Annotated in this window: 417 protein-coding genes, 4 tRNA genes, 1 other RNA gene, 1 pseudogene and 1 riboswitch (1 of these 424 only partly in view); of the genes and pseudogenes, 194 read left to right on the forward strand and 229 right to left on the reverse strand. The window is 35.7% G+C overall.

The features are described 5' to 3' along the window. Positions 1-134 precede the first annotated feature (134 nt). The 3 genes from AC07UM_RS06135 to pafA form a co-directional block, all read right to left on the reverse strand. Complete coding sequence (locus AC07UM_RS06135) at positions 135-1,190, reverse strand: DUF5074 domain-containing protein (protein ID WP_494681682.1); 1,056 nt, start codon at positions 1,188-1,190, stop codon at positions 135-137. 20 nt (positions 1,191-1,210) lie between these two features. Continuing rightward, positions 1,211-3,037: a TonB-dependent receptor plug domain-containing protein gene (locus tag AC07UM_RS06140; RefSeq protein WP_494681683.1), complete on the reverse strand. Its 1,827-nt coding sequence runs from the start codon at positions 3,035-3,037 to the stop codon at positions 1,211-1,213. A gap of 34 nt (positions 3,038-3,071) precedes the next feature. After that, positions 3,072-3,249: riboswitch (cobalamin riboswitch) on the reverse strand. A 129-nt stretch (positions 3,250-3,378) separates the two neighbouring features. Next, positions 3,379-5,025 carry an alkaline phosphatase PafA gene (pafA, locus tag AC07UM_RS06145; RefSeq protein WP_494681684.1) on the reverse strand — a complete coding sequence of 549 codons (1,647 nt, stop codon included), beginning with the start codon at positions 5,023-5,025 and terminating at the stop codon, positions 3,379-3,381. A 103-nt stretch (positions 5,026-5,128) separates the two neighbouring features. On the opposite strand from pafA, the gene AC07UM_RS06150 reads away from it, so the two are divergent. From AC07UM_RS06150 to AC07UM_RS06165, 4 genes are all read left to right on the forward strand, one after another. Continuing rightward, entirely contained in the window at positions 5,129-5,914 is a 786-nt protein-coding gene (locus AC07UM_RS06150; RefSeq protein ID WP_494681685.1) for a hypothetical protein, read from the forward strand. A gap of 20 nt (positions 5,915-5,934) precedes the next feature. Then, positions 5,935-6,327 carry a VOC family protein gene (locus AC07UM_RS06155; RefSeq protein ID WP_494681686.1) on the forward strand — a complete coding sequence of 131 codons (393 nt, stop codon included), beginning with the start codon at positions 5,935-5,937 and terminating at the stop codon, positions 6,325-6,327. A 17-nt stretch (positions 6,328-6,344) separates the two neighbouring features. Next, complete coding sequence (locus tag AC07UM_RS06160; protein ID WP_494681687.1) at positions 6,345-6,878, forward strand: GNAT family N-acetyltransferase; 534 nt, start codon at positions 6,345-6,347, stop codon at positions 6,876-6,878. Positions 6,879-6,996: 118 nt separating this feature from the next. Then, positions 6,997-7,230, forward strand: a complete 234-nt coding sequence (locus AC07UM_RS06165; RefSeq protein ID WP_103232750.1) for a hypothetical protein — start codon at positions 6,997-6,999, stop codon at positions 7,228-7,230. 160 nt (positions 7,231-7,390) lie between these two features. On the opposite strand, the gene AC07UM_RS06170 is transcribed toward AC07UM_RS06165, so the two are convergent. Beyond that, a complete protein-coding gene (locus AC07UM_RS06170; protein WP_494681688.1) occupies positions 7,391-8,401 on the reverse strand; it encodes a zinc-dependent alcohol dehydrogenase family protein in 1,011 nt (336 codons plus the stop codon). A gap of 122 nt (positions 8,402-8,523) precedes the next feature. Here AC07UM_RS06170 and AC07UM_RS06175 point away from each other — a divergent pair, with 122 nt between their 5' ends. From AC07UM_RS06175 to AC07UM_RS06185, 3 genes are all read left to right on the forward strand, one after another. After that, positions 8,524-8,907: a winged helix-turn-helix transcriptional regulator gene (locus AC07UM_RS06175; RefSeq protein ID WP_047378668.1), complete on the forward strand. Its 384-nt coding sequence runs from the start codon at positions 8,524-8,526 to the stop codon at positions 8,905-8,907. Positions 8,908-9,002: 95 nt separating this feature from the next. Next, positions 9,003-9,920 (forward strand): alpha/beta fold hydrolase, encoded by a 918-nt coding sequence (locus AC07UM_RS06180; protein ID WP_494681689.1) that lies wholly within the window; start codon positions 9,003-9,005, stop codon positions 9,918-9,920. Positions 9,921-10,381: 461 nt separating this feature from the next. Further along, on the forward strand, positions 10,382-10,909 hold the full coding sequence (locus tag AC07UM_RS06185; RefSeq protein ID WP_494681690.1) for a hypothetical protein: 528 nt from the start codon (positions 10,382-10,384) through the stop codon (positions 10,907-10,909). A 232-nt stretch (positions 10,910-11,141) separates the two neighbouring features. Here the strand turns inward: AC07UM_RS06185 and AC07UM_RS06190 are convergent, their stop codons facing one another. The 3 genes from AC07UM_RS06190 to AC07UM_RS06200 form a co-directional block, all read right to left on the reverse strand. Beyond that, positions 11,142-12,068: a malate dehydrogenase gene (locus tag AC07UM_RS06190; protein ID WP_103232743.1), complete on the reverse strand. Its 927-nt coding sequence runs from the start codon at positions 12,066-12,068 to the stop codon at positions 11,142-11,144. A gap of 118 nt (positions 12,069-12,186) precedes the next feature. Next, positions 12,187-12,738: a biliverdin-producing heme oxygenase gene (locus AC07UM_RS06195; RefSeq protein ID WP_494681691.1), complete on the reverse strand. Its 552-nt coding sequence runs from the start codon at positions 12,736-12,738 to the stop codon at positions 12,187-12,189. Between the two features lie 21 nt (positions 12,739-12,759). Further along, positions 12,760-14,958, reverse strand: a complete 2,199-nt coding sequence (locus AC07UM_RS06200; RefSeq protein WP_494681692.1) for an ATP-binding protein — start codon at positions 14,956-14,958, stop codon at positions 12,760-12,762. A gap of 381 nt (positions 14,959-15,339) precedes the next feature. Here AC07UM_RS06200 and AC07UM_RS06205 point away from each other — a divergent pair, with 381 nt between their 5' ends. The 6 genes from AC07UM_RS06205 (at position 15,340) to AC07UM_RS06230 (ending at position 22,595) form a co-directional block, all read left to right on the forward strand. Further along, positions 15,340-16,389, forward strand: a complete 1,050-nt coding sequence (locus tag AC07UM_RS06205; RefSeq protein ID WP_494681693.1) for a linear amide C-N hydrolase — start codon at positions 15,340-15,342, stop codon at positions 16,387-16,389. A 221-nt stretch (positions 16,390-16,610) separates the two neighbouring features. Beyond that, entirely contained in the window at positions 16,611-17,777 is a 1,167-nt protein-coding gene (locus AC07UM_RS06210) for a porin (protein WP_494681694.1), read from the forward strand. A gap of 20 nt (positions 17,778-17,797) precedes the next feature. Then, positions 17,798-19,228, forward strand: a complete 1,431-nt coding sequence (locus AC07UM_RS06215; protein WP_494681695.1) for an anion permease — start codon at positions 17,798-17,800, stop codon at positions 19,226-19,228. A 16-nt stretch (positions 19,229-19,244) separates the two neighbouring features. Next, positions 19,245-19,901, forward strand: a complete 657-nt coding sequence (locus AC07UM_RS06220) for a succinate dehydrogenase cytochrome b subunit (protein ID WP_494681696.1) — start codon at positions 19,245-19,247, stop codon at positions 19,899-19,901. Positions 19,902-19,911: 10 nt separating this feature from the next. Further along, positions 19,912-21,828: a fumarate reductase/succinate dehydrogenase flavoprotein subunit gene (locus AC07UM_RS06225; RefSeq protein ID WP_494681697.1), complete on the forward strand. Its 1,917-nt coding sequence runs from the start codon at positions 19,912-19,914 to the stop codon at positions 21,826-21,828. A 14-nt stretch (positions 21,829-21,842) separates the two neighbouring features. Next, positions 21,843-22,595, forward strand: a complete 753-nt coding sequence (locus AC07UM_RS06230) for a succinate dehydrogenase/fumarate reductase iron-sulfur subunit (RefSeq protein WP_494681698.1) — start codon at positions 21,843-21,845, stop codon at positions 22,593-22,595. An 80-nt stretch (positions 22,596-22,675) separates the two neighbouring features. Here AC07UM_RS06230 and AC07UM_RS06235 read toward each other — a convergent pair whose 3' ends face one another. The 3 genes from AC07UM_RS06235 to AC07UM_RS06245 form a co-directional block, all read right to left on the reverse strand. Then, a complete protein-coding gene (locus AC07UM_RS06235) occupies positions 22,676-23,449 on the reverse strand; it encodes a cyclase family protein (protein ID WP_494681699.1) in 774 nt (257 codons plus the stop codon). A gap of 100 nt (positions 23,450-23,549) precedes the next feature. Further along, on the reverse strand, positions 23,550-24,515 hold the full coding sequence (locus AC07UM_RS06240) for a hypothetical protein (RefSeq protein WP_494681700.1): 966 nt from the start codon (positions 24,513-24,515) through the stop codon (positions 23,550-23,552). 62 nt (positions 24,516-24,577) lie between these two features. Continuing rightward, entirely contained in the window at positions 24,578-25,591 is a 1,014-nt protein-coding gene (locus AC07UM_RS06245; protein WP_109739374.1) for a nucleoid-associated protein, read from the reverse strand. 424 nt (positions 25,592-26,015) lie between these two features. On the opposite strand from AC07UM_RS06245, the gene AC07UM_RS06250 reads away from it, so the two are divergent. The 5 genes from AC07UM_RS06250 to AC07UM_RS06270 all read left to right on the forward strand — a co-directional run bounded on the left by AC07UM_RS06250 (position 26,016) and on the right by AC07UM_RS06270 (position 28,089). Further along, complete coding sequence (locus AC07UM_RS06250; protein WP_236853513.1) at positions 26,016-26,174, forward strand: hypothetical protein; 159 nt, start codon at positions 26,016-26,018, stop codon at positions 26,172-26,174. 12 nt (positions 26,175-26,186) lie between these two features. Then, entirely contained in the window at positions 26,187-26,543 is a 357-nt protein-coding gene (locus AC07UM_RS06255; protein WP_494681701.1) for a DUF7674 family protein, read from the forward strand. A gap of 82 nt (positions 26,544-26,625) precedes the next feature. Next, positions 26,626-26,757, forward strand: coding sequence for a hypothetical protein (locus AC07UM_RS06260; RefSeq protein WP_494681702.1), 132 nt, complete (start codon positions 26,626-26,628; stop codon positions 26,755-26,757). A 51-nt stretch (positions 26,758-26,808) separates the two neighbouring features. Further along, positions 26,809-27,204, forward strand: coding sequence for a DUF7674 family protein (locus AC07UM_RS06265; protein ID WP_494681703.1), 396 nt, complete (start codon positions 26,809-26,811; stop codon positions 27,202-27,204). Positions 27,205-27,489: 285 nt separating this feature from the next. Then, positions 27,490-28,089 (forward strand): hypothetical protein, encoded by a 600-nt coding sequence (locus AC07UM_RS06270; protein ID WP_494681704.1) that lies wholly within the window; start codon positions 27,490-27,492, stop codon positions 28,087-28,089. An 87-nt stretch (positions 28,090-28,176) separates the two neighbouring features. Here AC07UM_RS06270 and AC07UM_RS06275 read toward each other — a convergent pair whose 3' ends face one another. Then, positions 28,177-28,689, reverse strand: coding sequence for a thioredoxin family protein (locus AC07UM_RS06275; RefSeq protein ID WP_494681705.1), 513 nt, complete (start codon positions 28,687-28,689; stop codon positions 28,177-28,179). 163 nt (positions 28,690-28,852) lie between these two features. On the opposite strand from AC07UM_RS06275, the gene AC07UM_RS06280 reads away from it, so the two are divergent. From AC07UM_RS06280 to AC07UM_RS06290, 3 genes are all read left to right on the forward strand, one after another. Further along, the gene (locus AC07UM_RS06280; protein ID WP_494681706.1) at positions 28,853-29,644 is read left to right on the forward strand and encodes a helix-turn-helix domain-containing protein; all 792 of its coding nucleotides are present in this window, start codon (positions 28,853-28,855) and stop codon (positions 29,642-29,644) included. Positions 29,645-29,754: 110 nt separating this feature from the next. Further along, positions 29,755-30,174, forward strand: a complete 420-nt coding sequence (locus tag AC07UM_RS06285) for a DoxX family membrane protein (protein ID WP_494681707.1) — start codon at positions 29,755-29,757, stop codon at positions 30,172-30,174. Between the two features lie 19 nt (positions 30,175-30,193). Next, complete coding sequence (locus AC07UM_RS06290; RefSeq protein ID WP_494681708.1) at positions 30,194-30,547, forward strand: cupin domain-containing protein; 354 nt, start codon at positions 30,194-30,196, stop codon at positions 30,545-30,547. Between the two features lie 70 nt (positions 30,548-30,617). Here AC07UM_RS06290 and AC07UM_RS06295 read toward each other — a convergent pair whose 3' ends face one another. From AC07UM_RS06295 to AC07UM_RS06335, 9 genes are all read right to left on the reverse strand, one after another. Continuing rightward, positions 30,618-31,727 carry a heparan-alpha-glucosaminide N-acetyltransferase domain-containing protein gene (locus AC07UM_RS06295; protein ID WP_494681709.1) on the reverse strand — a complete coding sequence of 370 codons (1,110 nt, stop codon included), beginning with the start codon at positions 31,725-31,727 and terminating at the stop codon, positions 30,618-30,620. A 302-nt stretch (positions 31,728-32,029) separates the two neighbouring features. Next, positions 32,030-33,172, reverse strand: coding sequence for a cytochrome-c peroxidase (locus tag AC07UM_RS06300; RefSeq protein ID WP_494681710.1), 1,143 nt, complete (start codon positions 33,170-33,172; stop codon positions 32,030-32,032). A gap of 6 nt (positions 33,173-33,178) precedes the next feature. Next, a complete protein-coding gene (locus tag AC07UM_RS06305) occupies positions 33,179-34,771 on the reverse strand; it encodes a DUF6850 family outer membrane beta-barrel protein (protein WP_494681711.1) in 1,593 nt (530 codons plus the stop codon). Beyond that, entirely contained in the window at positions 34,761-36,110 is a 1,350-nt protein-coding gene (locus AC07UM_RS06310; RefSeq protein WP_494681712.1) for a DUF4876 domain-containing protein, read from the reverse strand. Before AC07UM_RS06310 ends, AC07UM_RS06305 begins: the two co-directional genes overlap by 11 nt. Before the next feature lie 26 nt (positions 36,111-36,136). Further along, positions 36,137-38,857: a TonB-dependent receptor plug domain-containing protein gene (locus tag AC07UM_RS06315; protein WP_494681713.1), complete on the reverse strand. Its 2,721-nt coding sequence runs from the start codon at positions 38,855-38,857 to the stop codon at positions 36,137-36,139. A 343-nt stretch (positions 38,858-39,200) separates the two neighbouring features. After that, a complete protein-coding gene (locus AC07UM_RS06320) occupies positions 39,201-39,533 on the reverse strand; it encodes a hypothetical protein (RefSeq protein WP_494681714.1) in 333 nt (110 codons plus the stop codon). 263 nt (positions 39,534-39,796) lie between these two features. Next, the gene (gene dnaK, locus AC07UM_RS06325) at positions 39,797-41,695 is read right to left on the reverse strand and encodes a molecular chaperone DnaK (protein WP_494681715.1); all 1,899 of its coding nucleotides are present in this window, start codon (positions 41,693-41,695) and stop codon (positions 39,797-39,799) included. Between the two features lie 152 nt (positions 41,696-41,847). Further along, a complete protein-coding gene (locus AC07UM_RS06330; protein WP_494681716.1) occupies positions 41,848-43,086 on the reverse strand; it encodes a zinc-dependent metalloprotease in 1,239 nt (412 codons plus the stop codon). Between the two features lie 405 nt (positions 43,087-43,491). Then, entirely contained in the window at positions 43,492-43,614 is a 123-nt protein-coding gene (locus AC07UM_RS06335) for a hypothetical protein (RefSeq protein ID WP_494681717.1), read from the reverse strand. Between the two features lie 207 nt (positions 43,615-43,821). Here AC07UM_RS06335 and ppk1 point away from each other — a divergent pair, with 207 nt between their 5' ends. The 8 genes from ppk1 (at position 43,822) to AC07UM_RS06375 (ending at position 53,117) form a co-directional block, all read left to right on the forward strand. Next, entirely contained in the window at positions 43,822-45,894 is a 2,073-nt protein-coding gene (ppk1, locus tag AC07UM_RS06340; protein ID WP_494681718.1) for a polyphosphate kinase 1, read from the forward strand. After that, positions 45,891-46,775 carry a Ppx/GppA phosphatase family protein gene (locus AC07UM_RS06345; RefSeq protein WP_494681719.1) on the forward strand — a complete coding sequence of 295 codons (885 nt, stop codon included), beginning with the start codon at positions 45,891-45,893 and terminating at the stop codon, positions 46,773-46,775. The genes ppk1 and AC07UM_RS06345 overlap by 4 nt, the downstream gene beginning before the upstream one ends. 228 nt (positions 46,776-47,003) lie before the next feature. Further along, positions 47,004-47,657: an NAD-dependent epimerase/dehydratase family protein gene (locus tag AC07UM_RS06350; RefSeq protein ID WP_494681720.1), complete on the forward strand. Its 654-nt coding sequence runs from the start codon at positions 47,004-47,006 to the stop codon at positions 47,655-47,657. Next, on the forward strand, positions 47,654-47,803 hold the full coding sequence (locus AC07UM_RS06355; protein WP_494681721.1) for a hypothetical protein: 150 nt from the start codon (positions 47,654-47,656) through the stop codon (positions 47,801-47,803). Before AC07UM_RS06350 ends, AC07UM_RS06355 begins: the two co-directional genes overlap by 4 nt. 140 nt (positions 47,804-47,943) lie before the next feature. Next, complete coding sequence (locus AC07UM_RS06360) at positions 47,944-50,982, forward strand: choice-of-anchor I family protein (RefSeq protein WP_494681722.1); 3,039 nt, start codon at positions 47,944-47,946, stop codon at positions 50,980-50,982. A 92-nt stretch (positions 50,983-51,074) separates the two neighbouring features. Next, positions 51,075-51,902 carry an SIR2 family NAD-dependent protein deacylase gene (locus AC07UM_RS06365; RefSeq protein ID WP_494681723.1) on the forward strand — a complete coding sequence of 276 codons (828 nt, stop codon included), beginning with the start codon at positions 51,075-51,077 and terminating at the stop codon, positions 51,900-51,902. A 90-nt stretch (positions 51,903-51,992) separates the two neighbouring features. Next, positions 51,993-52,385 carry a DUF3060 domain-containing protein gene (locus AC07UM_RS06370; RefSeq protein ID WP_494681724.1) on the forward strand — a complete coding sequence of 131 codons (393 nt, stop codon included), beginning with the start codon at positions 51,993-51,995 and terminating at the stop codon, positions 52,383-52,385. 24 nt (positions 52,386-52,409) lie between these two features. Further along, complete coding sequence (locus tag AC07UM_RS06375) at positions 52,410-53,117, forward strand: barstar family protein (protein WP_494681725.1); 708 nt, start codon at positions 52,410-52,412, stop codon at positions 53,115-53,117. Between the two features lie 129 nt (positions 53,118-53,246). On the opposite strand, the gene AC07UM_RS06380 is transcribed toward AC07UM_RS06375, so the two are convergent. Both AC07UM_RS06380 and AC07UM_RS06385 read right to left on the reverse strand, forming a co-directional pair. Continuing rightward, positions 53,247-53,495 carry a NifU family protein gene (locus AC07UM_RS06380; protein ID WP_002977212.1) on the reverse strand — a complete coding sequence of 83 codons (249 nt, stop codon included), beginning with the start codon at positions 53,493-53,495 and terminating at the stop codon, positions 53,247-53,249. Positions 53,496-53,542: 47 nt separating this feature from the next. Then, a complete protein-coding gene (locus tag AC07UM_RS06385; protein ID WP_494681726.1) occupies positions 53,543-54,649 on the reverse strand; it encodes an Mrp/NBP35 family ATP-binding protein in 1,107 nt (368 codons plus the stop codon). A gap of 151 nt (positions 54,650-54,800) precedes the next feature. Between AC07UM_RS06385 and AC07UM_RS06390 the strand changes: the two genes are divergently transcribed. Continuing rightward, positions 54,801-55,256 carry a hypothetical protein gene (locus tag AC07UM_RS06390; protein ID WP_494681727.1) on the forward strand — a complete coding sequence of 152 codons (456 nt, stop codon included), beginning with the start codon at positions 54,801-54,803 and terminating at the stop codon, positions 55,254-55,256. A 151-nt stretch (positions 55,257-55,407) separates the two neighbouring features. Here AC07UM_RS06390 and AC07UM_RS06395 read toward each other — a convergent pair whose 3' ends face one another. Next, positions 55,408-57,750: a TonB-dependent receptor domain-containing protein gene (locus AC07UM_RS06395; protein WP_494681728.1), complete on the reverse strand. Its 2,343-nt coding sequence runs from the start codon at positions 57,748-57,750 to the stop codon at positions 55,408-55,410. Between the two features lie 94 nt (positions 57,751-57,844). On the opposite strand from AC07UM_RS06395, the gene AC07UM_RS06400 reads away from it, so the two are divergent. Next, a complete protein-coding gene (locus AC07UM_RS06400) occupies positions 57,845-60,646 on the forward strand; it encodes a GH92 family glycosyl hydrolase (protein WP_494681729.1) in 2,802 nt (933 codons plus the stop codon). Positions 60,647-60,661: 15 nt separating this feature from the next. Then, the gene (locus AC07UM_RS06405; RefSeq protein ID WP_494681730.1) at positions 60,662-61,432 is read left to right on the forward strand and encodes a hypothetical protein; all 771 of its coding nucleotides are present in this window, start codon (positions 60,662-60,664) and stop codon (positions 61,430-61,432) included. 69 nt (positions 61,433-61,501) lie between these two features. Here AC07UM_RS06405 and AC07UM_RS06410 read toward each other — a convergent pair whose 3' ends face one another. Continuing rightward, positions 61,502-62,224 carry a phytanoyl-CoA dioxygenase family protein gene (locus AC07UM_RS06410; RefSeq protein ID WP_494681731.1) on the reverse strand — a complete coding sequence of 241 codons (723 nt, stop codon included), beginning with the start codon at positions 62,222-62,224 and terminating at the stop codon, positions 61,502-61,504. Between the two features lie 6 nt (positions 62,225-62,230). Beyond that, positions 62,231-63,481, reverse strand: a complete 1,251-nt coding sequence (locus AC07UM_RS06415) for a dicarboxylate/amino acid:cation symporter (RefSeq protein WP_494681732.1) — start codon at positions 63,479-63,481, stop codon at positions 62,231-62,233. A 220-nt stretch (positions 63,482-63,701) separates the two neighbouring features. Between AC07UM_RS06415 and AC07UM_RS06420 the strand changes: the two genes are divergently transcribed. From AC07UM_RS06420 to AC07UM_RS06435, 4 genes are all read left to right on the forward strand, one after another. After that, positions 63,702-64,190 (forward strand): BON domain-containing protein, encoded by a 489-nt coding sequence (locus AC07UM_RS06420; RefSeq protein WP_494681733.1) that lies wholly within the window; start codon positions 63,702-63,704, stop codon positions 64,188-64,190. A 6-nt stretch (positions 64,191-64,196) separates the two neighbouring features. Beyond that, complete coding sequence (locus tag AC07UM_RS06425) at positions 64,197-64,616, forward strand: SH3 domain-containing protein (RefSeq protein ID WP_103231700.1); 420 nt, start codon at positions 64,197-64,199, stop codon at positions 64,614-64,616. A 96-nt stretch (positions 64,617-64,712) separates the two neighbouring features. Further along, positions 64,713-67,478, forward strand: coding sequence for an outer membrane beta-barrel protein (locus tag AC07UM_RS06430; protein WP_494681734.1), 2,766 nt, complete (start codon positions 64,713-64,715; stop codon positions 67,476-67,478). A gap of 281 nt (positions 67,479-67,759) precedes the next feature. Then, entirely contained in the window at positions 67,760-69,619 is a 1,860-nt protein-coding gene (locus AC07UM_RS06435; RefSeq protein ID WP_494681735.1) for a CocE/NonD family hydrolase, read from the forward strand. A 144-nt stretch (positions 69,620-69,763) separates the two neighbouring features. Here AC07UM_RS06435 and AC07UM_RS06440 read toward each other — a convergent pair whose 3' ends face one another. The 4 genes from AC07UM_RS06440 to speB all read right to left on the reverse strand — a co-directional run bounded on the left by AC07UM_RS06440 (position 69,764) and on the right by speB (position 73,736). Next, positions 69,764-70,372, reverse strand: coding sequence for an alpha-ketoglutarate-dependent dioxygenase AlkB family protein (locus AC07UM_RS06440; protein ID WP_300686998.1), 609 nt, complete (start codon positions 70,370-70,372; stop codon positions 69,764-69,766). A 15-nt stretch (positions 70,373-70,387) separates the two neighbouring features. Continuing rightward, positions 70,388-71,785, reverse strand: coding sequence for a toxin-antitoxin system YwqK family antitoxin (locus tag AC07UM_RS06445; protein ID WP_494681736.1), 1,398 nt, complete (start codon positions 71,783-71,785; stop codon positions 70,388-70,390). A 161-nt stretch (positions 71,786-71,946) separates the two neighbouring features. Next, positions 71,947-72,807 carry a bifunctional helix-turn-helix domain-containing protein/methylated-DNA--[protein]-cysteine S-methyltransferase gene (locus AC07UM_RS06450; protein WP_494681737.1) on the reverse strand — a complete coding sequence of 287 codons (861 nt, stop codon included), beginning with the start codon at positions 72,805-72,807 and terminating at the stop codon, positions 71,947-71,949. Between the two features lie 68 nt (positions 72,808-72,875). Further along, entirely contained in the window at positions 72,876-73,736 is an 861-nt protein-coding gene (gene speB / locus AC07UM_RS06455) for an agmatinase (protein ID WP_494681738.1), read from the reverse strand. A 197-nt stretch (positions 73,737-73,933) separates the two neighbouring features. Between speB and AC07UM_RS06460 the strand changes: the two genes are divergently transcribed. Next, a complete protein-coding gene (locus AC07UM_RS06460; RefSeq protein ID WP_494681739.1) occupies positions 73,934-74,593 on the forward strand; it encodes an HAD family hydrolase in 660 nt (219 codons plus the stop codon). A 106-nt stretch (positions 74,594-74,699) separates the two neighbouring features. On the opposite strand, the gene AC07UM_RS06465 is transcribed toward AC07UM_RS06460, so the two are convergent. Then, on the reverse strand, positions 74,700-74,846 hold the full coding sequence (locus AC07UM_RS06465; protein ID WP_494681740.1) for a hypothetical protein: 147 nt from the start codon (positions 74,844-74,846) through the stop codon (positions 74,700-74,702). 269 nt (positions 74,847-75,115) lie between these two features. Here AC07UM_RS06465 and AC07UM_RS06470 point away from each other — a divergent pair, with 269 nt between their 5' ends. From AC07UM_RS06470 to AC07UM_RS06500, 7 genes are all read left to right on the forward strand, one after another. Next, positions 75,116-75,658: an RNA polymerase sigma factor gene (locus tag AC07UM_RS06470; RefSeq protein WP_494685228.1), complete on the forward strand. Its 543-nt coding sequence runs from the start codon at positions 75,116-75,118 to the stop codon at positions 75,656-75,658. A gap of 117 nt (positions 75,659-75,775) precedes the next feature. Further along, the gene (locus AC07UM_RS06475) at positions 75,776-76,597 is read left to right on the forward strand and encodes a FecR family protein (RefSeq protein WP_494681742.1); all 822 of its coding nucleotides are present in this window, start codon (positions 75,776-75,778) and stop codon (positions 76,595-76,597) included. Between the two features lie 85 nt (positions 76,598-76,682). Beyond that, entirely contained in the window at positions 76,683-79,895 is a 3,213-nt protein-coding gene (locus tag AC07UM_RS06480; protein ID WP_494681743.1) for a SusC/RagA family TonB-linked outer membrane protein, read from the forward strand. Between the two features lie 17 nt (positions 79,896-79,912). Then, positions 79,913-81,313, forward strand: a complete 1,401-nt coding sequence (locus tag AC07UM_RS06485; RefSeq protein WP_494681744.1) for a RagB/SusD family nutrient uptake outer membrane protein — start codon at positions 79,913-79,915, stop codon at positions 81,311-81,313. Positions 81,314-81,431: 118 nt separating this feature from the next. After that, complete coding sequence (locus AC07UM_RS06490) at positions 81,432-82,217, forward strand: glycerophosphodiester phosphodiesterase family protein (RefSeq protein ID WP_494681745.1); 786 nt, start codon at positions 81,432-81,434, stop codon at positions 82,215-82,217. A gap of 186 nt (positions 82,218-82,403) precedes the next feature. Continuing rightward, complete coding sequence (locus tag AC07UM_RS06495; RefSeq protein WP_494681746.1) at positions 82,404-83,537, forward strand: glycerophosphodiester phosphodiesterase family protein; 1,134 nt, start codon at positions 82,404-82,406, stop codon at positions 83,535-83,537. 25 nt (positions 83,538-83,562) lie between these two features. Next, positions 83,563-85,770, forward strand: coding sequence for a T9SS type A sorting domain-containing protein (locus tag AC07UM_RS06500; protein WP_494681747.1), 2,208 nt, complete (start codon positions 83,563-83,565; stop codon positions 85,768-85,770). Positions 85,771-85,899: 129 nt separating this feature from the next. On the opposite strand, the gene AC07UM_RS06505 is transcribed toward AC07UM_RS06500, so the two are convergent. The 6 genes from AC07UM_RS06505 to AC07UM_RS06530 form a co-directional block, all read right to left on the reverse strand. Then, on the reverse strand, positions 85,900-87,294 hold the full coding sequence (locus AC07UM_RS06505) for a type III PLP-dependent enzyme domain-containing protein (RefSeq protein ID WP_129041974.1): 1,395 nt from the start codon (positions 87,292-87,294) through the stop codon (positions 85,900-85,902). Between the two features lie 122 nt (positions 87,295-87,416). Next, positions 87,417-88,292: a tyrosine-protein phosphatase gene (locus AC07UM_RS06510; protein ID WP_494681748.1), complete on the reverse strand. Its 876-nt coding sequence runs from the start codon at positions 88,290-88,292 to the stop codon at positions 87,417-87,419. 94 nt (positions 88,293-88,386) lie between these two features. Beyond that, positions 88,387-89,034 (reverse strand): thiamine diphosphokinase, encoded by a 648-nt coding sequence (locus AC07UM_RS06515; protein WP_494681749.1) that lies wholly within the window; start codon positions 89,032-89,034, stop codon positions 88,387-88,389. Then, on the reverse strand, positions 89,024-89,593 hold the full coding sequence (locus tag AC07UM_RS06520; RefSeq protein ID WP_494681750.1) for a cob(I)yrinic acid a,c-diamide adenosyltransferase: 570 nt from the start codon (positions 89,591-89,593) through the stop codon (positions 89,024-89,026). Before AC07UM_RS06520 ends, AC07UM_RS06515 begins: the two co-directional genes overlap by 11 nt. 196 nt (positions 89,594-89,789) lie before the next feature. Beyond that, positions 89,790-92,210: a TonB-dependent receptor plug domain-containing protein gene (locus AC07UM_RS06525; protein WP_494681751.1), complete on the reverse strand. Its 2,421-nt coding sequence runs from the start codon at positions 92,208-92,210 to the stop codon at positions 89,790-89,792. A 332-nt stretch (positions 92,211-92,542) separates the two neighbouring features. Beyond that, positions 92,543-93,127 carry a hypothetical protein gene (locus AC07UM_RS06530; RefSeq protein ID WP_494681752.1) on the reverse strand — a complete coding sequence of 195 codons (585 nt, stop codon included), beginning with the start codon at positions 93,125-93,127 and terminating at the stop codon, positions 92,543-92,545. A 172-nt stretch (positions 93,128-93,299) separates the two neighbouring features. Here AC07UM_RS06530 and AC07UM_RS06535 point away from each other — a divergent pair, with 172 nt between their 5' ends. After that, entirely contained in the window at positions 93,300-93,791 is a 492-nt protein-coding gene (locus AC07UM_RS06535; RefSeq protein WP_494681753.1) for a DinB family protein, read from the forward strand. Between the two features lie 225 nt (positions 93,792-94,016). Here AC07UM_RS06535 and AC07UM_RS06540 read toward each other — a convergent pair whose 3' ends face one another. Then, positions 94,017-94,970, reverse strand: a complete 954-nt coding sequence (locus AC07UM_RS06540; protein ID WP_494681754.1) for a helix-turn-helix transcriptional regulator — start codon at positions 94,968-94,970, stop codon at positions 94,017-94,019. Positions 94,971-95,054: 84 nt separating this feature from the next. Here AC07UM_RS06540 and AC07UM_RS06545 point away from each other — a divergent pair, with 84 nt between their 5' ends. Both AC07UM_RS06545 and AC07UM_RS06550 read left to right on the forward strand, forming a co-directional pair. Next, positions 95,055-95,627 (forward strand): Crp/Fnr family transcriptional regulator, encoded by a 573-nt coding sequence (locus tag AC07UM_RS06545; protein ID WP_494681755.1) that lies wholly within the window; start codon positions 95,055-95,057, stop codon positions 95,625-95,627. A 198-nt stretch (positions 95,628-95,825) separates the two neighbouring features. After that, positions 95,826-96,290, forward strand: coding sequence for a carboxymuconolactone decarboxylase family protein (locus AC07UM_RS06550; protein WP_494681756.1), 465 nt, complete (start codon positions 95,826-95,828; stop codon positions 96,288-96,290). 49 nt (positions 96,291-96,339) lie between these two features. Here AC07UM_RS06550 and AC07UM_RS06555 read toward each other — a convergent pair whose 3' ends face one another. Next, complete coding sequence (locus AC07UM_RS06555; RefSeq protein WP_494682287.1) at positions 96,340-98,067, reverse strand: ABC transporter ATP-binding protein; 1,728 nt, start codon at positions 98,065-98,067, stop codon at positions 96,340-96,342. 436 nt (positions 98,068-98,503) lie between these two features. Here AC07UM_RS06555 and hmpA point away from each other — a divergent pair, with 436 nt between their 5' ends. Genes hmpA through AC07UM_RS06570 form a run of 3 tightly spaced genes read left to right on the forward strand, consistent with a single transcriptional unit; the run spans position 98,504 to position 100,352 of the window. Further along, positions 98,504-99,706, forward strand: coding sequence for an NO-inducible flavohemoprotein (hmpA, locus tag AC07UM_RS06560; RefSeq protein ID WP_494681757.1), 1,203 nt, complete (start codon positions 98,504-98,506; stop codon positions 99,704-99,706). A 6-nt stretch (positions 99,707-99,712) separates the two neighbouring features. Next, complete coding sequence (locus tag AC07UM_RS06565) at positions 99,713-100,162, forward strand: Rrf2 family transcriptional regulator (RefSeq protein WP_494681758.1); 450 nt, start codon at positions 99,713-99,715, stop codon at positions 100,160-100,162. Next, positions 100,143-100,352, forward strand: coding sequence for a DUF2798 domain-containing protein (locus tag AC07UM_RS06570; RefSeq protein ID WP_494681759.1), 210 nt, complete (start codon positions 100,143-100,145; stop codon positions 100,350-100,352). Before AC07UM_RS06565 ends, AC07UM_RS06570 begins: the two co-directional genes overlap by 20 nt. Before the next feature lie 360 nt (positions 100,353-100,712). Here the strand turns inward: AC07UM_RS06570 and lptB are convergent. Continuing rightward, positions 100,713-101,438: pseudogene (lptB, locus tag AC07UM_RS06575) on the reverse strand (LPS export ABC transporter ATP-binding protein); the annotation flags it as partial. Positions 101,439-101,592: 154 nt separating this feature from the next. Between lptB and AC07UM_RS06580 the strand changes: the two are divergent. Further along, entirely contained in the window at positions 101,593-101,886 is a 294-nt protein-coding gene (locus tag AC07UM_RS06580; RefSeq protein WP_494681760.1) for a TM2 domain-containing protein, read from the forward strand. 81 nt (positions 101,887-101,967) lie between these two features. Here AC07UM_RS06580 and AC07UM_RS06585 read toward each other — a convergent pair whose 3' ends face one another. Then, the gene (locus AC07UM_RS06585; protein ID WP_494681761.1) at positions 101,968-102,111 is read right to left on the reverse strand and encodes a bacteriocin-like protein; all 144 of its coding nucleotides are present in this window, start codon (positions 102,109-102,111) and stop codon (positions 101,968-101,970) included. A 143-nt stretch (positions 102,112-102,254) separates the two neighbouring features. Further along, positions 102,255-103,244, reverse strand: coding sequence for a porphobilinogen synthase (hemB, locus tag AC07UM_RS06590; RefSeq protein WP_494681762.1), 990 nt, complete (start codon positions 103,242-103,244; stop codon positions 102,255-102,257). 118 nt (positions 103,245-103,362) lie between these two features. Between hemB and AC07UM_RS06595 the strand changes: the two genes are divergently transcribed. From AC07UM_RS06595 to AC07UM_RS06605, 3 genes are all read left to right on the forward strand, one after another. Next, positions 103,363-103,713: a T9SS type A sorting domain-containing protein gene (locus AC07UM_RS06595; RefSeq protein WP_103231678.1), complete on the forward strand. Its 351-nt coding sequence runs from the start codon at positions 103,363-103,365 to the stop codon at positions 103,711-103,713. A gap of 107 nt (positions 103,714-103,820) precedes the next feature. After that, entirely contained in the window at positions 103,821-104,732 is a 912-nt protein-coding gene (locus AC07UM_RS06600; protein ID WP_494681763.1) for an ABC transporter ATP-binding protein, read from the forward strand. Positions 104,733-104,736: 4 nt separating this feature from the next. Continuing rightward, entirely contained in the window at positions 104,737-106,047 is a 1,311-nt protein-coding gene (locus AC07UM_RS06605) for an ABC transporter permease (protein ID WP_494681764.1), read from the forward strand. A 125-nt stretch (positions 106,048-106,172) separates the two neighbouring features. On the opposite strand, the gene AC07UM_RS06610 is transcribed toward AC07UM_RS06605, so the two are convergent. From AC07UM_RS06610 to AC07UM_RS06650, 9 genes are all read right to left on the reverse strand, one after another. Continuing rightward, positions 106,173-106,844 carry a porin family protein gene (locus tag AC07UM_RS06610; protein ID WP_494681765.1) on the reverse strand — a complete coding sequence of 224 codons (672 nt, stop codon included), beginning with the start codon at positions 106,842-106,844 and terminating at the stop codon, positions 106,173-106,175. 15 nt (positions 106,845-106,859) lie between these two features. Continuing rightward, on the reverse strand, positions 106,860-107,732 hold the full coding sequence (gene sucD, locus AC07UM_RS06615; RefSeq protein WP_103231674.1) for a succinate--CoA ligase subunit alpha: 873 nt from the start codon (positions 107,730-107,732) through the stop codon (positions 106,860-106,862). A 90-nt stretch (positions 107,733-107,822) separates the two neighbouring features. After that, entirely contained in the window at positions 107,823-108,725 is a 903-nt protein-coding gene (locus AC07UM_RS06620; protein WP_494681766.1) for a UDP-3-O-(3-hydroxymyristoyl)glucosamine N-acyltransferase, read from the reverse strand. A 68-nt stretch (positions 108,726-108,793) separates the two neighbouring features. Next, a complete protein-coding gene (gene efp / locus AC07UM_RS06625; RefSeq protein WP_076352561.1) occupies positions 108,794-109,357 on the reverse strand; it encodes an elongation factor P in 564 nt (187 codons plus the stop codon). A gap of 15 nt (positions 109,358-109,372) precedes the next feature. Next, entirely contained in the window at positions 109,373-109,708 is a 336-nt protein-coding gene (locus AC07UM_RS06630) for a hypothetical protein (protein WP_494681767.1), read from the reverse strand. 23 nt (positions 109,709-109,731) lie between these two features. Then, positions 109,732-110,526 carry an acyl-ACP--UDP-N-acetylglucosamine O-acyltransferase gene (lpxA, locus tag AC07UM_RS06635; RefSeq protein ID WP_494681768.1) on the reverse strand — a complete coding sequence of 265 codons (795 nt, stop codon included), beginning with the start codon at positions 110,524-110,526 and terminating at the stop codon, positions 109,732-109,734. After that, positions 110,527-111,924 (reverse strand): bifunctional UDP-3-O-[3-hydroxymyristoyl] N-acetylglucosamine deacetylase/3-hydroxyacyl-ACP dehydratase, encoded by a 1,398-nt coding sequence (locus AC07UM_RS06640; protein WP_103231670.1) that lies wholly within the window; start codon positions 111,922-111,924, stop codon positions 110,527-110,529. It abuts the gene before it with no gap. Beyond that, on the reverse strand, positions 111,917-112,948 hold the full coding sequence (gene lpxD, locus AC07UM_RS06645; RefSeq protein WP_494681769.1) for a UDP-3-O-(3-hydroxymyristoyl)glucosamine N-acyltransferase: 1,032 nt from the start codon (positions 112,946-112,948) through the stop codon (positions 111,917-111,919). Before lpxD ends, AC07UM_RS06640 begins: the two co-directional genes overlap by 8 nt. 71 nt (positions 112,949-113,019) lie before the next feature. Further along, on the reverse strand, positions 113,020-114,246 hold the full coding sequence (locus tag AC07UM_RS06650) for an HD domain-containing protein (protein WP_494681770.1): 1,227 nt from the start codon (positions 114,244-114,246) through the stop codon (positions 113,020-113,022). A gap of 319 nt (positions 114,247-114,565) precedes the next feature. Here AC07UM_RS06650 and AC07UM_RS06655 point away from each other — a divergent pair, with 319 nt between their 5' ends. The 4 genes from AC07UM_RS06655 (at position 114,566) to AC07UM_RS06670 (ending at position 119,155) form a co-directional block, all read left to right on the forward strand. After that, positions 114,566-116,128 (forward strand): S41 family peptidase, encoded by a 1,563-nt coding sequence (locus tag AC07UM_RS06655; protein WP_494681771.1) that lies wholly within the window; start codon positions 114,566-114,568, stop codon positions 116,126-116,128. A 132-nt stretch (positions 116,129-116,260) separates the two neighbouring features. Continuing rightward, positions 116,261-117,805: a T9SS response regulator signal transducer PorX gene (gene porX, locus AC07UM_RS06660; RefSeq protein ID WP_103233780.1), complete on the forward strand. Its 1,545-nt coding sequence runs from the start codon at positions 116,261-116,263 to the stop codon at positions 117,803-117,805. Positions 117,806-117,924: 119 nt separating this feature from the next. Further along, entirely contained in the window at positions 117,925-118,302 is a 378-nt protein-coding gene (locus tag AC07UM_RS06665) for an MliC family protein (protein WP_494681772.1), read from the forward strand. Positions 118,303-118,390: 88 nt separating this feature from the next. Beyond that, entirely contained in the window at positions 118,391-119,155 is a 765-nt protein-coding gene (locus tag AC07UM_RS06670) for an exodeoxyribonuclease III (protein ID WP_494681773.1), read from the forward strand. Between the two features lie 68 nt (positions 119,156-119,223). Here AC07UM_RS06670 and AC07UM_RS06675 read toward each other — a convergent pair whose 3' ends face one another. From AC07UM_RS06675 to AC07UM_RS06895, 45 genes are all read right to left on the reverse strand, one after another. Then, a complete protein-coding gene (locus AC07UM_RS06675; protein ID WP_105681225.1) occupies positions 119,224-119,595 on the reverse strand; it encodes a septal ring lytic transglycosylase RlpA family protein in 372 nt (123 codons plus the stop codon). A gap of 567 nt (positions 119,596-120,162) precedes the next feature. Continuing rightward, the gene (locus tag AC07UM_RS06680; RefSeq protein WP_494681774.1) at positions 120,163-120,879 is read right to left on the reverse strand and encodes a hypothetical protein; all 717 of its coding nucleotides are present in this window, start codon (positions 120,877-120,879) and stop codon (positions 120,163-120,165) included. A gap of 17 nt (positions 120,880-120,896) precedes the next feature. Continuing rightward, entirely contained in the window at positions 120,897-121,493 is a 597-nt protein-coding gene (locus AC07UM_RS06685) for a phage tail-like protein (protein WP_494681775.1), read from the reverse strand. Between the two features lie 396 nt (positions 121,494-121,889). After that, complete coding sequence (rimO, locus tag AC07UM_RS06690) at positions 121,890-123,191, reverse strand: 30S ribosomal protein S12 methylthiotransferase RimO (RefSeq protein ID WP_109738427.1); 1,302 nt, start codon at positions 123,189-123,191, stop codon at positions 121,890-121,892. A 96-nt stretch (positions 123,192-123,287) separates the two neighbouring features. Next, positions 123,288-123,833 carry a dTDP-4-dehydrorhamnose 3,5-epimerase gene (gene rfbC / locus AC07UM_RS06695; protein WP_494681776.1) on the reverse strand — a complete coding sequence of 182 codons (546 nt, stop codon included), beginning with the start codon at positions 123,831-123,833 and terminating at the stop codon, positions 123,288-123,290. Between the two features lie 18 nt (positions 123,834-123,851). Further along, the gene (locus tag AC07UM_RS06700) at positions 123,852-124,823 is read right to left on the reverse strand and encodes an MraY family glycosyltransferase (protein WP_494681777.1); all 972 of its coding nucleotides are present in this window, start codon (positions 124,821-124,823) and stop codon (positions 123,852-123,854) included. An 11-nt stretch (positions 124,824-124,834) separates the two neighbouring features. Continuing rightward, positions 124,835-125,668 carry an NAD-dependent epimerase/dehydratase family protein gene (locus AC07UM_RS06705; protein WP_494681778.1) on the reverse strand — a complete coding sequence of 278 codons (834 nt, stop codon included), beginning with the start codon at positions 125,666-125,668 and terminating at the stop codon, positions 124,835-124,837. Continuing rightward, positions 125,658-126,503 carry a polysaccharide deacetylase family protein gene (locus AC07UM_RS06710; protein WP_494681779.1) on the reverse strand — a complete coding sequence of 282 codons (846 nt, stop codon included), beginning with the start codon at positions 126,501-126,503 and terminating at the stop codon, positions 125,658-125,660. The genes AC07UM_RS06705 and AC07UM_RS06710 overlap by 11 nt, the downstream gene beginning before the upstream one ends. Then, positions 126,500-127,282, reverse strand: coding sequence for a methionyl-tRNA formyltransferase (locus AC07UM_RS06715; protein WP_494681780.1), 783 nt, complete (start codon positions 127,280-127,282; stop codon positions 126,500-126,502). The genes AC07UM_RS06710 and AC07UM_RS06715 overlap by 4 nt, the downstream gene beginning before the upstream one ends. 10 nt (positions 127,283-127,292) lie before the next feature. Next, positions 127,293-128,537 (reverse strand): glycosyltransferase family 4 protein, encoded by a 1,245-nt coding sequence (locus AC07UM_RS06720; protein WP_494681781.1) that lies wholly within the window; start codon positions 128,535-128,537, stop codon positions 127,293-127,295. Between the two features lie 5 nt (positions 128,538-128,542). After that, positions 128,543-129,676 carry a non-hydrolyzing UDP-N-acetylglucosamine 2-epimerase gene (gene wecB, locus AC07UM_RS06725; RefSeq protein WP_494682288.1) on the reverse strand — a complete coding sequence of 378 codons (1,134 nt, stop codon included), beginning with the start codon at positions 129,674-129,676 and terminating at the stop codon, positions 128,543-128,545. Beyond that, positions 129,624-130,841 carry an O-antigen ligase family protein gene (locus tag AC07UM_RS06730; protein ID WP_494681782.1) on the reverse strand — a complete coding sequence of 406 codons (1,218 nt, stop codon included), beginning with the start codon at positions 130,839-130,841 and terminating at the stop codon, positions 129,624-129,626. Before AC07UM_RS06730 ends, wecB (AC07UM_RS06725) begins: the two co-directional genes overlap by 53 nt. A gap of 2 nt (positions 130,842-130,843) precedes the next feature. Continuing rightward, positions 130,844-131,962: a polysaccharide biosynthesis C-terminal domain-containing protein gene (locus AC07UM_RS06735; protein WP_494681783.1), complete on the reverse strand. Its 1,119-nt coding sequence runs from the start codon at positions 131,960-131,962 to the stop codon at positions 130,844-130,846. A 1-nt stretch (position 131,963) separates the two neighbouring features. Then, positions 131,964-132,386 (reverse strand): WxcM-like domain-containing protein, encoded by a 423-nt coding sequence (locus AC07UM_RS06740; protein ID WP_494681784.1) that lies wholly within the window; start codon positions 132,384-132,386, stop codon positions 131,964-131,966. Between the two features lie 11 nt (positions 132,387-132,397). Next, positions 132,398-133,432, reverse strand: coding sequence for a polysaccharide biosynthesis protein (locus AC07UM_RS06745; RefSeq protein WP_494681785.1), 1,035 nt, complete (start codon positions 133,430-133,432; stop codon positions 132,398-132,400). A 9-nt stretch (positions 133,433-133,441) separates the two neighbouring features. Beyond that, complete coding sequence (gene asnB / locus AC07UM_RS06750) at positions 133,442-135,250, reverse strand: asparagine synthase (glutamine-hydrolyzing) (protein ID WP_494681786.1); 1,809 nt, start codon at positions 135,248-135,250, stop codon at positions 133,442-133,444. A gap of 4 nt (positions 135,251-135,254) precedes the next feature. Beyond that, a complete protein-coding gene (locus AC07UM_RS06755; RefSeq protein WP_494681787.1) occupies positions 135,255-136,019 on the reverse strand; it encodes an AglZ/HisF2 family acetamidino modification protein in 765 nt (254 codons plus the stop codon). A 6-nt stretch (positions 136,020-136,025) separates the two neighbouring features. Further along, positions 136,026-136,640, reverse strand: coding sequence for an imidazole glycerol phosphate synthase subunit HisH (hisH, locus tag AC07UM_RS06760; RefSeq protein WP_494681788.1), 615 nt, complete (start codon positions 136,638-136,640; stop codon positions 136,026-136,028). Next, the gene (locus AC07UM_RS06765) at positions 136,637-137,782 is read right to left on the reverse strand and encodes an N-acetyl sugar amidotransferase (RefSeq protein WP_494681789.1); all 1,146 of its coding nucleotides are present in this window, start codon (positions 137,780-137,782) and stop codon (positions 136,637-136,639) included. Before AC07UM_RS06765 ends, hisH begins: the two co-directional genes overlap by 4 nt. A 9-nt stretch (positions 137,783-137,791) precedes the next feature. Then, a complete protein-coding gene (locus AC07UM_RS06770; RefSeq protein ID WP_494681790.1) occupies positions 137,792-139,276 on the reverse strand; it encodes a right-handed parallel beta-helix repeat-containing protein in 1,485 nt (494 codons plus the stop codon). Between the two features lie 66 nt (positions 139,277-139,342). Then, a complete protein-coding gene (locus AC07UM_RS06775; protein ID WP_494681791.1) occupies positions 139,343-140,452 on the reverse strand; it encodes a glycosyltransferase family 4 protein in 1,110 nt (369 codons plus the stop codon). A 1-nt stretch (position 140,453) separates the two neighbouring features. After that, complete coding sequence (locus AC07UM_RS06780) at positions 140,454-141,392, reverse strand: NAD-dependent epimerase/dehydratase family protein (RefSeq protein ID WP_494681792.1); 939 nt, start codon at positions 141,390-141,392, stop codon at positions 140,454-140,456. Continuing rightward, positions 141,389-142,102, reverse strand: a complete 714-nt coding sequence (locus AC07UM_RS06785; protein ID WP_494681793.1) for an FkbM family methyltransferase — start codon at positions 142,100-142,102, stop codon at positions 141,389-141,391. Before AC07UM_RS06785 ends, AC07UM_RS06780 begins: the two co-directional genes overlap by 4 nt. A 118-nt stretch (positions 142,103-142,220) precedes the next feature. Continuing rightward, the gene (locus AC07UM_RS06790; protein WP_494681794.1) at positions 142,221-143,417 is read right to left on the reverse strand and encodes a glycosyltransferase family 4 protein; all 1,197 of its coding nucleotides are present in this window, start codon (positions 143,415-143,417) and stop codon (positions 142,221-142,223) included. Between the two features lie 2 nt (positions 143,418-143,419). Then, positions 143,420-144,496 carry a non-hydrolyzing UDP-N-acetylglucosamine 2-epimerase gene (gene wecB / locus AC07UM_RS06795; protein WP_494681795.1) on the reverse strand — a complete coding sequence of 359 codons (1,077 nt, stop codon included), beginning with the start codon at positions 144,494-144,496 and terminating at the stop codon, positions 143,420-143,422. Next, positions 144,468-145,781 (reverse strand): hypothetical protein, encoded by a 1,314-nt coding sequence (locus tag AC07UM_RS06800; protein ID WP_494681796.1) that lies wholly within the window; start codon positions 145,779-145,781, stop codon positions 144,468-144,470. The genes wecB (AC07UM_RS06795) and AC07UM_RS06800 overlap by 29 nt, the downstream gene beginning before the upstream one ends. Then, the gene (locus AC07UM_RS06805) at positions 145,778-147,043 is read right to left on the reverse strand and encodes a lipopolysaccharide biosynthesis protein (protein ID WP_494681797.1); all 1,266 of its coding nucleotides are present in this window, start codon (positions 147,041-147,043) and stop codon (positions 145,778-145,780) included. Before AC07UM_RS06805 ends, AC07UM_RS06800 begins: the two co-directional genes overlap by 4 nt. A gap of 15 nt (positions 147,044-147,058) precedes the next feature. Then, on the reverse strand, positions 147,059-148,468 hold the full coding sequence (locus AC07UM_RS06810; protein ID WP_494681798.1) for a Gfo/Idh/MocA family protein: 1,410 nt from the start codon (positions 148,466-148,468) through the stop codon (positions 147,059-147,061). Further along, a complete protein-coding gene (locus tag AC07UM_RS06815; RefSeq protein ID WP_494681799.1) occupies positions 148,465-149,175 on the reverse strand; it encodes a formyltransferase family protein in 711 nt (236 codons plus the stop codon). The genes AC07UM_RS06810 and AC07UM_RS06815 overlap by 4 nt, the downstream gene beginning before the upstream one ends. Then, on the reverse strand, positions 149,175-150,302 hold the full coding sequence (locus tag AC07UM_RS06820; RefSeq protein ID WP_494681800.1) for a DegT/DnrJ/EryC1/StrS family aminotransferase: 1,128 nt from the start codon (positions 150,300-150,302) through the stop codon (positions 149,175-149,177). The genes AC07UM_RS06815 and AC07UM_RS06820 overlap by 1 nt, the downstream gene beginning before the upstream one ends. A 37-nt stretch (positions 150,303-150,339) precedes the next feature. Beyond that, on the reverse strand, positions 150,340-151,530 hold the full coding sequence (lhgO, locus tag AC07UM_RS06825; protein WP_494681801.1) for an L-2-hydroxyglutarate oxidase: 1,191 nt from the start codon (positions 151,528-151,530) through the stop codon (positions 150,340-150,342). A 6-nt stretch (positions 151,531-151,536) separates the two neighbouring features. Further along, the gene (locus tag AC07UM_RS06830) at positions 151,537-152,832 is read right to left on the reverse strand and encodes a nucleotide sugar dehydrogenase (protein WP_494681802.1); all 1,296 of its coding nucleotides are present in this window, start codon (positions 152,830-152,832) and stop codon (positions 151,537-151,539) included. Further along, a complete protein-coding gene (locus AC07UM_RS06835; protein ID WP_494681803.1) occupies positions 152,829-155,222 on the reverse strand; it encodes a GumC family protein in 2,394 nt (797 codons plus the stop codon). Before AC07UM_RS06835 ends, AC07UM_RS06830 begins: the two co-directional genes overlap by 4 nt. Before the next feature lie 6 nt (positions 155,223-155,228). After that, complete coding sequence (locus tag AC07UM_RS06840; RefSeq protein WP_494681804.1) at positions 155,229-156,053, reverse strand: polysaccharide biosynthesis/export family protein; 825 nt, start codon at positions 156,051-156,053, stop codon at positions 155,229-155,231. A gap of 38 nt (positions 156,054-156,091) precedes the next feature. Next, a complete protein-coding gene (locus tag AC07UM_RS06845; RefSeq protein ID WP_494681805.1) occupies positions 156,092-158,020 on the reverse strand; it encodes a polysaccharide biosynthesis protein in 1,929 nt (642 codons plus the stop codon). A gap of 116 nt (positions 158,021-158,136) precedes the next feature. Further along, positions 158,137-159,237 carry a DegT/DnrJ/EryC1/StrS family aminotransferase gene (locus AC07UM_RS06850; RefSeq protein WP_494682289.1) on the reverse strand — a complete coding sequence of 367 codons (1,101 nt, stop codon included), beginning with the start codon at positions 159,235-159,237 and terminating at the stop codon, positions 158,137-158,139. Between the two features lie 61 nt (positions 159,238-159,298). Then, positions 159,299-159,757 (reverse strand): regulatory protein RecX, encoded by a 459-nt coding sequence (locus AC07UM_RS06855; protein WP_494681806.1) that lies wholly within the window; start codon positions 159,755-159,757, stop codon positions 159,299-159,301. Between the two features lie 58 nt (positions 159,758-159,815). Then, on the reverse strand, positions 159,816-161,081 hold the full coding sequence (glyA, locus tag AC07UM_RS06860) for a serine hydroxymethyltransferase (protein ID WP_494681807.1): 1,266 nt from the start codon (positions 161,079-161,081) through the stop codon (positions 159,816-159,818). Between the two features lie 369 nt (positions 161,082-161,450). Next, positions 161,451-162,356, reverse strand: a complete 906-nt coding sequence (locus AC07UM_RS06865) for an NAD(P)/FAD-dependent oxidoreductase (protein WP_494681808.1) — start codon at positions 162,354-162,356, stop codon at positions 161,451-161,453. Between the two features lie 157 nt (positions 162,357-162,513). Next, positions 162,514-164,034: a glycosyltransferase family 39 protein gene (locus tag AC07UM_RS06870; RefSeq protein ID WP_494681809.1), complete on the reverse strand. Its 1,521-nt coding sequence runs from the start codon at positions 164,032-164,034 to the stop codon at positions 162,514-162,516. A 56-nt stretch (positions 164,035-164,090) separates the two neighbouring features. Next, positions 164,091-164,657 carry a hypothetical protein gene (locus AC07UM_RS06875; protein WP_494681810.1) on the reverse strand — a complete coding sequence of 189 codons (567 nt, stop codon included), beginning with the start codon at positions 164,655-164,657 and terminating at the stop codon, positions 164,091-164,093. A gap of 176 nt (positions 164,658-164,833) precedes the next feature. After that, positions 164,834-166,045, reverse strand: coding sequence for an efflux RND transporter periplasmic adaptor subunit (locus AC07UM_RS06880; protein WP_494681811.1), 1,212 nt, complete (start codon positions 166,043-166,045; stop codon positions 164,834-164,836). Between the two features lie 126 nt (positions 166,046-166,171). After that, positions 166,172-167,443, reverse strand: coding sequence for an ABC transporter permease (locus AC07UM_RS06885; protein ID WP_124534410.1), 1,272 nt, complete (start codon positions 167,441-167,443; stop codon positions 166,172-166,174). A gap of 84 nt (positions 167,444-167,527) precedes the next feature. Continuing rightward, positions 167,528-168,757, reverse strand: a complete 1,230-nt coding sequence (locus AC07UM_RS06890; protein ID WP_103233551.1) for an ABC transporter permease — start codon at positions 168,755-168,757, stop codon at positions 167,528-167,530. Between the two features lie 90 nt (positions 168,758-168,847). After that, positions 168,848-169,537 (reverse strand): ABC transporter ATP-binding protein, encoded by a 690-nt coding sequence (locus tag AC07UM_RS06895; protein WP_494681812.1) that lies wholly within the window; start codon positions 169,535-169,537, stop codon positions 168,848-168,850. A 424-nt stretch (positions 169,538-169,961) separates the two neighbouring features. On the opposite strand from AC07UM_RS06895, the gene AC07UM_RS06900 reads away from it, so the two are divergent. The 3 genes from AC07UM_RS06900 (at position 169,962) to AC07UM_RS06910 (ending at position 173,048) form a co-directional block, all read left to right on the forward strand. Beyond that, positions 169,962-170,936 carry a ribonucleotide-diphosphate reductase subunit beta gene (locus AC07UM_RS06900; RefSeq protein WP_103233559.1) on the forward strand — a complete coding sequence of 325 codons (975 nt, stop codon included), beginning with the start codon at positions 169,962-169,964 and terminating at the stop codon, positions 170,934-170,936. Positions 170,937-171,043: 107 nt separating this feature from the next. Beyond that, positions 171,044-171,334, forward strand: coding sequence for a hypothetical protein (locus AC07UM_RS06905; protein WP_494681813.1), 291 nt, complete (start codon positions 171,044-171,046; stop codon positions 171,332-171,334). Positions 171,335-171,389: 55 nt separating this feature from the next. Further along, complete coding sequence (locus tag AC07UM_RS06910) at positions 171,390-173,048, forward strand: ribonucleoside-diphosphate reductase subunit alpha (RefSeq protein WP_494681814.1); 1,659 nt, start codon at positions 171,390-171,392, stop codon at positions 173,046-173,048. A gap of 402 nt (positions 173,049-173,450) precedes the next feature. Here the strand turns inward: AC07UM_RS06910 and AC07UM_RS06915 are convergent, their stop codons facing one another. After that, positions 173,451-176,636: a TonB-dependent receptor gene (locus tag AC07UM_RS06915; RefSeq protein ID WP_494681815.1), complete on the reverse strand. Its 3,186-nt coding sequence runs from the start codon at positions 176,634-176,636 to the stop codon at positions 173,451-173,453. Positions 176,637-176,986: 350 nt separating this feature from the next. On the opposite strand from AC07UM_RS06915, the gene AC07UM_RS06920 reads away from it, so the two are divergent. Together AC07UM_RS06920 and AC07UM_RS06925 are read left to right on the forward strand one after the other, a co-directional pair. Next, positions 176,987-177,877 (forward strand): DUF72 domain-containing protein, encoded by an 891-nt coding sequence (locus AC07UM_RS06920; protein WP_152290140.1) that lies wholly within the window; start codon positions 176,987-176,989, stop codon positions 177,875-177,877. Between the two features lie 178 nt (positions 177,878-178,055). After that, the gene (locus AC07UM_RS06925) at positions 178,056-178,286 is read left to right on the forward strand and encodes a hypothetical protein (RefSeq protein WP_494681816.1); all 231 of its coding nucleotides are present in this window, start codon (positions 178,056-178,058) and stop codon (positions 178,284-178,286) included. A gap of 44 nt (positions 178,287-178,330) precedes the next feature. Here AC07UM_RS06925 and AC07UM_RS06930 read toward each other — a convergent pair whose 3' ends face one another. Beyond that, on the reverse strand, positions 178,331-178,924 hold the full coding sequence (locus AC07UM_RS06930) for a hypothetical protein (protein ID WP_494681817.1): 594 nt from the start codon (positions 178,922-178,924) through the stop codon (positions 178,331-178,333). Positions 178,925-178,993: 69 nt separating this feature from the next. Between AC07UM_RS06930 and AC07UM_RS06935 the strand changes: the two genes are divergently transcribed. Continuing rightward, positions 178,994-180,238 (forward strand): porin family protein, encoded by a 1,245-nt coding sequence (locus tag AC07UM_RS06935; RefSeq protein WP_494681818.1) that lies wholly within the window; start codon positions 178,994-178,996, stop codon positions 180,236-180,238. Here AC07UM_RS06935 and AC07UM_RS06940 read toward each other — a convergent pair. From AC07UM_RS06940 to AC07UM_RS06965, 6 genes are all read right to left on the reverse strand, one after another. Continuing rightward, positions 180,235-180,879: an HD domain-containing protein gene (locus tag AC07UM_RS06940; RefSeq protein ID WP_494681819.1), complete on the reverse strand. Its 645-nt coding sequence runs from the start codon at positions 180,877-180,879 to the stop codon at positions 180,235-180,237. The two genes, AC07UM_RS06935 and AC07UM_RS06940, sit on opposite strands and share 4 nt — an antisense overlap. Further along, on the reverse strand, positions 180,876-181,721 hold the full coding sequence (locus AC07UM_RS06945; protein WP_494681820.1) for an alpha/beta hydrolase family protein: 846 nt from the start codon (positions 181,719-181,721) through the stop codon (positions 180,876-180,878). The genes AC07UM_RS06940 and AC07UM_RS06945 overlap by 4 nt, the downstream gene beginning before the upstream one ends. 90 nt (positions 181,722-181,811) lie before the next feature. Then, entirely contained in the window at positions 181,812-182,702 is an 891-nt protein-coding gene (locus AC07UM_RS06950) for a ribokinase (protein WP_494681821.1), read from the reverse strand. A gap of 69 nt (positions 182,703-182,771) precedes the next feature. Further along, positions 182,772-183,407, reverse strand: a complete 636-nt coding sequence (locus AC07UM_RS06955) for a DUF4241 domain-containing protein (RefSeq protein ID WP_494681822.1) — start codon at positions 183,405-183,407, stop codon at positions 182,772-182,774. A gap of 142 nt (positions 183,408-183,549) precedes the next feature. Continuing rightward, positions 183,550-184,161, reverse strand: coding sequence for a DUF3239 domain-containing protein (locus AC07UM_RS06960; protein WP_494681823.1), 612 nt, complete (start codon positions 184,159-184,161; stop codon positions 183,550-183,552). 21 nt (positions 184,162-184,182) lie between these two features. Beyond that, positions 184,183-186,798, reverse strand: coding sequence for a valine--tRNA ligase (locus AC07UM_RS06965; protein WP_494681824.1), 2,616 nt, complete (start codon positions 186,796-186,798; stop codon positions 184,183-184,185). Positions 186,799-186,926: 128 nt separating this feature from the next. On the opposite strand from AC07UM_RS06965, the gene AC07UM_RS06970 reads away from it, so the two are divergent. Both AC07UM_RS06970 and AC07UM_RS06975 read left to right on the forward strand, forming a co-directional pair. Further along, positions 186,927-187,391 carry a DUF1573 domain-containing protein gene (locus tag AC07UM_RS06970; protein ID WP_103231659.1) on the forward strand — a complete coding sequence of 155 codons (465 nt, stop codon included), beginning with the start codon at positions 186,927-186,929 and terminating at the stop codon, positions 187,389-187,391. Positions 187,392-187,594: 203 nt separating this feature from the next. Next, positions 187,595-188,464 carry a polyphosphate kinase 2 family protein gene (locus tag AC07UM_RS06975; protein ID WP_494681825.1) on the forward strand — a complete coding sequence of 290 codons (870 nt, stop codon included), beginning with the start codon at positions 187,595-187,597 and terminating at the stop codon, positions 188,462-188,464. An 81-nt stretch (positions 188,465-188,545) separates the two neighbouring features. On the opposite strand, the gene rnpB is transcribed toward AC07UM_RS06975, so the two are convergent. Then, positions 188,546-188,870: RNase P RNA component class A (gene rnpB, locus AC07UM_RS06980), an RNA gene on the reverse strand. Positions 188,871-189,044: 174 nt separating this feature from the next. Here rnpB and AC07UM_RS06985 point away from each other — a divergent pair. The 10 genes from AC07UM_RS06985 to AC07UM_RS07030 all read left to right on the forward strand — a co-directional run bounded on the left by AC07UM_RS06985 (position 189,045) and on the right by AC07UM_RS07030 (position 200,842). Continuing rightward, positions 189,045-189,536, forward strand: a complete 492-nt coding sequence (locus AC07UM_RS06985; protein ID WP_103231657.1) for an RNA polymerase sigma factor — start codon at positions 189,045-189,047, stop codon at positions 189,534-189,536. Next, entirely contained in the window at positions 189,529-190,203 is a 675-nt protein-coding gene (locus tag AC07UM_RS06990) for a DUF8845 family protein (RefSeq protein WP_124534445.1), read from the forward strand. Before AC07UM_RS06985 ends, AC07UM_RS06990 begins: the two co-directional genes overlap by 8 nt. A gap of 58 nt (positions 190,204-190,261) precedes the next feature. Next, entirely contained in the window at positions 190,262-191,890 is a 1,629-nt protein-coding gene (locus AC07UM_RS06995) for an AMP-binding protein (protein ID WP_494681826.1), read from the forward strand. Between the two features lie 271 nt (positions 191,891-192,161). Then, a complete protein-coding gene (locus AC07UM_RS07000; RefSeq protein WP_494681827.1) occupies positions 192,162-193,790 on the forward strand; it encodes an alpha/beta fold hydrolase in 1,629 nt (542 codons plus the stop codon). A gap of 65 nt (positions 193,791-193,855) precedes the next feature. Then, a complete protein-coding gene (locus tag AC07UM_RS07005; protein ID WP_494681828.1) occupies positions 193,856-194,038 on the forward strand; it encodes a class I lanthipeptide in 183 nt (60 codons plus the stop codon). A 68-nt stretch (positions 194,039-194,106) separates the two neighbouring features. Then, positions 194,107-195,024 carry an LLM class flavin-dependent oxidoreductase gene (locus AC07UM_RS07010; RefSeq protein ID WP_494681829.1) on the forward strand — a complete coding sequence of 306 codons (918 nt, stop codon included), beginning with the start codon at positions 194,107-194,109 and terminating at the stop codon, positions 195,022-195,024. Then, positions 195,017-196,171 carry a lanthionine synthetase LanC family protein gene (locus tag AC07UM_RS07015; protein ID WP_494681830.1) on the forward strand — a complete coding sequence of 385 codons (1,155 nt, stop codon included), beginning with the start codon at positions 195,017-195,019 and terminating at the stop codon, positions 196,169-196,171. Before AC07UM_RS07010 ends, AC07UM_RS07015 begins: the two co-directional genes overlap by 8 nt. After that, positions 196,168-199,218: a lantibiotic dehydratase gene (locus AC07UM_RS07020; RefSeq protein ID WP_494681831.1), complete on the forward strand. Its 3,051-nt coding sequence runs from the start codon at positions 196,168-196,170 to the stop codon at positions 199,216-199,218. Before AC07UM_RS07015 ends, AC07UM_RS07020 begins: the two co-directional genes overlap by 4 nt. Position 199,219: 1 nt before the next feature. Continuing rightward, positions 199,220-200,455, forward strand: coding sequence for a DUF6625 family protein (locus AC07UM_RS07025; RefSeq protein ID WP_494681832.1), 1,236 nt, complete (start codon positions 199,220-199,222; stop codon positions 200,453-200,455). A gap of 15 nt (positions 200,456-200,470) precedes the next feature. Beyond that, the gene (locus AC07UM_RS07030) at positions 200,471-200,842 is read left to right on the forward strand and encodes a cysteine peptidase family C39 domain-containing protein (RefSeq protein ID WP_494681833.1); all 372 of its coding nucleotides are present in this window, start codon (positions 200,471-200,473) and stop codon (positions 200,840-200,842) included. A 68-nt stretch (positions 200,843-200,910) separates the two neighbouring features. Here the strand turns inward: AC07UM_RS07030 and rpoN are convergent, their stop codons facing one another. The 9 genes from rpoN to AC07UM_RS07075 all read right to left on the reverse strand — a co-directional run bounded on the left by rpoN (position 200,911) and on the right by AC07UM_RS07075 (position 209,516). Then, positions 200,911-202,374: an RNA polymerase factor sigma-54 gene (gene rpoN / locus AC07UM_RS07035; RefSeq protein ID WP_494681834.1), complete on the reverse strand. Its 1,464-nt coding sequence runs from the start codon at positions 202,372-202,374 to the stop codon at positions 200,911-200,913. Between the two features lie 159 nt (positions 202,375-202,533). Beyond that, complete coding sequence (asnS, locus tag AC07UM_RS07040; RefSeq protein ID WP_494681835.1) at positions 202,534-203,982, reverse strand: asparagine--tRNA ligase; 1,449 nt, start codon at positions 203,980-203,982, stop codon at positions 202,534-202,536. 765 nt (positions 203,983-204,747) lie between these two features. Beyond that, positions 204,748-206,538 carry a helix-turn-helix domain-containing protein gene (locus AC07UM_RS07045; RefSeq protein WP_494681836.1) on the reverse strand — a complete coding sequence of 597 codons (1,791 nt, stop codon included), beginning with the start codon at positions 206,536-206,538 and terminating at the stop codon, positions 204,748-204,750. A 105-nt stretch (positions 206,539-206,643) separates the two neighbouring features. Beyond that, on the reverse strand, positions 206,644-207,057 hold the full coding sequence (locus AC07UM_RS07050; protein ID WP_494681837.1) for a hypothetical protein: 414 nt from the start codon (positions 207,055-207,057) through the stop codon (positions 206,644-206,646). 1 nt (position 207,058) lies between these two features. Next, positions 207,059-207,286 (reverse strand): hypothetical protein, encoded by a 228-nt coding sequence (locus AC07UM_RS07055; RefSeq protein ID WP_494681838.1) that lies wholly within the window; start codon positions 207,284-207,286, stop codon positions 207,059-207,061. Positions 207,287-207,311: 25 nt separating this feature from the next. Continuing rightward, the gene (locus tag AC07UM_RS07060; protein ID WP_494681839.1) at positions 207,312-207,617 is read right to left on the reverse strand and encodes a fatty acid desaturase; all 306 of its coding nucleotides are present in this window, start codon (positions 207,615-207,617) and stop codon (positions 207,312-207,314) included. Beyond that, complete coding sequence (locus AC07UM_RS07065; RefSeq protein WP_494681840.1) at positions 207,607-208,386, reverse strand: fatty acid desaturase family protein; 780 nt, start codon at positions 208,384-208,386, stop codon at positions 207,607-207,609. Before AC07UM_RS07065 ends, AC07UM_RS07060 begins: the two co-directional genes overlap by 11 nt. 18 nt (positions 208,387-208,404) lie before the next feature. Beyond that, positions 208,405-208,869 (reverse strand): hypothetical protein, encoded by a 465-nt coding sequence (locus AC07UM_RS07070; RefSeq protein ID WP_494681841.1) that lies wholly within the window; start codon positions 208,867-208,869, stop codon positions 208,405-208,407. Continuing rightward, positions 208,866-209,516 carry an LA_2272 family surface repeat-containing protein gene (locus AC07UM_RS07075; protein WP_494681842.1) on the reverse strand — a complete coding sequence of 217 codons (651 nt, stop codon included), beginning with the start codon at positions 209,514-209,516 and terminating at the stop codon, positions 208,866-208,868. Before AC07UM_RS07075 ends, AC07UM_RS07070 begins: the two co-directional genes overlap by 4 nt. A 105-nt stretch (positions 209,517-209,621) precedes the next feature. Between AC07UM_RS07075 and AC07UM_RS07080 the strand changes: the two genes are divergently transcribed. The 5 genes from AC07UM_RS07080 to AC07UM_RS07100 all read left to right on the forward strand — a co-directional run bounded on the left by AC07UM_RS07080 (position 209,622) and on the right by AC07UM_RS07100 (position 215,284). Continuing rightward, on the forward strand, positions 209,622-210,551 hold the full coding sequence (locus tag AC07UM_RS07080; RefSeq protein ID WP_494681843.1) for a helix-turn-helix domain-containing protein: 930 nt from the start codon (positions 209,622-209,624) through the stop codon (positions 210,549-210,551). Continuing rightward, positions 210,548-211,354, forward strand: a complete 807-nt coding sequence (locus AC07UM_RS07085) for a helix-turn-helix domain-containing protein (RefSeq protein ID WP_494681844.1) — start codon at positions 210,548-210,550, stop codon at positions 211,352-211,354. The genes AC07UM_RS07080 and AC07UM_RS07085 overlap by 4 nt, the downstream gene beginning before the upstream one ends. A 262-nt stretch (positions 211,355-211,616) precedes the next feature. Then, positions 211,617-212,456: an SDR family NAD(P)-dependent oxidoreductase gene (locus tag AC07UM_RS07090; RefSeq protein ID WP_494681845.1), complete on the forward strand. Its 840-nt coding sequence runs from the start codon at positions 211,617-211,619 to the stop codon at positions 212,454-212,456. Between the two features lie 156 nt (positions 212,457-212,612). Continuing rightward, entirely contained in the window at positions 212,613-213,527 is a 915-nt protein-coding gene (locus tag AC07UM_RS07095; RefSeq protein ID WP_494681846.1) for a helix-turn-helix domain-containing protein, read from the forward strand. A gap of 104 nt (positions 213,528-213,631) precedes the next feature. Continuing rightward, a complete protein-coding gene (locus AC07UM_RS07100; protein ID WP_494681847.1) occupies positions 213,632-215,284 on the forward strand; it encodes a serine hydrolase domain-containing protein in 1,653 nt (550 codons plus the stop codon). Between the two features lie 64 nt (positions 215,285-215,348). On the opposite strand, the gene rimM is transcribed toward AC07UM_RS07100, so the two are convergent. The 7 genes from rimM to AC07UM_RS07135 form a co-directional block, all read right to left on the reverse strand. Next, positions 215,349-215,891: a ribosome maturation factor RimM gene (gene rimM, locus AC07UM_RS07105; protein ID WP_103232973.1), complete on the reverse strand. Its 543-nt coding sequence runs from the start codon at positions 215,889-215,891 to the stop codon at positions 215,349-215,351. Positions 215,892-215,905: 14 nt separating this feature from the next. Then, positions 215,906-216,472, reverse strand: a complete 567-nt coding sequence (locus AC07UM_RS07110) for a 30S ribosomal protein S16 (RefSeq protein WP_103232972.1) — start codon at positions 216,470-216,472, stop codon at positions 215,906-215,908. 115 nt (positions 216,473-216,587) lie between these two features. Then, positions 216,588-217,172, reverse strand: coding sequence for a hypothetical protein (locus tag AC07UM_RS07115; protein WP_494681848.1), 585 nt, complete (start codon positions 217,170-217,172; stop codon positions 216,588-216,590). Between the two features lies 1 nt (position 217,173). Beyond that, positions 217,174-217,683 (reverse strand): nitroreductase family protein, encoded by a 510-nt coding sequence (locus AC07UM_RS07120; protein ID WP_494681849.1) that lies wholly within the window; start codon positions 217,681-217,683, stop codon positions 217,174-217,176. Positions 217,684-217,729: 46 nt separating this feature from the next. Further along, positions 217,730-218,365: a DoxX family membrane protein gene (locus AC07UM_RS07125; protein ID WP_494681850.1), complete on the reverse strand. Its 636-nt coding sequence runs from the start codon at positions 218,363-218,365 to the stop codon at positions 217,730-217,732. Between the two features lie 93 nt (positions 218,366-218,458). After that, the gene (locus AC07UM_RS07130) at positions 218,459-218,908 is read right to left on the reverse strand and encodes a hypothetical protein (protein WP_494681851.1); all 450 of its coding nucleotides are present in this window, start codon (positions 218,906-218,908) and stop codon (positions 218,459-218,461) included. Positions 218,909-219,169: 261 nt separating this feature from the next. Then, positions 219,170-219,694 carry an SRPBCC family protein gene (locus tag AC07UM_RS07135; protein WP_124534491.1) on the reverse strand — a complete coding sequence of 175 codons (525 nt, stop codon included), beginning with the start codon at positions 219,692-219,694 and terminating at the stop codon, positions 219,170-219,172. 217 nt (positions 219,695-219,911) lie between these two features. On the opposite strand from AC07UM_RS07135, the gene AC07UM_RS07140 reads away from it, so the two are divergent. The 11 genes from AC07UM_RS07140 (at position 219,912) to AC07UM_RS07190 (ending at position 227,227) form a co-directional block, all read left to right on the forward strand. Next, complete coding sequence (locus AC07UM_RS07140; RefSeq protein ID WP_494681852.1) at positions 219,912-221,930, forward strand: M3 family metallopeptidase; 2,019 nt, start codon at positions 219,912-219,914, stop codon at positions 221,928-221,930. 14 nt (positions 221,931-221,944) lie between these two features. Further along, a complete protein-coding gene (locus AC07UM_RS07145; protein WP_494681853.1) occupies positions 221,945-222,223 on the forward strand; it encodes an immunity protein PIM1 family protein in 279 nt (92 codons plus the stop codon). Continuing rightward, positions 222,213-222,368, forward strand: coding sequence for an immunity protein PIM1 family protein (locus tag AC07UM_RS07150; protein WP_494681854.1), 156 nt, complete (start codon positions 222,213-222,215; stop codon positions 222,366-222,368). The genes AC07UM_RS07145 and AC07UM_RS07150 overlap by 11 nt, the downstream gene beginning before the upstream one ends. 128 nt (positions 222,369-222,496) lie before the next feature. Further along, positions 222,497-222,916: a DUF1801 domain-containing protein gene (locus AC07UM_RS07155; RefSeq protein ID WP_494681855.1), complete on the forward strand. Its 420-nt coding sequence runs from the start codon at positions 222,497-222,499 to the stop codon at positions 222,914-222,916. 38 nt (positions 222,917-222,954) lie between these two features. Continuing rightward, a complete protein-coding gene (locus AC07UM_RS07160) occupies positions 222,955-224,265 on the forward strand; it encodes a hypothetical protein (RefSeq protein ID WP_494681856.1) in 1,311 nt (436 codons plus the stop codon). Positions 224,266-224,278: 13 nt separating this feature from the next. Continuing rightward, positions 224,279-224,353, forward strand: a tRNA-Lys gene (locus AC07UM_RS07165). Between the two features lie 4 nt (positions 224,354-224,357). Next, a tRNA-Lys gene (locus AC07UM_RS07170) sits at positions 224,358-224,430 on the forward strand. Positions 224,431-224,522: 92 nt separating this feature from the next. Further along, positions 224,523-224,906: a tetratricopeptide repeat protein gene (locus AC07UM_RS07175; protein ID WP_494681857.1), complete on the forward strand. Its 384-nt coding sequence runs from the start codon at positions 224,523-224,525 to the stop codon at positions 224,904-224,906. A 29-nt stretch (positions 224,907-224,935) separates the two neighbouring features. Beyond that, positions 224,936-225,136, forward strand: a complete 201-nt coding sequence (locus AC07UM_RS07180; protein WP_494681858.1) for a YqaE/Pmp3 family membrane protein — start codon at positions 224,936-224,938, stop codon at positions 225,134-225,136. A 68-nt stretch (positions 225,137-225,204) separates the two neighbouring features. Beyond that, positions 225,205-225,936 carry a methyltransferase domain-containing protein gene (locus AC07UM_RS07185; RefSeq protein WP_494681859.1) on the forward strand — a complete coding sequence of 244 codons (732 nt, stop codon included), beginning with the start codon at positions 225,205-225,207 and terminating at the stop codon, positions 225,934-225,936. Positions 225,937-226,123: 187 nt separating this feature from the next. After that, positions 226,124-227,227 carry a serine hydrolase domain-containing protein gene (locus AC07UM_RS07190; RefSeq protein WP_494681860.1) on the forward strand — a complete coding sequence of 368 codons (1,104 nt, stop codon included), beginning with the start codon at positions 226,124-226,126 and terminating at the stop codon, positions 227,225-227,227. Between the two features lie 13 nt (positions 227,228-227,240). On the opposite strand, the gene AC07UM_RS07195 is transcribed toward AC07UM_RS07190, so the two are convergent. Together AC07UM_RS07195 and AC07UM_RS07200 are read right to left on the reverse strand one after the other, a co-directional pair. Continuing rightward, a complete protein-coding gene (locus tag AC07UM_RS07195; protein ID WP_494681861.1) occupies positions 227,241-228,647 on the reverse strand; it encodes an MFS transporter in 1,407 nt (468 codons plus the stop codon). A 39-nt stretch (positions 228,648-228,686) separates the two neighbouring features. Beyond that, a complete protein-coding gene (locus AC07UM_RS07200; RefSeq protein WP_494681862.1) occupies positions 228,687-229,244 on the reverse strand; it encodes a TetR/AcrR family transcriptional regulator in 558 nt (185 codons plus the stop codon). Between the two features lie 206 nt (positions 229,245-229,450). Between AC07UM_RS07200 and AC07UM_RS07205 the strand changes: the two genes are divergently transcribed. Together AC07UM_RS07205 and AC07UM_RS07210 are read left to right on the forward strand one after the other, a co-directional pair. After that, complete coding sequence (locus AC07UM_RS07205) at positions 229,451-229,831, forward strand: VOC family protein (RefSeq protein ID WP_494681863.1); 381 nt, start codon at positions 229,451-229,453, stop codon at positions 229,829-229,831. Between the two features lie 96 nt (positions 229,832-229,927). Then, complete coding sequence (locus AC07UM_RS07210) at positions 229,928-230,551, forward strand: hypothetical protein (protein WP_494681864.1); 624 nt, start codon at positions 229,928-229,930, stop codon at positions 230,549-230,551. 13 nt (positions 230,552-230,564) lie between these two features. On the opposite strand, the gene AC07UM_RS07215 is transcribed toward AC07UM_RS07210, so the two are convergent. Next, positions 230,565-231,584: an NAD-dependent epimerase/dehydratase family protein gene (locus tag AC07UM_RS07215; RefSeq protein ID WP_494681865.1), complete on the reverse strand. Its 1,020-nt coding sequence runs from the start codon at positions 231,582-231,584 to the stop codon at positions 230,565-230,567. A 59-nt stretch (positions 231,585-231,643) separates the two neighbouring features. Further along, complete coding sequence (locus tag AC07UM_RS07220; RefSeq protein WP_494681866.1) at positions 231,644-232,219, reverse strand: Crp/Fnr family transcriptional regulator; 576 nt, start codon at positions 232,217-232,219, stop codon at positions 231,644-231,646. Positions 232,220-232,347: 128 nt separating this feature from the next. On the opposite strand from AC07UM_RS07220, the gene AC07UM_RS07225 reads away from it, so the two are divergent. After that, entirely contained in the window at positions 232,348-234,717 is a 2,370-nt protein-coding gene (locus tag AC07UM_RS07225) for a TonB-dependent receptor domain-containing protein (protein ID WP_494681867.1), read from the forward strand. A 64-nt stretch (positions 234,718-234,781) separates the two neighbouring features. Here the strand turns inward: AC07UM_RS07225 and AC07UM_RS07230 are convergent, their stop codons facing one another. Beyond that, entirely contained in the window at positions 234,782-235,168 is a 387-nt protein-coding gene (locus tag AC07UM_RS07230) for a hypothetical protein (RefSeq protein WP_494681868.1), read from the reverse strand. Continuing rightward, entirely contained in the window at positions 235,168-235,302 is a 135-nt protein-coding gene (locus AC07UM_RS07235; protein ID WP_262697077.1) for a hypothetical protein, read from the reverse strand. The genes AC07UM_RS07230 and AC07UM_RS07235 overlap by 1 nt, the downstream gene beginning before the upstream one ends. Before the next feature lie 99 nt (positions 235,303-235,401). Here AC07UM_RS07235 and AC07UM_RS07240 point away from each other — a divergent pair, with 99 nt between their 5' ends. The 7 genes from AC07UM_RS07240 to AC07UM_RS07270 all read left to right on the forward strand — a co-directional run bounded on the left by AC07UM_RS07240 (position 235,402) and on the right by AC07UM_RS07270 (position 241,014). Next, positions 235,402-236,022 (forward strand): TetR/AcrR family transcriptional regulator, encoded by a 621-nt coding sequence (locus AC07UM_RS07240; RefSeq protein ID WP_494681869.1) that lies wholly within the window; start codon positions 235,402-235,404, stop codon positions 236,020-236,022. Then, positions 236,000-236,497: a GNAT family N-acetyltransferase gene (locus tag AC07UM_RS07245; protein ID WP_494681870.1), complete on the forward strand. Its 498-nt coding sequence runs from the start codon at positions 236,000-236,002 to the stop codon at positions 236,495-236,497. Before AC07UM_RS07240 ends, AC07UM_RS07245 begins: the two co-directional genes overlap by 23 nt. 11 nt (positions 236,498-236,508) lie before the next feature. Continuing rightward, complete coding sequence (locus AC07UM_RS07250) at positions 236,509-237,327, forward strand: helix-turn-helix domain-containing protein (RefSeq protein ID WP_494681871.1); 819 nt, start codon at positions 236,509-236,511, stop codon at positions 237,325-237,327. Positions 237,328-237,402: 75 nt separating this feature from the next. Continuing rightward, positions 237,403-237,990: an NAD(P)H-dependent oxidoreductase gene (locus AC07UM_RS07255; protein ID WP_494681872.1), complete on the forward strand. Its 588-nt coding sequence runs from the start codon at positions 237,403-237,405 to the stop codon at positions 237,988-237,990. Between the two features lie 641 nt (positions 237,991-238,631). After that, on the forward strand, positions 238,632-239,831 hold the full coding sequence (gene tyrS / locus AC07UM_RS07260; RefSeq protein ID WP_494681873.1) for a tyrosine--tRNA ligase: 1,200 nt from the start codon (positions 238,632-238,634) through the stop codon (positions 239,829-239,831). A gap of 196 nt (positions 239,832-240,027) precedes the next feature. Further along, positions 240,028-240,549 (forward strand): 3'-5' exonuclease, encoded by a 522-nt coding sequence (locus tag AC07UM_RS07265; protein WP_494681874.1) that lies wholly within the window; start codon positions 240,028-240,030, stop codon positions 240,547-240,549. Between the two features lie 24 nt (positions 240,550-240,573). Further along, on the forward strand, positions 240,574-241,014 hold the full coding sequence (locus AC07UM_RS07270; RefSeq protein ID WP_494681875.1) for a GNAT family N-acetyltransferase: 441 nt from the start codon (positions 240,574-240,576) through the stop codon (positions 241,012-241,014). A gap of 180 nt (positions 241,015-241,194) precedes the next feature. Here the strand turns inward: AC07UM_RS07270 and AC07UM_RS07275 are convergent, their stop codons facing one another. From AC07UM_RS07275 to panD, 8 genes are all read right to left on the reverse strand, one after another. Next, complete coding sequence (locus AC07UM_RS07275) at positions 241,195-242,706, reverse strand: helix-hairpin-helix domain-containing protein (RefSeq protein WP_494681876.1); 1,512 nt, start codon at positions 242,704-242,706, stop codon at positions 241,195-241,197. Between the two features lie 4 nt (positions 242,707-242,710). Continuing rightward, positions 242,711-243,988, reverse strand: a complete 1,278-nt coding sequence (locus AC07UM_RS07280) for a PP2C family serine/threonine-protein phosphatase (protein ID WP_494681877.1) — start codon at positions 243,986-243,988, stop codon at positions 242,711-242,713. Beyond that, positions 243,988-245,031, reverse strand: coding sequence for a TerY-C metal binding domain-containing protein (locus AC07UM_RS07285; RefSeq protein WP_494681878.1), 1,044 nt, complete (start codon positions 245,029-245,031; stop codon positions 243,988-243,990). The genes AC07UM_RS07280 and AC07UM_RS07285 overlap by 1 nt, the downstream gene beginning before the upstream one ends. A 17-nt stretch (positions 245,032-245,048) precedes the next feature. Continuing rightward, positions 245,049-245,687 (reverse strand): vWA domain-containing protein, encoded by a 639-nt coding sequence (locus AC07UM_RS07290; RefSeq protein ID WP_494681879.1) that lies wholly within the window; start codon positions 245,685-245,687, stop codon positions 245,049-245,051. Positions 245,688-245,774: 87 nt separating this feature from the next. Beyond that, positions 245,775-246,452 (reverse strand): TerD family protein, encoded by a 678-nt coding sequence (locus tag AC07UM_RS07295; RefSeq protein WP_494681880.1) that lies wholly within the window; start codon positions 246,450-246,452, stop codon positions 245,775-245,777. Positions 246,453-246,479: 27 nt separating this feature from the next. Next, on the reverse strand, positions 246,480-247,055 hold the full coding sequence (locus tag AC07UM_RS07300; protein WP_494681881.1) for a TerD family protein: 576 nt from the start codon (positions 247,053-247,055) through the stop codon (positions 246,480-246,482). Positions 247,056-247,233: 178 nt separating this feature from the next. Further along, a complete protein-coding gene (locus AC07UM_RS07305) occupies positions 247,234-248,262 on the reverse strand; it encodes a lysylphosphatidylglycerol synthase transmembrane domain-containing protein (RefSeq protein ID WP_494681882.1) in 1,029 nt (342 codons plus the stop codon). A 3-nt stretch (positions 248,263-248,265) separates the two neighbouring features. After that, complete coding sequence (panD, locus tag AC07UM_RS07310) at positions 248,266-248,616, reverse strand: aspartate 1-decarboxylase (RefSeq protein ID WP_029294648.1); 351 nt, start codon at positions 248,614-248,616, stop codon at positions 248,266-248,268. 399 nt (positions 248,617-249,015) lie between these two features. Between panD and AC07UM_RS07315 the strand changes: the two genes are divergently transcribed. Continuing rightward, positions 249,016-249,306, forward strand: coding sequence for an HU family DNA-binding protein (locus AC07UM_RS07315; protein WP_034748416.1), 291 nt, complete (start codon positions 249,016-249,018; stop codon positions 249,304-249,306). Between the two features lie 258 nt (positions 249,307-249,564). Here the strand turns inward: AC07UM_RS07315 and pdxH are convergent, their stop codons facing one another. Continuing rightward, positions 249,565-250,206 carry a pyridoxamine 5'-phosphate oxidase gene (pdxH, locus tag AC07UM_RS07320; protein WP_494681883.1) on the reverse strand — a complete coding sequence of 214 codons (642 nt, stop codon included), beginning with the start codon at positions 250,204-250,206 and terminating at the stop codon, positions 249,565-249,567. A 24-nt stretch (positions 250,207-250,230) separates the two neighbouring features. On the opposite strand from pdxH, the gene AC07UM_RS07325 reads away from it, so the two are divergent. Continuing rightward, a complete protein-coding gene (locus AC07UM_RS07325) occupies positions 250,231-250,779 on the forward strand; it encodes a YqgE/AlgH family protein (RefSeq protein ID WP_494681884.1) in 549 nt (182 codons plus the stop codon). A 105-nt stretch (positions 250,780-250,884) separates the two neighbouring features. After that, a complete protein-coding gene (locus AC07UM_RS07330; protein ID WP_494681885.1) occupies positions 250,885-251,466 on the forward strand; it encodes an N-acetylmuramoyl-L-alanine amidase family protein in 582 nt (193 codons plus the stop codon). An 85-nt stretch (positions 251,467-251,551) separates the two neighbouring features. Here the strand turns inward: AC07UM_RS07330 and AC07UM_RS07335 are convergent, their stop codons facing one another. The 11 genes from AC07UM_RS07335 to AC07UM_RS07385 all read right to left on the reverse strand — a co-directional run bounded on the left by AC07UM_RS07335 (position 251,552) and on the right by AC07UM_RS07385 (position 263,530). Beyond that, positions 251,552-252,367: an aminotransferase class IV gene (locus tag AC07UM_RS07335; RefSeq protein ID WP_494681886.1), complete on the reverse strand. Its 816-nt coding sequence runs from the start codon at positions 252,365-252,367 to the stop codon at positions 251,552-251,554. Between the two features lie 78 nt (positions 252,368-252,445). After that, positions 252,446-252,832, reverse strand: coding sequence for an START-like domain-containing protein (locus AC07UM_RS07340; protein ID WP_034696870.1), 387 nt, complete (start codon positions 252,830-252,832; stop codon positions 252,446-252,448). A 188-nt stretch (positions 252,833-253,020) separates the two neighbouring features. Beyond that, positions 253,021-254,196, reverse strand: a complete 1,176-nt coding sequence (locus tag AC07UM_RS07345; RefSeq protein ID WP_494682290.1) for an aspartate aminotransferase family protein — start codon at positions 254,194-254,196, stop codon at positions 253,021-253,023. A gap of 96 nt (positions 254,197-254,292) precedes the next feature. Beyond that, a complete protein-coding gene (locus AC07UM_RS07350; protein WP_494681887.1) occupies positions 254,293-256,038 on the reverse strand; it encodes an OstA-like protein in 1,746 nt (581 codons plus the stop codon). A 3-nt stretch (positions 256,039-256,041) separates the two neighbouring features. Continuing rightward, positions 256,042-256,515, reverse strand: coding sequence for a Fur family transcriptional regulator (locus AC07UM_RS07355; RefSeq protein ID WP_034731532.1), 474 nt, complete (start codon positions 256,513-256,515; stop codon positions 256,042-256,044). A 65-nt stretch (positions 256,516-256,580) separates the two neighbouring features. Then, positions 256,581-258,575 (reverse strand): KUP/HAK/KT family potassium transporter, encoded by a 1,995-nt coding sequence (locus AC07UM_RS07360; protein WP_124534558.1) that lies wholly within the window; start codon positions 258,573-258,575, stop codon positions 256,581-256,583. Positions 258,576-258,688: 113 nt separating this feature from the next. Beyond that, complete coding sequence (locus AC07UM_RS07365; RefSeq protein WP_103233421.1) at positions 258,689-259,669, reverse strand: pyruvate dehydrogenase complex E1 component subunit beta; 981 nt, start codon at positions 259,667-259,669, stop codon at positions 258,689-258,691. Between the two features lie 101 nt (positions 259,670-259,770). Beyond that, on the reverse strand, positions 259,771-260,388 hold the full coding sequence (locus tag AC07UM_RS07370) for a DUF8845 family protein (RefSeq protein WP_494681888.1): 618 nt from the start codon (positions 260,386-260,388) through the stop codon (positions 259,771-259,773). A gap of 2 nt (positions 260,389-260,390) precedes the next feature. After that, positions 260,391-260,888: an RNA polymerase sigma factor gene (locus tag AC07UM_RS07375; RefSeq protein WP_494681889.1), complete on the reverse strand. Its 498-nt coding sequence runs from the start codon at positions 260,886-260,888 to the stop codon at positions 260,391-260,393. Positions 260,889-260,991: 103 nt separating this feature from the next. Further along, entirely contained in the window at positions 260,992-261,411 is a 420-nt protein-coding gene (locus tag AC07UM_RS07380; protein WP_124534564.1) for a DUF2147 domain-containing protein, read from the reverse strand. Between the two features lie 190 nt (positions 261,412-261,601). Beyond that, positions 261,602-263,530 (reverse strand): LTA synthase family protein, encoded by a 1,929-nt coding sequence (locus AC07UM_RS07385; protein ID WP_494681890.1) that lies wholly within the window; start codon positions 263,528-263,530, stop codon positions 261,602-261,604. Between the two features lie 89 nt (positions 263,531-263,619). Here AC07UM_RS07385 and AC07UM_RS07390 point away from each other — a divergent pair, with 89 nt between their 5' ends. From AC07UM_RS07390 to AC07UM_RS07405, 4 genes are all read left to right on the forward strand, one after another. After that, positions 263,620-264,333: a CDP-alcohol phosphatidyltransferase family protein gene (locus tag AC07UM_RS07390; protein WP_124534568.1), complete on the forward strand. Its 714-nt coding sequence runs from the start codon at positions 263,620-263,622 to the stop codon at positions 264,331-264,333. Between the two features lie 98 nt (positions 264,334-264,431). Further along, positions 264,432-265,196 carry a 3'-5' exonuclease gene (locus AC07UM_RS07395; RefSeq protein WP_152290083.1) on the forward strand — a complete coding sequence of 255 codons (765 nt, stop codon included), beginning with the start codon at positions 264,432-264,434 and terminating at the stop codon, positions 265,194-265,196. 2 nt (positions 265,197-265,198) lie between these two features. Beyond that, the gene (locus AC07UM_RS07400) at positions 265,199-265,603 is read left to right on the forward strand and encodes a putative signal transducing protein (protein WP_494681891.1); all 405 of its coding nucleotides are present in this window, start codon (positions 265,199-265,201) and stop codon (positions 265,601-265,603) included. Between the two features lie 79 nt (positions 265,604-265,682). Further along, positions 265,683-266,288 carry a fumarylacetoacetate hydrolase family protein gene (locus AC07UM_RS07405; protein WP_494681892.1) on the forward strand — a complete coding sequence of 202 codons (606 nt, stop codon included), beginning with the start codon at positions 265,683-265,685 and terminating at the stop codon, positions 266,286-266,288. A gap of 88 nt (positions 266,289-266,376) precedes the next feature. Here the strand turns inward: AC07UM_RS07405 and AC07UM_RS07410 are convergent, their stop codons facing one another. The 3 genes from AC07UM_RS07410 to AC07UM_RS07420 form a co-directional block, all read right to left on the reverse strand. Then, positions 266,377-267,552, reverse strand: coding sequence for a glycosyltransferase family 87 protein (locus tag AC07UM_RS07410; RefSeq protein ID WP_494681893.1), 1,176 nt, complete (start codon positions 267,550-267,552; stop codon positions 266,377-266,379). Positions 267,553-267,579: 27 nt separating this feature from the next. Continuing rightward, complete coding sequence (locus AC07UM_RS07415) at positions 267,580-268,485, reverse strand: DUF535 family protein (protein WP_494681894.1); 906 nt, start codon at positions 268,483-268,485, stop codon at positions 267,580-267,582. A gap of 220 nt (positions 268,486-268,705) precedes the next feature. Beyond that, the gene (locus AC07UM_RS07420; protein WP_494681895.1) at positions 268,706-268,975 is read right to left on the reverse strand and encodes a hypothetical protein; all 270 of its coding nucleotides are present in this window, start codon (positions 268,973-268,975) and stop codon (positions 268,706-268,708) included. A 427-nt stretch (positions 268,976-269,402) separates the two neighbouring features. On the opposite strand from AC07UM_RS07420, the gene AC07UM_RS07425 reads away from it, so the two are divergent. Then, positions 269,403-269,840: a universal stress protein gene (locus tag AC07UM_RS07425; RefSeq protein WP_494681896.1), complete on the forward strand. Its 438-nt coding sequence runs from the start codon at positions 269,403-269,405 to the stop codon at positions 269,838-269,840. An 83-nt stretch (positions 269,841-269,923) separates the two neighbouring features. Here AC07UM_RS07425 and AC07UM_RS07430 read toward each other — a convergent pair whose 3' ends face one another. Then, entirely contained in the window at positions 269,924-270,157 is a 234-nt protein-coding gene (locus AC07UM_RS07430) for a DUF6341 family protein (RefSeq protein WP_494681897.1), read from the reverse strand. A gap of 42 nt (positions 270,158-270,199) precedes the next feature. On the opposite strand from AC07UM_RS07430, the gene AC07UM_RS07435 reads away from it, so the two are divergent. Both AC07UM_RS07435 and AC07UM_RS07440 read left to right on the forward strand, forming a co-directional pair. Continuing rightward, positions 270,200-271,105 (forward strand): DUF6427 family protein, encoded by a 906-nt coding sequence (locus AC07UM_RS07435; RefSeq protein ID WP_494681898.1) that lies wholly within the window; start codon positions 270,200-270,202, stop codon positions 271,103-271,105. A 6-nt stretch (positions 271,106-271,111) separates the two neighbouring features. Further along, positions 271,112-271,696: a DUF3109 family protein gene (locus AC07UM_RS07440; RefSeq protein WP_494681899.1), complete on the forward strand. Its 585-nt coding sequence runs from the start codon at positions 271,112-271,114 to the stop codon at positions 271,694-271,696. A gap of 63 nt (positions 271,697-271,759) precedes the next feature. Here the strand turns inward: AC07UM_RS07440 and AC07UM_RS07445 are convergent, their stop codons facing one another. From AC07UM_RS07445 to AC07UM_RS07520, 16 genes are all read right to left on the reverse strand, one after another. Further along, positions 271,760-274,603, reverse strand: a complete 2,844-nt coding sequence (locus AC07UM_RS07445) for a M16 family metallopeptidase (RefSeq protein ID WP_494681900.1) — start codon at positions 274,601-274,603, stop codon at positions 271,760-271,762. Positions 274,604-274,902: 299 nt separating this feature from the next. After that, entirely contained in the window at positions 274,903-277,767 is a 2,865-nt protein-coding gene (locus AC07UM_RS07450) for a M16 family metallopeptidase (protein WP_494681901.1), read from the reverse strand. A gap of 152 nt (positions 277,768-277,919) precedes the next feature. Continuing rightward, entirely contained in the window at positions 277,920-278,606 is a 687-nt protein-coding gene (locus AC07UM_RS07455; RefSeq protein WP_494681902.1) for a hypothetical protein, read from the reverse strand. 226 nt (positions 278,607-278,832) lie between these two features. After that, entirely contained in the window at positions 278,833-280,167 is a 1,335-nt protein-coding gene (locus tag AC07UM_RS07460; protein WP_494681903.1) for a trigger factor, read from the reverse strand. 141 nt (positions 280,168-280,308) lie between these two features. After that, entirely contained in the window at positions 280,309-280,896 is a 588-nt protein-coding gene (locus tag AC07UM_RS07465) for a hypothetical protein (protein ID WP_124534589.1), read from the reverse strand. Positions 280,897-280,914: 18 nt separating this feature from the next. Further along, complete coding sequence (locus AC07UM_RS07470) at positions 280,915-283,308, reverse strand: TonB-dependent receptor (RefSeq protein WP_494681904.1); 2,394 nt, start codon at positions 283,306-283,308, stop codon at positions 280,915-280,917. A 267-nt stretch (positions 283,309-283,575) separates the two neighbouring features. Further along, complete coding sequence (locus tag AC07UM_RS07475) at positions 283,576-283,932, reverse strand: hypothetical protein (RefSeq protein WP_165835308.1); 357 nt, start codon at positions 283,930-283,932, stop codon at positions 283,576-283,578. Between the two features lie 147 nt (positions 283,933-284,079). Then, a complete protein-coding gene (locus AC07UM_RS07480) occupies positions 284,080-286,008 on the reverse strand; it encodes an ABC-F family ATP-binding cassette domain-containing protein (protein ID WP_494681905.1) in 1,929 nt (642 codons plus the stop codon). Positions 286,009-286,143: 135 nt separating this feature from the next. Continuing rightward, entirely contained in the window at positions 286,144-286,392 is a 249-nt protein-coding gene (locus AC07UM_RS07485) for a hypothetical protein (protein WP_103231806.1), read from the reverse strand. Between the two features lie 32 nt (positions 286,393-286,424). Continuing rightward, positions 286,425-287,159, reverse strand: coding sequence for a hypothetical protein (locus AC07UM_RS07490; RefSeq protein ID WP_494681906.1), 735 nt, complete (start codon positions 287,157-287,159; stop codon positions 286,425-286,427). A 255-nt stretch (positions 287,160-287,414) separates the two neighbouring features. Beyond that, positions 287,415-288,767 (reverse strand): T6SS phospholipase effector Tle1-like catalytic domain-containing protein, encoded by a 1,353-nt coding sequence (locus AC07UM_RS07495; protein WP_494681907.1) that lies wholly within the window; start codon positions 288,765-288,767, stop codon positions 287,415-287,417. A gap of 149 nt (positions 288,768-288,916) precedes the next feature. After that, positions 288,917-289,594 (reverse strand): response regulator transcription factor, encoded by a 678-nt coding sequence (locus AC07UM_RS07500; protein WP_494681908.1) that lies wholly within the window; start codon positions 289,592-289,594, stop codon positions 288,917-288,919. Beyond that, the gene (locus AC07UM_RS07505; protein WP_494681909.1) at positions 289,563-290,330 is read right to left on the reverse strand and encodes a sensor histidine kinase; all 768 of its coding nucleotides are present in this window, start codon (positions 290,328-290,330) and stop codon (positions 289,563-289,565) included. The genes AC07UM_RS07500 and AC07UM_RS07505 overlap by 32 nt, the downstream gene beginning before the upstream one ends. Positions 290,331-290,344: 14 nt before the next feature. Beyond that, positions 290,345-290,968: a hypothetical protein gene (locus AC07UM_RS07510; RefSeq protein ID WP_494681910.1), complete on the reverse strand. Its 624-nt coding sequence runs from the start codon at positions 290,966-290,968 to the stop codon at positions 290,345-290,347. Positions 290,969-290,985: 17 nt separating this feature from the next. Next, the gene (locus AC07UM_RS07515) at positions 290,986-291,768 is read right to left on the reverse strand and encodes a hypothetical protein (protein WP_494681911.1); all 783 of its coding nucleotides are present in this window, start codon (positions 291,766-291,768) and stop codon (positions 290,986-290,988) included. Positions 291,769-291,831: 63 nt separating this feature from the next. Next, positions 291,832-292,452, reverse strand: coding sequence for a DUF5715 family protein (locus tag AC07UM_RS07520; RefSeq protein WP_494681912.1), 621 nt, complete (start codon positions 292,450-292,452; stop codon positions 291,832-291,834). 219 nt (positions 292,453-292,671) lie between these two features. Here AC07UM_RS07520 and aqpZ point away from each other — a divergent pair, with 219 nt between their 5' ends. Further along, on the forward strand, positions 292,672-293,388 hold the full coding sequence (gene aqpZ / locus AC07UM_RS07525) for an aquaporin Z (RefSeq protein WP_034696881.1): 717 nt from the start codon (positions 292,672-292,674) through the stop codon (positions 293,386-293,388). A 175-nt stretch (positions 293,389-293,563) separates the two neighbouring features. On the opposite strand, the gene AC07UM_RS07530 is transcribed toward aqpZ, so the two are convergent. The 11 genes from AC07UM_RS07530 to AC07UM_RS07580 form a co-directional block, all read right to left on the reverse strand. Continuing rightward, on the reverse strand, positions 293,564-294,421 hold the full coding sequence (locus AC07UM_RS07530) for a penicillin-binding transpeptidase domain-containing protein (RefSeq protein ID WP_494681913.1): 858 nt from the start codon (positions 294,419-294,421) through the stop codon (positions 293,564-293,566). Between the two features lie 229 nt (positions 294,422-294,650). Then, positions 294,651-295,196, reverse strand: a complete 546-nt coding sequence (locus AC07UM_RS07535) for a hypothetical protein (RefSeq protein ID WP_494681914.1) — start codon at positions 295,194-295,196, stop codon at positions 294,651-294,653. Positions 295,197-295,295: 99 nt separating this feature from the next. Next, positions 295,296-296,288: a LuxE/PaaK family acyltransferase gene (locus AC07UM_RS07540; protein ID WP_494681915.1), complete on the reverse strand. Its 993-nt coding sequence runs from the start codon at positions 296,286-296,288 to the stop codon at positions 295,296-295,298. Between the two features lie 195 nt (positions 296,289-296,483). Further along, the gene (locus AC07UM_RS07545; protein WP_103231813.1) at positions 296,484-297,254 is read right to left on the reverse strand and encodes a UDP-2,3-diacylglucosamine diphosphatase; all 771 of its coding nucleotides are present in this window, start codon (positions 297,252-297,254) and stop codon (positions 296,484-296,486) included. Between the two features lie 23 nt (positions 297,255-297,277). Next, positions 297,278-297,724 (reverse strand): 6-pyruvoyl trahydropterin synthase family protein, encoded by a 447-nt coding sequence (locus AC07UM_RS07550; protein ID WP_103231814.1) that lies wholly within the window; start codon positions 297,722-297,724, stop codon positions 297,278-297,280. 90 nt (positions 297,725-297,814) lie between these two features. Beyond that, on the reverse strand, positions 297,815-299,077 hold the full coding sequence (locus AC07UM_RS07555) for an erythromycin esterase family protein (protein ID WP_494681916.1): 1,263 nt from the start codon (positions 299,075-299,077) through the stop codon (positions 297,815-297,817). Positions 299,078-299,426: 349 nt separating this feature from the next. Further along, positions 299,427-299,813, reverse strand: a complete 387-nt coding sequence (locus tag AC07UM_RS07560; RefSeq protein WP_494681917.1) for a hypothetical protein — start codon at positions 299,811-299,813, stop codon at positions 299,427-299,429. 51 nt (positions 299,814-299,864) lie between these two features. Continuing rightward, positions 299,865-301,031, reverse strand: a complete 1,167-nt coding sequence (locus AC07UM_RS07565; protein ID WP_494681918.1) for a hypothetical protein — start codon at positions 301,029-301,031, stop codon at positions 299,865-299,867. Positions 301,032-301,120: 89 nt separating this feature from the next. After that, entirely contained in the window at positions 301,121-301,504 is a 384-nt protein-coding gene (locus tag AC07UM_RS07570; RefSeq protein WP_494681919.1) for a hypothetical protein, read from the reverse strand. Between the two features lie 168 nt (positions 301,505-301,672). Further along, positions 301,673-302,059, reverse strand: coding sequence for an acyl-CoA thioesterase (locus AC07UM_RS07575; protein WP_494681920.1), 387 nt, complete (start codon positions 302,057-302,059; stop codon positions 301,673-301,675). Between the two features lie 139 nt (positions 302,060-302,198). Continuing rightward, the gene (locus AC07UM_RS07580; protein WP_124534611.1) at positions 302,199-302,771 is read right to left on the reverse strand and encodes an OmpH/Skp family outer membrane protein; all 573 of its coding nucleotides are present in this window, start codon (positions 302,769-302,771) and stop codon (positions 302,199-302,201) included. A 300-nt stretch (positions 302,772-303,071) separates the two neighbouring features. Here AC07UM_RS07580 and AC07UM_RS07585 point away from each other — a divergent pair, with 300 nt between their 5' ends. Next, positions 303,072-303,362 carry a hypothetical protein gene (locus AC07UM_RS07585; protein WP_494681921.1) on the forward strand — a complete coding sequence of 97 codons (291 nt, stop codon included), beginning with the start codon at positions 303,072-303,074 and terminating at the stop codon, positions 303,360-303,362. Between the two features lie 110 nt (positions 303,363-303,472). Here AC07UM_RS07585 and aceA read toward each other — a convergent pair whose 3' ends face one another. Together aceA and aceB are read right to left on the reverse strand one after the other, a co-directional pair. Further along, complete coding sequence (aceA, locus tag AC07UM_RS07590; RefSeq protein WP_494681922.1) at positions 303,473-304,753, reverse strand: isocitrate lyase; 1,281 nt, start codon at positions 304,751-304,753, stop codon at positions 303,473-303,475. Between the two features lie 114 nt (positions 304,754-304,867). Further along, positions 304,868-306,442: a malate synthase A gene (aceB, locus tag AC07UM_RS07595; protein ID WP_494681923.1), complete on the reverse strand. Its 1,575-nt coding sequence runs from the start codon at positions 306,440-306,442 to the stop codon at positions 304,868-304,870. A gap of 127 nt (positions 306,443-306,569) precedes the next feature. On the opposite strand from aceB, the gene AC07UM_RS07600 reads away from it, so the two are divergent. From AC07UM_RS07600 to AC07UM_RS07610, 3 genes are all read left to right on the forward strand, one after another. Then, a complete protein-coding gene (locus tag AC07UM_RS07600; RefSeq protein WP_494681924.1) occupies positions 306,570-308,051 on the forward strand; it encodes a helix-turn-helix domain-containing protein in 1,482 nt (493 codons plus the stop codon). A gap of 171 nt (positions 308,052-308,222) precedes the next feature. Next, positions 308,223-308,876, forward strand: coding sequence for a ComF family protein (locus tag AC07UM_RS07605; protein ID WP_494681925.1), 654 nt, complete (start codon positions 308,223-308,225; stop codon positions 308,874-308,876). A gap of 178 nt (positions 308,877-309,054) precedes the next feature. Then, a complete protein-coding gene (locus AC07UM_RS07610) occupies positions 309,055-309,741 on the forward strand; it encodes an alpha/beta fold hydrolase (protein WP_494681926.1) in 687 nt (228 codons plus the stop codon). Position 309,742: 1 nt separating this feature from the next. Here the strand turns inward: AC07UM_RS07610 and upp are convergent, their stop codons facing one another. Next, positions 309,743-310,393, reverse strand: a complete 651-nt coding sequence (upp, locus tag AC07UM_RS07615; RefSeq protein WP_103234442.1) for a uracil phosphoribosyltransferase — start codon at positions 310,391-310,393, stop codon at positions 309,743-309,745. A gap of 145 nt (positions 310,394-310,538) precedes the next feature. On the opposite strand from upp, the gene AC07UM_RS07620 reads away from it, so the two are divergent. Both AC07UM_RS07620 and AC07UM_RS07625 read left to right on the forward strand, forming a co-directional pair. Further along, entirely contained in the window at positions 310,539-314,462 is a 3,924-nt protein-coding gene (locus AC07UM_RS07620) for a Pls/PosA family non-ribosomal peptide synthetase (protein WP_494685253.1), read from the forward strand. A 170-nt stretch (positions 314,463-314,632) separates the two neighbouring features. Next, positions 314,633-315,115 (forward strand): GNAT family N-acetyltransferase, encoded by a 483-nt coding sequence (locus tag AC07UM_RS07625; protein WP_494681928.1) that lies wholly within the window; start codon positions 314,633-314,635, stop codon positions 315,113-315,115. A 92-nt stretch (positions 315,116-315,207) separates the two neighbouring features. Here the strand turns inward: AC07UM_RS07625 and der are convergent, their stop codons facing one another. Further along, positions 315,208-316,518, reverse strand: coding sequence for a ribosome biogenesis GTPase Der (der, locus tag AC07UM_RS07630; RefSeq protein ID WP_103234439.1), 1,311 nt, complete (start codon positions 316,516-316,518; stop codon positions 315,208-315,210). Between the two features lie 372 nt (positions 316,519-316,890). Here der and AC07UM_RS07635 point away from each other — a divergent pair. The 4 genes from AC07UM_RS07635 to AC07UM_RS07650 all read left to right on the forward strand — a co-directional run bounded on the left by AC07UM_RS07635 (position 316,891) and on the right by AC07UM_RS07650 (position 326,217). Next, positions 316,891-316,961: transfer RNA gene (locus tag AC07UM_RS07635), tRNA-Gln, on the forward strand. 312 nt (positions 316,962-317,273) lie between these two features. Further along, a complete protein-coding gene (locus AC07UM_RS07640) occupies positions 317,274-318,911 on the forward strand; it encodes a T9SS type A sorting domain-containing protein (protein WP_494681929.1) in 1,638 nt (545 codons plus the stop codon). A 6-nt stretch (positions 318,912-318,917) separates the two neighbouring features. Next, on the forward strand, positions 318,918-322,562 hold the full coding sequence (locus AC07UM_RS07645; RefSeq protein WP_494681930.1) for a DUF5977 domain-containing protein: 3,645 nt from the start codon (positions 318,918-318,920) through the stop codon (positions 322,560-322,562). Between the two features lie 40 nt (positions 322,563-322,602). Beyond that, complete coding sequence (locus tag AC07UM_RS07650) at positions 322,603-326,217, forward strand: DUF6443 domain-containing protein (RefSeq protein ID WP_494681931.1); 3,615 nt, start codon at positions 322,603-322,605, stop codon at positions 326,215-326,217. Positions 326,218-327,115: 898 nt separating this feature from the next. On the opposite strand, the gene katG is transcribed toward AC07UM_RS07650, so the two are convergent. After that, the gene (gene katG / locus AC07UM_RS07655; RefSeq protein ID WP_494681932.1) at positions 327,116-329,395 is read right to left on the reverse strand and encodes a catalase/peroxidase HPI; all 2,280 of its coding nucleotides are present in this window, start codon (positions 329,393-329,395) and stop codon (positions 327,116-327,118) included. A gap of 444 nt (positions 329,396-329,839) precedes the next feature. On the opposite strand from katG, the gene AC07UM_RS07660 reads away from it, so the two are divergent. Together AC07UM_RS07660 and AC07UM_RS07665 are read left to right on the forward strand one after the other, a co-directional pair. After that, positions 329,840-330,307 (forward strand): heme-binding domain-containing protein, encoded by a 468-nt coding sequence (locus tag AC07UM_RS07660; protein ID WP_494681933.1) that lies wholly within the window; start codon positions 329,840-329,842, stop codon positions 330,305-330,307. 4 nt (positions 330,308-330,311) lie between these two features. Then, complete coding sequence (locus AC07UM_RS07665; RefSeq protein ID WP_494681934.1) at positions 330,312-330,722, forward strand: thiol-disulfide oxidoreductase DCC family protein; 411 nt, start codon at positions 330,312-330,314, stop codon at positions 330,720-330,722. A 196-nt stretch (positions 330,723-330,918) separates the two neighbouring features. Here the strand turns inward: AC07UM_RS07665 and AC07UM_RS07670 are convergent, their stop codons facing one another. Further along, positions 330,919-332,358 (reverse strand): alpha-amylase, encoded by a 1,440-nt coding sequence (locus AC07UM_RS07670; protein WP_494681935.1) that lies wholly within the window; start codon positions 332,356-332,358, stop codon positions 330,919-330,921. A 187-nt stretch (positions 332,359-332,545) separates the two neighbouring features. Between AC07UM_RS07670 and AC07UM_RS07675 the strand changes: the two genes are divergently transcribed. Beyond that, positions 332,546-333,229 carry a DUF4290 domain-containing protein gene (locus AC07UM_RS07675; protein WP_103233704.1) on the forward strand — a complete coding sequence of 228 codons (684 nt, stop codon included), beginning with the start codon at positions 332,546-332,548 and terminating at the stop codon, positions 333,227-333,229. Then, entirely contained in the window at positions 333,229-334,536 is a 1,308-nt protein-coding gene (murA, locus tag AC07UM_RS07680; protein ID WP_494681936.1) for a UDP-N-acetylglucosamine 1-carboxyvinyltransferase, read from the forward strand. Before AC07UM_RS07675 ends, murA begins: the two co-directional genes overlap by 1 nt. A gap of 309 nt (positions 334,537-334,845) precedes the next feature. Here the strand turns inward: murA and AC07UM_RS07685 are convergent, their stop codons facing one another. Further along, the gene (locus AC07UM_RS07685) at positions 334,846-335,157 is read right to left on the reverse strand and encodes an NIL domain-containing protein (RefSeq protein WP_124534642.1); all 312 of its coding nucleotides are present in this window, start codon (positions 335,155-335,157) and stop codon (positions 334,846-334,848) included. A 159-nt stretch (positions 335,158-335,316) separates the two neighbouring features. After that, positions 335,317-335,976, reverse strand: a complete 660-nt coding sequence (locus AC07UM_RS07690; RefSeq protein WP_494681937.1) for a YiiX/YebB-like N1pC/P60 family cysteine hydrolase — start codon at positions 335,974-335,976, stop codon at positions 335,317-335,319. 116 nt (positions 335,977-336,092) lie between these two features. On the opposite strand from AC07UM_RS07690, the gene AC07UM_RS07695 reads away from it, so the two are divergent. Together AC07UM_RS07695 and AC07UM_RS07700 are read left to right on the forward strand one after the other, a co-directional pair. Further along, entirely contained in the window at positions 336,093-336,794 is a 702-nt protein-coding gene (locus AC07UM_RS07695) for a response regulator transcription factor (protein ID WP_109738375.1), read from the forward strand. Positions 336,795-336,821: 27 nt separating this feature from the next. Next, a complete protein-coding gene (locus AC07UM_RS07700) occupies positions 336,822-338,183 on the forward strand; it encodes an ATP-binding protein (protein WP_494681938.1) in 1,362 nt (453 codons plus the stop codon). Between the two features lie 88 nt (positions 338,184-338,271). Here AC07UM_RS07700 and AC07UM_RS07705 read toward each other — a convergent pair whose 3' ends face one another. Then, on the reverse strand, positions 338,272-339,123 hold the full coding sequence (locus tag AC07UM_RS07705; protein WP_494681939.1) for an EamA family transporter: 852 nt from the start codon (positions 339,121-339,123) through the stop codon (positions 338,272-338,274). A gap of 454 nt (positions 339,124-339,577) precedes the next feature. Here AC07UM_RS07705 and AC07UM_RS07710 point away from each other — a divergent pair, with 454 nt between their 5' ends. The 5 genes from AC07UM_RS07710 to AC07UM_RS07730 all read left to right on the forward strand — a co-directional run bounded on the left by AC07UM_RS07710 (position 339,578) and on the right by AC07UM_RS07730 (position 348,514). Continuing rightward, positions 339,578-340,276: an MgtC/SapB family protein gene (locus AC07UM_RS07710; protein WP_103233709.1), complete on the forward strand. Its 699-nt coding sequence runs from the start codon at positions 339,578-339,580 to the stop codon at positions 340,274-340,276. Between the two features lie 11 nt (positions 340,277-340,287). Next, positions 340,288-342,969 (forward strand): magnesium-translocating P-type ATPase, encoded by a 2,682-nt coding sequence (gene mgtA / locus AC07UM_RS07715; RefSeq protein ID WP_494681940.1) that lies wholly within the window; start codon positions 340,288-340,290, stop codon positions 342,967-342,969. 64 nt (positions 342,970-343,033) lie between these two features. Continuing rightward, positions 343,034-344,137 carry an efflux RND transporter periplasmic adaptor subunit gene (locus AC07UM_RS07720; RefSeq protein ID WP_494681941.1) on the forward strand — a complete coding sequence of 368 codons (1,104 nt, stop codon included), beginning with the start codon at positions 343,034-343,036 and terminating at the stop codon, positions 344,135-344,137. A 26-nt stretch (positions 344,138-344,163) separates the two neighbouring features. Further along, on the forward strand, positions 344,164-347,259 hold the full coding sequence (locus tag AC07UM_RS07725) for an efflux RND transporter permease subunit (protein WP_494681942.1): 3,096 nt from the start codon (positions 344,164-344,166) through the stop codon (positions 347,257-347,259). After that, entirely contained in the window at positions 347,249-348,514 is a 1,266-nt protein-coding gene (locus AC07UM_RS07730; RefSeq protein ID WP_494681943.1) for a TolC family protein, read from the forward strand. The genes AC07UM_RS07725 and AC07UM_RS07730 overlap by 11 nt, the downstream gene beginning before the upstream one ends. A gap of 181 nt (positions 348,515-348,695) precedes the next feature. On the opposite strand, the gene AC07UM_RS07735 is transcribed toward AC07UM_RS07730, so the two are convergent. From AC07UM_RS07735 to AC07UM_RS07750, 4 genes are all read right to left on the reverse strand, one after another. Next, the gene (locus AC07UM_RS07735) at positions 348,696-349,151 is read right to left on the reverse strand and encodes a DUF1801 domain-containing protein (RefSeq protein ID WP_494681944.1); all 456 of its coding nucleotides are present in this window, start codon (positions 349,149-349,151) and stop codon (positions 348,696-348,698) included. A gap of 24 nt (positions 349,152-349,175) precedes the next feature. Further along, on the reverse strand, positions 349,176-350,597 hold the full coding sequence (locus tag AC07UM_RS07740; protein ID WP_236853163.1) for a hypothetical protein: 1,422 nt from the start codon (positions 350,595-350,597) through the stop codon (positions 349,176-349,178). 10 nt (positions 350,598-350,607) lie between these two features. Then, positions 350,608-351,792, reverse strand: a complete 1,185-nt coding sequence (locus AC07UM_RS07745; protein WP_494681945.1) for a hypothetical protein — start codon at positions 351,790-351,792, stop codon at positions 350,608-350,610. A gap of 144 nt (positions 351,793-351,936) precedes the next feature. Continuing rightward, on the reverse strand, positions 351,937-354,435 hold the full coding sequence (locus AC07UM_RS07750; RefSeq protein WP_494681946.1) for a GEVED domain-containing protein: 2,499 nt from the start codon (positions 354,433-354,435) through the stop codon (positions 351,937-351,939). A 225-nt stretch (positions 354,436-354,660) separates the two neighbouring features. Between AC07UM_RS07750 and AC07UM_RS07755 the strand changes: the two genes are divergently transcribed. From AC07UM_RS07755 to proC, 4 genes are all read left to right on the forward strand, one after another. Further along, positions 354,661-355,866 carry a pyridoxal phosphate-dependent aminotransferase gene (locus AC07UM_RS07755; RefSeq protein ID WP_494681947.1) on the forward strand — a complete coding sequence of 402 codons (1,206 nt, stop codon included), beginning with the start codon at positions 354,661-354,663 and terminating at the stop codon, positions 355,864-355,866. 10 nt (positions 355,867-355,876) lie between these two features. Then, a complete protein-coding gene (locus AC07UM_RS07760; protein ID WP_494681948.1) occupies positions 355,877-356,362 on the forward strand; it encodes a hypothetical protein in 486 nt (161 codons plus the stop codon). 4 nt (positions 356,363-356,366) lie between these two features. Then, positions 356,367-357,380: a UDP-N-acetylmuramate dehydrogenase gene (murB, locus tag AC07UM_RS07765; protein WP_494681949.1), complete on the forward strand. Its 1,014-nt coding sequence runs from the start codon at positions 356,367-356,369 to the stop codon at positions 357,378-357,380. Between the two features lie 376 nt (positions 357,381-357,756). Continuing rightward, on the forward strand, positions 357,757-358,560 hold the full coding sequence (proC, locus tag AC07UM_RS07770; protein WP_494681950.1) for a pyrroline-5-carboxylate reductase: 804 nt from the start codon (positions 357,757-357,759) through the stop codon (positions 358,558-358,560). On the opposite strand, the gene AC07UM_RS07775 is transcribed toward proC, so the two are convergent. The 3 genes from AC07UM_RS07775 to AC07UM_RS07785 all read right to left on the reverse strand — a co-directional run bounded on the left by AC07UM_RS07775 (position 358,550) and on the right by AC07UM_RS07785 (position 360,023). Beyond that, positions 358,550-358,963 carry a VanZ family protein gene (locus AC07UM_RS07775; RefSeq protein ID WP_494681951.1) on the reverse strand — a complete coding sequence of 138 codons (414 nt, stop codon included), beginning with the start codon at positions 358,961-358,963 and terminating at the stop codon, positions 358,550-358,552. The two genes, proC and AC07UM_RS07775, sit on opposite strands and share 11 nt — an antisense overlap. 104 nt (positions 358,964-359,067) lie before the next feature. Continuing rightward, a complete protein-coding gene (locus AC07UM_RS07780; RefSeq protein WP_494681952.1) occupies positions 359,068-359,631 on the reverse strand; it encodes a hypothetical protein in 564 nt (187 codons plus the stop codon). Positions 359,632-359,654: 23 nt separating this feature from the next. Further along, the gene (locus AC07UM_RS07785) at positions 359,655-360,023 is read right to left on the reverse strand and encodes a nuclear transport factor 2 family protein (protein ID WP_494681953.1); all 369 of its coding nucleotides are present in this window, start codon (positions 360,021-360,023) and stop codon (positions 359,655-359,657) included. A 93-nt stretch (positions 360,024-360,116) separates the two neighbouring features. On the opposite strand from AC07UM_RS07785, the gene AC07UM_RS07790 reads away from it, so the two are divergent. Both AC07UM_RS07790 and lnt read left to right on the forward strand, forming a co-directional pair. Further along, complete coding sequence (locus AC07UM_RS07790; RefSeq protein ID WP_103234359.1) at positions 360,117-360,458, forward strand: winged helix-turn-helix transcriptional regulator; 342 nt, start codon at positions 360,117-360,119, stop codon at positions 360,456-360,458. A gap of 70 nt (positions 360,459-360,528) precedes the next feature. Next, entirely contained in the window at positions 360,529-362,163 is a 1,635-nt protein-coding gene (gene lnt, locus AC07UM_RS07795; RefSeq protein WP_494681954.1) for an apolipoprotein N-acyltransferase, read from the forward strand. Between the two features lie 208 nt (positions 362,164-362,371). Here lnt and AC07UM_RS07800 read toward each other — a convergent pair whose 3' ends face one another. Beyond that, entirely contained in the window at positions 362,372-364,081 is a 1,710-nt protein-coding gene (locus AC07UM_RS07800) for a T9SS type A sorting domain-containing protein (protein WP_494681955.1), read from the reverse strand. 242 nt (positions 364,082-364,323) lie between these two features. Between AC07UM_RS07800 and rpmB the strand changes: the two genes are divergently transcribed. The 6 genes from rpmB (at position 364,324) to AC07UM_RS07830 (ending at position 366,788) form a co-directional block, all read left to right on the forward strand. Beyond that, positions 364,324-364,566: a 50S ribosomal protein L28 gene (rpmB, locus tag AC07UM_RS07805; protein ID WP_002976757.1), complete on the forward strand. Its 243-nt coding sequence runs from the start codon at positions 364,324-364,326 to the stop codon at positions 364,564-364,566. A gap of 6 nt (positions 364,567-364,572) precedes the next feature. Continuing rightward, the gene (gene rpmG, locus AC07UM_RS07810; RefSeq protein ID WP_027373683.1) at positions 364,573-364,755 is read left to right on the forward strand and encodes a 50S ribosomal protein L33; all 183 of its coding nucleotides are present in this window, start codon (positions 364,573-364,575) and stop codon (positions 364,753-364,755) included. Between the two features lie 20 nt (positions 364,756-364,775). Continuing rightward, entirely contained in the window at positions 364,776-364,928 is a 153-nt protein-coding gene (locus AC07UM_RS07815) for a DUF4295 family protein (RefSeq protein WP_081989060.1), read from the forward strand. Positions 364,929-365,018: 90 nt separating this feature from the next. Then, complete coding sequence (locus tag AC07UM_RS07820) at positions 365,019-365,486, forward strand: RidA family protein (protein WP_494681956.1); 468 nt, start codon at positions 365,019-365,021, stop codon at positions 365,484-365,486. A gap of 15 nt (positions 365,487-365,501) precedes the next feature. Beyond that, the gene (gene ftsY / locus AC07UM_RS07825) at positions 365,502-366,455 is read left to right on the forward strand and encodes a signal recognition particle-docking protein FtsY (RefSeq protein WP_103234354.1); all 954 of its coding nucleotides are present in this window, start codon (positions 365,502-365,504) and stop codon (positions 366,453-366,455) included. Between the two features lie 72 nt (positions 366,456-366,527). After that, positions 366,528-366,788 (forward strand): GlsB/YeaQ/YmgE family stress response membrane protein, encoded by a 261-nt coding sequence (locus tag AC07UM_RS07830; RefSeq protein ID WP_103234353.1) that lies wholly within the window; start codon positions 366,528-366,530, stop codon positions 366,786-366,788. Between the two features lie 83 nt (positions 366,789-366,871). On the opposite strand, the gene sppA is transcribed toward AC07UM_RS07830, so the two are convergent. After that, entirely contained in the window at positions 366,872-368,629 is a 1,758-nt protein-coding gene (gene sppA, locus AC07UM_RS07835) for a signal peptide peptidase SppA (protein WP_494681957.1), read from the reverse strand. Between the two features lie 41 nt (positions 368,630-368,670). On the opposite strand from sppA, the gene folK reads away from it, so the two are divergent. From folK to fmt, 6 genes are all read left to right on the forward strand, one after another. Then, positions 368,671-369,066, forward strand: a complete 396-nt coding sequence (gene folK, locus AC07UM_RS07840) for a 2-amino-4-hydroxy-6-hydroxymethyldihydropteridine diphosphokinase (protein ID WP_494681958.1) — start codon at positions 368,671-368,673, stop codon at positions 369,064-369,066. A 17-nt stretch (positions 369,067-369,083) separates the two neighbouring features. After that, positions 369,084-370,199, forward strand: a complete 1,116-nt coding sequence (locus tag AC07UM_RS07845; RefSeq protein WP_494681959.1) for an OmpA family protein — start codon at positions 369,084-369,086, stop codon at positions 370,197-370,199. A 50-nt stretch (positions 370,200-370,249) separates the two neighbouring features. After that, the gene (locus AC07UM_RS07850) at positions 370,250-371,776 is read left to right on the forward strand and encodes an OmpA family protein (RefSeq protein ID WP_494681960.1); all 1,527 of its coding nucleotides are present in this window, start codon (positions 370,250-370,252) and stop codon (positions 371,774-371,776) included. A gap of 212 nt (positions 371,777-371,988) precedes the next feature. Further along, complete coding sequence (locus AC07UM_RS07855; protein ID WP_236853130.1) at positions 371,989-373,425, forward strand: OmpA family protein; 1,437 nt, start codon at positions 371,989-371,991, stop codon at positions 373,423-373,425. Between the two features lie 78 nt (positions 373,426-373,503). Further along, positions 373,504-375,411 (forward strand): RecQ family ATP-dependent DNA helicase, encoded by a 1,908-nt coding sequence (locus AC07UM_RS07860; RefSeq protein ID WP_494681961.1) that lies wholly within the window; start codon positions 373,504-373,506, stop codon positions 375,409-375,411. A gap of 167 nt (positions 375,412-375,578) precedes the next feature. Next, positions 375,579-376,529 (forward strand): methionyl-tRNA formyltransferase, encoded by a 951-nt coding sequence (gene fmt, locus AC07UM_RS07865; protein WP_494681962.1) that lies wholly within the window; start codon positions 375,579-375,581, stop codon positions 376,527-376,529. An 80-nt stretch (positions 376,530-376,609) separates the two neighbouring features. Here the strand turns inward: fmt and AC07UM_RS07870 are convergent, their stop codons facing one another. The 4 genes from AC07UM_RS07870 to AC07UM_RS07885 all read right to left on the reverse strand — a co-directional run bounded on the left by AC07UM_RS07870 (position 376,610) and on the right by AC07UM_RS07885 (position 379,488). After that, entirely contained in the window at positions 376,610-376,840 is a 231-nt protein-coding gene (locus AC07UM_RS07870; protein ID WP_494681963.1) for a hypothetical protein, read from the reverse strand. A gap of 78 nt (positions 376,841-376,918) precedes the next feature. Then, entirely contained in the window at positions 376,919-377,191 is a 273-nt protein-coding gene (locus AC07UM_RS07875) for a hypothetical protein (protein ID WP_494681964.1), read from the reverse strand. 102 nt (positions 377,192-377,293) lie between these two features. Next, positions 377,294-378,415: a 3,4-dihydroxy-2-butanone-4-phosphate synthase gene (gene ribB / locus AC07UM_RS07880; RefSeq protein ID WP_494681965.1), complete on the reverse strand. Its 1,122-nt coding sequence runs from the start codon at positions 378,413-378,415 to the stop codon at positions 377,294-377,296. 68 nt (positions 378,416-378,483) lie between these two features. Next, positions 378,484-379,488: an LLM class flavin-dependent oxidoreductase gene (locus AC07UM_RS07885; protein ID WP_494681966.1), complete on the reverse strand. Its 1,005-nt coding sequence runs from the start codon at positions 379,486-379,488 to the stop codon at positions 378,484-378,486. A 186-nt stretch (positions 379,489-379,674) separates the two neighbouring features. Between AC07UM_RS07885 and AC07UM_RS07890 the strand changes: the two genes are divergently transcribed. The 3 genes from AC07UM_RS07890 to AC07UM_RS07900 all read left to right on the forward strand — a co-directional run bounded on the left by AC07UM_RS07890 (position 379,675) and on the right by AC07UM_RS07900 (position 381,577). After that, positions 379,675-380,130: a hypothetical protein gene (locus AC07UM_RS07890; protein ID WP_494681967.1), complete on the forward strand. Its 456-nt coding sequence runs from the start codon at positions 379,675-379,677 to the stop codon at positions 380,128-380,130. After that, positions 380,131-380,568, forward strand: a complete 438-nt coding sequence (locus tag AC07UM_RS07895) for a hypothetical protein (RefSeq protein WP_494681968.1) — start codon at positions 380,131-380,133, stop codon at positions 380,566-380,568. A 160-nt stretch (positions 380,569-380,728) separates the two neighbouring features. Further along, the gene (locus AC07UM_RS07900) at positions 380,729-381,577 is read left to right on the forward strand and encodes a M12 family metallopeptidase (protein ID WP_494681969.1); all 849 of its coding nucleotides are present in this window, start codon (positions 380,729-380,731) and stop codon (positions 381,575-381,577) included. 42 nt (positions 381,578-381,619) lie between these two features. Here AC07UM_RS07900 and AC07UM_RS07905 read toward each other — a convergent pair whose 3' ends face one another. Further along, positions 381,620-383,746, reverse strand: coding sequence for a helix-turn-helix domain-containing protein (locus AC07UM_RS07905; protein ID WP_494681970.1), 2,127 nt, complete (start codon positions 383,744-383,746; stop codon positions 381,620-381,622). Between the two features lie 83 nt (positions 383,747-383,829). Between AC07UM_RS07905 and AC07UM_RS07910 the strand changes: the two genes are divergently transcribed. Beyond that, the gene (locus AC07UM_RS07910) at positions 383,830-384,282 is read left to right on the forward strand and encodes a hypothetical protein (protein ID WP_494681971.1); all 453 of its coding nucleotides are present in this window, start codon (positions 383,830-383,832) and stop codon (positions 384,280-384,282) included. A 138-nt stretch (positions 384,283-384,420) separates the two neighbouring features. Here AC07UM_RS07910 and AC07UM_RS07915 read toward each other — a convergent pair whose 3' ends face one another. Then, a complete protein-coding gene (locus AC07UM_RS07915; RefSeq protein WP_103233477.1) occupies positions 384,421-384,957 on the reverse strand; it encodes a gamma carbonic anhydrase family protein in 537 nt (178 codons plus the stop codon). Positions 384,958-385,123: 166 nt separating this feature from the next. Here AC07UM_RS07915 and AC07UM_RS07920 point away from each other — a divergent pair, with 166 nt between their 5' ends. Genes AC07UM_RS07920 through hemH form a run of 3 tightly spaced genes read left to right on the forward strand, consistent with a single transcriptional unit; the run spans position 385,124 to position 387,583 of the window. Then, positions 385,124-386,002 (forward strand): NifU family protein, encoded by an 879-nt coding sequence (locus AC07UM_RS07920; protein ID WP_494681972.1) that lies wholly within the window; start codon positions 385,124-385,126, stop codon positions 386,000-386,002. 10 nt (positions 386,003-386,012) lie between these two features. After that, positions 386,013-386,543, forward strand: a complete 531-nt coding sequence (locus AC07UM_RS07925) for an NADPH-dependent FMN reductase (protein ID WP_494681973.1) — start codon at positions 386,013-386,015, stop codon at positions 386,541-386,543. A gap of 11 nt (positions 386,544-386,554) precedes the next feature. Next, positions 386,555-387,583, forward strand: a complete 1,029-nt coding sequence (gene hemH, locus AC07UM_RS07930) for a ferrochelatase (RefSeq protein WP_103233474.1) — start codon at positions 386,555-386,557, stop codon at positions 387,581-387,583. Positions 387,584-387,659: 76 nt separating this feature from the next. Here the strand turns inward: hemH and AC07UM_RS07935 are convergent, their stop codons facing one another. Beyond that, positions 387,660-389,612, reverse strand: coding sequence for a M4 family metallopeptidase (locus AC07UM_RS07935; protein WP_494681974.1), 1,953 nt, complete (start codon positions 389,610-389,612; stop codon positions 387,660-387,662). 363 nt (positions 389,613-389,975) lie between these two features. Then, a complete protein-coding gene (locus tag AC07UM_RS07940) occupies positions 389,976-391,196 on the reverse strand; it encodes a type IX secretion system plug protein (RefSeq protein ID WP_494681975.1) in 1,221 nt (406 codons plus the stop codon). Positions 391,197-391,256: 60 nt separating this feature from the next. On the opposite strand from AC07UM_RS07940, the gene AC07UM_RS07945 reads away from it, so the two are divergent. Continuing rightward, a complete protein-coding gene (locus AC07UM_RS07945; protein ID WP_494681976.1) occupies positions 391,257-391,895 on the forward strand; it encodes an MBL fold metallo-hydrolase in 639 nt (212 codons plus the stop codon). Positions 391,896-392,272: 377 nt separating this feature from the next. Here the strand turns inward: AC07UM_RS07945 and AC07UM_RS07950 are convergent, their stop codons facing one another. Genes AC07UM_RS07950 through AC07UM_RS07960 form a run of 3 tightly spaced genes read right to left on the reverse strand, consistent with a single transcriptional unit; the run spans position 392,273 to position 397,438 of the window. Beyond that, positions 392,273-394,702: a TonB-dependent receptor gene (locus tag AC07UM_RS07950; protein ID WP_494681977.1), complete on the reverse strand. Its 2,430-nt coding sequence runs from the start codon at positions 394,700-394,702 to the stop codon at positions 392,273-392,275. 22 nt (positions 394,703-394,724) lie between these two features. Further along, positions 394,725-396,206, reverse strand: a complete 1,482-nt coding sequence (locus AC07UM_RS07955) for a trehalase family glycosidase (protein WP_494681978.1) — start codon at positions 396,204-396,206, stop codon at positions 394,725-394,727. Between the two features lie 2 nt (positions 396,207-396,208). Further along, positions 396,209-397,438: an MFS transporter gene (locus tag AC07UM_RS07960; RefSeq protein ID WP_494681979.1), complete on the reverse strand. Its 1,230-nt coding sequence runs from the start codon at positions 397,436-397,438 to the stop codon at positions 396,209-396,211. Positions 397,439-397,561: 123 nt separating this feature from the next. On the opposite strand from AC07UM_RS07960, the gene AC07UM_RS07965 reads away from it, so the two are divergent. Next, positions 397,562-398,467 carry an AraC family transcriptional regulator gene (locus tag AC07UM_RS07965; protein ID WP_494681980.1) on the forward strand — a complete coding sequence of 302 codons (906 nt, stop codon included), beginning with the start codon at positions 397,562-397,564 and terminating at the stop codon, positions 398,465-398,467. Positions 398,468-398,582: 115 nt separating this feature from the next. On the opposite strand, the gene AC07UM_RS07970 is transcribed toward AC07UM_RS07965, so the two are convergent. Next, positions 398,583-399,137, reverse strand: coding sequence for a thioredoxin family protein (locus AC07UM_RS07970; RefSeq protein WP_236853105.1), 555 nt, complete (start codon positions 399,135-399,137; stop codon positions 398,583-398,585). Positions 399,138-399,466: 329 nt separating this feature from the next. Between AC07UM_RS07970 and AC07UM_RS07975 the strand changes: the two genes are divergently transcribed. The 4 genes from AC07UM_RS07975 to AC07UM_RS07990 all read left to right on the forward strand — a co-directional run bounded on the left by AC07UM_RS07975 (position 399,467) and on the right by AC07UM_RS07990 (position 406,397). Then, the gene (locus AC07UM_RS07975) at positions 399,467-400,063 is read left to right on the forward strand and encodes a TetR/AcrR family transcriptional regulator (RefSeq protein ID WP_103235497.1); all 597 of its coding nucleotides are present in this window, start codon (positions 399,467-399,469) and stop codon (positions 400,061-400,063) included. 363 nt (positions 400,064-400,426) lie between these two features. Then, complete coding sequence (locus AC07UM_RS07980; RefSeq protein WP_494681981.1) at positions 400,427-401,587, forward strand: efflux RND transporter periplasmic adaptor subunit; 1,161 nt, start codon at positions 400,427-400,429, stop codon at positions 401,585-401,587. A 40-nt stretch (positions 401,588-401,627) separates the two neighbouring features. Then, entirely contained in the window at positions 401,628-404,810 is a 3,183-nt protein-coding gene (locus AC07UM_RS07985) for an efflux RND transporter permease subunit (protein WP_494681982.1), read from the forward strand. 174 nt (positions 404,811-404,984) lie between these two features. Beyond that, a complete protein-coding gene (locus AC07UM_RS07990) occupies positions 404,985-406,397 on the forward strand; it encodes an efflux transporter outer membrane subunit (RefSeq protein WP_494681983.1) in 1,413 nt (470 codons plus the stop codon). A 159-nt stretch (positions 406,398-406,556) separates the two neighbouring features. Here the strand turns inward: AC07UM_RS07990 and miaA are convergent, their stop codons facing one another. Further along, a complete protein-coding gene (miaA, locus tag AC07UM_RS07995; protein ID WP_494681984.1) occupies positions 406,557-407,477 on the reverse strand; it encodes a tRNA (adenosine(37)-N6)-dimethylallyltransferase MiaA in 921 nt (306 codons plus the stop codon). Between the two features lie 296 nt (positions 407,478-407,773). Between miaA and AC07UM_RS08000 the strand changes: the two genes are divergently transcribed. The 3 genes from AC07UM_RS08000 to nadA all read left to right on the forward strand — a co-directional run bounded on the left by AC07UM_RS08000 (position 407,774) and on the right by nadA (position 410,400). Continuing rightward, positions 407,774-408,631 carry a YicC family protein gene (locus AC07UM_RS08000; protein ID WP_124535108.1) on the forward strand — a complete coding sequence of 286 codons (858 nt, stop codon included), beginning with the start codon at positions 407,774-407,776 and terminating at the stop codon, positions 408,629-408,631. Positions 408,632-408,712: 81 nt separating this feature from the next. Continuing rightward, the gene (gene gmk, locus AC07UM_RS08005) at positions 408,713-409,276 is read left to right on the forward strand and encodes a guanylate kinase (protein ID WP_494681985.1); all 564 of its coding nucleotides are present in this window, start codon (positions 408,713-408,715) and stop codon (positions 409,274-409,276) included. A gap of 104 nt (positions 409,277-409,380) precedes the next feature. Then, positions 409,381-410,400 (forward strand): quinolinate synthase NadA, encoded by a 1,020-nt coding sequence (nadA, locus tag AC07UM_RS08010; protein ID WP_103233140.1) that lies wholly within the window; start codon positions 409,381-409,383, stop codon positions 410,398-410,400. Between the two features lie 34 nt (positions 410,401-410,434). Here nadA and AC07UM_RS08015 read toward each other — a convergent pair whose 3' ends face one another. The 5 genes from AC07UM_RS08015 to AC07UM_RS08035 all read right to left on the reverse strand — a co-directional run bounded on the left by AC07UM_RS08015 (position 410,435) and on the right by AC07UM_RS08035 (position 411,618). Beyond that, positions 410,435-410,644 carry a bacteriocin-like protein gene (locus tag AC07UM_RS08015; protein WP_410494261.1) on the reverse strand — a complete coding sequence of 70 codons (210 nt, stop codon included), beginning with the start codon at positions 410,642-410,644 and terminating at the stop codon, positions 410,435-410,437. Between the two features lie 18 nt (positions 410,645-410,662). Continuing rightward, positions 410,663-410,872, reverse strand: a complete 210-nt coding sequence (locus AC07UM_RS08020) for a bacteriocin-like protein (protein WP_494681986.1) — start codon at positions 410,870-410,872, stop codon at positions 410,663-410,665. Between the two features lie 65 nt (positions 410,873-410,937). Beyond that, positions 410,938-411,135, reverse strand: coding sequence for a hypothetical protein (locus AC07UM_RS08025; protein WP_494681987.1), 198 nt, complete (start codon positions 411,133-411,135; stop codon positions 410,938-410,940). A 62-nt stretch (positions 411,136-411,197) separates the two neighbouring features. Then, positions 411,198-411,368 (reverse strand): bacteriocin-like protein, encoded by a 171-nt coding sequence (locus AC07UM_RS08030; protein WP_185147209.1) that lies wholly within the window; start codon positions 411,366-411,368, stop codon positions 411,198-411,200. A gap of 58 nt (positions 411,369-411,426) precedes the next feature. Further along, positions 411,427-411,618: a bacteriocin-like protein gene (locus AC07UM_RS08035; protein WP_494681988.1), complete on the reverse strand. Its 192-nt coding sequence runs from the start codon at positions 411,616-411,618 to the stop codon at positions 411,427-411,429. A 335-nt stretch (positions 411,619-411,953) separates the two neighbouring features. Between AC07UM_RS08035 and thrA the strand changes: the two genes are divergently transcribed. The 9 genes from thrA to AC07UM_RS08080 all read left to right on the forward strand — a co-directional run bounded on the left by thrA (position 411,954) and on the right by AC07UM_RS08080 (position 421,724). Further along, on the forward strand, positions 411,954-414,401 hold the full coding sequence (thrA, locus tag AC07UM_RS08040) for a bifunctional aspartate kinase/homoserine dehydrogenase I (protein WP_494681989.1): 2,448 nt from the start codon (positions 411,954-411,956) through the stop codon (positions 414,399-414,401). A gap of 10 nt (positions 414,402-414,411) precedes the next feature. Further along, a complete protein-coding gene (locus AC07UM_RS08045; protein ID WP_494681990.1) occupies positions 414,412-415,338 on the forward strand; it encodes a homoserine kinase in 927 nt (308 codons plus the stop codon). Positions 415,339-415,354: 16 nt separating this feature from the next. Next, the gene (gene thrC / locus AC07UM_RS08050) at positions 415,355-416,659 is read left to right on the forward strand and encodes a threonine synthase (protein ID WP_494681991.1); all 1,305 of its coding nucleotides are present in this window, start codon (positions 415,355-415,357) and stop codon (positions 416,657-416,659) included. A gap of 4 nt (positions 416,660-416,663) precedes the next feature. Further along, entirely contained in the window at positions 416,664-417,032 is a 369-nt protein-coding gene (gene folB / locus AC07UM_RS08055) for a dihydroneopterin aldolase (RefSeq protein WP_494681992.1), read from the forward strand. Positions 417,033-417,068: 36 nt separating this feature from the next. Further along, positions 417,069-418,433: a DUF4403 family protein gene (locus tag AC07UM_RS08060; protein ID WP_494681993.1), complete on the forward strand. Its 1,365-nt coding sequence runs from the start codon at positions 417,069-417,071 to the stop codon at positions 418,431-418,433. A gap of 42 nt (positions 418,434-418,475) precedes the next feature. Further along, complete coding sequence (locus AC07UM_RS08065) at positions 418,476-418,985, forward strand: RDD family protein (RefSeq protein WP_494681994.1); 510 nt, start codon at positions 418,476-418,478, stop codon at positions 418,983-418,985. Positions 418,986-419,043: 58 nt separating this feature from the next. Further along, positions 419,044-419,114 (forward strand) — tRNA-Cys (locus AC07UM_RS08070). A gap of 374 nt (positions 419,115-419,488) precedes the next feature. Next, positions 419,489-419,758: a hypothetical protein gene (locus AC07UM_RS08075; protein ID WP_103235382.1), complete on the forward strand. Its 270-nt coding sequence runs from the start codon at positions 419,489-419,491 to the stop codon at positions 419,756-419,758. Between the two features lie 1,132 nt (positions 419,759-420,890). Further along, complete coding sequence (locus AC07UM_RS08080) at positions 420,891-421,724, forward strand: glycosyltransferase family 2 protein (protein WP_494681995.1); 834 nt, start codon at positions 420,891-420,893, stop codon at positions 421,722-421,724. 479 nt (positions 421,725-422,203) lie between these two features. On the opposite strand, the gene AC07UM_RS08085 is transcribed toward AC07UM_RS08080, so the two are convergent. Continuing rightward, on the reverse strand, positions 422,204-422,644 hold the full coding sequence (locus tag AC07UM_RS08085; RefSeq protein ID WP_494681996.1) for a hypothetical protein: 441 nt from the start codon (positions 422,642-422,644) through the stop codon (positions 422,204-422,206). Between the two features lie 352 nt (positions 422,645-422,996). Here AC07UM_RS08085 and AC07UM_RS08090 point away from each other — a divergent pair, with 352 nt between their 5' ends. The 8 genes from AC07UM_RS08090 (at position 422,997) to AC07UM_RS08125 (ending at position 432,294) form a co-directional block, all read left to right on the forward strand. Further along, positions 422,997-423,551, forward strand: coding sequence for a YMGG-like glycine zipper-containing protein (locus AC07UM_RS08090; protein ID WP_494681997.1), 555 nt, complete (start codon positions 422,997-422,999; stop codon positions 423,549-423,551). 55 nt (positions 423,552-423,606) lie between these two features. Further along, the gene (locus AC07UM_RS08095; RefSeq protein ID WP_494681998.1) at positions 423,607-425,241 is read left to right on the forward strand and encodes an LIC_10190 family membrane protein; all 1,635 of its coding nucleotides are present in this window, start codon (positions 423,607-423,609) and stop codon (positions 425,239-425,241) included. 50 nt (positions 425,242-425,291) lie between these two features. Beyond that, the gene (aroC, locus tag AC07UM_RS08100; protein WP_103232664.1) at positions 425,292-426,362 is read left to right on the forward strand and encodes a chorismate synthase; all 1,071 of its coding nucleotides are present in this window, start codon (positions 425,292-425,294) and stop codon (positions 426,360-426,362) included. A gap of 17 nt (positions 426,363-426,379) precedes the next feature. Then, a complete protein-coding gene (locus AC07UM_RS08105; RefSeq protein WP_494681999.1) occupies positions 426,380-426,943 on the forward strand; it encodes a thioredoxin family protein in 564 nt (187 codons plus the stop codon). 9 nt (positions 426,944-426,952) lie between these two features. Next, positions 426,953-427,492 (forward strand): TlpA family protein disulfide reductase, encoded by a 540-nt coding sequence (locus tag AC07UM_RS08110; protein WP_494682000.1) that lies wholly within the window; start codon positions 426,953-426,955, stop codon positions 427,490-427,492. An 83-nt stretch (positions 427,493-427,575) separates the two neighbouring features. Beyond that, positions 427,576-427,917, forward strand: coding sequence for a YkvA family protein (locus AC07UM_RS08115; RefSeq protein WP_103232661.1), 342 nt, complete (start codon positions 427,576-427,578; stop codon positions 427,915-427,917). A gap of 121 nt (positions 427,918-428,038) precedes the next feature. Further along, complete coding sequence (gene pyrF, locus AC07UM_RS08120) at positions 428,039-429,418, forward strand: orotidine-5'-phosphate decarboxylase (RefSeq protein WP_494682001.1); 1,380 nt, start codon at positions 428,039-428,041, stop codon at positions 429,416-429,418. 53 nt (positions 429,419-429,471) lie between these two features. Continuing rightward, positions 429,472-432,294, forward strand: a complete 2,823-nt coding sequence (locus AC07UM_RS08125) for a gluzincin family metallopeptidase (protein ID WP_494682002.1) — start codon at positions 429,472-429,474, stop codon at positions 432,292-432,294. A gap of 163 nt (positions 432,295-432,457) precedes the next feature. On the opposite strand, the gene AC07UM_RS08130 is transcribed toward AC07UM_RS08125, so the two are convergent. The 3 genes from AC07UM_RS08130 to AC07UM_RS08140 form a co-directional block, all read right to left on the reverse strand. Beyond that, positions 432,458-433,267, reverse strand: coding sequence for a T9SS type A sorting domain-containing protein (locus tag AC07UM_RS08130; protein WP_494682003.1), 810 nt, complete (start codon positions 433,265-433,267; stop codon positions 432,458-432,460). Between the two features lie 156 nt (positions 433,268-433,423). After that, complete coding sequence (locus AC07UM_RS08135) at positions 433,424-434,281, reverse strand: lamin tail domain-containing protein (protein WP_494682004.1); 858 nt, start codon at positions 434,279-434,281, stop codon at positions 433,424-433,426. Between the two features lie 96 nt (positions 434,282-434,377). Continuing rightward, positions 434,378-435,181 (reverse strand): T9SS type A sorting domain-containing protein, encoded by an 804-nt coding sequence (locus AC07UM_RS08140; RefSeq protein WP_494682005.1) that lies wholly within the window; start codon positions 435,179-435,181, stop codon positions 434,378-434,380. Between the two features lie 151 nt (positions 435,182-435,332). On the opposite strand from AC07UM_RS08140, the gene AC07UM_RS08145 reads away from it, so the two are divergent. Further along, positions 435,333-438,560, forward strand: a complete 3,228-nt coding sequence (locus AC07UM_RS08145) for a DUF8818 domain-containing protein (protein WP_494682006.1) — start codon at positions 435,333-435,335, stop codon at positions 438,558-438,560. A 75-nt stretch (positions 438,561-438,635) separates the two neighbouring features. Here the strand turns inward: AC07UM_RS08145 and AC07UM_RS08150 are convergent, their stop codons facing one another. Further along, on the reverse strand, positions 438,636-440,606 hold the full coding sequence (locus AC07UM_RS08150; protein WP_494682007.1) for a T9SS type A sorting domain-containing protein: 1,971 nt from the start codon (positions 440,604-440,606) through the stop codon (positions 438,636-438,638). A 198-nt stretch (positions 440,607-440,804) separates the two neighbouring features. On the opposite strand from AC07UM_RS08150, the gene dusB reads away from it, so the two are divergent. Continuing rightward, positions 440,805-441,800 (forward strand): tRNA dihydrouridine synthase DusB, encoded by a 996-nt coding sequence (gene dusB, locus AC07UM_RS08155; RefSeq protein ID WP_494682008.1) that lies wholly within the window; start codon positions 440,805-440,807, stop codon positions 441,798-441,800. Between the two features lie 53 nt (positions 441,801-441,853). On the opposite strand, the gene deoC is transcribed toward dusB, so the two are convergent. From deoC to AC07UM_RS08180, 5 genes are all read right to left on the reverse strand, one after another. Continuing rightward, entirely contained in the window at positions 441,854-442,597 is a 744-nt protein-coding gene (gene deoC / locus AC07UM_RS08160; protein ID WP_494682009.1) for a deoxyribose-phosphate aldolase, read from the reverse strand. A gap of 4 nt (positions 442,598-442,601) precedes the next feature. Then, positions 442,602-443,072, reverse strand: a complete 471-nt coding sequence (locus AC07UM_RS08165; protein ID WP_103232653.1) for an Lrp/AsnC ligand binding domain-containing protein — start codon at positions 443,070-443,072, stop codon at positions 442,602-442,604. 27 nt (positions 443,073-443,099) lie between these two features. Beyond that, positions 443,100-444,035 carry an endonuclease/exonuclease/phosphatase family protein gene (locus tag AC07UM_RS08170; RefSeq protein WP_494682010.1) on the reverse strand — a complete coding sequence of 312 codons (936 nt, stop codon included), beginning with the start codon at positions 444,033-444,035 and terminating at the stop codon, positions 443,100-443,102. A 383-nt stretch (positions 444,036-444,418) separates the two neighbouring features. Beyond that, positions 444,419-445,090: a tRNA (guanosine(37)-N1)-methyltransferase TrmD gene (gene trmD, locus AC07UM_RS08175; protein ID WP_103235448.1), complete on the reverse strand. Its 672-nt coding sequence runs from the start codon at positions 445,088-445,090 to the stop codon at positions 444,419-444,421. Continuing rightward, positions 445,087-446,349 (reverse strand): NAD(P)/FAD-dependent oxidoreductase, encoded by a 1,263-nt coding sequence (locus tag AC07UM_RS08180; protein WP_494682011.1) that lies wholly within the window; start codon positions 446,347-446,349, stop codon positions 445,087-445,089. Before AC07UM_RS08180 ends, trmD begins: the two co-directional genes overlap by 4 nt. Positions 446,350-446,415: 66 nt before the next feature. Between AC07UM_RS08180 and AC07UM_RS08185 the strand changes: the two genes are divergently transcribed. After that, the gene (locus AC07UM_RS08185) at positions 446,416-447,279 is read left to right on the forward strand and encodes a glycoside hydrolase family 25 protein (protein WP_494682012.1); all 864 of its coding nucleotides are present in this window, start codon (positions 446,416-446,418) and stop codon (positions 447,277-447,279) included. 50 nt (positions 447,280-447,329) lie between these two features. Here the strand turns inward: AC07UM_RS08185 and AC07UM_RS08190 are convergent, their stop codons facing one another. Both AC07UM_RS08190 and AC07UM_RS08195 read right to left on the reverse strand, forming a co-directional pair. Further along, positions 447,330-448,985, reverse strand: coding sequence for an alpha/beta fold hydrolase (locus tag AC07UM_RS08190; protein WP_494682013.1), 1,656 nt, complete (start codon positions 448,983-448,985; stop codon positions 447,330-447,332). Between the two features lie 145 nt (positions 448,986-449,130). Next, the gene (locus tag AC07UM_RS08195) at positions 449,131-449,643 is read right to left on the reverse strand and encodes a 5' nucleotidase, NT5C type (protein ID WP_494682014.1); all 513 of its coding nucleotides are present in this window, start codon (positions 449,641-449,643) and stop codon (positions 449,131-449,133) included. A 213-nt stretch (positions 449,644-449,856) separates the two neighbouring features. Here AC07UM_RS08195 and AC07UM_RS08200 point away from each other — a divergent pair, with 213 nt between their 5' ends. Further along, a complete protein-coding gene (locus AC07UM_RS08200) occupies positions 449,857-451,749 on the forward strand; it encodes an ABC-F family ATP-binding cassette domain-containing protein (protein WP_494682015.1) in 1,893 nt (630 codons plus the stop codon). 89 nt (positions 451,750-451,838) lie between these two features. Here AC07UM_RS08200 and AC07UM_RS08205 read toward each other — a convergent pair whose 3' ends face one another. Continuing rightward, positions 451,839-452,894, reverse strand: coding sequence for a Gfo/Idh/MocA family oxidoreductase (locus AC07UM_RS08205; protein WP_494682016.1), 1,056 nt, complete (start codon positions 452,892-452,894; stop codon positions 451,839-451,841). A 180-nt stretch (positions 452,895-453,074) separates the two neighbouring features. On the opposite strand from AC07UM_RS08205, the gene AC07UM_RS08210 reads away from it, so the two are divergent. From AC07UM_RS08210 to AC07UM_RS08220, 3 genes are all read left to right on the forward strand, one after another. Further along, positions 453,075-455,348, forward strand: a complete 2,274-nt coding sequence (locus tag AC07UM_RS08210; protein WP_494682017.1) for a TonB-dependent siderophore receptor — start codon at positions 453,075-453,077, stop codon at positions 455,346-455,348. Between the two features lie 94 nt (positions 455,349-455,442). Next, the gene (locus AC07UM_RS08215; RefSeq protein WP_103233122.1) at positions 455,443-455,958 is read left to right on the forward strand and encodes a hypothetical protein; all 516 of its coding nucleotides are present in this window, start codon (positions 455,443-455,445) and stop codon (positions 455,956-455,958) included. Between the two features lie 255 nt (positions 455,959-456,213). Next, positions 456,214-456,804 carry a hypothetical protein gene (locus AC07UM_RS08220; RefSeq protein ID WP_413960088.1) on the forward strand — a complete coding sequence of 197 codons (591 nt, stop codon included), beginning with the start codon at positions 456,214-456,216 and terminating at the stop codon, positions 456,802-456,804. 96 nt (positions 456,805-456,900) lie between these two features. On the opposite strand, the gene AC07UM_RS08225 is transcribed toward AC07UM_RS08220, so the two are convergent. Continuing rightward, complete coding sequence (locus AC07UM_RS08225) at positions 456,901-457,536, reverse strand: peroxiredoxin (protein ID WP_494682018.1); 636 nt, start codon at positions 457,534-457,536, stop codon at positions 456,901-456,903. A gap of 94 nt (positions 457,537-457,630) precedes the next feature. Between AC07UM_RS08225 and AC07UM_RS08230 the strand changes: the two genes are divergently transcribed. Together AC07UM_RS08230 and AC07UM_RS08235 are read left to right on the forward strand one after the other, a co-directional pair. Then, complete coding sequence (locus AC07UM_RS08230) at positions 457,631-458,515, forward strand: mechanosensitive ion channel family protein (RefSeq protein WP_494682019.1); 885 nt, start codon at positions 457,631-457,633, stop codon at positions 458,513-458,515. 357 nt (positions 458,516-458,872) lie between these two features. Continuing rightward, positions 458,873-459,220, forward strand: a complete 348-nt coding sequence (locus tag AC07UM_RS08235; protein ID WP_494682020.1) for a hypothetical protein — start codon at positions 458,873-458,875, stop codon at positions 459,218-459,220. A gap of 92 nt (positions 459,221-459,312) precedes the next feature. Here the strand turns inward: AC07UM_RS08235 and sucC are convergent, their stop codons facing one another. Continuing rightward, a complete protein-coding gene (gene sucC / locus AC07UM_RS08240; RefSeq protein ID WP_103233118.1) occupies positions 459,313-460,503 on the reverse strand; it encodes an ADP-forming succinate--CoA ligase subunit beta in 1,191 nt (396 codons plus the stop codon). 131 nt (positions 460,504-460,634) lie between these two features. Beyond that, positions 460,635-461,373, reverse strand: the 3' portion of a protein-coding gene (locus AC07UM_RS08245) for a chloride channel protein (protein WP_494682021.1). The gene runs 539 nt beyond the window's last position; only the last 739 of its 1,278 coding nucleotides appear in the window; the start codon falls outside the window, past its right edge; it ends in the stop codon at positions 460,635-460,637.

A 461,373-nucleotide genomic window follows, 5' to 3' on the forward strand; every position in this document is an offset into this window, starting at 1 on the left:
GCGGGATGGAACATCCCGCCGGGCTTTTTTTGTTCAAGTATAAAAACAAAGCCGGCCGGTTTCAAAGAAACCGGCCGGAAAAAAACACAAATGATGAAAAAATAAAAAATTATATTTTTATATGCTGTGAAGCATTATTGATTCAAAACAGTACCATTAGCACCTAGACCTCCTGTTGTAACAGACATGATCTTGCTTCCTGTAGTTGCTGAATACACTACCATTTCACTATTTTCTGTAAACTTTTTAACATCTGATGCAAAGATTCTTCCATCAATAACGTTAAATCCATAAAGAGTATAATACTGACCACCATCAGCAGCTGTTAATAATGGAGCTGTAGGAACGGTTGGAGCAGCTAAGCTCGTTGTATACACTTTATTGGCTGAGCTGAAATAAATTTTATCGTTATCAATCTGAAGATTTGTAGCGTTTGGAATTCCTGTCAGTGTAATTACTGGAGTCATTGTTCCTGTACTTGTAATCTTATAGATATAAGAATCTGCAGCCGTTGAAGAAATTGTGTACACATTAGAGTTATATGAAACGGTGTTATTAACACTACCATTCGGAACCGCAATTTCAGTTTTAGCATCATTAGAGGTATTGATATAAGTAATCTTATTTCCAAACCCAGATGAAGCATTCTGTATGAAAACATTTCCTCCTGCTTCTACTGCTTTATCAGAAACTTCAGTCATGTTGATTTTACTTACAAATGAAAGGTCAGAAATTTTATATTTCGTTACACTTTTAGTATTTGCAGTGAAATTCGTGTTGGAAACATAAATAAATCCATTAGCAAAAGTAATCCCTCTTGGGTTATCAATCTGATCCGTAATTACTCCTACTCTTTTAAATGTATAACGGTCAACAACAACAATTTTGTTAGAGTTATTGATTACAAGATAAGCCTTATTTCCATTAAGACCGATGGTCTGAAGTACGTCACCCAAAATATCTTTATTGTTGTTATAGCCATATACATCGTCTTGCTTTAAGCTTAAATCTCTTGTCAGAAAGGTTACTTTAGCCCCCTGGCTGTTGAAGTTCCCTTCATTAGAGATAAAATATCCGTTCTGATATGTGATCGGGGACATTTCAAACTCTGCAGAATCACTTGAACATGAAGAAATGTTAAACAATAACACTACTGCAAATAATACAGTTAAAAGTTTAGTTATTTTCATATTTACTCAATTTTAATTTTTTAAAAATTTATTGCGGCATACACACTATAGTTTCTTTTGGGTAAAGGATAAAAAGAAGCTGTTTTATAGTAGGTATCCGTTAGATTATTCACTTTGAACCCTAAGGTATATTTTTTTGCTAAGGTTGCAGAAACACCCATATTCAAAAGAAAATAAGGATCAATAGCATCTGATCTCTTTTCATCACTTGTCGTATAGGTAACACCATTCAGCAGTCCCTGTGCGAAAAACTTAAAGAAGCGATATTCATAATCTATATTGGCAGTTCCTCTGTGCATAGGAACATAAGGTCTCTGCATATTCGTTTCTTTATCGATAGATCTTGCATAATAATATCCTGCATTGGCTCGGATCTTATGACTGCCCAATTGTTTACTGAAAGACAGCTGAGATTCTAATCCGTAAGATTCAGATTTATTGACATTGAATGCCTGCCAATATCCCAATGCTGTAGGCAGCCATACAATAAGATCGGTCACATTCATATAATAAGGAGACAAAGTAAGCCTGAAATCTCCCGCTTTGAACTCATTCGTCATATCCACCTGAGTAGATGTTTCCGGCCTCAGATCTTTGTTTCCTCCTGGTTCATAATAAATGTCATTAAATGAAGGATATCTGAAATTCTTTGATACATTAATGCTCACATCATACCATTTTGCGGCGCTCCATTTTCCGGAGAATGAATACAAAAACGGTGAATTTACATCTTCCACGAAGTCTTTCTTAAATCCACCCTCAAAACGAAGGTCTTTTGTTGCAAAATACCTCAACAATCCAGAAACAGAACCAATATTTCTACTGACGCTGGATATTCCGCTCTGGTACCCTTCTCCTTTATTGAGCTGAAATTCCCCAATAAGGTTAAAATTCCACTTTGAATTCAGAAAATAATTGAAATCATTTTTAAAGATATAATTTTTACCTGTTCCGCCACTGGATTTAGGAAGATTTAACGACCCAAAATACTGAAAATTCTCTTCGGTATAAGCCGCTTTCAAGGAGTTACTGAATTTTGTTTTGTTCCAATCCCAGGAAAGAAGACTTCTTACACTCTGAGTTTTATATTTCGTTTTGGTTCCCGTTTCTTCATACACAGGAAAATGCTGTGAAGAATCAAAAAACTGGCTCTGCCACGAAATTTTATGATCATTCGCTATTTTATAGGATGCTCCTACATTGAATGTCGTATTGTAATAACTTCCGTTTCTGTTGATATAATTCAGATCACTTACCTTATAATCATTTTCGCTTACAGAATAATTTCCGGAAGCTTTAAAGCTGAACTTATCATTGCTGTAAGATCCTTTTACAAAATTATTATAGGTATTAAAAGAAGCTACTTCAGAAAATAATGAACCATGGAGACCTTTATTAAAATCGAGGGTATTATTCAGGTGGATACTTCCCCCGATCGCGCCGCTTCCATACACTACACTTCCACCGCCGGCTTTTATACCAATCTGGTCATATCCGAACAAAGCAATATTATTGATATCCCCCTGTCCTAAAAAATTGGAGTTGATATTAATTCCGTTCCATACAAAAGCCGTCTGCTGAGCAGTAGTTCCTCTGAAAGACGGTGAAGAAACAGCACCACGTCCATTTTCTTTGATATAAACCTGTGACTGAAATCTCAGGAGTTCTGAAAGGTTACTGGAGTTTTTCTCTGCCTCTTCTGCCGAAATTGTTTTTACGGGATGAAAAAGTTTCACCCTATTCATCTGGTTGTCGAAGACATAAATAGTGTCAATGGTCTTCTCTTGTCCAAAAAGAAAACAGCCATAAGATGAAAAAAGCAGTACTAAAGATCTTTTTATATCCATACTTTTTTACTTTTCCTCCGAAAGCAATATGTTTTTTTTTATTATAATGTTGGCAGGTCTCCTGACTTTCGCATTCTGCTCCTTCCCGTTTTTAGGCAGTGGTTTTTTGCAGAAACTTTTGTTGCGATTTACAGTTGCGGGGACAGTCCGGGGGTTACACCCGATTCCCTTTTCATTCCAATATACTGGAAACCAAATTTCTTGCAAAGATAGCTTTTTATATGTATCCGCCAAAAAGTGAGATTGGCGTGTGGCAGATTAAAAATTTGAAGAAATAATTCACAAAAAAAAGCTGCTTTCAATCGAAAGCAGCCATATATCATAGAATAATTGTATTCAATTTATCTACCAATAACTTCCGTAATCGGGTTTCCTACATTTCCACTTGGGAACTGAATTTTCAATAAAGAAGATACTGTAGGAGCAATATCTGTCATGTGATACGCCTTGTTGCTTTCTCCCTGCTTCACACCCCATCCCATAAAGATCAACGGAATATGAGAATCATAAGAATTCCATACGCTGTGAGTAGTTCCTGTTTTAGAATACGGAGGAAGCATAGAATCGTGAGAAATTAACTGGATATCTCCACTTCTCTGCCTGTTGATTCCGTTGATAATTCTTTGTTTGATCGGCTCCGGAATACTTGACTCCTGAACTTTATCTACTGAAACAGCATATAAAACGGTAGGATCTTTCTCCAGTTCTTTTACTGCAAAGTTTCTCACATCATCCAATTCAAGCCTGCTGTCTGCCAATACTTTTCTGTCAAAATAAATCTGATAGTTATCGATCGCATTAATCAGCTTATCTGCACCAAATTTATCTTTCAGTTTTTGGTTCAGGTTCTTTTCTGCATCTTCACCGAAGAAACCTGTCGTGATTTTATGTTCTTTAAGAAATCCTACGGAATGTGCTCCACCGTGGTCAGCAGAAAGGAAAACTGTATATTCTCCTTTTCCTACTTTTGAATCCAGATATTTGAAGAATTCTGCTAAGTCCTGGTCTAATCTGATATAAACATCTTCCACTTCAATAGAATTCGGACCAAATTTATGTCCTGCATAATCTGTAGAAGCAAGGTTAATTGCTAAAAAGTCTGTAATATTATCTCCACCCAGTTTTTCACCTTCTACAGAAGCTTCTGCCAGTTTCAATGTCAGTGTATTTCCGAAAGGTGTATAACGGATATTATCTTTTTTCTTCTGATAATCCTGCGCTAAATTGCTGTAAGGGAAAGTAGGTGTTTTTGAGCTTCCCAATAGACCTTCCCAAGGAGAATTGTCGGGTGCACTTTCTGTATATTCGTTGATTGGAAGTAAGGTATTCCAACCATTGGCTACTAATTTTTCAGGAAGATTCTGAGAGTTGAATGATTTTACCCATTGAGGAAGATCATTCATATACCATGTACTTGTGATGAAATTTCCTGTGCTGTCATCAAACCAGAAAGCTCCGTTTGGTGTGTGTCCTGCAGGAAGAATAGAAGCTCTGTCTTTCAAAGAAACTCCAATTACTTTTCCCTGGAAATTGGTAGCCAGCCTCAATTCATCAGTTACTGTGGTCGACCAAAGGTTTTTAGGAGAGTGGCTCCCGATTTTTGTATTGGTAGTTCCTACGGGCTGAACGCTTTCATCCGCAGTACAGTACACTCCTTTTCCCGTTTCTTTATCTGTCCAGTCGTTTCCTGCAATCCCGTGAATAGCCGGAACCGATCCTGTATAGATACATGTATGTCCCAAAGCTGTAATGGTAGGTACATAAGGAATATGTACGTTATTCAAAGAATATCCTGTATTCAAAAGTCTTTTGAAACCATCATTTCCATACTTACCATAAAAACGGTATAAATAGTCCCAACGCATCTGATCTACGACCAGACCTACGACTAATTTGGGTCTCTCAAGTTGGGTATTTCTGTTCTTCTGCGCATTGATTGTAACTACGGACAAAAAAGTAGCTGCCGCAATTGAAATGTTCCTAAGCATCCAAGTAAATTTTTATTGACAACAAATTTAAGGGTTTTGAAAGTTTTGGAGTGTGAAATTTTATTTAATTTTGATTATTGTACAATTCATCAATAAACCCTCTATGATTCTAGGCGTATACTGGTATTTCAAATTTCCGGATCATTTATATGATTTTAAGTTTTTCAAATTTTATCCGGGATATGGTGGGCATGCTGATAATCCCGCCGAGCTGGCAGCAAGAGTACAGGTTGAAAATACAGATGATTTCATCCGAAAACTGGAAGAACTGAAAACAGATTTCAAAGAAACCTATTTACATGTAAACATCGATGAAAATCAGCTGATCATCAATATCGGAGACCATCTGCTTTTTGATTTTCATTTTCAGTTTGCCCTAGAAATTGAAGAATTGCTGTTCTGTGGAAATGCTGTATTATTAGATTCCAGTGCTCCTTTTACTATTCAATCCAACAAAACTTATGCACCGGACAGAGAAGGATTCAAAGATATTGAACATCGTTTCATTCAAATGGTGGGTTCAGGTTTTAAAAAGTACAATGCTGAAAATTTTTCAATTAGAATCGATTGTAACATGCCTTTACAGGATAAAAGAAGCTTTATTAATGACTTAACACAGCTATGTCATGAAGAAAACCTCAATGTATTCTACTATACTGATTTCGATTTTGAAAATCATTGCAACCTGATGCTCTTTTTCACCAATGGCAGACAGAAGAAAGAAAGTATTCAAAAGGTGGATATTAATTCTTTTGGAAGTAAAGTACGGCAGCTTGCCCAGAAATACCCTCTTCATTTCGGTCATTTTGGAAGTTTCAAAGAGTATCCTTTACAGGGTCCTCATATAGAGCTGATGGTAGATGAAGAATACATTATAAATAAAAAATAAAACCATTTTAATTCAAAAATATGATCAAATTCAAATATGTCATTCTTTATGTTGAAAATGTAGAACAGTCCATGAGTTTTTATAAAAATACTTTTGGTACTGAAATAAAATTCGTCACTCCGGAAAAAGACTATGGAGAATTATTTACTGGAGAAACCAGTCTTTCATTTGCTTCCGTCAGCCTTGCAAGTTCTAATATCAAAAAAAGCTTTTTAACCTCAAAAGCTGAAGACAAACCTTTTGGAATGGAACTGGGATTTGTAACTGATGATGTAGAATCATTAGTTGAAAAAGCAATAGAAAATGGAGCCATTCTTTATGAAGATATTGCAGTAAAACCATGGGGACAAAAAACAGCTTATATCAAAGATCCGGACAATTATCTGATAGAAATATGTACTGAAATTCAATAAGCTTAAAAATACTTGATGTGGAAATAAGAAAATTACAACAATTAGCTTCTAATCAAAGCTTAGACTGGGGATATAATGGCTATACAACAGACAGAATATATTCAGTTTCTTCCATTGAATTTGGAGGTTCTTTTGAATTTAGCTTAAAAGAAAAGTCTTTACCCTATACCAAAATCTGGGAAACCACTTCTGAAGACCTTGAAGAACTGAATATCATCATTGAAAAAGGAAATTCTTTTGGAGCTTTTATAAATGAAGAACTGGCAGGCTGGATCATCTGTGAACATAGAACATGGAACAACAGTTTTTATATAGAAAACATTCTGATCGACGAGAAACAAAGACGGCAAGGAATAGGCATTATGCTGATTAAAAATGCCATCAAAGAAGCCCGGAAATTAAACTGCAGAGTTATTGAACTCGAAACACAGAATACCAATTACCCTGCTATCCAGTTTTACAGAAGAATGGGATTCAATATTACAGGGCTGAATACAAGACTATACAATAATACTGAGGAAATTGCTCTTTTTATGACCTTAGATGTGTAATAAATACATGATAAAAATGGTATTATGATAAAATCTTTTACTCCTTGTTAATTAAAACACTTGTAGGTGTGCTAATTTTTCTATACATTAGTAATCAACAAATTAAAACATGATTACTATGAAAAATGTAAAAAAATTAAAGAGAAGCCAGCTTGTTCTGATCAGTGGTGGTGACACTCCCTATGCAATATGTGATATGGATGGTAATTGCCCGCCAACTATAGGTTCTTACTATTGCAGCGATGGTACCTGTTACAGAGTTTCCGGAGGCGGTGGTGGCAACCCTGGATGCAACGAACCAATGCGTCTTTGCCAGGAATGGGAAACTGGATGCGGATGCGTTTATATGTAAAATATTTTGTTAGATAAAATCTTGTGGGGGGCGGTTTTTACCGCTCTTTTTTATAGCCTGTTTCAAAGGAATTTTGAAATAAATAATTTAAAACAGGTAATCGTTAACGATTACCTGTTTTATTTTGTCGACATCAACAGATTCCCCTTCCAAAATAATACTAATATTTTATCACAATTTTTCCTGTTGCACCCTTTTCCAGATGAGAAAAAGCAGATTTTGTATCTTCAAATGGATATACACGATCAATGACAGGGTGTATTTCATGCGCTGCTAAAGCTTCATTCATATGGGTAAACATTTCTTTAGAACCCACTTCTATTCCCTGCAGTCTGATTTGTCTGGACATAATCTTTACAGTATTCAGTTCAGCACTTAATCCACCAATCAAACCAATAACAGAGATGGTTCCATCAAGGGCAATTACATTCATGGATCTGTTGATATTACTGCCTCCAACCACTTCTACAATATGGTTTACCCCTCTTCCACTGGTGATATCCATAACGTTTCTTTCCCACTCGGGAATTTGACGGTAATTAATAAGGTGATTAATTCCCATCTTTTTACCTAACTCCAGTTTCTCATCACTGCTTGATAATAAGATCACTTCAGCACCAGCCATCAATGCAAATTGAGCAGAAAATAAAGAAACACCTCCTGTCCCCTGAATGAGTACTGTAGTACCAGGTTTAATATCTCCTTTCTCCATTACGCCATGCCAAGCTGTCAATCCCGCACAAGGTAAAGTTGCAGCTTCCTCATCGCTTAAAAAATCCGGGACCTTAATGACTTCATTTTCATCAAATACAGCGTACTCCTGCAGCAAACCATCTGTTTTTGCACCGCCAAGAGAACCACCTGTCTTTTCATCAGTCAGATTTCCATCTATCCATTTGGGTAAAAATAATCCGGCAACACGGTCATTTACGGCTAAAGTTGTGACTGCACTTCCTTTTTCGACAATAATCCCCACTCCATCAGAGACTGGCACCCTTCCTACCGGAGGTTTCCAGGAAGAATAACCTGTTACCACCATCAAATCTCTGTAGTTAAGAGAATTCGCTTTCATTTTTACTAATACTTCATTGGGTAAAAGTTTTGGATAGGATTTATCAACCAGTTCAAGAGAAGATATACTGTACTCTTTATTTACCTGATATGCTTTCATTTTACTTATTTTAAAATTGTTACACTATAGAAAAAACCGTAATTTTATAATACAAATGTATGCTGAAAAAGTCACAAAGAATAACCTATAGCTCATTGTGAGCTACTAATAAATAAATGAGTATGAGTAAAAAGAAGCTGAGTTCTACCAATACAATCAATGAGCATTACCTGGACGACAGATGTACCCTGAACAAAGTACTAAAGATTATTGGTAAGCGATGGGTAGCAGAAGTTTTATTACTGATTACCCATGATGTCTCTCGTTTCTCTCAATTGAAAGAAACTTTGACAGGAATCTCAGACAATGTATTATCTTCAGTACTCAATGAATTGGTTAAATCAAATCTGATCACCAAGAAAATATTCAATGAGGTTCCTCTAAAAGTTGAATATCACATTACACCCAGCGGATCAGAATTGACAAAGGTGATGCACCAGCTCTGCAGTTGGGGGAAACAGAATATTCCTTATGAAGTTAGAATTCTTCCGGGATCAATGAAATAGTGAAGATGACCATCATGACTTTAAGATGGGATAAGACAAAAGGAAGATTTTTTTTATTTTAGTAATAAACAGCCCTTTACAATTGTTATGAATATATGAAAACAATCTCTTTCCTCCTCTTCTTTTTCGTTTCCTTGACTATTGTTTCAGCTCAGAATCATTCTTCTGAAGGCTTTTATGAAACCTCTGATCATGTCAAAATCAAATATAAAATCTCCGGAAAAGGAGAAACCTGCTTTTATATTCCCGGAGGTCCCGGCCAGGGATATCCGTCGTTTGAACTGATGGGTGGAAATAGTCTGGAAAAAAACATGCAGATGGTTTATATGGATCAACGGGGTTCCGGGGAATCCGGCACTTCGGAAAACTATCATCTCGATAAAATGGTTCAGGACATTGAGGAACTGAGACAGCATCTCAAATTGAAAAAAATCTTTCTGCTGGCACATTCCTTTGGGGGAATCATTGCAGTCAGTTATGCAAAAAAGTATCCCCAGCATACCAAAGGACTTATCCTTGCCAATGTCACGCTCCATTTCCTGAATGATGAATCTGTCAAAGAACAGATTGAATACGGCAACAGCCTCTTACAAGCAAAAAACAGAGCGGTTCCTAAAGACAGTCTTTCTTCTGAACTTTCAAAAATCAGCAGTGCATTAAGAAAGAAAAGAATAGGATATAAATTCCTGACCGAAGATATCGAAACCATAAAACAATCGGATAAGATTGATTCTCTTCATCCCCGCATTATCGACTTCGGAATGGCGGTAATCTCAAAACCCAAAGATTTCCCGGAATACTATGCCGATTATGCCCCTACCACAAAAGATATTCATGTCCCTGTACTTATCATCACGGGAAAGAAGGATAAGGCAGTCGGAACCCAGCATTATAAAACCTTTCAGTTTCCCAATCAGAAAGTAGTTTCCATTGATGGCGGACATCTTTTGTATTATGAGAAAAATAAAGACTTTGTGAAGGCTGTCACCCATTTCGTGGATACAACCAAGTGATATTGCATTGACAATTTTATTATACTACGTTTTGGCGCGGCCTCCGGCCGCGCCAAAACCCTTACTACCCCTTACCAAAGCCTCTCTTGCTACTTCATAAACGGCATCTAACCGGTTCATAAAGACCTCCCCCCATTATCACAAGCCCCTGTAGCCTGTTCCGCAACGGGCTATACCCCGTTCAAAACACCCTCCAACCCCTTCATTAACTGCCTTTAGCCCGTTCTATAAGTCCCTGTCACCACTTATCATAGGGGCTATCACCCCTTCCGAACTACCTGTACCCCCTTACACAACCGGGTATCCCCCTTACCCAAGGGGGTAGCGGGACTTACTAAAGGGGGTAGACCGTTCTGAAAATGGCACAAATAGTCTTTTTAATAATGAATGGTCAATTATGGTTTCCCATAATCATGGAATTCTAAGAATTTTTAGTTTTGAACAGTCATAAAACGATAATCATGAAAATAAAATTCAATATACTTCTGTCTGCTATAACATTAATAGCTTTGAATTGTACTAATAATAAAAAAGATCCAGACTCAATATCAAGTCCTGTTGATAGTCTTGCTATGATATCTGATGGAAAGGAAGAAATCAATACTATTAAATCAACAGAAAAATTAAAACCTGATAATAGTAAAATAAAAAAAATCGACAGTAAAAAGGATGCAAGAAATGATGGCAATTTTAATCAAATGACTCTTTTTGTAGTCAATAATAGTATTAGTCTTGATCAATTAAAAGCCTATTGTTCGAATGCTAAGTCTAATTATACTGAAGGATATTTCCAAATTTTAGTGTTTTTTAAAAACCCAAATAATGTAAGATTTCCAAACAATCCTTTAACAGGACTTTATATGGAAGAAGAAGATTTGAAAAATATAAAAGCCGTTTACATCATCAACAATATAAACGGCTATAGTAAATTAGATTATTACAAAAAAAACAGTTGGGAAAGCATAGCTAAAACAGTCGTAATTAATTGATATAATTTACTTTACTAGAAAAAAAGAGGATTAACTTTATTATATTTTAATAAACAATACATACTGAGTTATTTTAAACCTCAACTTAAAAAATCAAATAATTATTCTTACCCTCTTCATTTTTCTTAATGGTTTAAAATTATAAAAAACTTCAAAAAACAAAACAGGCTGTTTCAAATTGAAACAGCCTGTTTTTATCTATTGTAGTACCTGCTTAAAAGCCGGTCAATTATTAGAATTTAAGATCTCCATTCACCTCTCTTACTGCGTTTGCAGCTTCAGCGAACTTCAATTGCTCTTCAGCAGTCAATGTTACGTTTACGATTGATTCTACTCCGTTTGCTCCGATGATAGCAGGAACTCCTAAGCAGATATCGTTTTGTCCGTATTCTCCTTCAAGCATTAAAGAACAAGGGATCATTTTCTTTTGGTCGCATGCAATCGCCTGAACCATTACAGAAACAGCTGCACCTGGAGCATACCAAGCTGAAGTTCCTAATAATTTGGTAAGAGTAGCTCCTCCTACCTTAGTTTCTTCGATTACATATTTTTGTTGCTCTTCATCTAGGAATTCAGTTACAGGAACACCATTTCTTGTCGCTTTGCTCAATAGAGGAAGCATACCTGTATCACTGTGAGCTGCGATTACCATTCCGTTTACATCAGAAATTGGAGCTTCTAATGCTTCAGCCAATCTGTACTGGAATCTTGCAGAGTCTAATGCGCCACCCATTCCGATGATTTTGTGCTTAGGAAGACCTGAAGTTTTGTGTACCAAATAAGCCATAGTATCCATTGGGTTAGACACTACGATGATGATTACTTCCGGAGATTGTTTTACTAAGTTTTCAGTAACTTCTTTAACGATACCAGCGTTGATACCGATCAATTCTTCTCTTGTCATTCCAGGTTTTCTTGGAATCCCTGAAGTGATTACTGCTACATGAGAACCTGCAGTTTTACTGTAATCTCCTGTTGTGCCCGTAATTTTTGTATCAAATCCGTTAAGAGATGCTGTCTGCATCAAATCCATTGCTTTTCCTTCAGCAAACCCTTCTTTAATGTCTACCAAAACTACTTCTGAACAGAAGTTCTTCATTGCGATGTATTCTGCACAGCTTGCTCCTACAGCGCCTGCACCTACTACAGTTACTTTCATATTGTTACTTTTTAAAAATTATTTTTTGTTAGTTAAGTTTAAATTTGAAACTCCCCAAATTTAACAATTCCTGAAAAAATGCGCAATCTTTCAGGAATTTAATTAGAATTAAAATAAATTAGTTGACGTTCAGTAAAAACGTATAGAGTTTTTTCGCCCCGGAAAGCACGTCGTTGTAGTTTTCTTCAGCGACTTCGGTATCCAGAACTTCTTTAAAATTCTTCCACATAGGTCCCGTATTCTCCTGATAACATCCGAAAAAATTGAAAGTAACCTCATCAAAACCTTCTGTTTTGGAAAGCTGCTTGGCAATAACGTTCCCTCCCAGCGTAGAACCTTCAATCACGTACATCGCTCCCAGTGCTTCATGCTCATTCTCAAATTCAAGATCGTGAGACTCCATCTGGTTTTCCAGAGAAAGACTTTTAAGATCTTTTTCAATAAGAGAAAGCTTCTTTCTAGCATCAAGCTGAAGTTTTTCTGAATACTTATCAGAAAGGCTGCTGAATATTTTATCTTCACTGTGAAGAAGCATCAGATAATTCGTGTGAATAATCTTTTTATAATCCTCTAAAGTGAAGGTTTTATTAAAAATCTTTTCAGAATTAAAAAGTTTTTCTGCCGCATCGTGATAATCTGCTGTATTCTGTTTAAGATATTCTGATACCATACATAACGTTTTAAAAGTTTCTCAAATGTAAGGCTTTTTAAACGTTAAAATAAAGGAAGTTCCCTCTTTATTGCTCTCAAAATCTACATTCCCCCCTATTCTTTTCATAATACGGTGCACAATAGACAACCCTACTCCATTTCCTTTGAATTTCTTGGCATTATCCATCCTGTTGAAGATTTTAAACATTTTATGCTTCTCTTCTTCAGGAATACCAATTCCATTATCAGAAATCCTATAGATAATAGTCTGCCCGTTTTCCGTTCCTTCAATTTCTACTTTCGGATGATCCTGATGGGAAGAATATTTCACGGCATTATTGATAATATTGAGAAATACCTGATGAAGCATGGTTTTATCAGCCAAGACATCCGGACATTCTTTAATAATAACTTCGCTCGCTGCGCTGCCATACGTCATCTTTGCATTTTCAGAAATTTTATAGATCGTAGGAGCTGTTTTCAGACTTTCAAGCTGAACTTCACTGTGCTTGGCGCGGCTCAGCTGTAATACATCCTGCATCATTTCAGCCATATTATCAATCTCCTCGATAATTGTATTGATCTTGGTTTTGCTCTTTTCAGCATCAGCCATTAGATTTCCCAACAGCATCTGGGCATTCAGCTTCATGACCGTCAATGGAGTTCCTAAATCATGAGAAATAGTATAAGAAAAACTGTCAAGCTCTTCATTCACTTTTTTAAGCTCATCATTAAGACCTTTGATCGCATTATAGTTTTTGTGGGATGTTTCTAAAATCAAATCCCTTACAGCATGCACTGCACTTATATTTCGTGAATTCCATCTTGTGGAATACCCTTTAATATTCTCTGTGAAGATACGGAAAGACGTTCTTGGTGATATCATCTGTTTTTCCTCTCCGTTTTGAGAAAAAACAGCTACTCTTTTTTGAGGATTACCAGCCCAGTTGATATGCTCATTAAACTCCTTACGGAACCAGATCAGCATCTCATTTTTATCCCTTTCAATGAAATAAATAACCACTCCGGCTGCATTTTCAGACAGCTGAAGTTCTTCACCGTAATCTTTAAGGAAACTTCTGCTTACATAGATACGGTCATTTGTATTTGCCAATCCCCATTGTGCAATCTTTGCAATACTTTTGAGATCCGGAGTACTTCCGGCTGTTACAATACTTCCATCCGAAATAATGGCCAGCCCATCGGCTTCCGGTAGGTTTTGAATCTCTGTTTTACTTTCAATAAGAGAGTCAAAAAGATGATTGTGTTTTAAAAATTTTGTTTTCAGCTGAGATATTTTTTCATTCAGCTCCAGACGGTAGTTGAGTTCACGTTTGGACTTAAAAGAAGAATAGGCATTCGCGGCTAAAGCCGTAAAAATACCCGCCTGTACCCTGTCCTCAAGATCAATATGCTTAGGTTCGACATTCTGACAGGTAACCAATCCCCAGAGATGATCATCAATAATAATGGATACACTGAAACTGGAAGCTACACCAGAGTTTTTAAGATACTGCCCATGAACAGGCGACATCCCTCTGGATGCAGAAAAAGTAAGATCTATATTTTCAGGGTTCTTGCTTAGAATGGGAACCATATCAGCATACACATTGCTGAAGATTCTTTTTCTTTTTTTAAGATAAAGATCCCTTGCCTGTTTCGGAATATCAGATTCCGGGTAATGAAGTCCCAGAAAGCTTTCCATATTTTTATTCTTCTTCTCGGCAATGACCTTTCCGGAACCATCCATCATGAATTTATAAACCATCATCCGGTCATAATTCACCACCTTTGAAAGGGTCTCCAAAAGATGATCCCAAAGCTCTTTTTCATTATCGATGATGTAAAAATTATCATACTTATTTGAAATCCGCTTATTGGGGTTAATCAGAACCTCCTCAAATTCTAGGAAAATATAAAGATCACTCCTGAAAACAGAAAAGTGATATTCTTTATCATTAATAAAAATCTTGTCAAAGTAGGTTTCATTTTTTCGCCTCGTAAACCTGTCCAGTGAAGTATAGATCTCTGAATCAATAATGCTATGAAAACTATGGGGAAAGTCCGTAATCTTTCTCCCGAATAGCTCATCTGAACTCTCGATTGTAAATATATCCGAAATATTCCTGCTAAAAAAAGTAATGGTACGGGACTCCGCATCAATGCCAATCAAATAACCAAAACTTTGAATAGAACCCGGAATATGGATAGGTTCTTCATGGCATTCTATAAAATTCATATATCTCTTCAGTCTATTAACCAAATATAACATTTTTTCTTAACAGCATTCTCTTTTGTGGTACTTAATTTTAAGAGCCCTTCAGCCTGCATCCATCGAATATTTTATTAGAAATAAAGGTTGAAAAATACATTGAAGTATTCTCCATTTTAACCTCATTTTTATATGATATCACTAAAAGATACGAAAAAAAATCCAATTAGAATACTTTACTACCATTAACCATGATTCATGACATGAATTACGGATTATTAACTGCAAATATTATGTTATTTAAACAAATTTCTCTAAATTTATGTCACCAAATAATGAATACAGCCACAATACTTTGAATTATTCACAATAAATTCAAAGTAAAATTTAAATTCAAATAATACTATTATGAAAAAGTTCCCATTAATTTTATTTTCTCTAGTCCTTTCTATAGGATTATGGAATCCATCAGAAGCCTGCACAAGGGTGGTTTACAAAGGCCCTCAGAATACCGTTATCACAGCCAGATCTATGGACTGGCGCGATGAAATCCCGGCCAACCTTTGGGTTTTCCCAAAAGGAGCTGACCGTAACGGACAGGTAGGCTCTAAATCTGTAAAATGGACTTCTAAATACGGAAGCCTCATCAGTTCTTCCTGGGACATTGCTTCAGCCGATGGGATGAACGAAAAAGGATTGGTTGCCAACATGCTTTGGCTGGGAGAATCCCAGTATCCGAAATTTGATGGAAAAGGAAGTAAAAAAGGAATTGCCATTTCATTATGGGCACAATATTATCTTGATAATTTTGCTACAGTAAAAGAAGCTGTAGAATTTTCACGAAAAGAACCGTTTGTCATTGTAAGTGATTATATTCCGGGAACAGAGAAGTTTACAACAGTTCATCTTTCCATTTCGGACGCTTCAGGAGACAATGCGGTATTTGAATATATTGACGGAAAACTGGTAATTCATCATGATCCCTCTTATACAGTAATGACCAATTCTCCTGTTTTTGAAGAACAGCTTGCCCTTAACAATTACTGGAAAGGGATTCCGGGAACGGTGATGCTTCCGGGAACCAACCGTGCTGCAGACCGCTTCGTAAGAGCATCTTACTATATCAATGCAATACCACAGACTGCCGATACCCGTACAGCGGTGGCGAGTGTTTTCAGTGTCATCAGAAACTGCTCGGTCCCTTATGGAATCACTTCTGAAACGGAGCCTAATATTTCATCAACGAGATGGCGCTCTGTATCAGATCAGAAAAACCTGGTGTATTATTTTGAAACCGTTTTCACTCCAAACACGTTCTGGGTAGATCTTAAAGACTTTGATCTGAGCCCTAAAGGAAAAGTGATGAAACTGGATTTGAGTAATAACAACACCTATAATGGTAAATCCAATGCGAATTTTAAAGAATCTGCACCGTTCACATTCTTAGGATTAAAATAAATATTTCACCACAAAGACGCTTACGCTAAGTAAAATAATCTGTTTTCAGCAGAGGAAAGGACGTAAGTATGCCACACGATGATTGAATGGGTGATCATTCTCTTTCTCCGGAAGGAGTGTCAAGTCAAAGATTTGATGGGTGGTTTAAAATACGTTCAAATTCATTTACAGTAAGAAACTAGTGGTAACATAAAGTTCCACAATAAAAAAACAAAAAAGATATGGCCTTTTTTTCGATTAAAAAGAAAAGCCTGATCCTGTGCATGCTGGCCTGCGGGTTATCAGCTTATGCACAAAATCAGGATTCTCTGAAGACCACACCTCCTCCACAGGAAGAAGACAATGTAAAATATCCGGTACTGCAGATCAAAGGCCTTTTTCAGGCGCGTTATCTGGTAGGGATGTCCAAGGATGTTGATGTAAACGGACTTCATCATACCGATGGCTCCGGAACTGATAATAATTTCATGCTCAAATACATGAGAGTTCAGGTTCGGGCGCAAATCAGTAAACGTACAGAAGTTGTTGTCTTGGCCAACCTTGCCGATTTTAAAAATGATCCTAAAAGCAGAGTTCTTGAAAATGCTTATCTGAAGTACACTTTCAACCCCAAATTAGCCATTACAGTAGGACAGTTCAGACCCTGGTTCGGTATTGAAGAAACTTACCCTATTGACATTATTAAATCCTTAGACTGGTCCAATCAGTATACAGAATTTGGGAAGCTGGGCTGGACAAGTTTCCAGATCGGGATGTCTGCCACAGGACAGCTTCAACTTGGAGAAATACCCTTCCAATATGCAGTTTCCATCGTTAATGGAAACGGAAAGAACCAGATCAATGATAACGACAACGGAAAACAGTATTCGACCCGTTTGGTTTTCGGAATCTCAAAAAAATACCATTTCAATGTAGGTCTGAATGGAGGTACCGGGGAAGTTTTCAGCAAAAAGGTATATGCTCTGGGAATAGATCTGAGCTCACTGATTCAGTTCGATCCAAAATGGAGTCTGGATATGCAGCTGGAAGCCAAACAAGCCACCAACCACGTTTTATACAATTCCATTGCCCCGGAATTACGTCCGGATAATCCGGATCAGTACCTGATACGCGGAGCCTATTTCCTTCCCAATTTAAGATATGAGATCAACCATAGAAATCTCAGTGCTTTTGAATTATCCTGCCGATACGAATATCTTGACACCAATTTCAGACTGGCTTCTAACCCAAGACAGACGATTACCCCGATGTTCGGGTTGGAATTTTTGAAAAATTACGGAGCAAGAATTCAGCTGGGAGTACAGTTTGACCGTTACAAATATCAGGTAGAAAATACCTCACAATACAATAACAATCTATTCATAGTGCAAGTACAAAGTAGATTTTAACCCACTAAATAGTTAGTATCATGAAAGAAATTAATATCAGAAACGTAGCGATCACATTTGCCGTTGCGTTGATCATATGGTTCATTCCTGCCCCGGAGGGCGTTGCCGAAAATGCATGGCATCTGTTTGCCATCTTTGCAGCCACCATATTAGGAATCATCCTTAAGGCAGCTCCTATGGGCACCATGTGTATGATGGCCATTGGCTTTACAGCCCTTACACAGGTGGTAGCTCCGGGAGATGCCGGAAAATCTATTACAAAAGCACTTTCAGGCTTTGGAGATAAAGTGATCTGGCTGATCGGGATCTCATTTTTTATCGCCAGAGGATTTATCAAAACAGGGCTTGGAAACCGTATCGCTTTCGTATTCATAAGAGTTTTTGGTAAAAGCTCATTGGGATTAGCATACGGACTAGGGCTTGCCGATGTTTGTCTGGCTCCTGCTATTCCGAGTAATACCGCGAGAGGAGGGGGAATTATCTATCCGATCATGAAATCTATGGCCATAAGCTTTGATTCCGTTCCTGAAAAACCGGAAACCCATAGAAAATTAGGGTCATTCTTAACATTGAACAGCTACTATATGAACCTCATCGCTTCTTCTATGTTCCTTACCGGTACTGCGAGTAACCCGATGTGTCAGAAATTTGCGGCCAACCTTGGTATTGATATTACCTGGATGTCATGGGCAGCAGCCGGATTTCTTCCCGGTGCAGTAGCATTCTTTGTCGTTCCTCTGGTATTGTACAAATTATACCCGCCTGAATTGAAAAAAACCGGTGATGCTCCAAAAATGGCCGCACAAAAGTTAAAAGAAATGGGGCCTATCTCTAAAAATGAATGGCTGATGTTATTAGCATTTTTCATTCTATTAGCCCTTTGGATATTTGGTGGAGCACTTTCTATTGATGCCACAACCACTGCATTCATTGGATTAACATTGCTGCTGCTAACCTCAGTACTCACTTGGGAAGACGTAAAAGGAGAAAAAGGAGCATGGGATACCATTGTTTGGTTTGCCGTTCTGGTAATGATGGCAAGTTCTTTGAACGAATTGGGCTTCATTGGCTGGTTCAGTAATCTTATCAAAGTAAAAATCGGTGGTCTGAGCTGGCAGGTAGCCTTCCCTGTAATCATTCTGGTATATTTCTTCAGCCATTACATCTTTGCAAGTGCTACTGCTCACGTAGCGGCTATGTATGCAGCATTGCTTGGTGTAGGGGTTTCTCTGGGAATTCCTCCTATGTTATTGGCTATGATGCTTGGATTCATGGGTTCAATTTATGGAGTGCTTACCCATTACGGGCACGGTCCGGCTCCGGTATTCTTTGGAAGCGGATATGTAGATCTGAAAGCCTGGTGGGTCAGAGGTCTTGAAATAGGAATCGTTCTGCTGATCATTTATATGGTTGTAGGAGGATTATGGATGAAAGTCTTAGGATATTATTAATTTTTAAATCAAAAATATGTTATCAACATTGTCAAGAAAAATGCTGATGTGCCTTACAGGACTCTTTTTGGGATTCTTCCTGTTGATTCATTTCCTTGGAAATCTTCAGCTTTTTCTGCCACAAGAACAGGCACACCTGCAGTTTAATGCCTATTCGCATTTTTTATCAGGAAATATCATTATCAAAATAGTGTCTTACGTTTTGTATGCCAGTATTATTCTGCATGCTGTAGACGGGCTGATTATTACTTTAAAAAATAAAAAATCTGGCGGCGGTTATCAGTCGGACAGACGTGGAAGAGCCAGCCAATGGGCTTCCAGGAATATGGGAATCCTCGGAACATTAATCCTGATCTTCCTGGTGATCCACTTCCAGAACTTCTGGTATATCTACAAATTTGGAAATCCTCCTTTGGATGAGAACGGAAATAAAGATTTATACATTCTGGTAGTGAATGTTTTCAAAGAATGGTGGTATGTTATCATTTATGTACTCTCAATGATTGCTCTATGCTATCATATGATCCACGGGATTAATAGTGCTGTAAGAACATTGGGACTCTATCATCCTAAGTTTGTCAAATGGTTCAAAACTATCGGAATTGCCTATTCAATCATTATCTGTATCGGTTTTGCATTGATGCCGGTGTATGTATTCTTTACTTATCAATAAACAGACTGTTATGATTTTAGATTCAAAAATACCACAAGGCCCATTGGAGCATAAGTGGGAAAATTATAAAAAGAAAGCCAGACTGGTGAATCCTGCCAACCGTAAGAAACTAGATGTTATCGTAGTAGGAACAGGACTGGCGGGAAGCTCTATCGCTGCTTCTTTAGGAGAGATGGGATACAATGTGAAATCATTCTGTTTCCAGGACAGCCCGAGAAGAGCGCACTCAGTAGCAGCGCAGGGAGGGGTAAATGCTGCAAAAAACTATAAAAATGATGGTGACAGTGTCTACAGAATGTTTGTAGACACCTTGAAAGGAGGCGACTTCAGAGCTCGTGAAGCCAATGTATACCGTATGGCAGAATGCTCTCTGAACCTCATCGACCAGGCCGTGGCCCAGGGAGTTCCTTTCGGTCGTGAATATGGAGGATATCTGAACAACCGTTCATTCGGAGGGGTTCAGGTAAGCCGTACTTTCTATGCAAGGGGACAGACCGGGCAGCAGCTGCTTCTTGGAGCCTATCAAGCTTTAATGAGACAGGTGGGAAAAGGCTCTGTACAATTGTTTTCAAGACATGAAATGCTTGATCTGGTCACTATTGACGGCAAAGCCAGAGGTATTATCGTAAGGAATTTAGACACAGGAGAAATTGAAAGACATGCAGCCCATGCTGTCGTACTGGCAACGGGAGGCTATGGAAAAATCTATTACCTGTCTACCCTTGCCATGGGCTGTAACGGGTCGGCAATCTGGAGAGCTCATAAAAAGGGTGCTTTAATGGCTTCCCCAAGCTGGATTCAGGTACACCCTACTTCTCTTCCTCAATCCGGAGATTATCAGTCTAAGCTGACATTAATGTCCGAATCATTACGTAATGACGGACGAATCTGGGTACCTCTGAAGGAAGGTGAAAACAGACTCCCGAATGATATTCCGGAAAATGAAAGAGACTATTATCTGGAAAGAAGATATCCGGCTTTCGGAAACCTTGCTCCAAGGGATATTTCTTCCCGGGCAGCCAAGGAAAGAATTGACGCCGGTTTCGGAATCGGACCTTTAAAAAATGCTGTATATCTTGATTTTTCAAAGGCCATACAGGAACAGGGGAAAGATAAGATTAAAGAAAAATATGGCAACTTATTCGATATGTATCTGAAAATAACAGGATACGACGCGTATAAAGAACCTATGATGATCTCCCCGTCAGCGCACTTCTCTATGGGTGGACTTTGGGTAGATTATGAACTGATGACTACCGTTCCGGGATTGTTTGCTTTAGGGGAAGCTAATTTTGCGGATCATGGAGCCAACAGACTGGGTGCAAACTCTCTTCTGCAAGCTTCTGTAGACGGATATTTTATTGCCCCTTATACGATTGCCAATTATCTGGCTGATGACATTCATACCGGGAAAATTTCACCGGATGCTCCGGAATTTGAGCTAGTTGAAAATGCAGTAAAAAACCAGATTCAGAGCTTTATGAATATCAAGGGAACCAAAACCGTTGATTATTTCCACAAAACGTTAGGAAAGCTTCTGTATGATTACTGCGGACTGGCCAGAAACGAAGAAGGTCTGAAATACGCCATTCAGGAAATCAGAAAACTAAAAGAGGAATTTTATAAAGACGTAAGGGTTTCCGGACAGGGAGACCAAATGAATACCGAACTGGAAAAAGCAGGCCGTGTTGCTGATTATTTCGAAATCGGAGAACTGATGTGCTATGATGCTTTAACCCGTAACGAATCCTGTGGAGCACATTTCCGGGAAGAGTTCCAGACTCCGGATGGAGAAGCCATGAGAAATGATGCGGAATACCAATTTATCTCCGCATGGGCATGGAAAGGTGAAAATGGAGAACCTGAGCTGATTAAGGAACCTTTAGCCTTTGAAGAAATTCAGCCAACGGTAAGAAGTTACAAATAAAAAAACAGAAAATTATGGATTTACATCTTAAGATATGGAGACAGAAAGATAGAAAAAGTGAAGGAAAACTGGTCAACTACGACCTGAAAGGATTGAATTCCCATATGTCTTTCCTGGAAATGCTGGATACCTTAAATGAAAAACTGATCATTGAAGGCGATGAACCCGTAGAATTTGATCACGACTGCCGTGAAGGGATCTGTGGACAATGTGGAATGATGATTAACGGTATTGCCCATGGTCCTTTAAAAAACACAACGACTTGTCAGCTTCATTTACGGTCTTTTAAAGATGGGGAAACTATTCTGATAGAGCCATTCCGTGCCGGAGCATTCCCTGTGAAGAAAGATTTAAAGGTAGACCGGTCTGCTTTTGACAGAATTATATCTTCAGGAGGTTTTGTATCGGTAAATACAGGTCAGGCTCCTGATGCAACAGCTATTCCGATTACCCATCAGACTGCTGAAGAAGCCTTTGATTCTGCAGCGTGTATCGGATGTGGAGCTTGTGTTGCGACTTGTAAAAACGGAAGTGCAGCCTTATTTACATCTGCAAAGATCACCCATATGGTGCTCCTTCCTCAAGGGAAAGAAGAACGAAGCAAACGCGTTTTGGACATGATCGCTCAAATGGATACCGAGCTATTTGGGCACTGCTCTAATACAGAAGCGTGTGAAGTGGAGTGCCCTCAGGGAATTTCCGTTCTGAATATTGCCAGAATGAATTTTGAGTATAACAGAGCATTGTTTTTCAAAAAGAAGAATTAGCTCAAAGAATGAAAAGATAAAAGCGCGAATTTATACATAAATAAATTCGCGCTTTTGTTTTTTTAGAAGAATGTTTTCAACTATCCATTGATCATCGCCACTACTCTTGCCGGAGCTGCAGATCCCCCCACAATTTTAAGGGGAAATACGCATATTTTAAATCCGGATGGAGGCAAGGCTCCCAAATTCGTAAGCTGCTCTATATGTAAATATTCTTTTTCGATTCCTACACGGTGACCTTCCCAGAAAAATTCGGGGTCATTCATTTCTTTGGCTTTTTTAGCCATATATCGTAAAGGAAGATCCCAACCCCATTGGTCAATTCCCATGACTTTTACACCCTGGTCGATCAGCCATTCTGTAGCTTCTTTGCTCATTCCTGTTCCTTTTTCTACAAAATCTGCAGTTCCCATCATCTTATCACGATCAGTCCTGATAAGCACTATATTTCCTTCCTGTATGGTGATTCCGTTTTTATCAAGATCTTTTTTCAGATCATCAACCGTGATGGCAACAAAGTCTTCTTTATGAGTACAGTCGATTACAATACCGTCACCATAACACCACTCCAAAGGGATCTGATCAATGGTTTTTGCAGGTTTCCCTTCTACTACAGGGCCATAATGCCACGGAGCATCAATATGGGTTGTGGCATGAAGTCCCATATTTTTGATGGTATCATCTGCCCAGCCTGTCCAGTTTTTAGGAAAAAGCCTCGCTGGAAGCCTCAGCGCCAGACGAATCAGCCAATGTGATTTTCTATGGGGTTTATGTTTGATTTTCACCCGCATGAACCATGGGTCTCCTGCATTGTATTGAATGGGTTTAGATAGATCAACGATTGTTGTTTTCATATGATGTAGGCTAAAGAGACAAAGATAGCAAATAGGGAGATGGAAGAAAAAGTAAATTTGCTCTACTTATTTTTTTGCGTAAGTAGACTGTCTTTTTACCTTAAAAAAACAACTTTGGAATCATAATCTTCTTAGGATTATTCTCATCATACATGATCTCAACGATTCCCTGTTTAGGAACGGAGGAGAGATTCAGGAGCGTGACAATTTTCTTGTAAACAGCGATATGTTCAACCCCTCTGAAATCTTTGAAGCTCACCTGAAACATGATCTGTGGCTGATCATTTACTGTAAGACCGGTCTGGCTTACACTGATGATATTGGCTTCCGCATTTCTTCCGGAAAAGAGGATATATTCTTCTTTTTTATTTTTAAAAAATTTCCCGACAATCAATTGAAAAGCCAATACATAAATAATCGTCATTACTCCGCTAAAAATAATAGGATGCATGAATGTCAGAAATCTCCATCCAAAATCAAAAGATTTCCTTGTATAGAAATAAGAGTATAACCCAATTACATAAGCAATTAACAATATAACAAAAACGATTCTTAAAACGATTCCTAATGTATTGAACCTGACTTTCTGATCGCTTAAAATAAAATAAGGTTCCTGTGACAGGTTTGGATTTAACAATACTTTTACCTTGTTTCCGGCATTGAATCTTTTTTCCTGTGGTTTGGAATCCTGAAACATCATTTCGTGTTCAATCAATATATTTCTAAGGTTAGGAAATGAAAGAACAATCTGAATGACGTTTATATTGGTTTTGGGAATGTATTTCAGGAGTTTATAATCGATGATTTTTGCCTCTCTTGGAATTCCGTTCTGCAGAATTGACTGCATGGTATTTTTCTCCTTAAAAGTTTTTACGAAAAGGGTATTGATAAAGAAAACAATCACATAGATCCATATCAGCAAAGAAAAACCGAGATATCCATAGCTCACGGCTAATGAATTTCTCGGTTCTGTTGCGAACTCATCACTCATCATATAAATGAAAATAGGAAACGGGACGCAGAAAAAGAAGAGTAAAGCTCCCCAGAAAATGATCATGAATTTCATAACTACTATTTTGTGATGCGCAATAAAGTTATGATATTATTATTGAATAGACGTTTTCTTTTTTACACCTCTTTTTCGAAATAAAGTCTGTAGTATTTTCCTTTATCATCCTCTCCCATTTCGAGTTTCTGTCTGTCTCCGTGGATGTAGATGTGGAAGTTTTTATCTAATTTAATAATACTTTTAAAGTGTCTCTGTGTCTTTTTTACCGCCGCTTCACTGATTGGGAATTCTTCTGCAATATTTACCTGCATGTCCTGCTCGTAATCTGTCTTAAAATTCACAAAGCTTTCTATCACATGTTCGTCTCCCAATACTTCAGTGGCAAATTCATCAAGTTTAAACTCTTCTTTTTCTTTGAAGAAATTGATTGACTTATTCAGAAAATCTGCCTGGTCCGCTTTGGAAACTTCAAATTCCTGAGGCAGCTGTTTTGTGATATAATCTTTATAGACCATCAACGCCTCCTGCGTGTGGAAATATTCGTCATCACGCTGTTTTACTTTCAGGAAATCTTCAAACCAGTAGTACATGTCTCCATTTTTGTTGTTGTCAACTACGGAAAGCACATATCCTGTGTCTTTATTATTGTTATAGATCAAAGCCGCTTTATCAATTTTAGATAACCCGATTCCCTGATCTTTTTCAATATCAAATGTTTCTTCTGCCGGATTTATTTTCAGGAAGGATTCTCTCTTTTCCGTTTTGAAAATACCAATCTTGTCCACTCTGTCCGGGCGGTCACTTTCATCTTCGAAAAGTACGATGAAAAGTTCTCCACTCTGAACCCTTGGGTTTTCAGCCGCTTCGAAAAGATGTTTTGCTATATTCTCAGACTCCCAAATGAACTTGGATTTATCTTCAAAAATTTCTGAAACAGCACTGTAAATTGGGTTATTCACCAGATAAGTATCACTGTAAAAATGGAAGGTCTCTTCCGATTTGAATGATCCTAAAAAGTAATTCTCAAGCAGTTCTGCCATTCCTTCTTCCAGCTTCAATTCCTCTTGTGAAAGTGTCAAGGAATCTCCGTTGATCTTATTTCCGACTCTGTGTACTATTATTTTTGAAAACATTTTTCTGAATATTTGGACTGCAAAGATATTCATTCTTATCCTTTCTGCGAAACTTAAAAAATGTCATTTTAGACTTGGGGAATTTTACCATCCCATGTCATTGTGAATGAAATGAAATGTAGTGAAGAATCTCATACACCTGAATATCAATAAGATTCTTACTTCTTCAGAAATCGAAGATTCGATGTAGTCAATGACAATGGCCCAACCATTTGCTAATTCCCTTTCATTCATTTTGTGATTGGCATTACAGCTGACGCATTTTGTCTTTTATTTTCCAAATTGATAAAAACCTTATCATTTTGACATGCTTTTTTGTTTAAAAAACCAGACTTAAAAACAACAATACATTAAATATCAACACATTACATCAATGCCACTTCTAACGGAATACCATTGGCATCATGATTTGAAAACATAGAATATGGACTTAAAAACATTAAACAGAATAGACAAGCTCAGAAGATTAAAAAGCAAAGGACCTGAAACTCCAAAGTGGCTGAAGCCTTATCATATGCTTTTTTTTGCTTTTTTAACCATTTTCCTCTTTGGGGCCATCATCAAAATGCTTGAACACAATTAACATTATATTATTATGAACTACCTACAAGCCGTACAGGAAATCACAGATGTGGTTCCCGATTTTGAAAAAGAAGTAAAAGAGATCAAAATTCAAAACTCATACAGCATCATCCGGACCTTCACGGAACGTATTAAAAACATGATCCGCCAAAATGACAGAAATCTGCTGTTCAGAAGCTTACAAAAAATGGACAAAATTTATACTGACGGAGATACTGTATTAAAAAATGCTATTGAGACTACTTTCATTTATTCTCTGGACAATTCTACCGCTTTCTGCAGTGAAGAATACAGAAAGGTGATTTTTAGTCACATTTCGGCTAACCTTCAGAAGGTATATTCAAGACAAATTTACAGCCACGGTCTATAAAGGTTTTATTACATTATTGAACCGTTTCATTACAAAGTGTTTAAATTAAACAAAAATTAAAATAACTCACAATCAATTGATTATGAAAAATAAAATCAGAAGGATTTCAGACTGGAAAACCTGGAAAAACACGACTAACAGACACAATACAGAGATTTTACTCACTCACGTTGCTGTGATAGTAGGTGTATTTATTTTTGCTGCCTGCCTTTAAATTTTGGTATACATTTCGCTGCAATAAAAAGTGTTTGAAAAATTCTTAATTATGATGAAAGTACAAATGCAAACTATTAATCAAAAAGTAGCTGTTGAATACTTAAAATTTTTCTATGCGCCACTTCGCAATGAAATCACACAGTTGTCTGTTCAGGACAATTTTGCTGGGATCATGCAGGCAACCGTAAATTATCTGAAGAATCTGTTACAAGAATCAAAGATCAGTGTCATAGCCCATCACATCAAGCTGATGGATTGGCTTTACAGAAATGGTAATTCTTATGTAAGAGACATGATTGAAAACATGTTTGTAAGATCTTTCGAAAGTTTCAAAAAGCACGCAAGAATCCAACATTGGAAACTCCTTTATCAATACATGCCTGTCAGCTTCCAGATCATTTATAATGAGCAGCAGAAGCAGGATCAGATGTATTTTGGAAAATAATAAGTATAATAAAAGAGCGAATAGACAAATAGCCTATTCGCTCTTTTTATATCTTACCATAAATGGCTGTATTTTTTGCAGGTTGAGAAGAAAAAGCAAGATTAAACACTTTGTGTTCTCTACTTGGTACACAAAAATTATAACTCATACAGAAAAAACTAATCCGTTTTTTCACAAATTTGCCCTTTCCTCTTTTTTTTTCGCTTTTTCACCTATTTATAGGCAACTTTTACGCTATTTTACTTTACCAATACGTACAAAACCTCTATTTTTGTGAAAAAACCGATGAAAAACTCTTTTTATGCTGTAATGATGTTAATGTTACTAATCTCATGCGGAAATAATGACAATACAAATGATGATCCGAGACCGATCGATAAAGAAATTTATCAATTTGAATTCAAAAGTTACGCTGTAAAAGGAACCATACTTTATAAAGGGTCAGCCGGCAACAAATCTACTCCTGATGAGTCCTATCTGGGCAATTACTGGAGTATGTACAAAGAACCAGCATGGAAGAAGATCGTTCTTGATCTGAAAAGCAATTCTATCCAATTAATAGCCGGAAATTCAGCTGATCTGACATACAGTTTTAAAATCGTCAATGATTCAATTTTAGTCAATGACAATAATGCGAATACGCCGACGTATATTGGTGATTTTAATAAAGAAAATTCCACTTTTACTTTAAAGAGAACCTTTAGATATACGAAACGAGAATCGAGAAATATCGGTGATGGATTAACCATTGTTCAAAATGCCTCTTTCGGTACCACCCAATATGAAAATATGTTTGGAGCACTTTTTACCACTCCGTCTGAAATGACAAAATCTGAAGATCAGGTTTTATGGAGTAATATTGAGTATTATTATAAAAAGTTTTAACAACTGATCAATATAATAAAAATAGGCTATCTCAAGAGCCCGATTATTTGGATTTTGAGATAGCCTATTTTCTATTTTTTATCGTGTTTATTTTTTCACAAATACCTTTTCGATAGTCTGAGATTCTTCTTTAGTCAGTTTTGAAGATTTCCCCAGTTTAGCAATAAAAGCGGTTACTTCTTCCGGGGTTGCCGGTGATCCAAGGTTTTGGCCTTTGTCATCAAAAGAATCAGCGAGTACTTCTCCTTTTGGGCTTAAAACCAGCCAGAAAGGAAGTCCTGCATTTTCACCTTTATATTTATTCATCAGCTCTTGTCCGCCAGGATTTTCAAGGCTTTTCTTATCTCCTCTTTCCTGAACGTCCAGATAAGCTGTGACAAATCTTTTATCAAAAATGGGTTTAGCTTCAGGAAGATCCATATTTTTTTCCATCATCTTGCACCATTTGCACCATGACGCATGGAATATCAATAAGATATTTTTCTTCCCTGCTTTAGCTTCCGTGAAAGCCTTATTTAATACAACATCTGCTTTTTCCTGTGCTGCTCCCAACTGAAACAGTAAAAGGGAAACAATAACAATAATTTTAGAGTATTTCATTCTGAATTTTTATTTTAAATCAACACGAATTTAGGTATTTTTCTCTAACAATATAACTTCATGGATTAATCAATTTAGTTAAACATTTCGTAATTTAGTCTATAATAAAGCGCTCCTTTACTATTGTAAAAAAAGAAATATAAACCTGTAACAGATTCACACAATGATTGAAATAAAAAAATATTCTGATCAGTCAGGGCATCCTGAGCCAAGGAGGGTCATCAGATATACTTTATTCTGGTGTCATCACGGAAATGCTGAAATTCTGATTGACGAAAATATTTTTGTCTTAAAAACAGGACAGGTTGTAACGATTACTTCCGGACAATTTCATCAATTGAAATCTGTAGAAGGAGAAATTACTGCTTTGGAATTTACCCTGGATTTTTTCTCTAAAAGTGATAGTGACATCGAACTTATTTTTCACAACGGGTTATTTTGTCATTTCGGAATGAATGAAATGATTACGGTACAAAATCCGGCATTTTTCACTGAAACATTGAACACCATAGAAAAAGAAATTCAGGAGCAGCCTTACCAGTATCTGATCTCTACGCATTCTCTGGTTGAATTGCTATTGGTGGAAATCAACCGCAGTAAAATTGCCAACGGTGATGAAATCTGGAAACCGGATGCTTTATTTTTAAAATTTCTGGAAAGCGTCAGGGACCATTTTAAAAACAATTATCAGGTTTCTCATTTTGCCGATATCTTGGGAACCACTGAAGCAAAACTGAATGAGGTATCAAAACTTCACACCAACAAAACTGCTCAGAATGTGATCTACAGCCTAATTATTTCAGAAGCGAAGAGACTTTTGCTTTATGAAAAGCTAACGGTAAAGGAAATCGCTTATCAGCTTGGTTTCAATGATCCTTTTTATTTTTCGAATTTCTTCAAAAAACATACTTTGCGATCTCCTAAAGATTATCAGAAAACGGTAAAAGAAATTTAGAAGGTCCTTTTATTCTTTAAATATTATATGCTTTTTCCGGAATTGTCTATTCTTTAGACAACGGCTTTCGCTGAACTTTGTACTATAATTAAGACTTAAAAATTAGATGTATGAAAAGTCAACAGGATACCGCCGTTTTTCTATTAAGAATTGTTCTGTCCTGCGGATTTTTATCTGCTGTGGCAAGCAGACTGAATCTTTGGGGAGTACGATCTTCCGGTTGGAAAAATTTTGTTCATTATACTGCTGAAACCAATTCGTTTTTGCCACAATCGTTGGCATCTTCTATTGCCGTATTATCTACTGCTGCTGAATTGTCAATTGGGATTCTGCTTCTTCTGGGTTTTCAGGTAAAAAGAACTGCATGGTGTGCATCTGTTCTCACCTTATTTTTTGCTATTGCTATGAGCATTTCTTTTGGAATTAAAGAACCTCTGGATTATTCGGTTTTTACATTCAGTGCGGGAGCTTTTCTTTTGAGTACTTTTTCCCGCTACGCATGGAGCTTAGACCAGCTTCTAGATCAATAACAATTAAAATTTATATATCATGAACACCAACATCCACGATTACATCGTAAAAACAGAACAAAAAGAATGGCAGCCTCTAATTGAAAAAGGGATTCATTATGAAGGTATTTTTGTAAAATCTTTAAAATTTGATCCTGAGAAAAACCGCTCTACCAGCATTCTTTTAAAGTTTGATCCGGGAGCCAGTTATCCTTATCACAATCATCCTGCAGGAGAAGAACTTTTTATCATGGAAGGTGATGCCACTATTGCCGGTGCCCAGCTAGAAAAGGGTGATTATTTGTATACTCCGCCTAATTTCAAACATTCTGTGAAGTCTGAACAAGGCTGCACCATCCTCTTTATAGTGCCTGAAGAAGTGGAAATTCTTTAACCATTTACAAAACAAAACCACAGTAAAAAATTACTGTGGTTAATCATAATTAAAAAAAATAATATTGGAGCTACTTTAAGGCTGTTTTATCTGGTGAAATGGGTCTGAAATTAATTAAAGTTTTTTTCTTTCTTATAAGATCCACCAGAGTCTGCACTGAAAAAGTGAGAATGATATACAACACAATCAGCACTGAGACATAGCCGATTTCATGCTGTCTGTATCCGAAAATACCTTTTCCCCATGAGATCAGTATCCATTGGATCATGTACATTGAGGTTAAGTTTTTACTGCAGTATTTCAGAACACACATAAAGCTATTTTCTTTAGCATTAGCAGTAATTGTATTGATGAGCCATAAAAACAACAATGTCCAGCCTGCAAAATAAATAACCCCTCCAGGTCCCATATGATAAAACCCGTTGTAATTATAATCACCATACAGAAAAACCAACGGTGCTCCGATTATAATGAACAACAATCCTACATACAGCATATTTTTAAAGACCTGTTTGGTATTATAGTTCAATTCCTGAAACCATTTGCCGAAAAACATTCCGATAATAATAAAAGCCATCCATGGGAAAACAGGGAAATAAACATAGGCCGGATAATCAGTATTGAAAAGAAGATCCAGAACATAATTGATCACAGGATAGTCCAGGTTAATTACACTCACTTCTCGGGAGATCAGGGCAACGAATAAACCTATAGCCAGCATGATATATTTATTCTTAACATATGCTCTGATAAACCCAACGAACAATAAAGACATCCCTGCCAGCTGTAAAATATCTCCCAGCTGTACCAGATATACATACTGTTGCTCTATAGGCGCATGCCATCCGTATTTTTGCATAAAATTATCCGGAGCAAAATTAAAAATCACGGGGATCATAAACTTCATAAAATTCATGAACAGACCTGCAAATACCAGTAAAACACCCCGCTTCAGAGCGCTCTTAAGACTTTGATGGCTGGAGGTCATGAAGGTGATTCCCATACAGATCAGGAAAATGGAAGTTCCTCTTCCGAGAAAAACAATAAAACTGCCAATGGCCGTTTCATATTGTGATTTTACATTGGCATACACCAACAAGGTATGTATAATGATCATTCCTATGACACTTATACCTTTTATTAAATCCAGAGTGAGGATTCTTTTGTTCTGTTGTTCCATAGTTTTAGAGAAAATTGTGGATTAGATGAATAAAATTGTAATCATAATTATTTTTTAAACAATATTTTTATTTATTCTAAATAAAAATCAAATATACAAATTAAAACCACTTCTTATAATTCATTGATCAATTTTCATAAAATATTAATACTTAAATATTTATTACAGCATTAATGAACAATTGTGATAAAATATTTACCTATATCCAAACCAATAATTGGTCATGGAATCTCACAAAAATGAAATGACTACTATCTTTTACATAAAAAACTCTTCCGATTGGAAGAGTTTTATTATAACGATTAAGATTTCGGTAATTCCGGTGGACGCATTTTGTATTTATAGCTGTTCAGGGTTTTTAAAAATTCTACAATATCAAAAACCTCATCATCGGTTAAATTCAGTTTTTCTACCATTCCTGATTTGTGAGGAAACTTAGGATCATTGATCTGATCACCTTTGGGAATTTCTCTGCCCATTCCTGCATTATACATCATGACAATATTAGCCAGTTCGGGGAAAAGTCCATTATGCATGTAAGGTTTGTTCTCTGAAACTTCCCTCAGTGTAGGAGTTTTAAATTTCCCTACGTCTTCATTCTTTTTAGTTACGATATATCTTCCCAGATCTTCATACTTTCTTCCATAATACGTCAGTCCAAGATTATGGAATTTCTGATCAGAAAAATAAGGGGTATTATGACAATTGATACAATTGGCCTTGGTACGGAATAAATGAAGTCCGTTGACTTCAGAATCTGTTAAGGCATCTTTTTTCCCGGAAACAAATTTATCAAACTTCGATGGTGGGCTTATCAGAGAGCGTTCAAATGTTGCAATGGCCTTTGCAATTTTCTCTTCTGTAACGTCCCCATTTCCGAAAGCTTTTACAAAGAATGGTTTATAATCTTTGATCTTCTTGATGTTCTTTGTCGCCATTGACATATGAAGATTCATTTCCACCGGATTTTCGATAGGCGCTTTCACCTGCTCTTCCAGTGTTGCTGAACGACCATCCCAGAAGAAGGTCTTCGCATACCCGATGTTCACCAAAGTAGGAGCATTTCTGACTCCCGTCTGTCTGTCGTGCCCAAACGAAACCCTGCTTCCGTCTGACCAGCCTATTTCTGGATTGTGACAATTCGCGCAGGAAATCTGTCCGCTTTTGGACAATCTTGGATCAAAAAACAACATTTTCCCCAGCTCCATTTTGTCTTCGGAATAGGGATTATTTTCAGGAAAATTCATTGCAGACAAAGGTCCAATATCCTGAAAACCTTCTTTAGCTTCATCAAATAAATGTGCAGCCGGCCATTTGCTCTGATCTCCGCTGCTGTATAAAGTACGAAGCTCTTCCACAGAATATCCCGTGGGGTCATTAGAAGTATAACTTAATAAAGATATCATTCCGGCAATTGCCAGAAAAGCGATATATCTGTCTTTCATTTTTTTTTAATAATAAACATTGAGTCCTACCAAAGCAACATGATTAGCTCTGCCATTGTAGTCTACCTGATTTTTATAAGTACTGTTCATCAGCCAGGTCTGAGAAAAACTTCCAAACAGCTCATATCTGATTTTGTTCTGATCAAAGATATAACTTGCGTTAAAATTAAGACCAATTTTTGGAGTTGCGTCATAAGCAAAATCCGGCTGAGCTATTTTAGTTGCAAAGATATTCTCTTTTGTGCTTTGGTAAGGCTGATAATTGAATTCTTTTTCCAATGGAACATACAGGTTCTGCGAAAGACCGACCGCTAATTTATGTGAAGGTTTTAAAGCAAATTCTTTTTCTGCTCCCACACGGTAATTGAAAAAGGAAAGTTTTCTGTCCATTACTACCGATGCGTCTTTCACATGATTTTTCCCATATGCAGCATCAAAAAGAATCTTAAATGCCTCATTTTTGTGATTAAACCAGACAACACTGTTCTGCCAGAAAAAGTTTTTCTGCTCCAGACGGTATGTTCTGTACTCCAAAGGATAGTTGTAATTGGTATCCAGCTGATCCTGATAAGTCATCATGGAAGCCCATTTTTTACCATTATAATTCCCTAGAAAGTTAAGGTAGAAACTATGCAGATCAGTTTTCAAGCCGGAATATTTTGTATAGTCTTTCTGCCAGTTAAAGCTTTCATCCTGATATTCGAAGACTCTGTAAAAGCGCTCAATCAGATTTTTATAATCATATCCGGCAGAAAAATGGGTATCAGCACTGTTGAACGCATATTCTCCTCCCCAGATATACCCTCCCATTTTATATTCGGAAGTTTTATACTCGGTATTTCCGATATACTGATTACCATAACCTTCATTGTAACGGATATAAATGCTGTCATTTGCAGGTACATTTCCTTTCATATTCACAAACATGATATCATTTCGCTTGTAATGATTTACATAGCTCAGTTTTCCAAAAATGGCATGCTGTTTCCATTTTAAACCCAATTTTGCAAAGGCTTTATATTTGTAATCATCTACCTTCGGTCTTGGATCGGCATTCTGACGGTAAGATTTGGAATAGCTCCCTTCTCCTCCCAACTGCAGGATTACAGGTTTTACAGGATTATAGGCAAACTGTCCGTTGATAAAATAATTTTGTTTCTGCCATCTTGCCGTACGAGGAACCCAATAATAAGAGGGGTTATAGATAAAAGAAGAATTAGTGGTTCTCTCATCATTTAGAATATAAGGTACATCTTCTTCGGTAGTTTTATCTGCTTTAAGTCTTCCTGATAATGCAATTTTATCATTGAGTTTATAAACACCTTCAGACAAGAAACTAAAGCTTCCCGTTTCTCCCGCAGTCTGTACTCTTTTAAAATTTTGTTTTGTAGAAGAATACTGAAAAGTTGTGCGCGAAAAATCCAGAGGCTGGAAAAATGCAATATAAGGATCATTGATTCTGATATTCTTTTCTACAGAACTGATGTTAATACTATCTAACTGAGTTGCCTGAGCATGAAAGAACTGACTGCCTAATGCAGCCAATCCCAATATACTGTATTGAAAAGCTTTAATTGTCTTATTTTTATTATTGTGCATATCCTCGAGGGTTTGCTTTAATCGTTACAAAATCATTGGCAGAATTGTTTGTATCCTGCAATACCACACGGCCATTGATAATTTCTTTCGTTTTACGGATTACAGAAAGTCCGGTAAAAGTAGCTTCAGCCTGTCCCACTGCATTGACTATGAAAATTCTCGAGGCATCTATGTCCGCTGGAAAGTCTTTAGGGGCTTTTTGCTCTTTGTCTGTAATATCAATTCCGTCTATGATATAGCTTTTAGGGATTTGCAGGAACAGCGTTCCGGTTGGCGCTTTTGGAGCTGCTACTTTTTTCCATGTTGCCACTTCTGCATCTGTTGCTCTCAGAATTCCAACTCCCAACATTGAAGTTACATTAAGAATTAAGTCATTAGAGGCAATACTCCAGTATGAAACCAGCATATCCGGTACCATAATATTTTGAATGTCCCATGCAAACGGCTTTTTACCAATACTTGTGTTATAATCTCCCATATAGGTCTCAAAATCTGCATGGCTAAGGTCTACCGTTCTGTCTGGTTCCTGAATTGCGACTCCTGCACCGTTAATATCATCAAAAGGCATTTTATGATTAATGGCTGTTTGAGCGATAACAATACTTTTTCCAGGTAAAATTGGATATTGGCTTCCATTTCCAGGTATTTTAATGAAGATATTGGAATACACATAGTCTGTATTGGCCGCAGATCCGCCACCAGCAGTTTTGCTCCAGTCGTACTGTCCGTTAGATAAAGTATAGGTAGTTGGGTTGTTATTTGTATTACCCTCCAGAAATACCAGATATAAACCGTCAGCATAAATAGTCTGGTCCGAGTTGTTATGAATTTCAATAAACTGATCTCTGAAATTAGCCCCTAATTTTGTATCAGAACCTGCATAATAATATTGCTTAATAACAAGATCTCCAAGGTTTCCACTAGTAATTCTAACCAATTTTGAAGAAGTATTGGCATTAACAGTTACTTTCTCATCAAAACCTCCAAAGTGTACGATTTCATAGCTGGTTTCCTCTCCAATCTGTTGCTCATATTCACTTTGTTTTAGTTGCAGTTCTGCCTGAACGCTATAGTTTCCTGGTAAAACCGCATTTAATTTAAGATCACCATTAGCGTCTGTTTTTCCTGTAATCTGATCTCCTGTTGCTGTATTCTTCATGATAACGGTTACATTCGCTACCCCTTTATCTGCAACAGATGGATATTTGGATGCATCATATTTAATATTTACAGTAAACGGAACAGGCTTGATTTCATTATTTTTTCCAAAGTCATCGTCTCTGTTGCACCCTATAAGTGCAAGGACAGGAATTATTAGTAATAGTATTAATCGTTTCATTATGTTCAAGTTTATTTTTAATAGTATTAAAATCTGTATGAAATATTTCCTCCGAATGAGGTAGAAGTAAAGTTGCCATATGCAGTTCCTCTTTCATCATATGCTTTTAAATTGAAAACATTACTTACATATATTGACAATCTGAAACCGCTTAAGAAATCTTTGGTTACTCTCAAGTGGATATTATGCAGGGTTTTGTTATATAACCCTGAAAGTTTTTCTTCTGAAGGTTTCAGGAAAAGCCCCTGATATTTCGGATTGGTACGGTCGTTTTCAGGAATCATCTGTGATTCTCCATCATGTTTGATATACCCTATCGGATAAATATCGTTGGCACCGTTTAGTCTTCTGTCTGAAAGGAAATGGTCTGTTCTAAGACCAATGATCAAACCTGATGAAGCAAGATGATAATCAAAACTGAAACTTGCTCTGGCCATAGAACTTTTATTTCTTGAATCATTGTAAATTCCGTATTCATAATCTTTATCAACAATAGCAGGAGCACTGATTTTATAAAGACCTTCATCTTTATGACCGGAAGTTTCTACATAGCTGGCATTGAAACCAATAACAAGATTTAAAGCTTCTATCTTTTTGAAACTTGCCATCAGTTCCAAACCTTTATCCACTGATGAATATCCGTTGATAATTCGATTCTGGAGATAATTAAATTTTTCCGTACCTACAATTTCAAAAGTAGGTACGTTTGTTCCTGATATATTGACATTCACTTTCGCTTTGTCCATGATTTTATGAACGCTTGCTGTAGTAAATCCGTCAAATAATCTGTTATAATAAGCCGTAAGGTTAACCGTTGCAAAAGGAAATCTATAATCCACTCCTACTTCCGTTTTCCAGCTTCTGGAAGGTTTCAGATTAGCATTATCTCCCGGAGTTACTACGGTCTGCATAATAGCGGCGGAATAATATCCCGGAAGACGATAATCACCCAGAAGGAAATCAAAATATCTTGGTGCGGTATAAATCTGATTCAATGAAGGTGCTTTAGAAGTAAGCCCAAAACCTCCTCTCACAGAAAATTTTCCCATTTGATATGAGGTATTAACCCTTGGTGAATAAGTAGAAAATGAATTCTGCAGATCGTAACGAAGTCCCAGATTGGTTCTTAAGATATGTTTATTGGCAAAAGCTTTTGTAATATTATCCTGGATATAAAATGCATACTGCTTGGTAGCAAAAACATTATCACGATAATTAAAATCTCTCATTCCATTGGATCCCTGTCCTGCAGCACTAAATGTTGTAAACTGTCCTGCTGTTCCATAACGTCCTTTTCCAAAATTGTTTCCATATCTGAAATTAGCCCCGAAGCTATATGTATGAACCCATTTAGAAGCAGTTAATTTAGTACCATTTACGCTTAAATCAGTAAAAACATTAAGGGGTTTACCATCCGAGAAAGCCTGATTCTCATAACTTGGAGGTGTATAAGGAGCATAATAAACGCCATCTGTTGTTGAGTTTCCATAAGGGCGGGCACCCTGATTCAGCCAGTATCTGCGCTCTGTAAGCTGTGTTGAATAGCTGATTCCTACATCTGCACTTATCGTTCTGAAAAATGGTTTTCTTCCGTTGCGATAAAAATTATAACTGATGTTATTTCCTAATGAAAAGCTTTTGTTGTCTACATTGATAATCATTCCGTCAAGATCATCCGGATCTCTCTTTCCTTTACTGGTATTGGTAGAAAATGAAGCTGAAAGTTTATTATTGAATCCATTAGTACTTCTTGCTGACCAAAGTACATTCACATTTGTTCTGTCATATCCTATCAGACTGGTTCTTGGATCAGAAAGTGAATTCATGTAGTCTACAGACACATTAAGTGCGTTGCTGTTTTTAAGCTTAAAACCTTTTGTAAGCCCTACCTGATAAGTACCTTCTCTAAGAGATGCATCCAAACGGAGCGGTGATGCTTTTGCAATGGTAGTCACTTTTATAAGTCCTGACGTTAAATCTCCATATTTGGCATCCGGAACTCCCTGTATTACTTCAATACTTTCGATATTCTCAGTCGGGATTTCTCTTAAATCGACACCATAATTTGGCTGGCTGGGCATTAAGTTTCCACCATTAGTGGTAGTATTAAAGCTTATTCCGAAAGGACCGCTGTTGGCAGAATCATAGCTCTGCATATTTTCATTGTTGGATAGGGCAATATCATTGACCATCAACTGTACTCCAAACGCTCTGTTCCCAAAATCATCTCCACCAGGGATATTTCCTGATCCTGTTACAGGTGATCCACTGGCTGTTCTGAAAACAATATTTTTAAACTGGGTATTGTCAAACTGCTGTACATATTGACCTGGTAATTGCTGCAAAACATCTCCGATAGAAAATGATTGCAGGTTTTGAAGTGCTTCCTGCTGAATTGAAATTTCTGAAAACTGTTTTTTTCTTGCAGTAAGCTGTACACCTTCGATTCTGATTTCTGATCTTTCGCGGGATGAGCTTTTAGGTGACAGGATCTGAAGCTGTAGTTCATCTCCTTCTTTTATGATAATAGTTTCTTCTTTATTGTTGGTATTTAGGAAGACGATCTGACATTTCCCTTTAAGAACCATAGAATTATCTTTCTTATGAATTTCTTTACACTCTTTCAAACCACCATTAACAAGTTCTCCTTTTTTGAGTTGCCCATTATGATAAAATTCTACTTTTTGAGCAGACAAGAATCCACCTGCTGTTAAAAAAACAGCACCAACTAATAACGATACTTTCACCCTTAAAATATTTAGACGGCAAAATTAATTATAATCATTCTAAATAAAAAGTAGATTTACGAAATAATTAAAGTTATTTTAACTTAAAATAAAAGAATATTTACATATAAATCCCTACATAAAGAATAAAATAATAAAGTAAATCATCCTTAATAGTTACTTTTAAGGCTTACTACAATTAATATACTTAAGTTTCCTTTCTAAAATGTATTCTAGAAAAAACAATAAATAAAAGCCACCTTCTATGGTTTGAAAGTGGTTTTTATTTAATCTGAATAAGCAATGTTAATAAAAAAACGACTCTTATTATTAGAGTCGTTTCTTTTTTTATTCTTCAGAAAAATTATTTTTTTAAATCTGCTTTTACATCTTTATAACCATCTGAAACTGCATCTGCTCCTTTTACAGCAACATTCTTAACATTTTTCGCACCTTTGGTAGCCGTTTTTCCAACCCATTTTGTACTGTTTTTAACACCTTTTTTTGTAGCTTTTGCCCCTTTTTGAGTTTTATCTCCAACCCATTCAGCGCCGTCTTTCACTCCTTTTTCTGTTGCCTTTGCGCCTTTCTGAATGGCATTGCCTACATTTTTTGCGCCCTGTTTTACAGTTTCCTGAGCATTAATAGCTATTGCAAATAATCCAAAAGCTAATAAGGTGAATAATTTCTTTTTCATATTGTCATTTTTTTTAAATTAACTTAGTGGATATAGCATAAAACAAGCCAAATCTTTTCATCAAAAAATTAATGAAAGCAGCTTATTCCTTTCCTTTAAATACTATAAAAAATTTTTCAGCTTAACGAAGGTATAGCTTAAATCTTTAACACAGATATAACTCACAATGATGAATTCTGTATTGTAAAAGAAATAGGAATAAAAAAAAAACAGCAAACATTGTTTGCTGTTTTTTTTTATTTATAACTGAAATTAATCAATAATTATTTTACTTCTTCGAAGTCTGCATCCTGTACATCTTCAGCACCAGCGTTTCCACCAGCGTTCTGAGCTCCAGCACCTGCATCAGCACCTGGCTGTTGACCAGCTGCATATAATTCTTCAGAAGCTGCCATCCATGCTGCATCTAACGCTTCAGTTTTAGCTTTTACGTCATCCACATTTTTAGCTTCGAAAGCTGTTTTTAATTCTGTGTGAGCTGCTTCGATAGCTGCTTTTTTGTCAGCAGAAAGTTTTTCACCGAATTCTTTCAATTGTTTTTCAGTCTGGAAGATCAATCCGTCTGCTTTGTTGAAGATTTCAACTTCTTCTTTTTTCTTAGCATCCGCTGCAGAGTTTTCCTGAGCTTCTTTCTTCATTCTTTCGATTTCTTCGTCAGAAAGACCAGAAGAAGCCTGGATTTTGATCGTCTGCTCTTTACCAGTTCCTTTATCTTTAGCAGATACACTTAGAATACCATTAGCATCAATATCGAAAGTTACTTCGATTTGAGGAACTCCTCTTGGTGCTGGTGGAATATCCTGAAGATCGAATCTACCGATTTCTTTGTTATCGTTGAACATTGATCTTTCACCTTGTCCTACTCTGATGCTTACAGCTGGCTGATTGTCAGAAGCTGTAGAGAATACTTCAGATTTTTTAGTTGGGATAGTCGTGTTCGCTTCAATTAATTTCGTGAATACAGATCCCATTGTTTCGATACCTAAAGAAAGTGGAGTAACGTCAAGTAATAATACATCTTTTACATCACCTGTCAATACACCTCCCTGGATTGCTGCACCAATAGCTACAACCTCATCCGGGTTAACTCCTTTAGATGGTTTCTTACCGAAGAATTTTTCTACCTCTTCCTGGATAATTGGGATTCTTGTAGAACCTCCTACCAAGATTACCTCATCGATATCAGAAGTTGATAAACCAGCATCTTTTAATGCTTTGGCAACCGGCTCCATAGATCTTCTTACAAGATCAGCAGATAATTGCTCGAACTTAGCTTTCGTTAAAGATTTTACTAAGTGCTTAGGACCTGTAGCCGTAGCAGTGATATAAGGTAAGTTGATCTCAGTCTGAGCAGAAGATGATAATTCGATTTTAGCTTTTTCAGCAGCTTCTTTCAATCTTTGAAGAGCAATAGCGTCCGCTTTTAAATCTACACCTTCTTCAGCTTTGAACTCATCAGCCATCCAGTTGATGATCACATCATCAAAGTCATCACCTCCTAAGTGTGTATCACCGTTTGTAGACAATACTTCAAATACACCATCTCCTAAATCAAGGATAGAGATATCGAAAGTACCCCCTCCAAGGTCATATACTGCAATTTTCTGATCTTTATGACTCTTATCAAGACCGTAAGCTAACGCTGCAGCTGTAGGTTCGTTGATAATTCTTTCTACTTTAAGACCTGCAATTTCTCCAGCTTCTTTAGTTGCCTGTCTTTGTGCATCGTTGAAGTAGGCAGGAACAGTAATTACCGCTCTTGTTACTTCTTGTCCAAGATAATCTTCAGCAGTTTTCTTCATTTTCTGAAGCGTCATTGCAGAAATTTCCTGTGGTGTATATTCTCTATCGTCGATTTTTACTTTTACAGTATCATTGGGTCCGGCAACCACTTTATAAGGTACTCTTGAAACTTCAGAAGCATCATCTTTAAAGTGCGTTCCGATAAATCTTTTGATAGAGTAAACAGTTTTTGTTGGATTCGTTACAGCCTGTCTTTTTGCAGGATCACCTACTTTTCTTTCTCCGTCTTCTGTAAAAGCTACAATAGAAGGAGTCGTTCTCTTACCTTCTGCGTTAGGAATAACAACAGGGTCTTTACCCTCCATTACAGCAACACAAGAGTTGGTTGTTCCTAAGTCAATTCCAATTATTTTACTCATAATATTTTATATTTTTTCTATTTTTAATTTAATTTACACTCTCAATTTCTCAATATCTGTACCATTCAAAGAATTATGACAAAATGACACAATAAAAACAAAACCCCTGATAAAATCGGGGGTTTGTATGATTTAATATGGAAATATTTTCATTATTTTTTGATAAACTTCATAGATTTTATGAAGTCTTTGCCATTATAAGTCCTTACATAATAAACACCACTGATAAAATCTTTCACATCAATTTTATCTGTTTCATTTTTAATAAATACTTTTTTCACAAGTCTTCCTTCTGCATTGAAAATTTCCACCTCGTTAATAGGTGCTAAAGGCGAAGCAATAGAAATATACTGTGTAGTAGGATTAGGGAAAAGATTGATAGAATTTACCTTTTGTACATCATTTACTGATAAAAATGCACATGCGTTAGAATTCAAAAGACTCGCTCTTGGGCCAGCCATCGTATTCGTTTTGATTGTTTTCTGATCATTGGTAAAGAATGCCATCTCCGTATCTGTCACATAGTCCATAAAATTCATGAACATAGCACCGTTTGCCGTCGGAGTACACATAAAAGAATTATCTGGGAAAACATTACCACCGTAATGAGCATCATTAATAGCAGGAGTATCAGCACAGCCGTCATCATTATCCGGTGTATTACAAAGACTGCCATCTTCTCCCCAAGGGTGAAGCAATCCGAAATAATGTCCTATTTCATGCGTTGCAGTTCGTCCTCCATTATAAGGATACTGAGCAGCTCCTGTAGTTCCGAAATATCTATACCCAATAGCAAGTCCGTCCTCCGGAAAACCAGCAGCATCAGGCAGATAAGCCCAACCAAGATAAGGATTAGGCATATTCCCTACCCATATGTTCAGATATTTAGTTGGATCCCAGGCTGTAAGTCCCGATGCTAAATAATATTGGTTTGCAAAATCAAAATTTGCAGCTACAGATTTTCTCTCTATTCCTGTAGTTGCAGCACCTGCAGGAGTCTTTGTTGCCATACAAAATGTCAGTTCCATATCGGCAGCATAAGGCTTGAAGGCATCAGGAACTACAGAACTGAAATTAGGATTTAATTTTCTGAAGTCATTATTCAAAATAGCAATCTGTGATGCAATCTGAGCATCAGAAATATTCTGGGCAGCACTTCCATAAAGAACATGCACTACAACCGGAATCGTAACAACAGTCTGACCATTTTTAGCCATTGCATTAGCCGCAGCATTTTTACTGGTTAAATAATTTCGTAAATCTTCTTTTTTTGCCAGAGCCTGTGGATTTCTTGCATAAAACTCTTTCATTTTCAAATCAGTGGCACATTCTCTCTGACCATACACATTAGCCATTAAAAAGCCAGCTGCCAATAGTAAAAATTTTTTCATGGAAATATTATAAATTATCGGCAAATATAACAATTCCTGCAATAGATGAATATTTTACACTAAACCAATTGTAGGCATTTACATTTATTAAACATTATTAAATAGAACAAGAAAAAAAATTAACCTAAGTTTTTACTTTTTTCTGACCTATTTTACAGTATAGCCTTTTGTCTGAGGAGAAGGAAGAATATGGCTTATAATGGTATCATTTCTTATTTTCAGCCTATGCATGTTTATTTTAATAGTATTGCTTTCTTTTCGTTATTTATACAATAAACTCCTAATACTCTGCTTTTGGATGTTTGACTATCAAATGTAAACACGTTTCCTTCTTTATAGAACTTAAGTCCTTTATTTATAATATTCAACATCACTGTATCTGATGTAAACTTAACAAAATAAAGGTTACCCCATCATTTCTGACATCAGATAAACTGCAGAGGTATCAATCAGTTTATAGATAGAAATATTATCAAATGACGAAATCTGCTTCTGTCCCACTGTCATACAGCTATGACAGACAAACATTATTATAGTGTTATATTGTACTATTTTCTCCATAAAGCAATAGGATCCCGCATTACTCAATTCATAAAACAAACTGACTATCAATACAATTACCATTAACAAAACAAATTAATTCACCAACATTTAAAAATTAATTAAAGTTTAACCTAAGAAATAGAGACAGAATCTTTACGAATTATTATTTTTGATAAAATATACACATTTAGAATGTCAGTACACTTTAATCCACGAGATATCACATGGCTTGCCTTTAATGAAAGAGTTTTACAGGAGGCCATGGATGAAAAAGTTCCTTTACATTTAAGAATACGTTTCCTTGGAATCTTCTCCAATAATTTAGATGAATTTTTCAGAGTACGTGTTGCCGGATTAAAGCGCGCCATGGATTTTAAGGAAAAAGTGATTGCTGAATCTTTTTATCAGCCACCCTCCAAAATCCTTCAGAGAATCAATGAGGTAGTCATGAGACAACAGCTGAATTTCGACAAAACCTGGAAAAAAATCCAGACTGAAATGGCTGATCACAAGGTTTCCATTAAAAATTCTAAAAATCTGACAGCAAAACAAAAAGAGTTTGTCAGACAATATTTTGATGAAGTGGTAGAATCTAATGTCATTCCTATCCTTCTTCATGAAAATACACCGATGCCCTACGTGAGAGACAAAAGTCTGTATTTGGGGGTAGCGATGAGAAAGAAAGACTGGCAGTATTCCAGCAATTATGCCATTATTGAGATTCCTTCCCGTTTTGTGGGACGTTTTGTATTGCTGCCTACAGAAGATCCGGAAGAAAAAAATGTAATGCTGTTGGAGGATGTGATTACCTTCAACCTTCCTCATATATTCTCTTATTTCGGATATGACGAGTTTGCAGCTAATGCCTTTAAAGTAACAAAAGACGCCGAATTGGATCTGGACAATGACATCCGAACCAATTTTGCAGAAAAGATAGAGAAAGGACTCAAAAACAGAAGAAAGGGTAAGCCTACCCGTTTCGTTTTTGATAAAGATATGGATAAAGCGTTGCTGGAACTTCTTATCAGAAAGCTGAATTTAACTAAGAAAGACAGTATCATCCCTGGAGGAAAAATTCATAATTTCAAGCATTTCATGGATTTCCCTGATGTTTTTGAAAAGTATGAAAGACCTGTGGAAAGAACCTCTTTTACCCACCAGGCATTTGAACATGGCGAAAGAGTGACAGATGTTATATTAAAAGAAGATATACTTCTTACCTTCCCTTATCATAAATATAATCCGGTCATTGACCTTCTGCGTGAAGCGGCAATGGATCCGGATGTAAAATCTATCCAGATCACGGCTTACCGTCTTGCCAGCAGCTCAAAAATTATCAATGCATTGATCTATGCTGCAAGGAATGGCAAAGAAGTAACCGTAATGCTGGAACTTCAGGCAAGGTTTGATGAAGAATCCAATCTGGAATGGAGAAATATGTTGGAACCTGAAGGAATTACTGTCCTTGTAGGAATTCCAAACAAAAAAGTACATGCCAAGCTGTGTATTATCAAAAAGAGGGCACACAACAAAACCATTCAATATGGATTTGTAAGTACAGGAAACTTCAACGAGAAGACGGCAAGAATATATGGTGACCATTTGCTGCTGACCGCAGATCGTGGCATCATGGCAGACATCAATAAAGTTTTCAATGTTTTGAAAAAACCAAAAGATGACTTTATTCCGGTTTTGAAAACTTGTAAAAATTTATTAGTTTGTCCTCAATTTATGCGTGAAAAGATTGTTCACCATGTTGATAAAGAAATCGAAGAAGCTAAGGCAGGACGAAGAGCAGAGATCATCGTAAAAGTAAATTCTCTGAGCGACAGATTGTTGATTGAAAAATTATATGATGCAGCCAAAGCAGGAGTGGTGGTCAGATTGATCGTAAGAGGAATCTATTGTGCCGTAAACCAGAAAGATTTTAAAGAGAAAATAAAAGCTATCAGTATTGTAGATGAATACCTGGAACATGCCAGAGTCATGTATTTTTACAATAAAGGGGCCGAAGATATGTACATTTCTTCCGCAGACTGGATGACCAGAAACCTGGATTACAGGATCGAAGCAGCGGCTAAAATCACGGATAAAAATCTCAAAAAAGAATTAAAAGATATTCTTGACATTCAGCTTAGAGATAATGTAAAAGCCAGAATTTTAGACAAAAGACTGAGTAATGAGTATATAAAAAATGATAAAAAAGAATGCCGTTCACAAATAGAAACCTATAAATATTTAAAAGCTAAAACAATCAAAAAATGAAGATAGCAGCGATAGACATAGGGAGTAATGCAGCCCGACTACTTATCAATGAAGTAAAAGTAAACAACAGAAAACCGGAATTCATCAAGTTGAACCTTCTCAGAATACCTCTGAGACTGGGAATGGATGTTTTCACCATCGGAAAAATAGGTCCGGAAAGAGAAAAAATGGTCATCGATTCCATGAAAATTTTCAGTGACCTGATGAAAATATACAAAGTAGAGCATTACAGAGCCTGTGCTACCAGTGCTATGCGTGATGCGGCCAATGGTAATGAAATTATCAGTCAGGTAAAAGAAGCCTCAGGAATCAATATCGAGATTATTTCCGGTGATGAAGAAGCTACCCTGATTTATGAAAATCACGTAGCAGAAGGCCTTGACAAAGAATTTGCCTATTTATACATTGATGTAGGCGGAGGTTCTACCGAGCTTACCTTCTACGAAAACGGTAAAATGGTTTACGAAAAATCTTTCAATATCGGAACAATCCGACTTCTCAATAACCTCGTTACGGTGGACAACTGGAATGAAATGAAGGAGGAGATAAAAGCAAACATCGTCAGCAAAAAGCCCATTGTGGCTATCGGGTCAGGAGGAAACATCAATAAAGCATTCTCCATGAGCAAAACCAAGGACGGAAAGCCCATGTCTTTGGCCCACCTGAAAAAAACATATAAAGAGCTGAATGAGCTGTCTGTGGAAGAAAGAATGACAAGACACAACCTGAGAGAAGACCGTGCCGATGTATTGGCACATGCGTTGGGCATTTTCAACAATGTCATGTCCTGGTCTGACATCAACAGAATTTTTGTCCCTAAAATTTCTGTTGCCGACGGATTGATACATAATATCTACAGTCAGTTACAACATCATAAATAACAACATTCAACACGATATAAAGCCAGCCATTTTTGAGCTGGCTTTTTATTTTAGAAGCTTTTCCCGCTTTCCGCTGTATTGTCATTGCGAGGAGCAACGCGACGAAGCAATCTCTATATTATTAAGTTTTGGCTAAAGCCAATGGAAATATTTTTTTATTAAAAAAATTTCCAAATTTTAAAGTAAAACCTCTCTCCCATTCGTCATACCATTATCAATAGCAAAGCAATGAACTCAATCAAAATAATTCTTACAGGAGCTACAGGAATGGTAGGCGAAGGTGTTCTCATGGAATGTCTTGACAATCCGAATGTTTCTGAAATCCTGAGCGTAAGCAGAAAACCTTCTGGAAAAACACATCCTAAACTGAAAGAATATCTCGTCCCCGACTTTTTATCAATCGACCTTCATGATGAGAAACTGAAAGGTTATGATGCCTGTTTTTTCTGTGCAGGAATCAGCAGTGTAGGCATGAATGAAGAAGACTATACCAAAATCACTTATGATACAACCCTGCATTTTGCAAAGGCTGTTTTGAATCAAAATCCGGAAATGGTTTTCAACTATGTTTCGGGAGCCAGCACTGACAGTACAGAGAGCGGAAAACTTATGTGGGCAAGAGTAAAAGGCAGAACCGAGAATTCTTTAAAAAAGATGAACTTTAGAGGAGCTTATAATTTTCGTCCCGGATTCATGAAACCTGTTGATGGTCAAGTGAATGTAAAATGGTTTTTTAAACCTTTTATTTGGATTTTTCCTGTTTTTTTTCAGTCAAAATCATTAACTTTACACGAAGTAGGTAGAGCAATGATCAATGCAACACACAAAGGGTACCCTACTTCCACTTTAGAAATTAGAGATATTAAAAATTTAGCAATATGAGAGACATGTTAAAAAGAATTGTTCTGGTTATTTTTGTACTCTTGCTTCTGACTGCAGTTTCAGGATATTTTTACATGCAGAAACATCCGTTGGAAGGAAATAAATCAGGTACGATTTTAAATTTTTCAGGAAAATCAGGGAAATAATTTCATTCTAATGTTCCTCATTCAAACATCATTTTATCTTTTATCGGAAACAAACCTATTTTTTAAACATTTCTTAAGATTCCATTAAAATAGTTGCGAAACAGAAAGTTCATTTTTGCATTTATCTAATTGAAGTAAAAATGATCAACAACTACCTATTAAAAGGGTCTGTGATTGCCGCATTCTTTTTGCAGAGCGGTCTTTTTGGACAGACACTGATTCATTACTGGAATTTTAACAATAATGCTTCTGCAGCAGCAATCACCACACCTACTTCTACCTTGGTGAATGGTTCTCTTGCAGCAATAGCAGGAGGTACAAGTATCATCGATTTTGCCGGCGGTACTGCACAGAATTTTAATTTGCAAAATTTAAATGCAAGAAACGGTGATGCATCCGGAACCCATTTAAGATTCAATAATCCGATAGGAGGAGCTTTACAATTTAATCTTCCTACAACAGGATACAACAATGTCATTGTTAAATTCACTACCAGAAGATCTGCCCAGGGAGCAGGAACGCAGACATGGTCTTATTCAACAGACGGCACTACCTTTGTACAGTTCCAGAGTGTAAGTCCTCAGGATGCCGACCCACAGCTGACTACTCTGGATTTTTCTGCCATACAGGGAGCTAACAACAACCCCAACTTTAAATTAAAAGTTGATTTCTCTGCCACTGGAGGAGGAACCGGAGGGAACAACCGTTTTGATAATTTTACCGTAGATGCAACACCTGTAGGAGGAGTTGATACCACTCCGCCAACAGTCACTTATCTGCCTTCCAATAACACCAATAATGCTTCAACAACTGTAAATCCCACTTTATCTTTTAATGAAAATGTAAGATTAACGGATAATTCAGCAATTAGTAATTCTAATGCACAAAATCTCATAGAGTTCCGACTAGGAAATGCTTCAGGTATTCAAGTTCCTTTTACGACCACTTTCAGCAACAATATCATCACAGTGATCCCTACTTCTGGTTTAGTACCGGGGCAGGCTTATTATGTAGCGCTTAAGCCCAATACCGTGGAAGATTTCAGTGATAATGGAGTTACTGCCGTTACGTCCAGTACTTTTACTACTGCCGGAACTACAATTTCTTTAGAAAAGAATTTCATTAAAGTCGATGAAAATGCAGGAAATCTTGCTTTCAAAATCAATATCACCAATCCTTCAACTGCTACAGTAAATCTTGTTGTAAAACCAGCGCCATTCAGTACCGCTGATGCCAATGATTTTACTTTAGCCAATCAGACGATTAATATTACTCCATCTACAACAAGCTACACCGTAAATATTCCGATTATTGATGACACAGTGGCAGAACAACAGGCCGAATATTTTGTCGTAAGCCTTGAAAATCCTGTTGGAGCAACCATTTCAGGTGACAATTCTGCAACCGTTTATATTGTAGATAATGATAAACCGGCACCGATTCCTTCCCATCAGATCCAGCTGAATTATCTTGGAAGCTTTGATCCTTCAGGAAACAGTACCAGTTCTACAGAAATAGTGGTTCACGATCCATCAACGCAACGTTTGTTCACAATCAGTTCTATCACGGATGCTTTTGATATTATTAATTTCAGCACACCGAATACTCCTTCAGTCATTAAAACTGTAAATATGGCTCCTTATGGCGGTATCACAAGTATCGCTGTGAAAAACGGAATTATAGCCGCTTCTTCTCCCAATACTGATCCTCAGCAAAACGGGTCTGTCGTATTCTTCGATATTAACGGAAACTTTCTGAAGCAGGTAACTGTAGGAGCTTTACCGGATATGGTAACTTTCTCCCCAGACGGCACAAAAGTGGTTACTGCTAATGAAGGGGAACCTAATGATGCTTACACCGTAGATCCTGAAGGAACGATCAGCATTATCGATATCTCCGGAGGCATCGGAAACCTTACACAAAGTAATGTGACCACCCTTAATTTCAACAATTTTGATTCTCAAGTAGCCGCTCTTACTGCTACCGGATTAAGAAAAGTAAGAACCAATAATACCCTTTCTCAGGATCTGGAACCTGAATATGTGACCATCAGCTCTGACAGTCAGAAAGCATGGGTAACACTTCAGGAAAATAATGCTGTTGCAGAGATTAACCTCGCCACTAAAACCATCACTGGAATCTGGGGATTGGGTAAAAAAGACATGAGTCTTCCAGGGAATGGTTTTGATGCTTCGGACAATAATGGTGAGGTTTTGATTGCTAACTGGCCGGTGAAAGCTTATTATGTTCCGGATGCGGTCCAAAATTACAAAGTAGGAAGTACCCATTATATCGTAACAGCTAACGAAGGAGATGAAAAGGATCTTTCCGGATACAGCGAAAGAACAACTGTGGGGGCTAATAACTATACTTTAGATCCTGTACTATTCCCGAATTCGTCAATTTTAAAGGCTTCCTATAACCTTGGGAGATTCAGGGTTTCTTCTGCCACCGGAAATACGGACGGAGATGCCGACTTTGAAGAAATGGCAGCGTTAGGAGCCCGCTCGTTCTCTATTTTCAATGCAGATACCAAGCAGATTGTATATGACAGTGGGGATCAGTTTGAAAGATATATTGCCACCAACCATCCATTAATTTTCAATGCGGATAATGAATCCAATGGTGCTAAAAACAGAAGCCGTGCCAAAGGTCCTGAACCGGAAGGAGTGGCATTAGGAAATATCAACGGGCAAACGTATGCTTTCATTACATTAGAAAGAACCGGTGGCGTTATGGCATATAACATCACAGATCCTAATAATCCTACCTTCACAGATTACAAACACTCCCGCTCTACTTCCGCTTACGGAGGAGACAACGGTCCTGAAGGAATCATCTACATAGCTCCTGAAAATACAACCACCAATACAGGTTATGTAATTATTGCCAATGAGATCAGCGGAACTTTATCCATGTACGAAGTTGCGATGCCGGCTACTCTGGGAACCGGGGAAACAAAAACTGAACAGGCCACATTCAACGTATTCCCAAATCCTGTGAATAAAGGAAATACACTTTACTTCAACAGAAAACAGGATTACGAATTGTATGATATGTCCGGAAAACTAATCGGAAAAGAAAAGAATGCTTTAACAATAAATACGTCCAATCTCTCTACAGGTGTTTATCTTATAAAAACCTCAGAAGGACAGATAAAAAGAGTTATTGTAAAGTAAAATATAGTATTTAGTTGATTGAAAAGGCTTCGGAGATTCCGGAGCTTTTTTTATTATTGGGAAATTCATTAGTTTTAAACTTTTATAATACAATGGAAGATCAATTAGAACATATTATTCAACAAGTCTGGCATAAAGAAAAACGAAATCTTTTTACCTTTCTTACTGGTGCTGGAATCTCATCTGACAGTGGCATTCCCACTTACCGTGGAATAGATGGAATCTGGGTAAAGGGAACTCAGTTCCATAAACCTGAAGAGTTTGGAACTTTACGTTATTTCAGACAACATCCTGAAGAAGTTCTGCAATATTCTCTTTTCAGAAAAAAAATGTTTGAAAATGCCTCTCCCAACGAAAGTCATTTTGAACTTGCAGACATTGAAACTCAACTTCAGAACAGGTTTCATCTCATTACTCAAAATATTGATAATCTTCATCGTCGTTCAGGTAGTCAAAGAATCTATGAAATTCATGGAAACAACAGAGAAATCAAATGCTCAAACGGTTGTAAAGAAATTCTGGATCTTCCTACGGAAATAAAGGGCAAAGACCTGAATGAAGACCTTACAGCTCATGATAAAGAACTTCTTACATGTACTCAATGTGGCCATTGGATGCGTCCGAATATTTTATGGTTTGATGAATATTATGATGAAAAAACCAACAAAAGATTCAGTGCCCTAAAAATTGCCAAAAACAGTGGAGTTCTCTTTATTGTTGGGACTTCCGGAGCAACAAGTCTTCCGATTGCCATTGCAGAAACAGCTCTTAAATATGGAGCCTTTATCGTAGATATCAATACAGAGGATAACAATTTTACAGACCTGATCAGAAATAAAAAAAATTCATTAATCGTTAGGGAAAAATCTACTGAAGTATTGAAGATTATAAAAAATATTATTGAAAAAACTGCATCATAAAAATTTATTATTTAAGATGTATTTAACTTTTAACATGGGTAAAAAAAATGATTTTATATCTATATTTACTCCAAACAAACCAATTTCACAATGAAAAATATTAAAACAGCAGGAATTTTGGCTATCCTTTTACTTGGAACAGGTACAGCCTTTTCACAATCCAGAAAAACAGAATCTGCCAATGGGTCAGAAAAGTCGGATAATAATAAAATGATACAGGTAGAAGGGGTAGGACATAAGCTCAACTATACCCTCAATGGGGGAATTGCCGAGATTGAAGGAGCCGATAATACGGTAACAATTAAAGGCAGCGCAAAGAAGATCTCCGTTTCAGGAACCGGCAATAAAGTATATGTTGATAAGGTAGACAAAGTTATTTTAGAAGGAGGCGGTAATGTAATTTACTACAGAACTTCGGGAACAAAATCGGGAAAACCGGATGTCTCTATTGAAGGGGTAGACAATAAGCTGGTGAAGCAATAAAAACATTTAGAAAAGATTAGTTACATGTTTGGATTTGCATTAGACACAGGTGAAGAATCTGAGATCATCACTTTTATAGACCAGATAAGCAATATCGAAGGATCTTATCCTATCACTTATAAAAAAGTCAGATTAATAAATGTTCACAACATTACTGCTCTTGTTTCTGCTATAGAAAATGCATCTAAAATTTATGAAAACAATGGCTTTATTTATAAACTTGATCAGCAGAATAATATCGTTTCCAGTACTTTTATCAGTAATATTAAAATAAGCAAATCAAAAAAAAATATCATTCTAATCGGTTTTGTATGGGGTAGTCCAAAAGGATATCAAAAAGCCTTGGATATGAAACTCAATAATCAAATGATTGAAAAAAATATCTGGAAAAGTTTCAGAAAAGATAAATTACAAGGATGGCTTATACATGCTTTACATTCTTGTAAACCCGAAATAATCAGAGAAAATATCAGCATTCAGATTGATGGAAATGAATTTCATAGTTTAGATGGTTTTTTCTGTACACTTGGAGAGGAAATCCATGGGATTGCAGGATATTTTGGGCGTAATTTACCTGCTTTATATGATTGTCTTCGTGGAGATTTTGGAGTAATATCTATTTCAGAACTCAATTGGATAAATCATAAAAGAAGTAAAATAATACTCAAAACGAAGTTTATAAAAATTGTAGAGATCTTTGAAAATCATAATATAAAGGTTCTATTGAATTAAATTTACCATCAAAAAACCTCACAGGTTTTGAAAACCTGTGAGGTTTAATTTATATTCCACTTATTATTTTGAACAAAAAAAGACAGGCCTTAAAAAAGCCTGTCTTTTAAAAATATCTCAGAGATAATTTTACTCTACGTTGATTACCTTTTCAATTTCCGGAGCATGTTGTTTGATCGTATTTTCAACACCAAGTTTAAGGGTTGAAAAGTTCAATGAGCATCCGGAACAGTTACCTAAAAGTTTCACAAAAACCTGATTATCTTTCACGTCAATAAGCTCAATATCACCTCCGTCTTTATTCAAAAACGGTCTGATACTTTCCAGAGCTTCCATTACTCTTGTTACTGTGTCTTCGTGCGTTATGTTTGTTTCCATATTTTTCAGTTCAATTCGGTTCTTTTCAATTGTATTGAAAGTTATAATTATTTTGCTTTTGGTGAGCATCCAGCCATTGTGGAAATCTTTACAGCTTCAGTAGGAGGAAGACTTTTATTTCTTTCCACTAAGCTTTCTACCATTTTTCTGGCGGTTTCTGTATAGATATCTGCAATTTTAGATCCTTCCTGAAGCGCAGCTGGTCTTCCTACATCTCCTGCCTCTCTGATACTTTGAATCAATGGAATTTCTCCTAATACCGGAATTCCCAGATCTTCAGCTAAATATTGCGCTCCCTGGTTTCCAAAGATATAATATTTATTGTCAGGAAGTTCTTCCGGTGTAAAATAAGCCATATTTTCGATTAATCCAAGAACCGGAATGTTAATACTTTCCATCTGGAACATGGCAATTCCTTTTCTTACGTCTGCCAATGCAACATGCTGAGGCGTACTTACGATCACGGCCCCTGTTACAGGAACTTCCTGAATGATGGATAAGTGAATATCACCCGTTCCCGGAGGAAGGTCTATTAATAAGAAATCCAATTCTCCCCATGCAGCATCTCTGATCATCTGGTTTAATGCTTTTGAAGCCATAGGACCTCTCCACACTACTGCCTGATTAGCTCCTGAGAAATATCCTATCGAAAGCATTTTTACTCCATAATTCTCAACAGGTTTCATCAAGCTTTTTCCATTCACTTCTACAGAAATTGGTTTTTCACCTTCTGTATCAAACATGGTAGGAACAGATGGTCCGTAGATATCGGCATCTAACAGTCCAACTTTAAAACCCATTTTAGCCAATGTTACTGCCATATTTGCAGCCACTGTAGATTTTCCTACTCCTCCTTTACCGGAAGCAATAGCGATGATATTTTGAATTCCCGGAATTTGTTTTCCTTTGATCTGACTTTTCTGAATTTCACTAGGCTCGGGAGAAACGATTTTAAGTTTTAAATGAACCTCTTCTCCAAACTCGCTGGCAAAAGCTTGTTTCATTGCAGCTTCCAGCTTTTTCTTTTCGTGCATTGCAGGCGAATGAGCGGTCATGTCAATATAAACATCATTACCCACAATCTGAAGATTACTCACCAAGTCGTCTACTTCTATTTCTTTAAGGAAATCCTGAACCTTTTCTTTCGTCAACATATAAATATAAATTGTTTACAAATTTACGCATTTTTTCGGTAATTTAGAATCAATAAAATCTATAATATCAGGTGATAAATCAGATCGTTAAAAATATCTTATTTCTGATTTTTCATCATGATATCCTACAAACCCACAGAAAACAACCTATATGAAATCTACATCTTATCCTTCCAAATATGCACTACCAAAAGGAATTTTCACGGTAGGAAAAACAAAATTCAAGTGGTATGATCTCGCAAATAATCCCGCAGAAGTCTCTTCGCAGGATATTCATAATGCCCAACTGTGTATTGAAAATGCTGAGGAAAATTTTCAGAACAGGGATGATCTGGGATTCGTCATTATGCATCGTTGTGGGGAAAACTATCTTCTCTTGGTTTGTACATGGCGAAATGAAAATGAATTATGGGAAAGCGTCTACTATGACGGTTCCGGGAAGTTTGAAATATGGGACAGAAACAAAACCCACCTCCCGACTTACTGCGTATGGGAAATGGGTATTGTATATCATGAATCCCAGTCCTGGAAGAAATATCTTGGCTCCGGACGGGAAGAAAAAGACCAAAAGGAATATCTTAATGATTTCTTTGAAGGAGAAGTGTAACGACTTCTGTATTGTCATTGACTATGTCGAACCTTCGGTCTCTGATGAAGGAAGAATCTCTCATCTTTAATAAGATTCTTCCTTCGTCGGAATGACATACATCATAAAACGACTTAAGTATTTTAATTTTTCACAACTTAAATCTAAACGATTAATTAGCTCTGTTTTTCTCATCAAACCTTACATTGCGGTCCATCCCTTTTACTTTTTTATTTCCGAAAGTATAAGTGGCGGATACCGTAAGTCTTCTGGCATCGTAATAATTATTATAAGAATGTGTTCCTGTGGTATAATATATTTCACCCACACTTTTTCCCTGCTTTAAAATATCGGACACAAAAATATTCAGCTGAAGACTTTTTTCCATCAGGTTCAACTTAAGGCCTGATGTAAAATTTCCTGCAAACTTCATATATGAATTTCCCGAATTGGAAGGCAGACGAAACCAATAGTTGAGAATCAGCTGCACTGTTTTGCTTGGGTTGAGCGAGATATTATTCTGAAAATCGAAATCATAGCTGTTTCCTTTTCTTGAAAGGGCATCAGTCGCAAAAACATCAGTGTTCATATAAGAGTAATTGGCCGAATAATTAGCCTCCCATTTTTTGAAAAAAGTATCTGAATAGTTCAATGAAACTCCCATGCTGTTCTGATTATAGTAGTTTTCAAAGGTACTCACTCTATTTTCACCTTTCAGATTAGCCAATTGACCAAATGCGTCTACGGTTCTCTGAAAATAAGCTGATGCTGATAATTTTCCTTTATAGACATAGGAAAATTCAAAATTATGATTGATAGAGGGTTTCAGGAAAGGGTTTCCGGTAAAGTAAGAGTTGATATTGATATACCATCGGTACGGATTGATCGCCCGAAATCCCGGTCTGTTGATCCTTTTGGAATAATTCAGGTTGAAAGTATGGTTTTCATTGCTTTTATAGGAAACATAAGCGGTAGGAAAAAACTTTCCGTAAGAATTTTCAGTCTGCTGTCCGGAGGTTAAAGAATTTCCATTCACAACAGAGTATTCATAGCGAAGTCCTGCTTTTGCCGACCATTTTTCATTGAAAGCCTTTTCAAAGCTGATATAAGCCGCATAGTTTTTCTCGTTATACTCAAACTCATTGCTTTTCAGAGGATCTGTAACGTAATTTCCGCTCGTTAGATTCTGATAGAAAATGTTAGAATTATTATCAAAATTTGTGAATTTCACTCCTGTTTCGGTCTTTGCAAACGGGTAAGGAAGAGTAAGATCTGCCTGTCCGGAATAGATTTTATAATCGACCATTGATGGGGATTTTACAACAAACCGATCTCCAGAACTTTCGGTGGTTGTAAAATCAATAGTAGTCTCAGGAACATTAGAGAAATAATTCCCTGTAATGCTCAGTTTATTGTCTTGTTTCCCAAATTTAAGATCATAATACACACTGGCCGTGTGCTGTTTACCTGTAGCCCTGTGCTCCGCATAAGTAAGCAGTGTATTGGTATAATTACCATTCTGGAAATAGTTTGAAGTATTCGTGATATCCATATTGGAATGCCCGAATCCGAAATCATAAATAAATCCAATAGTAGACTTTTTGCCCAACTGATAATCCAGACTCAAATTGGCTCCAAGCCCATCTCCAAAATCTCTTCTGTTATCATTGCTCTTAAGACCGTCTGCTCCTTCTATCCAATAATTTTCATAAGAATGCTTTTCATTTTTATTTTGTCTTAACTTCAATGAAGTGCGCAATTTTTCATTTTGATAGTTAATTGTTGCACTATTTGAATTTCCTGTATAAGTCGTCTGCTGCAGACTGGAAGTAAAACTTCCGTTCCATCCGAGATTTTGATTTTTCTTCAAAACAATATTGATCAGGCCACTGTTTCCCTGCGCTTCGTACTTAGCAGGAGGTGAAGTAATAACTTCAATCTTTTCTATATTTTCAGATCGAAGACTTTTAAGGTAAGTAACAAGTTCCGCATCTGACAAATTCAGAATTCGGTCGTTGATCATTACTGCTACTCCACTTTTTCCAACAATGGAAACGCCGGTATTATCATCTACTTTTACCAATGGTGTTGTTGCAAGGGCATCCGCCCCATCCATTCCCTGTGAAGCAACAGAATTGGAAACATTGAAGACCAGTCTGTCTGCTTTTCTCTCAATCAGTTTTTTTCTGGCAGTAAGCGTAACGCCTTCGATCTGCTTTTCTTTCTTTTTTTCAATAAAAAAATCCTGTTTCACGACTCCGTTTACCATCAATTCTTTATTGGATATTTCTACACCATCCTGTATAAGCTTTATATTATAGGTTCCGTTTTCTGAAAGTCTCAGTGAATAATTTCCGTTTTCATCTGAAATAGCAGTCTGCTTTTTCTGATCTTTTACCACAATTACCTCAACATAAGGTACCGCATTTCCAGTTTGGGAGATTTTTCCTGTTATCGTTTGGGCAAATACAGCTGCCGGCAACAGCATAATTAGAGAAAGTAAGGTCTTCTTCATGAATGTAATAGTTTTCTATAAGACAAGCTATCCGTCTCTTTTATTACATCTGTTTTCCTGTTTTTCAATATCTTCGCTTTTATAAAATCAGAACATGAAAAAAGGGCTTATTGCATTTTCTTTATTTATTACTCAGATCATTTCCGCACAAAACTATTCACAATATGTCAATCCGTTTATAGGAACTGGCGGCCATGGCCATACTTTTCCGGGTGCCATCGTTCCATTTGGGATGGTACAGCTTTCTCCGGATACGAGAATTGACGGAAGCTGGGACGGATGCAGCGGATATCATTATTCGGATTCTGTGATCTATGGTTTTTCTCATACTCACCTCAACGGAACAGGAGTTTCAGATTACGGAGATATTATGCTGATGCCCACGATGGGAAACCCGAGCCTGAACAGTAAAGAGTATTCTTCAAAGTTTTCGCATAAAAATGAAAAAGCAGCGGCAGGATTTTATGCTGTGAAATTAGATAAAAATAATATTGATGTTCGTCTTACTACCACCAAAAGAGTAGGCTACCACGAATATACATTCAACAATGCTGGAAGTGCCAATATCATTTTAGACCTCAACCATAGAGATAAGCTTCTGGAAGGTGAAGTAAAGGTCATTGATGACAAAACCATTGAGGTTTTCAGAAGAAGTGAAGCCTGGGCTACCAACCAATATATCTATGCCAGAATTGAGTTTTCAAAACCTATGAAAATTTCAAAAAAAGAGGTCAACGGAAAACAGGAAACTCATCTTTTTACCGGAACAAAGCTTGCGCTGGCATTTTCAACCCAAGTTAAAAAAGGAGAAAAGATCAATGTAAAAGTGTCCATTTCTCCTACAGGCTATGAAGGAGCGGAAAAAAATATGCTGGCAGAGGGACAATCCAAAGATTTTGAAGCAGTAAAAAAGCAAGCGGAAGCAGATTGGGACAAAGAACTTTCAAAAATTGAAGTGAAGTCCGATGATAAAAATAAATTAGCTGTTTTTTACACCGCTTTATATCATGTGTTTACACAACCCAACATCAATATGGATGTTGACGGAAGATACCGGGGCAGGGACAATAAGCTTTATAACACAAAGGGCTTTGATTATTATACGGTATTCTCTCTTTGGGACACCTTCAGAGGCGCTCACCCGCTGATGACTTTAATCGATAGAAAAAGGACTGCTGATTTTATCAATACCTTTATTAAACAATACGAACAGGGAGGGAAACTTCCTGTATGGGAACTGGCTTCCAATGAAACAGAATGCATGATCGGGTACCACTCCGTTTCTGTGATTGCAGATGCTATGGCTAAAGGAATTCAGGGATTTGATTATGAAAAGGCATTTCAGGCAGCCAAAGGCTCAGCGATGCAGGATATTTTCGGGTTGAATGCTTATAAACAGAATAATTATATCAGTATCGATGATGAACATGAAAGTGTTTCCAAAACAGTAGAATATGCCTATGACGACTGGTGTATTGCCCAGATGGCAAAAATTTTAGGCAAAAAAGAAGACTATCAGTATTTCATGAAACGTTCTCAGAACTGGAAAAATCTCTATAACCCCAAAACGGGTTTTATGCAGCCAAGAAAGAACGGAAACTGGTATGAACCTTTTGATCCGAGAGAAGTGAATAACAATTATACAGAAGGAAACTCATGGCATTATTCTTATTCTGTACAGCAGGACATTCCAGGGCTTATTGCTGCCCATGGAGGAAAAGAAAAATTTGAGCAGTTCATTGATGCCATTTTCACTGCTCCGGATACAACAACAGGAAGAGAGCAGGTAGATATCACAGGATTGATGGGACAATATGCTCAGGGAAATGAGCCAAGCCACCATATTGCTTACCTGTACAATTTTGTAGACAAACCTGAAAAAACAGATGCCAAAATAAAATACATCCTTGACAATTTTTATAAAAACACCCCTGACGGACTCATTGGAAATGAAGACTGCGGGCAGATGAGCGCCTGGTATGTTTTAAGCTCAATAGGAATCTATTCTGTTACCCCGGGGCTTCCTGAATGGGAAACGACAACGCCTTATTTTGATGAAATTAAAATTCACCTTGAAGACGGTACTACCCGAACGATTACTAAAAACACAGGCAGAGCGGAACTAAAAAAACTTGGATTTGAAAATGTAAAACCTGCTAAGGATTTTAAATATACAGAACAAACGGCTTCACCGGTCATTGCAGCCGACAGAATCTTCGATTTTTCTACTAAAGTTGAGATCACTCCATTGAACCCTAATGACAAGGTATATTATATGACCATGGATGATAGTGACAGTAACAAAAGAAAGACATTCTCTACCTACAAAGAACCATTTTCTATCACAAAAACAACCCAGGTGATGGCTTACGCTGAAAGAAACGGAGAAAAAAGCTCTGTAACAAGAGCCAATTTCAACAGAAGACCTAATTATTGGGATATCAATATCCTTTCAAAAGTTACTCCACAGTATAGCGCTACCGGAAAACTAGCTCTTATTGACGGAATCACAGGGGATGTCAACTGGAGAAAAGGGGAATGGCATGGATATCAGGGACAGAATTTTGAAGCCATCATTGATTTTAAATCTCCCAAGCAGATTAACTCATTATCTTCCTCTTATCTTCAGGACAGCAGAGCATGGATTCTGATGCCTAAAAAAGTGGAATACTACGCTTCTATGAACGGGAAAGATTTTATTCTTCTGAAAACCATTGAAAATGACATTGATGCTAAAGATGAGAAGGTACAGATCAAAGATTTTTCTACTGAAATTCTTCCTACCGAAGCCCGATACATCAAAGTAAAAGCCTACTACTTTGGAAAACTTCCGGAATGGCACCAGGGTGCCGGAGGAGATGCTTATATTTTCATTGACGAAATTTCCGCAAAATAAAAACTATTGCTACACATGAAAAAATTATCATTACTACTCTTTTTACTTTTAAGTACCATAAAAGTTTCAGCCTGTAAATGTGTATATGAAACATTATCACAGAATTATTTAAATGCCAGCATTGTGGGCATTATTAAAATTGTAAGAGTGTATGATGAAAACACCGAGCAAAGAACATATAAAGCAGATATTGAATTTGAAAAAGTGTACAAGGGAACAACAACATTTAAAACAATGAATGTAAGAGGGCTAATTGGAAACTCCTATTCCGGAGCTTGTGAAGTTGATGTATTGCCCAATGAAAGATATTTGATCTTTTTAAACCAATCCAATAACACCTACTCCATCTCATCCTGTACTCCAAAATCAAAATTGGGAAGTAGACCAACAAAAGCTGAAAAATCGTGGCTGAAAAATCAGGAAAAAGTCTTTACCTACTTAGATAATAATAAATTCAGGTTTATGGGCTTACAGTTTACCCGTTGCTATGATGAATTCCAAACTGAATATAAATCTGATTTATCAAAAATCAGTGGATTTAAACCTAAGCAGCCTTTTGCCATTTATAAAGTAAAAATAAATGAAAGATCAAAAATTCAGGAAATTACTCCTGTTACAACTTTTGGAAGTAAGGATAGTACGATAGAAAAGATACTGAAAACTAATATGATCGTCTCCACGCCGGTATCTTTCTGGAATCCCAACCCAAAAGAAGCTCTGCTCTTTCTCTCTTACAACAAAGAAAATATAAATGACCCATACGGTAAAGTCGTATCTTGTGACTAAAATAATTCCTTCTTTCAGCATCCAACCATAAAAAATCGCCCTTCGAAAATTCGAAGGGCGCGTTTTTTATCAATTCATTCTTTCGGACCATTGCAGGACTTCCGGAAGTTCCCTATCAGAAAATTCGATGTGGATTACTCTTCTTTTCTTTCCGTTGGTGGTTCGGTTTGAACCGTGAAGAGTCAAAGGCTTCATAATCATGATTCCACCCTTTTCTACGTTGCAGATTTCTTCTGTTTCTACAGTCCAGTCTATGGTTTCCGGTCTGTAAATACCTTTTGCATGAGATTTTGGAACTACTTTCAAAGCTCCATTATTTTCATCAGTATCATCCAGATGGATTCTGATAGTATAAATGTTTTCCAAAATATTCAGTGGAGGCTGTACGGCAAACTGATTTTGTTTGGTTGTCCATGGACCAAAATTGGCAAGCTCCAGTTTTTTATCCACAGAAATAGTAAGATCCTGATGATAGGCTACATACCAATTGGAGGTTTCAGGCTTATCAAAATAGATGCTTTTGACCACAAAATATTTTTCTCCGAAGATTTCTTTCACCACTTTCTGAATATTGTCATTGAAAACAAGGTCTTTGATTTCGGGAACTTCTTTTAAAAACTGTCTTATCGCAAACAGGTCTTCAGACTTTCTGAAATTCTCTTTTGAGGTATCTATATGCTGCAGAACATGGTTTATTTCTTCAAGTTCTTTCTGTGAAAACATAGCATTGATAACAGCAAAGCCATATTCAAGAATATGGCTTTTATTATTTTCTAAGTTATTTAAACTCATTGATATTTAAATTTTGTCTAATGGCTCAGTTAATTGTCCTTCCCATTTCGAAACTGCTGAAGTAGCCAATGTATTTCCTAATACGTTCGTCATACTTCTACCCATATCACAGAAATGGTCAATTGGTAAAATCAAAGCGATTCCTTCCGGTGGAATACCGAACATAGAACATGTTGCCACAATAATAACCAAAGAAGCTCTCGGAACACCGGCAATCCCTTTTGAGGTAAGCATCAATACCAAAAGCATAGTAATTTGTTGTCCAAGGCTCATTTCGATTCCGTAGATCTGTGCAATAAAGATTGAAGCAAATGTCATATACATCATACTTCCATCCAGATTGAATGAATATCCTAAGGGCAAAATAAAGGATACTACTCTGCTGTTACACCCGAATTTTTCAAGCTCTTCCACCAATTTCGGGAATACAGCTTCTGAACTCGTTGTAGAGAAAGCGATCAGTAATGGCTCTTTAATCCTTCTTAACAGGTCAAAAAGACGGTTTCCTAAGATAAAATATCCTACCAGTAAAAGAACCAGCCAAAGAACTCCTATAGCAAAGAAGAAGTCTCTCAGATAAATAGCATATACTTTGAAGATTTCAAAACCATTGGTAGCCACTACTGCTGCAATAGCTCCCAATACTCCCAACGGAGCAAACCACATGATATATCCTACCATTTTAAGGATAGCATGAGCAATGATATCAAAAAGCTTCACTACAGGTTTAGAATACTCTTCACCTAAATTCGCCAGTGCCACTCCAAACATCACAGCAAATATCACGATCTGCAATACTTCATTGGTAGCAAAGGCTTCAAATAAACTTTTAGGGATCATATGCTTTACAAAGTCTTCCATGGAAAAACTTTTGCTGCTTTTAAGAAGTTCATCAGCAGAGGCTACGTCCTGAATCGGTAATTTTGTGACATGTCCCGGTTCCAGCCAGTTAACGAGGATCAACCCTATAAAAAGGGAAACCAGAGAAGCTGAAATAAACCAAAGCATGGCTTTTGTTCCTACTCTTCCGATCATTTTAATATCACTCATTTTGGCAATACCCACCACCAAAGTCGTAAAAACCAAAGGAGCAATAATCATCTGTACCAACCTGATAAAAACCGTTCCCAACAGTTTTATGTTTTTGGAAAAGGGTTCTGCATTCTCAGGATATTTCACATGTACAATACCTCCAATTCCTACTCCCACAAGAAGGGCAATGATAATTGCTATAAAAAGTTTATTCTGTCCTTTCATATATATAGTTCAATTTGCGCAAATATAATGGTTTTTCAATTGGCAGAAGATTTTCTTCAAATGGGATGAATTTTACATTAAGTTTTTGATCCCTAAAAATTAAAACCTTGATTTAGAAAATATTGTAAAAAAATTAAGAAACATTTATTGAATTTTTATTCTTTTGGTACAAATTTTATTATTACATTTGATTGTATAACAACATTAATAAATATACAATATGAAAAAAACTATTGCAATGGCTGCATTAGCTGTAGCTGTATCTTTCGGTGCTATTTCTTGTAAAAAGAAAGTTTCTGATGCCGATCTTCAGACTCAGGCTACAACGGTAGTAACAACTAATCCCAACGCTTCTGTTGAAGTAAAAGAAGGTGTAGCTCACTTAAGCGGAACTTTCGCAGATCAACAATCTAAAGATGCAATGATTGCAAAATTAAAAGCGATCAACGGTGTAAAAGACGTAATGGATATGTCTACTGTTGCAGTTGCTACTCCTGTAGCACCTGTTGAAACTTCTTCTGCTGTAGACCCTGCTGTTCAGAAAAAAGTTCAGGATGCAGTGAAGGATTTCCCTTCTGTAAAAGTAGAAGTTGTAAACGGACAGCTTACTCTTACAGGAAACGTTTCCGGCCTACAGGCTAGAAAGATCAAGGAATCTGTAGATGCTTTGAAAATCGGAAAGTATAACAACAACCTAATCGTAAAATAATTTAAAATGGGCGAATTACAAGATAAATATTCAAGCGTAGTTTCAGCGGCGCAGTCTGCAGGAATCTCAAACCTTCAGGTTCAGGAGCAGGACGGAATTCTTTATGTTTCCGGAAATGCTTCCAATACTGCGGCTAAAGATGCTGTATGGAATGCTTTAGGAGCTATTGATTCTACTTATTCTGCTTCAGATATTAATATTGATGTGCAGGTTGCAGGTCTTACTTCAGGAGCTTCTTTAACTGTTGCTACTGAAGATTCTAACCTGAATATCAGACAGGAACCTTCTACTGAAGCTGCCGTTGTAGGTAAAGCTGCTAAAGGTGCTTCTGTAACGCTGATCGAACAAACTTCTGATGACTGGTGGAAAGTAAAAACGGCTGACGGTCAGGAAGGATATGCTTATTCAAGATATTTAAGAGCATAATTTTTATTAAAAAATAATAAATTTTCACAAAAAAAGCATAGAGACATCCCAACTTTGGGATGTTTTTATATTTTTACGGCTCTGAAAAAAAAACTAATGAAGAAAACTCTGTTGTTATTGGCTTTGATGTTCACTGCCTTTATCCTGCATGCACAAAAATTACACCTCGACGGAAAAATCTTAGATTCTGAAAAGAAAGCGATAGAAAATGCTACCGTCTATCTTTTAAAAGAAAAAGATTCATCCATTGTCAACTACACAGCCACCAATAAAGAAGGTAAATTCTCACTGAAACTAGATGATATAAAAGAGCCTTCTATTCTGAAAATTGACGCCGATAAATTATCTTCCTATTCTAAAAAATTTCAAAAAATAGATCAGTCGTTATCCTTAGGAGATATTCAACTTGAAAAGCAGGGTATCGTTAATACTATTGATGAGGTGAAGATCACCGTATCTCCTGTAAAGATTAAAAAAGACACCATTGAATTCAGTGCAGCCGCTATAAAAGTTCGCCCTGACAGTAAAATTGAGGAACTTCTGAAGCAGATCCCCGGTGTAGAAATCAGCAATGAAGGGAAGATTACAGTTAATGGAAAAGAGGTAGATCAGATCATGATCAACGGAAAGCCCTTCTTTGATAAAGATGGTAAAATTGCCCTTCAGAACTTACCTGCAGATATCATTAAGAATATCCAGTTTACAACGACCAAAACAAAGGAAGAAGAGCTTAGCGGGAAAACTGCCAAATCTCAGAATACCACCATCAATTTTAATATTGACGAAAAGAAAAATAAAGGCTTGCTGACAAGGCTTACAGTCGGCTACGGATCAGACAAGAGGTATGAAGGAAGCGGACTGGCCAGCTATTTTAAAGGCGACACGAAAGTAAGTATTCTTGCCTCTTCCAATAATATCAATTCTCAGGGGTTTTCCAGAGATGAGGTTTTCGACAGTATGGGGAACGGCCGGAATGCCTGGATGATGCAGGGAGGATCTGTCTCTACGACTGGAAATGTTACCTATTACAATCAGGGAGGCAGTACAAAAGGAATTCAAAGGTCTACAACAATTGGGTTAAACTACAGTGACAAGCTGGGAAAAGATGCCGATCTGGACTCTTTCAGTCTCATGCATTCGGATTCTAATACCGAAACAAGATCCAAAGTTTCAAGATCTACACTTCTGCCCAGCTATACTCTTCAGACCAATTCTGAAAGCAACGGTGAAAATGAATCCAAACAATACAGCTTCGATACTTCAGCCAAAATCAGACTGGATTCTCTGACAAGTATTTACATTTCACCAAGATTTAGCAAAAACAGCAGTTTCAGTTTTAATAATTCACAATCATCTACTTTAAAGAATGGCAGTCTTTTGAATGAAAGTAATTCTTATTCCCGCAATGATTCAGAAAACAACTCATTTAATCCTTACATCTATTTTTCAAGAAAATTCAAGAAAAAAGGACGAGTACTTTCAGCCAATATGAACAGTGCAATTTCTGAGTCTACAAGGGATAATCTCAACCAATCACAGAACACATTCTATCAGGAAAATGCAACGACTGTTGACAACAGAGATCAATTAGCCAGAAATAAGAACCAGAACAGTACTTTTAATTTCAGGGCAGGATATACAGAACCTGTTTCCGATTCATCTAGCGTAAGTTTTGAAGTAAAATACGAAACAAGATCAGCCAGAGATCTGAGGAACGTGAACGATTTTGATAATGCTACCGGAGATTACACCAAATACAACCAGCTTTTATCCAACAATATGAAGCAGAGAATCAATCAAATTTCTCCTGAAATCACTTACCAGATTAGCAAAAACAAATTAAATTTCTGGGCTACTGCAAATCTTGATATTTCGGATATGAAAGTAAACTCCATCTATAACGGACAACAATATGACCTTCAGAAAAGTTTTGTATTGCCTGAATATAATCTAAACCTTTATTACACACTGGGAGAAGGGAAAGTTTTAAGTGTTTACAACTATTCCAACTTTACAATTCCTACTGCAGAGCAACTGACTCCATATAAAGATGAATCTAATCCTTTGGCTACTTTTCAGGGAAATCCTGATTTGAAAAATACATGGACTAACAACCTTTATTTGTATTTCAACAATTATAACAAAGTAAAAGATCTGAGCTACTATTTTAATATTGGTTTTACCTACAGAAATAATGACATTATCAATTTTACCAAATATGATAATGCCGGAAAACAAATTGTTACCTATGATAATGTAAGTGGAAATAAAAGCATCAACGCCGGCGGAGGTTTCAGTAAGACTCTGAAATGGAAAAATAACAAGCTGACCATCAACCCGAGATTCAGCATGAATTATGCTTATAATAATGGTTTTATTGACGGACAATCTTTTACCAGTAATTCTTACAACCTTAATCCCGGTCTTAATCTTATCTATGAAATCAAGGATAAAATGACCATTAAACCTTCCTACAGACTTGGATACAGCTTTTCAAATTATACCAATTACAATGTGAAGAGTGTCAATACCGCCAATCAGGCATTGAAACTGGAACTGACCAACTATATGCTGCAGGGTAGATTTGTATTTGGAAATGATTTTGAATACAATACCAATTCTAATATTGCTCCGGGCTTTAAAAAGGATTTTTATTTCTGGAATACCAGTCTGGGCTACTCATTCTATAAAAAACAGTTTACAGCGAAAGTGAAAATCTATGATGTATTAAATCAAAACCAAAGTATAAAAAGAACCATCACAGATTCTTATTTCGAAGACCGTGAAGATCTTATCCTGAAACGATACATCATGTTCTCCATCAGTATGAAACTGAATAAGTTTGCTGGTAAAAAAATGTAAAAGAATCAACTTTTACTTATATTTTTTTCTGATAATAGCCGGACTTTTCCGGTTATTTTTATGGATATGCATACGCTTTTGAAAAACTTCGATATTCACGAAAATTACAATTAATGCAGTGAAAATCTTCTCTGTCGGGAAGAGGGAAATTGACAAATTTGACGGAGTGATTTACCACAATAGAGTATCCCATTTTAGTAAAAGCTCATAACAAAACCCTTTTTAACAGAAGATTTATCCAGAAAAGTTTTTTATTTTTAAATTAGCAGTAAATTTTTTTTATGAAAATCCATATTTCAATATTATGTATTCTTTTTTTCATTCTTGGAAAAGCTCAGAAGACAGAGCAGAAAGATACTTTCGTTAAAGACAATTTCACCAAGAAAGAATTTTATATTCCGATGCGTGATGGAGTGAAGCTTTTCACAGCTGTGTATATCCCGAAAGATATATCAAACAAGAACAAATATCCGTTTCTGATGCAGAGAACCTGCTACAGCATTGCACCCTACGGAGAAAATGAATATAAAACAAAGGTAGGTCCCAACGCCTATCTTATGAAAGACAAGTATATTTTCGTGTATCAGGATGTACGTGGAAGATATATGAGTGAAGGTACATTTACGAATATGACTCCTCAGGTAGAGCGTAAAACCAAAAAAGATGTTGACGAAAGTACAGATACTTATGATACCATAGAGTGGCTTTTGAAAAATATCAAAGACAACAATGCTAAAGTGGGTCAGTTTGGAACGTCTTACCCTGGATTCTATACGGCTGTAGGGACACTTGCGCAGCACCCTGCTCTGGTTGCTTCCTCTCCTCAGGCTCCAATTTCTGATTTCTGGAATGATGATTTCCTTCACAACGGGAGATTTATGCTTGGATATTTCAGAACCTTTCCTGTGTTTGGAGTTCAGAAAACAAAACCGGAAGACAAAGCCTGGTATATGGATTCTTTCATCAAACAGACTTCTGAAGATGGCTTAAAGTTTTACAGAGATCTTGGAACTTTGAAAGATGCTTATGAAAAATATTATAAGAATAATTTCTTTATGACAGAAATTATGAATCATACCAACTACGATGAATTCTGGCAAAAAAGAAATCTTCTGCCTCATTTGAAGAATATCAATCATGCTGTAATGACTGTGGGTGGATGGTTCGACGCTGAAGATCTTTCCGGTCCTCTGAATATTTATAAAACCATCGAAAAAACAAGTCCTAAAGCAAAAAACACCATTGTAATGGGACCTTTCTCTCACGGTGGCTGGTCACAGGAACAAGGAAAACATTTCCATAGTGAAACCTATTTTGGTGACAGCATTGCAACTTATTACCAGAAAAATGTTGAAACAAAATTCTTCAACCACTACCTGAAAGGCAACACAAAAGAAGATGCCGGACTTCCTGAAGCGCTGATGTATGACACAGGAGCTAAAGAATGGAAAGAATTTGCATCTTATCCACCTAAAAATGCACAGAAAGTTAACTTCTATCTGGCAGATAAAACCTTGAAAAAGGCTTCAGGCCAGGGATATTCTGAATATTACAGTGATCCTAACAATCCTGTTTTAAGTTCAGATCATCTAAAGGATTTCAACGGATTCACTCCAAGAAATTACATGTCAGAAGACCAGAGATTTGCAGTAGGAAGACCTGATGTATTAACCTTCACTACAGATGTGCTGACTGATGATATTGCCTTTGCCGGAGAAATCATGGCCAAACTGAATATTGCATCCACATCTACAGATGCCGATTTTGCAGTAAAATTAATTGATGTATATCCTGAAGATTTCAAACCTGCAGAAAAGAAAGATGGAGTTATTTATGGTAACTATCATCAGATGGTAAGAAGTGAAATCATGCCTGCAAGATTCAGAAATACGAGAGAAAAGGGAGAAGCTCTGGTTCCTAATCAGAAAACGGCTGTTAATTTCAGACTTCAGGATGTAGTTCATACATTCAAAAAGGGACATAAAATCCAGATTCAGATCAGCAGTACGTGGTTCCCGCTTTTCGCTATCAATCCGCAGAAATTCATGGATAATCCAAATTTTGCAACGAAAGAGGATTACACCAAAGCGTTTATCAAAGTATATGATGACAGCTCTATTGAAGCTGAAGTTTTAAAATAAATTGAAAAAGCTGTTCGTTTGAACAGCTTTTTTTGTTTTTGAGAACTTGAAGTTTATTTTTAGATTTTGTCTAAAGTCAAATGAATTTGTTGTTTTTGTTCAAGTGGGCTAAATCCCACTCCTATTGATCCGGAAGCAATACACTTAATCTTCAATCGTTCTGAAGGTCAGATTTACTCTGGGAGTTTTCACTTTTGTAGTGGGTGGAAGCCTGTGAAGCCAATTGTCCTGAGTGGTTCCTTTCATAATTAATAAACTTCCGTTTTCCAGGAATATTTCTACCTTTTCTTTGGTCGTTTTATGCTTGAATAAAAATTTTCTTTCCGCTCCAAAAGTAAGAGAAGCAATTGCACCATGCTTTTTTAAATCTGTCTCACCATCGCTGTGATACGCCATGCCTTCGCTTCCGTCATGGTATAAATTGAGCAGACATGAATTATAGGTTTCTCCGGAAACTTCCTCACACTTCTTCTTCAATTCTAATAATTCCGGAGTCCATAATTTGGCATATTTTGTTCTTTTTGAATAGGTATATTCAAAAGGTTTATCTCCAAACCAGGCAACTTTTCTCTTGGTTAAAATCAATTTTCCAAAGATTAATGCTTCATCATTTTCCCATGGAATCTGATTGAGCAGGTAATTATAAAAATGGTCAGATTTTTCTTTAGAGAAAACCTTTCCATAATAATGAACGGTTCCGTCATACGGAAGTATGCTGAGAGGATAGTCGGATATTTCTTCGAAGAGACTCATCATTATTTTAAAATTTTATATACAGAAAATTATAACGACCAGAATAACTACAACGACCAGAAGTAACTTCAGCCGTTCATATAAGATCTCATCCTTCTTTATTTTTGTCCCTTGAATATCCCTGGCTTTTTTTTCAAGTTCTTTTATTTTTTCTTCATCTTCCTTTTGCCTTACTGTATTCCTGTAACTTTCCATCGAATACTCCCAAATAATCTCCTCCGTTAAAGGAATCTGTTTTATGCTTTTGAAATCATGAATGGCAATGGATTCTATTTTACCTTCTCTATTCCAGTTTTTTGTCAACCTGAGTTCTCCATTTTTATAGATAAATTCATAACCGATATTCCGGTGATCCAAGGGATTTTCAATGTCACTGGAATCTGATTGGTCATCATAATAATATACTGACTTTCCTGTAGGTTTTCCAAGAGAAAAGCTTTTGATATTACTTACTTTTCCGTTTTCGTACCAATGCTTAAAATCGCCATCCGGAAGATCATTGATATAGAATCCCTCTGCTCTTTTTCTGTCGTCAGGATATAAAAATGTAACTAGCCCGTTCTTGAAATATTTTTTAAGGGAACTTTCAGGGTTATTCTTAAAATAGTTATTTTTTCCATGCCAGTTTTCGTAGAAATGATTAAACTGCCACGGAAAGATGAGTCTTGAAATATCTTCCAGATCGATTTCAAATTCTGATTTGTGTTCCGGTACAAATTTGATAACAGCACAAGGCGGATCAATTCCAAGGTTCCTGTATGCACAAAGCTTATGATGCCCATCCAGAATATATTCGTGCGAATAATCATCTTCTAAAAATTTTCCAGTAAAAAGAATGGCAAACGGCCGCGCACCAGATGAAATAAGGCTTTCATAATGTTCTATAAGGTTGATATTGATCTCTTCTTTGGATTTCCAGGCTACAAAAGGCTGTTCATATTCATTGAAACGATGAGTACCATTGTAAGTTCCGTGAAAAGTATAATCGTATATGATATTCTGTTCTAACTTGTCGTCATATTTTTTGATCTCTTTTTCTACGTCTTGCCTGTCAAGCCTTTCTTCTGCAAAAGCAGCAATACGACCAGAATCCTTATGTATTTTGTGTACAGTAAAATCAAGATGGTACTTCCCGTTTTTTAATACCAGCAGTAAAGGTTTCAAAATATCAAACAAATCCTCTTTCCGGTCTGTATAATCTACATCAAGATCAATATCCTGCAGTTTATTATGAATTAAGTGTTTACTTTCTTTATCTATAGGAAGCAATACCAGGTTTTCATCTCCAGGATCATCACAGTCATCCCACAGAAAAAGTACCGGACTGTTTCCTATCGTAAGACTTTCACTATAGTATTTAGGTTCATAACTTATGGAAAGTAAATTGGGCCCTTCTTTAATTTCAAAATTCATGGTGATGAATGTCAATTCGAAATATTACACACTTTGACAATCTAAAGGTAATACAAAACATAAATCGAACAAATAATTTTCAAAGATAGATACTAAAAAATTCATCACCAGAAGGGTTTTAGCCAAAACCTAAGTTTATGAATTCCTTGTTTAGTAATAGATTATGGTAAAATAGAATTTTCAGAGTACATATGCGAACCTTCCCAACCCATCATCAGCTGTTTCCTTTCAATTCCCCAGCGATACCCGCCGAGATGTCCGGTAGACTGTATTACACGATGACATGGAATAAGAAATGCTACAGGATTACTTCCAATAGCTGTTCCAACTGCTCTTGAAGCTTTAGGATTTCCTATTTTTTCTGCCAGGTTGCCATATGTAGACAGTTTCCCCATGGGAATCGTCAACAGACTTTCCCAGACTTTAAGCTGAAAATCGGTGCCTTTTAAGTGTAATTTTATTGTGTTGAGTTTCGTCCAGTCTTTATCGAATATGGACAATGCGTTCTTTTGAAGTGCATCTTGTTTTTCAATAAAAGAAGCATTGGGGAACTTCTTTTCCAGCTCCCCTAATGCTGTTTCTTTATCGTTTTCAAAAGCCATATGGCAAATTCCTTTTTCTGTAGAAGCTACCAGGATATTTCCAAACGGACTTTCTGAAAAACTATAATTGATGGCAAGACTTTTCCCCCCGTTTTTATATTCTGCCGGAGACATTCCTTCTATTTTTACAAACATATCATGCAATCTGCTTGTACTGGAAAGTCCCGTTTCATAAGCGGTATCAAAAATACTTGCCTTTTCTTCCTTCAATAAATTTTTAGCATGTTCAAGACTGATGAACTGTAAAAATTTTTTCGGACTTGTTCCTGCCCAATCAGTGAAGATTTTCTGAAAATGGGCCGGACTTAAGTGAATATTCTCTGCCACTTCCTCCAAACTCGGCTGAAGTCTGAAATTGCTCTGGATATACTCTATCGCTTTAGCAATTCTGTTGTAATCTATTTGACTTTGTGTGGACATTTCGTATTGTTTTACCTCACAAATTTCCAAAGAATATACGGCAGAAAAAATCCGATTCTTGCGGAATATTAGTTATCGTTGTTATAAATATCGTTATAAGCAAGCATTTTATAATATAACTTAGCCGCAAGGAAAGCGGTTGGCTTAGCCATTGGAGAATCCATCAATTCTACAATATCAAATGCCACTACATTACATTTTTCGAATACTTTTCTTAATAATTCCAATGTTGGATACCATTGTAATCCACCCGGTTCAGGAGTTCCTGTAGAAGGAGCGATAGAAGGGTCGAAAGCATCAAGGTCAATGGTAATATATACATTTCCTGAAACTTTTTCCAATACATCATTCACCCAGTTTTCGTTGTTCGCGATTTCATGAGCAAAGAATACTCTTCCTTCCGGCAGATACTGAGCTTCTTCAATATCCATAGAACGAATTCCCACCTGTACAAGGTTATGTTTCTGGTTAGCTTCAAATACAGCACAAGCATGGTTTGAAGTAGATCCGTGAAAATCAGGGCGTAAGTCTGTGTGAGCATCTAGTTGAAGAACGGTAAGGTTTTCAAATTTCTCCCCTACTGCACGGATAGAACCGATGGAAACAGAATGCTCACCACCGAATAATGTGAAAACTTTTCCTTCATTGTTCAAGAGCTCTTTAGTTTTTTGATAAACAGCTTCTGTCATCGCTTCCGGCGTTGAGTTTTCAGAAACATCTCCTGCTAAATAAACTCCCTGAAGGTAAGGTTCTGTTTGTGTTTCAATGTCATAAAGCTCCATGTTTTCAGAAGCGTTTAAAAATAATTCCGGACCTTTATCAGCTCCTTTACCCCATGTTGAAGTTCCATCATAAGGAACAGTTACCAACATTACTTTCGAATTCTCTAACGTTGCGTTTTCCTCGGGAATTCCTGCGTATGTTCTCATGCTTTATTTAAAAATTTTAATGTTTTAAAATTGAAATATTGGTCACAAAGATACGAAGAGTTTACGAGTTGGAGAGTAAGAGTGTTGGAGAGTTTATGAGTTACAGACTATCCCCTGACTACCTGTTACCCATCATCTATTACCTCTTCCCTTTCCACTTTCAACTCAAATAGCTATTTTTGTACAAAACTCATAATATGCCTTTAAAAGCTGTTCTTTTCGATATGGATGGAGTAATTGTAGATACAGAACCATTGCATAGAAAAGCTTATTTCAAAACTTTTGATGAACTGGAAATTGCCGTTTCCGAAGAGTTGTACACCTCTTTTACCGGGGCTTCCACCAAAAGAGTCTCCGAAACTTTGATTAATGAATTCAATTTACATCAAACTTACGAAACCATTGCACAGATCAAAAGATCTCATTTCAAAGAATACTTTTATAATGATGATGAATTTGATTTAATTCCGGGGGTCAGAAAACTGATTGAGCATTATCATGAAAATGGTATCAAGCTGATACTGGCTTCTTCTGCTACGATGACAACCATCAATATGGTTTTCGAAAAGTTCGGGCTTGAGAAATATTTCAGCGGAAAGATCAGTGGTGCTGATTTAAAAGAATCCAAACCTCATCCTGAAGTTTTCTTACTGGCTGCGGAGATGGCTGGTGAATCGGTAGAAAACTGTATGGTAATTGAAGACTCTACCAATGGAATTCTGGCAGCCCACAGAGCTAAGATCTTCTGTGCAGCTTACAGAAGCCCCCATTCAAAAAATCAGGATTATACATTGGCAGATACTGTCATTTCGGATTATGAAGATCTCGAACTGGATAAAGTTTCAAAATATTTTTAAATAATAAAGTTTTCCATAAACAGTACCTTTAAAATTTCTGCTTGATTTATATATTACAATGTAAACTGCAATAGTTTTCATTTCTATTGATCTCCTCATAGCCAGACTATGCGAAGCAGAGAAGATTATTCTTTTCAGGAGCTTCAAATAGTTCAAACAGACTGGAGACAGCGCTATCGTGTACTTTTACCGCTATGATAATCTCATCGTAAACTGAAATTGTTTCTTCTACAGGAGGGAGCTCCATGATCATTATATGAGTATAATAAAGGGCTATATAGTCCCTCCGAAGTTTTTGCAGATTGCTTTATAACAAATAATATCGGGGATTTCCGGATATCCAATATATACATCCGGAGTATCAGTACTAAAGATAGGAATTATTACAAATATTTTCTGTTCCAATATCCAAAATAAATTAAAAATATTCTATCATTTCGGAATAATTCACTATGTTTTTCTTATTCATCACTCTATCATCTGTTTTCTATCACATGTTTTTAAAATTAATATATCTTTAAAGTGTTTAAAAGAATTTTTAAATACTTTAATGGCTTTATAAATGTATCAGTAATTTGTTATTATCCGATGGATTCGTTTGAGAAAATATATTCTGAATATAAACATAGGGTTTACTTCTTTGTCAGAAAATACATTCAAAAGGAAGAGGACGCAGAAGATGTGGTCCAGGAGATTTTCATACATATTTGGAAACATATGGATAAGACGACCCAAATTCCTCATCAAGCGATTATTTTTAAAACCTGTAAACAGGAAGTCTCTAATTTTTATCGGAAAAATAAATTATTATTTACCCTTCCGGAACAAGAAATAAATATCGTGATCGAGGAAGAAATTTCCGATGAAGGTGTGCAAGAAGAACGAATTTCCAAAGTAGAAAATCTTTTGGAAAAATTACCACAAAAGACCAGAGAATTGTTTATTCAACATAAGATTGAAAATATAAGCTATTCTCAATTAGCCAAAGAAAATAATCTTTCAAAATCGGCTATCAGTAAACAAATCCACAAAGCAATAACCTTTCTGAAGGGTAATATGCATTAACTTTTCGCTATTTTCCAATATGAACAAATTGTTAACTCTTTGATTTTGAGGTGAACGATTTTGTTTTCCTGCGTATTTACTTTAAAACGATTAAAAAAGACCATCATCTACTTTTGTATGAGCCTGGAAAAAGAATTTGAAAAAAACTGGAAAACGGTTTCTGAAGAACAAAATACAATAGATCCCGTCACAGATAAAAAGATCTGGGCCAAGATCACTTATACGATCAGAAAGAAAAAAAGAATCAGAAATCTATATTGGACTGCAGCCGCTATAATCCCTTTTTTTATTTTTTTAATACTGTATAATCACAGCCAAAAGGGAACCGGCATTCCAGAAAAAAATCTGGTTTATGAAAGTTTTAAGTCTTCCAAAAACATCATACTGCCTGATGGGAGCATAATTCGGTTGATGCCCTATAGTAAGCTGATTTTGAGTGAGAATTTTGGAAGTAAAGATCGAGAAATAAGTTTTAAAGGACAAGGAAATTTTAAAATTGCTAAAGACAGAACAAAACCATTCAGAATCCATGCTGAAGATTTTCATGTACAGGTTTTGGGAACTCATTTCTTTTTAGATCAGAAATCTATAGAAAAAAAGGTAGAATTATTTGAAGGGAAAGTGAAAGTAGAACATCTGGGAAAGGTAACTTATCTCTTGCCTGAGGAAATATGGATCAGTGGTAATGGTTATTCCGATTATCATTATTACCACCGGGAAAAGCAGAAGAGTTTCACGTTTGATCATTCAAAATATGCTGATGCAATTGAACAGCTGGAAAACACATACAATGTCAGAATATCTTTCCCTGATCAGTACAGAAACCGTATCGTAAGTGGCTCTTTTACAGGAAATCTTAACGATATTATAACCATAATCAGCTATCCGTTTAATTTAAAAATAGAAAAAAATAATGCAACAGAAATACAACTAAAATAAAAAAGCATCGATAATGGGGGTTATCGATGCGAGTTTAATCAACTTAAAAACCTATAGAAAGTTTAAAAATTAATATTGCGAATTTATGAAAAAAACAGCAATTAGTATTGCTATGCTTGGGAGTTTATATGTTTCTCAGCCTTTATCTGCTGCGAAAATATATACTCCTATTCATACAGCTTACACAACAGCTCCACCTTTAACAAGAGTATTGGAAAAGTTGAGTAGAACAACCCAAACCCAATTTTTTTATTCCGTGTCAGACCTTGCGGGTATTCTGGTGGATGATAAAAACATTGATTATACATCATTACGTCCTGCTCTGGCTTATCTTGAGAAAAATTACCCAATTGAATTTACCATTCATAATAATACCGTATCTGTCCGGAGAATATCCGGAAAAATGGAGCAGAAAAACAGTAGTAGAACAAACAGCACGGCTAAAAATGATACCGTTACTGATAAAGAAAAAAAGATTGATGCTGTTGTATTGGTGGGATACGGAAAGCAAAACAGAAAAGACGTTTCAGGTTCTATTGCATCTCTGGGAGAAAAAGATCTGAAAAATGTGGCTTCAGGTAATTTTGGAGAAATGATTGCGGGAAAAGTCACAGGAATCCAGACTACTTCTGCCAACGCAAGTCCCGGATCTTCACCTAATATACGGATCCGTGGAATCGGGACACTGACTGCTGGTGCGAATCCCTTAATTGTCGTTGATGGCTTCCCATTAACAGAAGGAACCAATTTAAACTCCATAGATCCTAATTCCATTGCTTCTATAGATGTTCTTAAAGATGCGGCTTCAACTGCTATTTATGGTTCCAGAGGAGCCAATGGAGTTATCCTGATCCAGACTAAAGAAGGAAAAAAAGGAAAGCTTGAAGTAATTCTGGATTCATATTATGGTATTCAGACCAGAAGTGATAATGAAAAATTTGTCAATGCTTATGATATGGCAATTTTCATGAAAGAGTCCAGGGATAACAATTACCTGTCAAAAGGAGCCAACAGAAATGCATCAGATGATACAGCAACAAGAATATCAAAAGGGGCCACTCTGAGAGAACTGGTTCCTGATTATTTAATTCCTTATTTGAATAGACAACCTGGCCTGATTGATACCAACTGGTACTCAGCTGTATTAAAACCGGCTCCTATGAGTAATACAGCTCTCAATATCTTAGGAGGAAGCGACCATACGAAATATTCGTTTACAGGAAGTTATTTGAATCAAAAAGGGATTTTAATAGGAACTGATTATGAAAAATATTCAGGTAATATCAATCTTGCCAGTACTATTACAGACCGACTGAAATTTGGAGTTTCCATAACCCCTTCTTTTTCAAAAGGAAGTCTTTTTGATATGGTAAATGGAGGAAGAACATATAATTTACTCCAAATGGCAACGACAATGTATCCTTTCTTTGCTCCGAGAGATTCGGATGGAAACCTTATTATTTCACAACAAATAAAAATAAATGGCCCCACTGATGGTGCTTTGGTGGAAAACCCCGTTGGTATTGCCGAAATGACTAAAAGAAAGTATACACTCTTCAAAACATTTGGAAATATTTTTGGAGAATGGAATTTTTTAAAAGGTTTTAAATACAAACTTTCAGCTGGTGGCGATTACACCAATTATGAATATAATTTCTTTGATCCTTCAACTGTTGGCAGCTATCGTACTCCCGCTCCGGATGTGACCATAGCAAGCAGAACAGAATATATAACTAAAAATTACCTGATTGAAAATTTACTGACTTATGATAAAAGAATTGATAATCATTCTTTTAATGCTATTCTAGGACAGTCATATCAGGAAGAGACTTCCACTCAGACTACCACACTGGCAACAGGTTTTCCGGATAACAGTTTGGAAAATATTTCCGGAGGAACATCATTTAAAGTGGATTTGAATCAATATAAATGGACATTGATCTCTTATTTTACACGATTCAACTATACCTACAACAGCAAATACAGTTTAATGGCATCTTACAGACGAGATGGCTCTTCAAGATTTGGAGCCAATTCCAAATGGGGAAATTTTTATGCTTTATCATTCGGATGGACAGTAAGTAAAGAACATTTTTTCCCTCAAAACAAGTGGATAGATCCTCTGAAGTTAAGATTTAGCTTAGGAACAAACGGAAATAATCAAATTCCTAATTTTGGTTCATTATCTCTGATGGAAAAGGAAAATTATGTTTTTGGAGGAATTTTAGTTCCCGGTTACAGATCATCTACAGCAACAAGCTTTAACCTTTCATGGGAAAAATCGAAGTCCGCAAATTTCGGAATTGATTTTAGTTTGTTTAATAAATACTTAAGTGTCTCGGCAGATTATTATATCCTGAACAGAAACGGATTGTTACTGGATGTTCCCGTCCCACAACAATCCGGCTACTCTACTTTACTCCAAAATATTGGTAAAATCAGAAACAGTGGATTAGAAATTCAACTTTCTTTAAAACCACTCCATATAGGTAATCATTTTGAATATTCAGGTAATTTTAGCTTTTCTACCAATAAAAATAAAGTACTGGCACTTGCCAACGGACAGGAACAAATTGTAGCTGGAGCGAATAATTTTGCTGTGACAAAAGTTGGAGGATCCATTGCTGAAATGTACGGGTATCATATTCTTGGAATTTACAAAAACCAAGAGCAAATTGATAATTCGCCGCATATTGCGGGAACGCTGGTGGGAGATTATATCATGGAAGATCTCAATGGGGATGGGAAAATTGATGCCAATGACAAAAAAAGCTTTGGTTCGGGAGCTCCTAAATATATAATGGGATTCACCAATTCTTTCCGGTATAAAAATTTTGATCTGAGCTTTACTTTATACAGCGAACTTGGCCGAAAAATTTACAATGGTGATCAGGTAAATTCTACAGAATCAGGAGAAGGTTTCGGAATAGCCACACAAAATTATTTTGACAACAGATATAATCCGGTTACCAATCCTAATGGCATCTATGCAATGCCTAATATGAACTTTTCAAATAACAGAAAAGAAGCCAGAACTTCAAGTATTTTCTTTAAAAATGGTGACTATGTGAGATTAAGATCTTTACGATTAGCCTATAACCTTTCTCAAAATCTGGTTTCCGCCTTAAAAGTAAGATCAATTCAGCTGTATTTTGTGGGAAACAATCTCCTTACCTTAACTTCTTACAAAGGACAGAATCTTGATGCAACCTCTGAAAGTATTTTAACGCAAGGCTATGACAACGGATATTACCCGGTGGCAAAAGTATATTCATTTGGGATGAATATGAAATTTTAATTTAATGATAATAAAAAATGAAAAAATTATATATTCCTTTAATTTCATTGCTTTTACTGCAATCATGCTCGTCAGACCTTTTAAATACAAGCCCTGAAAGCATTAAACAAACAGATAATTTTTACAAAGACGAAGCTCAACTGGAGCAAGGTGTCAATGCAGTATATGGTTCTCTTCAATATGTCGGGCAATATCAACTGGCCATGCTGGCTATTGGTGAAATCCCTTCTGACAACACTTATGATGAAGTTCCGGCCAATGATAATTTTACTTACGGAGAACTTGACTTTTTTACAGTTCAACCCAATAATTCTCTACTGGCAAGTACATGGAAAGAAAACTATATAGGAATTCAGCAAGCCAATATCGTTTTAAACAGAATTGGAAACATTTCTATGAGTCAGGCACAGAAAAACATCCGCATAGGTGAGGTAAGGTTTTTGAGAGCATTGATGTATTTTAATATGGTCCGTATCTTTGGTGATGTTCCTTTGGTAACCAAAGAAAGTGTGAATGTGAATGACTATTTCGGACAAGGAAGAACTTCAGCAGAAACGGTTTATAATTTTATTGAATCAGAGCTCAAAGATACAATTCCTCTGCTTCCGGAAACTGCTGCACAAAAAGGCAGAGTAACAAAAGGAGCCAGTCTGGCACTATTGGGAAGGGTTTTAATAACCAGGAATAAATATAGTGAGGCCTTATCTTATCTGAAACAAGTGGAAGGTTTAGGATACAGCTTATTAACAGATGTGAGCAGAATATTTGACGTGACCAATAAGAATAATACTGAAATTATTTTTGATGTGCAGTTTGCTTCAGGCTTAAACGGAAATTCGGAAGGAAGCCAGGCACATCAGATGTTCAGCCCTTCCGGCTTTTCTTCAGGAGCAAAAGGGCATAATCTTCCTACAAAAGAGATCTACAATATTTTTACAACAGGTGATAAAAGAAGAGATGCTTACATTGGCCTGACCAATAATGGAGTTCCTTATTCAAAAAAACTAACAAAACCCTCTACAGCTCCCGCAGATGGAGGAAGTAATGTTGTAATCCTTCGTTTAGCAGATGTATATCTTCTTATAGCAGAATGTTATGCCCATGCCAGCGATCTTCTCAATGCAAATGTATATGTGAATAAGATTAAAAACAGAGCAGGACTTCCTTCTGTCAGTATTTCCGATCAGGTTCAGCTGTTAGATGAAATTGCTTTGGAAAGACGAAAAGAACTGGTAGGAGAAGGTCACCGATGGTTTGATCTGGTGAGAACCGGAAAGGCGACTCAGATAATGACTGCTCATTTTCAAAATACACCTGGATATGGTACAGCAATAATAAAACCTTATCATCTCATTATGCCTGTTCCGCAAAACCAGATTAATACAGACCCTGCTATTAAACAAAACCCTGGATATTAATATGATAAAAAAAACAAACTCAAATCATTACACATCCTTTTTTTGTGTATTGCTACTATGTGTTTCCGTTGCCGTGCATTCCCAACTATCGTTAAGGAAATTTCCGGATGATAAGATTATGGTTGTAGCACATCGGGCAGACTGGCGTGAAGCACCAGAAAACTCCATTATGGCTATAAAGAAAGCTATTGAAAAGGGGGTAAATATGGTAGAAATAGATCTAGCCCTAACAAAAGATAATGTTCTGATCTTAATGCATGATAAAACAATTGACAGAACAACTACCGGAAAAGGAAAACCTTCAGATTATACTTTGGAAGAGATTAAAAAATTATATCTGAGAGACGGTTTAGGAGTTCCCACTCAAATGAAGGTCCCTACTCTCACCGAGGTTTTGGAGGTCACTGATGGTAAAATTTTTATTAATCTTGATAAGGCATTCGACTATTTTGATCAGGTCTATCCTCTTTTAAAGAAAAGAAAAATGTTTGATCAGGTTCTTTTCAAAGGTGCCGCAGAATATGATGAATTTGATCAAAAATATGGAACAATAAAGAATGAAATTCATTATATGCCTATTATAAGATTGGCATCAGGAGAAGGCTGGGATAAAATCAATACTTATTTAAAAAATTATAAGGTATATGGTTTTGAATTTACTCTGGGACCAGACGAAAGCCATCTGATCGACTTCAAAGAAATTAGAAAAAGTCATGTAAAAGTTTGGGTTAATTCTCTATGGCCCGAACTTTCTGCAGGTCATAATGATGATAAAATATTTGAAAATCCGAATATGTATAATTGGTATCCTGATCATTATGTAAATATAATACAGACCGACAGACCTAAAGATCTGATTGAATTTTTAAAAAAGAAAAATCTTTACTGTTTTATACAAAACTAAATTATTTAGTACATAGTATTACTAAAAAAAATAAAAAAACATCTGTTTAAATTATTAAACAGATGTTTTTTATTAACCACAACTAATTGACAATCAAAGATATATTAATAAAAATTAACACATAAACAATTCAATAAAGTGTGATAAATTATAAATTTGAATACATTTTAAACCTAAATTTTTATTATGAATTCAAAACCATTTTTCAGCAAAAGAATTTTGAGAAGCAGTCTTGCCTTGCTTCTTTATTTAGGAACGAACCTGCACATTCAGGCACAAGGTTTCTACACGACAACACCTCCTCCAACGACAGCCAGACCCAGTGTGGATAAACTGAGGGAAACTTTATTGAGCGGAAATAAAAATCCGGGCTATGTATTTCTTGCACTCCACAGAGCGGCATGGATTGACGGTACTCCTGAAAATTCTATAATGGCGGTAACCAAAGCTGCTAATAACAGGAATGTAGATATGATAGAAATTGATCTTAAAACGAGTAAGGATGGATTGGTTTATTTAATGCATGATGACTATCTTCAGCGTACTACAAATTTTCTGGATATGTACCCTAATACATATGGCACAGGAAAAGATAACTATGGAAAGGCCAGTGAATATTCCTGGAGTGAATTATCCAGGCTAAGATTAAAGAATGAAGAAAAGACGTACACTACTGAAAAAATTCCATTGTTAAAAGACGCAATTACAATTGCAAAGGGAGCCGGAGTATTTCTCCAGCTTGATATCAATGATGACAGAACTTTTCAGGAAGCTATAAAAGTAGTGAAAACAGAAGACGCTTTTGCTCTTGTCATGTTTAAAGGAAATAAAACTCCTAATCAGTTTACCCCTTTCTTTAATTTGTTGACAGAAGCTCAAAAAAAACAAATCATTTTTGCTCCTTTTATAAAACCAGATTCAACTCCTGACGAAGAAACATCTGCAGATCCAATGAAATTTTATGAACAATGGGAATCCTGGAGAGAAAACAACCCCAGCTACACAGGAGTAGCAGGTTTATATGAAATGGTATTCAGGACTCCAGCAGACACCAGTCTTTTCGAAGTGGCTCAAAAAATAAGAAGTGGAGGGAAAAGATTAGGTATTTTCTCTGCCCAGCCTGAATACTATCTGGGTAGATACATGGGAAATGTCAATATTAATCAATGTTGCGCAAATAATCCTGAAAATGACAGAAGAGGAGACTTTGATTTTATCCTTGCTCCTAATAATAATAAAAATGCCGGAATTAATGGTTATATCATTACTGATGAAGTGACTACTTTTCTGGAATTTTTCCCCAACAGAGTCATTCAATAACGTCCTTAAAATAAAAACATCATTCATGAACTTTAAAATAATTTTTATGAAACATACCACTTTTTTTATAAAGAAAACTTCCTTTTCAATGGAAAACAACTCTATTTTTACCGTTGTCAGATCTCTTTTTTCTTTTTTATTGGCTGTATTTATACAGCAGCTTTCTGCTCAGGAAGTTTTTGACAATACAGCTACAGGCAATTACACAGTCAATACACAAGTGACCAACTTATACGATCTTACCCTAGGCAACTCTTCCTGGCAAAATGATTTTAAAAACCCCGACAACTCGGCATATACACTACAGGGAAATGCAATTACAATTACTAGTGACCGGTTTGCCAACTCATCTCAGGCATTGTCGTTTAGCGAGTATCAAAATCTTATTATACCTCCCGCCGTTGTTAAGGATATAGTCAGTAATAATAAAGGATTTTCTCTTTCGGCATGGATTAAAGTCCCTGAAAATGGTAAAGATTGCCAGATTTTAAGCTTTACAAATCCATCTAACGGAAACAGAGAAGACATTCAGCTTAGAATGAAAGACGGATATTTCCAGATACTAAGATACTCTGCTGTTGCACAGAAAAAAGTTGTAATGGGACAGGCACGTTACAAAATAAACTATAAGAATGACAATACAAATGAAGAGATTTTTCCCGGACCGGACGAATATGGAGCAGGATACATCTATTTTATGTTAAGTTCAGATAAAAATGCTACCCGTCTATATTTTAGCCGTCCCGGCGGTCGTTTATATGCCAACTATTTTTGGTTTGGTCTATCTGATGTGCTTTCCAATAATCATAATATTACTTTTGGAACCGTTAATCATCAACAGGGAGCCATCATTAATGCAGTAGATGACATTATGGTATATAAAGAGATGCTAACTCCTGAACTGGCTAATAATCATTTTCTGGTTCAGTCTCCTTTATATCCGTCCAGATCTTATATTGTGAGAAATTACCAGAATAAACCTATTGCTCCTGAAGGAAATACCTACACTAACGGTTATATAAAATCTATAGGTTCTTTTAACCCCTACGAAGGAATATACAGTGGTGCAAGATGGTTCCTCCCTACAAAAAGTGCTTCTAACCGCAAAGGGCTTATCCATTTTCTTAATGCCAAATCATTTAAACCTATTTCCCGTTGGAATGCCAATTCAGGAAATTATTTTTATCAGGAAAATGCCGATTATGGATCTGAAAGACAACTTTTTGAGCCTAATCATATCACAGGTAATCCTAATAACCTGATTGATTTCAAACAAAATTCATTTACTTTCCTGGTCAATGAATACCGATCAAATAATTATCAGTTAGGAATGAACGGTAATGACGTGTATTTACAAAATGCCAATAAACCTGATGATAATTGGTCTATTCAGGGCTCTTTTAATTCTGCTGTAAGAGAAAGATTTACAACAGTCGGCAAAAAAGGAATACGTTTTACAAACTTTGGGACAAAGCAGAGTATGAATCTTTATAATTCGAGTGGTTCCAAATATTATTTGTATCAGCATCCAAGCAATTACGAAGCTATGTCATTGGAAGCTAAAGAAAACGGATTTTCTTCGGGTGATTATAAATATGGATTTGAAGATTATACATTTTATAATTCTACCCAATCATCTGCTTTATCACTTACGGATGGAAAGAAATCGACTACGAACCAGGGGTATTTGTGGTTGGATAGCTCTAGTCCGGCATCTTTTCAGTTGTGTTTTGTTAAAAATGATCCTAATGGAAAACCTTTGTATCTTATAAGAATTACCAATGGATATGGAGCATATGTACTCATTCCAAATTATGTTACAGGCGGATATACTTATGTTACACAGAACTCCGTCAATGAAGATGGTCCTTCATTCCCCGACAATTATTTATGGTCAGCAAACGTAATTTTTGATCATGAGAATTCTAAGGTTACAGCATCAAGAAGAGCCACTGAAATTTCTAAAATTACAGAAACTCCGGCTCTAAATGTATACCCTAACCCGGTAAAAGATAACGCAACTATAGAATATACGCTGACTCAATCAAGCTACGTAAAAATGTATATTACAAGTGCTACCGGAGCTTTAGTACATACGGTAAAAGAGGAAACTCAGAATAAGGGAACTTATAAAGAATCTTTAAACACATCAGGTTGGGTAGCAGGAATCTATTTCTGCAATCTTCAAACAGAAGGACAAAAGATCATAACTAAAAAAATTATCGTACAATAAACTGGTTGGTAATATCAAAAAAAGAGACTGTCTTATAAGGACAGTCTTTTTTTAGCAATCTCTGGCTAAGGCCAATTGATTTATTATATTTTGTAACCAGGCCAGACCCGTTTTATATTAATAACAAAATTATTTATAACCAAGAATTTTCAATATATCTTCCGGTTCTTGTTTCTCACGGAAAATTTCGTATTGTAATTCACCGTTTTCATCTTTCTGAATCAGAACGTGTCTTGGCTGAGGCATCAGGCAGTGGTGAACACCACCATATCCTCCGATTGTTTCCTGATAAGCTCCTGTATGGAAGAATCCTATATATAAAGGTTTTGTATCACTGAAAACCGGTAAATAAATGGCATTGGTATGCTGTTCAGAGTTATAATAATCATCTGAGTCACATGTTAATCCACCTAAGAATACTCTTTCATAAGTATCTTCCCAACGGTTGAGCGGAAGCATGATAAAGTGTCTTGAAATCGCCCATGTATCAGGAAGCGTTGTCATGAAAGAAGAATCAATCATGTTCCACTTTTCTCTGTCATTCTGACGTTTCTGAGAAATGATCTTATACAGGTTAGCCCCACTTTCTCCAACGGTAAAGCTACCGAACTCAGTATAGATGTTGGGCTCTTCTACCCCTTCTTCTTCACAGAACTTCTTGATTTGAGAAACAATCTCTTCTACCATGTACTGATAGTCGTAATCAAAGTTTAATGAAGTTTTGATTGGGAAGCCTCCACCAATATTCAATGAATCTACTTCAGGAGCAATTTTCTTCAAACGTGCGTATACACGAAGACATTTGTATAATTCATTCCAGTAGTATGAAGTATCTTTAATTCCCGTATTGATGAAGAAGTGAAGCATTTTCAGTCTTGCATTCGGGTGTTCAGCAATCTTCTGACTGTAGTAAGGAATAATATCTTTATATCCGATTCCCAGTCTTGAAGTATAGAATTCGAACTTCGGTTCTTCCTCTGATGCAATTCTGATTCCGATATTAAAGGTAGAATCGATGCTTTCTGTAAGCTTATCCAGCTCTCTGTAATTATCAAGTATCGGAGTAATGTTTTCAAAACCGCTGTTGATCATATCCGAAATTTTTGTCAGATAATCATCAGTCTTGAAACCATTACAGATTACTTCAATGTTTTTATCTACCTTCTCTTTTTCATAAAGAGATTTTACAATATCCATGTCATAAGCAGACGATGTTTCTATCGAAATATCATTCTTCAATGCTTCTTCCAACACGAAATTGAAATGACTGGATTTTGTGCAATAGCAGTAGGTATAATTCTTTTTATATCCTGTTTTTTCAAAAGCTTCTTTAAACCAGCTTTTGGCTTTCTGGATATTTTGAGAAATTCTCGGCAGATAGCTAATCTTTAGCGGAGTGCCAAATTGTTCAACTACATCCATCAATGGAACGTCGTGAAACAACAAATTGTTCTCAGATACATTAAATTCCTCTGTAGGAAAATATAATGTCTGATCAATAAGTTCCGAGTACTTTATTTTCATTTCTAAACAAGTGAATTAAGAAATGCAAAATTGCTAAAAAAGTTTGATTTTTAGGTGTTAAAATTATTATAATTTTAATTTAGACCCCAATATTGCATCCTGCAAAAATTTATCTCTGATAATCAATAAGTAAACTTTTGAATATATTCATTCCTTTTGGCGTCTGAAATGCCCAGTACCTGCTGAATATAGGCATCTGCAGAGCCATACTTTTTATTGATCTCTTCAAAAGCGGCATCAAGGTATCTTTTTTCTACCCAGCTCAGTTTTTCCAACACCTTTAGATCCATCTTTGGATAAAGGAAATGTAGGTTATTGGCAAGGCGGAGTCTCTTCTGAACAAGCTCTTTTCTATAGTTGTTGGATAAAAGGTATTCATTATAAATAGTCTCTTTATCAAATTTCAGAATCGTAAGAATCAATGCTGTTGTAATTCCTGTTCTGTCTTTTCCGGCTGTACAGTGATAAAGAACAGGATTTTTGGATTCCAGAATTTCTGTGATAATCTTTTTTATAATTTCGGGATTTTCTGTAACGTATTCGCGGTAGAAATCGATCATTCTTTTGTCTGCATCGGAAGCGTTCACTTTACCTTTAAGAACAAGTTTTTTCGCCTGAGCAAGCTGATCACCTTCATCTTCAAATGCTGAATATTTTTTATAAACAATTTCTGACGGAAGCTGATCCGGGCTTTGAGATATTTCTTTGGAATTTCTAAGATCAATGACTTCTTTTATGCCCAGTTTTTCAATATCATCAAAAGACCTCTTTCTCAGCTTATGAAGATGGGCACTTCTGTACAGCTTACCTGATTTTAACGTTCTTCCTTCTGTATTTTTAATATTTCCTACCGTTCGGAAATTATTCACTTTTTTAATCTGAATTACTTTTTCAGTTTCATTTTTCCCATATTCAGGGGTTTCAAAATGTTGTGTTTTGCATGAGAAAATACAGCATAATGAAATGGTGAAAACTGATATTTTGATTAATGTATTCAATTGTTTTTAATAAGTTTTGGCTAAGCCAGTGGATTCGTATATTTTTTATCAAATGGGCTAAAGCCCATTTGTTTTGATATATAATTAGATCCTTTTAATAGATTGTCGGATATTCTATTTCATGGATTCCTACAAATAATAAAACATCACCTGATTCGTATTCCACGGAAATCTCATCTTCAACTGCGAAATTTCGGGTTCCTATTCTTGAGGTAATACTTAGGGTTTCATTCGTCAAAGGCCAATTGAGTCCTTGAGTGGTTATATTATTTACTGATGGAAATGGATAGAGAGAAATCATTCTATTTTTCGCTCCTTTCAATTTAAAATGATTGGGAATAAAGTAATATTCTGAAAACTCATCATAAAACTTAATCTTCATCCGATCTTTAAACGCATAAGCAACGGTAATATTTCCCAAAAAATGATCCTGTTCACCTCCACTTCCTCCAAAAACATCAATCTCCGAAAAACCTCTTTCCTGAATAATTTCCAAAGCTTTGTGAAAATCTGTTTTATCCTGATCCAATGTAAGGATAAATTTTTCCTCATACATATCTTCATCCGAACCAGAGTGTGAATCAAAATCGCCGGAAATAAAATCGAGTTGAGCCAATGGCAATTCCATTCTTTTTAAATAGTGGAAAGCACCATCTGTACAAGCGATCAAGCCATAATTTTCAAGGTTGGGTAACGATTTCGGAGCGTCTCCGTTGATGAAAAGTAATGCTTTATCTCTCATTCGGATTCCAGTATTCTTCCGGTTCGTTGTTCAGTTTTGAAATATATCTTGCCAATACAAAAAGATAATCTGAAAGTCTGTTTAAATATTTAATCAATTCAGGACGTACTTCTTCTGATTCATTCAAAAATACCAATGAACGTTCTGCTCTTCTGCAGATGGTTCTTGCCGCATGTAAAAAAGTCGCTGACTTCCCACCACCCGGAAGAATAAAATATTGAAGGGGTTCCAGTTTATCTTCAAAAGCATCCATCCATCGCTCCAGCTCTTCAATTTCTGTTTCTGAAATAATGATTGGAAGGCGTGATTTTCCGTTGGCAAGCATTAGCTTATCCACAGGCGTTGCCGCTTCGGAACCTACTGTGAATAAATCAAACTGTATTTTCTTCAGCTGTCTCAATACTTCTTCATCTTCGATATGACTTTTCGCAATCCCAATGAATGAATTCAGCTCGTCTATATTTCCATAACTGTCTACTCTGGCACTGGCTTTAGAAACCCGTGTTCCGCCATATAGTGCCGTCTGACCTTTATCTCCTGTTTTTGTATAAATTTTCATAGTACTAAAATACCTTTTTTTGTATAAAGTACAATGTAAAAAGTAGCAATAACTGCCTATTCTACCTGAAAAATAATTAGCTGACATTAGGAAATTAATGTCAGCTAATAGTTGCATATGTGGGTTCTATATCTTTTGAGATTGCTTCCCCCTTGTTAAGTATGATAAAGTAAATGCCAATTCTTTTATTTATAGATTAAAAAGTATAATTAACATTTAGCTGAAAAATTGTTCCGTTAAATCCAAACTGATTCACCTCCCAAGGGTATTTGAACCTTCCTCCAAGATCTGTTACTACATCTCCTTTGCTATCTATTACATCCGGATAAATATTAAATAAATTATTGACGACTCCGGAAACTTTAAGGTCTTTCGTGATTTTATATGTTAAAACGATGTCTGTAATTACCTTACCAGAAAATGTCTGATCTTTGGCAGGATCAGTTGCGTGCTGCCATGTAACAGAACCAAAGTAAGTATTATTAAGATTAAAATTAAACTTTGAAATGTCATACGAAAGGCTAAGAATAGTTTTTGTTTTTGGCCTTGCAGATGTAATTCTAGATTGTTCTTTTCTATCAAAAAAGTTTTCTGAATAACCATTTTCAGCCAAAATAGGTGGAACGGCAATATTATCTACTATTTTAGTTTCGTTATAATTGAAAGCAGCAATAATCCCCAATCTTCCTTTGCCAATAGCGGAAGTATAATAATTAGTTACGAAATCTATCCCCTCAGTCACTGTATTTACAGCATTGGTGAAAAACTTCAAAGAGGTTATTTTATTATTGTCTAATATTACTTCCACAGGGTTTGTTGTATCCGGACTACCGGGAGCACCGGTTTTGTAACCAATATCTCCTGAGAAAAGTACCCGATCTTTAATTTTTATTCTATAATAATCTGCTGTAATAGTCAGGTTTTTAAAAGGTTTTACAGCAAATCCCGCAGTAATGTTAAAGGCTTTTTCAGCATTTAATTTGGGTACACCAAGATCAGATCTTACAATTTGAGAATCATTATTAAAAGTACCCTGATTAGCTACAGTATTCCCTGTAATCTTGGTTTGAACATTGGAATAATAAATCTGGTGTAATGAAGGTGCCCGAAATCCTGTAGAAACAGACCCACGGAAAACTAATTTATCATCCAATAACTTATACCTTGCATTTCCTTTCCAGGAAACATTATTTCCAAAATCACTGAAGTTTTCATACCTCACCGTTCCTCCAATCAATAGGTTTTTCGTAATATCCCATTCAGCATTCATATAAGCTCCTATATTCTGACGGTTTTTATTGACTTCATTTTGAGGCTGCAGTCCTGGAAATGATTCTGCACCACTTCCTATATAAGATGCCTCCTCTCCAGCCTTCGCTTGATAGTTTTCATTCCGCACTTCAACACCAGCTCCTAAAACAAACGCACCAAAATCTCGATTGATATCTATGTTTCCAATAATATTGCTAAACTGATGACCACCTGCTTTAAAACTTGTTGGTGAATTTCCACCCAAAGATGTATTAATGGTGTTTCCTACAACATAATCTACGGCATTAGAGCCAAAGGTTGCACTCCCATCAAAATTCCATTTTCCAAACATGCCTTTCCACCCGGAGGTTAAATTATAATCGTAAACATCTGTTTTAAATTGCGGTTGAAATCCATTATAAGGTTGCCCTTTTGGAGTTAATAAACCAAAATCTGAAGTTACCCAATAGGGTGTTCTATACAAGCCAAAACTAGTTCCCTTTCTGTAAGTTGTACCACCAAAAGCGTAAAACTTGCCCGTTTCACCTGTTGGCAATTCAAAATTTACAAACATATTCGCAACTCTTGTCTCCGGCTGCCCTATAATCATTCCTAAACCAGGATTAGCTTGCGTCCAGGCATTATCCACACCAAAAAGTTCATCTTTTGTAATAGAACCTGCACGGTTCGTTTTATTTTGGGAAGAATATCCCAATGTAAGATTCAGACTTCCGTTTTTTGCAACTCTGATTCCTGTATTAAAATCTGCTCCAACATTAAAGCCATCTCCTTTTGAAGTAATACCGGAAAAGAGATTAACAGTGCTTTTTCCAACACTGTTTTTAAGAATAATATTAATTACTCCAGCAATAGCATCAGAACCATATTGTGCTGAGGCACCATCTCTCAATACTTCTACGTTTTGTAAAGCGGCAGATGGAATACTTTTCAGATCCGTACCTACTTCACCTTTTCCTGGTGTATCATTTACATAAATTAAAGCACTTTGATTTTTTCTTTTACCATTCACCAAAACCAATGTTCTGGAAGGTCCTAATCCTCTTAAATCTGCAGGATCAAAGTGAGCCGTTGCATCAGAAACAGTTTGCTGTGATGAATTAAAAGAGGGTACAGCGTACGTCAAAGCTTTATCAAAAGTAACCTGTCCTGTGGATTTTAACTGTACTGCCGAAATATTGTCAATAGGAATTGCAGAAGTAATGATGGTTCTGGGCTTGGTTCTACCCGTGGTAACCACCACTTCATCTATTTTATTTTGTTTTATGCTGTCCTGAGCATATCCCATAGCACCGACTCCGCTTAATACTAATGCATAGATTTTTCTATTAAATAAATTCTTTTCCATATCAATTGTTAATTATTTAATAAATCTAGTGAAAAAATTAACATTAAACATAAAAACAAAACATATAATAACAATCCATTTACATATTAGCGAAAATCATATCATTTCATAAAAACGATAATTGATTTATAAAACATAAATCGATTTATTAATAATATGAAAAAAAATAAAGCAATAATATCATATATGTATAAAAAAATTAATTAGTTGCCATCAGAAATAAACATGATTTTATTCGTTCTGATAAGTAGTTTTCAACGGGTTGAGATTGCTTGCCTATGGCTCGCCATGAGTGGGAATAAAAAATGGCCGGGAAACCGGCCATATCCAAATTATTTATTTACCTCTACGTATTGTATGATGGTCTGATTTTTTGGGTTGTAGATCATTGTACTGCTGTTTGGAAATCTTTTCAATTTATAGTATTGAATATTTTTATCGGATTTTATATCTTCCAGAATACTTGTATCAAACGTATTGTCAGGAAGGAATTTGGACATAAAACTTATTTTATCAACAATGTTTTGTCCGTCAATTTTACGGGCAGTTTTATCTGATTTACTTTCATTTGAAGTAGGCTGGCCTTCTAAAAACGGAAGCAACACCGCAATGTCTGCTTTATATTTAAAAATATAGCCTTCAGGTCTTCCGGGAATTTTAACTTTTTTTCCTTTCTCTTCAGAAACAATGGAAGCTCCTGTGCCAGGAAAAACTGCATTAAACTTAACATCCTCGGAATTGGTTAAAGAATTTATAGATTCATTGACTGTTTTTTTTACTGTTTCTTCTACAGCCTGCTGTGCTTTTTGCTGCACTGTTTCTGTCGTTTTTTGGACAGTCTGGTCAATTTTTTCCTCAATCTTATTGCATGATACTAATAAAAAAGTGGTGATAACAGGCAAAATATACTTCTTCATAATTCTAATAATAGCGATTTCATTTATTAATATCCTTTCTTCTAACGGAAAAGTAGGTCCGGATATTTTAGCAAAGAAAAAATATTTTTTAAATATCAAAAATACTGCTGACAAACTGTTGTCACTACCCACTCTTACCTTTGTATCAACAACAAACAAAAACCATACAATTATGACAACTACAGCAACTGCCACTAAACAATTTATGACTTCTGAACAGCTATTGAGTGACTGGCAAGGCCATAGAAACCTAACAAGAAGAGTGATTGAATCTTTTCCTGAAAAGGATTTATTTGAATTTTCAGTAGGTGGCATGAGACCATTTGCCAAACTGGCATTAGAACTGATCAACATTGGCGGCCCCGCTTTAAAAGGAATTGTTGAAGGAAATATGGAAGCTTACAATGAAGAGGCTTTCAATCCAAAGACTAAAGAAGAACTCTTAAAAAAATGGGATGAAGAAACAGAAGTAATCAACCATTATTTCAATTTGATTTCTGAAGAGCGTTTTCAGGAGACTTTCAATTTATTCGGACAATATGAATTCCCGGTATACCAAAATGTTCTTTATTTTGTAGACAACGAAGTTCATCACCGTGGACAAGGATATGTTTATCTGAGAGCTTTGGGAATCGAACCGCCATTTTTCTGGGAAAGATTCTAAAAAAACAGAAAGGTAAAATTGCAAAAAGGCTAAAACTACTGAGAAAAATTACAATTGCAATGTCATTTATTATTGTGATTTTTCTTCAATTTAAACAAAGCTTATTTCATTTTTGTGACACAACAAATTTAGTTTTTTTGTTTTTTTACCCTTAACTTATTAACCATTTCATTTATTTGCCTCAATTAAGCCTTTAAACCTCAACAGCTGTCTTGTTGGGGTTTATTATTGATGTCTTTCGACCATTTTTACGAGCAGTTCTTTCAATCGTGTACGAAGACTTTCCGGCTCCAAAACAGTGGCATAATCTGCAAAAGTAACCAGCCAGCGGGGAAATCCGTCATTAATCCATTCAGTTTCAAAAGTAAGCTCTACCCCTTGTTCTGTTTCTTCTTCTTCTATTAATCCGTAGTATTTTTTAGAATTTACCAGATGAGACATGATTTTTTTGTCTACCAAAAGTTTAGCTTTTACTTTATTTCCATTTGATTTTTTCCGATAGTCATTCACCTGACCATATTCCTGCAGAAAAGGATTCGGGGTTTTTAAAATTTCTAAAATCCTGTCGATACGAAACTGTCTGAAATCTTTTCTCAGCGTACAGAATGCCATGATATACCAAAAATTAAACTCAAAAAACATCCCCACTGTTTCTATCGTTCTGTTGTTCACTCTTCCGTCTACAGTCTGGTATTTTATAGTCAGCTGAGTTTTCTCTGCAATACTTTCCAGAATAATAGGAATCACATTTTTAAGAGAGTCCCCGGAATCGGTATGAAAACTGAAAACATCGATCTGTTTTTCAATATTTTTAATCAAATTTTTATCAGAATGCTTTAGCACCGAGCGTACTTTTTCCATAGCCGCCTGATAATGGTTTCCTAAGCTTTGGTGTGAAAATTTCTGCATCAGCTTTTCAGCAGTAATGAAACTTAAGACCTCTTCTTTGGTAAACATAATCGGGGGAAGCTTATAGCCATCCATTAAAGAATAGCCGTTACCTGCTTCTCCTACGATAGGAATACCTGCATTTTCAAGGGTTTTTACATCACGATAAATGGTTCTGATACTTACATCAAACTTTTCAGCCAGGTCCTGTGCCCGAACAATGGGCTTCGACTGTAATTGGGTAAGGATAGCCGTCACCCGATCGAGTTTTTTAAGGTAGTGATCATTCATTATGTAACAAAGCTAAAATTCTTTTTTGAGAAATGGGACGGCTTTTTTTATTAATTTTATTTTTCACCAAACAGTCTCTTCTTTATGCTTCATACTCATTTTGTTCAGTCTATTGAAAAAATTTTAAAACCGGAACAGGCAGTCATAGACGAACTTGTTTCTCATCTGGAAACCAAAACTTACAGAAAGGGAGATTTTCTGTTAAAAGCAGATGAAACCTGCAGGTATTTTTATTTTATTGAAAAGGGGCTTGTCAAACTGTTTTTTGATAATGGGGATAAAGATTTTATCATGACTTTTTTTGCTGAAAGTGCTTTTTTCGCTGAGCTGAGCGGTTTTCTTACGGGACAGCCGTCAAAATATATGATCGTTGCTCTGGAACCTACTGAAATCCTCCGCGTACACAGAGATGTGGTTGAAGGATTATGTAAAAAATATCACACAGCAGAAACACTTTTCAGTAAGCTTTATTCCAAAGCTCCGGTAAATATGATGGGAAGGATCAGTGAGATGCTTGAAGACGACGGAAAAAAACGTTATCATAATTTTCTGAAACAAAGACCTGACCTTATTCAACGTATCAGCCTTGGAGATCTTGCTGATTATATCGGGATCACACAGGTTTCTTTAAGCAGAATCAGAGCGCAGAAATTTTGAGGAGAAAGGATACAGAAAGTTGGGAGAGGGAAATTATTAAAGACTGAATATATATCATCTGCCTAATAGTAACTTCCAGCATCCCGCTTCCATCCTCCAGCTTCTAACTTCTTTCCTTATATTATTTATCATTTGTAAAAAAATTCAGGAAAATACAGTTCTACATTTGTCACATAATTAATCACAAAAACAAATATTATGTCACAAAGAATCAACGCATTTGCGATCGGAAACAAGGCTATAAATGCACTTCACAACATGGGATTTCAGGTACAGAATTCATCACTGGACAATTCATTTCTGGAGCTGATGTATTTCCGGGTTTCACAGATGAACGGATGTGCTTTTTGCCTCGATATGCATTCTAAAGAATTAATGGCAAAAGGAGAAACCGAACAGAGAATATTTCTGGTAAGTGCATGGAGAGAATGTTCGTTTTATACAGATAAGGAAAAAGCCGGGTTGCTATGGGCGGAGACTTTAACTGCTTTAAATGGTAAAGAAGTGAATGACGAAATTTATTCAAAAGTAAGTCATCATTTTTCTGAAACTGAAATAGTAGATTTAACCATGGCTGTTATTGCTATTAATAGCTACAACAGGATCAATATTGCTTTCGGAGCAGATGTAGGCACTTATCAGGTTCCGGAAAAAGCGCATTAATCACGGTTATAAAAATGTAAAAACTCAGCGGTCGGGCTGAGTTTTTTATTTAGTTTTCTTTAAAAGTATTCACTAGTTTATCGAGATTCAAACTACGGGCTGACGCATCGAAAATCTCACGGTAGGTTCCTTCTTTATTGTAAAGTTCATCATGCGTTCCATTTTCAACCACTCTCCCTTTTTTCATCACATAAATAATATCGGAATCCAGAATCTGGGACAGCGAGTGGGAAATAATGACAACAGTTCTTCCTTCTTTTATCGCATCCAGGGAGTTTTTGATCTGTTCTGTGGCAATGGCATCCAGACTGGCTGTCGGCTCATCTAAAAATATGATTGGAGGATTTTTGAGGAATAACCTTGCAATGGCAATTCTCTGTTGCTGTCCCCCGGAAAGCTGAGTAGCATCATGCTTATATTTCTCGGGAAGATCCATAATCTGCTCATGCAGATAAGCTTTTTTTGCAGCTTCCTGAATTTCTTCAAAACTTGCATTCATATCCCCATAGCGGATATTATCTTCAATACTTCCCTGGAAAATATGATTTTTTTGAAGTACAAGCCCCAGATCACGTCTTAGAAAAGTATTGTCATATTCGTTAAGGTTCACTCCATCCAATAGAATTTCTCCGGAATCGGGAAGATAAAATTTACATAAAAGATTAATAATCGTTGACTTTCCTGCACCGCTCAATCCTACCAAAGCTGTAGTCTTTCCATTTTCAATTTTCATGGAGACCTCATGCAAGGCTTTTGTGCCATTGGGATAAGTAAAATCTACATTTTTCAATTCAAAAGTTCCTTTGATTTCTTTTTCCGTAAAATTTCCATTCTGTTCGGTTTCGTTATCTGCATTCAAAATATCAAAGTAGCCTTCAGCGTAAATCATGGCATCGTTCATATCATCATAAATCCTGTGCAGCTGGCGAATAGGTGCTGAAACATTGTTAAAAAGCATAATATGAAGCATGATCGCACCAATTGTCATTTGCTGGTCAAGAACGAGATAAACGGTTAGAAGGATAATCAGAACAACGCCAAACTGTTCAAGAAATGTTTTTAAACCATCATAAATAAAGTTGGTTCTGCGGGTGATCATCTGGCTTTCCATCAACTGCATCTGAAGATCGTATTGTTTTTTTCCTTCAAATTTTTCACGGACAAAACTTTTGATCACCATAATGGAATTGATCAGGTTCAGAAGTCCCGATGTCTTTTTTTCTCTTTGGTTCCGAAGCTGACGGCGTACTCCTCCTAATTTTTTAGCCTGCAGGGAGCTGATGTAAAAATAAATAGGAACAATAATCGTGGAAACAAGCCCCACGTACACATTCTGCATGTACATAATGATCAGTGCAATGATCGCATTGGAAAACAGAGGAAGAATATCTATGAAAAAGTTCTGAACCAATCTTGTCAGGCTTTCTATACCTCGGTCTATTCTTATCTGTAATTTTCCGGATTCATGATTTTCATCGTTAAAATAGGCGACTCGATAGGTTAAAATCTTATCAATAGCGGACTGAGCCAATACAGAGCTTACATTGATTCTGATCTTCTCCCCATAAAATTTCTGTCCAAAATTGATAAAAATATTCAACAGTTCTTTTCCCAGTAAAATAATGGAAATGATAATGAGAATATGAACTCCTTCTGTCATCGGGTGTGGAAGGTGGGTAAGTTTGGTGACCTCATCTACTGTATATTTCAAAACAATCGGGTTCACCTGCGCTGCCAGAGCTCCCAGAAAAGTAAGAAACAGGGTTCCGTAGATCATTAGCCGGTAAGGTCTGATGAATGGAACAAGCTGTTTATAGATTCCGAATAAAGTAACGGTTCTGTTGAAAGGTTTTGCCATTAATATTGTTTATAGAACCTAGTAAAATTAAACCTTTTTTAAAACAATCCATAGAAATAGCCAACTTAATACGACTTGTTTTTTCTATTTGGACTAAAAATTTTTAATTCCTTGTTTTCAAATTGATCTTCATCATTCCATGCAATCATTATGGAAAATACAATATCCTCTTCCCTCCTTTGAAAACACATTCTTTGGAAATTGTATAAATAATATCATCAGATCCACCAAATCCATATGCTTATTGTATGATCTAATTTGTGATGGAAACATTACAACCCTAATTGTTGTATTTAAAATACAACAATTAGGGTTTTTTTTAATACATTTGTACCATCATATAAAAAAATACCAGATGAATACTAACCAAAAAGCACTTGTAAAAGCAACAGTTCCAGTTCTAAAAACCAATGGAACAGATTTAACAAAACATTTTTATACAAGAATGTTTACGCATAACCCTGAACTGAAAAACATTTTTAATATGAGCCATCAAGCGAGTGGAAAACAGCAAAATGCCCTAGCCGGAGCAGTACTCGCCTATGCTGAACAAATTGAAAATCCGGAAGTTCTTATCAATGTTTTAAAATCTATCGGAAATAAGCATGTAAGCTTACATATTACTCCGGAACAATACGATATTGTAGGTCTCCATTTGATTTCCTCAATAAAGGAAGTGTTAGGAGAGGCAGCTAGCGATGAGCTTATCGAAGCATGGACACAAGCGTATAATGAATTAGCTCAGATTATGATCTCTATCGAACATGAACTCTATGAATCTACCCTGAAAAAAGAAGGAGGCTGGAAAGGCTGGAGAGCTTTTGTCATTGCAGATATTGTAGAGGAAAGCGATGAAATAAAATCGTTCTATCTAAAACCCATGGATCATAAATCAATTGCAGATTACCTGCCGGGTCAATATATTTCGGTAAAAACATTTATTCCTGCTTTAGGACACGAGCAACCCAGACAATATAGCTTGTCTTCAGCTTTTAATCCTGAACATTATAGAATTTCGGTAAAAAGAGAAAAAAATAGTCCGAATTTACCTGATGGGGTTGTTTCTAATCTATTACATCAAAAGGCAATAGGTGATGAAATATGGGTAAGTGCTCCAGCCGGAGTTTTTCATGCCAATCCGGTATCTGAAGATCCACTAGTACTCATAAGCGGTGGTGTAGGTGCTACTCCATTATTGAGTATGCTGGAAACTCAAAAAAACACGCTGCAAAATAACTCTGTCGTTTGGCTTCATAGCTGCAGAGATGAAAAAGTACATGCTTTTAAAGATCATGTAAACCATTTGAATACAAACAATCAGTGGCTAACCACACATATTTTTTATGAAACCGTTGACAACCATTCTGATCTTGTCAAAAAAGGAAGAATAGACTTACATGAAATCAAGGAGGAAATTCTTATTGATAATGCAAAGTATTATATTTGTGGCCCCGAAGCATTTATTAAAGCTCAATATAATTCTTTACTACAGCTAGGCATTGCCAAAGAAGATATCCTTTATGAAGAATTTGGGCCTCAACTGCTTCATCTAAATTAACAATCAATGAAACTGAACCATTTTACTGACTATAGTTTACGGGTCTTAATCTATTTAAATCAAAATAATAAGGCCTCTTCATCTTCTTTGGATGAATTGTCCGAAAGACTTGATATCCTTCGTAATCATCTTATTAAAGTGGTTCAATTTCTATCTCAAAAAGAGCTAGTCATAACAAAAAGAGGGAAAAATGGCGGAATTACCATTTCTGAAAAAGCAAATAAAACAGGATTAGGCGATCTTATACATGTATTGGAACAAGACGATACCCCAATCATCAATTGTTTTTCAAAATCGTGTGTATTTGTCTCCTATGAATGCAAACTAAAATCATTTTTAGATACCGCTTATCAAGCTTTCATCAACAGTATGAATCAGCATCATTTATCTGACCTCGCTTTTAATAATTGGGAAATTATATTTGCCAATCAAAAGAATGCAGCAAACAATACTTAAGAGTCTGTTTATCACAGCGATCATTACTTTTACACTCACTTCATTACACCATAATGAAAAGATCTATGATCAATATTTTATTTATAACTGGTTGGAGTCCTGGTGCGTTGCACTAACTATAACTTTAGTTTTCAATATTTTCATTTTTCCTTATTGGAAAGCCATCAGAAAAAATAAAGACACACATTAAAGAATTTTTGCCCCAACATTGTGCCTATCCTTCATACATATAAGTCGTAAGGTAATGCAGTTCTTTTCTGCTGGCTTCTTTAGACTCTGCTCCTGCCTGCTCCAGAGAATACTGGCTATTGATTTCTTTTTTCTGGAAAACAAATGAGTTGTTGGCATTCTTATCCACCACATCATTAAAGATATGCTCGATTTCAGAGTTAGCTAATGAAGCAAAGCTGATATCTTCAAAACCATACATCAGTCTCAGATCATCAAACTGTTTGAAATTTTCATCTACAAACCCCTGGAACTGAGATTTTGAATCAAAGTTACCTGCCCAGATATTGTAAGCATATTTTTTCTTTTTAGGTTTGTCTAAAATACTCTGATAAACAAAGTTTTCACCCAGATATGCTTCTCTTACCTGCGGATCGTTCGCAAGATCTTCCGGAAGTCCTTCTTTCAGGATCTTTCCTTCAAACATAATATAGGTTTTATTGGTAATCGCCAACGTCTGCTGTACATTATGGTCGGTAATCAGAATTCCGATGTTTTTGTCTACAAGACTTCTTACAATTTTCTGGATATCTTCCACAGCAATCGGGTCTACCCCTGCGAAAGGTTCATCCAAAAGAATAAAGTTCGGGCTTGTGGCAAGACATCGTGCAATTTCGGTTCTACGTCTTTCTCCACCGGAAAGAAGGTCTCCTCTGTTTTTACGGACATGCTGTAGAGAGAATTCTTCGATCAGTTCATCACATTTGATCTGCTGTTGACGCTTTGAAAGCTTAGTCAGCTGCAATACTCCCATAATGTTTTCCTCTACGGAAAGTTTTCTGAAAACCGAAGCTTCCTGAGCCAGATATCCGATTCCCTTTTGGGCTCTTCGGTACATAGCATCGGTAGTAATCTCCTGTTTATCCAGGAAAATTTTTCCTGAAGTGGGCTTAACCAACCCTACGATCATATAAAACGATGTGGTTTTCCCCGCTCCGTTCGGACCTAGCAAACCAACAATTTCTCCCTGTTGAACCTGTACAGAAACGCCTTTTACAACTTTTTTAGGACCATATTCCTTGATTAAGTTTTCTCCTCGTAAAATCATAGGGCAAATATATCAAAAATATAAACTTCACTTATATGTTAATATAAACTTGTTTACCTTACATGTAAATTTGTTCGGATCCACATCATTGTAACTTTTCACAACTTTACGCTACTTATCATAAAACATCACAATCAATTATAAATACTAAGAAATGGAAAATTACGGTTATACAAAAACAGAAAATGTACACAATCAGCAAAGTAATACCCCTTACCATTCGGAAAAGAAAATTCCTGCGGCTTTATTGGGAATTCTTGTGGGCTGGCTGGCTTTGAATAAGTTTTATCTGGGATATACGAAAGAGGGAATCATTCAATTGGTTCTGAATGTGGTTACTTTAGGAGCAGCCTCAATTATTCCTTTTATTGAGGGGATTTTATATCTCTTTATGAGTGATAAACAATTTGACGATACTTATGTGCATGGGAAAAAGGGTTGGTTATAACATTAATCACTATACGCTTAATTAAAATAAAATAGGCTGTTCTTATTCGAACAGCCTATTATTTTTCTATCTTGAATCATATTAATCAGGACAAGCTAAGTGTTCCATAACACATGGATACCAGATTCCTTTGCACCATGTTCCACAGTTTGGATTATCAATAATCACTTCACCTCCTTTAATTTCCTTTAATTGATTTCTTTCAATCTTCTTAAGATTTTTCATAAATAAGTTCTTTTGATGTTGTAATGATTTCGTTTTTCGAAATTAGTTTTACTCAAAAATAACAGTTTTATGTATTCGAAAGTCTCAATTCCGGTTATTAACCTAACATTAACCTTTATGTCAGATCAATGATTCTATAGCTATTATTTATTCAACAGGATAGCCGCTTCTTTAGCAAAATAAGTAAAGATCATATCTGCTCCTGCTCTTTTGAAGCATGTTAAGCTTTCGATAATCGTTTTGTCATTATCCAGCCAGCCGTTCTGTGCAGCCGCTTTTACCATAGCATATTCTCCACTTACGTTGTATACTGCGATCGGAAGATCAATGGCTTCACGTACTTTGGAAACGATGTCAAGATAAGGAAGTCCCGGTTTGATCATGATCACATCGGCTCCTTCATCAATATCTTTGAACACTTCATTCAATGCTTCACGGGAGTTGTGAAAATCCATCTGATAGGTTTTTTTATCTTTCGGGATTTCCATATCATCTTTCGGGGCACTGTCTAAAGCACTTCTGAAAGGTCCGTAGAAAGAGCTTGCATATTTGGCAGCATAGCTTACAATTCCTACATCTGCAAATCCGCTTTCCTCCAATGCTTCACGAATAACCATTACTCGGCCATCCATCATATCACTTGGTGCCACAAGATCTGCTCCTGCTTCTGCATGGGATACAGACATTCTTGCCAGGGCATCATTGGTAGCGTCATTGATAACTTTTCCGTTTTCAATGATTCCGTCATGCCCGTAGATTGAATAAGGATCTAAAGCTACATCCGGCATCACAATCATTCCGGGAACGGCATCTTTGATGGCTTTGATCGTGTTCTGCATCAATCCGTTTTTGTTCCAGGCTTCTTTTCCTGTATTGTCTTTCAAGTGTTCTGACACTTTCATGTACAAATTGACAGCTTTTACTCCCAAAGAAAATAATTCCTTACATTCCTTCACTGTTAAATCTATACTCCGCCTAAAAATTCCCGGCATAGACGGGATCGCCTCCTCCTTGTTTTCGCCCTCCATTACGAAGATCGGCATTACAAAATCATCAGTTGTAAGCACATTTTCTCTTACCAAACTTCTGATAGATTCATTAACTCTAAGTCTTCTATTTCTTGAATGTATCATTTTGGAATACTTTTTGAATAAGTTTCTACAAATTTAATATAAGTTCTGCAAAAAACTATTGTATGAAATTATAGAATTTATTACATTTGTTATATATATCCGAGAAATTATAAATTTGATGAAAAAACTTTTACTTTTATTTCTATTTGTAGGCACTTTTGTTGGATTTTCCAACAATTTAAAAGCTCAGCTGAGAGAGCCGGGTTCCATCACCCAAAAGGCGGATGATGGAGTATTACTTGCCTATCCAAATCCGGCAAAGGATTTCCTTATCATTAAGGCAAAAGATTCTTCTTTAAGGATCAAAAGTGTGACTTTTTATTCAATTTTGGGTATGCAGGTTGCTAATTATACAGTGAATATGAATTCCGGAGAGATTAATATTGAAAAATTAAAACCCGGAAAATATATGATCCGCTATATTTTAAGTGACAACACGCAGAAAGTTACTCAAATCGTAAAACAATAAATTAAAATCCTGATAATCATCAGGATTTTTTCTTTTACATTAATTCTGTTTTAATATTTCCGTAACTTTCGGGACTTTTTAATACTAATTGTAAAAAGAACATTTTAATGCTAAAAGCTGAACATATTAAAAAGACCTATAATGCCGGAAAAAAGGTCGCACTGGATGATTTTAGCATCCATGTTCCAAAAGGTAGTATTTACGGTCTTTTAGGACCCAACGGAGCCGGAAAAACGTCTTTTATCCGTATTATCAATCAAATTACTCAGGCAGACTCAGGGGATATCTTCATCAATGGAGAAAAACTGAATCCCAATCACATCAAAGATATCGGTTATATGCCCGAAGAAAGAGGATTGTACAAAAATATGAGTGTCGGGGATCAGATTCTTTATTTCGGAGAATTGAAAGGGATGAGTAAGAATGATGCGCTGAATGAAGCCAAAAAATGGTTTGAAAAGCTAAACATCGATCAATGGTGGAAGAAGAAACTTTCTGAGCTTTCCAAAGGGATGGCACAAAAAATACAGTTTGTGGTAACCGTTCTTCACAGACCTCATCTTTTAATTCTTGATGAACCTTTTTCAGGTTTCGACCCTGTAAATGCCAATTTAATCAAAGATCAGATCATTGATCTTAAAAATAACGGAACAACGATTATTCTTTCTACCCACAGAATGGAAAGTGTGGAGGAAATGTGTGATTATGTTGCTTTGATCAACAATTCTAAAAAAATTATTGACGGAAGGGTTTTTGATGTCAGAGAAAAATTCAAGAAAAATATTTTCGGAGTTACGCTTTCTGAAGTCAGCAACGATGAGTTTGAAAATTTCACAAACAAATATGAGATCTTCAATTTATCGAATGAGAACAACCTTGTTTCTTTTGATCTGAAAAATGAGGAAAGCCAGAACAATGTTCTTCTCGACCTTGTACAGGTGGGCAAAGTGAGATCATTCGACGAAAAAATTCCTAGTATGAATGAAGTATTTATTAATGCTGTAAGCAACCATTCTTAATTTTATGAATAATATTTTTTTAATTACCAAGAGGGAATTTCTTACACAGGTTAAGAAAAAGTCTTTCATTGTATTGACCTTGCTGGCACCTGTCATGATTATTGCTTTTGGAGCGGTAGTAGGATTAATGTTTAAGGCGAATGAGTCACACAGTATTATAGAAGTGGTTGATAAAAGCGGGTTGTTTACCAACCAGCTGAAATCTAATGACAAATTAAATTACGTTTTTGTTTCTGCTGCAGACGAAAAATCCAAAATCAATAATTTAAAGGGAAATGAATCCCTGGATGGTATTCTAATTCTGCCAGAACTGAAAAACCAGAACTTTGATGCGCTTGAACAAGACACAAGGCTGGTGATCAATAGTAAAATAGGGTTCGATACAAAACAGAAAATTGTTTCCGACATTAGTAATATTGTTAAAAAGGAAAAGATCAAACAACTGGGTATCCAGGAAACTCAGTTAGATGATCTTGATAAAAGTTTCACTCTAAAGACGATTAATGTAACAGATAACAACAAAGAGGATTCTGATCTTGCTTTCGGAGTCAGATCAGGTCTGAGTATGGTCCTGATGTATGTTACCTTTATGTTTATCATTATTTATGGGGTAAGGGTAATGCGAAGCGTACTTGAGGAAAAGAATAACCGTGTTGTAGAGATCATCATTTCTTCTGTAAAACCTTTTGAGCTGATGATGGGTAAAATCCTAGGGGTAACAATGGTTGCACTCACGCAGTTTCTGATCTGGATTACTATGTCTGTCATTGGAGCATTGGTTCTGAATACCGGATTCTCTCCTCTTCAGAAAAATATCCCTGGTGGAAATGAAGAGATTACAAGTAAACTGGATATGGGACAGCTTGTTACTCAGATTTCCCACAGTTTACTGGAGCTTAATTTCCCACTGATTATTTTCGTTTTTATCGTTTTTTTCCTTTTGGGATACATCTTCTATAGTTCTATTTATGCAGCCATTGGTTCTGCTGTTGACAACGAAACAGAGACACAGCAGTTTACTTTATTTGCTATTTTACCTTTGACATTGGGAATGTATGGAAGTTTCACTTTAATGAATAACCCGGATGGACCATTAGGCTTTTGGTTATCAATCATTCCATTTACGTCACCCGTTGCGATGATTGCAAGAATACCATTTGGAGTTCCTGCATGGCAGATTGCATTATCTATTGCATTGTTATTGGGAACCACTGTTTTCATGATCTTCCTGGCCGGAAAAATCTATCGTGTAGGGATTTTGATGTATGGAAATAAAGCGACGTTAAAAGAGCTTTGGAAATGGATTAGAGGCTAAGCGAAAAGATAAAAGTACACTAAGCTTATTTGCTTTTTTAGCTTTACTCAATTTTGCAATAAAAAATATATAAACAAAAAAATCCCGGAAATTTACTTTCCGGGATTTTTTATATTTGAAATATTCTATTTGAATATATAGCTTAAAGTAAGTGCTATTACCTGCTCTGATTTTTTCTTGTCACTACCTCCTTTTTCTTTTACAAGACCAGGGTAAGTGTCGGAAAGTCCTAAATCATATTTTAAAGCTACTTCAAGTTGTCTCTTATAGCTATATCCTACTCCTAGACCAAGTCCCCAGTTAAAGCTTTTCGCTTTACCGTTTACACCGGCTGGTTGTGCAGGATCGGTAACATCCGGATCATAGTAAGGTCTGCCTATTGGGGCATTCTTAACATCCTGACTTACTAAAAAGTTAAATCTAGGTCCAATCATTCCAAAGAATTCCGATTCAGCTTCTGAAAAGTATCCTTTAAAATAAAGAGGCACACTAAGATAGTTGTTTGCATATACAGCATCATAACCATCTTTTCCTTTAGCATCCTTATCTTTCCCGGTTTCTCCTGCACCATAGTACAGAACTTCGGGTTGTATAAAGAATTGATTTGCCTTCCCTACGGGGATCAAAGCCAAAGCTCCACCTTGAAAGGTATATCTTGGGCCAGAGGGATTGTGGGCATTGGCTACTCTTGAGTAGTTTAAACCTGCTGTAAGACCGAATCTTGTATTATTCCACTGCACTTGTGCAAAGGATAATGCGGAAAGAGTCAAAGCTGAGGCTAATAAAAGTTTTTTCATATGTTGTGATTTATGTTATCCTAGAATTTTCGCTACAGTAGCACCGATATCCGCTGGAGAATCTACTACATTGATACCGTTTTCTCTCATGATTTCCATTTTAGCCTGAGCTGTATCTTCATCACCCCCTACGATAGCACCTGCGTGTCCCATTGTTCTTCCTTTAGGAGCTGTTTGTCCAGCGATAAATCCTACAACCGGCTTAGTAGATCCGCTTGCTTTGTACCATCTTGCAGCTTCAGCTTCAAGACCTCCACCGATTTCACCAATCATTACAACAGCTTCTGTTTCAGGGTCGTTGATGAATAATTCTAATGCTTCTCTTGTCGTTGTTCCAATGATTGGGTCACCACCGATACCGATAGCAGTAGAAATACCGTAACCTGCTCTTACTACCTGGTCAGCAGCTTCGTAAGTAAGGGTACCTGATTTGGAAACGATTCCTACTTTCCCTTTTTTGAAAACGAAACCTGGCATAATACCAATTTTAGCTTCTTCAGAAGTAATGATTCCAGGGCAGTTTGGTCCGATTAATCTGCAGTCTCTGTCTGCGATATAAGCTTTTACTTTTACCATATCAGCTACAGGAATACCTTCAGTAATACATACAATTACTTTGATTCCTGCTTCAGCAGCTTCCATGATAGCGTCTGCTGCGAATGCCGGTGGTACAAAAATGATACTTACGTTTGCTCCTGCTTTTTCAACAGCATCAGCCACAGTATTAAATACAGGTTTTCCTAAGTGCTCGCTACCTCCTTTTCCTGGAGTAACACCACCTACTACATTGGTTCCGTATTCAATCATCTGACCAGCGTGGAAAGTTCCTTCGTTCCCTGTAAATCCTTGTACAATTACTTTAGAATCTTTGTTTACTAAAATTGACATTTTATTGTTGTTTTAATTTATTTATTATTTTATTAATGCTCACAAATTTACTCAAATTTCTTTGATTTTGGATAAAACCTTTGGAATTGTTTATTTGAGATTTCTCAGTTTTACTTCTTTTTTCAGATAAGTCTTGAAATCTTCTGCAAACATCCCAATATAGGTTCCTTTTTCAAGATCTCTGTTCACTCCTGTTTTACCCAAAAGCACAGATCCCGCTTCAATTCTATTCCCGGAAGCGATTCCTACCTGTCCCCATAATGTCACCTCATCTCCGATGATACAACATCCTGCGATTCCTACCTGAGAAGCAATAAGACATTTTTTTCCGATAACAGTATCATGTCCGATCTGAATCTGGTTATCCAAAACAGAGCCTTCTCCAATGATCGTAGAGTCTGTAACTCCTCTATCAATGGTACAGCCATTTCCGATCTCCACATTGTTTTCAATGATCACATTTCCTACAGAAATCAGACGGTCAAAGTTTCCATTTAATTTTCTATAGTAAAAAGCATCACCTCCTAAAACAGTGTTGGACTGGATAACAACATTATCTCCGATTTCAGTACGATCTCCGATCACAACATTTGGGAAGATAAGGGTATTTTTTCCGATTTTCACATTGTTTCCTATCACTGCAGAATGGTGAATCTTTGTTCCCTCTCCTATTTCAACATCGTGAAGTTCTTCTGTGAAATTATATATTCTGGTAAAATGAGTATTGATTTTATTAAAGTCTCTGAAAGGATCATCAGACACTAAAAGTGCTTTGCCTTCCGGACATTCTACTTCTTTATCAATTAAAATAATAGTAGCTGCAGAGTGTAATGCTTTGTCGTAATACTTGGGATGGTTCACAAAAACAATATCACCTGGTTTTACCATGTGAATTTCATTGGTTCCCAATACTTCATAATCTTCAGGGCCCACAAATTTTGAGCCTATTAAATCTGCAATCGTTTTAAGCTTTTGCGGAGAATGGAATCTCATAACAATAGATTTTTATAAAACAAAATTCGGACTGCTGATGCAAACCGAATTTATGTAAATTGTATTTATTATTTCACTCTTTCTAAGTAGCTGCCGTCTTCAGTGCTTACTTTAATTTTGTCTCCCGGTTCAATGAATAGAGGAACCATTACTCTTGCTCCTGTTTCAACGATAGCGTTTTTAAGAGCATTTGTTGCCGTGTTTCCTTTTACTCCCGGATCAGCTTCAATTACATCCAGATATACTGACTGTGGAAGTTCAGCAGAAAGTGGAGTTTCATCAGCTTCTTTCAAAATGATTGTTACCTCTTCACCTGCTTTCATCAAGTTTGAGTTTTCAATCATTTCTTTATTTAAATATAACTGAGAAAAATCATCGTTATTCATGAAGTGGAAACCGTTCTCATCATCGTAAAGATACTGGAACTTTCTTGTGATTACTTTTACTTCATCAATTTTATGTCCTGCAGAAAAAGTATTATCAAGAACTTTTCCGTTGGTTACTGATTTCAGTTTTGTTCTTACGAAAGCAGGACCTTTTCCTGGTTTTACGTGAAGAAACTCAATTACTTTAAAAATGTCATTGCTATATTCAATGCAAAGACCTTTTCTGATATCGTTACTTGTTGCCATTAATTTTGTAAATATTTATTTTCTTTTATTCAACTGTATTCCTTGCCCTTGGGGCATCATCCTGTTAAATGTATTGTTATTGAACGTATTCACATTATTATTTAATCTGTTTACATTCATCTGAAGATCAGTTTTATACTGATCGGTAGTTCCTAAAATTGAACTTCCGGTATTTTTCTGTTTCAGAATACTATTTAAGTTATTTTTTGCAATACTATCATTAGCTACTTCGGAAAGTTTTCTTTCTATAGTAAAAGGTTTTTCCTTTTTTCCAGTTTCAGACTTTTCTGTTTGCTGTCCAAACACAATAGCAGATAACGAAAAGGCAATTGTTAAAATTATTTTTTTCATAAATATGCTTGTGTTTTTATTGTTTAGTTACTCTCTTTAGTTGTTCCGTATCCTTTTACAATACCTCTTGGTGAGTTTTGAATAAACTGAAGGATCTCATCTCTTTCCGCTGTTGGAAGCATTTCTTTTTCAATGTGGGAAATAGCCTGAGAAACGTTCATTTTCATCTGGAAGATCGCTCTGTAGATTTTCTGGATTTCAAAAATTTTCTCATTGGTAAATCCTCTTCTTCTTAAACCAACAGAGTTGATTCCTGCATAAGACATTGGTTCTCTTGCTACCTTTACATAAGGCGGAATATCTTTTCTTACCAAAGTACCTCCGGAAATCATTACATGTTTTCCGATTTTACCAAATTGGTGTACAGCAGATAATCCTCCCATTACAGTATAGTCTCCGATCTCGACATGTCCTGCAATACCACAACCGTTTACAATGATAACGTGATCTCCTATTACACAGTCATGTGCAATATGTGTAGTAGCCATAATAAGACAGTTGGCACCTATTTTAGTATATCCTAAAGCTTTTGTACCTCTGTTTACGGTAACACATTCCCTGATTGTAGTTTCGTCACCGATAATAACCTGGGTATCTTCACCATCAAATTTCAGATCCTGAGGAATTGCAGAGATTACAGTCCCGGGGAAAATTCTACAATTTTTCCCTATCCTTGCCCCATCCATGATGGTAACATTAGGACCAATCCAGGTTCCTTCTCCGATTTCCACGTCTCCGGCAATTGTAGTAAACGGTTCTACAATTACATTTTTGCTGATTTTCGCACGTTTATCTACGGCTGCTAATTGATGAATCATTTAATCAACTTTATTTTTTGCAACTTGAGCCATAAGCTCTGCTTCTACTGCCACTGCATCTCCTACATATCCATACCCCTGCATATGAACAATCCCTCTTCTGATAGGCTCGATCAATTCGATTTTGAATATAAGCGTATCTCCAGGAATTACTTTTCTTTTGAATTTCACCTTATCAATTTTGATGAAATATGTAGAATAGTTTTCTGGATCTGGAACGCTTGCCAGTACCAAGATACCTCCTGTCTGTGCTAATGCTTCTACCTGAAGAACTCCAGGCATAACAGGTTCTTTAGGGAAGTGTCCAACGAAGAATGGCTCGTTCATTGTCACATTTTTCAGTCCCACTACGTGAGAGTCTGAAAGTTCAAGAATCTTATCGATCAATAAGAACGGAGGTCTGTGAGGCATAAGCTTCATAATTCCGTTGATATCAAATACGGGTTCTTTTGTCAGATCAAAATCTGGAACGTTTTTCTTTTTCTGCAATTTCCACTGACGATTTAATTTTTTCGCAAACTGAGTATTCACATAGTGTCCCGGTTTGTTGGCAATAACCTTACCTTTTATTTTCACTCCTGCCAAAGCAAGGTCACCGATTACATCCAGTAATTTGTGTCTTGCAGCTTCGTTAGGATAATTTAAATTAAGATTGTCAAGAATACCGTTTGGTCTGATCGATACATTGTCTTTCCCAAAGGCTTTCTTTAATTTTTCTGTAGTTTCAGGAGTAAGATCTTTATCTACATATACAATAGCATTGGAAATATCTCCACCTTTGATCAAACCGTGATCTAAAAGCATTTCCAATTCATGCAGGAAGCTGAAAGTTCTTGCTGATGAGATTTCGTCTTTAAATTCTGAAATATTTTTAAGTGTAGCATTCTGAGTACCTAATACTTTAGTCCCAAAATCTACCATTGTCGTTACTTCGTAAGTATCTGAAGGAATGATTGTGATTTCCGAACCAGTAGCCGGATCACTGTATGTAAGAACTTCTTTTACAACAAGATATTCTCTCGCTACGCTCTGTTCTGCAACACCAACACTTTCTATCGCTTCAACAAAGTATTTTGAAGATCCATCCAAAATTGGCGGCTCAGAGGCGTCCATTTCTAAAACTGCGTTATCAATATCACAACCCACAAGGGCTGCTAACAGGTGTTCGCATGTGGTAATCTTTACCCCTAATTTTTCTAATGTAGTGCCTCTTTCTGTTGCTACAACATAATTTACATCTGCTTCTACCTGAGGATGTCCCTCCAAGTCTGTTCTTACAAATACAAAACCTGTATTTTCTTTTGCAGGTTTAATGGTCAATTTTACTTCTTTACCAGTATGAAGGCCAATTCCAGAAAGAGTTACCTCTTGCTGAAGTGTTTTTTGCATATCACTCATTAGTATTATCTTTTGAGTTATTCTCAAGATTATTTATTCTGTTTACTATTCCAGGTAAATTCCTGAAATGAACATAGCTTCTCAAATAGTCATTGTAACTGATTGCTGGTGAACCATACAATGTTTCTTTATCATTAACGCTTGAATTCACACCACTCTGGGCCTGAATTTTCACTTGATTTCCTATTTTGATATGTCCGACAATTCCTACCTGACCTCCAATTTGGTTCCAGTCACCGATTATGGTAGAACCTGCAATTCCCGCCTGTGCAGCAATGACATTGTTCTGACCAATTTTCACATTGTGAGCAATCTGGATCAGGTTATCAATTTTGGTTCCTTTTCCTATAACGGTAGATCCTATTGTAGCTCTGTCTATACTACAGTTTGAGCCAATTTCTACATCGTCCTCAATAATTACATTTCCAAGCTGCGGTATTTTCTTGAAACCTTCGGCTGTTGGCTGAAAACCAAAACCGTCACCTCCAATTACCGTATTAGAATGAATCACACAATTGTCTCCAATGATACAGTAGTCGTAAATTCTGGCACCACTGTCTATTTTACAGTTTTTACCAATTTTCACTCCTTTTCCAATATATACATGTGGATAGATCTGTGAACCCTCCCCGATTTTGGCTTTCTCGGAAACATACGTAAATGCTCCGATATAGGCTTTATCTCCTATCACAGCTGTATCGTGAATGGATGAACCATCTTCAACACCTTCTTTTCTTCCCTGCATTTCCTGATATAAATTCATCAGAACCTGAAAAGAAAGATAAGCATCTTTTACAATGATTAAGGTAGAGTTATAATTATTTTTTTCCAGAAGTTTTTCCGAAACGATGATAACAGAGCATTTTGAGGTATCTAAAAAATGAGAAAATCTATCTTGTGCTATAAAAGAAAGATGTCCTGATTCCCCATTTTCAATTGGTGAAACCCCTGTAATAAGTGCATTCTCGTCACCTATTATTTTTCCGTCAATAAAACTTGCAATTTGCGAAGCTGTAAATTCCATATTCTGCAAAGATAAGAAATTCTATAATTTGCAAACATTTTTTGGTTTCAGATCGTAAATTTTAATATTATTTAAGAGTCTAGCCATGACATATCTCTTGGAAACATAAGGATATAGCGGGTTGTTTTATTTATCATCAACCCTGATAAAAGCTGATCTTCTGACTCATGAAGCCTTGTTCTCTTACCATTTTTATGCAGTAAATAGATTGGCTGCTTTTCTGCGTGATAGGGCAATAATTTTCTTTTTATTTCGTGAACCAGTTCATTCCCATTATCAATTTTGAAAAATTCATTGATATTTTTTACTTTTTCATCAATGACTTCCTGGCTAAATGGATGTGATGAAATAATTGTTTTAGGTAAGTTTCTCTGAATGACACATTGACACCAGTAAGATAAAATAAAATCATCCGAGTTTTGCCATTCTTTCATCGCCTGGATCACATCATTATCATCAAGTTTAGTAAATCTTTCTATATCTTCATCCGTTGCAGCACTCTTTCCGCGGTACAAAAAGTATTTTAAGTTCTCTGTTGCCGGAAGCTCAATTCCCTGAGAAATCAGATATTTTGCTCTTTCCAGGATTTTAACCAAAAGAAATTCTGCTAAAGCCGAAGTTTTATGATAATAAACCTGCCAGTACATAAACATTCTGGCTGTCAGAAAATTTTCAATGGAATAAATTCCTTTTGCATCAATCACCAGCTCACCTTCTTCACAAACATTCATCATGGAAATAATTCTCTGCGTATTAATATTTCCTTCTGACACTCCGGTAAAAAAACTGTCTCTTTTCAGATAATCCAAACGGTCTACATCCAGCTGGGAAGAAATCAATTGATTGAAAAATTTTCTATGATATTTCCCCTGAAACATCTCAATAGCCATAGACAATTGCCCGCCGAACTCCTTATTTAGCTTATTCATCAACAATAAAGAAAGATTTTCATGATGCCAGTCATCCATCAGCATACTTTCCAGCGCATGGGAAAACGGACCATGACCAATATCATGCATCAGAATAGCCAACATCGCTCCTTTCTCCTCTTCCTCAGAAATCTTCACCCCTTTCTGTTTCAACGTTTCCAAAGCAGTAAACATCAGATGCATCGCTCCCAGAGCATGATGAAATCTGGTATGGGTAGCACCGGGAAATATCAGATTCAAAAGCCCGGTCTGACCGATTCTTCTTAACCTTTGAAAGTAAGGATGCTCAATGATGTCAAATAAAATTTCGTGTGGAATTTTGATAAACCCGTGAACAGGATCGTTGATAATTTTTAGCTTATTCTGCATTGAGACGTCAATATTAGTAAACAAAGTTAGGCATTTTAAAATTTAGACTTTTATTAAATTACTATTAAAATATGAGGATTAAGCTCTGATTACGCAAATATTTTTCACAAATAACACCCTTATACTGATGGTTTAAAAATCTCTATGGTGCACTTTTATCTTTAGTTCAGTATTTTCTTGAAAACCTTTTGCATCTGTTGTATTAAAGGATTATCTTTGAGAGAAAACACACCCACTCTTAATGAGAAACTGCTCTCTTTTTCTTTTATTATTTTTAAGTTTAAATTTTTCCGCCCAAATTGTATCTGAGACACAAAAATTGGAATCCTTATGCAGAGTTTGGGGATTTCTGAAATATTATCACCCTCATGTAGCAAAAGGAAGTCTGAATTGGGACGAACAGCTTTTCCAGAAAATTAATGAACTTGAATATATTAATGATAAAAAATCTTTAAATAATCTTTATGCCGACTGGATCAAAAGCCTTGGAGAAGTTCCACCATGTAAAGAGTGCTCAGCAAAAGATAATAAAGTGTATTTTCTTAAAAATTTTGACCTGAGCTGGATGGATAATTCTCTTATTTTCTCCAAAGAACTCTCTCAAAAATTTCATGATATTGAAAATAATCGGAATCTTGGAGATAATCATTATTTGGGGAAATGGGGGAGAAAAATATATTTCATAAATGAGAAATCATATGGTTCAAAATTCACTTCCAAGACCATTAGTCTATTAGAATTATTCAGATACTGGAATTATATAGAGTACTTTTTTCCTTATAAATATGAAACCGATCAGAACTGGAATGACGTTCTTACAGAAATGATCCCTAAGTTTCTTGGGGTAGACAATACCGAAAAGTATCATTTAACATTAGCTGAACTGGTCACCAAAACAGATGACTCGCATGCCTATCTTTCTTCAAAAGAAATTCAGAATAATTTATACGGAAGCCGAAAAATACCCGTAGACTATTCCTACGCTGAAGGAAAACTGGTGGTTACAAAAATCAATGCCACAAGACCCAGAAATAAAAGTCCTTTGCACACAGGAGATGTCATTTATGATATTGAAGGTAAAACGATTCCGCAAATGATCAACAGCTTGGGAAAGTATAGTCCGGCATCCAATTCCTGGGGGAAAGTTAATAAAATAAAGGATAAGCTTCTCTTCAGCAACAGGGATTCTATTTCTGTAAAGATTGAAAGAGAGGGACAAAATCTGGAAATTAAAACCAAAACGTATTTTCTCAAAGACATTATTCATGAGAAAAATAAAACACCCACAAAATGGAAATTCATTGACGAGAAAGAAACAATCGGGTATGTTGACATGGGAATTATAGAAAAGGGAGACCTGGATGAAATGTACAGCAATTTAAAATCTGCAAAATCCATTATCTTTGACCTTAGGAATTATCCCAAACAAATCATTATCCCTTTAAGTTATCTGCTTCTTCCGGAGCCTTCTGTTTATTATCAGTTTATTTTTCCTGACGCTGGCTACCCTGGCAAATTTTACAGCAGAAAAAATGTTACAGGCAGAAAGAATCCTGAATACTATAAAGGAAATGTAATCGTTCTAGTAGATGAGAGTACCCAGAGCCAGGCAGAGACCACAACAATGATGTTGAAACAACATCCGAAAGCTAAAATTATCGGCAGTAATACTTCGGGGGCCAACGGAGATGTCATCATGTTTACAATAGCAGATCTTGACACCCGGTTTACAGGGCTTGGTGCTTATTATCCTGATGGCAGAGAAACGCAAAGGATAGGCATTATTCCTGATATTCTTGTAAAAACCAGTGTGAAAGGGCTTAAAAACGAAAAAGATGAAGTTCTGGAAAGAGCTTTGGAGTATATAAAAAGTACCGATTAAATAAAGCAAAATAGTGAAATATCTAATGGGATTTTCATTTAACTATTATTTAACTTTTAATCTTTCGATTTTGTGAGATTTTAAAAGGAATTGGTCAACATTTTGATAGAATAACCATGTAAAAAATAAATTATGTCAGAAAAGATATTATGGATCGATGATGAAATAGATTTACTTAAACCTCATATCGTATTTTTAGAAAAAAAGGGTTACCAGGTAACTCCTGTAAATAATGTGAATGAGGCTTTGGAACTTATGGATTCAGAGAAATTTGCTTTAACGTTAATTGATGAAAATATGCCCGGTATTTCCGGACTGGAAGCCATTCCTATGATTAAGGAAAAAGATAACTCCTTAAAGATTGTAATGGTTACCAAAAGTGAAGAGGAACACATTATGGAAGAGGCAATTGGTTCACAGATTGCCGATTATATATTAAAACCTGTAAATCCTAACCAGATTTTACTTTCATTAAAGAAAAATCTTCAGGAGGATAATCTGGTTGAACAAAAAACTATTTTACAATACCAGCAGGAATTCAGAAACCTTTCTATGGAACTTTCTTATTTGAGAACGTATCAGGAATGGGCAGAATATTATAAAAAAATCCTTAGCTGGGAGATCAAATTTGATAAGGTAGCAGATAATGAGTTCGCAGATCTTCTGCAGTCTCAGAAAGAAGAAGCTAATATTCAGTTTTCTAAGTTTATCGAGAAGAACTATGCAGACTGGCTTATTGATTCTGACAAGCCTCTTATGAGCCATACCCTTTTCAAGGAAAAAGTAAAACCGGAAGTTGAAAAGGAAAAGGTTCTTTTACTGATGGTAGACAATCTTCGCTATGACCAGTGGAAAGTGATTGAGCCTTTATTTACAAAATACTACAATAAAATATCGGAAGACTATTACTACAGCATCCTTCCTACGGCTACACAATATGCAAGAAATTCTTTCTTTGCGGGACTAATGCCGTCTGAGATTGAGAAACGTTTCCCGGATAAATGGTTTAACGATAATGAAGAAGGAAATAAAAATGAATTCGAGCGTGATTTTCTTGAAGATCAGATGAAGAGAATAGGTCTTGGATCAAAATCTATGAAGTATCTTAAAGTACTGAATGCTGATTTTGAAAGAAAGATCTATGATGATTTCAATCAGCATAAAAACAATGATCTTTTGGTGATTGTCTATAACTTTATCGATATTCTTTCTCACGCGAAAACAGACAACCATATTGTAGACCAACTAATCCGTGATGATAAAACATTCCGTTCCCTTACCTTCAACTGGTTTGAAAACTCTTCACTTTTGAAGATCATCAAAACAGCGGCAGAAAATGGATACAAACTGGTGATTACTACAGACCATGGAACAATCTATGTGAAAAAGCCAAGTAAAGTAGTGGGTGACAGAGAAACATCTACCAATATCAGATATAAAACAGGTAAAAGTTTAACATATGATGACAGTGATGTATGGGCAATTACCAATCCTGAGAAACTGTTCCTTCCAAAAGGAAACTTAAGTTCAAAATATATTTTTGCAAAGAACAATATATTCCTGGCTTATCCTAAGAATTACAATCACTTTGTTAATTACTATAAAGAAACTTACCAGCATGGTGGAATTTCACTCGAAGAGTGTATCATTCCTATCAGTATTTTAGAACCCAAGTAGTTTTTTTCATAGTTTATTTAATTTTGGGTTTAAAGCGGAAAAAATCGAATGATTTTTTCCGCTTTTTTTAAGGCATTCATTTTGCATACTGAAAGACATCCATAAATAAATATCAACTTATGAAAAAACACATTTTTATCACGGCAGCGTTAGCAGCACTATTTTTGACTTCATGTAATAAAGAAAAGAAAGCAACAGATTCTACGCCGGTTTCTGTAGACAGTATTGCATCCAAGCCATCTGATTCAGCAGCAGTTTCCGGTACTCAAGATGAAATTATAAAAAGTACATCAAAAGACAGTAGTGGAAAAACATTGGATATGACGTTCAATAACACTAAAAACACTGCTACAGTAGTTTTTAACAAAGAAACGATTGAATTACAGGGGCAAAAGCCTGCATCTGGAATCTGGTATAAAAATGACCATTATGAGCTTAGAGGTAAAGGGGAAGAAATTGAGTTGACAAAAGACGGTAAAACAGTTTTTAAAAAATAAAATCTCTTAGTAAAAATAAAAAAGTCGGTTTTGAAATTCAAAACCGACTTTTTTATTTCCTTACATTTGAAAAAAATTACATTTGTTTATGAGATTAATCACCTACAATGTCAATGGAATCAGAGCCGCTTTTACGAAAGATTTTTTGGGCTGGCTGAAGAGTGCCGATCCGGATATTATCTGCATTCAGGAGAGTAAGGCTGGAAATGACCAGATAGATATTGAAAGTCTTGAAAAATTAGGATATCACAGTTATTGGCACTCCGCAGTAAGAAAAGGCTACAGCGGGGTCGGAATTGCCTCAAAAATCAAACCCAATCATGTAGAATATGGCTGTGGTATAGAAAGCTACGATAATGAAGGAAGAATCATCCGTGCGGATTTTGACGGGTTTTCTGCTATTTCTGTATATGTTCCTTCTGCATCTAATATTGAGAGGCTTGACTTTAAAATGCAGTTCTGCCATGATTTTCTAGAATATATCAAAAATTTAAAGAAAGAAATTCCTAATCTGATTATATCCGGTGATTTTAATATTTGTCACGAAGCCATCGATATTCACAATCCTGAGGGCTTAAAGAATGTTTCAGGATTTCTTCCTATGGAAAGAGAATGGATGACGGATTTCATGAATGAGTGTGAGCTAATTGACAGCTTTAGATTTTTCAATAATGATCCTGACAATTATACATGGTGGAGTTACAGACAAAATTCAAGGGCCAGAAACAAAGGCTGGAGACTGGATTATAACTTTACCTCTTATAGTTTAAAGGACAAACTTAGCAGAGCTGTTATATTAAAGGAAGCAGTACATTCAGACCACTGCCCTGCTTTATTGGAATTGGATTTATAATAATAAACATACTTATAAACGCAAAAGCCAGCTGAATCAGCTGGCTTTTCATAATTTAAATCATAAGATTAATCGACAATTTCATATTCGACCGGAATTGTACCATGGCTGATATCTCCGATCTCATCGAACGCAGCTTTAGACATGTCTAAAGATCTTGATGAATGGAAAGGCCCTCTGTCATTAATTCTCACTATTACCTCTTTACCATTCTTAAGGTTCGTAACCTTAACATTTGTTCCAAATGGAAGCGTTCTGTTTGCTGCAGTAAACTTTGAGTTATCAAAGATTTCTCCGCTAGCAGTTTTTCTACCGTTAAATTTATCGTGGTAGTACGATGCATAACTTGTTTTTTTCGCATCTAAGGCATTACTCGTAAAAGAATAAACACCTAAGGTTGAAATCATCATTATGATTACGAGAATGAATCTTTTCATCATTTTGAACTTTTATTGGTTTTTGACAGAGCAAAAGTATCAGGAATCTTTATAAAACCCTACTCCATATGTTAAAAACAGTTAACAAAACATTAAATAAATGTTAAACAATCCTGTAAGCTCCTATGAATAGGGGATTTAAGCCAAGGTGTTAAAAAGTGTTAAAAAAACACCCAAAAAGTTAACATAATTAACTAATTCCTATATAATTTAAAATCTACAATTTCAAAACAAGCTGATAATCAATACACTAACAAAAACAACAATGTTAAGAATTGATTAGAAAAAACAATCATAAAGAATAAATATCTTAAAATCAGATTTCAAAAAAATAGTCTGATAGAAGACCCTCAACCTTATAAAGCTCAATTCCTGAACTCATTTTTAACACCCTTTTATTTTGTTAAAATGGATAGACTGAACACTTATTCAACAAATATTTGATTTCAGTCGTTCAAAAAATGAATTAGTAATGATTTATTACCCGATAAAATAAATGAACACAAGTCTCTTAAAAGTAAAAAACCAATGATTTCTCATTGGTTTTTTTATCTGTACTTAGATAAATTATTATTTAGTATATTCTACAACATAGTCATAGTTACCATTAGGATACACTACAGACATACTTGGGGAACCTGTAATAAAGTTTCCATTAGTTTTATCATAAGAATACACACTGTTAGCATAAACATTGTTTGTTCCAGTCTGATAAATAGTAATTCTATATAAGCTTCCTGTAGGAGGAATAATTACGGCATTAGTATAACTAGTAGGAGCTGTTGATCCGTTTACTGCAAAAGATCCTTTAATAGCATAGATCTGAGCGTTATTAATTTGTCTATTTGTAATTGTCTCAGTTGTAAGAATATTTTCTTTTGTACTGCCTCCTAATGGCAACCATCTTCCTGATGCAGAAGAGAATGCAGGTGTTGGGGTAGGATTACTAAAATAGTAAAAGCCAACATCTACAGTTTGGCTACCTATACCAGAACCTGTAGTGGGAGTAGTACCAGCAACAGAGTTATATACGATCATACCATCATAAGCTGTAGGAAATTTCAATGCATTAGTTACTGGTGTAACAAATGTGAATGTAGTTAAGTTTGTTCTTGGAACAGATAAACCTTTTCCTAAGTTATTTGATGCAGGGAAACTTGAAGCATCCAAGTAAACTGACTCTCCGCCTATCGTAGCGTTAATTGTATTATTTGTTTTGATCTGTGCATTAGAAAAAATACCAACAGCTAATAATACCAGAGCAGAAATTTTTTTATTTGTGTTCATTTTAATATTATTTAAAATTATAAACTTGTGCAATACCATGCACCGCTAATGAAAGTGTACTCTAATGCTGAACCTGATACGGCTGGAGAAGTAGTTGTACTCGAGTGAACACCAGTAACACTAAATCCAGCACCACCTGTAGCATCAACAATTCTGAATTTATCTCCAGCCACTGAAGTTGCTACTGCAGGAGCTGCAATAGTTACATTGGTAGTTACGAGCATTGATTCATTCTTGTTAATAGCAGTTGATTGTGCAACGTTAGTATAGGCATTGGTTGTGATAGCACCTCCACCTATAGGTTTCCATTCAGGAACTGAGTTATCAAAATAATAGAATCCAGGACCTGTAATTTTTACTTTTCTTGGACCTGTTCCTGTACCGGAAGTAATGTACACTAACGCACCATTTTGAGCTGTAGCATAGGCAGAAGTTGGCGTAGCATCATCTTTTGCACTAAGCTCTGCAGCTGTCATACGAGGGACTAGTAAGGCGTCAGGTCTTGTATTATCCGTAGTATTTGCTGCTACGTCTAAAGTTGCGGCAGGTGTGGTTGTGTTAATCCCCACTCGCCCCTGTTGAGCCTTAGAAAGGGCCGAAAGGCCAACAAGCATAATTGCTGTTAATAAAAATTTTTTCATAAGTTTTTAAAGATTTTTAATTACATTTTTTTCATCAATATTTACAAAAAGGATATTACATACCAACTTGTGAATATTATCTTTAGCTAACTTCAATAATTTAACTATTTTGATTGAATCTTAACCCAATTTCCAATAATAAACTTATTGATAGCATATGTTAAAAACATTGCTTATTGCGCAAATTTAAGATATAATTTTTGAATTTATATAAATAAAAAAAGAAAATTAAAAAATCTTAATTTTGCAAAATATTAACAATTTGATTATCAATTAAATAAAAATAAACAGCAGAGAAAATTCTATGTTAAAATTTATTAATATATTAATTTTACAAACTCTATATCCAACTGATTAATAAATATTTAGCTATACCAATTCTCCATATAAGTCAAACTCTTCAGCTGAAGTAATTTTGACCTCTGCAAATTCACCTATAGAAATATAAGTATCTTCAGCAGAAACCATCACTGTATTATCCACATCTGGAGAATCATACTCTGTTCTTCCTATAAAATAATTACCTTCTTTACGGTCAAAAATACATCTGAATATTTTACCTATTTTTTCCTGGTTCTTTTCCCATGAAATCTGAGACTGCAGCTCCATGATTTCCTCCACTCTTGCTTCTTTTACTTCTTGAGGAATATCATCCTCTAATACATGGGCAGTTGTATTTTCTTCATGAGAATAAGTAAAGCAGCCTAATCTGTCAAACTTCTGCTCTCTCACCCAGTCTTTAAGTTCCTGGAATCTTTCTTGTGTTTCACCAGGATACCCTACGATAAGTGTTGTTCTGATGGCCATATCAGGAACTTTCTCTCTGAATTTCCCTAAAAGAGCATCAGTTTTTTCATGCGTAGTTCCTCTCTTCATCGATTTCAATAAATCTGAATTGATATGCTGAAGAGGAATATCTATATAATTACAAACTTTAGGTTCTTCACGGATAATATCGAGAACATCTTCCGGGAATCCACTTGGGAAAGCATAATGAAGACGAATCCACTCTACTCCTTCTACTTTTACGAGTTCTTTTAAAAGATCTCCCAAAGCTCTTTTTTTATACAGATCCAAACCATAATAGGTAAGATCCTGAGCAATAAGAATTAATTCTTTTGTTCCTTTTTTGGCCAGTTTCTGAGCTTCCAAAACGAGTTTTTCGATAGGAGTTGAAATATGCCCCCCTCTCATCAATGGGATCGCACAGAAAGAACATGGTCTGTCGCAGCCTTCCGAGATTTTAAGGTAAGCATAATGTTTTGGAGTTGTTGTCAATCTTTCTCCTACCAGCTCATGTTTGTAATCTGCTCCAAGATGTTTTAACAGCATTGGAAGATCTCTTGTTCCAAAATACTGATCTACATCCGGAATTTCTTTTATCAAATCTGGCTTATATCTTTCTGATAGACATCCTGTAACGAATACTTTTTCAACCTCACCTCTGTTTTTGGCTTCTACATAATCAAGAATGGTGTTGATAGATTCTTCTTTAGCATTATCTATAAATCCGCAGGTATTGATGACCACAATGTCGCCACGGTCTTCGTGAACCACTTCTTTGCCGTTGGCTTTCAGCTGGCTCATTAATACTTCAGAATCATATACATTCTTGGAACATCCAAGAGTGACTACATTGATTTTCTTCTTCCCTACAGATTTTGTACGCATCGTTTTGATTTTGAGTGTGCAAAGATACGAAATATTGAAGAGTTAAGAATTAAAAAATGAAAACCACTTTAAAAAAGTGGTTTTCAAGGGTATACTTTAAAAGTTTTTTTCTTTAAATCCGGGTGCATTCTGATCCTTTTCCGAAAGCACAGTGTCTTTTTCATCAATCTTCCAGTCAATATTCAGATCTGCATCATTGAATTTTACGCTGCCTTCCGATTCTTTGTTATAAAAGTTGTCACATTTATAAGAAAATACGGCATGGGTACTTAGCACTGAAAACCCGTGCCCAAAGCCTCTCGGTACATAAAGCTGTAATCTATTCTCAGCAGTAAGCTCCACTCCGAACCATTTTCCGAATGTAGGAGAATCTTCTCTAAGATCTACCGCTACATCCCATACACTTCCTTCAAGACAGGAAACCAATTTTGCCTGAGCATGTTCTCCTTTTTGCAGATGCAGTCCTCTCAAAACACCATAAGCAGATTTGGAAATATTATCCTGTACAAAGTGACCATTCATTCCTGTCAATTCTTCGAATTTTTTTTCGTTGAACTTTTCAAAAAAATAGCCTCTGTCATCTTCAAAAACAGTGGGCTCTATGATATAGCAATCTTTAAGCGGGGTTTCTTTAATTTTCATGATTTATTTCTAAAAAATTTAGAGATTATATTGTTTTTTAATGCTCCATTTTAAAATTAGGTATAATCCACCTATCGGTAAGAATATGATAAGAATATTCATCCAAACCAGTAATGCTGATTTGATTAAAAGAATATTTATACCCAATTGAAAAAGAGCATATACAAAACTAATCAACAAGTGAGAAACTTTTTTTTCATTGGCAAAAAGCTGATATAAATGCCTTCTGTGTGCCTCAAAAATATTTTCTTTAAGTAATAATCTTTCTGTGATTGTTAAAACAACTTCCATCCCATAAATAGATAAAAGGAGAATGTATTTGTAATCCTGAGTTCTCATGGCCAATAAAGTAATAAGACCTATTACCCAAAAACCTATTCCCATACTTCCAACATCACCAGCAAAGCATTTTGCTCTTTTTCTAAAATTAAAAAATAAGAATACAATACATGCCAGAACCGGATAGTATATAAAATTATCATCCGTAAATTGGACAACTTCTTTATTGATATAAACCAGGGTGCACAACGTAACCAAACTGTATAACCCTGTCATACCATTGATCCCATCCATAAAATTATAGGCATTCAGCGTTCCTATAATCATGATAAAAAGAACAGGCCATATCCAGAAAGGCATCAAATCGAACGCACCTGTAAAATATAAAAGTAAAATAACAGCAATAAGATGTACAGAAAGTCTTATTTTATTGGACAACGTTTTAATATCATCTATAAAGCTGATGGTGCATATTGCAAGAAGGCCTAATCCAAAAGACCAGTAATGATGTATCGCTTGATTAAAATTAAACAGACAAAAGAGGATAAAAGCAATTGGAAAAATAATACCTCCCCCTCTTAAAGTAACCTGTGTATGGGCACTTCTATGGTTAGGTTTATCTATAATATTATATTTATCGGCAATTTTGAAATAGATCAACTCAGCCAGAAACAGCAATACAATTATCTCTAAATAAATAAAATCACTCATCAAAAATCAAATTAATTGGTATATCGGACTGAATAAAATAACTTCGTTAACATGTCTCTGATCACATTAGATTTCGAAACAGGAATTAAACTTAATACAAAAAATAATGGTTTAACAAGATTTCTGTTTATAATTATCTTAGGCTTTTCAATATTAAAAAAAGACAATAAATTTTCCTGTGTATGATCTTGTAGATCTTTTACAATTGTTATCGAATCATAGTTTAAACCCATTGAATTAATTACTGTTTTAACAACCTGATCAACATGACATAGAGAATAAACTCTTTCCTGTTTGGTAAGGAAAGGAACCTTCAATCCAGGTAGAAACACTCTTTTTCCCAAATCCTTCAAATCATTTTCAGTGTACACAGGAGCAAGTCTTAAAACATGCAATGACTTTGTTTTTTTTTCTTTTAAGAGTTTCTCACATGTCAGTTTACTTTCACCATATTCTGTAACAGGAATGGGCTGATCATTTACGGAAATTACCTCTTTATCGTTTTTAAAACTATATACAGAAACAGAGCTTAGAAAAATGACATTTGTATTTTGGGTATCCAGCGCATTAAAAATATTATTTGTCATGAGAATATTAGCATCTCCTACTCCCATCGTACTCCCTTTTTTCTTACCATGAGCTATTGCTGCTGCATGGATAATAAAATCGAAATTTTTATCTTTAAAAAAGTCTTTACAATCTTTTTCGTTCAAAAGGTCCAGAGCAACATATCCATTTGCATCCGTTGAAGCAACAGCAGTAACTTCATACTCTGATACCAAGGTTTTGTACAGTTGAGAACCTATAAAGCCACTCGCCCCTGTTAAAAGAAGTTTAGCCTTCATTTTTAATTATTTGATTAAATGTAACAAACTCATAATTATTCTCTTTTAACAGTTTAATAAGTTTGTGCATTTTATTTTCAACACTTTTTCTTCCCTGATTAAATCTGATTTTTGTTTTGAAGTCTGTATTTTCAGGAACTGTGATATTATAGTTTCTGGAAAACTCAAACGGATGAATATAAAAGAAATAATGCTGGTTCTTTTTTAAATATTTTTTTAAAAGCATTTTGGTCAGGGTCCATGGAAAAATCCTTAAATACCCCCCACCTGAAACCGGTAAATTTTTTCCGAACACTTCAACAGTCGAAGCTTCGAATTCATAGAATGAACCTTGTTTGTATATGGTAGGATTAAATTCTTCAAAATCATCAAGATTAATCCTTCCATACAGATCATGGGCATCAAATTTTATTTTACTGGAATCAAAGGTAAAGCCAAGCTCTCTTAAAATCTCCAGACGGTCTCTGTCTAAACTAAAGCATGGCGCTCTATAACCATCCACTTCAAGACCTGTAAACTTTTTAAATGAATTCATTCCCTCCACGGTATCTTTTCTGAATTCATCCAGGCTCAGTTGAAGAGGTCTCTTATGGGCATAGGAATGAAGACAGATCTCATGGCCTTTCTCTTTAATAAGCTTAATCTTATCTTGTAAAACTTCTACAAGTTCACCTACAATAAAAAAAGTAGTTTTAATACCATATTGGTCTAAAATATCCAGATAAATATCTAACCCATCTAAAGTAGATTGGCTTTGATCACAGTCCTCTTTTGTAAAATAGTCCAGATGGAACCAATCTTCCACATCCATACTAAGTACAGCATATTTTTTCATATCAATTTTCCTCCGTTTTTTGTAAAATCCTGAAATTGTTCAACTGTAGGCCATGTAAAGTAGCTCCCTTTTTCAGCAAAATTCTCTTTAATTTTAACAGTAGAATTTTGAATATCCCTGATTGTTTCACACATCAGATTTCCGCCGATCTCTTTACTTTTTAAAATTAGCGAAAACATGGTTTCATTTTCAGAAATTGCAATTTCTTTTTGATTTAAAATCGCACCATTGTCAATTTTTGAATCCATATAGTGCACGGTAGCTCCTGTGGTTTTTTCTTTTTTATACAATGTCCAGAAACTAGGCATTACCCCAGCATAATGAGGTAAATGGGAGCAATGTAAATTGATACAACCATGCTTGGGTATCTTTAATAAGGCTTCTTTAAAAACTACAGGTGCTGAATAAGATACAATAAGGTCTGGCTGCAAAGCTCTAACTTCTTCTAAAAAATCCGCAGAATTTGGATTCTTGATTCTGTCAAATGGAATATTATATCTCTCTGAAACTGCTTTTAAACTTTTAGGTTTAATCGCAAGTTTATAAGAGGTAACGGTATCTATGGTATTCAGAACCTTGGCTGTAACTACTTTCAGTCCCATTTTGATGGTTTGCAGTAGTCCGAAACCTTTTATAAAGTAAGATTTCTTATTGACCAAACTGTAATTGGAATCAATATCTATTACTTTTAAAAGTTCTACATTTTCCAAGCGCAGAATCTTTTCAATATTTTTAGGAACAACAAAAGAGTCTTCCTGAGTTATAATAATTATTTTCATCTACGTATGATTAATGGTTTATTAAATTACCTATGTGTTTGTAATACTTTTCAGTGACCTTTTCTTTGGTATAGTCTTTCTGTACCATTTCAAAGCCTTTCTCTCCCATGTGCTTCAATCTGTCTTTATTATTTAAAGCTTCTGATAAAACAGTGAATAATTCTTCATTGACATTATTGGATGAGTTCTCTATTAAAAATGCAGCATCAGTATTTTCTAACAGATCATAAAGAGGGGTATTCTTATTACTGATCACCAATAAAGGCTTCTTGCAGGCCATAATTGTATACACTTTAGAAGGCAGGCCATCTTTCTCCAGTTTTTTATTCATAAAGATAAAATGCAGATCCGCATAGTTTATAACATGCGGAATACTTTCCCTTGCCTGATAATCAATAAGGCTGATGTTATTCAACTGATGGGTTTCAATTTCACTTTTCAGCCAGGATCTGCATGCTCCATCTCCGATAACAAAGTAAGTGATAGGCATTCCTTTGGTTCTTTTTGCAACTTCTATCAAAGGATCCCAATCCTGCGCAAAACCTATATTACCGGCATACATTACTTTCAGATTTTCACTGGCAGGAAACAATTGTGTATTTACTACCGGATGATCTATTGGGTGATAAAGTTCTGTATCTACAAAATTGGCAATAATCTCAATCTTTTCCGGGTTCTCCATTCTGGGGACCAGGGTATTTTTAAAATTCTGATCTATTGTTATTAAAGAATCCGAGTTTTTATAAACAAACTTTTCCAGCTTTTTAAGAATCTTTAAAACAAACTGGGATTTCATTTTACCTTGATTCACAAAAAAATCCGGGTAGATTTCCTGAACGTTATAAATAAATTTTGCTTTTTTAAGTTTTGCTAAAGCAATAGATACCAATGCAATTGTAAGGGGCGGCGAAGGACTGATAATAACGTCCACATTCTTTATTTTCATGCCCAGAAAAAACGATAATACATGCCAATAAATCATAATAAATCCACGCAAAAGAACACTTTCATATTTCTTTTGTGGTACATGATATACTTTAATTCCTTTGTAATCACTGGTATAATAAAGCCCTAAAAATCTCTTCTGAAATTTTGTTTTATTCAGATCAACTTTATTATAATGTGGCATTGTTGAAAGTACTTCAACCTCAAATCCGTTCTTTTTTAAATTATAGGCAATGTCATTATAAAGATAGGCAGTTGAGACCGCATCAGGAGCAAAAACTATACTGTGTATTAATACTTTTTTAGCCATTATATTTATTTTCTCCAGACTACTCGGTTTACATAATCAGTATAGCTTAGGATGATTCTCACCATTTTCTCAGAAACATTGGGCATAGAATAATCTGCTACTGGTCTATAGTTTCTTTCTTTACCTACTTTCTGCTGCTGAAGCTGAACAAGCCCTTGCAAAATTCTCTCAGGTGACAACCCTACCATCATTACTGAAGTTTCTTCCATTGCTTCTGGTCTTTCATGAGCTTCTCTTATATTAAGTGCTCTGAAATTAAGGATTGAGGATTCTTCTGAAATTGTTCCCGAATCCGATAATACAGCATAACTTCTCATTTGAAGTGCATTGTAATCATGAAAACCCAATGGTTTTAAAAACTGGATTTCCGGTCTCATCGACATCTGCTTCTTATCAATCATATTTCTTGTTCTAGGGTGAGTAGAAACAATAATCGGATATTCAAATTTTTCTGCAATTGCATTAAGGCTTTCCATTAGCCCTGTAAAATTCTTTTCAGAATTAATATTTTCTTCTCTGTGGGAAGAAACTACAAAATATTTACCTTCTTCTAAGTTTAGTCTCTTTAAAACATCTGAACTTTCTATCTGAGGTAGGTAATGATTCAAAACCTCAAACATTGGAGATCCGGTTTTGATGATTCTATCTGCAGGCAAACCTTCTTTCAATAAATATTCACGGGCAATATCCGAATAGGTTAGATTGACATCCGAAGTATGATCTACTATCTTACGGTTGGTTTCTTCCGGTACTCTCTGATCAAAGCATCTGTTACCCGCTTCCATATGGAAGATTGGAATTTGTCTTTTTTTAGCAGGAATTGCACAAAGACAAGAATTGGTATCTCCTAAAACAAGGAAAGCTTCAGGCTGTAATTCTTCTAAAAGCGGATCTATCTTGATTAGGATATTACCTACCGTTTCTGTAGCTGATTTTCCAGCTGCTTCCAGAAAATAATCCGGTTTTCTTAGTCCAAGATCTTCAAAGAAAATCTGATTAAGTTCATAATCATAGTTCTGTCCTGTATGGACAATAATATGTTCTACAGCTTCCGATGCATCCAAAGCTGATAATACTCTTGATAATCTAATGATCTCCGGCCGTGTACCCACGACTGTCATTACTTTTAATTTCTTCATCATTACAAAATAAAATTATAGATATAAATACTGCTGAAAAAGTCCAAAACTCCAAATTTGCAAATATATTATATGAAGTTAAAACAAGAACAAAGTATTGAATAAAAAACAAAATAAATGGTAAATAGTATATATTATTTGTGATATATTTTATTCTAAATTTCCATACATCTTTAAAATACAGAAAAAATAAAATGATACCAATAACTCCCATACTCATCAATACCTCCATGAAAATATTATGTGGATATAAACCATCTTCAAATAAAATACGTCCTCCGAAAGCAATGTTATTTTTAAAAACACCCCAACCTTTTGTTAAATAATAAGCTCTTCCATATGCATTACCTTCAAAAATAGCATCATACATTCTGGTAATAAATTCAAAGTCAGCCACAGACGATTGTTTTAAAATATAGATGCTCACAATGAAAAGAAGAACAAAGGAGAGTAATGCAATCCAATATTTTAGTTTATTTGCATATATTAATAATATAAATAGAATAATAAATGCAGTCAACATAGGGCTCCTTGCAGAAGCGCTAAAAACCGTAAAGATTCCTATAAGTATTCCTAATATCGGTTTCAATCTCTTTTGAGGTAGCTGAAAATAATAAAACGTAGATATGATCAATAAAGATAATCCATAATGTCCTGTGGTGATATAATATCCTGCAAATATTCCGCTTGATTTTTCAAAAGCCTGATATATAAATATTGTATATAGACAGCTTATTCCCAATATGATCAATAAAAAATTAAAGATCAGGGCGTTTAGTTTCACAGTGATTTCTTTTGAAAAATTAATGCTCAAAACAGCTATATAAGGAATTAGATTCAGACAAATAATTCTTATATAAATCTTTTCTTCGTTATTTAATACTTTTTGCTGATAACTATCATTTTTAAAGCTATAAATAGTTTTTACTAAATAAAAAAGCCAAAAAAGAATAGTAAAAATAACTGATAGTTTTCTTTTTTTTATATTTTCAAAGTTTACAAATATAATATAACAACTTATCAGAAATAAAATAACACGAAAAGGAACTGCAAAATATTCATTTGGAGTATCTAACTGACGTGAAAATGAATAGAAGAAGATATACCCAAAAGTCAGGAAAAAAATAAAAAAAAATTCAATATTACCTTTCTTTGTTATCTCCATATTTACACATTTAAAAAATAGGTATCTGAATCCTCAGAATTAAAAGGTTCATTGATCCAAAAAATTGTATATAATTCTTCTTCTCCTATATTCTTAATATTATGAGTGTACCAGATAGGCATATCTACGTAAGCTGGTTCACTTCCATCCAGATAAAAACCCAATACTTCATCTGTATCAATTTTTCTCAGCTGTATCAGAGCTTTCCCTTTTATTACAGCAAATCTTTCTATTTTTCTGGTATGAAAATGATTTCCTCTGGTAATTCCGGGAACTGTTGTAGAAAAAGAGCATTGCCCACCAATTCCTAAACGGATTACTTCCACAAAAGCACCTCTCTGATCTACATGTTGTGTAAATTTTACAGGGTAATGATCTTTAATCTCAAAATAACACCTGAAAGTATTAAACAGATTTAAATCAAATTTGGTTTTTAATTCCGGTATTTCTCCATTATCAAAATAAAGTTGTTTAAAATTCTCCAATTTCTCCAGTACTTCTGAAACTTTATTGACTGAAGTATGGGAAACTTCATATAATTCTCTGGTTTCTCCAGTTTGGATATTATTAATAATTTCCTGAACAAGCTCTCCTACATAAATAAGTCTGACTTCTCCATCATTATCAATACTTGGAGTTTCTCCATGAGTAAGTTTATGACAAAATGTTGCTATAAAGGAATTATAATTAGGTTTACCAAAAGGCCCAAAAACGTTTGGAATGATCATACCGGTAAATGTACCTCCAGATATTTTTGCCCATTCAGAAAATAGTTCTCTTCCTTCTTTTTTAGATTTTCCGTAGAGATTATCTTTTTCTTCCTGAGAAGAAGATGAAAACAGAATATGAGCTTTTGATCCCGTCCTTTCCAAAGAAGCTATAAGTTGCTTAACCAGATTGATATTATTATTAAAAATAACCTCCGGATCGGAATGACGATTCATTGCTGCCAAATGCACAATGACATCACATTGCTTTACAAAATGGTCTAATTTTTCTGAGTCATTGAAAAATTCTTTTTCAAAATCAATTCTTTCAAATTCTTCAGGAGTCAGACCTAAAGTATTGTATAAATGAGATCCTACAAACCCATTCTGTCCTGTAATTCCTATTCTTTTCATCTTATAAATTTTCAAAATAATCTATAGGAAAACGATAATCATCATCTATTTCTCCTAAAGAATAATTTGCCATTACTAATAGTTTTGAGCCTTCTTCGTCGGCTTGGATAGCACTTGCATATCCACTTGGAATATGAAGTACATCAAATTTCCCTGCATTTAAGCGATATTTTAAAATTTCCGATCTTTTATACGGTACAACCCAATCATCAATTTTAATCAGTTTAATTATAAAACTTCCCTGTAATGCAGAAAACCAGCGCTGCTCAATTTTATGTCCCGTCCAGCCTCTTATGAATTGTAGATCGGTATTTTCTATACAATATATTCTCTTGATTTCAGAAGCATCAAAATTATTATTAAAAAAAAGACTTCCCCTATCATCCGAATATTTTCCTCCTTCAAAAACTTCTGGTATCTCCATCACATTATTTTTTAATCAGGATATTGCATTACATCTTCTCCCAATACTTCTTTCCGTATGAGAGGAAGTTTCAACAACAGCTTTTTCATTCCCTCCACATCCTGCTGTTCTGTATTGTGAGAATGATAATCTTCAATTTTCGATATATCTTCTAATCCTTCAGAAAAATACTGTGCATAATTCAAGTCTCTGTTATCTGCAGGAATTCTATAGAAATCCCCCATATCTTGAGCTTTCAGCATTTCTTCACGGGTACACAATGTTTCATATAGCTTTTCCCCATGCCTTGTTCCTATTATTTTAACAGGATTATCAGCCTTAAACATTTCTTTTAAAGCCTGTGCCAAATCACCTATAGTCCCTGCCGGAGCTTTGTTAACAAATAAATCACCAGGGTTTCCATGCTCAAAAGCAAACAATACAAGATCTACAGCCTCTTCAAGAGACATCAGAAACCTGGTCATATTAGGATCTGTAATGGTTATTGGGTCTCCATTTTTAATTTGTTTGATAAACAGAGGAATTACGGATCCTCTTGAAGCCATTACATTTCCATATCTTGTAAGGCAAACTATTGTTTCTTCAAGATTTCTTGACGCTGCTACGGCTACTTTTTCCATCATTGCTTTGGAAATACCCATTGCATTAATAGGATAGGCTGCCTTATCCGTACTTAAGCAGATTACTTTTTTTACTTTATTTCTGGCTGCCGCATCAATAACGTTTTGTGTTCCTTCCACATTCGTCTTTACGGCCTGCATTGGGAAAAATTCACATGATGGTACCTGCTTCAGTGCTGCTGCATGGAAAACATAATCCACCCCCCTCATTGCGGGTTCAATACTATTATAGTCTCTTACATCACCGATATAGAATTTCAGTTTATCATTTTTAAACTGATTTCTCATATCATCCTGTTTTTTCTCATCACGAGAAAAAATTCTGATTTCCTTAAAGTGATCTGTATTTATGAATTTTCTTAAAACAGCGGTACCAAATGAGCCCGTTCCACCAGTAATAAGAAGTATTTTATTGTTAATTTGCATTTTTTTACTTTAATTCGTTATTTTCATATTAAACACGTCTTCCCAGATTGCAATATTATATAACTTCCATTGCATTTCTCTGTTCTTTAATTTCTTTATTTTTTTTGAATAAAGTTCCTTTATAATTTTTGACTGATTTATTTTTTCTAAAATTTTATCAGAATATGGCCACCATTCATCTGTAGGTGCTTCAAACCCGATTTTTCTTTTTCTCCATGTAATTGCATCCGGCAATTTACGATCCATACTTCTTCGAAGGATATATTTTGACCATCCCTGATGAATTTTAAAATGATTATTTATAGATAGACATGTTTCTACAAATTTATAGTCTAAAAATGGTAATCTGGTTTCCACCGAGCAAGCCATTGAATTTTTATCTTCAAATCTTAGCAATTCCGGAATCTGAGCCCAGAAAAGTTCTATTCTCTGCATTTTAAATATATCAGAATAGGATTTTGTCAGATCTTTCATTAAGGTAAAATCAATGCCCTTTCTATATTTTGTTTTTAAATTTCTTCCTCTAAATAATATTCTTAACTTTCTAATAAAGAATACACTGAAATATAGATAGGAAAGTATACCTTTCAGCATAGAAATATCGTAGTGACTTCTGACCTTGAGTAAAAAGTTTATGTTTTTAGACAGATTATGATTTCTGATATACGCAGCAGTATAACGGCTATAACCGAGTAAAATTTCATCAGCACCCTGACCATCTAAAAGTACTTTGATATCTGATCTGTGGGTTTCATTCATAAGGAAATGCTGCATATAAATGGAGAGCCCCTGAAAAGGTTCTTCCTGCGTAGTAATTACCTTCAGCATATTTTCTTCAAAAACTTTTTTATCAGGATATATTAAATCTTGATTCAAGTTCAAATGGTTGGAAACAATTTTTGAATAGCTGCTTTCATCATTCCCTGGATTTTCTGAACCAACAGAAATTACATTAAGTTTTTGGCCTGTATTTGCTGAAAAAATATCAGAAGCAACAGCTGCCAAATAAGAGCTATCCAATCCTCCACTTAAAGCCGTTCCAATTTTCACATCAGATCTTAATCTTAATTTTACAGACCTTTCTAACTCTTGCTGGAACAATTTTATAGACTCATCTAAATTCAATTCTGATATTTTCTTACAAAAAGAAATATCATAATATCTGTATATTTCAAAAGTATTTGTATCTAAACAATATATTAAATTATGGGATCCTTGTAGTTTATAAATATTTTTAAAAAAAGTCTCATGAGTCTGCTCTGTAAGATTTACCGCAATAAACTGAACCATAACCTGTATATTCACTTCATTTATGGGTTCTATTTCAAGAATAGGCTTTATTTCAGATGCAAAAATCATTTTCTTTTCATCTGTATAATAATAAAAAGGTTTTACCCCAAAGCGGTCACGTGAACAGAATATTTTATTTTTTTCTGCATCATAAATGGCGAAAGCCCACATCCCATTAAATCTTTCCACACATTTTTCACCCCAGAAATCATAAGAAGCAATCAATACTTCTGTATCAGAATTGCTTGAAAAAGAATAGCCTTCCTTTTCCAACTCATCTCTAAGCTCTATATAATTATAAATAGCCCCATTGAATATAAGGACTTTATTATTTAACAAAAATGGTTGATTTGCAGAATTGCTTAGGTCAATAATAGCAAGCCTTCTGTGACCAAACCCAAAGTTCTTTTTTATATAGAAACCTTCGGCATCCGGCCCTCTATGTAACATCTTATTGGTCATTTTGGATAAAATTTCCTTAGTTACAGAAGTTCCATTCTTATATATTATTCCTGCTATTCCACACATATAACTATTTTTGCCTTATTGCTTCTTTTTCATCAAAAGAAGGATAGTTTATTAATACGGCCTTGTATACTCCTTTAAATACAAATAAACTACCTGCAGCTACCCCAATAATCCCATGCTTATCTACAACTTGCTTTATATCATTCAAAGAACCGGCTCCTCCTAGAACTGTAAGCGGTAATGAAATCTTTTCTCGCACTTTATCAATCAGCCCCATATCATATCCTTTCATAACACCATCCTGATCGATTGAATTGATAATAATTTCACCAGCCCCTAATTTTTGAGCTTCTTCTGCAAATTTAAAAGGATTAATCCCTGTAGATTTTTTACCATTATGAGTATAAACCTCATAACCTCCAAACAGCTTTTTCTTCACGTCTAATACAACGATAACACTTTGTGCTCCTACCCTTTCTGCAATTTGAGTAATTAATTGAGGGTTTTGTAGAACAGCAGAAGAAAGTGCAATTTTCTCTATTCCAAGGCCAAAAATTCTCTGTGCTTGTTCTACTGTTTTTACTCCACCGCCATAGCAAAGAGGCATTCTCGATTGATTGGCTATTCTTTCAATTAAACTATAATTGGGTTCTAATCCCTTAGCTGTAGCATCAATATCAAATATAGCAAGCTCATCAACTTCTTTTTCATTGAAAATTCTTACCGCATTGATAGGATCTCCCACATACTTGGGGTTTTTAAAATTGACTGTTTTTACAAGCCCATTATCTTGAATAAGAAGAGATGGTATAATTCTGGGTCTTAACATAGACTCTTAAAGTTTTGCAAAATTGTGTAATAAAATCTCACCATAATGGTGGCTTTTCTCCGGATGGAATTGTATTCCGTATTTATTTTCATGATGTGCTGCTGAAGCAAACTCTCCACCATATTCAGTTACAGCCATAATATCTTCTGCATTATTGCATTGGAAATAATAAGTATGAAGAAAATAGAAAATAGAATTATCTTCCAATCCTTTGAATAATTCAATATCTTTTACAGGTTTAACATCGTTCCAGCCCATATGTGGAAGCCTTGTCGCCTGATTAATTTTTGTTTCATCAAATTTTTTAACAGTAGCATCTATCCACTTCAGTCCTTCCATATTACCTTCGTCACTATTATTCGCCATCATTTGCATTCCTACACAGATTCCTATAACAGGTACTCTATGGTTTAGAACTAAATCATCAAGCTTATCTCTCATCCCTGAATTATTCAGCTGAGTCATTGCATGATCAAAGTGTCCTACTCCCGGAAGAATAAGTTTTTGAGCTCCTTCCAGATCTTCTTTTGTTGTGGCAATTTTAACAGGAACATCTACTCTTTTGTAAACATTTACAAAAGCATTGATATTACCTACACCATAATCTATAATTGTTATCATCTGAATAGTCTCTTTTCTAAACCTAGCTTTTGCATTGCCTGAGCACCAAATTTGATGATACCCATTTTATTTTTATAATCTTTGTACGTTTTATTTTCCCCTTCAAAGATTTGCTGTAACTCTTCTTTTGTTAAATCTAACTTATTGGCAACATATTCAAACTCCTTTTGTAGGAATTCTTCAGATAATTCTGGTCTTGAAACCCGGTCTAACGCCTCTTCGCGTGTCATTTGACCTGTTAATATCAAGGAAGAGAAATGAGCTTTCCTTTTTTGATACCCGAACTTTCTTGGTAGCCAATAATCTTCATAGAAACGAGTAAATCTGGACTCATGGTGTTTATGTTGGAATGGCTCCCAACCAAATTTCTCCATCAAAAGAGTTTCCGCTTCCTTTTTATTAAATGGCACTAGATTTAATGGTTTAAAAACTTCCATTCCATAAACATATTTATAGTATATCTTGTAGGACAGAATATCAACAAGTGGAAATGTTTTGAGTGGCCTCTTACCAAATTTTGAATGAATATCTTTTACTAAAGTAGTATCAATTCCCGGAAATCCGCCCCATTCTTCCGGTTCTCTGCAACACTCTGTAGAGAAATTACTTCCGGTAAGTACATAGTTGATTTTATTTTTTTTGGCAAACTTATATAAACCCGAAAAGAATGCATAATCCTGAGGCAAATCCTGATCAGAAATCTGAGATTTTAGAAATGCAATCTGTAAATCTTTCATTTCCTCCCAATTGATTACTTCAGTGTATAGATCAAGGTTCAAACCATTAATCAATTTTTCAATATTCCCTACTGCTTTATCTGTATTCCAACCTGCATCAACGTGAAAAATCAAAGGACGAATTCCCATAATTTCCTTTGCTACATAAGCAGCATAAGAGCTATCTAACCCACCGCTCAAACCGATAATACAATCAAAATCTTTATTTTTTGATGTTTTCTTTATTTTATCAGCAATCTTCATCAACTCGTCATATCCTCTTTCATCTGTATGCCAGTTGGGTTCAATATTTTCTTTAAAATTAGTATAATAATCACTTTCACCCTTTTCATTAAAAATAATGTTGGGATCTGTAGTGTCCATTATTGTTTTTGTACATATCTGGTACGGTCTCGTTTGTTCCATTATGAGTGCTTATTTCTTTTCAACTTTATTATTTCGTGAAATATTTGTATTTTCTTCTACTTCCCGAAACGCCACATTTTCATTAGTGAGAGGGGCCTGAGAACTCCTCCTAATAGTATTATTTACAAAAGTATTATTTTTAATTTTATTTTCTATATTTTGTTCTTTTCTGTTTGTTCCTTTAAAGAATAATAAATCTTTATCAGAAACTATTATGTTATTTTCTATTTTAATATTTTTCCCTGTAACCTGATTCAAATAAGTTTTAATTTTCCATTGACTCTTTACGTATTCCAATCCGGTATTCTCAAACCTTCCTTTAAATACGACTTCACCAATATTTTCAAAACGATTTCTATCCACCAACACGTCATTTACATTAACAAACAATATAGCAGACCTTCTTGTATTTTTGACAAAGTTAGAATTAAAATTAGAATTAAAACTATAGTCATTAACAAACCCATACATGTACGATCCATCTATAAGATTATTTTCAACTCTGGCATTTATGGCACAACTAATTGCTATAGCTCCTGCTCCAAGACTTTCGGTTTGATCAGAGTTTCTGAGTGTATTATATACTTTGTTTCCTCTTACTTCAGAATTCATTGATTTCATTAGATAAATTCCCATCCCTTTTACTGTTCGCTTATTTCCTATTTCTCCTATGTTTCTGATTTCGTTATCCAGTATTTTAGTACCTGTAAGAGAAATATCTGTGTAAGCTGATTCATAAGAAATGATCCCGTAGTTTAAACAATTGGAAACTTTATTTGAAGAAAATGTATTATTCTTTCCATGTCCGATAATACCAACACCAATCTTTAGTATATTATTACCATCAACTTCATTAAGTGTAATAATGTTATTCTCATGAAAGTAATCATTTCCTGAATATCCCAAAAGAATTCCAGCTTCATCTCCAATTTCCTTTATATACATTGCTGGATGGGATATATGATTTCCCTTGATAAGGCTATTTTTACATCCCTTTTTGCTAAAAGATAAGAAAATAGGTATACCGCTTATTTTTTCAAAAGAACAATTAATAACTTTAGAGTTCTCAGTATCACTCAACTGTACTCCAAATCCGGTATAAAAATTAGTAGTAGACTGGCCATTTCCAATAAATCTACCATTCTGAACTATACAATTATCATTTAAAATCAAAAGAATTCCCTCATCCCTAGCTGTCATAGTAATTTGTGATCCTTTAGTAAATTCTAAAGTCGTATTGTTTCTTTTAGAAACTAATGTTTTATCTATAACAAATTTACCATCTAAAATAATTTTTAAATATTCAGATTCGTTATGAGCAAGAGCTTGTTGAATCGTTAAGTAATCATTTTTTCCAGGCTTTATCCTTATTTCTTCTATCTGCTGTTGTTTTGTCTGTGCTTGAACAAAAGATATTTTTTCAACTAAAAATATACACACTAGAATAGTAAGATATTTATATAAAATCTGGCTTTTGTAACAGTTAATTTTCATTGTAAAATTTCAAATTATTTATAAGCAATAGACCTAAACATTGTATTAACCTTTAAAATTTATTTTTTAAGGGTTAGTTTTTTCTACGTTATTAAAAAATATTGATTTTAATGAATTTTGATAGATCTCAGTTCTATATTTTTCAAGGGCCTCATCTCTATTATAAAAAGCTATTCTTTCTAAATTTTCTTTTTCTAATATAACTTTTCTTAATGATTCAGTAAGAGATGAAACCGACTTTTTCTCTACCATAAAGCCATTTTTCTCATCCTTAAAAATAAAGGGAATTCCACTATGATTACTTGTTATCACTACACAACCAGTAGCATAGCCTTCTAAAATACTTATAGGTTGTCCTTCAAAGGGATAATAAGTGGGTAAACAAAAAACATGACTTTCACAATAAAGTTTTCTTTTCTCGGCACCGTCAATAAACTTTCCTAAATATTTTAATCCTTCGTTATCAGCTATTTTATTCAAAAAATTTTTTTCACTCTCATTATCTTCAAAACCTCCGACAAAACTAATCTCAAGTTGCTTTTGCTCTCTTGGGTTTAAAGAAAGGTACGCATCAACTAACTCATCATAACCCTTCCCTGGGATCAGATTACTAAGAAATAGAATTTTAATACGCTGTAAATCGTTGAATTTTCGTTTTATTTCATGATCATCAACAAAAAGAAAATCTTCAGCAAAGTTTGGAACAATATGTATCTTAGATTCAGGTAATACTTTTTTAAAAGTATCAAAATTGGCTGGTCCTTCAACAAAAACTCCTGCTAATTTTTTCATAAAATTAGCATTCATATTTTTTTGCCATCCTGTTTTGGATAAAATCTCTTTCATCCCTGCCCCTCCTAACATGTGTATATAAGTTTTGTGTAAATCCTTTTTACACAAATTATAAATTATCAGATCTCGCATATTGCCGGCAAATGATTCAGCCAATGAAATATAAATTAAATCATTATTTTTTCTATTTCTCCTAACTTCTTTTAAAATTTCAAAAATTTCAAAAAGTCGGTGAAAGGAATTAGCCCCATTTTTTAAGCTAGATTTACTTAAATTAACAACCTTTACATCATGTTGGTCAGCCAAAGCATCCAAAAAGACTTTTGAAGCTTTACTTTGTCCATTAATAGGTGGAGGTATTGGTGCAATAAACAATATTTTCATTCTACTTTTCTTTATTAATCCACTCCCATACTTTAGTAAGACCTTCTTCAATAGATGTTTCTTTAGACCAAGATATGTCCTTATTCAATTTTGAGATATCAAGAACATTATATTCACAATCAAAATTACGTGAAGATTTATGGTTTAATTGGAGTTTTTTTTCTGTAATTTTTTCTATTTTATTTAATACATCCTTGATAGAATAACCTTCATTGCTTCCAACATTATAAAAGGACACTTCTCCTGGCGTAGAATCATTTGTAAAAAATTTCCACACAGCATCAGCTAAATCATCAACATAAATGAAGTCACGAATCACCCTCCCATCATCATATAAATCCAGAATAGTATTATTTTTTATAGATTTGAGGGCATATCCTATGATACCTTGAGGTTTTACAAGATTTTGATAAGGCCCGTAAACATTTGAAGGTCTCAGAACCACGGTTTCATACGGTTTACCTTTTGTAATATATTCTATATATTTTTCGGCAATTGATTTTGACAACCCATAATTGGAAATTGGTTTTTGATAATGATTTTCCTTAACGGGCTCGTGATCAAGTATATCACCATATATAGTACCTCCTGACGAAAGATATATAAATTTCTTAAGGTTCATAAAGCTTCCAGCCTTTTCTAAAAACTTAACTATCGGTGATACATTTAGAGAAAAATCATCTACTAAACTTTCATCTTGTGTAGAAGGTACGGAAGCATGAACAAGCCATATTACATAATCTGCATTTTCAGCTATATTTAGAAGTTCTTTCGTATGATGTATATCTACTGCAGCAAATTCAATATCAGAATTTACTTTATCAACCTTCTTTATGCTATGATCAGCAACAATAACTTTATATCCTTTATCAGCAAAGTATGATGTGAAATTTTTCCCTACAAATCCATTCCCTCCTATTATAACTACTGTTTGCTTCATATTTTATTTTTTATAAATGATAATTCTTCCATTCCATCGGAAATTCCAAATAATTTATATCCATGTTTATTTAATGTATTCAAGAGTTTATTGGTTTTCTCTTTACCGTCATTAAAAAAACGTTCATGAATTTCAATTAATATCTGATCAATTTCTGCTGGTGCAGATAATATACTATCAATAACGCTATATTCTGACCCTTCAATATCTATCTTCACTATATCTATCCGCTTATGTCCCAATTCTTTTACTATATCAGAAAGAGATTTCATTGGGACCCGTAATTTTTTCTTTTCATCTACATTGATTTGATTAATCACACTTCCAGAAACATAATCATCATTTTTAGGAAGTAAAAATTCTACAATTCCTGATTGCTGATCAATTCCAAAAGAATGAAAAATAAATTTTTCCGGATTTTCTCTGTTCTTTACCCATCTGATAGACTTTGGGGTAGGATCAAAAGCAAAGACATTACAACCAAATTGTTTAATTAATGCTTCATCAAAGGAAATATCTTCACCAATTCCAAAAGAATAAACTATTGAATTCTCATTTAATGTTTTATCATAAACATAAAACCCTCCATAATCATTACCATACCACGTGTGGGGAATGGTAACATCTTTTTTAATATTGAATACCTTTCCTGTTAGAATATTGAGTTTTGTTGTTATTTTTATCTTAATTCTACGTATTTGATTGATCATGGTTATTTTTTATTAAGCACACAAGTTACAATTTTCCAATATCAAAAATCCAATCATTATTTTAATTTTAGGATTTTTAACCATGATCATTTATTTGTCAACAAACAAAAATTAATAGCTATTTTGAATGAAATTTTTTATACTCGTCTATCATTATATCAGTAAATTGTTGTGCAATAGGAACAAAATTATAATTATCCACGATGTTTTTTCTTGCATTTCGTTTGTAAATTTCAAATTCTTCTTTTTCCATATTTCCAAATTGTTCGATTGCCAATCTAAATTCAGATATTGATGATTGTGAAAATAATATCCCTTTTCTATTACTCACTCGAGAATTATTAATCTCGTTTTCTTCCAATACAACTGGAAGTTCACAAGACTGAACTTCAAAATAACTCATACTACATTGTTTAGGGAATATCGCAATATCAGCAATTTGATAAAATTTTGCAAGATCAAAATAAGTTTGAGTAGGAAATCTTATAATATCATTTTCAGATTGGGAGAATAATTTATCTACTTTTGTTCCATATTCATCTTTCGGAGGGTTTCCAATGATAACAAATTTCACTCTCTTTCCTTCAATATTTATTTTTTCTTTCAAACTCTCTGCCAAAAACTCTCCTCCTTTTGCTGGATCCATTTTCCCAGCATAGATAACAACAAAATCGGTGTTTTCAATTCCTAATTCTTTTCTAAATTCTTCTTTTATTTTAGAATCCGGTTTATAAAAATCTGTATCAGTACCAAAAGATAAAAGCTTAGTTTTAGAAAGTGGAATATTATAATGTTTCTGGACAAAATCAGTATCCACTACCCTTATAAGAGGAATATTATTTTTGAGAATAACTGGAGTAACGAATTTTCTATAAAACAACCTAAAAAAATCTCTAAATCGATTTTCGGAAGCCATTTCAAGCATATGACAATCTAAGACATAAGGAACATTCATTTTTTTATAATCCCAAAGAAGCTTCATTCCCATCACTGTATCTTCATTATGAATAAAAAGCACATCAGGATTTAAGGACTTTATCAATTTATGTAATCCAGGCTTATAAATGGCTCGTCCACTATAATAAGCATATAATGGATGTCTAATAATTTTAACGCCTGTTTCTTGTTCAAATTTTCTATCTTTTTCTTCTATATTATCTTTTCCAAAAAATGAAGTCAGAAAAACAGGTATTTTATCCAGTTCACCAGCAACAATAATAACCTCATGGCCTTGTTGTACCTGAAGTCTTGTAAGTAAATTTATTTGGTAACCCGCATTTGGATGTACGAAATCTTCAACATGTACAAATCTCATTTTTAATAATTTTGAAGTTCTCTTAAAATTAATTCTCCTGTTTTTCCATTCCCGTACAGCTCTTCATTAAAATCCTTTTTTATTGTATCTAAAAGCTTGTAATTACGCAGTATTTCATTTTTTTCTATTATAGACAATAAATTATATCCATAGTCTACTAATTCTGTCCATTCAGTCTCATCACGTAATGTTATGCATAATTTCTTGAAAAAATAAGCTTCCTTTTGAAGCCCCCCACTATCTGTTATAACATATTTTGCATGTTGTAAACACCAAATCATTTCAAAATATCCAAATGGCTCACAAAATAAAACATTAGGATATTCTTTTTCGTAGTCTGGCTTTAATTGGGATAAGAGAAACTTTGTTCGAGGATGAATTGGTAATACAATCTTAGTATCAAAACCAATTTCATTTAAAGATTCAAAAATAGTTAATAATTTTTGAGAATTATCTGTGTTATCAGCTCTATGAATAGTACACAGAATAAATTCTGAAGGGATTTCAAAATCAGGTTTACGACTTTTGGAGTCATAATGAATAGAGGCATCCAACATAATATCCCCTGTTTTAAATATTTTTTTATCCTCAAATTCATTAAAACCTTCTTTCGTAAGATTTTTCACCGCTGTATCTGTAGAACAAAAAAGAATGTTACTTACTCTATCTGTCAAGATTCTATTGATTTCTTCAGGCATTTTATTATTGAATGACCTAAGTCCTGCCTCTACATGTGCCAATTTAATATGCAACTTTGACGCAACCAAAGCTCCAGCTAGAGTAGAGTTTGTATCACCATATACTAAAATCCAGTCAGGATTTTCTTGTAAAGCAACTTTTTCTATTTCAGCCATCATCTTACCAGTCATTTCTCCATGAAATTTACTCTTTACCTGCAAGTTATAATTAGGTTTAGGTATATTCATCTCTTCAAAAAAGATATCTGACATATTACTGTCATAATGTTGTCCAGTATGAATAAGAACTTCTTCTACATCATTCTGTTCACTAATTATGCGGCTTAGTACAGCCGCTTTTATAAATTGAGGTCTAGCCCCTATGATTGTTAAGATTTTCATTTATATATGGATTATTTACCGATGTATTAAACATTAACATTAAAAATAAAAACAGTGCTCCCCCTGTAAACAGAGAAGAAAATAATGATGTATTAAGAATAGACATAATATATGGTATCAATGTTAACACCAAAAAAAGGAAATTATAATTTTTACTTATACGGTTAAAAACAATAAAAATTATAAATAATAAAACACTAGATAGTAATATTCCTAGATCCCCTACTGCAGCTATCCCATCTGTAGCCCAAAAATTAGCATTAGCATTCATATCATCTCCCCAATAATTAGTTCCAACCACTTGCCCAAGGCTTTTGCCTGAATATGGATAAGACTGGCTAATAAAGTTGATAATATTAATATGACTATAATAAGTATTAGGATGTGTTTCAAAAAAATAATGATAATGGAGTGTTAATGATCCACTATTTCCAATAGTACGCATCCAGAACAATGCTGTAACTACGTTAAAATCAAACATTAAAGTTATAAACATAAAGATAATCAAACCTATTCCCATAAAAGCAAAAGATGACTTCAAACTTCTGTTTTTAAGAGCCTTGTACATCGCATAAATTACAATTGGAAATACAAGTGCTGTTTTTGAAGCAATAGCCATATAAACGACAATACTTCCAACTAATCCTGTCAAAAAATATATTTTCTTCTTAGCAAACAATCCGTAAGCAAGACATACAGGTATATACATATATGCTAACCAGGATGAAATGTAAGCGGTAAAAATATCAGAACCAAGGTCTGATGTAGCAAAACGCTGATCATATACATCTTCAAAAGCAACTAGCTTTAGATTACTCCCATATTTAACAATCATGTACAATGTTGAAAAAATTGTAAGCAACAAAGTAACTTTAAAAAAGTCAATTCTAGATGGTAATACTATCTTAGTTTTAAAATTTACCCGATCAGCATAGAACAGCAAACACATCCCTATAAAGTATAAAAATTGAAGATAAGCTACATATAAATCATCACCATCAAAATCAATAAAATATGTTACCTGTATAGGTATGTAAAGTAAAAAGAAAATAAAAATGCAAATAAAAGCTGAAATTGTATTGACACCACGAAAGAAATAAATAGGCAAAACGGCCAAGGCATATGTATAAACCATAAATGTATAATTTACTAGCCTTGGTTCATTTATTTCAAATCCGGCATAACCAAAGAATGGATTAAGAAATGTAATATATCCTTGATAAAAAAAAACAGCGTATATCAGGGCTATACAATAATTAAAAGTCTTGCTCTCCAATATCTTCATAATCTCTTTTTTGAAAAATTATATGAATAGTATAAAAATACCATATTAAAAAATAAAGAATTAATACAAAATAATATCAAAGAATAGTAGGGACTTTTAAAAATAATGTATCCCAGATATATCATAATGATCCCTCCTATAGCCACTAAAATTTGAATTTTCATTAGTAACTTTTGTTTCTGTACTATATAAAATATACTATTTAAAGGAGACACTACAAATTCAACCATAAGTAAAACAGATAAAATCCTCGAGAAATAACCTGCTTGTAGCCATTGTTTTCCAAAAAACCACTCAAAAGCAAATGGTGATATAATGAAAATTATTGTGTAGATAGGAAATGATATTACTATTAACTTTTTGAATGTAAGTATATATAGCTCTCTACAATTGCCTTTTTCTCTAAATTCATCAATAGCATCATTTCTAAATACATTTGCTATAGAGCTTGTAATAACTATATTTGGAAGTCTTAACATTCTGTTAGCCATAGCAAAAAAACCTACTATAGTTGTATTATAAAGTATTGAAAAAATAATAGGTATAAATTGCTGGCTTGCTGTGAGAGATAGATCTGATAAAATCATGTACCTAGGGAAAGAACTATATTCTTTGGCAACAACTAACGATGGGAATCTAAAAAAGTCTTTGGTTATAATCTTTGGTTCTCGTAATAATAAAAATATGGAAGAAGTAATTATTCCTATAATCAGAGAAAAAATCATCCCAGACTTAATATGTAGAAATCCAAACAATAAGCTCATTAACACAGTAGAAATTACTTGAATTGCATTAGCTAAAGTTATTTCCTTATATTTTTTAAATCGTTGAAACCAATATTGAAGTCCTGAATATATTGCAATAAAAAAAATATACAGTGGCGCAAATAAAGATGTTCCTTCTTTTAAAAAACCTGTGCTATCTTCAAATTTAAAAACATTTTTTAAAAGAAAAATAATAAGCAAATAGCTAAACGATACTATAAAACCAATTTTTACAATTAATGAAAAAATATGGCGGGCTTTTTCGTTTTGTTCTGGTAAACCTATTGCAAACTCATATCTTCCTGTAGATAATACAGCAAAAAATACAGAAACACTAGTAAAAACCGACAACATACCAAAATCTTCGACAGAAAATAATCTGGACAACAAAGGTGAACTAGCCAAAACTATAAGCTGGCTAATAACAGTTCCCAATGCTAGTGTTGTAACATTTCTTACGAAAGGATTCTGTGTAATTTTATTAAATAAACTCTTCAAGACTGTAGTAACATATTATTTCAGTGCATAGATTCTCTCGATGATATCTACAACTTTCATTCCTTCTAAAGCATTGGTCGTAATTGTATTTCTACCTTTTAATACATCAACGACGTTGTCAATAATATAATGATGGTTTGCAGCAGAGCCTTTATATGCCCCGTAATCATTTCCTGGATTAGTAGGAGGTAATTCCGGCATCACATAATCCTTAACATTACATACTTCTACTTTATCCATATATTGGCCTCCAATCTTTATGGATCCATTTTCTCCAATGATGGTCATTGAACTTTCGAGGTTTTGGTTCCATACTGATGTAGAATAGTTCAATGAGCCCATTCCTCCGTTTACAAAATCAAAACTTATAAATCCTGAGTCTTCAAAGTCTGTCAGTTTTTCGTGATTAAAGTCTGCAAATTTAGCTTGAATATTGGTAATATCACCAAATAACCAGTACATAATATCTACAAAGTGCGAAAATTGTGTAAACAAAGTACCTCCATCTAACTCTTTTTTACCGTGCCAGGACTCTGGTTTGTAGTATCTTTCATCACGATTCCAATAGCAGTTTAGCTGCACCATAAATATCTTTCCTAGTTTACCACTTTCAATCATATCCTTAGCCCATGCTGACGGCGGTGAATAACGATTCTGCATCACAGCAAAAACTTGCTTGTGTTTATGAAGAGCCTGAAAAATAAGTTTTTCGGCATCATTCTTTGCTAAAGTCATTGGTTTTTCAACAACAACGTGTTTACCCGAGTTAATTACTTTGTAAGCCTGTTCAAAGTGAAAGCCATTAGGTGAAGCAATATTTATAATGTCGGTTTCTATATTTGAATCAAGAAACAGATCCAATGAATTAAAAAACGGGACATCAAAATTGTCAATATTTAACTCCGATTTATCTTTGATATCTATTAATGCTACAAGCTCACATTCAGTATTTCTTACGATCATCTCGGCATGTCTCTTTCCTATATGCCCACATCCTACAACGACGAATTTTATTTTTTTTTCCATAATATTTTGCTTCTTTTCTATAAACTCTATGAGATTAGTATTATGTTGCTCAGCAATATAATCCAAGACGGTTTTTCCAAACTTATCTTTTTGCCGGATATCTGCTCCTTTCTCAATTAAAAAATCTAAAAAATCAAATTCCCCATCAGTTATATTTGTTTTAGCATACATGAAGGCTGTTGTACCATTCATATTACCCGCATTAATATCTGAACCCTGATTTATCAGCATCTCTGCTACATTGCTTTTTTTCAGATAGCAAGCAGTATGCAATAATGTCCTTCCATTATCAAATCTGTGATCAATATTTATGTCATGAAAGGAAAGAAAATTGCTTAATTCTGAGGAATTATCTTCTTCTAATAATCTAAATATTTCCTTTTTTATATCATCTTTCATAGTGATGTTCTTTTTGAAATATATGTTTCAAGTTTTGCTATGGCGCTTACTTCCTCGTCATGTTCCATTTTACCGTAGTTTGGATAAGTAAGATCTATTACTTCAAAGTCATTGTAATCTTCTTTTTGATATAGAATAATATTTAGAGATTTGATTAAAATATCTAATTGCTTATCATATAGTCGTTCATTTAAATCCAGTATGGTATCATCTTTTTTGATACCAATTGTATCTTTAAAGATAATCTTACCCGAATCCACTTGTTTTTGTATTAAGTGAGCAGTAACTCCTAAATCAATATCCTTCTCAAGAGACCAGAGTAAACTATCCAGGCCTCTGCATTCAGGCAAAATAGCAGGATGTAAATTAAGAATACCTACATTACACGATTCTATAATATGTTTTTTTAAAATTCGTGCGCCTGATATTACTCCCAGATCAATATTGTTTTCTTTTAAGATTTCAGCTGTTTTCTCTGAATTATGTTCTACCACCTCATATCTTATACCAAAACTTTCTGCTATTTTTCGGGGGTGTATTAAGAAATCATGTTTTATTTTGGTTCTGATAGAACTTGGTTTTATATTAAGTTCCACTGGGTCTGCTGCTAAAATAACATCAACTTTGTAATTATTAGCTAACAAATAATATATAATATCCTGAGTTTTTTTGTGCTCAAAATTATAGGCAAATAATGCAATTTTCATTATTGATTAAAAAAGTTTTTAATTTCAGTAATAATTAGATTCAATACTTTCTCATCGTATTCTGTATGTATTGGAAGAGAAATCACTTCTGAGCAAAGTCGCTCAGTAACAGGAAGTCTAAAGCCATTTTTTACATATTGAAAAAAAGCTTCTTGTTTATAAAGTGGTAGCGGATAATAAATCATACTAGGAATATTCTTTTCAGCCAAGTACTTTTGCAATTCATCTCTTTTTCCGTTTTTCACTCTAAGTGTATATTGATGAAATACATGGGTGGAGTTTGAAGCTCTATGAGGGATCTGTAATCCGGAAATATTTGCAAGATTTTCATCGTAGTAATCCGCCATTTTGTTTCTGGCTGTAGAATATTCGTCAAGATATTTAAGTTTAACCTTTAAAATAGCAGCCTGAATAGTATCTAGCCTTGAATTGCAACCCAGAACTTTGTGATGATACTTTTTTTCCTGTCCATGATTAGCTATCATTCTGATTTTTAAAGCAAGTTCATCATCATTTGTCATTAAAGCTCCTCCATCACCGTAGCACCCAAGATTTTTTGAGGGAAAAAATGAGGTACATCCTATATGTCCGATGGTTCCTGATTTTCTAATCGTTCCGTTAGAAAAAGTATAATCGGAACCAATTGCCTGTGCTGTATCTTCTATTATAAAAAGATTATGCTTTTGTGCAAATGCCAGAATTTTTTCCATATCTGCACTTTGTCCGTACAAATGAACAGGTACAATGGCTTTCGTACGAGGGGTCATAACAGCTTCCAGATTTTCAAGTTGTATTTCAAAAGTATCTTCAGTTACATCTACCATCACAGGTTTGAGACCTAATAATCCTATTACTTCAGCGGTTGCCACATAAGTAAATGCAGGACAAAGTACTTCATCTCCAGGTTTCAGATCCAGAGCCATCATTGCAATCTGCAATGCATCTGTACCATTAGCACAAGGAATAACGTGTTTTACGTCTAGATATTTTTCAAAATCCTGCTGAAATTCTTTTACTGCAGGACCGTTGATAAATGCGGTATTATCGATACATTCTTGAATTCCTGCATCAATTTCAGTTTTTATTTTCTGATATTGACCTTTAAGGTCAACCATTTGAATTTTCATATTTATATCTGTTTTGGATATCACACAGAAAGTCGTTTTATTTTTGAATAAGCTCACTTATTTTGTTCCCGATGGCAAAACAAGATGTTGCAGCTGGAGAAGGTGCATTTCTCACGTGAATGATATTTCCATTTTTCACGATATCAAAATCATCAATCAATGCTCCATTTCTGTCACAAGCCTGTGCTCTTACTCCTGCCCCTCCTGTTACAAGATCATTTTCCTGTATTTCAGGCATCAATTTTTGAAGAGCTTTTGTAAATGCAGATTTTGAGAGAGAGCGATGAACTTCTCCCATACCTGTTTTACCATATTTTGCGACGATTTTTCTGAAACCAGGCCATGTAAGGGTCTGTATTGTTTCATTGAAATCGAAATCAAAAAATTTGTATCCTTCTTTTCGGAAAGCTAAAACTGCGTTAGGGCCAGCTTCAATATTTCCATCTATCATTCTTGTAAAATGAACGCCCAAGAAAGGGAAATTAGGATCCGGAACAGGATAAATCAGGTGTTTTACAAGATGTTTTTTCTCATCTTTTATCTTGTAATACTCTCCTCTGAAAGGAATGATAATTACATCATTCTTTTCGTTGGTCATTTTGGTTATTTTATCTGAGTAAAGTCCTGCACATGAAATCAATTTCTTTGCTCTGAATTCTGATTGACTGGTTGCAATAATCACTTCAGAATTAGCATTAATAATGCTTTTTACTTCATTATTGAATTTAACTTCTCCACCCAGTTCTTCAAAGAGTTCTTTGATCTTTTTGGCAACTCCCGGATAATCTATAATTCCGGTTTGTGGTACTTTTATCGCTTTCAGACCTTCACAATGGGGTTCAATTTCGCGAAATTCTTCTCTGGAAAGATATTTCAGATCCTGAAGTCCGTTTTCTACTCCTCTTTTATAGATATTATCCAGAAGAGACAACTCTTCCTGTGATGTAGCTACAATAATTTTACCGCAAAGGTCATATTTGATTCCATATTTTTCAGCAAAATTGATCACTGAATGGTATCCTTCTATACAGTTTGTTGCTTTAAGGCTCCCAGGTTTGTAATAGATCCCACTATGAATGACTCCACTGTTGTGCCCAGACTGGTGTAATGCTACATCTTTTTCTTTTTCTAAAATGAGGATTTTAGAATCAGGATTTTTAAGTTTAGTCTGATAAGCTGTTGCCAATCCTACTAAGCCTGCACCAACAATTACAATATCATAATTCATTCTCTATTATAATCTAGCGTCAACCAAATTTCTGTCTAAGCATGCTTTGGTATCAAACACCACTGCATTTTCTTTTTTCAGCGTATTAAGATCCATCTCAAGGAACTCATTATGGGAAACAGCAATGATAAGAGAATCATATTTTTTTCCTGCTATAAGCTGATCAAGAATATTAATACCATATTCATGGCGTACTTCTTCTTTACTTGCCCAAGGATCATAAATATCTACATTCACTCCAAAGTCTGAAAGCTCTCTGTAGATATCTACAACTTTCGTGTTTCTTACATCTGGACAGTTTTCCTTGAAGGTAACCCCTAAGATTAAAGCTTCTGAATCTTTGATTACTCCTCCTTTTGCAATAAGAAGTTTTACTACTTTGGAAGCAACAAATTTTGCAATAGAATCGTTTACACGTCTACCCGACAAAATAACATCAGGATGGTATCCTAACTGTTCTGCTTTGTGGGCCAGGTAATAAGGATCTACTGAAATACAGTGTCCTCCTACTAATCCCGGTTTATATTTCAGGAAGTTATATTTTGTTCCTGCAGCTTCCAATACATCATTGGTATCAATACCCACTCTATCGAAAATTAGGGCCAATTCGTTTACGAAAGAGATATTAACATCTCTCTGTGCATTTTCGATAGCTTTAGAAGCTTCTGCTACTTTAATGCTCGGTGCTTTATGAGTTCCGGCAGTAATAATTTTTTTATAAAGATGATCCACTTCTTCTGCAATTTCTTCAGTAGAACCGGAAGTCACTTTTTTTACACTGGTAAGGGTGTTTATCTTATCTCCCGGATTGATTCTCTCAGGAGAATATCCTACGTAAAAGTCTTCATTAAATTTCAGTTCTGAATATTTTTCCAAAACCGGAACACACTCTTCTTCTGTACAGCCAGGGAAAACTGTAGATTCATAAATAATGATATCTCCTTTTTTAATGATTTCTCCCAGCATTTTTGAAGCAGAAATCAAAGGATTCAGATCTGGTGCATTATATTTATCAATTGGTGTTGGAACAGTTACAATAAAAACATTAGCATCTGAAATTTCGGAAAGCTGACTTGTGGATCTGTATCCAATACTTCCATTTGATTCTTTAAATCTTTCAAGACCGTTGTTCAGTTTGTCAAGGTCGGCTTCAAGAGTAATATCCTGTCCGTCATTTAGCTGTCCAACACGTTGTGTGTTGATATCAAATCCTAATACCGGATAATGAGTTGCAAATTCCAATGACAAAGGAAGTCCTACATAGCCTTGTCCAATAACTGCTATTTTATATGTTTTCATCATTTACTAAGTTTATTTTTGAATTTTTGAAACCAAGATTTTTCAACGTGATTATTGTATCCATAGCCATATTTATTACTATACCCTAGATTTTCTCTGTTTACATCATTAAGTACAAATCCTACATTTCTGATCTTCTTCTGATCAATATTAATATTTGCAAATTCCAGTAATGCTTTCTCAGTGTATTTAGATCTAGAAACATAGATGGTGACATCAGATAAATCAGAAATAAGGAAAGTATCCGTAACCAGAAGTAATGGTGCTGTATCCAGAATAATATAATCATATTTACCTTTCAACTCATCCAAAAGTATTTCATAGCGTCCGTTAGATAATAATTCTGTTGGATTAGGAGGAATCATTCCTGAATAAATAACATCCAGATGAGGATTAAAAGATGAGATATGAATAATATCTTCAAGTTTAGTATTGTCAGAATAAAGAAATTCAGTAAGCCCTATAAGTCCTTTTCTGGCGGGATTATATCTTTGAAGCTGCGGATTTCTGATATCGGAACCAATAATTATTACCTTCTTCTTAGGATTAGCTAATGTTAAAGCCAAATTAACGGAAGCAAAAGTTTTCCCTTCTCCTTTTACCGTGGATGTAACAAACACGACTTTCCCTTTTTTCTCTTTAGGAAGCATAAAGTTCATATTGGTAATAAGAATTCTAAATGCTTCAGCCATAGGAGTAATATCATTTACTTTAACGATATCTGAATCTCCTTTTTCAAGACTAGGTAATTCTGCAATAATAGGCGCATGTACCAGTTTCTCTAAATCATGCTTAGTAACGACTTTATTATTGAAAAGCTGCAGTAAATAGATAACAATAAAGGGAACTAATAACCCCAATAAGAGTGCAACAATAAGGATTATATTTCTCTTTGGCGAAACCGGAAAAGCAGAAGCATAAGCGATGTCAATCACTTTAGCTTTAGGTGCATTAATAGATTGTGCAATAGCTGTCTCCTCTCTTTTCTGTAACAAAAGAAGATATAGGTTTTCTTTTATCTGCTGTTGTCTTTCAATACTTCTGAACATTTTTTCTATAGATGGAAGCTTTGAAATCTTCCCAGAAACTTTATTTTGTTCACCTACATATTCATTTCTTGCCAATTCAAGCCCTACTCTATTTCTTTGAAGACTCTGCATGATCGCACCACGCATAGTACCAATTTGTTTTGTAACATCAATAACAGCAGGATTTTCCGAAGTGGCAGATTCTAAAAGTCTATTTCTTTGCAATACTAACTGATTGTATGTAGAAATTCCACTCGTAGTTTCAGCATTATTAAGTCCAACATTCGAAGGAAGAACTTGGTACTGTCCCTGCTTAGATACGTAACCAATTAGGGCAATTGTAAGTTCCAATTGAGCATCAACTTCCAGTTGTTTCGCTCTTGCAGCAGCCGAACTTTCTAAACCTATCTTAGCTTCAGTCTCTAAATCAGTAATATTATTTTTTGATTTAAAACTTTCTTTTTGGTTTTCAACTTCTCCAAGCTCTCCAGAGAGCTTTTTAATTCTATCTTCAATAAAATCAAGGGTTTTTTTGGATTCTGAATTTTTATCGGAAATAGCATCATTATTATAAGCAACAACAAGATTATTTAAAATATCCTCAGCTTTTGAAATTTGGGGATAGTTAAACCCTAATTTAAGAACCGTAGCTTCCTTACTAGTTAAATCAACACTTAAAGAACCTTGTAAACTATTTACCTTGGCATCTACAGAAGAAATCTGTAATTCAAGGTTCTTCATATCTACACCTTTGGCTTCTTTAGGATCGAATTCCTTATTTTTTGTGATAATAATATTTGCAAAAGGTAAACTTATAGTTTTCCCATATGTAGTAATAATCTCTTTTTGTAAATTTTCCGAAAAAAGAGTTAATTTATCTTTTTCAACAGAAATTTTTATTGTATTTACAGGATTACTGTGAGCTTTCTCTTCTATTACTTTAACATTTATCGGTGAAGATTTTTTGTATAGTTCTATAGCTGTAACTTTCCCTTTTCCTACAACATTAACTTGAAGGTTCTCATTGACAACGACTTCACGCATCATTCTTTTTGACTTCAATATTTCTATCTCATTAGCAATGCTGTTTGTTTTTAATCCTCCTATTCCTGATAAATCTGGTAAAACTCCTATATCACTCCCAATCATTTGATTTGATGAGTTTTTTGCATCTTTAATGAGAATTGTAGTTTGAATATTATAGACAGGCGTCATAAGCTTAAGCCATAAATAGCCTATCATCAGCGCTATACACGCACTTACAATAAACCATGGCCACTTTCGCAAATATGGCTGTATAATTTCACTAATATTAATTGAATTGGTTTCTAATTCTAAAGTTTTTGAATATTGTTGGTTATCCATCAATTTTTATTTCTTATTAAATAAACTTATTACTACTGCTATCGCTGTTACAGCAATGGAAATTCCTGTCAGGTAAAGACCGGTGTTTGGATTTTGTTTTGCCATGAGATCTCTAGTGTTATTAGAAGAAACAACAATTGCATCCCCCTGCTTAAGATTATAGTAAGGAGAATTAATAAGATTAGCATCTAAAAGATTGATACGACCATGTGAAACCACTCCATTTTCTGTTCTTATAATTAAAATATCATTTCTTTTACCATAACTGGTAAGGTCACCTGCAAGACCTAATGCATTTAAAATAGTTGCTTGTCCATTTGTGATTGTATAGTCTCCTTGTCTATTTACTTCACCCAGAATAGTTACTTTAAAATTAGCAAGTCTCATATTGACTGTTGGATTAATAACATATCTTGTCATTTTATCCTTTAGCTCATTCTTAAGTTCAACTAAAGTTTTATCTGATGTATTTATTTTCCCCAAAATTGGAAAATCAATATCTCCATTAGTATCTACAATATACATAGGTCCTGAAATTGTCAAAGCTCCCTGATTTGGAGTATTTCCACCTGCTAAAGCATTGGTTTGAATAAACTCAGATGAAGAATAGTTTTGATTAAAAGGTTTTACAACATCCGTATCTTTTGCTGTGATAAGAATTATAAGCTGATCACCAATTTGGATTGTATTGCCTGAATTTTTAGCAGAAGCATTAATAGCCACCTGCTCTATATTCTGCATATAATTTAAATCATTCTTAGCATTGGGATTAACTTTGCAGGAAACCACTAAAGAGGATGCTAATACTACTGCCAATATTTTTCCTTTCATTATATCTTAAAATTGTACAAATATACATTTATATTTCTCTACTTATCTAATGCCTCATATATGGAATTATTACTCCTAAATTCTGGCACAATTGTCTTTAAAAGTCTTACAACATCTACTTTATCTCTTCGTAAAGAAGCTTTAGTTATTTGTTTTGTTAGCAAATCTATTTCGTCAAATCCTATTGATGGATCTTTTGATATCATAATTTTCTCATTATGAGTTGGGAGTGTTTTCGCATTATCACTTAAAAGCTCTTCATACAATTTTTCTCCTGGCCTTAGACCTGTATAAACTATTTTAATATCTATATTAGGTTCAAATCCAGAAAGCTTTATCATCCTATTAGCAAGATCTAATATTTTAACCGGTTCTCCCATATCAAAAACAAAAATCTCACCTCCTTCACCCATTGTCCCTGCCTGAAGAACCAATTCACAGGCTTCAGGAATGGTCATAAAATATCTTACAATATCAGGATGGGTAATTGTTACAGGACCTCCTGCCTCAATTTGTTTTTTAAAATGTGGAATCACTGATCCATTTGAGCCTAATACATTTCCAAATCTGGTTGTAATAAATTTGGTTGTATTTCCTTCTAAATTCTGAAGCGATTGTACAAAAAGCTCTGCTGCTCTTTTAGAGGCTCCCATTACATTTGTTGGGTTTACTGCTTTATCAGTAGATATCATCACAAATCTGTTCACATTATACTTGCTTGATAGTTTTGCAACGATCTTCGATCCTAATATATTAACAAAAATAGCTTCATGTGGATTTTCTTCTACCAGAGGCACATGTTTATACGCAGCAGCATGGTAAACCATTGAAAAGTTATAGAACTGGAATAGAGATTCCATTCTGTGTTGATTTGAAACATCCCCTAAAACAAATTTGAATGCAATGTAAGGGAATTTCTCTCTCATCTCAAGCTCAAATTCGTAAAGCGGTGTTTCTGCCTGATCCAATACAACAATCAAAGACGGATTAACCAATGCGACTTGTCTTACAATCTCACTTCCTATAGAACCTGCTCCCCCAGTTACCAGTACAGTTCGTTCAAAATGCCTGCTTTTAATTTTTTCATTCTGAATTTTAATAGGTTTTCTATTCAACAAATCTTCAATCTGTAGATTTTTAATAGAACCTCCCAAATCACTATCTCTCAGTTTTTGTACTGAAGGTGCTTTAAAAACATTAAGGTCTTTTTCTAAAAATAAGTTTACCCAAGAATTAACCTCATCTCTTGCCATCATCTCTTTAACGATAAGGACACCATCAATAAGGAGATCATCCTTTGTGTGTTGCTCTATTCTTTGTTTCTCATAAATAGGTTTCCCTAATAAGGAAGCTCTTTTGGAGTCTGTCCTTTGAGTCAAAAAACCTACTACCTGATAAGGCAAACTTGGATTATCTAGGATAGCACGTGCAATTGCAATTGATTGCTCATCAATTCCCAATACCAAAATTCTTTTTTTCAATGCACTTCGTCTATATTCCCTAACAATATGAAAAAATTCTTTAACATAAAGTCTAAAGAGAAATAATCCCATAAAAGAAATAATAAAATACAGAATCAGGTAAGGAGTAAGAATAATTTTACTTCCAAAAGTCCAGAAATAGAAAATATTTATGGTGCCAACTGTAAACATAGTACAGAAGCATGATACCAAAAGTTTAAAAAGGTCTATAAAAGTAGAATGCCTTATAATCCCTGCATAAGTTTTAAAAAGATACATGAAAGTCACATTTACTATGAATATAAAAGCAAAAACAATACTTTTATTTTCGTGATAAATAAACTCACTTCGTGTAATTTTTTCAATGATATATGTTGAAAGAAACAACGAGATACCCAGAATAACAATATCTATTATAAGTACTATCCATCTGGGAAGATACCTTACATCTGAAAGATTGACAACATTATCTCCTCCAAATATTTTTTTCCTAAGAGATTTATACATTGTCATTATTTGTATTCATATATTATTTAATACAGTACGATCTTGGTTATTAATTTTAGTAGCTCTGCAAAATTAAAATAAAATCCCATCTTTTCTATAGATTTTCACAATAAATTTTAATTAACATACCTTTTAAGGATAGCTGCTATCTTTTCCTTTTCCCATTCAGTTAAATTTGTTCCTGATGGCAGACATAAACCCTTTTCAAAAAGCATACCACAAACATTACTTCCAAAAAATTTATTTTTCTCATAAAGTGTTTGTAAATGCATTGGTTTCCATAAATATCTGGTTTCTATATTATTTTCTGAAAATTTTCTTTTGAAATTTTCTTTTGAAATATCTATATTATTTTCTTCAATAATGATAGTACTTAACCAATAATTAGAAAAGTATTTTTCATCTGGTTCTGCTAATAAATTTATATTTTCAATTTTTTTAAAAATTTTCTGATAAAAATTATGATTTTCTCTCCTTTTTAAAATTCTTTCTTCCAAAACTTCCAATTGCCCTCTTCCTATTCCCGCTGAAATATTGCTCATCCTATAATTATATCCTATTTCAGAATGGCTATAATAGTCTTTATTTTCTTTGGCTTGTGTTGCAAGATAAAGAATCTTATCTTTAACAGATTTCTTTTGAGATATCAAGATACCTCCGCCTGATGTCGTGATAATTTTATTCCCATTAAAACTAATAATAGAGAGGTCTCCAAAAGTTCCACAAAGTTTATTCTTATATTTACTTCCCAAAGCTTCTGCACTATCTTCTATAATTGGAATTTCATATCTCCTGGATATTTCTAATATTTCATCAACCATAAATGGCATTCCGTATAAAGAAACTGCAATTATAGCTTTAGGCTTTTTACCTATTTTCAGGCAATATTTAATGGCATCTTCCACTGCTTCAGGACACAGATTCCATGTAGACTTTTCACTGTCAACAAATATGGGTATTGCTTTTTGATAAAGAATGGGATTTGCTGAAGCTACAAAAGTGAATGACTGACATATTACAAAATCACCCTCCTCAACATTCAGTAACCTTAATGCGAGATGTACTGCAGCAGTACCAGATGACAAAGCTGTTACAAATGAGTTATTTCCTAAATAAGTTTCCAGTGTTCTTTCAAACTCATCTATATTCTTTCCATATTGAGAAATCCAATTTGTTTCAAAGGCTTCCTGTATATATTTTAATTCGTTTCCGCCCATGTGGGGAGGGGATAACCATATTTTATTTTCTTTCAATTTTTTGTGCTGGGATATTTTATTTTCAGTCAAAAATATCAATTATTTTCTCATATTCAAAACCTTTGCTCATCAAATATTTTATTGTCTTAGCTTTTTTTTGATATTCTTTCAAGCCGGTTTGTTTGGAATAATAATCCTCAAAAATCTTTCTGATCGTCTTTTCATAATCAGGTTCATATATCTCATCAAAACAAGAATTGATCAGTCTCTCGGAAATCTGTTTTTGCTTCAGATTCATTTTTATTTTGGTTCTGCCCCAGTGTTTGATATAAAACTTTCCTCTGATATAGCTTCGCGTAAACCTTTCTTCGTTCAGAAAATTTTCTTTTAGGAGATATAAAATAATTTCTTCTTTTGCTTCCTCAATAAGCAGAAACTCTCTCATCTTCTGTTCCACTTCTGCATGGCAGCGGTCCTGGTAAACACAGTAATTGACCAGTTTCTGTTTGATTTCCTCGAAAGTGTAAGATTTTTTTTCCATTTTGTATAAAAAAAGAATGAGCAGACTGCTCATTCTTTATATAATATTGGAGTGCTTGTTAATAATTGAACAAAGCTTTACCTTCCATTAATTCGTTAACTTTCTTTCTTACTGATGTAAGAACTTCTTCATTTTTGATATTGTCTACCACCTCAGAAATTAATTCTGCAATAGTATTCATATCATTTTCTTTAAGTCCTCTTGTTGTAATTGCAGCAGTTCCTAATCTGATACCAGATGTTGTGAATGGTGATTTATCATCAAAAGGAACCATATTTTTGTTGCAGGTAATATCAGCAAGCACTAATGCTTTTTCTGTTTCTTTACCATTTACTCCTTTATTTCTAAGGTCTACCAACATCAAGTGATTGTCTGTGCCACCACTTACGATATCAAAACCTCTGTCAATCATCGCTTTTGATAGTGCCTGAGCATTTGCTTTAACTTGTTTTGCGTACGTTTCGAACTGACCATCCAAAGCTTCACCGAAAGCAACCGCTTTACCGGCAATCACATGCTCAAGTGGTCCTCCCTGGATACCTGGGAATACTGCTCCGTCCAATACCTGGCTCATCATTTTGATTTCTCCTTTTGGAGTTTTGTGGCCATATGTATTTTCGAAATCTTTCCCCATCATGATCATCCCTCCTCTTGGACCTCTTAAGGTTTTATGAGTCGTAGTAGTTACTACATGACAGTGTTCAAATGGAGAGTTTAATAATCCTTTTGCTACCAAACCAGCCGGGTGAGCGATGTCTGCCCAAAGTGTAGCTCCAATTTCGTCTGCAACTTCTCTGAATTTAGCATAATCTAAATCTCTTGAATAAGCTGAAAAACCAGCAATAAGCATTTTCGGCTTTTCTCTTAGTGCTACTTCTCTCATTTGGTCATAGTCGATAAGACCTGTTTCCTGCTGAACTCCGTAAGAAACTACATTATATTGAATACCGGAAAAATTCACTGCTGAACCGTGAGTAAGGTGTCCTCCCATTGAAAGGTCCATCCCCATGATCTTATCACCAGGTTTCAAAACTGCAAGATAAATGGCTGCATTCGCCTGAGAACCAGAGTGTGGCTGAACATTCACATAGTCTACTCCGAAAAGTTCTTTTGCTCTGTTGATTGCTAAAGTTTCAACCTCATCTACGACTTCACATCCTCCGTAATATCTTTTTCCGGGATATCCTTCAGCATATTTGTTTGTCAGTACACTTCCCATCGCTTTCATCACGTTTTCAGAAACAAAGTTTTCTGATGCAATAAGCTCTAATCCATGAGTTTGTCTTTGTCTTTCTTTTTCAATCAGGTCGAAAATAATATCCATTTTACTTTTAGTTTTTGAAATTTCCACCCCAAATGTACGGAAATTTCGTCGAGATTTCTATATCAAAAAAAAGATTTTTAACCGCTAAAAATGAAAAAATACCTGCTTTTATATGGAGGCCATGCCAACTTTTGTAATGATTATTTTAACCATAAAAGACACAAAAGTTTAAACACTTAAGTTTTTTAGGCTCAAGCTTTATGCATATAATGCCCCTAAGTTTTATAAAAATCTTTGATTTTCATCTTATGTGAACTTTTCTGCGGAGTCATTTCAACTTACTTAAGTGGACTAAAGTGTTTTAAAATGAAAGGTTTTGTGACTTTTGTGGTTTTATAAAGTTTCAACAACCTTATGATAAGAAAGCCATTAAAATTCTTCATCCGACAGTTCTTTATTCACCACAGCACCTGTAAAATTACCCTGTGCAATAGCATTCGCTACGGAACGCATCATCGTCACATTATCTCCACAGGCAAAAACTCCTGGAATAGTTGTTTTTTGCATCATGTCTATCTTAATAAATCCCTGCTCTGTCAATTCACATCCCAGGTCATCAGAAACATTTATATTTTGTTCAAAAGGAATTTTGGCATATAAAGCCTGTAAAGCAATCTCCTTCCCATTTTTAAAAACTATTTTTTGAATAGAGCCGTTTTCATGGTCTATTCTTGTAATTTCATCTTCGTTTAGAGCGATTTTATTCTGATTCAGTTTTTCGATTTGCTCATTCGTAAGTGTAGCCCTTCCATTGGTAAATAATGTAAGATTTTTGGTCATATTAAAAATCAGTTTTGAAAATTCGTAGGCCATATCTCCGTTAGAAAGAATTCCGGTTACTTCATTTTTCACTTCATAGCCATGACAGTAGGGGCAGTGTAAAACAGAAATTCCCCAGCATTCTGCAAATCCTGGGATATCCGGCATTATATCTTTTATCCCAGATGCCAGAATCAGTTTTTTAGTATGAAATTTTTCACCGGATGATATTTCAACATCAAAACCTTCAGTTGTTTTTATTGTTTTTGCAACAGTTCCGTTATAAAACTTGACCGTTTTGTATTTTTCAACATCTTTTTTTGCCAGCTGAGCGATTTCTGCCGGTATCTTTCCATCGTGGGTAATAAAATTATGCGAATGAGGGGTCTGCCTGTTGCAAGGTTTTCCGTTGTCAATAATCAAAACATTTCTTAGAGATCTCCCTAAAGACATTCCTGCGGATAATCCTGAATAGCTCCCTCCTATTATAATGACATCAAAGTTTTTGTTTTCCATATTTCAGTTGATAGTTGATAGTTGATAGTTGATAGTGCAAAGTTAAGATAATTTTCATTAATGCAATAAAGTTGCAATAATATTTTATCAAATTTCCTTTTTCAAAGTGAAAGCAACTATTATCAAAGTTTTTCAACCAATAGAACTTAATGGAATACTATTTCCATTGCTTTTTATCTTCATCAATTTCATCCTGAATTTTTTCTCGGACATCTATTTTTGCATTTTCAAAACTAAAAATGGTAGTCCCTATTTCTCTTGCATAAGGATTGGTGACCGATCCTACTATTGAGGAATTTTCAAAGTAAGGTCCTGTTTCTTCAAGTTCACCTTCCGGACGATCTTTAACTCTAATGAGGTTTTTATATTTTTTACTCAAATCGAACCAGTTGATATAGTCTGCGTTGAATGACACAGCCTTTATTCCTTTTTTCGAGTAATAATTAATAGCTCCAGCCTGGCCATAATTATCACATAACACCAGCGTATTGCCGGATTTTGCCAATGTAGAATATTTTTCATCTACTTTTTGGCTCAATTCTTTCCAGCCCAGCATATCTGCAAAGTCCTGAGGCAAGGCATGGTCTTTTCCATCTTCCCAGCGCAAGAGGCCCCACTTTTTATAAGATTCAGGGTGACTGGCAATAAACTCAGGGCTTTTATTAGGAAATGCGATATTGTATATAGGTATAAAGAGAATTATCGGATGCAAAATACAAACAGGTTTAAGAAACTTCTTCCATCCTGACTGTAAAATATTGCCTAAATAAACAGCTCCAAAACCTATATAAATAGGATAAAGTCCAATGGCATAGTAATCTTTTGCTTTGAAAAATAAAAACAATCCTATTGTTATCACATAGCCCCAAAAGAAAAAATGAAATCTAGAAAAGGGCTTATAAAATAGCAAGGCATACAATGCAAAAAGTATTACAAAGGCCACCCCAATGAAGAGCAGAAGCTGGGATTTAAGGAAATCAAATCTATCGACGTTGACCAATTGGGTTTCAGAAAGCTCCTTCATATGGTGAATCACAGGGAATCCATTATGATACTGCCAGATAAGATTGGGTAAAACGATTATTAAAGCAAGAAGTACTGCTCCATAAGCATGCGGATTTATAAAGATTTTTCTTTGCTTTGTCATTAAAATCGCAGGAATAAAACCCATTGCAAGAAAAATTATATTGTATTTATTTAAAATACCAATTCCGAAAATAATTCCTCCCCAATAAAGCCATTTTATACTTTCTGTACTGACATATTTGATCAGGATATAGAAAAAAGCGGTCCATAGAAGAACATCCAGTGAGTTGGGCTGATACAGCATATTCAAACGAAGTAAAACGGAGAATAGCAATCCAAAAGATGCCAATGTACAAGCAAAAAGATTCCCTTTCAATTCTTCTATAGCTTTCCAGACAACAATCATTGTTAATGCTCCAAATAATGTCGGAAAAAATTTGATCCAAAACACGGAATTACCCAATATTTTTATGAGCCAGGAAATCCATGAGCTTACAGGAGGAACAGAGAGGTAGCCCCATGCAAGATGGTTACCCTGATCAAGATGTAAATATTCATCCCGCTGCAATTCATATTCTGGGCTGATCAACACATACTGAAGTACAAATTTTGCAATAATGAAAAGAAATAAAATCCAATAGTCTTTTTTCATGGGGTATTGTTTTAATTTAAAATTAAGACATTTTGAACCTATTTTATATTACATTTTCATACCGTCTCAAACTTATTGTCAATAATTTCAGTTTTTACCTTTTGAATATTTTCAGACCAGTAATTAATTCTTTCATTTTTATCGGGACATTCTATTATAGACATATTCTGATAGGAAATCAAATATTCTTCATATGTCTGTAATATAGTTTTCAAATAAATTGCATAGTCTTTTGTATTTTTGGGAATATATCCTATCCCATCGCAACCACAGCTATGAAAGCACTTTCCTGTTTTAAAAAGACTTTCTACAATTTTCCATTCCTTTACTGCCGTTTTTTTAGGAGCTTTGAAATCTTTTCCAAGGTCGGCCATTATATTTCTGCATTCAGGACATCTTATACTTCTGCTTCCTATCTCTGAAACGAGTTCTTTTAATTCTTCTGTTTTTGTTTTTGTAAAAACAGGTCCTACTTTACGAATCGATTCCCCATCTGGTTCGTGGTATATTTTTTCTTTTTTAATCCGTCGTAAAATATCATCTATATCAGGTTGTTTAAATGATTTTCGGCATTTAAAGCATACATAGTGTGATTTATAAGTTTTTACAGCGTATCGGCACATTTTTCAATTGATGTTTACATCAAATGTAGGAAATTATTTGATGTTTGTTAAATGACTTCTCGATTCAATGTTAAGAATTTAGATGTCCACAGCATTAGCAAAAGCTTTATGCAAAAAGAATCCCGGAGAAAAAATTCCTCCGGGATTCACAGTTTAAAAGTGTATAGTGTAGTTTATTATTTCTTGCTAGACTTTTCTTTTAGTTCTTCTTTGTCTTTATCGGACGGGTTCCAAACTTTCACTTCAGTGTCTTTTGTAATATTTGATCCTGGAAGAACCTGAACGTTGATACCGTCACTCGCTCCAAGTTTCACATATACTTTTTTGAATTTTCCGTCTTTTTGTTTTACTTCTACAAAAGGAACGTCTTTACCTTGTTTCTTTTCATACTGAACCAAAGACTCATCCAATAATAGTGCATTTTTCTGAGAACTCAAAACAATTTCACCATTCGCAGAAAAACCAGCTCTAATATAGTCATTATTAGGATTACTTACATTTCCTTCTACCGGGAATTTGATAGTTCCTGCATTATCTTTTCCTTTAGGAGCAATCATCGTCAGTTTTCCAGGAAATGTTTTATTTTGTAATGCACCGATCACGATGTTCATATCCATACCTTGGCTTAGCTTTCCAGCTTGTGCTTCATCAATTTCTCCTTTAAAGATCAGTGAGTTCAAATCTGCCACTGAACAAATAGTTGTTCCAGCGTTGAAGTTATTAGCTTCAATCACCTGGCTTCCCGCTTTTACAGGAACTTCAAGTACGGTACCTGAAGCTTTGGAACGGATCTCGGTAGTAGCTAATCCCTGTCCCTGAAGTTCAGGAGTTGCTCCTGTCTTAGCAATTTGTAATCTTTTTTGAGCCGTATTCAATTGCTGCTGAGAATTTTTAAGAGTTTGCTGTTGAGAAAACAATTGCTGTTGAGAATTCAGGAACTCCTGTTTAGAAGCTACTCCCTGCTTGTACAATTTCTCTTGCATTTCAAACTGCTTCTGCATATTTCCTACGTTCATCTGTGCATTGCTGATCTGAATCTGTGCATTCTGAACTTCCTGCTGAGCAGCGTTTACTTCAGAGATACTTGGAACAATTTTCACGGTAGCAATCAGTTGCCCCACTTCTACCTTATCTCCTTCTTTTACTAAGATTTTATCTATAATCCCGGCAATATTGGGCTTAATTTCAATTTCTTCTTTGGGAACTATTTTTCCTGTAGCCATTACCTTATCATCCATGTTCTGAACGGAAGGTTTACGGGTAAGGAAAGCTTCACTTTCTTTAGAATTAGATTTTACAAGATAGCTAATCCCTGAGAACAATGCCACTGCAAAGAAAAGCCCCAACACTATATAAATGGCTTTTTTCCAAGTGAATTTCTTTTTCATATGTATAGTTTATTTTTTATTAAAAGATTGAATGATTTAAAAATTAAAAGATTCATCCAGCCAGACTGTTGAGAACCTGTTCCTCTTTATTTTAAAACGTTCAAATGAGTTTTATTTTCAAATTAATTATTCTGTTCTTAATGCTTCAATCGGTCTGATTTTTACCGCTCTCTGCGCAGGGATCATTCCGATAATCAGTCCTAAAATCACCATTACTGCCATAGCTGCAAATACATTTCCATAGTTGACCGTCGGGTTATAGAAAGGGAATGAATCCTGGCCCTGGGTGACTGCATTTAATATCATCAGCACAAAGATTCCAAACATAAAGCCTAATAATCCCGAGGAGAGTGTGATCACAACACTTTCCAGCAAAATCTGATTTCGTACTTCAGCCGGTTTCGCTCCCAACGCTCTTCTGATTCCAATCTCCTTCGTTCTTTCTTTTACTGTAATCAACAGGATATTGGAAATAGCAATTACGCCTGCAAGGATCGTTAATGTTCCTACTATAATGGTCAACAGCTGCATTCCTGTAAGAAAGCCTGTCAGTTTTTTAAATTCTTTCCCCAAATTGAAACTCCCGAAAGCATTCGTATCTTCAGGTGAAACTTTGTTCTTTGTTTTCAGAACCTGCTTTACATCTTCTTCTACTGAGTTCACATTAGCATTGGGCTTACTTACAATAGCAAACATATCAATCTGATCTCCCGCATTATACACTTTCGTATACGTAGAAAGTGGAATGAAAGCAGTCTGGTCATTTTCAAATCCGCCTCCTTTTTTTACACGGAATACTCCAATGACATTAAAGAATAATCCTTTTATATTGATCGACTGTCCAATTGGGTTTTCCTTTTTCTTGGAATCAAAAAAGTTCTTATAAATTTCTTCCCCGATCACTACTACATTTTTATTTCCGGAAACGTCTGCATCATTGATATAGCGTCCAAAGATCAGTTTTTTTTCTGAAATTTTATTTCCTACAGAGTAGTCTCCTGTAAGTGAATATGTTCCATTTTTACCATTCCTGGACATAGCTTCTCCTGGTGTTCCGGTAAAGCTTCCTCTGGCATTTTGGGGTGATATATAATCTATGGCTGTTACTTTCCTTTTCAGCATTTCCATATCGGTGAGCTTCAGGTGAACTTCTCTTCCTTTCGGAAATCCTTCATAGGGAATAGAGGTTTTCTGTGCCCAAAGGAAGATTGAGTTGGTTGCAAAACCTGAAAATAGTTTATCAAAACCATTCTCCATCCCTTTTGCTGCTCCAAGAAGGCTTACATACAAAAACATCCCCCATCCTACACCAATCATGGTAAGAAATGTTCGGAGTTTATTATTCCTCAATGAATAATAGATCTCCTGCCAAGTATCTTTTTTAAATATGATATTCACCTTTTTGAATTATATGTTATAAATTATGAATTCTATCAATTTGTTTTATCTGACGATATTTTTCTTCGCCTTTTAGCCTATCCTTTATTCTGTTCTTAGTGCTTCGATCGGCTTAATTCTTGAAGCTCTGTATGCTGGAACAAATCCTGCAATTAATCCTGAAAAGATCAGTGCAATGAATGCCATTAGAATAGCTCCCCATCCTACACTTGGGCTTTTAATAAAGAACTCTTCAAGGCTATTGCCAATAAGACTTAATGCCAAAACCCCTACTCCAACTCCGATAAGCCCGGAAACCACTGTAATCACAACACTTTCCTGAACAATCAAGCCTACAATTCCGCTTGGTTTTGCACCAATCGCCTTTCGCACTCCTATCTCTTTGGTTCTTTCTTTTACGATATACACCATAATGTTACTGATCCCGATAATTCCGGCCAGTAATGTCCCTAATCCAATGAATCCAACAATCGCTGTAAGCACTGCCATAAAAACGAATGTATCGTTCATGTTTTTGGCATTGTTCCAGACGCGTACCCCATTTTCATCATCAGGAGAAACATTTTTTCTTGATTTTAATCTATCTTTTAATTCATCTCCATATTTGATAGCCTGCTCAGGAGTCAGCTTGTCACTGTAAGAAATATAAGCTATACTCACGGTATCAGACCCTTTTTTCATTTGCTGCAAAGTCGTAATAGGAACTGTAATATGTCTTTCATCCCAATCTCCTCCATCATCGGAAAATACTCCTACGACCTTAAACATGGTTCCGTTGATATCAAGCTCCTTTCCTACAGGACTTCCGTTCTTAATCAAATCTCTCTGCACCATCCTTCCAATAACTGCAACATTTTGCTTTCCTGCCAAGTCCCGGGGGGTAATGTATCTCCCGTCAATCATCTTCCGGTTTTCAATGATCTGTTCACCCGGTTCCGCTCCATGTACCTGGTAAATTCCGCTTTCTTTTCCGTACTTCACCATTAAGCTGGCATTATATCTTGGACTTGAAGCTCCTACATTTTTCTTATCAGTATTAATAAGAAAATCATAGTCATTGTTATTCAACGTAACAGTACGATCTGACTGCAATCCTTTATAAGCTAATGTAGTTTTCCCTGTGGTAATGGAAATAAGGTTTTTGGCATCTCCTGAAAACCCTTCAGAGAAAGCATTCTGAAGTCCTTTTCCAATTCCAAAAAGTACAATAAAAATAAACAGTCCCAAAGCTACTGTGAACCCTGAAAGTACTGTCCGAAGTACATTACTACGGATCGAACTGAATATTTCCTGCCAACGATCTAGGTCAAACATTTTTTATTGGTATTAAAAGATTGAAAAATTTAAAGATTAAAACCGAATCATTAAATTTTTAAATTATCTCATTTTCAAATTATCAAATTCCTAAAGCACAATCTGCTTAATAAACTCGTCACTTTCAATAATCCCGTCTTTCAGTATTACATTTCTTTTGGTTTGTGCAGCAACATCGGGCTCGTGGGTTACAACGATGATTGTTCTTCCTTCGTTGTTGATATCCTGAAGAAGTTTCATTATATCATGAGTAGTTTTGGAGTCCAATGCTCCTGTAGGTTCATCTGCCAATACTACTTTTGGATTCGTAATCAAAGCTCTGGCAATAGCCACTCTCTGTTTCTGTCCACCCGAAAGCTCACTGGGAAGGTGATCTGCCCATTGTGCAAGCCCTACTTTCTCCAGGTATTCCATCGCTCTCTGATTTCGTTCTTTTCTCGGTACATTCTGATAGTACAGAGGAAGCGCTACGTTTTCCAAAGCTGTTTTATAATTGATAAGATTAAAAGATTGAAAAATAAATCCTAAAAACTTACTTCTGTATTCTGCGGCTTTTATTTCAGATAAATGCTCAATAGGAACACCATCCAATTCATAAGTTCCTGTATCTTTTTCATCCAGAATCCCAATAATATTAAGAAGCGTAGATTTTCCCGAACCGGAACTTCCCATAATAGAAACAAACTCTCCTTCAGAAATATTCAGATTAATTCCTTTAAGAACATGAAGTTTGCTTTTCCCTGTATCGTATGACTTATTTAAATCCTGAATTACTAACATTAAGTGATGTATGTTTTATACCCAATAAGTAGATGATATTTTCAAATTGTTACAAGAATAAAAATTTATTCAAATATTTTTTTGTTTAATACATTAATCCTTTATTTATAACATTTTACATTTTCCTGTTTAACTGTAACTAGGTATTTGTACCCATTTATCCTCAATATTGCGGTCTAGCCTATTATTCGAGCCTGTTCCATGTAAATGTGGAAAACTTTTCCGGCTAAAAGTCAGACGATTAGTATTTACCCCTTTCAAAATCAGTTCTTTTTTTCGAACTTTGTCATTAGTTCTTTACAAGAAATATGGATTTGCAAAAGTGAATAACTTCAATTCACAATCTGCAGACAAACAAAAACTTAAGTATTTCCGGAACGTTATCCACAGAGATCTAAATTATTTAATTATAAAGATATTTAATATGGGAATTTTTGATAAAAGAGTAAGTTATAAGCCATTTGAATACCCGGAGGTGCTTCAATTTGTAGAGGCCATCAACAAATCGTTCTGGGTGCATTCGGAAGTGGACTTTACTGCAGATGTTCAGGATTTTCATTCGCAGTTGGAACCACATGAAAAGCATGCTGTGAGAAATGCGCTCTTAGCCATTGCACAGATCGAGGTGTCTGTAAAGACATTCTGGGGAAATTTATACAACCACCTACCAAAGCCGGAATTCAATGGATTAGGATCTACTTTTGCAGAATGTGAGTTTCGTCATTCTGAAGCATATTCCCGTTTATTAGAGGTATTAGGATATAATGACGAATTCCTTAACGTAATCGAAATTCCTGCCGTAAAAGGAAGAATAGAATTTCTTGGAAATGCTTTAAAGCATGCTAATTCTGCCACTCCAAAAGAATATGTTTCAGCATTATTGTTGTTCAGTATTTTGGTGGAAAACGTTTCTCTTTTCTCGCAATTTGCCATCATCCTTTCTTTCACAAGGTTTAAAGGATTCATGAAGAACGTTTCCAATATCATCGCATGGACTTCAATCGATGAGCAGATTCACGCTAATGCAGGAATCTATCTGATCAACAAAATCCGTGAGGAGCAGCCTGACTTATTAACAGACAGCGATATCGAAGATATCTACACGTTAGTAGATGAGTCTATCGCAAGAGAAGGAGATATCCTTAGCTGGATCTTCGAATTGGGAGAAATCGACAATGTTTCTAAAGAAGATCTGTTAAACTTCATGAAGTACCGTGTAGACGACAGTTTGAAAAAAATCAATATGAAAACAAGATATAACATTACTCCGGAACAATACAAACCAATGGTATGGTTCGAAGAAGAAGTTTTCGCGAATTCATTAGATGATTTCTTTGCAAAAAGACCTGTAGACTATACGAAGCACGATAAGAGTATTACAGCAAACGATTTGTTTTAATACTGAGGCGCGAGCGAAGCGAGCGTCAAAGCAGTCAGTATCAGGACCTATTCCTTACTGACCATTTAGTGGAATACTGTTCATTAATAAAGCACAAATATAAAAAGATGATCAATGTAATAGTAACCTATACGGTAAACCCCAAATTTGTTCCGAACAACAAAACTAATATCCAAAAGTTTCTGGAGGACTTCAAAAATATAGATCCTTCCACCTTTGAGTATAAAGTCTATGTAAAAGAAGATGGTGTTACTTTTGTACATTATTCAAACTACATCAATGAAGAAGTTCAGCATGAGGTTTTGAATGTTCCATCTTTTAAAGAATTTCAGAGATTAAGAGATGAAAGCGGGCTGAACGGTTCCCACAAAGTAGAAATTTTACAATCAATAATATAAAAAAACAAAATTCCGGAGTGATTCTCTCATTCCGGAATTCGAAAATATAACATCTATGGAAGAGCAAAATTCAAATATATGGTGGCTCAATGAAGAGTCTGAGCAAATGCTGAACAGAGGATATCTGTTGAAAGGTGAAACGGTAGACGGAGCGATCGACAGAATTACCACTGCTGCTGCAAAAAGATTATACAAGCCGGAACTTCAACAGGCATTCAAAGAAATGATCACGAAAGGATGGATCAGTTTCTCTTCTCCTGTATGGGCTAATATGGGAACAGAAAGAGGTCTTCCTATCTCATGCTTTAACACCCATATTCCAGACAGTATTGAAGGGATTACTCACAAAATGGGAGAAGTAATCATGCAGACTAAAATCGGAGGAGGAACTTCAGGATATTTTGGTGAATTGAGAAACAGAGGTACAGCGGTAACTGATAACGGAAAATCTTCAGGAGCAGTTTCATTTATGAAGCTTTTCGATACGGCTATGGATGTTGTTTCGCAAGGGGGTGTAAGAAGAGGAGCTTTTGCAGCTTACTTAGATATTGACCACGGAGATATTGAAGAATTTTTATCCATTAAAGATATTGGTAGCCCTATTCAGAACCTGTTTACCGGAGTATGTGTTCCGGATTACTGGATGCAGGATATGATAGATGGTGATATGGAGAAGCGTAAAGTTTGGGCAAGAGTATTGGAAAGCCGCCAGCAAAAAGGTCTTCCCTATATTTTCTTCACAGACAACGTGAACAGAAATAAACCTCAGGTGTATAAAGACCTAGGAATGACGGTGAATGCAAGTAACCTTTGTTCTGAAATCATGCTTCCGTCTACTATGGAAGAATCTTTCATCTGCTGTCTGTCTTCTATGAACCTTGAACTGTATGACGAATGGAAAGATACAGATGCTGTAAAACTAGCGGTATACTTCCTGGATGCTGTTTTATCTGAGTTTATTGATAAAACTGAGGGTAACTATTACCTGCAGGGAGCAAGAACTTTTGCAATGCGTCACAGAGCTCTTGGACTAGGAGTTTTAGGATACCACTCTTATTTACAGAAAAATATGATTCCGTTTGAAAGCTTTGAGGCAACTCAATTCAATGCAAGAGCATTCAGACATATTAAAGAACAGGCTGAGCAGGCTTCAAGAGAACTTGCCAACATATACGGAGAGCCGGAAGTATTGAAAGGATATGGGTTAAGAAACACCACAACAATGGCTATCGCTCCTACCACTTCAAGTTCTGCAATCTTAGGACAGACTTCTCCGGGAATCGAACCTTTCTCTTCAAACTATTATAAAGCAGGTCTTGCTAAAGGAAACTTTATGCGTAAGAACAAATACCTGGCAAAATTATTAAAAGAAAAAGGATTGGATAACGAAGAAACATGGAGAACAATCATGTTGAACCACGGATCTGTACAGCACCTGAATGAGCTTTCTCCTGAAGAAAAGGCAGTATTCAAAACATTCAAAGAAATCTCTCCAATGGAGGTTATTTCTCAGGCAGCACAGAGACAACAATACATTGACCAGGCGCAGTCACTGAATCTTCAGATTCCTTCTACAATGCCTGTAAAAGATGTAAACTACCTTTATATTGAAGCTTGGAAAAAAGGAGTAAAAACGCTTTACTACCAAAGAAGTTCATCTGTTTCAAAAGAAATGATGGTTAACTTCGTATCATGCTCAAGCTGCGAGGCATAGGACCAAGTAATAAACACGCTATATTTACAAAAGCATGCCGAAAGGTGTGCTTTTGTCGTTTTCAATATAATAGTTTTGCTTATTTGTCAACAGATTCTCACAGATGATTCTTATAATGTTGATAAGTTTTGGCTAAAGCCGCTGGATGATTTTTTTTGTAAAAACGGGCTAAAGCCCATTTCTATGGAATAATTACAACTTCCATGTAATTGCTTTTCTCATAATCCACTGATTATTAAAACAAAATAGCTTATTCATTGAATATTTTAAAAAAATAAATTGATATTATTTTACATTCAAAAATCATCTTTCATCCTTTACCATTTATCATTCATAAAAAAGGTCCGGAAAGAAAATCCGAACCTTTGAAAAAGAATTATATGAAGTAAAATAAAAGTGTTATTAAAAATTATACCGAACACCCAGCTGCGCCTGGAATCTTGAGGCAAACTGATCTATGGTATAAGGCAAACCAGGTGTTTTAAAGTTGTAGGTAGGATCTCCCGCTGAAGGTTGTCCTGTTGCTACATTTCCCACTTTTGTCAACCCGACACTCGCTGTAGAATTGAAGGTATTAGGTACAAAGTATACTTTACCCCAATCTTTGTTTAGCAGATTGGTAAAATTGATGATACTCAATGAGATCTGAATATTGTTCTTAGACTTAGGACTCAATCTGATTTCATCCATAATTCTGATATCTGCCTGAATATTCCAAGGGGTAACATCACCATTTCGCTCCGTAAACTTCCCTCGTCTGGATTTCAGATAATCATTGCTGTTGACAAAGTTTTCATAGTCTGCAATCTGCTGCTGGGCAGTGACCACTACGTTTCCTGCAGCATCTTTTATAGGAACAATATATTTGGAAGCTTCTGTGGCATCTTTAAAAATATAGGCAAGTCCCGCAGCCTGTCCTGTATTGGCAATAGTACTATTCACAAATCCCCAAGAGAAAGGATTCCCTGATTGTGCATTGAAATATACGTTGGTATATAACCTGTTGGAGTCAGAAATAGTAAAGGTATATCCAAGATTGGCTACCACTCTATTTTTGATGGCAAAGTTAGAAGTGGTCAGCTTCGGATCATTGGGAGTCAGAGACTGGTTCATCTGCCAGTTACTTTCCATGGAGTTTCTGATACCATTGGTAATATCTTTAGCATCACCGTAAGTGTATGCCACAAAGAAATTGAATCCGAAGTTATACGACTTTGACAGCTGAGCCGTCAGGTTGTAGCGGTACCCTTCTTTAGTGTTGGATAAAAGATAAGCATTGGAAAAATTACTATTGATGTTTGTTGTATAGATTGGCATCTCATGATTCACATCATAGCTGTAATACGTTACATTATCCGTCTTATTTACCTGCTGGAATTTCAGATCATACAACACTTTTGTATAAATACCTTCCAAAGTCAGTTTATATCCTGAAAGAGTATAATCAAAAGCTAAGGAACTTCTCCATACTCTTGGCATTTTAAAGTTATTATCAACAAGGTCAACCTGTACTTTTGAAGAATTCTGCCATTTTGGGAAGTTGGAACTCACTAAAGGATCTCCGTTAGCCGCAAGCTGTCCTGCAGTAGGTGCATTGTAGTCATAACTTCCAAAACCAACTCCATCATTATAATAAGCATATCCTAACCAGGCAAACGGAATTCTTCCCACAAAAATTCCAGATCCTCCCCTTAGCACCATCGATCTGTCTTCTGTAAGATCAATGGTAAATCCAAGTCTTGGAGAGAAGGTTGGTTTATTCAGGTAGTTATTCGTAAGCTGGCTCAGCGGAGTATAACTATAGGTATTTCCATAGTTAGGATCCTGAGGAGAATTGTTGACCAATGGACTCGACTGTGGTTTATTCGGTAAATCTGTATAATCTACTCTTACTCCCGGCGAAAGTCTTACTCTTCCCCAGTTGATTTCATCCTGAAGATAAAGGGAGAGCAGATTCACCTTATACTGTGCATACGGATTATCAAAAAGCGTTTGCCTGCTGTCTCCGTTAAAAGGGTAAGTTCCTCTTATCCTTGCAGGCGTCCCGTTATAAAAATCGGTCAAATTTTTATAGGAAATTCTTCCATTCAGCGCATTTACAAAACCATAATTAATATTGTACAACTCATTGTGAGTTCCTAATAAGAAAGTATGATTTCCTTTTTTATAAGTAAGATTATCTGTGATTTCAAACGTTTTCTGTTTCATATTGAAGACAGTAGCTTCTCTGTCATTTCCCAACAGAATTGTTCCTCCATTATAAGCAATTTCAACCTGTGGAAACATAGCATTGCCGGAAGTAGGATCTCTATAATCATGAATGGAAGAATATCCTACGACTAAATTGTTGCTCCATTTATCATTAAAACGGCTTTTCAATTCAAGTGTGGTAGTAGATGCTGTATTTTTCTGAATGAAGTCCATACCGGAGAACCTAAAGTTGGCCCCATCCCTTTCAAGATTGGACGCTTGTGAAAATACCGTATTGTTTTTAATGGATAAAGTATGCTTGTCATTAATTTTCCAATCTAACTTATTGAAAAGTTTAGAACTTTCAGAGAAATTATTGTACTGATTAAAGCTTCCCACATTGAAACCATATTTATTTCGTACAAAATCTGAAATCTGCTGAGCCACCTGCTCATTGACTAGTGCTCCCGGATCATTGGCATTATAGAATACCGGATCTGTTCTTTTCGTATATTCCAGATTTGTAAACAGGAATACTTTATCCCGTACAATCGGCAGACCTACTCTTCCACCATAAATAAAATCTTCAAAATCTTTGGGCATTTTAGAGTTATCGCCTACTCTGTTGTTACCCGTGATCGCAGCATTTCTTCCGTAAGCATAGATAGATCCTGTTACATCATTACTCCCGCTTCGTGTTACCGCATTGATACTTCCTCCAAGGAAATTTCCGAGCTTCACATCATATGGAGCGATATAAACCTGTACATCCTGAATGGCATCCAGACTTATAGAATTGGAACGCGTACTGCTTCCAGGCATCCCTGAACTCCCCGTCTGCCCGCCTAGTGAAGGACTAAAGCCAATAGCATCATTATTAATAGAACCATCTATCGTCACATTATTGTATCGGAAATTGGTCCCGTTGAAAGAGTTGTTAGCACTCTGAGGAACCAGTTTCGTAACATCCTGAATTCCACGGTTGATATTCGGAAGGCCGGAAATCTGAGCCTGGCTGATTCCCACCCCATATTTTGCAGTGGTCTTTTTAGAAGTAATTTTCACCTCATCAATTGTTTTTTCTTTACTTCCTACATCTACTACGGGTAAATCATTACTACCTAGAGAAAGCTGCAGGTTCGGATTTTCATAAATAACCTGTGATCCGTCAGAAATTTCAATTTTATAAGGTCCTCCCGGCTGAAGATTATCCAAACTGAACTGCCCTTTGCTGTTGCTTTTCGTTTCAAAGGTACTATTAGTAGGAAGGTGTATTACCTTTACTGTAACTTCGGAAGAAATTCCCTTTAATCTTCCAAAAATTTTAGAACTGGTTTCCTGTGAAAATGCAAACCCAAACGATAACAAAGCAAAAGCACAGATGATTTTTTTCTTCATATTTTATTCGCTATAAACTTGGTGTAAAATTAGATCTAGTAAGAATGAAGTATGGTAACATAGAATTAACATTACGTAACAGAATGTTTAACATTTCCTTAAAAAAAACTTAATAGAAACGTAGTGATAGACTTAAAAAAATTCCTATAAAAAATTAAAAACCATTCTATTTTCAAGATTTTCAAGCATATTTAAGAAGATGAAAAGTACCATTTTATAAGCTATATAATTTTACGAATTTGCGGCAAGGCAATCATTTTCCATAGCAATTACTTTGCTTGAAAATCATAGAATGCTCTGAGATTTTTGGTTTATATTTGTGTTTATTGTTTAATACCAAAACTACAGATATGAAATTCGGACAAGTAGAAGACCCTTCAAAAATAGATTTCACATTACCTAAAGACCATCCTAAAACCAAGGAAATGCTGGCCCTTAATAAAAAAGGACTGGAAAATATTTCTATCGGATGTGCCAAATGGAACAAAACCGACCTTAAAGGATTTTACCCAAAAGGGACCAAAGATGAGTTGACTTATTATGCTACTCAGTTTAATTCTATTGAACTGAATGCCACTTTCTACGGAATGCCAACTCCTGATCAGGTAAAAACATGGAAAGAAAAAACTCCGGAAAATTTTAAATTTTTCCCTAAGATCACCAATACAGTTTCTCATTTCAGAAGATTGATTGATGTGACTGATCCGGTGACTCATTTTGCCTCTGCTGTTATGAATTTTGATGAAAAACTAGGAATGGCTTTCCTTCAGCTTCATGATAATTTTAAGCCCAAGGACTATGACAGGCTGGAAAAATTTGTAAAGGAATGGCCTAAAGAAGTGCCTTTGGCTATAGAACTCCGAAATACAGAGTGGTTTACCGATGAGGAAATCCTTAATACAACGTGTGATCTTTTTGAAGCTCATCATATCACCAATATTATCGTAGATACTGCCGGAAGAAGAGATATGCTTCATATGCGCCTTACAACTCCCAATGCGTTCATCCGATACGTAGGAGCGAATGCGGAAAGTGACTATGAAAGACTGGATGACTGGTTGAAGCATCTTACCCAATGGAAGAAAGATGGTCTTCAGAATCTTTACTTTTTTGTACATCAGAATATTGAAAAAGCATCTCCTTTATTATCTGCCTATTTTATCAAAAAACTGAATGAAGAGTGGAAAACTGATATTCATCTTCCACAAATGGCTACCGAAAGTACAGGAACCCTTTTTTAAATGATATAAAGTTTATAGCAATTATTCAAAAAAACAGAATTTATTTCAGGATAAAAAAATTAAACAGACTCTATTTTATTTTTTTTCTAAATAGCATACATCTCCTTTTCATAAAGAAAAATTTCGTATATTAGAGTATAATGTATTTCACTAAACATTATGCTTTAAAACATAAATCATGGAAAAGGAAATTTGTACAATCAGTATTGCCAGTAACTGGCTTAGTGATGAATATATTTTTTATGAAAATCACACCATAAAAAGAATATATGATCATCACAGTCTAAATTCTAATAAAATTGAATGGGTCACCCCGAAAGAGATTAGTAAACAGAATAAGGACAAACTTATCAGATCCTGTCCTGAGGAATGTAAGGAGCAGGTTATGCAAATTCTGGATTACCCCTAAAAAACAAAAACGGTAATGAGCATCAAAAATCTCATTACCGTTTTTTATTTATTTTTTCTCAGAAGCAATACCAGATTGAGAAATAAAAGCAGGAAGTCCAATGCAATCCAGATCCCTAGTTTTGTATTTTCATAGTTGTAAGCATCTACTTGTTTTTTTGCTGCATCAGAAAGCTTCATACTTTGGTTGATGTAGTTCTGTACTTCTACAATCTGATCAATATTTTTGTTAGGTACAGAATGTTGGGAAAAATATACAAGATTTTTCTTTCCGAGATACCCTACAATCCAGTATTCATCGGATTTATCCATTTTCAGATATTCTACTCTGTAATATTCCGGACGTATTTTCCCAATATGTTTGGGTTCAAGGGTTGTAGTTTTATCAGATTTATTTACGTTGATCAGGTAAAAATCCAATGCCTGCGGAAGTTTATTCACGACTTGCAGCCCTACGGAATTGTCCACGAATGCCACAGCACTTTTCTTAATAAACCAATACGTAAAAACTGAGATTGAAAAAACGACCGTTACAATACGAAACAGCTTCGCCCACTTCGCCATACTTCCTGATTTTATCTTAAATAAGATCAAAGAAAGCACTGATGCCAGAAATATTATAAAAATAATGAGTGTCATATTTTACAAAGATACTTCTTATCTCTATTTTATCTATATTTGGCCTCAAATTTTTAATCCTAACTAACCATGAAAAAAATGCTATCGGTACTCCTTTCTTTTTGTATCGCACTCATCTCCGCTCAGGTAAAATTCGAAAAAGGCTACATCATCAACAGTAATGATGTAAAAAAAGACGTACTCATCAAAAACCAGGGATGGGTAAGTACACCTGACAATTTCGTCTATAAGACAGATGAAAACTCAGCTGAAAACACCGGTACTCCAGGCACTATTAAAGAATTTGGCATCTATAATGAAATTAAATATATCAGTTACAATGGTGATATTGATTATTCATCAGATCATCTTGATGATCTTTCTAACAGTAAAGCTCCTGAACTAAAAAAAGGCTTAGTTTTTTTAAAAGAAGTTGTGAAGGGGAATAAAAGTCTCTATTTCTATCAGAAACAAAATTTTGGAAGATATTTTTATTCAGATTCCGATTCTTCTATTCAGCCATTGATCTACAAAAAATATTATTTCAACGGAAGTAGTTCTCAGGTTGCGACCAATGACGATTATATCAATCAACTGCAAACAATTTTTTCTGATGACAGCAATGCTAGAGCTTTAGCCACAAAGACAAAATATACTGAAAGTGATTTAAAAAAAGTATTCAGCTTATATAACAGTAAATTTTCAGGAGCAACATCTTCCAATGAACAGTCATTCTCTGAAGCCAAAAAGAAGGCAAAATTTAACCTGAGCGTAAGACCGGGGCTTAATTTCTACTCTCCGCTGAAAATAGAGCAAACATACAGCAACGAGGGATTCCCTTCTAAAATGGGCGTAAGAATAGGGGTAGAAGCGGAAATTGTATTACCATTCAACAAAAACAAATGGTCAGTAGTTCTGGAACCTACCTTCTCTCTTTACAACAATAAGTCCGTTATTAAAACAAATGATAATCTATATAATATGCATATGGAGAATTATTCATTCTTCAGTCTTCCGCTAAGCTTAAGACATTATATGTTTATCAATGATGACTCAAAAATCTTCATCAATGCTGGTATTAACATCCTTTCGATTAAAACCAGTTCATCTGAAACCATTGATTTAGATTATGATGGGACGGTTTTTGATAAATTACAATTATCCCCGTCCCAAAGCTTTAAAAGTGCTGTATTTGGTGTAGGCTTCAACTATAAGAATAAATACAGTATCGAAGCAAGGTACAATACAAGTACTAATCTGCTGGATCAAAAAAGAAATGCTGCTACTGCAGACCTTAAATATGTTTCCTTAATTATAGGATATAATATTTTCTAGTCTACATTCCATTCTTTATAAAACTGGTCGAGGAAATTCAGCATATAACGGTGTCTTTCTTCGGCCATTTTTTTGCCTTTTTTGGTATTCATCATATCTTTCAAAAGGAGTAGTTTTTCATAGAAATGATTAATAGTGGTTCCATTAGATTTTTTATATTCCTCTTTCGACATTCCCAATTTGGGTTTCATATCCGGATGATACATCAGGTTGTTCTTAAAACCTCCAAAGTTGAATGTTCTGGCAATTCCTATGGCACCAATTGCATCAATGCGGTCTGCATCCTGTACAATTTTAAGCTCTATTGGGGGATCTACAGGTGCCTGATCTCTGTTTTTAAAAGAAATATTTTCAATGACAAATAAAACCTTCTGGATGATTTCTTCAGAAACATTCTGCTGTTCAAGGAATTCTCTGGATATTTTGGGAGCGATGGTTTCGTCTCCATTATGAAATTTAGGATCGGCAATATCATGAAGAAGAGCAGACAATTCTACCACTTCTGTATCACAAACCTCTGTTTCTGCTATTTGGGCAGACAGCTTCCAGACTCTTTCAATATGGAACCAGTCATGTCCTGCTTCTGCTCCTTCTAATTTTTCTTTTACAAATGCTATTGTGTTCTCAATTGTACTTTTCATGTATCTATCAATTCATTTAAAATAATATCCCAGAGTTTGTTGTTGTAACTTCTAAAAAAATTGACATGCCCGATTTCTTTTTTATCAGATTCTGAAACGTTTACCAGTCTGTAGGTGGGTTTTAGATTAGTATAGGTATCATTCAGCAAGCTTAACACTCCTTTTTCTGTGAGCCAGATATCGTCTTCTGCCCGAATCACAAATACTTTCTGCGTCAAATTTTTAGAGTAGTCATCAATTTTCTCCAACAGTCTGTTGGTTGATTTCTTGTTTAAAATTAAGGTTCTCCAGTCATATGCGCAATTTTTTGGAAGACTTTCTCCAAGCCCAAACCAATGTGCCGGAAAATATCCTAATAATGAAGTGGTTACCGGCTGGGCAATTCCAAAGCCAAGAAAAGCTTCAATTTTTGTGATTCCTTTAAGGTTTCCTACAAAAGCATTTTGCGTTCCTACAAAAACAAATTCTTCAAACATTTCAGAATCCTGATTCATTCCCAGAATTAATGCTCCTACGGAATGCCCCAGGCAATATTTTCTGTACTCTTTAAAATTCGCCTTGATATATTGGGTTAACGCTTTGTAATCTTTTGAGCCCCACAGCCTCATAGAACCATGAAACCCTTTCATATTTTCTGGTTTGGAAAGTCCTATCCCCCGATAGTCATAGGTAATTACTGTAAATCCCTGTTCAGAAAAATAGCTCGCAAAGGAAAAATAGACCTGTTGTTTCACTCCTGTTGCCGAATTGATCAGCAATAGTTTCCCATTGCTTTTTTCCGGTTTAAAAAGATGAACAGTCAGGGGAGCATCGTCTTCTGTGGTCAATATTAGTTTTTCCATAGTATAAAAAGAAAAAATCCACTATAAAAGTGGACATTTTACTTATATTTTTATGTTAAGTTTTAAACTTTTGATATGTCGTAAATAGCTTTAAGAAAAGAAATCTGAGATTCTTGGCAGCCCTGTCTGAGATCCTTTGCCTCCAGAAACTCTTGATGAAACTTCATTTCCGAATTTCACACATTCTTCAATAGAATTTCCGTGGCAGAGGGCTATCGCAAATCCTGAAGTAAATGCATCTCCCATTCCCATTTTATAAACAGTTTCATCTTTATCATTTCTGTAATACTTCATCTCTGTACCATCAAAATAAATGGTTGAATTGGTGTCATCTCTTACAAAAACTTTATTGAAATATTTCTTAAGAACATCCTCTCTTTTTTCTTCCCCGAAAATAACATATAATTCATTGCTTTTGGCAATAATAAAATCAACTTTATCTAAGATTTCTTCACTGACTCTCATTGCAGGAGAAGCATACAATCCTATCTTCTTACCATATTGCTTGGCTTTTTTCACAGTATGTTCCACGACTTCCATAGAAACCTCTAGCTGCACAAGCACAAGGTCTGTGGTATGAAAATATTTTTCCGCTTCATCTATATGTGCTTTACTGAGATATTTATTCGCAGCCGGCACTACAACAATAGCAGCATGTCCATTGGAGGTCGTTACATAAGCTGTACCTGTAGATTCTTTATCTGTTTCATGAACAAAACCTACATTCACATTTTCGCCCACCAGATTTCTCATAATCTGTTGTCCGAGGGGATCCATCCCCACACATCCTATAAAGTACACACTTGCTCCCAATCTTGCTGTACCTACTGCCTGATTGGCTCCTTTCCCTCCGAAATAGCTATCTGAATTAATAGCCAAAACGGTTTCGTTTGGTGAAGGAAGTTTTTCGGTTTCAAGGACAAGGTCAATAGATGAGCTGCCTACAACAATAATTCGGGGCTGTTCTGATAAGAAGTTCATTGTGTTTCAGTATTGTCTTTTAAGTTTAATATTTTACAAAAATGGTACCTCAAAAATAATTAAATTTAATTAACTTATTTCAATAAATTCTGTAATTATCTTTACCGGTGATTGATCTTTATCATAAGCTATATAACTGGCATAAAATCCTTCTCCATATCCGGTTTCAAAAGCAAATATAGTTCCCGGGTGTTCTTTTGCAGGTTTTAGAAAAGCATACTGGTCAATAGCTCCTTTTTCATCAAAGAAATAATCATGAAAGAATTCTTCATAGATTCCCATAAAATCTCCCCCTTTATTGTTGTATAACTTTTGTTCCAATTCATTGAGACTATTTTGAGTATCAACGTCCATGAAGCATCCCATCCCACTTTCTACAGGATATCCAAAAACTTCTTCTTTTGCCAGGTCTTTTATATTCTGTCCTGCTGTGGTTGCCAGTTTCCATTCTTTAATTTCAGAATTACTGAATATAATTTCGGCATAGGCCACACAGTTACTTTCTCTTTCTTTATGTAACATGACAGAAAAATCTCCTTTAGGAAATTCTGTAGTGAAAGCAAGCATATCATTGGTGATCAATGGATCACAGGTAACCAGCTTTCCACTGGAAAGATAAATCTTTCCTACTGCAAAACTTTCTAATAGCGGACTTTCTACAAAATCTTTCGAGAATAGTTTTTTTATGTTTTCTATATGTGTCATTCTATTTATTCTTTTAAACCATCAGGCTGGATACAATTGTATTCGTGTATCCAGCCTGATATTTTGACGTATTCACCTATTTATTAGGTTATTTTTTACAAACTTTTCAGTTTCTCTTCAAGGATAAAAATATCTATACTTTTTACCAACTGCTTGTTTCATCAAATATTTTAAATAATCCTTCTCTATAGGGTTGCTTTAGCTGCTTTATTCTGCTTTCCAAAACTTCCCAGCTTTCTTCTGAATATGATTCCAAAACAGCATTCAATTCCTCTTTATTATTATTAACATAGTCTATGGGGACTGGAAAAAAGTCATTCCAATGGGGTCTTTCTTCAGAATTTTCATAAAGAGCAACTGTTCCTACCCTATCATTGAATTTACCTTTTCCTTTATAAGGCAAAACCTTTATAACAGGAAAGCTACCTCCAAAACCTTTGGATAGATTGGTAGTGACTGCAATCATCTTAGGTTTTTCAGAAATCACTATTGCTCCGTTAGAATCTCCATATTTAAAATGTTCTTTTTGTCTTCTCCAGTAAAACATGTTTACCAGTAAAAGAATAATAAAAGCGAATCCTCCCCATAACCATGAAACATCCCATGCAAAAGCTAATGAAAACAATAAAGCAATTAACAAATAAATAGGTTTATAGATGTATTTTATCAATACAAATGGTATTACTCTAACTCTTCCAGGGTTTGAAGCAACCGTTCTACTATCTAATGTTAAAATATCCCTATTGTCTTCCATATTTTAAGGAGTATTAATATTTTACAAACTTTTCAGTTTCTCTTCAAGGATCGCAATCTTATCCTGAGCATCTTTTTGTTTTTGACGCTCAATTTCTACAATTTCCGGCTTCGCATTGGCAACAAATTTTTCATTGGAAAGCTTTTTATCTACCGAAATTAAGAATCCTTTTAAATATTTCACTTCTTCTTCAGTTTTCGCCTTTTCTTCTCCCAGATCTAAGTTTTCACTTAACGGAATAGAAATTTCAGTTGCTCCAACCAGGAAGGTAAAACTTGGTTTATCTGTTTTCTGCCCAAAATGGATTTCAGAAACATTAGCCAGCTTTCTTATTACTGCTTCATTGGCAAATTCAGAAGCATTGGTATATACTTCAGCAGCTTCTCTTGGTGAAATTCCTTTTGTCTGACGGTAATTTCTAACTCCGGAAATCAATTCTGCTGCAGTTTCAAAGTTTTTAATAATTGTCTCATCAAATGCCCCTGCTTCTTTCTGCTGAGCAACCACTAAAGCTTCATCCATACTTCTTTCTGAAATAGTCTGCCATAGCTCTTCTGTTAAGAAAGGCATGAAAGGATGAAGCAGCTTCATCAATTCTTCAAAGAAATATATTGTTTTATGATATACTTCTTTAGAAATTCCTTCTCCGTAGTTTGGCTTAATCGCTTCAAGATACCATCCGCAAAAATCATCCCAAATTAGTTTATAGATCAAATGAAGGGCATCAGAAATTCTGAATTTCTCAAACTGATCATTAATTTCAGCAATTGTTTTATTAAGCTTGTTTTCAAACCATTCGATAGCTTGATGATCTGTAGCAATCGCTGGTTTATCTTCATGATTCCACATGTTGATCAAACGGAATGCATTCCAGATCTTCGTCATGAAATTTCTTCCCTGAAGCATCAAATCTTCATCAAAAAGAAGGTCATTTCCTGCTGCAGAGCTCAATAGAATTCCAACACGAACTCCATCTGCTCCATATTTATCCATGAGTTCAATCGGGTCAGGAGAGTTTCCTAAAGATTTTGACATCTTCCTTCTCTGCTTATCTCTTACAATTCCTGTAAAATAAACATTCTTGAACGGAACTTCTTTTCTGTACTCCAATCCGGCCATGATCATTCTGGCTACCCAGAAGAAAATAATATCCGGACCGGTAACAAGGTCAGATGTAGGATAATAATAGTTGATATCTTTATTTTCAGGATCAAGCAATCCATCAAATACAGACATTGGCCATAACCATGATGAAAACCATGTATCCAATGCATCATCATCCTGTCTAAGATTTTCTGCAGTAAGATCAGGGTTTCCTGTTTTCTGTTTCGCTAATTCTAACGCTTCTTGCTTAGTTTCAGCTACTACAAAATCTTCATCTCCTTCTCCATAGTAATACGCAGGAATTTGCTGTCCCCACCAAAGCTGACGGGAGATATTCCAGTCACGGATGTTTTCCATCCAGTGCTTGTAGGTATTTTTAAACTTTTCAGGATAGAACTTAACCTCATCATCCATTACTACATCCAAAGCCGGTTTAGCAATTTCAGACATTTTAAGGAACCACTGTACTGAAACTTTAGGCTCAATAACAGCACCTGTTCTTTCAGAAGTTCCTACTTTATTTACATAATCTTCAGCTTTAAGCAAAAGATCTTTTTCTTCTAATTCTTTAGCGATTTGTTTTCTTACGTCAAATCTGTTTTTCCCCGCATAATGTAAACCGTGTTCATTAAGATTTCCGTCATCATCAAGAGCATCAATCATTTTTAACTGATGTTTCTGTCCGATTTCGTAGTCATTGATATCGTGTGCGGGAGTAATTTTCAAAGCTCCTGTTCCGAACTCAATATCAACATATTCATCCTCAATAATCGGGATTACTCTGCCAACGATCGGTACGATTACATTCTTACCTTTCAGGTGAGCATATCTTTCATCATTAGGATTGATACATACGGCGGTATCCCCAAAAATAGTTTCCGGACGCGTCGTTGCAACCGAAAGAAATTCTTCAGATCCTTCGATTTTATATTTAAGGAAATATAATTTTCCGTTTTGTTCTTTAAATATTACTTCTTCATCAGAGATATTGGTTTTCGCTTCAGGATCCCAGTTTACCATTCTGTAGCCTCTGTAGATCAAACCTTTATTATATAGATCTACAAAGCTTTTGATAACCTGCTGCGAAAGTTTATCTTCCAAAGTGAAACGGGTTCTGTCCCAATCACATGAACATCCCAGCTTTTTCAGCTGCTCAAGGATTGTTCCTCCATATTTATTGGTCCAGTCCCAGGCATGGGTTAAAAACTCTTCACGGGTAATATCTGACTTATTGATTCCTTCAGACTTCAATTTAGCAACAACTTTAGCTTCAGTAGCAATTGAAGCGTGGTCTGTTCCCGGAATCCAACAGGCATTAAATCCGCGCATTCTTGCACGACGGACCAGAACATCTTGAAGGGTATTATTCAACATATGCCCCATGTGTAATATCCCTGTAACGTTTGGCGGTGGAATTACTATTGTATAAGGGGGCTTGTCATTAGGCTCTGAGTGGAAATACTTATTTTCCAGCCAGTAGCTGTACCATTTCTGTTCTGTTTCCTGTGGATTGTACTTTTCTGAAATCTGCATAAATTCTATTTCTTTGGCTTGCAATTTGCAAAAATAGTCTAAAGAAAAAAATTTTTAAGCATGAATTAAAATAATTTTTAACTTTGTTTCGCAAAATTTATCTAACAAACGTATTAACATTCAAGAATATGAAAAAACTAATTGCAGGAATTGCATTATTCGGGACATTTGCTCTAGCATCTGCACAAACAATTACATTTGATAAAACAACTTTCGATTATGGTAATCTTAAGCCTAACGCTGACGGTACAAGATTTTTTACGGTAACGAATTCTGGTGACAAACCATTGATTCTTTCAAATGTAAAACCTTCTTGTGGATGTACAACTCCTGAATTCAGCCAAGATCCTATTATGCCGGGTAAATCCGCTAAGATCAAGGTTGGATACAACACTGCTATCCCTGGTCCTTTCAACAAAATGATTGAGGTTTTCTCTAACGACCCTGCAAATAACAGAAGTGTAATTTACATCAAAGGTAACGTAGATGCTAACGCTCCTGAGCCAAAAGTATTGACTCCTGCTGAGCAGAAAGAAGCTGCAAAAGCTGAGAAAAAAGCTGCAAAACTAGCTAAAAAGGCTGCTGCAAATTAATCTCTACTCAAAAAATAAAGAAACCGTCTCAATAGAGGCGGTTTTTTTATTACATTTATGTTTCATTAGGTAGCAGGTGGTAGAAAACACCTATTAAGTTTTGGCTAAAGGCCTATGAATATTTATATATTTTGAAGGCGGCTAAAGCCCACCCCTATTGAATTTAATCACTACATTTTTTTAATTTTTAATCTTAAAAATATATGGACACCAATTTCTCAGATGACTTTAAGGTAAACGGAAAATTTTCCATTAAAAAAACATCAACCTCATATAAAGGAAAACTCACTAAAGAAGAAGGGGGACAAATGCTTATCCAGGAGAAAGAAAAGCTTCGTGAGCTGCAGGAAAGATTATATGCAGACGGAAGCCAGTCTCTTCTGGTCGTATTACAGGCCATGGACGCCGCAGGAAAAGACAGTATGATAGAACATGTTTTCGGAGGGGTAAATCCACAAGGGTGTAATGTGACCAGCTTTAAAACACCAAGTTCTAAAGAATATTCTCATGATTTTTTATGGAGACATTATCTCGCATTGCCTCAGAAAGGAATGATTGGAATTTTCAACCGTTCCCATTATGAGAGTGTTTTGGTCTGCAAAGTACATCCAGAATATAATTTAAGTGAAAAAACATGGTCTTCTGTAAAAGACTTTGATGCTAAGTTCTGGGAAAACAGATATGAAAGTATCCGGAATTTTGAAAAACACCTTTCACAGAATGGAACAACTGTTGTAAAAATCTTTTTAAATGTTTCTAAAGATGAGCAGAAAAAAAGACTTCTGGACAGAATTGATGAACAGGAAAAAAACTGGAAATTCTCCGCCGCTGATCTTCCGGAAAGAGCATTATTTGATCAATATATGCAAGCCTACGAAACCGCGATCAATGAAACATCAAAGGATCGCGCCCCATGGTATGTACTTCCTGCTGACAATAAATGGTTTGCAAGAGTTGCTGCTATACAGATCATCATTGATACCCTTGAAAAAATGAATCTTAAATATCCTTCCCTTTCTGATAAAGACCAACAGGAATTACTGGAAGCAAAAAAACAATTGGAAAGCGAATAGTTCAAAGAAAGAATAAAGAATGGAAGTTTGAAGAAAAAAGTTTATTTTAACCTCAAGCTTCTGTTTTCTTTAAGTCAAAAAATCACGAGAAAATCTATAAGCCGGATTCTGTACCTCCGAAGAAGTGCCTGTTATTTATCTACGTGTTACATTACTGCAACACTTGAGCTGATTACCCCTCGGTTTTCAGGACGAGCCGCCCCTATTTCCATTACTGAAAAGAACCGATATACTTACCATTGCACCGCAAAGAGTTTACCTGGTTTCACTACAGCCGAACTGTACTTGCTTTCTGTTGCACTTGTCCTACCCTCACGGGTGACGGATGTTATCCGCTTTGCTGCTCTATGGTGTCCGGACTTTCCTACCTCCTGCAAAACAGGAAATCAACAAGCCGATTTTCTCGCGGAGGCAAAGATACATAAATTCTGTGGTAAAAAGGCGAAGAGGTAAAGGAAGCTAAGAACACAAAAAGCGGAATCTCACTAATTCCTCTTCTTTTATTTTATCTTTTAACGATTTTGAATTATAATTTTCACCAATTACCACTTTATTATTATCTTCGTGCCATTATATATCTATGGATTCCAGAGAAAAAGAATTTGCGCAGCTTATCAAGGATAATCAGGGACTGATTATTAAAGTATCGCGTCTGTACACCAATTCTCTGGAGGATGAAGAGGATCTTTTTCAGGAAATCGTGTTACAACTCTGGAGAAGTTATGATTCCTTTAAAGGAAATTCCAAAATTTCCACATGGATGTACCGTGTAGCGCTCAATACAGCCATTACCCTCTTTAGAAAAAAAAGCAAAAGTCTTCCTACCAACGAACTGGACATCAACCATAAAGATTTTGTGGAAGATGATGATGAAAAACAGCAACAGGTATCACTTTTGTATACTGTAATCAAGACTCTCCCTAATGTGGAAAGAGCTATTGTCACGATGTATCTTGACGATCTGCCTTACAAGGATATTGCAGAAAACCTCGGAATCACTGAAGTCAATGCACGCGTGAAAATGAACAGATTAAAGAAAACCCTTAAAGAACAGATGGAAAAATATGCCTGAATTTGATTTAGATAGCTTTAAGAAAACCTGGCAGGAACAAGCTGTTCAGCCTAAATATGACAACAAGGAGATTCTCCAGATGTTGAATAGAAAGTCACGCAACTACATCAAGTATATTTTCTGGATCAGCGTTGTAGAATTTCTCTTCTTTTCCGTATTGGGTCTGTTTTACTTTTTTCAGGAAGAGGAATCTGAAAGTTTCCGTAAAATGCTGGAAAGACTGGGAGCACAGGAAGCCCCTGAAGTAGAAAACAACTTCGGTCATGTTTATTTGGCGATAAAAGTTTTAAGCTTGTTGATCACAGCGTATTTCGTTCTAAAATTTTATCAGAATTATCGTAGAATAAAGATTGAGGAAAACCTCAAAGGGCTTATTACCCGAATTATTAAGTTCAAAACAACAGTTAATGCATTTATCCTCATCAGTATTGTACTCTTGATTGCATTTACCTTTGTATTGTCCGCTTTCATCTTCTATACATTGAATTCTCAGAATATACAGCCTACCAGCTCTAATCTTACCATTATTATCGTAGGCATAGTAGTGAGCACCTTATTGGCCATATCCATGATCTGGTTGTATTATCGACTTGTATATGGTACTATTATTAAAAAGCTTGATAAAAATTTAAAACAACTTAAAGAGATAGATTCTCAGGAAAGTTAATATTCATAGGCATAGTTCGGGATATAATTATTAATTTTAGCCCACCAAATCTTAAACTATGCCCTTATCTTATGTTTATGGAACTTCAGACGTTCCATTATTAGGACAGACCATTGGAGCCAATCTTAAAAGGACTGTCGAAAAATACCCCCACCAGGAAGCATTAGTCTGTGTTCATCAGAATTACAGAGCTACTTACCAAGAATTTTACAATCAAACAACAGCTGTTGCAAAAGCCTTATTACTTTTAGGAGCAAAAGCGGGTGACAGAATCGGAATATGGTCTTCCAACCGATATGAATGGGTACTTCTCCAGTATGCCACTGCGAGGATAGGAACTATTTTAGTGAATATCAACCCGGCCTACAGAACCCATGAACTGACGTATGTTCTTAATCAATCTGAAATTCGTTTTATTTTTTCTTCTTTAAGCTTCAAAACAAGCAATTACAAAGAAATGGTGGAATATGCTAAAGAAGTATGTCCATCCCTCGAACATGAAATATTTTTTGATGAAAACTGGGAAGAGTTTGTCAATAACGGACAGGATATTTCAGATGAATTCCTTCACAGCTTTGAAGAACATGTACAGTTTGACGATCCTGTTAACATTCAATATACTTCAGGAACTACAGGCTTCCCGAAAGGAGTTACTCTTTCTCACCACAATATTTTAAACAACGGATATTTCATTGGTATCAGGTTAAAATATACTGAAAAAGACCGGGTCTGTATTCCTGTTCCTTTTTATCATTGCTTTGGTATGATTATCGGAAATATGTGCTGTACAGCCCATGGCGCCTGTATGGTTATTCCTAACGATAGTTTTGATCCCGACATTACCTTAAAAGCTGTTTCAGACGAAAAATGCACCTCTTTGTATGGGGTACCTACCATGTTTATTGCTGAGCTGGCAGTAAAAGATTTTGAAAAGTATGATTTTTCAAGCTTAAGAACGGGAGTTATGGCAGGCTCAGTATGTCCGCCGGAAATCATGAAAAAGGTGGAGAATCTTATGAATATTAAAGAAATGAGCATTTGCTACGGAATGACGGAAACTTCACCTGTATCTACTCAGACTTTAATAGGAACACCATTGGAAAAGCAGGTGGGCACTGTAGGAACCGTTCAGGATCATCTTGAGATCAAAATCATTGATGAAAATGGCAGAACCCTGAAGCGCGGGGAACATGGTGAGCTTTGCACAAGAGGGTATTCTGTGATGCTGAAATACTGGAATGATCCTGAAAATACGAAAAAAGTACTGGATGATGCCCGCTGGATGCATACCGGAGATATGGCCGTAATGGACGAAGATGGCTATATTACTATTTCCGGAAGAATAAAAGACCTCATCATCCGCGGTGGAGAAAATATTTCGCCCAAAGAAATTGAAGATTTTTTATATACCTATACCAACATCCTGGATGTTCAGATCATTGGAGTTCCGAGTGAAAAGTACGGGGAAGAAGTAATGGCCTGGGTAAAAGTGAGAAAAGGATTTACGATCACTGTTGAGGAATTGCAGGAATACTGCAAAGGAAGAATAGCCCACTATAAAGTCCCGAAATACTGGAAGTTCGTAGATGAATTTCCAATGACCATTTCCGGAAAAATAAGAAAGGTGGAGATGCGGGAAATTTCTATGAGAGAATTGGGGATGGAAAATGTAAAAAATCATAGCTAAAACTGCATTTTGTCGAAAAAAAAAATTAATAACTCTGATTTATTCAAAAAATTAGAGTTATTAAAACACCAAAAAGTGAAAAACACCAAAAACAGACACTCTATCAAACTCTAAATTAAATATAAATTTGATATCTATTTTTCGACTTAAACTACAAATAACCACAAAATACAAACAAAAGTAATAAATATGATAAATATTTTATTCCATTTTTTTCCTTATTAGGTGATTAATATGAAATAAAATAATATATTTACAAAAAAGCTGAAACATGAAAATTGTATTGGTACTAAGTGCTCTCTTGCTTAGTATAAGTATTTATTCACAGAAAATTTCCGGGAAGGTTGTCAATGAAAATAATGAAGTGGTTTCTTACTGCTCAGTAAGCTTGGAAAATATAAATACAAGTACAATTACAGACATCAATGGTAACTATTCAATAGAAATCCCTGAAAATGCAAAAAAAAGTGATTTTATCATTTTTGAATCTAATGGTTATGAAGATAAAAAGTTTACCCTACAAGGAATAGCCACAGATGCCAATATCAGATTAAGCAAAAAGACCAATGCCATTCAGGAAATTAATATAACCGGAAAAAAAACAAAGAAAGACGTTCTGGGGACTAAAAGCAGACCAATGCTCACTTTTTCTAAAATGTTTGATCAAAATGTTCCCACTATTGAACAGGGACAAATATTCAACATTTATAAGTGGACTAAACTTAACAGCTATAATTTTTTTATTATTCCGAGCTCTAAATTCAAGGAAATTACTTTAAAGCTCAATATATATTCTGTAAAGAATAATTTACCGGATGAGTCTCTCCTTCAGGAAAATATAATATTTAAAACCAATACTACGGGCTGGCAAACCATTGACCTGGAAAAATATAAACTCATTTATAATGACCTGGACCAGCTGGCGATTACCTTACAGCTTGTTGAAAATGTGCCTCAGGATAATATAGATTTCGTATTTGGAATCTCTGCAAAAAAAACATTGTCCAATGACTTGCTGTTCCGTTATCAAAGTCAGGGAAAATGGGAAACCAGCGGGGGAAGCTTTATCTCCAATATTGATATTAATTACATGAAGGATAAAAAGGAAAGTGTTTCTAATAATGTAAGCCCAACAGACAACAGCCCTGAGGATAAAATGCTGATGGATTATTATCAAAATAAAGAGAGGGCCAAGAAAACTGTTTATGGAAAAAATAAATCCGGAAAATATATTGACCTCAAGAATGCTAAAATATATTATGAAGAATACGGAAGCGGAGAACCACTTGTCCTGCTTCATGGGAACAATGGCAGTATATCAGATTTCTATAACCAGATTCCTGATTTGGCTAAGCAATTCAAAGTGATTGTATTGGATACAAGAGGACAAGGAAGAAGTACAGATCTTTCCACAGAGGATTATACCTATGAAGAGTTTTCTGAGGATTTATTAGCTGTAACAAGAGAACTTAATATAGTAAAATTCAATATCGTAGGATGGAGCGACGGTGGAATTACAGGTTTGTTATTTACCATTAATCATCCTGATTTAGTTAATAAGCTGATCGTTATTGGAGCGAATACCAATCCCGAAGGTATAGAGCCCAAAACCCTGGATATCTTCAAAAAACAGCTAGAAATAAAAGATGCTCCTAACCAAAGATTAATAAAACTGATGGTTCAGCATCCTCATATAGAAACAGAGCAGCTAAAAACAATTAAAAATCCTGTTTTGGTTATCGCAGGAAGTAATGATGTGATTAAGGAGGACCATACAAAATTGATCAATAGCAGTATTCCAAACTCAAAGCTATTGATTGTTCCTGATGCGTCTCATTATGTTCCGTTTGAAAAACCAGACATACTTAATAAGTCAATCATCAACTTTTTAAAAATATAATTTAATTGATAATAAAGCGGAAACCGAAAAGCTAACGAGTAGGTACAAATTAAAATTTTTACACCATGAGCAAAAAGCTTACAAAAAAGTTAACTCTTAAAAAAGAAAAGTTATCTCATTTAAACTCTGAAGAAATGAAATCTGTAAAAGCTGGAAAAGAGCTAGTAACATCTGTTTTTGATTGTTCACACTGGACATGTACAGCTGGGAGCAGCAGATCTACAAACCTTTGCGTTTGTCCTGCTTAGTAAATCAGAAACATTTTACAAAAATTGTAGCTACTCCGTAAGGGGTAGCTGCTTTTAATAGCTCTATTATGGCAAATAAATTAAAAATAGGCCTTTTAGAATTTGGCATAAGAGAAAACTCACTCAACAATTCTAAGAAATCATTATACGATATCATTGACTATGCTACAAGAGCGGATGAACTCGGTTTCTCCAGATTCTGGGTTACTGAAAACTATTTTTCAAAAGCACATGACATGGCCTGGTCTACTCCTGAAATGCTGATTCCCATTTTATTAGGATTAACAGAAAAAATAAAAATAGGAATCGCCGGAGTTATTTTACCCCTACAAAGCCCATTCAGAGTGGCTCACAATTATAAGTTGTTATCCAGTTTATATCCCCGAAGATTAGACTTAGGGTTCGTTAAAGGCCTCGTTGGTGAATATGATCTTCAGTATTTTAATGTGGATGTAGATAAAGAAAACTACTTTTCTTCATTTCTTCCAAAACTGGAATCTACATTAAGCTTTCTGAGAGAGGAAAGTGAATTTCTAAAAAAAGATTTAATTATCCCTCCTTACAAAGGAAATATTCCAGATGTATGGTATATGGGATCTTCACACTCAGGCTTAAAAGTCGCTTTAGAGCATGATCTTAATTTTGCAAGATCCATCTTTCATGGAGAATCAAACAAAGATTATCTTAAAGAAGAATTACAAAATTTTAGAACAGAATATAAAGCAAAACATGGAAAAGAACCATCAATGGTACTTACTTTTTCAGGCTGCTGTCATAAAACAAAACAAAAGGCGATCAATGTTGCTAAAAAGAGTACCAACAATGATATAAGCAATATAAGCCTTGTAGGAGATGGAAGTTTCTTTCAGGAAAAACTGCTGGAATTTAAAGAGCTCTACGGATATAATGAATTTATGTTTAATAATATCTCGAAATCACACAAAGATTCTTTAACAGCTATAGAAATATTAAGCCAATATGTATAAAGATAAAATTGACTTCTTTTTGACCCAAATTTCAGAAAAATGCAATGAAGACCAAGGTGAAAACATTACATTTAGCCTGGGAAATGGGTATTACTCATTATTTTACAACAATGATGTTGAGATTGAAAAAATTGAGGAACTCATTGACATGGCTTCAGAAGCTTCTTATTCCTCATTTGCTACCGGCAGCTTAGCCATCATCTACTTCATGAGGCTTTTGCATAATGCCAATATTATTACGGATGAAGACATTGAAGGTATAGAAGAAGATTCTATTGAATTTTTCTTAGAACTGCTTTCTGCTGCTGCAGACAGAAAGGAGTACGATTTATTCACAGGGCTGATCGGATTGGGAATTTATTTTCTTGAAATTAAAAAATTCGATGCTGCGGCCAAAATAGTGTCTTATATAGACCATTTAAAACATGAAAGAAACCAATCCTTTTTCTGGATTGATCATATAGTAAAAGAAGACCATATCATTGACCTTGGTCTTGCCCATGGCCAGCCTTCTATCATCTCCTTTTTAGCCGAATGCTATCATAAAGGCTGCGAGAAAGAGACGTGTGCAAAACTGATCAGGGGAAGTGTCAACTTTCTAAAGGAACTTTACGAAGAAAATAAAGATTCACAATTCATATTTCCTTCAAAACTCAATATCGCTACAGGAGAAAAGCAATTATCAGAAAGGCTCGCATGGTGCTATGGAGACTTAGGAGTTTCTATAAGCATCTGGAAAGCTTACACTGTTCTGCAGGATGAGGAGCTGAAAACGATGTGTCATTCCATGATTTTGAATGTATCGAAAGTAAAAGCAGACAGATCTGGAGTTTTTTATAGCAAAAAAAATGAATGTATAGACACAGGAATATGCCACGGAACATCCGGTATCTCTCACATATTTAATAAATTCTACAGGATATTCCAAAATCCAGAACTGAAAGAAGCACACGATTACTGGATGTCCTTAACCTTACAACAACTGGATAAGGGAGTAAAATTCCCTTATGACCTTAAGAATGACGAATGGGTAGAGCACACTGGACTTTTGGAAGGTATTTCCGGAGTAGGAATGGTATTGCTGGACTATCAATATCCCGATAAAGCCAGAGATTGGGATAAAATTTATTTAATGAACATAGGATGAAATACAACGATATAGAAAAACTGAACTTTTATCTGCTGAGAACACCACTTCTTCCGCAGAAAAATATTGATCAGTGGGAAGAGGATATCAATACAGAAGGCTTCCGCAATACTATTTATTTATCATCACCGGATTTGTATGAACAGCTTATCAACTGGGACGAAAAAAAACTGTCCAAAGAAAAAGCTGATAAAATAAAAAAATCTCTGCTTAAATATTGGCTGAGGACTCATTTCAGAACCATCCCTTTTGGAACCAATGCCGGTGTAAGTATGGGTGAATGGAATGACAGCACAAGCATTATCCTGGATAAAGAACTGGATACAATATATGCAAGACTGGATATGCAGCTTTTACATGATATTACGGTAAAGCTGGAAGAGAATATGCACGTGAGAAAGGTTTCTCAATTCTATACCAACAACACGATATACAGCATTAAAAATAAGTACCGTTATATTGAGCCTACCATAAAGGATTCAGGGTTGAAATATGAAATTATTTCAACAGAAAAAAACAAATATCTGAATTCCATCATAAAAGCCTGCCAGGACGGTTTAAAGCTTTCCGCGATTATAGAAATACTAGTTAATCAGGACATTTCTTATGAAGACAGTTTCGACTATATCAACGAATTGATAGATTCAAAAATTCTTGTCAGTGAACTTTCACCCAAGGTTACTGACAAGAATTTTCAGGATTTTATGTATCAGTTTTTGAAAGATTTGAAAATTCCTTCAGATAAAGAAAATAATGAGGATGAAGAATTGATCCGCAGCCTGATTACCATCTTTGAAATTGTACAAAAAGCCAACAAAACCAATAACACATTTCTTGCTGTTGATCAGATTTCTGAAATATTAACCTCAATCGGGATTAAAAACCACAAAAAGAATATCCTTCAGACCGATTTACTGAAAGGCAAAACTTCCAATACGCTTGATAAGAAGATTTTTAAAGATTTTAAAAAAGTACTTTCAACGGTTTTTCAGATTGGAGCAGCTGACACAATTGATTCTCTGGATAACTTTAAAAAAGAATTTACGGCAAGATATGACCAGCAGGAAATTCCGATACTATTAGCCCTTGATCCGTTATCAGGCATCAATTACCCTTTACATTCGGATAATGACAGCTCTAATCTGACAGACGGAATTCAATTTAAGTCTGAAAATACCACCAATATCATTCAGGGATCCCTGAAATGGAACCAGTTTTTAGGAGAAAAATTAATTAATGCTCTGAGAAACAATGAAGATGTAATACAAATTGCACAAGAAGAAGTTAATCCATTTTTAGAAGAAAATAAAAATATTCCTTTCTCAATGTCTTCATTGGTACATATCTATGAAGATCAGGAAGGACAGCCGGTTATTTTCCATAAATTCAGTGACGGACCTTCATCTTCCACTTATCTGGGACGCTTTTGTCATATGGATGACCAGCTGGAGGAATCAGTAAAAAATGCGCTGTCTGAAGAAGAGTCTTTCTTTGACGAGCAAATCATTGCTGAAGTGGTACACAATCCGCAGCCGAGGGTCGGGAATATTACGATCAGACCGCATTTGAGGAAATATGAAATCCCAATCATTAACCGTCACAACGCAGATAGCGAACCCATCTATCTGAATGACATTATGATTTCTGTGAAAAATGACAGAATTGTTCTTCGTTCTAAAAAATATAATAAAGAAGTTATTCCAAGTCTTTCATCTGCACATAATTATAACCTGCATAAAGTACCAATGTATCATTTTCTCTGTGATCTTCAGTACCAGCACATGACGCCTTCCTACAACTGGAACTGGGGCATGTTTGTCAATTATGAATATCTACCCAGAATAATGATCCATAACGTGATTCTGTCGAGAGCTTCATGGTTGTTGGATTATGATAAAATATTCAAAGGTAAAAAGGCTTCTATTCAGGTTTTTAAAGAGTATTTAACGGAGAAAAACATTCCTGAAATCTGTGTTTTCACAGAAAAAGACATGGAACTTCCCGTATTTACAAACAATGCGCTGTCACTGGAAATTCTCTTTGACCATCTATTGAAAGAAAAGCAGATCAGAGTGCTGGAAAACCTTTCCGGACAATACAAAACTGTAACTAAGGATGAGAACGGAAATCAACACAGCAATGAATTCCTTATTCCATGGCATAATTCCAGTAGCAAAAAGAAGGATAAGCTTACCCTTTTCCCTGTAAAAAATACAGTGGTTAGAAATTTTGTTCCTGGAAGTGAGTGGCTTTTTTATAAAATTTATTGCAGTACAAAAGTTTCGGATCAGATTATTAAAGATACCATCTATAAATTCGCCAATGGACTTGTTAAAAAAGGAATTATACAAAAATGGTTCTTTATCCGTTATAGCGATCCGGATATGCACATCAGAATAAGATTCCTGACGACATCGCAGGACCATACTCTTTCCAGCCAGATCTATCAGTTGCTTGACAAATATCTGACCCGAGAAATGATTATACATAAAATTGTTCTGGATACCTACAACAGGGAGATTGAGCGATATGGCGAAACCACAATAGACCAGATGGAAAGTATTTTTCACTTCGATAGTGAATGTGTCTGCCAGTTACTAAAAGAAGCTGAATACACGGAAACTCCCACCTGGAAAGCTGCCGTAGCAGGAATCAACCGTATTCTTGATGATTTCGGTTACCATATAACGGAAAAAAGAGATATTCTGCACCAGCTCGCCAGCGGATATGGGAACATGCTGGATGATCATTCTAAACAGGCACTGAAAGATAAGTATAGAGATCACAGACATCAGACACTGGAACTTCTGGCAGGTACAGATGAGTTCTCTAAAGTTCTGAATACCAGAACTAAAAAAACAGCTCGTTACATTGCTGAAATTAAGGAACTGCAGTCTCCGCAGATGGTAAAATCATTGGTGGTAAGTTATATCCATATGTTTATCAACAGAACATTTGCTTCGAAACCGAATATCCATGAGTCTATCCTGTATTATTTTTTACATAAAAGCTATGACTCATTGCTGAATATTAAAAAACTGACGTAAGATGACCAGAATCGCATTAATAAACTGTTATTTTGGCAAAAGCTGGCCTGAATATTTCACCCATTTTTTATACAGCTGCAAATACAATCCGGATGTTGATTTTTTATTATTCACCAACCTGGAAGCGCCTTTTCATTTACCGAATGTTCATTTTATAAAGATCAGTAATCTTGGTGAATTCAGTACAATAGCAAGCGAGAAACTTAATTTATCCATCAACATTCTGGATGGCTACAAATTGTGTGATTTTAAGCCTACTTATGGATTAATATTTCAGGAATATTTAAAGGAATATGACTTTTGGGGATACTGTGACATTGATATTATTTTCGGGAATATCCGATATTTCATCACAGAGAAATTATTGGAAAAATATGATGTTATTTCACCCCATAAAAACTATCCTGCCGGATTTTTCACCTTATTGAAAAACAATGAACAGTGTATTAATCTATTCAAACAGAGTAAAGATTACGCCCATGTTCTACAGAATACACGTCATTTCTGTTTTGATGAATGCAACTTTGAATTTAATCTTGTTCATACCAAGGATATTACAGAAATAACGACTGAAATTGAAAGTTTCACTCTTGTTGTAAGAAGGCTGGAGCTTCAAAAAGAAATTAAATATTATCATAAAAACATTGTTCAGGAGTTTGTTTATTCCAATGTAACCCATCATTGGGTAGAAGGTAATATTTTCAATACCGCAACTGAAAAACAATACCTGCTGATTCACCTTATCAATCTTAAGGACAATCCGTATTTCTTTATAGATCCTTTTGAAGCAAAGGGCAATTTTTCAATTTCTCCACAGGGGATTCATTATACATCTAACACAATTTCTTACCCATTAAAAAAGATCAGGAGAAAAATAGAGAAAAGATTGACCAATGCTCGTTACAGATTTTTACTTCTGAAATCTAAGCTTCTCGCTTATACCCAAAAACATCATGTCAATTTTCTGGAAGAACAGTCCTACAAAATTGGAAAAACACATATTACCTTTTATCCACAGGATAAGAACAAACTCATCATTATTAACGAAGGCGAAAACGTACTCCATTACAATCAATTCTCTCTTTATAAGCTTAGGGACAACCAGTGGATAGGAGTAAGCAAAAAGAATATCAGCACGATTGATTTTCATTATAAAAACCAGGAAGATATTCCCTATAAAATAAGCATAAAGAGTATAAAGAATCGTATCACAGAGAATGCCTACTATATCTATTAAAAAACTTCAGCATTTATGATTGCAAAATATGATTATTTACTATCCTTTAATTTTTTGCTGAAAAAATTTGTACAGCAGCATAAAAAGGCAGGAAAAATACAAGACTATACCTTATCGGTAGATGATTATAATTTTCTTAGCTTTTACAATATATTACAGAATGATTTTGATATTGAAGCAATGGTGATAAGGCTGGATGACTGGGAAGATATTGAAGAACTCAGTTTCCCGGCGATTGCTTTTTTAAAAATCAATGGAGGAATCTTTGTATTGATGAATGATTATAAAGACGGAAAAGTATATTGGGAAAGCAAAGAATACGGAAAACAGATCAATACATTTAATCTCTTCAAAAGGATAAGTGACAATATATTTCTGATTTCTTAGTGGTATCAGATGAATTTAAAATACATAAAAAGGTGAATATGTCTATTCACCTTTTTATGTATTATCTGTTAAAGTTCTTTTCTTAATCTTGCGACCGGAATATTGAGCTGTTCACGATATTTTGCAATCGTTCTTCTTGCAATATTATAGCCCTGCTCTTTTAGAATAACCACTAATGCATCATCGGTAAGCGGCTTCCTTTTATTTTCTTTACTGATAACTTCCTGAAGGTGGTTTTTGATTTCTTTGGTAGAAACTTCCTCTCCATCATCATTTGTTAAGCTGTCTGAGAATAGATCTTTAAGATATACAATCCCGTTAGAGGTATCTGCATACTTACTTTTTACCACCCTTGAAATCGTGGAGATATCAAATCCTGTAATATCAGCAATATCTTTCAGAATCATTGGTTTCAGAGACTTTTCGTCTCCGGTGATGAAATAATCCTTCTGGAACTTTACAATGGCTGTAATCGTCTGTAATAAGGTATTCTGACGCTGATTAATTGCATCAATATACCATTTTGCAGCATCCAGCTTTTGCTTGATAAATAATGCAGCCTGCTTATGTTCTGATGAATTTTTATCATGAGAATAAGTTGTCAGAATATCTTTGTATTCTTCAGAAACTCTTAAAGTAGGTGCATTTTTGCTATTCAACATAGGAATTACCATCCCGTCTTTTACCTGAATCACAAAATCCGGAATAATTTCCTGGTTAATTGTAATCGTCTGGGTATCAAAATTCCCTCCTACTTTAGGAGATAGTTTTGAAATTTCATCCAGGGCATCTTTCAGATCTTCTTCTTCAATATCATATTTCTGAATGATCTTATTATAATGCTTATTCGTTAAAGCTTCGAACTGATGTCTTAAGATATTGGCAGCCAAAGAAACTGCTTTATCAGAGCTTACTTTCTTTTCAATCTGCAGTAGTAAACATTCCTGAAGACCTCTTGCTCCTACGCCGGATGGATCCAGTTTCTGAACATAGTTCTCAAGGATATCCTCTACTCTTTCCTTCGTTGTATAAATTCCCTGTGAGAAAGCAAGATCATCCACAATAGATTTGATCTCTCTTCTCAGATATCCGTCTGTATCTAAGTTTCCGATAAGATATTCTGCAATCTTCAGATCTTCATCACTGATATTCACCAGGTGAATCTGCTCTGTAAGATAGTCATATAAGGACTGTCCTTCTGTCAGAAGACTTTCGTTATCAAATTCCTCATCATCCGGAGAATAGTTACTGGATGCGGTTTTATAGCTTGGTTCGTCGTCATAGATATATTCATTGACGTCGAAATCTGTTTCAATGCTTTCCGTACCCTCATCCTGGTAAGCGTCTTCCAGGGAAGAATATTCATCTTCCTTAGAATCTTCTTTTGCAATTTCTAAAGCTGGGTTTTCTTCTAACTCTCTCTCTAACTCTTCTTCAAATTCAAGAGTATGAAGTTGAATAAGCTTCATCAACTGGATCTGCTGAGGGGCCAGCTTCTGTCCTAATTTGAGTTGTAAGTGTTGTTTAAGCATATTCTTATTTGCGTTTTAACATAACATATTCTACGAATTTAATAAATTTATTTGATAAAAAACACATTTAGCATGATTTTTGCATTACTTATCCTAATATAATAAACTATTAAAGAATAAAAAAAAGCCTTAATCTGTGATTAAGGCTTTTTTATTGTGCTAGAATTCAGCGCTTTTCGGTGTTCTAGGGAAAGGAATTACATCTCTGATATTCGTCATTCCAGTTACGAAAAGAACTAATCTTTCCAATCCTAAACCAAAGCCTGCATGAGGTACAGAACCGAATTTTCTGGTATCAAGATACCACCAAAGTTCGTGCTCATCTACATGCATATCTGCCATTTTCTGTTTTAAAACATCCAATCTCGCTTCTCTTTCTGATCCACCAATGATCTCACCGATACCAGGGAAAAGAACATCCATAGCAGCAACGGTTTTGTTGTCATCGTTCAGTTTCATATAGAAAGCTTTGATTTCTTTCGGATAGTCAAATAATACTACCGGGCTTTCAAAATGTTTCTCCACAAGGTATCTCTCATGCTCAGACTGAAGGTCTGTTCCCCATTTTTCAACCGGGTAAGCAAATTTTCCTTTTTTATTTTCTTTAGAGTTCAATAAGATTTCGATGGCTTCTGTATAGCTTACACGCTTGAAACGCTTCGCTATTACGTTCTGAAGTTTCTCGATAAGACCTTCTTTCGCTCTTTCTTTTTCTGGTTTTGTTTTCTGTTCTTCTTCAAAACGCTTATCTAAGAATTCAAGATCATCTTTACAGTTATCCAATACATACTGGATCACATATTTCAAGAAATCTTCAGCAAGGTCGATATTATCTTCAAGGTTGTTGAATGCCACTTCCGGCTCAATCATCCAGAACTCAGCAAGGTGTCTTGTCGTGTTAGAGTTTTCAGCACGGAAAGTAGGTCCGAAAGTATAAATTCTTCCCAATCCCATTGCCGCTGTTTCTCCTTCCAGCTGTCCTGACACGGTAAGGTTTGTTTTTTTACCGAAGAAGTCTTGTGCAAAATCGATGTCCCCCTCTTCAGTTCTCGGCATGTTGTTCAGGTCAAAGTTGGTTACCCCAAACATTTCTCCTGCTCCTTCCGCATCTGCACCTGTAATAACCGGGGTGTTGATGTAGAAGAACTGGTTTTGGTTGAAGAATGAGTGAACTGCAAAGCTTACTGCATGACGCACTCTGAATACCGCTCCGAAAAGGTTTGTTCTGAATCTTAAGTGTGCCTGCTCACGAAGTTTCTCAAGGCTGTGCTTCTTAGGCTGAAGAATCGTGCTTTGAAGTTCTTCCGTAAAGTTATCTCCTAAAATAATGATTTTTTTAGCGATAATTTCCACAGACTGTCCTGCTCCCTGGCTTTCCACCACTTCACCTACCACTTTCAATGAAGAAGCAGTACTAATATTCTTGATGATTGTTTCATCAAAATTTTCGAAATCAACAACTATCTGCAAATTATTAATCGTAGAACCATCATTAAGTGCAATAAAGCGATTGGCACGGAATGATCTTACCCATCCGTAAACTGTAATGTCATGATGTAATACTTTCTTGTAATCCTTTAGGATTTCTTTGATCGTTTGCTTTTTCATTTGTTGATGATAAATTTTTTATATAAAAATTAATGTCTGCAAAGTTACAAAAAAACAGCGCAACTTGATGGTTGCGCCGTCTTTAAAAATCATTTAACAAGTATTTAAACTTTCAGTTCAGGAAATTTACCTTTTTCTCCTGCAGACTCTTCTTCATTTTCAGGTTACACTTCCACATAATATGATCCTGAACTTCAATAAAAACCCGTATTGACACGGAGTTAACACACTTACACTATCACTTTTAGAAAGAATAAAATTTTATTTTTACTCTAAGTTTTCATGGAATTAGTTTTACTGTATTGAAATGGTTATTAGTTTTTAAGTGATAATTTGATGGTAAACTACCGGTCATTCATCCATTTTTAGACTATACTATACTTTTAAACATTCTGAAGGATTTAACGGGTTTTGTTTTACTTGTTTCATGATTTTTCACAATCACTATACTTTACATTTTTAATTTATGAACATTGCTTCGCTACTTACATCTTTGTTTTTTGCAACTGATTTTTATTTCTCAATAATCAGTTTCGTTACTAATTTCTGCTATACAATTCCCGATTTACTTTTTTACGGATCAGCAATCTGGAATTGATATCTTGTACTGTGCACATACAAAATAATGGTGTTGTGTTTTTACCTGAAGCAAAGATGCAGCAAGAGAAATAATGATACAAGTGAATGGTTCATAGATTCATAAATTTATATACCTAAAATCATGAATTTATAAATAGTAAACAATTGAAAACAAATAAATTAAACCTAAATCTTAGTCATGTTTTCAATTTCTTTCAGATAGATAGAAAGTGGTGTTCCGGTTCGTTTTTTGAAGGCTAAAGTGAATGCCTGTTCGTTATTATATCCTAATTCTTCAGCTATAAAAGGGATTTTATAAGACCTGAATTTTTTATCATTAGCCAACCTGCTGATGGCATAATCAATGCGGAGATCATTGAGATACGTTGCAAAGTTTTTCCCTTTATAGGTATTGATAATTTCCGACAGATATTTGGAGTTTGTTTTTATTTTTTTGGCAAGGCTCCCCAATGTAATTCCTTTATTCAAAAACTGATCTTTGTTTTCAAATATTTCAAGTTCTTTTAAAATGGTTTGGGCAATATCTTCAGAAATTGTTCTGGATGTTCTGTCTTCTATATTTCCCGTATTTTCTATGTAAAGAGGTTCAGGCAGAATTTCTTTTTTGATTTCAGATTCATTCCTTTTGCCGAACCCATTTTCATTAACGGACTGAATCAGATCCTGAGCAATTTTTTTATATTTCTTTTCAGATTTTTTATATTTAAAATAAACGTTGATAAATAATAAGTGTGATATCAATAACATACTGAGAACAATATAAAAAAGGTTCTTTCTCTTTTTAAGCTCATTGGTAATGGATTCTTTTTCCTGTACCAGCTTAGGGGCATCATATCTTCTGGGAAGTTCTCTTGAAATATATCTAAACTGAGAATCCAGTACATGATCTACTTTTAAAAAACGTTCTACAAAGTACAATTGCTGTTCTTTATCATTATTTGCTTTATAGTGATCTATCAGATAGGTATAGACATCTCTAAGTTCAGGATAGACATAGTCTGTTTTAAGAACCATAGAGTCAATTTTTGTAAAACATTCTATTGCCTTATCGGTTTCCTGAAGCCCTGCATAGGATTTTCCTAAATTTAAGAGCGTATAATTTTCGTTTCTCTTACTTGGGTTTTCTGTAGTGAAGAAGAATTTTTTACACTCTAATAAATTATCAATAGCCAGCTGGTATTTTTTTGAATGTAAATAATAATACCCCAATAAACCCAGCCCCTGATGATAAACATAATCATTTTTACTTTTTTTAGAAGCCCGCAAACCTTCCTGAATCAATATATAGGCTGAATCCATTTTATTGATTTCTATATACGCATCCGCCAATTGGAGCCTGATATGATTATGCTCCTCCTCCTGCATATAACTGGCATTATACAGATAGTATCTAAGTGTTTTGGCCGTTTCATCGTGTTTCCCGATATAATTATTCAGGGAAGCAATACTGATGTCTGCCATGGCAATCTGCCTTTTGTTTTCCTTTTCTTTTGCGTATTTCAGACCTAAGATATAATTATTCAATGCTGCCTGAAGATTGTCGAATTTGAAATAAAGATTTCCTCTTAATAAATAGGTTCTGGCCGGGTAATAATTTTCTTTAGAGTTTTTGGTGATTACCTTTAAACTATCCAAATATTTTAATGCGTTTGGTAACGTTTCGTCAAAATAAGCCATGACATACCCTTCAGCAATGAAAGTATTATTTTTTTCCGATTTGGCCTTTTTCAGATAACATTTCGCGACTTTCCGCCTTCTGTTGATATCTGTAGTTTTCACATCATAGAATTCATTTTCCAATTCCTGATAAGTCCGCTCTTCCGAAATGTTTTTTTCAATTCTGTTTGTTTGGGCATAAAATACGTTACATACAATCAATAACAGTATCAGATATTTTACTTTCATCACTCCTCCTAGGTATACTACAAAAATATTATTTTTATTCAGTACATTCATGAAACCTTTTTATTTTTTCATGTATTAATCAATCTGTACATTAAGATTAATGCTGATCAATTTACAAAAAAGAGTACAGTCAGATGATTTTACTCCCTTCAAAAATCACTTCCACTCTACTTTACCCTCCAGATAATATACTCTTCCATTGTTCTCATAAAGAAGATCATATCCCTGAGAGGTCAGATAAAAGTGACAGACTTTCATTTCACCATTTCTATCTTTAAAATTAAGAACAGCAGGGCATATTTTGGCATGATCCATTTTCTTTACGATCAGGTCAAAATTCTTCTGAATATTCTTTTTATTGTACAGGGACAGCATCCGGTCATTAATAAAACGGATATATTTCAGGGATGAAAGAGGATAATTAATCAATGTAAAAGGTTTTCCCGCCAGTTTAGCAGCATTTTCATTAAAAAAATTCGTGATTGAAATACTGTCCTGTGTAATATTTTTCACCACACTTGATTCATATCTTTTTCCATCCGAAAATTCCATGCTGTATATCGCTTCCATTTTAACAGCGAAGCCTTTCTCTGATTTTTTTTAAATCTTTAAGGTCTGTAAATTCTTTTCCTTTTTTGATGATAATCAAAACATTTCCTTCCCCATCATCACAGTTATAATATTTTTTATAATCAAAAGGTTCTCCCGTTTGGGTATTCAGTGTATCATTGGTCGTATTTTGTGAAAAAATACGGGCTGAGAGCATCAATAACAATAATATCAGTTTATTATTTTTCATAGGTTAATTATTTAATGGTTTAAAGTCACTTACTTAATTTTTTGAGGTATTGATAATGTGAAATCACTGCATCCACAATGCTTTTCTCATGATAGGGAAAACGGTTTCTGACTGCTGCCTTTTTGATCGCCGGAGTAATAATAGTATAAACCGTATGAGGCAGTCCTGGAAAAAGATGATGGGCTGCATGGGAATTGAATCCTCCAAAAATCCAGTTTCCCAACTTGCTGGTTGGATGATAATCAAGTGATACAGCTAACTGATGTTCATAATAATCATATGGCAGATAACCGTCATCATCAGCTTTCGGAAAATCTGTTTCAAGGCTCAAGTGAGAAATAATCAGAGTCAGTACAAAAAAACAACGAAATTGTCACATGCATGATGATGAAAGATATGAGAATCATCAGCACTGGAATATGGGTAAAAAGAACAGGCAAAACCAGCATATAGGTGAAGTAAGCTAATTTCAACAGAACTATTTCTGTAACAGACATGAATGAATGATTCTGATTTCTAAGGTTGGCCAGCTCTTTTTTTCTGACGTAAATAAAATCTTTGATAACGATCCAATGTAAAGTGTAGAAACAATACAGTACAGTTGCATATAAATGCTGGTAGGCATGTATTTTTCTTTTTGGATGATGAGCAGATAACCGTAAAAAAATATTATCATCAATGTCAGCATCACAGCCATCCACATTCGGGAATACATGATGGGATGCAATATGTCTTTTTCTCCACAATCTTGCATTCACTCCCTGCAGATTAAATATGATATAATAAATAATCTGGTTTGCTTTTTTATATTTTGAAAATGTATTGTGTACACAGTCATGAGCACAGTTAAAAGCCAATAATATCCCTGTAAGACCCAATACAATATAATTCAAAACTACTGCCCAATTCTTATTTTCCATATAAGGATTAAAAAGATTGGCATACAAGAGCAGAAAAGCCAGAGAATAAAACAAAAATTTGATGATCATCAATCTTCCGGCTTTTTTCGTCACTTCATCCGTCAGCAATACATTCACCTCTTCACGCAATTCTGAATAGAAAGGAGAGGTTGCTTTTTTAAATCTGATTTTTGGTTTCATAATCATTGTATTCATCATTTAAAAGACAAGGTTAATTCCCATACCGTAGCGAAATCCTTTAATTGGGAATGGTTTATATGTATTATATTCGAAGTTGTACCCGAATTCTGCACAAAAGAAATGGTAAAAACTTATTCCTGCTTTGGGTGAAACCGCATAGGGTGAAACTCCGGCACCGGCATATAAAGATGATACCTCTGCACCATCCCGAAACGAAACAACTTTTCTGAAATAATCAAACTCCGGGATGACCAGTAGTTTTCTTTCGTCCCACCAGTTAAAATGCCCTCTTAAACTATAGTAATTCTTATCACCATCAGTCAGTTTTGTTCCTATGGACAGAAATGCTTTATTATCCATTGAAGTTCCTTCAATTCTGGTACTGAGAAGAATGACCAGCCATTTTTTCTCTTTGATTTCTTCAAATTGAGCTTTCAGAAAGCCACAAAGAAATAGTGCAGTGATTACAACAAACTTTTTCATAATGCCTTATCTACTTTTTGTTTCTTAAAATTCCAGTTGATTAAAGGAAGTTTTCTCTTTCCGTTCTCATTCCATCCGCCAATCTGTATTCCTCTGAAATCATCACATTTATTGTACAAACCGATTTGTATTCCTCTGCATTTCTGCCCAATGTTGGCTAATGGTGCTACAGAAACACCTTTCATCTCATGATGCAGGTTAAAAAATGGAGACACAGACATTCCGTTGGTCACAGCATAAGTATTGACATTACTCGAAATATTGATCTCAAGACCATTGGTAATTGTAGGTTCCATATTGACCAGTGACAATTGAAACCCATTGATTCTATTCATTTTTTCACGGGGAACAATTACGTAATCTTCATTAAAACTCCATCTGCCCGCTGATTGTAAACTGAAAAGCATCAATGGAGGAAGAAAAATGCCTATAAAATTGAATCCCATTCCCAATCCGTTTACTTTCTTAGGCTTAAAATGATCTTCCTCATCATAATATTTAAATAAAACCCCGTTGACGTTTCTGACATTCTTTGAGGGTGAAGCTGCGATCAATCTCGGTTTCAAAGAATCAACTTTTAGACTGTCTGATGCATAGGCCAGACTATTGAATAAAAGAACTGCTGCTAATAAAATTCGTGTTTTCATAACTCGTTATTTTAAAATTACAGTTCAAAATTATCAGCAGAAGCCAAAATTCCGAATGTGAAAAAAAATTAAAAAAAATGCTACATTTGTGAAAATCACAAAACTATGCACCAGGAAGCTTTATTAAAGGAAATCCGAAGAAAAATCGGAGACCTATCTTTGAATGATGAGATCGCCAATATTCTTAATATCAGCTATGATGCAGCTCATAGGAGAACTTCTCTGAAAGCCAAATTCAGTTTTGAAGAAGCACTGGAGCTTGCCAAATACTATCAAATTTCGTTAGATCAATTCCTGGGAACAGAAAATCAATTGGTTGTCAAAAGAACACAACCTGTAAGAACTACTGAAGACCTTTTAAATTATTTTGAAAACTCTCTGAAGATTTTAAACGTATTCCAGAATATTTCCCATTCTAAAGTATTTTATTCTGCAAAAGACATCCCGTTTTTTTATACCATTTCAGATTCTATTCTTTCCCGTTTCAAGTTTTATGTATGGATGAATTTACTGAATCAGGACAAATTTTTAAGCCCTTTTCATGAATTCAATATGGAATATCATTCTGTAAAAAATGAAATGCTGAAAGATCTTTACGATAAACAAAATGTAACAGAAATCTGGAATGACACTACTATTATGAGTGCTTTAAGACAGATTTCGTTTTATTATGAAATGGGATTATTAAAGAAAAGTGATGTTGATCTGATCCTTGATGACCTAAGGAAATTAATTGAAGAACTGGAAAGCAAAACACTGGAAAAAACTAATTTCCAGATATATGTCAATGATTTAGTAATTTTAAACAACAGTATTTTATTTAAAAATGAGCAGCAATGTTCCTTTTTTGTTCCTTTCAGCATGTTCGGATATATGATGACCAATGATAAACTCACCTGTGAAGATTCTCTGAGCTATTTTGAACACCAGATCAAGAACTCAAAATCTTTGAATGAATCCGGAAACCGGGAAAGGAAAATGTTTTTTAATAAGATGTATGAACAGATTGACCGCCTAAAACAGAATTTATTATGAATACTCTTCGTAACGGCGAATATTTTGGAGATACCAATCAAATGGTCAATTTGGAAGGATTGACGATCACAGATACGGAATATACGCATCCTTATGTAGACTGGCATTATCATGAAAATGCTTACTTCACTTTTCTTCTTCAAGGCAATATGACGGAAGGAAACAGAAAAGAAACATATGACTGCTCTGCGGGAACATTATTGTATCATCATTGGGAAGATCCTCATTACAATATCAAACCGGATATTTTTACGCGAGGCTTTCATATCGAAATTTCACAAAGCTGGTTTGACCGGTTTGATATCCCGAAAAATAAAGTGGAAGGCAGTTTTAATATAAAAAATCCAGCCTTTAAATTATTGGTACATCAGATTTTCAAAGAGACTAAAACCTATGACCCTTCTTTTGGGCTGACTGTCAATCAGCTGTTATTACATCTTTTCAGTCAATTAACCTTTCAAAAGGAAAATACAGAAAGAAAACCTTTGTGGGTAGGTCAGATTAATGAGATCTTACATGAAAGCTTTACAGAAACATTGAACCTTACGGAACTTTCTAAAACATTGAACATCCACCCTATTCATTTAAGCAGAGATTTCCATAAATATTTTCATTGTAATTTGGGAGAATACCTGAGAAAATTAAAAGTTAATAAATCAATAGAACTTCTCATTTCACCAGCTTCTTTAACGGATATTGCCCTGGAATGCGGTTTTTCAGACCAGAGCCATTTTACCAGATGTTTTAAAGAAAACATAGGAATAACCCCTCTGAAATATAGAAATATTCTGAAAATCTATTGAAATTTGTTTGTAATCAGAGAAGTCATTTCAAAAATATCGTTCTGAATGAAATGCAATGAAGAATCTCAAACAATTGATCATCAATAGGATTCTCCCTTCATCAGAAATCGAAAATTCGACGTAGTCCATGACAGTATCCAAATAATTTGACTTTTGAAAACATCATTCACGATTTGGATACATCATTCCCCGATTCGGCTACATTTTACCCTCTGTAACTTTCCATCTTTGTACCATCATTTAAACAAAAAAATATTTAAAAATGGAAACAAAAAAAGTATGGTTCGTGACAGGAGCTTCAAAAGGCTTAGGATTCGAGTTGGTAAAAAAATTGTTGTCTGAAGGATTTCAGGTTGCTGCCACTAGCCGTACCGTTGAATCCCTGATTTCTACTATCGGAGATGCTTCTGAAAACTTTCTGCCACTTAGCGTCAATATCACTGATAATAACGACATAAAATCTGCTATTGCAAAAACAGTTGAGCATTTCGGAAGAATAGATGTGGTTGTGAACAATGCCGGTTATGGACAGATCGGAACACTTGAGGAACTTACTGATGAGGAGGCAAGAGAAAATTATGCTGTGAATGTGTTCGGAACATTAAACGTGATCAGAAATGCAATGCCTTATCTTCGGGAACAAAGATCAGGAAACATCTTCAATATTTCTTCTGTCGGTGGATATTCGGCCAATTTTCCAGGTTGGGGAATTTACTGCTCAACAAAATTTGCTGTTGCTGGATTTACAGAAGCATTGGCTGAGGAAGTAAAAGATTTCGGAATACATGCTACGGTTGTTTATCCGGGATATTTCCGCACAGACTTTTTGAATAAAGATTCTGTAAAAACTCCTGCCAATCCTATTCAGGCTTACGAAGCGGCAAGAAATTCTGAACAGGCCCACCTTAATGAAATCAATGGAAACCAGCCTAATGATCCTGAAAAAGCAGCTGATGTTTTGATCCAGATCAGTAAAGAGAAAAATCCTCCTGTACATTTATTGTTAGGTGTAGGAACCCTGGAGTTTCTAAATAATAAGATTGATATTTTAAAGAAAGATGCTGAAAAATGGGAAAAACTGACGGTTTCTACGGCAATTTAATCTGGTAATAATATCCTTCGGCTCTGCTCAGGTTGGCTCTAAGTAATTCGTTTGAATCATTTGAACATAAAATTTTAGGGAAGTCAGTCTGATCAGAGTCGAAGACTTTTGAATCAATGTGTTATACTTTTTACAAAAACAACTAACTTCGCTATTATGAAACAGCCCGTTCGTTTTAATTCTATTTCAGATTTTCATGCTTTCTGTAGTCTCCCGAATCCTGAGCATCCGTTGATCAGCCTGATAGACTATAGTAAAGTGCATTATGTAGTAGATGATGATGAATTGAAATGGATCCAGAATTTTTATTCCATCGGTTTGAAAAAAAATGTCAATCCGAGATTCAATTATGGACAACAGCAATATGATTTTGATTCAGGAGTGCTGTGTTTTATTTCACCACAACAGTATTTAAGCCTGGAAATAAGAAAGGATATCGAAGTTAAACCTACAGGATTTTTGTTACTGATTCACCCTGATTTTTTATGGAACACTTCATTAACCAAGAAAATAAAATCATATGATTTTTTTAGCTACCAGGTAAAAGAGGCTCTTTTCCTTTCTGATAAAGAAGAGAAAATCTTAGTTGATGTTTTTAAAAATATTGAACGGGAATATCAGTCAAACACTGATAAATTCACGCAGGAACTCATTATCTCACAGATAGAATTATTACTGATTTATTCTGAGCGTTTTTATGAACGTCAGTTTTTCACCAGAAAAAAGTCAAGTCATGAATTGTTATACAAGTTTGAAGACCTTCTTTCTCAATATTTCGAAAACGGAAATCTTATAGAAAACGGAATTCCATCAGTAAAGTGTATCGCCGACCAAATGAATATTTCCCCTAATTATCTTGGAACGCTGCTTCGACTTCACACTCAGCAAAATACACAACAGCATATCCAAAATAAATTAATTGATTCTGCTAAAGAACGTTTGAGTACTACAAGTTTATCCGTGAGTGAAATTGCCTATGAATTAGGATTTGAACATCCACAGTCTTTTAGTAAGCTTTTTAAACAAAAAACAAATCAATCACCAGGAGAATTCAGGAGGTTATTTAATTAAGAAGTATCCTTATTCGGTAAGAGATCGATAATACAATCGAAATGTTAATTTCATTCTATTTTACTGTAAGGAAGTTCATTATTTTTGTTGAAATACTTCTTGAAATGAAAGTGATCCTATTATCGATCTTTATTGTCAGCTCTTCTCTTTATCAGGGACAAGTTAAAAATATAGTCAATCCTGAGAAAATTGAGTCTCCTGTTCAAAAAACACATTCCGGAAAAGTGGTTTTCCTTACCCAAAATATTGCTCTGGAGAACGTAAAGGATTCGGATCTTATTTCTTCTTCCATATTTCAGGAAAACGGAGATCTTAGCATTCATGCTTTTTTTGAAAATTCACTTGTCAACTACCTTCATCAGCTTGAACCCAATTGGACTGTAGATGAACTTCTTAAAAACGGAAATTATCAATTTTCATTCTACGTTGACGGAAAACTCATCTATAAAGAAGATCTCAATACAGGCGCAGGTACTCCGGAAAATAAAAAAACCAAAACAACATTACGAATTCCTTTTATCAGCAGTAAAAACGAAGATTCGTGGGGAAGATACCTATGGATGCGCTTTTATATGGCTCATGACGGTATTGATGCCCTGGCAGCAGGAAATCACATTTTAAAAATTGAAATACGCCCTTATCTGAAAGCTTCTACCCTAAAAACAGGACCTATTATCTCGGAAGGGCAAATCAACCTTACCGTTCCTTCTCAAAATATTTCCGAGAGTCAGACTGTTGTTCAACCGATTCAGCCTAACAGTGGATGGAAGACTTCCCAGGAAAAAATCAATACTACAATGATCAGAACCCTGAATAAAAAAATTGCAGAAAACAGGTTCAAAGATGTCACCGGGATTGTTATTGTAAAAGAGGGAAAATTGCTTCTGGAAGAATATTTTAACAGCTCCGGAAGAGACTCTCTGCAGGATACACGATCAGTAGGAAAATCCTTTTCATCAGCTTTGACTGGGATTGCAATAAAAGAGGGGTATTTAAAAAGTGAAAATCAACCGCTGAAGGAATTCTATGATTTAAAACAGTTTAAAAATTATTCTTCCCAAAAAGATGATGTCACCATAAAAAGCTTATTAACGATGAGCTCCGGATTTGATGGAAATGACCAAGATTCTGAATCTCCCGGAAATGAAGAAAATATGTATCCTACTGACAATTGGATAAAGTTTGTATTAGATCTTCCGATGACTGAGAATACAATAGGAAAAAACTGGAATTATTTTACAGCAGGAGTTGTCGTAACCGGAGATATTTTGGACAAAACAGTTCCCCAGGGATTGGAAAAATATGCAGATAAAAAATTGTTTCGCCCTCTTGGAATCACCAATTACAAATGGCAGTTTACTCCTCAGCAAAAACCTTCTCTGGCCGGAGGATTGCGCATGAAAGCCCTCGATTTTGCAAAATTCGGACAACTGTATAAAAATAACGGAGTCTGGAATGGCAAAACAATTTTGAGTACAGACTGGGTTAAGAAGTCATTTACCAATTATTTTGCAGACAATACTGATTTTGAAGGCTATGGATATTTATTCTGGAGAAAGGTATATACCGTTGGAAATAAAAGCTATGAGGCTTTTCAGAGCAGTGGAAATGGAGGAAACAAAATCATTATGTTCACCAAAATCCCTGTTGTCATAGTCATTACGGCACAGGCGTATAACAAACCTTATGCCCACCAGCAAACCGACAAAATAGTACAGGAATATCTTTTACCCGCCATCATGATGGGTAATGAGTAATCAATAATGAAATTTTAAATAGAGATGGAAAGATGGGGCGAAAAATTTCTGCTTATTGCAAAAATTACTCATCTTTCTTAGATGGAACCAGGAATACGTCCATCAAGCCTTCCGGCAGCTGCATTTTAATAATTCTCTCTTCTCTGTCAACCTCCAGAACCCAGTCTTTGATCATGGGAATTACAATTTCTTTTCCTTCAAAATTTAAAATGAAATAAGTCTGCGCCGTCTGATCATTTACAGAACGGATCACACCACAATCATTATCGTTTTCGTCAAGGATATTATACCCGATGATTTCGTGGTAATAGAATTGTTTTCCTGAAAGTTTAGGCAGCGTAGCAAGCGGAAGGTAAACACTTTTACCTAAAACCTGATCTACCATTGCCTCAGAAGAGCCTTTGAATGCAAGATTCAGAGCATCAAGTTTGCTCCATGATGATTTTTCAATAAAAAATGGAACCAATAATCCGTTGATTTCAACGAATATTGATTCCAATTTATTGTAAAGCTCGGGTTGGTCGGTATCCAATTTAAGGATCACGTTACCCGCAAGTCCATGTCTGCGTGTGATTTTCCCTAAAAAATAGCAATCTTCTTTACGCATAACAGGGTTTGTTCTTAAGCTTCAGTGTTTTCTTCAGTTTCAGCAGCAGGAGCTTCTCCTTCTGTAGCTTCAGCAACAACTTCTTCAGCAGGTGCGTTTGCAGCTTCTTCAGCAGCTTTAGCATCAGCTTCAACTTGTGCAGCAGCAGCAACTCTAGCTTCGTTTACTTTTACTTCAGCATCTAAAGCAGCTTTCTTAGCATCAGCTTTAGCAGTTGCTAAACCTTCTACTTTTCCTTGTACTTTAGAGTCTTTAGCGTCTACCCAAGCATTGAATCTTTTTTCAGCTTCAGCTTCATCAAAAGCACCTTTAGCTACACCACCTTGTAAGTGTTTTTTGTAAAGAGCACCTTTGTAAGATAAAATAGCTCTAGCAGTATCAGTAGGCTGAGCACCGTTGTTTAACCACTGTACAGCAGAATCAACGTTCAATTCGATAGTTGCCGGGTTAGTAATTGGGTTGTAAGTTCCTAGTTTTTCGATGAATCTACCATCTCTTCTAGCTCTTGAATCTGCAACCACGATGTGGAAAAAAGGTTTTCCTTTTTTACCGTGTCTTTGTAATCTGATTTTTACTGACATAATGTTTGAATTTTACGGGAACTCGTCCCAGTTAAATATTTAAGAGTGCAAAGATAGTAAAAAAGTTTGAAGTAAAAAGCTTCGAGTAAAAAGTTTTATAAATTCAAATTATTTTTTAGCCAAGCATGGCAAGAGAGAATATTGTTGAAATAATTACAGAAATTAAAATAGCCATAAAAACAGCAAAATTATCCCGGGTCTTTCCTGTAATGCCATAGATCACTACATAATTGATGATATAAACAGGTACCAGCAAAAAAAAGGAGAACTGTCCTGTAAATGAGATTATAGCCTTAAAAAAAAGAAGTCCGGTAACAGAAGCTGCTACAATTCCTAAAAGGCTTTTAAAAATTATTTTCTCATCTATTTTATCATTCTCTTTTACCTTTGAAAATTGATCAAATTTCTCAAGAATAAAAATTTTCAATTCCCCCCTTTCCATGATTTCTGAAGAGATGTTTTCAAAAATAAGATCTATTTTTTCTCCTTTCTGCACTCTGTTGTGTACTTCAAACGAGATTCTTCCTTTTTCTTTAATTAAAATTTTCCTGTATTCGGCTTTTTTTACAAATTCATCATAATTAAATTTCTGACTGATTGCTTCACGCATTTCATCATTTATTTTTCCTGTGTGATCAGTCATATAAAGATAGGCGACCAGCAAATCTTCTTCATTATAATTTCTGTAAATATTCTTCATATTATACAGTTCCCATATAGAAAAGCCCCAGACATTTCTGATTTTCTTCAATGGTTAGAGAGTCTTTCAGATCATCTACAATTTTAGGGGAACTCCAATAGCAGCCAATATTGTTCGCTGTACAGGTAAGATACATATTCTGAACCGCCATTGAAGTAGCAGCGATCTCTTCCCATTCAGGAAGCATTCCGCTAAAATTCACTACAATGGAGACTACAACATCCGCTTTATTGATTTTAAAACCGATGTCATTGTGTTTTTTTTCCAGGAAAAGCTGTTCCGGCTGACTCGCCTTATAGATAGCCTGCATTTCTGAAGCCAGTTTTGCTTTTTCTTCTCCTTTGAATATTTTAAAACGCCAGGGTCTTGTACGTTTATGATTGGGAGCCAAAGTCGCTGAATGTAAAATCTCATCAAGAACTTCCTGAGAAATTTCTGCATCTGTATAATCTTTTGGGAAAATACTTCTTCTTTGCTCTATGATTTCTTTTAAAATGGATGCTTTATTCATACCCGCAAATTTACAACATGAAATTCAATCTGTTTCATTTAAATTGTTAAGTATTGACTGCCAGTTTATGATTTTTATAAGCTTTGTAATTGCTTATGGCAAAAGTGGTAAGAATAAGTAAAACGAGTGCCCTAAACAGCCATTTTTCATAAGATTCCCCTTTCATAGGATCCAGCAAATATAAAGCAATACAACTTATCGCGTATACCACTCCTGCAATGATCCAGTTGTACCCGGAATCAGGATATTCTTTTACTGTACCTGCTTTATTGTAATTAAAAATCGGACGTAGTTTATGTTGGTCCCAGATCACCAATACAAGAACAGCCATCATCATTAAAGAGGTTATAATCCAGGTACCTTTAAACGAAAGACTTATGGTAATGATCCATACATTTGTCAGTATGGCAAGAAACATCAATGCGCCCAATGTAGCATAACGCTGTGTCATGAGTAAAATTCCGGCTGTTATCTGAGCCAGTCCTAAAAAATTCCAGTAAAAGCCAGACTGATACAATGCTTCAAAAAAATATCCTATCGGTTCATCTGTTGAAATCCGGGTGAATCTTTCCCCCATCAGTTTTACCAGTCCGGACGGGAAAAAAGCAAATCCCACCAGATAACGCAGGTGTATAATCATCCAGTGATTGAACCTGCTGGTCCTTAAGCTGTCAAATTTCATGGGTATATGTTTTTGAATCACAAAGTATTAAATAAAAGTAAAACTTCAAATACATTTGAAGCTCTATTATATGGAGGTCATTTACTATTGATATTATAATACTTCTATGACCTTTTGGTGGATTTTATTTAAGGTAAATTCATCCCCTGATTTCATTCCCATCATTTTTTTAGCCATAGGGCTTTCGGGGGAGATGGCATAGAACCTGTCTCCTTCAAAAAAGAACTCCCCTAATGACACGGAAATATAAAACCTTGCTTTATTCGTAATGACCAGAGAGCCAAGCTGCACTCTTTCTGTAGCTGTATTGAGTACTTTTGCCAAATTTCTTTTAAGATCATTCAAAGCTCCCAGCTGTCGCTGCATCTGATAAATCTCCTCCTGCATCTCTTCTCTCATACTGTCATATTTCGGAGTTTTTTTAATGTCACGACTGGCTTCCAATGTAAATTCGATAAAATTTTTAAGCTTTTCAATTTTCTCTTCGATAGCCATTTTCACAAAGTCTCTGATATCACTTTTTTCAAATACAATCTTCTCCATAGAATCGATTCTTTATATAAAGATAATATTTTTAGAATAATATTTCAATAGCTTACTATAAAATAACTCTTCCAAAGGATATCATCGCTTTAAAAATTATTCCAGACTTAATTTTTTACAACTAAAGTCAGAGGTAAGGCATTATTATTTTATTTTGATGATCGTGTGATACTAAAGATAAAGAAAACAAGATTCAATCAACGAGATTGGTAAAAAAGGATTTTAATAAAAAAGCCTTGTACAATTTACAAGGCTTTCATTTTATTTTTCAGCAAGTTTCTTCAGATCCGTTAGTCCCTGACCAAACATTTTATCCATGTTACTGTTCATCATAGGTTTCATAATCTTCATCATGGCGTTCAGCTCATTATCGATCATCCAGGTTACTTTTGTTCCGTTACCTTCAGGGGTCAGCACAATATTACTTTTGGCAGTTCCTTCAAAAGGCTTTATAAAATGAAGCTGAGTACCTAGTTTTTCATTGGCTGCAATTTCTGTGATGGTTTGTTCTCCTTCACTGTCATCTCCTTTCCAATGATAAGAATCCCCCATTTGGTCCCCTTTTCCTGAATAAGTGACAGAGAAATTCTTGATTTCTTTAGAAAAAGGATCCCAGGTATTGTATGCTTGTAAAGAGTTTGTATGCTGCCACACTTTTTCTTTCGGAGCATTGATGACGATAGATTTTTCATAATGATAATCTTTACTGAAAGCCAGCATAGCGATTACAGCATAGATGAGAATCAGTACGATGATGGTACCAATAATTTTTAAGAGTGTTTTCATAGTTTATATATTTTATATTAAGGTTATTCATTTTAATGATGACTGTTAAATCTGTTCTCAAAATTAAATATTCCCACATCACTCCGTCTTTCCATATGACAAGATTATTTAAAGATAAGTATTTTTGTCATAAGTTTCCGGTAAGGCATTATTTTTGACCATTTCAGCTGTGATTCCCGATGAATCATTAAATTTACCTTACATAAAAAATCTAAAAATGAATATTTTAACAGAAAAATTTCACACTCCATATCATTCAGCACCATTCAGTGACATTAAAAATGAAGATTATCTTCCGGCATTTAAAGAATTAATTCAAAAATCCGAAGCAGAAATTGATGCTATTGTCAATAATCCTGAGGCACCCACTTTTGAAAATGTGATTGAAGCATTAGCCTATTCAGGGGAACAGCTGGATGTCGTTTCCAACATATTTTTCAACTTAAATTCTGCAGAAACCAGCGATGAAATCCAACAGATTGCTCAGGAAGTTTCTCCGATATTAACAGAATATTCTTCAAAAATCTCTCAAAATGAAGCCCTTTTCAACAAAATCAAAAAAGTATATGATGAAAAGGAGAAATATAATCTCAATGAAGAGCAGGAAATGCTTTTGAATGAAACCTACAAAGGTTTTGTAAGAAGCGGAGCGTTATTGAATGACGAAGACAAAGAGAAATTAAAGAAAATCAGCATGGATCTTTCTTTAAAATCGTTACAGTTCGGACAAAATGTACTGGCTTCTACCAATGCCTATTTTAAACATATCACCCATAAAGAAGATCTTGCCGGAATTCCGGAGGCTATCATTGATCAATATGCTGAGGAGGCCAAAGAAAGAAACCTTGAGGGCTGGGTAGTCACTTTGCAGTATCCAAGCTACCTTCCGTTCATGACGTATGCTGAAAACCGTGAATTGAGAAAAGAACTGGCTTTAGCAAATGGTAAAAAATCTTTTGACGGTGGAGAATTTGACAATCAGAATCTTATTAAAGAGCTTCTTCATTTGAAGCAGCAGAAAGCTGAGCTTATTGGATATAAAAACTATGCAGATTTTGTTCTTGAAGAAAGGATGGCGAAGTCTCCGGTAAAGGTTTTAGATTTTTTAAATGAGCTTTTGACCAAGGCAAAACCTTATGCTGATAAAGAAATTGAAGAATTAAAATCTTTAGCCAAAGCGGATGGAATTGATGAAATACAGGGCTATGACCACGCTTATTATGCTGAAAAACTTCGTAAGGCAAAATTTGACCTTAATGATGAAGAATTAAAACCTTACTTCCCATTAAACCAGGTGCAGGATGCTGTATTCGGATTGGCTGGAAAACTTTTCGGGCTGACTTTTGAGGAAAGAAATGACATTCCGAAATACCACGAGGATGTAAAAGTATATGAAGTAAAAGAAAACGGAACTTATAAATCTCTTTTATACGTTGATTATTTCCCGAGAAAAGGGAAAAGAGCCGGAGCCTGGATGACCAGCTATAAAAATCAGTACAAGCAAAATGGTGAAAATTCACGCCCGCATATTTCAATTGTCTGCAACTTCAGCAAACCGACAAAAGATACTCCTAGTTTACTAACGTTCCAGGAAGTAACTACTCTATTCCACGAGTTCGGACATGCCCTTCACGGAATGATGGCGGATACCCAATATCCTACGCTATCAGGAACTTCTGTAAAATGGGATTTTGTGGAACTTCCCTCTCAGTTTCTTGAAAACTTCTGCTATGAGCCTGAGTTCTTAAAAACTTTTGCAAAGCATTATAAAACTGGAGAAGTACTTCCTGACGAAAAAATTGAAAGAATCGAGCAGTCTAAAAACTTCATGGAGGGCTACCAAACCTTAAGACAGATAGGTTTCGGACTTCTGGATATGAATTATCATACGAAAGTTGCAGAACTGGAGAATGAAAGTGTAAAGGCATTTGAGGATAAGTATACAAAAGCAACCACTCTTTATCCTTCTAATTCTGAAACGGCCATGAGCCCTAGTTTCTCTCACATTTTCCAGGGTGGATATTCTGCCGGATATTATTCTTACAAATGGGCAGAGGTTTTGGATGCTGACGCCTTCCAATACTTCAAAGAAAACGGAATTTTCAATCCTGAGATTGCTGCTAAATATAAAATATTGCTTTCTTCGGGCGGAACTAAAGATCCAATGGAACTGTATAAAAGTTTCAGAGGCAGTGAGCCGAAAGTGGAAAGTTTGTTGAAAAGAGCATTTGGATAGGATACATTTAAATTATGACAGAGAAAATAAGCATTTTGGAAGCTGTTTTTAATGAATCTTTAAAAGCTGCCCTTCACAATATGACTCCTGAAAAGATTGATGAACTCCTTGACAACAGAGATTCAGCTGAGTTTTCAGAGACATGGATGAAAACATACCAGGCTATTGAAGAAAAATCGGTGGATGAGGAAACAGAAGATAAAATCAGTAATGTTCGAAAGGAGATTTTCATATCGACTTTCAGAACTACCGGGTCTTCAGATTTACCGGCTTATATTTCTGATGATTTCTGATGATTTCGGTTTGATCTGCTCTTACTATATTCATCAGATTGAAAATACCTGGGTGACTCACTTACTTTTCACTTATCTTAATCATCAGATTCCGCAAGGTGAGCTGATGAAAACGGATAAAACAATGAAAGAGCTGATTCAGTAGATCAGGGAAATAAAATAAAAAAAGAACAGCAATTGCTGTTCTTTTTTTTCATAATTGTCTTCCATTCTAGCTTTATGAAAATTTGTAAATTAGTCGCTCAATAACCTCAAACCAATTCCTGATTTCACATGACCATTCAAGAACAAATCAAAGACTATATCAACAGCCAGCCTGAGCTGAAATGTAATGATATGGAAGAATTGCATGGTATTATTCTGGAACTCCATCCGGCATGTCAATTATGGTTTATGGACGGCAAAAACAGTGAAAATAAAACGGTTTCCAATCCCAATATCGGATATGGTTTGTATACCCTGCACTATGCTGGTGGAAAAACCAGAGATTTTTACCAGATTGGAATGAGCGCTAATACAACAGGAATCTCAGTCTATATTATGAACATCAGTGATAAAACTTACTTAGCCAAAACCTATGGAGAAAAAATAGGCAAAGCCAGTGTGACAGGATATTGTATTAAATTTAAAACCCTGAAAGATATCAACATTGAAATCCTGAAAGCTGCAATACGGGATGGTATAAAAGCATAAGTACATCTCCTATCAAAATATCTTATAACTTTGTCTTTATGGTCCATATCGAAACGCTTTATAAAACCTTACATGAACGCAGACGTCCCGAAGATGTTGCAGAAATGATAGATGAATTGATGAAAATCCATCTATCTGCTCAGGAATGTGCTGTTTTAAGTAAAGCAACTAATCGCTCGCTGAAAAATAATTTCTATGGCTATACCTCAATGCTTGAATCATTTGGAGAAGCTGTCGGAGCCGGAAAACAGATCAAAAAAGCGACTGAGATCTTTAAGATCAATGAAAAAGAAAATTCCGGGTATAATAATGTGGATGAAATTGAAGCTTTTCTGAAAGAAGTTTCTCCTATTATTCATAAAGATGTAGGGCAAAATGATTTCAGAAAAGATCGTCTTAATAAAGATTTGAGAAAGCTTGCCGGAATGGATATTTCCAAACGGAATTATAATAAAAAATGGAGACTTCTGAAACGAATTGAAATAAGACTTCAAAAGTTTATTCAAGAATCAAAAAAGATAGAATTTCAGAAAATTTCCAAACACGGACTTTCTCATGCGATCAGTTTTGAAGATTTTTCCACTGATATGAACACAGCATGCTTTATTGCATACTTTAATGCGCGAAGCAATATGAGAAGTACCTTTACCAATCAGAGTCAGGACAGACCTTTTGATGAGATATGCGACATGCTTTTCAACCGATGCAAACAAAATCCGGAAGGAACAAACTGGTCAGCTATTTCCTATATCTACACTTCCCAAGAAGTTTTACTTCATCTGACAGATGAGCAAAAAGGTAATTTATTGGGTAAATGGACTGTTATTCTTGAAGAAATTTCCGGATTTCTGGAAACGCTTTGGAATGAAAATGATATTTATAGAAAAACCATGGCGGTCAAAAGAGGAAATGACTCCACCACCTGGAATAATACGGCCGGAGCCTGGAATAAAGCGAGAGATAACTGGATGAATATAATTTACGCTTTAGGATTGGATTCTGTTCTAGACGATCTTTGTTTTGGAAAAGTAATGCGCCTGATGGCTGCCGATGTCATCGCGTGGCATTTATCAACCGGCGGGAAGATTGATCCCAATACAGAAGTCTGGAATAATGTACCTTTGCCGTGGGAAGTTTTTCAGGAAAGGGTTTTCTGTAATAAAGAAACCATTGTCAATGCCTGCAGGGAAGCGGGTATAGATCCTGAAAAATCAGGCTGGATTGCCCCCAGAATTCATGGGGTAAGCCCTTTCAAGCCAACTCCCGAACTGGTGCATGGTGTAACGGTTTCAAATCCGTTTTTAGCAAAGGTTTTAAGACAGAACAAATATTTTTCTGGAAAACTCTGAAAAAAAATACAAAGGATAGGTTAGCTCAGTGGCAGAGCACCCGGCTCTTCACCCGGGTTGACGTAGGTTCGAGCCCTGCACCTATCCTGATATCTGATATAGCTCAGTGGCAGAGCACCCGGCTCTTGGACCGGGAGGACACAGGTTCGAGCCCTGTTATCAGACCTGATTGATAGAATAATGAATAAGAACCTTTCTCTTCTGGGAAAGCTAAATTTATAGAGCATAAGCAATCATCCATTCTGTAATTTTAAATCATGAGCACGATAACATTAAGATTAGAAAACGTAAAAAAACTTCAGGCTAAAAGATGGGATAATGAGGACCATTGGGATACTTTAAATGATCTCTTAGTAAAAGAATTAGATGAAATTCTACTTGTTGAGCCAGAAAACACTTCAGCATTAATCAATATTGGTGCTATTTATTCCGATATGGGAGAAAACGAAAAAGCTCTGAAATACTTAAAGACCGCTCTAAAGTTAGGTTCGAACGACAAAAATCTGTTTGTAAACCTGTCGATCGTGCTTATTTATATGGAAAAACATCAGGAAGAATATTTAGAATACCTTGAGGAAGTGGAAGATAAAATTGAGGACCCTCTCACTTTTAAGGCATATTTTGATCCTCAATCTCATTAAAAATAAGTATTAATTAAAAATCTATAATCATGTTACTCGCTATTTTACTTCCGTTCTTATCGTTCATCATCCGGGGGAAAGTGATCACAGGAATTGTCTGCCTTATTTTACAAATTACCCTGATCGGATGGCTTCCTGCAGCAATATGGGCAGTTCTTTCTCTAAATAATGAAAGAGCGGATAGACGAAATGACAAACTTATTAAGGCAATGCGTAAAAATAACGGTTAAACGATTGAAATCTTCCATTGGCTGAAAAATTTTAGACTAGCATCAAAAGAACAATAAATTCCTATCTCATGAAAGAAAATAAATACGACAATCCGTCATTTTTTGACCAGTACGAAAAAATGCTCCGTTCTCAAATAGGATTGGAAGGAGCCGGAGAATGGCACACCTTGAAAAATATGCTGCCGGACTTTCAGAAAAAAAACGTCCTTGATCTGGGTTGCGGCTACGGGTGGCACTGCCGCTATGCAATAGAAAATGGGGCAAAGTCTGTGATTGGAATTGATCTTTCAGAAAGAATGCTGACAAAAGCTAAAGAAATCAACAATATGGAGGGAATTCAATATGAAAGGAAAGCCCTTGAAGATGTTGATTATCCTGCAGAAAAATTTGATCTCATACTCAGTTCACTCACATTGCATTATGTGGAATCATTTGACACCCTTGCTCAGCATATTTATCAATGGCTTTCTCCCGGCGGATCTTTTGTTTTTTCCGTGGAACATCCTGTTTTCACAGCAGAAGGCGGTCAGGATTGGGTATATGACAAAGACGGTCAGAAAACCTGCTGGCCCGTTGACGGGTATTTTGTGGAAGGGAAAAGAAACACCACATTTTTAGGCGAAAATGTTATAAAATACCACCGTACATTAACTTCTTATCTGAATACATTATTAAAACATGGTTTTAAAATTAAGGAAATTATAGAACCAAAGCCTAGTCAGGAGATGCTGAAAGAAATTCCGGAAATGAAAGATGAACTACGCAGACCTATGATGTTGCTTATTTCTGTTGAAAAATAACATAAAACAACTTCATTTTCAGAGTAGTCACTTTGATAAATTATGTTTCTTGGTCATCTATAATTTGTATTGATAATACTACTGATTATTATGAAAACCGGAATCATATTGTAAAAACACAAATTACTATATTGCATAACATAGTAATAAAAATAAATTATATCTTTGCATAACAAATTACATAGTTATGATTATTAAAAAATTGATAACCGCTCTTTTTTTGCTTCCATTTTTAATTCATACGATGGATGCTCAAATGCAAACAAAAGAATATGAAAAGAAAATTGACAGTATTATCCAGACTGAATTTGGGAATACCAATGAGCCAGGAGGTGTTTTTCTGATTACTAAAAACGGAAAAAGTCTATACCGGAAAGCTTTCGGAAAAGCCAATCTTGAACTCAATGTCAATATGACACCGGATCATGTTTTCCAAATTGGATCGATGACCAAGCAGTTTACTGCTGTGGCTATTTTGATGCTGGAACAACAAGGCAAACTCAATGTTAACGACCCGGTTTCCCAATACGTCAAAGATTATCCTAACGGAGATAAAATTACCCTCCATCATTTGTTAACCCATACTTCAGGAATTAAAGATTTTACCAAAATAAAATCTCTGTCTACCATTGCTCAAAAAGAGATGAAGCCGGAAGAAATGGTTAACTTTTTCAAAAATGAACCTGTGGATTTTGCACCTGGGGAAAAGTTTGATTACAACAATTCCGGATATGTGGTTTTAGGTTATATCATTGAACTCGTTTCCGGAACTTCTTATGAAGACTTTATTAAGAAAAACATCTTTGATAAGGCTGGAATGATCCATTCCTATTATGCTTCCGACAGAAAAGTGATCCCTCAAAGAGCTTATGGCTATCACAAAAAAGAGCAGGGATTTGTTAATAGAACAGTGATCAGTTTCAGTGTTCCATTTTCCTCAGGCTCATTGATGTCTACAGTAGATGATATGCTTAAATGGCAGCAAGCACTCAATCAAAACCTATTGCTGAACTCTAAAGAAACCCAAAAAGCTTTTCAGAAATATAAACTAAATAGCGGGGAGGAATTTACCTATGGATACGGATGGCATCTGAAGGATATTAATGGAGTTCCTGACCGCGAACATGGAGGAAGTATATTTGGATTTAAAAGCATGGGAGTTTATGTTCCGGAAGAAGATATATATGTGATTGGATTCAGTAACTGCGACTGCCACTCTCCTACTGAAGTTACCCGAAATATTGCAAAAGCGACTTTAACTGAAATCAAAACCTCATCAAAGAAGCCATAAAATACGCTCCATCTTATTTCTTCCTGTCCATCTTTGGAAGAACATGATCAGGCACTTTAAAAATAGTGACAATGACAAAAATCAGGCAGAGAATATTAATAAGTACTGCAACTGAAAATGCCTTGTGATAATGCTGTATCAAAGGTTTTTCTCCAAGAAAATAATAGAAAACACTTCCTACCGCAACAATCCCCAGAATGGCTGCAATCTGCTGAAAAGTATTATAAACACCGGATGCATTGCCTATCAGTTTTTCTGACATTCCAGACAAAGCAATATTAGCCAGCGAAGGAATGATAGAACCCACTCCCAATCCGTGTAAAAATAACAGCAGGCAGAAAATTGGAAAGCTGGTCTGCATTCTGAATAAAAACAGCTGGAGAAAAAGAATAACAATAATAAAAATCAGCCCTGCAATCAGGGCTTTTTTACCATATTTTAAAACCATTTTTACAGAAGTTATAGAGGCGAGAATAAAACCTAGTCCCTGGAAAACAATAATTTCTCCTGCCTTGAGTGCAGTTATTTTTAAACCATCCTGAAAAAAAAGGGACACGATATAAAAATAAGAATCCAGCATAATAAAAAAGAAAGAAACAGCCACAATACCCAGATTGAAATTTTTATAACGAAAAATCTCAAAATCAATAAGATAAGGACGGTCTTTTTTTATTCTTCTCTTCTGATTTTTTATAAAACCCGATAAAATTACAGCAGAAATAATCATCAGAAAAGCATTTTTGAGATGAAACCCTTCATGCTCAAACATTGTCAATGCATAAGTAACACAGAATAATGCCGCTGAAATCATCAAGACCCCTCCCATATTCAAAGACTGTTTTACTGAGATTTTAGATTCATCCAATATTTTTAAACTCAGAAAGACCGCCGGAAGACCTATAGGAATATTCATCAGAAAAATAAGTCTCCATGATTCTTCCATTATTGTTAATGATGAAAAATATCCTCCGAGAAACTGTCCCAAAACAGTTCCTATCCCAATCGTAATTCCATACCACCCCATGGCTTTTGTACGTTCTTTATGATCTGGAAATAAAATCTGTATCATAGACAGTACCTGCGGGGCCATCATTGCAGCACTCATTCCCTGTACAAATCTTGAAATAACCAGCTGCCCTGCTCCCACAGAAACTCCGCAGGCGATAGAACTCAGCATAAAAGCAAGCAGTCCGATTGTATACATTTTCTTCATACCATATAAATCTCCCAGCCTGCCTCCTGTAATCAGAAAAGAAGCAAAACCAATGAGGTAAGCGGCAATCATAAACTGCATTTCCCCGTTAGAAGCATGAAGGTCATTCTGTATGGAAGGAATGGACACATTGATAATGAAAATATCCATAATCGTCAGCAATTGACCAAACAATACTATAATCAATTTCAAATACTTATAATTCATTTTTATATAGATATATCTATTTTTAAATATTAAAAAAAATTAGGGTAATAAACCCTGAACCATTTTTTTGACCTGATCAAAAGAATCATTTTGTCTATTGATTGTAGAGGTCACAACTGCTCCTTCTATTAAAAGAAAAATAGTGTCGGCTAACAAATCTTTATCCGCTACTTCTGCTCCATATTCTTTTATGATTATTTTAATCATATCTTTCTGTTTTTCTTTATGCTGTCTGGCAAAAGCGGTAACGGAAGGGTTCCCTTCTCCTATTTCGGAGACAATTTTAATGAAATGACATCCTGCAAATTGGTAGGTCTGCTGCAATTTTTTCCTGTAGTCAATCAGTGCCAGAAGTTTTTCTCTTGGTTCAGAAATTTTGGATATGCTGCTTTCAAATCCTTCAAACCAATTGAGCTCTTCTTTTATAAGATAAGCCTGAAGAAGATCATTTTTAGATGAAAAGTGATTGTACAGGGAGCCAATAGCAATATCAGCCTCTGCAATAATCTGGTTAATCCCCGTAGAATTGAAGCCCTGCTTGTAAAACAGATCCGAAGCCACTCTGATAATTCTGTCTCGTACTTTTTCCTTTTTCATCCTGAAAATTTTTACAAATCTAGTCAAAAAAATAGATAAGTCTATCTATTTTTAAAATACAGATAAAATTTTTATTTTAGATCAGAGAAAAAAATCTCATTCATTCAAGCTTCAATCCCATGAAATCACTTCCTTTATTTATGATATTCTTACTGTTAATAGGCGTATCTTGTAATCCTTCACCTAAACCAACCCCAGCAAAAAATATGAGCTCCACCAATCCTGTTGTTTATTTTGAAATCCCTGTTCATGATCTGAAGCGTGCAGAAAAATTCTATTCTGCTGTTTTCAATTTTAGCTTTGAGAAAGAAATCATTGACAGTTATGAAATGGCTTTGTTTCCTTTTGAGGAAAAAAACAGCGGTATCTCAGGAGCATTGGCTAAAGGAGATGTCTACAAACCTTCCAGAAATGGGGTTATCATTTATTTTAAGACGGAAAGTATTGAAGAGACATTGAAAAAGGCTGTACAACATGGAGGCTCTGTTCTTTATGCTAAAAAGACAGATGAAAAATATGGTTTTGCCGTAGCGGAATTTGAGGACTCGGAAGGGAACAGAATTGCTCTGCATGAAACCGTAAAATAGCTATACCATTTGATGCATATTAATTTTTTAAATAAGGTTAAGACATATTTTGTATCTTTAAATAACCATTTTTAAAAGATTAATTGGTAAATAACTATGGCGGAAGAACTTTATTTCATCAAAACCAACCCTATTATTGCCAAAATCAATTTGTACAATAAGCTTAATCGTGACGAGGATAAGATTCTGAGTTTCCTTCAACCTGAAGCAAAAGCTACCCTTGAAACGATTAAAGAAAAAATACAGGACTCTGTTGAAGAGCTTACCCAGGAAGAACTTTTACTTATTTTTCAATGGTTCAGCCGTGTTTATTCTTCAGATCATGAAGAAGCCAAGACTCAGCTTTTCATCAATGGTATTGATCTTTTTTACGAAATCCCGGCTGCGATTCACTCTGAAAATTTCCTCCAGATTCTTTCAGGCTATGAAAAACTCCTGAAGCAGGACATGAATTATATTGTGGATTCTCAAAACTTCAACCAATTCCTGATCTACGGAATTTTTCTCACAGAAATTCTGAATAGAGAACAAGGACATGAAAATATCCTTTGTGACTACCTGAAACCAGACAATAAGTCACTGTATCTTCTTGCTGAAAATCAATTAAATTCAAAAGAATTTGACCCTAAAATCGTTCCCGATCTTCAGCATCATTTTACGGATCTTTATGATCTGACCAAGTTTTACAAAGGTCCTATTATCAAACTTGAAAATCAATAAAAAAAGAGGTTTTTCAGACCTCTCTCAGTATTTCAGGGTTTTTCATCAGGTAGTCTAATGCTTCTTTCACAGCTTGTTCAGGACTTTTAGGATTGAATCCCAATTCATTTCTGGCTTTAGAAATATCAAAATCCTGCTGTAATCCTGAGAACATGGCAATATCTTTCCGGGTAAGTATCGGAGGTTTTCCACTTAGTTTTGCGGTCAGTTCCATAAGGGCTGCAATGGTAAACAGAATTCCTTTGGGAACAGAACGCGGGATGTTCAGCTTCAGGTCAGGATACAGTGTATTGGCAAGAATGGTTGTATCGGTAATGGTCATACATTTTTCATTGGCGAGAATATAACGCTCGCCGGAGCGACCTTTCTCAGCTGCCAGATAACATCCTTCTGCAACATCTTTTACATCTACCCAATTCAGAGTAATTTTAGTATCTACAGGAATCTTTTTATTCAAAATTAATGTAAGAACTCCATACGAAACATTTAACGGTAAAAATGCTTTACTTCCAATCATGGCAGAAGGCATGACGGAAACCAGTTCTATCCCTAGTTTTGCAGCCAGATCAAAAGCCAGTTTCTCACCATCATTTTTAGAGTTATAATACATATCTCTGCGGTCCGGATTATAACCGTTGCTTTCTCTGGTAGTTAACTTTGTATAATCGAGTGCTGCAATAGAACTTACATACACTATTTTCTTCACACCTGCTTCAGCAGCAGCTTCGATGGTATTTCGGGTACCATTGATATTCACATCATAGATTTCCTTCTTCGGATCTTTAGCCCATAGTTTAAAAGAAGCTCCTACGGCATAGAATGTTTCCACTCCCTGCAGTGCTTTTACAAAAGAAGCTTTGTCGGTAATATCCGCCTGTACCAGTTCACAATCCAACCCTTCAAAAGGTTTTGTATTTTGTGTATTTCTTACGGCAGCCCGCACCGGAAGTCCATGCTTCAGTAAAAATCTGACTAGATTATTTCCCAGATGTCCATTGGCTCCGGAAACAAGATTGATATGATTCTTTGTCATTGCATACATTTTAATGCTGCAAAGTTCATCTTCCCGGCACCGGAACCACTTGACTTTTGTTAGTTAATTATTTTCCTCCGGATTCTACTCAGACTTTCCGGTTTCATTCCCAAAAATGAAGCAATATACTGGATAGGAACATTCTGAATAATTTCCGGATAATCTTTCATGAGTTTCAGGTAACGCTGTTCAGCATTCAGAACAGACAATTCTCGGGAACGTTTTTCATTATAGGCAATCGACTGCTGGAAGACCGAAATACTGAAATCTTTCATTGCCTGGCTTTGATTGATCAAATGATCCAGGTTTTCTTTGGAAATTCTCAAAAGCTCAGCATCTGTGATACACTCTATATTATTTTCAGAAACGGTACCGTTGATAAATTCTGAATAAGACGTAAAAAATCCCGGCGGACAATTGATATGTGTGGTCACTTCATTGCCATTCTCATCCATATAAAAAAGCCTTAGGTATCCAGAAACGATATAGTAAAGGTATTCAGGTATTCTTCCAGCCTCTTCTATGACTATATTTTTTGAAAACGCCACAGGCTCAAAGTATTTTTTGACAGCTTCGGTTTCTTCACGGGTAAAAGCATGAATGGAGTGAATATATTGTAAAAGCTTGTCGTGCATTGATATTTTTTTAGTCTTATACAAAAATACCAAAAGAAAAATCCAATATTAATCATTATTAAAATAAATTTTTCACTGATGAATGTAATAACATAGATTGAATAATTGTCTTGTATTAAAACAAAACTATGCGAAAGATTGTCATTCTTTTAGGTCTTATTTCCACGTCTTTTCTTTTTGCACAAAGCGTTGAAGGGATTATTACAGACAAGGATAATAAGCCGGCGATGGAAACTGAGGTACTGATTACAAAAAATGATGTGAAATTTTCAGCCATCACGGATGACAAAGGAATGTTTAGAATTCCTTTAAAAGAAGACGGAGATTATTTATTTGAAATTATAAAAGACGGGATAAAAACCAACAGTGAAAAAATTAGCGTAAAAGGCGCCTATAGAAAAGATTTACAAATTAAGGATGTGCCTGTTACCGAACAGAAAATAGAGGGTGTAACTGTTACTGCAAAGAAAAAATTATTCGAAAGAAAAGTAGACCGTCTGGTTTTTAATGTGGAAAATTCTGTAGCCTCTCAGGGAATAGATGCTATAGAGGCACTCGCCAAAACACCGATGGTAAAAACCAGCGATGATGCAATAAGTATTGCCGGAAAAAGTAATGTAGCCGTTATGATCAATGACAGGCTTCTTAACCTGAATGGACAGGAACTTATCAATTATCTGAAGACACTTCGTTCTGATGATATTCTGAAGATCGAAGTGATTACCACTCCGCCTGCCAAATATGATGCTGAAGGAAAAAGCGGACTGATCAATATTGTGCTTAAGAAAAATGCCAATCTGGGCTGGAATGGTTCTATCCAGACTTCGGGAAATTATTTTTGGAACAGACCTACTGTATCCTCAAGAAGTGGAGCTTCCTTTAATTATCAGGGAGAAAAGCTGTCTATAAGCACAAATTTATCCCTAGGAGATAACTACTGGTACTATACTACTTATAATTATCTTTCCGGTACTACGAATAATGATTACTGGAACAGAGATACCCAGACCCTTAATAATTATAAGTACAAAGGTGGAAACGTAAAGACAGAATACAAGATCAATGATAAAAACCTTATAGGGATCAACTATAACTACTCGCACAGTAATCCTTTGGAAAAGGGAGAAAGCCAGGCAACCAGATTCAATGATGAAGGGCTGCTTAATATTCTTTCTAACTACAGGAACAGAAACAGCAGGGATGTTCACAATGCAACGGCATTTTATGAAACAAAGCTGGATAGTGCAGGAGGTAAGCTTACTATTACAGCGAATCTGATGCTTAATAATTCCAATGCAAGAAATTTCTCCAATACCATTACTTCGGAAACGATTTCTACAATGGCCAATCCTATCAGTAAATACAGGATCTATTCCGGACAGGCTGATCTTGAAAAAACGTTTGCTAAAGTCAAGACAGAGTCTGGTATAAAGTATACCAAGATTAAAAATGATTCTGAATTTAATTTCTTTGATATCAAAAACGGACAGTATAATCTGAATTCAGGAAGAACCAATACTTTCTTTTATAATGAGGAGAATTTTGCAGCATATTTCTCTACCAATTTTAAGATCAGTGAAAAATGGGATGCAAAGGCGGGGCTTCGTTATGAATATACAACATTGGAGGGAGTTTCTATGAATGATAATACCTCAGCGAACATCAAGTATGGGAAATTTTTCCCTACTGCCTATATCAGCTATAAGCCCAATGAGAATCATTCGTTCTCTCTTAACTATTCACGCAGGATTTCACGTCCTTATTTTGGCAACCTGAATCCATTCAAGTATTATACTTCGGAGTATGAATACACCACTGGTAACCCTTATCTTTTGCCTTCCTTTTCAGACAATTTTGAATTCGGATATGTTTTAAACAATAATCTTAATATCACTTTATATTATAATTACAACAAAGACAACTGGGACCGAATTCAGATGGTAGATGGCAACTACAGATATACGATTTCCAAAAACTTCTATAATGAAGACCAGGCAGGAGTCAATATCAGTTATAATTACAACAAACTGAAATGGCTGGAATCTACCATTTTTGTCAACGGATACTATACAAAATCAAAATCTTATGATCCATTGATTCTTCCTGCGCCGGCTGGATACAGTGCCAATCTTAATATTGACAACAGCTTTTTCCTTAACAAGGAGAAAACGGTCACTCTTATGCTTGGGCTTTGGGGAAGTCTTCCCAACAGAGACGGAAATACTTATTATTATACCAATGCTTCACTGTATACAGGGATGAAACTGGCTTTTATGGATAAAAAACTATTGGTCAATCTGTACTTAAATGATATCCTGAATACCAATCGTGAAAAAGGGATAGAATATTACCCTACTTACAATATTGATTACCAGTACAAAGGAATCACCAGAAACGTTCATCTTTCTCTTACCTACAAATTTGGAAACAACAATGTGAAAGGAGCTACCAAGCAAGTGAAGTTTGAAGAATCCAACAGAGCTGGCGGCAACAACTAAACTTGCTTCTGCCACAATTATTTTTGACCAGGATAAAAACTATACCACAGCCAACAGCTTCTTTTTACGATGGAGAACTGTTGGCTTTTTTATGTATTTTACGATTGAATATCTTGAACTTAAAAAAGCAGTACATCATTCCCCCTATGAAATAAGCGAATACATCATAAAAATCTCCGGTAAAATGGCTGGATAATTTCGGACAAAGCACTTCAAATAAAAAAGACAGATAAAGCACTGAAGTCAGTACAAACTTCAAATCAGGTTTCCAGTGACAGCCTAATACACCGTTCATGATATACTCTATCAGATAGCAATACATAGGAACGGTGATACAATCTGTAAAATAATCATTAAGAAACGGAATATAAATTCCGTTTTGTCTCAATACAATCACTGCTCCCCAAACTGCCAATCCCAGCAGAAACCAAAAGGAAATTCTCTTTTTCATTACATATGAAGCACAGCCATAATGATCCCAAGGATTACCTGCAGGATTTTCGAAATCATTTCCTGGGGATCTGTTTTATTTTCCTTTCCGTTTTTCTCTGCTGTTTCGTAATCGAATTTTTGTTTTCCTTCCATTATCACAAAATTTGATACTGCAAATATATCAAATTAGAACATTTGTTCTAATTTTAAAAATATGATTTATATCCACTTTGATATTCTTATCTTTGAAATATGAAGACCAAGGATAAAATTCTGTCCAAAGCACTGGAACTATTTAATGATAAGGGCTATAACAATATTACTACAAGGCATATTGCAGCTGAACTCAACATCAGTGCGGGAAATTTGCACTATCATTTCAAACATTCGGAAGACATTATTAAGATCCTTTTTGCAGAGCTTACCCTGAAAATGGATGAACTTTTGAACCAAATGAAAAAGTTGGAGAATAAAACCCTGGAAGACCTTTACCAGTTCACCTACTCTACCTGCGAAATCTTTTATTCTTACCGTTTTATATTTATCAATTTCATCGATATTCTCAATACAATGCCTGACGTAGAATCCCGGTATGAAGGCATTAATTTTAGCAGAAAAGAAGAATTTGAACTGATATTTTCAGACCTCCAAAAAAACAATGTATTTCAAAAGGATGTGCCCAGCTTTATCATCGGGTGCCTTACCGAGCAGATCTTTATCATTGCAGACAACTGGCTTACCCACAACAGACTGATTTTAAAGCTTAACCCAAAAGAAGCCATACAGCATTATACCCTTCTTCAGATGAACCTTTTTTATCCACTTCTCAATAAAGAACAGCAGCAGCTTTATGAACAGCAATATATCCGATAATCGTAACCTCATCATCAGAAAAGGAGAAATAAATGATCTTCCTGAAATGCAGCAGCTTTTTACAGAAACTATAGATGAAATCTGTAAAAAAGACTATGATCCTCAACAGATTGAGGCCTGGAAATCTGGTGCTGAAAATGAAGAAAGATGGATGAATGTGATCAGCAATCAATATGTTTTAATTGTAGTAAGTAGCGGTCAGATGGCTGGTTTCTGCACTCTCGATCAGGGAAATTATATTGATCTTCTTTTTGTACACAAAGATTATCAACATAAAGGAATAGCATCTTTGCTTTACAGTTTGATTGAACAAGAAGCTCTTCAACATCATGAAAAACAACTCATGGCAGAGGTAAGCAAAACAGCCAGACCTTTTTTTGAAAAAATAGGATTTCAAGTGGTCAAAGAACAGACGGTCTATGTAAAAGGGATTGCTATGACCAATTATAAAATGACAAAATACCTCTCCGCTTAATTTTCAGGCTTATGGAATTACGTCCGGAATACAATGAGTGCAGAATTTCAGTTCCACAGGAATTTGAAAATGTATTCACCCATTTTTATTTTGCTGAAAACACTTCAAAAACTCCGGTTACAAAAACACTTCTTCCCACTTATCAGACGATTCTGTTATTTTGTTTTGGAGAAAGTGCAGCGATGTCTACCCGGGAAAAAACAATTATTGGAGTTGATAAATGTATGGTATTCGGTCCGGTAAGGCAGGCTTTTGACTATACGCTTCCGGCAGGCTGTTCCATTTTGGTTGCCAATTTTAAAGATGATGCATTTTTCAGATTTTTTGGAAAAGTATCCATTGAACAATCCATAAGGCATCCTGACGAATTGCTGAGCGAAAACTGTTTTACCGATCTGTGGCATCAGCTGACAGGATTGCATTCCATCGCAGAGCAAGTGAGTCATATCCTTGAGTTCTGCAGACCTTATCTTCAGCATCAGGACACTACCAGTAAGCTTTTGAGCAGTTTTGAAAACGATTTTTTTAATCCAATCAAAGTGATCGCAGCACAAACCCATCAGACCGAAAGAAATATCCAGCGCAAACAGAAAGAGCAGTTTGGATATTCTTTAAAAGAGCTTACCCGCTATAATCGTTTTTTAAAAGCGATAAAAGCCCTTGAAGAAAGAATCGGAAAACAGCATAAAGTAAAGTGGTTTGATATCATTGCTGAGTGTGGTTACTATGATCAAAGCCAGCTCATCCATGATTTCAAGCATTTTATCAACATTTCACCTGCTCAGTATTTAAAATTCCAGCAGGAGATCTGTAATCCAAAATCTGAATAGGCCGTTTCGTTTTCTTACAATTTTTGAAAAGTACACCGTCCTACATTTGTCTCATTAATCTTAACAATCAAAACAATGAGACATTTAATCATTTACGCACATCCTAATGAAAACAGTTTAAATCATAGTCTTTTAAACACTGTTGTTGAAACACTCCAATCCCGCAATCAGGAGGTTATTGTAAGAGATCTTTATAAAATTGGTTTCGATCCTGTATTTTCTTTGGAAGATATGCATGGACAACGCATGAGAAAGATATCAGATGATGTAAAAACCGAACAGGAGCATATTTTATGGGCAGAACAGATTACTTTTATTTATCCTATCTGGTGGACAGGTCTTCCGGCTATAATGAAAGGGTATATAGACCGTGTTTTCAGCTATGGTTTTGCCTACCGCTATGACCAGGGTATACAGAAAGGACTTCTGAAAGGCAAAAAGACTGTGATTATCAATACCCACGGAAAATCTCATGAAGAATATGAAAAAACAGGGATGGATAAAGCACTCACTTTAACCTCTGACAATGGTATTTTCATCTATTCCGGGCTGGAAATCATCAGCCATTTATTTTTTGACAAAGCAGATAAAACTTCCTCAGAAAATCTTGAAATATGGAAAGATCAAATAAGAAATTTATACTCTGATTATGTAATGAATTAGGTGACTATATAGAATTTTATACTGTTGTCATTCTGACGAAGGAAGAATCTCATATATGGCTTAGATTCTTCATTTCACTTCGTTGCATTCAGAATAACAGAGTCATAATAATTAAATATCATGATTAGTATAAAATTGTATATAATTACCTTACATTATTAATTTTTTTCTATGAAAACACTTACTGAAAAACAAAGCATCAGCCCAGTTTTACGGGCTTCCTACCAACTGACGAAGAGAATAATAAAATACAGTTTTTACATCTTTATCCTGTATTTTGCTTTTAAGGGATTTATGGCATGAAATTGGCTTCAAAAATCGCAAGTAAAATTGTTTTGAACCATTATTTTAAGCCATTAAGATAGATGGATGGTTAAGTTTTTTCTTAAAAACAAATCTTGTTATAACCCTGCAATACGTCTTAATGGTTTAAATATTGGCTCCTCAGGAAATTCCTGTTACATTTGCATCACAATGAAACATTTAAACAGTATACTACGTCTTCCATTCTTCAGTGAATATTACACTCCGGGCTATCGTTCGGGAAGACTTTCTATATCTGTAATCCAATAAAATAATCTAACATATATAGAGCCCGGACAGTACCTGTCCGGGCTTTTTTCATTTTAAAACTATTCAACATGATTCATCCATTACAAGAAAATGTGGCTATCATCCTGCCGGAAAACGGTCTGGAAGAAAAACTTGCCCAAGCCAAAAAGGAAAATAGAAAGCTTTCTATTAAACTGGGGTTTGATCCCACGGCTCCGGATTTACATCTGGGGCATGCAGTGGTCCTCAAAAAGCTGAAACAGTTTCAGGATCTGGGGCATCAGATCATTATCATCGTAGGCAGCTTTACAGCAAGAATTGGTGATCCTACCGGAAAAAATAAAGCAAGAAAACCTTTAAGTGCCGGAGATGTACAGCATAATGCCCAGACATATATCAATCAACTTTCCAAAGTGATTGATGTTCAGAAAACAAAGATTGTTTTCAATTCTGACTGGCTGGATGCACTTAGTTTTTCAGAGGTTATCCAATTGCTTTCCAAAGTGACCGTTGCCCAATTGATGCAGCGTAATGATTTTAATAAAAGGTTTACAGAAAACACGCCTATTGCGATGCATGAACTGGTATACCCTATTCTTCAGGGTTTTGATTCTGTAAAAATTGAATGTGATATTGAAATGGGAGGTACGGATCAGCTTTTCAACTGTACGATGGGAAGGCAGCTTCAGGAAGTTCATCAAATGCCGGCTCAGATTGTCATGTGTATGCCCTTGCTGAGAGGCCTTGACGGAAAGGAAAAAATGAGCAAATCCCTGAATAATATTATTGGGCTGACAGATGAACCCAATGAAATGTTTGGAAAAACGATGTCTATTCCGGATGCACTGATTGAAGAATTTATCAACCTGACCACCGATTTTTCTACGGAAGAAAAAACAGCACTTATCTCCAGGATGGCAGAAGGTGAAAATCCTATGAATATCAAAAAACTGATGGCTAAAAATATCATCAGCCAATACCATGATGCAGCTTCAGCAGAAAATGCAGAACAATTCTTTATCAATCAGTTTCAGAATAAAAATTTTGAAGAGAAAGTATATCAATCTGTTTCTATCCGTTCTTTGAAAAGTATTCAAAATAAAATATCTCTTCTTGAACTTTGTCATCAGCTTAAAAATGATCTCAGCAAATCGGCGGTTCGAAGATTAATTGAAAATGGAGCAATTCAAATCAATAACGCTAAAATAACGGATCCAAATGAAGAAATGGAACCTATCCCTCAAACCAAAATAAAAATCGGGAAAAGAGGCTTTTTTGAGCTAATATAAAGATGGGAGTCGGAGCACGGAAGTTTTGTCAGACGATGAACTGATGAACTTTTTTGATGGGATTTTTTTTAAACAGAAGTTAAAATTAAAAAATACAAAAGTTCTTTACAACACAAAAATAGCATCCAGCTTCCTACCTCCACCTTCCATCTCTCAGCTTATTTCAATATCTTCGTTCTCTTAAAAACTATTTCCAATGAGCTATATCATGGTTGACATAGAGTCGGACGGCCCCATTCCCGGCGATTTTTCAATGGTTTGTTTCGGGGCAGTACTCGTTAATGAAGAACTTGACACTACTTTTTATGGAAAACTGAAACCTGTTTCTGAAAAATTCAATCCTGATGCTTTGGCTGTTTCTGGTTTCAGCAGGGAAGAAACAATGAATTTTGATGATCCTGAAGAAGTAATGCTTGCCTTTGAAGACTGGATTAAAACAAATTCCAAAGGCAGACCTATTTTCATCAGTGATAATAATGGTTTCGACTGGATGTTTATCTGCTGGTATTTTCATCATTTTATCGGGAGAAATCCTTTTGGTTTTTCTTCCAGGAGGCTTTCTGACCTTTATTGTGGATTGGAAAAAGATACTTTTTCCCAATGGAAGCATCTTCGCAAGACTGAACACACGCACAATCCGGTAGATGATGCCAGAGGAAATGCTGAGGTTTTGCTGTACATGAAAGAAGAAATGGGACTGAAAATTGCATTAAAGTAGACACACTAATTTTTATTTTTGAATATGAATCTTGATCTTCACTACAAAAAAGCTGATGATACCGATATTGATTTTCTTCTTGATCTCAGAATGAAAACCATGAATCCTCATTATAAAACTTCAGGACTTTCTACCGACCGGGAAACAACTATGCAAAGAGTTCTCTATCAGTTTGAAAAAGCCAATATCATTCTTTTAAACAATCATCCCATCGGACTGTTAAAACTAGACAGAACATTTACCAACATTGAGGTCCTTCAACTTCAGATTGATCCCAGCCAGCAAGGAAAAGGACTTGGAAAAAAGATTTTGTCTGATATTCTGGAGGAAGCTTCATTAGCAGGAAAAACAGTGTCATTAAGTGTTTTAAAAACGAATAAGGCCCAGCATCTTTATACAAGTCTAGGGTTCAGAATCGTGGATGAAGATGAGTATTCTTATTTTATGGAAACTGAAAAGCAGTAAAGTGAGATCATTTTAGTTTGGGCTAAATCCGTTGAATTTTCCTTTGATTCAAACACAAATTTCACAAATAAGCGAGCACAAATAGACACAATCATCTGCGAGATCTGAAAAATCTGTGGGAACAAAATACATAATCCTGTTTTTTATTTGAGATTGCTTCACTACGTTCGCAATGACCGTTTACTGATTCGCCATGGTCACATAGATCAGTCTTCCGCCTTCTTCTGCAGAAAGCAATATTTTTTTACCATCTGTAAGCTCAACCATGGAACCGGGTGGAATTTCTTTTTGCTCTGTGACATCTTTCATTCCGGATAACCCTTGATTTACCAATACCCATTTTTCCTGATGGAAGGTAAAGTAGCCCACCGGCATTTTATCCTGCATGGTAAGATTTTCATTTCTTATCACTTTTCGGGAAACATGCCACTTGAATAAATACTGATTGTGATAGACCATCAATCTGTGATTTTCCGGCTTCCATACCTCATCATCAAATTTAAAATACAGATCCAAAACCGGTAATGTTCCCTGATGAGGTGTTCCACAGAAAGGACATTTGGGCTTGCTGGTATTATCAAAGACATACCATTTTTCGGCACAATTGGAATTATGACAAGGCTGTATCAGGTCTACGGTTTTCAATAAGGCGCTTTCCCATTCGTTGGCTGTAGGACGTCTGATAGGGTCATGCAGTCCGTCTATAAATGTTTTCCTGAACAGATCTGAAAGGTAGGGACCTGTTATGGTATAAGGAATATTTTGCGGATCACCCCAGAATGCATCCCATTTTCTGAGATGATCTGCTTTTACATGATTGGAGGAATCTTCCGGATTTTCTATAAATAAGGCTTTTTCTCCCATGGATAAAATTTCATCTTTTTCGGAATCCAGATCCCAGATTTTCCCTCCACGCAATGGGTGCCTTCTCAGGAGATACATATACATCAAAACAGCAAGAGCATGAAGGTCTGTTTTTTGATTGGGCAGGTGTCGTTTGGGATCCTGAAGACTCAGATGTTTGGTCTTTAAAACTTCAGGAGCAATAAAATCTGCGGTTCCTATGACTTCAGGTTGAAAAAGTTTTGGAACAACCAAACCGTCTATATCAATAATACAGGCAGATTTTGAAACAGGATCCACCAGAATATTATTATAGGACAGATCAGAATGTGCCAGCCCCATCTGATGTAATTTTTTTACTCCTCTGCTGATATTGACGGCAATCTGAAAATAGCTCAGCCAATCCCCCAGTTCAGACGGATCCAGTCTTAACGGATACTGCTGATTTCTGAACATCGGAGCGGTAAACCATTTCCCTACTTTATCCTGTCCCTGGATATTATCTGAACCGATATATCCTTTGGCAAAATAAAATTTATGATGGTAAACAGGAACCACAATTCCTGTGAGTTTGTTTCTTTCAACAATATCGTAAGGCCATCTGAAAATTTCGTTTAAAAAGTATTCGGAGGTATTTCCATTCTGTATACTCTGCAGATAGGTAGAAACAATTCTCATGATTCTTTCTTTTTGCCCTTCATCCAACGGACTGCGGTAAAAAGCTACCACATAGTCTCTATCAGGCGAAAAATAAACATCTTTCACCCCACCCCGGATGGGATTTTCGTCTATGTATTCATACGATTTGGCTGTGTTCAGGACAGAAACAACCTTAATGGTCTTTTTCATGGTATTAATAGATTATGGCCAATGTACGGTCATCATGATTTCCTCTGCTCCAGAAATCGCTCCATAGGAGAAGCTGTTCATCAATTTTTTCATCGTTGATAAAGTCTGCTTTCGTCCGGTCATCGTTGTTTCCGGCCAGGTCTTCAAAAAGGGACTTCCAGCTTTCGGTATCTTCCAGTTTGTTTTCTGTGGTAAATTTAGGATCATAAATACCATCCGTCATCAGCACGAGATAAGAAAAATCATCCACACAGGTTATTCTAAAACGGGAAGCTATCTGATCATTGAAAATTTCTTTCATGGTGATAAAACGGGTCCCTCCTCCAAATTCTCCAACATCCATCTGATTTAAGAGTTTCACTTCGGAAAAGTCAGCATTGATAAGGTTGATCGGGCAGTCTCCTACTCCAAAGCTCAAAATGACATATCCAAAACTGAACTTTTTAAGCAATGTAAAAATAAGGGTTGCATGCAGATCATTTACAGACAACGCATTTTCTGCTGCTGTTTTTTCTAATGTTTTATAAACATCCAAAACGCCTTCCAACAAAAGATTGATGATATTGGATTCTGCTTCCGAACGTTCCTTATCGGAAAATTCAGTAGCGTACATACGATTGATATTGTTTTCAATTTGGTTTATTATTTCCTGTGAATTGAAAAACTGATTAATCGTTGCCGTAGCCAATCTTGAACCTTCTCTGGCAGCCTTAGCCGAGCCCGCCCCATCTGAAACAGAAATAATACTCCAGTCTGCAGGAAGCCTATTTACTGCAAAATCATCTTCACGGAATTTTCCTTCATGAGCATGGGAACGCCCTCTTTTGGAAGCAACCACCATTTTTTTGTCTGAAAATGAACCTTTGAAGGAGTCTTCTTCAGATTTATAAAAAGCAGCATTTTTATCGCTTGGAATATTTTTCCACAAGTCTTTCGGATCTGCGTTTACAAAAAGCTGGATCTTCTTTATTTCAATCTGGTCCTGATCATGAATGTGATAAAACTGAACGTCCAGATGATACATATTATTCGTAACCGGAGTTCCCGAAATGGTATTATTTTCAAAAGTAAGCCCCGTTTCTTCCAGATTTCCGATCTTCTGAATTTTTATATTGGGAAAGTCTTCCATGTCAAGGCTGAATTCATAGAACTTTTTTGCACTGGCGTTCTTCAGCACCCAATGGGCATCTTTAAACTCTTCTTTTTCTTTATAAACAACAGCTTGCTCCATAGTCTTTGGCTTAGAGTCAGAGGCTGATTTCTTGAAAAATTTGCCCATCATTAGCCCAGAGTTCTGTTAATATCAAATCCTCCACCAGAAAATCCGTAATAATCTGAAGTTCCACACCATGGACATTTGCTATATCCTTCTCCCCTCAGGCAGTGAATACCACCACACGAGCAGGTAGCCAATGCAATGGGGTTCGCACAGTGAGGACATGAAGTACCTCCTTCCAATTCTTCTATATTAATTTTAAGGGAAGTTTTATGATTCGAAGAAAGTCTGTAGTAGGCTTTTTCATCAATTTTATAAGCTCCATCCAATCTGTAATATCTTGTAGCCATTCCCGGAATGCTTGATTCTGTGAAAGCTTTTTTAAATTTCATCAGATAAAGCTTTTCCGTTTCCTGGCATTTTCCGTTCAACACTACAAAATTATTGTCCGGGAATTTCTGTTCCATTTCGGGATCTACTTTTTCCAGAATAAGAGAATCGATCTTGGATAGGTTAATTCCTTCTTTTTTCGCTTCCGTGACACTCTGGCTGGTTGTTTTAATAGAATCCGTTACCCATTTAAAAAATTCTTTATAGGAATTTTCATCAGAGTTATTGAATAATAATACATTATCGGCTAAAGAACCGAGAAGTTTATAATTGGTATTTTCACCTATGGATACCGCAATCGTATTGGGTTTTCCACTGTATTTATGAGTCCATCTTTCAATGGCTTTGGTGGCATCATCAGTAGGCACTCCATCCGTGAACAGAAAAACAATGGGCTTCCAGTCTCCTTTTCGTTCATAGGTTGTTTTCACGATATCCCTGTCGATACAATCCATTACTTTAATTAAGCCCTGGGAAAGTGATGTTCCACTTCCGATCGGAATCTTAGGCGGATAAAAACTGATAATATCCTGCATGGGAGTAATCACTTCTGCTTCTCCGGCAAAACCTACCACGGAAATATAAACGGTTTCCAATGAATAGGGATCTTTTTTTAATTCCCTGATGATATTAGCGATACCTTCCTGTACCTGCTCAATAGGCTCTCCTACCATAGATTCGGAGATATCTACTAAAAAATAAATAGGCAGTCTTCTCATATTGTAAAGACAATTTTTTAAATAATAATAGTAAGCTCCGATGGTGGCGGAGGTAAGGTGATATTTTCTCCCGTATTCTGAGATTGCCCTCCCTGTGTAATGGAAGAACTCACCCACTTGAAAAAAGAAGAAAGAGTAATGGCATCTGTAGTATCTAGTTTGACTACATGATCCGTCAGTTCTTTCAGAAACTGTTCATCTGCTTTCGGACCTGCTGCACACCCTACGATGGCACCAAATTCCAATCCTCTGATTACAGGAATCATCTGTCTGTACTTCTGAATATCCGAAGGCTTTCCATCCGTAAATATAAATAGTAACGGCTGCCAGTCTCCCTTTTCATCGGCTGATTCTTTTATAATTTCTTTCTGAACCAATTCGGAAACCATTTCCAATCCAGCTCCTGTATGAGTAGGTCCGCTATCCGGGCAGGTAATTTCCATCGGGTAAAAACCCGCCAGATCTGTTAATGGTATAATATTCTTAACCTCTCTATCGAAGGTAATGACACTCAAATGCAGACTGTCCATCGCCTGAGGATCTGCACGAAGCATACTTATAAGGCCGTTGAATCCGTTGTTCAATGCCTGAATAGGTTCTCCATTCATAGAACCTGAAGTATCTAATAAAAAATAAGCTAATAATCTCCTGCTCATTATAGACAAGTATTAATTCTGAAGCCGGCGGAGGAAGTCTTCGACTTCCTCCGCCGGCTTTTATGTGAGTTGAAAAAAATCGAGAATTTAGTTGGAATAAGAGTACTGCTGTCTCAGAATATCTATAAAGTTATCTGTATGATGCGGCTCTCCCACTGCACGGAATTTCCAGTCTCCATTATGACGGTATGCTTCTGCAAAAACCATGGCGCACATGCCATTCATACTTGAATCACCAGAAAGACTATATTTTGTAATTTCTTTTCCTGCAGCATCTACGGCACGGATAAATGCATTTTCGATCATTCCGAAATGCTGATTATTGGTTTTTCCCTGATAAATGGTAACAAGGAACACAATTTTCTGATAACTCTGATCCAGCTGGTCCAGTTTCACAATGATCTGTTCATCATCTCCATCTCCCGCTCCGGTTCTGTTGTCTCCTGTAAGCCATACATTTCCGCTAGGGTGCTGCATCGAATTGAAGAAAACCACATCTCCCTGATAAAGTCCCATTTGTCTTCCATCATTGGTCTGTACTGTTCTTCCAAGATTGGCTACTTTCCCGTTGCCATCAAGAAGAAAAGCTACTGCATCAAGGTCATATTCAGCTTCTTTACTGAACAGTTTCCCAAAGAATCCGCTGCCCTGCTTCCTTACATCCCATCCTAAACCAATGGTTACTTTTGAAAGATCATAAACGCTTTCTCCGCGGTCATTCTTTCTTAAATCTATTGTTTGTCCTTTCTGTAAATTAATTGCCATAGTTATCGTTTTGTGTATTTGATGATTTTATTTGATGATTTGCCCTTTATAGTATTTTTCAAGGAAGAAACCAAGGTCTGCTCTATATCCAATCCCTGAAGCTTCAAATTTCCAGCTGCCATTTCTTTTGTACAGTCTTCCGAATTCTACTCCTGTTTCAATAGAGAAATCTTCATCCAGCTCATACTTTGCAATTTCCTGGTTGGAATGATTGTCTACCACTCTGATATAAGAGTTTCTTACCTGTCCGAAATTCTGTCTTCTTCTTTCAAAATCTTCTATGGTGACCACAAAAAGGATCTCTTCGACTCTTGAGTCTACTTTATCCAGATCTATAACAATAGCTTCATCATCGTCACCATCACTGTTTTTTCCACTAGGATCATCTCCTGTATGAGTAAGTGCTCCGTCCGGAGACTGCAGATTATTGTAAAAAACAAAATACTCTTCGCTTACTAATTTTCTGTCAGAATCAATCATGATTGCAGAAGCATCCAGATCGAAGTCATAACCGGTTCCTTCATTCGGGTCCCAGCCCAATCCAATCGTCATTTTAGTCAAGCCTATCTCGATCTTTTGTCCTTTCTGTAGATTAATTGCCATAGTGTTTTATATTATGATTATTTTTTGCATTAAGATAGAAGTGATTTGCGAATTGACCAAATTTATTGACAGAAAAATGATCCTCACAGCTCAATTAAGACTATTTAAGTCACAAAATGACCATAAAAAAAGGTCCAATTAAAAAACTGAACCTTGCATTGTCTAAAAGTATGTTGAATTAATCTTCAAAATTTTTATCTGAAGTGGCAGCATTTCTTGCTTTTGCCAGCATAGGAATGGAAATCAACCCCATCACCAGCATAATCACAATCTGCAGCGGTAAAGAAATAAAGGAATAGGTAAGCCCCATTTCGCCCCCCAGATCTGCGCTTTTCCCTACTGCAATAAAAAGAGCCATAAAACCGTATTTCATTGCAAGATTATAAGCTCCAATTCCCCCACTGGCAGGAATAATCATTCCCAATGTTCCCACAACAATAATGAAGAAACCGTCAGCAAAGGTAAATGCAGATGTTTCAGGAAGCGCAAAGCAAACCAGATAAGCTGCCAGGTAATAACAAATCCAGATTCCTAATGTATAAAGAATGAATTTTCCTTTTTCTTTTAATTTGAAAATGGAAGTTAATCCTTGAAAAATTCCATCAATAAAATGAACAACTTTTCCTAAAAATGGAATTCCTGAAAGTTTCTTTTTGAATACAAAAAATAAGACTGTTCCTACAATCAGAATTGAAAAAATCAATAAGATCTTATTAGGATTCATATTTATTCCGGAGTTTTTATAGAACGCCAGAATTGCATCATATTTAAACAATAAAGTCAATCCTAAAAAACCGAGCATACAAACCAAATCAACCACTCTTTCCAGAATGATAGTCCCAAAAGATTTATCCACAGGTACTTTTTCCACTCCATATAAAGCTGTAGCTCTTGCCACTTCACCGCTTCTTGGAATAGTAAGATTCATCAGATATCCAAATGATATGGACCAAAGGGAATTGGAATTCGAAATTTTATATCCCATGGGTTCCAGCATCAGGTTCCAGCGAATAGCCCTGAACCAATAAGCAAGAAGTCCAAAGACAGAAGCAAATAATACCCAAAGATAATTGGCCTTTGCCAGTGACTTCTGAATGACTTTAAAATCAAGCCCTCTTAAGGCAAGCCATAAAAAAAAGCCTGCAAAAGCAAGCGATATTACTATTGTTAGTATTGATTTTACTGGTTTTTTTGATGTCTTCTCCATGGACTATGTAAGAAGATTTGTTTTTTCATCCGGGAAAACGATCTTCGGCTGGAAGTCTTTTGCCTCCTCCGGGGTCATCTGTGCATAAGCGATAATGATAATGATATCATCCCTCTGTACTTTTCTTGCAGCAGGCCCATTCAGACATACTTCTCCTGATTTTCTCTTCCCTTTGATAACGTAGGTATCAAAACGTTCTCCGTTGTTTACATTCACGATATAGACTCTTTCTCCTACTACCAGGCCGGCAGCTTCTATAAGATCTTCATCTATCGTTATACTCCCTATATAATTAAGGTCAGAGGCCGTTACTCTCACCCTATGAATCTTAGACTTGAAAACTTCTATTAACATGATGCAAATTTATTAATAAAAATTTATAAAATAGGCCTTTCGTCTTATTTTAAAACTCCCACAAACACAGGGGTTTAATTTTAAAAAATACAAGAAATTGGAAAATTGCTTACAAATTTAATAATCATATGGTCAAAAATATTAATTGTTTACACTCAATTTAGGATTTAATAAATGAAGGAAATAATATTAACTTTTTGCTAAAGTCAATAAACATAAGCATTTGGCATGATTTTAGTAACGCGTAACGTAGATTTTCTGTGAAAAGTGGAATTATCATATTTTAACTGTTTTCACCGAAAAGTAAAAATATTTTACAAGTTTTAATAAAAAAATTGCACAATTAGAAAATAGTATTATATTTGCTATAATTACGAACTAACTTTAATATTAAAAATTATGAACAAGTCTGAATTAATCGACGCAATCGCAAAAGATGCAGGTATCACTAAAGTTGCAGCAAAGGCTGCTTTAGAATCTTTCATTGGTAACGTAACTACTACATTAAAGAAAAAAGATGGAAAAGTTTCTTTAGTAGGTTTCGGTACTTTCTCAGTAGCTGAGAGAGCGGCTAGACAAGGGATCAACCCTGCAACTAAAAAACCGATCAAAATCGCTGCTAAAAAAGTTGCTAAATTCAAAGCTGGAGCTGATTTATCAAATGCAGTTTCTGGTGTTAAGAAAAAATAATCATTCAGATTACAAAAATTCAAGGGCTGTTTCTTAGAAACGGCCTTTTTTTATTTCAAATCGTGAGAGGAAATTAAACCGTTAAGGAGTTTTTAAGTGGTTAAGAGTTATTAAGTTTTGGCTACAGCCTTCTCATTATTCATAATAAAATAAGCGGGCTAAAGCCCGCTTCTATTGATAGTATAAAGTTTATCTTTTTTCTGGAAATCAGTTTACTATAAAACTGACATCACTAACTTCTAATTTCTAGCTTCTAATCTAAGGAGCTAGTCTCGAAATCTTCCAATCCAGATCTTCAAGCTGATAGATTATCCTATCATGAAGACGGTTGGGTCTCCCCTGCCAGAATTCAATTTCATAAGGTCTGGCAAGATATCCGCCCCAATTGACTGGTCTTGGGACTTCACTATTTTCGTATTCTTTTTCCAGATCTTTCAATTTTTCCTCCAAAAATTCTCTGTTGGGAATAACCTCACTCTGCGGAGAAACGGCAGCCCCCAGCTGGCTTCCTTTTGGTCTTGAATGAAAATACCCATCACTCAGGTTTTCTGCCACTTTCTCAAGATCTGCTTTAATGATGATCTGTCTTTCGAGATTAGGCCAGAAAAAATGCAGACAAGCTTTATGGTTGCTTTCTATTGCTTTTCCTTTTCGGCTGTTATAATTGGTATAAAAAATAAATCCTTCGTGGGTATATGCTTTAAGAAGTACCATTCTTGTTCTCGGACAGCCATCTTCCTCTATTGTAGAAACAGCCATAGCATTGGCCTCTGAGATCATTGGGCTATCACTTGCATCCAAAAACCAGTCCCTAAACTGCTCAATTGGATTTTGTTTTATCTCACTTTCAATAAGTTGGGATTTCTCGTACACTTTTCTTTTGTCGTGCAGGTTTTCCATAAATATTTTTTATTAAATTTGAGTATGAATCACTCATACAAAGGTAAAATATTAATCTCGACCCCTGACATTTCCGGCGATATTTTTTCAAGATCGGTAGTATTGGTTATTGAACATAATGAAAGTGGTGCATTTGGTTTGATATTGAATAAAAAGAACAGCCAGATGAGTAGCAAATTCAAAGATTTTTTTGACTTTAAAATTGAGGTATATGATGGAGGACCTGTAGAAAACGACAAGGTATTTTTCATCATAAAAGGTAAAAAAGTTACAGAAATCTATACAGACATCACCGACGAATACTATCTCACAGAGGATATTGAACGGATTATAAATGCTGTTTTGAGCACCGAACTGAATATTGAAAATATTAAAATATTTTCAGGCTATTCCGGGTGGGCTCCTAACCAGCTAGACACTGAAGTTCAAAGGAAAATGTGGACAGTAGTAGATGTTTACAATCTTGATTATACGCTTCCCAATGATCAGACTCTTTGGAAGTCTATCATGCATAATCTTGGGGGAGAATTTCTTCTTTGGGCTAATTCTCCTGAAGATATTTCGTTGAACTAAAAAGTATATTTTTCATCTCGGTAGCACAATTAACAAACTTTAAGATTCCTTTAACCAATTTTAAAGAAAGTTTTTCCGTTCTTTGAAAAACCAAAAACCACTGATATGAAAGGTATTACATTACTTGCTTTATCAATATTTTCTACTGCATTTTTATCATTCACCCCTATCAACAAAAAATACATTGTCATAGATGCCGGTCATGGCGGAAATGATTTTGGGGCTACACATGGTGAAATTTTAGAGAAAAATATTTCGTTAAGCGTTGCTAAGGAAATTCAGAAACTCAATAAAAGTCAGGACAAATATGAAGTTATTTTAACACGTGATTCTGACAGTTATCCTACTCTTTCTGATAGAACCAATCAGATCAACAAACTGAATCCTGCAATGGTGATCTCACTTCACGTCAACAGCTCTCCTCAAAAGGAAACAGTTGATAACGGATTTGAAGTGTACACTCAGAATTCTGATGTTTCAAAGGAACTTGCCGCAAAAATTTATAAAAAATTCAATGCCCACAAAATAGAGGAAAGCAATCTCCATATTTTAAGGGAGACTAAAGCTCCTGCAGTATTGGTAGAACTTGGGTTCATCAATAATTCTGAAAACAGGAATTATATTACCAGTGAAAAAGGGCAAAAAGAAATCGCACAGAAATTTGTTGATGTCATCAACGAATATTAAATAAAATAAACAATTTCTGATTTACTCAGAATAAAACCCGGTAAAGGACTTCTGGAACTTTGTTGTTTACCGGGTTTGTCAATTTTTATGAATTAAAGCTTTTTTTCCAGCTTTCTACCAATTCTAAGAAGCGGACGTTCTCAAAAGTCTTATTTCTTATCTTACCTACAGAAAATATACCTTTTTCATCAGAAATCATTAAGATCTCTTCTGCTTTCTGAGATTCAAATGCAATGATCTCATGTTCCTGAATATCTGCAAAGTTGTTTTTATGTAAAAAAGTAACGAAATTTTCCATCACAGGAGAAATATATGCTCCTTCGGTCTGCTTGGGTACTTTAATAACATCTCCTTCCAAAAAAAGAAGATTACCAGCAGTGGTACGAGCTATTCTCTTGTTTGGATTCAGAAGGATCACGTCATCAAGGTCATTTTCCTGCGCATAGATCGCTCCATAGATATTTTCCGGACAGTGAACTCTAATATTGCTTAAAAGGTTATTATTAACGTTAATTTCCTTAATCAAATCCAGATCCAAAGGTCTTTGATGAACAGCAAGTACATCATCCATTTCCGTCACTTCATAAAAATAGGAAACAGAAGATTTTGCCAATGTCAGTCCGTCATTATTTCTGAACACCTGAAAATTAATAATTCCGTTTTTTATTTCTTTTCCTTCAATAATATCTTTCTGAAAAAGAGTTTGAAAAAATTCCAGGGTGTAAGTAAGAGGGATATTCATTCTCATTTTCCTCATGGAAGCCATCAAGAAAAAATAGCATTCTTCATCCATGATCAAACCACCATTTCTTACAAAGAAAGAAACCTTCACTGAGTCACCCAAAAGAAAGGCTCTGTTCTTTAGATGTAACTCGTCTGATGTAAAATATTGATTTTCCAATTTTTGTTGCGATTTATTTACAAAAAAATAATGAACGATAAATCGTTCATCAGTTTTATCATTTAATAAAGTCCGACATTATGCCGCACCTAATTTTATTCTGAGATTTTCAATAAGATTTTCCCAATACATTGCATTTTCTTCTTCATCCCCTTCTTCACAGAAATCTGTAATATTAAGGGCCAAATCTTCAGTAATATCATCTATTGTGATAGTCATTTCAAAGAAATTCTTAGTTCCTTCATCTTCTTCCCATCTGAAACGCACGAAACCTTCAGGCTTATATCTGATCAAAGTGGCCTTCTCAGCAGGTCCTCCGCCCCAGCTAAAAAAGAAATCATCGCCTTTCTCTGTTACCTCATCCGCAAACCATTCAGATAATCCTTCTGCAGTTGCCAGATATTCGTATAAAATCTCTGATAAACAGTGCATTGGGAATTCGTAATGGACTTTATGTTTCGCCATATAATCTTTGTTTTATCGTCCCGCAATATATAAATTAATTTTTTTATTACGCAAAAAAACAATTACTATTTTATAGAATCTGTATGATATTTATCACCGGATTCAAATCTCTATTACGGTAAATTTTAATTCATAAAACTACGATGTGAAGCATAAAAAAATCTCTCCTTTTCAGAGAGATTGTATCTTTAATTTTCGTTGAGAATATCGAGAATAATCTGGCATCCTTCTTTGATTTCTTCCAGGGATAATGTAAGGGGCGGAGAGATTCTCAGGTACTCATTTCTGTAGAGCTGCCAGAAAACAACAAGTCCTCTTTCCATACATTTTTTAGCCACTTCCAGCGTATATTCCGGGGTTCCTAGATTCACGGCAAGCATTAAGCCTTTACCATTGATATTTTTAATTTTTGGGTGAACTAAAAGTTCTCTGAATAGTTTTTCTTTTTCTTCTACTTCATTCATTAATCCGCTTTCCAGAACTTCTTTTAAAGTGGCGTGGCTTGCAGCGGCAATCAATGGGTTTCCTCCAAAAGTAGTAATATGCCCCAGTTTTGGTGAATGCGAAAGGGTTTCCATAATTTCTCTGGAACTCATAAAAGCACCTACGGGAACTCCTCCTCCCATTCCTTTGCCCATCACCAGGATATCCGGAACGATTCCAAAATGCTCGAAAGAGAATAGTTTTCCTGTTCTCCCAAATCCGGGTTGTATTTCATCCAAAATCAAAAGTGCTCCTACTTCTTCACATCTTCTTTTTAGCTGGATCAGATAGTCATTATCGGGGACCAGAAATCCTGCTGCTCCCTGAATGGTTTCAAGGATAACGCAAGCGGTTTTTTCGGTGATCTTATCGAAATCTTTTTGATTATTAAATTCGATAAAAGAAACCATTGGCAATAAGGGGCGGAATTCTCTTTTATGCGTTTCATTTCCTGAAACACTCAAAGCACCGTGTGTATTCCCGTGATAAGAATCTTTAAAGGAAATAATCTCTTCTCTCCCTGTATATCGTTTTGCCAGTTTTAAGCTCCCGTCAATAGCTTCTGCACCGCTATTCACAAGATAGGTAACTTCTAAGGGATCCGGAGTAGCTTCTGCAAGCAGTCTGCAGAGTGCTATAGGTTTTTCCTGCGCATATTCACCATATACCATTACATGAAGATATTTATCTGCCTGTTCTTTGATTGCATTCACAATTTTAGGATGTGAATGTCCCAGCGTGTTGGCAGAAACTCCTGCTACAAAGTCAAGATATTTCTTTCCGTCTGTACCATAAATATAGCTTCCTTCTGCTTTTTCAACTTCAAAACCTGCTGCGAATTTTGTGGTTTGAGCCTGATATATAAAAAAATCTTTATGCATTTCCATTGTCTCCAAAATTTCAGCAAAGCTATAAAAGATTCATTAAACGTTAAAATTAATACATAAAAAAAGACCAGTGTGTACTGGTCTTTTCTATTATTTTCTGGTCCGTTTAGGTTTTTTAGCTTCTTCTTTGGCTTTTTCGTCATCTATGGTTTTCTGAGCTTTATCGAAGAGTTCGTTATCAGCGGTATAATGTATTTCTTCGTTGTTCGGGGTATCTACAAGAATATCCTGCCATTTTCGGATTCGGTCTTTGGTATTCCAGTTAAAATCCGGAAACTTCCTTCGTGCAGGTTCTATCTTACTCATCGGATAGGTATCTGAATTGGCGCCGATACTGCATGAAATAATCTGTAGGGCTCTTTCTTCAAATAACGCTCCGATAATTCCGCAGGTAGAAAGTGTAATTCCTATTCTTTCCTGTTTTTTGGTTTCCTGATCAGTATCGTCAACGTATACAATAGACTGGGCATTTCCTACTACTCTTGCTTCTTTAATATCATTCTTCTCATAGTAAACCGTCATGAATTTTCCTTTCACCTGGTTGAACTCATCTTTTAGGCTTAATGAATCTACTTTGCTGATGGCAAAAGCATTTCCTATTACCTTCAGCGAGTCTATATTTTCACTCTTTGTATTAAAGTAAGCTTCTACTTTATCTCCGGTCACCTGCTTCTCACCACTCCAAAGAATGGGGCTGGTATACATGTGCATAATTCCGTCTGTTTCATTGAAAGCGATAGAGTCTGCTCTCCCCTGTGCATTAGATTTATAAACACGGGCTTTTTTATATGCCCGCAGATAACTTTTCTTCACTTTTATATCCAGCGAATCCGGTCTTTGATAAGAGACAATTTTCTCAGCGGCAAAATAAACGGAGTCTTTTTCCATTATTTTTACTGCGTAAGGATTTTTCGTCATCATTGAAGAGTCTTTTTTCTCAAAAATTTCTCCGTAGCCTCCTTTTATATATCTCTTTTCTTTCGGGTCATCAAGGGTTACATTTCCTGTTGCTGTACCAAACCCTGTTATCTGATTATAGTACATCTCATCACCGGTAAGGATTTTATCGTTATAAAAGATTCTGGAGTTTTTGGTTAGAAAAGCCTCCTTTGTTTCCATTTTATAAATTCCTTTTTCAGTATAAATCCTGTTTTTAGGATTGGTTTTACTGGTAATGGTTGTGGGACCAAGAAAATCAGCAATTTTTGTATTTTGATTCTGCTTGATGTTGGGCCCTTCTATAATATATTGAGGGGTTTCAATTTTTACATTTCCTGTAAGGTCTACGACTCTTGTATTGAGGAAATAAGTTCCTACTTTCGCATAGGTCACATTCTGACCATCAGAGATCGTTCCTCCTGTATTAAAATAAGCCTGATTAGCAAGCCTGTCATAATACAGAATATCAGTTTTTATCGTTTGTTTGGGATCGGTAAGGACTACATCTTTTCTGGCAACACCTTTCTGGGTATTGGCATCATATTCCATTTCTCCTGCTGTAATTACAGAGCCATCTGTATTCTGAAGTTTTGTATTGCCTATAGCCTTTACAAAGTTCTCTTCATTGTACAAAATAACTTCATCTGCAGTAAGAATGGAGCCTTGGTGTTCAATCTGAACATGCCCCACAAAATATTGATTCCCATCATATTTTTCAGGATTTTTCTTGATTTCGTCTGCGTGGATGATCTTTACTTTATCTTCAGGTCTCATCTGCACCTGCTTAGGCTGGCCAGATGAAGGAGTCTGCAAGTAGGGATCTCTCTTCACAGGGGTTTTATCCTGCGCAAAATTTAGCGTAGAAATAAAGAGTAACAGAAAAAGGATTATTCTCATTAATTAGTCATTCTTAGTGCCATAAAAATATAGCGAATGAGAATCAATATTTACGCCAAATGCTTCTTCAATGGCTTCTTTGATTCCTTGGATTCTTGGGTCACAAAACTCAATAATTTCTTCAATTTCTTTATCAGAGCCTTTTTTGTAGATGACCAGGTGGTCATGTTGTTTGTCAAAATAAGACTTTTCATATGATGAAGAAGTCAATGTTTTTTCTCCAAACTGATGCTTACGGATCAAACCTGCATCAAGGAAAATTTCAATCGTGTTGTAAATCGTTGCTTTAGAAACATGATATTTTTTCTGCATCATTAGAAGATACAGATCATCAACGTTGAAGTGATGATCCATATTATAAATTTCTTCCAATATCGTATATCTCTCAGGTGTGTTTCTGAACCCTTTTTCTAATAAGTAGTTTCTCAAAACATCCTTGATCAAAGCTATATTTTTTTCTTTTTGTATTGTATCCATTAAAAAAATTATCTACAAATTTATTGAATTTTATTTAAATAGATATTATGGTTACATACCAGAAGTTAAGAGTTATGACGGAAATAGCCCGACTGCTCAATCTTGTTATCATAAACTGTTAATTCTGTGATCGGCGCAGATTCCACTTCAACGTTATGAGAAGACACTCCCCAAGCCTTAAAGTCGTCACTTCCGATATACTTCACAAAGTTATAAATGTTAAGAATAATCTTCTGTTTAACAGTTAATAGTATATCGTTGATATATGTATTATCTATGATCACATATTTAAGATCCGGTGGTATCTCGTGAGCTCTCAAAGAAGGGTGGCTGCTTCTTGAAGGAATCGTTCCGTCAGCCATTAAATCTTTAAGTACCATATTGAAGTAATCATTGATTCTTCGGTCTACTTTAAATCCTAAAAGGAAATTGATTTTATATACTGTCCCGGGAAGAATTTCATCTACTGTATATCTGAAGGTATATGGATCTTCCTGGTTAACGATGCTCAAAATAAAGTAATGATCGGCTCTTTTCGGCTGTTTTTTGATAATGGAATAGATAATTTTGGATTCTACTTCATCATTTCTTTTTGCTCTGCTCAGATAAGCCAGATTGGTAGCATATTTCGGAATGGTTTCATCCAGTTTCATGTCTTTAAGAATAGACACGTATTTTTCTATTTTCACAAACTGGATAAATCTTGTTTTGATCAATCTACCATTATACCATGCATACATAGAAATTCCGATAGAACCAGCCAATACAACGGTAATCCATCCTCCTTCCATGAACTTGATGATATTGGCACTAAAGAAGCCTAATTCGATCGCCATATATACTAATGCGAAGAATAATATCAAAACCTTGCTTACTCTATGTTTCAGTAACCAGAAGACCAGCAGGACGGTTGTCATCAACATCGTAACGGTAATGGAAAGTCCGTAGGCCGCTTCCATTTTACCGGATTCCCTGAAATGCAGAACCACAATAATACATAGAATAAGAAGTCCCCAGTTGATTCTTGGGATATACATTTGTCCTTTAACTCCGGAAGGATAATCAATTTTTTGATTGGGCCAAAGGTTGAGAGACATTGCTTCAGAGAAGATTGTAAAAGAACCTGTAATTAATGCCTGGCTGGCAATAATTGCGGCAGCAGTTGCTAAAATTACGCCTGGTATAATCATCCATTCTTCCATAATTCCAAAGAATGGGTTTACTACAGAAAATCCAGGTTTATTATGATTGGTCAAAAGCCATGCTCCTTGTCCAAGATAGTTCAGAATAAGCATAATCTTAACGAATGCCCAGCTTACTCTTATGTTCTTGGCACCACAATGTCCTAAGTCTGAATAAAGAGCTTCTGCTCCTGTCGTACAAAGGAAAACGGCACCTAAAATAACAATTGCACTCGGAGAGTTAGCAATAAGTTTGTAAGCATAATAAGGATTGAAAGATCTTAGGATCTCAAAGTTCTCGCTCAAATGCATTACGCCCAAACCTCCTAATACTAAAAACCATACCACCATTACAGGGCCAAAAAACTTCCCGATAAAGCTTGTTCCGAATTGCTGCACCACAAAAATAGCAATCAGAATTCCAATTGTGATGGGAACAACCGGGGTATGTGGATTATAGATTTCAAGACCTTCAATGGCTGACATTACTGTAAGCGATGGTGTGATTACTCCGTCTGCTATAAGAGCCGCAGCACCTACAATTGCAATAAGGTACAACCACCCTTTTTTAAGGTTTCTTACGAGTGAAAACAAAGCCAGGATGCCTCCTTCTCCTTTGTTATCTGCCCTCAAAGCGATGATCACGTACTTTATTGTAGTCTGAAGGGTAAGGGTCCAAATAATACAGGAAAGAGCTCCTTCTATGTATTCATTGAATGGCATATTACTCCCCTGCGATCTCGCATTCACAATTGCTTTCATTACGTAAAGCGGTGAGGTACCAATGTCCCCAAAAACAATTCCTAAAGACACTAGAATTCCGATAAAAGAAAGTTTCTTTATATCAAAATGATAACCATCTTCTGTAACTTCTGCCATATCAGCTTATTTATTTTAAAGGCGCAAATTTATACTAATTTTATGACGTCAAGAACTTTTCTTCATGAATATAATAAATGAAAAAACTTCCTTTCGGAAGTTTTTCTCTATAACTATTTTACGTACATCGCTTTTTTAATTTCCTCTTTTACTTTTTCAAGCTTAGGGAACCATTCTGCAAACAATGCTGCAGAGTAAGGTGCAGGTGCATCAGGAGTAGTAATTCTCTTGATAGGAGCATCTAAATAGTCAAATGCTTTTTGCTGTACCATATAAGTAATTTCAGAAGATATAGAAGCAAATGGCCAAGCTTCTTCTAAAATAACCAATCTGTTTGTTTTCTTCACTGATTCTAAAATAGTGTCAAAATCAAGAGGACGAACAGTTCTAAGATCGATAACTTCTACAGAGATTCCTTCTTTAGCCATATCTTCAGCAGCTTGTAAAGCCAGCTTCATGATCTTACCGAAAGAAACCAAAGTAACGTCTGTACCTGCTCTCTTGATATCTGCTTTTCCTAATGGTAAGTAGTATTCTTCTTCAGGAATTTCCATTTTATCTCCATACATCTGCTCAGATTCCATGAAAATAACCGGATCATTATCCTGAATTGCAGTTTTCAACAACCCTTTCGCATCGTAAGGATTTGAAGGAACCACTACTTTAAGACCAGGAATGTTTGCAAACCAGTTTTCAAAAGCCTGAGAGTGGGTAGCTCCCAATTGACCTGCAGAAGCTGTAGGGCCACGGAAAACAATTGGGCAATTCCATTGTCCACCACTCATCTGACGGATTTTTGCAGCATTATTGATAATCTGATCAATTCCTACCAATGAGAAATTGAATGTCATATACTCTACAATTGGTCTGTTACCATTCATCGCAGCACCCACAGCAATTCCTGTAAAACCAAGTTCTGCAATTGGGGTATCGATTACTCTTTTAGGACCAAACTCATCCAGCATTCCTTTTGAAGCTTTGTATGCACCATTGTATTCTGCAACTTCCTCCCCCATTAAAAAGATGGATTCGTCTTTACGCATTTCCTCGCTCATTGCCTGTGCAATTACCTCACGAAAAGTATATTCTGCCATATTTATTCGAAAAATTTAGACTACAAAAATAGTGTTTTTTTATTATACACATCATAAAAAGGCTCCACATTTGAATGATGAAGTTATAATATTAATTTTATTTAAAATGGTTTTTCTTCATGACTACTCAATTCTTTATAGTTTTTTCTAAGATCCATTAAAATTTTTCCGTAGGTCATTTTATAGATGATATACAATAAGAATAACCCAATCAACAGAAAAATACCAAAGGCAATATAATTTCCGGTTACAGGCATCAGTTGATTGGGATCTGTAAGGGCAGCATCCATGTGGTGTCTTGTATTCCATCCATCTTTAAATCCTGCCATAAAATCTCTCGTATTGTGATCAAAATGAATGATACCGTCTACAATAGCCAAAATCAAAGAAATACAGGCATATCCTAAAATAAGTGTTCTCAGATTCAAAATACTTTTCATTAGGGAGATGCTGTTCTGCCCGGTTTTCATTTTTTGGAACAAGGTGATGATGATTGCCATAAAAACTAAAAACATTCCCATTCTTACATAGGGAAACTGTTTGTCCAGATAACTATACAACGTCCATAAGATAACTTCAACTATTCCGATAATGAATAATTTTTTTGTGATGGAAACAGATTTATGTTTTATCATGGTATAAATTTCTTTTTCGGAATATTCCTTGAAATCTCCTGATTCCTTATTCCAGTCTTTTTTCAGTAATTCCAGTTCGTCCATATTTATTTTGCAGTGATTTTGGTTTTCAAATTATTTTTCGCTCTGTTCATTTTCACTCTTGCATTTCCTTCTGTTATCCCAAGGATCTCTCCTATCTCTCTATAGGGTTTATCTTCAAGATACATCATGATTAAAGCTTTTTCTACATCAGACAGTTCATAGATCGCTTTATACATCTTCTTAAGCTTATATTCATCATCTTCATAGTCTTCATATTCCATAGTAAGAGACGAAACATCAATATCTACAGCTTGGCTCCCAGCTTTCTTAGGTTTCCGGAATAAAGTAATTGCTGTATTCAATGCTACCCGATACATCCAGGTCGAAAACTTAGCCTCTCCTTTAAATCCCGGAAAAGATTTCCATAGCTGAATGGTAATCTCCTGAAAAAGGTCTTCGTGATCTTCGGCATTGTCCGTATATATTTTACATATTTTATGAATCACCCTTTGATTGGGCTTAAAAAATTCGATAAATGTTTTCTCCTGTTCGGTGCTCATATCCTATAAGTGGGACGTTTTTATTTTCGTTACAATATTTTTTCAAAAAAAAACGACATTTCATTGCTGAAATGCCGTCTTAAAATTCTATTTTAAACTTAAATTAATTCACTTTCTCCCACACCTGGGTTCTTCCTAATAGAGATAGTCCTAAGTATCCTCTTACATTCAGCTTATCTCCGCTTCTTGTAATAGTACACTTATATGTTTTCCCCGTTTTGGGATCAGTAATCGTTCCTCCTGTGAATTCATCACCGTCTTTTTTCAGTCCTCTGATAATTTCCAGTCCTAAAATGGGTTTTCCTTTTCTGTCATCCTTACAAGATGTACAGTTGGGCTCAGCTGGTTTTATCAGCAATTGAGAAACTTTTCCATAATATTTCCCGTCTGATTTTTTGTACACTTCAACAATAGATTTAGCCTGCTTTGTTTCATCATCTATCGTTTTCCACTTTCCTTCTATCTGTGCAAACGTAAGTACACCGAATAGAGAAAGTGCGAATGTTAACAATAATTTTTTCATATTTCTTATAGTTTTAATTTTAATATAATATTCTTATCTACGTATTGATAAAAATATAAATTAATTTTCAACAAACAAAAACTTTTATTATACAAAGCATAAAGAGATACAGAAAGGTAAAATGGGAAAATTATAAAAAACTAATTTGCCCGTCAACCTAACTGTCATTTTGCGGTTGTATTCTTTCGCTTTAATTCAGCTTTCTATTAATTACCCTATCCATATAATCCTGATACCATGCTTTTGCTGTTTTCTTTCCTTGTTCTACCTCAGGAGTTTTAACCTCATTAATAAGATTTTTTTCAAGGCTCAGATCAGATTGATTATATACTCCGATGATTTCTTTTCCATCAAAACGGTAAATATAATTTCCGATCATAAACTGATCTGTACTTCCATCTGAATTGACTACGATGAAAGGATACTTTTTATCACTTACCAAACTTCTTCCCCAGCTTCTGATCGGCTTGTTATACCCTATCAGATCTGCCAGTGTAGGATATATGTCTGCCTGCTGTGCTATTTCCTGATTAACACCTTTTAGCTGATATGCAGGATTGGGAGAGTAGAAAACCAATGGAACTGCATAACGATTCATGGCTCTTTCATATTCCGGATAATACACCTGGTTGGTGTGATCTCCAGTGAAAACAAAGATCGTATTGTTAAACCACGGCTGTTTTTTAGCCGTTTCAAAATATTTTTTGATAGAATAATCCGTATACTGCATCGGCTCGTGTATTTCTATGTTCCCTTTTTTAAATTTCCCGTTATATTTTTCAGGTATTTTAAAAGGGTGATGCGAGGAAGCGGTAAATACAGTGGTCATGAAAGGTTGTTTCTTCCCTACATTTTTAGCAAAATACTGAAGAAATGGCTCGTCCCATATCGCCCACATCCCGTCAAAATCTTCATCATGGTTGTATTCTGTCTTCCCGAAATAATGTTTAAATCCTAAGATATTACCGAATCCAAGGAATCCCATAGATCCGTTAGGCGCTCCATGATAAAAAGAAGTATCATATCCCAGATCATTACAAACCGAAACGATGGACTGAATTTTCTGGTTGGAATACGGAGATCCTGTAAAAGCATCGGTAAGGCTCGGAATCCCGGCCAATACACTGCTCATCCCATGAATTGATTGTCTTCCGTTCGCAAAAGTATTGGGAAAAATAAGACTCTGGCCTGCCAGGCTATCCATAAACGGAGTGTAGGAAACGTAATCTTTAATATTTTTATCTTTATTGAAAGCACCGGAATATTCTCTTCCGAAAGATTCCACAATGAAAATAACAATATTAGGACGGTTTTCTATTTTTCTGTCATATACTTTATAAGGTTGTACGTTTTCTTCAATGTATTTTTCATCTACGAAATGAACTTCCTTAAAATTATTGGTATTTAAAGTCCTGAAAAAGGAAAATGTACTGTTAAGCACCATGTTCCCCTGCAGAGGATTTGTTACAAAACGGGTAGCATCCACCATATTAATAGGCCTTGTACTGTGTTTAAAATCTCCTCGGATTCCTCCAACCACTAATACCGCTGTGATACACAAAGTAAGAATGGAAGTAATAAAATAAGGCAGAAGTTTCACAGGTTTTGAGTATTCCACTTTCACTTTTTTGTAAAGGAAAACCCACAAAATCATTAAAACCACATACCAGATCAGAACAAAAGGATGCTGTCTGATAGAGATCATCAGTGTTTGAGAAACATTAGACTCATGCTCTGCCACCTGAAATACGGCTGAAGTAAGCCTTGCCTGCGAAAATTTATAATAAATAAAATCTCCGAAATTCATGGCATAGGCAATCCCGTTGGTAATAAAATAGAGCCAGAAAAGAATTTTTTGAAAAACTTTCTTGGTATTGATGACCAAAGGCAGTAAACTCAGAAGTATAAATAATGCGTTTACATATAAAATAGCCGTAGTATCGAAAGCCGTACCATGGAAGGCGAGCTTTATATATTCTGAAACAGAGTCAACTTTAATCAGATCTTTATTAAAAACCCAGAATAAAAGCCTGGCAATCTGATAAAAAAAATAGGCCAGAAAAATCCTGTAAACTAATGCCAGAAGTTCCTGTTTTCTAAATCCTTTTAAAAATTTCATGGAGCAAATTTACATCAAAATCACATTAATGCATTTTTTAGTTCAGATTATTTTGAGTTAGAATTTTTAAAAACTGTAATTTTGTGCTTATGGATTTTATAAAGAATAATCTGGCCAATGCTTTAACGCTGGCTAACTTATTTGCAGGCTGTGTAGGTGCAATACATCTAATTTTAGGAGATTATCAGACAACGGCAATCTGCCTTGTTCTCTCTTCGATTTTCGATTTTTTTGACGGCTTTGTAGCCAGAGCAGTAAAATCAAACTCCAATCTGGGACTTCAGCTTGACTCACTTGCGGATATGGTAAGCTTTGGATTGATCCCGGGACTTACTATGTACAAAGCACTTGAACCATTTGGAACCGAGCTTTTGGGACTTCACTTTCCATTTGAAATCAAGTATCTTGGATTGATCGTTACTGTATTTTCCTGCCTGAGACTTGCTATCTTTAACCTTGATGAAGAGCAGCGTTATTATTTTAAAGGATTGAATACGCCAACCAATACCGTTCTACTGTTTGGTCTCTATTATGCGTTTAAAGAAACCGGAACTTTCAGCTTTTTATTTGATAATGAACTGCTATTGATCCTGCTGACTCTTCTTACGTCATGGCTGCTGATCAGCCCAATCAAGATGATGGCCATGAAATTCAAATCCAAACAATTGAAGGACAACTATCCTAAAGTAGTATTATTAGTGGGTGGCATTGCTATTCTTGCCATATTCCAGATAGTAGGAATCCCGATGCTTGTTATTTATTATATATTGGTGTCTCTTATTTTTCAGGGACAGTTAAAATAGGTATTAGAAATTAAAAATTATATGAGGCACAAATACGTATAAGATGCGTATAAAGTCCATTGTAAATAGAACACATTTTCAAATTATTAATGATCAACATGAACTTAAAACTCCATAAACCGCTTTGTATTTTTGACCTGGAAACCACAGGGACTAATATTGGAAAAGACAAAATTGTCGAAATCTGTATTTTAAAAGTAAATCCGGATGCATCCAGAGAGAGCAAAACGTGGCGTGTAAACCCCGAAATGCTTATTCCTAAAGAAAGCAGTGAGATCCACGGAATTTATGATGAGGATGTAAAAGATGCTCCTACTTTCAGAGATATTGCGTCAAAAGTGATGGAAATGATTACCGGGAGTGATCTGGGAGGATTTAATTCCAACAGATTTGATGTTCCCCTTTTGGCTGAAGAACTTTTAAGAGTAGGAATGGATTTTGATCTGAGTAAATTCAGATTAGTAGATGCACAGACTATTTTCCACAAAAAAGAACCTAGAAACTTAGGGGCTGCTTATCAGTTTTACTGTGGAAAAACATTGGAAAATGCACACTCTGCAGAAGCTGATGTAATGGCAACGTTCGAAGTTTTGGATGCTCAGGTAGGAAAATATGATGATATTCCAAACGAAATTGCCCCATTAAGCGAGTTCACTTTTCATAACAAGAATGCGGATCTTGCCGGATTTATCGGATACAATGAAAAGATGGAAGAAGTTTTCAACTTTGGAAAATACAAAGGCCAGGGAGTGAAAGCTGTATTCCAAAAAGATTTAGGATATTACGGATGGCTTCAGAATGCTGACTTTCCGTTGTATACCAAGAAGGTTTTTACAAAAATTCAACTATCAAGCAGATTTTAAAAATGTCAGATCTTGTTCGCTTTAAATTTTATGAAACTGCCCTTGAAGCTAACAGGGACAAGCAGATATTGGCTGAAAACGACATCAATAGCTTTATTGCGAATGAACAGCTGATCCAGTCGGATTGGCTTCTTTCACAAGCTGTTGGCGGTATACAACTTCAGGTTTTTGAAGACGATCTCGAAAAAGCCCAACAAATCCTGCAGGATTATAAAGATAATGAACAGTATTCTTTGGAGGTAGAGCATACCATTGAAGATCCTGAGTTTGATTTTGTATGTCCGAAATGTGGTTCCAATCATATTTACAGGGATGACAGTGCAACCAGTTTCTTTGGAATTTCTTTTCTGACGAGTCATAAGTTCAAATGTTATTATTGCGGGAATGAATTTAGCCACGATCAATAGGAATTAATAATCTTCATCATTTAATAAGATTGCTTCGTTCCTCACAATGACGAAGTCAAAAAATAAAATAAAAAGAGTTATGAAAATCATCTGCATAGGAAGAAACTACAGTGAGCACGCAAAAGAATTAGGAAACGAAATTCCTGAGAACCCTGTTATTTTTATGAAACCGGATACAGCGGTTCTAAAAGGAAATGATTTTTACATTCCTGAATTTTCAAATGACATTCACTACGAACTTGAAGTGGTAGTAAAAATTTCAAAAGGAGGAAAATATATTCAGAAAGAAACAGCGCACAAGCATTATGAAGAAATAGGGCTGGGAATAGATTTCACAGCGAGAGATCTTCAGAGTGAGCTAAAATCAAAAGGACTTCCATGGGAACTAGCCAAAGGTTTTGACGGTTCTGCGGTAGTAAGCAGTTTCTTCAAAAAAGAAAATTTCAGTCTTAACAGTCTTCAGTTTTCATTATTGAAAAACAAAGAGAAGGTTCAAGATGGTAATACAAAAGATATGATGTTCAGCTTTGATGATATCGTTGCTTTTGCTTCTCAGTATTTTACTTTAAGGGTAGGTGACCTTATTTTCACCGGAACTCCAAAAGGAGTGGGAAAGGTAAATGAAAACGATGTATTGGAAGCATTTCTTCAGGAGGAAAAGGTATTGGACATCAGAATCATGTAAAAAATCATCTATGATAAACAAAAAGCAATAGTTCAGGAACTATTGCTTTTTGTTTATATTGAAATAACCTGTCTTTCTTTTCCGGACTTTAAAAACTGTAATCCTTCTTAAAGTCCTTAGCCAACAGTTCATAAATTATCCTAATCCATATAATAGTACAGGGTACTGCTTTTAAAGAATATTTGATGATATAATTCTTTTTAATAAATTTTGGAAACAAATCCGATGTTGAAAAGCAGGTAAAAATGATAACGAAAATCAATAATGCAATCAGAAAAGGTGTCTTTTCTTTTTGAAGAAAAAACCAGATCATCACCCCCGTTACTGCAATAATATAGGTAGGAGATTCAGAACTTGAGCTAAACAACACCAAAAACAATAAAGTTGAAGCGAGGATCATCAGACGAAAAGTATAATACTGATACTGTCTGACTCTGATATAGGGAGCTGCAAAGAGAGGTATTCCGAAAGCCAGGAAGACAAGATTGGAGATGGAAGCAAGTCCCGAAATCCTCCTGAAAACCCCCATTAATGAAATATCCTGCCTATTTCCCAATATCTGGTTTTCTGCATTTTTCCCGACAAGAGAATGAAACCATTCATAATAACTCTGAACAACAAATGCAGGACTTGAATACATCATAGGGACCACAAAACATACCGCTCCTATGACCAGTCCCGAAATGATAAAGCTGAATTTATTTTTGACAAAAGGAAATTGAGCAAGACCTACTATTCCATAAATTTTAACAAAAAACATTATTACAATAGCACTAACTGATTTTACCTCCTTTCTTTCATAAATATAAATTGCAGACAATACCAAAAGTCCTGTTAATGCTACATTAAACTGATAGTATAAGGAAGCGGTTATAAATTCCTGTAAACATAACCATGCAAAAAAGGATTTCTTTTTATCAGAAAACGGCAGTTTATACAATGCAAAGAGGAATATAATGGTATTGGCAATATTCCACGCGATCATCCCTACTCCATCCTGCAGTATGGCAAAAGGAGCTATGACAGCACTGAAAAAGACCCCATAATGATTACTGTCAAAAAAAATATCGGGATATTGCAGAAAAAGATTTTTCTGCTCAAGCGTATTCACAAATACATATTTATATAACAAATAGTTATTGTAAGACTGAGGACCATTTAAATAATTGACTAAGGCCGTAACAGCAGCAGCTATAACATATATGGTAAAAATAATTTTGTGATTTTCTGTAAACCTGAGAAGAAAATCCGGAACATTTTTCATGAGATGAATTTAAAATAGATAACCAGTTTATTTCATATAATTAGATAAACTTTCTTTCACAGAATCTATAAGTGCATATCTTTTTTTATAGGATGCCCTTTTCTCTGATTTGATATCACCCATACTTTTTCTGGTATTCTTCAATGGTAACAAATACCAACCATCTCCATTATCTATTCCGCCAATTTCTTTCCAAAAAGCATCATAAGAAAAACAGATGTTATGAATAAACGGAAGATGGACAAAATGTTTCTTGTTCTGTGTCTGGCACTTACCGCCAATCCCCATAATTAACCCTACATTGAATTCTTTGCAAAATTCCTGCAGCATTTCTATCAAAAAGGATTTGGGCCTTATTCCATACATGAGCTTTTGAGCTTCTTTAGTTACATACTTCCCGTCAATGGCAGGCCGCCCCTGCAGGCAGCCGATTCTGCACACCCAATCATCCTTTTTACTTTTTTCCAGTGAAAAAGAAACCGAAGCGATCTTACCATGAAGATGATCAATAACTAAAGAAAAAACCAATTCACCTTCTTTTCTATAGCGGTCATCATATCCTATTTCCAGGCTTCCTGGTAAACTATTTTTTAAAGGAAATTCGCAAATGACAGAATCATCCTTTTGAATAATCTTTTCAATACCATGATCATAAATAAAGTCATAAGTATCACAAATAATTTTGATTTTCCTTCTGATACCGTACCGAGATGAAAGGTAAGCCTTAAAAGGTTTCAGGAAAAGCCTTGGTCTATAGAACATAATTTCCCTGTATCGATCAGTTTCTAAAATTGTAAACCAGTACTGCGAAGCTCTATACTCCCACAATGATAAAATAAAGCTTTTGTACTGCTGTTTACGTAAATATTCCGGCTTTTCAGTGCTGAAAGCTATTTTTGCATAACACCAAGCTTTTACACCAATATAAAACATCTGATGTAAAAATTTTGACAGTAAAACAATCCGATAGAAATAAATCCATTCATATCAAATCAAAATAAAATTAATTAAATATCTAAACAATGAACTTGTCTAAAGTTTCCTTATTAGAATACAGCAAGAAGTAATTAATTGAATACATTTCCAATGTAAAGCTCTAGTTTCAAAACAAATTAATAAGGCTTTGAATCCTTCTAACCATGCATTCATACGCTCAATAACAAACCTTCTTTTGTACAATTTTTATCAAAAATAACATCCCATCAATAGCTTGGCTATATCCCAATGGAATACCTTGATTATCATACAAGAACAACATATTGGTCGTTCTGCACTTTTTTCCACCTTGGTAACCAACTCTTTCTCCATCTTGCTTTGCCAGGATATGAGAGCCATCAAGCCGAATGCAGGATAAATCCAAATATGTTTTGTATTTTTCAAAAAAACCTCCTTTAACCGTTCCCAATTCCCATTTCTTCACCATTTTATGAAATGATGATATATACTTAAAGTGTTGTTTCCATATGTTTTGGGATCTATGAGGCTAATATCTTGGTATTTTCAGAATTTTAGGTTTTCTATAAGGCTCTAATAAATTTTATTATTTATTTCTGAACCTATACAAAATCTTAGATTATCCTATAAAATCAACTACTAATGAATAATGTATGGTTTTTCAGATAAGTAAATAAGAGCCTTTCTAAAAAGTTTGCTTTCCCTCCTTCTTAAAATCTTTACTAAAGAATGATGAGGGGGATATGATTTAATTTTCGATGAAGAAAATATTAAAATTAAAAACGGGGAACCTTCGTTAGCAATAAAAAAAGTTTAAAATCTACTTTAAATATTATTATATTTTAACATCTGGTCTGATAAATTTCCCTTATCTTTAGGTAACAAAATGAAAGGTTATGATAAATATTGTATTACCCGTAGATTTTGGGGACAAGACAGACCAATTGGTAGACGGTGCCATAAAATTTGCAAAACAGCTTAACGGCAGAATTTACCTGATCCACGTAGCGCCATCAGATATTGGCTTTGCCATTGGCGATATGGGATTTCAATATTTTCCGGAAGTGGAAGCCAACGAAATCAGAGAGGAGCTGGTGCAGCTTAATAAGATTGAGCAAAGAATCATCGCCCAAGATATTGATTGCGAGCACCTTTTAAAACAAGGACTTGCCAAAGATATTATTCTGGATCATGCAAAGGAAAAAAATGCAGATTATATTGTGATGGGATCACACGGCAGAAGCGGAATTTATGATGTATTCGTGGGAAGCTTAACAAAAGGAATTACGAAAAGCTCAAGTATTCCTGTTCTCGTACTTCCAATTCACGACTAAGAAAAAGAAATTTTAATCGTTAGTAATAAAAAAACCGATCAAAGCATAATGTTTGATCGGTTTTTTACTATATAACCAATTAATTAACCTTCTTTTTTGTAGATCTTTGGATCGTAGTAAGGATTCTTACCTTCCGTTGGAGAATAATAGTCTTTATCTTTGTCACCGCCTAATGTCACTACCAGTACATAGCACCAATAAGTAAACAATACACAGCAAACCGCAAATAGAATCCAGTTTAAAACATTACCAAACGAATCAAAGAAACCGAAAGTCCATTTGAAAACTTTACTTAAGAATAGAAAGAAAGACGTCATTATTTTCCTTTTTTAAATTAACTTTGTACAAATTTATAAAAAATGTTTAAATTACTTTCAAAAGAAAGCAATATTTTTTCAATTCCTGTTTATATTGGTTTTCTTCTTTTAGTAGTAATAATATTTAACATACTGAATTTCAACACTTATGAAGCTATTGTTGCCGGAATAACTTTTTTGGGAATTGCTTTAGGATATTTTTGTTTTCACAGTATTGCCCTTAATTATCAGACTCATCTGCCATTATTCTTATATACTTTTTTTATTTTTGGGCTGTATCCCGGAAATCTGGATATAGGAATTGCTGTTTCGCTGCTTACCAATTCTTTTCTTATCCTTCTTCTGACAAGTGCAGATGAGGACATCAGAAAGAAGTCATATGTATTGGTGGGAGCTATTGTGGCGTTGAATTTTATTTTCCTTCCTACGACCTGGCCGATGGCTTTATTTGTAATCATTCACGTGATTGCTACCTCTGCCAAAATTGCATTGAATCTTTTCAGGTTCCTGCTGGGAATTGCCCTGATTACATTCAGTTATTTTTCTGTGATGTATTTTGTTCAGTTCACTTCCTGGAATATTGATTATTTTCCGTTTGGAAAGATGAAGCCGATAACAGATTATACGGAGATTCTGCCATTGATCCCTGTGATTCTGATGCTGATCTATGCGGTATATGACCATTTTAAAAATTATAATAAGAAGAGTCCGATAAGCAGGTATAAGTATACTTTCTTACTGGTCTTTTCGATGGCACAGCTTGTTTCCATCATCCTGTATATGAATAAAAGCTACGAATATCTGATGCTTCTGGCATTTCCTTCAAGCATTATTCTGAGCAGAATGATGAGATTTTTGCCTAAATACTGGATGAAAGAGGCTGGTTTATGGCTTATTATTATTAGTTTACTGACCTTCAAAGCAGGTACAGTTTTTGATTTATTTTAAAAAATTATGATTCAGATAGACGATAAATTGATTTCCGAAGATATTTTTTCCGAGGAATTTGTTTGCAACCTTACGAAATGTAAAGGTGCATGTTGTGTGGAGGGAGATGTAGGAGCTCCGTTGGACAAAGACGAGCTTGAAGTATTGGACAGTATTTTTGATAAAATAAAGCCTTACCTTACTCAGGAAGGAATCAAAGCCCTTGAAGAGCAGGGAACATGGACTACTGATCCGCACGACGGAATGTATGTTACTCCAATGGTGGAGGACCGCGAATGTGCTTATGTAACTTTCGATGAAAAAGGAATTACCAAATGTGGTATTGAAAAAGCGTATGAAGATGGTGCTGTAGACTGGCAAAAACCTATCTCATGCCACCTCTACCCGATCCGTGTTACAGAATATTCTTCATTTACCGCTTTGAATTATCATGAATGGAATGTATGCAGCGATGCCTGCACCCTGGGAAAAGAACTTCAGGTTCCTGTCTATAAGTTTTTGAAAACCCCATTGACAAGAAAGTATGGTGAAGAATTTTACAATGTTCTGAGTGAGGTCGCTGACGAATGGAAAAAAGAATTTGGTTCTTAACCGATTCAAATTAAATAACAAAAACCGCAGATTTCTCTGCGGTTTTTTAATTGAAATAAGAATTTATTGTTTTGTCCCTCCGCTAGTTTTAATCGCTTTTGGGATATTTCCAAACCCATCTTCTGGCATTAATACCGCGATACTTCGTCCTTTAGAAAGATATTTTCTGGCAACATCCTGAAGATCCTTTATGGTGAGTACCTTTACTTTATCCGGATAATTCAGAATATTATATTGATCACTGCCATCTACCTGATTTTGGGAAATCCCCTGTAACCAGAATCCATTGTTTTTAAGACTTGTTTTATATTCGTTGTATTCTCCCTCTTTATATTTATCCAGGTCTTTTTGCTCAGGGCCTTTATCTATGAATTTTTGTAATTCGGCCATTGCAATTTTTGTGAGTTTATCTACATTTTCAGGACCACAAGGGAAATTAACACTAAAATCGTAGGCACTGTATGGAATTTTACTGAAACTTCCCCCTGCACCACCACCATAAATACCACTTTCTTCTTCTCTTAGTTTTTCAAGAACTTTAATTGTAGCGACTTCACCAAGAGCTGAAAGCGCCATAGCCTCTTTCTCATTATAAGGGGCTTCTCCGCTATAAGAAATGGTTACCAGGCTCTTCGGTTCTTTTCCCTTTTTATATACTTTGGTATATCCTCCTTCCACAGGTCTGTACCCCGTATCTTTAAATGTAGATGATTTTCCAGAGGTAGGAAGGGATGCAATATACTGCAGTACTTCTTTTTTAAGCTGTTCTTCATCTATATTTCCTACAAAATAGAAGTGGAAATTACCTGCATTGGCAAATTTCTGTTTGTAGATATCATATGCTTTTTTATAATCTGTATTCGCCCAATCTTTTTCGGTAGGTTCAAGGCTGGTAAATCTTGGATTTTTCTGATTAATAAATTTGGCATATTCATTAGAAAAATAATACTCCGGATCTGAATCTACATTAGCCAATGCTGCAGATTTCTTTGTCTTGTAAGCATTGAATGCATCAGGGTTGTAATTTAAGTCCGTAAAACAAGCATAGATCAGCTCCATAGCCGTTTTTAGATCTTTTTTCGAACTTGTTCCGGAAACGCCTTCTGTAAGACCTCCGACATAAGAGCTTGCACTCACTTGTTTTCCAGCAAGATAATGTGTAAGATCTGTTTTAGAAAGCCCGCCAACTCCTGCTTCCAGCAAAGCATCGAAGGCAAATCGTGTTTTATGATAATCAGCATCCGGAATAACTGATACTCCTCCCAGGCTTATTGCTGCAAAAGCAATTTCATCATCTTTAAAATCTGTTTTCTTGAAAGTAACTTGAGTCCCGTTGTTTAATGTCCAGGTTGTAGTCCCCAGCTTAGCATCTGATTCTGTTTTTGCAATTTTACCTTCGGATTTGAATGGTTTTATTAAGCTCTCAGCCTTAGTTTTTTCTTCATAAGGTTTGAGGTCAGCCATTTTCACAGCATCAAATGTATTCAGAACCATTGCCTCTGTTGGCATTTTAATATTATCTTTTTTCGGTCCTGTAATCACAATCACCCTGCTGTCATCCTTTACCAGCTTTTTGATAATTCCATTGGTTTGTTCCAGTACTACGGTTGGAAGGACTTTTTTAATATGTTCGTATCCCCAGGTAATTCCAGGGATGGGGTCCTGTCTTAGAAAATTCCCTACATATCCATCAATCAGATCCCCACTTTGGTTCTTGTCTTTATTGTTGTAAGCCCATTCATAAGAAGAAAGCAGCTGTTCTTTTGCTCTATCCAGTTCAGATTGGGTAAATCCAAATCTTTTTGCTCTTTCCACTTCTTCCAAAAGGACTTTTAGTGCATTCAGCTGACCGCCGTCTTTTGTAGCTGCCGATCCTTGAAATGCTTCTTTTGTTCTTGCATAAGTTCCTCCGTGGTATACCGAACCATACGTAAAAGGTGGATTTGTTGAGTTAACCAGTTCTGCCAATCTGCTGTTCAGCATAATATTGACAAGACCTTCTACAAGACTTTGATCGTATTGCTGGACCGTTACATCCGGTTTGTACGCTTCAGAATCTTTGATGATAAACTGAACTCCGGAACCTGTAGCATCCGGATCCGTCTCAATAGCAACCAGTGCTTCTTTATGATTGGGAAGGTCAAAAGATTTTCTTTCTCTAGGTTTTGAAGGATTTTTGTATTTGCTGAAATTATCCTTAATCTTTTTTTCAATTTCATCCACATTGATATCTCCCACAACTACAATCGCCATCAAATCGGGTCTGTACCAGTCCTGGTGGAATTTTCGGATCACATCAGGTTTGAAATTTTCAATGACTTCTTTTTTCCCGATTGGGAGTCTCTCTGCATACTGAGATTTGTATAAAAGTTTCGGAAGGTATTTATCCATCATTCTTTTATCCGGTCCAAGACCTAATCTTAGCTCTTCCAATACGACTCCTCTTTCTTTATCGATCTGTCCGTCGGAAAGTGTTGCATTAAATGCCCAGTCTTCCATCACTTTCAGCCCTGCATCCAGATTTCCAGGCTTATCTAGTGGAACAGGAAGCATGTAAACCGTTTCGTCAAAACCGGTAGAAGCATTAAGGTGCTGGCCGAATTTCACTCCAATAGACTGTAAAAAGTCTACTAATTTGTTATCTGGAAAGTTTTTGGTTCCGTTGAAGTTCATGTGCTCCATAAAGTGAGCCAATCCTCTTTGATTCTCATCTTCAAGAATAGATCCGGCATTGATCGCCAGGCGGAATTCTACCTTTTTCTCAGGTAAAACATTTTTTTTGATATAGTACTTCATTCCGTTGGAAAGAGTACCTATTTTTACAGAAGGATCCACAGGGATATTCTGTCCATAGACATTTACAGACATCAGGAAGATGGCCGAAAACGAAGATAATATTTTTTTCATCTGCATTATTTTTTGACATTCAAAAATATCAATTCTCCCTACAATTAAGCCTTTGCCACACGGTTAAATTCAAGTTAAAAAATTTAAATATTACAAAATGAAAGCGAATTGTTTATTTTATATTACTTAAAATAATTTTTCATTAAAAACATTCGTAGATTATTTAAAATAGACTTATTAAAAATAAGCTCATTTTCTTCATTAAGCTAAAAATGCTATTGATCTGCCGTTATATTATCCTTATTCAACAAAAAAACCGTTGTAAAAAACAACGGTTTTCTTATTTTAAATAAAAAAAATTAATTTACTGCCCCTGGCTTTACAATGGCGGCTTCTACTTTTTTAGTTTCTTCTTTTTTGGCTTTTTCCCAGCCATCTTCCGGCATTAGTGTCGCTACGATTCTTCCTTTTGTAAGGTATTTTTTAGCAACATCCTGAAGATCTTTTACCGTAAGTGCTTTTACTTTATCCTGGTAATTAAGGATATCATATTTATCACTTCCATCCAGCTGGTTTTTAGCAATGGCATTCATCCAGAACATATTGTCTTTAAGTTCTGTTTTATTGTCATTGTATTCTCCTTCTTTGTACTTATCCAGGTCTTTTTGCTCAGGACCCTTGTCGATCAGCTTCTGAAGTTCTGCAATAGCACTTTTAGTGAGCTTATCTGCATTTTCCGGACCACAAGGGAAGTTGATGCCAAAACTGTAAGTACCATAAGGTATTTTGTTCATACCTCCTCTTGCACCTCCACCGTAGATACCGCTTTCATCTTCTCTCAGTTTTTCGAGTACCTTGATGGTAGCCACTTCTCCAAGTGCAGATAATGCTAAAGCATCTTTTTCATTGTAAGGAGCTTCTCCGCTGTAAGAAATAGATACCATACTCTTAGGATCTTTTCCTTTTTTGTACACTTTTGTATAATCTCCGGTAATTGTTCTGTATCCGGTATCTTTAAACATGGTCGTTTTTCCTGATGACGGAAGACTTGCAATATACTGAAGAACTTCATTTTTAAATTTCGCCTCGTCAATATTTCCGACGAAATAGAACTGGAAATTTCCAGCATTGGCAAATTTCTCTTTATAGATATCATATGCCTTTTTATAATCTGTATTGGCCCAGTCTTTTTCCATTGGGAATACACCGATAAATCTAGGGTTCTTCTGGTTCATGAATTTTGCATGCTCATTAGAGAAATAAGCCTGAGGATTAGACAACAGGTTATTTAGCATGGCAGATTGCTTTTCTTTGTAAGCATTAAAGGATGCCGGGTTGTAATTTAAACTTGTAAAATAAGCATACATCAGTTCCAAAGCTGTTCCCAGATCCTTTTGAGTTGTTCTCCCTGAAATTCCTTCAAAAAGAGATGTTACCATAGGATTTACCCCCACCTGCTTACCGGCAAGATAATTGGTAAGATCTGCTTTAGAGAACCCACCTACCCCTGCTTCTGTTAATGCAGCAAATGCAAATTGGGTTTTATTGTAGTCAGCATCAGGAATAAGAGAACTTCCTCCTAAACTTCTTGCTGTAAATACAATTTCATCATCTTTAAAATCAGTTTTCTTGAAAGTCACTTTCGCACCGTTGCTTAATGTCCAGGTTGTTGTTCCCAGCTTAGCATCCGTTTCAGTTTTAGCAATTTTTCCTTCAGATTTGAAAGGCTTTACTAAATTCTTGATCGTTGCCTTTTCTTCATAAGGTTTAAGATCAGCCATTTTCACAGCGTCGAATGTATTCACAACCATTGCCTCTGTAGGCATGGTTATATTATCTTTTTTAGGACCTGTGATAACAATTACCCTGCTGTCATCTTTCACCATCTTTTTGATGATTTCGTTGGTTTGTGCAAGAGTAACAGATGGCAGGAAAGATTTTGTATCTTCATATTCCCAGGCAATTCCAGGAATTGGTTCCTGCTCCAGGAAGTTTTTCACATACTCATCTACCAGCATATCACTTTCTGTCTTATCTCTGTTGTTATAAGATCTTTCAAGATTAGAAAGAAGCTGAGATTTTGCTCTGTCAAGCTCAGACTGTGTAAATCCGAATCTTTTTGCTCTTTCAACCTCTTCCAGCAAAACTTTCAATGCGCTAAGCTGATTTCCTTCTTTTACCATGGCAAATCCCTGGAAAGCTTCTTTACTTCTTGCATAAGTTCCTCCGTGGTATACAGATCCGAAAGTAAAAGGTGGGTTTGTAGAATTGATCAGTTCCCTCAATCTGTTGTTCAACATTGCTGTTGACAGATTTTCGACTAAACTCTGATTGTATTGTTGAATGGTTACATCCGGGGTATAGGCATCAGCATCTTTCATGATAAACTGCACCATAGAATTGGTCGCATCAGGGTCCGTTTCAATCGCTACCAAGGTTTCTTTATGATTGGGAAGATCAAAAGATTTTCTCTCTCTAGGTTTTGAAGGGTTTTTATATTTACTGAAGTTATCCTTGATCTTTTTTTCAATTTCATCCACATTGATATCTCCTACTACTACAATCGCCATCAGATCCGGTCTGTACCAGTCCTGGTGGAATTTTCTGATCACATCAGGTTTGAAATTTTCCAGTACTTCTTTTTTACCGATTGGAAGTCTTTCTGCATACTGAGATTTGTATAAAAGTTTCGGAAGGTATTTATCCATCATTCTTTTGTCTGCTCCCAGCCCCAGTCTCAGCTCTTCCAATACAACTCCTCTTTCTTTATTGATTTGTTCATCAGAAAGCGTTGCATTAAATGCCCAGTCTTCCATTACTTTCAGCCCTGCATCCAGATTCCCAGGCTTATCCAATGGAACAGGAAGCATGTAAACCGTTTCGTCAAAGCTGGTGTAAGCATTAAGGTGCTGTCCAAATTTCACTCCGATAGACTGTAAAAAGTCTACTAATTTATTATCTGGAAAGTTTTTGGTTCCGTTGAAGTTCATGTGCTCCATAAAGTGAGCCAATCCTCTTTGATTTTCATCTTCAAGAATAGATCCGGCATTGATCGCCAGACGGAAGTCTACTTTTTTCTCAGGCAACGTGTTTTTTTTGATATAGTACTTCATTCCGTTGGAAAGGGTACCTATTCTTACGGAAGAATCCACAGGGATATTCTGTCCAAAGGCATTAGCAGACATCAGAAAGATGACCGCAAATGAAGATAATACTTTTTTCATGTTATTTGATTTTATTTACACGCTAAAAGTATCAATTCTTCACAAGGTGAAGAAATACTGCTTAAAAATTTATAGTTAAATTTGAGTTAAAATTATTAAAACACAAAAAAAACCGGGAAATACCCGGTTTTAATATCATAAAAAAGTGATTTTTATTTAAAATCAGCATCAGTAACTCCAGAATTGATAACAATTTTAGAAGTTTTGATAGTCATTTTCTGACCTCCACCTTCAGCATCTACTACCTCTGGAAACTGTAATCCGTCTACGGTCATATAACTTTTGATGGTCGCGTTACCTTCTCCTGCATCGGTTTTATACAAAAGTCCGGTTCCTGCATCGAAATAAAATTTCCCTTTGTCTGAAGACAATACGTTATAGTCTTTCCCATCCAGTTTTTCTGTTGATACAGTCTGGAAATTAGAAGCATCAAAAGCTAAAGCATCAATTGGCTTTCCTTTTTTCAGCTCAGCAATCTTATCAGCAGGAATATCCATTTTATTTCCCATCTGATCAAAGTATCCTTTTTCGCCGTCAAAAAGCTGAATCATTTCTTTCCCCATCACCGATTGTACAGACTTGAATTTATTCCCTAATTTCTTGGTAGTCATTTGAATTTCCATTCCCTGTACACTCACAGTGTTATCAATAATGGTAGATTTTACAGCCTCCAATTTATCTTTTCCACCTAATGCTTTGAAATAATTATCAACAACTTCTTTAGATGTCAGTTTGGATTTTGCGGCTTCTGTTTTGACAGATGCAGCTCCTTTTTTCTGAGCTGCTGCAGGTACTGAAAAAAGTACTGCACAGAAAAACGGAATGATGATCTTTTTCATATTTATAATAAAGTTTAAAGAGTAAATATAGGAATATTGACGGACATATATCATGGGCCGGAAATAATTCATGAATAATGGGTAAGAAAGCCTAGAATATAAGGCAGGCAGAGCCATCAATCGAATATACTACTGTACGCTGTATAACGGACATTCCCTGATGGGTCTGCAATAAAAAAACCGTCAAAAAAATTGACGGTTTTCAAATATTTATATCTGAATATAATTATTTCTTAAGTTCTTCTAAAAATTCGTCGTGAGAAATTTTAGTTTCTTTTTTAGTCGCTTTTTCAAGAATTACATCTTTCAATTTAGCCATTGCTACTTCAGAAGAAATTTGTCTTACCTGTTCCTGGTCTTTCAACATTTCAACAGCATATTTCTGGATTTCCTCTTCACCTAAGTGGTGGATTCCGTAGATTGCCAATTGATTCTTTACCAACTGCTCAGCCTGTGCCAATACATCAGCATAGTCAAGGTTGATTTCGTTTTCAGTCATCAATTTACCTTCGATGATCTGGTATTTCAATTGGTTTTTCTCAGCTTCAAGAATTTCTTTAGCCTGCTCTTCAGACTGGATATTCTGGTTAGAGAATAATAACCACTTCACAAGGAATGATTCAGGAAGTTTTACTTCTTCTTTACCAGTTACTTGCTCTAATACTTTATTTACAAAGTGAACATCAGCATTTTGTTGGAAGTACTCATCTAATTCAGTTTTCACTTTATCTTTAAGTTCATCTTCAGACTTGATGTTTCCTTCTCCATATACTTTGTCGAATAAGTCCTGATTAAGCTCAGCTAAGTCTAATGAATAGAAGTCTTTTACTTTTACTTCTACTTCATTGTGGTGTAGGTGCTCAACTTCTTCTTTGCTGAATCCTATTTCTTTAGCCAATTCTTCGTCACCTGCAAGAGTTTCTTTAGTTACTTTTACAGAACCTTCCATTTTCAATCCTTTTACCAATTTGAAAGCTTCTTTGTTTTCAGCAGTAATGGTAACGTTTTTTGGGTGGTGGTGGTGCTCTCCTTCAGCATCTTCTTCTACAACCTGAGAAACTTCTAAGGCAATGTAAGAATCTTTAGTGATTTTATCTTGAGGAACCTGCTCAGCGAAACGCTTCTGCATGTTTTCAATACTCTTGCTGATTTCTTTGTCAGAAGCTTCTACTTTGTAGTGAGGAGCTTCATATTTAGCTAAATCTATAGTGAATTCAGGCTCATATCCTACTTCGAAAGCAACTTCTAGTTGATCAGCATTGTAATCTAGTTCATTTACTGGCTGAGGAACAGGCTGACCAACTAATCTTAATTTGTTTTCATTGATATAGTTGTTTAAAGCATCAGAAACTTGTTTGTTGATTTCTTCAAATGCAATACCTGCTTCATATTGTTTTTTAACCATACTCAAAGGCACTTTCCCTTTTCTGAATCCAGGAACTTGCGCATTTTTAGCATAGTTAATCAACTGCTTTTCTACTTTTTCTTTGTAGTCAGATTTTTCCAGTGTTACTGTAAGCAATGCACTTACGTCATCATGGTTTTGTGCGGTAACCTTCATTATTGATTAAAATTTTAGGTTGCAAAAATATGAATTTTTTATGAAAACCACCCACTTAAAATCAACTTATAACGCCAAATATTGTTAAATAAAAAACCACCGGGAATTCCGGTGGCTTTGTTAACAAGATTAAAGGATATATTAATTAATAATATTATAGTTTGCCTGTGCATCTGTTTCCCCTCCTGTATGGGTTCCATACACGACTCCGTTCCCACTCACTGAAGAAGTTTCAGAAACTGTTACCGGCTGGTGGAACAATGTAAGAACCAACTGACTAGCTGCAGAAGTATTTTTTACAGCAGTATTCACAACCCATTTTGTTTTCAATCCCACACGGTTTCCGTCTCCTCTTGTAGAACTGGCATCATCGGTACGTGTTAAAGTAATATCTGAGTTTGGAAAGTTATACACCAGAAAATGTTCATTTTTTGCATCTCTAATTTCCTGAGTAGCGTCTTCATTACCATTCTTGAAGATTACTTCTACATTATAGGTATGTCCATTGATTAATTTAACATTCGGATTCGTTGTACTGTTCACTTGGTAATCATAAACAACAGGAGTTCCCGTAGCTTCATCCGTTACTCTTAAGAGAACATCCGAAAGTTCTTCCTGAGGAAGGTCATCTGCTTCATCATCACTTCTGTTACAAGAAGTTAAACTTAAAGAAACAGCGAAGAATAAAAGTCCTAAGATAAGAGTAGTATTTTTAAAAATATTTTTCATTTTTTTGATTTTAAGTAATTAAAATTGATATTTAAGAGTTAAAATAAAGTTTCTTCCCATTTCGTTGGAAAAGAAACGAAGTCTGTTCAGATAATCTCTGTAAGACGTATTGAATACGTTTCGAATTGAAAAGTCAACTCCGAAATTTTTAGACAGATTCACCCCCGTCTGAAGGTTCCAAAGTGAATATCCATTTGGAGGTGTAGAAATATCTACTTCTTCATTGTAAGCATTTCCGTCAGAATCAAATAATCTGATGGGGACGTTATAAACCGGAAATCTTGTTTGTTTTAAATAAGTATTGTTACTTACTGTAAAATAAAAGTTTTTCCATTCTTTCTTATTGAACTCCAATGAATTATTAAAATTCGGTGGCATCATTAAAATAAGAGGTACATCATTAGTCAGATCCTGTCCATACACATAAGATCCGCTTCCTTTATAGGTCAGATTATCCGTGATCTTAAGCTGAACATCCAGATCCAATCCATACATTTTCGCATTGATCTGTTGATAATTATAGACTACAAAAGCCCCGCCCCATTGTGTATTCTGATATCCTGTAGGAATTTGGTTGATGAAATTTTGAGTATAAAAGAAATATGGGTTTACTGAAACATTCAATCCTTTTAAAATATTTGCTTTTACATCAGCCACTAAGTTAAACTGATTTCCCGTTTCACTTTTCATTCTCATATCTCCTCTTTCAATAATGGCTGCAGAATGGTGAAGTCCGTCTGCAAAAAGTTCTGCAACATTCGGAGATCTGGAAACTCTGGCATAATTGAATTTCAAGTTAAAGTATTCAGATGGATGATAAACAAGCCCTCCGTTTACAGAAACATTATTATAGCTTAAAGAGGGGTTTGTAAGAATCCTGTTTTGGTTTATTCTTACTACAAAATCTGAATAATCTGCTGCATACTGTTTATTCCAGTCACTCAGATCATACCACTTTGTTACGTCATAATGATCAAAATCATATCTTCCTCCCAATTCAAGATCCAGTTGGGGGGCGATTTTATATTTTAATACAGAATAAATTCCTGCATAATATCTGTCATAATTTGGAACAAGTCGTCTCGCCTCAGTCTGAGTATTGGAATAGTTGTTTTGATATCCTGCATTGATTCCTGTTTCAAGATTCCATTTTCCTCTTTCTATCAGGTGATTCACATTCAGATCGTTGGTGATCAGCTCAAGGTCCAAAGCTGGCTTTTTACTCAGTTCTTCTGTACGTCTGATATCATATTCTTTTCTATGATTGTACTGAAAACTATAAGTAGCCGTGATTTTTCCAAAATTTTCAAATCTTTTGTAAGCAGATACTTTAGCAATATGATGCTCGATTTCCTGTTTGGGATTATCAATATCATAACTAAAATCTCTTTGGTAAACGGGTTGTGGTGCTGTAAGAGCATTACGCAAATCTTCAGAATTCCCTACATGAGAGCTTCTAAGAATTCCCACTGTGCTCTTTGTCAGATAATAATCAAATGAAAAACCTTTTTCAAATGTCATCTTCTGAACTCCAAAATTAAATCCGGAGCTCTCTAGTCCGGTATTCATCAAGCCATACTCCGGAGCTTCAAGATCGCCCAGTTTTTTATAGCTTCCATTGGTTTTTATTGCCCAACCGTTTTCCCATGTTTTTGCTAGTTTTACATTAAGATCAGCTCCTCTTCCGTTAGAAATTCCAGAAAGAGAAACACTCCCCATGATGGTATCTTTCTTAGGTAAAACCTGAGGCTGTAAAACAACAACTCCGCCTACAGCTCCCCCTCCGTATTTCAAGGCAGATGCTCCTTTTATCACATCAATATGTTCAAAATTATTGACATCTACATTGGGTGCATGTTCTACCCCCCATTCCTGTTCGGCAAGTTTCACCCCATCATTAAGAATGGAAACTCTACTTCCATAAAGCCCATGAATAATAGGTTTTGCAATGTTATTTCCTGTCTTAAGAACATTAACCCCAGAAATATTAGTTAAAAGATTCCCCAGGTTTTCACTAACATTTCTTGAAATCATTGCTTTGTCAATGGTTTTCACAACCATGCTTCCATTGTTCTTGTGACTTCCGTGAATAGTTACCGTTTCAATATCCTTGATATGATGCTCCAGGGTAATCACCAGCTGAATATCCTTATTAACTCCTATATTTTCAGTATAGTCATCGCAATCAGGATGCTGCGCAACGAGTGTATACTTCCCTGCAGGAATTTTGTCAAAAGAAAATTTACCATTCTTATTGGTTTTCGCTGTAAAGCTTCCGATTTTAATTACAGCATTCTCCAACATAGTTTTGTCGTGAAAATCCTGAACGGTTCCTTCTACAGTATAAGTTTTTTGTGCACTTGTAAATACTGATCCACAAAAGATCAGCAGCAGGCAATATATCAATTTCATTGTAAATAGATTGATTGCGTACCTTTCAATAAGGTACATTTTTCGTTAAAATTTGTCGAAAGGGCTAGTTTGATTGTAAAATGCATTCATGATGAGAAGTTAGAGGTTAGAAGCTAGAAATTAGCAATTGAACATTATCAAATATCAATTACAAATTAACCGTTGTTTTTCCTAACAACTTTATACCTTAAGCTTTAAACATCAAATTTGAAGCATTAAACATTGAACTTTAAAGTATCAAACTTTAAACCCTATAGAATCTATGAATTATGAAATTGCGGGCGGTCCCCGAAGTTGAAAATTGAATTTGGTCTGAGACCAGATTTTCTCCTGAACGGCGATGATTTGTTTTACTTCATGGCTGTAATGCTCGAAAGTAAAACTGAATTCTTCAGGAGCTAAGGTATGTCCGGTAACCAAAAAGTGGCAGGCCAGACAATCGCCAGCTTTCTCTTTAGTAACGGCTTTCGTCACTGTATTCTCCACTTTTTTAAGATTGAAAGCCTTAAAATAGTCGACAGAATCGTGATGGTGAAAGCTCTGAGAAAGCAGCGCAAGGAAGTATACCCCAAACAATAGCTTGGAGATAAAACTCTTTAAATTTCTGCTTTCTTTAAAAATCATGGTTCAAAATTATGAAAATAATTTAATTGTTTCCTTAAACTTTTATTAAATTACTTTGCAACTATTGATAATATGTAATAATAAATAAGGTTCTGTTACAAAAAATGCTTCACAATTTTTAGTCGATGAAGCATTTCTATTTTATTTTTAATCAAGTTGAGTTCCAAGATATTCCCACTCCTGCAGTGCTGTGTCCAGCTCTTCCTTAGCTTTATTGTATTGCTCTAAGGTTTCATCTGAAGGGTTTTCTTTAGCAAAAGAAGCTTCCATTTCCTCTACTTTTGTTTCAAGTTCAGAAATTTTCTCTTCTACTTTTTTGATTTTATTCTGAATATTTTTCTGCTCTTTACTCACAATATTAGAAGTCTGACTGCTGCTCACAGCTGGTTTTTCTTCTACTTTCTTAGGTTCTACCTTTACTTCCTGGTGAAGTTTGGCTTTTTCTGCAGAAATTTCTCTAATCGTTTCTTTTTGTCTGTATTCAAGATATTCGTTGATATCTCCAAGGAATTCTTTCATTTTTCCATCACGGAATTCGTAGATCTTGTCACAAAGTCCCTGAAGGAATTCCCTGTCGTGAGAGATCACAATCAAAGTTCCTTCAAAATTCTGCAATGCCAGCTTGATAATTTCCTTAGACTGGATATCAAGGTGGTTGGTAGGTTCATCCATAATCAACGTATTGAAAGGACGAAGCAATAGTTTACAGAGTGCCAGACGGTTTCTCTCTCCTCCGGAAAGTACTTTTGTTTTCTTAGAAACGGCATCTCCCTGGAACAGGAAAGATCCTAATAAGTCTCTTACTCTAGGTCTTGTCTCTTCTGTTGCAGCATCTTCTGCTTCTTCCAGAACCGTTTTATTAGGTGTTAAGACCTCTTCCTGATTCTGAGCGAAGTACCCGATATTCACATTGTGACCAAGATTCCAGGTTCCTGAATAGTCTTTAATATCTCCTGCTAAAATTTTAGCTAAAGTTGTTTTTCCTTGTCCGTTCTGTCCTAAAAGAGCAATTCTGTCTCCTCTCTGAACAATGAAATCTACATCATCAAAAATCTGTTTCTGCCCGTAAGCTTTCCCAAGATTTATTGCTTCGAAGATCACTTTCCCCGGAACCATAGATTGTACGAAACGAATGTTGAACTTTGAAACGTCTTCATTGTCAACTTCGATACGTTCTATTTTATCTAATCTTTTAATAAGCGATTGCGCGAATGATGCTTTTGTAGCACTTGCACGGAACTTATTAATATTATCTTCCATTTGTTTGATCTCCGCATCCTGATTCTTTTTAGCCTGAATCAGTTTTTCACGGCGATCTTCTCTCATGACCAAATACTTGGAGTAATTGGCTTTATAATCATCAACTTTTCTATTATTGATATCGAAAGTACGGTTACAAACCGCAGTCATAAACTGTTTATCGTGACTTACAAGAACAATAGCTCCCGGATAGTCCTTCAGGAAGTTTTCCAACCAGATGATGGATTCCATATCCAGGTGGTTGGTTGGCTCATCGAGAAGCATAATGTCATTCTTCTGCAGAAGTAATTTTGCCAATTCGATTCTCATTCTCCATCCTCCGGAAAATTCATCGGTGATTTTTTGGAAATCATCAGCTTTAAATCCTAAACCAAATAACACTTTCTCCATATCACCTTCAAGATTGTAGGCATCATGGTTCATCAAAAGGTCATTCAGCTCGGTCATTTTATTAATCAGATCTGTATAAGAATCACTTTCGTAGTCTGTTCTGACAGTCATTTGGTGATTCACCTCCTCAAGCTCGTTTTTCCATGCATTAATCTGCTCGAAAGCCTGCATTGTTTCAGCCCAAACCGTTCTTCCTTTTACGAAATCAAGATCCTGTTTCAGGAAACCAATGGTAACACTTCCTTCAGTGACCACTTCTCCTTCGTAGAAATTAATTTCTTTGGAAAGCATTTTCAATAAAGTGGACTTCCCCGCTCCATTTTTACCTACCAGACCTACTTTATCATCCTTTTTAATGGTGAAATTGACATTTTGAAATAAATAATTTCCTGAATGATGTAATCCTAAACTTTGAACCGAAAGCATTTTAATTGATAATTAGTAATGAATAATGAATTTTCGCCCGCAAAAATACGGAAAAAGAAATGAATAGCCCAGAAATAAAAAAAGCAGCCCGAAATAGGCTGCTTTTTCCTTTAATGTCACTGATGTATAAAATTTTTATCCAGCGGTAAGCGGGGGTGTTTTTCTTCCCGATTCTACCATTGCAATCATCTCTACAAGGGTTTGTGCACCCTCTTTGTAGGTTACCTGCTTGATCCCGTGGTGAGATCCTATTTCATGTTGCAATTCGTTCAAACTGGTAGCCTGAGCCATAGTCATTTTTTTACTCCCATTTTTGATACTGATTTCGTATTCAAAAGTCTCTAAAAGTTTTTTTGCTTTTTTAAGCCATGCTGAAACTGTCATAATTATGTATTTTGGTGATTGGATATTTAATTTTATTTATTGAGAAGCTGTATCAATAGCTGTCCTGCAGATACCGCGTCTACAAAAGTAGCTCCGGGTGCATTTGTAATGCCATAAGTTCCCCGAATCATCTGCAAATCATACTCTGTATTCCGGGCATTAAATGTAAAGCTGCATCCTGATGCCATTGCATTACTCGTAACGGTACCGGAATTTATATTTACCTGAGAAGCGAATACAACTATGTTTTCATTAGGCTGCATACTCACTTCCCCTTGTGGGACACATGTAAAAGCACAGAAAGGAGCAAAGTTTCCATTTACTTTTGCAGCAAGTCCTATTGTAATATTAGGGGTACCTGCCGGTCTTTCATTTCTTACGGTGATTACTTCTTCAGAAGTGGTACCCTCCATCGAAAATGTACCGTCCTGATGGAAATTGATGGCTGTTCCTAAAGGAATTTCCTGTGATAATGCCTGCATCTGAATGGTAGTATTAGGATCAATAACAGATTGATTGAAAACATATACTTTATATTTCCGTTCACAATAAATTTCTTCTGTACCAAACATATTCCCAAAGCTGGTGGCAAACCAAGCCGGTACTCCTGAAGTAATTTGGTTTGAACCTGTTGCCCCTTTGTACCCCATGAGTTGATAACCATTTGCCTGCAGGTATTGTAAGATTTCTCTTTGTTCAGCGGATGTAAAATCAAAGTTAATTGAGTATATGCTAGTTCCAGGTCTTTGAATCAGTGTCTTTTCCATTGTTTTAATCTTTGGTGTTCTTACTCTCTTTGGTAGTAGGCTTTTCAGAATACGCCTTTGCTCATATTTTTTTATTTAAAGCATCATTCAATGAACAGTTCAAAATAACGAGAATTAAAATCCAAAAACTACAGTAGAATGTACCAAATTTAAAACTAAGTACTTATACTTAATTGATAATCAGTATTTTTCACAGAAAAGGAGACACCTGAATGATGTCCCCTAACCTAAATTTAAAACTGAGAAGTGATAGCGTTAATTATTAATTCCGTTTAACTTGATAGTTGAGGGTGTTTTTAAAATTGAGCGAATCCAGATATCATTGTTGGGAACGTTTGTTCCATACAGAAAATCTGCTACAAAGCTGTCTTCCGGCAAATGAAGTTCTACGGAAAGCCTGACCTCACTGGTCTGATCCACAGAGGTACTGCTGGAAACATTTAATCCGTTATTGATCAGTTCAATATTAATTTCCTTAGGTGTTCTTTTCTGGAAAATTTTATTGTATAAGCCAAAATTGGAAGAAATATGGGTATAATCTGCAAATCTTCCGAAATCATAGATCGGTTTTTTATTGATGGAAAGATCTTGTATATATTCTTTCATTTTGCTATAAAAACGGTTGAGAAAAGAATGTTTATTATAATCTGTTCCAAAATAGGCATTGTTTTCTGTGCTGAAGATGGGCAATATTGTATTGGTCTCATCCATCATGAGCTTTCCATATACTTTTGAAAGATCATTGTATACTTTATCCCGGCATACATAAGCCTGCGAAAGACCATCTTTTGTTTCAACTTCATAGCCGGAAAGCAGAACGTCCCAGATTTTATTTCCTTCAGCATTGGTTTTTGCATTTCTGATATCTGAAACATAATTATGCAGATCATCAATATTCATGAAATCTGTAGAAATATAAACAGATTGCGGTCCTTCCAGATAGCCGCCGCCTATATCTGCATGATCACCTGGTACAAAGATTTCTTTCCAAACCGATGACTGCTTTTCAGATTTCTGGTCCTGCATTACTTTTGAATTTTCAAAAAACCCGGTAAGCGGGAAGAAAAACCGACTCTCATTCACTGCACAGATATGCAACGCATTTTCTACCTGGACAGGAACGCTCAGATTATAGGTATTGAAAGGCTTGGATTCTACGGTATCAAAAGCTCCTAAAAATTTTATCCTGCAATTTTCCAGAGAATAATAAGTTAAAAGATGGTTGCAGAAAGTTCTTGCCAGCATCCCACCTCTGCCAAATCCATAGATATAAAAATGATATACCTTTGTCTCATCAAGAGTAATCTGCCGTACAAATTCCTCTGCTTTCTGAAGCTTATCATCAGAAGAATATCCATTTCCGTACGGCGGGTTTGCACATGTTGCCATTGCAAAATTATTATCTTCACTACCTGCTACAGTTCCAATTCCTTCGATATATATTTTTTCATCACCCATAAATAAACTGTATAATTTATAGATATTAGTGAAGTTCCCATAGTAGCTTTCATTATTATTGAGCGGTTTGTCCGGTGAAAGAATATTTACCCCATTATTTCCTGTACCGTCGAAGAAAATCCCAACGGAAATCACGCTGCTGCCATTCATGTTTTTACTTTAATTTTATTACAGATCTTGTTTGTGTTTTTTTTCAACTAAAATCCCTAAAAGAGACATTTCAAAATAACAGAAGAAAAGCAAGGTTAACTAGAGTGAAAAGTACTAAATAAAAAATTCCGTATTTCTACGGAATCAAGTTATATTTTTTCAAGGGAATAAATATTGTTGACAATGGCATAAATGACTATCCCTACTGTATTTTTGGCTCCTATCTTCTCCAGAATACGCTGTCTGTGACTTTCTACGGTTCTTGGACTGATAAAGAGTTTTTCTCCTATTTCGTTGTTGGTAAACTCCTGACAGATCAGTTTTACAACATCTTTTTCTCTTTCAGAAAGCTCATCTTCTGTCTCAAAAAGGGAATTTTTCTTGGCAGTACTGTTCATATAGGTAAACAGCATTTGATGATCTTCCGCTGTAAAGAAAACTCCGTTTTTGTCAACCATCGTAATGGCCTCAATAAACGTTTTTTTATTTGAGTTTTTTGGAAGAAATGCTGACACTCCCAGTTTCACCATATATCCAAGGATAGAGGTCTTATAATGGGATGATAGAATAATAATTTTAAGGTCAGGATGTTTTTCTTTTAAGATTTCTACCAGTTCAAAGCCATTCATAGGTTTCATCTGAACATCTACAAGGGCAATATCAGGAAATTCATCTTCTGAAAGTTTTTCGAGGTCTACTATAAAATCGGGGCCATTATCTGCGGTAAGGCATACCGATATATTTTTTTCATTGGACAGCAACATTTTTACCCCTTCGAGGATCAGCTGTTCATCATCAATCAGTGCTAGTTTGATTTGGGAACTCATGATGTTTTGGAATTTTTATGATTAAACGACTTCCTTTATTCGAAAAAGTTTTTTTCCATTTGTGTGTAGCGTTCATAGATTTGATACGGGATTCAATATTTTTAATTCCCATTCCTTTTTTTACATCTTCATATTCGAAGCCTTGTCCGTTATCTGAAATAATGACCGCCATATTTTCAGGATAATCTTTAATATAGATCCAAAGGTCCGCGGCATTTGAATGCTTGATCACATTGGTTGTAAATTCCTGAATAATTCTATACAGCTGTACTTCTACAAAAAGATCTTTTTTTTCATATCCCGGCATTACCTGCAGGGAAATATTAATTTTGTGGGAAAGGTTGGATATTAATTCTTCAACATATAAAACCAGCCCCACCGATTCCAGATTTACAGGATATAATGAATGAGAAATACCTCTGGCAGCATCAATCAGGGAAGACATCTGACTGTAAATGTTTTTTTTGATCAGATCATCACCCTGAGTATCAAGATTATTTAACCATAGGGAAAGAATATTGAGCCGGTTTCCAATGTCATCATGAATCATTACTGCAATTCTTTTTCTTTCTTCTTCCTGGGCTTTAATGTTTTCCAGCACTAATTTTTTCTGGTGCAAAACTTCCGCTTCATGCTGTACATTTTTCTCCTTAATAATTCTGGTTATAAAAGCTCTGTAAGCAAGCAGAATAAACGATACTATAACTGTTATGGTAACAATTATAAGAATAAGCAAATTGATATTTAAAGTTACTTCTTTAATTTGATAAATGTATATAAAAATGAACAGTACAAAATACTCGAAAGAATATTATTAGCACTGAGAATAATATAATAATCGTTTTCTGAAAGGTTGGCTATCTGATGCTGTACGATAAAGATAAACACTGAAACAGAATAATAGAAAAAAATACTGGCATCTACGAGAAGAAAACGGTTCTGAGCAGACGTATTTTTAATCTCACGGATCATCATAACCCCGGAAAGGCAAATAATCATAATATTGGAAACTACTTTCGCAATATCAGCATTGGAAGGGTAATCAAATCCATATTTCGAGATCATAAAAGCCACTGCTAGTGAACCCGTAAGACCGAGAACAGATTTTGGCCCATCCAGTTTTCTGATGAATAATCCTGTCAGCAGAAAAAACTCCCCGGCAATGTAGAAGGGATATAGAAATGAAGTATCATTAAGCCTGAAGATATAGGGTAATACCAGGTTCAGTAATTCAATAAAAAAAAGAAAAGCAATACAATAAAAATACTGCTTTTCTTTAGAATGTAATATGCGATATTTTGCTGCTCCCAAAAGTATAACAGATAGAAGCAGTCCATAATTCAGGAATAAAATTACCTTATAAAGTTCGGCCATTCCTTGAGTATATTATTTTAAAATTCACATCCAACATCTACATCCGGTATACGGCAGATAGGAGGACATGGTTTTGCCCAGTCATAGGTATTTGAAATGGTCTGCGCCCCAGCTACTGTATTACTCTTAGGGTTCTCTATGAAAGAGATAAAAATAAGGGTTACCAGCATTTTTCCATAAATATCATTGTATTTAAGACCAAAAGAGCAGGTAATACTTGCTAAGTTTTCATCTGAAAGACAAAGATCTGCTGTAGGAACATAGAACTTTCTGAAAATCCCGCTTCCTTGATCTTCTCCGCATTCTTTGTAAAACCAATCCATCCCTTCATTTCTCCAGCGCTCAATAGCATTTACTGCAATATCCTGTTCAAGAATTGGTGTACTGGATATAGGAAAAGACATATTGGAATCTTTCTCTGTTTTTTCAAGACTTTTGGAAAGAACTGCATTTTTAACAACGGTATATTCCTGGATTTCCTGAAGTCTCACGTCTTTCTCCAGTTCGGTAAGAAAGCAGTATGGGTATTCTTTTACATCTATTTTTGTTCCTTTATCATTCATAGGATAAAGAATCATAATCAAACGCTCTTTATATACCCCTATCGCCGAACAAAACTCTTTATATTCCTCAAAACCTTTCATCCATTCAAGGTGGTCTCTGGAAATTCTAAAAACATAGTTGGTAGGAATAAGACTCTGAATTTTGGAAAAATCAGAAAAGCGAGCTTTCCACTCACCTGCTGCAGCTCTACATTCTTCTACAGGAAGCATGTAGTCTACAATGTTTAATGTTGTCATAAGCATAGTTTTTTTGTTGTATAAAAGTATATAAACTAAATATGCTATGCAAGAAGATTTTTATTAATAATTTTTCACCGTAATATGAAAACAGCTCTGCTGCTTTTCTTTGATATAATAGATTCTACCGGCCTTTTCATAATGCTTCAGTACCTTTTCAAGTGCAGCTTCCATTTTGGGATTATACTTCAAAACGTTGTTGAATCTTATATAAGAAATATCAAAAGAGTTGCCGTAATTATGAGAACTAATTCCTAGTGAGGCATTAGAATTTACTCTTCTCAGCCTGCATTGGTCTTCAAGAGTTCTGGTGATGGATGAAACTGTAAATGTGCCACCTTTTGTGTCTTTACTGAACTTTGAACCTATTTTCTCCAACGTAGTTTTTGCTTTTGAAACCATATAAGCCCTGCTGTAATCAAGTCTCTGGATCTGATATCCTTTACTGGTCTTTTTTATTTTGTGGAATTTCCCGTTATTGATATACTTCTGTACTGTTTTGGAATCTTTCAGAAGCTGTATTCCGAAACTCTTTGAGGCATCAAGATGAGGTTTGTAAAGCGGTGTAGCCTCCACCTTCAATACAGCAGCAAGATCATAGCAGGGAAAAGATTTTTTCGCCGTCTGCGAATAGTGTAAACTATAAATAAAAGGCACGAAGACCACACAAAAAAACTTTCTCATTCACCATCATTTAAAATTACAAATAAAAGATAAAACATTTATGTTATCTCTTCCAAAACCGACTATAATACTCTGTGAATAAATCCCAAACAAACTTTACACCAAATTACTGATTTTACAATTTTTGTTCCCACTTTTTTGAAATATTTTTTCAGTTTTAACTTTCTACTTTAAGATTTAAATTTTACATTTGAGATACATTAAACAATAAACAACATGATAAAAAAACTTTTCGCTGAATTTTTCGGCACATTTTGGCTTGTTTTCGGAGGTTGTGGAAGCGCTGTTTTTGCAGCTGGTGTTCCAGACATTGGCATCGGACTTTTAGGAGTTGCCCTGGCCTTCGGTCTTACTGTTCTGACTATGGCTTACGCGGTAGGCCACATTTCAGGGGGACATTTTAACCCGGCAGTTTCTTTTGGACTTTTAGCAGGGGGAAGATTTCCTGCCAAAGATCTTATCCCTTACATTGTAGCCCAGTGTCTGGGAGCAATTGTCGCTGCAGGATGTCTGTATACCATCCTTAACGGAGCAGGAGCCGTGGAATTCTCAAAACCCGGAGATTTCGCCACCAACTTCTACGGAGAGGCTGTTTACAACGGAAAGGCTTTCAGCATGGGTGCTGCATTCCTGGCTGAGTTTTTATTAACCGCTTTCTTCCTTATCGTCATCATGGGAGCTACGGATAAATGGGCCAACGGTAAGTTTGCCGGTCTTGCCATCGGTCTTGCCCTTACTTTGATCCACCTGATCTCTATTCCGATTACGAATACCTCTGTAAACCCTGCAAGATCACTTTCACAAGCAGTCTTCATGGGAGGAATTGCCATGTCACAGCTTTGGCTGTTCTGGGTAGCTCCTATCTTAGGTGGAGTTGTAGGAGGATTGATCTACAAGTTCTTACTTCAGAGAGACACTGCTGAAATTGCAGATTAATTAAATTAAAAATAAATTTTAAGAAAAATAAACTATCTCGGTCGAGATAGTTTATTTTTTTTGGTCATGTGGTCAAAAATAGTTGGTGATTTTTAGAAAAACAATGTCAAATTTCCATTATAAATAGAAAACGTCAACATTAGAACTTCAGGAAATGTAGATATACAATCATTTTTTACTGTATAATATTCAAGTCCTTAAAGACTGCTTTTGTAATTTCTTTTCTACAGGCTCCAAAATTAGGATTATTTATCTGTCTGTTTTGAAGAAGTCTGGTAGCAAAAAAATATGTTCCTTTATTATTTTCTATGCTTCCCACCCACCAGCCGGTGTTTATTCCGTTATCTCTTGTCCAGCCTGTTTTCGATCGGATCGTAAAGTCTTCCGTTTTTTCAGTAACCATCACTCTTTTTACTATTTCAATATTTTTTTTTGAAAAAGGAAGATCTTCTGTATATAATTTTTTTATAAATTCTACCTGATTAACTGGTGAAATTTCAAATTTTCCAAAATTCCAAAAATCAGCATCTGTTTGTGAAAGATCAAGATTTCCATAACGGGAGCGCATTAAATATTTCTTATAATTTTCCTTTCCAATTTCCTTTGCCAGTTCTACAAATACCCAGCCTGCAGATACCTGAAATGCTTCTTTCACTGTCATATCATGATAAATATCGGGCCTAAATCCATATTTTACAGTATCAGTTTTCCCTGTCCATTTTACCACATCATATTCATCCTTAATAATCTTTGTTTCTAAGGCAACCAGCAGATTAATGATTTTGAAAGTTGAGGCAGGAAGGGTTTCTTTTTTGGAATCAATAGTGTCTGACAAAAACCATTTCTTTTTGCTATTATCATATATTACGACAGATCCTTCTACCCGGCATTCATCAAAATATTTTTTGAAGTCATTTCTGATTACAACATTCTCTTTATTGAAATTCGTGGAATCTTTTAAACGGTTATTCACACCACAGGAAACAACCAATGCAGTGAAACAAGTGTATTGAATAATTTGTATGAATTTCATGTTTTTTGACTAAGGTTACATTTTAATTCTTGGAAATATTCATAATAACAATATATTGAACGCAATTTTCACGATATGTTCTAATGTTAAATGTAACTTTTCAATGTCATCTCCATCAGTATAAAAAATCCATCCGTCATTTCCAGTAATATATTTATCCATTACAATTATGTTCTACTAATGTACAAAAAGAAAGCATCAAAAAAGTCCTGTATGGAAACAGGATTTCTTATTTTATCTTTTTAATTTCAAAAGGGTTTTTGAAGATCAGTTCTTCATGCTTGCCTTTGATTTCCATTTTACGCTGAAGTAAATTCAAAGCCATTTTTCTGATAAAAAGGTCTTTATCATTGAGTTTCCAATAAGAATCTTCATGAAGCTTTTTAGGCTGGCGGATAAGGTAAAATTCGGTTTCCCAGGTATCTACGTTATGGTAAAACTCGATAATCCCGCAATGCTCAGGGATAAGAGCAGCGTCTACCATTCCCATCGGGAGCAAAAAGCTGAAAGCATTACAAATATAGTCTCCACAGGAAATTTTATCGTGTTTCAGAAATTTTTCTCCGGTATCTTTATTGAGATATGACTTTTTGAAATCATTTTTAAAATCACTTTTTGACAGCTTGATCTCTATTTCATGACTTCCACCTTCTGAATCGATGGTCAGTATATCCGCTTCCCAATCTGCCTGAAAATAATTAGTCAGTACGATCTCTTTTTCAAAATCGCAATGGGCATGGATGTAGGCATGTGTAAGTTCTTCTATTTTGATCATTCGTATGATTGTAAAATGTACAATAGTGAATTATGCTAAGTGTTATTTTCACTTCACATATAAATGAAGATAAAATTCACAAGAGATCTATCCTTTTTCCTAGCTTACCAATAGGCTGCATCCTCTGATATCAGAGTGATCTATCCTTCCTAATACCTGAAACTTATCTCCTGTTATTTTCCCAAGATCCTGTGTTGCAATAAATGAGCAGGAATGAATATTGGCAAGATCAATGATATTAATAGCCCCCGTTCTTCCTTCTTTTTCGTAAGCCAAAGGGTCTTCTGCATTCCGAACCATAATTCTCATCCAGTTTGGGCATTTATATTCATTATTTCCAAGTGAATAAGCCTGTGAAAGCAGTTCCGTCATAGAATATTCTGAATAAATCTTTTCTGTTTTAAGACCATTCTGCAAGATTTTCAGCAGTTCATCTTTGGTCATTTCTTCTTTTCGCCCTTTCATTCCTCCGGTTTCAATCACTATTAAATTTTCAGGAAAGTTGAGGGGTTCTTCGCTTTGCTCGAAATGACAATAGTCTAAAAAGTCAAGAAGAGCAAAGGAAACTCCGAAGAGAATGACTTTTCTATCCTGTAATGTGTTCAAAAGGTCAAAGAGTTCAGAATGGTTGTAAAGGAAATATCCATTTTCCGGCTTGGCAGATTTTTTCATAAGATAATCCACCATATAGATCAGTGATGAATTCTGTTTTTCCAGATAACTAGGAAGTAATCCCAGGAAAATAAATTCTTCAGGTTTTCCTATAAACTGTTCAAAGCTTTTATAAATACTCTCTTCATAAAGTTCCGGATCTGCAATAAAATGCTTTGAAAGATTCATCTGTGTAGTTCCCGAACTTTGAAAAAACAAATCTGTACTTACGTTTTTATCCAGAATCAAATGATTTTTAAACATTTCTATTGGCAAAAACGGAATTTTCACCAAGCTGTCTACCTCATCAGGATTCACCTTCAGAAAGTCTACAAATTTCCTGTATATTTCAATATTTTCATATTGATATCGAAATGTTTTCAATGATGCATTCAGAAAATCCTCTTCAGTCTGTATGTTGAACATATTTTTCAATTCCATAAACTTTTTAAGCTTATTACTTCCTCACTATGAAGCAATTACAAAGATAAAACAATGTTATTTAATAATTTTTTAATCTATCAAATCTATTTTGGTAAACTTATTGCAAGTATTTATTTGGAATATGGATTAAAAACAAGAATCGGTTTCGGCCTATTCGAAGATTACCTCTTTTTAGGGGTAATTTTTTTTGCTTTATTTTTCAAAAGTCTTTAGTTCAAAGTCCTTTTCAAAAACCCCATAAGTAAAATAAGAAATCCAGTCTCCGAGATTGATATATTTTGAATTCTGTTCCAGATCCAGTACCATAGGCAGATGTCTGTGCCCATAGATAAAGTAATCTATCTTCTGAGTCTTCAGCTTTTCTTTGGAATAAATAATCAGAAACTCTTTATCTTCTCCCAGGAAAGCTTTGTCTTCTTCGCCGGAGATCATTTTATTTTTCTGAGAAAGGTAGAGTGCAACTTTCATTGCAATATCAGGATGAAGCCATTTGAAAAACCACTGTGCCACAGGATTGGTGAATAATTTCTTCATTCTTTTATATCCTTTGTCTCCAGGTCCCAATCCATCTCCATGTGCCAACAGGAACTGCTTCCCTCCCATTTCAAAATATTGTTTCTGATAAAAAACAGTACATCCTATCTCCTCTTCCAGATAATCTTTCATCCACAGATCATGGTTTCCGACAAAGAAATAAATATGAATTCCTCTGTCTTTAAGCTCTGCAATTTTTCCAAGTACCCGGACATATCCTTTAGGAATAACATGCTTCCATTCATGCCAGAAATCAAAAAGGTCACCCATTAAAAACAAAACCTGAGCATCTTCTTTGATCTCATCCATCCAACGTATAAACTTATCCTCACGCACCTTGCTCTCCTTCGGCGTAGGAGCACCAAAATGCTGATCTGAAGCAAAATATACTTTTTTTCCAGGTTCTAAATTAATTATCGTCTTTAACACCTTCTGAGTTTTGTGGGATATAATTATTGATTATCTTCTGCAAACCATTCTCCATAAGAGTTTTCTGTCTCATGAAGTTTAAGATAAGCTAAAGAAATTCCATCAGGAAGTTTTGATTTAACTTTTGCAGCAATAGCATACAGCATGTTTTCACAAGTTGGCTGGAAGCTGCAGTAGATTACTTTATGTCCTTTCTGTTCAAGGTCATCCCCCAGTTCTTTGTGTGGAGATAGTGCATTGACAAGAACCGAATGGTCCCATACATCTACGATCTCAGATTTTACGATACTTTTGATATCTCCGAAATCTACCACCATTCCATTTTTAGGATTTTCAATATCATTGATCGGTTTTCCTTTCACTGTTACAAACAGCTTGTAGGAGTGTCCATGCATATTTTTACATTTCCCATCGTAGTTGTAAAGCACGTGAGCAGTTTCGAATGTAAAAATTTTTGTAATACGTATCATAGTGCAAAGATATGACAAAACGGTCTAACTTGAAAAAGCCAGACCATCTATAAATTGATTCATAAAAATCTATTAGAACTCTCTGAAAGTTTAATCAGTAAATAAATGCTCTGCTGCGTTCGTATGTTTTATAAAAATTATTCCGTCAAAACATTCGTTCAGCTTAAGAGGTTCTGTTATCGTAAATTTTTCTGAAGCTGGCGTTATTGGCCCATACCCCATTAATCTCATCTTAAAAGCTTGTCCATAAATTTCTTCAGAGTTTCCACGGAAGTCTACAAAATAATTTTCAAACTTTTTACTTGCTAATTTCTCTTCCCAACTATTTTCCAATTGTTTTGGCAGCGGATAAGAGGTGTATTTGTTATTTTTTACTGCGCGGGGATCTGTAGTGGCACTATAGGTTCCGGAAGCTGTAGATGTGGCCAATGCATAGTATTCTTTTCCATATTTTTCTTTTAGATACCCTCCCATTCCGTCTACCAGTATAGGCTTCAGGGCAATATGTCCGTCATGTGCAAAAAGAATCATTTTTTTATGATATCCTGATTGAATTTTTTCAATCATTTCGGCCATGATAAAATCTCTAGAAACATCATAATTCTTTTTACCCGCTTCATAAGGGATCTTAAATCCCAATTCAAGATGATGTAATGCCAGTTTTGAACTCAGATTCATCTTCGGACCATATAAGCTATCTATTTTTTTAGTCAGTAAATACCCTTCTGATCCGTTCTTTATGACCGCTTTCATATCTAGTCTGAAAGATGGGTCATTTTGTTTTTCCCACATTTGGTCCTGCAAAACTGCCTTCTTTTGAATTTCTTCTGTCATCTCAGAATACTCTTGTCCCAAATCAGTAGTTTTTTTCAGAATTTTGGCACTGTTGGTAAGAGAATCTGTATCGAATCCGGAAATGATCACTTTGTCTTTATGATTCTTATTATATATTCTAATCCACTCCAAAAGATCATTAATTTCCTTTGTTTGCCAGATAGAGGTCACATATTGCTTTAATGCAACCTTCAAATCAGCATCGGAATTAACGGCCTCATTAAGAAGTGAAGCATCGCCATAAGCGCTTTCAAAAGCTACGATTCTAAAATCATTTTTGTTAATCAGCTGCTTTGAAATCTCACTTCTGATTTCATTAAACTCTTTAGTCCCATGGGTTCCTTCTCCCAGTCCAACGATAGTATAATCTTTTAATTGCCTGCTAATTTCTTGTACTCCCTTAGATCCATTTTTATTGCCTGTGAAGTGAGTCTGAATTGGTATTTCTTCTTTTTTATGTTGTGAAAATCCTATTGAGGAAACTAATACGAGATTGAGTAAAAAATATTTCTTTAGCATTATCATAATCTATACAAAATGTTCAATAGGCTAATATTGCTTCAATACAATATTCAAAGCCTTATTCATTGGTGTAAATTTAAAAAGAAATTATGTCAGATTCTTATTCAAATATGCCATTAACTGTTTATTAACCTACTTATTTTTCACTTTAATTGGGATGATTATTGACTTCAACTCTCTTACTATTTTTTGCTTCTCCAACATAAATAAAGACCCATTTTTAATTAATTTTCAATGTTACATTATTATCCTGGGATCCATCAACGTTGATTACTTTGTAAGATAGAATGAACAAGAGATTCAGCAAACGCTTATTCATAATTGTTGGTCTTATTATGTTAATCTATTATTTTCCGGGACTTAATTCATCTGTCTCAAACCCCAGTTCATTCAAATAGATGAGTCCGTCTTGTATTGCCATTGGATTTATACCAGACCATCCGTTTTTTATGCCCTGCAAAATAAGCTGTCTTATGTATTTGGGTTCATTAAGATTTATTTCATCCTCAGAATCAGTTATTTTATTTTTTAGTTTAATCCCTGATTTTAAAGGCTGTCCGATGATATAATAATGAACAGTCATAAATTCAATAATCAAAGGCGTTTTTTTCTGGCCGCTTAAAAAAACTTTCAATGTCAAAGTATTGGTATCTGTCTCAAAATGAAATTGATCTGTAACGATGTACAGATATTCCTTATTATCAATGACTATTTTTCTTAATTTATTTTTCATTTCGTGGTTTTCTGCCTGTATATTTCAAATCCACTTATAACGTTACAGATATTATCTAATCGTTTTTTCAAATCTGTTAATAATTTTGTACTCCTTATCTTTAATGACAATATCATAGTTTCCTTTATCAAGGATTAAAAAACGATTGTCCTTAGGGGCATTGATTTCAATGATGTCGGCGGGAATACCTTTTTGATCCAACTCACCTTTTCTGTATGCCAAAACCAAAACCGGATAGCTTGGAAGTTTAGAGACTGGAATCTTATATAACTTCCGATTTTTAGTCAACATCCAATCTGGTCTGCCTTTGATATATTTTGTGATAGGATGAATGATTTTAATATCGGTAAACAATTCTTTGTCTTCACCGTTATAGATTATCTGATTTTCATCTTTTAAAACAACAGGAACTGTATTGTTTATCAATCTCAAAAGGGGTTCATTATATTTCAGGTTGCTTTTTTCTGAGAATTGAGTTTGATCGATGGTAAACGGATTGATACCCGTTAAATCTGAAAACCTTCCCGCCATGGTTTTTTCCCACGATTTATGAATACCTTCGTAAGCGTGCTGATAGCCACAATAGATCAGGTATTTCCCTTCTTTGTTTTTCTGCATATAATCGGAGATATTTTTTGCTTCTCCAATTTCCCTTTCTTTATTATTGCCTTCGGCTTCGTATGGAAAAAGCTTAAATCCAATTTTCAAAGCATTGTAAATAAAATTTCCGAATTCTGGTTCCTGAGAATAATATCCGCTGTTGAGGGTAGCAAATTTTGTTATATGTAAAGAATCGCCTGCTAATGTTTCGAGCCCTAAATATCTATATCCTCTGTCATATAATCCCTGCAGTAAGGAAGACGCAAAGGTTCTGTGACTGGCATTATGATGAGCTTCATTGATAATGATCACCTTTTCATGGCCTGCTTTTTCTAAAATATAGTCTTGGGCATTGACCGGAATAAGTTTTGTAAATTTCAAACTATCCGCAGTACTCAGCTTTTTCACTCTCCCGAAAGTGGTATCCCAACTTTCCAATGCAGATTTATATTGTCCGCTTATTGAATAGTATGTTGCCCCCATCTGGCTTTTCCAGGATTGACTTTGGCTAGGATCTGCCACTTTTTTTTTAATATCATCCGAAAACCAGTAAGGGTTTTCCTGACTATAGCCTGCCATACTGATCGACAGCAAAGCCAGTGAATAAAAGAGTTTCATGTATATTTAGTTTTTTAGTTGATAATTACCATCCGGTAAGCTACAAATTTAGAGCCAACAACATAAGAAGCAAGGCTCAATGCATTTCTTTATAATTTGTTGAGGAATTTTGACTTATTTACGGTTACTTTATTCTTTAAAGCCTTATAGATATGATATTGATCAATATTGTTCTGGGTAATTAAAATAGCCTCATCACTATTCTCAATGACGATTTTAGAATACCCCAAATCCGATGAAAAAGCGTTTGAATCCCAGGAATAATATAATTCTACTTCTTTAATTTTACTGAAATCAATGATTCTTTCTGTTCTTTTCTCTTTGTTAAATACTATAATCTGTTTTTCCAACGTATTGAGTATAATCTCTTCTTTTAAGTTTTGCAGATAATATTTCTTTCTCACTAAAGCAGTCCCTAAAAAAAGATAAGTAAGAGAAGAAAACAGAAAGATTGCTATAACTATTAAAAACACTTTTGATAATTGTAGATCATTCCACTCCAGAATAAATTTTCGCAAAATCATAATAGATATAAAAACAGTAAAAATCAGGTAAAAATATCCAAATATCAGATTACCCAAGATTTTATTTTTATTATACTCAAATTCCATTTTCCTAGATTAATATTCAACTATTTCTGTTTAAAAAAATTTCTCCAGCCAGTCGCTCTCCAGGCGTTTAATCTTCTTGGTTTCCGGATCAAACAGAATCCAAAGGGTGCTTGAGTCTACCACCAGTTCATCATTGCAGTAGAATTCTACTTTTCTTGGCTGTTTGGCTCCTTCAGGATTCATGGGATAGGTTCTTACCGTGATGATATCATTCAGATAAACCTGTTTTTTGTATTGTATATGGTGATCCAGAAGCATCCACGCATCATTCACAAATTCAGTTTGATGTTTTAGAAGATCCCAATGTTCTGCTGCTATTTCTTCCACCCAATGTACATATTGTACATTATTCACATGATTGTTCTGATCTATATGCTCTTCTGTTACTTTTATCTGTTTTTCGTACATTAAATTCATTCTCCTGAAAGTTTACTCAAATTTATCATTTTAAAATAAAATTCTCTTACTCCTGTAGAAACAAATCCTCCATTTTATTGCATAAAAAAACGGAATCAGAGATCTGATTCCGTTTACAATATTTAGTATATTGAAATTCTTATTTAGATTTTCCAGCAGGTTTAGCAGCTGTTGTTGTTCCTCCTAATTTAGTTTTCACAATACTTGTGATATCCTCACTTCCGTCAGTGTAAAGAAGATTATTAGATTCCTGTGCTGCTGTATCAAATACATAGCTCAGGCTTCTTTCTTTTGCTACAGCATAAATAGCATCTCTTACTTTCTTCTGCAGCGGGCTAAGCAATTCATTTTGTTTAGCAGAAATATCTTTAGCAGCCTGTGCTCTGGTTTCTTCTATTTTTTTACCTAAAGCCTGTAATTCTGTTTGCGCTGCAATCAGTTCTTTAGTTACAGCTTCTTTGTTGGCTTCACTCAGTGTTTTTTCTTTATCCTGAGCCGTTTTCAGCTTGGTCTGATAATCATTAATCAGCTTCTCAATCTCTGTCTGCTTGCTCTTAGTCAGATTATCAATGGTAGTTCCTATAGTTTTCACTTCAGATAAACTTGCAAAAACCTCCTCTGTGTTTACACTTCCAACCTTCTGTTGAGCATTTGCGATATTTGCAGTAAGTGTTAATCCTAATGTAATAAAAAGTACTTTAATTAAATTCATGTTTAATAATATTTTTCCGTCCCCAAATATAATTCAAATTTCAATTACTTATGATGTGATATTTATTCCTTATTGTTTTGAAGTTTAAATGAATTAAAAACAGTTTTAAACAAAGAACAATCTCCCCATAAAAGAGAAGGTTTAACATCAAAAAAATATAGAAAAATAACTAATGGAATTGTGCAGTTTCTGTAGAATCCCCCATCGATACAGCAGCAGCAAGATATTTATCATAAGCAGAATACTTCTACTATATAAGTTGAAAACTCTGCATATATTTGATTGGTACTATATCAACTTATGGAAAAACAAAATACAGGCACCCCATTGGAATATTCTGATTCAAAATATTTTGTTTATTTTGAAGTATATCCTTCTGAAATAAGTAAACTGAGAAAAATTATTCTGCAAATTGAGGGTGAGGACACATTTATGCTGGAACAGGAATTCGGAATAACTTGTAAAATTAATTATCAGGCAATTCCTGAAATTGTTCGTGAGCTTTCTGTTCATAATATTGCTGTTTATGGAGTTTTGTCGAGCAGTTTATTGGAAAGAAGTAAAAGCTACTCAATAGACAATCTATCTTAAATAGAATGAATTATCTGACTAAACAAAATAACCTTCTTTATCATTAAACCCTTTCTCAAAAAAATTAAGAAAGGGTTTTAATTAACATCAAAAAAATAGGAAAAAAATGACTAATGGAATTGTGCAGTTTCTGTAGAATCTTTCATCGCTACAGTGGCTGAAGAACCATTGGTAACAATATTCTGTATTTCATCAAAATATCCCGTTCCTACAAAAGACTGGTGCTTCACCGCCCGGAATCCTTTTTGCTGTAAAGCAAACTCACGCTCCTGCAGTTCTGAATATCCTGCCATTCCTCTTTCTTTATAGGCTAAAGCCAATTCAAACATCGCTGTATTCAAAGCATGGAATCCTGCCAGCGTAATAAACTGGAATTTATATCCCATTTTAGCCAGCTCTTCTCTGAAAGTAGACATTTCCTCTACGCTCAGCCTCGCTGCCCAGTTGAATGAAGGGGAACAGTTATACGCAAGCATTTTACCAGGGAATTTTGCATGAATTCCTTCTGCAAATTTTCTTGCCTGTTCCAGATCAGGATTTGAGGTTTCCATCCAGATCAGGTCTGCATATGGTGCATACGACAAACCTCTGTCAATTCCCTGTTCTACACCGTTTCTTACCACATAAAATCCTTCAGCAGTTCGTTCTCCTGTTACAAACTTCTTATCCCGATCATCAATATCTGATGTCAGAAGGTCTGCAGCATCTGCATCTGTTCTTGCAATAATAAGACTCGGAACACCCAATACATCGGCGGCCAGACGTGCTGCAATCAATTTATTAATAGCTTCCTGCGTTGGTACCAATACTTTTCCACCTAGATGTCCACACTTTTTTGCAGAAGAAAGCTGATCTTCAAAGTGTACAGCAGCTGCTCCTGCTTCAATCATTTGCTTCATCAGTTCAAAAGCATTCAGATTACCTCCAAAACCTGCTTCTGCATCTGCAATAATTGGCACCAGATATTCTTTATTCCCAGCTCCGCTTACAGACTGTACCTGATCTGCTCTCAGTAAAGCATTATTAATTTTCTTTACCACAGAAGGCACTGAATTGGCAGGATACAACGACTGATCCGGGTACATTTCTCCTGATAAGTTAGCATCTGCAGCCACCTGCCATCCTGAAAGATAAATAGCTTCCAGTCCGGCATCTACCTCCTGCACCGCCTGATTGCCTGTGAGTGCACCAAGGCCTGCTACATAATCCTGGTTATTTAATTTATCCCAGAATTTTTTGGACATTTCTGTAGCAATGGTATACTCTATTGTATACGAACCACGAAGTTTTAAAACTTCTTCTGCTGCATATGGTCTTTTAATACCATTCCAGCGTGGGTTTGTCAGCCAATCTTGCTCTATAGCCTGGATTTGTTCTTGTCTTGTTTTCATAATATTTGGATTTTGTTAGATTAGGGTTTCGGGGTATGAGACTTGAGATTAGAGTACGGGATGTGAGGTTTAACCTTTCAGACACTCCCACTCTCCCATTCTCTCACTCTCAACCTAAATAAAAGGATAGGCTTTAAGGGTTAGAAATTCTTCAAAGTTTACAGAGAAAATCAATTCATTGAAAAGTTCTTTGGCAAGGTTAAATTTTCCGTTTTTGAAGCGGGCTTCTCCTACATATGTTTCAATATTGTCCATTTCTTCTTTTTCCCACTGCAAAATCATATTGCGGGTTAATGTTCTGTCATCACTTAGCACTGCTTCATTTTTCAGCCATTGCCAGATCTGTGTTCTTGAGATCTCTGCAGTAGCGGCATCTTCCATCAGATTATAAATGGCGGCAGCACCAGTTCCCATCAGCCAGCTTTCAAGGTAAAGGATTCCTACATTGATGTTTTTTCTGACTCCTTTTTCGGTAATATCTCCTTTTGGAATTTCCAGCAGGTCACTTTCCTTTATATGATATTCGAATTTTTTATCAATTTGATTTTTTAAAGGCATGTACTCGTCAAAAACTTCTTTAGCCACAGCTACTAATGCAGGATGTGCCACCCAGGTTCCGTCATGACCGTTTTTTACTTCACGTTCTTTATCATTTCGTACTTTTTCAAAAGCTTTGTTATTGGCCTCTTCATCATCTTTTACCGGGATTTGAGCGGCCATTCCACCGATAGCATGTACATTTCTTTTATGACATATTTCGATGACTCTTTTTGAATAAGCACTCATAAAAGGGGATGTCATCGTTACCTGATCTCTGTCCGGAACGATAAATTCCGTGAGATTTCTGAATTTTTTGATGTAGGAAAAAATATAATCCCATCTGCCACAGTTGAGTCCGGCACTATGTTCTTTTAATTCAAATAAAATTTCATCAATTTGAAATGAAGCCGTAATGGTTTCTATTAAAACAGTAGCCTTAATGGTTCCTTCCTGAATCCCCAGATAGTTTTGGGCAAAAACAAAAACTTCATTCCACCAGCGGGCTTCTTTAAAATGTTCGAGTTTCGGAAGGTAAAAATAGGGACCACTCCCTTTTTCTAAAAGCTGCTTTGCATTTCTGAAGAAATAAATTCCAAAATCAATCAACGAGCCGGAAGATTTTTCTCCATTGATTTCTACATGTTTTTCCGGAAGATGCAGGCCCCTTGGCCGAATCTGCAAAACGGCCGTCTTATTATTAAGCGTATAAGTTTTTCCTTTTTCGTTGACAAAGTCAATAGTCCGGTTAATCGCATCAGAAAGATTAATTTGTCCCTCAATACAGTTTTCCCATACCGGCGAACTGCTGTCTTCAAAGTCTGCCATGAATGTAGAAGCTCCTGAATTCAAAGCATTGATAATCATTTTACGGTCAACAGGTCCGGTAATTTCCACTCTCCTATCCAGCAAATCTTCAGGCAGCGGTGCGCATATCCAATTTCCATTTCGGACCGCTTCAGTTTCTTTCAAAAACTCAGGAAGATTTCCTGCATCAAATTTCTGCTGTATTTTTTTTCTTTCTTCTAAAAGTTCAAGTCTTTGATGATTGAAATTCTGATGAAGGGCAATCAGAAAATCTACCAAGTCTGGAGTAAAAACTGCTTCAAACTGTTTCTGTGCCTTTATTTTCATTTGAGTCTTGGTTTCCATAACATATTGATTTTGTGATTTGATAGTACAAACATATATAAAAACTTTCATAAAATAGCGAACGTTCGCTAAATTTATTTAAAATTTATTATGCGAATAATCGCATCTAATTATTTATATTTGAGTAATGAATTCAGAAAGTGACTTTATCAAAACAGTTTTCGGACTAAAACTGAAACAGCAGAGACAAAAGAAAAACTGGTCTCTGCAGGATCTTGCCGTAAAGACAGGTTTGTCAAAATCTTACCTTAATGAAATTGAGAACGGAAAAAAATATCCCAAGCATGATAAGATCATTCAGCTTTCTGAAGCTCTGAACTGTACTTTTGACGATCTTGTTTCTACTAAGCTTGATAAAAGTCTTGCTCCTTTTAATGAAATACTACAGTCGGATTTCTTCAAAGAAGTTCCGCTGGAGCTTTTTGGGATTAATAAGAACAACCTCATCAGCATTATCAGTGATGCTCCCAAAAAGGTAACCGCTTTCATCAATGCGCTGATCGAAATCTCCCAGAATTATAATCTTGGAAAGGAAAGGTTTTATTTTGCGGTATTAAGATCATTCCAGGAATTGTATGACAATTATTTCCCTGAAATTGAAGAAAAAGTGACTCTGTTCACCAAAGAAAATCAGTTACAAATCGGAAAAAATTTAAAGTCTGACATTCTAGAAAAGATTCTTACAGAAAAGTTCAGCTACACCATTCAATCTGAAGATTTTGAAAAATATGGGACTCTGGATAATCTTCGTTCCCTTTTTATTCCTGAGAAAAAATTATTACTGCTGAATCAAAAATTAGAAAAAGATCAGAAAACTTTTATTCTCGCTAAAGAAATCGGATTCAATGTACTGGAATTAAAAATCCGTCCCAATACCTACTCATGGCTAGACTTTGGAAGTTTTGAAGAGATTCTGAATAACTTTTATGCTTCGTATTTTGCGGGTGCTTTATTAATTTCAAAAGAACCCGTCATTGAAAAAGCTTCAGAATTTTTTCAGCAAAATACATGGGAACCAGCAAACTTCGAAAATCTTATCAACAGCTTTACCCATTCCCCTGAAACTTTTTATTACCGGCTTACCAATATTCTTTCGGCTGAAATGGGAATTAAAGATTTGTTTTATTTATGCCTGGTAAAAAAGAAAAACTCAGATAAAATCCAGATTTTAAAAGAACTGCATCTGAACCATCAGCAGGCTCCTCATGCCAACGCAACCAACGAACATTACTGCAGAAGATGGATTGCAGTAAAAAATATTGATTATTTAAAAGAAAATGAAACCCTTACGGATGCTCAGATTTCGCATTACAAAGATCAGGGAATAAGCTATCTTGTGATCTCCACTTCACAGAAAAACCCTTTTTCGGATGGAAGCAACAGAAGCTACTGTCTTGGTATTTTGCTGAATTCACAAACGATCAAGAAAATAAGTTTTATAAAATCTCCTTCTTTAAAAACCATTAACGTAGGAGTTACCTGTGAATCCTGCAGTATTGCTGATTGTGAAGTAAGACAAGCACCACCGGTAAGGCTGGAAAAGGAACATTTTAACCTAAGTATGAAAAGTTCTGTTGAGAAGATCAGGAAGAGGTTTGAAGGTCTTTAAAAGTGAATGGTGAATTGTCAATCTGCTTCGCTTGTGAACTTATGCATGTTTCGGGATATGTGATTCGGGGTTGTAAATAATCTATTGGTTATTTTTTAATCTATAACTTACCTATTGGCTTTGCGAAGCAAAAATTGACAATTATTTTTATATCTTAGTAAAAACACATTCATGATATTAGATTTATTATTTCCCAATCGTTGTGTTCACTGCAACACAATCATCGGTTCTGAACTTTTGGTATGTGATCTTTGTTTTAGCCAGATTCATTTTACACATTATGATTATTTTGAAAATAATCCGATTAAAGAAAAATGCAGACTACTTTTCCCTGTTCAGAATACCTTTGCTTTAATACAGTTTGAAGAGGAAAGCCTAAGCCGGAAGATGATTCATGAACTGAAATACAGAAGCCGGAAAAAAATAGGAAAGATTCTTGCAGAGTGGACTACTGAACGGTTAGATTTTAAGAACGAAAAGCCTGACCTTCTGGTAAGTGTGCCCCTTCATCCCAGGAAATTGAAAGAACGGGGCTACAATCAGCTTCATCTATTCACAGAGATTCTATCTGAATTTTATAAAATCCCTTTTGATCATCACTTAATCAAGAGAAACCATTATTCAAAGGCACAAGCATTAAAGGATAAGAAACACAGACTGGAAGCTGTCAATACATTTTCCGTTACTCAGCCTGTTACCGAAAAGCATATTCTTTTGATTGATGATGTTTTTACCACAGGAAATACGGTTTCATCTATTGCATGGGAGATTTTAAATGCAGGCAATAATAAGGTAAGTGTGTTGGTAATGGCGCTGGATGTATGATGTGAAGTGCGAGATGCCACGGGGTATGGGTTTCGTGGTTCGTGGTGGGATTGTATTCAAAAACATTCTCAAACTCTAGAACCCTCAGACTCTCAAACCCTCCCACACTCTTACACTCATATCCAATCTATTTTCCCTATTCAATTCTTTTTCCTAATTTTCCGGAAACTAAACCACTATGCCCAATCTGATTTTACTACACGGAGCTCTAGGTCACAGCGATATTTTCACGCCTTATCTAAGCACACTGTCACAATATTTTACTGTACATACTCCTTTATTTTCAGGACACGGAAATGTGGAAATTCCTGCAGAAGGCATAAATATTGAAAAGTATACTCAGGAATTATCTGAATATTGTGAAGCGAATAATTTGACAGATGTTTCCATCTTCGGACACAGTATGGGAGGTTATGCTGCGCTTTGCTATGCTATGAAAATGCCTGAAAATGTAAATTCTGTTGTAACACTGGGAACCAAGTTTGACTGGACTGAAGAACAGGCTTTAAAAGAAAGCAAGATGCTTAATCCTGATGTTATTCTTGAAAAAATTCCGCAGTATGCTCAACTTTTAGAATCTCAACATGGATCAAAATGGAAGCAACTTCTTCCGGCTATTGCTGATTTAATGATTGATTTAGGTAAAAACCCTCCTTTAGAAAATAACCTCACGGCTATTAATGTTCCTGTTCAAATCATGGTAGGGGACAAAGATAATATGGTAACTATAGAAGAAAGTACAAGAGTTTACAAAAGTCTTCCTAATGCAAAATTGGCCGTACTTCCGGATACAAAGCATCCCATGGATAAAGTACGACCTAATTTATTTTTGAACTTAATAAAAGATTTCTGGAATCTTTCTTAAATTATCTTTGAAGTTTTTCTCCGTAGCTAAGATCTCCGGCATCTCCCAGTCCAGGTGTAATATAACCTTTGGACGTTAATTGCTCGTCGATAGCTCCTACCCAGATGTGAGCTTCAGGATAGGCATTCTGAATAGTTTCAACCCCTTGTCTTGATGCAATGGCTGCCACAATATGAAGCTGAGTTGGATTTCCATTGGTCAGCAAATCTTTAATCGCTTCAATTAAAGAAGCACCAGTTGCCAACATAGGATCTGCTACGATCAAAGGTCTCCCTTCGATACTTGGGCACGTAAGATAATCCTGTTTGATTGAGAAATAATCGTTAGCATCATGTTTTCTGTACGCTGCTACAAAACCACAGTCTGCTCTGTCCAGATAGTTCAGTATCCCTTCAAACAACGGCACCCCTGCTCGCAAAATAGTTGTAATAACCGGCTGTACAGCAATTTCTCTGCTTTTTATTGTATCTAAGGGCGTTTGAATTTCAACATCTTTATACTCCAGTCCTTTACTGATTTCAAAAGCGGCAATCTCTCCGATTCTTTCCATATTCCTTCTGAATCTCATTCGGTCATGCTGAATATCAACGTTTCGAAGTTCGTTGATCCATTCGTTGACAAGAGAAAAGTTTTGCGATAAAATAGTAAGCATGAAAATTTTATTTTTTTTTAATTTCAGTTAATTGATATTAATTCTTGCAAAATTACAACTAAAAAACGAATTGAAAGATTGAGCCTGAGGAGAAATCAAGTATATTTATCAAAATATTCCCTCCATATTATATTGTAATTTTTAAATGATGAAAAGCCTTATTTTAGGAAAGATCAGCCCAGAGTTTATCAAAGAAGAAACTCTGCCTGAATTATTGGTTCCCACCTTTAAAAAATATAAAGATAAAACAGCCTTTATATTTAAAGATAAAAAATTATCCTATGCTGAACTAGACAGCTGGAGCAATGCAATAGCCCTTCAGCTGCAAGATCAGGGAGTACAACCCGGTGATCGTGTAGGAGTATGGTATCCCAGAAGTCTTGAACTTCCTGTAGCTATACTTGGAATTTTGAAAGCTGGTGCCTCATACATTCCTTTAGACCGGGAAATGCCAGAGGATAGAATAAAAAAAGTTTTTACAGACATCAATGTTAAGACTTATTTTTCTGATACTGATGCTCATATTCACTGTAAGCCTTTAGAAATTATTCCTCAGCCTCCCAACCCTGTTCCTTTAACTGTTTCGGATTACACCCCGGACAATTGGGCCTATGTATTATTCACTTCCGGAAGTACCGGAAATCCTAAAGGAATTCCCATTTCGCACCGGAATATCTGTCATCTGATCCGTTCTGAACAGGATTTTATAGGAATAAACGATACAGATATTGTGTATCAGGGGTTCTCCGTATCTTTTGATATGTGGTGCGAGGAAGTATGGATCAGCCTCTTTGCTGGGGCTACTATATGGATTGCTGATGCCACTACTGTAAAAGCGATAGATGAGCTCAGCGATATTTTAACCCAAAATAAAATCACGGTGCTTCATGCAGTTCCAAGTATTTTAGCCATTATTGATGAAGTTCCTGCCATCAGACTGATCAATACGGGAGGTGAAGCCTGTACAAAACAGGTACAGGAAAAATGGGCTAAATCTTACAGAGCATTTATCAATAGCTATGGGCCTACGGAAACAACGGTTTCCTCCAACATGGCTCAACTGAATCGTCAACAAGAGTTGACAATAGGACCGCCTCTTCCCAATTATCATGTTGCCGTGATTGACGAAAATATGAATATCGTGGCGCGTGGTGAGCGCGGCGAAATGGTTATTTCCGGCCCCGGGGTAAGTAATGGTTATTTTAATCTTCCTGAACTCACCGAACAGAAATTTTTATCTAATCCATTTCCGGAAGAACTTCCGGGAGACAAAATTTACAAAACCGGAGATGCTGTTATTATACGCGAAGATGGCTTCATCGATTTCCAGGGAAGAATAGATGATCAGATCAAATTACGAGGCTACAGAATTGAGCTTGGTGAAATAGAATCCCGGCTGAACCAGCTTCGTGATGTTTCTTCCGCTGCCGTAGCTGTAAAAGAAGATTCCAATGAACAGGGACAGCTTGTGGGATACGCTGTGATGAACAATGAGTCTTCTTTTGATGAAAATGAAATGCGGAAAGAACTTGCCAAGTTCCTGGCTCCTTATATGGTTCCGATTTCTATTGTTCTGCTAAAAGAAATGCCGAGAATGCCCAGTGGTAAAATCGACAGAAAACGACTTCCTATCCCCGAAAGTTTCACCAGTCATGAGAAAAACGAAGACATCAACATTGATTCTGAAGCTCCTGTAGAGGAAAGGCTTATTCAAACTCTGAAATGGGTATTCCCAGGAAAAGAAATTAACCTGAGTCAGGATTTTTTTACTGATCTGGGTGGACATTCCCTGCTGGCAGCTACCTTAGTTTCCCACCTTCGTCAAAAGGCGGGAATTCCTACAGCTTCATTAAAGGAAATCTATGAGAACCGCCCTTTGTCCGCTTATTCTGAATGTCTCAAAAACAAACATGCTCAGGCTGCATCTCATCAGGAGCCTTTTCACAGGGTTTCAACGTTTCAGTATATTGCCTGTAATATTGCCCAGACGATCAGCTTACTGGTTGTATTCGCCTTATTAAGTATTCAGATCTTTTTCCCTTATTTAAGTTATTATTATTTTCAGATTAATGGATATGGGCTGCATTATGCTTTATTGAGTGCCTTTTTACTGTATACGTTGATTCCACCAGTATATTCCATCATTATCGTTCTTACCAAATGGCTGGTGATAGGAAAAATAAAAGAAGGAGATTATCCGCTTTGGGGCTGGTATTATTTCAGATGGTGGCTATGGAAAACAATTAAAAGACTAATGCCTTCTGAATTTATTGTAGAAACTCCTTTATATCCGAAATACTTAAAGTTACTGGGTGTAAAAGTACATCCAAGTGCCCAATTGAGCCTGCTTCCTATCTCCGCAGAAGATCTTGTAACGATCGATGAAAATGTGAATACCAGCTCCGGCTGTAGTATTGATAATGCTTCTGTTGAAAATGGTATTCTAAGAATAAGAAAAGTACATATTAAAGCGCATGCTTACCTTGGTTCTTCTGTTATTGTGTGTGGAGATACCGTTATTGAGGAATTTGGAGAGCTTCAGGATTTAAGCTGCCTTAATGAAGGTGGAAGAATTGGATTTGGAGAAGTCTGGAACGGGAGTCCTGCTGAAAAAGTAAGAGTGAAATCAGGTGAAGAAGTTGAAGTTCCAAAACTGGCATCAGCAAGAAAGAGAAATCGGTTTGCATTGATGTATGCATGCTCGCTATTTTTCTTTCCTCTTCTTATTGTTTTGCCTTTAGCTCCTACTCTTTATACCTTATATTATCTGGATGACCGTTCAGCCGATTATAATTTTTATTATTTATGGCAGGCTCCGATACTTTCTACCGTGTATATTTTATTGTTTATTGGAGTGGTCAGTATACTGACCAGAATTTTACAATTCAATATGAAACCGGGAATCTACCCCGTGTACAGTTTTATGTATTATAAAAAATGGATAAAGGATCAGATTTTCAACCTGTCTCTTATTATAGTACATCCACTTTTTGCCTCCATTTATATCAGTAAATTTTACAGAATGATGGGCGCCAAAGTAGGGAAAAATGCAGAAATATCGACTGCCAGCGATGTTTCTCACCATCTTCTAGAAATTGGAGAAGGTTCCTTTATTGCAGATGCTGTGATTCTTGGAGAACATGATGTAAGAAATGAAAAATTAATTTTATCAAAAACAACCATAGGAAGCAACAGCTTTGTAGGAAACAGCGGATTGATTCCGCAGGGATATGAGCTTGGAAATAATATGCTGATTGGCGTTCTGAGTAAAGCTCCTTCTGAAGAACAGCTGAGAAATTCTACTGAGAAAGACTGGTTCGGATCTCCTCCGATAGGTCTTCCTTCCCGACAAAAGTCTGAGGTCTTCCAGGATAATCTCACTTACAATCCACCATTCCGCCTAAAGCTTGCAAGGGCTATTGTAGAAGGAATCAGGATTATTCTTCCACAAACTGTGGTCATCATTTGCAGTGTATTATTCATTGCGTATACCAGTACTTATCTGGAAGGGAAAATTCATTATCTTCTTTTACTGGCTCCGTTTTATTATTTGGGTATTGTTGCGCTACCTTCATTTTTCTTCACGGTATTGCTGAAGTGGGTATTGGTCGGAAAGTATAAGAAAACCGAAATGCCTATGTACAGTATGAAAGTTTGGTTGAGCGAAGGAATCACTACCATTTATGAGGCACTTCCTGTACAGTTTTTTCTTGATTTTCTGCGGGGTACATTCTGGCTGCCATTCTTTATGAGGTTTCTTGGAGTAAAAATCGGGAAAAGAGTATGGCTTAATACGACTGACATTACAGAATTTGATATGGTATCTATCGGAGATGAAACAATGCTGAACGAAGACTGCGGTCCTCAAACCCATCTTTTTGAAGACAGAATCATGAAAATAGGGAGTGTAAAAGTTGGAAGCCAGACAACGATCAATTCAAGAACAATTATTTTATATGATAGTGAGATTGGAAATAATGTCAACATAGATCCTCTTTCTCTGGTTATGAAAGGAGAAGTTCTTTCCGATAACACATCGTGGTATGGAAGTCCGTTGAGAGGAAAGTAATTATGCAGGAAGATGGAGGGCGGATGATGGAAGTGATTAAAATTCAGAAAAGGAATACATATCTTTCCAATTAAAATTGTTTTACATATCAATAACAAGGATTATATTATTGCACAATAGAAACCTCCAACTCCCCTCTTCCAGCTTCCAACAAATAAAAAAACATCATTATGAATTATTTCATCAGAAAAATAAAAATCAATGAAAACCTTCCTATTGTAGATGAATTGGTAGGAGAGCTTCATCTCTCGGAAAAAACAATGAATGATAAAACTGCCGACTGGAACCAGATCCGGGAAAGTTATCTCCGTTTTATGTCAGAATGTGAGGAAGAAAATGAGGGCACTTTTCTTATTGCAGAAATTGATGGAAAAGCTATAGGCTTTCTTTTTGGATATATTGAAGAGAGAGACGACAGTAATTTCGAACTTGGAGAGGGAGATAATTTATATGTTTCTGAAGGATATGTGAAAAAAGAGTTTAGGAAGCAGGGAATCTACTCTGCTCTCAATAAAGCATTTGAAAAAGAATATGAAGGCTATAAAATCCGGAAAATATACCGTTATACGCTTTGTACCAATGATACGATGCAAAGCTGGCTTTCTTCCCAAGGTTACCAGCCTGTAAGATTGGTCTATGAAAAATGGATGTAAACTAGAAAAGAAATTATTCTCCTATAAAGTTAGGGTAAAATAAGAAATCCGGTAAGCAAGCTTACCGGATTTCTTTGTGAACATTGTTCTTATTATTTTTGTCTGAAATATACTTCAATCGGAACTCCGGTAAACCCGAATTCTTTTCTCAGCTGATTTTCAGTAAATCTTTTATACGGTTCCTTCACATACTGAGGAAGGTTACAGAAAAATACAAACTGCGGTGACGGCGTAGGAAGCTGAACGCAATATTTGATTTTAATATATTTTCCTTTCAATGCTGGTGGTGGTGTCTGTTCGAAGATCGGAAGCATTACTTCATTCAATTTTGAAGTTTTGATCTTCTTCTTACGGTCTTCATACACCTCCATTGCCAGTTCTACAGCTTTTAAGATTCTCTGCTTCGTTAAAGCTGAAACGAACAAGATTGGAATATCCTGGAACTGACCGATTTTATCTTTGATTGATTTTTCGAAATCACGTATCGTATTGGTCTGCTTGTCTTCGATCAAATCCCATTTATTAACAAGGATTACAATTCCTTTTCTGTTTTTCTGAGCCAATCCGAAGATGTTCATATCCTGAGACTCCCATCCTTGTGTAGCATCCACCATAATGATAACTACGTCAGAATATTCGATAGAACGGATAGATCTCATTACAGAATAGAATTCTAAGTCTTCATTTACTTTAGACTTTCTTCTCATCCCTGCTGTATCTACCAATACAAACTCATGCCCGAATTTATTGTATAAAGTCTGGATACTGTCTCTTGTAGTTCCTGCAATATCGGTTACAATATTTCTTTCAACATCCAATAAAGCATTGGTCATGGTTGATTTCCCTACGTTAGGGCGACCTGCAATCGTAATTTTAGGCAATCCTTCAAAAGGGTCTTTGTATTCTGTAGTCGGGAAATCTTTAACAATATCATCTAACAGATCTCCTGTTCCTGAACCGGTAGCAGAAGAAAGTGTATAATATTTATCTATTCCTAGCTGATAAAATTCTGTTGCTGGAAGTTCTTCTTTAGAAGAATCTACTTTGTTAATAACGATATAAATCGGTTTGTTGGATCTTCTAAGAAGTCTGTAAATTTCGTAATCTGTATCAGTAAGCCCTTCTTCCACATTCATCATAAAGATAATAGAAGTTGCTTCATCAATCGCTAATTGTACCTGCTTACGGATTTCTTCTTCGAAGATATCATCTGTACCTACATCATAACCTCCTGTATCAATTACAGTAAAGTCTACTCCATTCCAGTCAGATTTTCCGTAGTGACGGTCTCTGGTAACACCGGCTGTAGAATCTACAATGGCTTCTCTTCTTTCTAATAAACGGTTAAAAAGCGTGGATTTTCCTACGTTGGGACGCCCAACGATTGCTACAATATTTGACATAAAAAATGTTTAATAATCCTTTTGCTATGCTCAGGATATGTTATTAATGGGTTACTCCAACTTTTGGAGCCCAATTTTTTGCAAAGATAAGATTTTATTATTTAACTATAGTTTTAAGAACATTAGCTGTGAAAAGACTCTCAAAGCAACTATACAAGGGATAATCTATGAGAATATTTTAAATTAAAATTTGATAAACAATATCCACAACTCTGCTATTTTACCATGAAAGTATGTTTTTTAATTTTTTTATCAAAAAAATAATGATTTGGCAATCAATAAGTAAAGCAATTACTCCTCTATTATGTTAATTAATCTTTAATTTTGATTTTCATATTTAAAATAAATTCTATAATTTCGCAGCATAGAAACAGACCTATAGTGTAACGGTAGCACTCCGGTTTTTGGTACCGTCAGTCGGGGTTCGAATCCCTGTGGGTCTACAAACCATCCTTTTTTAAGGATGGTTTTTGTTTGTTGTACACTATCTATTCTTCTTCACTTTTACTATTAATTAAAACAAATTAGCCACAAAAGTTTTTCTCTCCAACTTTTGTGATTGCCTCATTAAAAATACAATATTCCTTCATTCTCCAGAACATTTTTAAAAACAAATTCGGCGAAAAAACAAGACACTAAAAGGTGACAAAACTCATGTTAATCCGCAATAATAAGAGCTTTAAACCTTGTTAAAAACAGTTAAATTCGCGGAGGTTTATAAAAACTAATACTAACTCAAAAACAATAACGCGGGAATGAAAAAGTTCTATCTCAGTGCGCTAACCTTATGCGCTGTTCTGAGTACATCTGCCCAAGAAGTGTTGTGGCAAAAAGACATCAAATCCTCTACCCAGGATTTTCTAAGTCAGGTCACTACAACAATTGATCAGCAATACCTTATCACTGGAAGCAGCATTCAGGTTAAAAGCCAATCACAAGCAGCCAATCTTCAAAAACAAAACAACGGTTATGATTTTCACCTTGTAAAACTGAATCAGCAGGGAGAAGAAGTCTGGGAAAAATATTTTTCCGGACAAAACCATGATTATTTATCAGCTACAGTCACTACTCAAGATGGTGGATTTTTATTAGCAGGAACATCTTATTCTGGAAAAGGTTTAGACAAAAAAGACGATTCTAAGGGAGGGGCTGATATCTGGTTAATCAGAATCAATGAATTCGGAGATGAATTATGGCAAAAAACATTGGGAAGCTCTTCAGATGAAGAAGCTAGGTCGGTGATTCAAACTACAGATCTAGGTTTTTTTATCGCTGGAAACATTCAAAACTATTCAAAAGGGTACGGTTCCAAGGATGTCTTCATCACAAGATTAGACAAAAACGGAAAGGAGCTTTCTCAGTTAATTTTAGGAGGAAGAGGTCTGGACGAAATCGAAAAAATGACTCCAACAAAGGATGGAGGAGCATTACTGGGAATTTACTCAAGAAGTGGAACAACTGCCACAAGTAATAAACAATCATCAAAGAGCAATACCTCTACTAATGATCCAAAGTCTGGTACTCAATCTTCATTACCCATTACTCATTATTTAAAACAATCTGAAAATTCCGGAGAGGGTGACTACTGGATTGTAAAGCTGGATAAAAACGGCAAAGTAGAATGGGAAAAGAATTTTGGTGGAAAAGAAGATGATCATATCAGAGCTCTGGCTTTAACTTCAAGTGGTTATATCATTGGTGGTGAATCCAGATCGGAAAGATCAGGAAATAAAACGGTAGGCATAGAAGAAGGAACAGATCTTTGGTTGATCTCCTTGAATGAAAGAGGTGATGAACAGTGGCAAAAGTCTTACAACTTCAAAAACAGAGATATTCTGATGGGACTAAGCGTCCTTCATTCAGCTGATGATAAGTCTTCAAAAGGAGTTCTGTTGGGTGGTTACACTCAGGCTGAAAAAAGAGTAGAAAAGGATGACGAAACCTTCTGGATAATGTATCTAGACTTGAATGGTAATGAACAGTGGAGAAAACATGTCACTGGGGAATCCAGACAAAAAGAAGAAAGACTTTCAGATTTAAAATTGAATAGAGATGGCTCTATTATTTTGGCTGGAACCAGCGCAACAAAGCTAGGAGAAGAGAACTGGAAAATTGTGAAACTAGGAGACAAACAGGTTGGTCAACTGATAGAGAAATATGATATCAAAATCTATCCGAATCCTGTATCTGATTATGCTTATGTAGAAATCGGATTTGATTTTAAAGATGCTGATATTATGTTATATGATATGAGCGGAAGACAGATTCAGAGTATAAAAACAAAGAACAAAGTCACCAAGATCAATACACAGGCTTTAATACAAGGGGCCTATCTTATCACCATCAAAACGGATACAAATAAAACAGCAAATGCTAAGCTGATTAAAAAATAATAACTAATGAATAAATTTAGATTTTATTTGACAGGTATCTTTATGATATTATGTCAAATAATACATGCACAGGGTAAGACCTTAGAAGATTATAGCCTGGGTAAAAAGGTAAATGTCTCAAACAACTATAATGTAGGAAAACTTAATCTTTCTATTCCGCTATACAATATTGATCTGGGTAATCTGTTTCTTCAAGGAAGCGTAGATTACCTTCAGGAAATACCTAAAACAGAACCAGGAATGGTGGGATTTAATTGGAATTACAATATGTTCGGTAAAATCACCGTAGCTTATAAAAAACCAGGAGATCTTCATGAACCAAGATTTTTAGGAGCCAATATGAGTTCAGGATTCTATTCAGCATCCAAAAATAACTGTCTTGTTTCAGGGCCTGGAACTGTATCAAAAAAACAGCTTCTTACCAATCCGAATACCAATACATCGTTCTACACCTATGAGCCGAATACATTCTACTTCGACTTTATGGGGTATAGCGGATACATGGTTTTTGATAATGTAGGAAAATTTCTTGTATATTCTGAAAATGGAAACTTAACAGCATCTTATAATGGTGAAAAGTGTCATAACATTTTCCAACCGATCAATAGTTTCCCCGAAATTGTCATGAAAGATGATAAGGGTAATGAATTCTATTTTGGAGGAGATTACAATTCAAGTGATGTATACTATAGCAAATCAAAATATACTTATAATTCGTGGAGAGATGATGGTTTTTTCACTTATGTAACTGATTTTTATACCAACAGACAAGTCAACTACATTTCAGCATTATATTTAAAGAAGGTTAAGCTTCCCAACGGAAGAATTATAGAGGCTTTTTATAAAAACAGTAATAAAAGCATTTTAGACCCGTTTACTAATGGAGGTGAATATTTAAAAGGTGATTATCCATCCGGAATTCCTTCCAATTCTGTCTTATTAAATAATAATATATTCTTAGGAAACGGAAACGGAAATGACTTCAATAACAATAGCAGCTCTTCTACCAACAACGGTCCATATGATACATCTTCAACGATGTCTTCTACTAATGTAAACATTTACCAAAAACTAGCTATTTTAGATTCAATCCGAGTGTCTGATTATGGTTCTTTAACATTCGATTATATTCAGGCGGGCAATACATTTACAAAACCTTTTCTGAAAAATATCGAATTAAAAAGTTTTAAGAAAAATGTAAAAAAAATTGATTTCAATTATACAGGGAAATCTCTTGAATCAATCATTAACAATAATGAAACTTATAGTTTCAATTATTATGACGGAAGTAACGGATATCAAACAGATCCATCGGGAATTCAGTATTATGCCGGATTTGGAGGAATGTTAAAAAGTATAATTTATCCGACAAGAGGAAAGGAAGAGTTCGTCTATGAGCAGAATGATGTTTCTAAAATGAACTATTTCCTACGCACCAGCCTTGGTTCAGAAGGAAATTCTTTGGTAGATAAAGAATCCCGCATAGATGGACAGAGGCTGAAGACAGTTATTACATATGACAACATGAACCAGGCCATTGGCGTAAAAAAATACGAATATTTAAATGATGCCGGTAAATCTTCAGGTATATTAACCTATAAAGATCAGACAAGTTCCTTTGTAGAGAATTTCAATTGGTTTGGTGAGGGAGCTCCTACGCTTGTAAGTAAAAGTCGTGGATATTATGATGATCATGTAAGATATAGTCAGGTTACAGAAGAAATCACCGGAAAGGAAAGAAATGTATTTTATTTTACAGATCTTGTTTCCAATCCTGATTCTCTGGCAAATAAAGTATACAGCAGCAATGGATTACCTAATGCAGCTCAGATTGTCCAGTCAAAATTGCCTTTGAAAATAAATAAAAATAATGAGAGGGGAAAACTATATAAGATGGCTAAACATGATGCCAATATGTTTGCAGTATCAACACAAACCATTAAGTATACCAATTTCTTAAATAATGTAAATCCGGTTAACGAGATCTCCAACACATGTACCACCTGCAAAATATCCGATGATAAATATTACGTAGAAGCTAAAGCCAGTGTATGGGCACCCAATTCTTCAAATCCTTCACAATTGGAATATATAGGATATTATCAGTATCAGCCGATGCTACCATACCTGCCAATCTCAATAAAAACGACTGAACAGATTCCTGCGCAAACCATAAATGGAAATTATGTCGGCAGTAAACTTGTAGACAGCCAGAAATACATTAAATACACAAACTCATATTTATACTGGCATCCCAACCCGGTAGAGACTATTGAGTTTCTTCCATATGAATGGCCATTACCTTGGATTCAACCCGTTTACAATGGGAAAATCATCAGCAGAACTCTTTATCCACAAGATTTAGTAAGAAACAATTCTTCTTGTATTTCCGGAAACTGCCCACCGGATAATGATCAGGTAGGAGGGAAATTTTCCATCTATAAATATATGGCAGATAATGGCATTATCACCCCTATCATTAAAAGTGTGATGAATAACAATAACAAAGTTACACTTACAGAAAGTGTGTACTCAAAAGACATTACTACAAACAATATTCTAAAAATCAGCAAGCAAAGGCAATCGCTGCTTGATTCTAATTTTACGTTAGATACTCCTTCATCAGCTGCTGTGGAAGAAACAGTAAACTATCAACTATATGATAATTTAGGAAATTTAATACAATTCAAAAATGCCAACGGCATACCCACTACGATACTGTATGGATATAAACAGTCCTTGCCCATCGCAGAAATTATAGGGGTCACCTATTCACAGGTAATGCAGATATATAATCTGGATCCTGCCAGCAGTATTTCATACCTGCAGTTAGATATTGTAAAAAAATCTGATTTAGATACCAGTGAATCTGCTGAATCTAATCTAGTCACAGCTCTTGATAATTTCAGACTAAAAACCGAACTCAAAGATTTTCAAATTTCAACGTATGTTTATGATCCTCTCATTGGAATTAAAACATCTACTACTCCAAACGGAAAAAAGGAATTCTACAAGTATGATGCACTAAACCGTCCAAAGAAAATACTTGATAATGATGGAAATCCCGTAAAGGTATATGATTATAATCTTTCTCCTAAGAGATATTATAACACCTCTCTTTTAAAAACATTTTACAGGACAAATTGCGGAGCAAACTTTGAAGGAGGGCCATATAGCTATATGATACCTGATAACAAGTTCTTTTCAACCATAAGCCAAGCTGATGCAGATCAAAAGGCTCTTGATGATGCCAATGCCAACGGGCAAAATGAAGCTAATATGTATGCTACCTGTTTTCCTAAGGAAAGCTGTCCTTTTACAATGGCTAATAACTTCGTAGCCTTATCTACAGATGTTTATACCTACTATGGAAATATAGCAGTAAAGGTTAATTTCAGAAATTATCCTATTAATGCCAGCTATTGGAATAATGAAATTAAAATCGGGCAGATGGGCGGAAATTGTAAACCTTCTGTACAAAGAACAATCAGCAACTATGTAGAGCCGCCAGGAGGTTCTTTCGGTAATACACCAGCCAACAGAACATGGTCAATAAGAATTGACACTGCGGGTAATATCTATGTGAAATTGCTATCAGGATCCGTTGGAACCAACTCTGCTAATCCTTTAAAATTTGATTTTGTATTTTAAAATGAGAAATTATAAACTATTATTTTTAATATCCATTGTTTTGAGTAATTTTTATTATGCTCAAAATACAGGACCAACACAAACTGAAAATTATATATCCACTAAAAACTATATCTCAAAAGGTTCCGATACATTGGCTAAACCGCCAATGCAAAACATTAAATATTTTGATGGAATTGGAAGAGTAAAGCAAACTATTGGAGTCAAATTAACGCCTAAAGGCAGAGATATGGTTACTCATGTAGAATATGATCAGTTTGGGAGACAGGTGAAAGAATATTTACCAGTACCTCAGACAGTGACTCAAAATGGTGCAATGTATGCCAATCCTCTTGAAAACGCGACTGATCCTAATGTATACGGCAATGAGAAAATTTATTCTGAAAAAATGTTGGAAAGTTCTCCGCTGGATAAAATTCAACAACAAATACAGGTGGGGACAGCCTGGAGTAACAAACCTGTACAATTCGGATACGACAGAAATATCGATGGGGAAGTAAGAAAATACACAACCTCTACAACGTGGGTAAATGGGTCTACAATTTCTGTATTAAGCATATCAGGAAAACATGGAAATAACCAGCTGTATAAGAATATCAAATTTGATGAAGATAATTTCCAGGTTATTGATTTTGTAGACGGAGAAGGAAGAACCATTTTAAACAGAAAGGTTATCAGTGCATCAGAAAATGCAGATACCTTTTATGTGTATAATGAATATGGCCAACTTGCTTTCGTAATTCCACCTTTGGCCTCTGTTTCTGGAAATACTGATGCTACAACACTTAATGCACTTTGCTATCAATATCGTTATGATAATAAAGGCAGATTGGTAGAAAAAAGGCTGCCTGGAAAAGATGAATGGGAACTCATTGTATATGATAAACAAAACAGGATTGTACTCACACAAGACCCGATGCTGGGAAGCTTAAATAACAATTTCAGTAAAAAAGGCTGGATGTTTACTAAATATGACCAGTTCGGCAGAGTTGTATATACTGGATTTTTTGCAAATACAGCAACAAGGGCAGCAATGCAAACCGCAGTCAACAATATGGCCGCTAATCCCGGAAATAATGAATCCAGAAGTACAACACCATTTAACATCAATGGTATTGATATTTATTACACGAAGAATGCCTTTCCTACTGGAAGTATGACCGTATTGGGTGTCAATTATTATGATGGATATCCATTGGGTGCTCCAATTCTTCCCGGACAAATTCTTGGACAAAATGTTCTGCAAGATAATCCCAATTCTTCACTCAGTACAAAAAGTCTTCCTCTGGCAACTTTTATCAAAAATATTGATGATGATAATTGGACTAAAAGCTTTAACAGATACGATACCAATGGGAGATTAATCGGAACGTATTCTATGAATCATCTTGGAGGGTATACCCGCAACGAATCCTTGCTTGATTTCAGCGGACTTGTCAAAGAAGCTCATACCTACCACAAACGTACTACCAATGATACAGAAACTCATATCAAAAAAACCTTTGATTATGATAGTCAGAACAGGCTTTTAGCTCAAAAACATCAGGTAAACAACAAACCTGAAGAGCCCATTCTCCTAAATACTTATAATGAAATTGGGCAGGTTATCAACAAAAAAATAGGACGGAATGATGATGGTAATCCTCTTCAATCCATCAATTACACCTATAACATTCATGGCTGGATGACTTCTATCAATGATCCCTCCAATCTGGGACCTGATAATACTTTTGCCATGAAAATCAAATATCAAAACCCCGAAGATACCAATTATGGGGTGGCACGTTATAATGGAAATATCTCAGAAATCGACTGGAAAACGGCTTTAGGTGATGGAAATTACCGCAGATATTCATATCAGTATGATGGACTAAACCGTTTAACGCAGGGAATTTACCTTACTCCTAATATAACTTCCAACAGTCAGAACCATTACTATGATGAGACGATGACTTATGATATAAATGGTAATATTAAGACCTTAAATCGTTTCAAGAATCCTCCGCCCGGACAGACTACTCCATTGCAGATTGATGAACTTGTATATGAATATGATCTTGGCGGGAATTCTAATCGTCTGATCAAAATTACCGACCAAAAGATGAACCCTTCCGGTTATCCTTTAGGAGGTAATCTCATCGACTATAATGCTAATGGCAATATGTCCAGTCATATGGACAAACAGGTAAAAGCAATTAAGTATAATTACCTTAACCTTCCTATTATAGTGAATTCGGTAGTGGGAGGTTTTACGCCAGGAATGAATGAAGGAACTCTCCATACCTATAAATACAGGTCTGACGGATCCAAATATGCAAAGAGGGTAGATAATGTAAACCCTTACAGTACAGATTATTCAGAGACTGAATATCTTGACGGTTTCCAATATGAAAGAACCTATACTAAAATAAATACAGCTCAAAATGGCTTTGACAGTGGTTATATGCTTAAATTTATTCCTACTGCAGAAGGTTTCTACAGCATGGACAGAGAAATGTATATTTATAATCTTAAAGATCATCTGGGAAATGTGAGATATAATATAGCCAGCGCCGATGGTGGAGGCTATATTTTAATGGAAGAAAGTAATTATTATCCTTTTGGATTAAAGCATGAAGGATACAATAATAGTTCCTATCTGTCCGACTACGGAATTAAGAATAATTACAAATATAATGGCAAAGAACTTCAGGAAACGGGTATGTACGATTATGGCGCAAGAAATTATATGCCAGACATCGGAAGATGGGGAGTAATAGATCCACTGGCAGAGAAGATGAGAAGATGGTCTCCGTATAACTATGCATTTGATAATCCAATGAGGTTTACTGATCCTGATGGAAGAGCTCCCGATGGTTGGGGTCTAAGAGGAAAACAATGGGAATGGAATGACAAAGTAACGAAAGATAATTATAAATCTATGGGATATAGTGATTTCACTGATGGATATACTCATAATGAGTATACAACTTCTAGAAGTTCAAAAGTTACTTTAGGACCTGGCGGAGCATCAGATTGGTCTGAAACTAAAATTTACAATGAAGGTAACAATTATACGAATAATATGTATTATGGCCAATGGTTCTCCAAACTGAATGGAAATGTTTCATCATTTACATCTTCATCATTTGACTTCACGGCAGTTGATTATAACGCAGGCTTGAAAAATTTCAATTTTGAAGGCTTAGATACCAATCTTAATATAAAACTAATGAATGTAAAAGGTGGCCTTTCTCTACCATCCGTAATCGGTAGTAATTCAAATATTCAAGCTTATTTAGAAGGGACTGCTGCAGAAGCAAAATTAAGTTTCACAACAAGTACTTTATCTACCTATGTAGCGGCAAGAGGTCTAACTGGGTTTATTGGAGGTAACCTTCAATCAAATAAATATGGATGGTCGGCAGATGTTGGTGCATTTGGTGCATTAGCCGAAATTGAAGGAAATTGGACCGCTACTTCTCCTGGAGGCAGATGGGGAGTTAACCTAACAGGTTCTATCCCAATTGGCGCAGCAGGTGCAAAAGGTGGTGCCTCTTATCTTTACAACCCTAAAAATGATAGTTATTCTGTAGGTGTTTCTGGAGCTGTAGCAGATGGCCTAGGTTTGGGTGCAGATATAAAGCTTAATTTTCCAAATCCTTTCACACATTAATCTTTTAATATTCAATTTTATGAATATAATCTTACAAGTAATACTTCTTATAATCATATTTTCAAATTCAATATTTTTATTGTTGGGGAAAAATATATTGTCTTTTAAAATATTTAAATTAAGTTGGATTATTGCATTAGTAGATATTTTATTAATCTTATTCTTTTTTAAACTGAAGCAATCTATTATTCTCTATATTGTATTTACATCAATTATTGTTATATTTATTTCAGGATTAAAGAATTTTATTAATAGCTACAATACTAATACGTTAGAAAAACATAATACTAGAAAACGATTGGTAAATTTGTTCTCTTATTTTTTACTCTTCTTTTTAATTATGCTTACAATTGGAGTTATGAAGAATCTTTTATTTGATTCTCCTTTAGAATAAGCCATTATATGTATAATTTAAAATTGTTAAAATATAACTGAATTATATTTATCTTATCATTCTAACTTCAACAATGTACTGGCCATTAATTACATCAAAGCAAGGATGTATAAAATGTCTAAGGTTTAAGAAGATTATATCATTATTTATTTGAAATGCTTCATTTAACTCCGAAGTTCTTTTATAAAAGTTACAAATAAATAAAATAAAGTTATAAGAGACAGAGCTAAATACTCAATGATAAGATGTTTATTCTTACTAAGTAAAGTAAAGTAAAGTAAAATAAACAATTAACCACCGCAATTGCGGTGGTTTTTTATGTGTAATCTATTAATTAGAAATATTCTAAAACAACCTCAAATCATCAAGGTTGTAACTTTTTACTTCTATACCTTTTAATCATAACATACAGAGTAATATTTTACCAATCAATTGAAATACTTTCTACCAAAAATAAACAGGCTGTCTTTTCCAAGACAGCCTGTTTTCTATATAAATAAAATATTAAACCAAATCAAACCTATCCAGATTCATCACCTTCGTCCACGCCGCTACAAAGTCTTTCACAAATTTCCCTTGTGCATCGGCACTTCCGTATACTTCTGCAATCGCTCTCAATTCAGAATTGGATCCGAAAACAAGATCAGCACGGGTTGCTGTCCATTTTGGCTGACCTGTTGAGCGGTCGCTTCCCATATATAATTCTTTATCGTCTGACATGGCCTTCCATTGGATTCCCATATCTAGAAGATTGACAAAGAAGTCGTTGGTAAGAGCTCCCGGACGGCTGGTGAATACCCCATGTTTAGAACCATCAAAGTTCGTATCCAAAGCACGCATTCCTCCTATTAATACACTAAGCTCGGGAGAAGTAAGCGTTAATAACTGTGCTTTATCAATCAATAAAGATTCTGTAGATACTGTATATTTTCTTTTCAGATAATTACGGAATCCATCAGCTGCCGGTTCAAGATATCCCATAGACTCTACATCGGTTTGTTCCTGAGAAGCATCCATTCTTCCTGATGCAAAAGGAACTTTTACCTCCTGACCCGCATTTCTTGCCGCCACTTCTACAGCCGCATTACCCGCCAAAACAATTAAGTCTGCCAATGATATTTTCTTACCTCCACTCTGAGAATCGTTGAATTCTTTTTGGATTCCTTCCAATACACTTAATACTTTATTCAGTTGTGCAGGGTTATTCACTTCCCAATTTCTTTGAGGTTCCAATCTGATTCTGGCTCCATTGGCACCACCACGCTTATCACTTCCTCTAAAAGTAGAAGCAGAAGCCCATGCTGTAGATATAAGTTCAGAATTACTCAATCCTGAATTTAAAACTTTTGATTTCAATGCTTCCACATCATTTTCGTCAACCAGTTCGTGGTTTACTTCTGGAATAGGATCCTGCCAGATCAGTTCTTCCTGTGGTACATCTGGTCCTAAGTAACGGGCACGTGGTCCCATATCTCTGTGCGTTAATTTAAACCATGCTCTTGCAAAAGCATCCGCAAACGCATCAGGATTTTCGTAAAAGTGTCTTGATATTTTTTCGTAAACAGGATCCAATCTCAATGAAAGGTCTGTTGTAAGCATTGTTGGTTTATGCTTTTTAGAAGAATCAAATGCATCAGGAATGATATCTGCTCCATCCTTTGCTACCCATTGGTGAGCGCCGGCAGGGCTTTTTGTCAGTTCCCACTCATTTTCAAAAAGGTTTTTAAAGAAATAATTGCTCCATTGAGTTGGAGTTTCTGTCCATGTCACTTCCAGACCACTGGAAATAGCATCTCTTCCACTTCCTGATTTATACGTACTTGCCCATCCAAGCCCTTGTTGCTCAATTCCTGCTCCTTCAGGTTCTTTACCTACATGATCTGCAGGACCAGCCCCGTGAGTCTTACCAAAAGTATGTCCTCCGGCGATCAAAGCTACAGTTTCTTCATCATTCATTGCCATACGGCCGAAAGTATCACGGATATCTTTAGCGGCTGCAATCGGATCAGGATTTCCGTCCGGGCCTTCAGGATTTACATAAATAAGTCCCATCTGTACAGCGGCCAATGGATTTTCAAGATTTCTTGAATGAATATCTCCGTCTGCATTATCGTCTGTAGGGAGAACAGCTGAATGTCCTTCAACTACTCCTTCTGAACCATGAGCATAACGAATATCACCTCCCAGCCATGTTTTTTCTGATCCCCAATATATATCGGAATCCGGTTCCCAAACATCTGCACGGCCTCCCGCAAATCCAAATGTTTTAAAGCCCATCGATTCTAAAGCAATGTTTCCGGTAAGGATCAAAAGGTCTGCCCAGGAAATATTTTTACCATATTTTTGCTTGATTGGCCATAATAACCTTCTTGCTTTATCAAGGCTTACGTTATCCGGCCAGCTGTTTAAAGGCGCAAAACGCTGCTGCCCAGCTCCTGCTCCTCCTCTACCGTCTCCTACACGATAAGTTCCTGCACTGTGCCAGGCCATACGAATAAAAAGAGGTCCATAGTGGCCAAAATCTGCCGGCCACCAATCCTGTGAATCTGTCATCAATGCATGAAGGTCTTGTTTCACCGCTTCCAGATCCAGGCTTTCAAATGCTTTCGCATAGTCAAAATCCTTGTCCATAGGATCAGAAAGGGAAGAATGCTGGCGCAGAAGATCTACTCTAAGCTGATCAGGCCACCAGTCAGAATTCTGGGTACCTCCCCCTGCTACATTCTTCTTCATTGTTCCGTTGTGAAACGGGCATTTACTGATGTCATTCAAATCTTTTTCCATTGTCGTTTATTTTATATTGATTAATACAGTTTAAATTCTTTATTGTAAGAACATGACAAACCTACAATGTTTGACCGATAAATACAATCTATTAATTTTTATTTCAATGATAGTTAAAAACTATAAATAAATATTTCCTACCTCTTGAAAACTAAGACATAATTGTGGTATTAAATTAGTAAATTTTTAGATTAACTTAAATAAAAACAGCAGTATACAGCCCAATTTAGAATTACTCAACGTAAGGATTAATGAAAAAGGGAAGACCAAAACTGGAAAATAAAAGTTTATTGATAGCCGAAAAAATAGCTTAGTAATTTGTATACAAATTAGTAAAAGAATATAATTTCTGGATCTTCCTTCTGTAGAACTCATCCTCTTCAAATCAATGTGCATTAAAAAATAATTTAGCTACCTTTATCATGACCAACATGAACATCTGCTATGAAAAAAATAATCGTTATCATTCTCGTTGCCTTTATCCTTATTCAGTTTTTCCCCATCGATAAGACGAATCCACCTCCTACGCCCGGTATGGATTTTCTGAAAATCAAAAATACTCCGGACAAAATTGCCCGTACCATAAGGACTTCATGCTACGACTGTCATTCCAATGAAACAACATATCCATGGTATGCCAATATTTCCCCAGCTTCATGGTGGGTAAAAAATCACATCAATGAAGGAAGGAAACATCTTAATTTTTCTACCTTTGCAGTATATGAACCTCAAAGACAGCTTCATAAACTGGAAGAATGTATAGAAATGGTTGAAAAGAAAGAAATGCCGCTTGAGTCCTATTATCTGGGACACCAGAACGCCAAGTTATCGGATGAACAGCGTACAACTCTTATTCAATATTTCAAAAAGGTAAAAGAAGATACTGAAAGAGGAATCATGTTTAATAAATAAAGTCGTGGAAAACTGGGAAAATAAACATATTGTATTTTTTGACGGAGATTGCGGAGTCTGTAATTTCTGGGTGCAATGGATTTTGGAGAGAGATAAGAAAGACAAATTCATGTTTGCATCCCTTCAATCTGACTTCGGGCAGCAGTTTTTATCTGAAAGAGGATTGGAAAAAAATGTCTTCAATACCATGTATCTATGGAAACCTGGCAGGTATTATCAGATCAAATCAAGGGCTATACTGGAAATCGCTAACTTGTTGGGAGGAGTGTATACACTTTCCTTTATTGGAAAAATTATCCCCCGATTTCTTAGTGATAAAGTGTATGATGTTGTTTCCAGAAACAGAATGAAACTGGCTAATCAGAAATGCTATTTACCGGATCAGCATCAGAAGAAAAAATTTATCCAGGTGTAATTTATCTTACACCGTTTTATTTAACTTATAAAAATATCATTCCGTAAGAATTTCTAACAATCAGCATTAGAAATTATGGATGGTATAGATTCCTACGGAAAGATAAATAAGACGTATAGTTGTTCTAGTTTAATGTTTAATAGAAATAAAACTGAATAATAGTCTCTTACCAGCTTAATCAATTATCACCCAATGCTTATAAATTCAACGACCAAACAGAATAAGAATTCGGAGGACATTGGATTTTCACCCATTTATCTCCTTGTGTTGTCGGATACCAGCCTGAACTTCCTGTAAAGTCTTTGATCTGCTGGCTGCTCCAGTTGGTTTCTACCCATCTTTCCTGCCAGCTTGATGAAGTATTAATATAAACAACTAGCCCGGGATTGCCGTTGTATCCGTTACGTCTTGCAATATATTCGTCGTTATCGGTATATAAAATAGAAGTGGTTCCGGTGGCTTTATTATTATGAATCCAGATCAGATTGTTCAATCTTTCTTTATTCAGCCATTCTTCGTAATCTCTGTAAAAAATGGTAGGATATCCCTCATGCGTTAAGATATAGGCATAGGCCGGCATTTTATTGTTAATGATATCCGTGTCGTGATTGGCTACAAAAGTAACTGCTTTGTATGGGTTTCTTTTCCACATCATGTCATCATTCAAAACATTTAAGTTTCCGTTATCAAAAGCTTCATCCATTTTATAGTAGGCTGCAAAATCAAAAACGGAACTGTTGGCATTATTTGCCCACCACTCCAGCGTATTCACATTGGAATCCCATAATTCTCCCACAGAAAACCCGCCTACTTTTGAATTCCAGGTATTGACAACCCAAGGGCCAAAACCTTTAACATAGTCGAACCTCCATCCATCAAATTTCATCACATTTTTATAATATTTGGCGACAGAATCATCTCTTCCCCAAAGCCAGTCCTGAACATGTGGATTGGTGTGGCACAGATCCGGAAAGCCTCCAAAAGCTCCTTCATCATTGTTTCCGTAGGCATTTTTATAAAAATCATTGTAGTTTCTCTGGAATTTCCCGGAAGCAACCCCTGAAAAATCAGTCCATGTATTGGTTCCTGTAAAAGGATTGGCTTCCGATTGACCACCGCTGTTGTGATTGATCACAATATCTGCGTACACCTGCATATTTTCTGAGTGCGCCTTGGTAATCAATGCTTCCAGTTCGGTTCTTGATCCAAAACGGGTTTCAGTACTTCCATTCTGATTAAAATTTCCGAAATCATAATAATCTGTAGGATCATATCCCATTGAGTAAGCTCCGTTTTGTGCTTTTGAGGCTGGAGGAAGCCATACAGCACCCACTCCTGCATTGGACCAGGCTGTTAATTTATCTTTAACGGTATTCCACCAGTTACCTCCTTCAGGAACATCCCAATAAAAGCCCTGCATCATCACTCCGCCACCGGCACCGGCTACGAATTTACTCTGTGCAGATGCTGAACTGGCTCCTGTACTGAAAGGCCGTCCGTCATGGTGGGTTACATTTACCGTTTTGTTATGAACCTCTTCCTGCCTGGAAGGTTCAGTAGTGAATTCATCATTGCTCTGGCATGAGTTAGCCAATGCTAAAGCCAGTAGGGAAAGGAAAAAATGTGCTTTTTTCATCGTAACAATTAATTATCAATCTATTAAACAAGATACAATTTTATTGAAAAAAAATTCAAATGAATGGGATATATTTTAATTTTTAATAATAAATCAAGAATAAAGTCATTTGAAATTTTTAATAATAAATCATAAATTTTTCAGATTCTCTAAACAATTTTTCTTTTAATCCATATATTTGCATACTATGGAATACAATACCCAAAAAACTCAGCTTAATATGCCGGAATATGGCAGAATAATACAACAGTTGGTTGAGCGCTGCAAAGAACTTCCTACCAAAGAGGAAAGGAACGAAATGGCTATGGCAATCATCGATTTTATGGGTCAGAGAAACCCACAACTTCGCGACGAGGAAAATTATAAACATAAACTTTGGGACCATCTTTTTATTCTTGCTAATCATGATCTGGATGTAGATTCTCCTTATCCGTTCCCTACAATGGAACAATTGGCAGAAAAACCAAAAAGAATGGAATATCCAAAACTTCAAGGTGACTTTAAGTTTTACGGAAAAAGTATTCTTCAATTGATAGAAAAAGCAATCGAACTGGAAGCGGGTGACGAAAAAGAAGCCCTTATCGAAGTGATTGCCAACAATATGAAGAAATCTTATAATGTCTATAATAAAGAACATGTGACGGACGATGTTATTTTCCGCCACTTGAAAGAACTGTCTGAAAACAGGTTGGATCTGACGGGAATAGAATCTCTTGAAAAAAGTAAAATCTATTACACCAGCAATAACAACAACCGAAATAATAACAATAACAACAACAGGAACAGCAACAACAGCAATAATAAAAACAATAATAACAGCAACCAGCCTAATAAAAGAAGGCATAATAACAATCATAAAAACAGAAAGTAATGAGTGGAACATTTCAGATAAGAGGAGGAAAAAGATTGCAGGGCGAAATAACTCCACAAGGAGCCAAGAATGAGGCTCTACAAATTTTATGTGCGGTTCTCCTTACGGACGAAGAAGTAAGAATCAAAAATATCCCTGATATTCATGACGTCAACAGACTGATTGAAATTCTTGGAGATTTTGGAGTAAAAATTACTAAAAACGGACAGGGAGATTATACTTTCAAAGCTGATCAGGTTAATTTCGATTACGTAAAATCCAACGAATTCAAAAAGGATGGAGCAAAATTACGTGGATCTATTATGCTGATGGGTCCCATGCTGGCTCGTTATGGAGAGGCGTATATGCCTACTCCGGGAGGTGATAAAATCGGAAGAAGAAGATTGGACACTCACTTTCAGGGACTTGTTGAATTAGGTGCTGAATTCAAATATGATGAAGAGGAATATTTTTATTCTTTAAAGGCTAAAGAATTAAAAGGAAAATTCATTCTTTTGGAAGAAGCTTCCGTAACAGGAACTGCCAATATTGTAATGGCAGCTGCTTTGGCAAAAGGAAAAACAAGAATCTACAACGCTGCATGTGAGCCATATCTTCAGCAATTATGTAAAATGCTGAACAGAATGGGGGCTAATATCTCAGGAATCGGATCTAACCTTGTTACGATTGAAGGTGTTGAACACCTTAGAGGGACTGAGCACACAATGCTTCCGGATATGGTAGAAATCGGGTCTTGGATTGGTCTTGCAGCCATGACAAAATCTGAAATTACCATCAAAAATGTAAATTGGAACCAGCTTGGAGTAATTCCGAATACATTCAGAAAATTAGGAATCGAGCTTGAGCAAAGTGGTGATGACATCTACATCCCTGCTCAGGAACATTATAAAATTCAGAAATTTATTGACGGTTCTATCCTTACGATTTCGGATGCGCCTTGGCCTGGATTTACGCCGGATCTATTATCTATTATTTTAGTGGTAGCAACTCAGGCAAAAGGAAGTATTCTGGTACATCAGAAAATGTTTGAATCCAGATTATTCTTTGTTGATAAATTGATTGATATGGGAGCTCAGATTATTTTGTGTGATCCACACAGAGCTACGGTAATCGGATTGAATCAGGAAGCTCCGTTAAGAGGAACCACCATGGTTTCCCCTGATATCAGAGCAGGAAATGCACTTCTTATTGCTGCACTTTCTGCAGAAGGAAAATCTATTATTCACAATATCGAACAAATCGACAGAGGATATGAAAATATTGATGGAAGATTGAAAGCCATTGGTGCTGATATTGAAAGAATTTAAATTTATTTAATATAGAAGCGTTCAGAGTACTCTGAACGCTTTTTTTTGTAAATACTCCTTTATCTGACCACTCCTTCATAAATTCAAAGAATTTGGCTTTTGTCATTCTGACGAAGGAAGAATCTTATTGACAACCCAATATACAAGATTCTTCACTACATTGCATTTCGCTCAGAATGCAACTCTTGAGGCAGCCTCAATTCTGTACCTATTCATGATCGGACTTTTTAATTTGCTTATAGTATAAAATAAAAAGTGCCTGGTAAAAGAACCAGACACTTTGAGTAATTAAAACTATATGAATCTCACTTAAAAATAGGTTCTGCAGGTATATTCTACCGTCGTATTGATAAGTTTATTTTTATTCAGATAGATTTCAAGCTGATGGAAATCTTCTGAATTGACATTAATATATAATTGTACTGAACCAAAACTATATCCGTTCATATACTCTATGTTTGCTGATAACACTCTATGGCAGATGCCCAATTGGTTATAGATGGTATTCATCAAATGTTCAAATTTCATTTTGCCATTCAACTCTATTTCTAATAACAATTCTTTTTTAGGCAGGTTTATTTTGTTTTGTAAAACCTGCAGGCCAGGATTAGGTGTAATCATCGCTAAACATTTTTGGGTTAAACATTATCTGATCATATTGCTCTCTGCATGTAAATCTGTGACAAAAATATAAAAAAATATTAGTCCACCAAATTAGTAGACTAATATTTTTTAAAATTTAACATAAAAAAAAGAAGCTTCATCAGCTTCTCTCCTATTTTAAAGTTTTTCTATTCTTTCCAGCTTGTCTGAACCTGCAAGTCCATTAGGGTTGCAACCCAGCTCTCCTTCAGGTATTTTCAGATTTTTCTTAGTATAAAATTCTTCCCAGAATGCATTTGTTTTTCCTGTTTTGGGATCTATAAATGTCATCGGCTCCAATTTGAAAATATGTTCTTCCCGAAATGCTCTTTCCACAAAATCTGAACAGTAAAAAGAATTTTCATCCAGAATATAATTGAAATTATAAGGTTTCCCCACCATAGAATTTGCTTTTTTAATAGCTTCAGGAATTGTTTTCTGGTATTGTTCCTTCAAACGATAAACGATCACCTCCTGCCCGTCTTCTTTCTGATCTTTGATAAAATCTTTTAAACCCTGTTTCTGCGAACCGCCTTTAGGAGCTGCATGCAGCACAAACATCCTGTTACCCTCTTTTTCCAGAATTCCTATATGATCGAATGAAGCTGTCTTTTGTTTTTGAGTAACATTATTGATCGCACCGGAAAGCCCCGATTCTTTTGCCGTTACAAAAAGCAAATCTCCATTTTTGAGCTGCTCTTTTCCGGGAGAATTACGATTACACTGAGTCAATAGTAATAATAAACAGGACAAAACCCCTGCAACAATAATTTCTTTAATTTTTCTGTTAAAAACCATTTTTTATTCCGGCATCTGATTATACTTTCAGGACCAAAATTACAAAATAGAATTCATTACATTTGTGAGAATATTGATCTATTCTTCATACCAACCCAAACATTTTCAAGATTCTTATGCCACATATTTTATTAGTTGAAGACGACGACAGACTTTCAAAATTGATTGCAAAAGGATTTCAGGAAGCTGAATTTGAGGTCACTGTGGCTTATGATGGAACCACGGGTTTGAAACTGGCTTTACAGACGAATTTTGATCTGGTGGTGACAGATATTGTCCTTCCTAAAAAAAACGGTCTTGAGTTTTGCAATGAAATTAAAGCATTAAAACCCAATCTTCCGGTGATTATGCTTACAGCACTCGGAACCACGGATGATAAACTGGAAGGATTTGATGCCGGAGCTGATGATTATCTGACCAAGCCTTTTGAAATGCGGGAACTGGTAGCAAGAATCAGAGTTCTTCTGAAACGTTTTTCACAACAGCGGCAGCAAAAGGTTTTCGTCCTCAAATATGAAGGGATTGAAATGAATCTGGAGCAGAAAACGGTAAGCAGGGATCATAGCCCGATCAAATTAACCCCTAAAGAATTTAATCTCTTAAAATTCATGCTGGAAAATTCGGAAAGGGTTCTTTCCAGAAGTGAAATTGCGGAGAAAGTATGGGAAACCCACTTTGATACCGGAACCAATTTTATCGATGTATATATCAATTATCTCCGAAAGAAAATTGATAAAGATTTTGAAACCAAACTTATCCACACTAAAGCCGGTATGGGATTTATTCTCAAAAAAGATTACGAATCAGGCATTGTATAATCATGAAGATCTACTAAAAATATCCGGATGAAAATAAGAACCAGACTTACCCTGCTTTTTACCTTAATCACCGCTATGCTTTTAGGTGTTTACAGCTTTTCGATTTATTATTCATCAAAAGAAGCCAGAGAGAAATCTTTTTACAGCGAACTTCAGAACGAAGCCATTGCCAAGGCTGACTTATTTTTCCGGAGTTCACTGCCTGAGCAGGAAATGCACAAACTTTATAAAAACAATACCAGAACTCTGAATGAAGTTCAGGTAGCCATTTATAGTGCTGATAAGCAGCTAATTTATCATGATGATGCCAAAGTAGATTATGTAAAAGAAACCCCGGAAATGCTTTCGCAGATATTCCAGAAAAAGAGGATTAATTTCTTTTTAAACGATTTGCAGGTGATCGGAATGGTGTATCATTATGAAGGAAAAACGTATGCGGTAACCGCTGCATCTTATGACAAATACGGATATGACTATCTTACCCATCTTCTCACCATCAGCATTATCTCATTCTTTAGTATTCTAATCCTTATTTATCTGGCCGGAATATTTCTTTCCAAAAAAGCGCTGAGCCCGCTCAGTGAAATGGTGAGTCAGATTAAAAATATTACCGCCGGAAAGCTACAGTTGCGCTTAAAAACGACAAAAGAAAAAGACGAGCTTAATGAACTGGCTCAAAACTTCAACGGAATGCTGGAACGTCTTGAGAGCTCTTTTGATTCTCAGAAGCATTTTGTATCTAATATTTCACATGAGCTGAGAACTCCCCTGGCGGCTATTATTACCGAACTGGAGCTGGCTTCTGAAAAGGATAAAACCCAACAAGAATATCAGGAAACCATCCAATATGCATTGGAAGACGCCCGAAATATGGTGAAGCTCTCCAATAGTTTAATGGACCTCGCCAAAGCAAGCTATGATCCCAATGAGATCAGTTTTTCTGAAGTCCGTCTTGATGAAATTCTCCTGGAATCTTACACCAAAATAATCAAGGAAAATTCGGAATATAAAGTTTCACTGAATATTGAAGACACAGTGGAAGAGCATCAGCTTATCATCCAGGGAAATGAATACCTTTTGCAGGTTGCTTTTAATAATCTTATTGATAACGCCTGTAAATATTCACCGGAACACACATGCTTGATAGATGTCAGAACCAATTCCAAAATCCTTAGGATCAGTTTTACCAATACGGGAAATAATATTCCTCAGGAAGATGTACACCATATTTTCGAACCTTTTTACAGAAGCGAAACATCCAGACAAGAAAAAGGACATGGAATAGGACTTTTCCTTACCGAAAAAATCATTCTGCTCCACAATGCAAAGATTACCGTTGTATCAGTTCATAATGAGACTATTTTTACAGTGATATTTGATATAATTTAGCTTAGGAGCAACCACCTCATTCAAATTGATTTAAAACTTAACTTTCCTTAAAATCTTAATTAACTTAATGGTTTAAAATTTCACACCTTTACTCATGGGAAAGAGATTTTTTATTGAAAACTGTAGTTCCTATACTCGCACCAATCACACACGCAATAGAAATCCACTGTAAAAAAGACAATTCTTCCGCCAGGAATAATAACCCCGAAAGAGCAGCAAATGCGGGTTCCAGACTCATCAGAATACTGAATGTTTTTGCAGGAAGTCTTTTCAGAGCCATAATTTCTAATGAAAATGGTAAGGCACTTGAAAGGATAGCTACTCCAAGACCTTTTACAAAAATACCTGGGGTGATGTTAAAAACAGCCCCATCCCACAATGTAAAAGGAATAATCACAAGACTCGCGAAGATCATCCCGGTAGTCACCGCATCTTTTCCATCCATTATTTTCGAAACCTTACCTCCCATCACAATATAAACAGCCCAGAACATCCCGGCTAGAAACGCAAGCCCAAGTCCTATCAAGTCTACATGATCATTCTGCCACGGAACAATAAGCAAAATTCCTACACACGCCAGCAATGCCCAGATAACATCCAATAATTTTCGGGACAAAGCTAATGCAAGAAATAAAGGTCCTGCAAATTCTACAGTAACCGCCAATCCTAGGGGAATCCTTTGAATAGCCATATAAAAAATAAGATTCATGGCTGCCAGACCAATACCATAGATCGCACAGTATTTCCATTTTTGTCGGTTAAATGACAAAAATTTCGGGCGATTAATCAAAGTAAGCAGAACAGCCGAAAGTACAATTCTTAAGCTTACCGTACCAATGGCGCCAATGGCAGGGAAAAGCTGTTTTGCAATAGATGCTCCGCCCTGTACACAGATGATCGCTAAAAGCGTGGCAGGTATCGCCAGATTTGATTTTTTCATTTCTAAAATATATAGTTCAAAAGATCTTGGAAAGAAGTTTCCGGGATTAAACACACTCTTATTTTATATGATAAATTGTGAAATTTAACATGTAAAATAGCCAGCCTTCAAATGTATTGAAATTTTATCTTTCAATATGGATACAGCTTTAACTTATTCCTGAAGCTTCATAAATGAAAACCAATTCATATTAAAACCTTATTCATTATATATTGGTATCATTCCATTTAATCGTACGATCCCCCCCCTAGATTGATGAAAAGTTTTAATGGAATTTTCTCTAATCATTTTCTAATAATATTCTAAAGCTTCTCTAACAGCCTCTTTCTATAAGGAGGAATACCTTTGCAGCAAATAAAAACCCCTATGGATACCGATCCGTCACATTACATCAACTAAGCATTCAGTCATATCACTTTCTGTATATCGGCTGTATGCTAAAAACAGAAAAGTTATGAACACATTAGAATTTACTTTCCGTCTTCTTATCGCATTTACCCTGGGTGCCAGCATTGGTTTTGAAAGACAATGGCGCCAGAAAAGTGCAGGTCTGCGTACCAATACCCTGGTTTGTCTTGGCTCTGCAGCATTTGTACTTCTATCCATCCGCATTGGTGGGGATGCTACAGGGAGAATAGCCTCATATATCGTAAGTGGCATTGGCTTTTTAGGAGGAGGAGTTATTATGAAAGACGGGCTAACTGTAAGAGGGCTCAATACGGCAGCTACCATTTGGTGTTCAGCATCTGTAGGAGCTCTCAGTGCTCTGGGATTGCCTTTTGAAGCAGCCATTACAAGCGGTTTTATTATCCTCACTCATATTATCCTTCGGCCTTTAGGCGTAAAACTAGGCAATACCATCAACAACAGAAACCATTATACCGAATACCTTCTCAGCATCAAGTGTAAAAGTGAAGTAGAGAATCATGTCCGTGTACAGCTCATGCAGTCTTTAAGCGGAAACGACAAAGTATTGCTGAAATCTCTTACCAGCGATGACAATGGTGTGCCTGAAAATGCCATCATTACAGCGGAAGTTCATGCTTCCACTCCACAGGACAGTTTCATGGAAAAAACAGCCAGCAGATTGACCATTGAAGATAAAGTCATCAAGGTAAGCTGGGAAATTATAGGTACTGAAAACGATTTATAACATTAAAAAACATGGAAACAATGTTAAAAAAATCTTCCAACAAAAATCTCAATTCAGCAGCTCTTGTAAAATTAAAAGAAGCCGCGGCAGAGAACGAAAAAATGATTTACGCCATGCTGGAAACTTCAGAAGAAGGACTCAGCGAAAACACCGTAAAAGATCGTCTGAAAATTTATGGCAAGAATGAAATTGCCACTCAAAAAGCACCTTCATGGCTGAAACAGTTTGCCCACTCATTTTTTAATCCATTTAATTATATCCTGGCCTGTATTGCATTAATCTCATTATTCATTGATGGTATTCTTGTGCCCGCTGGTGAAAAGGATTTTAGTACCACAATTATTATTTCTGTAATGCTTTTGTTCAGTACGGTTTTAAGATTTATTCAGGAATTCCGGAGCAATAAAGCAGCAGAAGCATTAAAGAAAATGGTAAAAACAAGCTGTCTCACCAAAAGAAAATTTAATGAAAGTAAAGAAATAGAAATTACAGAAATTGTTCCCGGAGACATCATTATTCTGTCTGCCGGTGATATGGTTCCTGCCGACTGCAGAATCCTTAAAAGCAAAGACCTTTTCATCAGTGAGTCCATCCTGACCGGAGAAGCTCTGCCTGTAGAAAAAAATGCTCTTCCCATCAAAGATGCTAAAGATCGGAATCCTCTTAGTCTTCAAAACATATGCTTTATGGGAACCAATGTGGTAAGCGGATCAGCGGCAGTAGTCGTAGCAAATACGGGTATTTTCACCTATTTTGGGAGCATCAGCAGAAGTCTGGCCAGTAAAAGACCAGAAACAGCTTTTGATATCGGAGTCAATAAAGTGAGCTATCTGTTGATCCGGTTTATGCTGATCATGACCCCTGTTATTTTTCTTATCAATGGATTCGTAAAAGGAGACTGGATGCAGGCTTTATTGTTTGCCATTGCCGTAGCGGTAGGGCTTACCCCTGAAATGCTGCCCATGATTGTTACTGCCAATCTGGCAAAAGGAGCCGTCAATATGAGCAAAAAGAAAGTGATTGTTAAAAGGTTGAATGCCATCCAGAATATCGGAGCTATGGATATTCTTTGTACCGATAAAACGGGAACTCTTACTCTCGATAAAATTGTATTGGAAACTCACCTCAACGTTCGGGGTATCGAAGATGATGAAGTATTGAAATGGGGTTACCTCAACAGTTTTCACCAAACCGGACTCAAAAACCTTCTGGATCAAGCGGTTTTGGATCATGCCGAAGTTCATAACCTGATGAGAGCTGATGAACTTTATCAGAAAGTAGACGAAATTCCTTTCGATTTTGAAAGAAGAAGAATGTCTGTGATCCTGAATACTTCCACAGGTAAGCACCTGATGATTTGCAAGGGCGCAGTAGAGGAAATGCTTTCCTTATGTAAGTATGCTTTAGATCCCGGAGAAGACCATAGTCTGCATATTGAGAATGATAATATTGTTCCACTGGACGACTTCATGAAACAACGAATTATCAGAATGTCCGAAAAGCTCAATGCTGAAGGACAACGGGTACTATTAATTGCCATCCGGGAATTTGATGGTGACCATCCGTTAAATTATTCTGTTGCTGATGAAGACCATCTTACCCTTACAGGATTCATGGGATTTCTTGATCCGGCAAAACCCTCTGCAGAACCCAGTATCAAAGCTTTACACAAATTGGGTGTAGACGTAAAAGTAGTCACCGGAGACAATGATATTGTGGCTAAAAAAATATGCCATGATGTAGGAATTCCCATCAATACCATTATGCTGGGTGATGAATTGGAGAATATGAGCGATGATGAACTTCGTAAAGATATGGATCTCTATTCTGTTTTTGCTAAAGTAAGCCCTTTACAGAAACAGCGTATTGTAAAAATATTAAGATCAAAAGGCCATACCGTAGGATTTATGGGTGACGGAATCAATGATGCTGCAGCCATTAAGGAAGCTGATGTCGGAATTTCTGTCGATACGGGAGCAGATATTGCTAAAGAAAGTGCCGATATCATTCTGCTGGAAAAAGATCTGATGGTACTGCGAAGCGGAGTGATCTATGGAAGAAGAACTTTCGGGAACATTGTCAAATATATAAAGATGACGGCCAGCAGCAATTTTGGAAATATGTTCAGTATGATCGGAGCCAGTGCATTGCTTCCGTTTCTGCCCATGCTTCCGCTGCAGATTTTAACCCAGAATTTACTGTATGACGTATCACAATCTTCCATTCCATGGGATACCATGGATAAAGATTTTCTTGAAAAACCCAAAAAATGGGAAGCCGGAAGTATTAAAAAGTTCATGTTGTATATAGGTCCTTTGAGTTCCATTTTTGATTACGTGACTTTTGTCGTGATGTTCTTCATTTTTAAAGCCAATACTCCGGAACAGCAAGGTTTATTTCAGACAGGCTGGTTTGTGGAAGGTTTATTATCCCAAACCTTGATTGTTCATATTATCAGAACGAAAAAAATACCCTTTATACAAAGCTGGGCAGCCACACCCGTAGTCGCTTTGACAAGTTTGATCATGCTGATTGGAATTCTGATTCCTTTCACACCCATGGCCATATATCTGAAAATGCAGCCTCTGCCTCTGAGCTACTTCCCTTATTTAATAGGAATTCTTACAGGGTATTGTATCCTAACCCAGTTCGTCAAACAATGGTTTATCAAAAAATTCGGACAGTGGCTGTAAGGCAAAAAATCAGCCCCGAAAGATCAACAAAGAGAAATTAAAATAATGGTTATAAATAACTTATATGAGAAAAACAGTCTTAACAATGGTACTTTTGACATTTGTTACCTCTTGTAAAAATTCCAAAAGTGAAACCCCGCAGGATCAGGATCTCCAGATAAAAGGCGATCAGGTCACTGTTCCGGAAAACAATCCCGTTTTCAAAAAAATTAAAACACAGGTTGTTACCGAACAAGAACACAGTGATGGGGTCGTCTCAGCAGGAACAATTCAGGCAATTCCTAATCATTATGCAGAAATTGCCAGTCCTTTTTCGGGAAGGATAACAAAATCATTTATTCAGCTTGGCCAAAACATATCGGCCGGAAGTCCTCTCTTTGAGATCCTTTCTTCAGATTATTTTTCGGTTCAAAAGGATTATACGGATGCTCTGAATGATGTACAGCTTGCCGAGAAAAATTACAGACGCCAGCAGGATCTTGTAAAACATGGGGTAGGTATTCAGAAAGAACTGGATGAAGCGGAAACAGATTTTAAAAATAAAAAAACATCCCTTTCCAATGCCTCTTCTGCTTTGAAAGTATACAACAGCAAAGGAGGAGGTATAGGAAGTCCTCTTGTTGTAAGAGCCCCCATTAACGGAGAAATTATTTCCAACAAAATTGTAAATGGTCAATATCTGAAAGGAGATGCTGACCCGATAATGATCATCGCAGAATTATCCAAAGTCTGGATTTCCGGTGATGTAAAAGAAAAAGACATCCGCTTTGTCAATACCGGAGATCAGGTTTCTGTAAAGATAGGTGCCTATCCTGACAAAAATATTACAGGGAAAGTCTATCATATCAATGAAATTGTAGACGAAGATACCCGAAGTATTAAAGTCCTTATTGAATGTGATAATCCGGACAGAAAACTAAAACCGGGCATGTACGCTACAGTTAACTTCTCAACAGCTTCTGAAAAGGCAGTGATGATTCCCGTTACCGCTCTTATGCAGCAGGACAGCTCCCAATATGTGTGGATAAAAGCTGGTAAGAATCAATTCATCAAACGTCCGGTGATAACTGGAGAAACCGATCAGAAAACCGTAAGAATTACATCAGGCTTACAACCCGGAGAAACCATCATGACTGAAGGGGGAATTTATATGCTGGATGCGAAATAATGTATAATGATGAGAAATCAAAAACTATGAAGAAATTACTTACAATCTCTATACAGAAAAGATGGCTGATGCTTGCCCTCTTCCTTTTATTGGGGTTCTTCGGGTATTATTCCTGGACCAGATTATCCATAGAAGCCTATCCTGATATTGCCGATGTCACCTCACAGGTTGTCACACAGGTTCCGGGGCTGGCCGCTGAAGAAGTAGAACAGCAAATCACAATCCCTTTGGAAAGATCTCTGAACGGACTTCCGGGAATGCATGTGATGCGAAGCAAAAGTACCTTCGGGCTTTCCATTATCACCATGGTTTTCGATGATGGTATAGACGATTACTGGGCCCGGCAGCGTATTCAGGAAAGATTGATTGATGTAGACCTTCCTTATGGTGCGCAGCCAGGACTGGACCCCCTTACCTCTCCTATTGGCGAAGTGTATCGTTATATCATCGAAAGCAACAACCACAGCCTGCGGGAGCTTACCGACTTACAAAAATTTGTGATTATTCCACGTATCAAACAAATTTCAGGAATTGCTGATGTTACGAATTTTGGAGGGATTACCACTCAGTTCCAGGTCGAACTGGATCCGCATAAGCTTGAACAATATGCGCTTTCCTTATCTGAAATTACTGAGACCATTTCCAAAAACAATGTGAGTGCCGGAGGAAGTATGCTTCCCAGGGGAAACCTCGCCTATGTAATCCGTGGAATTGGTCTGGTAAAAGATCTAAATGACCTTGGAAAGATTGTGGTGAAAACCCAAAATGGAGTTCCTGTTTTTTTAAATGATGTAGGAACATTGAAATACGGGAATCTGGAAAGAAAAGGAGTTCTTGGCTATACCGACAGAAAACGTAATTATTCTGAAAGTGTAGAAGGAATTGTACTTTTATTAAGAGGTCAAAATCCTTCACAAGTGCTGGACGGAGTACATGAAGCTATTGAACAGCTGAATAATGAGACGCTTCCTCCCGGTGTAAAAATTCATCCTTTCCTCGACAGAACAGATCTTGTAAAAACAACGCTTACCACAGTTTCCCACACCCTTACCGAAGGCATTGTATTAGTTATTATTGTTCTGATTATATTTCTTGGAAGCTGGCGCGGAGCATTATTAGTAGCTATTACGATTCCGCTCTCTTTGTTATTTGCTTTTATATTAATGCATTTTACCAACATCCCAGCGAACCTTCTTTCACTAGGAGCGATTGATTTTGGAATTATTGTAGATGGAGCCATCGTCATGCTGGAAACTATTCTGAAGAAAAGAGAAGAAAATTCTGAAGAAACACTGGAAGAAAAAACAATTACCCAAAGAGTGATTGAAGTAGCCAAGCCTATTTTCTTTTCCACGATTATCATTATTACCGCCTATCTGCCTTTATTCGCTTTTGAAAGAGTAGAGAAAAAATTATTCACACCAATGGCTTTCACTGTAGGATATGCACTGCTGGGTGCACTCGCTGTAGCATTATTGCTGATCCCCGGATTGGCTTATGTAATCTATCGTAAACCCCAAAAGATCTACCACAATAAATGGCTGGAAAAAATAGCTGCAGCCTACGGAAAAAAAATCGAAAAGATACTGCAGGCTCCCAAGAGGGTTATTATACCTATCGTTATCGTTTTGGTATCCTCCGGAATTTTGTCTTATACGGTAGGAAAAGACTTCCTTCCCGAACTGGATGAAGGTTCTATATGGCTGCAGGTACAGCTGCCTCCGGGAATTTCTTTAGCCAAATCAAAAGAGATGAGCGATACGCTACGTGCCCGTACCCTGAAACACCCTGAAATTACCTATATGATGATTCAGGCAGGACGTAATGACGATGGTACTGATCCCTGGACGGCTTCTCACTTTGAAGTCTCTATTGGAATAAAACCTTACAGCGAATGGCCTGCCGGGAAAACAAAAGCAGACCTCATCAAAGAGCTCGCCGCAGATTATAAAAACATGCCGGGATTCACCGTAGGTTTTTCACAGCCTATGATTGACGGGGTAATGGACAAAATCTCCGGAGCGCACAGCGAACTGGTCGTAAAGGTATATGGGGAAGATTTCAAAGAAACCAGACGAATTGCTGAAAACATACTGTCTACTTTGAATACAATCCCAGGGTCTGCCGATCTCGCCATTGATCAGGAGCCACCGTTACCCCAGCTTCAGATTATTGCCGACAGAGATAAGATTGCTCAGTATGGATTGAATGTAGCTGATGTAGCCGATCTGATTGAAGTTGCATTGGGCGGAAAAGCAATTTCCCAGATCTTTATTGGCAATAAAGTATATGATATTTCCTGCCGTTATACCGAAGACAGCCGGGACACTCCGGACAAAATCGGAAATCTGATGCTGACCTCAGCTTCAGGAGCGAAAATTCCGTTGTCTCAGGTAGCAGAAGTAAAATTAAGTACGGGTGAAAGTACCATTACCCGCGAAATGAACAAGCGCCATCTTACGGTAAAACTGAATTTAAGAGGTACCGATCTTTCTTCTTTCCTGAAAGAAGCACAGGCTAAAATTGAAAAGGATATAAAATACGACCACGAAAAATACCAGATCAAATGGGGCGGACAGTTTGAAAATCAAAACAGAGCTTACTCAAGATTGGCATTTATTGTTCCGCTGGCATTAGCGATTATGTTCCTCTTATTATATGGTGCATTTGGGGATTTCAAGCAAGCTTTGGTTCTGATGTCTATTGTTCCGTTGGCTTTGTTTGGTGGAATGCTAGCACTCAATATCCGTGGAATGTCTCTGAATGTCTCTTCCGCTGTAGGATTTATAGCACTATTCGGGGTTGCAATCCAGAACGGAGTCATCATGATTTCGCATATCAATGATCTCCGTAAAAAAGGATATGAACTGAAACAGGCAGCCATCAAAGGGGCAAAGGATCGTTTCAGACCGGTACTGATGACGGCAACGGTTGCCGTAATCGGATTATTCCCGGCATCATTAGCTACAGGAATCGGTTCGGATGTACAGCGCCCACTGGCAACAGTAATCGTTTACGGGTTGATGTTCTCTACTATTTTAACGCTATTTGTTCTGCCGGCTATTTATTTTATGGCTGAACGCCGCAACGAAAAACAAAATTTAGAATCAGATGAAAATTAGAGTTCATGTTATCATATTATCTGTCGTATTGCTTAGCATCACAGGTATAAAAGCACAGGAAAAAGAGCTTCTACATTTTGAAGAATACCTGAGCCTTGTTGGAACTAAAAATCTCGGCTACGCCTCCCAGAAATACAATGTAAGTATGGCTGAAGCGGCAATCCAAACCGCCAACATGTTCCCGGACCCTCAATTGGAAATAGAGACCACCAATAACGGAGTGAAGAAAGATATGGGCTATGTCTACGGAACATCTATCGGCTGGACCCTTGAGCTTGGTGGTAAAAGAAAAGCCCGGGTGAATCTGGCCAGAAACCAATCCGAGCTGAGCAAAATACAATTGCAGGATTTTTTCAGAAATCTCCGTGCAGATGCCAGTTTAGGATATATTGAAGCTTTAAAATCCAAAGCTTTGCTTGAAGTACAGCAGGATTCTTATAAAAATATGCAGCAGCTGGCAAAGTCTGACAGTATCCGATACCGTTTAGGAACAATATCATTGATAACCTCAAAGCAGACCAAGCTCGAAGCCTCCTCTCTGCTCAATGAAGTATATCAGGCTGAAAGTGCAGAACAACAAGCGCTCACCGGTCTGTCAGTATTTCTTGGGGACAATAAAATAACAGACAGAGATGTTGCCGGAGATTTCAATTCCTTCAACAGAGATTTCAGCATTGATGATCTGATTCTTCAGGCATTGAATGAAAGAGCAGATGTATTGGCAGCCAAACAAAATACAGAGGTAACCAAAAGCCAGATCAGTCTGGAAAAAGCCAATCGTGTCATAGACCTGGGCATCAGTGCCGGAGCTGAACATCATACCGAAGCCACCAACGAGATTGCCCCTTCACCTACTGTTAATGCAGTAAAAATTGGTCTTAGTATTCCTCTTAAATTTTCCAATAGAAGAAATGCAGGATTAAAAATAGCAGAAATGGCGCATTCCCAGGCAGAAGTTGAATATAAACAAATTGAACAAGGGATAAGGGCTGAAGTGATGCAGGCTTATCAACAGTATTCCGCAACTCAGAAACAGCTCAGACAATTCCATAATGGAATGCTTACGGAAGCGAAAAGTATACTGGAAGGTATTGTTTACAGCTACAAAAGAGGAGAAAGTTCTATCCTGGAAGTTCTGAATGCTCAGAGAACCTATAACAATGTAAGAAAAGATTATTATCAGGCCCTTGCAGATAATGCAGCTGCTTTGATCGATCTTGAACGTAAAACAGGGATCTGGGATATTCATTTTTAGAAAGGAAGAGGAAAGCTGGGGGATGGAGCTTCTGGAAGTCGATGAATACACATATGCCCATTTTATTAACCTTCTAATGGCAATCAGTAATTCTAAAAACACAAATATTACTTCCAACTTTAATCCTCCATCTTCCTCCATAAAAAAAGCTCTGAAATCTATTTGATTTCAGAGCTTTTTTTTATCTTTTATACTGAGATTCATAAATTCCAATCCAGTCCTGGGGAGTCATTTTCCGGCTCAGTTCAGCAATCAGTTCAAAAGGAATATCTTCTACTTTTTTGAAACGGATACAGGATTTCCCCATGTCCAGTTTCTTCTTAGAATGTTTTGGATATTCTGCGACGAACCAATCGAGAAGCTCTGGTCTGGAATACAGCCCCATATGATAAAGTGCTATAAAATTCTTTTGGGAAGCCAGGTTGATGAAAGGCAGCGGCGTTCCGGGTGCACAGTGATATCCGGCAGGAAAGGTTGCCAAAGGAACCACCCAGCCTATCATTCCATAATTGGTAGCTTCTTCAAAACCTTTCGGAAGATTGTCATTCACCGTATCAAAGAGCTTTTTAAAAGCTTCCTGTCTTTCCTCAGGAATCTTTGAGAGATAATCTTCTATGGAAACTGACTGAATCTGCATATTTTATTTTTTTCTAAAATACAATTATTTTATAAAATTGTACACATTGAACATCTGAACATCTTTGCTGCTCTTTTGAAGGAACATCATTTTGTTGACATTCGGAACGTACTGTATCATATTTCCATCTGCAAAACCGTAGTTCTGGAAGAAGTTTCTTCCTTTATAATCAAGGCTTACTTCCTGAGGCTTCAGGTTCGCAAAATCAAAAACTTTCATAGAAAACCCTGTATTCCCGAATGCTCCTTTAGGATAAAATGCAGAAATATAAAGCTTGTCTCCAGCCTCAACAATATTGATTCTTTTTCCTGTAGAAGTTCCGGCAGCCACAAATTGCTTTACTTCTCCTTCTTTGTTAAATTTGATCAACATTCCCGCATCCAGAGAATAAACAGGATCAGGGAAACGATTCATTGTTGTAGGCATTGGTCTCGTCACTGTTTCCTGCTGAACAGCCATTAAAGTCTCATCACCTTTTACAATTGTTTTGATCACCTTCACATCATTCATGTCTTTGCTTCCCGCTAAGTTGGTATTGCTGATCACCGCTTTGCCAGACTTCATATCGTAGAACATTACTGTCCCGAAGGTACTTGCTCCAATCGTAACTGCAGCATTCTTTCTACCGAAAGTTACCAGATAATCATTGTCATTTTTACTGAACGCATATAATTTTTCAGGAATATATTTGTCATCGAAAGGCAGGTCTTTATCTTCAGTATTGGAAACCAGTTCCAGCTTGTAAGATTCTTTCCATCCCGCAGCTTTACGCAGTACAACTATCTTTGCTGAGTTCGTTAATGTTAAAGACTTTTCAACATAATCATTGCTCAATGTAATTTCTTTATTCCAAACCGGAGTAAGTGTTCTCAGATCCAATACCAGAACATCATTTACATTATCTGTTTTTTTGTTGGCAAATCTATCATTGAAGATCGCAGCATATTTCCCATTTTCCGAGAAAAGAACATACGTTGTTCCTGATCTATTAGTAGATTCAATGCTGTATTTTGCAATGCTCTTTGTGGTAAAAGTTCCTTCCTTTCTGCTGAAAACATGTTGAAAAACTTCTTTTCTGTTTTCTTTTCCAAAATACTCTTCTGTAAATGCTATGAATTTATCATCATCTATCTGCTGAGATCCCAGATAATTGTGAAGTACACCGTTTGTTTTATTGGCGTAATCTTTTACATAAGTGTCTACAAGACTTCCGTTCTGATCCAGTTTTCTCATCAGTAATTTCTTGTGAGGGAAAACATTTCTCATCAGCCCGTCTATATTAATAGCGCTGAACATATAAGAATTGTAATCGTCTGCCAATACCAGTTTGTCATCGGTTTCAAGATTGGCATCCACCGTGAATTTTGTTCCTTCAGTCACCTTCGTCTGTGCATAAGAATACACCGAAGCCGTAATTAATGCCGAAGCAATAATCTGTTTAATCATATTGTTTTCTTTAGTTATTATAAATTTTTTCTTCTAATCTTTTCAGTTCAAGATTAGCATCGTAGGATAATTTAATATCTACCAAATGCTCCTGTAACTCATTTAAATATTTCTCAGCTTCCTGATAGTTTCCTAAAGCGATATTTAATCTGATCAGGTTAAAATACAGATACTCCCCGATTTTCTGATTGTAAAGGGCTTTCTTGTCATTATAATTCACTTTGGTCAAAGTACTTTTCCAAAGATCAATTCCTTTCTGCATATTCTCCATGGCTACTTTATTCGGTGCGTAATCCGTTTTTGCCTGAAGTTTTTTCAGATTGGTCGTCACATAGATATATGCTTTTTCCAAATCGTCATACTCTCCCTTATTTTTTACCGTTGATAAGGTCACCGTAGAATTGATGGTCTGATATCCGAAGTTTTCATTAATAATATTTCGTGTACGGTCGATCGTTCTTTGCAGGTATCTTTTCTCCTGGGCATTCAGATTGATTTCATTAGTCGGAACGCTTGCTATCTCAGCAAAATCTGAGAAATAGGTTTTATCCAGTTTTACGGCTCCCCCTTGTTTCGCTATAATTCTTGTTGGCTGATTGGCGAAAGTTTTCCCCTGGTTGTCCTGAAAGTTGGTTCTTTCCATTTCAATGACGATATCAAGATAATTCCCTCCTTTTGAGAAACCAGTTACATCTATTTGAGAGGCCAGGATTTTATTATCTACAATTAAGGCATCTCTCAGATCAGGCTGCTGGTAAACCGGCGTTGGCGGAATATTAAGAATTGGTCTTGAAGGAAGCCTCAATGCAGGAGCTCCATTGGTTGCAGCAATTTTTTCAACTGCTGATAATTTGCTGTATTCTGCAGATTCAAGTTTATATTTTTCCTGAAGTTTTTTTACCTCAGCATCATAGTCTTTTAATCTTTCCTGATGTTCATATTTGGCATTTTCAACGTTCGTCTGATAGTTGTCTACCTTTCTTTGATAGTCTTCTTTTGACAATCTTACAACATCTTCCTTCGTGATATTATAGGGAGATTTTACGGTAATCATGTAATTTCTGTTGGAAAGTTCCGTTAGAAAAACAGGTTCTTTTAAAAGCTGAAAACTGATCATTTCTTTATCAATTCTCTGAGCGTGTGAAAATTCGGAATAAAATAATGGTATTAAAAAAAGGAGTTTAAGTTTATTCATGAATAATATAGTTTTCGGTGCAAATTTATAATAATTTTATCAACATTTTTGAAGAATCATTTTTCCAGTTATTATTTAATTTGATCATAAAAAAGGCAGCCACACGAATGCAACTGCCTACAGAAATTATTAACTCAAAAAATTTTATTTCTTAATGGCTTTTACTGTTGATTTTGAGCCATCTTTAAAGTTCATTGTCACTAAGTATAATCCGGCATTCAATTCACTTAACTGAAGCTCATTGGTCGGTTGATCAATAATTTTCACTACTCTTCCCGCCACATCCGTGATCGTTACAGATTTCACGTCTTTGATATCACCGATATGCAGAACATCTTTGAATGGATTAGGATATACACTGATATCTTTTTTCTTCACACCTGTTTCTAAAGTTGACAAAGAGGTGGCTACTTCAAATATAAAATCAATAAATTCTCCTCTTGAAATAGCTGTACAAGGGCTTGAAGGTGCTGTACTGTTATAATCCGTTACCACTCTCATTCTGTAATTTCCTACTGGTGTTCCCGCAGGTGCAGTAATAGATCCGGTAGTATTTGTTACATAATTTGACGTAACAAACATTCTTTCTGAAGTTTCAAACGTTAAATTATTATTCCAGTCTACCCAAACTGCAATTCCACAGGTAGGACCTCCTGCTGTGAAAGAAATATTGGTACTGGATCCCGGAGCATTTGTTATTCTATTATTAGTTGTAGTTAAATTTTGATATCCTCCCGCTACACTAGAACCGGATGCATAAGCCATGTCTATAAGTGCCCCTGTAGAATTGAAAGCAGAAAGCCATGAAGCCTGACCTGTAGATGAAGGCTGACAATAGCCTGTTCTAAAGGTTGTAACATCACTCCAAATACTCTTATCTGTAGCGCTGCATGAAGATCTTACCCACGCATAATAGTTCGTATCAGCAGATAGCGAATTCAAAGGTGCAGAAGTTGTCGTAGAAGTTACAGAGTTCGAAGCGTTTAAAACTGTAGTAGCATCAGGTGCTGTATTGGTTGTACTGTAATATACTTCGTATCCGTTTGCAGGTGTTGAAGCAGGTGCTGTCCAACCGATCACTGCAGAGTTCATCGTCACGTTTGGTGTTGTAACTGCAGTAGGTTCAAGACAAGAAGGGATATTCTGAACGGTAATATTATCAATATAAATGGCACGATTTGAACCGCCTAAACCATGTTTAAATGCTAATTGCAAATCAGAACCCGCAGGAATATTAACAGTATATTGTGTATGTGTAGTTGTTAAAGTAATTGGAGAACCAATTTGTGTAAAAGAAGCTGGATCTGCAGGGTTTGATAAAGTACCCATTAATAGTGTTGTACCAGCTGTTCCCGTTCTTGCATAGAATCTCACACGCTTAGTACCATCTGAAAGATTTACAGTTGGAGGTGAGACTAACATTTGACTCCCTGTACTAGCAGTAGAATTATATAAATAATAAGCATTAGGCGCTGAATAATTATTGGTTGTAGTTACATATCCATACCCTGTAAATGAAGCACTTTCTAAATATGCCCAACAGCTTGGTGCATTCGTATTTGTTGAAGACCCTACACTTGTTGTATCAAAATTTTCTGTATATGGAACCGTGAACGTAGAACAAGCCGTTTTAAATGTTCCTGCAAAAGACCATACACTCTGGCTTGTTGCAGAACTACAATTGGATCTTACCCAATAATAATAGGTTGTATTGGAATTAAGACTTCCTATCGTTGTACTTGTACCAGATACTCCCGGATAAGTAGGCGTTGCTGTACTTGCAGGCGTTGTACTGGAAGTGCTGTGATACACATCATAGCTGGCAGCACTGCTTGGAGCTGTCCATGAAACCAAAGCAGAATTAGCCGTTATCCCTGAAACTGCCTGTAATACTGGAGGTGCACAATCTGAATAGGCATCTGCTGAAAAAGCAAAAATGTTAGGTAAACCAGAACCACTTACTTTGGTTACTGTTACACTTTGTATCAGCTTCGCCTGGTTTGCAGCATCTATTGCCAGTTCATTTTGATATAATCTTGGATTTGTTCCCCCCTCTGGAGAAGGAACATCATCACCACTGGCAGGAGTTGCACCAGGTTTTTTTATTCTTCCTATTCCCTGTACGGCAAAGTTGGTCCCCCCATACCAGTCTGGAAGGCTGATTCCTGAAAATGTTTGTGAGCTGCCATCTGTAAAGTTTACCACTACATTTACCGTAGAAGTACCACTCCCACTTACGGCAAGCATATACAGCTTGATCACTGCTTTTGGTGTTGTAAATGCCAGAGTTCCGGCATCATTTACCGCAGCCAGCCTTAGGGAGTTGTTTGCATTCAAACTTGCTAGCTGAAAGCTCAGTCCGGGAGTTGTTGCTATTACAGAATTAATAATCCCGTCAATAGGAATACCATACGAAATCGCTGCACTTGTGGGTGTCAGCTGGAAATCTTTAGCTACAAAAGCATAAGAAACTCCGTCTACATCATTATTTGTAGTAATTGTTGAAGATCCTATCCCGTTTGCAATTACGTCAGCTGTAAAGCCTGAAGCAACCGGCATAGTTTGATAATTTTGAGCCATCATTACAGAGGCAGAAAACAGAGCGATAGCGGGTATCACCCTAGAAAATAAATTTATTACCATTTTATTCACATTTGTGGCGAAATTTAGTAAAAATAATAATACAAAAAAGATATTTTTAAAGAAAAAGTAAAATAATTACAATCAAAATCAAATATTAGCATTTTGACACCTTAAAATTATGAGAGCTTAAAAAAAGATTAAAGGATATTGAGCCATTTCTTATTGATCCTTAATTTTATTATTGAGAAATTAAATCCTATTTTTGTCATACAAATTTTTTGAACAATGCCGAATATTTCAAACAGAGCACTGCATATGCCGCCATCGCCGGTAAGAAAACTGGTTCCCTTTGCGTTACAAGCAAAACAAAAAGGAATAAAAGTATATCACCTTAATATCGGACAGCCTGATATTGAAACTCCGGAAACAGCTTTAAATGCTTTAAAAAACATCGATTTAAAAGTATTGGAATATGCACTTTCTGAAGGGAATATAGAATACAGAAAAGCCCTTACAGAATATTATCATTCATTAGGTTTTTCAGATATTACTCCTGATAACTTCATTGTTACCAATGGTGGTTCTGAGGCCCTTAACTTTGCTATCTCTACTTTATGTGATGAAGGTGATGAGGTGATTATTCCCGAGCCTTACTATGCTAACTATAACGGTTTTACCAGCACATTCGATGTGAATATTGTAGCGGTACCTTCTACTATTGATACTGGTTTTGCTTTGCCTCCTATTGAGGAATTCGAGAAAAAAATCACAGAAAAAACAAGAGCGATCATCATCTGTAACCCTGGAAACCCTACCGGATATTTGTATACCCGCGAAGAGCTTCAAAAACTTGCAGAAATTGCTTTAAAATACGATATCGTTATCATCTCTGATGAAGTATACAGAGAATATGTATATGACGGAAAGCAGCAGATCTCAATGCTGGACTTCCCTGAATTAGCTGAAAACTGTATCATCATCGACTCTGAATCTAAACGTTACTCTATGTGTGGAGTAAGAATCGGATGTCTGCTTACACGTTCCAACAAGATCCGTAATGCTGCTATGCTTTTTGCACAGGCGAGATTAAGCCCGGTTCTTTTGGGTCAGATTGCTGCAACAGCTGCACACGAGAACGATGGTCCTTACATCAGAGCAGTAAGAGAAGAATATACCCACAGAAGAAATGTATTGGTAGATCTATTGAACGCCATCCCTGGTGTTATCTGCCCTAAACCTAGAGGGGCTTTCTACTGTGTCGCTGAACTTCCGGTAGATGATACTGAAAAATTTGCACAGTGGCTGCTTGAAAAATATGCTCTTAATAATGAGACAATCATGGTTGCTCCTGCCGGAGGATTCTACAGTAACCCGGAATTGGGCAAAAAGCAGGTAAGAATTGCTTACGTGCTGAAAGAAGAAGATTTAATAAGAAGTGCTGAAATTCTTAAAGAGGCTTTAAAGAAGTACAGAGAAGAATTCAGCCTGTAAAATATATCCTATGCCGACAACAAAAAATATATATCTGAAAATACTGTTTTCGATTCTTTTGCTGTCGGCATTTTTTTCCTGTGACTTAAAAAAAACAGAAAAGGCTGCTCCCCATAAAAATCCGCATGAGATTACTTTCATCAGTGTATCTCATGTTGAAGGAAACCTTGGAAATTACAGAATCATTAAAGTCACCAAAGATTCCGTTTTTGCAGAAAAAGGAATAACGGCCAATCAAAGCCATAAAGCATGGGCTTCTGCCATCAATTCCAACACCTGGAAACAGCTTATATCATCCATCAATATTGTTGATCTTGACCACATAAAAAGTTCTCCCAGCCAGCAGTCGGTAGACGGAATAGATGAAACGTTTCAGATCCGTACTCCGAAAAAATCACACATCTATGTGAATGCCTATGCGGATACGTTACACTACAAGCAGCTACAACAACTTAAAGAACAACTAGACAAGATTCTTCCTAAAGAATACCAATAAAAATATGCAAGAAAATTTTTCATTGAAGCCTTATAACACCTTCGGTGTTGAAGCCAAAGCCCAATATTTCACTGAAGTCAATACTATTGATGAATTAAAGGAAGCACTTGTTTTCTCGAAGACTCAATCTCTTCAGATTCTGTTTTTGGGAGGCGGAAGCAATATTCTTCTTACCAAAGATTTTGAGGGCCTTGCCATCAAGCTTAATTTAAATGGAATTTCCGAAGAGAGCATCAATGAAAATGAAGTCCTGGTCACGGCAAAAGCAGGTGAAAACTGGCATGAATTTGTGATGTACTGCTTGCAAAAAAATTATGGCGGACTGGAAAATCTTTCTTTAATTCCTGGAAATGTAGGTACTTCTCCTATGCAGAATATTGGGGCTTATGGAACAGAAATCAAAGATATTTTTGTCAGCTGTCTGGTATTGGATTTAGAAGATCTTGAACTTTCAACATTCAACCTAGAGCAGTGCATGTTCGGTTACAGAGATTCTATTTTCAAACAGGAAGGAAAAGGAAGATATGTTATTCTGGAAGTCACTTTTAAGCTTACCCAAAAAGACCACCGTATCAAAAAAGAGTACGGAGCGATCCAATCTGAACTGGAGAATCTTGGTATTAAAAACCCAAGTATTCAGGATATTTCAAAAGCAGTCATCAATATCAGACAAAGTAAACTGCCGGATCCTAAAGAAATCGGAAACGCCGGAAGTTTTTTTAAAAACCCAACGATTCCTTTAGCACAATTTGAGGCGTTGAAACAACAATTTGAAAATATCCAGGGCTATCCCAATGGAGATAAGGTAAAAGTTCCTGCAGGATGGCTGATTGAACAATGTGGATGGAAAGGGAAGCAGATCGGGAATGTTGGTTCACACAAATTGCAATCTCTGGTGATCATCAATGCTACCGGAAATGCTACCGGAAAAGAAATTTTTGATTTTTCTACGGAGATTATCAATTCTGTGAAAGAAAAGTTCGGGATAGAACTTGAAAGGGAAGTAAATATTATGTAATCTAAAAATATATAAAAGCTGTATTCATAACGAGTATAGCTTTTTTATTATCACTTAAAATATATTTGTTGGATAAACGCGAAAACGCAAGGATTTTTAATTTACTTTGTTGTTTTAAGTCGCAAAGATTTTATCTGCAATAAAATTGAATTCTGCATATTTTATATAATCTAATTTATCACTGATTTTGCACATGACACAAATGTTTGGGACATTTCATTTCACTCTTGCTGAAAATCTTCGATTTTCTTGTGCTTTAAAAACAGTATATTCTCCAAAATCTTTGCGCCTTAGTTTTTTCTAACGGTATTACAACGTATTCAATAACAATACATCCCCAAAAAATCATTATTTTAGCTTAAAATTACAATTCGAGATGAAAATAGCTATTCTTGGAGCCGGAAATATGGGACTTTCTTTTTCAAAATCATTTTTGAAATACGAACTGATCAAACCTGAACACCTGCACCTTATCATCAGAAGTGAATCCAAAATCTCCAAAATAGCTGAAGAATTCCCCAAGTCTAAAATTTCCACATTTGCAGACGTGAAGGATGTTGATGCTGACTTGATTATTATCGCTGTAAAACCTCAGGATTTCCAGGCGGTTGTCCAAAACATTCAATTTACTTTTAAAGAAAACCAGATGGTATTATCCATCATGGCTGGAATCAATATTGAAAAAATTCAAAAATCACTGAATCATCCACTTGTTGTAAGAGCGATGCCAAACTCTCCTACTCTTTTAGGAATGGGAATCACGGGATATACTGCAGCCAACGGAATTTCTTTCAGCCAACTGATCAATATTGAAAGATTACTGAACAGTACCGGAAGATCTGTTTATTTGGAGGATGAAAACCTTTTGGATGGTGTTACCGCTCTTTCCGGAAGTGGTCCTGCTTATTTCTACTATATCATTGATGCAATGATCAAAGCCGGAATTGAAATGGGAATTGAAGAAAACCTTTCCAAACTTTTTGTCAAACAGACCATGTTGGGGGCTTATCATTTGATCAATAACTCAGAAAAAAATCTTGAAGAACTGATTAAAGACGTTGCTTCTAAAGGCGGAACAACTGAAGCCGCCTTAAAAACATTTGAAGAAAGCAGTCTCAAAGAAATTCTGAAACAAGGAATTCTGAATGCTGAAAAACGCGCTAAAGAGCTCAATAATTAAGATTCTTTTCACTCCATCTGCAAAGCAACCATCCTAAATATACCCCGAAAGTATTCAGGATGATATCGTCTACTTCAAATATTCCCATTCTGGTAAAGTATTGAAGAGCTTCGGCAATAAAGATACACGAGACGAAACTATATAGTAATGGCTTCAGTTTTTTCAGGTCAGAGAAAATCCAGCCCAGAAACCCAAAAGGAATAAACATGATAACATTTCCTAAAACAATCTTCACAATATCTATGGTCTTATTGGTACCCTGGATAAATTTTATCGTCGAAAAAACAGGTTCTACCGTAATGAGATTTTCTTCGTACTGAAATCTGCCCATTCCCCAAAACATCAGATAGAGCAGAAACAGAGTATACGGAACAATAATAATTTTATATATTTTCTTCATCATTGAACTGCTAATATATCCATTTTCACCCCTGCTTACAATACATTATAAAAATTACGTCCATAAAAAAAGAGCCATTATGGCCCTCTTTTCGGATTATATCATTATCATCTCCTTTTCATTGGGATCTGCAGGTTTGTCGGGTGGTTTTCTTCTGTGTCAAAACCTCTGCCATCAATATTTCTTGCTCCCCAGAACATCATATCATTGAAAATATAGATCAGGTCATACTCCTTAAAAATCTGTCCTTCCACCAATCCAAAAGGCAAAAACTTTTTTCTTAGTATGCTTTGAGATTTTCCGGTTTCCCACACTTCAAAGTTCTCTTTTGCAAGGGTATTTAAAACAACAGTGAAATTTGGAATCAAAGGAGTTACTTCATAAGCCTCATCAGCCGTAAAATCTACTTTTTGTGCCCCTTCTGCAATATCGTGGCTTCCTTTCCATTCTATATGCCCTTTAAGAGCAATTTTAGCCAAAGGTATTTCTCCGTAAGCATCGGCATAATTAATAATATCCAGTTCAAATTTATCTTCAGGAAGAAATGTAAATGATCTTTTCAAATAAAAAGGTTTCAGACTTCCATCTGAATTTTTTAATGCACTTGGCCGGATTTCTGTTGAAATACTCTCCCATTCTCCCAATGCATTTTTTCTTATCTGTTCTATCATATTGTTTTTGAATTTTAAATTAATTATATAGGAAACATTCCATTTCCATTAATAGAATTTTCTGCAGTCACTTCTTCCTGCAATACATCCCAGTGCTCCACTATTTTATGATTATTTATCCTAAAAATATCCACTGCAATCATATTTTTTCCGTTCCAGTTTTGATATCGTCCATGGATCATTACAATATCTCCATTTTCTGTAATGATTCCCGGCTCATAGTTGAAATCTTCAGGTAAGGCCGGCACAAACTGCTTCAGAGCCTCTGTTCCATTGGGAATTGAAGGGTTGTGCTGAATATAATGATCTCCAAAATATTTCTCGAATGCTGTAATATCTCTATCGACAAAAACAGCTGTGATTGCTTTTAATACTAATTCTTTATTATCCATACTTTATTGTCTTTATATCCACGAAGTTATTACCTTTGTATTACTTATTAATACTAGTCTCAATTATTATTTATAGTATATTTTTTTAGACCAATGGAAAATAAAAGAAAAAACAAAGATTTCAATCCCAATAATTGTCCGGTAACTCATTTTTACAATAAAGTAGGCGGTAAATGGAAAACCGTAATCATGTATGGAATAAGCATGAATGTAAACCGCTTCAGCATGCTTCAAAAAGCCATTCCCATGATCAGTAAACAAATGCTGGTGAATCAGCTCAGAGAAATGGAAGAGGATCATATTATTGCAAGAACAATCTATGCAGAAATCCCGCCAAGAGTAGAATATCAGCTTACAGAATATGGAAAAACCTTTATGCCGATCCTTATGACCATTCAGGATTGGGGAATTAAAGATATGGCATTAAAAAATTAATTTTTTAATAATCTATTTTGACTTTGAGTTTCTTATTACAAACCTTATTTTTACATTATATTTTATTTCAATGAAATACGTTTTACTTACACTTATTTCAGCAATGCTGCTGTCGGTTTCATGGCCAACTTATGGGGTCCCGTTTTTTATATTTTTTGCCCTTGTCCCTCTTCTGATGATGGAACATGGGGTTTCAAAATTTTCTGATTACAAAAGAAAGAGCTGGGTGGTCTTCGGATTGTCTTATCTCTGCTTTGTAATTTGGAATGTAGTCACTACAGGATGGCTGTACGGTGCAAAGAATCCGGATGGAAGCCACTCTCTGCTGGCTGTTTTATTTCCCGTCCTGGTAAATTCTCTTTTATATTCTTTGGTATTTCAATGCTATCACTGGTATAAAAATGCTCAGGGGACATATTGGGGACTTGGTTTTCTGATCGCAATCTGGATGAGTTTTGAAAAGTTTCATATGGGTTGGGAATTGACATGGCCCTGGCTGAATCTGGGAAATGTATTTTCAGATTACCCGAAACTGATACAATGGTATGACACACTGGGAGCTACAGGAGGCAGTTTCTGGATCCTTCTGACCAATGTTCTGATCTTTTATACGATAAGAACGTGGGAAGCGGGAAGAAAGAGGAAGGATCTGATTAAAAATTCTTCTATTGTAGGAGCTTTAATTGTTCTTCCTATGATTATTTCCGTGATCAAATACAATAATTTTGATGAAAAACCCATTGGACAAGTCAGCGTACTGATGTTACAACCGGATCTTGATCCTTATGCTGAAAAATATTCAAAAGACAGTTTAATTATAGAACAGGATCTTTTAGCACTCGCTGAAAAAAACTCAACAGGTAAAATAGATTATTATATAGCTCCGGAAACAGCCCTTCCCGGCAGGGGATCTATTTCTGAAACTGCTTTTGAAAAGAGCTTACTTTTAAACAATATCAAAGGATTTTTATCCAAACATCCGGGATCTGTTTTTGCAACAGGAATTTCCTCACACCGTTTTTTTTATAACCCTGCTGATTTGCCTAAAGAAGCCTACCCCATCAATAGCGGTGTCTGGGTGAGCAGCTATAATACCGCTGTTCAGCTTGTTCCCAATCAAAAAGTGCAAGCCTACCACAAAGGAAAATTGGTGCCGGGTGTTGAAATATTCCCTTATATGAATGTTTTAAAACCACTTTTAGGAGATGCTATGCTTAATCTTGGAGGTACTGTAGCTTCTTTAGGAACAGACAAAGAAAGGGTTGCTTTCTCAAATCCTTATAACAAAGGAAAAATAGCTCCTATCATTTGTTATGAAAGTATTTATGGTGAATTTGTAACAGACTATGTGAAAAAGGGTGCTAATTTCTTAGGGATTATGACCAATGACTCCTGGTGGGGGGTTACAGAAGGACACAAACAGCTTTTATCTTACGCAAAACTGAGAGCCATTGAAACCAGAAGAGAAATTGCCCGTGCTGCCAATAGTGGTATTTCAGCTCATATCAATGCTAAAGGTGAGATTACTGCTGATACTTTCTATGGAGATCAGACCGCTTTATTTGCAAAAGTGAATCTTTATGATACCATGACGTTCTATACAAGAGCCGGTGATCTTCTTTCAAGGTTTTCAATCTTTGCTTTAGGATTTTTACTGTTTTATTATCTGATTGAATGGTTTAAAAAGAAAACAAAGAAAGCGTAATTTTTAAACACAAATTGCAAGTTCTCACACGAATAACACAAATCGGTGAGACAATATACTGCTAGAAAATCCTGCAGATCGTATAGATTTTCATTGTATGAAATTTAATTATTCTGATTGTAAATCATTAAAATATTAAGAACAAAAAAAGAGAAAAGCCAGCTGGACGTCTGGCTTTTCTCATTGATAGAAGATAGAATTGATTCAATTACTTAATCGTAAGCTTCTTGGTGGTTATTTCGTTTTTTATCTTCAGTTTTAATAGATATACTCCTTTGGGCAAATGAGAAACATCAATAGACTGATCCCCATTTACCGTAATATTAAGTTTTCTTCCGTCCATCGAATACATTTCAGCTTCCGAAACTTTTTCTCCTTTGATATATACTTTATCCGATACAGGGTTCGGATAAATCACAAGCTGTTTATCAGATTTAATTTCTGCTGTTCCCAGTACACTTTGTACAGAAGCATCAGAATATACTTTTGAGGCATCAATAGACTTTACACTCCAATGCACATCCTGAATAGCCGGATCAAGATCCAGAAACCAGGAAGGTGTTGTCACAACATATTTAGCAATATCATGAGCTCCCTGTGTAGATCCCACCGTAATTTCATAACGCAGGGCATTCACCGGAGTTTTATCATCCGAGGCGCCACTCCATGAAAAATTAAAACGGTTCCCGTTTTTAGTCATATTCAGCTGAGTGGGAGGAGTCGGCTTTGCGTTTTCTGCTGTAGAATTATTTTTAAAGACCTTGGTCAGTGAAGGCAGATCAGTAGTTGCCCAGTCAAATCCTCCCAGCAGAATGTCCAGATGATGATCATTATTAAAATCAAAAAGATGCACCAGCCCTGAACCTCCTAATTGAGTAATACCCGTTATTGTTCCTTCATTAAATTTATGATCGGATGTATTGTATATATAGGTTTTTACAACCGCATTATAATTTTCGTTTCCAGCAATGATAAAGTCATAATATCCGTCATTATTAAGATCACCAATGCTTATTGCTGCATCCGAAATATCATTTACAGGAATCACCTGGGGAGTCAATGTACCGGTACCGTCATTCATTAAAACTGCAAAATACCCATCATCATTTCCGTCTCTTCCTATCACAACAACATCCTGAAATCCGTCAGCATTAAAGTCTGCAAAATCTATTTTTCCACTGGCTAGTGGAGCAAGATCCTGTGTATGCATAAGAACGCCTGCCTGGTTCATGTATACTTTAGAAACCGGAGCTCCATTGATATCCGATCCGATAATTACAAGGTCCAGAAGATGATCATTATTTAAATCTACAATTTTGAAACTTCCGTTTTGGGTTCCGTCAACCCAATTCTCCGTCATATCAAAATCATTCCCCGTATTTTTATAATAATCTAATGTATTTCGGAAACCACCTCCATGGGCATATTGAGTTCCATTGATTGCATAGTCTGGTTTTCCATCATGGTTAAAATCAAAAACTTCCATAGATCCATAGATTTTTCCCGGAAGTTCAGTTTCTTTTACAAATCCTGACCCTGTATTTTTGAATCGATAGTGTTTATAATTAACAATATCCATATAGCTGAGCCCGGTGGAAATAATATCCATCAGCCCGTCATTATTATAATCAATGAACTTAATATCCCCCAAATGGTTGGCATCAATTCCCAATCCTGCATAAGGCAACAAGGTCGCCCCGTTATTCTGATATACCTCATTATAAGTACTATCCACGTTTCCGTCGCCATCAGAATCTATAGCTCCGTTCAGAACAATATCCATTGTACCATTGTTATCTACATCCGCAATATCAGCTGCCGAATAGTAAAAATTATTCATGCTGGTCTGTATCTCAGTAAAGTTTTGAGCCATCAGGCCCAGAGGCAGCATAGACAATAAAATAGAAATCCTCTTCATATTATTTTTATTTAGATTAATTAAAATCAAAGATAGATTATTAAATTCTTTGCTTAAAAAAAAGCCTGTATGAAATATATCAGGACCCATTATCTGCTGTATCCCAAGGATTCTACTATTTTAAAAATTCAATATTATTAATCAGTTACTTATTTACAAATATTTTCCAAAAGATTTGTCTATCTAAAAAATTCTTCGTTATTTTGCACTCTCAAATATTATACAAATAAGAACATCGAGATATGTCAAGAATTTGCCAAATAACAGGAAAGCGTGCAATGGTTGGTAACAACGTTTCTCACGCTAATAACAAAACGAAGCGTCGTTTTGAAATTAACTTATTAGAGAAGAAGTTTTACCTTCCAGAGCAAGATAAGCACGTTACACTGAAAGTATCAGCTCATGGATTGAGAGTGATTAACAAGATTGGAATCGAGGAAGCTATTGAAAGAGCTACTAGAAACGGATTGATTAAAAAGAATTAATAAATCATGGCAAAAAAAGGAAATAGAGTTCAAGTAATCCTTGAATGTACAGAGCACAAAGAAAGCGGTATGCCAGGAATGTCTAGATACATTTCTACAAAAAATAAAAAGAACACTACAGAGAGATTGGAATTGAAAAAATACAATCCTGTTCTTAAGAGATCTACCCTTCACAAAGAAATTAAGTAATTTATAAATAATATCTTACCATGGCAAAGAAAGTAGTAGCAACCCTACAAAGCGGTCAGTCTAAAAAGATGACTAAAGTGGTGAAAATGACTAAGTCTTCTAAATCAGGAGCTTACGTTTTCGAAGAAAAAGTAATGAACGCTGACGAAGTAGACGGTTATTTGAAAAAATAATCAGTACTTTGTTTACAATATAAAAAAACTACTCATATTTTGGGTAGTTTTTTTGTTATCTTTGTTCACCAGATTATTAATCAGCAAAATATGAAAAAGATTCTTGTTCTGGCATGCACAGTAACTTTTCTATTTTCATTCAGTCAGAAAACGATGAGCCCTATAGAATATAAAAATTCTCCAAAAGTTTTCAACATAAAAGGACTGTCACAGTCGGTAAGTATCGACTGCGGAAGCTCCAAAATGATCTTATTGTCTGGGCAGGTGCCTCTGGATACTGAAGGCAACATAGTGGGAAATACCATAGAGGAACAAACCCATCAGGTTTTCAAAAACATTGAAAACATATTGAAAGAATATGGAGGTACCGGGAAAGATATTATTAAATTGGGAATCTTCACCACAGACATCCAAAAAACACCTGATTTTAGAAAAGTCAGGGATTTGTATGTCAATATCCAGAACCCTCCCGTAAGCAGCCTTGTAGAGGTGAGCAGACTCTTCAGAGACGATGTGTTTATAGAAGTAGAAGCTACAGCAGTGATTAAAAATAAATAAGAATAAACTAAAACTATGAGTTGGTTTAAAAATATTTTCAAAAAGGAAGAAAAAGAAACCTTAGATAAGGGATTGGAAAAATCCAGTCAGGGATTCTTTGAAAAAATGACGAAAGCCGTAGTCGGCAAAAGTAAAGTAGATGATGAAGTACTTGATGATCTGGAAGAAATACTGATTGCTTCTGATGTAGGTGCCTCTACCACTATCAAAATCATAGAAAGAATTGAAGAACGTGTTTCAAGAGATAAATATGTAGGAGTAAACGAGCTGGATAGCATTCTTCGTGAAGAAATCTCAGGACTGCTTCTTGAAAACCCTCATGCCAGTACAGGAAACATCGACACTTCAAAGAAACCCTATGTCATTATGGTAGTAGGGGTGAATGGTGTTGGAAAAACAACGACTATCGGAAAACTGGCCCACCAGTTCAAATCAGAAGGTAAGAAAGTAGTTCTTGGAGCTGCTGATACCTTTAGAGCTGCTGCGGTAGATCAACTTGTTATCTGGAGTGAAAGAGTGGGTGTTCCTATTGTAAAACAGGAAATGGGATCTGATCCTGCTTCTGTAGCATTTGACACCGTGCAGAGTGCTGTAGCCCAAAATGCGGATGTGGTCATCATCGATACAGCAGGAAGGCTTCACAACAAGATCAACCTGATGAACGAACTTTCTAAGATCAAAAGAGTCATGCAGAAAGTGATACCTGATGCTCCTCATGAGATCCTACTGGTTCTTGATGGTTCTACAGGACAGAATGCATTCGAGCAGGCAAAACAATTTACAGCAGCAACGGAAGTGAATGCTTTAGCAGTAACAAAATTGGACGGAACAGCAAAAGGAGGTGTTGTGATTGGGATCTCTGATCAGTTCCAAATTCCAGTTAAATATATTGGTGTAGGCGAAAAAATGCAGGATCTACAGCTCTTTAATGGTACGGAATTTGTAGACTCATTCTTCAAGAAAAGATGATTTATATCATGTTTTCCCTTATATTAGCAAACGAATCATTTTTAAATATTAACAATAAAAAAATTTGCAACTATGGGAATACTAACATGGATCTTATTCGGTCTTATTGCTGGTGCAATCGCTAAAATGATCATGCCCGGAACTCAGGGAGGAGGATGGCTAATCACTATTATCCTGGGAATCCTGGGAGCCTTTGTAGGAGGAGCTATTGGAGTTTACGTTCTACACTGGGGTGATGTCTCTTCATTCTGGAATCCGAGAAGCTGGATTCTTTCAATTGGAGGAGCTTTAATCATCCTCTGGATTTACGGAATGGCTACCAAAAAAAGCTGATATCAAATATCAATGTTGATAAAAAAATAAAATCCCGGGTCTGAAATTCAGATCCGGGATTTTCGTGTACAATATAAATTTAGTTAGTTGTTGATTCTAATCTGATAAGGCATTTCCATCTTCACCTCAGACTGTAATTTTTTGTCTGTGATTTGCTGTAAAATCTCGTAGTTGGATTTACCTATTTTATTTTTAATAATTCTGGCAGAAACATCCTCTTCGTTAAGATCTTTGAAGATTTGCTCGAAAGGCGACATTCTCTTAGGGAAAGCATCTACCTGGTAAGATTTCAATCCTGCCTTCTGTGCAGCAAACTTCACAGCATCGTTCAGCGTACCCAATTCGTCTACCAAACCAATCTGTTTCGCACGAACTCCGCTCCATACTCTACCTCCTCCTACATTATCAATCTGCTCGAAAGTCTTCTTTCTGTTTTGAGTCACAAAATGTACAAATCTCTTATAAGTACCTTCTACACTTCTGGTCATCATATTCACCCCATAAGGAGTCACTCCGTTTAGCCCTGAATAATACATAGAGTTCGCATTCGTAGCAACAATATCTGCACGGATTCCGTTTTTACTCGCAATATCTTTATAATAAGGCATTACCCCAAATACTCCGATAGAACCGGTAAGCGTATTTGGCTCTGAATAAATCTTATCAGCCGCCATTGCCACATAATATCCACCTGAAGCGGCGTAGTCTCCAAAAGAAACTACTAATGGCTTTTTCTTTTTCAGCTGCTGCAATTCAAATAAAATTTCATCCGAAGCATTAGCACTTCCCCCTGGAGAATTGATTCTGAAAACGACCGCTTTCACCTTATCATCGTCCTGAAGTTTTTTGATATACTTCACATATTTTTCAGAATGAATATCATTATACTCATCTCCATTGTTGATAGATCCTGAAGCATACAATACAGCTACTTTTTCACCCGATTTATCTTCGTCAGCATAAGAGCTGATATAGCTTGTCAGAGAAATTTTATTAAGCTTTTCTTTTTCTTTCAAACTCAATTTCGACTTAATAAGATCTTCATATTCCGATTTCTGAATAAGTTTATCTGCAAGTCTGTATTTTAATCCCTGCTCAGGAATCATTCCATATAAGCTGTCTGTAATTGTTCTGAACTGAGCGGTATCAATTTTTCTTGAAGCTGCTATTTTATTCGATGTATTTTTCCAAAGATCATTCAAAAGAGTACTTAGCTGCTCTTTATTTTCCGGGGAAATATCATTTCTTAAAAAAGGTTCTACCGCAGACTTGAATTTACCGTGACGGATCACTTCAATCCCGATACCATATTTATCAGCAAAATCCTTAAAGAATGTAACCTCAGTAGAAAGACCTTTCAATTCGATTCCTCCTGCCGGGTGCAGATAATATTTGTCGGCCACAGATCCTAAGTAATAAGCTGATTGTGAGACTCCGTTTCCGTAAGCATACACAAACTTTCCGCTTTTCTTAAAATCTTCAATAGCATTTCTAAGATCATCGATCTGAGTAAGCCCGGCATTCAAATTATCCGCCTCAATACTAATTCCTTTAATATTATCATCGGTTTTAGCTTTATTAATAGCTTCCAATGCATCATATAATAGAATACTTTTATTTTGGGAACTTATACCAAACAACCCCATCTGTTCTTCAGTAGGACTATCGATTATATTTGTTTTTAAATTAATCGTAAGAACCGAGTTCTTTTTCACTGCTGCCGACTTATCATTTCCCATAGAACTGAACACAAGCACCGTAATGAAAAAGATGAAAAATAGAGCGCAAAGTATGATAATTGCTACTATATTTGCCAAAACGTTTTTAAAGAAACTTCTCATAAATCAATCAATTTTCTAATATGTCGCAGCATAAGGTCGTTTTGTTACTAGGAAGTAACTTAGGAGAGCAAAAAAAAAATATAGAGCTTGCATTAAAGAAGATCAATGAAGCAGGAAATCACATTTCACAAATCAGCGAATATTTAATGTCTGATCCTGTAGAATTTGTCAGTTCCAATATTTTTTGTAATATTGCAGCAATAATATTCACACATCTCTCACCAATTCAACTGCTTGATTGTATTAAGAATATAGAAGTTGAGATGGGAAGAATTAATGATTCAAAAGTCTCCGGAGGATATACCGACAGGACCATAGACATTGATATCATTAAGTATAATGAATTAATTTTTAAATCAGAAAGATTAGAAATCCCTCATAAAAAACATCTTTTTGAACGGGATTTTTCCAGAATATTATTAAAAGATTTTATTTAAAACATAAAACATATTGTATGAAATTAGGTTTATTATTATTGGCTACGACATTGCCAATTGCAGCTTTCGCACAGAACAGCAGCACTACAGTAAACTCTTCCACAGAGTATCCTAATACATTCTCCTCAGGTTCCGCTAATGTACAAACCTTTGACAATAAAGCCAGGCGTTTCAGAGACTGGTCTATTTCTGTTGGAGGAGGTCCTGCATTTATGGTTCACTCCGATTTAAAATCTATCCGCAAGGATAAGATCAATTGGGGGTATAATGCTTACGTAAGTGTAGATAAGCAAATTACCCATGCATTCGCTCTAAGCGTTATGTATATGAGAGGAGAAACGAAACAAACAGCACAACTTCCCGGTGCTGCAGGAGTAAAATCAGGAATTGCTACGGCAACCACCCAGTTTGATAATATCTCTCTATTAGGAGATATTAACTTTTCAAACTTATTCAGAAGAGTAGACAATCATTCTCCATACAGATGGGCATTCCATGGTTATATGGGAATTGGTGTTCAGGGATTCAGAACGTCATTACATGACAATGATGAATTCAGATGGAGTACAACTCCTAGAAGAGCTCCTTTATTCATTAAGCAGGATATCGATATCAATTCTATCTTCTATCAGGGAGGTTTAGGAATCAAATACAACGTTTCTAAACTTATTGATGTTGAAGCAAGAACAATGTACATTATCAGTGGTGATGATGAATTCGATGGCGGCGGATGGGCAGATCCTAATGACTATGATCCTTCTACTCCAGGTTCAAAATATAATATGCTAAATCCTAGAAGATCAGATAATGCATGGACAGTAAGTTTAGGTCTATCTTTCAAATTAGGAAAACAGCTATCTCACCTTGCATGGCATGATCCGCTTCAGGAAGCTTACTATAGAACCAGCGTTCTTGAAAATGCATCTACAGACCTTGTTGTTTGTGAAAAAGGTGATGCAGACAATGATGGAGTATGTGATGACTGGGACAGACAGCTTGATACTCCTGCAGGAGCAAGAGTAGATGGTGCCGGAGTTGCTTTGGATATGGACCTTGACGGAGTTATTGATCTTTATGATAAATGCGTAACCGTTCCAGGACCTGTTGAAAATAACGGTTGTCCTACCAAATAATTAAGAAGCTTAAAATTGCTTTTTCAAAAGAAATCAAATAATAATACACGATGAAATTAAGTTTAGCAATTGTTGCATTTGCTTTGGCTATTCCTTCTGCCACTTATGCACAAGACTCAACTGCAGATTCTGGTGGAAAATACCCTAATACATTTTCTTCAGGATCTGCGAATGTTTCCCCATTTACCAATCAATCAAAAAGATTTAATGACTGGTCTGTTTCAGTGGGAGCGGGTGTTCCGCTTCTTCAATCTGCAGATTTAACTTCTATCAAGAATGGTAATGGTAAAAACCTTTTTGGATATTCTGCTTATGTAAGTATCGATAAAGCAATTTCACATGCTTTCGGAATCAACTTGCAGTATGACAGAGGTGAAACCAGACAAGGATGGTTCAATAGTAAAGATGCAGCACCTGATGCATCTGCAGTAGCTGGAAGAACTCAATATGATGCCATCTCCATTTTAGGAGATATCAACTTTTCTAATTTATTAAGAAGAGTTGACAACCACTCTACTTACAGATGGGCTCTTCATGGATATGCAGGTATCGGTACTATCGCTTACAGAGCATACCAGAAAGACATCAACGGGCAAAGATTGATGACTGAAGTGAAGCCTTTCCAATTTGGTTCAATGTTTATGCAGGCTGGTACAGGTCTGAAGTTCAAAGTAAACAGAAGAATCGATATTGAAGGTAGATTAATGTATGTGATAACCGGTGATGATGAATTTGATGGCGGCGGGGATAAATACAGCGCGATCAACAAACGTTCTGAGCAGGTTTCTGACAATTTCTTCAATGCTACTTTGGGACTTTCTTTCAAACTAGGAAAACATGAGTCTCATGTAATGTGGCATGACCCACTTCAGGAAATCTATTACAAACTGGATGTACTGGCTAATAAAAACCAGGATATCGAAGTATGTAAAAAAGGAGATGCTGATAACGACGGAGTTTGTGACGATTGGGACAGACAACTTGATACTCCTGCAGGAGCAAGAGTGGATGGTGCCGGAGTCGCACTTGATACCGACTTAGATGGTGTGATTGATCTTTACGATAAATGTGTAACTGTTCCCGGACCTGTTGAAAACAACGGATGTCCTATCGTTAAAAAAGATAACAAAGAGACTGCTGTAGAAGTAGAAAAAACTCTTAAAGATATTTACTTCAATTTTAATAAAGCGACTATCAGACCTGAATCTAACGAAAAATTGGATCTGGCTGCTTCAATTATTAAAGAAAACGGAGGTAACTATCTGTTAACAGGACATACTGATATCAAAGGTAATGCTGCTTACAACCTAAGACTATCTAAAGAAAGAGCTGCTGCTGTAGTAGGAGCTTTAGAAAGCAGAGGAATCAATGAAAATATACTGAAGTCAAAAGGGGTAGGTTCTGCAGAAGCGACTGTCCCGGCATCAGCTTCAGATGCTGAGAGATTAGCAGACAGAAAAGTTACAGTAAGATTTATAGAAAGCTCAGAATGGGATTCAATCAAAAAGAAAGACTATGAAGATGCGCCTGTAAAGAAATCAGTAAAAAAGGTTCCGGCTAAGAAAAAGAAGAAATAATTCTTATAAATACATCCTAACCGAAAAGAAACATTCTTTTCGGTTTATTTTTTTTCTACTCCGAATTTTTTTACATATCTTTAACATTATTTTTAGGATGCCTTTTAGAAACACATTAAGAATCAACGAGTTCATCTTGAAAAAAATTAACACAAAAGCGTTTTTTAACGTAAAAATTCATTTAAAATAACTTAACTTAAAAAAATAACACTATGAAATTAAGTTTAGCAATTGTAGCATTTGCTTTGGCAATTCCTTCTGCCACTTATGCACAAGACTCAACGGCAGTTTCAAAAGGACAGTATCCTAATACATTTTCTTCGGGATCTGCTAATGTTTCCCCATTTACCAATCAGTCTAAGAGATTCAACGACTGGGCTATTTCCGCAGGGGTTGGAGTTCCACTTCTTCAATCTGCAGATTTAACTTCTATCAAAAATGGTAATGGTAAAAACCTTTTTGGATATTCTGCCTATGTAAGTATCGATAAAGCAATTACACATGCTTTCGGAATCAACTTACAGTATGACAGAGGTGAAACCAGACAAGGATGGTTTAATAGTAAAGATGCAGCACCTGATGCATCTGCAGTAGCTGGAAGAACTCAATATGACGCTATCTCCATTTTAGGAGATATCAACTTTTCTAATTTATTAAGAAGAGTTGACAACCACTCTACTTACAGATGGGCTCTTCATGGATATGCAGGTATCGGTACTATCGCTTACAGAGCATACCAGAAAGACATCAACGGGCAAAGATTGATGACTGAAGTGAAGCCTTTCCAATTAGGTTCAATGTTTATGCAGGCTGGTACAGGTCTGAAATTCAAAGTAAACAGAAGAATCGATATTGAAGGTAGATTAATGTATGTCGTAACCGGTGATGATGAATTTGATGGAGGTGGTGATGCTTACAGTGCGATCAACAAACGTTCTGAGCAGGTTTCTGACAACTTCTTCAATGCGACTTTAGGGGTTTCCCTAAAACTAGGAAAACATGAATCACACGTAATGTGGCATGATCCACTTCAGGAAATCTATTACAAACTGGATGTACTGGCTAATAAAAACCAGGATATCGAAGTATGTAAAAAAGGTGATGCTGATAACGACGGAGTTTGCGACGATTGGGACAGACAACTTGATACTCCTGCAGGAGCAAGAGTGGATGGTGCCGGAGTCGCACTTGATACCGACTTAGATGGTGTAATCGATCTTTACGATAAGTGTGTAACTGTTCCTGGACCTGTTGAAAACAACGGATGTCCTATAGCTACAACAGGACCTGTAGTAGAAACAGAAACTAAATTGGAAGGAATCGAGTTTGACTTAAATTCTGACAGAATTCTACCTTCAAATACTCCAATCCTAAACAATGCTGTAAACTATATTAATTCTTCAAATGGTTCTTACAGCGTAATCGGTGCTACTGATACAAGAGGTACGGACGCTTACAACCAGAAACTATCTGAAAGAAGAGCAAATAACGTTAAGAGCTACCTGATCAAAAATGGTGTTCAAAACGGTAAACTACAGGCAGTAGGAAAAGGTGAAAAAGATCTTAAATACCCTGAATGTGAACCAGCAACGAAGTGCCCTGAATGGAAAAACAGAGCTAACAGACGAGTATATTTCGAAGCTAAATAATAAGCTTATTAATTTATTATATAAAAGTCACGCACTGCGTGGCTTTTTTTGTCATCATACTTTTCTTATTTTTACAACATGATTTCTCCACAGGATTTTCAAAAGCTAAAATATGATACCCTAAAATATTTCTGGGGGTATACCGAATTCAGGGACTCTCAGGAGGAAATCATTAATGCTGTTATCAATGAAAAAGATACACTGGTTCTTTTACCCACAGGAGCAGGAAAGTCTTTGTGTTATCAGCTACCCGCTTTACTGAAAGAAGGAACCTGCCTTGTAATTTCTCCGTTGCTGGCATTGATGAAAGATCAGGTAAATCAGCTTAAATTCCGTGGAATAGAAGCAGAATACCTTTCATCTGAGCTTGATGAATATGATGCTGAAACCATTTATGGCCGCTGCAAAGAAGGGCTCACAAAACTACTGTATGTTTCTCCTGAAAGACTTACCAATAGCCAGTTTATCCAAAACATGGAGGAAATTCAGTTATCATTTATTGCAGTAGATGAAGCTCACTGTATTTCAGAATGGGGCCAGGATTTCAGACCAAGCTATCAGAATATTAAAAGATTCAGAAGTAATAATCCTGAAATACCATGTCTTGCTTTGACAGCGACTGCAACGCCAAAAGTCCTGGAAGAAATCAAAAATAAACTGGAACTGAAGAAACCTTCTGTCTTTCAAAAAAGTTTCAAAAGAGAGAATATCAAAATCTTTACTGATGAAGTATCTGATAAATTTCAACGCGTATTTGATATTTTAAAATATAGTAATGATTCCGGTATCGTATATGCGAGAACCAGAAAAGAAACTGAATTGCTGGCAGAATTCCTGAAGAAAAATCAGGTAAAAAATGTAGATTATTTTCACGCAGGTTTAACAACGAAAGAGAAAAATGCTAAACAGAATCTTTGGAACAAGAGTGACAATCATGTTCTGATTTCTACCAATGCCTTTGGAATGGGTATTGACAAAGATAATGTACGGTTTGTCATACACTATTCACCCGCGGCCTCTATAGAAAACTACTATCAGGAAATAGGAAGGGCCGGAAGAGATGGGAAAGACAGTTTTGCCTTTATGCTTTGGAACAAGCAGGAACTTCTGAATTTTGATCAGGTTTTAAAAAACCAAACTCCGAATAAAGCAGAGTTTTTAAAGATCATCAGCTACCTCTACTCTATCTTTCAGGTTGCAGAATTTGAGCTTCCTGAAAAAACCTTTCAGCTGAATACCATTGGTATACAGAATTTTACCAAACTTTCGAAAGCAAAAATCAACAATATCCTCAATTTTCTGCACAATCAGGAAATCATCTATTACAATGAAAATAAAAGCTTGTCCTCATTGGAGCTTTTTATAAAATCTGATGAAATAGATCAATTACCACAAAAGGATGCTTATTTCTTAGAGCTTCTTTTCCGTTCTATATCTGGAATCACTACCCATAAAGTAATGTTCAGTGAACAGCAGGTAAGCAACAAAATCAATGTCAGTGTCCCTTTGATTAAGGAACGCCTGAAAGAGCTGCAGCAAAAAAATTACCTCGAGTATATTGATGGTGCACTTTCAAGCATAAAGTTCCTGAAACCTCGTGATGAAAGGGCTGTGAGTAATGTTTACTGGAAATTATTTGAACATATTCAGCGAAATAAAATCCTCAAATGGGAAGAGATGAAATTTTACGCAGAAAACAATGACTATTGTAAAATGAAACTCATTCTTGCCTATTTTGGCGAAAAAAATTCAAAAAACTGTGGTCAGTGTTCTGTTTGTGAAAAAAATAAACAGTCTATGTTTGGTAAGAACATTTCTCTGCAAATTATTAATTTATTGACGAAAAAGGCGGCAACAATTGAAGAGCTTTCTATACAGCTGAGTTATCATTCTAAAGAAAACATCTTAGAAAACCTTATCTTTCTTCTCGATTCCGGAAAGGTAAAAATGCTCAATTTCAGGACATATGCAATTAATCATGAATAATGAGCACTCAATAATGAGTATAAGTTTGTTGATATAATGCAACATCTTATTACAGATGATTTATCACTTATATATTAAATCCGATACATCGAACTACTCTACTATTCATAATTGAAAAGCTGCTTTCCGTTGTTTTCAGCTATTAACGAAAACCCTATCTTTGCAGTATGAAATCATTGAAAGTCGTTTTTTTAGGGACTCCAGAGTTTGCAAAAACTTCTTTGGAAGCCATTCATCAATCTCACCATCAGGTGGTAGGAGTTGTGACTGTAGCTGATAAAGCAAGTGGCCGCGGGCAAAAGATTCACCAATCACAGGTAAAAGTGTATGCAGATGAAAACAATATTCCCGTTTTCCAGCCAGAAAAACTTAGAAATCCCGATTTTTTGGAAGAACTAAGAAAACTGGATGCTGATGTTTTTGTAGTAGTTGCATTCAGAATGATGCCTAAAATTCTTTTTGAAATGCCTAAAATGGGTACATTCAATCTTCATGCCTCTTTATTACCGGATTACAGAGGAGCTGCACCCATCAACTATGCCGTAATCAATGGAGAGGAAAAAACGGGCGCAACAACCTTCTTTATTAATGAAAAAATTGATGAAGGAAATATCCTTCTTCAGCAGGAGCTGGAAATTTTACCTGATGAAAATGCAGGAAGTCTTCACGACAGACTGATGGAAATGGGTTCAGGATTGGTCGTTAGGACATTAAATGGCCTTGCCGAAAATACGATTGATGAGAAACATCAGCCGCAAGTAGAGCACCCTAAAAACGCTTATAAAATATTTAAGGAAGATACCAAAATCAATTGGCACGCCCCTTCAAAAACAGTTCATCAGTTTATCCTGGGAATGTCGCCTTATCCTGCCGCTTTCACGACTTTAAAAATAGAGAGCGAAGAAAAAGGATTAAAAATATTCGCTGGTAAGTTTGAAATTTCTGATCACGGAAAACCAGCTGGAACCTTGGATATTTCAAAGAACGAATTTAAAATCTACACTGAAGATGGAATTTATTATCCACAGGAACTTCAGTTGGAAGGTAAAAAAAGAATGATGGTAAAAGATTTTCTGAACGGTTTCCGAAACTTTGATGAAATAACGTTAAAAAATTAAGGAGAACTTATATACAGTCAACAAAAGTCACAAAAGGTTTATTATAAACAGTTTGTGACTTTTGTAGTTTATAAAAAGTACTAGCTTTTACTTACCATTTTCTTCCTGATTCTACTGATAAATTCAGGAGTTACACCCAGATAAGCTGCAATCTGAATATTGGTCAGCCGATGTGCTGTTTTCGGATAGGCCTTCAAAAATTCAATATACCTTTCCTCTGACGATTTACTTAAATTATCAATGATTCTTCTTTGTAATGCTATGATTGACATCTGAAACTTAAGCCTCATCAGTCTTTCGATCTCAGGCATTTCGGAATAAAGCTTTTCTTTATCTGTTTTCGAAATCAGAAGAATCTCACTATCCTCAAGAGCCTGGATAGTAAGTTTTTAGGGTATACTGTTGATAAAACTGTCAATATCGGAGATCCACCAGTTTTCAGTTCCAAAATATAATATCTGTTCGGATGCATTATGATTGGTATGGAAGACTTTAAAGCAGCCACTGACTACAAATCCTTCAAAGTCACCTATCTCTCCTTCTTTCAAAAGGAAATCTTTTTTCTTTAGTTTCTTAAGGGTAAAAGCATTGCAATAATTATCGAGCTTTTCATCTGAAATTTCTATGTATTCTCTAATATGCTTTTTTAAAGACTCTGTCATAGTTTAAAAATAAAAAAAGGTTTAGAAAAATCCCAAACCTTTTATTTTATATTGTAAACAGCCATTTTTCGTGAATTAAATTCACAGCTGATTATTCATTAATTACAATTGTACCAGCTCTGTAACCTCTACATCATATCCTCCAACCTGAGGTTTGATATTTGGGTTTTGAGTGATTACTTTGAACTTATTGATTCCTAAATTCTTTAAGATCTGCGTTCCAATTCCATAATCTCTGTAATTGTATGCTAACGTAGGATGCTGTTCCTGCCCGTCCTGATAATTAAGGAACTGCTGAAGCTTTCTCAAAGTATTTTCAGAATTAGAAACGTTATTGATAAAAATAATAGCTCCTTTCCCAGCCTCATTTACCATTCCTGTTACTTTTTCCAATAATGGTTTTTCCCCATTATTCAATCTTGTCAATACATCGAAATAAGAATCTGAAGACTGTACTCTTACCAAAACAGCCTCATCCACTGTCCATGAACCTTTTGTAAGGGCAAAGTGGATCTGGTCATTGGAAGTTTCTCTGAAAGCATAAAAATCAAACTCACCGTAGTGCGTTTTTACTTTTTTCTCTTCAAGCCTCTCAACAAGATTTCCTTTTTTAAGCTGATAATGAATCAGATCTTCAATAGATACAATTTTCATATCATGCTTTTGAGCCAATGCATGCAATTCAGGCAGACGTGACATGGTACCATCTTCATTCATGATCTCACAGATCACTCCTCCTTCTTTCAGACCTGCTAAATTCGTAAGGTCAATCGCTGCTTCTGTGTGTCCAGCTCTTTTCAATACTCCTCCCTTTCTTGCACGAAGCGGGAAAATGTGGCCAGGTCTCATAAAATCTGTAGGCTTGGATTCTTCATCCATCAGCGCTAAAATTGTTTTGGCTCTGTCTCCAGCAGAAATTCCGGTAGATGTTCCGTTTCCTAAAAGGTCAACTGATACGGTGAAAGCTGTTTCTTTAGGATCGCTGCTTCTGCTTACCATCACTTCAAGTCCTAGCTCATCACATCTTTTTTCAGGAAGCGGCATACAGATCAACCCTCTTCCATAAAGTGCCATAAAATTGATAATTTCCGGCGTTGTCAGTTCTGCTGCGCAAAGAAAATCTCCTTCATTTTCTCTGTCTTCATCATCTACTACTATGATTATTTTACCATTTCTAAGGTCTTCTATAGCCTCTGGAATAGTATTTAATTTAATATCGGACATTTTTACTTTTTATTTTTGCAAAGATACTCATAAAAATAAGCATCTGCCAATTAATTCTGAATGGTTTATTACGCTTTGGATAATGAGTTGGCTGCCTCTCTGAATATCTCGTAAGACCTCAATCTTTTCTGATGATCGTAAATATGCGAATTGATCATCAGCTCATCCACCTGGAATCTTTCCTGGAAATCTTTAAGTTTTTCCTTTACTTCTTCCTGATTTCCGATAAAAGTATATCTTAATTTTTGCAAAACCATCGACTTTTCCATTGGTGACCAGATTTCATCCATATCATCAACCGGCGGAGCAAATGGCTTTCTGTCATTTCTTACAATATTGATGAATGCCTGAAATAAAGTAGTGGAGATTTTATGAGCTTCTTCCGAAGTTTCAGCAGCAACACCATTTATACAAGCAATGATATAAGGTTTATCCAAATATTTTGACGGTTCAAAATGCTCTCTGTATATTTTAAAAGCCATTTCCATCTGCTCCGGAGCAAAATGCCCGGCAAAAGCATATGGCAAACCAAGTTCCGCAGCAAGCCACGCACTGTCTGTACTTGATCCCAGAATATAAATCGGAACATCCAGCCCTTCCCCGGGAATAGCACGAACCATGGCGTCTGAATTTTCCTTTGAGAAATATCTTTGTAGTTCGAGGATCTGTCTTGGAAACTGTTCATTGATAATAGCCGGGTTTCTCCCTAATGCCTGAGCCGTTAATCCATCTGTTCCGGGAGCTCTTCCTACTCCTAGATCAATTCTTCCAGGGAAAAGAGATTCCAGAGTACCGAACTGTTCTGCAATAATTAGAGAACTGTGGTTGGGAAGCATAATTCCTCCTGAACCTACTCTGATTTTTTTTGTTCCGTTGGCGATGAAACCGATTAAAACAGAGGTTGCTGAACTGGCAATACTTTCCATATTGTGGTGCTCTGCCAGCCAGAATCTTTTATAGTCTAGGTTTTCAGCGTGATTAGCTAATGATAAGCTGTCCTGAAAGGTATCATGAATGCTTTTATCCTGCTTTACCGGTGCAAGATCTAAAACAGAAATTTCAAAATTTTTCATATTGAGATGTTAATTTTCTTTGGTCTCAAAAAACCAAACAAATTTAAAACATAAATTCTGCATTAGTTACTTTTTGTAATTAATAAAACCGATCGATCAGTTCAGGGAAAAACTATGGGAATAAAATTTTTGTTTACTTGATTTTACTTATAAGATTTTGGGTAAATTGCAGTATTATTCAAGGACATGAAAACAAAAATAATGTATCTCGAAAACAAATCCTTCGGTCATCATGGCCCTGCATGGATTGGTTTTGTAGAATTTTCAAAATCAGGGCAAACCGTTTATTTTAATGGCAAGGCACTCAAAAAGCTAAAAAGGCCAGGAATCAATGCTAATCATTTTGATATAGAAACTGGAGAAGAATATTGGGTATCCGGTATTAAGAAAAATGGTCAGAACAGGCATCAATTCGGCGGTGGAAAAATTATGATTGATAAAAACTCCATGGATGACTATCTGAAACTGGTAGACTTTAGCAATATCGATGAAAAGTACTTTGAAATTGTTGAGTTTTCCAAAACAGATAAAAATATATTTAATGAGATAGAAAATACAGAAACTGAATTCAGAGACGAAAGTTATCGGGCTACTTTTTACGATAACAATCGAAGAAAATTAATTTTAGATATTGAACTTTAAATGAAAAATATTTATTTACTTCTTTTTTCATTTCTTTTAATAAGTTGTTCTTTCAACGAATTCTATAAAGACAGAGAATCTGACAAAACAGATGGTGAAAAGATTCCAATAAAATTTTATTGGGAACTCCGATATGGAAACAATCCTGATGATATTTATAAGTTATTTGGTGAGAAGTTTTTTGAAGTGACTGATAAAGAAAAACTTGTAAAACTTATGAATATGGTCAATGAGATTGGTCCTGTTGAAGAATATAATCTCGACAAATGGGAAACGATGGTTGTAAAAGGAAGCAATGCGCGAAGTCAATACTTCTTCACGTATAATGTAAAAAGAGGAACTAAAAAAACAGAAGAATCTTTTACTTTAGAAAAAAATAAAGAAGGAGATATAAAAATCGTTGGTTACAGAGTCAATCAGGATCTGCTAAACGAATAAAAATAAAAAAGGGTTTGAAAATATTCAAACCCTTTTTTATTTTACCCACACGAAGTTTTAAATTAAACAATTATCATATAAAAGTTTTTTTTAACATTAATAATTCATCATAAAGAGAAATATTTACTATATTCGTATACCAAATCTTAAAATTTTTAATATGAACAAAAAACCAAACAGTCTGCTTTACCGGCAGATGCTGACAGGAAAAACTATCTTTATGAGTTTTATTATTGCTGCAACATTCGTGTCGTGTAGTAAAAATAATGAGGAAATCACCTCTGAAGCTCAAGCCGATGCCACCAATATTGAAAACTTTAAAAAAGGGCAATTGAACGGCCAGGAAATTACTTATGAACGAAAAAACGGACTGAATTTCTTCCAGGGAGATATGGTCATTTCTGACAAACAGCTGTCAGAAGGCAGCGAGCTCAATAAAGGGGGTGCCAGTTTTTCAAGGTGGCCCGGAGGAAAAATTTATTATACAGTCGCCAGTAATATGGGTTCTATTAATGCCAACAAAATCACAAGCGCCGTTAATGAATATAACTCCAAGACCAATACTCAATGGATTCCCCGTACCAATCAGACCAATTATGTAGAATTTATTTTCGGAAGTTCATCCGGATCAGATGGCTGGGCTCATATCGGGTATCAGGGAGGAAAGCAGAATGTCTCGTTGGATCAGTATATTTCTGTAGGATCAGTCATTCATGAAATGGGGCATAGCGTAGGTCTTTATCATGAGCATACCCGAAAAGACAGGGATCAGTATGTGAAAATCCTGTGGAACAATATTCAAGATGGGCAGGCATATAATTTCAACATCTATAATTCCGGAACGGATATAGGTCCTTTTAATATCAATTCTGTGATGATGTATTGGCCGACTTCTTATTCCAAAAACGGACAGCCTACTATTACGAGAGCCAACAACACGAGCTTCACCTATAATAGAACCGGCTTTACAACCGGGGATATCAACACGATCAATGCAATGTATCCTTAGTTTTTAAGTTTAAGAATAATCCTATAAAAAAGAAAAGAACTCTTATGAGTTCTTTTCTTTTTTATAATTATAATGATTGATCAAAATCCTTATTTCATTAAATTCAAAATGACTTGGCAAGGCATTCTTCCACTCCGTGAGGGTTTCGCGCGGGTTTTTGTAGAATTCATCTTCAAAAGCTTTGATCTTATCTGAAGTAATAACTCTTGAAATATCCAGCAATCCCTGTTCTGCAAATTTGGCAAGATGTCCAATGACCGTTTCTTTCACCAACCCTCTTTCCAAGGCTATTTCTCCAATGGTTTTTCCTTGTTCAAATAACTGAAAAGTTAAAACCTGAGACGGAACTTTAGCTATTTTCAGATTGATTTCTTTATCATTTTTCTCTTCTAAAAGTTTCGTTTCAAGAAGGTAAATATCTCTTAAACTGTTCAGATATTCTTCAATATCTTCCAGCCAGTTTTTGAATTCTTCGTTATATTGTTTTAACCCTTTTGCTCCTTTTATTTCAGCATAAAATTCTTTCAAAGGATCGAAAATTTTATTTCTGGTTTCTGTAAAAAAGAAATTAACAGCTCCTTTTGATTTGCTCTCAATCTCAGACCATTCTTCTTTTTGTTCAATAAAATTATTGACTTTCTGAAAAATGATACGCTCCAGCTTTTCAAATATTTTCCCGAGGTTTACAGCCTCATGTTTCAATTGCTGGTAAAGCTGTTTGGTTTTAACATGATCAATATTCTTGGTCACAATCGAAAGATTGTTCCATTCTTCCACTTCTTTTAAAAACCATACACAGTCCAGCGTACGAAGTACTTTTCTGATACTGTAGTCATATTTTTCCTGATTCAGAATCGCTTCAACATGGTCGTTGGCAATCGTATCCGTATGGAAATGTAAAATTCTATTGTCTTTGAAAATAACTTCAGGAGTAATTTTTGATTTTAAAACAATCCCTTCTAACGTTCTGCAACGGGATAGTGCCACATATACCTGACCGGCAGTAAAACTTTTTCCGGCATCAATAATGACTTTATCAAATGTCAATCCCTGGCTTTTGTGGATAGTAACTGCCCAGGCCAGTTTTATTGGAAACTGTTCAAAGCTGCCAAGAACTTCTTCCTGAATATTTTTATCTGTGTCCAGAAAATATTTTTTCTGTTCCCAGGTTTCTCTTTTGACAATAATTTCATTTTCACTTTCATCCAGTACTACACGGATTTCATTTTCATCCAATCCAATGACCTCCCCTAGTTTTCCGTTAAAATATTTCTTTTCTCCGGAAATATCATTTCGGATAAACATCACCTGTGCTCCTATTTTCAATTCCAGAAACTGTTCGTTGGGAAACTGATTTTCTTTAAAGTCTCCTACAAGTTTAGCTTCATAGGTCTGAGCATCAACTTTTATCTCCGTCAATTTTTCCTGGTTGATCTCATCCGCCATTTTGTTATGAGAACAGAGATAGACATAAGACTCCTTCCCCATATTAAAATCAGGATCATACCTTTCATTAAGATGGTTAAAATCTATATTATTCACATCTCCATCACGGATGGCATTCAGAATTTCCAGAAATTGTTCGTCAGACTGTCTGTAGACTTTCGTCAGTTCAATCGTAACAATCGGAATCTCCTTAATGGCATGGCTGTCAAAAAAGAAGGGTGAATTGTAATACATTTTCAGAATATGCTCATCTCTCACCACTGGCGGAAGCTGATATAAATCTCCGATAAACAGCATCTGTACGCCACCAAATCTTTGATTATTCCTTCTGATAAACCTCAAAGAAAAATCCATCATATCAAGAACATCAGCCCTCAACATCGAAACCTCATCGATGATAATAATCTCAACCTCTCTAAGAAGTTTGAGTTTATCCTTACGGTATTTGAAATGGGGCATCAGATCGGCAATATTATTAGCCAAACTGGTATCTATCCTTTCTGTAGTAGGAAGAAAGGTTCTCAACGGCAGTCCAAACATGGAATGAATCGTAACTCCTCCCGCATTGATCGCAGCGATCCCTGTGGGAGCTACTACAATATGTTTTTTCTTCGTACGTCTTACAAAATCATTAAGAAATGTCGTTTTTCCTGTTCCGGCTTTCCCGGTCAAAAAAACGCTTCTGTTGGTATATTCTATTAAGTCAAAAAAATGATTGTTCATCGTCGTCAAAAATACGGAAATGAATTTGAATTTCTTACCTTGGCATAAGTTTTGAAAATTCTTAAAAAGAAATAAAGTTTATTGTGAAAAAATTATTACTACTTTTCCCTGCAATAGTATTATGTACTACACTATCTCTGATTTCCTGCAATACATCAAAGAATGCCAACACCAATCTTCCGATTGATATTGCCGATAGACCTGCCGATGAAGATAGCCAGAAATATGATCAGGCGCAGCTCGATAAATTAAAAGCTTCTATTGAGTCTGAGGTCTCAGGAGAAAAGTGTACAGATGCTGGTGAATGGACATTTGCTCCAATGGGGGCGAAATCCTGCGGCGGACCTCAGCAATATATTGCTTATCCCAAAAAGATAGAAGCTACTTTCTTACCGAGAGTCAACGACTATACGGATAAAATAAAGGCTTTCAATCAAAAATATAATATTATGTCTGACTGTGTCATGATTACCCCTCCAACCTCTTTAAAATGTATCAATGGAAAGATAAAACTTATCACACCAGATCCTAACTAACAATACTGCAAAGGTTCTCTATCAAATCGAAAAAAGCTCCGTCTCAGGACGGAGCTTTTTATATGGATGAAAGCCAATTTTGAATTTTGCTTCAAAAGCGTAAAAAATTGACAAACGAGTTGATTATTCAATAAGAGACTACAATTGATGGTCTTTTACATTTTCTTTATACCATGACGAATATTTCACATAATTATCCGCAATTCTGTTCACTTCTCCTTCTAATAACTGTGCATTGATATCTTTAATTTTTTTTGCCGGAACTCCCCCCCAGACTTCACCGGATTTGATATGTGTTCCCTGAGTGACTACCGAACCTGCTCCTACAATAGAATTTTCTTCGACCAAACAATCGTCCATTACAATAGCTCCCATCCCAATCAGTACATTATCTTTAATGGTACATCCATGAACAATCGCGTTATGTCCGATAGAAACATTATTTCCTATATTCAAAGGGTATTTCTGGTAGGTACAGTGCAGCATCGCATTATCCTGAACGTTTACCTTATCACCCATTTTGATATAATTAACATCGCCTCTGATTACTGCATTATACCAAACGCTGCAATCTTTTCCCATTACAACATCACCAATAATGGTTGCCGTTTCTGCTAAAAAGGTATTCTCTCCAATCTGTGGTGCTTTTCCTAAAAGTTCTTTTATAAGTGCCATAATATTAATTTGAAAATTTGAAAATATGCCAATTTGAAAATGATGATTGCTGCCTTATAATTTCTAGTATCTACCTTCTAAATTATAGCGATAGCAAAAATCTAACTCTCAATTTTCAGCTTCTAACTTCTAATGCGTATTTTTGTATCTCAAATTTAACGAAAAAATGCGTACCGTACTTATAGAACCAACCGAAAACCCGAAAGTGATGAAATTTGTTACTGATTACAATCTCATCCCCGGCTCTTTGGAGTTGGACAGAAATTCAGATGTTTCAGAAATTCCTTTAGCACAGGAGCTTTTCAATTATCCGTTTGTGGAAAGAATTTTCATTACGGCTAATTTTATAGCTGTTGCAAAACAAGATACCATAGAATGGGAACATGTTGCTCAAAGTCTGAAAAATGTGATTGAAGACGAATTATTGGCCAACCCAAGAATTTATCTTCAAAAGAAAAAAGAAATGTATCAGATCTATGCTGAGATGACACCCAATCCAAATGTAATGAAGTTTGTTTCAAGCAAGTTACTAATGGAAGGTTTCGTGGAGGTAAAATCCAGAGATGCAGCTGAGGAAGTTCCTTTAGCACAAGCTATTTTTAAAGAGTTTGATTTTGCAACGGAAGTTTTCATTTCTGATAATTTTGTAGCAGTTTCAAGAAATAATTCTGTAGAATGGCACCAGGTAATGATGGCTGTTCGTGGTCTGATTGCGGAATATCTTCAAAACGGAGGTGAAATTTCAAAAGCAGAACCTCAGAAACATGAAAACCCTGTTGAAAAGATTATCAACAGAGATTATACGGAAGATGAGCAGAAAATTTCTGACATTTTAAATGAATATGTGGCTCCTGCCGTGGAAAATGATGGAGGAAAAATTTCTCTGATGGAATATGACCAGGAAAATAAAACTGCAAAAATGCTTCTACAGGGTGCATGCTCGGGCTGCCCAAGTTCTACAGCTACTTTGAAAAACGGAATTGAAAATATTTTAAAGCAATTCGTTCCGGATTTAGTAGAAAGAGTAGAGGCTGTAAACGGATAAAACAGTTGAAATGCCTCCCGAAAAAAAAGTTGTTGTCATTATTGGAAGTGCTTCAGAGAATTCCAGCAATCAGAAACTGATAGAACAGGTCCTGGAAAAGATGAATACTATAGATTTTCAATTGTATGAAGATCTTTCTGTTCTTCCCCATTTTGATACTGCTTTAACGGATTGTAATACTCCGGATAAAGTTCTGAAAATCAGAGAAGACATTCAAAATTCATCGGGAGTTATATTCTCCACTCCGGAATATATTTTTAGTATTCCGGGCAGGTTGAAAAATCTTTTGGAATGGTGTGTTTCCACAACAATTTTTTCTGAAAAGCCTGTGGCTGTAATTACCGCTTCGGCCAATGGAGAAAAAGGACACGAAGAGTTGTTATTAATTTTAAAAACTCTGGGAGCTGTAACAGATGATAAACATCAGACATTAATAAAAGGGATAAAAGGCAAATTTGATAGCAATGGCTTAATGGAAAGTAATACCTTTGCTAAAGTATCAAAATTAGTAACAGATTTTACAACTTCTGTTCATAATTAAAAATTAGAATATTGAATAAGAAAGGAATTTTACTGGTAAACCTCGGATCACCGAGATCTACTGCTGTAAACGACGTAAAGGAATATCTTGATGAATTTTTGATGGACGAAAAAGTGATTGATTACCGTTGGATCTTTCGCGCTCTTCTCGTACAGGGAATTATCCTGAAAACAAGACCTGCAAAATCTGCAGAAGCCTATAAAACGGTTTGGACAGATGAAGGTTCTCCACTGATTGTCATCACTGAAAAAATTCAGAAAAAACTTCAAAAACTGGTAGATGTTCCCGTAGAAATCGGAATGAGATATGCGCAACCGAGTATTGAAGCTGGTATTCAGAAACTGGTAGATCAGGGGGTTACTGAAATCGTTCTTTTTCCTTTATATCCTCAATATGCCATGAGTACAACGGAAACGGTGATTGAAAAGGCAGAAGAAGTAAGGAAAAAGAAGTTTCCAAAGGTAAAGATCAATTATATTCAGCCTTTCTACAACAGAGATATTTATATCAATTGTCTGGCAGAAAGTATTAAGGAAAAACTTCCTGAAAATTTTGATGCCCTTCAGTTTTCTTATCATGGAGTTCCGGAAAGACATATTTATAAGACAGATCCTACAAAAACCTGTAATCTTAATGACTGCTGTTCCAGAGATGACAATCCAAGCCATCAGTTCTGCTATCGTCATCAATGTTATAAAACCACACAGCGTGTGATTGAAAAGTTGAACTTGCCTAAAGAAAAAACAATTGTTTCTTTCCAGTCAAGATTAGGAAAAGATAAATGGATTGAACCTTATACTGACGAAACCTTGGAATCAATTGGTAAAAATGGGGTGAAAAACCTGGCTATTGTATGCCCGGCATTTGTTTCTGACTGTCTTGAGACTTTAGAAGAAATTTCTGTAGAAGGTAAAGAGCAGTTTATGCATGGTGGTGGTGAAAGTTTCCACTATATTCCATGTCTGAATGATGAAGACAGATGGATTGATGTTGTAAAAATACTCTGTGAAGAAAAACTGAATGATTTCTATTTGGTTTAATTCACATGAGTCAAAATATACAAAAGGCCGCAAGTAATTCTTGTGGCCTTTTTAGTGAAATATATTAAGATTTGGTTTACTTTTTAATCAGATTTCCTGCTTTTTCTCCATTTACCATTACAATATATACTCCCGGAAGGATATTGGAAGGAAGTTGGATATTCAGTTTATTGATCCCATCAATAATCTCTACTTTTTCAGAAATTTCTTTCTTCCCTGTAAGGCTTATCAATTCTACAATTCCTCTTCCAGCTTTTCCTTCAAAATTTATGGTGAATCTATCTGTCGCAGGATTTGGGCTTATAGTATACAATGGAGTTTCTACCGCAGTCACTTTTCCTGCCGGAGAAGTTCCGCCACCTACCCCTACTGCATTCCATGCATTGGTAGTCTGAATAACTTCATTGCCACCTGCACCATAAAGATCTGCAGCTGCCTGAAGAGAATAGGTTCTTGCATTGGCATAAGTAGAAGAAGAAGTAAGATAAGTAGTCAATGTTCTGTAAGCTATAGCTGCTGCCTTATCTAATCCGATCCCGGAAACATTATACGCAAAGCCTTTATCATTGGTTCCTGATCCTCCGGTTACCAATAGATAGTACCAGAAGTTAAGCACTCCCGAATTGGTATGAACTCCGCAATAATCATTAGCCTGGCTTGGGCTGGCACACCCTGAAGTTGTGGTAGCTTTCCAATACGTTCCCAAATAAGTATCAGGCTGGCTGTACGCATTAGGATTTGCCATATTTCTGATCACATAATTGAAGTCTTCTCCCAATGTCCAGCTTGCCTGCGTGGGTCTTGCCCAGCGTTCAATTGTATTTCCAAAAATGTCTGAGAATCCCTCATTTAAGGCTCCAGATTCTCTCTGATAAGCAAGATTGGCTGTTTTAGAAGTCATTCCATGGGTAATTTCATGACCGCAGACATCAATGGCTGTTAATGGTTTTCCTCCGTTTGTAGAAGAGCTTCCGTCTCCGTAAGTCATTCTGGAACCATCCCAAAATGCATTAAAATAATTGGTCGAATAATGAACATACGATTTAATAGCAAAATTATTGTTATCAATACTTTTACGTCCGAATTTTGTATAAAAATAATCTACCGTCATTTCTGCTCCCCAATGTGCATCGGTAGCATATTGATCTTTATTCGTATTGACATTATTCCAGTTATTATCTGTGTCTGTAAAGTCTACTGCAGAAGCGTAGCTGGTTCCTTTTTTCAAGTTATAGGTTTCCACAGCAGTTCCTGCATTTCTTCCCGTTTCTCTTAATCTATAGCTTCCATTGTAAGAATCTGCAGTTATATTTCGGGTTCCGCTATATCCTGTAACAGCAGTTCCCGGAGTATTTACCTCATGAATAATGGCATCTACACCCAATACTTTTCCATTTTTAGCATCTACAAAAATATATTGTCTGCTTAATGGCTTCTCAGCATAGATATCAAATTTATAAGCTAATCTTACATGATTTAATCTTTCATCGTCCGGATCTGAATAATAAACTAATTCACCTTTAGGAGCAAAGCTTGCGTTTGGATCACCCGTTTCTTTTTTAAGAAAGTCTTCTTCTTCCTTATTTTTCCATTTATAGGATTCTGCACCTACAAATGATAAAGCACTCTGTAATGCTCCGCTTTCGGAAAGGCTGGCTTTTTTGTCAATTGCTTTTGAAACATCCAGAATCCACTTTCCTGTTTCTCCTACAATTTTACCATCTTTGGTCTGTACGGCCATCATTCCATATTCTACGGGAATATCGTTGATGGTCTGCTGAAATCTATGCGTTTCAAATCCCAACGCATCCTTTTCAAATCCCAGCTTACGCGCTTCTCCCTGTAAAAGTCTCTGAGAAGTTTCATCAAATAAAACAGGACTTCCCTGAAAAGCAGGTGCGCTTTTTTCGAATCGCATAAATTCTGCATGTAATCCGCTTTTACCCGGAACTAATTTTGAGGGGGTGTTTTGTCCAAAAACAAAAGAGCATGCTGCAATGCTTGCAGCTAAGATAAATTTCGTTTTCATAATAATATTGATTGGTTGTAAAAACGAATGTATAAATTTTTCACAACAAAATGATATATATGATGCGATAAATTCAATTGATATTATGAATCAATAAACAAAACACAATGATGATTTTAAAACAAAGAATACTATTTAATAATATTTTTAAAATAAAAAAGATTTTATATTAATATATTTAACAAAAATCAAAGTTTTGTGAATTATTATTTTTTCATTATGTTGTGCATTATAATACGTAAAACAATAAAGACACTAAAATCTGACAAGATATAAGTCTCCAAGATCAATAAAAAAGGACCACCTCAAGAGATAGTCCCATTTTATAAATGTATTTTTTAAATAATAATTGATATCAAATCATTATCGCTTATTCGCAATTGGAGTTCTGAATTCTCCATAGCCCATAAGCCCATCATAGTTTCTTCCGAAAGGGGCATAATAAAGAAATGCCTGATACAGGTTTTCTGTCTGCCAGAAATTACCATTCACCTCTCCGAAATTCAATGGACCGTTTCCTTCTTTTGTTACCAAAACATAATTATAAAAACCTTGTTTCAGAAATATTTTAGCCACATATTGTTTAGTGGCGGCATCGTACTGCATCTGATTTTCTTTGCCTGGCTTAAAATTATTAAACCCACCCAAAACATAAATCTCTTTATCTACAGGATCCGACTCCAGATAGAAGTGTACCCATGAATAATCCCCTTCTCTATCGGCATCTCTTTCTCTTCCCAAATCATTTCTTCGGTAATACCATGCTCCGTTGACATCCGGCTGATATTGATAATTTAAAGGAAAAGCCCATACAGGATGAAGATAGGTCTGGTTGACATCATCTCTTATTTCAGTTGAACGTACCATATCGGCTGCCATGTTCATATTTTTATTATCGAAATAATAAAACTCATTGTCTCCGGGAAAAGTAAGGTTCATCTGCTGAAAAAGCACCTGATTTCCTAAAACGGTGCTTGGCTTCTGATTGGAAATCACCATATTCGGGTTGTTATTCTGCATCACATTCATAGTGATTGAATTGACATTAGAAGAAATATCTCCTCCTTTTGGAGAAACATTTACCTCTACCCTTTGGTTGATATTAGGATTCTTTGCATCTGCAATTCTGGAAATATTTAAAGCCAGAGCCGTCATATCTTCTACCAGATAAAATCTTTTTTTGAAAAGAGGCTGATCTGCGGAATCTTTGTAAACAATCAGTTCATAATTCCCTGAAACCTTTAGCTGGATTTTATCGTTCGGAAAAACCAGTTTATAATGGGTATAAGCCTGCAGCGTGTTAAAAGAATACTGAAACTGATCCAGAAGCGCATTCATACTTCCGGTAGCAAATTCTGTAAAAAACAGATTATCTTCATTCCAGTTTCTGTCATAATGTTTGAATGTATATCTGTAAATCTGACTGCCGTTTGTAAGATCATCAAAACCAAGAACCAATTGTTCTCCAATTTTAATTACCGGGGTCTCATCATTGGTCTGAGGATTAAACAACTGAACACTTTGGATGTTTTGTCCAAAGACCAGTCCGCCTAAAGAAAGTAAGAGTATTCGCAAAGTTTTCATTAAGACGAAGATAGCCATTTCCTTAATAATATTGTATTTTTGAATAAAAAATATTCAGATATGCTTCAGATTCAAGGTTTCGTATTCAACTTTGCGAGCGAAAATACTTACATCATCTATAACGAAAATAAAAATGCCTGGCTGATTGATCCGGGAAATATGAGCGGACAGGAAACTCAGGCTATTGATCAATTCATCACTGAAAATGGACTGAACATTCAGAAAATCCTTCTTACCCATGCTCATATCGATCATGTATTCGGGCTTCAATGGGCTTTTGATACATTCAAAGTTCCTGTGAATATGCATCAGGAAGATCAGGAAGTACTGGATATGCTTCAGGCGAGCGGCATAAGATTCGGAATGCAGATAGATCCTGTAAAAGTGGAGGTAGAATATATCAAGGAAGGTGATGAACTGGATTTAGACGGTGAAAAATTTACAATCTATCATGTTCCGGGACATTCTCCTGGAAGTGTGGTTTATCATAATGAAAACCAAAAGTTCATGATTTCCGGGGATGTGCTTTTTGAAGGCAGCATCGGAAGAACAGATCTCTATAAAGGAAATTATGATCAGCTGATTGAAGGAATTAAATCTAAACTTTTTATTTTAGATAATGATACCCAGGTTTTCTCAGGACATGGAAATCCTACCTCTATTGGTTTTGAAAAACAGTATAATCCGTTTTTAAAGTAAAAGAGTCGGAGGGTTTGAGAGTCATATAAATGTTTTGAATCAACCTCAGATCTGACACTTTATATAAATAATCATTCTTGTTCGATAAAATTTAAACATAATTAACAGGTCGCTCCTCTGGATCTATAATTTTAAAACAAATACTTTCTATTAACAGTTAGCTCTCCTTGGAGCTGGATTTAATCCCATCGGGATCTACTGTTAGTAGAAAAAAAAATAAAGTCCCCATAAAATAAAGCTTCGGAGGAACGACCTGCTAATTCATACCGTAAATATTGATATTTTTAATGTATTTATACTTTTTATCGGGCAGTAATAATAAAAAATACAAAACCATCAGAAATTCTGATGGTTTTGTTGTTATAAAGAAATAGAATTTAGAAATCTAAAGTAATTGATGCTCTGGCAGCAGCTCCCATAATAGGTCTTGCCATGATTGTTCCATCTCCGTTTGGTGATCCTGCTCTTGGATCTCCTTCTGTGATCCCAATGGTATTAAAGATATTGGTTCCATCCACGGCAAAGCGTATTTTACCTAATTGATAAGACATTCCTGCACCAAATTCCGTGAAAGCAGGTAACGTCTGTACATTTTTCTCATCCTGGAAACGTTTTCCATAATAATTCATACTTGCATAGGCTCTCCATGCTTTTGTAATATTGACTGCCGGTGAAATATTAAAGAAAAATTTCGGCATTCTTCGTACTACATTTCCTTCAAGAAGACTTCCGGCTTCAAGATTTTTATATTTAGGGCTTTGAACTGTTCCGTTGAATGAAATCTCTAAAATATTATTGAACAGACGGGCATACCCTTCAAATTCAACTCCGTAGTTTTGTGTATTGGCAAATGTATTTTCAGACTTTCCATTAGAGAAAATATCTGTGAAAGAAAGATTCTTCAATGTAGAATAGAACGGAATCACTGCGATATCAAAAGTACGCGAGTAATATTTGTATCCAACTTCCAACTGATTGGTTGTTACAGATTTCAACGGCTTATCAGGAGCTGGGTTGGAGAAATAATTGTAGTACGCTTCTTCATTTGGAGATCTGAAACCGTTAGAAAAACGGGCATATACGGCATTTTCTCTGTTGATTTTATAATTAGCCGCTACGGTAAAAGACACTTTATCGATGTTATAATTCCAATACGTGTATTTATTTCCCAATACGCTCATGTTATCATCAGCAGTTGTCGTGTTGAAGCCGTGAGTTCCATCAGTTGTTAATCCTGAATTATTTAAATTGGCAGTCGTTGTATTGGCAAAATTTCCTTTATAATAATCGTGGCTGTAACGAAGACCTCCATTTACACTTAAAGCATCGGTGATATTATAATCAAGATTTACATAAAGATCATTCAAGCTTCCCTGAGTTTGTGTATCTCTCTGTAGAAAAGTCATGCTGGTAACTCCGTTATACGTTTTTGAATATCCGGTATCCAAAGGCGTAAGAGAAGTATCTACAAGGTTTAGCAATTCAGGTCTGTCTGTTGCAGTCGTCAGAATATTGCTCCAGTTCCAGTACTGGTGAGACTTCCAGTTCGATTTATAAAAACCAGCTGTAACGTTTCCTTTATCAAATTTATAATTGAACTGTAAATCATTTACAAAATTATTCATCTGTTTGTCAATAGCCCAGAATCCAAGTTCCTGTACAAATTGTGGATTAACAATTCCGCCGTTACTTACCATTGAATATTGATAATTACTTCCGGTAATTCCACTGCGTTTCGCAAAATCTGCTGCTGTATATGGAGCTCCGGCAGGGAAAATCCCAGTGTAATTCATATTGATATTGGTATATCTAGTTTTATTTAAAACACTGAAATTGTTTCCAAGATCATATTTAAACTCAGCCCCCAATACATCTACTTTTGGATGAATTCCGTCTTCAAGATTTCTTTTGAAAAACCCGCCTCCGGCTTGTGGAATATTTAACTGACTGATTGATCGGTAGCTATATGTTCCATAGTTAGGATTAAAACCTGGGAATCCTTTCAGGTCATCTCCATTTTGAACCAAAGGAATCGGAAGGAAGAACGTATTTCTGTCGTCCAATTTTTTATAATATACTTTTACGTAGCCTTTATCAAAGACATATTTCAGATTCATTCTGATCTGACCTCCGTCATTAGCTTTGAAGCCAGTCTTTCTGATTCCGCTGTCTGTTCTGTAAAAGCCTCCGATATTGAAGAATAATTTATCCTGAACCAAAGCACCGCCTACATTAAGGTCTGTACGCATCAATCCATAGGTACTTGTTTCCACTTTTGCCGTTCCTCTGAAATCATTGGTTCCTTCTCTGGTAATAAAGTTGATAAGTCCTCCCGGAGAATTGGTAGCAAAAATAGATCCTGAGCCTCCTCTCAAAGCTTCCAGACGGCTTACCGAATTATCCACACGGAAAAAGTTATCAGCATTAGCAAACTGTAATGCTCCATCTTCAAAAACAGGAAGACCATCTTCCTGTACCTGTACAAATTCATAGGCACCTGCAGAAGGGATCCCCCTTGCAAAAAGGTTGTTCCCTACTTCACCTCCTGAAGTTTCCACAGCAAATCCAGGAACTCTCTGTAGTAACGCAGCGGCACTGATCGGGTTCTGTTTCTGAATTTCTTTAGCACTAAATGTAGAAATTGCCGTACTGGATTCTATTTTTTTCTTTGGATTTGAGTTTCCTGTAATGACAATCTGATCGATAGAAGAAACTTTTGCAGAATCCTGCGGAGTTTCCTGGGCATAAGCATTATTAAAATATAACGTAGCTGTTGCGGCGATTAAAAAGATCGATTTTTTTTTCATAGCCTTATTTTTATTGTTAGTTTCAGTTTTGTTGTAATTGTAAATACACTCCATTGGTCCAACCGAATCCGTCCTGATTAGGGTATTCCCCGCCGCCTGCTATTGTTTCTGTGTCTAATGCATTGTATTTTTCCATCAGTTTTCCCGTGTTTTTGTAGACCCTTTCTACATTGGAACACCAGTTCTTTTTAATTTTTTCTGCCAGTTCATCAAAGCCGTAATTTTTCATTGCTTTAAAGCCCAGCCATTGATAAGGAGCCCATGCATTGGGAAGATCCCACTGCTGACCTGAGTTTTTAGTGGTTGTCACCAAGCCTCCCTGATAAAGGAACTTTTCAGCAATAGCCTTAGCAACTGCCGCCGCCTGCTCCTGATCGGCAATTCCAAGGAATAAAGGGTAAAGAGCAGCAATATGTTCAGACGGTGTTTTTGTGTTTTTTTTAGTGTGATAATCTTTATAATTGTTAGTATTTCCATCCCAGAAATATTTATTGATCATCTGTCTTCGGCTTGCTGCTCTTTCTGAAAAATAATTGTTTTTTTCACTCAGATTTTGAAGTGCTGAAGATTTTGCCAAAGTCTTTTCCAAATGCCATAAAAGACAGTTCAGATCAACCTGTGCAAGATTCAGCGTTTCTATCGTCTGTATATGTTCTCCGTCTGCAAACCATCTGCTGGAAAAATCCCAGCCTGACTCACAGCCGCTTCTTATGTTTCTGTAAAATTCATCTCCTGCAGCTTTTTCGTGATCTTCAATATCGATCAGATAACTTTCAGGACGTGGTGCATTCTCTGCATCATAGTAACGGTTCAGGATATCTCCATCCTGTGTTCTGACCACTCTTTTTACACTTGAATTGTTCTCAAGCGACTCTTCGCCATTCATCCAGAAAGCATATTCTCTCTCCAGAGTTTCGTGGTATTGTATATAAATTCCTTCATCGCCTTTGGTTTCAAAAAGAAGATCCAGCATCAGCGAAAAATAAGGAGGCTGCGATCTGCTCAGGAAATGAGTTCTGCTCGCATTCGGGACGAAACCTACATTTTGGATCAGGTAAGAGCAGTTTTCAACAATGTTTTCCATCATTTCTACTCTTCCGGAAGCTTTTAATCCCAACATAATAAAATAGCTGTCCCAATAAAAAAACTCATTAAAACGACCTCCCGGAACGATATAAGGTTTCGGCAATTTTAAAAGTGTTCCTTTTTCTTCATAAGCGGTACGCGTCAGTTCATCCCATAACTTTTCAATATGTTCCCCGATGGGAAGCTGCTTGTCTCTGTGAACAGAAACTCTTGCTCCCAAAAAGTCAAAATGGGTCATCACAAATTCTTTCAGATCAAAATCTTCCGTATTTTTTAATTTTTCATAATCCTCATTGATCTTCGCAATTGGAAACAGGGGAACTGCATCTGTCATCATTTTCTGATCTTCAAAAATTTCAGACCTCTGTACCTCATCAAACAGACTTTGAATTTCGTTTATATAAAGCTGATTACTCATTGTTATTTTTTAGGATTAATTTTTAATTTATTCATGAAAATGGCAGACGTGATCAGTAATGAAAGCGGAATCAGAGAAAGATAAAATGCCTGCTGCCCGCTGAACTCCTGAAACACAAACCCCGTAATTATAGAACCTATAGTCCCTCCGATTGCTGAGAAAACGACAATCAATCCTGACATAGCGCTGTGTAGATATTTGGGAATCGAAGCAAGAATTACAGAATTAATGCTTGGATAGATGGGTGCCAGCAAGCCTCCCATCAAAGGAAATAAATACACGGCCAAAGGCGCATTCATCCAGGTTGTATTTGTATCAATATGAATATTATGAGTCAAGGGTAAAACCAATAGTAAACTAATGGCAAAACCTACCACACAAAAAGAAACTACATAGATCCAGCTGAATTTTTTAGAGAAAAATCCGGACAAAAATCTTCCCAAGGCAAAAGCTCCTGCCAAAACTGCTCCTGCCTGAATGCTCATGGATGTTGGCATTTTTAAAATCTCCTTATAAAAAGTAGGAGTCCAGGTTTGGAAACTTTGTTCTACCAATACAAAAAGAAAAGCACACAATAAAAAGCACAATACTTTTTTATAACTGAATAAGCTTACACTATTTCTCAGGTCTCCCAACAGGTCTGTTTTCTCACTTTTAGCTTCCTGCTCATTCAGCTTTGAAAAGAACAGAAATAGAAAAGATAAGGTTGAAAGTCCTCCCAGAACCCAATATACATTCAGCCATTCTGTAGATTTCGGATTATGATCATCAATATATAGACTGAATAAAAGATTTCCTGCCAATACTCCGATCATAAAAAAACCTTCCAGAAATCCCATAAAACTGGAATGTTCCTTGTCAGTTTCTGTAACCAGTCCTATAGAGGTAAAAACTGAGATTTTTATCAATGCAAAGGAAACTCCTACAATAGCAAATAATAATTTGAATACCCAGAACTCATTCGTAAAAGGCATTACAAAACACATACAGCTTACCAGAAATAAGGCTGTCAGCATGGAGTTTTTAATCCCTATTTTCGGAAGAAATGATGCGAGAATGAAAGAACATATAGCAATCGGAAGATCTTTGAAACCTTCCAGAATGCTGGCCGAAGATTTTGAAATCCCAAAATTCTGCTGTACCTGCAGGATCACTGTTCCCACAGAATTCAGAAGAATTGCGAAGACAAAATAGTTTAAAAATAAAACGGCCTTGATGTTAAGATTTTTCATTCAGGGTATTTCTTGTCGGCTAAGATAGAAGCATTTCTGTTAACGATAATTTAACACAGTAAACAAATATTTGAACTATATTAATATAATTAGTATTTTTAGTAAATAAATATGATTAATTAAATGAAAGTTACTTTTGAAAGAGTGATCCCCAATGAGAAGAGCTCATTCCGTACGATTCATAATAACTCTCCTATTTCAGAATTCAAGTGGGAATATCATTATCATCCGGAAATTGAGCTGGTCTGTGTCATTTCCGGGAGCGGAACCCGTCACGTAGGCTACCATAAAAGTAATTATACGAATGGAGACCTGGTTTTAATTGGGTCCAATATTCCCCACTCCGGATTTGGGCTCAACTCTATTGATCCGCATGAGGAGATTGTCCTTCAGTTCAAAGAAGAAATTCTTCAGTTTCCCCAACAGGAAGTGGAAGCCAGCTCTATCAAAAATCTGTTGGAGCTTTCAAAATATGGGATTCATTTTCATCATAAAGTAAAAAAAGTAATGCTTCCCAAATTGAAACTGATATTGGAATCGGAAGGCTATAAAAGATATTTGCTGCTGCTGGAAATTCTTTTTGAACTTTCAAAATGTCAGGATTATGATCTCTTAAATAACGAAATCATGCCTTATACCATTATTTCAAAAAATAAAACCCGTCTGGAAAACATTTTCACTTATGTAGAGCATCATTATGATAAGGAAATTGACATTGAAGAGGTAGCGAAATTAGCCAATCTCACTTTACCGGCTTTCTGTAATTTCTTTAAAAAAGCGACCCAGATTACTTTCACAGAGTTTGTAAACCGATATAGGATCAATAAGGCATGTCTGCTGATGGTACAGGACAGGTCTATTTCAGAATGCAGCTATCAATGCGGTTTCAATAATGTGACGTACTTCAACAGGATGTTTAAAAAATATACCGGGAAAACACCTTCAGAGTTTATAAAGAATCACTCCCACAATAAAGTCAATGTGGATTTGAAGGTTGAGAAAGAAATTAAAACCAAAGTGAGTTTTTAATAGTGTGTTTTAAGCTTCAAAAAAGTTCTAAAATAAAAAAGCCACTCTAAAAAGAGCAGCTTTGTATTATAATGAGAAAGAATCAGCCGCTAAATAATTAGCAACTGATCATTACTTATTTCCATTTAATATTGCATCCCATGCTAGGTCTTTGAATCTCTTCCTGAGCTTCCCCAGCCAAAAGATTTTCAAATGCAATAATAAGGTCTTCACCTGTTACATCTTTATTATTTCCAGGTCTTGAATCATCCATCTGACCTCTGTATACAAGATCAAGTTTATCATCAAAGAAATAAAAGTCCGGTGTACATGCAGCCTCGTAAGCTCTAGCTACCGCCTGGCTTTCATCGAATAAATAAGGGAAGTCAAATCCTCTTTCAATCTGAAATTCGATCATTTTTTCCGGAGAATCTGCCGGATATTTTTCAATATTATTGGAATTGATAGCGATAAATTCAATTCCTCGCTCGTTATAATCTTCATACAATTCGTTGATCTTATCGATCACGTGAAGAACAAACGGGCAATGGTTGCACATAAAGATTACCAATGTTCCTTTTTCTCCTTTCAGCTCTTCCAAAGACTGAAGTTCATTCGTTTTTGATGGGTTAGGAAGTTCAAAAAACGGAGCTTTTGTTCCTAATGCCAGCATATTTGAGGGAGTATTCATATCCTTTTTTCTTTAGTGGCAAAGATAGATATTTCTTTTTATTAATAAACCGGGTTCTGAATAAGACATTTTTATTTTAATAGGGTAAGGGAATCCGAGAAAGAAGAAGTAAGGGATTAAGCTTTCAAAAATAGTTATAGTCAAATTCTATTACTCTCTTTATTCCAAAACATTTATATCCAGAAGTAGCTTCCTTAGACTCTTTCTATTAATTACAGCTAATTGATTTACACCTTATATATACTTTCTTCAAAGTTAAATTCATAATATCCTTTGGAAGTTATGTTAAAAAGTTTGTAGTTTTGCTAACGCTGTTAGTAAAGAATATAATGGGCCTACATGAACGTCGTCAAAGAGAAAAAGAATCTATCCGTGCAAATATTTTGCAGGCTGCTTTTACTTTGGCTAAAACTGAAGGCTGGGGTTCGCTTTCTATGCGTAAGATAGCAGATGCTATTGAGTATAGTGCTCCCGTAGTATATGACTATTTTGAAAATAAAGAAGCCATTTTATTTGAAATTTCTTTAGATGGCTTTCATAAGTTGCATATAGAATTATTAAAAGCTCAGCAGAAGCACAGTACTCCGGAAGAGCAGCTTGTTGCTATTGTGGATGCTTACTGGAGCTTTGCTTTTAAAAATAAGGAATATTACCAGCTTATGTTTGGTCTTGGTATGCAATGCTGCGGAAAAGGCCAAATGAAAAAAGAATTCTCATCATTCCAGGAGCTTATCTATGAATGTACTCATGAGATTATTATGAAAAACGGATCAAATCCCGACAATGCCTGCCATATGTCTCATGCTCTGTTTTCTGCCGTTCACGGGATGATCTCAATTATGATGATGCGTACTGCTGATATCCCTTCAACGATGAACAAAACGTCTTTGGACGAAACTGTTTCGGCTTTCATTAAGTCATTATAAATTTTTTTTGAATTAAGAATTAACACCGTTAGGAAACTTAACACTGAATTAATTAAAACATTTAATTAAGTCTAATTAAAAACTAAAATAATTTATGTAAAATCTTACAATTTCGATAATTAAAGATAAGCATTTTTATCATACCAATTAACACTGTTAGTAAAATTAACACGAATACACCTCATTCTTATCATATATAAATCAACATTAAAAATTTTCAATTATGGAAACTATCGACCCAATTGCACATTAAAAATTCTGTAATTTTTTTTGAACTAATTATTAACACTGTTAGGAAAAAATACAGCATTTATCAAAACACATTACTTACCTCTAACACTTCATTAAAAAATTAAACCAACAATGAAATTACCTGGAAAAACAAGGTTTATTGTACTTATTGCAAGTATAATTCTTTTACAGAGCTGCACCAAAGCCGCAGAAGGAACCAATGCCGCACCTCCAGCTCCAGAACTTCCGGTTTATACCGTTATTACATCACCCGCTACTACATATCAGGAATTCCCAACCGCTTTGGAAGGGAAAAACAACGTAGAAATCAGATCTCAGGTAGACGGATATCTGGATAGAATCTATGTAGAAGAAGGATCTTACGTAAGAGCAGGACAACCGTTATTTAAAATAGATTCAAGAAGCTACGGCGAGCAAATGAATATGGCTCAGGCTAATCTTCAGGTTGCCAATGCCAATATCCAAAAAGCAAGAGTAGAAGTAGACAGACTTCAGCCACTGGTTGCTGCAAAAGTAGTTTCTGATGTACAGCTTAAAACAGCGAAAGCCAATTATGAAGCCGCTGTTGCCGCTGCCTCACAAGCCAAAGCCTCTGTAGGAAGCGCCAGAATCAATGTAGGATTTACAACCATTACAGCTCCTGTAAGCGGTTATATCGGAAGAATCCCTTACAAAAAGGGAAGTCTTATCTCAAGAACAGATGTAAATCCGTTGACATTATTATCTGATATCAGTGAAATTTATGCGTATTTCTCTTTAAGTGAACTGGACTTTATTGCTTTCCAAAATAAATACCCGGGAGCAAGTCTTGAAGAGAAACTGAAAAATATGCCAATGGTAGATCTTGTCATTGCAGATAATAGTACATATCCTGAAAAAGGAAGATTGAGTATTGTAGACGGACAGTTTGACAAAACTACCGGAGCCATTAGTGTACGTGCTATTTTCCCTAATACAAACGGAGCTTTAAGAACAGGAAATACAGGAAGAGTACGCATGCCACAACTGATCTCGAATGCCGTAGTGATCCCACAGGAATCCACTTTCGAAATTCAGGATAAAACGTATGTATATGTAATGGGCAAAGATCAGAAGGTAACCGGAAGACCGATCAAAATATCAGGAAAAACGGATAGCTATTATTTTATTTCTGAAGGGCTTACACCTGGAGAAAAAATAGTATTCACAGGAATTGGAAGCTTAAAAGATGGCGCATCCATCAGGCCTAAAAATATTTCTTCTGACAGCTTATTAAAAGCGAAACCATTATAGTCCATTCCGAATACAGAAGACTTAAAAAAATAAACTTCTTATGTTAAAACAATTTATAGAAAGACCGGTCCTTTCAACGGTCATCTCCATAATACTCTTATTATTGGGAGCCTTGTCTCTCTTTAATTTACCGATTGCCCTCTTTCCGGATATCGCTCCACCGAGTGTTCAGGTAACGGCTTTCTATCCTGGAGCTAATGCTGAGGTGGTAGCACGTTCTGTGGCCACACCTATTGAAGAAGCCGTGAACGGGGTTGAGAATATGACCTATATGACTTCCAACTCCAGTAATGACGGTACCATGACACTTAGTGTGTACTTCAAGCAGGGAGCCGATGCGGATAATGCTGCTGTAAACGTACAGAACCGTGTATCAAAAGCTATGAGCCAGCTGCCTCAGGAAGTGGTACAAGCCGGGATTTCGACCCAAAAGGTTCAGAACAGTATGATCATGTTCATGGGATTGACCAGTGAAAATGAAAAACAATATGATGAATTATTCCTTCAAAATTATCTGAAGATCAATGTTATTCCACAGATACAGCGTATCCCCGGAGTGGCTCAGGCTCAGGTATTCGGAACAAGGGATTACTCCATGAGAATCTGGCTGAAACCGGACCGTTTGGCTTCTAACAATCTTTCTCCTCAGGAAGTTCTGGGAGCCATTAAAGATCACAACCTTGAAGCAGCTCCTGGCCGCCTTGGACAAGGAAGTAAGGAAACTTACGAATATATCCTTAAATACAAAGGAAAACTGAATAAGAATGAAGACTATGAAAATATCGCTATCAAAGCGAACAGTGATGGTTCTTTCTTACGATTAAAAGATGTAGCACGAGTAGAGTTTGGGTCTTATACCTATACTGCAACCAACAGAGTAGACGGAAAACCGGTTGCCGGATTTGCGATCTTACAGACTGCGGGTTCCAATGCCAATGAAATCCTGACTGAAATTGAAAATCAGGTGAAGGTAATGGAAACGACCTTACCAAAAGGAGTAAAGCCCATTATCATGTATAATTCTAAAGACTTCCTGGATGCTTCTATCCATCAGGTTGTAGAAACACTTGTTATTGCTTTCATATTGGTATTTATTGTAGTATATATCTTCCTTCAGGATTTCAGATCTACATTGATCCCGGCTATTGCCGTACCGGTAGCGATTATCGGAACATTCTTCTTCCTGCAGTTATTTGGTTTCAGTATCAACATGCTTACCCTATTTGCATTGGTGCTCGCCATTGGTATTGTAGTGGATGATGCCATTGTAGTGGTGGAAGCCGTCCATTCTAAAATGGAACAGACAGGAATGCCAGTAGAGCAAGCTACCATGAATTCAATGAGTGAAATTTCAGGAGCTATTATTTCCATTACATTGGTAATGTGTGCCGTGTTTATTCCGGTTGGTTTCATGCAGGGACCTGCAGGGGTATTCTACAGACAGTTTGCATTTACATTGGCCATTGCAATTTTAATCTCAGCAGTAAATGCATTGACATTGAGCCCTGCATTATGTGCCATGTTCTTAAATGATCCTCAGGGAGAACATGGTGAGCACGGTCATAAAAAAGGTTTTGGAGCAAGATTTTTCAATGCTTTCAATGCCAGCTTCAACAGCATGACCAGAAAATATATCTATAGCCTTAAATTTTTAATTAAAAATAAATGGGTGGCTATAGGAGGCCTTGTTGTCATTACAGCAGCCAGTGTATTTCTGATCAAAAAGGCACCGTCAGGATTTATTCCTACTGAAGACCAGGGATTCGTATTGTATGCAGTGAATACTCCTCCGGGAAGTTCATTGGAAAGAACACACAGAGCTACAGCACAAATTGATAAGATTATCAATGGTGAAAAAGCAACCAACCACCTTTGGGTAGCGGATGGGATGAACTTCATCAGTAATGCCAACGCTTCTCCATATTCCGCAGGTTTCATTAAGCTTAAAGATTATGACAAGCGTGGTGAGATGAAAGATCCTGACCAGATTGCAGCAATGCTTACAGGAAAGGTTAGCCAGGTAAAAGATGCCAATGCATTCTTCTTCAACTTCCCTACTGTACAAGGTTTCGGTAACGTTTCCGGATTTGAATTCATGCTTCAGGATAAGACGAATGGCTCTTTTGAACAATTGGGAACAACCACTCAACAGTTCATTGGAGAATTGATGAAAAGACCTGAAATTGCTTTCGCCTTTACCACTTATGCAGCAGGAAACCCTCAGTACACCATTGATGTGGATACTGATAAAGCCAACCAGCTGGGTGTTTCTGTAACAGAGCTGATGCAGACGATGCAGATTTATTTCGGAAGTAGCTTTGTATCAGATTTTAACAGATTCGGGAAATATTACAGAGTAATGGCCCAGGCAGATATTCCTTACCGTACGGATGTCAATTCACTGGAAGGAATTTATGTGAAAAATAAATCAGGAGAAATGGTTCCTGCAAAAACACTCGTAACATTAAAAAGATCTTTCGGTCCTGAAACGGTAACAAGAAATAACCTCTTCAATGCAGTAACCATCAACGGAACTCCAAAACCTGGATACAGTACCGGTGACGCCATCAAAGCTGTAGAAGAAGTTGCTCAACAATCATTACCAAGAGGGTATGGATATGAGTGGACAGGGATTACCCGTGAAGAGATTAAGACAAGTGGACAAACTTCATTTATCTTCTTCCTAAGTATCTTATTTGTTTACTTCTTATTAGCCGCACAATATGAAAGTTATATTCTTCCGTTTGCCGTTATTCTTACCATTCCTACAGGGATTTTCGGAGTATTCGCCTTCACAGGATTAGCAGGAATAGATAACAACATTTACGTACAGGTAGGATTGATCATGCTGGTCGGGTTATTGGCTAAAAATGCCATTCTGATTGTAGAGTTTGCCGTACAGAGAAGAAAAGCAGGTAAAACCTTGATAGAATCTGCACTTCAGGCATCAAGATTACGTTTGAGACCGATCTTAATGACCTCTTTTGCTTTCATCGTGGGAATGCTTCCATTGGTATGGACACAGGGTGCTTCTTCAAAAGGTAACCACTCTATCGGCTATAGTACCGTAGGAGGAATGCTTACAGGAGTAATATTCGGGATTTTCATTATTCCGGTAATGTATGTCGTGTTCCAGTATCTGCATGAAAAAATGCCAAGCAGAAAAAAGAAAAGACTTCTGAAAAAACAAATGGAGGAAGAACTTTTAGCTGCTAGCCACTAATAAAAAAATGAATGACAAAAACTTAGAGAAAATTTTAAGACTACAAAAGATTAACGAGTCTCTTATCTGTTCTTAATGGTTTAAAAAAGCTAACTATTTTCTCCTACTAAAGACAATTTTTTGCATCAACAGAAACCTCTCTAAGTTTTGTATTCAATTAAAAGTTTAAAAACTATGAAAAGAGTAAAAAATATTATTCTAACATTTGCGCTGGCTATAGGCTCTGTTTCGTGTGTGTCCAAACTGGCATACACAGAACCCGAGCTTCCTCTTCCGGAAAAGTTCCAGTACACCGCAACTGCAGACACCGCCAGTATAGCCAATCTGGAGTGGAAACAGTTTTTCAGCGATCCTATTTTACAGGGATTGATTGAAAAAGGAATTAAAAATAATTATGACCTTCAGATTGCCCTAAAGCAGGTAGCTGCTTCACAGGAAAAACTGAAACAGGCAAAATATATGCAATATCCGGACGTTGGTTTCGGGGTGAGCGGACAGATTTCAAAACCTTCGAAAAACAGCATGAATGGACAAAGCTTAAATTTATTTTTAGGACAAAGCCATGTTGAAGATTACAATGCAGCCTTCAACCTTTCATGGGAAGCTGACATTTGGGGGAAAATCAAAAACCAGCAGGAAGTTTCAAGAATGCAGTATCTTCAAACCTATGAAGGTTCAAAAGCTGTTCAGACTCAGGTGGTAGCCGCTATTGCACAGGGATATTACAACCTGTTGATGCTTGACAGACAATTGGCTATTGCAAAATCCAATCTTGAATTGAGTAGCAATACCCTAATGATTACACAAAAAATGTGGGAAAGTGGTGACAACACTTCTTTAGGGGTTCAGCAGGCAGCTGCACAGAAACAGGCAACTGAACTTCTGATTGCTCAACTTGAACAGAATATCGCCATTCAGGAAAATGCATTGAGCATTTTGGTAGGAGAACTTCCCAATAAAGTAAACAGAACAATTGAAATGTCCGATACTTCATTACCTCAAAATATTACTGCAGGGCTTCCGGCAGCTATGGTAAGCCGTAGACCGGATGTACGCCAGCAGGAGTTGGTTTTATTAGAATCCAATGCTATGGTAGGAGTCGCGCAGGCCAATATGTACCCCGCATTGAAGATCACGGCTAACGGTGGGGTAAATTCATTCAAAATTGATAACTGGTTTCAGATTCCGGCCTCATTGTTCGGATCAGTTTTAGGAGGAATTACTCAGCCTATTTTTCAGAAAAGACAATTGAAAACGGATCTTGCAGTAGCCAAAATTCAGAGAGAGAAAAATGTTCTGGCTTTCCGTCAATCAGTATTGAATGCGGTAGGAGAAATTTCTGATGCTTTGGTTTCCAATGAAAATTTAAAAGTTCAGGAACAAAAAGCAACAGAACAAACGACTACATTGAAAGATGGAATTAAAAGTGCACAGCTTCTTTACAAAGGAGGTTCAGCCAATTACCTGGAAGTGATTACAGCACAGGGGAATTCCCTACAGGCAGAGTTGAATCTTGCTTCCATTAAAAGACAGAGATTAAGCAGCATTGTAGATCTATACAGAGCGCTAGGCGGCGGTTGGAAGTAGTAAATTAAATTATATTTGTTGAAGTGCGGTTCTTTTTAGGACCGCATTTTTTATGCTATAAGACTGCATTGTCATTCTGAATGGAACAAAGTGGAGTGAAGAATCTTAGAACAATTGATAAGATTCTTCCTTCGTCAGAATGACAAACGGACGCTTAATTTATTTCTGAAATTGCTCCGCAATCCATTGAAGCAAGTCTTCGAAATCATTTTCAGAATATCCCAACTGTAAATAATGAATATCATCTGCCTTTCTATACCACGTCAACTGACGTTTTGCATATCTGCGGCTGTTTTTCTTAATTTCTGAAACCGCGAAATCGAGATCCCATTCTCCATCAAAATATTTAAACAATTCAGCATATCCTACCGTATTCAAAGCCGTCAGACTTTTAAATTGTTCAAGTCCCTTCACCTCATCAAGCAGTCCATTTTCCATCATAATATCCACTCTTCGGTTGATTCTGTCATACAGTTCTTCCCTTGGAGCTTCTATTCCGATTCTGATTACATTAAAATCTCTGCCATTTTGGGAAACAGCAATATGTTCAGAATATTTTTTATCCGTTTGCCAGATGATATCTATTGCACGCAAAAGCCTTCGGTGATTGTGAATATCTACTACATTAAAATATTCGGGATCGAGTTCTTGCAAAATTTCCTGAAGTTTTTCAATACCCTCCTGCTCCATAATGGATTGAAGCTTCTCCTGATTTTCAGTATTGGCTTCCGGCAGATCATGCAACCCTTCTATCACAGCTTTTTCATACATCATACTTCCGCCGACAAGAATAACGGTGTCATGAGTTTTAAAAAGTTCATTCAGTGTTTGAAGGGCGTCTTCTTCGTATTGACCAATAGAATAATATTCTTCGACTGAAAGATTTCCGATAAAATGATGAGGTGCTCCAGCCAATTCCTCTTCAGAAGGTGCAGCCGTTCCTATTTTCATTTCCTTAAAAAACTGGCGGGAATCACAGGAAATAATTTCCGTATTGAAATGCTGAGCCAAATCAATAGCCAATCTTGTTTTACCAATTCCGGTGGGTCCTACTACAGAAATCAAATTTTTCTTTTTCACAGCGCTAATTTACGAAAATGAGTTTATTTGAATTTTTATTATGCAAAAGAAAGCTGCTGTTATTTTGAACCATTAAGAATATTTAAGTTGTTAAGTTTAATTAAGAAAAAAATCCAATAGATTTTTCTTAAGCATTATGCTAAAAGCAAAGCTCATCTTAATATTCTTAACGTCTTCATTAAAATCTTCATGGTTCAAAATAAATTCAACATTGAATAATCAGATAGTCTATGTTGAATTTTCATGGTATTATAGTATAGACTTAAATGTTTATCTTTGTAGAACAATAAAAAACTATGATTTTATCAATGACCGGATTCGGTAGAGCCGAAGATGTTTTTGAAGGAAAAAAAATTACAATAGATATTAAATCACTGAACAGCAAGAGCTTTGATTTAAATATCAAAATTCCTTTACGTTATAAAGAAAAAGAATTTGAAATCAGAAAAATTCTTAATGATAGAATTATCCGTGGAAAAGTAGACTGCTATGTCAATATTGAGAATCTTGAAGAGTCTAATGATGTAAAAATTAACAAAAGCTTAATTGACTCTTACATCAACGAACTTAAAAACATTGCTTCAGACGGACCCAATTTCGAATATCTTAAAATGGCGGTAAGACTTCCTGATGCCATCACATCAAGACCTGATGAATTGACGGAAGGCGAATGGGAATCTTTGGCAAAAATTGTCAACAATGCCGTAGACAAATTCGAAGAATTCAGAAGGACTGAAGGCAGCATATTACACGAAGAATTAAACAGGAATATTCAGAATATTGATAAATATCTTGGAGCAGTAATTCCTTTTGAAGAAGAAAGAATTGTCAGTGTGAAAGAACGTTATCAGAAATCTTTAAAAGAGTTTGAAAATGTTGATGAAACACGTTTTTACCAGGAAATGGCCTATTTCACTGAAAAGCTTGATATCTCTGAAGAAAAGGTAAGACTTACCCAGCACTTAAAATATTATAAAGAAGTAATGGATAATGAATCTTTCAATGGGAAAAAGCTAGGCTTTATTTCTCAGGAAATCGGAAGGGAGATCAATACCTTAGGTTCTAAAGCCAATCATTCGGAAATCCAGAAGCTGGTCGTAATGATGAAGGATGACCTGGAAAAAATTAAAGAACAAACATTAAACGTATTGTAGGTACGAGGTATGAGAGGTAGGGTTATCATTTTAAAAAAATGGAACCCCGAACACCAACCCCGGAACCCGAAATTGTAAAAAATGGATAAAGTAATTATATTTTCAGCACCATCAGGGAGCGGAAAAACTACATTGGTAAAGCATTCTCTGGAAACATTTTCTGAACTTGAATTTTCGATCTCATGTACCACAAGGCAGCCCAGAGGAAGTGAAGTTCACACAGTAGATTATCATTTTCTGACACCCGAAGAGTTCAGACAGAAAATTTCTGAAGAGGCTTTTGTAGAATATGAAGAAGTATATACTGATAAATATTATGGTACTTTAAAATCTGAAGTAGAAAAAATCTGGAATCAGGGAAAAGTTGTTATTTTTGATGTAGATGTAAAAGGAGGAATTTCTTTAAAAAAATATTTTGGAGAAAAAGCGCTGTCTATTTTTATAGAACCGCCTTCCATTGAAGAGTTGGAACGAAGATTGATTTCAAGAAACACAGATGATGCAGAAACCATCAAAACCCGTGTGGCAAAGGCAGAAGAAGAAATGACCTACGCCAGCGAATTTGACAAGATCGTGATTAATGAAGATCTTGATGCAGCTAAAGAAGAAATAGAAAGTTTAATAAAAAGTTTTATCAGTAATTAATGGCTGGAAGATAGAAGCAGGAGGATGGGAGTAAAATACTACCCTCAAACTCTAACTTCTACTTTCTAACCTCTAACTTCTGATAATAAAAAATTGAGGTTGATATGAGTACCGAAACATTAGAAAAAGCTAAATCTGCAATTCCTGTCAGAGGATTTTTGGATATAAAAGATATTGCCATCCCTCAGGGAGAAGAACTGGTAAAAGCCATTCTTAAACTTAAAGAGGAAAAAAATGCTGTCATTCTTGCCCATTATTACCAACCGGGGGAGATTCAGGATATTGCTGATTTCCTGGGTGATTCTTTACAGCTGGCAAGGCAGGCAAAAGAAACGAACGCTGACATGATTGTATTCTGTGGAGTACACTTCATGGCGGAAGCTGCAAAAATTTTGAACCCAACTAAAAAAGTAGTTCTTCCTGATACCATGGCCGGATGCTCTCTTGCAGACGGTTGTTCCGGAGAAGGATTAAGAAAAATGCGCGAACAGCACCCGAACGCTTTAATTGCCACTTACATCAACTGTAATGCAGAAACTAAAGCAGAAAGTGATATTATCGTAACAAGTTCAAATGCTGAAACAGTGATTGAAGCACTTCCGAAAGACAGACCTATTATTTTCGCACCGGATAAAAACCTGGGAAGATATTTATCTAAGAAAACGGGACGTGATATGATTCTTTGGGATGGAAGCTGTATTGTACACGAAGCTTTTTCAATGGAAAGAATTGCTCAACAGCTGGCTGACAATCCGGATTCAAAAATGATTGCTCATCCTGAAAGTGAAGAAGCCGTATTGAAACTTGCTCACTTTATTGGTTCCACATCTGCGTTATTAGATTATGTAGAAAAAGATGACTGTCAGAAGTTTATCATCGCCACAGAAGAAGGAATTCTGCACGAAATGAGAAAACGTGCTCCTCACAAGGAATTGATCCCTGCCTTGGTTTTTGATGAAAGCTGTAACTGTTCGGAATGTTTCTATATGAAACGTAATACAATGGAAAAATTGTATTTATGTATGAAATATGAGCTTCCGGAAATTCTTATCGAAGAAGAATTAAGATTAAAAGCATTGAAACCGATTGAGGCTATGCTTGATCTTTCAAAAAGCATAAAATAATTGAAAAGCACTGTTTTCACAGTGCTTTTTTATTTTAGTCAGCAGTAATCGCAACAAAGCAATCTACACTTACCATCACACACATTCTGCAGTTTTCTGACAGATGCCAATAGGCCTCACACGAAGGATCACTGGATGAACCCGGCCCAAAAACAAGATGGGTAGGACAGCCATCACAACGAGAAACGCCAGCGCCTTTCACTTGTTCTAAATTCCTTCTGTTCAATTTTTTTAAGTTTTTCATAAAAATCTAAATTATTTTTTAAGAAACTCCTCCATCAACACATTCTATACTTACTAAGACACACATCTTACAATAGTCAGGCAGTCCCTGATAAGCTGCACACGAATATTGAAATCCCGGGCCATCTCCAAATGTAGCATGCTGCGGGCACCCTGCACATCTTGACGGACCTGCTGCTCCATGTAATTTTTCAAGTTCTTTTCTGTTTAATTTCTTTAAATTTTTCATAGTAATTTTAATTAAATTCTGATTTTGATATTTTTTACAAAAAATTGATACTCTTTAGTATCTTTCTAACCTTCAAGAACTGGACAGCTATCCGGAATGGATGGATCATAAGGAAAAAGATAAAGACAAACTTTACGTCCTCTAAAATCCGTACATACTGCACAACCTCTTGGTCCGCAATCGAGATCTACAGCGCAGGTATCTCCTCCGCCTCCAATAATAACTCTTAAGCTTTCTCTGTTTAGTTTTTTTGAATTTCTCATGGTCGTTAAATTTTTAAATTAAGTTTTGATTTTTTCCATTGGATAGTACAAGCAGACAATCCTTACAGCATTGGTGCATAACAGGTTCCTCCCGGTTTCAGCCAGCATCCCCATTTTCCTCCTCCGCGGAAACATACAAATTGTTCTCCTCCACATGCTTCAATCTGAATATCAGTGAAGCCACCCTTGATACTTTTTTTATCCTCTCTTGATAATTTTTTGATTGTTTTCATATTGTAATAATTTTAGTATTTGGTAATAAAAGAACAACACACATTTTGTCATTAAAAATTAATAAGGACCGAAGCATTCAAAGCTCACCAGCACTCTTCCTTTACAACATTCGGGTAATGCATTATAATCATCACATGATCTAGACTCACCTGGTCCGTAAGGTCCGGCAGGACAGTTTGCATTACAAGAACCTATTCCACCTCTGACAAATTTTAAATCATTTCGATTGATTTTCTTTAAATTTTTCATGCTTATTTAGTTATTGGTTTAGATTATAAATGTAACATTTTTAATCAATTACAACAAATATATCTCTAAAAAAGGAAATATATTTTATGATGTTAATAAATTGGCTGTTCCAAAATAATTTGTACATTTGTTCTGTAACAATGAGTTTATTAAGAAACATATCTGATATTTCTGCCCTGAAATTACCTATTTCAGGCGGATTTTCTGTTTCTACATTCACAACTACAACAACTACCCCATAACGGGGTAAATTTTCACATATTATTTCCGGTACCTGTACTCTTTTTTTTTAAAGAGACAACATTTCCTTTTACCCAACTTCAAAAAAATAATTGATGAAAATTTTAAAATTCGGCGGAACATCAGTCGCCCATTCTCAGAATATATTACTGGTAGAAAATATCATAAAAAGTGAATCTTCAAAAAGCAAGGTTGTTGTAATCGTATCAGCCCTTCATGGTGTTACCGACCAGCTGATCAAAGCAGCAGAAAATGCTTCCATTAAAGATGAAAGTTACCTACAGATTGTTCAGAATCTTGAAGAAAAACATATTAACCTGGTTAAAGAACTGTTCTCAATTGCAGAACAAAGTTCTTGGCTAAGCTTTGTTAAAAAGCATTTCAACGATATCGAAGATCTTTACAATGGAATTTTTGTTCTTGGTGAACTTACGGACAGAATCAAAGATAAAGTTGCCTCCTATGGAGAATTTCTATCTTCAAAAATTATAGCAGCAAGGCTTCAGCACAAGGGATTAGATTGTGTTTGGATGAACGCTGCAGACCTGATCAAAACAGACAGCAATTTTACCAATGCAAAAGTAAATTTTGAATGCACAGAAAGTAATATTGTCAAGTTTCTGAATGAAAATCAGAATCGTATCATCGTAGGACCGGGTTTCATAGCCCGCGACGAAAAAAATAATGCAACAACATTAGGAAGAGGCGGTTCCGATTATTCTGCTTCCATTATAGCAGCGTCTATTGATGCAGAAGAACTTCAGATCTGGACAGATGTAAGCGGAATGATGACCGCTGATCCACGTCTTGCTTCCAATGCTAAACCTATTGCGGAAATAACTTATCATGAAGCGATGGAACTTTCTCATTTCGGGGCAAAGGTACTTTACCCCCCTTCCATTCAGCCTGTTATGATTAAGAATATAGACCTGATCATCAAAAACACTTTTGATCCTGACGCTCCAGGAACTTTAATTTCTCCCTTGCTGAAATCATCCGATCATGAAAAACAGATTGCGGTAGGTATTTCCAATATGAACAGTATTGCTCTACTCACATTGGAAGGCAGCGGAATGGTAGGAATTCCGGGGATTTCGGCCAAACTTTTTCAGTGTTTAAGTCATGAAAAAATTAATGTGATCCTCATTACACAAGGATCTTCAGAACACTCTATCACCATTGCTATTGATGAAAAAGAAGTATTACGCGCTGAAAATGCAATTAATTCTTCCTTTGCTGATGATATTAATCTGAAAAGAGTATATCCTGTAAAAATTGAAACCAGCCTTTCCATTGTAGCGCTGGTAGGAGAAAGTATGAAAAGCAAAAGTGGTGTAAGTGCAAAAATGTTTGGATGTCTGGGGAATAACGGAATCAATATAAGAGCAATTGCACAGGGATCTTCAGAGAGAAATATCAGTATTGTCATTTCTCAGAAAGACAGCAAAAAAGCAGTGAATGTCCTTCATGAAGAGTTTTTTGAGTCTGAAATTAAACAAATCCATGTCTATATCTGCGGAACTGGAAATGTAGGATCAAAACTGATCCAGCAGATTTATGACCAGAATACTTTTTTAAAAGAAAACTTTTTGATCAATCTGAGAATTGCAGGGATTTCCAACAGCCGTCATATGCTATTTTCGGATAATGGAATATCTTATGAAAAATACCTTACATGGAATGAACAGGGCGAAAAAGCCTCTCCAACGAAATTTGCTGAGGAAATAATACGAAGAAATCTCAGAAACTCAGTTTTCGTTGATGTGACTGCAAGTTCTGACCTACCGGAAATCTATGAAAACCTGTTAAAAAGAAGTGTTAATATCGTGGCTTGTAATAAAATTGCAGCCTCTTCAGATATAAAAAAATATAAATCTTTAAAAAATGCAGCAAGGAACCACAATTGCAATTTTTATTTTGAAACTAATGTAGGAGCCGGACTTCCGGTAATAGGAACCATCAACGATCTTATCAAAAGCGGAGATAAAATCCAATCTATCCAGGCTGTTCTAAGTGGAACATTGAATTTTGTCTTTAATGAGTATGATGGCAGCAGAACATTCTCTGAAGTAGTAGCTCAGGCTCAGAAAGAAGGATATACAGAACCGGATCCAAGACTTGATCTTTCGGGAACTGATGTAGCAAGAAAAATTTTAATCCTTGCAAGAGAAGCCGGATATCCGCTTCAGTTTGAAGAGATTGAAAATATAGGTTTTCTGCCAGAAGAATGTATGCAGGGAAGCGTTGCCGACTTTTATGAAAAGCTTACAGTATATGAAGATCATTTTAAAAACTTATTGAATCATGCTAAAAATGAAGGCAAAATATTAAAATATGTCGCAGAGTTTGAAGATGGAAAAGCAAAAGTAGGTTTACAGCATATCGCTCCGGGTAGTGATCTGTTTCATCTTTATGGCAAGGACAATATCGTCATTTTTAAAACGCTCAGATATTCCGAACAGCCTTTGGTGGTAAAAGGAGCCGGAGCCGGGGCTGACGTAACAGCAAGTGGAGTTTTTGCAGATATTATTCGTTCTATTTAAAAATACAATTATGAAAAAAGTAAAATTAAAAGTACCCGCTACTGTTGCCAATCTGGTCTGCGGCTTTGATATTTTAGGAATGGCAGTTCATGAGCCATACGATGAGATGGAATTCAGATTATTGGAAACTCCGGAAATTATTATAAAACATACTGACTCTTTTGGACTTCCTGAAGAACCTTCAAGGAATGTTGCCGGTATTGTCTTATTAAAAATTCAGGAATATTTTAATCTGAAAAACGGTTTTGAAGTCATTATCCATAAACATATAAAACCAGGAAGCGGGCTCGGCTCCAGTGCGGCAAGTGCCGCAGGAGCCGCCATTGGAGCCAATATATTATTAGGAAATAAGTTATCAAAGGATGAAATGATTCATTTTGCCATGTTTGGTGAAGAACTGGCTTCAGGAGTACGCCATGCCGATAATATAGCACCTTGTATCTATGGGGGAATTACATTGGTAAAATCAACGAATCCAATTGATATTATTCCGCTAAATAGTCCTGATTTATTTGTAACCGCTGTACACCCGCAGGTGGAAGTGAAAACTTCGGATGCAAGACAGATTTTAAAGAAAAATATCACATTGAAAAGTGCTGTTGAGCAATGGGGAAATATTGCAGGGTTGGTGGCAGGAATTCAGAAAAATGATTTTCCGTTGATTGGCAGAAGTCTCCACGATGTCATCATTGAGCCTATCCGAAGTATTCTGATTCCGAAATTCGACGAAATTAAAGAAAAAAGTCTGCAATTGGGGGCTTTGGGAGGCGGAATATCCGGTTCAGGACCATCTATTTTTATGTTGTCCGAACAAAACGAAACTGCAGAAAAAATCTCCCAAATGATGAAATCAGTCTATGATGAGATTGAAATAGAAAGCCTTGTCTATGTTTCAAAAATAAATCCGAAAGGCATTCAAATCGTTGGAGAAGCTTAACCTCAAAATAACAGAAATGAAATATTATAATTTAAAAGATTCTCTGGAAAAAGTTGATTTCAGAGAAGCAACCATAAAAGGTCAGGGAAAAGAGAAAGGATTATTTTTCCCTGAAAACATTCCTCAGTTTGACGATGAATTTATTCAAAATCTCCATCAGTATTCTAATGAAGAAATTGCGTACAAATGCATGAAAGATTTTGTGGGAGACGAAATTCCTTCAGAAATATTAAAAGAAATTGTTGCAGAAACCGTTAGTTTTGAAATTCCGCTGGTAAAGATCAGTGAGCAGATATCTATCCTGGAGCTGTTTCATGGCCCTACCCTAGCTTTTAAAGATATTGGAGCGAGATTCATGAGCCGCTGTCTCGCCTATTTTCTGAAAGATCAGCAAAAAAAGGTCACTGTTCTTGTAGCAACTTCCGGAGATACGGGAGGTGCTGTCGCCCATGGATTTTATAAAACGCCACAGATCAATGTAGTTATTCTGTATCCCAAAAACAGGGTAAGCCCGGTTCAGGAAAAACAACTGACCGCATTAGGAGAAAATATTTCTGCGCTGGAAGTAAACGGCAGTTTTGATGACTGTCAGAATCTTGTAAAACAGGCTTTTTCGGATGAAGAAATCAATAGTCAATTGTTTCTCACTTCTGCCAATTCTATTAATGTTGCGAGATGGCTTCCTCAACAGATTTATTATTTGATCGCATTAAAACAATGGATCATGCATCATAAAGAACAGCCTGTAATCTGTGTCCCAAGTGGAAATTTTGGAAATATCTGTGCCGGACTTCTAACTCATTTCAGAGGTTTGCCGGCCTGCCATTTTATCGCAGCCTGTAATGCCAACCACGTAGTTCCTGATTATTTTAAAACCGAAAATTATCAGCCACAAAAAGCAGTTCATACTCTATCCAATGCTATGGATGTGGGCAATCCAAGCAATTTCGTAAGGATTCTGGAGCTTTTCGGTCATCAGTTTGAAGTGTTGAAAAATAAAATATCAACCTACTCCATTGATGATCACAAAACAATGAAAACCATCACAGAAGTCTACAAGCAATACGGATATATTCTGGAGCCTCACAGTGCCGTTGCATTTGCTGCAATGGAAGAGTATCTGCAAGAAAACCCTGACCAAAAAGGGTTTATTCTGGGGACTGCTCATCCTGTGAAATTCCCCGATGCAGTAGAAAAAGCAATTAATGCCCAGATTAAAATTCCGGAATCATTGAATGAACTGATGAAAAAGGAGAAAAAAACTGTAGAAATAAATTCAGATTTTGAAGAATTAAGACGATTTTTGCTTGATAAAATCTGAAGCAATGAGCAAAATATATCTTGAAGATGTACGAATATATGCGTACCATGGCGTACTCCCTGAAGAAAACATTATCGGGACCTATTATATCCTGAACGTAGAACTTCATACCGATCTATGGAAAGCAGCAGAATCTGATGATCTGAATGATACCATAAGCTATGCAGATATTAATGATATTCTCCACAAGGAAATGAAAATAAAATCCCAATTGCTGGAACATGTAGCAGGGAGAATGATTTCAAAAATTCGCAATAGCTTTCCACAGATCGATTATATAAAATTAAAAATCACGAAAACAGCTCCACCCATGGAAGGAGAAATGAAAGGTGCCAGCATTGAGCTCGAAAAAAGCTTTAAACCGGAAAATTAAAATTCTTATTTTCGTTCATTAAAAAAAACATTCAAATTGAAATTCGTTAAAATATTATTTTTAGTAGCAGGAATCAGCACTTTTGGGCAGAACAGCGTTGATAATCAGCTGGCAAGTTATAACTTTCCAAAGATAAAGTCCAGTATTACTATGCCTGTGTCCATTCCCCTTTCGGAACTCAGTAATATGATTAATGCTTCTGTGAAAGATCTGGTTTATCAGGATGATTCTTATACAGACAACAACAATGATCAGTTTAAGGTGAAAGTTTGGAAAACCAGACCTATCCGTCTGGTAGGCGGAACCAGTCAGAATCTCTTAATTGAAGTTCCTTTAAAAATATGGGCAGAAAAAGGGATTGGTACTTTGGGAGTATATACATATCAGAATACCACTTTTGAAACGGTAATGTCATTCAATACAACCGTTACATTTAAAAATAACTGGACCATTACCACCAATACACAGCCCAACGGCTTCAGATGGGTGACCAAACCTGTTCTGGATTATGGAAGAATTCAGATTCCTATTACTTCCATCGTTGAAAAAAGCTTAAAAGAGCAACAGGAAAAATTCTGTAAAACAATAGATCAGCAAATGGCAGCACAATTGAATTTCCAGCAATATGCCTTAATGGCCTGGAATACTTTTCTGCAGCCTTTTAATATCTCGGAAGAATATAATACATGGTTGAAAGTAAGCCCCATGGCAGTCAATATTACTCCTCTGAAATTTTACGGAAATGAGATCAGTGCGATTCTTGGTGTTGATATTTATTCCGAAACTTTTACAGGAAGTAAGCCTGCCGCATCTTTACCGGTGACCAGCGTTGCTAACTTTAATACCGCTCCTACTGTTGCAGATAAGTTTATCTTACAAACCACCGCCAATATTCCTTTCACAGAAGCTAGTAATATGGCCAGAAAAACTTTCCTAAACAAGGAATTTGATGTCCGTGATTCTAAAGTGAAAGTAACGGATATCAGAGTATATGGCGTTGATAACAGAGTAGTCATTGAAGCTCAGACCGACGGTTACATAAAAGGAACTTCCATTATTTCCGGAATCCCTGTCTATGATGAAACGAAACGAAAAATTGTTTTATCGGAAACCAAATTCAAACTGAAAACTACCAATATTCTGCAGAAAACGGCCTCTCTCCTATTTCAGGGGAAAATCGTAAAAATGATTGAAGAAGAATATGGTATTCCAACTCAGGAAATGGAAGATGCTTCCAGAAAAAGTATTGAACAAGCCTTTAACAAAGAATATTATAAAGGTTTAAAGATGAACGGAAAAGTTTTTAATCTTAAGCCAAGTAAAATTCTCCTCAGCAATACGGGAATCACCGCCGTTATTGATACCAATGCTTCATTAAAACTATTGGTGAACGGATTTTAAAATTTTAAATAAAAAACAAAACTAAAAAACTAATAACCAACCATGAAAAAATATTTAGTCGTTGTAGATCGAAACAGATCCACAAAGTGGACGAGATTCGCCAACCTTATTATTGACAGAATAACAATCGCTATCTTCGTTTTTGCTTTTGGCTTTATTTCTTCTTTATTATACAAATTTTTCGGTATCGAATTTTTCGTGAGATTTATTTATAAAATGTCAGAAGTAAATAGATTTGTTGATATACTGATTAGCTCTGCAGTTTATTTCATCTACACCCTTCTCATTGAGTATTTTACTAAAGGTAGATCCGTAGGTAAGTATATTACAGGCACGAAAGTTATTTCTATTGATGGTACCGAGCCTACTTTTAATGATTATCTTATCAGAAATATTTCCAGAATTGTTCCTTTTGATGTGCTCTCTTTTTTAGGTGAAAATGGCTGGCATGACAAATGGAGCGAAACAAGAGTTATTAACATCAAAAATTATCAGGCTGAAATTCAAGCAAAAAGCGAAATCAACGATCTTGGGAAGAAAGAAATTGCCTAAAAACTTTTGTTCATAAATAAATTTTGCTATATTTGCACACCTCAAAAATGGTAAAAATGGTACTTTGGCCGAGCGGCTAGGCAGTGGTCTGCAACACCATCTACAGCGGTTCGAATCCGCTAGGTACCTCACAAAAAACCTCTAATTTATTTAGAGGTTTTTTTGTTTTCTATTTTTCCAATAGCTGACAAGAAGTACAGACATCTATTTCTTTTTTTGGATTACTATAAACTAATCACATGTATATTTTTATATTTGCAAAAAAAATCACCCTCGTATCTAATAAAGTATAACCATGTTTTTATCATTATCATCAACTCATATTATAATTTCGGCAATCATATTACTATTAATTGCCTTAGGCAGCATGTATGGCTTTTACATGTTAATAAAGTGTGCCGTTAAAAAAGGGATTAAAGAATCCAAAGAAAAATAATAGTCTCCGCCGGATTAAAGAACCCTTTAAAATAATTGTATATTAGTAAGACTAAAATCAAATATTGATGATACACTTTACTCCTGAAGAAAAAAGCTTACTATTAGCAGCAATGCAATATGAAAAAGAAATACAAGATAGGTCAGATGATGAAGAACTTGAATATGTAGAAGAAATAGAAGAGGAAATTCAAAGAGAAAATGTTTTTATTTCAAGAAGACAAATTGACTCACTCATCATTTATTTAGGATCCTTACTTGATAAAAAAGATCAATATAACAGCGGCGAAGTCCTGGCTTTAGAAAGCAAATTAGACGATTTATCCAACTTACCATAATCAATATCCTCACTATCCGGTGGGGATTTTTATTTTCAATATACATCTATCATCACAGATCACAGATCCCACATCGAACTCTCGCAAAAACATTCTTTGAAACAAGCTCTGCTATTTCAAAAAGACATGAATACCTACTATAAAATGTGATAAGCTAGAAAATTATTCTATTCAAAAATTGGATTGATCAGTTTGCATTGAGAAGCTGCATCATGTTGGGACAAAAAAAAAATCCTCGGAAATTCCGAGGATAAAAACTAATAACCATGAAAACTCAAATTAAACATGAGTTACATTTCTATATTGAAAAATCGTGCCAAGAATATTAATTTTTTGAAAAAAAAATAATTTATTCTTACAGCAGCAATTTCATCAATTCAGTATTTTAAACCGATTTTACTGATACTTTAAAAACCCATCATAATTACCTACAATAGTTTCAGATAAATCTAACACTCCGGCAAAAGTATTGAAAATAAATTAATTTACATTTTAATAAAATAAAATTAATATTCAAAGTCTAAAGTTTTTTTAATATTCACTCTGCCCATAAGAAACAGGATAAACTACAAATTGACATCCTTTCTTATTTACATCGATCCATTACATTAAATATCCTGTCAGCAATGAAAAAGAATATCAGCCGGAATAAAAAATAAATTTGAAACAACTATTTGATTTCAGACAACTCTTTGATGTATGAAATTATTTTTAAGATTCAATATTAAAAAAAGCCTCCAATAAATGGAGGCCTCAAAAAACACAAATGATGAAAAAAAATTTTATATCAGAGATAAAAATTATTTTATCTATTAATTTCTACCCAAATATATACCACTCTTTCTTCTTATTTTATGAGTATAATCATAAAATTATTATTTCTTTTCAATGAAGATTTTTCAGCCTATTGCTACCAATTCTCAAAAAAAGACAATAAACAGCGTTCACAAATTATTAACTATATAATTATTTACCAATATATCAACTATTTAATACCAATAAATAATAATTAACACACAGTTCATACCCATAACTTTCAAAATATAATAAAAAAATATCAGATGCACGATGATCAAGGGTATGTTTTTCACATATTTTATTTTATAATTTTACATAATTAATTCAAAATAACGTGATAAATTTTTCGGTACTTATAGCCAACTATAATAATGGAAAGTACTTTAAGGAATGTTATCATTCTTTAATCAATCAATCCTATGAAAACTGGGAGGTGATTATTATTGATGATGCTTCTACAGATAATTCAGTCGAGATTATAGAATCTTTGATCAAAAATGATTACCGTTTTAAACTCTACCATAATACAATCAATAAAGGCTGCGGCTTTACCAAAGCTGCATGCATGACCTATGCTCAGGGAGATTTGTGTGCTTTTCTGGATCCGGATGACGCTCTTTATCCGGAAGCCCTCGAAAAAGCAACTCAGGAATTCATCAGCAGAGATGATCTTGTAGCCGTTTATTCCCAGATGATGCTTTGTGATGAAAAACTTGTTCCTGAAAGAGTGTACGCCGGCACCAAGCAGATTTATAATAATCGGTATTTCTTTAACTGTCCTACTCAGTTTGCTCATTTCTTTATATTTAAGAAAGAAACTTATATAAGAACTTCGGGGATTAATCCTAATTTGAAAAATGCAGTAGACCAGGATCTGTATTTAAAAATACTGGAGCAGGGAGAGATAAAATACATCAAAGAACCTTTATATTTATATAGGCTTCATTCTAATGGAATTTCTCAGCAAACAGCAAAACAAAGTGCAAAAGAATCCTTTGCCAGAGTGATACATGATACAATGACAAGGCGGGGAATAAAAAAAATCAACAACCAGATTGTTCCGAAAGCTTTTACCAGTTCAGATGAGATTTATGAACTTCTTAATTACCAAATCAACAGAAAACACCGCATAATCAGTAAAATAAAGGCTACATTAGATAATATATAAAAAAAGGCTTCTCCTAACGGGAAGTCTTTTTTTGATAAAATAGCAAGGAAAATGTTCTTAGTATTAAAACGACCAGTATCCAAACATTTATTATAGGTGTAGAGACATAAATCCTGAAGTAAAAGAAACGGCCTCCTAACGGAGGCCTAAAAAACACAAATGATGAAAAAAATCTATTTAGAAAAATCTAAACAGAATATTGTAAAATCATTCAATATGAACTTTATTGTCCTATTTCTTTAGGGAGAAATAGGGTACATTATCGGAACAAAAGAATGAATATTCTTTATGAGAATAAAGCCGCATACTGAAGATTAAATTAATTTGAATAATTTTAATCAACAAATTGATGTATTAGTTTTTATTTAATATAAAAAATGTTTAATCAAAATAAAAACCACAAATAATCAACTATTGGCTAAAAAAATCTTCATTTTTGGAAAGCGTAAATGTAGCTAAATATTTTGGGGCTCACAAGTCTATTCTTCCCAAATGATCGGAATATATATGGTAATATATCCATCAGAATCTACCTGTGCATCAGAAACTGTAGCAACTACTGTTCCATAGCCTACCCAGCCTCCCTGCCCTTGCATAGCAGAAAAGGTGTAAGTTCCCGCGGGAAGACCATCATAATATTGTGGAACCGACTGAAACCCAACACTGTAATATGTATCGTACACTTCTCCGGTAGCCATGTTTTCAGCTAGAAAACTTCCTACGTCATAATTTCCTGAAAGAATTTTTGTTCCACTTTTTGAAAGAAGTCCGTACCGGATCTTATAAGTTTGAGCTTTTGGTGTAATATCAGATATTCCTGAACATGCTTTATTGGTTTCTACGACTTCCTTTGAGGAAAACGATGTTGCAACAGTCAGCAATCCAATAAATGCTGATACTGTAAAAATTGATTTTTTCATATTAAAAGTATTTGGTACTCAAAATTAATCAACTTATATGAATTCGATAAAAATTATTCATGAATTAAAATTTGAAAATGTTCATAATAAATTTTCGAAACAATTGACTAGCAATGAAAAAATTTTACTTAAAGAATCAATTTTTCATCTCTGACGAATTATTTAACATAAAACCAATTTTCAATACGAAACACATAGAATCCCCATAAACAATACAAAATTGACCGGTATTTAAAATTAATTCACTTTTCCTTTACCAAATTTAACACTCATTAACTAAAATTTGGCTTCATAATTGGAAATAAAACTAACATCAAAGTCGTTTCGGCTTTATCTTATTAAAATTTGAATTATGAGAAAGATAGTATTAGCAGGATTCTTATCCGTCTTATTAATGACGGCCTGCAAGAAAGATGACAGAACTGCCGAGAAATCACTGGAAGTACAGAAACTTGAATTTCAAGCTAAACAACTTGAAATAGAAAAGCAGAAACTAGCCATTGAAAAAGAAAAACTGGTATATGAAGCCCAGAAAAAAGCAGATAGTATATCAGAAAGCAAAAAAGCAAAAGCTACTGCTGAAAATAATTCAAAACCACAGGTAATCAGAGAGACAAGAACAGTATATAGAGACAGAAGCTCAAATTCCAATTCAGGAGGAAGCAGCAATGGAACTTATGCCAATAATGGAAACGGTACTTCACAAGCAACCACTAAGAAAAAAGGATGGAGTAAAGCTGCCAAAGGAACCGTCATTGGTACTGTAGGTGGGGCTGCTGCCGGAGCGCTTATCGCTAAGAAAAACAGAGGTCTTGGAGCTGTAATTGGTGGTGTTGTAGGTGGTGCGACCGGTTATACCATCGGTAGATCACAGGATAGAAAAGACGGAAGGGTACAACCTCGTTAATAAATATTTTTTCAATACAATATAAAGATTGCTTATTTTTAAGCAATCTTTTTTTATGTTATTGATTCTGTTTTCTTCCATTTTCATCATTCCAGTCTTAATGGGCTGGGGAGAAATCATGGGAAATATTTCCGGAATACTATATAAAGGAATCACTGGAAAAATCCTATCAGGAATCATGGGGATAAGCCTGGTATGGACTGTGATCTCTTTTTTCATTCCTTTAAATATCTATGTTGAAGTACCTTCTATCATATTGGGGTTATTCTTTTTCTTTAAAAATAAACTCTATCAGGAATTTGATACGTTTTCAAAGAAAGATTTCATATTAATGAGTGCTATAACTCTTATTATCATATTTGCAGGTTCATTTTACCCTTATATATTAGATCATTTCGGATACTATATTCCCACTATTCAATGGCTTACGGAATACGGACTCATAAGAGGAATTTCTAATGTAGACCTTACCTTAGGTCAGATGTCTATCTGGCATATTTTTCAGGCTGGATTCTCAAATTTTTCAGACCCGTTTTTAAGAATCAATGCTGTATTACTGATTATCTATACTTTTTATAGTATTGAAAGAAAAAATTGGATACACCTTTGTTTCCTCCCGATATTACTATTGTTTTCACAATCTCCAAGCCCCGACCTTCCCGTCATTATCTTCTCCCTAATTATTTTAAATGAAATTATAACCGGAAATAAGAAAACACCACTTCTTTTTGCTTTCTCAATTTTCGTTTTTACCATAAAGCCAACCATGATTTGGCTGCCTATATTGGTTTTCCTAAACGCCATTTTTATTTTAAAAGTAAGTTTTAAACAATTGCTTTTTGGGATTTCAATTTTATTATTGTTCTTCATTAAAAACATCTGGACATTCGGTTATCCAGTCTTTCCTGTAGCAATAGGTGATTTAGGAGTGCTTTGGAAGCCCAACCATGAAGTTTTAGAAACTTCTTCACAATTTGCAATTATGAAAACATATGACATGCAATACTCTTATGAGGAAATTCAGAAATTTTCAACTTCGGATCATATTAAAAACTGGTTTTTTCTTGAAGGGATCAAATCAAAAATCAATATTCTTTTTGTTCTGAGTTTAATTATTTTTTCAATATTCGCATGGATCAAAAAAAGAAGACTCATTACCCTCATCTGTATTTCATTGTTGATAAAAAGTATATTGATCCTGGCTTTTTCAGCCCAGTACAGGTTTTTTATAGATGTTTTTTTCGTGATATTCTTTGTCCTGTTTCACAAATATGTTAATGAAAAAAAATCTATTCTTGTTTTTTCGATGCTCAGTGTATTTCTTATTCCAATGATATCTTTTCCTGGACTTATCCAAAAATATATTCCAAGTTTCCGGGTAGGAAGCTTTATGACAAGATTTGAAAAAGAGCAGCTTTACCAGCCTTCAACTTATAAATATCAACAGTTTGACACATTCAAAGTAGGAAACTTTAAATTTAATGTTTCCCATAACTACCCTTATAGTTTTGATACTCCTCTTCCCGCTATCACCCCTTTCTATATTTTCGATGATGCTAAAGCAGGAATTTTCCCACAGCTTTCTGACAAAAATGATATCAAAAAAGGATTTATCTGGAAAAAAATGACTTTTGATGAAAAAAAGGAAGCGGAAAAAGTTATTAATAATATCAAAAACATTGATAAATAGAACAAATCCAGAAACTTTATTATCTGAAGAAAAATAGGTAATTTTGTATTATGTTCAACACATTAGGTAATCTTCTTAGTCTTACAACATTTGGAGAAAGTCACGGAGTGGCTTACGGCGGTATCATCAATAATTTTCCGGCAGGTTTAACGGTAGATCTCGATAAGGTTCAATATGAACTGAACCGAAGAAAGCCTGGCCAGTCGGCAATCGTTACACAAAGAAAAGAAAGTGACACAGTAAAGTTTCTTTCAGGAATCTTTGATGGAAAAACAACAGGTACCCCAATCGGTTTTATTATTGAAAACGAAAATCAGAAATCAAAAGATTATGACCATATTGCGGGAGCGTATCGTCCGAGTCATGCTGATTTTACTTATGACCAGAAGTTTGGTTTCAGAGATCATCGCGGCGGTGGAAAGTCTTCTGCAAGGGAAACGATGAACTGGGTAGTGGCAGGAGCTCTTGCAAAGCAGCTTTTATCAGACATTGAGATCAATGCTTACGTTTCTTCTGTAGGTGATATTTTCTGTGAAAAACCTTACCAGGCTTTAGATTTTTCTCAAACAGAAAGCAATGACGTTCGTTGTCCTGATGCTGAAACAGCTGAAAAGATGATTTCAAGAATCAAGGAGATCAAAAAAGAAGGCAATACGATCGGAGGAACAATCACCTGTGTGATTAAAAATGTTCCTGTGGGAATTGGTGAACCTATATTTTCAAAACTTCAGGCCGAACTTGCAAAAGCAATGCTGAATATCAATGCCTGCAAAGGTTTTGAATATGGAAGCGGTTTCTGTGGTGCCAAAATGACAGGAAAAGAGCACAATGATGCTTTCAATACAGATTTTACCACAAAATCTAATCTTTCAGGAGGTATACAGGGTGGTATTTCCAACGGAATGGATATCTATTTCCGTGTAGCTTTCAAGCCTGTGGCCACTATTCTGAGACCTCAGGACAGTATTGATAAGGAGGGAAATCCTGTGATCGTAGAAGGAAAAGGACGTCATGATCCTTGTGTAGTTCCAAGAGCAGTTCCTGTAGTGGAAAGTCTTGCTGCATTTGTATTGGCAGACCTGTTTTTGATCAACAAAACAAGAAATATCAATAATTTTTAACATAAATATTTTTGGTAATGAAAAATTACTGGGATAAAGGAATTTCCTTTGAAGAATATCTTCAAATCGCAAAAAAAAGATTAGAGACCCCTGCCAACCAGCAGGAGGCTGATTATAAACAATATTATGAACTGGGTCTTCAGAGAATGGACAGAACGGTAAAAAAATACGTTCCGGATGAAGATCAGCTGAAAGAACTGGCTGCCAAAAATTTTGACGGAAAGATTTTAATCATTTCTGAAGCATGGTGTGGAGATGCAAGCGCAACAGTGCCTGCACTTTTCAGGTTTTTTGAAGGAAATAATGAAGTAAGAGTTTTCCTGAGAGACAGCGATAAAAGCCTAATTAATCAGTTTTTGACCAACGGTACGGAATCTATTCCTAAAGTACTTATTCTGGATAAAGACCTGAATGTAAAAAATTCATGGGGTCCGCGTCCGAAATATGGATATGAACTCCTGATGAAATATAAAGCAGATCCTGAAGCCTATCCAAAAGATATGTTCTATAATGATCTGCAGATATATTATGCCAAAAACAGAGGGAAAGATGCTGTTCAGGAAATTGTAGATCTGCTATAAAAAAGAGATATGAAAAAAAATATCATTTATGTTATATTAATTGTTGTTATCGGTATCGTTGCTTTCGTTCCGGGAATAAGGAATTTCCTGAAGGATACGTTTTTACCGGTCGCAACTATTGAAAACGCTGTTCATATCAGTGAAGAGGATTACGATATAGAGCTTAAAGGGATCAATGTTCCCAGCACCAACCTTAAAAACTTTAAGGACAAAGGAGTTTTTCTTAACTTCTGGGGAACCTGGTGTCCTCCATGCAGAAAAGAATGGCCTTCCATTCAGAAACTGTATGATTCCCGAAAAGACAATGTAGATTTTGTCCTGATTGCTATGAATGATAAAGAAGAGGATGTAAGAAAATTCTTGAAGGAGAATAATTACAGCGTTCCTGTATATATTGCTCAAAGTCCGATTTCTGAGAAAATTCTTCCCAAAGTATTTCCTACGACTTTCCTTTTGGATAAGAACGGCAGAATCCTTATTAAAGAAGATGCTACAAAAGATTGGAACACAGAGACTGTGCATCAGTTCATTGACAATATCATCAAATAATATTTTAACTAAATTTTATAATTTGTTGGTACAGGATTTGTGAAATTAATAGCGTTGAAAAGTTTATTAAATCCAAACACAAAATGAAATATTCAAAATTAAATCTTGCAAAAGAAGCCATCAATCACAAGGGCTTCATAAAAAAGATCCCTGATATTTTCAGAATGGTCAAAATGTGGAGAAAAGGAGTTTATCCCATGAAATCCATAGACATTATTCTTCCTCTACTGGGAATTTTATATGTGCTCTCCCCTATTGACCTGCTTCCTGAATTTGTTATCCCGGTACTTGGAGTCATGGACGACCTGGCAGTATTGTCACTGACGATTCCTAAGCTCATCAAAGAGGTTGACAAATTTTTATTATGGGAAGCCGAACGAAGATACAGCGGTGCTCAAGTCATTGATGCAGAAATCGTAAAATAACAGTTTATTATATTTTTCACACCATCCTGGTCAATCCGGGGTGGTTTTTTATTTACAAATGAGCGATAAATTTTTAAGCCTTATTTCAATTCCTTAAATTTGCAATATCTAATAAAAAATAATGGAAAGTAAAAAAGAATTCTTTTTAGAGTGCTACAAGCTAGGCATCATCAAATTTGGAAGATTCACCTTAAAAAGTGGTATCGAAAGTCCTTTTTATGTAGACTTAAGACCTTTGGCTTCAGATCCTAAAATTTTAAAAAATCTTGCTAATTATTTATTGGAAATGCTTCCATTGGATAATTTTGATTTAATCTGTGGAGTTCCTTATGCTGCTCTTCCTATGGCTACTGCCATGTCTCTGGAAAGCTACATTCCATTAATTATTAAAAGAAAAGAAGCGAAAAGCTACGGTACGAAAAAACTGATTGAAGGAATTTACCAGAAAGGGCAGAACTGTCTTTTGGTAGAAGATGTGATCACATCAGGAAAGTCTTTGCTGGAAACCATTCCAGAAATAGAACAGGAAGATCTTAAGGTTTCTGACATTGTGGTGGTATTGGACAGAGAGCAAGGTGGAAAACAGTTGTTAGAAAGCAAAGGTTATAGAGTACACACTCTTTTCAATATTTCCGAAGTGTGTAATATTCTTCAGGAAACAGGTGAATTATCGGATGAAGAAGTAAAAAGAATTCAGGATTTCCTTCAGGGGAACCATATTCAGTTCGAAGAAGAAACAAGAACTTCTTATGAGCAAAAACTTCAAAATGCGCAGCACTCAGTTTCAAAGAAGTTGCTGGAAGCAGCGTTAGCAAAAAAATCAAATCTTATTGCTTCTGCAGATGTAACCACTACTCAGGAGTTGTTGGAACTGGCTGAAAAAGTAGGTCCACATATCGTTGCTTTAAAAACGCATATTGACATTATTTCTGATTTTGAATACGAAAAAACAATCACCCCTTTAAAAGCAATTGCTGCAAAACACCAGTTCTTATTAATGGAAGACAGAAAATTTGCTGATATTGGAAACACTCAGGAACTTCAGTTCACAAGCGGAGTTTTCAAAATTACAGATTGGGCAGATTTCGTAACGTCTCAGGTGATCGGAGGTTTTGAATCCTTAGACTGTTTCAATAATGTAGGGGTAGTAGCCATCGTTGGAATGTCTTCTAAAGGAGCATTAACAACTGCAAGCTATCGTGAGGAAGCTTTAAAAATAGCTTTATCTCATCCTAATGTAATTGGTGGTGTATCTCAGAATAAAATTCCTGAAGAGCTTTTATTATTCACTCCAGGAGTAAATATTGCAGATTCCGGAGATGGTAAAGGACAGCAATACAATACACCGGAACATGTTTTCAAAACACTTCATACAGATTTTATTATTGTAGGAAGAGGAATTTATAAATCTGATAATCCAGAAGCATCTGCAATCACTTACAAGACAGAGGGATGGAATGCGTATATTAATTCTTTGGAAAAAAAAGCAATTCAGGGTTAAAATCCTATAAAGTGTATACAAAATAAGTTATATTTGGTCTTTATCACGGATATTTGAAAAAGATCAGCATTTGCCTTATTTTGTTCTGGGGAGTTGTACAGGTTTCTGCACAGACAGACAGTATATATATTGAAGCTAAACTGTCTCCTGACAAAAAGAACCTTGATGTCAGTCAGGAAATTGTTTATTACAATCATTCTGAAAAAGACCTGCAGACCATAAAACTCTTGAATTGGGTTTCCGCTTACAATAAACGCGGAACTTCTTTAGTCTACAGAAAACTGGAAGACCGAAATAATGATTTGCATTTTGCAAAAAGCAATCAATTGGGAAAACTTCTTGAACTGAATATTAAAAATTCTGAAAACGAAGCTATTCCTGTTACTACCCTCTCAGACGAAAATCTTTTTATTCCTCTGAAAAATGTATTAAAACCTGGCGAAAGCGTCACTTTACAGTTGCAATACCGGATGCAGCTTCCCGATAAAACATTTACGGGATACGGGACATCCGCTCAGAATACTGTATTAAAATATTTCTTTATTGTTCCGGATCATTTTGATCCGGACAATATTTCGAAAAGAAACTACCATGACATTGAAGAACAGGTAAGCTTCAATACTTTCTGGACTATAAACTTTGATGTCCCTGTCAATAATTTTGTTGAAGGTAATCTTCCACAGACTCAGATGAATTCATTCAGGGGTTCTCTGGATTCTGATCCCGAGTTTTTAATTTCGCCTACTGGCTATCCTTCCATAAAAACCAATGTTGATGGATCTGAAACTGAAATTAAGTTTGGATACAATCTGAAGCCGGAAGAAAAACAAAATCTGGAATTTTATCTTCCTTTGCACTTAAAGTTCCTCAAAGAGAGACTCGGTTTTCTTCCGAAGAGTATTTTTATTTCTGATAAATTCAGGGCTAAAGAAGACTTTTTCGGAAATAATGATATTACGTTCCTGAAATTCAGATTCCAGCTATTTACGAATGCTGAAAAGACCGATCTGGATTATTTTGGAATCATTGCCAAGAAAATTCTTGATGAAAACGTTATCGTTGATAAGGAAAAAGACCATTGGTTCAAAAATGGTTTAAAATCCTACCTGGAAATTCAGTATCTGAAAAAATTCTATGCCGACAGCAAACTTTTAGGTACACTTCCTGAGACTAAAATATTTGGGATCAAACCTTTAAAATTATTCCACGCATCCAAAGTAAAACTGTTGGACCGTTACGGACTTTCCTATCAGTATATCATGCTGCAGAACCTCGATCAAAAGATTGACGAGCACTTTCCTGTTTTGAGTAACTTCAATGACATGGCTATCAGCAGCTTTGAAACAGGAAGCCTTTTTAATTATTCGGCAGATAAAATGGGATATGAGCACTTCAATGATATTGTAAAAAATTATATTTCTCAGAATTCCGGAAAAAAAATTAATCCTGATGAATTTCTGAAGTCTCTTTCTGAAAAGAACAAGTCAACGGCTTATCTTTCCAACTTTTTCAAACAGAAAAACAGGGTTGATTTTAGGCTAAAGAATATTAGAAAAGAAAACGATTCTCTTCAGATAAGAATTGCGAAAAATACCGATGTTTCCATTCCTGTAAAATTGGAAACGGAAACTAAAGAAGGGGAAAAGAAGGCTTATTGGATAGATACTGAAGAAAATCAGCACATCACCACCGTATCTCTTCCTGCTTCAGATAACATTTATAAAGTCACGCTAAACAGTGGATATATTTTCCCCGAATCCAATTACAGGGATAACTTTTTGTATGCGAAAGGAATATTTTCCAATGCAAAAAAAATTAAGCTTAAATTAATAAAAGATATTCCGAATCCGGAATACAATGAAATTTATATTAGCCCAAGAGTACGTTTCAACAATACGTATGATAAATTTCTCCTGGGAGTTAATTTAAAAAATCAATCTTTCTTTGACCAAAAATTCCTGTATTCGGTTACACCGACTTATAGTACGGGAACAGGAAAGCTTACAGGTTCAGGGGCAGTTTCCTACTCTTTTCTTCCCGCTGAAAGTATTATCAGAAGCTTAACATTTGGTGTTTCCGGTTCTTATTTTCATTATGATTATGGGTTGGCCTACAGAAAAAGTTCTATTGCGTCAAGTATCAATTTCAGAAAAAATCCGAGAAGTACAGTAAGCAGAAGCGTAGGTATTTCATATAATTATTTTGAAAGAGATCTTAGCCCCTTGATGATTGCTAATAACGATTACAGTAAATATAATCTCTGGAGTATTGGATATGGCTATAGTGACAGCCAGATGATTCATGAAAAAAGTTTCAGTCTGAGCGCTCAGGGAATGGAAGACTTCAACAAAATAACAGCTGAAGGCTTCTACAGATGGGAATTTGCACCTAAACAAAAGCTGAGCTTACGTTTATTTGCAGGATATTTCATGAGAAACGATACCCGAAACAATCTTTTTGACTATGGGATTTCCAGGGTTTCAAACTACTCATTCTCTTATACCCTTTTGGGAGAAAGTGCCAGCAGCGGACTTCTTTCACAACAGTTTATATTAGCAGATGGTGGTTTCAAATCTTTTCTCCCGGGAACTGTCAACCAATGGATTACTTCTGCCAATGTAGATTCCAGTATCTGGAAAATATTCCATGTGTATGCTGATGCCGGAGTGTATAAAAATAAAGATCTTCCTGCCAAATTCATATGGGATACGGGAGTTAAGGTAAGAATTATCCCGGATTTCCTGGAAGTTTATTTCCCAATACAGTCTTCTTTAGGATTTGAGCCTTCCTTTAAAGATTATGGAAAACGGATCAGATATACCCTGATTCTTAATCTGGGATCAATTATCAATGCTGCAAGAAGAGGCTGGTATTAAGATTCTGGAAAACAAAAAAAGATGGTTTCAAAAGTCAAATAATTTGGCTTTCGTCATTCTGACGAAGGAAGAATCTTATTTGTAGTCAAGCTCATAAGATTCTTCACTATATTTCATTTCGTTCAGAATGACATTTTTGAAAGAAGCTATTTTTTATTAAAAACTAATCTTTTATAATTTTCTGTGAAATCGGAATATTATTGATCGTTCCGGTCACAATATAAGTTCCTTTGGGAAGCTCTGCAATATCAAGACTTGAGGCTAGTTTTGTAGGTGATTTTTTGACAACCTGTCTGTAGGTATCATATACTTTCACATCTTTCACCTCGGTACCGAAGACAATTCTACTGTCTTTTATAAAGGGATTTTGTACAAACCCGGATTTCACACTGCCTTCCAGGGAAAAGTCAGCCATATTATTATCACTCCCTACTAATGTTCTTTTTATAGCGGTGGTGGTCGTTGGAGAAGGAGCTGGTCCATCTCCTTTAAATTGATCGGCATTGGATCCGTATCCCACAAAGTCCAGTACATTGGATGCAGAGGGTCCTGCTACCTGCACTATATTTCCAGCTAAAGCAATTTTTCCGGATATACTGGAGATTCTTAACCCGGAAGATTTGTTAGGAGTTCCGTCAAAATTAGTGATTGTCGTCGCAATAAAATCGGGTGTAGGCAAATTTTCAGTACCTCCATCAATTGCTGACTCCTGAATCAAATATGTTTCGTCCGGTCCCAAAGTAAAGTCTGGTAATGTATGATATTCGGTAAAAGCACCTATCGCTGGTGCATATTGTATGCTCGCCCCTGTCAAAGAAACCAAATTGGTTCCTATATTTTTAAGAACAATATAATTATTTTTCAACACTGCCCCTGAATTAGCATTCCCTCCATAAATTTCGTTGATCACAATCTGAGCATTTGAAAAAGAGGTTAACAAAAGAAGTCCGGCAAGAGTAAAGATTTTTTTCATCGTATTAATTTTTAGAAATGGATTTGTGATAAAAATATCAAAAATAATACCACCAAATTAAGAAATAAAGGCCATACAAAAATCTAAAATCACTAAATAATCGCATAAAAAAGCCGCTTCTGTGAAGCGGCTCCTTGTATTTTTATCTAAAAGAAATTAGTCTTTAAGAACTTTTTGAGATATCGGTTGGTTATTTACTGTACCTGTTACGATATAGTTACCTTTTGCTAGCTCAGCAACGCTTACAGCTCCGTTTTGTTTTACAGAAGCTTCTTTTACAAGCTGCCCGAACATATTGAAAACTTTTACGTCTTTTACATCAGATCCGAAAACGATCTCGTTGTTTTTAACGAAAGAGTTTTTGATGAAGCTTCCTACTTTGACAGATTTGGCATCTGAAGTACCTAAACTTGCACAAACATTAGTAGCAGAACTAGAATTTAGTGGTGTTGCAAGTGCCAAAACAAAGTCTGCACCGTTATCATCTGTATCTGTACAACCTCCATTTGCTCTTAAAAGAGCATTTGTTGCTGTTCCTGCTGGAGCCGTAGCAGACCCTTCTTTCGCATTAGCCGTTCCCATTCCCACAAAATCAATAGCACCAACAGGAGCCGCTCCATTAATTGTAGTACTATTATTCATTAAAGCTACCTTACCATTTGCTCCCATATTAATTCCGGCTGTTCCCCCATCAAAATCAGGAGTAGGTAATGCAGCACCTGTATTAATGTTAGCAGTAGCAAGAGCTACCAAGTAATAAGAATATGGGGCTATAGCTCCTGAAGTAATTGTTGCTTTTCCAGACCAAGCTCCGCTATTTGCGGCAGCTGCATATTGTATAGACCATCCGGAAATATCTACTGATGAACTTGTTTTATTAAATAAAACCACATAATCTCTGTTATAGTTAGCACCACTGTTACCACCACCAACATAAATTTGTGCAATACTTACTTGAGCGTTCATCAATACTGAAGCACAAGCAATTCCTAAAATAGTAAAGATCTTTTTCATGAAAATAATTTTTTTTTAATACTTCGTAAAACTACAAAAAAAAACGCTATTCAATTTGAATAGCGCTATATATTTAACAATTAGTTAATTAACCAATTATTTTTTAATTATCTTCTCCGAAACAAATTTACCGTTTACAGTTCCCGTTACAATGTAAGTTCCTTCTTTAAGATCAGAAACATTCAAAGATTGGTTTTCAGAAACAGTTGCTGTTTTTACAACCTGGCCAGCAATGTTGAAGATTTTAACATCAGATTTAGTTCCGAAAGTGATATCATTGTTTACAACCGTATTTTTAACGAAACCGTTTTTAGACTTGTTTATATTAGAAGTTGCTAACGTTGCAGCATTACCTGTTATTTTGATATCGTCTATTCTCATTTGAGGTGGATTAGTACTAGGGAAAGCAGATGTATCAAATTTCACATATAAATTAGAGGTTGCAGGAATAGCTCCTGTTGTATTGATTAATGCCCAGATTGCTGTACCGGCTCCTGAAGGTCTTGTGTACGTTAGAGGGGTCCAATTTGTACCATCAGTACTTACAGAAACAGCAAGTTCAGTACTTGCAGCACTAGAACTTTTAAAGTGCCCGAATGATAGTTGAATATCTGAATATCCCGATGTATTAATACCATTAATAATAAATGTATCAGATGATGCATTAAATAAAATATTACCGGTTCCTGATGCTCCAGCATATCCAGAAGAAGTAGTAGTATTCCTAACATCACTTGTTCCGGTATAAACGATTGGTGAAGAATTCTGCCATCCTGCATAAGCCGTAATTAATGGTGCTGATGAACTACCTGCTCCCATGTTTTCAGAATAAATTGTACTTTGTGCAAATGCAGAAATTGCTAAAGCAGCAGTCGCTACTAACGAATAAAGTTTTTTCATGATTTAAAAATTTTCTGTTATTAATAATTTCGGGGGCTAAATTACGTTGATTTTTCGCGACTTCACAATATTTGGATTAAATTTCTGTTAATAATTCTAAACACCTTAGTATTAACATTTTTTAGCTATTTTTACCAATTATTTTCAGGACTTGCGGAATTTTATTCTTCTATTCGTTTTATTTTTTTTAGGCATATTTTCAGGAAATGCTCAGGTATTTTCATGGAAAAACCCCAACATTCCTGAAGACAGCATTAAAAGAGACAGCATTCTCGCTGCAAGGCTGGAACAGGACATCTTCGCAAAAGATACTCTTGATTTCATAAGAACTCACAACAAGATCGTTATTGATGAAGCTGTATTGGCAAAAAACGATAAAAAGAGATTTTTAGGAGAACTTAATTCAAAAGGTTCTATTATCCGTGGGATCACTTTTGGAAATAATCAGGGACAGTCTGTACAGAGTTCTATGGACCTTCAGATCTCAGGGAGATTATCAAAAGATGTGACTATTTTAGCCAGTATTTCAGATCATAACCTTCCTATTCAGGCTGACGGATATACCCAAACTTTGGAAGAGTTTGACAAGATCTACATGCAGCTTAATATTAAAGAAAAGTCTATCCTCAGAGCAGGACACCTTGATCTTGTAGAAGCTAAAAATTATTTTGCAAAATACCAGAGAAGGAGTATGGGGCTTCAGTTCCAGACAGAATTCGGGAAGGAAAATAAAACATTTGTAGATATTTCTGCGGGTGTTGCACGAAGTGAATTTCACCGAATCCGTTTCCAGGGGGTTGAGGGTAACCAGGGACCTTATCGTCTGACGGGTAAGAACGGAGAACAGTTTATTACTTTGATCTCAGGTTCTGAACAGGTTTTCATTGATGGGATCTTAATGAAGCGTGGAGAAAACCAGGATTATATCATCAACTATAATACGGGTGAGGTTACCTTTACCAGTTTCCGTCCTATTTTCCAGCAGAATTTCATCACGATTTCGTATAACTATGCCAATAGAAATTATTCAAGGTATTTATTTACAGGAAAGCTTGAACATCAGAGAGAAAGATTCAAGGTGGGACTTAACTGGTTCATGGAAAATGACAACAAAAATGCACCGCTTTCTTTAAGTCTTTCCAAAGAAGATGAGCAGATTCTTGCTGATGCTGGAAACAATCCTGATCTCATGTATGCACCATCGGGAGTGGTCACCGAGTATGATGTCAATAAAATTTTATATAAATTAAACACAGCCGGAAATTTCTACGAGTTTTCTACTGATCCTAGTTTAACCCTTTATCAGGTTTCTTTTACTTATTTTGGGGCTAATCTTGGGGATTATAAAATAGCACAGACGACCAATAACGGACGTGTTTTCCAATATGTAGGCCCCAATGCGGGAGACTACAGAGCGGTAAGAAAACTTCCTTCCCCTCAGAAATCACAGGTATATTCTGTGAATTCTGAGTATTTATTGAATGAAGGTAAGATAGGGGCTGATATTTCCCTGAGTAATTATGATGTCAATTTATTTTCGTCAAAAGATTCTGATCAGAATATGGGGTATGCATGGCGGATCTTCGGGAATAAGAGTTTTACAAAGAATGCATGGAAAGGAACTCCAAGTTTTGAATATCAATACATCGACAAACAGTTTCATATTCTGGACCGTATCAACGATGTAGAATTCTCCAGAGATTTTAACCTTGCACAGGAATTTAATAAAAAGACTCAAAACAGATTTATTTTCAGTTTCCTGAATAAATGGAATAATAAATCTACTTTAAATTATCGTGTCAATTATTTGAACGAGCAAAATTCTTACAAAGGACTTAAAAATGACTTAGATTTCGGCTGGATCACAGGAAAATTCTTTACCAAAGGGAATTTATCCTACCTGAGTACCAATGCAACCTTACAGGACACTAAATTCATCCGTGGAGGAGCTTCAACTGAGTTTACCGGTAAAAAAGGAAGCTGGACTATTGGAGGAAGTATGGAGCATAATGAGAAAAAATACAATGACACTCAACTTATGGATGTTACGAGTTTCAGCTGGAAAGAGCTCTTTTTGCAAAAGAAAATCGGTGACAGTACTAGAACAAAGTTATTGGCAAAAGTATACATGCGAGATAACGACTCTGTGCGTGACAACAGACTTCAGAATATGAACAATATTTTGGGAATCATGGCGGAGAGCCAGATCATCAAAACAGAAAGAACTACTTTAAATGCTTTAATCCATTACAGAAAATTCTTCTACTCTGGTCCGGAAGGTAATGTAACCCGAAATAATGACTTCGTTGTTGGAAATATCCTTTACAATCAACAGCTTTTTAGAAACGGGATGCGTCTTCAGGCTTTCTATGAGCTTGGAAACGGACAGGAAGCACAAAGGGAATTCCAGTACATCAAAGTTACAGACGGACAGGGAGTTTATAAATGGACGGATTATAACGGAGATGGTATTCAGCAGCTGGACGAATTTGAAATTGCCGAATATTCCGATCTTGCACAATATATTCGTGTCTACACCAATTCTGTAAGGTATATTCCTTCCAATAAAAATAAAATACAGTTGGCTTTATTTGTAAATCCAGCTATTGTTTTCAATTCAGAGAATGGATTTCTAAAACGCTGGAATTTCAATATTTCATTAAATTCTCAAAACTCATTCTATAAAAAAGATAAAGTTCTTGTGCTGAATCCTTTTGAAAAGAACAGTGATCAGATCCTTAAAAATCAGAATATCCTGGCTTCCGTACAGTTTAATCCGACTGATAAATCAGGATGGAACGGAAACTACAGACTCATCACAAATGATAACCTTATTAATGCCAATTTCAGTAATGAAGAGCGTGAGCAGGTTTCTCATTTTCTGAATGTCGGATATTGGTTCAATAAAGAATTCAGGGTCGACTGGGAAAATTCTGTTCATGATATCAAAAACTCTTCACAATTATTTGCGACAAGGGATTATCGTCTTAATAATTTTGAAACTAAACCTAAGGCGACATATAAATTTACAGATGCTATTCAGGCAGAATTGTCTTCTGCTTTCCGTCAGAAACAAAGATTAGATGGTGAAGAACTTCTTAAAGCTTTTGATGTTACAGGAACGATCCAATGGGAGCGTAGAAAGACTTCCATCCGTGGAAACTTCTCGTTCATCAGCAATAATTTTACAGGAAATAATTTCAGTATTGTAGGAAACCAGATGCTGGATGGTCTGAAGCCTGGAAAAAACCAGGTATGGAGTGTATTTATTCAACAAGCCATCAACTCGTTTATCCAATTGAATCTTAATTACGAAGGAAGAAATTCAGGTGAACGAACAATTCACATTGGAAGTATGCAGGTAAAGGCAAGTTTCTAACAGTAATGATTACTTTTTTAAATAAAAAATCCCCAATATCGCTATTGGGGATCCTTTTTGATTATGAGTTACATTTTATTTTTTAATAATTTTCAGTGACTGCGAACCTTTTTCTGCATTTACTTTTAAGATATAAACTCCAGCAGGAGCACGTCTCATATCTACAGAACCTTTTTCAGCATTGATTGTTTCACTAAGAATTCTCTGTCCTGAAACATTATATACTTCAACATCTTTGATTCTACTATCATTATTGATATAAAGATAATCCATAACCGGATTCGGATAAACATTTACTGTATTCTTTTTAGCAGCTTCATTTATCGCCAGCAAGGTAGCTGTAAATTCAAAACTTCCAAGATCCGGAGTGAGGGCATTTCGGATATTACCATCTGCATCTAATGTCACTTCTACCACGGGAGTTCCTTTATTATCAAGAGCTGCATTTCCGGTAGCAGATAAATGGAAATCTGTAGCAGATACAAACACCGGCAGCACATTCAACGAGTTTACATTTCCTCCAAATCCTGACTGAATATCTGCAAGTGTCGCTTTCGCCAATCCTCCGATAAATCCAAGATTAGTTCCTGAAGAATAAAAATTGTTATAATTTATAATTGAAAAAACCGTACTGGCTGCTCCGGCATAAATAGCATACCTATCCCCTGTCTGCGTCTGTGTATTGACAAAAAGATTATTTCTTACATCAATACCTCCAAGACCTGTTACTCCGCTGGTAATATTTAAAGCAGAAGGTCTTCCTGCGACAGTCTGGTTGACATCCATGACAACAGTATTATAATATACTTTATACCCTCCTCCTGCGGCAATAACAATTCCGTTTCCGTTATCATTGACTCCGCCAGTCGTTGCGTATCCATAACCAGCTATACCATTCACTATATTATTAGAAACCAGAGTGTTTGATGTAAGACTTGTTGTAGCCAGATAAATCCCCTGAGCTCCATATCCGCCAATATTGGTATTTTTTATACCATTGATCTTATTATTATCAATGGTTACCCCGGCTGTCAGTGTACCTCCCGCATAAATTCCCGCAAACAGAGTCCCTGTTCCACTGGAAGTAAAATTGGAAATAGTATTTCCCCTTATGATAATATTAGCTACAGCAGATGCTCCTGTATTTCCGGATGTAACGGTTATCCCGGAAGCTCCCCCCGTAGATGTTCCGGTATATCCGATGTTGGTAATGGTATTTGAAATAATTGAAGAATTTACAGTAGCAGTAGCAAACCAGACCCCTCTTTTGATTTCCGTACTAGCAGTTTCAAAATTACCAATAATATTATTGCTGACGGTCACTCCGTCTGCACCCTGTACATACACTCCTCCAAGACGATTGGCATCTGCTCCGGAGGCGCTTATATCATTACCGGTAACTAATGTATTGGCTCCATTACCTGCTGCTGTGGCTGCAAATAAATAAATTCCCATATAAGCTTTCTTTATAGAATTATTCTGGATGGTAACATTATTAAAGAAGCCTCCAACAGGGGTTGTAGCTCCGTCATACATGACTAAAGCTGAAGAACTATTGATACCATTTACAATATTCAGGTTTTTAACCATAATATTGCTATTAGCTACCGCAGCAGAAGCGGCAATAAATGTAAGTACCTGCGGTGCAGTAACAGAGGTGTTAGTAAGGGTAAGGTTTCTTGTTGTTCCTGAAGCGACATTGCTTCCATCCAAAGTAATATTACTACCCTGGATTCTCACTAAAGGGGCACTGGCAAGATCACCAGAAATTGTAGCTGTAACTCCTACCGCCGGTTTTATCGCAACTGAGGTGTAAATGGTTGCTCCACCACTGGCATTCAAACTGGCAGTTGCTGTTTCTGTTGTGCTAGCTGTGATACTGATTGAAATTGCTCCTTGATGTGTTCCCGCATTAATAGCGTCAAATGCTCCCTTTAACGTAGTATAGGTTCCTGTAGCTGTTCCTGCTGTAGCCGAAACGTTCACTTGTGAATAAAAATTTGATGAAGCTAAAATTGCCATCAAATAAAATAGAATTTTTCTCATATCATTAATTTTTATTATACTAAATATAAAAATTAATTTTCAATAAATCAATAAAAACATTGAAAATCAAACAGATATATCTAATAAAAATTAAACAAAATATCTTAAAGTTCCTTAAATAAACAAACAAACGTAAAACACCAAACAATATAATGATTAACAAAATATTGTTTTTTCAGAATTTCGTAAATTTGCAACATGATAAAAATAGGCAACATAGAACTGCCGGAATTTCCACTTTTGCTGGCTCCGATGGAAGACGTAAGTGATCCTCCTTTCAGACGTTTGTGTAAAATGCACGGTGCAGATCTAATGTATTCGGAATTTATTTCTTCCGAAGGATTGATTCGTGATGCTATTAAGAGCCGTAAAAAGCTGGATATCTTCGATTATGAAAGACCCGTTGGTATACAAATTTTTGGTGGAGACGAAGAAGCTATGGCTATGTCTGCCAGAATTGTTGAAACGGTAAATCCGGATCTGGTAGATATCAATTTTGGGTGTCCTGTCAAAAAAGTTGTCTGTAAGGGAGCTGGAGCTGGAGTTTTGAAAGATGTTGACCTTATGGTTCGTCTTACGAAAGCTGTTGTAAGCTCTACCCACCTTCCCGTAACCGTTAAAACGCGTCTAGGATGGGACAGCACCAGCATCAATATTGATGAAGTAGCAGAACGTCTTCAGGAAACAGGAATCAAAGCTCTTACCATACATGCCAGAACCCGTGGTCAAATGTACAAGGGGGAAGCAGATTGGGAACATATTTCAAGAATTAAACAAAATCCTAATATTGAAATTCCAATTTTTGGAAACGGTGATATAGATTCTGCTGAAAAAGCATTAGCCTATAAGCAAAAATATGCGTGTGACGGTATTATGATTGGACGTGCTGCTATTGGCTATCCATGGATATTTAATGAAATTAAGCATTTCTTTAAAACAGGAGAACATTTACCTGCTCCTACCATATCAGACCGATTACTGGCAGTCCGTCAGCATGCGGAATGGAGTGCAGAATGGAAAGGAGAAAAATTAGGATTGATTGAAATGAGACAGCATTACAGCAACTATTTCAGAGGAATTCCTCATTTCAAAGATTTCAGAAAAAAGTTTCTGGAAGTTTTCACATTGGAAGAAATGAACAGCCTAATTAAAGAAACCCAACAGTTCTACGAAGAATATCAGGCACAGATATAAAATAAAAAGCCATCAGCTAAGCTGATGGTTTTTTTATAATTTGAATATGATATTTAATATCCTTCTGAGGAAGATTCATCTTTAATTAAGGCTAAAGCCGAAGAGGTACCTATCCTTTTAACTCCCATACTGATCATCTTCTCAGCATCTTCAGGAGTTCTTACACCACCTGCTGCTTTTACAGGAAGTTTCCCTGCATTATTAAGCATAATGGTAACCCCTTCAAAGGTTGCTCCATTAGGTTTCCCATCGGTAGTTTTGAAGAATCCTGTGGAAGATTTAACAAAAATTTTTGACCAGTCATTTTCAGAGAAGTTCTCTTCTGCCCAGGTAGATATATTTTTAGTAAGATCAGCAATTTGTTCATCAGTCAATGCTGCAATTTCAATAATCCATTTTACAACTTTATGATGCTCAAGGGATAATGCTGTGCATTTTACAAATTCTTCTTTTACCAATTCTATATTTCCCTGCAGATAAGCGGTATAATTAATTACAAAATCCAATTCATCTGCACCATCTTCAATTGCTTTTGAGGCTTCTGCAAGCTTCTCATCAATTGAATATGTACCTTCGTGAAAACCTATCACAGTTCCTACTGCAACATTTGAATTTCTTTCCTGAATATATTTCTTGATCTCAGATACATAATCCGGACGAATCATCACGGCAAAAATATCATTCTCAATAGCTTCTTGGGCAAGTTCTTTGTCTTTTTGAAGTGTTTCTTCATGGGAAATACCTGATTGTTCTGGTGTTTTCAAGTAAGTTGAATCCAAATATTGGGCTATGTTCATATCGTTATACTTTCAATTGTCTGTAAATACCTTGTTCCAAAGATATAAAAGTTTCTGTTCGTGTTACTCCTTTCAGTTTTTGAATTTTGCTAAGAATCTGCATCAAGTGATCATTATCTTTGCAGAGAACTTTCAGAAATATAGTGTAATTTCCTGTTGTATAATGGGCTTCTACTACTTCATTTACATCATGTAAAGATTTTACCACGTCTGGATAATGGCTTGGCTGATCCAGAAATACACCAATGTAGGAAGTTACCTTATATCCAATTTTTTTAGGATTAAGGAAGGATATTGAATTTTCAATAACTCCTGCATGTTCAAGTTTCTTGATTCTTTGATGTACCGCAGTAGTTGAAATCCCAACATGCTTTGAAATGTGGGCTAAGGAAGTTTTAGCATTATCCATCAACATGTAGATAATCTCTTTGTCAATAGAATCCAAATGGTAGCTTGTGTTGCTCGAATTTTTCATTTTCTACTTTTTTATTATTTATGTTTTTTACTGTAAATTCTTAAATTTTACAAAAACCGGAAAGTGGTCGCTATATCCTCCCAAATACCGTGTACCAGCATAAGTTCGGAAAGGACGTCCTTCAAAATTTCTGGCCTTGCTGCTGATGTTTTCAGAATTAAATATATGGGCATCCTGAAAAGCCAGCGTCTTATTATCAAGCAAAGATCTTGACATAATGATCTGGTCATACAGCAATCCAGATTTATAATGAAAAGTAGAATAATTTCTAGTAGAAAACAATTGCTGAAAAGGATTCATTAAAACCTTCTCATGTTGATTGTCATAGAGAATCTGCACTAAATTTTCATCATCCGGGTTTTCATTAAAATCACCACACAATATGACATGCTCTTTATCAGCATTTACTAATTTCATAATCCGTTCCCGGACTTCATTCAATATAAAGGTTCTTTTCGGTTTATTGACATCTTTTTCGCGTTTAGAGGGAAGATGCGCGATAAAGACATTAATAATTTCTCCTTTATATTTAATTTTCGAAAAAAGTACGTCTCTGGTTGTGTCGTAATATTCTGTGTTTTTATTCACTATTTCAAAAAAGAAAGTAATGGTTTCTGAATCTATTACCTCTACTTTATTTTTATCATATAACATGGCAACATCCACTTTTCTTTCGTCCATAGAATTGTAATGTACAATTCCATATTGCGAATTAAAGGGTTCCATCTCCACGAGATCTTCCAAAACTTTCCTTCCGGAAACTTCAGACAATCCTATTACAAATGGCATTACCCCATTCTCCTCCTTCATCAACTGAAATACATGGGAGATTTTGAAAAGTTTGTTATTATATCTCTTTTCATCCCAATTCCTTAATCCTGATCGGGTAGGATCTAATTTGTGGACAGGTTTCGGATCGGGTAAAAATAAATTTTCAACATTATAAAAAGAGAATAACTCCATCTACACTAATTTCTATACTTTTTTAATTTATTATGTTCTTTTTACGTCAAGATGTAAATCTATTATTTTTTCAAATATCATTGATTCACCGCCCATAAAGAATAAATAAATTTCAATAAAAAACAATTCAAATATAATAAAAATACCAATGAAGCAAGCTAAAATAAATTAATTTTTCAATCATTCGATAGTTTTGATATATTAGTCAAAATTGAGACAATATGATAAATCAAGAATAATAGAAATAAAATATTAATTTAAAATTAGAAATATTAATATTTTTCGCACCTATCAAATTAATAACAAATATTATTCCATTTGCCTTAATAACAGACGGGATTAAGTAGGCTGGCCAGAATCAAATAAATCCCGGCAAATTTGATCTAAAGTAAATCGGGACGTTTTTCTTTAGTGATTCTTACAGCTTCATCATGACGCCATTCTTCAATTTTTCCAGAATTCCCGCTCAGTAAAATTTTAGGAACATCCAGTCCTTTATAACTTTCGGGCCTGGTATAGATTGGTGGTGAAAGAAGATCATCCTGAAAACTGTCTGTCAAAGCACTCTGCTCATCATTCAAAACGCCGGGAAGCAATCTTATGATAGAGTCTGCAAGAACACAGGCTGCCAGTTCTCCTCCTGTAAGAACGTAGTCACCAATTGAAATTTCTTTTGTAATATGAAGGTCTCTTACTCTTTGATCTATCCCCTTGTAATGTCCGCAAAGAAAGATCAGATTTTCTTTTATGGAAAGCGAATTAGCTATTTTTTGATTCAAAGTGACTCCATCTGGGGTAAGGTATATCACCTCATCATAATTTCTTTGAGATTTAAGCTCTGAAATACATTTATCCAGCGGTTCAATCATCATGACCATTCCTGCTCCACCTCCGTAAGGTTCATCGTCAATCTGCCTGTGTTTATTGATTGCCCAGTCTCTCAGTTGATGAAAATGTACTTCCGCCAACCCTTTATCCATCGCTCTTTTCAAAATAGAGGTTTTAAACGGACTTTCCATCAGTTCAGGAAGTACGCTTATTATGTCAATTCTCATTGTAATGTTCCGTTTTTCTTAGTAGGTATAATAATTAATCTTAAAGAAGAATCTTTGTTGATATAGCTCCACATCCAGTTGAAGAATATGGCCAGTTTATTTCTAACGCTCAAAATTAGCATTAAATGGAGAAACATCCAGAAATACCAAGCCAGAAATCCTTGAAACTTGATAAATGGCAGATCTACAACGGCTCTGTGCTTCCCTATGGTCGCCAGCGAGCCTTTATCATCATACTCATATTCTTTCCATTCTTCCTGATTTTTCTTTAATAGATTTTTACCTAAATTTTTTGCCTGATTAATGGCTACGTTAGCAACCTGAGGGTGCCCTTGTGGATACTTTGGTGTTTCCATATAGGCAATATCTCCGATAGCATAAATATTGTCGTATCCTTTTATTCTATTATATCGATCTACAATATATCTGTTTCGCATTAAATTTTCTTCCGGAAAACCTCCTACAACATTTCCGGTAACTCCAGCAGCCCAGATTACATTGTTGGACGAAATTTCTTTTCCACTTTTAAGGTGTACTTTATCCCCATCATAATCTGTCACCACTTCTCCACTCAGAAAAGTGACACCAAGATCTTTAAGGTACTTCTCCGATTTTTCTTGTGCTTCGCTGCTCATTACAGCCAGTGGTTTTTCGGTAGAGCTCACCAGAATAATCTTCAGGTGGTCAAAGTTCATATAAGGGTAATCTCTGGGAAGAATATCTTTTTTCATCTCAGCAAAAGCTCCCGCCAGCTCCACTCCGGTGGGCCCGCTTCCTACAATCACGATATTCCAGTTTCCGTCATCGCTTCTGCTTTTTTCAATGATGAGTTTTTCAAAGGTCATCAGTACATGATTTCTGATACTGATGGCTTCCTGGGTATTTTTCATCCCAAAAGCTCTTCCTTCTAATTCTTTGTTTCCAAAAAAGTTGGTTTTACAGCCCGTTGCAATGATGAGTTTATCATACGTAAATTCGGCTTCGTCGGTAATGACTTTATTGCTGGCAGGGTCTATTTCTTTCACCTCTGTCATCCGGAACTGTGTGTTTCTGGATTGCTGAAAAATCTTTCTGAAGGGGAAAGAAATGTTGGAAGGTTCTATCCTTCCTGAGGCTACCTGATAAAAAAGCGGCTGAAACATATGGTGGTTCATCCGATCCAGAACAATGACCTTTTTGTTCTTGTTATTCAATGTTTTTGCAAGCTGCAGCCCCGCAAATCCTCCTCCTATAATGATGATTTTTTCGCGTGTTTCCATAATACACAAATTTACTGATTTTATTTTAGCATTTAGCAGTGAAAAAAGTTAGTTTTGCAAAACTTTATGACACCAAAAAAGTACACCAAAAAAACTGCCAAACAGGTCCATAAATCAAGACGGAAGAAGTATTTTTTCCGAAGATGGGTAATATTGGGGATATTGATCATAGCATTGATAGGAACCGGATTTTATTTAAAGCAGTCTGTAAGCTATTATTATGCGTTGTACTTTAATAAGTTTAAGCACAAAAAACTTCACAACAGTGAAAAGGAAGCAGCAAGAATTCAGAGAATATTAAGCAGTAATCTGGATAAGACGTATGGTTTTGATGTTTCCCATTATCAAAACAGGGAAGATATCAAATGGGACAGTCTCAGTATTGGTAATAAAACAATTCCATTAGAGTTTGTCGTGATGCGTGCTACGATGGGAAACCGAAGTGCTGATAAGCATTTTGATGAGTTTTGGGAAAGTGCTAAAAAACATGATCTTATCCGCGGTGCCTATCATTTTTACAGAGCTGATGAAGATCCCGTTATTCAGGCTAATAACTTTTTAAACAATGTAAAACTGGAAAGCGGCGACCTGCCTCCTATTTTAGATATTGAAAAAATCCCAAAGCGTAAGACCAATAAAAAATTGATTGAAGACCTGAAAGTATGGTGTAAAATCGTGGAGGATACGTATGGTCAAAAACCTATCATTTATACGTATTATCATTATTATAAAGATTTTCTGAAAGGTGAGTTCGAAGGATATCCTTTATGGCTGGCCAATTACAATGATGTTCCCTCTCCTTCTCCGGATGATGAGTGGGATTTCTGGCAGTTCTCAGAAAACGGTATTGTTCATGGCATCAACGCCAAAGTGGATATTGATATTTATAATGGAAATTCCTGGTCATTAAAAAGACTGACACTGGATTAATAATAATTAAAAAAACAGAAGCGGGAAATTTGATTTCCCGCTTCTGTTTTTTAATTATTTTTTCCTAAAAAATTCAGAATATCTGTATTAAGCTGATCTGCATTTTCAAAAGGAATCATGTGGGTAGCATTGCTATAGATTTTAAGTTCGGCATTGGGAATTTCTTTGGCAATAAGTTCGGTATGCTCCTGCTTGATAACATCTTTATCACCGGCAATTACCAATACTTTGCTTCCCATTTTATTTAAATCTTTTTTACCAATACGAGGCTGTGTCAGCATGATCTTCAAAAGTCTTTGTTCATTAAATTTCCCTGGTTCTTTCAATTCTTTCATCACCAACATTTTATTTTCAAAATGATCGGTAAGCCTGTCATTTACTCCATCAGGAAATGCATTGGCTCCAATCGTGATAAGTTTGTTCAATCTTTCCGGATATTTCAGAGCAAATTCCAATCCTGTATTTCCGCCATCACTCCATCCGGCAATATTTACTTTATCGAGTTTCAGCTTATCTGCAAGTGCTTTTACATCATCTGCAAACATTTTATAGGTAAAGTCTTTTTTAGAGGTATCTAAACTTTTCCCCTGCCCTCTGGTATCTATCACAATTACTTTATACTGCTTTGACAACACTGGAATCTGCTGATAATAATCCTTAATACTTCCTGAATTACCATGAAGCAGAATCAGTGGTTCTCCTTCACCATAGATCTCATAATAAAGGTCTGTATCCTGAAGTTTCAGGTAATTTCCCGCTGATGCATTCTGACCATATACGGTATGCTCAGATTCCTGAATATATTTTGATACATCTGGTATGAGTGACTCGGCACTGTCATCTACGAATCCACCTTCGTCCTCGATATTGTTATCTCCATTTTTATCCATTTTCACATCAATATTAATAGCAGGTGCAGCAATTGTCATTTTCTTCCAATCTCCATAAAATTTCCTTAAAAACCCTGTTCTGAAAAGAGCAGCACTTATGTTGATTTTTCCTTCAAATTCTTTTAAAAACTGAATCCCGATAAAAAATTTTCCCTGTACCCAAATATTACGATCGCTAACATCCAATGTATAGGTTCCGTCTTTAATCATATCTTTTGTAAGTTCAACAGTGATTTCTTCATCAAGAATATTTTTATCCGGATATCCCTCTTTCTCACTGTAAACAGTATACCGCATCATGACGGGTTTGTCAGAAATATAACTGGCAATATTCAGGTTGATATTGGTAATCTTTGATCTTTTTTTAGCGTTAAATCCCAATGCTGTTTCACCAAGAAAATCTTCTTTTCTGAATTGTGGATTTACGGAGTACATCACGTTTTTTGTCTTCGTATTGACTCCCCAGTTTTTGTCAACCAGCTTTTTAGGCTTAATCGAAATTTCCTTAATCTTTTTAACCTTCTCTTTTAAAAGTATCGGTTTCAGATCATGTTTTCTGAAGTCCTCTATTGTTTCTGCATATAATTCATAGCCCGGTACTTCTATGATCACTTTTTTTTGTGGTGACAGAGTGGAAATATCGATTGAAAAATGTCCTTTATCATCAGAGACTACCCCTATATTTTCTTTCTCAACTCCTATTTTCACATAAGGAATCGGCTGATTCTCATTTTTAGAAATAATGGTTCCGGAAATAACCTGTGCATGGAAAGCAGAGGCTGCCAAAAGAAAGAATAAGGTATGATGTTTTTTCATGTTAAAAGTTTGACGCAAACTTATTTATTTTCAACATCCAACTCTCACAACACCTTATTAAATTTATTCTTTCTTTAGTTAAATTTCTTTTAAAATTTCCCGTTATTTCTATGATAATTCTAAAAAATATTTAAAACCCTTTCTATTAAAGGATATTCATCACTTCTTCCCAGGAATGAACCCTTTTATAAGTATCATTTTCTATCAGCTCATTATGAGGCTGGGTGAATATTAATCTTTCACCTGAAAAATGATCCAGATTTTTTGGATAATCATCAATCATTACATCTCCGGAAACTACTTTTTTACTTCCGCAAAGAACAATCTGTTCCCAGGTGATGAATGGAAAATGCTCTGCCAGCCAGTCGTATTTTTCCCTTAAGCTATTGGGAAACTCCATTCCTGCAGATACGATATAGAGATCGTATTTATTATTCAGATATTCCATCGCTTCGCGGCTTCCTTTCATTACAGGTAAGGTTCTGAAAAACCCAACTTCATTAACGTGTTTTTTTCCATTGGGAAAAGACTCTATTTCAGGTTTACCCGTCAAATCACTGATTGGAATTTCTCTTCCTGTATCTCTTTTTTCAAATTGTGCCAGCTGATGATATACATCTGCCATTACCCCGTCCATGTCTACAATAACTTTTTTCATTGTTTCAATCAGATTTTTGTATTATTTATTAATATTTTAAAATGTATTCATTGTGTCATATCAAATTTACAGAATAGTTTTCTCAGATCATGAGTACAGTTTATTAAAAAATTATAAATATTCATTTTATAAAAGAGGTTCAGGAAAATTTTAGGCTACATTTTCGTACTTTTGCGGTTCAATTCAAAATCAATATCAAACCATTACATTCCAATGAATTACGTTTCTGTAGAAAACCTTACTAAATCTTATGGCATCAAAGTTTTGTTCGAAAATATCTCTTTTCATGTCAATGAAGGTGATAAAATAGCCATTGTTGCCAAAAACGGAAGCGGAAAATCTACCCTTCTTAAAATATTGATGGGGAAAGAAATTGCAGACAGTGGCAATGTGATGATCAATAAGGATATTCAGGTGGTTTTATTTGACCAGGAAATCGATTTTGATTCTGATCTCACTATTGATGAATTTATGATGACGCTTGATTCTGCACCCATTCAGGCCTTAAAAAATTATCATAAATCATTACTTTCTACAGATTATGATTTCATTGAAAAAGCTCTGGCTGAAATGGAAATTCATAAAGCTTGGGACCTGGAGAATGATATGAAACAAATTCTCTCTCAGTTGAAAATCACAGATCTGGAAGCTAAAATGGGAACACTTTCCGGAGGGCAGATCAAACGTGTGGCTTTAGCAAAATTGTTAACTGAAACAAGAGCCGAGCACCGACATACTCTTTTGATCATGGATGAGCCAACCAACCACCTTGATGTAGAAATGGTAGAATGGCTTGAAAGCTATCTAAGCAAAGCCAAAATAACATTAATTCTGGTCACTCACGACAGGTATTTCCTTGACAGCGTTTGTGACATTATCTGGGAAATGGAAGATAAAAATCTGTATTTCCACAATGGTTCGTATGCGACTTATCTTGAGAACAAAATGATTCGTGAGGACAATATGAATTCCACAATCGACAAGGCAAATAATCTTTACAGAAAAGAACTGGAATGGATGCGAAGACAGCCTAAGGCCAGAACTACAAAATCAAAGTCTAGACAAGAAGACTTTTACGAAACTGAAAAAATAGCCAAAACCGATACCCGAAAAGAATCTCTGGAACTCGATTTTGAAATGAAAAGACTCGGAAATAAAATTTTGGAACTTCGAGATATTTCTAAAAGTTATGACGAGAAATTATTAATAAAAGATTTCAGTTATCAGTTTCAAAGAGGTGAGAAAGTAGGAATTGTAGGAAAAAATGGTGCCGGAAAATCTACATTACTGAACATCATCCAAGGTCTTGAGCCAAAGGATTCCGGAGAAATTGAAACCGGAGAAACCATCAAATTCGGATATTTTTCACAAAAAGGACTGAAATATAAAGAAGATGAAAGAGTAATTGACTTTATCAAAGAAATTTCCGAAAACTTCCCTTTAGCTAACGGAAGAACGATCTCTGCATCGCAATTTTTGAGGCTGTTCTTATTTGATGATCAAACGCAATACTCACCTATTTCTAAACTTTCGGGAGGTGAAAAAAGAAGGCTTCACCTGATGTATATTTTGTATCAGAATCCAAACTTTCTGATATTTGATGAACCTACCAATGATTTGGATCTTCCAACTTTGACTGTTCTGGAAAATTTCTTGCTCAACTTTCAGGGTAGTTTGATCATTGTTTCCCACGACAGATATTTCATGGACAGAATCGTAGGTCATGTTCTTGCATTTGAAGGAGATGGAAAAATCAGAAATTTTGTTGGAACTTTCTCAGAATACAGAGAAACTAAAAGCCGTGAGGATGCATTAGAAAAAAATACAGTATCAAAGCCAGAACCTGTAAAAGAAATCGAGGCAGTAAAAGAGGCTCCTGAACCTGTTTCTAAAAAAAGAAAAATGTCTTTTAAGGAACAACGTGAACTGGAAACCATAGAAAAAGAAATGCCAGAACTTGAACAAAAGCGTGCTAAAATAATGGATCAGCTTAATAATGAAACGGAATATGAAAAAGTTGCAAAACTATCTGCTGAGCTGGAAACTATTTCTGAAAAGTTAGAAGAGTATGAAATGAAGTGGCTGGAACTTCAGGAAATCCTTTAATAATGATACATTAAAAATTATGAATTATGAGTTGGTGTAAAGTGGATAACACACTCTTATTTTCCAACTCATAATTCATAATCTATAATTTACAATTCTACTACTCTTTCTTCATTTGCACTTTTCAGGGAAGCATCGATGATTTTCATATTCTGAATAACTTCTTTTCCCGGAGATGGCAGCGCGTATCCAAAAACGATATGTTCATAAATCTGCTGGTAATAATTCATGTAATTTCCGGCTTCACTGGAAGTCAGTATTCTTTCTGTTTCGGAGTTTTCATGTAAGACATTTAAAATCCCATCTGTTCCTTTTAACGGCTCAGTCCACTCTTTACCATATTTGGGAATCGCTCCTGCTACCAATTCGTTTTCCTGATTATCTGTTCTTTCCTGCAAGAAAGTTCCTTTGTCCCCATGAATGGTATAGGCATAATGTCCTTCTTTACTGAAAACCGAAGATTTTAGTCTTACTCTCAGATCATTTTTATAGAATAGCAGGATCTCGAAATAGTCATTCGCAAACTCCTTCCCTTTCATAGAAAATACATCGGCAAACAATTTTTCAGGATATCCGAAATACTGTACTGCCTGATCTACAAGATGCGACCCCAGATCATGAAGTGATCCTGAACCTACCTGATCCGGGCTTTCCTTATGCTGTTTTCCACTAGGCGTTGTTCGAAATCTGTCGAAACGGATTTCAGCTTCTTTAATATTCCCTATTTTCTGATCATTTAAAACCTTTTGTACCTGTAAAAAATCACGGTCAAATCTTCGGTTTTGATATACACTTAAGAACAGTCCTTTTTCTTCGGCCAGCTGCACCAGCTCTTCGGCCTCGGAAACATTGACTGTAAAAGGTTTTTCTACAATGATATTTTTCCCGGCTTCCAATGCTTTTTTTGCATATTCATAGTGTGTCTGAACCGGAGTATTGATGATGACCAGCTCTATATCTGCCTGCTGAAGCATTTCTTCAACAGAGCGGTAAATTGTTGCTTCAGGATATTTTTCTTTTGACTCTTCTTTACTTCTTTCTACCACAGCAGAAATAAAAAATCCCGGATGTTCCTTTAAAAAGGGAGCATGGAAAACTTTCCCACTCATTCCAAAGGCGCAAAGCCCTGCTTTTACCAATTGCATATTATAATTTTTAACAAATATATTCATAAAAAATTCTCTATCCCTTCGTATAAAGTAACTATAGAAATAATCCATGCCATTATTAATGGAGTATGATTTAAATCATAAAATTATTTTTATCTATTCTAAACAAATACTTACATTTGCGCCTTATTTAAAACTGTTCTACATAAAAATAATATGAAAAGACAACTACTTTCTTTAGGTCTTCTATTTGTCGCTGTTTCAGCGAGTTCGCAGATGAAAAATGCTGAAGCAGATACCATCAGAACCCAAACAATTGAAGACATCAACTTACACAAAACCGGAAATCCGAACCAGGCAAAGCCATTTTCAACAAAGTCTAATTTGACGGTAATGGAAACCCCTCAGCCTATTGCCATTGTTACTCATGAAATTATTGAGCAACAACAAGCAAAACAGTTGAGCGATGTTCTTCAGAATATAAACGGAATGTACATTACTTCATCCAGAGGTAATTCTCAGGACAGTTTTGGTGGACGTGGTTTTATCTTAGGAAATGACAATATTTTCAAGAATGGAGCAAGGATAAACAGTGGAGTTTTCCCTGAAGTAAGTGGTCTTGAAAGAGTAGAAGTATTAAAAGGAGCCAACGCAATGCTTTATGGAAATACTGCTGCCGGAGGTATTATTAATATGATTACGAAAAAGCCTAAATTCAATTTTGGTGGAAGTATAGGATTAAATGGTGGAAGCTGGAACTCTTACAAGCCAACAGTTGATATTTATGGACCATTATCGAAGAATGTTGCTTTCAGAATAAATGGAACTTATGAATATGCTGAAAGTTTCAGAGATGTTGTACAATCTGAAAAATATTACTTTAACCCTTCATTTTTATTTAATTTAAGTGAAAAATCTCAATTAATTGTTGAGGCAGATTATCTTAAAAATAATTTCACCCCGGATTTTGGGACTGGATCTATTACTGAAAAAGACCAAAGCTATAGATTGAATGATGTTGTTTCCAGAAATGCTTTCTTCGGAACTGACTGGCAATATCAAAATGTACAGCAAGCTTCTACGAATGTAACTTTTAATCATCAATTTAACGAAAGATGGTCTTTGAATGCTACTGCTTCTTACCAAAACTATACTAAAGATTATTTTTCTTCTGAAAGAGTACAATGGGGCTACAGCTCACCTACTGCTACCAGACTTTCATGGAACAGACCTTTTGGTAAAACGTACAATGAACAAAACTATACTTCTGCACAGGTAAACTTAAACGGTGAATTCAATACAGGAAAAATCAACCATAAAGTTTTGATTGGGGCTGATGCAGATTACAGCCAGGCAGATGCTTATACCTATACTTTAGGGGCTACTTCTAATATTTTATTTTTAGATGATCCTTCAACATGGGGAAGTGTTGACATGCCAAATTCTACCCTTAATACAAGAAACAGAATTAACACAAGAAGAATCGGGGTATATGCACAAGATTTCATTAGCTTAACAAAACAACTTAAAGTAATTGCAGGTTTAAGATGGTCTTATGTAGAAAATATGCCTACATTGACTACTCGTTTTACGGCAAATGAAAAATTTGAAGTATCCAATTCCTCAACTGCAGACAATGCATTTTCTCCAAAAGTAGGGTTGGTATATGCTCCTAATGAAAACCTTTCAGTGTTTGCAACGTATACTAACTCATTTGCTTCCAATGCAGGATATACTTCAGATCAATTTAATACGGTAAACACCAATCAACCTCCTGCACAAGTTCAAAATCAGTTAGCGACTTTATCCAGACAAAGCATAAAACCTTCAACAGTTGATCAATACGAAATTGGGGTTAAAAAGAATTTCTGGAACAATGCTTTAGCTGTTAACTTAACAGCTTACCAGATTATGTACAACAATTATTATCAAACCTATTGGTTCGCTTCTACTCCAAACGGAGCTCCGGTAAATTCAACAGATACGAATCTTAAAGAATTTGCAGGAAATATGAGAAGCCGTGGTGTGGAATTAGATATTACAGGAAATCCGACAGAAAACTTATCTATAATCGGAGGTTTCTCTTATAACAATTCCGTTTATATCGATACTCCTGAAAAAGGATATGTTGAAAACCAAAGATTGGTAAGAACACCTGCTACAACAGCAAATGCTTCCGTTTTCTATAAATTTACAAACTATGTAAAAGGGTTAAAAATTGGAGCTGGAGTTTACTACATTGGGGACAGAATCGCTGGATGGAATGACACAAAATCTACAAACACAAGTAGAAATAACGTGAGTAGAATGTTTGACCTAAAAGACTACACTACAGTTTCTGTGTCAGTTGGCTACGAGTGGAAGAAGTTCTCTATCCAGGGAAGAGTGGGGAATTTGTTTGATGTTGTAAACTACAATGTTCACGAAAATTATTCTGTGAACCCAATCACTCCGAGAAACTATTATTTTACTTTGACGTACAAACTTTAGAATTCTTTATATAATAATTCTTTCATTAAAAGTGGAAATTGCATTTTTGCAGTTTCCACTTTTAAAATTTAAAAACAAAAACAAACAATAAGATATGGACAAGATTAAAGACACAAGAAGCTTTATGAGAATCACCCACCGTTATCTGGGATATTTCCTTGCAGGTATTATGGCCGTGTATGCATTAAGCGGAATTCTTCTGGTTTACAGAGACACAGATTTTCTTAAGAACGAAAAGAAATATGAAAAAAATATCGCTGCCAACCTTTCAGAAAAAGAACTGAAAAAAGAGCTGAAGATGAAAGGTCTTGAAGTAGAAAAAACAGAAGGAAGTGTTCTTTATTTTAAGCAGGGAACGTATGACAGTGCAACCGGAAAGGCAAAGTATACTAAGAAGGAACTACCTTTTGTACTAGACAAAATGGTTTCTCTTCACAAATCTCAGTCTAAAGATGCAATCTCCCCCTTAAGTGTATTTTTCGGAGTTTCTCTTTTCTTTTTTGTAATTTCAAGCTTCTGGATGTTCAATCCTAAGACGAAAGCATTCAAGCGTGGAATCAAGTTTACTATTGCTGGTCTTATTATTTCTATCATTCTTTTATTTATATAATAATAGTAGAAAACTGAAGAAGGAAAAAGCAAGCATTTTTATTACTAAAGCTTTATCATAAATTTTTACCATTTTTACTCCAAATAATATATATTGTTAAGGCATCACCATTAATTATGTTAAAAAAATAAATTAAATTTACTTATAACATTAACGTTTGTTTAGAAAAATTACGTAAAATTAAGAGTATGGCACATTTCTTGTTTTTTCTATAATTCGTGAATAATAAACATTTAATTATTAAAATAATAAATTATGAAAAAACTTATTTTAACAGGGATATTAGCCGTAGCAGGCTTAACAGCAACTGCAAACGCTCAGATTCAGAAAGGTAATTGGATGGTAGGAAGTAGCATCGTTGCAAGTAACTTTGGTTTAAATACAGGTGGTGGATATAACATTTCACTACAGCCAAAAGCAGCTTATTTTATTCAAGACAATGTAGCAGTTGGAGGATATGTAGATTTAGGATTTAATAAAGTTACAAACGGATCACCTACCAATTTTGTATATAAAGTTGGAGCTTTAGGTAGATATTATGTTTCTCCGGGAGAAAAAGGAGTAGACAATCTATTACACCACGGAAGATGGTTCTTCGAAGGTAATGTAGGTATTGGAGGTACTTCTACTGAAGGATCTAACTCTACAACCGGTTTAGATTTTGGAGCAGGTCCTGGTTATTCATACTTCATTACTCCAAACATTGGTGTTGAAGGTTTAGTAAAATATAATGGTGTTGCAGGATTTGGTAGTGAGGGATTAACTTCTACTTTAACCTTCAATGTAGGATTTAGTATCTATTTACCAACTTCAAAAGGTAAACAAATCATCAACGACGTTAAGTAATCACTGAAATACTTATAAAAAAATGAAATCGCCTCGAAAAATTTTTCGAGGCGATTTTCGTACAAATTAAAACTAAACTATAAAAAATCAAATAAATCATGTATTAGGTTGCGGGGTGTATCTTAAGTACGGCTTTATTTCCGTTACCCCTTTTGGGAATATTTTCCTGGCTTGCTCTGTAGAAATTGTTGGAGGTACAATAACGTCTTCTCCATTTTCCCAATTAACAGGCGTAGCTACCTTATAAGTGTCTACCAATTGTAAAGAATCCAGCACTCTAAGGATCTCATTAAAATTCCTTCCTGTAGAGGCCGGATAGGTAATAATCAGTCTTACTTTTTTGTCTGGATCAATAATCAATAAAGAACGAACAGTAGCCGTAACTGATGCGTTCGGGTGAATAAAATCATAGAGTTCAGAAATCTTTCTGTCCTTATCTGCGATAATAGGAAACAATACATTTGTATTCTGAGTTTCATTAATATCTTTCACCCAATTCTGATGATCCTCTACTCCATCTACGCTTAACGCTATCACCTTCGTTCCTCTGGCATCAAACTCAGACTGCAATTTTGCTGTATACCCCAGTTCTGTAGTGCATACCGGAGTATAATCTGCCGGGTGTGAAAATAAAATCCCCCATGAATTCCCCAAATAATTATAGAAATTGATATCACCTAAAGATGATTCTGCCTGAAAGTTGGGTGCTGTATCTCCTAGTTTGATCGACATAATATTCCGCTTTTATAGTCTACAAATTTAGTAGACTTTTTGGAACTGGCAAATTTTTTGCTGAAAATTTATATATTTAAATAAAATTTTATTCATGGAGAAAACCGGACTCACCTATATTGATTTGGTGTACAAGGTATTAGAGAATTGGTATGTAACTTTTGCAAAACTTACCCCAAAACTAATTGTCGGCATTTTAGTATTTACGTTCTTTTTGATTACCAGTAAATATTTAAGTCAGGCCGCCGTAAAATTATTTCACAAATTTTTCCCGAAAAGCCAAAAAGAAAGCTCTCTGGTTACTTTAATCAGCATATTTCGATTTCTGATTATGTTGATGGGAACCTTTATAGCCCTTGAAATAATGGGTTTCAGTGGTTTTCTTTGGAAGTTTATCGGAAGTTTAGGAGTAGCTGGGGTTATTGCCGGAGTCGCTTTAAAAGATCTTGTTTCAAGTATATTTTCCGGTATGCTGATCGGCATTGACAAAGCCTATAAAGTGGGAGATTATATTACCATTGGAGCACACTCCGGTACGGTACAGGAAATTGGTTTTTTAACCACCAAAATTCTCACGGATGATGGGAAGAAAGCATATATTCCCAACCAGGTCGTTTTCAATGCTCCTTTCTATAATATTACAGCATCGCCACAACGCAGAATTATTTTAAATTTTGAAATCCCTGCAGATGAAGATATCAGCAAAGCACAGAAGGGAATTCTTGATGTCGTTAAAAATCTTGATAATGTAGATAAGTTAGATACTGTAGAAGTAATCTTCACTGATCTGAAACAAGGAGCATTTAATCTTCAGGTGAAGTTTTGGATAAAAATAGGGGCTAATCTTGCGCAGGTAAGAAGTAAAGCATATTTAGGCATTAAAGAACGCTTGGATGCAGATAAAATTCTGTTGGTAACCCCTACGAGCATCAGTATCACCAACGGGGAATCCCTTCCTACTGAAAATCATGATAAATAAATATTTTTATTTTGAGTCATTGGTTGAATTAGGCTATGTATTCTATCCGTTTTAGATTCAAATTGTTATTACATAATTTCATACTTTTATGGAAAGATCTTAATCAACAAAATGATGTCATCACAATCCAGTTTATTTTCCCCCATTGAATCAAAAAAATCAAAAGGGCTTACATTATTGATAAAGTTGATTGGTATATCATTTTTAATTATGACCCCTTTATCCATTATAATAATGGTTATATTCGTATTTAATGCAAAAGAAATCTCTATAGGAATAAAGAGTGTTTTAATTGCCCTTTTTATTGCAATCCTGTGTTTTTGTGTCTGGATGCTCTTTCAGAAAAACAAAAAAAGTATGACCACTCATATTATTGTTGATGAAAAAGGACTTCACCATTATTGCAACCAGAACATTTTATATTCCATAGCTTATGCTGAACTTCATCCCATCCCGGAATTGGGCAAATATGATGTGTTACTGACTGAGTTTGATGAATCTGCTCCTAGCTTATGCATCCATTTCTTTGAGCCTGAATTAAAGAAAGCTACCCGGAAAACTGTCAATTTAAATATTGATACATTGATTACAAATGGTAATCTGTTACTCAAAAATTTTGTAAAAGGAATATTGATTTTCAGACCGGATTTAAAAGTCGCCCCTAATGTTCTGGATCTTTACCATCTGGAAGAATTTAATCAATAAAGTCATATTATTTCAATGGTCAACATTTAGAATAATAATAAAAAAACCGCTCCAAAAATGGAACGGTTTCTTATTTATTTGAAAATTTTAGATTACGCTAAAACTTCTTTTACTTTGTTTGCAGCTTCTTCTAAAGTAATTGCAGAGTGTACCGGAAGACCAGACTCGTCAATTAGTTTCTTAGCTTCTACAGCGTTAGTTCCTTGTAATCTTACGATCAATGGAACCGGAAGGCTACCCATCGCTTTGTAAGCATCCACAACTCCCTGTGCTACTCTGTCACATCTTACGATACCTCCGAAGATGTTGATCAAGATTGCTTTTACGTTTGGATCTCTTAAGATGATTCCAAAAGCAGTTTGTACTCTCTGAGCATCTGCAGTACCTCCTACGTCAAGGAAGTTAGCAGGGTTACCACCTGATAATTTGATGATATCCATAGTTGCCATTGCAAGACCAGCTCCGTTTACCATACAAGCAACGTTACCGTCTAGTTTTACGAAGTTAAGACCAGCTTCACCAGCTTCAACATCGATAGGATCTTCTTCTCTTGTATCTCTAAGAGCTTCAAGATCTTTGTGACGGAACAATGAGTTACCATCCAAAGTTACTTTAGCATCTACAGCGATAATTTTGTTATCAGAAGTTTTCAAAACCGGGTTGATTTCGAAAAGAGAAGCATCAATTCCTACATAAGCGTTATATAGAGAAGTAATGAATTTTGTGAATTCTTTGAAAGCATTCCCTTCAAGACCCAAGTTGAAAGCAATTTTTCTAGCCTGGAAACCTTGAAGTCCTAAAGTAGGATCAATCAATTCATTGTGGATCAAATGAGGAGTTACTTCAGCAACGTGCTCAATATCCATACCACCTTCAGTAGAATATACGATTGTATTTTTACCTTCAGCTCTGTCTAAAAGAATAGAAACATAAAATTCTTTAGTTTCAGATTCTCCAGGATAATAAACATCCTCTGCCACCAATACAGAATTTACCAATTTACCTTCAGCAGAAGTTTGTGGAGTGATCAACTGCATTCCGATGATGTTCTGAGCGTTTTCTTTAAGTTTATCCATGTTTGGAGAGAACTTTACACCACCACCTTTACCACGTCCACCTGCGTGAATCTGTGCTTTTACAACCCAAGCCTGTGCTCCGGTTTCAGCAGTCAATTTCTCAGCAGCTGCTACAGCTTCATCTACGTTGTTTGCTACGAAACCACGTTGGATAGCTACTCCATACTTTGATAAAATCTCTTTTGATTGATACTCGTGAAGATTCATATTATTTTTATTATTTTATTTAAAAATTTAAAGGTTGACAAATTTACTAAAAAGACATGGAAGTTCAAGTTTATTGACTTAAAATTTAAAGTCCGATTGACTTGATTTTTAACATATCATTCGATTTTCCCTTATTCTTCAGCCAATTTCTCAGACTGAGATCCAATAAAAGGAATTTTCGGCGCCAGGAAATATCCTGTTAGGCTTGCAAATAATATCGGTACAAAATAGGTAAATCCGGTAAGAGTTCCCAAAATGATGGTTGTACTCATCGGAGTTCTTGTCACACAGGCATTGATCGCTGCCATACAGCTTACAATTGCTAAAGTGGTATCCACGGCTGGGAATAAATTGTGGATAATTAATCCCAACGTTGTTCCTACAAAAAACAAAGGAATGATAAAACCTCCTCTCCATCCGGAAGTTACCGTAATGGCAATGGCCAATATTTTAAAAATCAGAATTAAGATTAAAAAATTTAATCCGAAATTTCCACCGATCAGCTGGTTGATTTCGTTATGTCCGAAGTATCTTGTAATGGGAAAATTATAGGCGATAATTCCTAAAATAATTCCACCTACGAATGTTTTCATGTAAATAGGAAACTTTCTGTATTCAAAAACTTTTTTGAAAAATTTGACTACAAAAATGAAGATCCATCCGAATAAAGTTCCCACGATTCCAAAAGCTGTGGCATAGGCGAAGTCGTATACTCCCGCATAATGATATGCTTTCAGATCCCAGGCTGCTCCGATTCCCAAATGGATGATCAAAGCAAACATCAGATAGCTGAAACAGCTTGCTACCAATGCAGGAATAATCGCTTTATAATACTCTACAGCATGTTTATGATGCAGAATTTCAAGAGAA

It is taken from the genome of Chryseobacterium sp. GW821-FHT04C04 (genome assembly GCF_059420365.1).

What these genes read in the sequence shown, in the direction of transcription:
- AC07UM_RS06135 (WP_494681682.1), bottom strand. Translation starts at nt 1,190, where the DNA reads ATGAAAATAACTAAACTTTTAACTGTATTATTTGCAGTAGTGTTATTG.
- AC07UM_RS06140 (WP_494681683.1), bottom strand. Translation starts at nt 3,037, where the DNA reads ATGGATATAAAAAGATCTTTAGTACTGCTTTTTTCATCTTATGGCTGT.
- pafA (WP_494681684.1), bottom strand. Translation starts at nt 5,025, where the DNA reads ATGCTTAGGAACATTTCAATTGCGGCAGCTACTTTTTTGTCCGTAGTT.
- AC07UM_RS06150 (WP_494681685.1), top strand. Translation starts at nt 5,129, where the DNA reads ATGATTCTAGGCGTATACTGGTATTTCAAATTTCCGGATCATTTATAT.
- AC07UM_RS06155 (WP_494681686.1), top strand. Translation starts at nt 5,935, where the DNA reads ATGATCAAATTCAAATATGTCATTCTTTATGTTGAAAATGTAGAACAG.
- AC07UM_RS06165 (WP_103232750.1), top strand. Translation starts at nt 6,997, where the DNA reads ATGAAAAATGTAAAAAAATTAAAGAGAAGCCAGCTTGTTCTGATCAGT.
- AC07UM_RS06170 (WP_494681688.1), bottom strand. Translation starts at nt 8,401, where the DNA reads ATGAAAGCATATCAGGTAAATAAAGAGTACAGTATATCTTCTCTTGAA.
- AC07UM_RS06175 (WP_047378668.1), top strand. Translation starts at nt 8,524, where the DNA reads ATGAGTAAAAAGAAGCTGAGTTCTACCAATACAATCAATGAGCATTAC.
- AC07UM_RS06180 (WP_494681689.1), top strand. Translation starts at nt 9,003, where the DNA reads ATGAAAACAATCTCTTTCCTCCTCTTCTTTTTCGTTTCCTTGACTATT.
- AC07UM_RS06185 (WP_494681690.1), top strand. Translation starts at nt 10,382, where the DNA reads ATGAAAATAAAATTCAATATACTTCTGTCTGCTATAACATTAATAGCT.
- AC07UM_RS06190 (WP_103232743.1), bottom strand. Translation starts at nt 12,068, where the DNA reads ATGAAAGTAACTGTAGTAGGTGCAGGCGCTGTAGGAGCAAGCTGTGCA.
- AC07UM_RS06195 (WP_494681691.1), bottom strand. Translation starts at nt 12,738, where the DNA reads ATGGTATCAGAATATCTTAAACAGAATACAGCAGATTATCACGATGCG.
- AC07UM_RS06200 (WP_494681692.1), bottom strand. Translation starts at nt 14,958, where the DNA reads ATGAATTTTATAGAATGCCATGAAGAACCTATCCATATTCCGGGTTCT.
- AC07UM_RS06205 (WP_494681693.1), top strand. Translation starts at nt 15,340, where the DNA reads ATGAAAAAGTTCCCATTAATTTTATTTTCTCTAGTCCTTTCTATAGGA.
- AC07UM_RS06210 (WP_494681694.1), top strand. Translation starts at nt 16,611, where the DNA reads ATGGCCTTTTTTTCGATTAAAAAGAAAAGCCTGATCCTGTGCATGCTG.
- AC07UM_RS06215 (WP_494681695.1), top strand. Translation starts at nt 17,798, where the DNA reads ATGAAAGAAATTAATATCAGAAACGTAGCGATCACATTTGCCGTTGCG.
- AC07UM_RS06220 (WP_494681696.1), top strand. Translation starts at nt 19,245, where the DNA reads ATGTTATCAACATTGTCAAGAAAAATGCTGATGTGCCTTACAGGACTC.
- AC07UM_RS06225 (WP_494681697.1), top strand. Translation starts at nt 19,912, where the DNA reads ATGATTTTAGATTCAAAAATACCACAAGGCCCATTGGAGCATAAGTGG.
- AC07UM_RS06230 (WP_494681698.1), top strand. Translation starts at nt 21,843, where the DNA reads ATGGATTTACATCTTAAGATATGGAGACAGAAAGATAGAAAAAGTGAA.
- AC07UM_RS06235 (WP_494681699.1), bottom strand. Translation starts at nt 23,449, where the DNA reads ATGAAAACAACAATCGTTGATCTATCTAAACCCATTCAATACAATGCA.
- AC07UM_RS06240 (WP_494681700.1), bottom strand. Translation starts at nt 24,515, where the DNA reads ATGAAATTCATGATCATTTTCTGGGGAGCTTTACTCTTCTTTTTCTGC.
- AC07UM_RS06245 (WP_109739374.1), bottom strand. Translation starts at nt 25,591, where the DNA reads ATGTTTTCAAAAATAATAGTACACAGAGTCGGAAATAAGATCAACGGA.
- AC07UM_RS06250 (WP_236853513.1), top strand. Translation starts at nt 26,016, where the DNA reads ATGGACTTAAAAACATTAAACAGAATAGACAAGCTCAGAAGATTAAAA.
- AC07UM_RS06255 (WP_494681701.1), top strand. Translation starts at nt 26,187, where the DNA reads ATGAACTACCTACAAGCCGTACAGGAAATCACAGATGTGGTTCCCGAT.
- AC07UM_RS06260 (WP_494681702.1), top strand. Translation starts at nt 26,626, where the DNA reads ATGAAAAATAAAATCAGAAGGATTTCAGACTGGAAAACCTGGAAAAAC.
- AC07UM_RS06265 (WP_494681703.1), top strand. Translation starts at nt 26,809, where the DNA reads ATGATGAAAGTACAAATGCAAACTATTAATCAAAAAGTAGCTGTTGAA.
- AC07UM_RS06270 (WP_494681704.1), top strand. Translation starts at nt 27,490, where the DNA reads ATGAAAAACTCTTTTTATGCTGTAATGATGTTAATGTTACTAATCTCA.
- AC07UM_RS06275 (WP_494681705.1), bottom strand. Translation starts at nt 28,689, where the DNA reads ATGAAATACTCTAAAATTATTGTTATTGTTTCCCTTTTACTGTTTCAG.
- AC07UM_RS06280 (WP_494681706.1), top strand. Translation starts at nt 28,853, where the DNA reads ATGATTGAAATAAAAAAATATTCTGATCAGTCAGGGCATCCTGAGCCA.
- AC07UM_RS06285 (WP_494681707.1), top strand. Translation starts at nt 29,755, where the DNA reads ATGAAAAGTCAACAGGATACCGCCGTTTTTCTATTAAGAATTGTTCTG.
- AC07UM_RS06290 (WP_494681708.1), top strand. Translation starts at nt 30,194, where the DNA reads ATGAACACCAACATCCACGATTACATCGTAAAAACAGAACAAAAAGAA.
- AC07UM_RS06295 (WP_494681709.1), bottom strand. Translation starts at nt 31,727, where the DNA reads ATGGAACAACAGAACAAAAGAATCCTCACTCTGGATTTAATAAAAGGT.
- AC07UM_RS06300 (WP_494681710.1), bottom strand. Translation starts at nt 33,172, where the DNA reads ATGAAAGACAGATATATCGCTTTTCTGGCAATTGCCGGAATGATATCT.
- AC07UM_RS06305 (WP_494681711.1), bottom strand. Translation starts at nt 34,771, where the DNA reads ATGCACAATAATAAAAATAAGACAATTAAAGCTTTTCAATACAGTATA.
- AC07UM_RS06310 (WP_494681712.1), bottom strand. Translation starts at nt 36,110, where the DNA reads ATGAAACGATTAATACTATTACTAATAATTCCTGTCCTTGCACTTATA.
- AC07UM_RS06320 (WP_494681714.1), bottom strand. Translation starts at nt 39,533, where the DNA reads ATGAAAAAGAAATTATTCACCTTATTAGCTTTTGGATTATTTGCAATA.
- dnaK (WP_494681715.1), bottom strand. Translation starts at nt 41,695, where the DNA reads ATGAGTAAAATAATTGGAATTGACTTAGGAACAACCAACTCTTGTGTT.
- AC07UM_RS06330 (WP_494681716.1), bottom strand. Translation starts at nt 43,086, where the DNA reads ATGAAAAAATTTTTACTATTGGCAGCTGGCTTTTTAATGGCTAATGTG.
- AC07UM_RS06335 (WP_494681717.1), bottom strand. Translation starts at nt 43,614, where the DNA reads ATGTTTGTCTGTCATAGCTGTATGACAGTGGGACAGAAGCAGATTTCG.
- ppk1 (WP_494681718.1), top strand. Translation starts at nt 43,822, where the DNA reads ATGTCAGTACACTTTAATCCACGAGATATCACATGGCTTGCCTTTAAT.
- AC07UM_RS06345 (WP_494681719.1), top strand. Translation starts at nt 45,891, where the DNA reads ATGAAGATAGCAGCGATAGACATAGGGAGTAATGCAGCCCGACTACTT.
- AC07UM_RS06350 (WP_494681720.1), top strand. Translation starts at nt 47,004, where the DNA reads ATGAACTCAATCAAAATAATTCTTACAGGAGCTACAGGAATGGTAGGC.
- AC07UM_RS06355 (WP_494681721.1), top strand. Translation starts at nt 47,654, where the DNA reads ATGAGAGACATGTTAAAAAGAATTGTTCTGGTTATTTTTGTACTCTTG.
- AC07UM_RS06360 (WP_494681722.1), top strand. Translation starts at nt 47,944, where the DNA reads ATGATCAACAACTACCTATTAAAAGGGTCTGTGATTGCCGCATTCTTT.
- AC07UM_RS06365 (WP_494681723.1), top strand. Translation starts at nt 51,075, where the DNA reads ATGGAAGATCAATTAGAACATATTATTCAACAAGTCTGGCATAAAGAA.
- AC07UM_RS06370 (WP_494681724.1), top strand. Translation starts at nt 51,993, where the DNA reads ATGAAAAATATTAAAACAGCAGGAATTTTGGCTATCCTTTTACTTGGA.
- AC07UM_RS06375 (WP_494681725.1), top strand. Translation starts at nt 52,410, where the DNA reads ATGTTTGGATTTGCATTAGACACAGGTGAAGAATCTGAGATCATCACT.
- AC07UM_RS06380 (WP_002977212.1), bottom strand. Translation starts at nt 53,495, where the DNA reads ATGGAAACAAACATAACGCACGAAGACACAGTAACAAGAGTAATGGAA.
- AC07UM_RS06385 (WP_494681726.1), bottom strand. Translation starts at nt 54,649, where the DNA reads ATGTTGACGAAAGAAAAGGTTCAGGATTTCCTTAAAGAAATAGAAGTA.
- AC07UM_RS06390 (WP_494681727.1), top strand. Translation starts at nt 54,801, where the DNA reads ATGAAATCTACATCTTATCCTTCCAAATATGCACTACCAAAAGGAATT.
- AC07UM_RS06395 (WP_494681728.1), bottom strand. Translation starts at nt 57,750, where the DNA reads ATGAAGAAGACCTTACTTTCTCTAATTATGCTGTTGCCGGCAGCTGTA.
- AC07UM_RS06400 (WP_494681729.1), top strand. Translation starts at nt 57,845, where the DNA reads ATGAAAAAAGGGCTTATTGCATTTTCTTTATTTATTACTCAGATCATT.
- AC07UM_RS06405 (WP_494681730.1), top strand. Translation starts at nt 60,662, where the DNA reads ATGAAAAAATTATCATTACTACTCTTTTTACTTTTAAGTACCATAAAA.
- AC07UM_RS06410 (WP_494681731.1), bottom strand. Translation starts at nt 62,224, where the DNA reads ATGAGTTTAAATAACTTAGAAAATAATAAAAGCCATATTCTTGAATAT.
- AC07UM_RS06415 (WP_494681732.1), bottom strand. Translation starts at nt 63,481, where the DNA reads ATGAAAGGACAGAATAAACTTTTTATAGCAATTATCATTGCCCTTCTT.
- AC07UM_RS06420 (WP_494681733.1), top strand. Translation starts at nt 63,702, where the DNA reads ATGAAAAAAACTATTGCAATGGCTGCATTAGCTGTAGCTGTATCTTTC.
- AC07UM_RS06425 (WP_103231700.1), top strand. Translation starts at nt 64,197, where the DNA reads ATGGGCGAATTACAAGATAAATATTCAAGCGTAGTTTCAGCGGCGCAG.
- AC07UM_RS06430 (WP_494681734.1), top strand. Translation starts at nt 64,713, where the DNA reads ATGAAGAAAACTCTGTTGTTATTGGCTTTGATGTTCACTGCCTTTATC.
- AC07UM_RS06435 (WP_494681735.1), top strand. Translation starts at nt 67,760, where the DNA reads ATGAAAATCCATATTTCAATATTATGTATTCTTTTTTTCATTCTTGGA.
- AC07UM_RS06440 (WP_300686998.1), bottom strand. Translation starts at nt 70,372, where the DNA reads ATGAGTCTCTTCGAAGAAATATCCGACTATCCTCTCAGCATACTTCCG.
- AC07UM_RS06445 (WP_494681736.1), bottom strand. Translation starts at nt 71,785, where the DNA reads ATGAATTTTGAAATTAAAGAAGGGCCCAATTTACTTTCCATAAGTTAT.
- AC07UM_RS06450 (WP_494681737.1), bottom strand. Translation starts at nt 72,807, where the DNA reads ATGTCCACACAAAGTCAAATAGATTACAACAGAATTGCTAAAGCGATA.
- speB (WP_494681738.1), bottom strand. Translation starts at nt 73,736, where the DNA reads ATGAGAACATACGCAGGAATTCCCGAGGAAAACGCAACGTTAGAGAAT.
- AC07UM_RS06460 (WP_494681739.1), top strand. Translation starts at nt 73,934, where the DNA reads ATGCCTTTAAAAGCTGTTCTTTTCGATATGGATGGAGTAATTGTAGAT.
- AC07UM_RS06465 (WP_494681740.1), bottom strand. Translation starts at nt 74,846, where the DNA reads ATGATCATGGAGCTCCCTCCTGTAGAAGAAACAATTTCAGTTTACGAT.
- AC07UM_RS06475 (WP_494681742.1), top strand. Translation starts at nt 75,776, where the DNA reads ATGAGCCTGGAAAAAGAATTTGAAAAAAACTGGAAAACGGTTTCTGAA.
- AC07UM_RS06480 (WP_494681743.1), top strand. Translation starts at nt 76,683, where the DNA reads ATGAAAAAAACAGCAATTAGTATTGCTATGCTTGGGAGTTTATATGTT.
- AC07UM_RS06485 (WP_494681744.1), top strand. Translation starts at nt 79,913, where the DNA reads ATGAAAAAATTATATATTCCTTTAATTTCATTGCTTTTACTGCAATCA.
- AC07UM_RS06490 (WP_494681745.1), top strand. Translation starts at nt 81,432, where the DNA reads ATGGTTGTAGCACATCGGGCAGACTGGCGTGAAGCACCAGAAAACTCC.
- AC07UM_RS06495 (WP_494681746.1), top strand. Translation starts at nt 82,404, where the DNA reads ATGAATTCAAAACCATTTTTCAGCAAAAGAATTTTGAGAAGCAGTCTT.
- AC07UM_RS06500 (WP_494681747.1), top strand. Translation starts at nt 83,563, where the DNA reads ATGAACTTTAAAATAATTTTTATGAAACATACCACTTTTTTTATAAAG.
- AC07UM_RS06505 (WP_129041974.1), bottom strand. Translation starts at nt 87,294, where the DNA reads ATGAAAATAAAGTACTCGGAACTTATTGATCAGACATTATATTTTCCT.
- AC07UM_RS06515 (WP_494681749.1), bottom strand. Translation starts at nt 89,034, where the DNA reads ATGAGAGATAAAGCATTACTTTTCATCAACGGAGACGCTCCGAAATCG.
- AC07UM_RS06520 (WP_494681750.1), bottom strand. Translation starts at nt 89,593, where the DNA reads ATGAAAATTTATACAAAAACAGGAGATAAAGGTCAGACGGCACTATAT.
- AC07UM_RS06525 (WP_494681751.1), bottom strand. Translation starts at nt 92,210, where the DNA reads ATGGAAAAGAATTTATTTAATAGAAAAATCTATGCATTAGTATTAAGC.
- AC07UM_RS06530 (WP_494681752.1), bottom strand. Translation starts at nt 93,127, where the DNA reads ATGAAGAAGTATATTTTGCCTGTTATCACCACTTTTTTATTAGTATCA.
- AC07UM_RS06535 (WP_494681753.1), top strand. Translation starts at nt 93,300, where the DNA reads ATGACAACTACAGCAACTGCCACTAAACAATTTATGACTTCTGAACAG.
- AC07UM_RS06540 (WP_494681754.1), bottom strand. Translation starts at nt 94,970, where the DNA reads ATGAATGATCACTACCTTAAAAAACTCGATCGGGTGACGGCTATCCTT.
- AC07UM_RS06545 (WP_494681755.1), top strand. Translation starts at nt 95,055, where the DNA reads ATGCTTCATACTCATTTTGTTCAGTCTATTGAAAAAATTTTAAAACCG.
- AC07UM_RS06550 (WP_494681756.1), top strand. Translation starts at nt 95,826, where the DNA reads ATGTCACAAAGAATCAACGCATTTGCGATCGGAAACAAGGCTATAAAT.
- AC07UM_RS06555 (WP_494682287.1), bottom strand. Translation starts at nt 98,067, where the DNA reads ATGATCTACGGAACCCTGTTTCTTACTTTTCTGGGAGCTCTGGCAGCG.
- hmpA (WP_494681757.1), top strand. Translation starts at nt 98,504, where the DNA reads ATGAATACTAACCAAAAAGCACTTGTAAAAGCAACAGTTCCAGTTCTA.
- AC07UM_RS06565 (WP_494681758.1), top strand. Translation starts at nt 99,713, where the DNA reads ATGAAACTGAACCATTTTACTGACTATAGTTTACGGGTCTTAATCTAT.
- AC07UM_RS06570 (WP_494681759.1), top strand. Translation starts at nt 100,143, where the DNA reads ATGCAGCAAACAATACTTAAGAGTCTGTTTATCACAGCGATCATTACT.
- AC07UM_RS06580 (WP_494681760.1), top strand. Translation starts at nt 101,593, where the DNA reads ATGGAAAATTACGGTTATACAAAAACAGAAAATGTACACAATCAGCAA.
- AC07UM_RS06585 (WP_494681761.1), bottom strand. Translation starts at nt 102,111, where the DNA reads ATGAAAAATCTTAAGAAGATTGAAAGAAATCAATTAAAGGAAATTAAA.
- hemB (WP_494681762.1), bottom strand. Translation starts at nt 103,244, where the DNA reads ATGATACATTCAAGAAATAGAAGACTTAGAGTTAATGAATCTATCAGA.
- AC07UM_RS06595 (WP_103231678.1), top strand. Translation starts at nt 103,363, where the DNA reads ATGAAAAAACTTTTACTTTTATTTCTATTTGTAGGCACTTTTGTTGGA.
- AC07UM_RS06600 (WP_494681763.1), top strand. Translation starts at nt 103,821, where the DNA reads ATGCTAAAAGCTGAACATATTAAAAAGACCTATAATGCCGGAAAAAAG.
- AC07UM_RS06605 (WP_494681764.1), top strand. Translation starts at nt 104,737, where the DNA reads ATGAATAATATTTTTTTAATTACCAAGAGGGAATTTCTTACACAGGTT.
- AC07UM_RS06610 (WP_494681765.1), bottom strand. Translation starts at nt 106,844, where the DNA reads ATGAAAAAACTTTTATTAGCCTCAGCTTTGACTCTTTCCGCATTATCC.
- sucD (WP_103231674.1), bottom strand. Translation starts at nt 107,732, where the DNA reads ATGTCAATTTTAGTAAACAAAGATTCTAAAGTAATTGTACAAGGATTT.
- AC07UM_RS06620 (WP_494681766.1), bottom strand. Translation starts at nt 108,725, where the DNA reads ATGAGATTCCATTCTCCGCAAAAGCTTAAAACGATTGCAGATTTAATA.
- efp (WP_076352561.1), bottom strand. Translation starts at nt 109,357, where the DNA reads ATGGCAACAAGTAACGATATCAGAAAAGGTCTTTGCATTGAATATAGC.
- AC07UM_RS06630 (WP_494681767.1), bottom strand. Translation starts at nt 109,708, where the DNA reads ATGAAAAAAATAATTTTAACAATTGCCTTTTCGTTATCTGCTATTGTG.
- lpxA (WP_494681768.1), bottom strand. Translation starts at nt 110,526, where the DNA reads ATGATTCATCAATTAGCAGCCGTAGATAAACGTGCGAAAATCAGCAAA.
- AC07UM_RS06640 (WP_103231670.1), bottom strand. Translation starts at nt 111,924, where the DNA reads ATGAGTGATATGCAAAAAACACTTCAGCAAGAGGTAACTCTTTCTGGA.
- lpxD (WP_494681769.1), bottom strand. Translation starts at nt 112,948, where the DNA reads ATGGAATTTACAGCTTCGCAAATTGCAAGTTTTATTGACGGAAAAATA.
- AC07UM_RS06650 (WP_494681770.1), bottom strand. Translation starts at nt 114,246, where the DNA reads ATGCAGAATAAGCTAAAAATTATCAACGATCCTGTTCACGGGTTTATC.
- porX (WP_103233780.1), top strand. Translation starts at nt 116,261, where the DNA reads ATGTCAGAAAAGATATTATGGATCGATGATGAAATAGATTTACTTAAA.
- AC07UM_RS06665 (WP_494681772.1), top strand. Translation starts at nt 117,925, where the DNA reads ATGAAAAAACACATTTTTATCACGGCAGCGTTAGCAGCACTATTTTTG.
- AC07UM_RS06670 (WP_494681773.1), top strand. Translation starts at nt 118,391, where the DNA reads ATGAGATTAATCACCTACAATGTCAATGGAATCAGAGCCGCTTTTACG.
- AC07UM_RS06675 (WP_105681225.1), bottom strand. Translation starts at nt 119,595, where the DNA reads ATGATGAAAAGATTCATTCTCGTAATCATAATGATGATTTCAACCTTA.
- AC07UM_RS06680 (WP_494681774.1), bottom strand. Translation starts at nt 120,879, where the DNA reads ATGAACACAAATAAAAAAATTTCTGCTCTGGTATTATTAGCTGTTGGT.
- AC07UM_RS06685 (WP_494681775.1), bottom strand. Translation starts at nt 121,493, where the DNA reads ATGCTTGTTGGCCTTTCGGCCCTTTCTAAGGCTCAACAGGGGCGAGTG.
- rimO (WP_109738427.1), bottom strand. Translation starts at nt 123,191, where the DNA reads ATGCGTACAAAATCTGTAGGGAAGAAGAAAATCAATGTAGTCACTCTT.
- rfbC (WP_494681776.1), bottom strand. Translation starts at nt 123,833, where the DNA reads ATGAAAATTAAAGAAACCCCGCTTAAAGATTGCTATATCATAGAGCCC.
- AC07UM_RS06700 (WP_494681777.1), bottom strand. Translation starts at nt 124,823, where the DNA reads ATGAGTGATTTTATTTATTTAGAGATAATTGTATTGCTGTTTCTGGCT.
- AC07UM_RS06705 (WP_494681778.1), bottom strand. Translation starts at nt 125,668, where the DNA reads ATGAAGGCTAAACTTCTTTTAACAGGGGCGAGTGGCTTTATAGGTTCT.
- AC07UM_RS06710 (WP_494681779.1), bottom strand. Translation starts at nt 126,503, where the DNA reads ATGAAAAAATATGCTGTACTTAGTATGGATGTGGAAGATTGGTTCCAT.
- AC07UM_RS06715 (WP_494681780.1), bottom strand. Translation starts at nt 127,282, where the DNA reads ATGAAAATAATTATTATAACTCAGGAAGACTCTTTTGTTGTTCCTAAA.
- AC07UM_RS06720 (WP_494681781.1), bottom strand. Translation starts at nt 128,537, where the DNA reads ATGGCTAAAAAAGTATTAATACACAGTATAGTTTTTGCTCCTGATGCG.
- wecB (WP_494682288.1), bottom strand. Translation starts at nt 129,676, where the DNA reads ATGAAGAAATTAAAAGTAATGACAGTCGTGGGTACACGGCCGGAGATC.
- AC07UM_RS06730 (WP_494681782.1), bottom strand. Translation starts at nt 130,841, where the DNA reads ATGGAGATAACAAAGAAAGGTAATATTGAATTTTTTTTTATTTTTTTC.
- AC07UM_RS06735 (WP_494681783.1), bottom strand. Translation starts at nt 131,962, where the DNA reads ATGAAAAGAATAGGAATTACAGGACAGAATGGGTTTGTAGGATCTCAT.
- AC07UM_RS06740 (WP_494681784.1), bottom strand. Translation starts at nt 132,386, where the DNA reads ATGGAGATACCAGAAGTTTTTGAAGGAGGAAAATATTCGGATGATAGG.
- AC07UM_RS06745 (WP_494681785.1), bottom strand. Translation starts at nt 133,432, where the DNA reads ATGCAAATTAACAATAAAATACTTCTTATTACTGGTGGAACGGGCTCA.
- asnB (WP_494681786.1), bottom strand. Translation starts at nt 135,250, where the DNA reads ATGTGTGGAATAGCAGGAATAATATATAAGAATGGAACTTCTGTAACT.
- AC07UM_RS06755 (WP_494681787.1), bottom strand. Translation starts at nt 136,019, where the DNA reads ATGTTAAGACCCAGAATTATACCATCTCTTCTTATTCAAGATAATGGG.
- hisH (WP_494681788.1), bottom strand. Translation starts at nt 136,640, where the DNA reads ATGATAACAATTATAGATTATGGTGTAGGTAATATCAATGCTTTTGTA.
- AC07UM_RS06765 (WP_494681789.1), bottom strand. Translation starts at nt 137,782, where the DNA reads ATGGAACAAACGAGACCGTACCAGATATGTACAAAAACAATAATGGAC.
- AC07UM_RS06770 (WP_494681790.1), bottom strand. Translation starts at nt 139,276, where the DNA reads ATGAAAATTAACTGTTACAAAAGCCAGATTTTATATAAATATCTTACT.
- AC07UM_RS06775 (WP_494681791.1), bottom strand. Translation starts at nt 140,452, where the DNA reads ATGAAAATATTGTTTATTGCACCAATACCTCCACCTATTAATGGACAA.
- AC07UM_RS06780 (WP_494681792.1), bottom strand. Translation starts at nt 141,392, where the DNA reads ATGAAGCAAACAGTAGTTATAATAGGAGGGAATGGATTTGTAGGGAAA.
- AC07UM_RS06785 (WP_494681793.1), bottom strand. Translation starts at nt 142,102, where the DNA reads ATGATCAATCAAATACGTAGAATTAAGATAAAAATAACAACAAAACTC.
- AC07UM_RS06790 (WP_494681794.1), bottom strand. Translation starts at nt 143,417, where the DNA reads ATGAGATTTGTACATGTTGAAGATTTCGTACATCCAAATGCGGGTTAC.
- wecB (WP_494681795.1), bottom strand. Translation starts at nt 144,496, where the DNA reads ATGAAAATCTTAACAATCATAGGGGCTAGACCTCAATTTATAAAAGCG.
- AC07UM_RS06800 (WP_494681796.1), bottom strand. Translation starts at nt 145,781, where the DNA reads ATGAAGATATTGGAGAGCAAGACTTTTAATTATTGTATAGCCCTGATA.
- AC07UM_RS06810 (WP_494681798.1), bottom strand. Translation starts at nt 148,468, where the DNA reads ATGAAAGATGATATAAAAAAGGAAATATTTAGATTATTAGAAGAAGAT.
- AC07UM_RS06815 (WP_494681799.1), bottom strand. Translation starts at nt 149,175, where the DNA reads ATGAAAATTGCATTATTTGCCTATAATTTTGAGCACAAAAAAACTCAG.
- AC07UM_RS06820 (WP_494681800.1), bottom strand. Translation starts at nt 150,302, where the DNA reads ATGAAAATTCAAATGGTTGACCTTAAAGGTCAATATCAGAAAATAAAA.
- lhgO (WP_494681801.1), bottom strand. Translation starts at nt 151,530, where the DNA reads ATGAATTATGATATTGTAATTGTTGGTGCAGGCTTAGTAGGATTGGCA.
- AC07UM_RS06830 (WP_494681802.1), bottom strand. Translation starts at nt 152,832, where the DNA reads ATGATGAAAACATATAAAATAGCAGTTATTGGACAAGGCTATGTAGGA.
- AC07UM_RS06835 (WP_494681803.1), bottom strand. Translation starts at nt 155,222, where the DNA reads ATGGATAACCAACAATATTCAAAAACTTTAGAATTAGAAACCAATTCA.
- AC07UM_RS06840 (WP_494681804.1), bottom strand. Translation starts at nt 156,053, where the DNA reads ATGAAAGGAAAAATATTGGCAGTAGTATTAGCATCCTCTTTAGTGGTT.
- AC07UM_RS06845 (WP_494681805.1), bottom strand. Translation starts at nt 158,020, where the DNA reads ATGTATAAATCTCTTAGGAAAAAAATATTTGGAGGAGATAATGTTGTC.
- AC07UM_RS06850 (WP_494682289.1), bottom strand. Translation starts at nt 159,237, where the DNA reads ATGGGCGGAAACGAATTAAAATATATACAGGAAGCCTTTGAAACAAAT.
- AC07UM_RS06855 (WP_494681806.1), bottom strand. Translation starts at nt 159,757, where the DNA reads ATGGAAAAAAAATCTTACACTTTCGAGGAAATCAAACAGAAACTGGTC.
- glyA (WP_494681807.1), bottom strand. Translation starts at nt 161,081, where the DNA reads ATGGATATTATTTTCGACCTGATTGAAAAAGAAAGACAAAGACAAACT.
- AC07UM_RS06865 (WP_494681808.1), bottom strand. Translation starts at nt 162,356, where the DNA reads ATGGAAAACAAAAACTTTGATGTCATTATAATAGGAGGGAGCTATTCA.
- AC07UM_RS06870 (WP_494681809.1), bottom strand. Translation starts at nt 164,034, where the DNA reads ATGAAAAAAGACTATTGGATTTTATTTCTTTTCATTATTGCAAAATTT.
- AC07UM_RS06875 (WP_494681810.1), bottom strand. Translation starts at nt 164,657, where the DNA reads ATGTGCCGATACGCTGTAAAAACTTATAAATCACACTATGTATGCTTT.
- AC07UM_RS06880 (WP_494681811.1), bottom strand. Translation starts at nt 166,045, where the DNA reads ATGAAAAAGAAATTCACTTGGAAAAAAGCCATTTATATAGTGTTGGGG.
- AC07UM_RS06890 (WP_103233551.1), bottom strand. Translation starts at nt 168,757, where the DNA reads ATGTTTGACCTAGATCGTTGGCAGGAAATATTCAGTTCGATCCGTAGT.
- AC07UM_RS06895 (WP_494681812.1), bottom strand. Translation starts at nt 169,537, where the DNA reads ATGTTAGTAATTCAGGATTTAAATAAGTCATACGATACAGGGAAAAGC.
- AC07UM_RS06900 (WP_103233559.1), top strand. Translation starts at nt 169,962, where the DNA reads ATGGGAATTTTTGATAAAAGAGTAAGTTATAAGCCATTTGAATACCCG.
- AC07UM_RS06905 (WP_494681813.1), top strand. Translation starts at nt 171,044, where the DNA reads ATGATCAATGTAATAGTAACCTATACGGTAAACCCCAAATTTGTTCCG.
- AC07UM_RS06910 (WP_494681814.1), top strand. Translation starts at nt 171,390, where the DNA reads ATGGAAGAGCAAAATTCAAATATATGGTGGCTCAATGAAGAGTCTGAG.
- AC07UM_RS06915 (WP_494681815.1), bottom strand. Translation starts at nt 176,636, where the DNA reads ATGAAGAAAAAAATCATCTGTGCTTTTGCTTTGTTATCGTTTGGGTTT.
- AC07UM_RS06920 (WP_152290140.1), top strand. Translation starts at nt 176,987, where the DNA reads ATGAAATTCGGACAAGTAGAAGACCCTTCAAAAATAGATTTCACATTA.
- AC07UM_RS06925 (WP_494681816.1), top strand. Translation starts at nt 178,056, where the DNA reads ATGGAAAAGGAAATTTGTACAATCAGTATTGCCAGTAACTGGCTTAGT.
- AC07UM_RS06930 (WP_494681817.1), bottom strand. Translation starts at nt 178,924, where the DNA reads ATGACACTCATTATTTTTATAATATTTCTGGCATCAGTGCTTTCTTTG.
- AC07UM_RS06935 (WP_494681818.1), top strand. Translation starts at nt 178,994, where the DNA reads ATGAAAAAAATGCTATCGGTACTCCTTTCTTTTTGTATCGCACTCATC.
- AC07UM_RS06940 (WP_494681819.1), bottom strand. Translation starts at nt 180,879, where the DNA reads ATGAAAAGTACAATTGAGAACACAATAGCATTTGTAAAAGAAAAATTA.
- AC07UM_RS06945 (WP_494681820.1), bottom strand. Translation starts at nt 181,721, where the DNA reads ATGGAAAAACTAATATTGACCACAGAAGACGATGCTCCCCTGACTGTT.
- AC07UM_RS06950 (WP_494681821.1), bottom strand. Translation starts at nt 182,702, where the DNA reads ATGAACTTCTTATCAGAACAGCCCCGAATTATTGTTGTAGGCAGCTCA.
- AC07UM_RS06955 (WP_494681822.1), bottom strand. Translation starts at nt 183,407, where the DNA reads ATGACACATATAGAAAACATAAAAAAACTATTCTCGAAAGATTTTGTA.
- AC07UM_RS06960 (WP_494681823.1), bottom strand. Translation starts at nt 184,161, where the DNA reads ATGGAAGACAATAGGGATATTTTAACATTAGATAGTAGAACGGTTGCT.
- AC07UM_RS06965 (WP_494681824.1), bottom strand. Translation starts at nt 186,798, where the DNA reads ATGCAGATTTCAGAAAAGTACAATCCACAGGAAACAGAACAGAAATGG.
- AC07UM_RS06970 (WP_103231659.1), top strand. Translation starts at nt 186,927, where the DNA reads ATGAAAAAACTAATTGCAGGAATTGCATTATTCGGGACATTTGCTCTA.
- AC07UM_RS06975 (WP_494681825.1), top strand. Translation starts at nt 187,595, where the DNA reads ATGGACACCAATTTCTCAGATGACTTTAAGGTAAACGGAAAATTTTCC.
- AC07UM_RS06985 (WP_103231657.1), top strand. Translation starts at nt 189,045, where the DNA reads ATGGATTCCAGAGAAAAAGAATTTGCGCAGCTTATCAAGGATAATCAG.
- AC07UM_RS06990 (WP_124534445.1), top strand. Translation starts at nt 189,529, where the DNA reads ATGCCTGAATTTGATTTAGATAGCTTTAAGAAAACCTGGCAGGAACAA.
- AC07UM_RS06995 (WP_494681826.1), top strand. Translation starts at nt 190,262, where the DNA reads ATGCCCTTATCTTATGTTTATGGAACTTCAGACGTTCCATTATTAGGA.
- AC07UM_RS07000 (WP_494681827.1), top strand. Translation starts at nt 192,162, where the DNA reads ATGAAAATTGTATTGGTACTAAGTGCTCTCTTGCTTAGTATAAGTATT.
- AC07UM_RS07005 (WP_494681828.1), top strand. Translation starts at nt 193,856, where the DNA reads ATGAGCAAAAAGCTTACAAAAAAGTTAACTCTTAAAAAAGAAAAGTTA.
- AC07UM_RS07010 (WP_494681829.1), top strand. Translation starts at nt 194,107, where the DNA reads ATGGCAAATAAATTAAAAATAGGCCTTTTAGAATTTGGCATAAGAGAA.
- AC07UM_RS07015 (WP_494681830.1), top strand. Translation starts at nt 195,017, where the DNA reads ATGTATAAAGATAAAATTGACTTCTTTTTGACCCAAATTTCAGAAAAA.
- AC07UM_RS07020 (WP_494681831.1), top strand. Translation starts at nt 196,168, where the DNA reads ATGAAATACAACGATATAGAAAAACTGAACTTTTATCTGCTGAGAACA.
- AC07UM_RS07025 (WP_494681832.1), top strand. Translation starts at nt 199,220, where the DNA reads ATGACCAGAATCGCATTAATAAACTGTTATTTTGGCAAAAGCTGGCCT.
- AC07UM_RS07030 (WP_494681833.1), top strand. Translation starts at nt 200,471, where the DNA reads ATGATTGCAAAATATGATTATTTACTATCCTTTAATTTTTTGCTGAAA.
- rpoN (WP_494681834.1), bottom strand. Translation starts at nt 202,374, where the DNA reads ATGCTTAAACAACACTTACAACTCAAATTAGGACAGAAGCTGGCCCCT.
- asnS (WP_494681835.1), bottom strand. Translation starts at nt 203,982, where the DNA reads ATGAAAAAGCAAACGATCAAAGAAATCCTAAAGGATTACAAGAAAGTA.
- AC07UM_RS07045 (WP_494681836.1), bottom strand. Translation starts at nt 206,538, where the DNA reads ATGAATGTACTGAATAAAAATAATATTTTTGTAGTATACCTAGGAGGA.
- AC07UM_RS07050 (WP_494681837.1), bottom strand. Translation starts at nt 207,057, where the DNA reads ATGGAAGCGATATACAGCATGGAATTTTCGGATGGAAAAAGATATGAA.
- AC07UM_RS07055 (WP_494681838.1), bottom strand. Translation starts at nt 207,286, where the DNA reads ATGAAAAATAATAAACTGATATTATTGTTATTGATGCTCTCAGCCCGT.
- AC07UM_RS07065 (WP_494681840.1), bottom strand. Translation starts at nt 208,386, where the DNA reads ATGAAACCAAAAATCAGATTTAAAAAAGCAACCTCTCCTTTCTATTCA.
- AC07UM_RS07070 (WP_494681841.1), bottom strand. Translation starts at nt 208,869, where the DNA reads ATGAAAAAGTTTGTTGTAATCACTGCACTATTTCTTTGTGGCTTTCTG.
- AC07UM_RS07075 (WP_494681842.1), bottom strand. Translation starts at nt 209,516, where the DNA reads ATGAAAACACGAATTTTATTAGCAGCAGTTCTTTTATTCAATAGTCTG.
- AC07UM_RS07080 (WP_494681843.1), top strand. Translation starts at nt 209,622, where the DNA reads ATGCACCAGGAAGCTTTATTAAAGGAAATCCGAAGAAAAATCGGAGAC.
- AC07UM_RS07085 (WP_494681844.1), top strand. Translation starts at nt 210,548, where the DNA reads ATGAATACTCTTCGTAACGGCGAATATTTTGGAGATACCAATCAAATG.
- AC07UM_RS07090 (WP_494681845.1), top strand. Translation starts at nt 211,617, where the DNA reads ATGGAAACAAAAAAAGTATGGTTCGTGACAGGAGCTTCAAAAGGCTTA.
- AC07UM_RS07095 (WP_494681846.1), top strand. Translation starts at nt 212,613, where the DNA reads ATGAAACAGCCCGTTCGTTTTAATTCTATTTCAGATTTTCATGCTTTC.
- AC07UM_RS07100 (WP_494681847.1), top strand. Translation starts at nt 213,632, where the DNA reads ATGAAAGTGATCCTATTATCGATCTTTATTGTCAGCTCTTCTCTTTAT.
- rimM (WP_103232973.1), bottom strand. Translation starts at nt 215,891, where the DNA reads ATGCGTAAAGAAGATTGCTATTTTTTAGGGAAAATCACACGCAGACAT.
- AC07UM_RS07110 (WP_103232972.1), bottom strand. Translation starts at nt 216,472, where the DNA reads ATGTCAGTAAAAATCAGATTACAAAGACACGGTAAAAAAGGAAAACCT.
- AC07UM_RS07115 (WP_494681848.1), bottom strand. Translation starts at nt 217,172, where the DNA reads ATGAAGAATATTTACAGAAATTATAATGAAGAAGATTTGCTGGTCGCC.
- AC07UM_RS07120 (WP_494681849.1), bottom strand. Translation starts at nt 217,683, where the DNA reads ATGAATAAAGCATCCATTTTAAAAGAAATCATAGAGCAAAGAAGAAGT.
- AC07UM_RS07125 (WP_494681850.1), bottom strand. Translation starts at nt 218,365, where the DNA reads ATGAAATTTGACAGCTTAAGGACCAGCAGGTTCAATCACTGGATGATT.
- AC07UM_RS07130 (WP_494681851.1), bottom strand. Translation starts at nt 218,908, where the DNA reads ATGGAGAAGATTGTATTTGAAAAAAGTGATATCAGAGACTTTGTGAAA.
- AC07UM_RS07135 (WP_124534491.1), bottom strand. Translation starts at nt 219,694, where the DNA reads ATGAAAACACTCTTAAAAATTATTGGTACCATCATCGTACTGATTCTC.
- AC07UM_RS07140 (WP_494681852.1), top strand. Translation starts at nt 219,912, where the DNA reads ATGAATATTTTAACAGAAAAATTTCACACTCCATATCATTCAGCACCA.
- AC07UM_RS07145 (WP_494681853.1), top strand. Translation starts at nt 221,945, where the DNA reads ATGACAGAGAAAATAAGCATTTTGGAAGCTGTTTTTAATGAATCTTTA.
- AC07UM_RS07150 (WP_494681854.1), top strand. Translation starts at nt 222,213, where the DNA reads ATGATTTCTGATGATTTCGGTTTGATCTGCTCTTACTATATTCATCAG.
- AC07UM_RS07155 (WP_494681855.1), top strand. Translation starts at nt 222,497, where the DNA reads ATGACCATTCAAGAACAAATCAAAGACTATATCAACAGCCAGCCTGAG.
- AC07UM_RS07160 (WP_494681856.1), top strand. Translation starts at nt 222,955, where the DNA reads ATGGTCCATATCGAAACGCTTTATAAAACCTTACATGAACGCAGACGT.
- AC07UM_RS07175 (WP_494681857.1), top strand. Translation starts at nt 224,523, where the DNA reads ATGAGCACGATAACATTAAGATTAGAAAACGTAAAAAAACTTCAGGCT.
- AC07UM_RS07180 (WP_494681858.1), top strand. Translation starts at nt 224,936, where the DNA reads ATGTTACTCGCTATTTTACTTCCGTTCTTATCGTTCATCATCCGGGGG.
- AC07UM_RS07185 (WP_494681859.1), top strand. Translation starts at nt 225,205, where the DNA reads ATGAAAGAAAATAAATACGACAATCCGTCATTTTTTGACCAGTACGAA.
- AC07UM_RS07190 (WP_494681860.1), top strand. Translation starts at nt 226,124, where the DNA reads ATGATTATTAAAAAATTGATAACCGCTCTTTTTTTGCTTCCATTTTTA.
- AC07UM_RS07195 (WP_494681861.1), bottom strand. Translation starts at nt 228,647, where the DNA reads ATGAATTATAAGTATTTGAAATTGATTATAGTATTGTTTGGTCAATTG.
- AC07UM_RS07200 (WP_494681862.1), bottom strand. Translation starts at nt 229,244, where the DNA reads ATGAAAAAGGAAAAAGTACGAGACAGAATTATCAGAGTGGCTTCGGAT.
- AC07UM_RS07205 (WP_494681863.1), top strand. Translation starts at nt 229,451, where the DNA reads ATGAGCTCCACCAATCCTGTTGTTTATTTTGAAATCCCTGTTCATGAT.
- AC07UM_RS07210 (WP_494681864.1), top strand. Translation starts at nt 229,928, where the DNA reads ATGGCGGAAGAACTTTATTTCATCAAAACCAACCCTATTATTGCCAAA.
- AC07UM_RS07215 (WP_494681865.1), bottom strand. Translation starts at nt 231,584, where the DNA reads ATGACAAAGAATCATATCAATCTTGTTTCCGGAGCCAATGGACATCTG.
- AC07UM_RS07220 (WP_494681866.1), bottom strand. Translation starts at nt 232,219, where the DNA reads ATGCACGACAAGCTTTTACAATATATTCACTCCATTCATGCTTTTACC.
- AC07UM_RS07225 (WP_494681867.1), top strand. Translation starts at nt 232,348, where the DNA reads ATGCGAAAGATTGTCATTCTTTTAGGTCTTATTTCCACGTCTTTTCTT.
- AC07UM_RS07230 (WP_494681868.1), bottom strand. Translation starts at nt 235,168, where the DNA reads ATGAAAAAGAGAATTTCCTTTTGGTTTCTGCTGGGATTGGCAGTTTGG.
- AC07UM_RS07235 (WP_262697077.1), bottom strand. Translation starts at nt 235,302, where the DNA reads ATGGAAGGAAAACAAAAATTCGATTACGAAACAGCAGAGAAAAACGGA.
- AC07UM_RS07240 (WP_494681869.1), top strand. Translation starts at nt 235,402, where the DNA reads ATGAAGACCAAGGATAAAATTCTGTCCAAAGCACTGGAACTATTTAAT.
- AC07UM_RS07245 (WP_494681870.1), top strand. Translation starts at nt 236,000, where the DNA reads ATGAACAGCAATATATCCGATAATCGTAACCTCATCATCAGAAAAGGA.
- AC07UM_RS07250 (WP_494681871.1), top strand. Translation starts at nt 236,509, where the DNA reads ATGGAATTACGTCCGGAATACAATGAGTGCAGAATTTCAGTTCCACAG.
- AC07UM_RS07255 (WP_494681872.1), top strand. Translation starts at nt 237,403, where the DNA reads ATGAGACATTTAATCATTTACGCACATCCTAATGAAAACAGTTTAAAT.
- tyrS (WP_494681873.1), top strand. Translation starts at nt 238,632, where the DNA reads ATGATTCATCCATTACAAGAAAATGTGGCTATCATCCTGCCGGAAAAC.
- AC07UM_RS07265 (WP_494681874.1), top strand. Translation starts at nt 240,028, where the DNA reads ATGAGCTATATCATGGTTGACATAGAGTCGGACGGCCCCATTCCCGGC.
- AC07UM_RS07270 (WP_494681875.1), top strand. Translation starts at nt 240,574, where the DNA reads ATGAATCTTGATCTTCACTACAAAAAAGCTGATGATACCGATATTGAT.
- AC07UM_RS07275 (WP_494681876.1), bottom strand. Translation starts at nt 242,706, where the DNA reads ATGAAAAAGACCATTAAGGTTGTTTCTGTCCTGAACACAGCCAAATCG.
- AC07UM_RS07280 (WP_494681877.1), bottom strand. Translation starts at nt 243,988, where the DNA reads ATGATGGGCAAATTTTTCAAGAAATCAGCCTCTGACTCTAAGCCAAAG.
- AC07UM_RS07285 (WP_494681878.1), bottom strand. Translation starts at nt 245,031, where the DNA reads ATGAGAAGACTGCCTATTTATTTTTTAGTAGATATCTCCGAATCTATG.
- AC07UM_RS07290 (WP_494681879.1), bottom strand. Translation starts at nt 245,687, where the DNA reads ATGAGCAGGAGATTATTAGCTTATTTTTTATTAGATACTTCAGGTTCT.
- AC07UM_RS07295 (WP_494681880.1), bottom strand. Translation starts at nt 246,452, where the DNA reads ATGGCAATTAATTTACAGAAAGGACAAACAATAGATTTAAGAAAGAAT.
- AC07UM_RS07300 (WP_494681881.1), bottom strand. Translation starts at nt 247,055, where the DNA reads ATGGCAATTAATCTACAGAAAGGACAAAAGATCGAGATAGGCTTGACT.
- AC07UM_RS07305 (WP_494681882.1), bottom strand. Translation starts at nt 248,262, where the DNA reads ATGGAGAAGACATCAAAAAAACCAGTAAAATCAATACTAACAATAGTA.
- panD (WP_029294648.1), bottom strand. Translation starts at nt 248,616, where the DNA reads ATGTTAATAGAAGTTTTCAAGTCTAAGATTCATAGGGTGAGAGTAACG.
- AC07UM_RS07315 (WP_034748416.1), top strand. Translation starts at nt 249,016, where the DNA reads ATGAACAAGTCTGAATTAATCGACGCAATCGCAAAAGATGCAGGTATC.
- pdxH (WP_494681883.1), bottom strand. Translation starts at nt 250,206, where the DNA reads ATGGAAAACCTGCACGACAAAAGAAAAGTGTACGAGAAATCCCAACTT.
- AC07UM_RS07325 (WP_494681884.1), top strand. Translation starts at nt 250,231, where the DNA reads ATGAATCACTCATACAAAGGTAAAATATTAATCTCGACCCCTGACATT.
- AC07UM_RS07330 (WP_494681885.1), top strand. Translation starts at nt 250,885, where the DNA reads ATGAAAGGTATTACATTACTTGCTTTATCAATATTTTCTACTGCATTT.
- AC07UM_RS07340 (WP_034696870.1), bottom strand. Translation starts at nt 252,832, where the DNA reads ATGGCGAAACATAAAGTCCATTACGAATTCCCAATGCACTGTTTATCA.
- AC07UM_RS07345 (WP_494682290.1), bottom strand. Translation starts at nt 254,196, where the DNA reads ATGCATAAAGATTTTTTTATATATCAGGCTCAAACCACAAAATTCGCA.
- AC07UM_RS07350 (WP_494681887.1), bottom strand. Translation starts at nt 256,038, where the DNA reads ATGAGAATAATCCTTTTTCTGTTACTCTTTATTTCTACGCTAAATTTT.
- AC07UM_RS07355 (WP_034731532.1), bottom strand. Translation starts at nt 256,515, where the DNA reads ATGGATACAATACAAAAAGAAAAAAATATAGCTTTGATCAAGGATGTT.
- AC07UM_RS07360 (WP_124534558.1), bottom strand. Translation starts at nt 258,575, where the DNA reads ATGGCAGAAGTTACAGAAGATGGTTATCATTTTGATATAAAGAAACTT.
- AC07UM_RS07365 (WP_103233421.1), bottom strand. Translation starts at nt 259,669, where the DNA reads ATGGCAGAATATACTTTTCGTGAGGTAATTGCACAGGCAATGAGCGAG.
- AC07UM_RS07370 (WP_494681888.1), bottom strand. Translation starts at nt 260,388, where the DNA reads ATGGACGAACTGGAATTACTGAAAAAAGACTGGAATAAGGAATCAGGA.
- AC07UM_RS07375 (WP_494681889.1), bottom strand. Translation starts at nt 260,888, where the DNA reads ATGAGCACCGAACAGGAGAAAACATTTATCGAATTTTTTAAGCCCAAT.
- AC07UM_RS07380 (WP_124534564.1), bottom strand. Translation starts at nt 261,411, where the DNA reads ATGAAAAAATTATTGTTAACATTCGCACTTTCTCTATTCGGTGTACTT.
- AC07UM_RS07385 (WP_494681890.1), bottom strand. Translation starts at nt 263,530, where the DNA reads ATGAAATTTTTAAAAGGATTTAGAAAACAGGAACTTCTGGCATTAGTT.
- AC07UM_RS07390 (WP_124534568.1), top strand. Translation starts at nt 263,620, where the DNA reads ATGGATTTTATAAAGAATAATCTGGCCAATGCTTTAACGCTGGCTAAC.
- AC07UM_RS07395 (WP_152290083.1), top strand. Translation starts at nt 264,432, where the DNA reads ATGAACTTAAAACTCCATAAACCGCTTTGTATTTTTGACCTGGAAACC.
- AC07UM_RS07400 (WP_494681891.1), top strand. Translation starts at nt 265,199, where the DNA reads ATGTCAGATCTTGTTCGCTTTAAATTTTATGAAACTGCCCTTGAAGCT.
- AC07UM_RS07405 (WP_494681892.1), top strand. Translation starts at nt 265,683, where the DNA reads ATGAAAATCATCTGCATAGGAAGAAACTACAGTGAGCACGCAAAAGAA.
- AC07UM_RS07410 (WP_494681893.1), bottom strand. Translation starts at nt 267,552, where the DNA reads ATGAAAAATGTTCCGGATTTTCTTCTCAGGTTTACAGAAAATCACAAA.
- AC07UM_RS07415 (WP_494681894.1), bottom strand. Translation starts at nt 268,485, where the DNA reads ATGTTTTATATTGGTGTAAAAGCTTGGTGTTATGCAAAAATAGCTTTC.
- AC07UM_RS07420 (WP_494681895.1), bottom strand. Translation starts at nt 268,975, where the DNA reads ATGGTGAAGAAATGGGAATTGGGAACGGTTAAAGGAGGTTTTTTTGAA.
- AC07UM_RS07425 (WP_494681896.1), top strand. Translation starts at nt 269,403, where the DNA reads ATGATAAATATTGTATTACCCGTAGATTTTGGGGACAAGACAGACCAA.
- AC07UM_RS07430 (WP_494681897.1), bottom strand. Translation starts at nt 270,157, where the DNA reads ATGACGTCTTTCTTTCTATTCTTAAGTAAAGTTTTCAAATGGACTTTC.
- AC07UM_RS07435 (WP_494681898.1), top strand. Translation starts at nt 270,200, where the DNA reads ATGTTTAAATTACTTTCAAAAGAAAGCAATATTTTTTCAATTCCTGTT.
- AC07UM_RS07440 (WP_494681899.1), top strand. Translation starts at nt 271,112, where the DNA reads ATGATTCAGATAGACGATAAATTGATTTCCGAAGATATTTTTTCCGAG.
- AC07UM_RS07445 (WP_494681900.1), bottom strand. Translation starts at nt 274,603, where the DNA reads ATGAAAAAAATATTATCTTCGTTTTCGGCCATCTTCCTGATGTCTGTA.
- AC07UM_RS07450 (WP_494681901.1), bottom strand. Translation starts at nt 277,767, where the DNA reads ATGAAAAAAGTATTATCTTCATTTGCGGTCATCTTTCTGATGTCTGCT.
- AC07UM_RS07455 (WP_494681902.1), bottom strand. Translation starts at nt 278,606, where the DNA reads ATGAAAAAGATCATCATTCCGTTTTTCTGTGCAGTACTTTTTTCAGTA.
- AC07UM_RS07460 (WP_494681903.1), bottom strand. Translation starts at nt 280,167, where the DNA reads ATGAAGGTTACCGCACAAAACCATGATGACGTAAGTGCATTGCTTACA.
- AC07UM_RS07465 (WP_124534589.1), bottom strand. Translation starts at nt 280,896, where the DNA reads ATGAAAAATATTTTTAAAAATACTACTCTTATCTTAGGACTTTTATTC.
- AC07UM_RS07470 (WP_494681904.1), bottom strand. Translation starts at nt 283,308, where the DNA reads ATGAAATTGATATATTGCCTGCTGCTGATCTTTTGTGGATCAGTATTT.
- AC07UM_RS07475 (WP_165835308.1), bottom strand. Translation starts at nt 283,932, where the DNA reads ATGATTTTTAAAGAAAGCAGAAATTTAAAGAGTTTTATCTCCAAGCTA.
- AC07UM_RS07480 (WP_494681905.1), bottom strand. Translation starts at nt 286,008, where the DNA reads ATGCTTTCGGTTCAAAGTTTAGGATTACATCATTCAGGAAATTATTTA.
- AC07UM_RS07485 (WP_103231806.1), bottom strand. Translation starts at nt 286,392, where the DNA reads ATGACAGTTTCAGCATGGCTTAAAAAAGCAAAAAAACTTTTAGAGACT.
- AC07UM_RS07490 (WP_494681906.1), bottom strand. Translation starts at nt 287,159, where the DNA reads ATGGAAAAGACACTGATTCAAAGACCTGGAACTAGCATATACTCAATT.
- AC07UM_RS07495 (WP_494681907.1), bottom strand. Translation starts at nt 288,767, where the DNA reads ATGAATGGCAGCAGCGTGATTTCCGTTGGGATTTTCTTCGACGGTACA.
- AC07UM_RS07500 (WP_494681908.1), bottom strand. Translation starts at nt 289,594, where the DNA reads ATGAGTTCCCAAATCAAACTAGCACTGATTGATGATGAACAGCTGATC.
- AC07UM_RS07510 (WP_494681910.1), bottom strand. Translation starts at nt 290,968, where the DNA reads ATGGCCGAACTTTATAAGGTAATTTTATTCCTGAATTATGGACTGCTT.
- AC07UM_RS07515 (WP_494681911.1), bottom strand. Translation starts at nt 291,768, where the DNA reads ATGACAACATTAAACATTGTAGACTACATGCTTCCTGTAGAAGAATGT.
- AC07UM_RS07520 (WP_494681912.1), bottom strand. Translation starts at nt 292,452, where the DNA reads ATGAGAAAGTTTTTTTGTGTGGTCTTCGTGCCTTTTATTTATAGTTTA.
- AC07UM_RS07530 (WP_494681913.1), bottom strand. Translation starts at nt 294,421, where the DNA reads ATGAAATTCATACAAATTATTCAATACACTTGTTTCACTGCATTGGTT.
- AC07UM_RS07535 (WP_494681914.1), bottom strand. Translation starts at nt 295,196, where the DNA reads ATGATCAAAATAGAAGAACTTACACATGCCTACATCCATGCCCATTGC.
- AC07UM_RS07540 (WP_494681915.1), bottom strand. Translation starts at nt 296,288, where the DNA reads ATGGAATTGAAAAATATGTTCAACATACAGACTGAAGAGGATTTTCTG.
- AC07UM_RS07550 (WP_103231814.1), bottom strand. Translation starts at nt 297,724, where the DNA reads ATGATACGTATTACAAAAATTTTTACATTCGAAACTGCTCACGTGCTT.
- AC07UM_RS07555 (WP_494681916.1), bottom strand. Translation starts at nt 299,077, where the DNA reads ATGCTAAAGAAATATTTTTTACTCAATCTCGTATTAGTTTCCTCAATA.
- AC07UM_RS07560 (WP_494681917.1), bottom strand. Translation starts at nt 299,813, where the DNA reads ATGAAAAATAAATTAAGAAAAATAGTCATTGATAATAAGGAATATCTG.
- AC07UM_RS07565 (WP_494681918.1), bottom strand. Translation starts at nt 301,031, where the DNA reads ATGAAACTCTTTTATTCACTGGCTTTGCTGTCGATCAGTATGGCAGGC.
- AC07UM_RS07575 (WP_494681920.1), bottom strand. Translation starts at nt 302,059, where the DNA reads ATGAATTTAATGTACGAAAAACAGATAAAAGTAACAGAAGAGCATATA.
- AC07UM_RS07580 (WP_124534611.1), bottom strand. Translation starts at nt 302,771, where the DNA reads ATGAATTTAATTAAAGTACTTTTTATTACATTAGGATTAACACTTACT.
- AC07UM_RS07585 (WP_494681921.1), top strand. Translation starts at nt 303,072, where the DNA reads ATGGAAAAACAAAATACAGGCACCCCATTGGAATATTCTGATTCAAAA.
- aceA (WP_494681922.1), bottom strand. Translation starts at nt 304,753, where the DNA reads ATGAAAACAAGACAAGAACAAATCCAGGCTATAGAGCAAGATTGGCTG.
- aceB (WP_494681923.1), bottom strand. Translation starts at nt 306,442, where the DNA reads ATGGAAACCAAGACTCAAATGAAAATAAAGGCACAGAAACAGTTTGAA.
- AC07UM_RS07600 (WP_494681924.1), top strand. Translation starts at nt 306,570, where the DNA reads ATGAATTCAGAAAGTGACTTTATCAAAACAGTTTTCGGACTAAAACTG.
- AC07UM_RS07605 (WP_494681925.1), top strand. Translation starts at nt 308,223, where the DNA reads ATGATATTAGATTTATTATTTCCCAATCGTTGTGTTCACTGCAACACA.
- AC07UM_RS07610 (WP_494681926.1), top strand. Translation starts at nt 309,055, where the DNA reads ATGCCCAATCTGATTTTACTACACGGAGCTCTAGGTCACAGCGATATT.
- upp (WP_103234442.1), bottom strand. Translation starts at nt 310,393, where the DNA reads ATGCTTACTATTTTATCGCAAAACTTTTCTCTTGTCAACGAATGGATC.
- AC07UM_RS07620 (WP_494685253.1), top strand. Translation starts at nt 310,539, where the DNA reads ATGATGAAAAGCCTTATTTTAGGAAAGATCAGCCCAGAGTTTATCAAA.
- AC07UM_RS07625 (WP_494681928.1), top strand. Translation starts at nt 314,633, where the DNA reads ATGAATTATTTCATCAGAAAAATAAAAATCAATGAAAACCTTCCTATT.
- der (WP_103234439.1), bottom strand. Translation starts at nt 316,518, where the DNA reads ATGTCAAATATTGTAGCAATCGTTGGGCGTCCCAACGTAGGAAAATCC.
- AC07UM_RS07640 (WP_494681929.1), top strand. Translation starts at nt 317,274, where the DNA reads ATGAAAAAGTTCTATCTCAGTGCGCTAACCTTATGCGCTGTTCTGAGT.
- AC07UM_RS07645 (WP_494681930.1), top strand. Translation starts at nt 318,918, where the DNA reads ATGAATAAATTTAGATTTTATTTGACAGGTATCTTTATGATATTATGT.
- katG (WP_494681932.1), bottom strand. Translation starts at nt 329,395, where the DNA reads ATGGAAAAAGATTTGAATGACATCAGTAAATGCCCGTTTCACAACGGA.
- AC07UM_RS07660 (WP_494681933.1), top strand. Translation starts at nt 329,840, where the DNA reads ATGAAAAAAATAATCGTTATCATTCTCGTTGCCTTTATCCTTATTCAG.
- AC07UM_RS07670 (WP_494681935.1), bottom strand. Translation starts at nt 332,358, where the DNA reads ATGAAAAAAGCACATTTTTTCCTTTCCCTACTGGCTTTAGCATTGGCT.
- AC07UM_RS07675 (WP_103233704.1), top strand. Translation starts at nt 332,546, where the DNA reads ATGGAATACAATACCCAAAAAACTCAGCTTAATATGCCGGAATATGGC.
- murA (WP_494681936.1), top strand. Translation starts at nt 333,229, where the DNA reads ATGAGTGGAACATTTCAGATAAGAGGAGGAAAAAGATTGCAGGGCGAA.
- AC07UM_RS07685 (WP_124534642.1), bottom strand. Translation starts at nt 335,157, where the DNA reads ATGATTACACCTAATCCTGGCCTGCAGGTTTTACAAAACAAAATAAAC.
- AC07UM_RS07690 (WP_494681937.1), bottom strand. Translation starts at nt 335,976, where the DNA reads ATGGTTTTTAACAGAAAAATTAAAGAAATTATTGTTGCAGGGGTTTTG.
- AC07UM_RS07695 (WP_109738375.1), top strand. Translation starts at nt 336,093, where the DNA reads ATGCCACATATTTTATTAGTTGAAGACGACGACAGACTTTCAAAATTG.
- AC07UM_RS07700 (WP_494681938.1), top strand. Translation starts at nt 336,822, where the DNA reads ATGAAAATAAGAACCAGACTTACCCTGCTTTTTACCTTAATCACCGCT.
- AC07UM_RS07705 (WP_494681939.1), bottom strand. Translation starts at nt 339,123, where the DNA reads ATGAAAAAATCAAATCTGGCGATACCTGCCACGCTTTTAGCGATCATC.
- AC07UM_RS07710 (WP_103233709.1), top strand. Translation starts at nt 339,578, where the DNA reads ATGAACACATTAGAATTTACTTTCCGTCTTCTTATCGCATTTACCCTG.
- mgtA (WP_494681940.1), top strand. Translation starts at nt 340,288, where the DNA reads ATGGAAACAATGTTAAAAAAATCTTCCAACAAAAATCTCAATTCAGCA.
- AC07UM_RS07720 (WP_494681941.1), top strand. Translation starts at nt 343,034, where the DNA reads ATGAGAAAAACAGTCTTAACAATGGTACTTTTGACATTTGTTACCTCT.
- AC07UM_RS07725 (WP_494681942.1), top strand. Translation starts at nt 344,164, where the DNA reads ATGAAGAAATTACTTACAATCTCTATACAGAAAAGATGGCTGATGCTT.
- AC07UM_RS07730 (WP_494681943.1), top strand. Translation starts at nt 347,249, where the DNA reads ATGAAAATTAGAGTTCATGTTATCATATTATCTGTCGTATTGCTTAGC.
- AC07UM_RS07735 (WP_494681944.1), bottom strand. Translation starts at nt 349,151, where the DNA reads ATGCAGATTCAGTCAGTTTCCATAGAAGATTATCTCTCAAAGATTCCT.
- AC07UM_RS07740 (WP_236853163.1), bottom strand. Translation starts at nt 350,597, where the DNA reads ATGATTAAACAGATTATTGCTTCGGCATTAATTACGGCTTCGGTGTAT.
- AC07UM_RS07745 (WP_494681945.1), bottom strand. Translation starts at nt 351,792, where the DNA reads ATGAATAAACTTAAACTCCTTTTTTTAATACCATTATTTTATTCCGAA.
- AC07UM_RS07750 (WP_494681946.1), bottom strand. Translation starts at nt 354,435, where the DNA reads ATGGTAATAAATTTATTTTCTAGGGTGATACCCGCTATCGCTCTGTTT.
- AC07UM_RS07755 (WP_494681947.1), top strand. Translation starts at nt 354,661, where the DNA reads ATGCCGAATATTTCAAACAGAGCACTGCATATGCCGCCATCGCCGGTA.
- AC07UM_RS07760 (WP_494681948.1), top strand. Translation starts at nt 355,877, where the DNA reads ATGCCGACAACAAAAAATATATATCTGAAAATACTGTTTTCGATTCTT.
- murB (WP_494681949.1), top strand. Translation starts at nt 356,367, where the DNA reads ATGCAAGAAAATTTTTCATTGAAGCCTTATAACACCTTCGGTGTTGAA.
- proC (WP_494681950.1), top strand. Translation starts at nt 357,757, where the DNA reads ATGAAAATAGCTATTCTTGGAGCCGGAAATATGGGACTTTCTTTTTCA.
- AC07UM_RS07775 (WP_494681951.1), bottom strand. Translation starts at nt 358,963, where the DNA reads ATGATGAAGAAAATATATAAAATTATTATTGTTCCGTATACTCTGTTT.
- AC07UM_RS07780 (WP_494681952.1), bottom strand. Translation starts at nt 359,631, where the DNA reads ATGATAGAACAGATAAGAAAAAATGCATTGGGAGAATGGGAGAGTATT.
- AC07UM_RS07785 (WP_494681953.1), bottom strand. Translation starts at nt 360,023, where the DNA reads ATGGATAATAAAGAATTAGTATTAAAAGCAATCACAGCTGTTTTTGTC.
- AC07UM_RS07790 (WP_103234359.1), top strand. Translation starts at nt 360,117, where the DNA reads ATGGAAAATAAAAGAAAAAACAAAGATTTCAATCCCAATAATTGTCCG.
- lnt (WP_494681954.1), top strand. Translation starts at nt 360,529, where the DNA reads ATGAAATACGTTTTACTTACACTTATTTCAGCAATGCTGCTGTCGGTT.
- AC07UM_RS07800 (WP_494681955.1), bottom strand. Translation starts at nt 364,081, where the DNA reads ATGAAGAGGATTTCTATTTTATTGTCTATGCTGCCTCTGGGCCTGATG.
- rpmB (WP_002976757.1), top strand. Translation starts at nt 364,324, where the DNA reads ATGTCAAGAATTTGCCAAATAACAGGAAAGCGTGCAATGGTTGGTAAC.
- rpmG (WP_027373683.1), top strand. Translation starts at nt 364,573, where the DNA reads ATGGCAAAAAAAGGAAATAGAGTTCAAGTAATCCTTGAATGTACAGAG.
- AC07UM_RS07815 (WP_081989060.1), top strand. Translation starts at nt 364,776, where the DNA reads ATGGCAAAGAAAGTAGTAGCAACCCTACAAAGCGGTCAGTCTAAAAAG.
- AC07UM_RS07820 (WP_494681956.1), top strand. Translation starts at nt 365,019, where the DNA reads ATGAAAAAGATTCTTGTTCTGGCATGCACAGTAACTTTTCTATTTTCA.
- ftsY (WP_103234354.1), top strand. Translation starts at nt 365,502, where the DNA reads ATGAGTTGGTTTAAAAATATTTTCAAAAAGGAAGAAAAAGAAACCTTA.
- AC07UM_RS07830 (WP_103234353.1), top strand. Translation starts at nt 366,528, where the DNA reads ATGGGAATACTAACATGGATCTTATTCGGTCTTATTGCTGGTGCAATC.
- sppA (WP_494681957.1), bottom strand. Translation starts at nt 368,629, where the DNA reads ATGAGAAGTTTCTTTAAAAACGTTTTGGCAAATATAGTAGCAATTATC.
- AC07UM_RS07845 (WP_494681959.1), top strand. Translation starts at nt 369,084, where the DNA reads ATGAAATTAGGTTTATTATTATTGGCTACGACATTGCCAATTGCAGCT.
- AC07UM_RS07850 (WP_494681960.1), top strand. Translation starts at nt 370,250, where the DNA reads ATGAAATTAAGTTTAGCAATTGTTGCATTTGCTTTGGCTATTCCTTCT.
- AC07UM_RS07855 (WP_236853130.1), top strand. Translation starts at nt 371,989, where the DNA reads ATGAAATTAAGTTTAGCAATTGTAGCATTTGCTTTGGCAATTCCTTCT.
- AC07UM_RS07860 (WP_494681961.1), top strand. Translation starts at nt 373,504, where the DNA reads ATGATTTCTCCACAGGATTTTCAAAAGCTAAAATATGATACCCTAAAA.
- fmt (WP_494681962.1), top strand. Translation starts at nt 375,579, where the DNA reads ATGAAATCATTGAAAGTCGTTTTTTTAGGGACTCCAGAGTTTGCAAAA.
- AC07UM_RS07870 (WP_494681963.1), bottom strand. Translation starts at nt 376,840, where the DNA reads ATGCCTGAGATCGAAAGACTGATGAGGCTTAAGTTTCAGATGTCAATC.
- AC07UM_RS07875 (WP_494681964.1), bottom strand. Translation starts at nt 377,191, where the DNA reads ATGACAGAGTCTTTAAAAAAGCATATTAGAGAATACATAGAAATTTCA.
- ribB (WP_494681965.1), bottom strand. Translation starts at nt 378,415, where the DNA reads ATGTCCGATATTAAATTAAATACTATTCCAGAGGCTATAGAAGACCTT.
- AC07UM_RS07885 (WP_494681966.1), bottom strand. Translation starts at nt 379,488, where the DNA reads ATGAAAAATTTTGAAATTTCTGTTTTAGATCTTGCACCGGTAAAGCAG.
- AC07UM_RS07890 (WP_494681967.1), top strand. Translation starts at nt 379,675, where the DNA reads ATGAAAACAAAAATAATGTATCTCGAAAACAAATCCTTCGGTCATCAT.
- AC07UM_RS07895 (WP_494681968.1), top strand. Translation starts at nt 380,131, where the DNA reads ATGAAAAATATTTATTTACTTCTTTTTTCATTTCTTTTAATAAGTTGT.
- AC07UM_RS07900 (WP_494681969.1), top strand. Translation starts at nt 380,729, where the DNA reads ATGAACAAAAAACCAAACAGTCTGCTTTACCGGCAGATGCTGACAGGA.
- AC07UM_RS07905 (WP_494681970.1), bottom strand. Translation starts at nt 383,746, where the DNA reads ATGAACAATCATTTTTTTGACTTAATAGAATATACCAACAGAAGCGTT.
- AC07UM_RS07915 (WP_103233477.1), bottom strand. Translation starts at nt 384,957, where the DNA reads ATGGCACTTATAAAAGAACTTTTAGGAAAAGCACCACAGATTGGAGAG.
- AC07UM_RS07920 (WP_494681972.1), top strand. Translation starts at nt 385,124, where the DNA reads ATGCGTACCGTACTTATAGAACCAACCGAAAACCCGAAAGTGATGAAA.
- AC07UM_RS07925 (WP_494681973.1), top strand. Translation starts at nt 386,013, where the DNA reads ATGCCTCCCGAAAAAAAAGTTGTTGTCATTATTGGAAGTGCTTCAGAG.
- AC07UM_RS07935 (WP_494681974.1), bottom strand. Translation starts at nt 389,612, where the DNA reads ATGAAAACGAAATTTATCTTAGCTGCAAGCATTGCAGCATGCTCTTTT.
- AC07UM_RS07940 (WP_494681975.1), bottom strand. Translation starts at nt 391,196, where the DNA reads ATGAAAACTTTGCGAATACTCTTACTTTCTTTAGGCGGACTGGTCTTT.
- AC07UM_RS07945 (WP_494681976.1), top strand. Translation starts at nt 391,257, where the DNA reads ATGCTTCAGATTCAAGGTTTCGTATTCAACTTTGCGAGCGAAAATACT.
- AC07UM_RS07950 (WP_494681977.1), bottom strand. Translation starts at nt 394,702, where the DNA reads ATGAAAAAAAAATCGATCTTTTTAATCGCCGCAACAGCTACGTTATAT.
- AC07UM_RS07955 (WP_494681978.1), bottom strand. Translation starts at nt 396,206, where the DNA reads ATGAGTAATCAGCTTTATATAAACGAAATTCAAAGTCTGTTTGATGAG.
- AC07UM_RS07960 (WP_494681979.1), bottom strand. Translation starts at nt 397,438, where the DNA reads ATGAAAAATCTTAACATCAAGGCCGTTTTATTTTTAAACTATTTTGTC.
- AC07UM_RS07965 (WP_494681980.1), top strand. Translation starts at nt 397,562, where the DNA reads ATGAAAGTTACTTTTGAAAGAGTGATCCCCAATGAGAAGAGCTCATTC.
- AC07UM_RS07970 (WP_236853105.1), bottom strand. Translation starts at nt 399,137, where the DNA reads ATGAATACTCCCTCAAATATGCTGGCATTAGGAACAAAAGCTCCGTTT.
- AC07UM_RS07975 (WP_103235497.1), top strand. Translation starts at nt 399,467, where the DNA reads ATGGGCCTACATGAACGTCGTCAAAGAGAAAAAGAATCTATCCGTGCA.
- AC07UM_RS07980 (WP_494681981.1), top strand. Translation starts at nt 400,427, where the DNA reads ATGAAATTACCTGGAAAAACAAGGTTTATTGTACTTATTGCAAGTATA.
- AC07UM_RS07985 (WP_494681982.1), top strand. Translation starts at nt 401,628, where the DNA reads ATGTTAAAACAATTTATAGAAAGACCGGTCCTTTCAACGGTCATCTCC.
- AC07UM_RS07990 (WP_494681983.1), top strand. Translation starts at nt 404,985, where the DNA reads ATGAAAAGAGTAAAAAATATTATTCTAACATTTGCGCTGGCTATAGGC.
- AC07UM_RS08000 (WP_124535108.1), top strand. Translation starts at nt 407,774, where the DNA reads ATGATTTTATCAATGACCGGATTCGGTAGAGCCGAAGATGTTTTTGAA.
- gmk (WP_494681985.1), top strand. Translation starts at nt 408,713, where the DNA reads ATGGATAAAGTAATTATATTTTCAGCACCATCAGGGAGCGGAAAAACT.
- nadA (WP_103233140.1), top strand. Translation starts at nt 409,381, where the DNA reads ATGAGTACCGAAACATTAGAAAAAGCTAAATCTGCAATTCCTGTCAGA.
- AC07UM_RS08015 (WP_410494261.1), bottom strand. Translation starts at nt 410,644, where the DNA reads ATGAAAAACTTAAAAAAATTGAACAGAAGGAATTTAGAACAAGTGAAA.
- AC07UM_RS08020 (WP_494681986.1), bottom strand. Translation starts at nt 410,872, where the DNA reads ATGAAAAATTTAAAGAAATTAAACAGAAAAGAACTTGAAAAATTACAT.
- AC07UM_RS08025 (WP_494681987.1), bottom strand. Translation starts at nt 411,135, where the DNA reads ATGAGAAATTCAAAAAAACTAAACAGAGAAAGCTTAAGAGTTATTATT.
- AC07UM_RS08030 (WP_185147209.1), bottom strand. Translation starts at nt 411,368, where the DNA reads ATGAAAACAATCAAAAAATTATCAAGAGAGGATAAAAAAAGTATCAAG.
- AC07UM_RS08035 (WP_494681988.1), bottom strand. Translation starts at nt 411,618, where the DNA reads ATGAAAAATTTAAAGAAAATCAATCGAAATGATTTAAAATTTGTCAGA.
- thrA (WP_494681989.1), top strand. Translation starts at nt 411,954, where the DNA reads ATGAAAATTTTAAAATTCGGCGGAACATCAGTCGCCCATTCTCAGAAT.
- AC07UM_RS08045 (WP_494681990.1), top strand. Translation starts at nt 414,412, where the DNA reads ATGAAAAAAGTAAAATTAAAAGTACCCGCTACTGTTGCCAATCTGGTC.
- thrC (WP_494681991.1), top strand. Translation starts at nt 415,355, where the DNA reads ATGAAATATTATAATTTAAAAGATTCTCTGGAAAAAGTTGATTTCAGA.
- folB (WP_494681992.1), top strand. Translation starts at nt 416,664, where the DNA reads ATGAGCAAAATATATCTTGAAGATGTACGAATATATGCGTACCATGGC.
- AC07UM_RS08065 (WP_494681994.1), top strand. Translation starts at nt 418,476, where the DNA reads ATGAAAAAATATTTAGTCGTTGTAGATCGAAACAGATCCACAAAGTGG.
- AC07UM_RS08075 (WP_103235382.1), top strand. Translation starts at nt 419,489, where the DNA reads ATGATACACTTTACTCCTGAAGAAAAAAGCTTACTATTAGCAGCAATG.
- AC07UM_RS08085 (WP_494681996.1), bottom strand. Translation starts at nt 422,644, where the DNA reads ATGAAAAAATCAATTTTTACAGTATCAGCATTTATTGGATTGCTGACT.
- AC07UM_RS08090 (WP_494681997.1), top strand. Translation starts at nt 422,997, where the DNA reads ATGAGAAAGATAGTATTAGCAGGATTCTTATCCGTCTTATTAATGACG.
- AC07UM_RS08095 (WP_494681998.1), top strand. Translation starts at nt 423,607, where the DNA reads ATGTTATTGATTCTGTTTTCTTCCATTTTCATCATTCCAGTCTTAATG.
- aroC (WP_103232664.1), top strand. Translation starts at nt 425,292, where the DNA reads ATGTTCAACACATTAGGTAATCTTCTTAGTCTTACAACATTTGGAGAA.
- AC07UM_RS08105 (WP_494681999.1), top strand. Translation starts at nt 426,380, where the DNA reads ATGAAAAATTACTGGGATAAAGGAATTTCCTTTGAAGAATATCTTCAA.
- AC07UM_RS08110 (WP_494682000.1), top strand. Translation starts at nt 426,953, where the DNA reads ATGAAAAAAAATATCATTTATGTTATATTAATTGTTGTTATCGGTATC.
- AC07UM_RS08115 (WP_103232661.1), top strand. Translation starts at nt 427,576, where the DNA reads ATGAAATATTCAAAATTAAATCTTGCAAAAGAAGCCATCAATCACAAG.
- pyrF (WP_494682001.1), top strand. Translation starts at nt 428,039, where the DNA reads ATGGAAAGTAAAAAAGAATTCTTTTTAGAGTGCTACAAGCTAGGCATC.
- AC07UM_RS08130 (WP_494682003.1), bottom strand. Translation starts at nt 433,267, where the DNA reads ATGAAAAAAATCTTTACTCTTGCCGGACTTCTTTTGTTAACCTCTTTT.
- AC07UM_RS08135 (WP_494682004.1), bottom strand. Translation starts at nt 434,281, where the DNA reads ATGAAAAAGATCTTTACTATTTTAGGAATTGCTTGTGCTTCAGTATTG.
- AC07UM_RS08140 (WP_494682005.1), bottom strand. Translation starts at nt 435,181, where the DNA reads ATGAAAAAACTTTATTCGTTAGTAGCGACTGCTGCTTTAGCAATTTCT.
- AC07UM_RS08150 (WP_494682007.1), bottom strand. Translation starts at nt 440,606, where the DNA reads ATGAGAAAAATTCTATTTTATTTGATGGCAATTTTAGCTTCATCAAAT.
- dusB (WP_494682008.1), top strand. Translation starts at nt 440,805, where the DNA reads ATGATAAAAATAGGCAACATAGAACTGCCGGAATTTCCACTTTTGCTG.
- deoC (WP_494682009.1), bottom strand. Translation starts at nt 442,597, where the DNA reads ATGAACATAGCCCAATATTTGGATTCAACTTACTTGAAAACACCAGAA.
- AC07UM_RS08165 (WP_103232653.1), bottom strand. Translation starts at nt 443,072, where the DNA reads ATGAAAAATTCGAGCAACACAAGCTACCATTTGGATTCTATTGACAAA.
- AC07UM_RS08170 (WP_494682010.1), bottom strand. Translation starts at nt 444,035, where the DNA reads ATGGAGTTATTCTCTTTTTATAATGTTGAAAATTTATTTTTACCCGAT.
- trmD (WP_103235448.1), bottom strand. Translation starts at nt 445,090, where the DNA reads ATGAGAATTGACATAATAAGCGTACTTCCTGAACTGATGGAAAGTCCG.
- AC07UM_RS08180 (WP_494682011.1), bottom strand. Translation starts at nt 446,349, where the DNA reads ATGGAAACACGCGAAAAAATCATCATTATAGGAGGAGGATTTGCGGGG.
- AC07UM_RS08185 (WP_494682012.1), top strand. Translation starts at nt 446,416, where the DNA reads ATGACACCAAAAAAGTACACCAAAAAAACTGCCAAACAGGTCCATAAA.
- AC07UM_RS08190 (WP_494682013.1), bottom strand. Translation starts at nt 448,985, where the DNA reads ATGAAAAAACATCATACCTTATTCTTTCTTTTGGCAGCCTCTGCTTTC.
- AC07UM_RS08195 (WP_494682014.1), bottom strand. Translation starts at nt 449,643, where the DNA reads ATGAAAAAAGTTATTGTAGACATGGACGGGGTAATGGCAGATGTATAT.
- AC07UM_RS08200 (WP_494682015.1), top strand. Translation starts at nt 449,857, where the DNA reads ATGAATTACGTTTCTGTAGAAAACCTTACTAAATCTTATGGCATCAAA.
- AC07UM_RS08205 (WP_494682016.1), bottom strand. Translation starts at nt 452,894, where the DNA reads ATGCAATTGGTAAAAGCAGGGCTTTGCGCCTTTGGAATGAGTGGGAAA.
- AC07UM_RS08210 (WP_494682017.1), top strand. Translation starts at nt 453,075, where the DNA reads ATGAAAAGACAACTACTTTCTTTAGGTCTTCTATTTGTCGCTGTTTCA.
- AC07UM_RS08215 (WP_103233122.1), top strand. Translation starts at nt 455,443, where the DNA reads ATGGACAAGATTAAAGACACAAGAAGCTTTATGAGAATCACCCACCGT.
- AC07UM_RS08220 (WP_413960088.1), top strand. Translation starts at nt 456,214, where the DNA reads ATGAAAAAACTTATTTTAACAGGGATATTAGCCGTAGCAGGCTTAACA.
- AC07UM_RS08225 (WP_494682018.1), bottom strand. Translation starts at nt 457,536, where the DNA reads ATGTCGATCAAACTAGGAGATACAGCACCCAACTTTCAGGCAGAATCA.
- AC07UM_RS08230 (WP_494682019.1), top strand. Translation starts at nt 457,631, where the DNA reads ATGGAGAAAACCGGACTCACCTATATTGATTTGGTGTACAAGGTATTA.
- AC07UM_RS08235 (WP_494682020.1), top strand. Translation starts at nt 458,873, where the DNA reads ATGACCACTCATATTATTGTTGATGAAAAAGGACTTCACCATTATTGC.
- sucC (WP_103233118.1), bottom strand. Translation starts at nt 460,503, where the DNA reads ATGAATCTTCACGAGTATCAATCAAAAGAGATTTTATCAAAGTATGGA.